The organism is Azonexus sp. MM2026_4 (genome assembly GCF_055901855.1).
Genome location: NZ_CM148380.1, coordinates 3,935,863 through 4,385,650, shown reverse-complemented (window position 1 = coordinate 4,385,650; position 449,788 = coordinate 3,935,863). Strand labels below are relative to the sequence as shown.

Genomic DNA, 449,788 nt, shown 5'->3' with positions numbered 1-449,788 from the left:
GTAGCCTTCGAGGATGACCGGCAGGCGCATTTCCTCGGCGGTCGCTTCGACGGCGGTGACGATTTCCAGGTAGTCGTCGAGCGTCTGCGTCGGCGGCATGAAGATGTAAAGCTTGCCATCGCGCGGTTCGGCGCACATCGCCAGGCGGGTGATCCAGGCGGCGGATTCCTTGAAGCCGGGGACCGTGTCGGTCGGCTTCTCCCAGGGCCGGGTCCGGCCCTCGCCCTCGGCCAATCCGTCCGCGCCAGGCGCGCCGCTGCGCCGCGTCTGCATCTGCGGCACGCGGGCGCCGGCTTCGCCGCTGACGCGGGCGCGCAGCGCGGCGTAACTGGCCAGCGGATCGGTCGCCGTTTCGGCGTCCGGCACATTGACGTAGGGGTAGTCGCTCTGCGCCGTCCACGGCTGCGAGTCGATCGGCAGCCGGTAACCCATCGCCGAATCGCCCGGGAACAGGTAACAGCGCTCGGCGCGCAGGAACCACGGCCCGGTCTGCCATTCGTTGCGGACGTTCTTCATGATCGGCAGCGTGTGGCCGACGACATGGGTCATGCCCTGGGTGAACACCTTCATCAGCCGGGCGCGTTCGAGCGCGTCATCGACGCGCGAATCGAAGGGATCGACGTTGCCCGGCAGGCGGCGCTCGCGCCACATGTAGTAATAGACATCCTCGTAAGCCGGGAAGACATGGTCGCCAGTAACGCCCAGGCGCTCGGCGACGCGCTTGAGGAATTGCCCGGCCTGCTCGGCGCTGACGCCGTAATCCTTGCGCTCGTCGGCGTACAGCGCCGGGTTGTTCCAGACCGGTTCGCCATCCTTGCGCCAGAAGCAGTTCAGCGACCAGCGCGGCAACTGTTCGCCGGGATACCACTTGCCCTGGCCGAAATGCATCAGGCCGTTGGGCGCGTATTTCTCGCGCAGACGGTGGAAGATGTCGGCCGCCAGCAGACGCTTGGTCGGCCCCATCGCCGCCGTGTTCCATTCGGCGCCATCGGGGTCGTCGACCGAAACGAAGGTCGGCTCGCCGCCCTGGGTCAGGCGGACATCCATGCGCAGCAGCTCGTCGTCGATCTGGTGGCCGAGCCCTTCGATCTCGAGCCACTGTTCATCCGTGTACGGCTTGGTGACGCGCGGCGCCTCCCAGATCCGGGTGACCTGCATGTGGTGTTCGAACGCGGTCTCGCACTCGTCGATGGCGCCGGTCACCGGCGCCGCGGAAGCGGGTTCCGGCGTGCACGCAAGCGGAATGTGGCCTTCGCCGGCGAACAGGCCGGAAGTCGGATCGAGCCCGATCCAGCCGGCCCCCGGCAGATACACTTCGGCCCAGGCGTGCAGGTCGGTGAAATCGGCCTCCGGGCCGGACGGACCGTCGAGCGACTTGACGTCGGCGGTGAGCTGGATCAGGTAACCGGAAACGAAACGCGCCGCCAGCCCGAGGTGACGCAGGATCTGCACCAGCAACCAGGCCGTGTCGCGGCAGGAACCGGTCTTCTTGACCAGGGTTTCCTCCGGCGTCTGGACGCCCGGCTCCATCCGGATCGTGTAGCCGATCTCCTGCTGCAACTGCGCGTTGAGGCCGACCAGGAAATCGACGCTGCGCTTCTTGGTGCGCGGAATCGCCGCCACATATTTGTCGAACAACTCGCCGCCGGCCACCTTGTACAGGTAAGGCGTCAACTCGTGGCGCTGCCAGGCCTCGTAATCGAACGGAAACTCCTCGGCATGCGGCTCGAGGAAAAAATCGAAGGGATTGATCACCGACATCTCGGCGACCAGGTCGACCTCGAAGCTGAACTCGCGGGTCTTCTCCGGGAACACCAGGCGGGCCAGGTAATTGCCCTGCGGGTCCTGCTGCCAGTTGATGAAATGCTGGTCCGGCCCGACCTTCAGCGAGTACGACAGGATGCGCGTCCGCGAATGCGGACAGGGCCGCAGGCGGATCACCTGCGGGCCGAGATTGATCGAACGATCGTATTTGTACTTGGTGACGTGACTCAGTGCGACGTGTTTGGACACGGGTAGGCTCCGGGGAGTTTGTTTGACAGCTTAAAAGCAAGACGCGAACCAGCTTGCAAGGCGTTGATTTTTATCGGTAGGGATTTTGCGGCGCACTTGATGAAGGCTTGATGTCGGGATAGTGGCACCAGGATGGTGCGTTCGCGATGGAAGTGGGGAGGCGGATGAGCGATATTGGTTCATTGGAGGGGTGGCTTGGTGAAGCGTTGGTTTTTGGTGCTTGAGGGCGGGCGGCTTTGGTTTCTGAAGCGCTGGGCTCCGCGCCTGACGCGCGGGTGTGTTCGGTTGCTGAAGCGCTGCTTTTAGCTGCTGCCGCCGTTGACCGCGAAGCGGCTTTGGCTTCTGATGCGCTGGGTTCCGCGCCTGACGCGCGGGCGTACTTTCTTTTTTTTGGAAAAAAGAAAGTAGCGGCGGTTTCAAATCCCAAGTGCAACACTTCATAACCGGAGGAGTTGCATGACGAGAACGTATCAACAATTGAGTGCGGAAGAACGCGGCGTGGTAATGGCGATGAAGGAGCAGGCCAGTAGTGCGCGGGCGATAGCCAAGGTGCTTGGCAGATCGCCCAGCACCATCACGAGAGAACTTCGCCGCAACGGCTACCAGAGCGAAGAGGAGCAATGCGTCATGGGACGCCCCCGAGTGGCTGGCGGCTACGATGCAAACCGCGCCGGCAAGCGAGCCCGGCGGGTGCGACGTGCGGCCTGGCCGGTGCGCAAGCTCCACCGCCAAGGCGCCTTGTGGGCCGAGGTCAGGGCGTTGCTGGAACGCAAGCTCTCGCCCGAGCAGATTGCTGCCAAACTCAAGCAACGCCACCCTGAGCAGCCCCAATTGCAAGCCTCCCACGAAACCATCTACACCGCGATCTATGCCATGCCCAAGGGCGATCTTCGCCGCGAACTGGTCGTCCTGCTGCGCCAGGGGCGAGGCGCACGCAAGCCTCGCACGCGAGGCAAAGATCGGCGGGGATCGCTGCAGGACATGCTGAGCATCCACGTACGCCCGCCCGAGGCCAGCGACCGCTTGCTGCCTGGCCACTGGGAGGGCGACCTGATCAAGGGCAAGGCCAACGCTTCGGCTGTCGGCACCCTGGTGTGCCGCAAGTCGCTGTTTGCCATGCTGGTCAAGCTCGACGGCAGTACGGCGATCGATGCGCTCAACGGATTCACGCAGGCCTTCAGCGGGCTGCCGCCTGAGATCCGACAGACCCTCACCTATGACCAAGGCAAGGAGATGGCGCTGCACAAGAAGCTGGCCGAGAACACCGGCCTGAAAATTTACTTTTGTGATCCTCACAGCCCGTGGCAACGTGGCATCAATGAGCACACCAATGGTTTGCTGCGCCAATATTTGCCGAAGGGCACTGACCTGAGTGTCCACTCCCAGCGCGAACTCGATCACATGGCCTGGGAACTCAATATGCGGCCGAGAAAAACCCTGGGGTGGCGCTCTCCCGCCGAGGTGTTCTTCGATAACATCTTCATGGACAAAGCAGGGCTGATTCCAAATGTTGCACTCGGTCTTTGAAACCGCCAGCCAAAGAAAAAGCCACCCCCAGGTCGGCGCCGGGCTGCGCCCGGTCCCTTGCGCTACTCGGCGCGCCGGGCGGCTGCGGAACTCGGCCCTGCGGGCCTCAGACAGTCCTCGCCGACTTCCCCCGGCACCCCTGCGTTGCTCAGCGCCTCTCAGGGGGGCCCCGAAAAACGTCTCTGCTGAATGGCCAAGGTTTAAACCTCCTCCTTTTCCGTTCCGCTCGGTTTGCCGGGCCCCTTGGGAGGCGCCGAGCAACGCAGGCGTTGGCGGATAAAGGGCGAGCACTGTCTGAGGGGCAAAGCCCCGAGTTGCGCAGCCCCCGCCAACGACGAGTAGCGCAGGGTACCCGCGCAGCGGGCGCCGACCTAGGGTCGCCTTCTTCTTTGGCTACTTTCTTCTTGGCGAAACAAGAAGAAAGTACGCCCGCGCATCAGGCGCGGAACACAGCAGTCAAAAAACCAAAGCCGCCCGCCCATCAGGCGTAAAAAACAGCGGTCGAAAAACCCAATACCCCCACCGGAAAACCGCAAAAAACAGCGCCTCAAACGCGAGACCCAGCCCCCAGTTCAAACCACCGCATCATCACCAGAAAAAGCACATCCGGATCAACCGGCTTGGTGATGAAGTCGTTCATGCCGGCGGCCAGGCAGCGGCGCCGGTCTTCGACGAAGGCGTTGGCGGTCATCGCCAGGATCGGCGTCGTCGCGTATCCCGATAGCTGGCGGATGGCCTGGGTGGCGGCCAGACCGTCCATGACCGGCATCTGGACGTCCATCAGGATCAGGTCGTAGGGCATGCGGCTGGCCTTTTCCAGCGCTTCGGCGCCGTCGGAGGCGACATCGACGGCGAGCCCGAGCGATACGCCCAGCAATTCGCGGGCGACTTCCTGGTTGATCGGGTCGTCTTCGACCAGCAGGATGCGCCGGTCGCCGTAATGGCGCCGGATGATGGTTTCGGCTTCGCTGCCGCCGATGGTCGCCGAGACGCTTCGGGTCGATGCGGCGTTGACCTTGGCGAAGCGGAGCACGAAACTGAACCGGCTGCCGACGCCCGGTGTGCTTTCCACCTCGATCCTGCCCCCCATCAGCTCGACCAGCCGCTTGCTGATGGCGAGGCCGAGCCCGGTGCCGCCGTGGCGGCGGGTGATCGAGGTATCGGCCTGCTCGAAGGGGGCGAAGATGCGTTGCAGGGCATCGGCGTCGATGCCGATCCCGGTATCCTCGACACTCAGCCGCAGCGTGATGTCGTCGCGGCTTTCCGCCTCGACCTCGGCGGCGATCGTCACCCCACCGCGTTCGGTGAACTTCACGGCATTGGTCAGCAGATTGAGCAGGATCTGCTGCAGGCGCAGCGGATCGCCGAGGAGTTCCAGACTGGCGAGGCGGGGATCGATCTGCCGGGTGAGAGAGAGATGCCGCGCCTCCAGGCGTTCGTGGATCAAACTATCGACATCGGCAAGGAGGCTGCCGAAGCGGAATGGCACATGCTCCAGCGTCAGTCGCTCGGCATCGATCTTGGACAGGTCGAGGATGTCGTTGAGCAGATGCAGCAGGTGGTTGGCCGCCCCGGAAATCTTGCCCAGCTTGTCGCACAGCGCCGGATCGTCGTAGCGGCGCTGCAGGATGCTGGCCAGACCGATGATGGCGTTCATCGGCGTGCGCAATTCGTGGCTCATGTTGGCGAGGAAACTGCTCTTCGCCCGGTTGGCGGCTTCGGCGGCTTCCTTGGCAACCGACAGTTCGCCGGTGCGGGCGGCAACCAGGTCTTCCAGATGCAGGCGGTTCTGTTCGAGCTCCGCCTCCACCCGCTTGCGTTCGGAGACGTCGAGCAGGACGCCGATGACGGCCGGCCGGCCCTCGTGCTCCATGACCCGGCCATAGACTTCGACGTCCAGCCGGCTGCCGTCGCGGCGCACACCGGTGAAGGAGTAATTGACCGCCTCGACTTCGCCGCTGACCCGGCGCCGCAGGTTTTCCGCCACCGTCTCCCGCGCTTCCGGCGCCACCAGCTCGCTGACGGCAACCCGGTCGATCACCTCGTCCGGGCTGGCAAAGCCGAACATCTCGGCAAAGCGCGGGTTGACGTAGGGGAAACGGCCGTCCTGGATGATGTAGACGCCGACCAGGGATTGCTCGATCAGGCCGCGGAACTTGCGCTCGGCGGTGAGCAACGCCTGCTCCGCCTGGCGGCGGCGGGCGATGTCGCGACAGAGGCCGAGGACGTTGCCGTTCGGCAGCAGGACCGCGCTCATTTCGGCAAAGGCACTCGTACCATCCTTGCGCCGCAGTTCGATCTCGGTAAAACAGTGCCCCTCGCCGACGATCCGTTCGAAGATGCGGTGGTGCGCGTCGATCAAGCCAGCCGGGGAAAGCCCGCCGATATCCATGGCCAGCAGTTCGGCGGAGGTATAGCCGACGAATTCGCCGGCCTTCTGGTTGACGTATTCGTAATGACCGTCGGAACGGGCGATGAAAACCGCATCCGGCGAATTGTCGAGAATGCTGCGCAACGACTGCTCGCTTTCCCGCAGCCGATCAGCAATCGTTTCGACCCGCCGGTTGTAGCGGGAATTGCTGTAGAGCAGCCCGAAGATCATCAGCGCCAGCAACAGCCCGTAACCGGCAACGCTCTCCGGCAGATGACTGGTAAACGCGACGTCGAACTCGGAACGACTCTGGAAACGGGCCACCCAGCGGTGACCGCCCAGCTCCAGCGGCAACTCGACGGTATGGCGGCCGGCCGGCGCCCCCTCGCCGTCCGCCCGGGTGTCGTAAAGCAGGTTTTCCGGCGCCGCCGTCGCGTCGAACAGCGCCAGATCGACGTCCCTTTCCCGGCTGTCCATGATCTCGCGCAGCAGATCGCCAGCCCGGAAGGGGCTGAAAACGAAGCCGGCGACAGCGATTCGCCGCTCCTCGACAGTATTGCGCGGCAAGTCGGTACGATAGACCGGCAGGTAGATCAGGAAACCGGGTTGCCGCTCCGGACCGTCCGGCTCCTGCTTGAGGATCACCTTGCCGCTCAGCGCCGGCTGGCCGCTGTCGCGCCCCCGCTCCATGGCTGCGCGACGCGCCGCGTCGGTCAGCATGTCGTAGCCGATCGCCCGCTGGTGGCGCGCGTTCTGCGGTTCGAGATAGACGACGCTGCTGTACTGCTCGCGAATACCCGGCGGCCGGATTTCATGGGGAAAAATGCCGTCCGCCCGCAGCGTCTGCTCGAACGCAGCCTTGTCCGCGGGTGCCACCAGCAGCGCCAGACCCAGGCCTTGCGAGCCGCGCAGGTTGCCGCCCAACTGCAGGCGGTCGACATAGCGCCGCCATTCCTCGCGGCTAACCTGGTCGCTGGCTTCGAAAAAAGCGGCGGCGCCGCGCAGCACCTGCTCATGCGCCGACATCCGCTGCCGGATGTAATCGCGCTCCTTCTCAGCCCGGTAGAGGAAGCGTTCGCTGGCGCGGTGATTGGCGCTTTCCTGGGCGATATACCAGGCGGCGAAGGTGAGCAACAACAGCAGCCCGAGGACGATCCAGGGCAAGGCATCGGGACGCAGGAAACCCCAGCGATGCAGGCCTGACGACGATGACTCTCGCGAACCGGCGGATTGGATGGGCAAATTTGCTCCAGTCACTAGGCAGGCAGTTTCGGGAACATGCCCCCCGAAAACACCAGTATGTTGATTCGAAACGATTTCAAGCGCAGCGCAAGCTGACCGACGACGGCCACTGCGATACGCCGGCCAACGGCACAAGTGTCTTACGCCAGACGCATCTCGTCCAGTATCACGAATGGGATAGACGCCCGGAATCGAGCGCCGCAAAACCTCGCGGCACAAAACCTGCTTCAAACTGGTGCATGAACCAGAACGCCCCCGCCCAACGCATCATCAAGATCCGCCGCGACTACAACACCTGGGTCGCCAACGAGACGCTCGAAGACTACGCGCTGCGCTTCACGCCGCGCAGTTTCCGCAAGTGGTCGGAGCTGCGCGTCGCCAACACCGCCTTCGGCGCGGCCTCCTTCCTGGTGCTCGAAGCGGTCGGCGCGACCATGCTGGTCAACGCGGGGTTCATCAACGCCTTCTGGGCGATCCTGGCAACCGGCCTGATCATCTTCCTGCTCGGCCTGCCGATCAGCGTCACCGCCGCCCGGCACGGGCTGGACATGGACTTGCTGACGCGCGGCGCCGGTTTCGGCTACATCGGCTCGACCATCACCTCGCTGATCTACGCCTCGTTCACCTTCATCTTCTTCGCCCTCGAAGCGGCGATCATGGCCTACGCGCTTGAGCTCGCCTTCGGCCTGCCGCCGGCCTGGGGCTACCTGGTCTGCGCCGTCGTGGTGATCCCGATGGTCACCCACGGCGTCACCGCGATCAGCCGTTTCCAGGCGTGGACGCAGCCGCTGTGGATTTTCCTGCTGGTGCTGCCCTACGTCTTCGTGCTGATCGAGGAACCCGACGCCTTTGCCGGGCTGCTCGCCTACGCCGGCGAAAAGGGTAACGGCGGCAGTTTCAACCCGCACCTCTTTGGTGCAGCACTGACCGTCGGCATCGCCATGGTGACCCAGATGGGGGAACAGGTCGATTACCTGCGCTTCATGCCCGAGAAGACGCCCGCCAACCGCGGCCGCTGGTGGTTCGGCGTGATCGTCGGCGGGCCGGGCTGGGTGCTGCCCGGCATCCTCAAGATGCTGGGCGGCGCGCTGCTCGCCTGGCTGGTGCTGCGCAACGGTTTTGCGCCGGACAAGGCGGTCGACCCCAACCAGATGTATTTGATCGGCTTCTCGCACGTCTTCGACAACACGACGCTGGCGATCGCCGTCACGGCCATCTTCGTCATCGTCTCGCAACTCAAGATCAACGTCACCAACGCCTACGCCGGCTCGCTCGCCTGGTCCAACTTCTTCGCCCGGCTGACGCACAGCCATCCGGGGCGCGTCGTCTGGGTCGTGTTCAACACGGCAATTGCCCTGCTGCTGATGGAGCTCAACGTCTTCCAGGCGCTCGGCCAGGTGCTCGGGCTCTACTCGAACATCGCCATCTCGTGGATGGCGGCGGTGGTTGCCGACCTCGTGATCAACAAGCCGCTCGGCCTGTCGCCGAAGGGCATGGAGTTCAAGCGCAGCAACCTCTACGACATCAACCCGGTCGGCGTCGGCGCCATGGCCGCCGCCTCGCTGCTCTCGGTGGCCACCTTCACCGGCCTGTTCGGCGCCGGCATCCAGCCCTACGCGCCCTTCGTGGCGATGGCGGCGGCCTTCGTCATCTCGCCGCTGATCGCCTGGCGCACCGGCGGCCGCTACTACCTGGCGCGGCCGGCGAATGTCGCGGTCGACTCGCACAAATGCGCGATTTGCGAGCGCGACTACGAGCCCGAGGACATGGCCCATTGCCCGGCCTACCAGGGGCCGATCTGTTCGCTGTGCTGCTCGCTCGACGCCCGCTGCCACGATCTCTGCAAGCCGAAGGCCAGCCTCGCCGCGCAGTGGCACGCGCTGCTCGCCCGCCTGCTGCCGAAGGCCGCCCTGCCCTACCTGGAAACCGGCCTCGGCCACTACCTGCTGCTGATGCTCGGCATCGTGCCGATCCTGGCGCTGGTCCTTGGCGTGCTGTACACGCACGAACTGCTGATGCTCGGCGACGGCAACCCGGCCATGGTCGCCGCGCTGCAGGAAACCTTCGTCAAGACCTTCGCCGCGCTGCTGCTGCTCTCCGGCGTCGGCGCCTGGTGGATGGTGCTGACCCAGGAAAGCCGGCGCGTCGCGCAGGAGGAATCGAACCGCCAGACGCAGTTGCTGCTGCAGGAAATCGAATCGCACCAGCGCACCGACGAGGCGCTGCAGAAGGCCAAGCAGGTGGCGGACGCCGCCAACCAGGCGAAGAGCCGCTACATCACGGCGATCAGCCACGAACTGCGGACGCCCCTGAACAGCATCCTCGGCTACGCCCAGATCCTCGACGCCGACCCCGACGTGCCGCCCCAGCGCAAGCAGGCGGTCAGCGTCATCCGCAAATCCGGCGACCACCTGCTGTCGGTGATCGAGGGCACCCTCGACATCGCCCGCATCGAAGGCGGCAAGCTGACGCTGGAAGTCAAGGCGATGGACTTCCCCGACTTCATGCAGCAGATCGTCGGCATGTTCGAGCTGCAGGCGCGCAACAAGGGGCTCTCCTTCGACTACCGGCCGGCCGGCGAGCTGCCCGCCGTGGTGCGCGCCGACGAGAAGCGGCTGCGCCAGATCCTGATCAACATCCTCGGCAACGCGGTCAAATTCACGGTGCGCGGCGGCGTCGAATTCAAGGTCGAATGCCGGCGCGAGATGGCCGTCTTCGAAATCCGCGACTCCGGCCCCGGCATCCCGGCCGAGGACATGGAACGCATCTTCGAACCCTTCGTCCGCGGCAGCACGGTGCAGGCCGGCGGCAGCGGCGTCGGCCTGACCATCGCCCGCATGCTGACCGACCTGATGGGCGGCGAGATGCAGGTATCGAGCACGCCCGGCGAGGGCACGCTGTTCCGCATCCGCCTCTTCCTGCCGCAGGTGCATTCGGCGCAGGCGGCGCGCGAACTGCCCCGGCTCAACCGCATCGGCTACGTCGGCGTGCGCCGGCGCATCCTCGTCGTCGATAACGAAAAGGTCGACCGCGACATGCTGCAGCGCGTGCTCGAACCGCTCGGCTTCATCGTCGACCAGGCGGCCAGCGGCTACGAGGCGCTGCAGGTCATTCCGCGGGTCAAGCCGCACCTCGTCTTCATGGACCTCGGCATGCCCGGCATCGACGGCTGGGAGACGATCCGCCGCATCCGCCAGCAGCAACTCACCGACGCGCAGATCGCCATCCTTTCCGCCAACGCCTTCGACAAGGGGCTGGACAACGATGTCGGCATCGCCCCCGAGGACTTCATCGTCAAGCCGCTCAAGGTCAATCAACTGCTCGACTGGCTGGGCAGGAAGCTCGACCTCGAATGGGTCACCGCCGACACGCCGCCGCCCGCCCCGAAGCCGGCCGAAGCGCCGCCGCTCGTCGCCCCGGCTGCGCAATACGTGGCAGCGCTGGAAGAAGCGATCAACCTCGGCTACCTGCGCGGCATCCTCAACCAGCTCGCCGAGATCGAAAAACTCGACGCCCGCCACGGCGAATTCGTCCGCGTCCTGCGCGAACTGGCGCGCCAGTTCCAGTTCGACGCGATGAAGGAAATCCTGAGGAAAATCTCCCGCTAAGGGCAACCGCCGCCGCCGCCATTGACGGCTAGAATGGCGCGGCGACACCACGGAGGCGCACAAGCATGGCCAAAACGAAATCCATCGAAGCCGCTCTGGCGATCAAGACCACCGCCGAACTGATCAACGGCCTCGACGCCCTGCGCGCCGCCTGGAAACTCGATCCGGCAAGCGTGCCCAAGGGCTTGTCCTGTTCCGAGAACAAGGACGGCCAGTTCATCTTGGTCGCCACCGAATCCGCCTTCGTCACACTCCCCGGCGCCTGCGTCATCAAAGGTATCGGCGCGGTCGAACTGCTCGGCACGGAGCCGGTTTTCGAGCCCGGCGCCAACTCGAAATCGCTGCTGTTGAAAGACACGGCGGATGGCTGGCAGTTTTCCGTCAAGTACGTGCCACCCATCGTGCGCGAGCGCAACGCCAAGAAAACCTAGCCCTGCGGCAATCTGCAAAAAGTCCCCATGAACCCAGTTGACCGCGCGATTTCCGACATCGTCCTGATCGTCGACGACGTCCCCGAAAACCTCTCGCTGCTGCACGACGCGCTCGACGAAGCCGGCTACACCGTGCTCGTTGCCACCAACGGCGAATCGGCGCTGCAGCGCGCGCGCCAGAGCCTGCCCGACGTCATCCTGCTCGACGCGCTGATGCCCGGCATCGACGGCTTCGAAGTCGCCCGCCGGCTGAAGGCCGACTTCGCGACGCAGCAGATCCCCATCGTCTTCATGACCGGCCTCACCGAAACCGAGCACGTCGTCGCCGCCTTCGCCGCCGGCGGCGCCGACTACGTGACCAAACCGATCCGCCCGGCCGAAGTCCTGGCGCGCATCGCCGCGCACATGCAGAACGCCCGCCAGATGAAGCAGGCGCGCAGCGCGCTCGACGCCTTCGGCCAAGCCACCGTCGCCGTGCGCGCCGCCGACAGCAAGATCGTCTGGCAGACGCCGCTCGCCCGCGACCTGCTCAACGCCTACTTCGCCAACCCGGAAACCGTCGCCCCGGAAGAACTGCTCGCCTGGATCGCCGCCGCCAACGCCGCCCGCCGCGATCAGCGCGAACCGGCGCCGCTGCTCACCGCCCAGGGCAACAAGCGCCTGCTCGCCTCCTTCCACGACCAGACCGGCGACGACGAATGGCTGGTCGTCCTGCGCGAAGAAAACGACGCCTCCGCCGTCGAATCCCTGATCGCCGCCTTCCGCCTCACCCAGCGCGAAGCCGAAGTGCTCTACTGGGTCGTCCAGGGCAAGACCAGCAAGGACATCGGCGACATCCTCGGCAGCAGCCCGCGCACGGTCAACAAGCACCTGGAGCACATTTACGAAAAGCTCGGGGTGGAAACGCGCACGGCGGCGGCGAATCTGGCGCTGGGGAAGATGCGGGGGAGTTGAGCGGTGAAATGCGCTGGAATCGAAAGGCTCGCATCGCCCCTCAAGCGACATTCACCGGCCAGGGTACGGGCGGCAGGTTTCTGATTGGCGCTGCCGTTCGGTACGGTGATTGAATGCGAACTGCTCGGCCTGAGCGGTCGTACAACCCTCGCTAGATCAGCGACAGGTGTTCTGCGATCAGAAGACCTTCAGGGCAGCGCAACCTCAACGGCCAGGATTCGGTATCGGCATCAGATGGCACCCGACCCCAAGCGGTAGTACCACCCTGCAACTTTCCAACAGCAGGTTCCTGAGCTGAGCAGTCTTACGGCGCGCTCAACCGCCGACAGGAAGTCGGCCATGGCCGACCGACCTGGTTTGCCGAATGGACGAGATATGCCGCTAAGCTGACATTGCAGAAACCGGATAAAATTTGCAGCCCTGCTATGCACCGATGGCGCAAACAAGCCATGCCCCATCCAACTTTGGACTCACCTGATGGATAGCAACGAGAAGAAGGAACTCAGCGAGTCTGACATCAAGGCCAAGTTCATTACGCCGGCGATCGTCCAGGCGGGTTGGGACGAGATGACGCAAATTCGCCGTGAGGTGACCTTGACGCCGGGCCCGGTCGTCGTTCGCGGCAATCTATCCTCGCGCAACAAGAAAAAGAAGAAATTCGCCGACTACGTGCTCCAGAAGGAAAAAGGCGTGCCGGTCGCGGTGGTCGAAGCCAAGGAAAACAACCACACCATCAGCCATGGTTTGCAGCAAGCCCTGGGCTACGCCGAAATCCTGGATGTGCCCTGCGCCTTCAGTTCCAACGGCGACGGTTTCGCCAGCCATAACAAGGCAGCTGCCGAAGGCGAAGACACTGAAACCGAATTCGGGCTGGATGCCTTTCCCTCGCCTGCGGAACTGTGGGCGCGTTACAAGCGTTTCAGAGGCATTACAGAAGGTCAGGAAGCGCTCGTCACCGAACCCTATTACGATGACGGCAGCAGCAAGGAACCCCGCTATTACCAGGCAGAAGCCGTCAACCGCGTGATCGAGAAAGTGGCCCAAGGCGAAAAGCGCCTGCTACTGGTCATGGCCACCGGCACTGGCAAGACCTACACCACCTTCCAGATCATCTACCGTCTCTGGAAGGCCAAGAAGGCCAAGCGCATTCTTTTCCTGGTGGACCGCAACATTCTGGCGGACCAGACACTGGTCAACGACTTCAAGCCCTTCGGCTCGGTCATGACCAAGATCCGCAACCGCAAGATCGACCCTTCCTACGAGGTTTATCTGGGCCTGTATCAGGCACTCACCGGTCCCGATGAGGAAGACAAGATATTCAAGTCGGTCAAGCGCGACTTTTTTGATCTGATCGTCATCGACGAGTGTCATCGTGGCAGCGCCAACGATGATTCCGCCTGGAAAGAAATTCTCGAATATTTCGACGGGGCCATCCAGCTGGGCATGACCGCCACGCCCAAGGAAACCAAATACGCTTCCAACATCACCTACTTTGGCGAACCGATCTACACCTATTCGCTGAAACAAGGCATTCAGGACGGATTCCTCGCCCCCTACAAGGTGGTGCGGATCGACATCGACAAGGACATTCACGGCTGGACGCCCCCGCCCGGCATGAAAGACGATCTCGGCAACGAGATCGAGCAGCGCGAATACAACCAGATCGACATGGACCGCATCCTGGTGCTCAACCAGCGCACCAAGCTCGTCGCCGAGCGCGTCATGAAGCTGCTCAACGCCACCGACCCGTTCCAGAAGACCATCATCTTCTGCGAAGACATCGACCACGCCGAGCGCATGCGCAAGGCCATCGTCAATGCTTCCGGTCCTCTGGCGAAAGCCAATAGCAAGTACGTGATGCGCATCACCGGCGACAGCATCGAGGGCAAGGCCGAACTGGACAACTTCATCGACCCGGAAAGCAGATACCCCGTCATCGCCACCACCTCGGAACTGCTGACCACCGGCGTCGATGCCAAGACCTGCAAGCTCATCGTGCTCGACAAGACCATCAACTCGATGACCACCTTCAAGCAGATCGTCGGCCGTGGCACGCGCATCGAAGAGTCGCAGAACAAATACTTCTTCACCATCATGGATTTCAAGAAGGCCACCGAGCTCTTCAAGGACCCGGATTTCGATGGCGAACCGGTCGTCATCTACGAGCCCGAAGATGACGACGACCCCGTTCCCCCCGATCCCGAAGGCGACGGCGAAGAGGGCGAAGCAGGGGGTGAAGAAGGCGAAATCATCAAGAAGTACCACGTCGGCGGCGTCACGGTTTACATCGTCGCCGAGCGCGTCGAGGTCTATGGCGAAGACGGCAAGATGGTCACCGAAAGCTACCGCGACTACAGCCGCAAGAACATCCGCCAGGAATTCGGCTCACTGGACGATTTCCTGCAAAAATGGAACGGCAGCAAGAAGAAGGCCGCCATCATCGAGGCGCTCGCCGAGTACGGCATCGAGCTGCCCAAGCTCGCCAGGGAAGTCGGCAAGGACTACGGCGATTTCGACCTCATCTGTCACATTGCCTTTGACCAGCCGCCCCTCACCCGAGCCGAGCGCGCCAACAACGTCAAGAAGCGCAACTACTTCACCCAGTACGGCGACAAGGCGCGCGCCGTGCTGGAAGCCCTGCTCGACAAATACGCCGACGAAGGCATCGTCAGCATCGAGAACAATAACGTTCTCAAGCTTGATCCTTTCAAGCGGCTGGGCACGCCGGTAGAAATCATCAACGGCGTCTTTGGTGGCAAGGCGCAATACGAAGCCGCCTTGCAGGCCCTCGAAACCGAACTCTTCAAACAAGCAAGTTAAGCAGTCAGAAAGCACCATGAGCAACGTCAGCGGCATCATCAAATCCATCCAGGACATCATGCGCAAGGATGTCGGCGTCGACGGCGACGCCCAGCGCATCAGCCAGTTGGTCTGGATGTTCTTCCTCAAGATCTACGATGACCGCGAAGCCGAAATCGAACTGCTGGAAGACCACTACAAATCGCCCCTGCCCGAGCATCTGCGCTGGCGCAACTGGGCGGCCGACCCCGAAGGCATGACCGGCGACGAGCTGGGCGACTTCGTGAACCTCCAGCTCTTTCCCACGCTGAAGAACAAGCTTGCGGTCAGCGGCCCCACCGGCGAGCGCGCCAAGGTCATCCGCAACGTCTTCGAGGATGCCTACAACTACATGAAGTCCGGCACCCTGATGCGGCAGGTCATCAACAAGATCTGCGAAATCAATTTCAACAATACGCAAGACCGCCACACCTTCGGCAGCATCTACGAGCAGATCCTGAAAGACCTGCAAAGCGCCGGCAACGCCGGCGAGTTCTACACCCCCCGCGCCGTCACCAAGTTCATCGTCGACCGGGTCGATCCCCAGCTCGCCGAAAGCGTGCTCGACCCCGCCTGCGGCACCGGCGGCTTTCTCGCCTGCGCCATCGACCACAAGCGCAACCGCTACGTGAAGAACGCGGCGGACGAAGCCGTCCTCGTCGCCAGCATTCACGGCGTCGAGAAGAAAGCCCTGCCGCACATGCTGTGCACGACCAACATGATCCTGCACGGCATCGACACCCCGACCCAGATCGAGCACGACAACATGCTCAGCCGCCGCGCCTACACCGACTACGGCGAGGCCGACCGCGTCAACGTCATCATCACCAACCCGCCCTTCGGCGGCATGGAAGAGGACGGCGTCGAAAACCAGTTCCCCGCGACCCTGCGCACCCGCGAAACCGCTGATCTGTTCATGGCGCTGGTCATCCGCCTGCTCAAGAGCCACGGCCGCGCCGCCGTGGTCCTGCCCGACGGCTTCCTGTTCGGCGAAGGCATGAAGACCCGCCTCAAGCAGACGCTGCTTGAGCAATGCCATCTGCACACCATCGTCCGCCTGCCCAATGGCGTGTTCAACCCCTACACCGGCATCAAGACCAACATTCTCTTCTTCACCAAGAAGCCCGAGGCCGAATGGCCGGCAACCAAGGAAGTCTGGTTCTACGAACATCCCTACCCCGAGGGCGTCACCAGTTACAACAAGACCCGCCCCATGCAGTTCGAGGAGTTCGCCACCGAATGCGCCTGGTGGGGCGACGAAGCCGACGGCTTCGCGGCCCGCGTCGAAACCCCGCAGGCCTGGAAAGTCAGCCGTGAAGACATCGCCGCCCGCAACTACAACCTCGACATCAAGAACCCGCACGTCGGCGAGCAGATCAGCCACGACCCGGAACAGCTCCTGCAGCAGTATCGGGCACAGCAGCAGGACATCCAGTCGCTGCGCGATCAGCTCAAGGGCATCCTCGCCGCAGCACTGGAGCGAGACGCATGAGCCGGCTTGAAAACACCGCCGTCCCGCCCGAGTTGTACCAGCAGATTCACGGCATCCTGCACGCCGCCCGTCAGCAGAGCTACCGCGCCGTCAACACCGCCATGGTCGAAGCCTACTGGCAGATCGGTCGCCGCATCGTCGACCATGAGCAAGGCGGCGAGGCCCGCGCCGCCTACGGCCAGGGCGTGCTCGCCGCGCTGGCCGCGCGCCTGACCGAAGATTTCGGCAAAGGCTTCACCACCGCCAACCTGCGCAATTTCCGTCAGTTCTACCTCACCTTCACCGACGAGCAGATTCGCTACGCACTGCGTAGCAATTTGACCTGGACCCACCTGCGCCAGCTCATGCGCATCGACAACCTCGACGCCCGCAACTGGTACATGAACGAAGCCAGCCAGCAAGGCTGGAGCGCCCGCGCCCTGGATCGCCAGATAGCCACTCTCTACTACGAGCGCCTGCTTTCCAGCCAGGACAAGGTCGCCCTCCGGCAGGAAGCCAGCAGCCTGATCGCCGCGCAAACCCCGGCCGATCCGCGCGACTTCATCCGCGACCCTTACATCCTCGAGTTCATCGGCGCCCAGCCCGGCGCCACCCTCTTCGAGAGCGAGCTGGAAACCGGCCTCATCCAGCAGCTACAAGCCTTCCTGCTGGAGCTGGGCAAGGGCTTCGCCTTTGTCGCCCGCCAGAAGCACCTGCGCGTTGAAAATGAAGACTGCTTCATCGATCTGGTCTTCTACAACTACCTGCTCAAATGCTTCGTGCTCATCGATCTCAAGATCGGCAAGCTTGCCCATCAGGATGTCGGCCAGATGGACATGTATGTGCGCGTATTCGAAGAGCAATACCGCGCCGAAGGCGACAACCCCACCCTGGGCCTGATCCTCTGTTCCGAGCGCAACGAAGCCGTCGCCAAATACTCGCTGCTCGCCGGCAGCCAGCAACTCTTCGCCAGCCGCTACCGCCCCTTCCTGCCCTCGGAGGCCGAACTGCAAGCCGAACTGCAACGCGACCGCGCCCTGCTCGAAAACCAGCGCGAGGCCCAGGCATGAACGCTGCGTCGCCCGTGGAAACCCTCGTCACGGATCACCTCGATCTGTGGACCGCCGCCCTCAAACGCAAATCCACCGCCGGCCGGGGTTCGTCCAGCAAGGTCGAGCTATACGGCATCAGGAAGCTGCGCGAGCTGATTCTGGAGTTGGCCGTGCGCGGCCTGCTGGTGCCGCAAGACCCGAACGATGAGCCGGCGAGTGAACTGCTCAAGAAGATTGCCGTCGAGAAGGCGAAGTTGGTTAAGGCAGGGAAGATCAAGAAGGACAAGCCGCAACTACCAATTGCAGAAGAGGAAAAGCCGTTCAATATCCCGGCTGGATGGAAGCTCATTCGCTTTGGCGATCTCTTGATCAATCGAGATTCTGAGCGCATCCCATTGTCAGTAGATGAGAGAGCAACGCGCAGAGGTGAATACGACTACTACGGCGCTTCCGGAGTCATCGATTCAATTGACGCCTACCTTTTTGATAAGCCGTTATTGTTGATCGGTGAGGACGGAGCGAACTTGATAAATCGCTCTACTCCAATCGCTTTCATGGCGTACGGGAAGTATTGGGTGAACAATCATGCCCATGTGCTTGATGGTTACTCAGAAGGGTTGCTTCTGTACGTTTGCCTGTATATCAACGCCATATCGCTTGAGCCGTATGTAACTGGGACAGCTCAGCCAAAGATGAATCAGGCAAAAATGAACGGAATTGTTGTGGCGATTCCGCCGCTCTCCGAACAACACCGCATCGTCGCCAAAGTCGACGAGCTGATGGCGCTGTGCGACCAGCTTGAGCAAGAAACCGACGCCAGCCTCGGCGCCCATCAAACGCTGGTGGAAACCCTGCTGAGCGCGCTGACCAGCGCCGCCGATCACGCCCAATTCGCCAGCGCCTGGCAGCGCATCGCCGGCCACTTCGACACGCTGTTCACCACCGAAGAGAGCATAGCCCAGCTCAAGCAAACCATCCTGCAACTGGCAGTGATGGGCAAACTCGTCCCGCAAGACCCCAACGACGAACCCGCCAGCGAACTGCTCAAGAAGATCGCCGCTGAGAAGGCGAAGCTGGTAAAGGAAGGTAAGATCAAGAAGGAGAAACCGCTGCCACTGGTTGGTGAAGATGAAACCTTGTTTTCGCTGCCATTGGGTTGGGCGTGGTGCCGACTCGAAAACGTATCTCTTCATTCGGAGGCCGGTTGGAGCCCAAAGTGTGAAGAGGTGCCTCGCGTTGGTAGTTGTTGGGGGGTACTGAAAGTAAGTGCGGTAACTTGGGGCGTATTCAACCCGGCGGAGAACAAGGCGCTGCCAGCCAATCTCGATGCAGCTCCGGATTGCGAAGTGAAACCAGGGGACTTCCTCATATCTCGAGCTAATACAGCCGAATTGGTTGCTCGTTCAGTCGTCGTTCAGAATGACGCTCCCCCGAGATTGATGATGAGCGACAAGATCATCCGTTTCAGCTTCAGCAAAGAGGTCTGCGCGGCATACCTGTCGTTGTTCAATAACAGTTCTGGTTCGCGTAAGTACTATCTGCGTGTTGCTGGTGGAACCAGCAGCTCAATGAAAAATGTCTCTCGACTTCAAATTCAGTCATTGGCAGTTGCGCTACCGCCACTCGCCGAGCAGCACCGCATCGTCGCCAAGGTCGACGAGCTGATGGCCCTGTGCGACCAGCTCAAGTCCCGCCTCAGCGACGCCCAAACCACCCAGCTCCACCTCGCCGACGCCCTCGTCGAGCAGGCTATCGGCTGAGTCACAGAACATGACGCCGGCTCTGCACAAAATCTGGTGCGACGAAGACGAGCATTATCGCTACGAGCACTTTGCCGATTTCAATGAGTGGCTGGATAGCGAGGAGGGGCAGGCGGCCCGGATTGACTATGGCGTTGACGCCTTGCCCCAGCCCAGCAAGGCGCTGTTTGCGGGGGACAGAAACGGCTACGACGAAGCATTCCAGGCGTTTCGCAAAACCTGTCGTCACGAGGCGCTGGGCGAGTCCTGGTTTCAGGAGCAGCTTGGCGATGACCATTGGTTCCAGCGCAATGTGGATCACTTCATTCAGCTAGTCGAGCTCATGGCAGCCGAGCCTGTGCGAAGACGCCTGGGAAAACCTGGATAAGCCAATCAACCTCGGGTTTATCGAGCGCGTGAAGTTGAAGGTTGCTTCGTTTTTTAACTAGTGGCGAGAGACGATGGCTGTTTGGGATCGATGCCATGTTTATGTCTGGATTGGATTCCATGTTCGACGTTGGCGAATCTAATCGCCAACGGCTGCTTTAGCCGACAAGCACGAATTGGCCACCAGGCAGCTTTCGGAGTGCAGCGGCCGTTTAGATGAGAGCTTTCGGGAAGTGACAAGAGGCAGTTGTTGGCCGGTAGTGTCAGCTCGCAGATTCTCCGCAAAGCAGCCGTTGTGACCAGGCCGCTTGCCGACTGACTGCTTTCAGGCAAGGAACCCCGAAAGCAGCCTCCGGCCAGAGGCGGAAACGATCGGCGCCCGTCTGTTGTTTGCCGGGATCGTCGAGACGTTGGCGGCCCTGCGGCGCTGCTGAAGCGACCGTGGCGATTGGCGGCTGGGCCGGCTGGCCCGGGGCAACGATGTGCTATAAAGAATGTAGGAATCGCTGACGGCAGGCATTCGCGAGGCGGTTCGACGTCATGTCCAGGTGGATAAAATGAACGTCTACTCGATTTATGGGTACAACCCCACGCTCAGTTTGATCAACGCGCTCTATCCGACATCGTCGGTCAGTTCGTTGTCCGGCGTTTCCGGCACGTCTGGGATCAGCAGTCTGCTTTCCCCGACTGGCGTGCAGACCAGTATTTCCAGCGTGGGGACTTTGCTGAACGGCGTCGAAACGCTTGGGTCGGCGGCGCAATCCTTGGCGGGTCTGGGAGCATTTGATGCCCGGACGGTCACATCGTCGAACGCCAAGGTGGCTACCGCTTCGGTCGGCGACGGAACGGCCACCGGCACCTACGCCGTCGAGGTCAGGCAACTGGCGCAGGCCCAGAGCTTGAGCAGCGCGCCGCAGACCAGTTCCCTGACGCCAATCGGCAACGGGGCTGCGAGTCTGACCTTCGAGTTCGCCAGCGGCGAGACCCGTCAGGTCGCGCTCGACAGCGCCAGTAACACGCTGACGGGGATTGCTTCGGCGATCAATTCCGCCGATATCGGGCTGCGCGCGCAAGTCGTCTCGTCGTCGGCCGGCTACCAGTTGAGTGTCACCGGCCAGTCCGGGGCGGCCAATGCCTTTACCATCGGCGTCAGCGGCAATGCCGGCGTGGATGGCCTGCTGGCTTATCCGGCGCAGGGCAACAGTGGGGTGACGCTGACCAGCCAGGCTCAAAATGCCGAAGGATTGCTCAACGGGACGGCCTTCACTGCCAGTACCAACGCGGTCGGTACGGCTACCCCGGGGCTGACGCTGAATCTTGCGGCGACCGGGAAAACCGCGCTGAGCGTGGCCCCTGATAACGCCATGACGACGACCGTGAACTCCTTTGTCGCCGCATACAACACGGTTCAGACGACGCTGACCCGGCTTGGCTCGGAAAATACCAGCCTCGGCTTGAGCGTCTCCTATCTGCGCTCCCTGTTGTCGAACGCGGTCGGGGACAGCACGAGCCTCGCCCGGATCGGCATCACCAGCAACGCCAACGGCACGCTATCCCTCAATGCCACGGCCTTCAACGCCGCCTTGACTGCCTCGCCGGCCAGCGTCGAAGGTGTGCTCAGCAGCCCCGCGACGGGGCTGGCCGAGCGCGTCACCTCGCTGACTGACGGGGCGCTGTCGGCGTCGCGTCTGCTCCAGGTTGCCGTCCCGGGGTTCAATTCATCGAGTCTGCTCGGTACCAGCGGCCAAAGCTGGAAATACTCCTACCTCAGTCAGCTTGGCGTTCTCGACACCCCCGGTTCTTCGAGTCTGTCCTCGCTTTTTCTCAATGAAATGCTCGGTTCGACCACCTCAAGCTCAGCAAATCGGGCGACGAGCAACCAGTTTCTTCAATCGCTGCTCGCCCAACAGGGCTACAACGCGAATCTGCTGAGTGCGAGCTTCGGCTGAGCCGCCTAGGCTGCGGTCCGGCGGGCCTTGGCGATGAAATTCCGGGGGGTGCGGGGTTATTGAATGACCGCTGATCTGCAGATTCCAGATGTATTTCGCGCAGAAGCCCGAGGACTGGTCCGGCCGAGTGTCCTACGGCAGCTTCCGAAGTACAGCGGCCGTTCAAGTGCAGGTTTTCGCAGAACAACGGGCGGCAAGAATTTGGGGGGACAGACCCGATGAGTTCTACGGAACTTCCCGGCCCCAAGGCAGTCAGTTTTAATGCAGACAATCTGCGGCAATGCTTACCACGTCCCCACCCCAAGCTTGGAGTCCCCACCATGGCAAAACCCGCAACAGGAATCTGGAAGTCCGGCAGAGGCTTTCCTGAAGTCACCGTTCGCTCCGTCAAGGAGTTTGTTGACGCTGAAGGCTATTTTCTCGCAGCGGTAGATATCGCCGGTGAGCCGGAAAGCCTTGAACTCGATCCCGATGAATGGGATATCTTCACCAAGGCCAATGCGCTCAGCCCGGCCGAGCGCACGCCGGCAGCTTGACCAAGGCAGCGGGAGGAGAAGCTGCCGCTTGTCCTCCCTTTTTCATGCGCGGCGGAACAAGCGCTACCCCCGGCAGCCAGACGTTCCGTCATGCAAACGCAGCAGACGGCTCCGATCAACCCACGCAATATCGGGAGGCTTCCATGATTGATGCAGGTGGTTTGAAAGTTCGCGGCACATCCTGGCTTCAGTGCCATTTCCTCCCGCTGAGCGAGCTGCGGCGCCGGGCGCGACAACAGGACATCGGCAGGCATTGAGGGGAAAAAAGGGGCCAGGCTCGTATTTCCGGCTCGTATTTCCCCGCAGCAGGACCGAAGTTCCCTGCGCCAATACGGCTATCCGCCGGATATGCAGCTACTGGCGACGGAAACCGTGTTGAAGCAGGCGGAGATGATTGCGAACGAGTTGGCGATATCAGCCAATTGAGCTTCAGCGCGAGAAGGCGTCGTTCAACACAACGGGCGGCCGATGCGAACAATCAGCGAAGCCGTGAACGCGCAATACGATATCCGCAACAACGGCCAGCATGTGCTGATCACTTCTGTCCCGCTGGACTGCGGTGTGGTGTCGAAAAACCGCCGGAAGCAGTACGCCTTGAGCGTTCAGCCTGAAGCCTTCGATTTCATCGAGAAACTGGCAAAGCGGACGCTTGCCGCCGCCAACCTGGCGCTGGGCAGAATGCGCGGCGCGCCGGCCGTTACTGGCTCAAGAAAACGTGCTTGCCTCGACCTCTCGGATAGAATGCAGCCCACCTTGCCTAAACTCATGAATATCCAGTGAAATTGAACCAGTCGCTTGCCAGTCGTGCGCTGCGCCTCGCAATCATCCGCATCGGCATGGTTTCGATCTGTGCGGGTGTTTTCTCCTATTTCCTCAATCGTTCTTCGATTGAAGAGGCGGTGCGCGAGCAATTGCTGCTTTCGACGGCCCAGACGATACAGCGTGAATCCTTGCCGTTCCGTGAGATACGCGAGCTGGAACAGAATTTCCTCGCTGAATTCAAGGCCATGGATGCGGATCCGCAACAACGAGCGGCTTTGGTGCGCGATTTTGAGCAGATCTTTTATCGCCACGACGACGGGTCGTACACGCAACGTCCCGGCCTGTTCGAGGGCCAGGCGCTCGCAGACGGACGGCGCTTTGCGAACATGTCCGCCACCTACGCGCCCGAGTTTCCGCCGAGCGATGACGTCAAGGCCCGTTTTGCGCTGTCGTACCTGCTTTCACACAAATACGGATCGGCAATGAAGGGGCGCCTGTTCAACTTCTACGGCGTCGTCCCGGAGAAGGGTTTCCCGATTTACCAGGCGGCCGACATTGCCAAGGTCTTTACCTACAGCGGCCCGGATGCGCTTGAGCTGGCGAACTACGAGTTCTATTCGCGCGGTTTCGGATCGGCAACGCACGAGACGTTTCTGACGCGGATGTACTACGACTATTCCAACCAGGCCTGGATGACCACGGTCGCCACGCCGGATGTCGTCGATGCTGCCGGAAAACACCGTATTCTGGCGTGCGTCGATGTCTTGCTCGACAAGCTCATGCAGCGCCTGGCTCACCCCTCCATCGAGGGCGCCTACAGCACCCTGTTTCTGGGTGATGCCGAAGGAACCCTGATGTTCCATCCGGAACTGCTGGACGAGATCAAGAAAACCGAAGGTCGGGCGTCGATCAAGTCTCTCGGACTGCAATCCAATTACCCCTTATTGCTTGAAGCGCAAACGCTGGCACCGGGCAAGGTGGTTTTGCTTGATACAAGAGACGAAATCGTTGCCATCGGGCATGTTCCGGAAACCCCCGCCATACTCAGCATCCACTATCCACGCTCCCTGATGCGGCCGGCAATCTTGCAGAATCTGGCGGTTGTCATCGCCCTGGGGCTGCTCACGCTGCTCGTCGAAGTTTTCGTCATTCGCTCCATTTTGCAAAATCAGGTCGCCTTGCCGTTGCAGAAACTCATGCGTGCCACTCGCTCCCTGGGAAGGCCAGGAAAGCAGGAAAGCAACGACCTCCCGGTCCATCTTGAGGACGAAATCGGCGAACTGGCCCGTGACTTCACCCGGATGTCCGAGCGTATTCACGATGAACACCAGCAACTTGAAGCCAAAGTCCTGGAGCGTACCGTTGCGCTCGAAGAGGCCAACCGGATGCTCGCGACCCAAAGCGTCACTGATGAACTGACCGGAATCGCCAACCGTCGCCGCTTCGACGAGGCACTCGCGGAAGAATGGCGCCGCGCGAAACGGAGCGGCAGCTACATGGCGCTGGCAATGCTCGATGTGGACTGGTTCAAGAAATACAACGACCACTACGGTCATCAAGTCGGCGACGAATGTTTGAAGCGCGTGGCCAGAACCTTGCAGGAAAAATCGAACCGGGCCGGCGACTTGATCGCTCGCTATGGTGGCGAGGAATTTGTATTGATCGTTACGACAAGCGATCCCGCTGGCGCGCTGGCGTATGCTCGATTGATCGCCGAGGCGATCGAGAAGCTGCAAATACCGCATGAGACGTCGGCGTTCGGCGTCGTCACGATCAGTATTGGAATCGCCGGAACCACGCCGACGGAAAATGAAAATGCTCTCTCCTTGCTGAAGAAAGCGGATGAGGCGCTTTATCGCGCCAAGGAAGCCGGACGTAACAAGGTCGTCATGGCGTAATGCAGGGGGATTGATCTTTATTGGGTTGTGCGACGACGTAAGCGCCCGGCAACCCCATCTGTGTTCTGATACGTTGGTGGCAGCCTGCTGCGAACCTGAGGCCTCGGTGGCCGATATTGCGTTGGCCACCGGCGTCAAAGCGAACTTGGTCCGGCGCTGATTGCGGGATCGTGGCATCGAACCGCCTACCCGACGCTTGCCGATGCCCGTGGTCGAAGTGCTGTTTGCTGTTCAAACCCAGTTTGCGAATTTTCCGAGACGAACAACAGCAATCAAAAATCAAAGCAAAGCTATGCCCTTACTCCAAATAGCCGAGACGGCGCATGACCCGACCATGGTCGGCAACGATTCGTGACACCTGCATTGCGGTTAACACCTCCCGCCAGCCACCGGCACGCCCCTGACGGAAAAAAAAGTCGCCATTCATCTTTTCCTTGAAGCCTTCCCGCGCCTCGCGCTCACGCAAACGCTCAAAGCGGGTAGCCTCGATAGCCGCAGTAACGGACTGAGTATCCTTGGGCAGTCCAACGAAATCCGCCACGCGGGTAAAGGTGGCTAGTGGCTCGGCAAGCATATCCTCATAGCGCACCACCAGCCGTCGCAGGTCGGGTGCGTCGATCCAACTTTCGACATGCTCGCTCCAGTTCCGACGTTGATAGGGAACGATATCGGTCCACGCACCCAATCCATGGTCCCACCGCCCCTCAGCCATCCGCATCACAATCTGATCAATTGATTTGGCGCTGTGATGTGCGTAGGACACTGCGACATCGCGCGGATCGCGCACGATGTAAAGCGCGCCGGCTGAGAAGGAAGGAGGAAATAACCAGTCTCCCGAGGGTGTGCGCACGTAGGCATCGTGAACTTTGCAAAAAGCCCGAGTAGTCCGCGAACGCGCCACCATTTCCACATATTTGGAGTGCAAGGCCAACACCTCCACCTCCGACAGATCGCCAGTGGTCAATCCAAGATGCATATCAATCTCTCGGCGCTGGCTGATGACTGTCAAATCCATGCGAATATCATCAAGCCGCTCCAGCTCGCTGCCTCGCTCCAAAGTGGATAGAAACGCGCGCATCCAGGTGTTACCCGATTTTGGATAAGAGGCAATCCACGAAATCGAGCCCGCGTTCATGATTGCTTCCCCTCAATCCTGCCTGACAGGTAATCCAGTATCGCATCGGTCAGCAGCGCTCCCTGCGCCCAATCTTCGGCCGGATGGGTGGCCATAACGGGTCCTGCCGCCGCTACGGTGGCCAGTTGCTTTCCCACATCTCGCCCCCATGGCCCCGCGACCATGGCCGGCCGGGCCGACAGAGTTGCTGACAAACGGCCAATGGTCTCGGCCGGACGCAAGCCGACGATGGCAACGTCTTTGCACCGGCATTTGTCGATACAGAGAACAAAGATTCCTCTTAATGGGACAGGAAGCAATGGCGGGGACGCCGTCGCCGGACTCATGGTCACAAACCCGTAACCTCCGTCGGATCGATAAGGGCGAACTTCGAGCGCGGGAACACCCAGTGCTGCCAAGGCGTCGGGCCACAAACGCAACACCGGCGACAACGGCTGGATGGTGGTTCCGTCTGGGTCCGGTGTCATCAAACACAGACCATCGCTCAACACCTCAAAGCCACGCTGTGCCAGCAGCGCCGCCAATACTGACTTACCACATCCTGACGGACCAAGCAGGGCAATGGCTCCGTCGCCGAGCCTGACCACACTTCCCTGAAACGGCAACATACCGCGCTGGCGTGCAAGGATCGCCAGGACCGGCCCGCGTAACAGCATACCGATACTGACGTCGACTTGGTTTGCCAGGACATCGACAGTGACCCGACAGGCATCCTCGATAAGGATACGCAGCAACCCCGGTATCGTTAACAGTACCGTACCGTCCGTCCCCACCGAGAGCACCGGATGGCTCGCGGCAACAGCCCCCTCCAGTTGCGCGGGCACTCTGCCGGCAACGATGTTGACATCAGCCCCCCCCTTCGCCGCGGTTGGCAGGGCCGGGATTGGGAAGGCGCTGGCCAAACGCCATCTGCCTACGAGGTAAAGATAAGCGAATTCTTGCTCATCGCCAAATTCCGAAACCGCAGAAACATCAGGATTGGCAATCGGGTCGGAAGCGGACATGCGGGCAGATTCGAAACCAATGATGAGCACTGGCGAATGCTAACAAAAATAGAAAGTCCGCCACCATTGCCACCAGAATTAATGACAGCACCGATCAGACCGAAATCACCGTCAGATGCATTGCCAGCAGTGTGAGACAAGGAAAGTGTGCCGACTGATGATTTGGATGGGTGGCGGCGTTACCCAGGGTGTTCCCTTATAAATTTGCCGCCTTACCTTCTCTCGTGTGACAATCGACGAAAGACCACAATTCATGCCTCTCAATCAAACTCAGGAGTGTCATACCATGCCGGATCAAGGAGCGCCAGATCGCAACTTAGCCACAGCCCGCCCCCAACGACCGAACTGGGCGACGCCAATCATCGAAGAGTTTGATATTGCTGATACAGTCAAAGGCCCCGCTGGGACTGAATCTGATAGCGTGGGTGGTTTGATCCCCGCAGCAAGTTGATCTCTCGGGCGCTCCGGAAGCAACGCGAGATCGGAGCGAACCGCAAGCTTTATTTCCGACCGGGCACCGATCATCAGGAAGGATGATCGGTTTTTCATGCCAATTCAGGCATGATATCTGGCCGCTTGGCTCAACTGGCTTCCGCCTTCATGGAAGCGAGAGAATTGAGAAATCAGCGTACCCGTTGAGGTAAGCAAGAGTTTCATCATGAAAGAACGATACGCGGTGCTTTCAATCACATGACGGATTCAGCGTCATCGATCACTGAAGCGATGATCGGATGAGTGCGTTTTGCGGCTTGATTCGCCTGGATGGTGGACCGATTGATGATCGAATCCGCTCAGTTCTGATCGTTCAACCGGGTCAAAAAGTGGCATTCCGGCGCTCACGGCGGGCGGCAATCGCCCGGCGGACCAGCCCGTTTCCCGGCAAAGCAGCCGCCGAGTCACACCCATTGGTAACGAGCGACGGAGGGCTATACGTTGCCAAGGCCCGCCTGGACAACCGCGAAGAATTAGCCGCAAGCCTCGGCCTGGACCGAGCCGAGTTGGCGTCTCTCAGCGATGGCGCCCTGTTGCTGCGAGTATTGGAGCGCTGGGGACCGGAGGGGCTGGCCCGCCCTTTGGGGGCTTTCGCCTTCGCCTGGTGGCAGGAAGATGCGGGACGACTGATTCTGGGCCGCGACCGGATCGGCCATATTCCATTGTTCGTTCATCGCCGCGAAGGTTTGATTGCCTTCTCCACCCGATTGCCCGCCCTGCTGTCTTTGCCCTATGTGCCGCGCGAACTGGACGAACTCGCACTGGCCAATTTTCTGGCCCTGAATCTCGAAGCGCCGCGCCCGAGTTTTTATCGTGGTATCGAACGCGTAGCCAATTGCCACGCGTTGCTGTTCGACGCCGCTGGCGCGCGCGAGATTCGTTATTGGACGCCCGATGTAACAACCCGACCATCAACGGCCTCACCAGCGGATCTGGTTCACCAAGCCCGCGCCTTGCTTGACCAAGCGGTAGCCAATGCCCTGCGTGGTGTCAACCGGGTCGCCATTTCCACCAGCGGCGGTCTGGATTCCTCGGCCGTCGCGGCCACGGCGGCGCGACTGGGGCGATGCGAGACCATCGCCTGTTTCACCGCCGCACCACCAACCGGCATCACCTTGGCAACCCATCCGAACCGCTATGTCGACGAAAGTGACAAGGTGCGCGCGCTGGGCCGTCTGTATCCCGATCTGGATATACGTTTTATCCGGCCGGAAGGCTTGCACCCCTTTGACGAGGACGACACGCAATACTTCGATCAGACCGGCGGTCCCATCCTCGGCGTCGTAAACATGGGATGGTATGGATTCCTGATGGATTCCGTGGCAACCGAAGGCTATTCGACCCTATTGGACGGAAACCAGGGAAACCAGGGCTTGAGTTGGCCGGGATGGCTATCCCACGCCGACCTTTGGCGTTCGGGCCGGCTGTGGACATTAGGACGGGAACTGCGCCTTCGCGCACGCCAAACAGGCAAGTCCTTCCGATCGGTGGCACGAACGGAGTTTCTTGACTGGGTGGCGCCCGGGGTGACGCGCGCCTTGTTGAACTGGCGCGGAGGGGCTTCAGCGGGCCTGGGCGACTACAGTTCCCTGCGCCCCTCGTCGGCCGAGGCGTTGGGTTTGGGAAATTTATGGCGGGACAGCGGATTCGACCCTGCCAACGTCGTGGCGGGGCGCGTCGCCCATCGAAAATACGACGGGCGACAGACCCGCGCCTTCTTGACCTACGACCATAACCCGCTGGCCCGGGAAATGTCGGATACCCACAGCGAGATATACGGGTTCGAGACCCGCTCGCCCCTGGCCGATCAACGCCTGTTGGAATTTCTGCTGACGGTGCCGGAACCCCTGTTCCGACGGGATGGTATCGAGCGCTGGTTCGCACGCCAGGTACTCGCCGACCGCCTGCCGCCGGAGATCCTCAATGAAACCCGCTCAGGTGCGCAGTGCCCGGAGTGGTTCAACCGGCTCAGTCTCAAACGGGAACAACTGGCACAGGATGTCGAGCGCCTTGAAGCCTCGCCCTTGGCCAGTCGCTTGCTGGACATCCCCCGAATGAAGGACCTCGTCACCCGCTGGCCGAAGGACGACGCCAAGGCACTTCAGCAAAGTAAGGAATACCGCCTGCTACTGGCCCGTGGTGTGCATGTCGGCCGCTTCATTCGCTGGGTGGAAGGTGGTAACGACTGATTGGTCAACGAGCAGGTTGGGATACTGATAGCGCCATGGTTTCAGCAATAGCCAGCTCCACCAGGGCGGCAAGATCAGTTCGCTCGCCCGTCCCGAGCCGAGGGCGGCGCACCTGAACCATCGGAATTCCGCGGCACAGGCGGGCAGCCTGTGCCAAAAGACGAGATTCCGGGTGCAAGGCCTTGCCGACCAGCGGTTTTTGTAGATTGAAGAAGGTCGCCACCACGGCTTGGGGTGGCCTGAACAACCGGAGATTGGGATGAGCACTCTCTTCATCCACCTCCAGGGCTACCATCAAGGCGAGCGGCAGCGGCGATGCCGGTAGTTCGTCCTTGTTACCCATAAACAGCTTGTCCTTGAACCCCGGCGCCCTTGGCAGACTTTCCGGGGTTTTGCCTAACGCCCGAACCGCGTCAGGCCACAATCGAGACATGCTGGTGTTCGGCCACACTTCGGCTCCGCCATCATCTCTTACATGAACGACACAGGTATCGTCGCTCACCACCGTTCCGTCGATACGAGACGCCAGCGTGGCGGCTAGGGTGGACTTGCCAGCACCTGATTCGCCGAGAATCGCCACCGCTCGTCCGTCCACCGCCAGCGCGCTGCCATGCAATGGCAGCAGGCCGCGCCGGTACCATAAGGCTGCCTGGACCTTACCCAACAGGAAGCAGGCGATCATGTCCAGATCGGCCTGTGGGACGGGGTCCACCACCACCTCAGCATCGCGAACCAGCACCCGCATCAGACCGGGAAAGCGTAGCAGAATCGCTTCACCGCGTTGGGCCTCGATGGTTCGCAGGCGGACATCGGCATTCTCTAAATACTCCGGGACAGCGCCGACTCGGATGTGTATATCAGGCTGCCCCAAGTCGGCTTCTGGCCATTCCGGCCATCCAGGCAACAGGAAAGCAGACTCCACCTGTAGTCCGCCAAGACGATAAAAATATGTCATGAAACCATGTACTTATTCAATATATTGCCCTCACGCCAAATGTAATGGTGACTCACCATCGTCGATTTCGCAGCTAATACGAACGCACCCAGAACAGACTCCGTCGGGAGAAAATTTCTGTCAAAAACAGATTACTCAATACGTGTGAAATATTGATACTAACAAAATCGATCATTATAATCCGGACGAGGGCCGCCCCTCATCACTTGCGGCACACAAAATCTACGATGTTCCAAGGGATTTTTGAAGTGGGAACATTCTAACCGTGCCACTTACCCCTCAAGGCCTTTTCACTCAAATTACATAACACATCAGTTCAGCAAGTTCTGCCTAAATTCTGAGCAAAACTTGTTCTTCAAATGGCTTGTGAGTGATAGCGGGCAAGCAAACTTCTTATAAAAGATTTCATCAGTGGCATTTGGCATGTCTTGGTTGCTCAAATATTGCGCAAACCTGGCGAATTCCGAGTGAATGACATTCGAGTGCAAAAGCCCTAGTGCGCCCCCCCGAGCTCTATGAAGTGGGGATTGTTACCGAAAACAAACATGGGGTAATTTCCGTGAATATCAACTTATCTTCCACGGTTTCATGGCGTGATACGCCGCTTTGCACTGAAGTTGATGGGCAACTTGTATTAATGGACATAAGCAGCGGTAAGTTTTTTGGCCTCGACACCGTCGCCATGTCGATATGGGAGCGGATTGAGTATCCGGTCTCAGTCACTGACCTGTGTTCCGGCTGCATTGCCGATTTTGAAGGCCAACCCGCAGTGATCGAAGCTGACGTTCTACGCCTTTTGGCGTACCTCGCCAAGTTTGGATTGATCGTTGTCACTGATTAAGCCGCTTACCGCCCCACACAACCCGAAAAAACAATCCTAACAGAGGCGGACAAGCTAGCGCTTGTCCTCCCCTTTTCACGCGCAGCGGAACAAGCGCCGGCCCCGGCAGTCAAATATTCCGTCATGAACGCAGCAGACGGCTCCGATCAACCCACGCAATATCGGGAGGCTTCCATGATTGATGCAGGTGGTTTGAAAATTCGCGGCACATCCTGGCTCCAGTACCATCAGCACCCGGCGAGCGACTTGCGGCGCCGGGCGCGACAACCGGACATCAGCAGGCATTGAGGCAAGCGGGCGCTGCCGGTTACGCCGGCCCCGCAATTTCAGGCAAGACAACATCGGGCACTGCACAGACCTCTGCCGCGGCAGGCGGCTTGCGGACGGTCGACTGTCCGCAGCGAGGAGGGGCGATCACGGGAAATCCCCGGTTTGGCCACGACAGCGGTGCCGAAGACTGGAGACGTCGTCATGCAAAATCTGTCCGGCTGGGAACGGCACTACAGCGTCGGCAACTGGATGCTCGACAATCAGCACCGCAACATCCTCCTCCTCTGTCGCCACACCATCGACCGGATCGCCGACGGGCGGTCCTTCGAGACGGTCGGCGAAGAACTGCTGGCGGTCAGCGCCGAACATTTCTCGGCTGAGGAAAAGGTGCTGGAAATCACCGGCTACGCCGATCTCGCCGGTCACCGCGACGAGCACCGGCGGATGCTGGCCGGCCTCGAGCAGCGATTCGGCGATGCTGGCAGCGGCCGCATCGCCCCCGAAGCATTGAGCGACTTCCTGGCCGGCTGGTGCTTGGAGCACATCCTCGAGTCCGACCGCCAGTTCTCGCGCTTCATCCAGGTCCGCCACTGAAGCCGGGCGGCTGATCGCGGGTTTCGGAGAGGCTGCCGTTCAGGCCGCCCACAAACCGAGTTCGACCATCTGCCGGGTGGCTTCCGGCGCCCAGCCGCGGTTGGCGGCCGGGCTGGCCGGGCTCGGGTGGAGGATGCGACCGAAGCGCACCGGCAAACCGGCCAGGGCGATGGTGGCGCGCTTTTCCGCCCAGGCGCCGACGCCGATCACCCATTCCGCCTGCAGCGCCTCGACCATGCGCCGCAGGTGGGCGTCGCAGGCGGCCTGCAACGGCCCGGCTTCGGCGGCGGGCAGCTTGTCCGGGGTCAGGTTGCGGCCTTCGTCGAAGAAGACCAGCGGGCAGTAGTTGGCGACGAAATGTTCGGCGAAGAAGGCTTCCGGCGTGCCGAAGCGTTCGCGGAACAGGCCCCACAGGCGCTGGCCGCTGACTTCGCCGCGCTTGCAGGCAAAGCCGTCCACCGGCTTCTTGGGGTTTTCCGGCAGCGGCTTGCCGACCGCCCCGGACAGGCCGAGCCAGTCGCGCACCGCGGCGATTTCGCCGAAGGGCACGCCGGTCTGGGCCATGCCGAACGGCCCCGGGTTCATGCCGAGGAAGACGACCCGCTTCTGGTTGCTGCCGAAGCGCTCCAGGTAGCTGCGATGCACCGTCCAGGCGTAGTCGAGCGGATTGTAGACATGGCTGACCGGCGCCGCGAAGCGCATCGCGTCGACGTCACGGGAAAGCGTCTGGGCGGCATCGATGAGGCGGGAGGCAATGGAGGTCATGAGCGGACGGGCTACGAGGAAAGGCCGGGATTATCGCAGAGGATGGCGCCCGGCCGAAGTGGCGCGCTGGCGCCGGAGGTGCAAAAGGCCGCGGGCGGCGTCAGCCCAGTTCGCGCAGGTCGGCCACCGGCTGGCGGCCGAAGCTTTCGCTCAGCAGGTAATCGACCAACGCGCGCGCGGCGCCTTGCGGCGTGCTCAGGCGGCCTTCGGCCTTGAGGGCGACGAACTTGTCCTTGAGCGGGAAGTCGGCGGCGGCGCTGGCGCGGATGCGGGTCTGCATGTCGGTGTCGATGACGCCGGGGGCCAGCGCGCAGATGCGCAGCTTGCCACGACCGTCGGCGGCGACACAGCGGGCGTGGTGGTCGAGCGCCGCCTTGCCGGCGCCGTAGATGCTCCAGCCCGGGTAGGGATGGCGGGCGGCGCCGCTGGAGACGTGCAGGATGCGCAATTCGCCGGCGTGGCGGCGGGCGAGCGCGGCGCTGAAGAGCAGCGGCGCGCTGACGTTGATCGCCATGGCGGCGGCGATTTCGCCGGCGTCCTGGGCTTCCAGCGCGGCCATCGGACCGAGCACGCCGGCGTTGTTGATGAGCAGCAGCGGCCCGCCGTCGCCGGCCAGAAAATCGCCGAGCTGGCCGCCGTCGAGCCAGGCGCGCAGCGCGGCGGTGTCGGCGAGATCGAGGCTGGCTTCGCTCAGCCGCCCCGGGTAGGCGGCGGCGAGCGCGGGATTGCCCTGGCGGGCGACGCCGAGCACGCGGATGTCGCGCGCCAGCAGTTCGGCGCCGATGGCGGCGCCGAGGCCGCGGCTGTGTCCGGTGAGAATGGCTTGCATGACGACTCCTGTTGGCGGTTGGCTCGCGGCCCATCATCTTCGGCGGCGATCCGCGCCGCGTCAATGCGGCGGCACCGGTGCGCCGCGCGGCGGGAAATCCTGAGAAAATCGCCGCATGGAACCCCGCTCACAAGCCGCCACGCCCGGCCAGCCGTGCTTTCACCGGCCGCCCGGCCTGCCTTTCGTCGAAGCGCGCAGCGCCGCCGATTCGCGCGCCTGCTACCGGCCGCACGCCCACGCCGAATGGTCGATCGGCGCCGTCGACGCCGGCCACAGCCGCTTCGCCATCGACGGCGCCAGCCACCGTCTCGCCCGCGGCGACCTCGTCGTCATTCCGCCCGGCCGGGTCCATGCCTGCAACCCGGAAGACCGCGCCGCCTGGAGCTACCGCATGCTCTACATCGACGCCGCCTGGCTGGACGGCTTCCTCACCGCCAGCGGGCTGGCCGCGCCGGACTGGCGGCGGACCGGCGACGCGGCGGCTTACCGCCGGTTCGGCGCCACTTTCGCGGCGGTGCGCGATGGCGCCGACGCCGGCGGTTTCGCCGACTGCCTCGGCCAGTTGCTCGCCGCGCTCGCCCGGCAAACGCCCGCCGGCGCCGCCCCAGCGGGCCTCCCCGCCGGCATCGCCGCCGTCCGCGACTGGCTCGACGCGCATTGCGACGCAACCATTCCGCTTTCCGAACTCGCCGCCCGCGCCGGCCTCAGCCCTTACCAGCTGATCCGCCGTTTCGTCCGCCACACCGGCATGACGCCGCACGCCTACCAGCTCGACCGCCGCATTCAACGCGCCCGCCGCCTGCTCGCCGCCGGCGCGCCGATCTGCGATACCGCGCTGGCCACCGGCTTTGCCGACCAGAGCCACTTCCACCGCAGCTTCCGCGAACGCGTCGCGGCCACCCCGGGGCAATACGGCAGGCGGCGCTGAACGGCGCAATTTCCTCCAAGACCGGCCACCGCCGGCCGGCGACACTGGCGCCATGAACTTCGATTTCACCCAGTTCGGCCTCGTCGCCGGCGCCCACTTCGTCGCCCTGCTCAGCCCGGGGCCGGATTTCTTCCTGATCATGCGCACGCGCATCGTCCATGGCCTGCGCCCGGCCATCGCCTGCAGCCTCGGCATCGCGCTGGCCAACGCCGCCTACATCGCCCTGGCGCTCACCGGCGTCTCGCTGCTCGCCCGCTGGCCGCTGCTCTTCGCCGCGCTCAAGTGGGCCGGCTGCCTCTACCTCGTCTGGCTCGGCCTGCTTTTCCTGCGCAGCGACGGCCGCCTGGCGAGCGGCGACGCAGAACCGGCGGCAAGCGGCCACGGCGGACTGGCGCCGCACCTGCTGCAAGGCTTCCTCTCCGGCATTCTCAACCCGAAGAACTCGCTGTTCTACACGCTGCTCTTCGGCGCCATCGTCGTGCCGGCCACGCCGGCCGGCGAGCAGGCAATCTACGGCCTGTGGATGGCCGGCGCCGTCTTCGCCTGGGACGCGACAATCGCCCGCGGCGTCGGTCAGCCCCGGCTGCTGGCCTGGTTCAGGCGCCACCTGCGGCACATCGAACGCACCTCGGGCGTGGTCATGATCGCCCTCGCCGCCGGCGTCGCGCTGCGCTGAAGCCGGCAAGCGGCGCGATGGCGGCGGGCCCGTCATTCACCTATCATTCCGCCTTCATGAAATCCGCCCCCACCGCCATGACCATCCCGGCTGCACCAAACCGATGAAGCTCCGCCACTGGCTGCTGATCGTCGCAGGCATTCCGGGCGGCCTGTTCGTCCCCTTGAGCTACGGGCTATTCGTCGGCCTGGCCCTGCTCCTCGCCTACGTCGCCTGCCACCCGCTGCGCTGGGCCGGGCTGCAACGCGCCTGCGCCTACCTGTTCGGCGGGCTGAGCATCGGCGCCGGGCTGCAGGTGCTGGCCGGCTACGGCGTGCGCGGGCATCTGCTGTCGATGATCATCGCCCCGCTCCTGCTCTGGCTGGCGACGGCGGTGATCTTCAGCCTGCTGCGGGACCGCTATTCGCTGACCCCGGCCCCCGCTTTGGCGTCCGCACCGCTGGCCGGCGCCGGGCGTGGCAGCTCGGCCTGGTCCGGCACGGCCAGCGGCGGCTCGACGCAAGCCGGCAGCGACGGCTGCCGCGTTCTCTGGCGCTTTTACGATACCGGCGAAATCTGCATGGGCGGGCCGACCTACGGCGACGTGGTGTTCAGCAACCGCTGCGCCTTCCGGGACGTCGGGCCGTCGGTGGCGATCGCCGACGACGGGCGCTACGCGGCGCTGACGCAGCCGTCGCGCGGCACCTGGGGAATGCTGCTGGTCGACTTCGAACGCCGCCTCGCCTACCAATTGTCGGCGAACGACGTGCCGTGGGAGATCGACGCCATCGGCGACGGCAAGATTCATGGCCGGGTTTCGCCGCTCACCGGCGACACGCCGGTCAGCCTCGACATCGACCGCCTGATCGCCGAACAACCGGCCATCCCGCTGGTCGAGGACGACGGCTGGTGGCTGCTCGACGACGCCCAGCGCCAGCCGCTGCCGCGCCACGACGCGGTCAGCGTCGGCAGCAGCGGCGGCCGCCACACGCTGATCTTCGTTCCCGACCGGCGGCCGCTGCGCGACAACCCCTACCTGCGCTTCGCGGCGCCGATCTACGCGCTACTCGTCGACGGCTATCTGCTCGATATCGAAACGCGCCACACCAAGGCCTGCTGGATCGACAGCGCGGAACACGAAGGACGCTTCCTGGTCATCGGCGACCGCCTCTTCGACCTGATGCCGGACGGCGTCTTCGCCCCCGCCGCCGCCCGCGAGCTGCCGCTGGCCGGCGTCGACGAATTTCCGCACACGGCGCCGGGCGACATGCGCGCCGGCGCCCCCGGCATGCTGCTCGCCGATGTCGTCCTGCTGCAGCGCTCGTTCTCCCGCGAGCGCGTCGAAAGCTGCCAGGAATCGTCAACCTACCCCTGGGACGAAGAAGAGGTCGACTACCGGGATGCCGACGGCCAGCCGCAGCGCCGCAGGCGCACCCGGATCGAGCGCCACGCGCTCTACCGCATCGACCTGGCGGCCTGCTTCAACGGTGGCGACCAGCGCCTGGCGACGGTGATCGAACTGAAGAACCGCGCCCAGCCCGACTACCGCGCCGAACTTTTCCCCCTGCCCGGCTACGGCCCGGCCACGCCCTATGCCCCCTACCGCTGCGCGACTTCCTGCGGCGTCGATCCCGGCCCAGTGATCGGCGAATTCATCTGGTCGCACTGCGGCCGCTACCTGGCGCTGGTCGTCGCCGCAGCGCCGCCAGGAGTGCCGGGGACGATCCGCATCGTCAACTTCGCAAGCGCCACCTGGCGCGACCTGCCCGGCCACTACCCGCTTCCCGGCTTCCTCTGGTTCACCGCCGACGAGCTCGATTTCACCTTCCTGCGCGGCATCTGCGAAACCCGCTACGAGGGCCCCGGAAAATTCACCGAGCGCTGCCTGCTGGTCGACGATCCGGCGCTGACCGAGACGCCCCACGATCTGCTCTTCGCCGGTATCGCGGCGCGCCGCCAGGCACTCAACGACGCTTGCCGCGGCGACGGCGGCCACGCCAGCGTGCTGCGCATCGTCCGCCACGGCATGCTGTTCGCACCGGATTTCGCCCGGCCGGTCTGGCAGGGCAGCGAGGAAAACGCCTGATGGCGCAGCCCGCCGGCCGCTGGCGCCGTGCCCTCCGGCTCGCCGCCCGCCTCGCCATCCTCCCGGCGCTCGCCGCCGCCTATCTCCACGGCACCGCCCCGGGCCAAATCGGCGATTTCGTGATCGTCATCCCGGGCATCATCGTCCTCGCCGGGCTGCTCGCCTGTCTGGTCACCGCCGGCCTCTGGCGCCGCCTGCTGGCGGCGCTGCTGCTCGCCGGCCTTGGCCTGCACGCCTGGCAACTCGGCGCCGACGAACACATCCGCGCCTTCAACGAATGCATCGATCGCGGCGAAACGGTGCGCCAGGCGCTGGCCGACTACCGCGCCGCGCATGGCCGCTACCCGGCGGAACTCGCCCAGGCAATGCCGGAAATTCCCTGCCGGCCGCGCTTCGCCAACAGCCTGCTGGACTACACGGCGAGCGCCAACACCTACACCCTGTACTTCGGCGACGCGCTGGTCAGCCATCGGGCGACCGAGTCGAGCGAATTCGACGCCCACAAATAGGTAGCGTTAACGCCAGCACAACATATTCCATTGTCACATGACGACATCTTCGCTATCCTTCCGGCTTCCCATTCCGTCGTCACCGCCATGTCCATCGACCTCGTGCGCAACCTGTTCTCGAGCGACACGCGCCTGTACGCGCTGTCCTGGCGGGACGAGGGGATGCCGCAACTGGAAGTCGAATGCTGGTGGGGGCGGGAGAGTCTGTCGGGCGGATTCGAATACGTCATCGACCTCGTCGCGCCGGACGCCCGGCTCGGCCAGTCGCGTTTCCTCGGCAAGGCGCTGGCGCTTGACGTCCGGCTGGCCGACGGCAGCACCTACAAGCGCCACGGCTACGTGCGCTGGGCGGCGACGCTCGACGCCGACGGCGGTTTCGGGCGCTACCGGCTGATCGTCATTCCCTGGCTCTGGCTGACTTCGCGCGGCCGCCATCACCGGGTCTTCCAGGAACGCACCGTGGTCAACATCGTCGACACCGTGTTCGCCGACTACGCCGACGTCGCCGCCTGGCAATGGGCCGACGAGGTCGCCGGCTTCCTCGCCGACACCCGGCCGCGCAGCTACTGCGTGCAGTACAACGAATCCGACTACCAGTTCGTTTCCCGCCTGCTTGCCGAGGAAGGCCTGGGCTGGCGCGTCGAAGCCGACGACGCGGCGCCCGGTGGCCACCGCCTGACGATCTTCGCCGACAGCCGCCTGCTGCCGCAGGACCCGGTGTCCGCCAGCGGCCTGCGCTACCACCGCAGCGACTCACAGGAAGCCCAGGACGCCATCCTCGCCTTCGGCGAACACCGCCGCCTGCTCGCCGCCAAAACCACGCTGCTGTCGCACGACTACAAGGCCAAGCGCGCCATCGCCGCCAGCGTGCCGACGGCGCAGCCGATCGGCGGCGCCAACGCGCCAGCCCTCGAGAACTACGACGACGCCGGCCCCTACGCCTTCGCCAGCCTGGCCGAAGCCGAACGCTACGGGCGGCTGACGATGGAAGCGCACGAAGCCCGCTACCTGACCTGGCTCGGCCGCGGTACCGTGCGCAGCCTCTCCGCCGGCACCTGGATCGCCATCGGCGACCTGCCGCGCACCGGCGATCACCGCTACCTGGTCTGCGAGGTCAGCCACGCCGGCATCAACAACCTGACCGCCGCCGCCATGGCCCGCCTCGCCGAACGCCTGCGCCTCCCGCAGAACCTCGGTCAGGACGACCCGCTCTCCGGCGGCGACGCCGTCGAACCGGTCGCCGCCTCCGAACGCCTTCCCGCCGAACTCCTCGAACTCGCCCGCGAACGCGGCTACGGCAACGCCTTCACCGGCCTGCACGCCGATCTCCCCTGGCGGCCGGCGCTTACCGACGACACCGGCCTACGCCTCAACCCGCGCCCCACCGCCCCCGGCCCGATGACTGCCACCGTCGTCGGCCCCAACGGCGAACAGAGCCCGGAAGGCGCCGACGAAATCTGGTGCGACCGCTACGGCCGGATCAAGATCCGCTTCCCCTGGCAACAAGCCGAACGGCCGGACGACCGCGACAGCTGCTGGATGCGCGTCCTGCAACGCCAGGCCGGCCCCGGCATGGGCTGGCAATGGCTGCCACGGATCGGCCAGGAAGTACTGATCGACTTCCTCAACGGCGACATGGACCGCCCCTACGTCCTCGGCGCCCTCTACAACGGCAAGGGCGCCGGCGGCGTCCCCGCCACCCCGGGCGGCCGCCCGGGCGAAAGCGACGCCAGCGTCTTCGACCCCGCCACCGACCACCGCCCGGCCGGCCAGGGCAACCTCGCCGGCGGCAACAGCCCCGCCTGGCACGGCGGCGCCAGCCACAGCCACCGCCACCCGGCCGCGCTCGGCGGCTTCAAGAGCAAGGAATTCGGCGGCCAGGGGTTCAACCAGCTAGTGATGGACGACAGCGACCGCCAGCAACGCATCCAGCTCAAGAGCACCCAGCACAGCAGCGAACTCAACCTCGGCCACCTCATCCACCAAGCCGACAACTACCGCGGCAGCTTCCGCGGCACCGGCGTTGAACTCCGCACCGACGCCTGGGGCGCCCTACGCGGCGGGCGCGGCGTACTGATGAGCACCTGGCCGCTCGCCGCCCCCGGCACCCCGGCCGGCGACTTCGCCCCCGGCATGGCGCTGCTCAGACAAGCCGACACCCTGGCCCGCACCCTCTGCCAGGCGGCGAAGACCCACCGCACCGTCGAACTGTCCAGCGCCATCGGCAGCAACGCCGCCGAACAAAGCGCCATCGACCAACAAGCCGCACCGATCAAGGCCCTGCACACCGTCGCCAGCGGCATGGTCGATGCCAAAGACGAAAGCCAGGCCAACGCCGACGCCCAGGCCAAGACCACGACGGCCGACACCGACAAACGCCCGCACCCGACCGACCCGGCGATCCTGCAAGCCGCCCGCGCCAACTTCGCCCACGTCGCCGGGCAGAACCTGCAATACGCCAACGACGAAACCACCACCTTCGAGAGCGGTGAAGACAGCAACCTCGCCATCGCCGGCAAGGCCCGCCTCCACACCGGCCAGGCCATCGGCCTGGTGGCCGGCGCCATCCGCCCCGGCGAAGGCAACACCGGCATCAAACTGATCGCCGCCAGAGACGACATCGACCTGCAGGCGCAGAGCGATGAAATGAAGTTCCAGGCCAAACAGGACCTCAGGATCGTCTCCGCCAATGCCCACGTCGACTTCGCGGCGGCGAAGAAGATTCATCTGGCGGTCAAGGGCGGCGCCTCAATCACCATCGACGGCGGGATTACCGTGCAGTGCCCGGGGACGATCACGGTGCATGCGAGCAAGAAGAAGTTCTCGGGGCCGACGAGCTTGAGTCGGGAGATGAACAGCTGGCCGAGCAGCAGTTTCGACGAAGAACTCGTCTTGCGCTGGCCGTATGACAACTCGCCCGTTGCCAACAGGCGTTTCGAGATCGCACGGGCAGACGGCAGTTTGATACGGGGAGTGACCGATGGAAAAGGAAGTACCGGACTGCAGAAAAGCCTGTTTCTCGAAAACATACAGTTCCGTTTGTTGCCCGAGGAGTGATTTGCGGTGAGCCAAACGAAAGAGCGCCAAATTCCCGTCAGCTACGACCGGCGAGGCGATCCGCACTGGTCTTCGACCATGAGCACGCCTGACGACTCTCTTGGCGTCTGCCAAATGGTGCCCGACCGCATCATTCCGGTGATCTTCGTGCCTGGCGTGATGGGATCGAACCTCATCAGCAAGGATGGCGCCAAGTGGTTGATGGATTCCCCTGAATCCCTGCTGGCAGGCTGGATCGCCCGGGGGCCGAAAGCTCGCAAGCGCCATTTGCGTCCCGAGGTGACTGATGTCTATGATGGCGGGAAGCTGCCAACGGGCACTGGATATACGGAGGAGGAACTCAAGCGACGGGGCTGGGGCGAAGTGGGCGCATACAGTTATGAGAGCTTCCTCATCTGGCTGGAAAGCAACCTCAACGACTACGAAAACGCCAAGAACGGCCAGCGTCATAACCTGATCGGCCAAGCTCTGGGGGCGATGACGGGCGAGGAGGCACTGAAGGCCGAAGAAGTCGCCTTGAGCTATCGCTACCGGTTTCCGGTGTTTGCCTGTGGGTACAATTGGCTTGCAGACAACCGTGTCTCAGCCAAACGATTAAGCGGCAGGATCAATGAGATCATCGCCCGCTACAAAAGAGAAAAGAAGAAGTGCGAGAAGATCATCATCGTCACCCACTCGATGGGTGGCTTGGTCGCACGCTGTTGTTCGGAACTGCTCAAGGATGATGCGGGCGTGCCGATGCGGGACAAGATTTTCGGCATCTCGCACGGCGTCATGCCCACCATCGGTGCTGCGGCAACCTACAAGCGAATGAAGACCGGCGCCGAGATTCCTCCCAGTGATAGCTGGTTCGGAGGAATCTCCGCCAAGATTACTGCAAAGCTACTGGGCGAAGATGCCGCCGAAATGACGGCAGTGCTGTCTTCAGCCCCTGGTCCGCTGCAATTGCTGCCGACACCGGAATACGGCAATGGCTGGCTGAAGATCAAGGACGGTGCGCAGGAGTACAGCTATCCAACGAACGGCGACCCTTATGGTGAAATCTATACCGTGCGCGGCAAGTGGTGGAGCATGTGCGAAGACACCCTGATCAATCCGCTGAACATCGAGTCTGATCCGACAAAACGGCAGGCGCAGATCGATAAGGATTGGAATGTGTATGCCGGTCTAATCAAGAGTGCCGTCAAAGCATTACATACCGACTTGGCTGATCAGTATCACCCCAATACCTTCGCCTTCTTTGGCAGTGCCAGCAGATTTCTTTCCTATGGCAGCGTGGGCTGGACCAGCAAGCGCAATCCTCACTCTATTCTGCAGGGCGGCGCTTCAAGCTCCGTCAACGTGCTTGAGGCAAAACCTGACATAGTCCTGGGCCGCGAAACGAAGAGCGAGCGCATCGTCCTGGCCAAGCCTACCGACCAGCGCGACAAGCGGGAACAACTCAGGCTGTTCGCTCTCGATCCGCCGGACGAAAACGGCGACGGCACAGTGCCCCATCGATCCGGAGTCGCCGCCAGGAGCGGCGTCAAGTCGATTCTTCAGGTTGTCGCGGGGCATGAACCGGCCTACAAGGAGGGACCGGAACTTGACCGGGTGCGCAGTTTCACCCTGCGTGCGATCGTAAAAATTGCTCAAGAAGTCACCAAGACCAGCTTGCGTTACGAATGACGGAAACTATGCGAACAACCAGAACAAGGGCTCGCTACGTTGCCTGGCTATTGCTTTGTGCTGTGGCGCTTGCCGCTTGCGAGCCGGCTCCTTCCAAGATGACTGAACAGGAAGCAACCAGAATGAAGAAAATCACTCAGAACATGACGCCTCGCTGTATCGGTCGCTATCTCATCGAGATGCCGGCGGCCTTTGTTTTGAACAGTCAGTTCAGCGTTACCATCGAAGGCGTCTCCATTGAGATCAAACCGATGACTCAGGCCGCATTCTCGGCGCAATTCAATAGCCGTTACGCCAAATATGCCGCCACAGTTCTCCCCGGGAAACTGAAGGCACCAAGACTTAGGGCTGCACTAGACATTCCAGGCTCGCCTACTGGTGCCGTATTCGACCTAGCCAAAGAGGAATATGGCAGCGACCGGATGACAAGACTTCTCGAAGCTTTTGGCTGGAAAGCTGGATTTGCAATACAGCTTCAGATTGTCGCGACAGATACAACGTTTCCGGAAGACGCGAATGATTCAATTGCCAAACAACTGCATACCGACCTTCCCGAAAAACTCGCCCACCTGCTCGGCATGTACGAACGCGTCCGCGGTCGGGCCGACAATGAAGTTCCGACCGAGCAAGGTGTATGCATCCACAACGGTTTCGTTCTCGGTCCGCCTTCCGATGAAGAAGAGGTTCTGGTTTCCTATCACCTGAAGGACAGCCAGGACGTGTATTTCAGCCTCGAAACCGCTTCCAATTTCCGCGAGGACACGAACCTGCTGGATCGCGGTCGGCAGATCGAAGCCGGTGCCGCCGAGGCCGACGGTCATACGGTGCGCAAAGGCCGCCACGAGGCGCACGGGATCAAGTACGACGAATGGTTGCTGACCGGGAAAACGACCGACCGGGTCAAGGGGCAGCTCTTTAGCTTCGAGGCCAACAGCAAGCTCGGTAACGCCAAGGCGCCGATCATCATGATCACCTTCCACAACGGCTACCGGATCCCCGCCGCCCCGAGAACGATGGAGGAGTCGGCGGTCCTGCCGGAAATCACGCAGGCTACCTTGAGCGAGGCCGAATCGGTGGCCTTGTGGGACGCGGTCATCCCGACCCTGCGGCCTCGGCCTGGCGCCTTCTGACGAGCAAGGCCATCGCGTCAGCAAGCATGAACCTGCGCTCCGTGAACCGTGAACGAAGCCAACGCAATCCCATACTCTCGAAAAACTGCTCGCCGGAATAAGCCAAGGGAAAAGTCTGCCCCCCTTCCGCTTTGAGCGATCAGACGCCCGGCAATTGCCACCCGCCTATAGGCATGGCATATTCCGGCCGCGCCGCGCGCTCCTTGCAAAGGTTTCATGAAAAATCCCCCCGCCGTCAGCCTGCCCCTGAAGATTCTCTCCACCGGCCACGCCCTGCCGCCCAACCGGGTCGATTCCAGCGAGCTCGACCGCCGCCTGGGCAGGAGACCCGGTTATGTCGAAAAGCGTTCGGGCATCGCCTGCCGCTACCACGCCAGCGCCGACGCCAGCCAGAGCGAACTTGCCGCGGCGGCGCTCAACGACGCGCTGCGCCGCGCCGACCTCGACCCGGCGTCGGTGGACCTGCTGCTCTACGCCTCGGCAATCGCCGTCCAGGCGCTGCCCTTCAGCGCCGCCCATGTCCTGCGCGCCAGCCGGCTGCCGGCCGGCACCGCCGCCTTCGACATCAACGCCAGTTGCGTCAGCTTCATCCAGGCTTTCCAAGTGGCGGCAGGACTGCTCAACGGCGGCGCCTACCGGCGCATCGCCATCGTCTCTGCCGATCTCGCGTCGCGCGGCATCGACTGGAACGACGAGGAATCGGCGCTGATCTTCGGCGACGGCGCCGCCTGCGCCATCGTCGAACGCGGCGACGGCAGCAGCGGGATCATCGCCGGCCTGCTCGAAACCTATCCGGAAGGCATCGAATACTGCGAGATCCGCGCCGGCGGCACCCGCCGCAACCCGCGCGCCGGCATCGCCGACAGCGATTTCCTGTTCCACATGGACGGCCGCCGCATCTTCCGCCAGGCCTCGGCGCTGATCGAGGATTTCTTCCGTCGCCTGCTGGCGCGCAGCGCGCTGCAACTGGCCGACCTGGCGACGGTGATCCCGCACCAGGCCAGCCACCTGTCGCTGGAACACATGCGCCGCCGGCTCGGGGTGCCGAATTTGGCGCTGATCGACATCTACCGCGAACGCGGCAACCAGGTCGCCGCCTCGATCCCCAGCGCGCTGCATGTGGCATTCAGCAGCGGCCGCCTGATCCCGGGCCGGCCGGCGCTGCTGATCGGCACCGCCGCCGGGCTGACGCTGAGCGGCCTCACCTTCCTGCCATGAACTACCTGGTTACCGGCGCCACCAGCGGGCTCGGGCGCAACGCCGCCGAGTGGCTGCTGGCGGCCGGTTTCAAGGTGCGTGCCAGCGGCCGCGATTTGCCGGCCGGCGCCGCACTGGCCGCCCGCGGCGCCGAATTCGTGCCGCTCGACCTGGCGCTGGCGTCGCCCGCCGAGTGCGCGGCGCTGCTCGCTGGTGTCGACGCGGTCTGGCACTGCGCCGCGCTGTCGGCGCCCTGGGGCGACCCGGCGGCGTTCAGGGCCGCCAACTTCGACGCCACGCAAAAGCTCGCCGCAGCGGCCGGCGAACGCGGGCTGCCGCGCTTCGTGCAGGTGTCTACGCCATCGATCTATTTCGATTTCCAGCACCGCCACGCCGTCAGCGAAGATTTCCGCGCCGCGCGCTTCGCCAACGCCTACGCCGCCAGCAAGTACGCGGCCGAGCAGGCGATCCGCGAACTCGCCGCCCGCCATCCCGCCACCCGCTACACGATGCTGCGCCCGCGCGCGCTGTTCGGCCCGCACGACCGCGTCATCCTGCCGCGCCTGCTGCGCCAGATCGAACGCGACGGCGGCGTTCTGCGCCTGCCACGCGGCGGCGTCGCCGTGCTCGACCTCACTTACATCGGCAACGTCGTGCACGCGCTGCAGCTCGCCACCACCCAGCCGCATCTACCGAACGCAGCTGTCTACAACATCAGCAACCACGAACCGGGCCGCCTGATCGACCTGCTCGACCGCCTGCTGCGCGAGGAAATGGGCCTCGCCTACCGCCTGCAGGCGCTGCCCTACCCGCTGCTGCACGGCGTCGCCGCCGGCATGGAGGCCATCGCCGCCATCACCCGGCGCGAACCGCCGCTGACCCGCTACAGCGTCGGCGCCGTCAATTTCGACATGACCCTCGACAATCGCCGCGCCATCGCCGAACTCGGTTACCGGCCGATCGTCCCGCTGGCCGAGGGCATCCGCCGCACCGCCGCCTGGCAGCGCGGCAAGGAGGCGGTCGATGGCTGAGCTGACCGCCTTCACCGTCGGCTACTGCACGCACCCGGCCGGCATGGCGCTGCGCGGCGCCGCCTGGCGGGTCTGCCGCTTTCCCGCGCGCGCCTACCTGCTTGGCGTCGGCGGCCGCCACTGGCTGTGGGACACCGGCTACGCCGAGCATTTCCGCCAGCACACCAGCGCCGGCATCTTCCGCCTCTACGCGGCGATCACGCCGGTGCATTTCGCCGCCCACGAGGCGCTGCTCGGGCAACTGCAGGGCGTCGGCCTGACGCCGCGCGACATCAGCGGGCTGCTCCTCTCGCACTTCCACGGCGACCACATCGCCGGCCTCCACGACTTCGCCGCCACGCCCTGCATCTGCTCGGGCGAGGGCTGGCAGCGCACGCGCGGCCTGCGCGGTTTCGGCGCGCTGCGCCGCGCTTTCGTGCCGGGGCTGATCCCGGCCGACTTCGAGACGACGCTGCAATTCGTCGAAAGTTTTCCGCTGGTCCGACTGCCGGCCGAACTGGCGCCCTTCGAATGGGCCTGGGCACTGCCGGAGAGCCGCAACGAAATCCTGCTCGTCCCGCTACCCGGCCACGCTGCCGGCCAGATCGGCGCCTTCGTGCACACCGCCGACGGCTGGACCCTGCTCGCCAGCGACGCCGCCTGGGCGCCGCAGGGCTACCGCGAGCAGCGCGGCCCTGCCCGCCTCACCCACCTGCTGATGGACGACCGCGCCGCCTATTACGACACCCTGGCTCGCCTGCACGCGCTGCATCGCGGCGGCAAGGCGCGCATCCTGCTGTGCCACGAGGGAGAACTGTGAACGACCGGCCCGCCCTGCCATTGCACCAGTCCGGCCGAGCGCCCGCCGGCTCCGGCTGCCGACTTCAGCGCCCCACCCTTGCCAGCATGCGCCCGTGGGAACCAGCCAAGCGGCGTACTTCCGTGGAAAGCCGTCCAGGCCCGGCACGCGTCTGCAATAACCCGCCGCGCGATCACGCTGACCGCGCCATGGCATTACCCGGGCGCACGACGCCTGCAATTCGCTCACCGCACCGCGCTGCCCGCCCAGCAGGGCCGGCAGTTGCGGAATTACCCGCGGTTTCAGCGCCTTACACCGGCCAACGTAGCTCCGTGGAAAGCCGCGCCAGCGAACACGCGTCGTTGGAATACCGCCGCATGATCGCGCCGAGCATGCGCTGGCGCTACCTGCGCACGCGGCGCCTGCAGTTTGCCAACCGCGCTGCGCTGCTCGCCCACCAGGGCCGGCAGTTGTGGCGTTACCTGCGGCTTCAATGCCCTACGCCGGCCAACGTAGTTCCGTGGAAAGCCGCGCCGGCGGGCGCGCGTCGTTGGAATACCGCCGCATGATCGCGCTGACCACGCTCTGGCACTACCTGCGCACGCGGCGCCTGCAGTTTGCCGACCGCGCCGCGCTGCTCGCCCACCAGGACCGGCAGTTGCGGCGTTACGCGCGGCGCGTGCTGGTGCGCAGCCCCTATTTCGCGCGCTGCGCCGAACTGCCTTTCGCCGACTGGCCGACGATGGACAAGGCGCTGATGATGCAGCATTTCGACGCCATCAACACCGCCGGCCTCAAGCGCGACGAACTGCTGGCGGTGGCGCGGCGCAGCGAGGCCGAGCGCGACTTCACGCCGCGCGTCGGCCGCTACAGCGTCGGGCTGTCGTCCGGCACCTCGGGGCAGCGCGGGCTGTTCGTCGTCAGCCCGCGGGAGCAGGCGGCCTGGGCCGGCGTCATGCTGGCGCGCCTCTTGCCCGACGGACTGACCGCCGGCGAGCGCGTCGCCCTCTTCCTGCGCGCCGACAACCACCTTTATCACAGCGTCGACAACCGCTGGTTGAGCCTCGCCTTCCACGACCTGTTCGCGCCCTTCGCTGCGCAGTGCGCGCGCCTGCAGGCGGAGCGGCCAAGCATCGTCGTCGCGCCGGCGCAGGTGCTGCGCGCGCTGGCGCTGGCGGTGCGCGACGGCAGCCTGAACATCGCCCCCAAGCTGGTGATTTCGGTCGCCGAAGTGCTGGAGCCGGCCGACCGGGCGCTGCTCGGCGAAGTCTTCGCCAAAGTCGGCGAGGTTTACCAGGCGACCGAGGGTTTCCTCGCCGCCACCTGCCCGCAAGGCACGCTGCACCTGAACGAGGAATTCCTGCGCATCGAGCCGCAGTGGCTGGACGATCAGCGCTTCACGCCCTGGGTCACCGACTTCACGCGGCAGACCCAGCCTATCGTCCGCTACCGCCTCGACGACGTCCTGGTACGGCGCGCCGAGCCCTGCCCCTGCGGCCGCGCCGGCCTGGCGCTGGCGGCGATCGAGGGGCGTTGCGACGACCAGTTGCAACTGCCCGGCGCCGACGGGCAAGTCAAACCGGTGTTCGCCGACCTGTGCAGCCGCCTGATCGCCAACGCCCTGCCGCTGACCGCCGACTACCGGCTCGAACAGCACGGTGCCGACCGCCTGCAACTGACCGCCGATTGCCCCCTGGCCGACATCGAGCGCTGCCGCGCGGCGCTGATCGCCGGTTTCGCCCGCCAGGGCGTCGCCGTCGCCGCCTTGCACTGGCAGCTCGCCAGCCAGCCGCTGCCTGCCGATTTCCGGCACAAGCGGCGGCGCATCCGGCGCCTCGCCTCATGACCAGCACCGCATTCCGGCTGCGCCAGATGCTCTTCGGCTGGGGCGGCGTCGGCGTCGTCTACAACCTCAGCGACCGCTTCCAGGGGCCGGGTCTGGTCCTCGAACCCGGCGTCATCGACCGCCTGATTCCCTACAGCCCGCACGCGGTCTGGCCCTACCTGTCGTTCTTCCTGATCGTCCCGCTCGCCTTCCTCGCCTGCCCGGCCGAGCGCCTGCGCTGGCTGCGCAGCGCTTTCCAGGTGGCGGCGCTGGCCGCCGGCGCAGTCTTCATGCTGTGGCCGACCACCCTCGCCTATCCCGATTATGCCGCCGCCGGCCTCAGCGGCACGCTGCTCGCCGGGCTGCTCGCCGTCGATTCGCCGCAGAACTGTTTTCCCTCGCTGCACATGGCGCTGACCACGCTCGCCATCCTCGCCCTGCACGATCCCCGGCGGCCGCTGCGCAGCCTGCTGCTGTGGGCGTGGGGCGCGCTGATCGGCCTTTCCATCCTGCAGTTGCGCCGCCACCTCGCCATCGACCTGGCGGCCGGCGTCGCCCTCGGTTTTGCCGCCGCCTGGCTGTGCCGGCGCTGGCTCGCCCCCGCCACCCTGACGCAAGGAGCCCCGTCATGAGCGAACTCGCCTGGCCCATCGCCTGCATGCTGATCCTCGTTTTCGGCGAAGCGCTCTTCCTGCAGTGGAGCGGGCGCCAGTCGGTGAACTGGCGCGATGTCGTCTTCAACATCGATTCCGGCCACCTCATGCTGTGGCTGTTCCGCGGCCTCGAGATCACCTGCTACGGCTACGTCGCCGCGCACTGGAGCTTCAACCTGCTGGCCGCCTGGCCGCCCGTTGCGCTCTGGCTGTTCGCCTTGCTCGCCTGGGATTTCGGCTTCTACTGGCTGCACCGCCTGCACCACCAGTGGCCGCCGTTCTGGGCCGTACACCTGATCCACCACCAGGGCCGGCATTTCAACCTCTCGCTCGGCGTGCGCAATTCCTGGTATTCCTCGCTCACCTCGATTCCCTTCTTCCTGTTGCTGGCGCTGCTCGGCGTGCCGCTATCGGTGTTCGTCGCCGTCTCGATCCTCCATTACAGCGTGCAGTTCTACAACCACAACGCGCTGGTACCGCGCCTGCGCTGGCTGGAAGCGATCCTGATCACGCCGGCCCTGCACCGCGTCCATCACGTGAACGAAGCGCGCTACTGCAACAGCAATTTCGGCGGCAGCTTCTCGTTCTGGGACCGCCTGTTCGGCAGCCTGGAACGCGAACTGCCGGCCGCCCCGTTCAGCTACGGCGTCGGCCACGAGGCGCCGCCAGAAAACCCCTTCTGGGCGAGCAACCTGCCTTTCCTGCGCCTCCTGGGCGGCAGCGCCGGCACCACGCCGGCAGCCCGCTTCGCCTGCGCCGACTGGGCGATCGCCAGCGGCGCCCTGCTGTTGTTCGCGCTGGTCATCGGCTACGTTGACCGCTACGGCTACGGTTACGGCGCCGTCGATGTCGCCCAGGTCGTGCTCTTCGCGCTGCTCGCCGGCGGCGCGGTGGTCCTTGGCGGCATGGCCGAAGGCCGCCGCTGGGCGCCGTTCGCCTGGCTGGCACTTTGCCTCGCCCTGCCCGCCGCCTGGCTGGGCGGCCTACGCTGGTTTGCCGGGGTCTGGCCGTGGCTGATGCTGCCGCTGGCAGTGCACGGGCTGCTACTGGCGCTTGGCGTCGGCCGCCGGCCGGCGAGCGCCGCATGAGGACGCTGCCGCCGCTCTGCTACGCCGCGCCCGACAGCAGCGGCGAGGTGGCTTTCGAACAGGCGCTGCAGGCGCGCGCCCGCGGCTACCTGTCGGCGCGCGGCGACCATCGCCACGCCGATGGCGCCCACCTGTGCAAGGCAGCGCTGCTCGCCGCCGCCTGCCTCGCCTGCTACCTGCTCAGCCTGACGGCCGGCACCGCCAGCGGCTTCGCCAGCGCCTACCTGGCGGCCATCGCCGTCTGCATGCTGCTCAACATCGACGTCAATCACGACGCCTCGCACAACGTCTTCCTGCGCAGCCGGCGCGGCAACCGCGTCGTCGGCCGGCTGGTCACGCTGCTGCTCGGCATCGACCCCGATTACTGGCGGGTGCGCCACGTCGATTTCCACCACCGCTACCCGAACATCGAACACTACGACCTCGACACCGAGGAAAACGGCATCTTCCGCCAGACGCCCTTCCAGCGCTGGCGGCCGCACATGCGCCAGCAGCACCGCTACTGGCCGCTGATCGCCGCGCTGTCGCTGACCTGGATCGCCTGGGTGTTCGACTGGCGCGACCGCCTTGGCCGCACGCCGCTGCGCCAGCATGGGCTGTTGCCGGGAAGCGGCGGCTGGGCGCTGTTCCTGGCCTCCAAACTCGGCCACCTGCTGTTCGCGCTCGGCCTGCCGCTGGCCGCCGCCAGCGCTCACGGCCTGGGCTGGCAACTGGCGCTGGCCTGCTACCTGGCGGGGCAGATGGCCGGCTCGCTGCTCCTCGTCTTCCTGCTCCTCGGCACCCACTGGGCGCAAGCCGCCTTCTACCCGGCGCCGCCCGACGGCCGCCTGGCGCAGGGCTGGCACCGGCACAATTTCGCCACCGCCTGCGACTGGCTGCCGACGCCGCGCTGGCTGCAGTGGGGCATGGGCGGCCTCAACCTGCACCTCACCCACCACCTCTTCCCCGGCTGGCACCACCGCCACTACCCGGCGCTGGCGGACATTGTCGCCCGCACCGCCGCCGAACACGGCCTGCCCTACCGCTGCCTCGGCTACCGCCAGTTGCTCGCCGGCCAGCGCCGCTTCCTGCGCGAGATGGGCCGCCAGCCACTCGGAGAAAGCGGATGAAGACAGCTCCGCCGCTGCATTTCGGGCGCGACGACCAGGCGCTGCGCGCCGCCCTCGACGCCGCCGCCGGTGACTGGCTGGCCGCCCGCAACGACCACCGCGGCGCCGACGCCGGCATGATCGGCAAGCTGCTGCTGCTCGTCGCCATCGCCGCCACCGCCTACGCCAGCGCGCTGACGCAGGCCACGGCCGCCGGCTTCGGCATCGCCTACTTCGTCTATGTCGCCGCCGCCATGCTGCTCGCCATCAACGTCGTGCACGACGCTTCGCACAACGCCTTCCTGCGCAGCGCCCGCGGCAACCGCTGGCTCAACCGCCTGGTCAGCCTGCCGCTCGGCCTCGACCCCGAATGCTGGCGGGTGCGCCACGTCATCTTTCACCACCCCCGCGTCAACGTGCAGGGCCACGACCTCGACATCGAGGAAAACGGCGTCCTGCGCCAGACCCCGCACCAGCGCTGGCGGCCCTTCATGCGCTGGCAACGCTGGTACTGGCCGCTGGTGGCGGCGATGACCTTCCCCGCCATCATCTGGTCCTTCGACTGGCTCGACCGCGCCGGCCGCACCCCGGTCGGCGCCCGCATGGCGACGCCGGGCTGGCGCGGCTGGGCCGGCTTCCTGCTGGCCAAGGCCGCCCACCTGACGCTGGGCATCGGCCTGCCGCTGTATTTCTGCGGCGGGCGGATCGCCCCCGCCACCATCCTGCTCGCCTATTTCCTCAGCCTGAGCGCCGCCTCGCTGCTCTTCGTGCTGCTCATCCTGGGCACCCACTGGGCCAAGGGCCGCTTCTTCGCCGCCCCGCCCGACGGCCGCTTCGCCCACGGGCGCTGGGAACACCAGTTCCTCACCACCTTCGACTGGCAGATCACCCCCGGCTGGCTCGGCTACTGGCTGGGCGGCATGAACCTGCACCTCACCCACCACCTCTTCCCCGACTGGAGCCACCGCCACTACCCGGCGCTGGCCGACCTCATCGCCCGCCTCGCCCCCGAACACGGCATCCCCTACCAACGCCCCGGCCTGCGCGGCTTCCTGCGCGAACAACAGGCTTTTCTTGGGCGGATGGGGGCGGGGCCGGATGGGGATACCGGCGGACGGGAATAAGCACAGCCGGGGGAACGGGCGTTGATCGTGCGTGTGAGACGGCACCCGACCCTATTCGAACGTAGCCTGCGTTATTAGGCTACCGCTCAGAGCGATGATAGTAAGCAGACGCCGAGCGAGGTGGATAAAAGCAGCTTACAGGCGGGTGCTCACCGGTCCTGACGACTGGGTGGTCAGCCTTTGAGGGAGCCAGACATAGCGAATGTCCTCACATTCAATGATCCAAGTTGCGCCGCCGATTTCAATCTCGTGCAGCACCCTCCCGTTATCCGAGAGCCGGATTTCGTCGTAGCCCCAATCGCCATGGTTGGGGTAATTCGAATTGATCGAGTAGTGTTGAACATTCACGTACTCGATTTCGATATAGCCGTCGTGATAAGCGCCCAGCAGGCGCACTTTGATATGGGCCTGCCGGTTCTCCTGCCTTTCGCTTGAGGCTGTTTCAAAGACGAGAATGGATTCGACCCAGGCGTCGTGAGGTGCTCTATGGTCCGTGAAGTCATGATGCCAATCGGCCAAGGCAAATTCACGTGCCGAGTCAGGTAATTGGTCTGAGACAGAAGCCAAATATTCCCTGTAACGACGCCACGATTCAGTGAATGCCACGACTGAATTTTGACTCCCATCTTTACGCAATACGAAGGCCATGAGAATGAAGACTAATCGGAAAAAAGGAAATAATTGATTGGGAACAATTGATGGACCTCGATTTGTTCCACGCAAAGCGAACTAGCGATTGGTGAAAACCTCGAAGCCAAGGCCAATTGCAGCCCCCAGGGCGACGAACAGAACAAACAGGCTGCCAGACTTGAGCAGTTTGGCACGAAACAAGTTTCCGTCATCCGTAAAGAACCAGGAAGAAAAAATTGAGAATGGGACGTACCGTCCCCACTCGCGGCCCGGGCGAAACCGAGGCATGACCTTAAACATGTAGTACGCGGCAAAGCACCAACTGATAACGCCACCCACCCAACAGAGAACAAAGGTGGCGAGGACGAGGTAGGCAACAAGCGGAAGATCGTTCATTCGGACTAAGAGACCCTGAATTGAATACGCCGGACGGCAAAAAGCGTAGCCATTTTGAACTCAAGTGGGTTGTCATTTTGAACGTTGAAGTCATGGAGATAGCCAATGGGCGGTATGAATGACTTGGTTTTTGTCGTTGAACTCTACCGACCATGCCTGAATGCCCTTGAGAACTGGATGCTCCCACCATACTCTGAACGCACAAGGCGTACTGCAGGATTGGGATGACATGGCATACCGCAGAAATGGTTGGGCTGGGTACTCGACGAGGTTTGGCTTACCGAAGCGCTCGACGACAAGGGAGTACGGTTCACCATTTGTGGTAGCCCTAAAGGCTTGCTCGTACCGAGACTCAATGTATGAGCAAGCTGCCACTCCCACGACAGATATTGCCAGTAGCGATAACACAATGAACTTCGCGGGGTTCTTCATGACGCCCAATTCTCTTGAAGGGGCTGTATACGTCGGATCATGCACCTCGACGAACCTCCATCAGGGCGAACCCCAAGAGGTTGAGCCCTTTCCATTGGTTTGGGTCGTTAATCATTTCATCGTCTTGGGCAAGACCTATACCCCAGACACTATCAACCGGACTTGCCTCAACGAGAACTCGCGTACCGGTTTGTTGGAGAAACTGACCGAGTTCCGGGTTCTGAGAGAACTTGGCCTTGTTTGCGCGAACAACGATTGAATATCGATGCTGTAACCAGACTTCCTCTTTGAAGCCGCGAACTTGACGGCCGAAAGCTTTGGCTGCGCCCGGGGTGGGCGCCTGCAGCACCTGGGCTTTAGTTGATTCGTCTCCAAAGAGCGCTGCCTTTTCGGCCATCATGAAATGCTCTGCCGTCGGATACAGATTTCCATCAATGGTAAATGGAGCGTCATACCATTGACTAAAGCACGAAGCCGTTACTCCGTGCTTGCTGCGCTGATGCCCCCAGAAGAACACGAACTTGAACTTCTCGCCGACATTGAAGCGATTTCGAAGTTCTTCAACAAGTTTGGTGTCGTCCACGTGCCCTCCTATCAAACATTACAAGGCTGCAGAAAAAGTCTCTTCATGCCCGGATCGTGCCTTGAAGCATATGGAATATCAAGGCGTCAATCCTCGTCGGATTTTGCGGAGCGGCGCCAAGCGCACTAGACGTGCCCCCCCACGTTTCCTCGCACCAGATCCGGCGAGGCAGTTGCTGCCAGAGATTTTCGAGTACGCGGCGCATCACCTGTTCGAGATGCGACCTCATCAGGCAACACTCGGCACCGCGATGATTATTCGAAGACTTGAGATACAGCCCATAGAGCTTTCATCCAATACACCGCCCCAGCCCACCACGAACTACGCCGCCCCCTCTCCCAGCCACCCCTTGCGCGCAAACTCGCGGCGGATTTCCGGGGCGTCCGGCATGGCTTCCACGCGCCAGCGGATCAGCGGGATGTTGGCGTCCTGCAGGCTTTTTTCCTTCTTTTCGTCGCGGCGCCGCGCTTCGTCCTTTTCGTGGCTGGGGTCGTCGAGTTCGATCGCTGACAGGATGGACATGTCCTGCCGGCGGCAGACCAGGAAGTCCACGCGCTGCTGGCCGATACGGTTCTGCCAGCGGTGGCTGTTGCTGTAGAAATCGCTGCCGGCCCGCTGTCTGTCGATCCGGATGAACGAGGCCAGCGGCGTTTGCGGGAAGATTTCGCATTCCGGCAGGGCGGTCTTGAGGCGCTCGTACAGGGTCAATTCATACGGGCTCATCACCGGCGCTGCCTGATAGGGCAGAACTTCATCCGGCGGCGGCGCCGACGCGAGGAGCGGTTCGCGGGCCGGGCGGGCAGACGGAACTGGCCTGGCGCTGCGGCGCTTCAGCCCGCCGACCAGGAAGGCAACGAGGATGGCGAAAACGCCGATGGGGAGCAGCGTTTCCTGGATGCCTTCGAGACCGGCGCTTGCCGGCGGCTGGGCCGGGAGATTCTGGCGCGGTTTGGCGAGTGACGGGCTAGGTTCCGCCGCGGGCTTTGCCGTCGTTTCCGGTGGCGGCGCCAGCCTGGCGGGCGGTTCGGCAATGCCGGCTTCGCGGGCGAGTTGCTCGCAACTGAGGTTGGTGATGATGCTGCGGCCGTTGATCTGGCAGCGCCGCGTTTCGCCGGCCTGCGCCACTTGGGTGGCGAGGAGGATCAGCGCGGCCAGTCCGAGGCAACGCTGGCGGTCAGTTCTGCTGCGCTTCATCGCCGGTTCTCAGTCTGCGCAGCAGCGGCGGCAGATCGCCTCGACATGGATGGCGGTCGTGTTGAGGAAGGGGATGTCGGCGTCGCCGTCGTGCAGGAGCAGCGGGAGTTCGGTGCAGCCGAGGATGATGGCGTCGAGCTGATGGCGCGCCTGCAAGGCGCGGATGATGGCGAGGAATTCCTGCCGGGTCGTCGCGTTGAAGATGCCGTGCTCGATTTCGTTGACCAGGCGAGCGTGGATGCGCTGCTGTTCTTCGGGTTCGGGAACGAAGATGGCAAGGCCGTCGCCGGCGAAGAAGCCGGCTTGCATGGTGAAGGCGGTTCCGAGCAGGCCGAGGCGCCGGTAACCGGCGGTGCGGGCGGCGGCGAGCGTGGCGTCGACGATGCTGAGCAGCGGGATCGGCGACTGGGCTTGCACCTGGTCGAACACGACATGCGGCGTGTTGGCCGAGAGGACGGCGAATTCGGCGCCGGCCGCGTGCAGCGCGCGGACCTTGCCGGCCAGCCAGGCGGCGAGCGCTTCCCGGTCGCCGGCCTCGACCATGGCGAAGAGGCGGGTGATGTTGACGCTGACGATGACGATTTCCGGTACGGCCAGGCTCTGGTTGCGGGCGTGGAAGTGGTCGACGATGCGCTTGTAGTAGTCGATCGTCGCTTCCGGCCCGAGGCCGCCGATGATGCCGATGGTTTGCAAATTTCTTCCTTTGCGTTTTCGGGAATTCCGCCGGGATTGTAGCGACAAACCCGCTGTCATTGCCCGCCGGCGGCCGCCGCAAAAACACCCGGAAACTGGATTGAACCTTTTCCCCGGGCCGCCCACCAAACGCGGTCCGGCGCTGCGTCCAGGCGCAGCCGGGGGGATTTCACCAACAACAGGGAATGGGGTTCATGTCCAACATCACGAATTACAACGACAAGGTCGTCCGGCAGTTTGCGGTGATGACCGTCATCTGGGGCATCGTCGGCATGCTGGTCGGCGTCGTCATCGCCGCGCAACTGGTCTGGCCGGAACTGAACGTGGGGCCGTATTTCCACTTCGGCCGCCTGCGCCCGCTGCATACCAACGCGGTGATCTTCGCATTCGGCGGTTGCGCGCTGTTCGCCACGTCGTATTACGTGGTCCAGCGCACCTGCCACACCCGGCTGTGGGGCGGGCCGCTGATCCCGTTCACGTTCTGGGGCTGGCAACTGGCGATCGTCCTGGCGGCGATCACGCTGCCACTCGGCATCACCAGCAGCAAGGAGTACGCCGAGCTGGAATGGCCGATCGACATCCTCATCGCCCTGGTCTGGGTGGCTTACGCGGTGGTCTTCTTCGGCACCATCGCCCGCCGCACGGTCGGCCACATCTACGTGGCGAACTGGTTCTACGGCGCCTTCATCATCGCCGTCGCGCTGCTGCACATCGTCAACAGCGCCGCCGTGCCGGTGTCGCTGACCAAGTCCTACTCGATGTACGCCGGCGCACAGGATGCGATGGTGCAGTGGTGGTACGGCCACAACGCGGTCGGCTTCTTCCTGACCGCCGGCTTCCTCGGCATGATGTACTACTTCGTGCCGAAACAGGCGGGCCGCCCGGTCTATTCCTACCGGCTGTCGATCGTGCATTTCTGGGCGCTGATCTTCACCTACATGTGGGCCGGCCCGCACCACCTGCACTACACCGCGCTGCCGGACTGGACGCAGTCGGTCGGCATGGTCTTCTCGCTGATCCTGCTGGCGCCGTCGTGGGGCGGCATGATCAACGGCATCATGACGCTGTCGGGCGCCTGGCACAAACTGCGCGACGATCCGATCCTGAAATTCCTGGTCACCTCGCTGTCGTTCTACGGGATGTCCACCTTCGAAGGGCCGATGATGGCGATCAAGTCGGTCAACGCGCTTTCGCACTACACCGACTGGACTGTCGGCCACGTCCATTCCGGGGCGCTGGGCTGGGTGGCGATGGTGTCGATCGGCTCGATCTACTTCCTGCTGCCGCGCCTCTTCGGGCGCCGCGAGATGTACGCGCCGGGCCTGGTCACCGTGCATTTCTGGCTGGCGACCATCGGCACCGTGCTCTACATCGCCGCGATGTGGATCGCCGGCGTCATGCAGGGCTTGATGTGGCGCGCCATCAACGCCGACGGCACGCTGGCCTACAGCTTCGTCGAAGGCGTCAAGGGTTCCTACCCGTTCTGGGCGATCCGCTGGCTGGGTGGTGTCTTCTTCCTCACCGGCATGCTGCTGATGGCCTGGAACATGTTCCGCACCATCGCCGCCGGCAAGATCGAAGCGGTAGCGGTGATTCCGGCCGCCCAGCACTGAGAACGCCGATGAGCTTCGACCTGCTGCTGCCGGCTTACACCCTGCTCGCCTTCTTCGGCTTCCTGGCGATCTGCGCCTGGGCCTGCGACGGCGCCCGCGACGGCGATTTCTCGGCGGCCGCGGACTTGCCCTTCAGCGATCCGGAAGCCGAAGCGGAACGGCGCCGGGCGCTGCTCACCGGCCGCTGAGCCGGAATGCAAACGGGGGCCGCGGCCCCCGTTTTTCGATGGGCGCTCAGCGCGCCCCGCCGTAGTCGTCGGCCAGGCAGTCGTAGTGTGCGTGCGCCTCGCTCTCGAGCAGCGCCGCGGCCTGCCATTCGCGCATCGCCGGGTGGTTGAGCAGGGTTTCCTGCCAGGCGGCGGCGACCGGCGGCAGCGCCACGTTGTAGATGTTGAAGCGGCAGGCGACCGGCGCGAACATCGCGTCGGCGATCGAGAAATCGCCGAACAGCCACGGCCCCTCGCCGATGGCGAAGTATTCGCGGGCCTCTTCCCAGATTTCGACGATGCGGTCGATGTCGCGCTGCACTTCCGGCGTCGCCGGCTTGCCCTTGAGGCGCAGCTTGAGGTTCATCGGCATCGCCCGGCGCAGGTTCATGAAGCCCGCGTGCATTTCGGCGCAGACGCTACGCGCCCGGGCACGCGCCCGGGTGTCGGCCGGCCACATGCGCGGTTCGCACTCGGCCAGGTATTCCGCAATGGCCAGGCTGTCCCAGACCTGGAAGCCGTCGTCGTGCAACGCCGGGACGCGGGCGTTGCCGGCGATCGGCTTGAGCAAGGCGTTGTAGTCGCGGCCGGCAACCGACACCAGGTGCTCGGCGAAGGGAATGGAAAAATGCTTGAGTAGCAGCCAGGCGCGTAGCGACCAGGACGAGTAGTTCTTGTTGCCGATGTAGAGGTCGTACATGGGTTTTCCTTTCGGGGGATGCCAGTGCCTTGGCGATCGCCATCAATGATAAGGGCATGAGCGGCGATAAACCAAGGGCGACACAAAAGTGCGTTTGCCGGGATCAAAATTATTTTTGTTGCAGTGCACAAATTCCTTGCCGAGCAGGATATACTGAGCTTGAAATTCATCGATAACCCGTTTTCCAGGAGACAGCAATGTCCATCACCCCCGAGCAATTTGCCGCGGCCAACAAGGCCACCGTTGATTCCCTGCTGTCTGTTGCCAACTCGGCACTGGCTTCCGCCGAGCGCATCGCCGCGCTGAACCTGAACACCGCCCGTGCCGCCCTGGAAGACAGCGCTGCCGGCGTCAAGTCGGTGATGGAAGCCAAGGACCCGCAAGCCGCCCTGGCCGCCCAGAAGGCGCTGGCCCAGCCGGCGATCGAGAAGGCTGTTGCCTACTCGCGTTCGGTCTACGAAATCTCCACCCAGACCCAGCAAGAACTGGCCAAGATGGTCGAAACCCAGTTCAGCGAATTCCAGAAGTCGATCAGCAACATGGTTGATCTGGCCGCCAAGTCCGCCCCGGCCGGTTCCGAAGGTGCCGTTGCCGCCGTGCAGAGCGCCATCGCCGCCGCCAACTCGGCCTTCGGCAACATGAACGCGATGGCCAAGCAGTTCGCCGACGTCGCGCAGAAGAACATCGCCGCCGCGATGAAGCAAGGCAAGTAAGCCAGCCACTCCCGGCGCGAAAAGCCCCGCGCGACCCGCGGGGCTTTTTTTCACCCACGAACAGGAAGCCCCATGTCCGAATCCGGCCAGGACCCCGAACTCGATCGCCTGCTGCACGCCGCGCTCGGCGGCATGACGCCGCAGGAAGCCCTGATCGCCGCCGCGCGCGCCGACGCCGAGAACGTCGAAGAGAAGGCTGCGGCGATCGCCAGAAACCGCGAACGGGCGCTGAAGCTGCTCGCCGCCCTGGAAAAATCGCTCGGCTGAACGAGCGCTGCGTACCCTACGCAATCTGACGTATTTGCCGGCGCGGCCGGCCTCCTTAATCTGACGTTGCACCGCAGCAAACGGTTTTCCCGAATCGTTCAACCCCTCAGATCCAGGAGCACTCATGAGCACTCGTCGCAACTTCATCAAGGCCACCGTCCTGGCCGCCGCCCTCTCCTCCATCGGCATGACGGCGTACGCCGCCGACACGATCAAGGTCGGCATCCTGCACTCGCTGTCCGGCACCATGGCGATTTCCGAAACGGCGCTCAAGGAAACGGCGCTGATGACCATCGCCGAAATCAACGCCAAGGGCGGCGTCATGGGCAAGAAGCTCGAACCGGTCGTCGTCGATCCGGCTTCCAACTGGCCGCTGTTCGCCGAAAAGGCCCGCCAGCTGCTGACCCAGGACAAGGTCGCCGTCACCTTCGGCTGCTGGACCTCGGTATCGCGCAAGTCGGTCCTGCCGGTGTACAAGGAACTCAACGGCCTGTTGTTCTACCCGGTCCAGTACGAAGGTGAAGAACTCGAGAAGAACGTCTTCTACACCGGCGCCGCGCCCAACCAGCAAGCCATCCCGGCAGTCGAATACCTGATGTCCAAGGACGGCGGCGAAGCCAAGCGCTTCGTGCTGCTCGGCACCGACTACGTCTATCCGCGCACGACCAACAAGATCCTGCGCGCCTTCCTGAAGTCGAAGGGCGTCGCCGAAGCCGACATCATGGAAGAGTACACCCCGTTCGGTCATAGCGATTACCAGACCATCATCGCCAAGATCAAGAAGTTCGCCGCCGAAGGCAAGAAGACCGCCGTCGTCTCCACCATCAACGGCGACTCCAACGTGCCGTTCTACAAGGAACTCGGTAACGCCGGCCTCAAGGCCACCGACGTGCCGGTCGTCGCCTTCTCGGTCGGCGAGGAAGAACTGCGCGGCGTCGATACCAAGCCGCTGGTCGGCCACCTGGCTGCCTGGAACTACTTCCAGTCGCTGAAGAACCCGGAAAACACCAAGTTCATCAAGATGTACAAGGACTGGGCCGCCAAGCAGAAGCTGCCGAACGCCTCCACCGTCGTCACCAACGATCCGATGGAAGCCACCTACATCGGCATCCACATGTGGGCGCAGGCGGTCGAGAAGGCCAAGTCCACCGACACCGACAAGGTGATCGCCGCCATGGCCGGCCAGTCGTTCAAGGCGCCGTCGGGCTTCACGGTGAAGATGGACGAGAAGAACCACCACCTGCACAAGCCGGTGTTCATCGGCGAAGTGAAGGGCGACGGTCAATTCAACGTGGTCTGGAAGACCAAGGGCCCGGTCCGCGCCGCCCCGTGGTCGCCCTACATCCCGGGCAACGACAAGAAGAAGGACGTGCCGGAAGGCAAGTAAGCCAGCTTTTCCTGGACGAAGAACAAACGGGGCCGCGGCCCCGTTTTTCGCATTCAGGCGGCGGCGAAACGCTCGCGCAGCCAGTCACCGATGGCGGCGATTTCCTCGAAGCAGACCTCGTGCGCCATCGGATATTCCCGCCAACCGACCGCGTAACCGGCGGCCTGCAGGAAATCCCGCGCCTGGCGGCCGAGCGCCGGCGCCACCACGTCATCGTCGTCGCCGTGCGCGGCGAACACCGGGATGGCGCGGTTGGCCGACGTCGCCTCGCGCTCGACCAGCCCCGGCGACGGCAGGTAAGTGGACAGCGCGATCACCCCGCCCAGCGCCTGCGGATGCGTCAGCGCCGTCGTGTAGGCAAGCGCCCCGCCCTGCGAGAAACCGGCCAGGAAAACCCGCGCTGGCGGGATGCCGCGCTCGCCTTCGCGTTCGATCAGGCGGCGCAGCGCCGCCCGCGAACGCAACAGGCCGGCCTCGTCGATACGCCGCTCGCCCGGCGTCAGCGACAGGATGTCGTACCACGCCGGCATCGCCCAGCCGCCGTTGCAAGTCACCGGCATCACCGGCGCGTGCGGGAAGACGAAACGCACTCCGGGCGATTCCGCCAGGCCAAGCTCCGGCACCACCGGCACGAAGTCGGAACCATCGGCCCCCAGGCCATGCAGCCAGATGACTGCGAACTGCGGGTTGCTGCCCTGTTCGATTTCGATTGCCGGCAAGTATTCGCTCATTTCACAGCTCCTCTGTCCTGCCCGGCGTTTTACCCGGAAACGGCGGGCTGCGCCAGCGCTTCCGATCCCCCCGGGGTTTCACCCCCAGGCCTGCGCCCGCTGCCGGATGGCGTCGATTGCGCCGTCCTCCAGCCCGAGCGACTTGAGGAAAGCGGCATGGCCGGCGGGGTTTTCCCGCTCGAACTCGCCGTGCCACAGATCCATCGCCGCCTCATCGAAGCCGGCGCGGCGCAGCAAGGCTACCCAGGCGGCCTTGTCGTACGACTGACGCCGGTCGCGGAACTCGGGCGTTGCCAGCAGGCGGGCCAGAAGCCGCTGCTGGGCATGCAGCCGCGCGGCTTCCTGGCAGAGCTCGAGCAAGCGCTTTTCCAGCAACGCCACCGGCCGGGAAGCTGCGCTGTCGCCGGGCGGGACCAACAGGGCGCGGATGTCGGCAAGCGTCAGGCCGGCGTCGCGCAGGCGTCGGATCGTGCGCAGGCGCGCCAGCTCGGCGGCGCCATAGCGCCGATAGCCGGCAGCGGTACGCCCGCTCGGCGCCAGCAACTGGAGCGTTTCGTAGTGGAGGACGGAACTGCGCGCCAGGCCGACTTGCCGGCAAAGCTGTCCGAGCGTCATCGAGTCGAGATTGGCCTGGGTCATGATGGCAGCGGCAGGCGGTCGGGCGGGAGGAAGCGTTCCCGTGCCGCCGGCGAATTGAGCAGCGATGGAGAATAATAGCGCGCCAGGACGGCGCGGGCGTCGTTGACCAGCTCGCCATTGGCGGCCAGGAAGTCGTCCCAGGAAAGCGCCGGATCGGCGCCGCCGCCTTCGGCCATCAGCCGGACCAGGGCTTCGGAGAGGGTGCGATGGTATTTCCCGGGCACGCCCAGGCGCGCCGCCAGGCGGGCAATGGCCTCGCAGGTATCGCTGACCGCCTGTTCCAGCGGCTCCCGTTGCAGCAGCAACCAGGCTGCAAGCAGGTGACCGTGGTGGTCGAAGCCGGCGGCGGGCATGCTGGCATCGAGAAAGGCGGCGAGGAATTGCGCGTTCGACATCTGTTTCGGGTCAGGCATGATGGGACTCCAGTAATTGGGAAGCGCCAGTCTCAACCCTGCGACTGTCGTCAGGTCAACACCACCCGGCACCCGACACTTGCGTTTGCCGCAACGCCCGCTTGCGGGCATAGTGACGAGGCTTGAATCCGCGCCCGGCGCCTTGAAAAGCTCCCGCGACCGGTCGGCGATGCCGCTGCCGTCGTCCTTCGACGCTTTTCGAAAGGCCCAGCCATGGACCATCCCGACCAGTTGCTCTGGAAACAGAACTGGCGCGCCAACCGGATCGACTTTCACCTCGATCATGTCCATCCCTTGCTCCTGCGGTGCTGGCCCGGGATTGGCGTCGCCCCCGGGGCGCGGGTTCTCGTTCCGCTTTGCGGCAAGAGCCTGGATCTGATGTGGTTGCACGGCTTGGGGCACGACATCGTCGGTGTCGAACTGAGCACGGTGGCGGTCAATGCCTTTTTCCGGGAGAGCCGTCTGCGGCCGCAGCGCAGCACGCACGGCGCGCTGGAACGGTGGTCGCAGGAGCGGCTGACCATCCACTGCGGCGATTTCTTCGCGCTGCAGCGCGAGGATCTGCATGGGGTCAGCGCAGTTTACGATCGCGCCGCGCTGACCGCGCTGCCGGAAGCCCTGCGCCCCGAATACGTCGCCCACCTGCGGGCGATCCTGCCCGACGACTGCCGCATCCTGCTGCTGACGGTGGAAGATCTCGATGACGGGGAAAGCGAAGCCGAAGCGGGCGGCAGTTCAGCGGAAGTGGAAAGTCTGTACGCGGCACATTTCCGCGTCCGGCTGCTGCATGTCGAGCAACGCGCTGCGCTGCTGGCCAGAAATGGCTCGATCCGCGAGCCGCGTTCGGTGCATAAGGCGTATTTGCTGGGCGGGGACGAAAGCGCGCCGCCAGTGCCGATCAGCGATTGATGACGGCGAAGCGGGTCAGGTGATCGGGGGAAATGCCGGCCAGTTCGCCGACCACGTGGCTGATGCCGTCGCCGACCAGCCACCAGGCGTTGCCGTAGGGTAATGCGGTGATGCGTGCAGCGGCCAGCAGATGCAAGGCTTCATGCCGGCGATTTTCGATATTCATGGGTGTGGCCACAAGGCCTCCTGTCTCAATAAAACAAAACCCCGGCGATGCCGGGGTTGCAGTGCCAGCGGGCCGACCTGCGGCCCCACCGGAATCAGGCAGCGCGGATGTTGCCGGCCTGCTTGCCCTTCTGGCCGGTCGTCACGTCGAAGCTGACGCGCTGACCTTCGGCCAGGGTGCGGAAACCCTGACCCTGAATGGCGGAAAAATGTGCGAAAAGGTCTTCGCTGCCCTCATCGGGGGTAATGAAGCCGAAACCCTTGGAATCGTTGAACCACTTGACGGTGCCGTTAGCCATGTTTGTTATCTCCGGTAAAAAATGAATCGGGGCCCGAGCCCCTGTAAATGGGGCGAGATCAAGACGGCGAGGTCAGAATGGGGAGAAACGCCGCAACAACGGGGCTAAACCGGCAGAAAACGACACTGTTTGAAAATCGCTGCGGTGCACGATACGCGTAGCCCAAATAAATAGCAAAGCAAATTGCACGATCCCGGGCGTTTTCCTCAAGGAAGTCCCCAAACCGTCTGCCGACGATGGCATAATCGGCCGGATTCCTAAAACGACATGGTTTCCCTCCCCAATCAGACAGCAGCTCGACGCCCGAGGCTTGCCCGCGTGGATGTCGTAGCCACACGGAATTTCAACACGTCAGGGAGGTGTGCAGTGAATCGCGAAGAGTTCTTCAGCAACATCGATGCCAAGATTTCCCGTGCCAGCCGAGCCGATACCGGTTCCGCGGACATGCCGGCGGAAAACCAGGCTTTCCTGGAAATGGTGGTCGCCCGTCTGCAACCGGTGGTCGCTTCCTATCAGGACCGACTCGCGGAACGGCAGATCAGCGCCGAGGTCAAGAGTTTCCCCGCCTGCATTTCCTTCACCCTGCGCTATCGCGACGGCGGCCATTGCGGCCTGACCCTCGACGGCCGCCTGGCCGACCGGCGCATCGAGATCACCGCCCACTACACCAACGACAACGGCCGCAACTACGTCAATACCGGCGGCGTCACCTATGGCCGGGACAACTGGCAGGACAGCATCTTCGAGGAAGCGCTGCAAAAGTGCATCGACGACTTCCTGTCTTACGCCGGCCGGCACGGCGGCATCTATCTGAACTGAAGACGCGCTACGCGCAAAACGGCCCGGCCCGCGCCGGGCCTTTTGCGTTTACCGGTCGACGATCAGGCGCAGGCCGAGTGCGACGAACACCGCGCCGGCAAGGCGGTCGAGGATGACGCCGGCGCGCGGGCGCCGGTTCAGCCACTGACCGACGCTGCCGGAAAAATGGCCGAGCAGACCGAACAGCAGCGCCGCCTGCAGCGTGAACAGGATGCCGAGCTGGGCCAGTTGCCAGCCGATCCCGCCGTTGCCGGCGACCACGAACTGCGGCAGGAAGGAGAGGAAGAAGAGGATCACCTTGGGGTTGATCGCATTGGCGAAAACCCCTTTGAGAAAGACCTGGCGCAACGGCGCCGCCGCGCCATCGACCGCGCCGACCCGGGCCACGCCCCGGCTACGCAGGGCGCCGATGCCGAGCCAGACCAGATAGAGCCCGCCGCCCAGCTTGAGCAGGGTGAAGGCTTGCGGCGAGGCGGCAATCAGCGCGCTGACGCCGAGCACCGCGAGCAAGGTGTGGCTGAGGCAGCCGAAAGCACAGCCGAGCCCGAAGGCGATCCCCTGGCGCCGCCCGCGCGAGATGCCCATGCCGAGCACCATCATGTTGTCGGGACCGGGCGCGGCGGTGATCAGCATGGCGGCGAGCAGGAATCCGGAAAACTGTTCGAAACTGAGCATGACGGTCGGTTCTCGGGCAAAGCCGGCAATATAACGCAAGCCAGGAGCCGCGACGATGGCGACGCCGGCTGCCGCTTTTGCGCTCATTTAACGGCTGACGACTTGACCACGGTGACGTTGTCATGATGCAATCGCCATTCCCTCGTCATGACCCCCAGCCCGATGTCCCTTCTGTCGCCGTTTGCCGCCTTTCTCTCGCAACACGCCCGACTGCTGGAGATCACCACGGCACTGCCGGATGCGGCGCTGGTCGTCGAGCGTTTCTCCGGGCGCGAGGCGGTCAATGCGCTGTTCCGCTTCGAGATCGACTGCATTTCCACCAGCGCCGGCCTCGACCTGCTGGCGCTGACCGGCGAGGAAATCACCCTGCGCCTGCTGCAGGCCGACGGCAGCAGGCGCGCCTGGCACGGTTACGTCACCGAGGCGCTGCAGCTCGGCGCCGACGGCGGCTTCGCCCGCTACCGGCTGATCATGGAACCCTGGCTCGCCCTGCTGCGCGAGCGTCGCGACAGCTACGTCTTCCAGGACAAGACGGTGCTCGAGATCCTCGGCCAGCTCTTTGCCGATCACCCGCAGGCCAACTGGGCGCAGGGCGTCACCCAGGAACTGCGCCGCTACAGCCTGTCCATCCAGTACCGCGAGTCCGACCTCGACTACTGCCGCCGCCTGCTCGCCGAGGAAGGTCTCTCCTTCCGCTTCAGCCACGACCAGAATGCGGTGGCCGGCGACGAGGCGACGCACGCCCGTCACCGTCTGGAAATCTTCGACCGCGAGACCGAACTGCCCGAGCTGGCGCAGCCGGTGTTACGTTTTCATCGCAACAACGCGACCGAAGCGAGCGACACCGTCCAGACCTGGCAGGAAATCCGCAACGCCCTGCCCAACGCCGTCACCATCGCCGGCTGGGACTACAAGACGCTGCTCGCCACCGGTGCCGAAGTCGAATCGACGCAGGACAACGGCGAAGTGCCGCGCATGGAAGTGCATGACGCGTCGCTCCCCTACCGCTACACCGACGGCGCCGCCGCCCGTCGCCACGCCGATCTGCGCCTGGCCGCCTGGGAAGCCGCCTACCGCCGCTTCGCCGGCGACAGCACGGTGCGCCAGGCCGCCGCCGGGCAGAACTTCACGCTTTCCCAGCATGAGGAATACCAGGGCGACGACGCCCGTTTCACGCTGCTCGCCGTCGACCACGACGGCGCCAACAACCTCGGCGCCCAGGCCGCGAAGCTGCTCGGCAGCACCGCCGTCGAGGCCGGCAGCTACCGCAACCGGCTGCACGCCCAGCCGGCCGCCTTGCCCGTCGTTCCCCAGCCGCTGCCCAAGCCCCTCGCTCCGCCGCAGGTCGCCCTGGTGGTCGGCGTCAGCGGCGCGCCGCTGACCACCGAGCGCGATCACCGGGTCAAGATCCAGTTTCCCTGGCAACGCGGCGAGCAGCCCAACCCCGGCGGCCTCGCCGCCGACGCCCCGGGCAAGTCCGGCAACGCGCCGGGCAACGAACAGTCCGGCACCTGGGTCCGCGTCACCGAATGGCTGGCCGGCCCCAACTGGGGCAGCCACTTCCTGCCGCGCATCGGCACCGAGGTCATCGTCAGCTTCCTCGACGGCGACATCGACCGCCCGGTGATCGCCGGCCAGATCCACAACGGCACCGACCTGCCGCCTTTCTCCGCCGGCCACGAAGCCAGTGCCAACCACCCCGGCGTGCTCGCCGGCTGGATGAGCCACAACTTCGAATCCGGCCACAACCAGTGGGTGATCGACGACGCCCCCGGCCAGTTGCGCACCCGCCTCGCCGCTTCCGACAACGCCAGCCAGCTCGCCCTCGGCCACCTCATCCACCAGGCCCCCGAATCGGCCAGCCGCGGCGCCTGGCGCGGCAGCGGCTTCGAACTGCGCAGCGACGGCTGGCTCGCCGTGCGCGCCGGCGAAGGCATCCTGATCTCCGCCACCGCCCGCCCCAACGCCGTCTCCACCCAGATGGACATCGCCGAGGCGGTCGGCCAGATGCGCGCCGCCGAGGAAACCGCCAGGGCCCTCTCCGACGCCGCCCGCGCCCAGCAGGCGCTGCCGCTCAACGCCAACGGCAAACAGAGCGATTTCATCACCGCCCTCGACCCGCAACAGGACGGCAAATTCACCGCCCCGGTCGGCGGTCAGGAAGCGAAGAAGGCCCAGCCCGGCAGCCGTGAGCTAGGCGACCCCACCGAACGCTTCAACGAACCCGCCATCGTCGCCGAAGCCCCCGGCGACATCGCCCTCACCAGCCCCGCCAGCACCTTGCTCTTCGCCGGCGCCAACCTGCACGCCACCATCCAGCAGGACCTCCACCTCGCCGCCGCCCACACCCTGGCCGTCACCGTCGGCGAAGCCGCCAGCTGGTTCAGCCATTCAGGCGGCATCAAGAGCATCGCCGAAGCCGGCAGCCACACCATCCACGCCCACACCGACCAACTCGAAATCCTCGCCGACCAGTCCGTCACCTTCACCAGCTCCAACGACGAAATCCACATCCTTTCCAATAAGCAGATCCGCTTGGTCGGCGGGCAATCCTCCGTCACCCTCGAAGGATCAAACATCACCTTTGCCTGTCCGGGGACGTTCTCGGTGAAGGGGAGTAGTAATGCGTTTACGGGGCCGGGGAGTGAGGAAGTGGCGATGGAGGGGCTGCCGGATTCGCGGGTGAAGATGTATGACGAAGGTTTCATACTAAAAAACGAAGTAACTGGCGAACCTTTAGCAAATATAACCTATCGCATAAAACTAGCTGACGGCAGTTATCAGGAAGGCGTGACAGACAAGAGCGGTCACACACACATTGTTTTATCCGCCGAACCCGAACCTATAATTCTCGAGATTGTTAGATAAAACTTTAATAGCAACTCATATAACCACATGAGTAATCAAAAATATACCGCCGTATCATTGTCGTCAACAACCCCTATCGACAACAAAAATCGCCGATTAGTCGTTCTCAAACAACCAACAAAAAAAATAACAAAAATTTATTGGTCATATGGAAATGACCACTTGATTCTTGGCGCCGAATCACGACACTACGTTGATATTAATTTGCATATCGAAACAGTAAACTATCAGCCCGGAGACAGTGTTACTGTGACCATTCAATCTGACGATAACGATATAATCTGGGAAAACAAAAAAACAATCAAATTAACAGGAATTGTCAACAATAACGGGAAGTGCCTCATCGAAACCCCGCTTAAAAACGGAACATTAAACCTTGGCCAACTATAACCACATATAGACGGACAAAACAAAGCGAACCACGCGTAGCGATTTCGCAACAAAAAGCCCCCCTCCCTCCAGACACTTACACAACCCAACCAAATTAGAGGCAATACAATTGGGAATTGTAGCCACATCCGACAATGTATCGGCCAGCATAAAAGCAAACCGCCCCTCTTGGGAGGACATGAAAAAACATTACCCAAATAAAAACACAACCACAGAAAAACTGTATAACGAATTAATCAAAGGCAGCTTTCACGATCTTTACAAAAACAAGGATTATGAAAACACCTGCTCTGTAAGGATGTGTTACGCACTTAACCGATCAGGACTAAAACTAGGAAATGCCCCGAGCACAGGGGGAAGCCTAAAAGGTGGCGATGGCTACATGTACTGGATTCGTGTTTCCGACTTAAAATCCGAACTATCCAAGCGATTCAAAGCCCCTGACAACGAAATAAAATTAACAACCATTAGCTCAAAACTTATAAATGACAACAAGGCTTTAGAAGAAAAATTTAAAACCCGAGTAAAAGAAGCCTCTGATTTTTTAGAAAATCAAATAAACAAAAAAAACGGCATAATTGTATTTGAAGTTCAAGGATGGGAGAATGCGAGCGGACATTTCACACTATGGGATGGCGAATCCAAAACCTTAGCGTACGCCCCAGGTCACGACGCCGACAAAGACAACATGTATTATTTTTGGCTAACCTATTTTACCGAAACCACCGCAGGAAAAAGAGACAGAATAATTCAGCTATCAGAAATAAAATTCTGGGAGTTAAAGTGATCTATATTTTTAGACTAAAAATCCTCATCATTTCTATAGGAATAATATTTTTCGCAGAAAACGCCAGCACCGAGACAGATACTCATCGGCAAATTACTTACACCACAAACGAAGGCAGCGAATTAAAAAATCACAAGCCAAATGAAAAACCACCCGGAAAATCAATTATTCAACTAAAAGACGGTCTCGAAATTGCGGTGGCCGACCACAATGGAGAAATTGTTGTCCCCAACATTTCCCACGGCGGGGATTTTGATGGACTAGATGATGTGCATCGCCTGATACGTTTTCGCGTTCCCCAGAGCGGATTTAAAGATATGCAAAAGGGCAAATGCGGCTACATCGACAGCATCTCTCTTGGCATAATAGTCAAGGCAACTTATGACGAATGTAGCCCATTCAATAATGACAAGGCCACGGCCTGCACCTCCTGCAAAAAATACTGTACCGAATACCCTGATTGCCAAGACAGTGTTTTTCTAGGGGGATACAGCCACATCCTAGACATATCAGGAAAAGTAATCAGTAGGAAAAAATCCGAAACTGTTAAAACATTTTGTGGCGCACCATCAAATGCTGACATCCGCATGGATTCCGGAAAAAATTTTATTAAATGCAAATCGAATCAAACATCCATTTTTAAAATGGATAAATAAGTGGGCACCTCGAAAAACCTCACCGTCCTCGCCCTCGGTAATTTCAATGTCCTGAATCCGGCCGTAGCCCAGCCCGATGAAACCGCGTAGCGCCATCAAGACCGACCTGTTCGCTGACGAACAGCACTGCAAGAAGATCGATACGCTCGGTGACCCGCTCACCGAGATCGAGTCGCACATTGACTTTGCGGGGCTGGCGGCCGAGATTGACCGCGTAGCGCCCCGTCCGGTGAGCCAGCAAGGCGGGCGTCCGCCAAACCCGACCGAGACGATGGTGCGCATTCTGGTTTTAAAACGACTGTACAACCTGTCGGACGAGCAGATGGAGTACCAATTGCTCGATCGCATGAGCTACAAGCGGTTCTGCGAGTTGGCGAACGCCACCAACATCCCGGACCGCACCACCGTGTGGACCTTCGAGAACCGCATCGGTGAAGCGGGAGCAAAAGCCTTGTTCGACGGCGTTACAGCCCAGTTGCTCAAGAAGGGTTTCATCGCACGTGGTGGGCAGATTATCGACGCTACCCTGGTGCCAGCCCCGAATCAGCACAACAGCAGGAGCGAGAAGGAACTGCTTGAGCAGGGTGCGCTGCCAGCAGACTGGAAACCTGCCAAGCGGCGGCAGAAGGACATCGACGCCACCTGGACGAAGAAGCATGGCAAGAGCACCTTCTGCTACAAACTGTCGATCAATGTGGACAAGAAGCACAAGTTCCCCCGCAAGATCGAGACCGAAACGGCGAGTACACATGACAGTCAGCACTTCGCCAAGGTTTTGGATATCCAGAACACGAGCCGAGACGTTTATGCCGACCGGGGCTATCCGTCCGAGGAGCGTGAAGCGTGGTTGAAGGCAAACGGTTTCCGTAACCAGATCCTGCGCAAGGGTGCGCGCAACAGACCGCTGTCCGAATGCCAGCAACGGCGAAACAAGCGCATTGCGAAAACGCGTGCTCGGGTCGAGCATCCATTCGCAGCGATTGCGCAGATGGGGAGCAAGCTGATCCGCACTATTGGTCAGGCGCGGGCAAGCTTTGCGATGACGATGATGGCGGCTTGCTACAACCTGAGGCGGTTGGTGTATTTCCAGAAGGTCGGAATCAAGGCCTTGTAAAGCCAAAAACGAACTGAATCGCCGCTGCTCGAGGCGGCGCGAAGCAAAAACGGGGCAACACCGTTGAGAAAAGCGGTGATTTGCCGAAGAAATTGAATCGGATTCGGGCGCCATTATCGTTGTGCGCCAGGATTAACTGAAAACCTCGGGTTATTCAAGGCGCCCTTATTTTATTCCGAGATTACTGGACAAGAGAGGCGAGTAACGAACTAAATGGAGATCACATCGATCTATGGAATGGAGAAACCATGCCCGGAAAAAATGCCATAGATTTCCTTGGACCGGAAACCGAATTCCAAAAGGCAAAAGACATATGGTTCTGGGAAATAAACTAGCGCCCAGAGAAACCATTATTGTTGCCGGCATTCTATTCATATCCAGCCCGGCCGTTTCTGGACCGCTTCATTCTGGAATAGTTATTCCGGAAAACACACACCGCTTCGAACTAGCCCAAGACATTCCTTTAACGAAAGAAAAATATCCGAAATTAGCACGCGTAGTAATTCGGGAAAAAACCGGGCAATGCCACATGACCATCGGCGGACTCCCTGAAATAAATCTGGAAATGCCTTTACCCTGCGACATCCAGACGGAAGGTGCCGCATTTGCGTTTCGCCCCGTGGTTGGATTTCAAAAAAACAGCAGCGGACCTGACGACATTTCCTTCCTGATTGCAGGGAACCTCAAGTACTACCCAACCATTCGATCCGAATGCTCCCAATTGAGCCGGGGCATCACCATAAAATGGAAAGCTGGAAAGAACGGAAGAATCGAACCCCATATCGTGTTGTCGGAAATCATCAATGATTACTCGAACACGCGCTGCCCGCGAGCTTTCGTTGAGGTGAAAGGTCCAACAATTTACGGGCTGGACCCGTCCACCAATCCGTAACCGCCCCCCCTCTTCTTCCGGGGCCGACTGACTCATCCGCGCCAACTACATTGTAGGCGCCAGCCAAACCTCGCCATCTGCCTTGCCAACCCGACCTTTCCGGCCGCCACCCGGCGCGCGGCCGCAGGAAGGGCGGTGTAACATGGCAGCAAAGACATTCCGCGAAATGGCCCCCGATGCTCAAGTTTTCCTGGCACTCCCTGAGGACCCGACTGGTGGCTGGGGTTCTTTGTGCGTCCGTGCTATCGGTCTGGGTTGTCGTCTTCTTCATTGGCAAGTACCTGCGCGCGGACATGGAAGCCGCGATCTCGGCGCAGCAGTATTCGGCGGTTTCGCTGGTCGCTTCGGAAATCGAGCGTTCGGTCGGCGAGCGGATCAACATCCTCGAGGCGCTGGCCGGGCGTCTGGCCCAACTGTCGGGTGACCGTACCGCCAGCCGGACCTTGCTTGACGCGCAAACCGGGCTCGACCCCTTGTTCAACTGGGGCATCATGGTGCTCGACGCGGGAGGCACGGCAATCGCCAGCGTTCCCGCACGTCACGAGCGCAGCGGCACCCACTATGGCGACCGCGACTTTTTCCGGGAGCTGGTCGCCACTGGCAAGCCGCTCATCACCGAACCGCTGACCGGACGCCGCACCGGCGTGCCGGTGATCACCATCGCTGTGCCGATTTTCTCGCCGGACAAGCGGATGATCGGTGCCGTGCTCGGCATCACCAACATGGGGAAACCCAATTTCCTGGATCAGATCAGCCAGGCCAAGTACGGTCGTACCGGCGATTTCTTCGTCACCGATACCCGGGCCCGGATGTACATCGCCTCGTCGGACAAGCAGCGGGTTCTGAAAAAAGGTCCGCCGCCCGGCGTCAATGCGGTCTACGACAGCTATATCAACGGCCGCCAGGGGTCGGGCGTCGCCGTCAGTTCGCGCGGGGTCGAGGAACTGTCGTCGTCGGTACGGATCGGCAACACGCCCTGGGTCATGCAATCGGTGCTGCCGACCGCCGAGGCCTTTGCCGTCGTCCGCCAGATGCAGCAGCGCTTGCTGATTGCCGCGCTGGCCTTCACGCTGTTTGCCGGCGTCGTTGCCTGGTGGTGGGTCCGGCGCCAGTTGCGGCCGCTCGAACGTTCCGCCGTCCTGCTCGACGAAATGCGCCAGGGCAGCCGGCCGCGCAGCGCGCTGCCGGTCGATTCCGACGACGAGATCGGCAAGCTCGCCAACGCCTTCAACGGCTTGCTCAAGGCCATCGTCGACCAGGAAACGCTGCTCGCCAGGGTGGCCGCCACCGAATTGCTGCGCAAGACGCTGGCCCATGTCCCGGGCATGGTCTTCCAGTACTACCAGCACGCCGACGGCACTGGCGCCTTTCCCTTCGCCAGCGCGGCGGTGCAGGACATCTACGAGGTCAGCGCCGAAGTGATCGAGGGCGACGCCAGCCTGATCCGCGATTTGCTGGTGCCGGAAGACCACGAGCGCCTGTTCGACTCGATGCGCCGGTCGGCGGCAAACATGGAGCGCTGGCTGGTCGATTACCGGATCCGCATGGCGGACGGCCGGATCAAGTGGCTGCATGTGGACGCGATGCCCGAGCACGAGGACGACAGGATCGTCTGGTACGGCTTCGTCACCGACGTTACCGCGACCAAGGCGCTGGAGGAGGAACTGGAAATCCACCGCAGCCACCTGGAAGAGCTGGTCCGCGAGCGCACCGAGCAACTGGAGGAGGCGCGACGCGTCGCCGAATCGGCCAGTCTGGCGAAGAGCAGCTTCCTGGCCAACATGAGCCACGAGATCCGCACCCCGATGAACGCCATCATCGGTCTCACCGGCCTGCTCGAGCGCAACATCGACGATCCCCAACATTGCGACAAGCTGGCCAAGATCCATCTGGCGGCGGATCACCTGCTGGCGATCATCAACGACGTGCTCGATATCTCGAAGATCGAAGCCGGCAAGATCCAGCTCGAGGATCTCGAATTCGACCTCAACGAAACCGTCACCCGCGCCGGCGACCTGATCGCCGGCAGAGCCCGGGAAAAGGGCCTGGACTTCTCCCTCGAGCTGCCGCCGCCGATCGGCGGCTGCCTGCGCGGCGACCCGACCCGGCTGGCGCAGGCCCTGCTCAATTACCTGGGCAACGCGATCAAGTTCACCGAGCGCGGCGGCATCACGCTGCGCGCCAGCCTGCTGGAACAGACGGCGGGCGCCGCCTGCTACCGCTTCGAAGTCGAAGACAGCGGCATCGGCATCCCGACGCTGGCGCTGCCCAGCCTGTTCGGCGCCTTCGAGCAGGCCGACCGCTCGACCACCCGACAGTACGGCGGCACCGGCCTGGGGCTGGCGATCACCCGCCAGCTGGCCCGCATGATGGGGGGCGACGCCGGCGTCGACAGCATTGAAGGACAAGGCAGCCGCTTCTGGTTCACCGCCCGGTTTGTCCGCTCGTCGCGCGAATTCAGTGGGCCCAGTGCCCGCCGCCGCAGCGACGCCCCCGAAGCGATCCTGCGCCGCGACTACGCGGGCAGTCGCGTCCTGCTCTGCGAGGACAACCCGGTCAACCAGGAAGTCGCGCTCGCGCTGCTGCAGGATGTCGGCATGCGCGTCAGCATCGCCCAGAACGGCCTCGAAGCCGTCGAACGTTTCACCAGCCAGCCGTTTGCCCTGATCCTGATGGACATGCAGATGCCGGTCATGGACGGCCTCGAAGCCACCCGCCGCATCCGCGCCCTGGCCGGCGGCGAGGCGGTGCCGATCCTGGCGATGACGGCCAACGCCTTCACCGAGGACATGCAGCGCTGCCAGGCCGCCGGCATGAACGATTTCGTCGCCAAACCGGTCGAGCCCGAACTGCTCTTCGCCAAGCTGCTGCAATGGCTGCCGCCAGCGACCCCGGCCAGCCCACCGGCCACCCCGGCAACGGCCGCCAACGACGGCGACCTGCTCGCCACCCTCGCCGCCCTGCCCGATCTCGATCTCGACGCCGCGCTGGCCCGCCTGCGCGGCAACCCGCAACGCCTGCTCAAACTGCTCCACCTGTTCGTCGCCGAACACCACGCCGACGCCGCCGACTTGCGCCAGACCTTGAGCGAAGGCAACCGCCAGGCGGCGGAGAGAATCTGCCACGCGCTCAAGGGAGCGGCCGGCAGCGTCGGCCTCGACCGCATCCACGAACCGGCCGCTGAACTCAACGCGTTGCTGCGCCAGGACGCCGCCGACGCCCGGGAAATGGCGTTGATCGACAGGATTGCCGACGCCCTGCAGCAGTTCGCCAGCGCCCTCGAAGGCTGCGCCGCCGCAGACTGAACGGCTCACGACCAGCGCCCGGCGGCAGCAATTGCTGACGACACCGGTATACTCGCGGTTTTTCAATCGACCGACTGAACCATGGCCACTTCCGCATTTTTCGCGCTGCTGCGCGACGTCAGCAAACTAGCCGCCACCGCGGCCGACGACCTCGCCGCGCAGAGCGCCAAGCTCACTGCTGCCGCCGACGACATCGCTGCGCTGACTGGCAAGGCGGCGGTGAAGACCGCCGGCGTCGCCGGCGACGATCTGGCGGTCGGCGCCGGCCAGGTCGCCGGCGTCTCGCCCAACCGCGAACTGCCAGCCCTGTGGCGGATCACCAAGGGCAGCGCGCTGAACAAGATCTGGCTTTCAGCGCTGCTGCTGGTCGTCGGCTACTTCCTGCCGCAGGCGATCACCGTCGCCCTGGCGCTGGGCGCGCTCTACCTCGCTTTCGAGGGCGGCGAAGGCCTGCTCGAATACTTCCACGAGGAAAGCGGCGAGGCCGCCGAGGAAGTGCCGATGACCGAGGACGAAAAGGTGCGCGGCGCGATCAAGACCGACATCGTGCTCAGCTTCGAGATGCTGGTGATCTCGCTCGCCGCCACCGGCGACGCCCCGCTCGGCTACAAGATCGCCGTGCTGGCGCTGGTCGGCGTGGTGATGACGGTCGGCGTCTATGGCCTGATCGGCCTCATCATCCGCCTCGACGACATGGGTCTGGCGCTGGCCCGCTCCGGCGACGGTTTCCGCAGCCGCCTCGGGCTGGCCATGGCCAACGCCGCGCCGGTCGTCCTCAAGGTGCTGGGGCCGGTCGGCATGGTCGCCATGTTCGCCGTCGCCGGCGGCATCCTCGGCCACCTCGTCCATCTCGAAGTCGGCCACTGGGCGCTCGCCCTGCTCGCCGATATCGGTATCGGCGTCGCCGTCGGCCTGCTGCTGGTCGGCCTGCATCACCTGTGGGCGAAGCTGCGCGGCCAGCACTGAGGCCGTCCCGGGGGAGCGACGCAACACCTGCGCACCCCCTACGCAATTCATCGTATTCCCCGCGCCGGGGCCGCTCCGTAATCTGTCGCTGCACTGCACAAATTGCGGACGGACCCGATGAAAAAACGCTTACTGACCTTCCTGCTCTGGGCCACCAGCCTGGGCGCCCTGGCCGCGCCCGATCCGGCGCTGGTCCGCCAACTGGCGGCCGACGACAATTCCGACAAGATCGCCGCCATCCAGCAACTGACCGCCGCCGCCGAGCCCGGCACCGGCAAGCTGCTGCAGGCGATGGCCGACGACAGTCTCTATTTTGCCGGTGACAAACTCTATGTCTTCGACGGCGAAAAAACGGTCGACGCACTGAACGGCGAAACTGCGGAACTGCCCGACGGCGCCGAAACGATCACCGTCAATAACCGCCTGCGCGGCGAACTGGCCAACGCCCTGGCCGCGCTCAAGCTGTTCGACGCCGACCGCACCGTCCGCCTGGCCGCCGCCCGCGAACTGCAGAGCAAGGTCGGCGCCGAGCTGGCCGGCGTGCTGGCCAAGGCGCGCGACCAGGAACAGGACGCCGAGATCAAGCCGCTGCTCGCCCTGGCCCACGCCCAGGCGACGCTGCAGGATGCCGATCCCGCGGTCCGCCTGGCCGCCGTCAATACACTGGCCGCCGCTGCCTCGCCGGCGGTCAAGAGCCTGCTGCTGCCGCTCACCGAAGCCGGCGGCGAAAGCGACGAGAAAGTGCGCGCCGCGGCAAGCGCCGCGCTGAAAAGCATCGAGCGCAGCCTGGCCTGGATGGACACGCTGGCCGGCATCTTCTCCGGCCTGTCGCTCGGTTCCATCCTGCTGCTGGCAGCGCTCGGCCTGGCCATCACCTACGGCGTCATGGGCATCATCAACATGGCGCACGGCGAACTGCTGATGATCGGCGCCTACTCGGCCTACGCGATGCAGAGCCTGTTCCGCGCCTGGGCGCCGGACTACGTCGACTGGTACCTGCCGGCGGCGATTCCGGTCGCCTTCTTCGCCGCCGCCGCCGTCGGCGTGCTGATGGAACGCACGGTGATCCGCTGGCTGTACGGGCGCACGCTGGAAACCCTGCTCGCCACCTGGGGCCTGTCGCTGATCCTGATCCAGGCGGCGCGCGTGCTGTTCGGCGCGCAGAACGTCGAGGTCGCCAACCCGAGCTGGATGTCGGGCGGCGTCGAACTCCTGCCCAACCTGATCCTGCCCTGGAACCGCGTCATCATCATCGGCTTCGCGCTGTTCGTGCTGTTCCTGGTCTGGGTGCTGATGAACAAGACGCGCCTCGGCATGTTCGTCCGCGCCGTCACGCAGAACCGGGCAATGGCCGGCTGCGTCGGCGTGCCGACCTCGCGTATCGACACCATGGCCTTCGCGCTCGGTGCCGGCATCGCCGGCCTGGGCGGCGTGGCGCTCTCCCAGATTTCCAACGTCGGCCCGGACATGGGCCAAGGCTACATCGTCGATTCCTTCATGGTCGTCGTCGTCGGCGGCGTCGGGCAACTCGCCGGCGCGGTCTGGGCGGCGCTCGGCCTGGGCATTTTCTCCAAGCTGCTCGAAGGCTGGGCCGGCGCGGTGATCGCCAAGATCATGATCCTCGTCGCCATCATCATCTTCATCCAGAAGCGTCCGCAGGGCATCTTTGCCCTCAAGGGCCGCTTTGCCGACCAGTAAGGAGCGACGCATGTCTGCCACCTCTTCCGCGCTTCCCCTGCCCGCCGGCCGCGTGCCGCTGACCCTGCGCGTCTTTGCCGCGCTCGACCGCAAGGCCTGGATCGCGCTCGCCGTCTTCCTCGCGCTGGCACTGGTCGTCGTCCCGGTGCTCAACCTGGCGCTGCCGCCGGAGAGCATCTTCCACGTCTCGGCCTACGCCATCACGCTGATCGGCAAGATCATGTGCTACGCGCTGGTCGCCGTCGCCATGGACCTGATCTGGGGCTACGGCGGCATCCTCTCGCTCGGTCACGGGTTGTTCTTCGCGCTCGGCGGCTACGCCTTCGGCATGTACCTGATGCGCCAGATCGGCCGCGACGGCAGCTACCAGAGCGACCTGCCCGACTTCATGGTCTTCCTCGACTGGAAGGAACTGCCCTGGTTCTGGCTGGGCAGCGACAGTTTCGGCTGGGCCGCCTTCCTGGTCGTCGCGCTGCCGGCCGTGGTCGCCTTCGTCTTCGGCTACTTCGCCTTCCGCTCGCGGATCAAGGGCGTCTATTTCTCGATCATCACCCAGGCCCTGACCTACGCCGCGATGCTGCTCTTCTTCCGCAACGAAACCGGCTTCGGCGGCAACAACGGCTTCACCGACTTCAAGCGCGTGCTCGACGTGCCGATCACCGCGCCGGAAACCCGCCTGGTGCTGTTCGGCCTGACCGCCATCGCGCTCGCGCTGACCCTGATCTTCGCCGCCTGGCTGGTCAAATCCAAGTTCGGCCGCGTGCTCACCGCGATCCGCGACGCCGAATCCCGCGTCATGTTCATCGGCTACAACCCGCTCTGGTACAAGCTGACCATCTGGGTGATCTCCGCCGTGCTGTGCGGCATCGCCGGTGCGCTCTACGTGCCGCAGGTCGGCATCATCAACCCTTCGGAAATGAGCGCCGCCAATTCGATCGAGATCGCCATCTGGGTCGCCGTCGGCGGGCGCGGCACGCTGATCGGCCCGGTCATCGGCGCCTTCACGGTCAACCTCGCCAAGAGCTGGTTCACCGTCAGCTTCCCCGAATACTGGCTGTTCTTCCTCGGCCTGCTGTTCATCGTCGTCACCCTGCTGCTGCCGCAGGGCCTGGTCGGACTGTGGAAGAAAATCATCAGCAAGAAACAAGGAGCCAGCGCATGAACGCCACCGCCGAAACCGTCCTCGACGACCGCCCCGAAGGCTCCGACAGCGCCGACCAGTTCGGCCACCTGGTCACCGGCGAGCTCGACCTGTCGCACGGCGTCGCCCTCTATCTCGAAGACATCACCGTCAGCTTCGACGGCTTCAAGGCGCTGAACAACCTGACGCTCGCCATCGACGCCGGCGAACTACGCTGCATCATCGGCCCCAACGGCGCCGGCAAGACGACGATGATGGACGTCATCACCGGCAAGACGCGCCCGGATTCCGGCAAGGCCTTCTTCGGCCAGACCATCGACCTGACCCGGCTGACCGAACCGGAAATCGCCCACGTCGGCATCGGCCGCAAGTTCCAGAAACCGACCATCTTCGAACAGCACACCGTCTTCGAGAACCTCGAACTGGCGATGAAAACCGACAAGCGCGTGTGGAAGAGCCTGCTCGCCTGGCTGAGCGGCGACGACCGCGACCGCATCGCCGACACCCTGAAGCTGATCCGCCTCAACGGCGAAGCCGACCGCCCGGCCGGCCTCCTCTCGCACGGCCAGAAGCAGTGGCTGGAAATCGGCATGCTGCTGATGCAGGAACCGAAACTGCTGCTGCTCGACGAACCGGTCGCCGGGATGACCGACGACGAAACCATGCGCACGGCGGAGCTGTTCGTTTCGCTGGCGGGGAAACATTCGCTGGTCGTCGTCGAACACGACATGGCGTTTGTCGAGAAGCTGGGCGGACTGGTGACCGTGTTGCATGAAGGGTCGGTGCTGGCGGAGGGCGATCTGGCGACGGTGCAGAATGATCAGCGGGTGATTGAGGTTTATCTTGGGCGCTGAGGCTTTTTCTTTCGCGCTGCTCGGGTGGGCGGAATCGATTGCTGAAGCATTGGGTTTCCTTATGCTTAGGCGAGCGGCTTTGGCTTCCGACGCGCCGGTTTCCGCGCCTGACGCGCGGGCGTACTTTCTTTTTTCTGGAAAAAAGAAAGTAGCCAAAGAAAAAGCCACCCCCAGGTCGGCGCCGGGCTACGCCCGGTCCCTTGCGCTACTCGACGCGCCGGGCGGCTGCGGAACTCGGCCCTGCGGGCCTCAGACAGTCCTCGCCGACTTCCCCCGGCACGCCTGCGTTGCTCAGCGCCTCTCAGGGGGGCCCCGAAAACCAGCGGTATGCGACGGTTTGCGGTTGAAAGAGCATTGCACTTTCAGCAGCGATCGGTTTGCCGGGCCCCTTGGGAGGCGCCGAGCAACGCAGGCGTTGGCGGAAAAAGGGCGAGCACTGTCTGAGGGGCAAAGCCCCGAGTTGCGCAGCCCCCGCCAACGACGAGTAGCGCAGGGAACCCGCGTAGCGGGCGCCGACCTAGGGGTGGCCTTCTTTTTGGCTACTTTTTCTTGGCCAAACAAGAAAAAGTACGCCCGCCGGTCAACGGCGGAACCCAGCGGTTCAGCAAGCAAACACGCTCGCGCGTCAGGCGCGGAAACCAGCGGTCAAAAAACCACCACCGCCCGCCGTCAACAACGCAAAACAGCCCATCAGAACCCCCTCCCGCCCAAAGGAAACCGAAATGCTCAAAGTCGATAACCTCCACCAAGCCTACGGCGGCTCCCACATCCTGCGCGGTCTGAGCTTCGAGCTGCAGAAGGGCGAGGTCACCACCCTGCTCGGGCGCAACGGGGTCGGCAAGACGACCCTGCTCAAATCGTTGATGGGGCTGGTCAAGACCAAGGAAGGCAGCGTCACTTTCGACGGCAAGACGATCACCCACCTGCCGCCGCACGAGCGCGTGAAAGCCGGGATCGGCTACGTGCCGCAGGGGCGCGAGATCTTTCCGCGGCTGACGGTCGAGGAAAACCTGCTGATGGGGCTGGCGACCAAGCCGGGCGGCACGAAGATTCCCGAGCGCATCTTCGACATGTTCCCGGTCTTGAAGCAGATGCTGCACCGGCGTGGCGGCGACCTTTCCGGCGGCCAGCAGCAGCAGCTGGCGATCGGCCGGGCGCTGGCGATGGGGCCGTCGCTGCTGATCCTCGACGAGCCGACCGAGGGCATCCAACCGTCGATCATCAAGGACATCGAGCGCGCCATCCGCATGCTCGCCGAGACTGGCGAGATGGCGATCCTGCTGGTCGAGCAGTACTACGACTTCGCCGAGTCGCTGGCCGACCAGTACCTGCTGATGGAACGCGGCGAGTTCATCATGCGCGGGCGCGGCGAGACCATGCCGCAGGACGGGGTGCGCGAGGCGCTGGCGGTGTGAGCGCGGGCATCCGGTAGAATCCGGCGCCATGTCCCGGCGCCTGATCACCCTGATCGTCTTCATCGAAGGCTTCTGCTCGCTCGGCGCCGAGATCCTGGCGCTGCGCCGGCTGCTGCCGCATGTTGGCAGCGCCATCGTCGTCACGGCGCCGACGATCGCCCTCTTCCTGCTCGCGCTGGCGCTCGGCTACGCCGCCGGCGGCCGCGTCGCCGGCGAGTTCCGGCACGCCGTCGGGCGCAATTTCCTGGCTGCCGGGCTGCTCGCCGGCATCGGCCTGGCGGCGCCGGCGGTCGATGCGCTGTTCGCCGGGCTGCCGACCGGTGTCGCCTACCTCGCCTTCGTCGGCGGCGTGCTCTGCCCGATCGCCTGGCTGCTCGGCCAGACAGTGCCGATCCTGACCAACCTGGTCGCCGCCCAGCGCACCGGCGAGGCGAGCGGGCTGGCGCTCTACTGGTTGACGCTCGGTTCCTTCCTCGGCGCGCTCGGCCTGTCGCTCGGCGTGATGCAGTGGCTGGGGGTGTCGGCGGCGGTGATCCTGGTCGCGGCGACGCTGCTTGGTGCCGTGCCGCTGCTCGCCGAACGGCCGCGGCGCTCGGCGGCGGTGGCGGCGGGCGCGCTGCTGCCGGTGCTGGCGATCAACCTGCCGGCGAGCGCCGTCTACGACACCGCCTACGCCGAGTACCGCGTCGAGCCGGTCGCCCGCGACGGCTACCAGGCGCCGCGCGCGTTCTGGATCAACAAGTCGCTGGCCTCGCTGACCGACGAGTTGACGCCGCCCAAGACCACCCGCTACATCGCCCACCTGCGCGCCATCCTGCGCGACGACCTGGGCTTTCGCGGCCGCGACATCCTGGTCCTCGGCGCCGGCGGCTTCACGCTGGCGCAGGACGATCCGGACAACCGCTACACCTACGTCGACATCGACCCGGCGATCCGCGCCATCGCCGAGACCCACTTCCTGCGCCGTCCGGCTGCCGGCGAGTTCGTCGTCGACGATGCCCGGCGCTACGTCAGCACCAGCGCGCGCCGCTTCGACGCCGTGGTCGTCGACGTCTTCAGCTCGCACACGGCGATCCCCGGCCACCTGGTCAGCCGCGAGTTCTGGGAAAGCGCGCGCCGCGTGCTCAAGCCGGACGGCGTCCTGCTCGCCAACCTGATCCTCGACGGCAAGCTGGAGACGCCCTACGCGCGCAACCTGCTGGCCACCGTCGAAGCGGTTTTCGGGCGCTGCGCGGTCGACGTGCTGCACAAGGGCAAGCCGCTGGCCAACGTCGAGCTGAGCTGCTTCGCCAGCAGCCGGCCGGGGCCGGCCAGCGTCTACGTCGACGAGAAGAACCGCGTCGACCTCGACCGCGCCGCCGCCCAGTAAGGCGCCGCCTCAGACGGCGAAACGGCTGACCGTGCCCTGCATGCCGGTGGCGGTGTCGAGCAGTTCGTGCGCGGCGCGCGACGTGCGGCCGGCCAAGGCTTCGTTTTCCTCCGACAGCCCGGCGATCCGTTCGACGTGGTTGCGGATGCTGTCGGTGGCCACGCCCTGCTCTTCGAGCGCCCCGGAAATCCCGGCGACGACGGCGACGACACGGGCGGCGCTGTCGCGGATGCGCTGGATCGCCTGCCCCGCCTCGTTGGCCAGCGCGACGCCGTGATCGACCTGGGCGACGCCGTGCTCCATCGTCGTCACCGCCTGTCCCATGCCGCTCTGGATGCCCTGGATCATGCCGGCGATCTCGGTGGTGGCGGTCGCCGTCCGTTCGGCCAGCTTGCGCACCTCGTCGGCGACGACGGCGAAGCCGCGCCCGCTCTCGCCGGCGCGCGCCGCCTCGATCGCCGCGTTGAGGGCGAGCAGGTTGGTCTGGTCGGCGATCTCGCGGATCACCCGGACGACCGATGAAATGCGCGCCGAATCGGCGCCCAGCGCCAGGATGCGCTCGGTCGACTGGCGCACCGTGGCGGCGATTTCCTCCATGCTCGCCACCGCCTTGTGGATCACCGTCGCGCCGTTGGCGCAGGTGTCGTCGGAAGCCTGCGAAATCGCGTGCGCCTCGGCGGCGTCGCTGACTACCTGCGCCATGCTGGCGCTCACCTGCTCGGCGGCGCTGGCCACGCCGGCGGTCGCCTCGCTCTGCCCCTGCGAGGTCTGCGCCACCTGGTCGGCGGCCGCCGCCATCGTCCCGGCGTGGCTGGCGATCAGGTCGGCGTTGCGCTGAATGTCGGACAGCATGCGGCGGAACATCTCGCGCAGATGGCGGATCGACGCCAACAGGCTGCTGCGGTCGGCGGCGTCCACCTCGATGTTGATGCCCAGGTTGCCGGACGCGACATGGCGGGTGACCTCGCAGGCGTAGCGCGGATCGCCGCCGAGCAGGCGGCGCAGGTTGCGGATCACCGAGAAGCCGAGGAGCGCGACGAGCAGCGTCGTCAGCAAGGCCGCCGCAACCAGTTGCCAGTAGATGCCGGCGATGATCGCGCCGGCTGCCAGTTCGTCCGCGGCGTTGCGGGCGTTGGCCAGTTCCACCGCGCGGTCGATCGCCGCCCGGTGCTCGGCGTAACGCGCCGCCAGTTGCGGCAGCAGGGCGTCGGCGGCGGCGCGCTGGCCGGCCTGCAGGGCCGGGATGTACTGCGCGTCGCGCAGTTCGAGGAAAGCCAGCGCCGGCCGGTAGGCCGCCTCGACCAGTTGCGCCTTCAGCTCGCCGGCCGCCAGTTGCCCCTCCCAGAAACGGTGGCGCGCCTCGAACTCCTGGCGCAGGCGCCGGCTGCGCTCGACCAGCGCCGGCAAGGCGGCGCCGTCGGCACGGCTCATCTCGTGCACCAGCAGGTAGGATTCGACCAGGTAGGCCGGTGGCGGCAGGATGTCGGCGACCAGGTCCTTGCCCTCGACCAGGCGCTGGTAGATCGGCCCCTTGACCTGGACTTCGCCGATGCCGCGATAGACCAGCGCGGCAACCGCGGCGAAGCTCAGCAGGAAGGCCGCCATCAGCAGGTAAAGCTGCTTGTTCACATCGAGCCCGAGCAACTGGCGGAAAACGTTGAGCCGCTGCCACAGCCCGCTGCGCAGCACCTGCCCGCCGACCAGGCGAATGCCGCCGCGGCCCGCCGCCAGGTCGCGGTAGAGCGCGCTCGCCGCGTCGATCTGCTGGCGCGTCGGGCGGGTGCGCATCGAGGTGTAACCGACCACCTTGCCGTCCTGCTCGACTGGCGCAACGTGCGCGTTGACCCAGTAGTGATCGCCGTTCTTGCAGCGGTTCTTGACCAGCCCGTTCCACGGCTTGCCCCGTTTCAGCGTCTGCCAGAGGTCGGCAAAGGCCGCTGCCGGCATTTCCGGATGGCGGACGATGTTGTGGCTCTGGCCGAGCAGTTCGCTCTCGGTGAAGCCGGAAATGGCGACGAAATCGGGATTGACGTAGGTGATGATGCCGCGCAGGTCGGTCTTGCTGACGATGGTCGTCCCTTCGTCCATGACGACTTCGCGGTGGGTGATCGGCAGATTGGTTTTCATGGTTCCGGCCCGCGCCGCGCCCATGGTCAGGGAAGCGACGGCAGTTTGGGCAATATAGGTGACAGGGTGGCGATGCAAGAAGCACGCCCATTACGAAAGTAATAAACACGCCATCGGACGCGGGCTGTTGCCCGGCCCGGAAACGAAATATCGCGTTTCCCGGCGCCCGCCCGCCAGCCACCGTTGTGGTGCATGCACCAGGCCAAGGCAGGCGGCACGAAGACGCACCAAGACGGGGTGCGGCCGGCCGTCTAAACCTAAGTCTAATTTCGGCGCCGGACGCTTCCGGCTAACTTCTCTCCCACCGGCGATGCTCCACCAGGAGGCCGCCAGCGCGGGGCGACGACGATCGCCCGGGTCCGGGGTTGCAAGACTCCGGTTCATACAGCAAGGAGACAAGAAATCATGGCAGTACTCAACAGAATGGACTGGTACGACCTGGCCAGGAGCACCAACTGGACGCCGTCGTACGTGACCGAGGATGAACTGTTCCCGCCCAAGCTAGCCGGCGAATTCGGCTTGCCGCTGAGCGCCTGGGAAAGCTACGACGAACCCTACAAGCAGACCTACCCGGAATACGTCAAGGTGCAGCGCGACAAGGACGCCGGCGCCTACTCGGTGAAGGCGGCGCTCGAGCGCAGCCGCATCTTCGAGAACGCCGATCCGGGCTGGAAGTCGGTGATGAAGGCGCACTACGGCGCCATCGCCCGCGGCGAATACGCCGCCGCCTCGGCCGAAGCGCGGATGATGCGCTTCTCCAAGGCGCCGGGCATGCGCAACATGTCCACGCTCGGCTGTCTCGATGAAATCCGCCACGGCCAGATGCAGCTCTACTTCCCGCACGAGCACGTCGCCAAGGACCGCCAGATGGACTGGGCGTTCAAGGCCTACGACACCAACGAGTGGGCGATGATCGCGGCGCGTCACTTCTTCGACGACATCATGATGACGCGCGACGCGATCAGCGTCTCGATCATGCTCACCTTCAGCTTCGAGACCGGCTTCACCAACATGCAGTTCCTCGGGCTGGCTGCCGACGCCGCCGAGGCCGGCGACCACACCTTCGCCAACCTGATCTCCAGCATCCAGACCGACGAATCGCGCCACGCCCAGATCGGCGGCCCGGCCTTGAAGGTGCTGATCGAGAACGGCCACAAGGCGGAAGCGCAGAAGCGCGTGGACATCGCCGTCTGGGGCGCCTGGAAGCTGTTCTCGGTGCTGACCGGGCCGATCATGGACTACTACACGCCGCTCGAACACCGCAAGCAGTCGTTCAAGGAGTTCATGGAAGAGTGGATCGTCGCCCAGTTCGAGCGCGCCCTGACCGACATGGGGCTCGACCTGCCCTGGTACTGGGACATCTTCCTCAAGGACATCAGCCAGACCCACCACGGCATGCACCTCGGCTCCTACTTCTGGCGGCCGACCCTGTGGTGGAACCCGGCCGCCGGCGTCACCCCGGACGAGCGCGCCTGGCTAGAAGCCAAGTACCCCGGCTGGAACGACACCTGGGGCCAGTGCTGGGACGTCTTCATCGACAACGTCGTCGACGGCCGGATGGACAAGGCCTACCCGGAAACCCTGCCCTACGTCTGCAACATGTGCCAGCTGCCGATCCTCGGCACGCCGGGCAAGGACTGGAACGTCCGGGACTACCCGCTGGAATACAACGGCCGCCTCTACCACTTCGGTTCCGAGGTCGACCGCTGGGTCTTCGAGCAGGAGCCCGAGCGCTACGCCGGCCACCTCTCGATCGTCGACCGCTTCCTGGCCGGCATGATCCAGCCGATGGACCTCGGCGGCGCGCTGCAATACATGAACCTGGCGCCCGGCGAAATCGGCGACGACGCGCACAACTACGCCTGGGCCGAGATCTATCGCGCCCTGCGCGCCAGCAAGAAGGCGAGCTGACGCTGCCCTACCCGAACGGCGCCGCCGCTGACGGCGGCGCCCACAAGAAAACAGGAGACAAGAGAAATGGCCTTATTCCCCCTGACCTCGAATTTCGAGGGCGATTTCGTGCTGCAACTGGTTGCCGTCGATTCCGAGAACACCATGGACGAAGTGGCTGCCGCGGCCGCCGTGCATTCCGTCGGCCGCCGCGTGCGCGCCCGCCCGGACTGCATCATGCGCGTCCGCCGGCAGGACGCGACGGAGTTCCTGCCGCGCACGATGAAGGTGTCCGAGTCCGGCCTCAAGCCGACGGAAACCATCGAAATCATCTGGGAACCGGCGCGTCACTGAGCGCCCCCGGACAACAAAAAACGGAGAGAGACATGAGTTTCACCAAGGTCTGCACGGTCGACGACCTGTGGGAAGGCGAGATGGAAGCGTTTTCGGTCAACGGCCACGAGGTGCTGCTGGTCTGCGCCGAAGGCGGCGCGGTCAGGGCCTTCCAGGGCATGTGCCCGCACCAGGACATCTCGCTGGCGGAAGGCAAATTCGACGGCGAGAAGATCATCTGCCGCGCCCACCTCTGGCAGTTCGCCGCCTGCAACGGCAAGGGCATCAACCCGGCCGACTGCGCGCTGGCCGAATACCCGGTGCAAGTGGAAGGCGACGACATCCTGGTCAAGACCGAGGGCGTCACGCCGCTGTTCGCCCACACCTGAGTGCCGGCGATGAACCCGATCCAGTGGTTGAAAGACCTTTTCAGGCCGGCCGCCGTCGCGGCGGCGGCCAAACCGAACGAGGAGAAGACAATGAATGCAGCAACGACGGGGCAGGCCTACCACAACAACCTGGTCGGCCCGGTGATGCGCGCCGGCGACCTGGCCCAGGCGGTGATCGAAGCGGCGCGGGTGGACAACCCGGGCAAGGAGATCTTCGTCGATGACAAGCGCGCCTACATCCGCATCCACGCCGAACAGGAAATGATCCTGCGCCAGGAAACCATCGAGGAAGAACTCGGCCGGCCGTTCCGCATGAACGACCTGGAAGTGGACCTGAGTTCCTTCGCCGGCCAGATCGAAAGCCAGGACCAGGCGGTGCGCTTCTATTTCGCCAAGAAGCTCTGAGCGCCCCCGGCACACCCCAATCGAAAAGAATACGAGGAGACCCACCATGTCCGACACCCAAACGCTGAAGCCGCTCAAGACCTGGAGCCATCTCGCCGCCCGCCGCCGCAAGCCGAGCGAGTACGAGATCGTCAGCGCCAACCTGCACTACAACGACAAGCGCCCGGATTCGCCCTACGAGCTCGATCCGAACATGTTCATGAACCAGTGGTACAAGAAGAACACCTTCGGCACCGCGCTCAAGCACGCCGACTGGAACGCCTTCCGCGATCCGGACGAAGTCGTCTACCGCACCTACAACATGATGCAGGACGGCCAGGAGACCTACGTCTTCAGCCTCTTCGACCAGTTCAACCAGCGCGAGCACGACAAGGCGCTCGACCCGCGCTGGGCCGGCTCGCTGGCCCGCTTCTACACGCCGGCCCGCTACCTCTTCCATACCGTGCAGATGGCGTCGGCCTACGTCGGCCAGGTGTCGCCGGCCAGCACCATCACCAACTGCAACTACTTCCAGATGGCCGACAGCCTGCGCTGGGTCAGCCACACCGCCTACCGCACCAAGGAACTGTCGCTCGCCTTCGCCGACAAGGGCTTCGCCGCCGACGAACGGCGCTACTGGGAAACCGACCCGGTCTGGCAGGGCTTCCGCGAACTGATGGAAAAGACGCTGACGGTCTGGGATTGGGGCGAGGCAATCGTCGTCCTCAACCTGGTCGCCAAGCCGGCGATCGAGGAAAGCGTCCTGCGCAAGCTGGGCGAAGCCGCCCGCCACAACGGCGATACCCTGCTCGGCCTGATCACCGACGCCCAACTGATCGACGCCGCCCGCCACCGCCGCTGGCTCGGTGCCTTCGTGCGCATGGCGCTGGAAACCCCGGGCAACCTGGAAACCATGCAGGGCTGGATCGCCAAATGGGAGCCGCTCGCCGACCGCGCCATCGACGCCTACTGCGCGCTGCTGCCCGACGTCGCCGACGCCGCCGCCTCGGCCAAGGCGGCGACGCGCGAGTTCCGCCGTTCGCTCGGGCTCTGAACGCCCGCCCCTGACCTGCCGCACCGGGACGCCACGGCGTCCCGGGCGAGCGTCTTCGTGAGCAAGAAAGCATGAGCGACCAGGCAACAATCACCAACCGCAAGGACGGCAGCGTCTTCGCGCAGGCGGCCGACGACAGCATCCTGCGCGCCGCCCTGCGCGCCGGCGTCGGGCTGGCGTACGAATGCAATTCCGGCGGCTGCGGCGGCTGCAAGTTCGAGCTGATCGACGGCGAGATCGACACCCTGTGGCCGGACGCCCCCGGCCTCAGCGAGCGCGACCGCCGGCGCGGCCGCCACCTCGCCTGCCAGTGCCGGGCGCGCGGCGCCATCACGATCGCTGCGCCGACCGCCGCCGAATACGTGCCGCTGCTGGCGCCGCGCCGGCAGAGCGCGCAACTGGCGATGCTGCGCGACATCACCCACGACATCCGCGAATTCCGCTTCGTCAGCGATGGCCCGGCCGATTTCCTGCCCGGCCAGTACGCGATGCTGGAGCTGCCGGGGGTCACCGGCTCGCGCGCCTACTCGATGGCCAACACGCCGAACGAGCAGCGCGAGTGGCACTTCCAGATCCGTCGCGTGCCGCACGGCCAGGGCAGCCATGTCCTCTTCGACGGCCTCGTCGTCGGCGACCGCATCGGCCTCGACGGTCCCTACGGCATGGCCTGGCTGCGCACCGCGTCGCCGCGCGACATCGTCTGCGTCGCCGGCGGTTCCGGGCTGGCGCCGATGCTGTCGATCGCCCGCGGCGCGGTCGACGCCGGCCTGCTCGGCGAACGCAGGCTGCACTTCTTCTACGGCGCCCGCACGCCGCGCGACGTCTGCGGCGGCGACCTGCTCGCCAAACTCGGCGCCGGCGAGCGCATCCGCTTCATCCCGGTGGTTTCGCTGCCCGGCGACGACGGCGCGTGGCGCGGCGCCACCGGCTACGTGCACGACCAGCTGCTGCCGCAACTGCCTGAGCGCCTGGCCGCCTACGAGTTCTATTTTGCCGGGCCGCCGCCGATGACCTCGGCGCTGCAGGAACTGCTGATGGTCGGCCATCAGGTGCCGTTCGAACAGATTCATTTCGACCGTTTCTTCTGACGCGGTCACCGGGGGTTTGCCGCAACAGGCAAAAACAACAAACGACAAGAGGAGAAAAAACATGATCCAACAGAAACTGGCTGCCGGCCTCGCCGGCACGGCCATCATGCTGGGCGGCCAGGCCGCCTGGGCGACCGACGTCTTCCGGCTCGAAGGCATCGGCGCCGTCTCGCGCGCCATGGGCGGCACCGCCGTCGCCCACGACGTCGGCCCCGGCGGCATGCTGACCAACCCGGCGACGCTGTCGCTGATGCCGGGCGAACAGCAGGCGATGGTCGGCTTCGACCTGGTGACCACCGACATCGAGGTCCGCGACGAGGCCACCGGCGCCAAGGCGCATTCCGCCACGCACAGCAGGAACCGCGGCCCCTACGTCGCGCCGCAGGCGGCGTACAGCCGGCGCCTCGGCAACCTGGTCGTCGGCGTCGGCGCCTTCGCCCAGGGCGGGCTGGGCACCGAGTACGGCAGCCGCAGCTTCCTGTCCAACGGCACCGGCGGCGCGCCGACCGGGCTCGAGAACTCCAGCCGCCTGCTCGTCCTCGACATCCCGCTCGCCGCCAGCTATCGCGTTTCCGAGGCGCTGACCGTCGGCGCCAGCCTCGACGCCATGTGGCAGGGGCTCAACCTCGACCTGCTGCTCGGCGCCGACCAGGTCGGCAGCCTGATCGCCGGCGGCCGCGCGACCGGCGCCCTGGTGCCCGTGCTGGGCGGCATCCCGGCGCTGCAGGGGGCGCATTTCAGCCTGACCAAGAACAAGTGGCTGGGCAGCGGCGTCGACGCCTGGGGCTTCGCCGGCCGCCTCGGCATGCTCTACCAGGTGAGCCCGGCAACCCGCCTGGGCGCCGCCTACACGGTCAAGAGCAAGATCGACGACCTGCAGGGCTCGGCAACGCTGACCGCCGTTTCCGGACTGGCCGGGCAGATTCCGCTGGCCGGCAAGATCAAGCTCAAGGATTTCCAGATGCCGGCCCGCCTCGATCTCGGCCTGCATCACCGGCTGACGCCGCAATGGGAAGTCGCCGCCGACCTGTCGCGGGTGTTCTGGAAGGACGTCATGAAGGACATCAAGGTGGCTTTCGTGGCCAACGCCGGCGGCGACCTCAACATCCTGCTGCCGCAGAACTACAAGGACCAGACCGTCTTCGCCGTCGGCACCGCCTACGCGCTGACGCCGCAATGGACGCTGCGCGCCGGCGCCCGCGTCGCCTCGCAGGCCCTGCGCGGCAACACGCTGTTCGCGGTGATCCCGGCGACGCCGACCAGGCACCTGTCGCTCGGCTTCACCTATGCCTTCTCGCCAAGCAGCAAGATCGACTTCGCCTGGTCCCACGCGCTGCGCGAAAAGATGGCCAACCGCAGCCTGCCGAACACCTCGGACCCGATCACCGTCTCGCACTCTCAGGACAACGCGACGCTCAACTACACCCTCAGTTTCTGATCAAGCCCCAGCCCCATCCCTCCTTCGGGGCTTTTCAAGCGAGGCTCGCCTCGCTTTTTTTTCCAGAGTGTTGGATGCTTCATTTCCGTTAGTCGTTGCAATGCGTTCATGGCCAATATCACCCCGACGGCAAGACACGGCAGGGAGGCGCCCGTGAAGGGCGTCGAACTGTCGGCCGACGACCCCCTCGATGTCCGGCGCCAGAAGCTGGCGCGGATCATCCTCGATTCGATGTACCAGTTCCTCGGCCTGCTCGACGTCGACGGCAGGGTCATCGAGATCAACCAGGCGGCGCTCGACGGCGCCGGGATCAAGCTTGAGGAAGTGGTCGGCAAGCCGTTCTGGGAAGCCCGCTGGTGGGCGCTGTCGGCGGCCACCCAGGAACGGGTGCGGACGATGGTGGCGGAAGCGGCGAGCGGCCAGTTCGTGCGCTGCGACATCGAGATCTACGGCGAATCGAGCGGCCGCCGGACGATCGTCGTCGACTTCTCGCTGACGCCGATCTTCGACGACAGCGGACGGGTCGCCTTCCTGCTGCCGGAAGGCCGCAACATCTCGGAAAAGATCGCCATCGAGGCCGAGCTGACCCGCCGCAACAACGAGGTGCACGCCGCGCTGGAGAAGCTGCGGGCGCTCGACGGCTTCAAGACCAAGTTCTTCGCCAACGTCAGCCACGAGCTGCGCACCCCGCTGACGTTGATCCTCGGCCCGGTGAACCAGCTGCTGCAGGAGGCGAGCCGTAGCGAGCGCGAGCAATCGCGCTTGCTGACGATCAAGCGCAACGCCCAGGCGCTGCTGCAGCAGGTCAACGACCTGCTCGACCTGGCCCGTATCGACGCCGGCGAGATGCCGCTGGTGTATGTCTGCGCCGACATCGTGGACCTGGTGCGCGAGGTCGCCGCCGGCTTCGACGGCGCCGCCGAGGAGCGCGCCATCGCGCTGAGCTTTGCCGGCGCCGAGGAAATCTACGCCGACATCGACCGCGCCAAGTTCGCCCGCGTCGTCACCAACCTGCTCTCCAACGCCTTCAAGTTCACGCCGCGCGGCGGGCGCATCCGCTGCACCTTCGAGCGCCTGCCCGGCGAGCGCCTGCTGCTCGGCATCCAGGACAACGGCCCGGGCATCCCCGACGCCCAGAAAGGCCAGGTCTTCGACCGCTACGCGCAGGGCGCCGAGGAGCTGTCGGCCAAGGGCAGCGGGCTCGGGCTCAACATCGTCAAGGAGTTCGTCGAGTTGCACCACGGGACGATTTCGCTGCTCGACGCGCCGGAGCGCGGCGCCCTGTTCCAGATCGAACTGCCCTTGCGCGCGCCGGCCGGCGCCTACGTCCGGAGCCGCGACGCGGGCTGGACGCCGGCCCTGCCGGCGATCGAGCTGCCGCGCCAGTTCGACGCCCCGCGCCGCCCGGAAAACGCCGGCCAGCCGCGCGTCGTGATCGCCGAGGACAACCCCGACCTGCGCCAGTTCCTGCACGACGTGCTGGCCGACGATTACCAGGTGACGCTGGTCGAAAACGGCGGGCTGGCGCTCGACCTGGTCTGCGCCGAGCCGCCCGACCTGGTGATCACCGACCTGATGATGCCGGAGATGGACGGCGAGCAGTTCATCCACGAACTGCGCCGCCGCCAGACCTCGCACATCCCGGTCCTGGTGCTTTCGGCGCGCGCCGACGACGCGCTGCGCGAGACCCTGCTCGAAGGCTTCGTCCAGGATTACCTGACCAAGCCCTTCTCGCCGCAGGAGCTGCGCGCCCGCGTGCGCAACCTGGTGATCGTCAAGCGCAGCGTGGACATCCTGCAGAAGGAGCTGAACTCGCAGGCCTCCGACATCAGCGAGCTGATGCTCGGCCTGATCGCCAGCCGCAAGTCGATGCAGGAAGGCATGCGCGCGCTGCAGGTTTCCGAGCGCCGCTGGCAGGGCTTCTACGAGAACACCGCGGTCGGCATCGCGCTGGCCGATGCCGACGGCCGGATCATGAAGGCCAACCCGGCGCTGCAGCGGATGCTCGGCTACGACGCGCGGGAAATCGTCGGCCTCTCCTTCGTCGACATTTCCGACGACGCCGACAAGGCGGCGACGCGCGACAATGTGCTCGGCCTGCTCACCGGCAACCACGGCAGCTACCAGTTGCAGAAGCGCTACGAGCGGCGCGACGGCAGTCATCTGTGGGCCAAGGTCTGCGCCTCGGTGATCCCCGAGGTGGACAAGGAAGGCCCGCGCGTCGCCGTCATCGTCGAGGACCTGACCGCCCAGAAGAGCGCCGAGGACGCGCTCGCCCGGACGCAGACCGACCTCGCCCGGGTGTCGCGGCTGACGACGATGGGCGAACTGGTGGCGTCGATCGCCCACGAGGTCAACCAGCCGCTCGCCGCCATCGTCACCAACAGCCACGCCGCGCTGCGCTGGCTGGAGCGCCCGGAGCCGGATACCCAGGAAGTGGTCGCCGCGCTGCAGCGCGTGCATCGCGACGCCGTCCATGCCGGCAACGTGATCACCCGCATCCGCGGCTTCCTCAGGAAGGGCGACCTGAAACGCCAGGCGATCGACGTCCCGGCGATGCTCGACGTCCTGCTGCAGATGCTGCGCCGGCCGCTCGCCGAAGCGGCGGTCGGTTGCGAAGTCCGCATTGCGGCGCCGCTGCCGCCGCTGTGCGGCGACCAGGTGCAGTTGCAGCAGGTCATCCTCAACCTCCTGGTCAACGCCATCGACGCCCTGCGCAACCAGGACGCCACCGCCCGCCGCATCGTCGTCGAGGTTGCCGGCGACGCTGGCGGCGGCGTTCGCTTCGCGGTCGCCGACAACGGCCCCGGCGTCCCCGCCGGGCAGGCGGCGACCATCTTCGAAGCCTTCTATTCGACCAAGAGCGACGGCCTCGGCATGGGCCTGGCGATCAGCCGCTCGATCGTCGACAACCACGGCGGCAAGCTCTGGCTGGAAAGCCCGGCGGCCGGCGGTTCGCGCTTCGTCTTCCTGATCCCGGCCAGCCCCCGATGAAACCCGCCCTCGACACCTCGCCCACCGTTTACATCGTCGACGACGACGCGTCGATCCGCGAATCGCTGAGCAGCCTGATCCGCGCCGAAGGCATGAAGGTCGAAGTCTATGCCTCGCCGCTCGACTTCCTGGCGCTCGACCGGCTGAAGGACTTTTCCTGCCTCGTCCTCGACGTCCGCATGCCCGGCATCGACGGCCTGTCGCTGCAGGACGAGCTGGCGCGGCGCGGCTGGACGCTGCCGATCATCTTCATCACCGGCCACGGCGACGTCCCCGACGCGGTGCGGGCGATGAAGGCGGGCGCCATCGACTTCCTGAAAAAACCCTTCGAAGACTTCGCCCTGCTGCACGCCATCACCTCGGCGCTCTCCAACGTCAGCAGCGCCTTCCACAAGCGCCTGGAAACCGAGGAACTGCAGGCGCGCTACGACCAGCTGACGCCGCGCGAAAAGGAAGTGCTGCTGCAGGTGATCCAGGGCCGCGCCAACAAGGTGATCGCCCTCGAACTCGGCATTTCCGAAAGCACGATCAAGGTGCACCGCCACAACGTGATGAACAAGATGCGCTTTCGCTCGCTGCCCGAACTGACGCTGGCGATGCAGCGCCTGCTGCCGCAGTGAGGCCCGGCGGCGGCAACGCATTTTTTGCGCGGCGCGTGGAATAATCGGCCGGGGTTTTCCGTACACCCAGTTACCCCAACCCGAAACGGAGAACCCACATGAAAACCCTCCCGACCGCCGCCGCCCTGCTCCTGGCCGCCACCCTCACCGCCTGCGCCGGCTACGCCGCGCGCCCCGCCATGGTCAGCGGCGACGTACTGACCGGCAGCAACGGCATGACCCTGTACACCTTCGACAAGGATGTCGCCGGCAGCGGCAAGAGCGTCTGCAACGGCCCCTGCGCCAACAACTGGCCGCCGCTCTACGCCGCCGACGGCGACACCGCCAGCGGCGACTACAGCATCGTCAGCCGCGACGACGGCAGGAAGCAATGGGCCTTCCGCGGCAAGCCGCTGTACTACTGGGTCAAGGACCAGAAGCCCGGCGACCGCAGCGGCGACGGCTTCAACAAGGTCTGGCGCGTCGCCCGGCCCTGAATCCTGAGCCCTGAGCCTTGAACCAGCTCGACAGCCAGGCCCTGCTCGCCGAACTGCCCCGCCTGCGCCGCTACGCGCGGGCGCTGGTGGGCGACCGGGCGGGCGCCGACGACCTCGTCCAGGACACCCTGGAACGGGCCTGGGCGAACGCCGCCCAATGGCGCCCCGGCACCGCGCTGCGGCCCTGGCTGTTCGGCATCATGCACAACCTGCGCATCGACCAGTACCGGCGTAACGTGCCGCCGCTCTATCCGCTCGACGACGCCGCCGAAGTCGCCACCCGTGCGACGCAAGGCGACCGCCTCGACGTCATGGCGCTCGACGCCGCGCTCGCCCGCCTGCCGGAAGAACAGCGCCAGGTGCTGCTGCTGGTTTCGCTGGAAGAGATGAGCTACGGCGAAGTCGCCACCGCCCTGGGCATCCCGCCCGGTACCGTCATGTCGCGCCTGGCGCGCGGCCGCGAACGCCTGCGCCAGTTGCTCGACGAACCCCAACCCTCCTCCCGCCTGCGAGTCGTCAAATGAATTCCCCGGTCGTCAGCGAAACCGAACTGCATGCCTACCTGGACGGCGAACTGTCGCCCGAGCGGCTGGCCGAGATCGCCGCGCATCTGCGCGACGATCCGCAGGCCGCCGCCCGCCTGGCCCACTACGAAACCCAGCGGCAGGCCCTGCACGCAGCCTTCGACCCGCTGCTCGACGAACCCCTGCCGCCCGCCCTGAGCCGCCTCACCGCCGCCCCGGCGGCCAACGCAGCACTCTGGCAGCGCTGGCGCCTGCCGCAACTGGCCGCCGGCATCGCCCTCCTGCTGCTCGGCGCCAGCGCCGGCTGGCTCGGCCACGCCCGCTGGCAACCCGAGCCGACGCTGGCCGGCCTGCCCGAACTGTCGCGCCGGGCCGCCGTCGCCCACGTCGTCTACAGCCCCGACCCGCGCCGCCCGGTGGAAATCGCCGCCGATCAGGAAGACCTTCTGGTGCGCTGGCTGTCGAAACGACTGGGCAGCGCCGTGCGCGTACCCCACCTGGGCAACCAGGGCTTCAGCCTGGTCGGCGGCCGCCTGCTCCCCGGCGGCAGCGGCCCGGTCGCCCAGTTCATGTACCAGGCGGCAAACGGCGAACGCCTCACCCTCTACCTCTCCGGCGAATTCTCCGGCAAGCCGGAAACCGGCTTCCGCTTCGCCCGCGAAGGCGAGATCAACGTCTTCTACTGGATCGACGGCCGCTTCGGCTACGCCCTCTCCGGCGGCATCGACAAGGCCCAACTCGCCCGGGTGGCGACGGCGGTGTATGACCAACTGGGAATGCCGTGAGCGGTGGGAGTAAGCGCTGCCCGAACTTTTAAGCGGTTTGCTACTGAACAATTAAGCGAGACTCAGATAAGACCGGATTTCTGCCATAGCAGTCTTTCATTGATCGAAATGGCAATGACTGCTGTATACAAAATTCCGGACTCGCTCCGAACTTGATGGGCGTCTTAGGCATCCCCACGCCCCTGACCTACGGTCATGCAAGGGAAAGTCGTGCCCTCGACGCCTGGCGCCGCGGCAAAATATTCCGATAGGGTTCGCCACCAAGGCCTGGATTATGATGCTGGAAATTGGAGCCACATAGAACAATCTAGGGGGGCGAGATGGCGAATACTTGCATCGTGTGCGGTCAGGTTGCGGGCTCGGGCGAACACGTCTTTCCGGCAGCGCTCGGCGGGCGGCGAATCAACAGGAAAATCTACTGCACAAAGCATGACAATGGTTATTCCAGCCTGGTTACGGAATTGGCCAATCAAGTGGATGTCCTCAATGCCATGTTGGGCGTAGTCCCCGATCATTCCAAGGATGTCAAAAGCGTGCTTGCCCGCGATGCGAAGAGTGGCGAGGAACTGAGGCTCTCAGCCAAGGAAAGCGTCTTCACAGCGCCGCGCGTCATCTCCCAAGAGCCAGCGGGAAACGGCGTGCTCATGAAGATGTCGTTCCCCAACCGAGAGGCGATGAAGCAGTGGCTGGCAGAGCAAAAGGCCAATGGTCTCAACGTGGCGCCGCTGCAAAAGGCGCAGGAGCAGCCTTATTTCTTAGGGGAAGTCCACCACCAGCGGTGCTTTGGGGGACCGTGCGGCCTCGGCGCGGTGGCTTATATCACACAGACCTTCTTGGCCCAGGAGTTCCCAGAGTTGGCGCGTTCCGGCGACGTGGCGCAGTTCATCGCCTACACGCAGGCTATCGCATCCCTCGCCCAGATTCGAGGCGGTTGTGGCGAGGCTACGAATGGACCGGCCGATCCGCGGTTGGAGCAGGCGCGCCAAGCGCTCGAAGCCGCGCTCGCGCCTTGGGGCGGACAGGCGCCAGTCTGGTGGGATTTCGAGCCGCAACCCGACTCGACGCCTAATGTCTTTGAGTTTGGCCATCGCGTGACGGTGGGGGTCGATGCGTCGGATGGGCAAATCTTCGGGCGCATCTCGCTGTTCTCGTCGATTCACTTCGGCATGTGCTTTGGGACGGTGAGCGTGGGTACCGCGACTAAGACCGTGACAGTGGAAATCGACCCGATGGCAGAGCATCCGCCCAACGACATCAAGAAGGTCGAGTCTGCCTCGGCCATCGCCCGAGTGGCCGTGCCGGCTCAGCCAACGAGAGGCCTGGCCGCCGCGATATCCAGTGGGAGCCAGGCGGTAGTGTTCACGGACTTGATACGCAAAATTGAGGCTCATTCCTTGGCCAAGTCAGCCGCCAAGATGCATGCTGAGCTTACCGCCTATTCGACCCTGCCGGAGTTTGAAGGCGAGCAGCTCGTAGATCGTTTGATCGATGGGCAGGCGCAGCGCGTGTTGAACATGGCCAAGTGGGTGTTGCAAGGCTTCAAGGCGCGACTTCCGGTCGAGTTGCTCCCCGCGCTCGGGCCGACGATCGACGCGATGACTGCCCACGATCCGAGTTCAGCCAACGGGCTTTCGCCTATGGCGAATGCAACGCTAGCTCTCGCTAAGAGCGCATTAGCCGAGCAAATGCGGGAGGACATCAAGGCTGGCTGCCTCGACGAGCGCCGCATTGCCAAACTGTTAGGCGAGGGGCCTGGCGCAGCAGTGGTCGGTCAGGCCGTTTTGGCTCCGATCACCCAAGCCCTGGGTGACCGAGAATCCGCAGTTGACGAATTGCAGCTATGAATCGCCCCGACTTTCGTGGACACGTGCGAGGACTGCTTTACCGGGCTAAACAGACGGAGTTTGCGATGGAGTTGAATGTCAGCAAAGGCCAATCAGCCGCCCCCAATCTTTACGACATTTATATTCCGCAATTACCAGAATGGCTGCCGTCACAGGGTGGCACAGCCCCCGACAGCATCTACGGGGGCCGGCACGGGCTGCATCTTCCACACGCAGGAGGGAAACCATGCACCCGGAAAACGACAACAGGCGTCTGGCGACGCTGCCCCTGGCGGTGCTCGGCCTCTCTCCACTTTATAGCCCTGGCCGGCCGGCCTTGATCCAGCCCTCGGTCAGCCGAATCCCGAGCCGGTACCGCGCGCAGTTGTACGCTTCCAGGTGCGAGAGTTCCTGACGCAGGAGTTCCAGGAAGGCCGTCCGGTCTGCAAAGGGTGGCTCCAGCGCTTGCACTGCGGCTTCTATCGTGGCGCCGTCGGCAACCACCCGGCGAACCCCTTCCCCCAACAGTTCGCGGTACCTTTGCCGGAACAGGTCTGGCGCCCCCATCGAATCGAGAATGACCGCGTACTTCGTGATCGAGCGCTGGTAGGTCCATGCGAATAGTTCGGCAGCCAAGCTGACATCCTGCTTCTCGTAGACCCCGAGTATCGCCATGGCGTAGTCGGCCGGCTCGACATCAAGGAATGAAAGCGGCGCGCAGTTCTGGAGGAGCAAGGGCAGGTTGGCACACAGACGCGAAGCCCGCTTGTTGCCATCTTCAAATGGCTGCAGATAGGCGATGTTCACCCACAAGAAGAAGGCCGCTTCAATCGGGTTCTTGATGTTGCGCACCTTTTCAACCAGGAGCGCGAGCATCTCGTCCAGAATTTGCGGCATCTGCATCGGCACGTAGACCGAGTCGCTTATGGTGACGACGCTACGCCGTGCTTTCCCCAGGCCATCCGGGTGCGAGAGCAGGCCTTGCATCAACAGCGCTTGAATGTTCCGGACGACCGCTTCCGTGATGCCGTACTCAGGCACCGCATCAACGACAAACTCGATCGCTTCCTTGTGATTGAGGAGCATCAGCGCATCGACGTCGTCGGCATCGCTCTGCCCCCGAGCGAAGAGTTCCTGCGTATCCAGCAGGCTCTTGCGGTTGCCTTCCAAGCGAGACGAGTGCCACGAGAGGTCTATCAGTAGCTGCTCAAGAACCTTGCGGGCATACGTCCCCGCCGGCTGCTGGCCGCGTGCGCGCCCCCGCGCAAACAAGTCGGCCGCGAGCGCCGGCGGCATGAGCGAGCTTTCGTTCGGCACATAGCGCTCGACGAAGGCCCGCTGATAAGTCACCGGCTTGCGGGTGCCGATAGGCGCGCTCAGCTCGGCGATGAGAGGCTGGCGGTCTGGGGAAAACCGGAAGCCGGCGCCAAGCGGAACAATAGCGGGTTGTGGCACATACCCGACCTGACCGCCAGGAGCAGCAGTTGCGACGCCAGCTGGCAGTGCGTAGCGAGTGGCCGGACCAGCGCCGACTTTTCTGACTTCTCCAGCCGCCAGCATCCTCGCCAGGTAACGATTGACCGTCGGCCGGCTGGCCTCGACGTTGGCAGTGATGGCTTCAGGCCCGCAGCTCTCCACGCCAACGACCGATTGCTGCTGAAGGTAGGCGAGGATTTGATTTTTGAGGTCGTACTTGGCCATGGCTAACTTCTCCACTTGCTCAAATTTGATGAAGAAGCCTCATCTTATCTCTAACTTATCAACCCAGCCAGAGACAAGAGCTATCTCCTCATAATCTCATCAAATTTGAGCAAGTAGAGCTAGATCATCAGCGGCCTCTCAGAACCGAGAGAGCAGCTCGGGACGCGTGGCCTTCAGATGGAGAACGGCAGGTAAGCACCACCTTGCCGCCCGACGCCGCCCATCGGGCCAATGGCCGTTCAGGCCGACCAGCCCCCAATCTTTACAACATTTATATTCCGCAATCGCCAGAATAGCCGCCGTCACGGGGTGGCAATGCCCCGCGATCGCGTCGGCGGGGGCCGGCGTGGGCAGCATCTTCCGTTCGCAGGAGGGAAACCATGCACCCGGAAAACGACAACAAGCGTCTGGCGACGCTGACCCTGGCGGCGCTCGGCATCGTCTATGGCGACATCGGCACCAGCCCGCTTTACGCGCTCAAGGAAGTCTTCGGCGGCAGCCACCATCCGGTGCCGATCACGCCGGACAACGTGCTCGGCATCCTGTCGCTGTTCCTGTGGTCGCTGATCGTCGTCGTCACGCTGAAGTACGTCGCCTTCATCATGCGCGCCAACAACAAGGGCGAAGGCGGCATCATCGCCTTGATGACGCTGGCGCTGCAGCAGGGGCGGCCGGGTAGCCGGTGGCAGAAGCTGCTGGTCATGCTGGGGCTGTTCGGCGCCGCGCTGTTCTACGGCGACGGCGTGATCACCCCGGCGATTTCGGTGCTGTCGGCGGTCGAGGGGCTGGAGATCATCACTCCGGCGTTTTCGCCCTGGGTGCAGCCGATCGCCCTGCTTATCCTGGTCGGCCTGTTCGTTTTCCAGCGCCGCGGCACGGCCAGCATCGGCGCCCTGTTCGGGCCGGTGATGCTGCTCTGGTTCGCGGTGCTGACGCTGCTCGGCGGCCTGGCGATCGCCGCCCATCCGGCAGTGCTGGCGGCGGTCAATCCGCTGCACGCGCTGGAATTCCTGGCCGGCAACGGCCGCCTCGGTTTCCTCGCGCTGGGCGCGGTGGTGCTCTGCATCACCGGCGCCGAGGCGCTTTACGCCGACATGGGGCATTTCGGGGCGCGACCGATCCGTTACGCCTGGCTGGCTTACGTGATGCCGGCGCTGGTGGTCAATTATTTCGGCCAGGGCGCCCTGCTGCTGGCCGATCCGGCGGCAATCGAGAACCCTTTCTACCTGCTGGCGCCGGATTGGGCGCGCTACCCGCTGGTGCTGCTGGCCACGGTGGCGACGGTGATCGCTTCGCAGGCGGTGATTTCCGGCGCCTTTTCGATCACCCAGCAGGCGATCCAGCTCGGTTACGCGCCGCGCCTGCAGATCCAGCACACGTCGAGCAGCGAGATCGGCCAGATCTACCTGCCGGCGATCAACTGGCTGCTGCTCGCGGCGATCGTCGCGCTGGTCGTCGGTTTCGGCTCCTCGTCGCGGCTGGCGGCGGCCTACGGCATCGCCGTCACCGGCACCATGCTGATCACCAACCTGCTCGCCATCGCCGTCGCCGTCCGCCTCTGGCACTGGCACCCGCTGCGCGCCTGCCTGGGCGCCCTGCCCTTCATCGTCATCGACCTCGGCTTCTTCCTCGCCAATTCGACCAAGATTCCGGAGGGCGGCTGGTTCCCGCTGGCTTTCGGGCTGGCCGTATTCACCCTGCTGACGACCTGGAAGCGCGGCCGCGAGCTGCTTGCCCGCCGGCTGGCCGACGAAGCGATGGAACTCGCTTCCTTCCTCGCCGCGATTGCCGGCAACGGCCCGCAGCGGGTGCCGGGCACGGCGGTCTTCCTGACTACCAACCCGGACAACGTGCCGCACGCGCTGCTGCACAGCCTGAAGCATTACAAGGTGCTGCACGAGCAGGTGGTGATCCTCAGCGTCCGGGTCAGCGAGGTGCCTTTCGTCGCCGCCGAAGAGCGCGTCACGGTGCGCCGCCTGGCCGGCAACTTCAGCCAGGTGATCATCCATTACGGTTTCAAGGACGAGCCCGACATTCCGCAGGCGCTGACGCTGTGCGCCGGGCAGGGGCTAGACATCGAGATGATGGAAACCTCGTTCTTCCTCGGCCGCGAGACGCTGATTCCCAAATTCGGCTCGGGCATGGCCTACTGGCGCGCCCTGCTCTTCGTCGCGCTGTTCCGCAACGCGAGCAGCGCAATGGCCTTCTTCCGGATTCCGTCGAACCGGGTGATCGAACTCGGTTCGCAGGTGGTGCTTTAGCCTCGCCTCAGGCGCTTTCCGCCAGACAGGCGTCGAGGCTGGCGATCCAGGCCGCCTTCTGCGCCTCGCTGGCGAAGCTCGCCTCGAAGCTGTTGCGGGCGATGCGGTACCAGGCGGCCTTGTCGAAATGGAAGGCGGCCTGCAGGGCGCGGATGTTGTCGTTGAGGTAGCCGCCGAAATAGGCCGGGTCGTCGCTATTGACGGTGACCCGGGCGCCCGCCGCGAGCAGTTGCGGCAAGGTGTGGCGGGGCATTTCCGGGAAGACGCAGAGGCGCAAGTTGGAGAGCGGGCAGACGGTGAGCGGCACGGCTTCGCGCACCAGTCGGTCGACCAGCGCCGGGTCTTCGACCGAGCGCACGCCGTGGTCGATGCGCGCCGCGCCGAGCAAATCGAGCGCTTCGACCACATAGGCCGCCGGGCCTTCCTCGCCGGCATGGGCGACGACCGGCTTGCCGAGCGCCCGGCAGCGGGCGAACAGGCGTTCGAACTTGGCCGGCGGGTGGCCCTTTTCCGACGAATCGAGGCCGAAGCCGGCAATCCGGTCGAGCCAGGGTTCGGCTTCGGCCAGTGTGGCGAAGCCGTCGTCCTCGGAGAGGTGGCGCAGGAAGCAGAGGATCAGGCTGGCGTCGATGCCCCAGCGCGCCCGGCCTTCCTCGATGCCGGCGTGCAGGCCCTCGATCACCTCGCCGATGGCGATGCCGCGCGCGGTGTGCGTCTGCGGGTCGAAGAAGATTTCGGCGTGGACGATGTGGTCGGCGGCGGCGCGTTCCAGGTAGGCGAGCATCAGGTCGCGGAAATCGGCCGCCGTGCGCAGAACGTCGGCGCAGGCGTAGTAGAGGTCGAGGAAGGACTGCAGGCTGTCGAAATCGTAGGCGGCGGCGAGCGCCGCTTCGTCGGCATAAGGCAGGACGATGCCGTTGCGGCGGGCAAGCGCGAAGGCGAGCCCGGGTTCGAGCGAGCCTTCGATATGCAGGTGGAGTTCGGCCTTCGGCATGCGGCAGGCGAAGGCCAGCGCGTCATCGGTGGTGGGGTTCATCGTCGCGGCTCCGGCAGTGGGGATCGCCACATCCTAACCGAAGCGCCCGCTACCCGGCCAGCCCGCCGGCTCAGGCCGGGATGGCGAGCACCGTTTCCTGGACTGCCCCGGCCTTCGGAAAGCGCAAGGTGAAGGAGAAGATGCTGCCGGCGCCGGCCTGGCTGACGACGTGCATCTCGCCGCCCATCAGGCGCACGAGGCGGTGGCTGATGGCCAGGCCGAGGCCGGTGCCGCCGTACTGCCGGGTCATCGAATTGTCGCCCTGCTCGAAGGCCTGGAAGATCCGCCCCTGGTCCTTTTCCGGGATGCCGACGCCGGTGTCGCGGACGGCGAAGTGGATGTCGATCGCCGCCGCATCCTCGGCCACCGGGCTGATCAGCAGGTCGATGCCGCCCTGGCTGGTGTAGGTCAGCGCGTTGCCGAGCAGGTTGAGGAGCACCTGCTCGAGACGCACCCGGTCGCCGCTCAGGGTCTGCCGCTGCAAGGCGGGCGCCAGTTCGAGGGTGAACTTGAGGCCCTTGGCGGCGATCTGCTCGGCGACCGTCGCCTGCAGGCTGTCGCCGACGCTGCCGAGATCGAAGGGCTGCGCCTCCAGGCTCAGCTTGTCGCCTTCCAGGCGGGCGATGTCGAGCACGTTGCTGACCACGCCAAGCAGACGGCGGGCCGAGGCTTCGGCAACCTGCAGGTTCTTCAGGCTTTTCTCGTCGCTGGTGCGCCGCATGACCAGCGTCAGCATGCCCATGATGCCGTGCATCGGCGTCCGCAACTCGTGGCTGACGTTGGCCAGGAAGGCGGTCTTGGCCCGGCTGGCGGCTTCCGCCGCTTCCTTGGCGAGCGACAGGTCGCGGGTGCGCTGATCGACCAGGCGTTCGAGGTTCTGCTGGTAATGCGCGAGCTTTTCCTCGGCCGCCTTGCGCTTGCCGATTTCGAGATGGGTGCCCGCCATCCACAGCGGCTTGCCGTCGCGGTCGCGGACGGTGACCCGGCCGCGGTCCATGATCCAGACCCAGTGCCCGTCCTTGTGGCGGACCCGGACCTCGCATTCGTAGTGCTCGCAATCGCCGGCGAAATGGCAGCGCAACTGCTCCGCCGAGCGCTGCGCGTCTTCCGGATGCAGGCGCGCGTTCCAGGTGTCGATGGTGGTCGGTTGCAGCTCGGCCAGGGTATAGCCGAGGATCGCCGCCCAGCGCTCGTTGAAGCGGGTTTCGCCGGTCTGCACGTTCCATTCCCAGGTGCCGACGCCGGTGCCCCAGAGGATGCTGGACATGGCCTGGTTCCTTTGCCGCAGTTGCCGTTGCGTCTGCAGCAGGCGGGCATAGAGGATCAGGATCAGCAGCAGGCCGCCGACGATGGTCAGCAGTTCGCCGCGGTACTGGCTGACGATGTCGGCCAGCGTCACTTCGGGCTGCACGTCGAAGGGCGGCATGCGCAGGCTGCGCAGCAGATCGACCACCGGCGAATAATCGACCGGGATGACGAAGCCCCGGATGTTCATCGCCTGCAATACCGCCGGCGTGTCGCCCAGGGTCAGCAGCGCCGCGGCGACATGGCCGGAGAGCTCGGCGTCGACATGATGCAGCGCGGCGAACGGCCATTCCGGGTAGAGGCGGGTTGACAGGCCGAGCGGAAACGATGGCACGCGCTGCGGATTGACGATCCTGATCCGGCGGGCGTCCAGGCGGCCTTCGGCGATCGATTTCTCGAGCACGCCGGTGCGCACGAAGCCGACCTCGGCGCTGCCGTCGAGCACTGCCGCGATCACCTTGTCGTGCGGCGTCCCGGTCAACACCATCTGTTCCCGCCGCGGCAGCGGCTGGCCGCTTTCCTTCAGTTCGTAGGCCTGGATCTGGTAACCGCCGAGCGATTCGATATCGACGGCGGCAATGCGGCGGCCGCGGACATCGGCCAGCGTCTGCACCGGCGAATCGGCACGGGTGATGATGACGCCGCCGAAAGTCCCCAGGTTGGCGCCGCCCGGACCACTGTTGAGCAGGGTGGCGATCGGCGACGACAAGGCGAAGCGGCGGCTGAGCAGCACGTAGTGACCGGGATTGGTCAGCACGAAATCGAGCTGGCGGGCGGCCACCGCGGCGTTGAGTTCGGGATAGGTGAACACCTGCACTTCGAATTGCCGCCCCGGCATCCGCGCCTGCAGCGCCGCCGCCAGCGGTTGCCATTGCTGCAGCGTCTGCGGCTTGGGCCGGAAGGCGAGGACGCCGACCTTGACCACGTCATCGGCGGCAACCGGCAGGATGCTCAGCAGCAAGGCAAGCAGGACAAGAAGACGGTGCAACGGAAACATGGCATCCACGACAAGGCAATTGGAGTCATATGCTACTTTGGTAATAAGTACGGCGTTTGACAAATATCAAAACTGACAAGCTTCCCGAGCCCAGCTCGGGCAAAATGTCGCGCACAGCCCACACAGACGGAGGAACCATGGACCCATTCATGCAGGCAGCCATCGACGAAGCGCGCCAGGGACTGGCCGAAGGCGGCATCCCGATCGGCTCGGTGATCGTGCACGACGGGCGGATCATCGGCCGTGGCCACAATCGCCGGGTGCAGCAGGGCAGCGCCATCCGGCACGGCGAGATGGACGCTTTCGAGAACGCCGGCCGCCAGCCGGCCGCCGTCTATCGCGCGGCGACGCTGTACACCACGCTCTCGCCCTGCGCCATGTGCAGCGGCGCCATCCTGCTCTACGGCATCCGCCGTGTCATCGTCGGCGAGAACCGGACCTTCCTCGGCGAGGAAGAGCTGCTGCGCTCGCGCGGCGTCAGCGTCGAGGTGCTGCAGGACGAAACCTGCATCGGCCTGATGCGCGACTTCATCGCCGCCAGCCCGCAACTGTGGAACGAGGACATCGGCGTCGTCGACGCCAGCAGGTAGAATGCCGCGCCATGAACCTGCCCGACCCCAGCCAGGCCTCGCCGCTCGGCAAGCCGACCGAATACTGCAGCCACTACGCGCCGCAACTGCTCTACCCGATCCCGCGCCAGTTGAAGCGTGACGAACTGGGATTGCGCGGCGCCGACCTGCCCTTCGTCGGCGAAGACCTGTGGAATGCCTATGAGGTTTCCTGGCTCAATCCGCGCGGCAAGCCGGTGGTCGCCGTCGCCAGCTTCCGGGTGCCGGCGACCAGCCCCAACCTGATCGAATCGAAGTCCTTCAAGCTCTACCTGAACTCGCTGAACCAGACCGCTTTCGCCGACGCCGAGACGGTCGCCGCGACGCTGCGCGCCGATCTTTCGGCCGCCGCCGGCGCGCCGGTGACGGTCGAGCTGGCGCCGCTCGACCGGCAACCGCCGGCGACCGTCGCCTATCCGGCTGGCATCCTGCTCGACGACCTCGACATCGCCTGCGACGCCTACCAGCCGGCGCCGGAACTGCTCGCCACGCGGGACGCGCTGGTGGTCGAGGAAACGCTCTATTCGCACCTGCTGAAGTCGAACTGCCTGGTCACCGGCCAACCGGACTGGGCGATGCTGGTGATCCGCTACCGCGGGCGGCCGATCGACCGCGCCGGGCTGCTGCGTTACATCGTTTCCTTCCGCAACCACAACGAATTCCACGAGCAGTGCGTCGAGCGCATCTTCTGCGACCTCCGCCGCCGCTGCGCCCCCGAGGCGCTGGCGGTGCACGCCCGCTACACGCGACGCGGCGGCCTCGACATCAATCCCTTCCGCAGCAGCGGCGAATACCCGGCCCCCGGCAACGACCGGGAAATCCGGCAATAGGGAAACTCAGCGGGCGAGAAAGCCCATGATGTCGCTGATGCGCAGCAACTGCGGCTGCTCGTCGAGCCAATCGCGGGCGGCGAGCAGCGACGGCTGCACCATGACTTCGTAGGATTGCATCAGCGGTGACATCAGGACCTTCTCGATGTTGCCGGCCAGGCCGCTGTCCGTGCTGACGAAGACGACCCGGCAATTGGGACAGGACACGGCGGCGCCGATATGCAGGACGGCGACGTCGGTCAACGTCGCCTCGCCGATGCCGTGGCGATCAATCGCGGAAAGATCGTGGATCACGTAACGGGTGTCGTCGAAACGCGCATCGGCCTGAATCCGCCGCACGCACTCCAGCAACTCGTCGCCGCTGACCGCACCGGAATACTTCGCCACCACACCTTCCGGTTCCCACACCCGCTCGCAAGCCATCGCACTGTCCCCGTATGACCGAAGCAACGCCCCCACATTGCTTGCAGCATGATTTCATATGCCACCTATCTTAGCCGCGAATACCGCCGGAATACACCTAGTGGATTCCCCTGACCCCAGATTTCACCCAAGCCGGACCGGTGAAAAGTTCAGAAATCCTTCTTCCCGTCGAGCCGCTGTCCCCACCAGGGGCGGTACCACTGGCCCCCATCAAAATGCGCCAGGCCGAGGCCGCAGGGTCGGAATGACCGCGTCCCACAAGGCCACCGATTCGGCCTCGCTCAAGGTAGCCTGCGTGATGTCCGGCAGGACCGCCGACTCCTCCATCGTTCTCGGGGCGGCGGGAATCCGGTAGCCGTTATGGAAGGTGATCATGATGATCGGCGCTTTGGCGTTACCGAGCTTGCTGTTGGCCTCGAAGGTGAAAAGCTGCCCCTTGACCCGGTCGGTGGTTTTCCCGGTCAGCAGCCATTCGTCGTACTTGATCCCGTGCGCCTCGTGGCGGCCCTTGCGCACCGTATGGCCGTCGGCCTCGGCAGCACCAGCTTCGATCTGCCGACCGCGATCCAGCAGGTTCGTATCCTCGCGGAAATTGGAAGCGGTTTCGAGACTGAAATACACGTCCTGGCTGTCCTTCAGGTGGTAGGAAACCAGAACCTCTTCTTCGTCGGAAGGCGGACCGAGAACGAAACCGTTGTGGATGCAAACACCTTGCTCGGTCGGAACTGCATTGTCGGCCCGACCGCGGACGCGTTCGTACATGCTGAGCAAGTGGGCGAGTTTTTCGGGAAGATCGGTTGGAAAATCTTTTACCCAAGCCTCGCTTTGATACTTCTGGTCAGAAGTATCGTTAGCTTTAATTTCCATATGAATCGAATAGCCGTCGCGCCACGCCATCAATTCCAGCAGTCGACCAAATTCAGCCCCGCCTTGCGATTCGGCGCGATTGAAAACCTTGCCTAACTGAACCTGAGGAGCAGCTTCGATCTTCCTCAGGTAGGGAACATCCGGCTCGCCGTCCATCGTTTCCCGCCGCAACTTTTTCTCGTACTCCTCGAGTTGCATCTCAAAAGCTGACTGAGTCATCGGCCTGATTTCGATTTTGACATCGTCGATGCTCACGTTGAATTGGCTGTTCAATACCAAGTCCGCTGGCATGTCGATGAGGTAGCGACCGATGCAACGGGGTGTCATGTTCTGAGTGATTTTCTTCATTCTGGCTGCTTCCTGTTCAGTCATCTGTGAGGGAGCCGGCTCGCAAGCGACAAGCGCTATGGCACAAAGCAATAGCCAGGCACCGTAGCAAACCCTTGTTCTGGTTGTTCGCATAGTTTCCGTCATTCGTAACGCAAGCTGGTATTGGTGACTTCTTGAGCAATTTTTACGATCGCGCGCAGGGTGAAACTGCGCACCCGGTCAAGTTCCGGTCCCTCCTTGTAGGCCGGTTCATGCCCCGCGACAGCCTGAAGAATCGACTTGACGCCGCTCCTGGCGGCGACGCCGGACCGATGGGGCACAGTGCCGTCACCATTTTCGTCTGGCGGATCGAGAGCGAACAGCCGGAGTTGTTCCCGCTTGTCACGCTGGTCGGCGGGCTTGGACAGGACGATACGCTCACTCTTCGTTCGGCGGCCCATGGTTATGTCAGGTTTTGCCTCGAGCACGTTGACGGGGCCTGAAGCGCCAGCAAGCAAAAGAGAGCGAGGATTACGCTTGCTGCTCCAGCCAACACAGCCGTAGGACATGAACTTGTCGGCACTGCCAAAAAACGCGAAAGAGTTTGAGTGGAATTGGTTTGCCATCTTCTCGTGAAACGGCTTGACCAATTTAATAACAATGTCCGTAAAAGCCCCCCAATCTTTATCGATCTGAGCCTCTCGCTTGGCTGGATCAGATTCGATGTTCAGCGGATTGATCAGGGTGTCTTCGCACATGCTCCACCACTTGCCGCGCACGATATAGATTTCACCGTAAGGATCGCCATTCGTCGGATAGCTGTACTCCTGCGCACCGTCCTTGATCTTCAGCCAGCCATTGCCGTATTCCGGTGTCGGCAGCAATTGCAGCGGACCGGGGGCTGAAGACAGCACTGCCGTCATTTCGGCGGCATCTTCGCCCAGTAGCTTTGCAGTAATCTTGGCGGCGACTCCTCCGAACCAACTATCACTGGGAGGAATCTCCGCGCCGGTTTTCATTCGCTTGTAGGTTGCCGCTGCGCCGATGGTGGGCATGACGCCGTGCGAGATGCCGAAAATCTTGTCCCGCATCGGCACGCCAGCATCATCCTTGAGCAGTTCCGAACAGTAGCGTGCAACCAAGCCACCCATCGAGTGAGTAACGATAATGACCTTCTCGCACTTCTTTTTTTCTTTTTTGTAGCGGGCGATGACCTCGTTGATCTTTTTGCTCAATCGCTTGGCTGAGTCTCTATTATTGGCCAGCCAATTGTACCCACAGGCAAACACCGGAAACCGGTAGCGATAGCTCAAGGCGACTTCTTCGGCCTTCAGTGCCTCTTCGCCCGTCATCGCCCCCAGAGCTTGGCCGATCAGGTTATGACGCTGGCCGTTCTTGGCGTTTTCGTAGTCGTTGAGGTTGCTTTCCAGCCAGAGGAGGAAGCTCTCATAACTGTATGCACCCACTTCGCCCCAGCCCCGTCGCTTGAGTTCTTCCTCCGTATATCCGGTGCCCGTTGGCAGCTTCCCGCCGTCATAGACCTCCGTCACCTCGGGACGTAAATGGCGCTTGCGAGCTTTCGGCCCCCGGGCGATCCAGCCTTTCAGCAGGGATTCAGGGGAATCCATCAGCCACTTGGCGCCATCCTTGCTGATGAGGTTCGATCCCATCACGCCAGGCACGAAGATCACCGGAATGATGCGGTCGGGCACCATTTGGCAGACGCCAAGAGAATCGTCAGGCGTGCTCATGGTCGAAGACCAGTGCGGATCGCCGCGCCGGTCGTAGCTGACGGGAATTTGGCGCTCTTTCGTTTGGCTCACCGCAAATCACTCCTCGGGCAACAAACGGAACTGTATGTTTTCGAGAAACAGGCTTTTCTGCAGTCCGGTACTTCCGTTTCCATCGGTCACTCCCCGTATCAAACTGCCGTCCGCCCGGGCAATCTCGAAACGCCTGTTGGCAACGGGCGAGTTGTCATACGGCCAGCGCAGGACAAGCTCCTCGTCGAAACTGCTGGTCGGCCAAGTATTCATCTCCCGACTCAAGCTGGTCGGCCCCGAGAACTTCTTCTTGCTCGCATGCACCGTGATCGTCCCCGGGCACTGCACGGTGATGCCGCCGTCGATGGTGATTGAGGCCCCACCTTTCACCGCCAGATGAATCTTCTTCGCCGCCGCGAAGTTGACGTGGGCGTTGGCGGAGACGATCTTCAGGTCCTGTTTGGCCTGGAACTTCATTTCATCGCTCTGCGCCTGCAGGTCGATGTCGTCTTTGGCGGCGATCAGTTTGATGCCGGTGTTGCCTTCGCCGGGGCGGATGGCGCCGGCCAGCAGACCGATGGCTTGGCCAGTGTGGAGGCGGGCCTTGCCGGCGATGGCGAGGTTGCTGTCTTCGCCGCTCTCGAAGGTGGTGGTTTCGTCATTGGCGTATTGCAGGTTCTGCCCGGCGATGTGGGCGAAGTTGGCGCGGGCGGCTTGCAGGATCGCCGGGTCGGTCGGGTGCGGGCGTTTGTCGGTATCGGCCGTCGTGGTCTTGGCCTGGGCGTCGGCGTTGGCCTGGTTTTCGTCTTTGGCGTTGACCATGCCGCTGGCGACGGTGTGCAGGGCCTTGATCGGTGCGGCTTGTTGGTCGATGGCGCTTTGTTCGGCGGCGTTGCTGCCGATGGCGCTGGACAGTTCGACGGTGCGGTGGGTCTTCGCCGCCTGGCTGAGGGTGCGGGCCAGGGTGTCGGCTTGTCTGAGCAGGGCCATGCCGGGAGCGAAGTCGCCGGCTGGGGTGCCGGGGGTAGCGAGCGGCCAGGTGCTCATCAGTACGCCGCGCAGCGCGCCCCAGGCGTCGGTGCGCAGCTCGACGCCGGTGCCGCGGAAGCTGCCGCGGTAGTTGTCGGCCTGGTGGATGAGGTGGCCGAGGTTGAGTTCGCTGCTGTGCTGGGTGCTCTTGAGCTGGATGCGTTGCTGGCGGTCGCTGTCGTCCATCACTAGCTGGTTGAACCCCTGGCCGCCGAATTCCTTGCTCTTGAAGCCGCCGAGCGCGGCCGGGTGGCGGTGGCTGTGGCTGGCGCCGCCGTGCCAGGCGGGGCTGTTGCCGCCGGCGAGGTTGCCCTGGCCGGCCGGGCGGTGGTCGGTGGCGGGGTCGAAGACGCTGGCGTCGCTTTCGCCTGGGCGGCCGCCCGGGGTGGCGGGGACGCCGCCGGCGCCCTTGCCGTTGTAGAGGGCGCCGAGCACGTAAGGACGGTCCATGTCGCCGTTCAGGAAGTCGATCAGCACTTCCTGACCGATGCGCGGCAGCCATTGCCAGCCCATGCCGGGGCCGGCCTGGCGTTGCAGGACGCGCATCCAGCAGCTGTCGCGGTCGTCCGGCCGTTCGGCTTGTTGCCAGGGGAAGCGGATCTTGATCCGGCCGTAGCGGTCGCACCAGATTTCGTCGGCGCCGTTCGGGCTCTGTTCGCCGTTGGGGCCGACGACGGTGGCAATCATCGGGCCGGGGGCGGTGGGGCGCGGGTTGAGGCGTAGGCCGGTGTCGTCGGTGAGCGCCGGCCGCCAGGGGAGGTTGGCGTGCAGGCCGGTGAAGCTATTGCCGTAGCCGCGTTCGCGGGCGAGTTCGAGGAGTTCGGCAGGGACTTTGCTCGGCGCGGCGATCGGTTCGACGGCGTCGCCGCCGGAGAGCGGGTCGTCCTGGCCGAGGTTCTGCGGGAGGCGCAGGCGTTCGGCGAGGCGGGCCATGGCGGCGGCGGTCAGGTTGTTGATGCCGGCGTGGCTGACCTCGCAGACCAGGTAGCGGTGATCGCCCGCCCTTGGCAGGTCGCCGATGGCGATCCAGGTGCCGGCGGCGAGGCTGCGCACGGTGCCGCGGCCGAGCCAGGTCAGGTAGCGGGCTTCGTGCGCTTCCATCGTCAGCCGCCCGTAGCGTTCGGCTTCGGCCAGGCTGGCGAAGGCGTAGGGGCCGGCGTCGTCGTAGTTCTCGAGAAGCGGCGCATGCGGCCCGCCGACCGGCTGCGCGGTCGGCACGCTGCTGGCGATGGCGCGCTTGGCCTTGTAGTCGTGCGAGAGCAGCGTGGTTTTGGCGGCGAGCAGGCGGCGGTGTTCGCCGAAGGCGAGGATGGCGTCCTGGGCTTCCTGCGAATCGCTGCGGTGGTAGCGCAGGCCGCTGGCGGAGATTGGGTCCTGCGGCAGCATGGCTGCGTGGGCAACTTCGCGAAAATGCCCTTTTTGGGGCTCAAACTGTCGAACTCGGGAGGCCTGGCCTATCGATTTATTCTTCCTCAACAACGGGATTCAGCGACGGGTCACAGGTGAACCGCTCTTGGCTGGAGGGGGTTTTGACAAAAGGAATCGACGAAAAATCATATTCATCGTATCTATCTGGCTCTAACGGAGGAAATGGTGGTTTCTTTCTTCGAGATTCTTCACAAGCTTTTGTGAGAGCCAAATGTTCTGAAGTGCTCATATTTGGGGTGCGTATTAATTCGCAACGCTCACCGCTACCAAAACCCCATGGTTTTTCATTTTCATAACCATCAAAACGCCTTCTGAAATAGTATTCCAAATGCATTGGCAAAATATAAACATACCCGTCCTTGGTAACACGCACATCGGTATCAATAACTTTCTTTCTTTCTATTTTATCCTCAAAAGAATTACTTGAGTACGTCATACCACGAAAGGTATCCCATGTTCTACCACCATCATTGGTAAAAACAATGGTTAAATAGCACCATTTTTCACCACATCCAAAAGTCGGAATAGCAACTTTTGTTTCGCCAGGCTCAATACTGAAACGTCCTGGCCAGAAGCCTTTTCCCTCATTCTTGTAGCGCCCCATTTCAACTTCTAAGTTCTTGCGCTTATCATTCCACTTCATGATTCCGCCAACCCGGCAGTCACGATAATTTTCCAGGGTGATGTAACGGTGCTCGTCGATCCGGTAGATGACTTGTTGCGGGCTGTTGTACGTGGGGCGCTGATGCACCGGCATGGCGCCTGTGCCGGTGCTGATTGAGGCGACGGAAGCGCAACCGGCGATTAAGGTCACGAAACCACCGAGAAGCAATTTACTCATGTCAGCACCGTATCCTTGTTCTGGGTGTTCCAAAGTGCAGCGGTCTGCTCTCGTTGTTTTTGCAGATCGCCGTAGGTTTCGATGTCAATCAGGGCTGGCATGGGAGGAATGTTCAACTTGCCGGTCGAGAAGTAAGCGTCGGATAACCGCCAGTCCGCCAGATGGTTGAGTTCGTTCCAGAATGCCTTGTCCTGATGGCTCCGGCAAAAACCGATCGGTAGGTCATAAGCGACGACTCGGCTGAGGAATTGCTGATGCTTGGGCAAGGTGCTGTGGTCAGTCGGCTCGGGAATGTAGTTGGCGATTCGCTGCTCCAGTTCCTCCTGGGTTTCCAGTCGATAGCGCGGCATGTTGTCATAAGGGGTGTCATCTTCCCTGACCCATTCCTCCCGGTCATAAATATCCCGATAAAAAGGATAATCGTCGTGCTCTTCCCATCGCTTCGATTGTTGGGATTGAATATCGAAGCCCAGCATTTCCTCGGCGGCAATAGGTTCCGGTACAGCTTCGGCATTGATGCTGACTTGCTGGTTCTGATCGGGTGTCGTCCATACGTCAGTGCGGATCACCCCCTTGGTTTTCTTCATCACGTTCCAGAAAGGACCGGGTTTTCCATTCAGATCACGCGGCCAGAGATAGGCTTTGCCCGGTTCCCCGCCACAGGCCGTGGTGCGAGCCAGAATGCGCTGATAAAGCGTTCCGGGAAACTTGTTCAGTACGCTGTCGGGCAAGCCTTGCCAGCCCATGCTTTGCAGTGCGGTACTCCCCATTACCCGATCGTGCGGATTGAAATAGACGTAAATACGTCCGGTGTTGTCGCGCTCACCTGCCTGCTTCGGCGTCCAGGTTTGCCTTTCCTTCGTGAGACCGACCCGCAGCTGCGCAATCAGCTCATCCGATAGCGGCCGGTGGCCTTTCATGAAATGCTTGACGATATTTTCGAAGGTATTCCGGCGCGCCTTCTCGGTCGGGGCATCGTTACCCTGAGCAAGGCTGTCGGTCACCTTGGACTCCAGCGCATAGGGACCATTCATCAAGATGACGCCGTCCGCCTGGTTTTCCGGCTCGAGCAAGGCCATTGCGCCAAGCACGATCTGCGTACCCTGGCTGTGCCCCATCAAGGTAATGGTATCCGCCGGGTACTTGCCACGAATCCTGCGCACGAGATCGGCCAAGCGGCCGGCTGCGTGGGCGTAATAGTTGCGTGGCGGGGCGTCCTGCAGTTGTCGATCGACCTCGGGATTCATGCTTTGCACGTTGATCGGTAGGAAAGCAACCCAGATTCGCCGACTGAATCCGCGCTCCGACCACAGGAGCGGTAGGTTGTTACAACCGTTCTGGAAGGGGCCGCCGCCCCAGTAAAGCGGAGGTCTTGGGGTGTAATTTTTCGCCCAGGCCGATTTTCGTGCCTTGCTGCTATCCCTTAGCGGGACTTTCCATTTCTTCTCCTGGCGATCAGGCGAGCGATAGCCCCAAAAGAAGTGGATGATCGGCGAGGTTTCGCTGCTGCCGAGTTGAGGTCGCGCAGCGCCTTCGTCGAACGCCCTCGGCTGCAAATCCCCCCTGCCCAGCCTCTTGTTCAATCCTTCCAGCAGATGCTTTTCCGCATCTGCATACCACTCTCCTTCACTATTCACGCCATGCACGAAGATGATGATGCCTGGCATCTCAAGACCGGCAGCAACTTCCTTGCGTTTGAGATAACTGGTCGGGCTGGCATGGGAAATACCCATGGGGGATGGAGTTTTGCTGTTGGCAGCTACCATAGATTCAAACCTTCGGAATAACGGGTCTTTCCAGGGGGAGGGGGTCTGGGTCAATTCTCAGTTGCTCGAGAGCAGAAGCACTGACAACCTGCGTCGCTCCGTTTGCATCAGTCTTGCCACGAATCACCTGTCCGCCTTCGGTTGTGATGCGATAGCCAAAGTTGGGGATCGGCTTGCCAGTGAGTGCGTCGGTGACGATGAAGCCCTCATCGTAATCAGTACTCGGAAACTGCTTGAACTCGTGCCGCAAGCTGGTCGGCCCACTGAACTTCTTCTGGCTTGCATGCACCGTAATCGTCCCCGGGCACTGCACGGCAATCCCGCCGTCGATGGTGATTGAAGCCCCGCCCTTCACCGCCAGATGAATCTTCTTTGCCGCCGCGAAGTCAACGTGGGCATTCGCCGAGACGATCCTCAGGTCCTGTTTGGCCTGGAACTTCATTTCATCGCTCTGCGCCTGCAGGTCGATGTCGTCTCTGGCGGCGATCAGTTTGATGCCGGTGTTGCCTTCGCCGGGGCGGATGGCGCCGGCCACCAGGCCGATGGCCTGGCCGGTGTGGAGGCGGGCCTTGCCGGCGATGGCGAGGTTGCTGTCTTCGCCGCTCTCGAAGGTGGTGGTTTCGTCGTTGGCGTATTGCAGGTTCTGGCCGGCGACGTGGGCGAAGTTGGCGCGGGCGGCTTGCAGGATCGCCGGGTCGGTCGGGTGCGGGCGTTTGTCGGTATCGGCCGTCGTGGTCTTGGCCTGGGCGTCGGCGCTCGCCTGGTTTTCGTCTTTGGCGTCGACCATGCCGCTGGCGACGGTGTGCAGGGCCTTGATCGGTGCGGCTTGTTGGTCGATGGCGCTTTGTTCGGCGGCGTTGCTGCCGATGGCGCTGGACAGTTCGACGGTGCGGTGGGTCTTCGCCGCCTGACTGAGGGTGCGGGCCAGGGTGTCGGCTTGCCTGAGCAGGGCCATGCCCGGGGCGAAGTCGCCGGCCGGGGTGCCGGGGGTGGCGAGCGGCCAGGTGCTCATCAGTACGCCGCGCCCGCCGCGCAGCGCGCCCCAGGCGTCGGTGCGGAGTTCAACGCCGGTGCCGCGGAAGCTGCCGCGGTAGTTGTCGGCTTGGTGGATGAGGTGGCCGAGGTTGAGTTCGCTGCTGTGCTGGGTGCTCTTGAGCTGGATGCGTTGCTGGCGGTCACTGTCGTCCATCACTAGCTGGTTGAACCCCTGGCCGCCGAATTCCTTGCTCTTGAAGCCGCCGAGCGCGGCCGGGTGGCGGTGGCTGTGGCTGGCGCCGCCGTGCCAGGCGGGGCTGTTGCCGCCGGCGAGGTTGCCCTGGCCGGCCGGGCGGTGGTCGGTGGCGGGGTCGAAGACGCTGGCGTCGCTTTCGCCCGGGCGGCCGCCCGGGGTGGCGGGGACGCCGCCGGCGCCCTTGCCGTTGTAGAGGGCGCCGAGGACGTAGGGACGGTCCATGTCGCCGTTCAGGAAGTCGATCAGCACTTCCTGGCCGATCCGTGGCAGCCATTGCCAGCCCATGCCGGGGCCGGCCTGGCGTTGCAGGACGCGCATCCAGCAGCTGTCGCGGTCGTCCGGCCGTTCGGCTTGTTGCCAGGGGAAGCGGATCTTGATCCGGCCGTAGCGATCGCACCAGATTTCGTCGGCGCCGTTCGGGCTCTGCTCGCCGTTGGGGCCGACGACGCTGGCGGTCATCGGGCCGGGGGCGGTGGGGCGCGGGTTGAGGCGCAGGCCGGTGTCGTCGGTGAGCGCCGGCCGCCAGGGGAGGTCGACGTGCAGGCCGGTGAAGCTATTGCCGTAGCCGCGTTCGCGGGCGAGTTCGAGGAGTTCGGCGGGGAGGCGTTCGGGGGCGGCGACCGGTTCGACGGCGTCGCCGCCGGAGAGCGGGTCGTCCTGGCCGAGGTTCTGCGGGAGGCGCAGGCGTTCGGCCAGGCGGGCCATGGCGGCGGCGGTCAGGTTGTTGATGCCGGCGTGGTTCACTTCGCAGACCAGGTAGCGGTGATCGCCGGTGCGCGGCAGGTCGCCGATGGCGATCCAGGTGCCGGCGGTGAGGCTGCGCACGGTACCGCGGCCGAGCCAGGTCAGGTAGCGGGCTTCGTGCGCTTCCATCGTCAGCCGCCCGTAGCGTTCGGCTTCGGCCAGGCTGGCGAAGGCGTAGGGGCCGGCGTCGTCGTAGTTCTCGAGGGCTGGCGCGTTGGCGCCGCCGATCGGCTGCGCCGTCGGCACGCTGGCGGCGATGGCGCGCTTGGCCTTGTAGTCGTGCGAGAGCAGCGTGGTTTTGGCGGCGAGCAGGCGGCGGTGTTCGCCGAAGGCGAGGATGGCATCTTGCGCTTCCTGCGAATCGCTGCGGTGGTAGCGCAGGCCGCTGGCGGACACCGGGTCCTGCGGCAGCAGGCGGCTGTCGGCGAAGATCGTCAGGCGGTGGCCGCCGGGGGCCGCGTCGTCGGCTTCGACGCGCCAGCCCAGGCCTTCCTCGGCGAGCAGGCGGGAGACGAACTGGTAGTCCGATTCGTTGTACTGCACGCAGTAGCTGCGCGGCCGGGTGTCGGCGAGGAAGCCGGCGACCTCGTCGGCCCATTGCCAGGCGGCGATGTCGGCGTAGTCGGCGAACACGGTGTCGACGATGTCGACCACGGTGCGTTCCTGGAAGACCCGGTGATGGCGGCCGCGCGAAGTCAGCCAGAGCCAGGGAATGACGATCAGCCGGTAGCGCCCGAAACCGCCGTCGGCGTCGAGCGTCGCCGCCCAGCGCACGTAGCCGTGGCGCTTGTAGGTGCTGCCGTCGGCCAGCCGGACGTCAAGCGCCAGCGCCTTGCCGAGGAAACGCGACTGGCCGAGCCGGGCGTCCGGCGCGACGAGGTCGATGACGTATTCGAATCCGCCCGACAGACTCTCCCGCCCCCACCAGCATTCGACTTCCAGTTGCGGCATCCCCTCGTCCCGCCAGGACAGCGCGTACAGGCGCGTGTCGCTCGAGAACAGGTTGCGCACGAGGTCGATGGACATGGCGGTGACGACGGAATGGGAAGCCGGAAGGATAGCGAAGACAACGTCATGTGACAACGGAATTGTTGTTGCAAGCCTGTTGCCCGAGCGCACCCGGCCACTGCTCCAAATTTGCACAGCCGTTGATCAATGGAGCAGCCCGGCCCTCGACAGACACCCGAACCAAGCGCACAAGCCATTGATTGACAAGCGCTTTGCAAAACCAGGAACGGGCTGGCACGCGGCGTGCGAATGATAGGTCACGAGTCACGGCGCAGCGTCGATCCCGAGGCAACGCCGGATTTCCAAAGACTTGTCCGCAACCCATTTCGAGAACACTGGAGACAAAATGATCTACGCAGCCCCCGGCGCCGCTGGCGCAAAAATCGCCTACAAGGCCAAGTACGACAACTTCATCAACGGCCAATGGACCGCGCCGGTCAAGGGCCAGTACTTCGACGTGGTGACCCCGGTCAGCGGCAAGGTCTACACGCAAGCCGCCCGCTCCACCGCCGAAGACATCGAGCTGGCGCTCGACGCCGCGCATGCCGCCTTCCCGAAGTGGGGCAAGACCGATGCCGCGACCCGCTCCAATATCTTGCTCAAGATCGCCGACCGCCTCGAACAGAACCTCGAACTGCTCGCCTACGCCGAGACCGTCGACAACGGCAAGCCGATCCGCGAAACGCTGGCGGCCGACATCCCGCTCGCCGTCGACCACTTCCGTTACTTCGCCGGTTGCCTGCGTTCGCAGGAAGGCGGCATCTCGGAAATCGACGAGAACACCATGGCCTACCACATCCATGAGCCGCTCGGCGTCGTCGGCCAGATCATCCCCTGGAACTTCCCGATCCTGATGGCCGCCTGGAAGCTCGCCCCGGCGCTCGGCGCCGGCAACTGCGTGGTCCTCAAGCCGGCCGAATCGACGCCGATCTCGATCCTCATCCTGGTCGACCTGATCGCCGACCTGCTGCCGCCGGGCGTGTTGAACATCGTCAATGGTCTCGGTCGCGAAGCCGGCATGCCGCTCGCCACCTCCAAGCGCATCGCCAAGATCGCCTTCACCGGCTCCACCGCCACCGGCCGCGTCATCGCCCAGGCCGCCGCCAACAACCTGATCCCGGCCACCCTGGAACTGGGCGGCAAGTCGCCCAACGTCTTCTTCGCCGACATCATGGACAAGGACGACGGCTTCCTCGACAAGGCGATCGAAGGCATGGTCCTGTTCGCCTTCAACCAGGGCGAAGTGTGTACCTGCCCGAGCCGCGCGCTGATCCAGGAATCGATCTACGATGCCTTCATCGAACGCGTCATCAAGCGCGTCGCCGCGATCAAGCAGGGCTCGCCGCTCGACACCGAAACGATGATGGGCGCCCAGGCCTCGCAGATCCAGATGGACAAGATCGAGTCCTACCTCAAGCTGGGCAAGGAAGAAGGCGCCGAAGTGCTGATCGGCGGCGAACGCGCCCACCTCGGCGGCGACATCGAAGGCGGTTACTACATCCAGCCGACGCTGTTCAAGGGCCACAACAAGATGCGCATCTTCCAGGAAGAAATCTTCGGGCCGGTGCTCGCGGTGACCACCTTCAAGGACGAAGCCGACGCGCTGGCGATCGCCAACGATACCATCTACGGCCTCGGCGCCGGCGTCTGGAGCCGCAACGGCAACGTCGCCTACCGCATGGGTCGGGCCATCCAGGCCGGTCGCGTATGGACCAACTGCTACCACGCCTACCCGGCGCACGCCGCCTTCGGCGGCTACAAGGAATCCGGTATCGGTCGCGAGACGCACAAGGTCATGCTCGACCACTACCAGCAGACCAAGAACCTGCTCGTCTCCTACGCGGAACAGAAGCTCGGCTTCTTCTGAGCGAATCTCCTCCACTGTCCCTTTGCGGGGAACTTGCGGGGGCGGGCGACCGCCCCCTTTTTTTCGAATGCCCGGAGTTTTCATGAAATCCGTCTTCCGCGCCGCCGGCCTCTTCCTCGCCGCCAGCCTGCTCGCCCCTGCCCTGTCCGCCCACGCCAGCGAAGCCATCGTCAAGAAGGCGCGTTGCGTTGCCTGCCACGCCGTCGACGTCAAGCGCGTCGGTCCCGCCTACAAGGACGTTGCCGCCAAGTACCGGGGCGACGCCAAGGCGCCCGCCGCCCTCTTCGACAAGGTCCGCCACGGCGGGTCCGGCAACTGGGGTACGGTACCGATGCTGCCCCACCCCGCCGACAAGATCAGCGACGACGACCTCAGGCAGGCGATCGCCTGGGTGCTCTCGCTGGAGTGAGCCTCACGGACGGGCGACCGGCTCCAGCCGCAGCAGCCGCCCGTCCGCCGCGTCGGTCAGCAGGTAGAGAAAGCCGTCCGGCCCCTGCCGGACATCGCGGATGCGGCCGACCTGGCCGACCAGCAGGCGCTCCTCGCCGGCCACGCGCTCGCCGTCCAGTTCCAGCCGCAGCAAGGCCTGCGCCTTCAGCGCGCCGACGAAGAGATTGCCCTGCCAGCCGGGAAACCGCCCGCCCGTGTAAAACGCCATGCCGGACGGCGCAATCGACGGCGTCCATTGGTACAACGGCTGCTCCATCCCCGGCAAATGCGTACCGACGCCGATCTTCGTCCCCAGCCCGTAATTGACCCCGTAGGTGATCAGCGGCCAGCCGTAATTGCGGCCGGGCCGGATCACGTTGATCTCGTCGCCGCCCTGCGGCCCGTGCTCGTGCGTCCATAAAGCGCCGCTCTGCGGATGCAGCGCCGCCCCCTGCATACTGCGATGGCCGGTGCTGTAGACCTCCGGCCGGGCGCCGGCAACGCCGCGCCAGGGATTGTCGGCCGGCACCCGACCGTCGTCGTGCAGGCGGACCAGCTTGCCGGCCAGATCGCCAGGGGCCTGCGCCCGCTCCATCTCACCGCGGTCGCCCTGGGTGATGTAGAGCATGCCGTCGCCGCCGAACACCAGGCGCGAACCGAAATGCACGCGGCCGAGCGACTTCGGCTGCTGGCGATAGATCACCTGCAGATCGACCAGCCGGCTGCCGCTGGCGTCGCCCACCAGCCGCCCGCGCGCCACCTCGGTTCCCGCACCGCCCTCGCCGCCCCCGGCATAGGACAGATAAACCCAGCCGTTGCTGGCAAACTGCGGATGCAGCGCGACATCGAGCAACCCGCCCTGACCGCGCGCCACCACCGCCGGCACCCCGACCACCGACCGCGGATCGAGCCGCCCGTCGGCCCCGACCAGGCGCAAACGCCCCGGCCGCTCGCTGACCAGAAAACGGCCATCGGGCAAGAAAGCGACCGACCACGGATGCTCCAGCCCAGCACTCAGCTCGACCACACGGAAAGCCGCCTTCTCGCTGCGCTGCACCTCGCCAGCGGCGCGGGCGGGTGGAAGGACAGCGACGAACAACAAGCCACAGAACAGAACACGCCAGACCATGCCGCTCTCCAGAACAGCCCTCGCGGGGCGGGAGTCGGGTAAACCTGAGTGATGGCGGGAAATTCCGCCGGGATGAGGGCGGCTTTGCGCTTTCGCCATGTTTGCTGGCGTCGACTGGCATCACGCAATACTGGTAGCAAACTACGCTGGGCAAAAAATGCTGGCAACGCTTTCGCCCGCCAAGACAAATTCTGGTGTCACCGGCCTAGCGATCCTCCTGAGCACAAGCAACCTCCCAAAATTGTTCCACGGCGGACGTTGGCTCTGTCCGTATGATTGTTGATTGATAAACAGAGTGACATCAGATAACCTGTATGCCATTCAAATCACTCACGAGTGATTTAAGCGTACCAACATTATTTATTGGCAACCACCAAAGCCAATTTCAACCAAATAACTGTTACACCATAATTTACCAAGACCGATCATTGATAGCCATGAAAAGATATGATGTTCAGTTTGAGCTTTCCTATTCGGGGTCTGATTCAGATGATCATGAAATCGACCTTTACGACGTATCTCAAGCGCTGGTGGGTTTCCAACGATCTTTGGCAATTACTACACATCTAATACTAAACGGAGAAATCATCACTCAAGCCCCTGCATTAAAAGGGGCGCAAATATTCGCCTTCCCATCAGAGGAAGGTAGTTGGAAAATAAAAGCCGGGGTACTGGTTCTTGGAACAGCAGCGTATCACGTTGCAACAGCACCAAATAACACTCCGCTCGGTCACTTGGTTTATTCTGCTTATGATTACGTAATTTCAGAAAGCCTAGGATTCCACGTTGATTACAACAAATCCCTAGGCCAACTGTATGAGGAGAATGAAAAGAATAAAATTCAACTTCCAATAGTTAGACAAGCCCAGCTAGATTCCGTAATTGAAAAGTGCACAACCGCGATTACTGAAATTCATCGCCCCATCTACAAAACAAAGACCGCAAATACTGCTCGAATACATACAAACATAGACAACAAGAGGATACCTCTTCGCCCAACCTTATCTTTTGACTCGTTTCAATACATTATCGAAGAATACATTGAAGACAAAGTCACCGCAATCAGAGGGTTTGTATCAAGCTACAACGCCAATACTTACAAGGGACGCATCTATGTTCCAGAGGAAGAGCGACCCATTTCATTCGAACTATCTGAGCAAGTAAGAAGCGAGGGTGATATTCAACTAATTGTTGATAGTTTACGTGCTAATGCGTTGCGAAAATTCGAAGCCAAGCCACTCGAGATTTATTGCATGGTTAAGCGAGTAACCACCAAATCCGGGTATTTAAAAAAATACAAAGTTCTGGCAGCTTCTGGAAAAGCTTTCACAGAATAAATATTTACGACTTATGGAGGATTGACCACGGTTTCTTAGACCGATGGATCATCACCCCCCAATTACTTGCGCTGTACTCCATGGCCGCCAAAACTTCGCTCACCTCCGAACAACAAGCACGGCCGATTCAGATACAACTCACAATGCCAAAGAAATTCCTTCTGTTACCCATCCTGATGCTCTTAAGTTCATTCGCATGGTCCCGGAGCGAGGATCAATCGATTTGTGACCGGAAGCTTCTCGCCGAGACGTTCGGAGATCAGCAAAAGATCACCTTCGAAGGACAGAATCAGAAGGAGGAGCATGAGTGGTCTGAGTTGGCTCTGGTCTGCCAGGAGAAAGCGGACGATCCCGAGCAGATCATCGTGGCGACCTTCTTCGTGCCGAACAAACCCAGCGGAGAGTTCGAAACGCGGGAAATCGGCTTTGCGGTGGCAATCGTCGATCGGGCGCAGCGACGCCTCCGCTCGCTGCACACTTCACAATTGCAGGAAGATGGTGGGACAAATGCCTTTTGGCATGGCTCGCTGGCCATCGATTCGGCCCGCCATGAGCTCAATAACGACGCGAGGGCGATCGGCATTCGCATGGATATCGTGCGGCCTGGTTGCGCGTGGGAAGGCGCATCGGGTGATGCCTTGTGGCTGTTCGTGGAGCGGGGAACGGTACTGCAGCCGGTGCTCGCCGGCTTCAATATGTATCACTCACGGCGCCAGTTCTTCAGCGGTTGTATCTGCTGTTCCCAGGAAGACTCAAGAGGTGCGGTGCACGATGCATCCCTGACGCTGTCACCAGCTTCGACGTCAAGCAACGGCTACCAGGACCTGGCGTTTCAAGCGACCATTTCGTCCTCCACGTACAAGCTCCCGGAAATCGAAGACGAGACCGTGCCCGTGGGATTGATGAAATTTGACGGACAGCAGTATCGAGTTGAGGCAGTTGAGGGGCGGGTTGACGAACTCCTTGAGGCCCGGCAGCAAAAGTACGAGAAATGGCGTTGAGCCGCTGCGGTCGTCAGGGCCAAACGCCTTCCCGGATGCGCTGACGGTCCGCAGCTTCCAGGCCCCGCCGATAGAGACCAGGCACCGTCACCCACCTGCTCCATTTTTCAACACCTGTTCATTTCCGCAACAGCGCACCGGGCAACATGCGTTGCAGGGTTCCGTCGCGCAGCAGCAGGTGTTTCAGGGTGCCAGCGAGGTGCAGGAGGATCAGCGCGGCGCCGGTCCACACCAGAAGCACGTGCAATTGCTTGAAGGCGGCGTTGAGTCCTTCTTCGGCGGCGAACAGGCGCGGCAGCTCTTGGCCGAAGAATTTGACCGGATAGGGTGTGAAGGCTGAGGCCAGGTAGCCGGCGAGCGGGGCGAGGACGAGGAAGGCGTAGAGCGCCAGGTGGGTGGCGCCGGCCACCTTGGCCAGCGCCCCTTGCAGCGGCGAGGGCGGTGGCGGGTGGAAGCGGCGCCAGCCGAGGCGCAGCGCCACCAGGAGCAGCGCGAGCAGGCCGAGCGATTTGTGCAGGCCGTAGGCGGCGCTGCGTTCGGCGCCCTTGGGCAGGTCGGTCATCGTCCAGCCGAGCCAGAGCAGCCAGACGATCAGGATCGCCTGCGCCCAGTGCAGCAGAATCGCCGGCAGCGTGTAGCGGGCGGCGCTCATCGGATGCTGACGCCCCAGGGCAGTTCGCCGACGGCGATGTCGCCGGTTTTCTCGAAGCGGCCGGTGTCGATCACCGAGACGCTGCCGGAGCGCCCGTTGGCGACGTAGAGCTTGCCGCCGTCCGGGGTCAGCGCCATGTTCCAGGGCCGCTTGCCGACAGCGACGGTGCCGCTGACCGTGTTGCTGGCGACATCGATGGCCATCACCGAGCCGTCGCGGCCGTTGGAGATGTAGACGCGCTTGCCGTCCGGATGGATGGCGACGCCGTTGGGGTACTGGCCGGCGGGAATCTCGGCGATGGCCTGGTGGCTGGCGACGTCGATGGCGTAGACCTTGTCGGCCAGTTCGCAGGCGACGTAGGCGCGGCTGCCGTCGGCCAGGAAGCCAATGCCGCGCGGCCGCTTGCCGACTGCAATGCTGGCGACCTGGCGGCGGGCGACGACGTCGATCACATCGACCTGCTCGGCGTCTTCGGCGCTGACGTAGAGCCAGCGGCTGTCGGGGCTGAACACGGCGTGCTCGGGGTTCTTGCCGTGCACCTTGATGCGCGCCAGCTCCTTCGCCGCCGGGGCGCTGAGCAGGACGACCACGTTGTCGTCCTCGACGGCGACGGCGAGCAGCTTGCCGTCCGGCGACAGGCTGACGCCTTCCGGCGAATCGCCGACCTTGACCCGGCGTTCCAGCTTGCCGGCGGCGCTGTCGACGATGAGCAGGCTGGCGGTCTTGCCGTCGGTCAGGTAGAGCCGGCCGCTGCCGCCGGCGATGCCGCGCGGCCGCTCGCCGATCGGGAACTGGCGGACGACGGTATCGCTGGCGGTGTCGATGACGCTGACGCTGGCGCTCTTCTCGTTCGGCACGTAGGCGTAGGGTTCGGCGCTGGCGCCGGCGGCGGCGAACAGGGCGAGGAGGAAACAGGAGGTGACGCGCATGTTGGCCTCAGTTGGCTTGGTAAGTGATGCCGTGCTGGCGGAAGATGGCGGCAATGCTGCCGTCGCGGCGCAGGTCGGCGACGGCAGCGCCGACCGCTTCGGCGAGCGCCGCTTCCTCGGCCTTGACGGCCATGCCGAGCGGCCAGCCGTCGATCTTCAGCTCGGCGAAGTTGGCGCTTTCCAGCACCACCTGCTGCTGCCCGGCCAGCGCCGCTTCCAGCTCGGCGCGCGGGGCGAGGACCGCGGCGATCTGGCCGGCGGCCAGCGCCCGACCGGCTTCGGCGACGGTGGTGAAGTGCACGACGTTCTCGCGCAGGCGGCCATTGAGCACGGAAAGCAGGAAGGAATCGGCGAGCGAGGCGGTTTCGACGCCGATCTTCTCGCGGGTGAACACTTCCAGCGCCACCGCGGCGGAGCCGGCAAGCGCCGGCACGCGCTGCGGATTGCGCGCGACGGCCAGGCTTTCGCGATGGTAGGTACCGAAGATGCGGACCTTGTCGTTGGCCCGCGCCAGGCCTTCGTCGACCGGCACGTGGAGCATCAGGTCGGCGGGCTGGGTGCCGAGGTAATGGCCCTTCCAGACCATGTTGCGCAGGTCGTCGTTCATGTCCTCGTCGGCGTTGAAGCCGACGATCTCGGCGGCGACGCCGAGGCGGGCGGCGATGGCGCGGCCGAGGTCGGCGTCGATGCCCTTGCCGCCGGCCAGCGAGTACGGCGGGAAGTCGTTATACACGGCGATGCGCAGACGGCCGCGCTGGCGCACCGTCTCCAGCGCATCGGCAACCGCCGGCAGGGCCAGACAGAGGGGCAGCGCGGCAAGCGCCTTGAGGCAGCGGCGGCGATCATTCCTCATGGACGGTCTCCAGCCAGGCGCGGATCGCCCACATCGCTTCCTGCGACAGGGTGCCCTCGAACGGCGGCATGTAGACGCGGCCGTCGCGCACGGCGCCCTTGCGGATGCGCTGCAGGAAGACTTCGTCGCCCTCGTCGCCCTTCGGCAGATAGCGCAGATCGGGGGCAATGCCGCCGGAAACGGCGCCCAGGCCGTGGCAGCGCGCGCAGTTCTGGTTGAACGCGGAATCGCCGATGCGGATCGCCGTCTTGTCTTCGCGGTAGGGGTTGGCGGCCTGCCAATCGGCGCCGAGTTGCTTCAGGCCTTTGGTATCAACCGCCTGCGGTACCACGTCGCCGTGGGCGAAGACCAGCGACGAGGTGGCCAGGCACAGGGTGGCGACCAGGGCGCCGAGGGAATGGGTGGAATACTTCACGGGGTCTCCTTTGGTGAATGCGAAACGACAGCTTGTGCCGGGTCTGACTGCAAGGCCTGTGCCAGTCCCCCGGAACGGCGGCCGCTCCCCCCGCTTTGCCGCCAACCGGGGCAATATTCCCCGGAAACGACATGGCACGTTTCTGGCTTTAACGGCTGCGGCGTTGCACAGAAAATTGCTCCTTAAATGGGCAGGTGCTACGTTATGAAACAACAGCACATAAAAACGCATCCGGGGACGGAGGAGAGACAAGATGGGACAGATACAAGTGGTGGCCGGCCTGCACGGCCCGCGCCTGCGCGAAGCGCGCCAGGCATTTTTCGAACGCGGCGAACTGCCGGCGGGCATGATCGATCCGCTGATCCTGCGCTCCTGGGAGCGCTGCCGACGCTTCGGGCTGACCGAGAACTACGCGCTGCCCGGCGTCGAATCGCTCGACCGGGTGGCGCTGAAGAGCGAGCAGTACCGCAACCGCTACCTGCTGCAACAGGTGCGGCCGATCATGGAACATGTCTATGAGCAGATCCGCGACTCGGGCAGCATGGTCATCCTGGCCGACGCCAACGGCCTCTTGCTTGACACCGTCGGCGACCCCGACTTCGTCGACCGCGCCGACCGCGTCGCCCTCGCCCCCGGCGCCTCGTGGGACGAGAACCAGCGCGGTACCAACGCGATCGGCACCGCGCTGTCCGAAGAACGCGCGGTGGAAGTGCTGGGCGCCGAACACTTCCTCGAACACAACGGCTTCCTGACCTGCTGCGCCAGCCCGATCTTCGGGCCGGACGGCGCGCTGATCGGCGTCCTCGACATTTCCGGCGACTACCGGGCGACGCAGCGCCACACCCTGGGGCTGGCCCGGCTATCGACGGCGCTGGCCGAGAAACGCCTGTTCGAGTCGGCGCACGCCGGCGACATCATCGTCTGCTTCCATTCGCGCCCCGATTACCTCGGCAGCCCCAAGGAAGGTCAGGCGGCGGTCAGCCCGGACGGCCAGGTCAAGGCGATCAATTACAACGGTCTGGAAATCCTCGGCATCCGCCGCGTCGATGCGGTACGCCGCGACTTCTCGATGGTCTTCGAGAACAACCTGGGCACGCTGATCGACCGCCAGCGGCAGAACGGCCAGGGGCACAGCACGATCACGGTCAACGGCCGGACGATCAACCTGGTGCTGCGCGGCACCCTGCCCGCGCCGTCCGCCGCCGGCCGCGTCTACGAAGCCGAAAGCGGCAGCCGGCCGGCCGCCGCCCGGCGCGCCGAGGCGCCCTGCCCGCAGGTGCTGACGCTGGACACCCTGAACACCGGCGACGCCCGCCTGCAACTGGCGATCGACCGCGCCAGGCGGCTGCTCGGGCGCGACATCCCGATCATGATCCAGGGCGAATCCGGCGCCGGCAAGGAGATGTTCGCCAAGGCCTTCCACAACAGCGGCCCGCGCGCCGACGGCCCCTTCGTCGCCCTCAACTGCGCGTCGATCCCGGAAAGCCTGATCGAGTCCGAACTCTTCGGCTACCAGGGCGGCGCCTTCACCGGCGCGCGCAAGGAAGGCGCCCCCGGCAAGATCCAGCAGGCGCACGGCGGCACCCTCTTCCTCGACGAAATCGGCGACATGCCGATGAACATGCAGGCGCGGCTGCTGCGCGTGCTGCAGGAACGCGCCGTGACGCCGCTCGGCAGCACGCGGGAAATCCAGGTCGACATCTCGCTGGTCTGCGCCACCCACCGCAAGCTGCGCGAGGAAGTCGCCCGCGGCAGCTTCCGCGAGGATCTCTACTACCGGCTCAACGGCATGAGCGTCACCCTGCCGCCGCTGCGCGAGCGCAGCGATCTGCGCCAACTGGTCGCCAAGCTGGCCGCCGGCGAAAGCTGCGAGCGCGGCCCGGTGCGCTTCACCGACGGCGCGCTGCAGGTGATCGAGCGCTACAGCTGGCCGGGCAACATCCGCCAGTTGTTCAACGTGATCCGCGTCGCCATCGCCCTGCTCGACGACGACGAGACGACGGTCCATGAATCGCACCTGCCGGAAGAACTGTTCGAGGCGCCGCTGGCGCCCGTCTCCGCCGGCAGCGAAGCACAGTGGGCGGCGGCACCGCTGGAAAACCCGGTCGGCAGCCTTGAGGAAGTCGGCCGCCAGCTCGCCCAGCGCGCGCTCGACCAGGCCAACGGCAACGTCTCGGCGGCGGCACGCCAACTCGGCATCAGCCGCAACACGCTCTACCGCAAGCTAGGCAAGTTATAGCCCTGGATTCCTCAGTTGACCGCTATCTTTTATCGAAGAAGCCAGGGTTTGCCGGGCAGCGTGCCATAGCGGCCGCTCACCCGGCAGATAAGGCCGCTACGGAGCTGCTGGCGCATCCAACTAAGGAGTCCAGGGTAACAGCAAGGGATTGCGGGTCAGCGCGACGCCGACGATATAGCCGTAGGCAAGCACCGCCAGCGCGCCGTAGCGCAGGCGGGCGGCGCGCGTCCGGCCGCGCTTCAAGGCCATCGTGCCCAGTCCGATGTAGGCGAGCAGACCGCCCAGCTTGGCGGTCAGCCAGCCATCGACGAAGGGATACTGGCCGCTCCACAGCGCCAGCGACAGCGCGCTGCCGAGCAGTACGCTGTCGATGATATGCGGCAGGGTGCGCGTCAGGCGCTGATCCAGGCGCGGCGACGCGCTCGCCATCCAGTACAGGCGGAGCAGGAAACCGGCGCCGCTGAGGACGACGCAGGAGATATGCAGGTGGCGCAGCAGCAGGTAGGTGTTCATGCCGGCGCCTGTTGCAACTGCCGGCCGTGCCGCCACGCCGCCTGCAGGAGATTGACGGCGAGCCAGAGTGCGGCGGCGATCAGCAACGCGCCGGCCGGCAGGCTCAGCCAGTCGGGCAGGAAAACGGCGGCCAGCGCCAGACCGGCGGCGGCGACGAAGACCCGGAACTGGCGCTGCATCGGCGCCTCGGGCAACAGCTTGTTCATCGGCGGCAAGGCCTTGCCGACCAGGCCGTGGTTCTGCAGGTCGAGCCAGAGCAGGAAGGGGACGATCTTGACCAGCATGCCGACGATCAGCGGCACGAAGGCGCCGAGCAGCAAGACCAGGCCGAAGGCCGGCGTCCACCGCGGATCGTCGGCGAGCGCCGGGAACAGCGCGCCGGCAGCGAGCATGGCAAACGCCAGCAGCGCGCCGTAGAGGCCGAACTGCCAGTAACGGAAGGTGGTGTCGGGGCGCGCCCGCCGCCGTTTGGCCTGCAGGCGCAGGGTCTGCACCGCGAAGGCGGCGCCGCCGGCGGCGAGCAGCAGGCGGCCGAGCCGCGCCGGCCATTCGGCGTCGAACGCCAGCGCGGCGCTCCAGGCAAGCAGCACGGCGAACAGGAAAACCGGGAAGCGCCACGCCGGCCGCGCCGCGTAACCCGGCGTCAACTGGAACATCGGCACCACGACGTAGGCGACCGCCGCCAGCAGCACCCCGGCCCAGCCGGCCAGACCCCAGGCGGCGTGCAGGTCGGCCAGCGCCAGCAAGGGCAGCGACCAGGCGCCGGCCAGCGCCAGCAGCATGAACAGGCCGCTGCCGCCGACCACGGCGAGCCCGACCAGCGACAGCTTGAGGCCACGGATGCTCGGACTGGTCGACGGCACCCGGAACAGCGCGCTGCCGGCGGCACCGACGAAGACCAGCAAGGCCAGCGCCAGCAGCGTGCCGGCGGCATGCAGCCAGCCCGGCGCCGACCACAGGAAACCGCCGGCCAGCGCCAGCGCGCCGAGGTTGATCGCCGGATGGACGATACGCGCCACCCGCAGCGGCCGCGCCAGGGCGGCGCCGGCGACCACCGGCAGGACCTGGATCAGCGCGCCGAGCATCACCTGCAGCATGAAACCGACGGTGAGCAGATGGGTGGCGGCAAGCGCCGCCGGCGTCCACCGCGAAGCCAGGATGGCCGGCCCGTCGAGCACGGCGAGCAGCCCGGCGAGCGCGATGAACAGCGGCGCCGTGACGAAGAAACGCAGCGGCGCCGCCAGCGGCGGCACCTGGTCGAAGGAGAGCATACCGCTGGCCACGACCGCCTCAGCAGGTGATGCGCACGGCGAAGGTGCCGTCGGCGCGCAGTTCGGTCCGCCAGCGATGGCCGTTCTGCTGCAGCACGCGGTAGAGCGGATGCGGCTCGCGGAACAGAAGGAGCAGCATTTCCTCGCCCGGCTCGAGCGTCGCCAGCATTTCCATGGTGTCGACGAAGGGCTGCGGCGGCTCCAGGTAGCGCGCGTCTACCGTGCGTTCGGCGGGGATGTCCATCAAGCCAGCTCGCTTTGCAGACGTTCCAGCACCGCCGGTTCACCGGCCAGGTGCTGGTCGCACATCGGGTAGAGGACGTTCTCTTCCTTCATGTTGTGCTGCTGCATCATGATCAGCAGGCTTTCCGCCTGGCCGAGGAATTCCTCCAGGTCGCCGCCGCCCAGTGCTTCCTCGGCGACGTCGACCAGCCCGCGCATCTGCTCGTGCTCGATACGCATCATCTGCGTCGGCCCCATGGTCATGCCGGTACGTGCTTCGAAGGCCGGAAACAGCGTCTGCTCCTCGGCCGCGAAGTGGCGCAGCAGCGCCGCGCGGAACTGGCCGAAGGCCGCCGCGGCGGCGGCCGCGTCGCCGCGCTCGACCGCCTGCTCGGCAGCGGCAAAGAAATCGTCGCAATGACGGTGATCGTCGATCAGGAATTCACGAATGCTCATGGCCAGGCTCCAGTAGGGGTTCGCCGGCATTCTCCGCTGGCGTGCCGGAATGCGGCCTTGATGGAAATCAAAACCGGGGAAACGCTGGCAGCGTCCGCGTCACGCTCGCCGAAAATGGAGTCTTCTCGGTCAACTGCCTCATTGCTCCGGCGTCGGGTCCGGGCATTGCCGGTAGGGCCCCTGTTCCAGCACGGTGTACTTCTGCGGATAGTCGCCCTCGCTATTGTCCCAGCCAAAAACCGACAGCATTTCGGTGATCTTCAGTTTCACCCTGCTCTCCCAGCACGACGTCTTAGCATCCGGTTTTGGTGCGAGGAAAGCCTTCTCGGCCTTGAACGCATCCGGAAACTGCAGATGGATTCGTCCCCGGAAAAACAGCGGGGGCTTTTCCGGCCACGACGTCACGGTCGCGCCCAGAAGCGTGAACTCGTCGATGAATTCGGAAGGTTCTCGTCTCAGCACACCGGAAACCACCTGTTCGCCCCGAAAGAAGAAAGCGCCACTTGCCGCGGGCTCGCCCTCGGCATCCTTTGCCATGTGGTAGTCGCACGCGGCGAGCAGTTTGAGACCGGGGAACTGGTTCGGCGGTGTCAGCAACAAGGCCGGACATTTGCTGCCCTGGCAGCGCGCCAGCTCCGGATTGTCATAGTGATGCTGCTGGCAGACATCCGCCCGAACCGTGCCAGATCCCTGCAATGAACAAAGTGCCAATACCAGAAGTATCAGTGATCGCTGGCGCCGGACCTTGCGCCGAACGTGATGGAATCCCTTGCCAGGCCTGGCGGCGAACTCCGCAAGCGAGACGAATTTGACATGCATACTGGATTTCAACATCCACTCTCGAACACAGCGTTCAATACGTCTTCCCCCTGCGGCGTGACAAGCTTCAGCCTGACCTGATAGGTCGTTCCGCAGCAACTGTCCGATGCGACATAGCGCCCGCCGGATTCTCGCCGGTAACAACTCGTCGCCAAGACCGTCTGTGTAACTTCGACGCCTATCCGGTCGCTGGACCACTTCGAGACTCGCACGTCCCCGCTCACTTCGGCGTCCTTCTGCCGACGCTTCAGAAAGTGGTTACTGACGCGGGAGAGGTTGTGGATGATTCCTTGATGCAGCAATTTGGCTTGCCCGTCGCTTTCCACATAGACAGTGCCCCGATTGAAGCGGATGCAATCGTTGGCACATCCATTTTGGCACGGCAGATCCTCGATCGTTGCCGAGAACGCTGCGCCACCAAACAGCACGGCGAAAAACGCAAACAGAAGATAAGCAGGCATGTACCTGCCACAAGATCGCCTCAATCTTCCCCCCTCGTCCAAAGCCTTTCGCACATGCCGGGCAATCAGCGCTCCAGCCAGCGCAGCAGCGTGGCAAAGAAGATTTCCGGCACCACCGGCTTGGCCAGGAAATCGTTCATGCCGGCATCCAGGCAGCGGGCGCGGTCTTCGTTGAACGCGTTGGCGGTCATCGCCAGGATCGGCGTCGTCTGCCGGCCAGGCAGCTGGCGGATCGCCCGCGTTGCGCTCAGGCCGTCCATGCGCGGCATCTGCATGTCCATCAGGATCAGGGCGTAGTCCTTAGCCTGCGCCATGGCGACCGCCTGCTCGCCGTCGTCGGCGGTATCGACGTGCAGGCCGCTGCTGGCGATGAGTTCCTGCGCCACTTCCTGGTTGATCGGGTCGTCCTCGACCAGCAGGATGGCGGTGCCCGCGTAGCGCTCGGCGATGACCCGCTCGGCGGCGACAACCACCGGCTGGGCGGCGCCGCCGTCGGCGTTGTGGTCCTTGAGCAGCCGGGCGGTGAACCAGAAGCGGCTGCCCTGTCCCGGCGTACTACTGACCCCGGCGCTGCCGCCCATCAGCTCGGCCAGCCGCCGGGTGATCGAGAGGCCGAGGCCGGTCCCGCCGTATTTCCGGGTGGTCGAGCTGTCCGCCTGCTCGAAGGCGTCGAACAGCCGGGCGCAAGCTTCAGGCGCGATGCCGATGCCGGTGTCCTCGACTTCGAAGCGCAGCAGGACCGAGTCCTCATCTTCGGCCAGCCGGCCGGCGTGCAGGGTCACCTGGCCGCTCTGGGTGAACTTGATGGCGTTGTTGGCGTAGTTGAGCAAGGCCTGGGTCAGGCGCGTCGGGTCGCCGCGTAGCTTGCGCGGCAGCTTTTCGCTGTTGAGCAGGAATTTCAGGCCCTTGGCCTGCGCCTTGGCGCTGACGATCGAGGCGACGTTGGCAAGCAGGGCCTCGATGGCAAGCTCGGTATTTTCCAGGGTCAGCTTGCCGGCCTCGATCTTCGACAGGTCGAGGATGTCGTTGATGACGCCGAGCAGATGATCGGCCGAGGTGTTGATGGTGTCGAGCCGGGCCGCCTGCTTTTCGGTGACGCCGTCGCGGCGCAGCAGGTGCACCATGCCGAGGATGCCGTTGAGCGGGGTGCGGATTTCATGGCTCATGTTGGCGAGGAAGACGCTCTTGGCGTGCGTCGCCGCCTGCGCGCTGTCGCGTTCGACCCGGCTGCGCAGCATCTCCATGCCGAAGGCGAGGTTGCGCCCCAGCTCTTCTAGCAAACCGACCTCCTCCGCCTGGAAGGCGTCGCTGGCGGCGGAATAGATGGTCAGCGCGCCGATCGTCCGGTGCTCGCAGATCAACGGCAGCGCCATGCTGGCGCGGTAGCCGCGCTGGCGGATCGCCTCGATCCAGGGTGCCATCCGCGGATTGTCGAGAACATTCTGGTTGACGCAGGTGCGACCGCTGCGGATCGCCGTACCGGTCGGCCCCCGGCCTTCCGGCAACTGACTGTCCCAGGAGACGAAAACGCTATCCAGGTAATGGTCTTCGTAACCGGAGCGGGCGACCGGACGAACTGTCTTGCGTGCGTCGTCCTCGGCGAAGCCGACCCAGGCCATCAGGTAGCCGCCCCTGTCGACGACCAGATGGCACAGCGCGTTGAGCAAGGCCGGTTCGTCGCTGGCATGGGCGAGCATCAGGTTGCAGTCGCTGAGCAGGCGCAGGGCGCGGCCCAGGCGCAATTGTTCGTCCTCGGCACGCTTGCGTTCGCTGATGTCGTGCGTCACCTTGGAGAAGCCCACCAGTTCCCCACTTGGGGCACGCAGGGCAGTAAGGACCATGTCGGCAAAGAAACGGCTGCCGTCCTTGTGCAGCCGCCAGCCACTATTCTCGGCCCGCCCTTCGCCGACCGCCTGCGCCAGCAGCCTGGCCGGCTTGTCCTGGCGCACGTCTTCCGGCGGATAGAAAAGATCGATCGTCCGACCGATGACTTCATCGGCCGCGTAGCCTTCCAGATGTTTCGAGCCTTCGTTCCAGGTGGCAATCCGCCCCTCTGGATCGAGCATGATGATCGAGTAATCCTTGACGCTCTCGGTCATCAGGCGCAGGCGCGCCTCGCTCTTGAACAGCACCTCCTCGGCGTGGTCGCGCTCGGTTTTCAGGGCGGACAGCGAAAGGCCTGTCAGCTGTGTGGTGGCGATGTAGCTCCAGAGCAGGATCAGGCCGAGCTGGCCATCGCCGAAGTGGAAGGCGCCGACGCCGACCGACGCGCTCCAGGCAGCGACCATGGCAAAGCCGAGACAGGCGACGGCCGCCGCCAGCACACCGAAATGCAGCGCCGCCCAGGCAAACAGCGGCAGCGTGAGAAAGGCTATCGGCAGGCGCAGGCCGGCCTCGCCGTAGTTCATGACGAAGGCCAGCCAGGCGACGATGCCGGCGATCACGAACCAGAGCGCCAGGCTGCGCTTCTTGCCGCCGAGCCGGGCGAGGTTTTCCCAGGTCAGCGGCAGCAGGAGCGGACCGGCCAGCAGGACGCCGACGGTATCGCCGACCCACCAGGTCAGCCAGGCGATACCGATGGCGTCACCGCTCACCTCGCCCGCCAGGTAGAGGGAGAGAACGCCGCCGGAGGCCGAAACGAGCATGCCGCTGCCACTGGCGGCGATGAAGTTGACGACGTCGACCTGGCGGCTGAAAGACAGGTTGAAGCCGACCCGCCGCAGCCAGCTAGCGGCCAGCCACGGCGCCAGCGTGTTACCAACGGCGGTGGCGCAGGCGAGCGGCGGCGGCGCGCCAATCGCCGAGTTGACCAGGAAGGCCGCCAGCGCGACTCCCGGCCACATCGCGTTTCCCCAGCGCAGCAGCGCGGCGACGGCGATCCCGGTGGGCAACCAGATGAGCGTGATGTGCGAGTCGAAATAAGGGAGCTTCAGCCCCAGCCAGCCGGCGATGAAATAGGCCGCGCAGACCAGCCCCGCCCGGCCGAGCGTGCGCCCCCAGGCAGCATCGAATGCGGCGTTTTGGCTGATTGCGGTCATCGTCCCCCGTCCGTCGTTTGCCGGAGCGTAAAAAGGCTGCCCGGACACTTCAGGAAATCGCCGCCGTGACCGACACGGCCGGCAGCGCGCCCTTCCCTGCCGCCGTCGCCGCAGGGCGGATATTGACTTCATCATACTCCGGCAACGAAGCACGCGTCACCGCCGGCCGGCTGTCACCGGGGAACGAAGGCCCTATTCATGGTCCTGAAACTGGCGGGCGATGCTGCGGAACTCGTCCTCGATTTCCTGGAATACGGCGATCAGCTCGGGGTCGAAATGTTTGCCGCTGCCTTCGAGGATGATGGCGACCGCCTGCTCGTGGCTGAAGGCCGGTTTGTAGACGCGCTTGCTGATCAGCGCGTCATAGACGTCGGCCACCGCCATCAGCCGTGCCGACAGCGGAATGGCCTCGCCAGCGAGACCTTGCGGGTAACCGCTGCCGTCCCATTTCTCCTGGTGCGCATGGGCGATTTCGCCGGCGATGCGCAGGAAGCCGTCCTCGCCTTCCAGATGCTGCTCGGCGCGGCGGATCGCTTCGAGGCCCAGCGTGGTGTGGGTTTTCATGATTTCGAATTCGGCGTCGTCGAGCTTGCCCGGCTTGAGCAGGATGTGGTCGGGAATGCCGACCTTGCCGATGTCGTGCAGCGGCGCCGATTTGTAGAGCAATTCGATGGTCAGCTCGTCGAGTTCGCCGGCGTATTTCGGGTTGCGCCGCAGGCTCTGGGCGAGCGCCCTGACGTAGCGCTGCGTGCGCAGGATGTGGTTGCCAGTCTCGTTGTCGCGGGTTTCGGCCAGCGAAGCCATGGCGATGATCGTCACGTCCTGGATGCGCTGCACCTGGCGCGTGCGCTTCTGCACTTCCTGTTCCAGCCAGGCGTTCTGCTGCGCCAACTGGTCGCGGCTGCGCTTCAGGGCGACGTGCGTGTGCACGCGGGCGACCAGGATCAGCGGATTGATCGGCTTGCCAACGTAATCGACCGCACCGAGCTCGAAGCCGCGCCGCTCATCCTCGGATTCCGTGCGCGCGGTGAGGAAGATCACCGGAATGTCGGCTGTTGCCGGATTCTGCTTGAGCCGCGCGCAGACTTCGTAGCCGTCCATCTCCGGCATCATGATGTCGAGCAGGATCAGCGCCGGCGGCGGCGCCTGGGCCGCCAGTTCAAGCGCCTGCGGGCCGTTGGTGGCGACCCGCACCTTGTAGTCGTCCATCAGCAGCGCGCTGACCAGGCGCAGGTTCTCCGGGGTGTCGTCCACCACGAGGATGCTGGTCTTGACGGCATCAACGCTCATGGCGCAGCCCTCCCACAGTGGCATGAAGAATGTCCAGCGCGCTGCGGAACTCGTAGTCGTGGACAGCTTTTTCGAAGGTTTCGCAAGCCGCCGCCGGCAAGGCCGAGCGGAAGGCGGCGAGGTGATCGATCAGGTAGTCGATCGCCGCGCCATCCTGATCGGCGAGATAGGCCGCCAGTTGCTCCAGGATGGCGGCGGCTTCGGCCGAGGTCGCCGCCGCCGTCGTCGCTGGCGCGTTGGCGGCGGCCGGCAGGACGCCCAGGCGGATCGCCTCGGCGAGCGCCGCCAGGGCGTCGAGGAATCCGGCGGCCGCCTCGGCCGCCAGGTGATCCTGGCGCAGCGCGCTTTCCAGCGCCGCCGCCTGCTGGTGCAAGGCTTCGGCGCCGAGGTTGCCGAGCACGCCCTTCAGGGTATGCAGTAACCGGGCAAGCTGCGCCGTGTCCCCGGCGGCCAGCGCGCTGCGCAGTTGGCGGTCGTGCTCGGCCTGATGCTGCACGAACTGCAGCAGCATTTCCCGGTACAGCGCCGTTTTGCCGTTCACCCGCTGCAGGCCGGCGACCACGTCGAGGCCGTCGATCGCCGGGAAAACCGGCGCAACGGCCGGCTCGCCGCCGCGGGACGGTGTGCCGGCCCCGGGTTGGGTGCCGGCATAGCGCGCCCAGCGGGCGATGGTGCGCAGGAAACTCGGCGGATCGATCGGCTTGCCGACATGGTCGACCATGCCGGCGTCGATGCAGCGTTGCCGCTCCTCGATCATCGCGTGCGCGGTCATGGCGACGATCGGCAGATCGGCGAAGCGGCCGTCGGCACGCACCCGCCGGGTGGCCTCGATGCCGTCCATTTCCGGCATCTGCAGGTCCATCAGCAGCAGGTGGTAGGTGGGCGCCGCAGCGGCGTTCAGCATGTCCAGCACCTGCCTGCCGTTGCTGGCGACATCGACCGCCGCGCCGGCTTCGCGCAGCAGTTCGATGGCAATCTGCTGGTTGATCGGGTTGTCTTCCGCCAGCAGGATGTGCAGACCGTCGAGCATGCCGTTCGGCAGCAGGGTGTCGTCGTCCGCCCGGTAGACGTGGCTGCGGAACTGCTCGTCGTCCACCACGGCGAATTCGGCGGCAAAGCTGAACTGCGAGCCGACGCCGGCGATGCTGTCGACAGCGATCTCGCCGCCCATCGCTTCGACGATGCGCTTGCTGATGGTCAGACCGAGACCGGTGCCGCCGTATTTGCGGGTGGTCGAGCCGTCGGCCTGCGAGAACGGCTGGAACAGCTTTTCCAGTTGCACCGGCGTCATGCCGATGCCGGTATCGCGCACGCGAAAGCGCAGCAGCGCCTGTTCGCCCCGCAATTCCTGCGGCGCGACGGCAATCTCGACGCGCCCGCGCTCGGTGAACTTGACTGCGTTGTTGGCGAGGTTGATCAGGACCTGCCCCAGACGCGTGGGATCGCCGAGGAAATGGCCGGGCGTCGCCGGATCGACGCTGATCAGGAACTCCAGTCCTTTTTCGGCGGCGCGCCCGCCGACCACGGTGCGCACCGATTCGAAGACTTCGTCGAGGGCGAACGCGGTGTGCTCCAGCTCCAGCTTGCCGGCCTCGATCTTCGAGAAATCCAGAATGTCGTTGATGATGCGCAGCAGCGAGGTGGCGGCCAGGTTGGCCTTGGCGATGTAGTCGCGCTGGCGGGCATCGAGGTCGGTCTTCAGCGCGAGATGCGACATGCCGATGATGGCGTTCATCGGCGTCCGGATCTCGTGACTCATGTTGGCCAGGAAATCCGATTTCAGCCGCGTCGCCTCCAGGGCGACGTCGCGCGCCCGCGCCAGCTCCTCCTCGGCGCGCTTGCGCCGGCTGATGTCGCGGACGAAGGAACTGAAGGTGTAGCTGTCGCCGACCTTGACCGGCCAGATCGACAGTTCGACATCGATGATGCCCTTCTCCCGCGTCAATGCCGTGATCTCGATCCGCTGGTTGACCAGGCTGCCCTGGCCGGTCTCGGCGAAACGACGGACGCCCGCTTCGTGCATTTCCCGGTACGGCTCGGGGACGATCAACTGGCTCATCTTCTGGCCGATGGCTTCGTCGCGCCGCCAGCCGAAAATCTGCTCCGCCGCCGGGTTCCAATCCACGATCATGCTCTGCGCGTCGATCGTGATCACCGCGTCGTTCGCCGTATCGAGCAGCATGCGCGTGCGCTCGGCGGCGCGGGCCAGTTCGACCGTGGCCGCTTCGGCGCTTTCCTTGGCGCTGCGCAACTCGTCCTCGGCACGGTTGCGGCTCTCCTCGGACAGCGTGATCCACCACGTGGCGATGCTCGACAACACCGCCAGGCCAAAGAAGATGCGGATCAGGTAGTCGTCGAACTTGTCCAGCACCTCGGGGGAAAACGCCTTCATGCCACCGGGCAGGGTCGTCCACAAGGTCACCCCGATCATCAGCAGCATGAAGCCCCAGATCAGGGTGAAGGTGGCGACGCGTTGCGCGCTCAGTCGCGAAACCTCCCGCCATGACAAGCGGTTCAGTGCGGCATGCACGGCGTCGCGATAGATGTCGGACCAGCGCCTGGCTTTCGGTTTGCAGACATCCTTGCAGTTCGGGTCGAGCGTGCAGCACAGCGAACAGATGTTGACGCCGTGGTGCGGGCAGTAGGCCGAATCGGCCTCGGCGTAATGGTGTTCGCAGATGCCGCAGGTGACCAGCGCGTTCGAGCGCTCCGGGAAACTGCTGCGGCGCGCGATGTAATACTTGCCCTTGGTGACGTAGGCGATCAGCGGGGCGAGGACGAAGGCGAGCGCCGCCGCGATCAGCCAGGAATAGGCCTGCGCGTAGTCGCCCAGCACGCCGCTGAAGGCGATGGTGGAGACGATCGACGCCACCGTCATGCTGACCACGCCGACCGGGTTGAAGTTGTACAGGTGGGCGCGCTTGAATTCGACCAGCGGCGGACTGAGGCCGAGCGGCTTGTTGATCGACAGGTCGGCGACCACGGCGCAGACCCAGGCGACGGCGATGTTCGAATAGAGGCCGAGGACGCTGTTCATCGCCTCGAACAGGTCGAGTTCCATCAAGAGCAGCGCGATGGCGCAGTTGAAGACGAGCCAGACGACGCGCCCCGGGTGCGAATGGGTGATGCGGGAAAAGAAGTTCGACCAGGCCAGCGAACCGGCGTAGGCGTTGGTGACGTTGACCTTGAGTTCCGAGACGCAGACGAAGATGGCGCCGATCAGCAGCGCCGTTTCCGGGTTGTCGATGGCGTAGCGGAAGGCGGTGTTGAAGATCTGGATCGGCTCCTTGGCATCGGCCACGGCAACCCCGGCGAGCACCGCGACGGCGGCGAGCAGCATGCCGCCGAGCTGCTTGAGGAAGGCGATGACGATCCAGCCGGGACCGCCGAGCAGCATGTTGAACCACCAGCCGAGGCGGTTGCCGCGCTCGCGCTCGGGCATGAAGCGCAGGTAATCGACCTGCTCGCCGATCTGGGCGATCAGCGCGAAGGAGATCCCGGCGGCGATGCCGAAATGGTAGGGATCGAAGCCGTTGCTCTTCGAGACATCGCCGGCGAAGCGGGTCATCGCCGCGAGCGCCGCCGGCTCGCGCGTCAGCACGTAGTAGAAGGGCACGGCGAGCAGGATCAGCCACAGTGGCTGGGTCCATTGGTGGAAACGGTTGATCGCGGTGACGCCGTAATAGACGACGGGAATCACCACCACCGTGCACACGATGTAGCCGAGCCACAGCGGCATGCCGAAGTAGAGCTTGATCGCCTGCGCCATGATGGCGGTTTCGACGGCGAGGAAGATGAAGGTGAAGGAGGCGTAGATCAGCGAGGTGAAGGTCGAGCCGACATAGCCGAAGCCGGCGGCGCGCGTCAGCAGGTCCATGTCGATGTTGTGGCGCGCCGAATACTGGCAGATCGGCAGGCCGGCGACGAAGATCATGATGCCGGCGAAGATCAGCGCCCAGATCGCGTTGGCGAAGCCGAAATCGAGCAGCAGCAGGGCGCCGATCGCCTCGTAGGAGAGCGCCGAGTTGGTGCCGATCATGGTGTTGCCGATCACCGACGGCGACCACTTGCGGAAACTCGCCGGCGAATAGCGCAGCGCGTAGTCCTCGATCGACTCCGTCGCCACCCAGCGATTGTATTGACGCTTGACCTTTTCAGCCGATGCCGTCGCCATTCCGCCCAACTCCCCATGTCTGGCGGCGCATCTCCGGTCGATGCGCTTGCGTTACGCAATGTTAGACGGATTTACGCGCCGATTGAAGAATGCCTCCAGCAAATTCTTTGCGCGTCGCCGCCGGCGAGGGGGATTGCCGTCGCCCCGGCAGGTCGCCCCCGGAGAAGCGGGGCGCGACCTGCCTCAGCCGCCGATCACACCCACCGGCAGCGCGTCGAACCAGTGGATGAAACGCTGTACGTCGGCGCCGCGGTAGATGGCGCCGTGCTGCGGGCAGAGGAAATCGATGTCGAGCGCGGCGACGCGTTCGCACCAGCGGCGCTTGGCTTCGTTGGAGCCCATCCAGCGTTGGTGAAAGGCTTCGGCGTGGCGGATGTGGGCGTCGAAATCGTCGACGAAGAGGCCATCCTGGCCGGCCGGCAGGAGCGCCGCGCCGACGTCGCCGGAGAACAGGATCTTCGCCTTGCGGTCGTAGAGGTGGAAATTGCCGGAGGCATGCAGGTAATGGGCGGGCACCGCCTGCAGCGGCAGACCGCCGAGGGATATTTCCATGCCGGCGTCGGGGATAGGCACGAAGGTTTCCGGGGCGCCGCCGAAGTGCGGGATGAAGCCGGCCCACAGCCAGCTGACGTAGCAGCGCAGGCCGGGGTTGAATTCCAGCCACAGCGCCAGCGACGAGCAGATGTCGGGGTCCTGGTGCGACGCGAACAGCGCGCTCAGCGCGGAAGGATCGAATTCGCCGGCGAGCGCCGAGAAGACAGCGGGAAAGATTTCGGCGCCGCCTGGGTCGAGCAGGATGCCCTTGCCGCCGTGGGTGACCAGGTATTCGTTGGTATCGATCAGATGCCCCGGCCGCTCCGGGTCGCGCACGATGGCGACCCACTTGTGGTCGCCGTCCTGGAAAATGGTACTGGTCTTCTTCACCCCGCCCCTACCCGTCTTAGTTGTTCTTGAAAAAATCCGAACGCTGCAGCGCCTGCAGCGAATTGCGTATTTCCTCGACGACGCCGTCGAATTCGCCGGAAACCTGGGTCAGCGCCCCGGCAAAGCCTTGACCGTAAGCCGCTTCGATCTTCGCCGACTTGGCCAGCACGCCACCCAGTTCGACCAGTTGGAAGGCGTCTTCGAGCGCCCGCCGCAACTGCCGACGCAAATCGCCGAGATGCTGCTGGTGCTCGGCGTTGAGCTGTTCGCGGCGGCGCACCAGATCGTCCAGCTGGTGCGCCGGGACGCCGGCGACGGCGGCGCGCAGCAGCCGGGTGTTGCGGATGTCCTGGAGGACGACCGAAACGTCGCGCACGCCGGCGTGGATGTGCGCGGTCAGCGCCTGCATCTGCGTCCGCAGGTCCTGCGAGAAGACGCGCAACTCGTTGGAGAGGACGCCGAAGCCGCGCGCGTTGATGCCGGCGCGCTTGGCCAGGAAGATGGCGTTGAGCGCCATCAGGTTGATGCGGAAGGCGACGGCGACGACGGCCTTGACCTCCTCGTTGATGCGGACGATGCGCCGCAGGTCTTCGCCGGCACCAGCGGCGCCCACCAGCGGCAAGCTCATTTCTCGAGGACGTAGGTGCCGGGCGCGTCGGCCAGCGCCGGGAACTTGCGGTTCGCCGCCGGGTAGGCGTCGACCAGTTCGCCGGTACGTTCGCCGAGCCAGGCGGTCCAGTCCTGCCACCAGGTGCCGGGTTTCTTGTCGGCGCGGTCGAGCCAGTGTTCCCAGTGCTCGTTGCGTTCCGGCTCGGCGATCCAGTAGGCGCGCTTGGGCGGATTAACCGGCGGATTGACGATGCCGAGGATGTGCCCGGAGGTGGACAGGACGAAGCGCACCGGCGCCTTGACGTTGACGTACTTGCGGATGCGGTAGCACTGCTTCCACGGCGCGATGTGGTCGTCCTCGGCGGTCACCGCGTAAAGCGGCTGGACGATGCGGTCGAGGTCGATCGGCTCGCCGGCGATGGTCAGCTTGTCGCGCTTGATCAGGTTGTTGTTGAGGTACATCTCGCGCAGGTAGTAGGAATGCATCGCCGCCGGCATGCGCGTCGAATCGACGTTCCAGAACAGCACGTCGAAAGGCGGCAGCGCTTCGCCGAGCAGGTAGCTGTTGACCCAGTAGTGCCAGACCAGGCTGTTCGAGCGCAGCAGGCGGAACGAGGTGGCCATTTCGGCACCGTCGAGATAACCGCGCTTGGCCATCGTCTCTTCCAGCGCGCCGACGCAGGCTTCGTCGATGAAGACGTCGATGTCGCCGGGGTGCGAGAAATCGGTCAGCGTGGTGAACAGGGTCCAGTGCGCAACCGGCATCTGCTCGGCGGCGAAACGCTTGTTGGCCCAGGCCATGTAGGTGCTGACCAGGGTGCCGCCGATGCAGTAGCCGACCAGGTGCACCTGCGGCACTTTGCAGAATTCGCCGGCGACGCGGACCACTTCATTGACGCCTTCGAGCAGGTAATCGTCAAAGCGCAGGTCGCGCATCTCGGCATCGGGATTCTTCCAGCTCGTGATGAAGACCGAGAAGCCCTGGTCGGTCAGGTACTTGATCAGGCTCTTCTTGGCGTTCAGGTCGAGGATGTAGAACTTGTTGATCCACGGCGTGACGATGACGATCGGCATCGCCCGCACCTGCTCGGTGGTCGGCGTGTAGTGGATCAGTTCGACCAGGCGGTTGCGGAAGATCACCTTGCCCGGCGTCGTCGCCAGGTCCTTGCCGACGGTGAAGGCGTCGGGCTCGACCATCTGGATGTTCTTCGCCTTGGCGTCGCGCTGGAAGTTGGCCCAGCCGCGGCGCAGGCTGTCGCCCTGGGTGGCGACGGCGCGTTCGAGGGCGACCGGGTTGGTCCACAGGAAATTGGTCGGCGCCACCATGTTCAGCCACTTGCGCGACCAGAACGCCGCCCGCCGCCGCTCCTTGTCCGACATGCCGGGCGTCTCGAAGAGCATGTCCTGCAGGCGGTGGGTGAAGGCGAGGTACCACTCCTTGACGATGTCCCAGGACGCCGAATCGCTCCATACCGGGGAGGCGAAACGGGCGTCGTCGGCATGCGGCCGGATCACGTCCTCGGACGCAATGCCGAGCGCCCGCCGGGCGACGTGCGCCTGCAACGCGAGCAGGTCGGCGGAGAGCGCGTTGACCGCGCGCGTCAGTTCCTGCGGGTGCATCAGCCACGCCATCTGCGCGTTGAGCAGCGAGGTGGTCGCCCCGAAGGGATCGATCGCCTTGCTCACTGCCCGGCTGACCGTCTCGACCGGGCTCAGCCCGCCGAGGTCGATGCTGCTGTCTTGTGTTGCCGAATTGCCTGACATGGAATTCTCCCTGACAACCGATTGATCTGATGTTACAGCGTGACGAAGCTGTTCGCCTGCGGCAGAAGCACTTCCCGCCAGCCGAAGCGGGCGCGGATGGCGTCGGCGAAGGCCGCCGATGCCGAACTTTCGCCATGCACCACGAACAGCTTGCCGGGCGGTCGGTGAAAACCGGCCAGCCAGTCGAGCAGCGCCGCCTGGTCAGCATGCGCGGAAAGGCCGCCGACCGTGCAGATTTTCGCCTTGACCGACACCGTTTCGCCGAAGATGCGGACCAGCTTCGCCCCGTTGACCAGGCGTTGACCGAGCGTACCGGCGGCCTGGAAGCCGGCGATCAGCACCGTCGATTCGTGGCGGCCCAGGTTCTCGCGCAGATGGTACTTGATCCGTCCGGCGTCGCACATGCCGCTCGCCGAGACGATCACCGCGCCGTGACGAATGTCGTTGAGCTGGCGCGAACGCTCGACGTCGGCAACGAACTCGATGTCCATCCGGCGCGGATGCGCCTGCTGCCAGTCGATCAGTTCGCGGGTCGGCGCGTCGAGCAGGTGGCGATGTTCGAGCGTGATGCGGGTGGCCGAGTTGGCCATCGGCGAATCGACGAAGACCTTCATCGCCGGCAGCCGGTTGCGCCGCACCAGGTCGGTGAGGATGAAGAGGATTTCCTGGGTGCGGCCGACCGCGAACGCCGGAATGACGATGTTGCCCCCGGCGGCACGGGTGCGCGCGAAGGCATTGACGATCTCCTCCTCGGTTTCGCCGAGCGAACGGTGCAGTCGATTGCCGTAGGTCGATTCGATCAGTACCGCGTCGGCGGTCGCCGGCGGCGGCGCCGGATCGTTGAGCACCGGCCGACCGGGCATGCCGAGATCGCCGGAGAAGACCAGCCGGCGGCTGTGGCCGCCGCTGGCGACGGTCACCTCGAGCGATGCCGAACCGAGGATGTGGCCGGCGTCGCGGAAGCGCACAGCGATGCCGGCCAGCGGCGCGAAGCTTTCATCGTAGGGCACCGGGCGCAGCAGCTTGAGCGCTGCCTGGGCCTGCATCACCGTGTACAGCGGCGGCAGGATGCCGCGCTCGCTGCGCCCCCGGCGATGGCGGTTGCGCAGTTGCCATTCGGCTTCCTTTTCCTGGATATGGGCGGCGTCCGGCAGCAGGACTTCGAGCAGCGAGATGGTCGCCGGCGTCGTGTACACCGGGCCGCGGAAGCCGAGCATCGCCAGCCGCGGCAAGAGGCCGGAATGATCGATGTGGGCATGGGTAAGCAGCACGAAGTCGAGACGCCGCACGTCGAAGCCGAAGGACAGCGCCCGTTCGTTCTTGGCGCGTGCTTCGGCACCGCCCTGAAACATGCCGCAATCGACCAGAAAACGCGCTTCCCCGGTATCGACCAGGGTGCAGGAACCGGTCACTTCGCCAGCGGCGCCGAAAAAGCCAAGTCGCATGTTTGAAAACCTCCCGACTTGGCGTAGCATGAACCCATAAAGGGCGGAAAGCAACGCCAGCAGACCATTTCAGGAGATATAGCATGTTCAAGAACATCCTGGTTCCCACCGACGGTTCGGAACTTTCCCGGGCCACCGCCAAACGTGCCGTCGCCTTTGCCAGCGAAGCCGGTGCCCGCGTCACCGTGTTCTACGCCAAGCCGGAATATCCGATCGCCTATTTCGGCGAAGGCGCGCTGATCGACCCGACGACGCCGGAAAAATTCACCCAGATGGCCGAACAGCAGGCCGCGCAATACTTGGAAGAAGTCGCCGCCTGCTGCCGGGAAGCCAATGTCGAGTGCGTCACCGTCTCGGCAACCAGCGACATTCCCTACGAAGCGATCATCGAAGCCGCCGAAAAGGCCGGCTGCGACCTGATCTTCATGGCTTCGCACGGACGCCGCGGGATCAGTGGCCTGCTCCTGGGCAGCGAGACCAACAAGGTGCTGACGCATTCCAAGATCCCGGTTCTGGTCTATCGCTGATCGTCCCCGGCCCGTCCGCTCCGGCGTCGGCGGGCCTTCCGGCAACCTTCCGTCGCCCCGCTCGCGGGCGGGTCGCTGATGTCTTCCCTCCAGCCCAGCATTCCTTTCCGTCGCCGCATCCTCGTCCCGGTCAGCCTCGCCCTGTTCGGCCTGGTGGCGATCTTCGTCGGTGCCTTCGCCCTGCATCTGCGCAGCCAGGAAAGCGAACTGACCCGCCAGGCCGCCGCCCAGACCGCCCGCTCCTGGCAACTGCGGCTGGCGGAAAGCGGCCAGCATCTCGACTGGTTCGCGGCCGAGGCCATGGCCAGTCCCGAACTGCGCGCCGCCATGCGGCGCGGCGACGCGGCCGCCCTGCTCGCCGCCAGCCAGCGGCGCTTTGCCGAAATCTCGCGTGAATTCGGCATCAGCCACTGGTACTTCATCACCCCCGACCGCCGCGTCCTGCTGCGCGTCCATGCGCCGCAGCGCAGCGGCGACCGCATCGAGCGCCAGACCCTGGCCGACGCCGCCACCTACGACAAGGCGGCGCGTGGTATCGAACTCGGACCGCTCGGCAGCTATACCCTGCGCCACGTCCACCCTTGGTACGAAGCCGGCGAGTTGCTTGGCTACGTCGAAATGGGACTGGAGGTCGACGGCTTCATCCGCGAGATCGCAAAGACCCTGGGCCTGACCCTGATCAGCGGCGTCGACAAGCGCCACACCGGGCGCGCCGCCTTCGACGCCGGCAAGGCGGCGCTCGCTTACGGCGGCAACTGGGACGACCAGCCGCAGATCGCCCTCTTTCACCCCCATTTCGCCGCCCTGCCCGCCGACCTGGCCAGGCAGTGGAACGCCCACCCGGGCGGCTGGCCCGACCAGGTGTTTGCGGTCAGCGACGGCGACCGGCGCTGGTCGGCAACCCTGCTGCCGCTGCCCGATTACCAGCACCGACCGGTCGCCTCGCTGGCCGTGCTGCGCGACACCACCGCCGAGCGCGCCGCCAGCACCGGCAAGCTGCTGTTCGCGCTGGCCGCCGCCAGCGCGCTGGCCGCCCTGCTCGGCTTCGCCCTGCATCGTCTGACCGGCGCCATCGAACGCGACCAGCAAGCCGCCAGGGTCTCGCTCGCCGAAAACGAGCAGCGCTTTGCCGATATCTTTTCGACCAGTTCCGACTGGTGGTTCTGGGAAACCGATGCCAGCCTGCATTTCAGCTTCCTCACCGACAACGTCTCGACCCTGCTCGGCCTGCCGCAAAGCGCACTGATCGGCACCCGGCTCGACGATTTCGTCGTCCTCGACGACGATCCCGGACATCCCCGCGCCCAGGCGCTGGCATCCGACCTGGAAGCACACCACGCCTTCCACCGTCTCGAACATCACCTGACGCTGCCGGATGGACGACAGGTCTGGATCGCCAGCAGCGGTGTACCGGTGTTTGCCGGCGACGGCAGTTTCCGCGGCTACCGCGGCGCCTCCTCCGAGATCAGCCTGCGCTGCGAGCGCGAGCAGGCCGAGCGCGAAGCCCGCCGCGAGGCCGAGGTGAAGTTCGCCATTGCCCGCAGTCTGCATCAGCCACGCCCGCTCGACGAGCGCCTGAACGAAGCGCTGAAGCTGCTGCGGGGGCTGCCCGGCCTGGCGACCGAACCGCCGCCGCGCATCCTGCTGCCGGCGCCGGACGGCAGCATTCCGCCCTGCGACGGCGGGATCAGTCAGGACGGCCGGCTGTGCAAGCAGGCGGCCGCCAACAGCCGGGTCATGGTCGCCAGACGCTGCGTCGGCGACCCCGCAACCGACGACGGCCGCTGCGTCGTTCCCCTGCTGCTCGGCGACACCTGCCTCGGCATCCTCTGCCTGCACGGCACCGCCGAAGCGAAACGCTCGCCGGCCCGCCAGGAAACCCTGCAGCACATCGGCAACCTGTTCGCGCTGGCCATCGCCAACGAGCGCGTGCTCGCCGCCGAACACCATGCCGCCGCGCTGGCCGGCGAGGCGAGCCGGGCGAAGAGCGAATTCCTCGCCAACATGAGCCACGAGTTGCGCACGCCGATGAACGGCATCATCGGCATGACCCAGTTGCTCCTCGACACGCCGCTCGACGCCGAGCAGAAGGAGTACGCGGACATCATCGGCCAGAGCGCCGACGCGCTGCTGGCGGTGATCAACGATGTGCTCGATTTCGCCCGTATCGAAGCCGGCAAACTGCCGATCGAGTGCGTCGAATTCCCGCTTGCCGATCTCGTCGACCAGACCTGCAAGCTGCTGGCGGTGCTCGCCCAGGAGAAATCGCTGGCCTTCACCCGGCAGTTGGCGCCGGATCTGCCGAAAACCCTGCGCGGCGACCCGGGACGCCTGCGCCAGGTGTTGAACAACCTGATCGGCAACGCAATCAAGTTCACTGCCAGCGGCCGCGTCGAACTCGAAATCCTGCCGGATGGCGACGACCGTCTGCGCTTCGTCGTCCGCGACAGCGGCATCGGCATCCCGTCGCAGCAGATGGGCCGCCTGTTCAAGCCCTTCTCGCAGGTTGACGGTTCGGCGGTCCGCCGTTACGGCGGCACCGGCCTGGGCCTGTCGATCTCGCGCCAGTTGGTCGAAATGATGGGTGGCGAAATCGGCGTCGACAGCGTCGAAGGCGAAGGCTCGACCTTCTGGTTCACGCTGCCCCGCCTCGCCGAAGCCAGGCCGGCGGCCTGACGCTCAGTTGACCAGCGCCTGCCAGGCGGCAAGTTGCGGCTGGGCGAACAGTACTTCGAGCCGTTGCATCGCCTCGTCCATCGCCGCCCGCGCGGCCACCCCGGGCGCCTCACCGAGGGCGAAGGCTACACCGCGCACGGCGAGGACGAAGGACGGCGGCGGCGCCGCGCCTTCGGTCTGCAAAAAAACCTGGAGCACGGCTTCCGGCGGCAAGGCGTGCGACGAATGGGTGATCGTCGCCGACGGCCCGATCTGCCGGAAGACCACCGCCGCTTCCTGGTTGACCGCGGCATCGATGAACAGGGCGAGCGAGCGCCCCTGGAGGTCGATCGCGTGCTCGATGTTGAGCTGAAAATCCTCGATCAACTCGACCCCGGCCGCCAGCCCGCGGGCCAGCAGCCAGCTATCGAGCCGGGCGCAGAGGAGCGGCCCGATGGCGTCGTCGCCACGGCTCGGATTGCCGATGGCGAAGACGACGACGGGCGCCGTCACAGACCGTGGCTCAGGCGGTCGACCACCGCCCCGCCGGCATCGACCAGTTCGACGATCAGCGGCATCTTGCCCAGCGCATGGGTGGCGCAGGACAGGCAGGGATCGTAGGCGCGGATCGCGCATTCGATGTGGTTGAGCAGGCCTTCGGTCAACTCGCGACCGTCCAGGTACTGGCGCGCGACGGTGCGGATCGCCTCGTTCATCGCCTGGTTGTTGTTGGTCGTCGACACGATCAGGTTGCAGTAGGTAACCTGGTCGTCCTCGTTGACGCGATAGTGGTGGAACAAGGTGCCGCGCGGCGCCTCGATCACGCCGACCGCTTCGAAACGGCGCTCGCCCCGGTCGGCCATCAGGTCGGTGCCGAGGATGTCCGGATCGTTCAGCAGGTCGCGGATCATCTCGGCGGCGTGCAGGATTTCAACCAGGCGCGCCCAGTGATAGAGCAGCGTGCCATGCACCGGCTTGCCATTGCCGAGCGCCATCATCTTCTGCCGTTCGATCTCGGCCAGCGGTGTCGCCAGGTAGGTGGCGGCCTGCACCCGGGCCAGCGGGCCGACCTTGTACCAGCCGTGGTCGGCGCCGAGGCTCTTGATGTGCGGGAACTTCATGTAGCTCCACGGCTTGATCTCTTCCTGCAGCACCTGCTGGTAGTTGGCGTAATCGACCTGATCGAAGATCGCCTGCCCGCTGGGATCGACCGCACGCAGTGCGCCGTGGTAGAAATCGAGGGCGCCGTCGGGACGGACCAGCCCCATCATGTTGCCCGGCGATTCGCCGAACACGTTGTAGAAGCCGGGGTTGGTCTCGTGCAGGCGGCGCACCATGTCGATGGCGCCCTGCGTCCAGACGATCATCTGCTCGATGTCGCGCGCCATTTCGTCGCGCTCGGCAACGCTCAACGCCTTGTTCACGCCGCCCGGAATGGCGCCCGTGCCGTGCACGCGCTTGCCGGACACGTGGCGGATCACCTCCTGGCCGTACTTGCGCAGGAGCACGCCCTGCTTGGCGATTTCCGGGAAATCGAGGGCGACGCCGACGATGTTGCGGCGCGTGAAATCGCTGTCGAAACCGAGCAGCAGGTCGGGCGAGGCGAGATGGAAGAAATGCACGGCGTGCGATTGCACCATCTGGCCGTAGTGCATCAGCCGGCGCAGCTTCTCGGCGGTCGGCGTGAGCGGGCCGTAACCGGCGATCTGATCCATCGCCTTGACCGCGGCGAGCTGGTGGCTGACCGGGCAGATGCCGCACAGGCGCTGCACGGTGACCGGCACTTCCCAGTACGGACGGCCTTCGATGAAGACTTCGAAGCCACGGAACTCGACGATGTGCAGGCGGACCTGATGAATCTTGTTGTCCTGGTCGAGTAGCAGGGTGACCTTGCCGTGACCTTCGACCCGGGTCACCGGATCGATCGCGACCCGGCGCAGGGTTTCCGGATGGGCGGCAGTTTCCAGTTCAAACATGTTTGCTCCGATCAATCGAATTTGAGCAGCGGGTGCTCGATGCGCGGCGTGCGGCCGGTCAGCAGGTCGGTGAGGAATTTCCAGATGGTGTCGGCGGAAGGCGGACAGCCGGGCAGGAAGTAATCGACGCGGACGATCTCATTGACAGGATAGACCTTGTCGAGTAGCAGCGGCAGTTCCGGATCGTCGGGAATCGCCGTCGCCGTGCCGTCCGGGGTCCGATAAACCTGGCTCAGGCATTGACCGACGTCGAGGTGATTGCGCTGTGCCGGCAGGCCGCCATTGACCGCGCAGGCACCGAAGGCGACCAGGATCTTGGAATTGGCGCGCAGCTCGCGCAGGACATGGACGTTCTCGGCGTTGCAGACGCCGCCTTCGACCAGCGCCAGGTCGCAGTGCTGGCTGCAGTGCTTGATGTCAGTGATCGGCGAGCGGTCGAAGTTGACCAGCGCGGCCAGTTCGAGCAGGCGTTCGTCGATGTCGAGGAAAGACATGTGGCAACCGAAACAGCCGGACAGCGAGGTGGTGGTGACGCGCAGCTTGCGGGGATTCAGCGGGGCATTCATCTCAGCGTTCCTCCGTTGTGGTCACCGGGACCAGGGGAATGTGTCGGCGCGCCAGGTAATCGACCTGGTGGCTGATCGGCTGCTCGTCGAACTGGCGGTCACCGATCGGCACCGCGTAGCCGACCCGTTTGTGCAGGATGGCGCCGACCGGACAGACATTGGCGGCGGCATCGTCGATCGACAGCGTGCTGTCACCGAGCAGGCCGCTCGGCGAATTGACGACGATATGCGATTCGGCACCGCGCCCGGCGAGCATGAAGACGTTCTTGCCGTCGATGTCGCGGCTGGCGCGCACGCATAGCTCGCACATGATGCAGCGGTTGAGATCGAGCCAGACGTCGGGGTGCGAGGTGTTGACCGGGCGCGCCGGGAAGGCGTGGCGGAAGTGCGGGGCGACCATTTCCAGGTCGTAGGCGAGCGCCTGCAACTGGCAGTTGCCGCTCTTCTCGCAGCCCGGACAGAAATGGTTGCCTTCGACGAAGAGCATCTGCAGCAGCACGCGGCGGCGGTCGTTCAGGGTCGGCGTGTTGTTCTCGACTTCGATGCCGGGCAGCGCCATCTGCGTGCACGCCGAGCCGTTGCGCCCGTTGACGATCACCGTGCACAGCTTGCAGCTGCCGTGCGGCTTCAGCTCCGGGTGATGACACAGGTGCGGGATATAGACGCCGGCGGCGAGCGCCGCCTGCAGGATGGTCTGACCGGGCGTGAAGGCAATGCGCTGGCCGTCGATGGAAAAGCTGTTGGCGTTGCTGGTGTCGCTCATGCTTCTTCTCCGAGGTGGGCGGCAGCGTCGTCGCGACCGGCCAGGGCGCGGGCGCGGGAGAGCGCGGCGTCGAGGTCGAAGGCCGGGACGAAGTCGGTTTCGGCCAGCCGCCGTTCGTAGGCGGGACGGAATTTCTGCACCGTGTCGGCAACCGCGTTGCCGGCGGTCTGGCCGAGGCCGCAGTGGCTGCCCGGTTTCAATACCTGCTGCAGGCGCAGCAGCTCGTTCATTTCGTACTGCGTGCCGCGCCCGTCGGCGATCTTGTCCATGATGTCCTTCATCAGCACCGTGCCGACCCGGCACGGCGTGCAGAAACCGCAGGATTCATGAGCGAAGAAATGGGCGAAGTTGCGCGCCACCTCGAACAGGTCGCGCTGCTTGCCGAAGATCATGAAGGAACCGGCGGTCGGCACGTCCTCGAAGGCGATGCGCCGGCCGAACTCGCGTTCCGACAGGCAGACGCCGGAGGCGCCGCTGACCTGGACGGCAATCGCGTCCTGGGCGCCACAGTCTTCCAGCACCTGGGCGATGCGCACGCCGAAGGCGTATTCGTAGAGCCCGGGCCGCTCGCAATCGCCGGCCACCGACAGGATCTTGGTGCCGGTCAACTGCTTGGTGCCGATCGCCTCGTACCAGACGCCGCCGTTGATGGCGATCTCGGTGACCTTGCACAGGGTCTCGACGTTGTTGACCACGGTCGGCTTGCCCATGTAGCCGGACGTCACCGGGAAAGGCGGACGGACGCGCGGGCGGCCGGCCTTGCCTTCGAGCGATTCGATCAGCGCCGTTTCTTCGCCGCAGATGTAGGCACCGGCGCCGAGATGGATCTCGATGTCGAAATCGAAACCGGCGACGCCGCCGATGTCGCGGCCGAGCAGGCCGGCGGCACGCATGCCGGCGAGGTAGCTTTCAAGCTGCGGCAGCAGGTACAGGTATTCACCGCGCAGGTAGAGGAAACCCTGGCTGGCGCCGACCACCCAGGCGGCGATGACCATGCCCTCGAAGACGCGCCCGGCGTAGGACTGCAGCAGGACGCGATCCTTGAAGGTGCCCGGTTCGCCCTCGTCGGCGTTGCAGACGATGTAGCGCGGGGTGGCCGGGGCGTTGCGGCAGGCCTCCCACTTGACGGCGGTGGTGAAGCCGGCGCCGCCACGGCCGCGCAGGTTGGACAGCTTCATTTCGGCCAGCATGCCGTCGCGACCGCGGGCCAGCGCGGCACGGACGGCCTTGCCGGCCTCCAGCGGCGTGCCGAGCAGGAGGTCGGCGCGGCGGATGTTGTCGTCGACACGGAAGAACTCGGCCGGCCACTTCTCGAGCGGCACCTGGCCGCGGATCAGGTCGCAGATCTCGTCGACCCGGCGCAGCGTCATCCGGGTGATCGCCCGGTTGTTGACCAGGATCGCCGGCCCCTGGTCGCACATGCCGGTGCAGGAACAGTAGTCGATGCTGACCAGCCCATCGTCCGAGACCTTGCCCGGTTCGAGCTTGAGACGCTTCTGCATGTGCTCGAACAGCGCCTGGTTGCCGGCCATGCGGTCGGTGATGTTGTCCGAGAACAGGACCCGGTAACGGCCCCGGTTCTCGCGGTAGAAGAAGGCGTAGAAGTCCCGGGTGCTCTGCACCTGGGCATACGATATCTTCAGGGCTTCGGCCAGATGGGCCGCGGTTTCGTCGGAAATGAAGTCCAGCGCTTCCTGGACCTCACGCAGAATCTGGACGAGGCGGTCCGGTCGCCGCGCATGGCGCTGCAGGATCGGCTCGATCAGGCTGGAAATCTCGGCTGAGACAGACACGGTACGCATCCCCTGGAAAACAGACCACGACACTCTAGTGCTTTGTCTCGCGGCGAATTTGCGCTGGATCAAAAAATAGCGAGGAAAACACCGGAAAATCATCACGCCTAATTCGTAAAACACTGATACGGCACGACTTTTTGACACGAACAAATAATGACAAAAGTATTTTTTATCGCAGCGCAACATCCCCTGCCGACGGGCGCGCGCAAGCATTCCGGAAGACTTTCGAAGACGCGCTGCGCAACACCGTGCCGCATGACGAAACCGTAATCCACCTGACGCAACAAAGTAGCGAGCGCACGTCACAATTGCCGGCACAAAAACGTGCTAATCTGCGCCGCATGGTGCAGCGCAGCAAGCGCACCGCCGATTCAACGACAACCTTCCGCGAGGAAACCGCATGAGTTCCAGCAATTCCACCACCGCCCTGCCGCTGGCCGGCAAGAAGGGCATCGTCACCGGCATCGCCAACGACAAGTCGATCGCTTTCGCGGTCGCCCGCGCCATCGTCGACCTGGGTGGCGAAATCGCCATCACCTACCAGAACGAGAAGACCGCCAAGTACACCCAGCCGCTGGCCGAAGCGCTCGGCGCCAAGCTCTTCCTCAAGCTCGACGTTGCCGAACCGGGCTGTCTCGAAGGCGTCATCGCCCAGTGCGGCGAAACCTTCGGCGAAATCGACTTCGCCATCCACTCGATGGCCTTCTGCAACGCCGACGACCTGCACGGCCGCGTCATCGACGCTTCCGAAGCCGGCTTCGATTCGGCGATGAATGTTTCCTGCCACAGCTTCCTGCGCATGGCCAAGGCGCTGGAGCCGCTGATGGCGCACGGTGGTTCGCTGATCACCATGTCCTACCTCGGCGCCGAACGCGTCGTGCGCAACTACGGCGTCATGGGCATCATCAAGGCGGCGCTCGAATCGGCCGTCCGTTACATGGCCTACGACCTCGGTCCCAAGGGCATCCGCGTCTTCGCGGTATCGCCCGGCCCGATCATGACGCGCGCCGCGTCCGGCATCGCCAACTTCAACAATCTGCTCGAATCCGACGCCCAGAAGGCGCCGCTCGGTCGCACCGTGACCATCGAGGAAGTCGGCGCCCTGACCGCCTTCCTGTGCACCCCGGGCTCGTCCGGCATGACCGGGCAGACCGTCTACGTTGACGCCGGCGCCCACATCGTCGCCTGATACCAGCAGCAGCGCGGGACGGCCGACGTCGTCCTGCGCTATGCTGGCGGCTGCCCCAAACGGCGGATACGACATGAGCGAACCAACAGCCCCGATCATTCCCGACCCCGTTCCCGACCATCCCTTGCTCAAGGGCAGGAAGGAAATCGGCCGCGGCGAGAGCACCATCGTCGTCGAAGGCGATACCGTCGACGGCCAGGAACGAGTTTTCAAGATCCTCTCCTCGCCGACCGACTACGCCTATTACACGGCACCCGACCGGCCGACCGGCCGCCACTTCCCGATCGTCTTCGCCGACCACGGCACCGCCGGGCGTTCCAGCCGTGGTTTCCCCTTCCACATCGTCGAGGTGGAAAGGCTCTACCCGCTGCCCGGCAGCGGCGAGACGGCCGAGGTGGCGACCAAGATCTCGACCGCCTATTTCGATGCCTGCGTGATGTGGCGCAACCTGGCCCAGGACATGGGCCGTATCGCGCTGCACCACCTGACGGCGACGCCGATGGGCTGGGGCGATACGGTGCGCGAGTCGCTGCAGGCGCTGGAAACCTTTTCCGGCGAATACGGCGCCCTGCCCGACCTGATCAAGGCGGACAACCTGATGATGCGCAAGGACGGCACCCTGGTCTTCTCCGACCCTGTCTTCATGGAATGACCCATCGACTCTCTCCCGGATCGGGCCAACGATGACCATCAACCGCGTTTTCTTCACCTCGCGCAAGCTTGCCGAATCGCTTGCCGGCAACCCGTACATGGCGGTGATCTCGATCACCGACCCGACCACGCCGCAGGCCAGGCTCGACCCGCTGTTCCGCCACGTGCTCAGACTTTCCTTCTTCGATGCCGTGCCGGCCGACGAGTTCATGCCGCCGCTGCCCGGCCTCTTCGACCGGACGATGGCGCGCCGCGTCGACGAGTTCGTCCAGGAAATCCACGGTGCTTCGTTCGCAATGTCGCTGATGGTGCATTGCGAGTACGGCGTCAGCCGCTCGGCCGCCGTCGCGCTGTTCGTCGAGGCCGCCACCGGCGCCCCGCTGGAAGCCCGTGAATTCACCTACGAAGCCAATCTCTGGGTGGTCGACAGCCTGCAGGCGCTGCACCCGGGAATGGAAATCGACATTCCGTCGCCGCTGGCCGCCCGCGAACGGCGAACCAGCGCGCGCGCCTGAACCTCTCCGCCGGAGCCGCCGCATGTCCGAGACCCGCTACCTGAGCAACAAGACCTACGACGAGATTGCCGTTGGCGACAGCGCCAGCCTGACCCGCACGCTGATGCCGGAAGACGTCAAGCTGTTCGCCATCCTGACCGGCGACTTCAACCCGGCGACGATCGATCCCAAGTATTCGGAAAGCGGCATGTTCCGCGAGGCGATCGCCCACGGCATGTGGAGCGGCTCGCTGATCTCGACCGTGCTGGCCACCCAGTTTCCCGGCCCGGGCACCATTCTGGTCGATCAGTCGCTGCACTTCGCGCGGCCGGTGACGATCGGCGACCGCATCGTCATCACCGTCACGGTCAAGCACAAGTTCGACCATAACCGGCACATCCTCTTCGACTGCGTCTGCATCAACCAGGAAGGACTGCCGGTGGTCAAGGGCACCGCCGAGGTGCTGGCGCCGAGCGAGAAGGTGTCGCGCCTGCAGGAAATGCAGGCGCCGGAAATCCACATCGACGACAAGCACGCCCGCTATACCCAGCTGCTGTCGCGGGTGAAAGGGCTGGAGCCGATCCCGACCGCGGTCGCCCATCCCTGCGATCACGAATCTCTGCGCGGGCCGGTGATCGCCTTCCAGGCCGGCATCATCGAGCCCATCCTGGTCGGCCCGGAAACCAAGATCCGCGCCATCGCCGAAGAATTCGCCATCGATCTGTCCGGCATCCGCATCGTCAACGCGGCCCACAGCCACGATTCGGCGGCGCTCGCCGTATCGCTGGTCAAGACCGGCGATGCCGAGGCACTGATGAAGGGCAGCCTGCATACCGACGAACTGATGAGCGAAGTCGTCTCGCGCGCCAACGGCCTGCGCACCAACCGCCGCATCAGCCACGTCTTCGTCATGGATGTGCCGACCTACCACCGGCCGCTGCTGATTACCGATGCGGCGATCAACATCGCGCCGACGCTGGAGGAGAAGGCCGACATCATCCGCAACGCCATCGACCTCGCCCACATCCTCGACATCCCCGAACCCAAGGTGGCGATCCTGTCGGCGGTCGAGACGGTCAATCCGAAAATCCAGTCCACCCTCGACGCCGCCGCCCTGTGCAAGATGGCCGACCGCGGCCAGATCAGGGGCGGCCTGCTGGACGGCCCGCTCGCCTTCGACAATGCCATTTCCATCGTCGCCGCCCGGACCAAGGGCATCAAGTCGGCGGTTGCCGGCCATGCCGAAATCCTCGTCGTTCCCGATCTCGAATCCGGCAACATGGTGGCCAAGCAGCTCGAATACCTGGCCAACGCGCTGACCGCCGGCATCGTGCTCGGCACCCGGGTTCCCATCGTCCTCACCAGCCGCGCCGACACGGCGGAGACGCGTACCGCGTCCTGCGTGATCGCCGCCCTCATCGCCCACGCCAAACGCGCCAAGGAAAACGCATGAGCCACAAGAAGCAAGGCATCCTGACCATCAACGCCGGATCGTCATCGATCAAGTTCGCACTGTTCCCGCTCGCCCATCCGCTTTCGCCGCAGGCCGAAGTCTCCGGCCAGATCGACGGCATCGGCACCAGCGCCACCAAGCTGGTCGCCCATGACCGCGCCGGCGAACGCATCGCCAACCAGGCCATTACCGGCGAAGCGGTCAGCCACAGCGCGGCGCTCGACGCCATGCTGCAATGGTTCCTCGCCACCTACACCGGCTGGCAGATCGTCGCCGTCGGCCACCGCGTCGTCCACGGCGGCGAGCGCTACTCGAAGCCGATCGTCGTCGACGCCACCGTACTCGGCCACCTGGAAAGCTTCATCCCGCTGGCGCCGCTGCACGAACCGCACAACGTCGCCGGGATCAAGGCGCTGCAGGCGCTGCTGCCGGAGGTGCCGCAGATCGCCTGCTTCGACACCGCCTTCCACCGCAGCCAGCCCGACGTCGCCCAGCTCTTCGGCCTGCCGCGCGCACTGACCGCCGAAGGCATCAAGCGCTACGGCTTCCACGGCCTCTCCTACGAATACATCGCCCGGGCGCTACCGCAGCATTCGCACCGCGCCAACGGCCGCGTCGTCGTCGCCCACCTCGGCAACGGCGCCAGCATGGCGGCGATGGTCAATCGCAAGTGCGTCGCGACGACGCTCGGCTTCTCGACCATCGACGGCCTGATGATGGGCACCCGTTGCGGCAACCTCGACCCCGGCCTGATCCTGCACCTGATGGAGACCAAGGGTTTCACGGTCAAGGACATGACCCGCATCCTGTACAAGGAATCCGGCCTGCTCGGCGTCTCCGGCATCAGCCAGGACATGCGCACCCTGCTCGCCAGCAGCAAGCCGGAAGCGCATGAAGCGGTCGAGCTGTTCTGCTACCGCATCGCCCGCGAACTGGGCTCGCTCGCCGCCGCCGCTGGCGGCATCGACGCGCTGGTGTTCACCGGCGGCATCGGCGAGCACGCCGCCGAAGTCCGCCGCCGCGTCTGCCTGCAGTCGGAATGGCTGGGCATCCGCGTCAATCCGGAAGCCAACGCCCGCCACGACATCGTGATCAGCGCCGGCAACAGCAGCGTCAACGTGCTGGTCGTGCCGACCAACGAGGAATGGATGATGGCGCACCACGCGCAGACGCTGCTCGCCCTCTGAAAATAATTTTCACGCCTCGGGCGCCGACCGTGAAAGCGGTCGGCGCCTTGTTTTTTCGGGCTTTTTCCGGCGATGACGGCAGCACCCCAACGCGATGCAGAAAACACCGCATCTAGTCAACGTATTGCCCATGAACACTATATCTAGTAGATTGTCGGCCATTCCGAACCAGATAACACCTACCGAGAGGAGCTTTCAATGAGCAAGATCGCCGAGCAGTTGTCGTTGACCGACATTCCTGCACCGCCGCAATTCGCGCCGCTGCCCGAGCAGGAAATCTCCGGCGAGGTGCTCATCGAAAAGTACGCCAAGGGCAAGGAAACCAACGTGCACGACGTGCGCAAGCGCGTTGCCTGGGCACTCGCCCAGGTCGAGAAGGAAGCCGACCGCGCGCACTGGGAAGGCAAGTTCCTGTGGGCCCAGGAAAACGGCTTCATCCCGGCCGGCCGCATCAACTCCGCCGCCGGCACCGACCTCCAGGCAACGTTGATCAACTGCTTCGTGCAACCGGTCGGCGACTCCATCGTCGAGAACGTCGAAGGCCGCCCCGGCATCTATACCGCGCTCGCCCAGGCCGCCGAAACCATGCGCCGCGGCGGCGGCGTCGGCTACGATTTCTCGTCGATCCGTCCGCAGGGGGCCCGCGTCAAGGGCACCCAGTCGCGCGCTTCCGGCCCGGTGTCGTACATGCGCGTCTTCGACCGCTCCTGCGAGACCGTCGAATCCGCCGGCGCCCGCCGCGGCGCCCAGATGGGCGTGCTGCGCTGCGACCATCCGGACATCGAGGAATTCATCCACGCCAAGGACAAGGGCGACCTCACCAACTTCAACATCTCGATCGGCGTCACCGACGCCTTCATGCAGGCCGTTGACGTTGACGGCGACGTCGAGCTGGCCCACCGCGCCGAACCGAACGCCGACATGAAGGCGGCCGGCGCCTACCAGCGCGACGACGGCACCTGGGTTTACCGCAAGCTGCGCGCCCGCGAGCTGTGGGACCAGGTGATGAAGTCCACCTACGATCACGCCGAGCCGGGCATCCTCTTCCTCGACCGGATGAACAAGGACAACAACCTCAATTACTGCGAAGTGATCGAGGCTACCAACCCCTGCGCCGAACAGCCGCTGCCGCCCTACGGCTGCTGCTGCCTGGGTTCGATCAACCTGACCCTGTTCGTGCGCGACGCCTTCTCGAGCAAGGCCGAGTTCGACTTCGACGCCTTCGCCGAAGTCTGCCGCGTGTCCACCCGCATGCTCGACAACGTCCTCGACGCCACCCACTGGCCGCTCGAGCGCCAGCAGCAGGAAGCCGCCAACAAGCGCCGCGTCGGCCTCGGCTTCACCGGCCTGGGCGACACGCTGGCCATGCTGCGCCTGCGCTACGACAAGGCGGAAGCGCGCGCCATGGCCGCCCGCATCAGCGAGTTCATGCGCGACACGACCTACCTGACCTCGGTCGAGCTGGCCAAGGAACGCGGCGCCTTCCCGCTGTTCAACGCCGAGCTCTACCTGTCCGGCGGCAACTTCGCGTCGCGCCTGCCGGCCGACGTCAAGGCGGAAATCCGCAAGCACGGCCTGCGCAACTCGCACCTCCTGTCGATCGCGCCGACCGGCACCATCTCGCTGGCCTTCGCCGACAACGCGTCGAACGGCATCGAACCGCCGTTCTCCTGGACCTACAACCGCAAGAAGCGGATGCAGGACGGCACGATCAAGGAATACTCGGTCGAGGATTACGCCTGGCGCCTGTACAAGCACCAGGGCGGCGACGTCAGCAAACTGCCGGAGTACTTCGTCACGGCGCTGGAAATCTCCGCCAAGGCGCACGCCGACATGGTCGCCGCGGTCGCCCCCTTCATCGACACCTCGATCTCGAAGACGGTCAACGTTCCCGGCGACTACCCCTACGAAGACTTCCAGGATCTCTACATGCAGGCCTGGAAGGCCGGCCTCAAGGGGCTGGCCACCTACCGTCCGAACAGCGTGCTCGGTTCCGTCCTGTCGGTCGAACCGGCCAAGGAAGCGGCGCCGAGCGACGACGACAAGTCACCGCAGGATTTCGTCAGCGACGCCAACCGCCGCCTGTCGATCAAGAACCTGCCGGCGCCGGTGCTCTCCAGCCTGCGCTGGCCGGGGCGCCCGAACCTGCCGGAAGGCAACCTGTGCTGGACCTACATGGTCGATTCGCCGATCGGCAAGTTCGCCCTCTTCGTCGGTCACGTCGAACAGGAAGGCCACGCCTGGCCGTTCGAAGTCTGGGCCAACGGCCCGGCAGAACCGCGCGGTCTGGGCGCCGTCGCCAAGACGCTGTCCATGGACATGCGCGCCAACGACCACGGCTGGCTGGAAATGAAGCTGGAAGCCCTGGCCAAGACGCCGGGCGACGCCTTCGAAATGCACATGCCACCGCACGGCGAGAAGAAGCGCATGCCGTCGGTCGTCTCGGCGATGGCTCAGGTTATCCACTGGCGCGTCGACCAGCTCGGCGCGCTCGGCCACGACGGCCCGACGCCGGTCAAGGACGCGCTGTTCTCGACCAAGGAGCCGAAGACCGGTACCGATGGCACGCTGTCCTGGACGGTCAACGTCAACAACCCGTTCAACTGGTGAAGACTTCGTCCTCGGCCTCAAGGAAATCACCCTGCCGGACGGCGTCACCCGCCCCTACTCGATGTGGCTGTCGGGCAACTACCCGCGCGCCCTCGACGGTCTGTGCAAGCTGCTCTCGCTCGACATGCGCGTCATCGACCCGGCCTGGATCGGCATGAAGCTCCGGAAGCTGCTCGACTACTCCGAGCCGCTCGGCGATTTCATGGCCTTCGTTCCCGGCTCACGCAAGCAGCAGACCTGGCCGTCCACGGTTTCCTACATCGCCCAGTTGATCATCCACCGCTACGCGATGCTCGGCGTCCTCGACGAAGCAGGCTTCCCGCTGCAGCAGATGGGCATCCTCGAAGCCCCGGAAGACACCACCAGCAACAAGGTGCTGCCGACCCAGGGCAAGCTGTGCAGCGAATGCGGCAACCACACGATGATCCGCAAGGACGGCTGCGATTTCTGCACCGCCTGCGGCGCGGTCGGGACTTGCGGCTGACCTGACCGTCCAGGTTAATATCGCTGCCTGAAACAAAGGCCCATCGACAACCGCCGATGGGCCTTTCGCATTCTGGAACAAGCGCGCCAGCCCCCGGGCCAAGCGCCTCAACAGCCGTCCGAGAAGGCTGCCGGTTATGGTAAGACCACTCGCTTCTGCTAGAATGCGCGGACACGCAAGGTCGCATCCCCTATAAGCAGAGTAGACAATGACAACACAAGAATCGACCACCTTCGTCATCATCGGCGTGACCAAGGACGGCAGGAAATTCCGGCCCAGCGACTGGGCAGAGCGTCTCTGTGGCGTCATGTCCGCCTTCGGTGCCGAACGCAAGATGCGCTACTCGCCCTACGTCGGACCTGGCGATTACAACGGCGACAAGGCCGTCTTCGTCGATGGCCGCCTCGGCGAGATCGAACCGATGGCCTACCGCTTCATGCTCAACTTCGCCCAGGACAACGACCTGCAGATCATCGACGGCGTCTGCCCGCTGGATGGCAGAAAATAAAAACCGCTGTACAAATGAAAATGGCGCCCGCAGGCGCCATTTTTCTGAACCGGATGCAGCTTCAATCAGGCAGCGGCAACGCCCATCGCCTTAATCTGTGCGGACAGGCGGCTCTTGGTACGAGACACTGCATTCTTGTGCACAATCTGCTTGTCAGCGATACGATCGATAACCGAGACGGATTGTTGAAAAATACTCTGTGCGGCGGCTTTATCGCCGGCAACGATCGCCTTGCGCACGCTCTTGATCGCGGTACGCAGGGTCGAACGCAGACTTGCATTGTGGGCGCGCTGCTTGTCAGCTTGACGGGCGCGCTTGCGGGCTTGTGCGCTGTTGGCCATGAATTGATCTCTGTAGAAAAACCGAAGTCCGTCATTATTTCACAACCAAGCACCGGACACAAGAAAAATCAGCAAACCCCGCCTCCGGGGAACCGGAAACTGCCAAGCAAATTCCGCCTCATGGAAACCCAGCAACCATCCATCGCCGCAGATCGACCACTGAGCCAGCGAGCAAGACAATCCACATTCATATCGTATAAATTAAACTCAGAAAATTGGTAAAGGCCATGAACAGCGTGATGATCAGGAATCTACAACCCCCGCCCCGCCCCACCCGTGCTTCAACTGGTTTCACGTTGGTGGAGATGATGATTGCCGTGGCCATCATCGCCATTCTGGCCGTGATAGCAGTTCCCGCCTTTCAGGACATGATCGTGCAGAGCCGCCTTAGCTCCCAGACCAATGACCTTGTCGGCGCCATCCAGGCAGCCCGTGGCGAAGCCATCAAGCGCAACCGGCAGATCAATTTCTGCAGGACATCCAGTGCCAGCAGCACCGATTGTGCCGGCGCCGGAAGGTGGGAGTTCTGGATCGTCCGGATCGACGGCACCGCCACAGTGCTTCGTCGAGGCAGTACCAATTCCGAGTTGAGATTGGCCAGCACGTTCAATCAAGGACAACTCACTTTCCTCCCTGACGGCACCAGTACGATCGTCGCAGGCAGCGACACGCTGACCGCTTGTTCCCTCACCGGCGGAGGCACCCGACTCATTACCGTCGGCCTCGCCGGCAGAACCTCAGTCACGAAAAACACGGGATCCTGTAGCTAAATGAAACGCTCAACCTGCCCCCGACAAACCGCATCGCCAGCCTGCCAGCAAGGCGTCAGCCTGCTGGAAGTCATGATTGCCATGCTGGTCCTTTCCTTCGGCCTGCTCGGATTGGCCAGCCTGCAGATGGCGACGCTGCGCAACAACCAGAGTTCGTTCGACAACAGCCGGGCGATCATGAGCGTCTACAGCATTGCCGACATCATGCGCGCGGACATGTCTAGCCAGGGCGCGCTGAACATGGCTAACGCCTTTCCTGCGGGCCGGAAAGCCGACTGGCTGAGCGACCTGAAGACCCATCTCGGCAATGATGCCACCGGCACCATCCAGTGCACCCCGACATCGACATCGGCGATCATCGGCGATCCGTTCACGAGCAACATCTGTACCGTTACGGTGACCTGGACCGACGTTCAAGGCGGCACGACGCGGACGATGACGACGGAGGTGCAACTGTGAAGCCGGCACGCAAATTCGCCCACGCCCAGCCTTGCCGGATGCGCGGGCTGTCACTGGTCGAAATCATGGTCACGGTGGCAATCGGTCTGGTCATCACGCTCGGCGTAGTCGGCGTGGTCGGCGTGAACCAGCAAAATCTGCGCATCACGGAAAGCCTTTCGGAGTCCCAGGAAAATGCCCGCATGGCATTCGAACTCATCGCTCGCGATGTCCGCCAGGCCAGGGATACCGGTTGCGGCCCTGTTACCGCCAGCAGGGTTACCGATCTCGATGCTACCTGGTGGGGAAACTGGTATCCGGTCCGTGGCTTTGCCGGCGCCACCGCCGCCCCGGGAGTCACTACCGGCACCGGCACTGGACAACGAGTCGCCGGCACCGAAGCCTTGCAATTACAAGGCACGACCGAAGCTGTTGTGATCGGCAGTTTCACGGGGCTGAACAAAGTAACGCTGAAAACCAGCAGCCACTCATTGAAGGCCGGAACAGTCGTCATCTGCGATATGGACAATGCCAGCCTGCACAATGTCACCGCCGTTTCGGGAGCAGACGTCACCTTCTCGCCGAATATCGTCATCTCCGACCCGGACAATCCCCAGTTCCAGGCTGCCCAATACGTGGCAACCACCTGGTACATCGGCAACAACGGCCGCGCCACCGAAGGAGGTCGTTCCCTGTATCGGGTCCGGCGAACGCCTGCGGGCACCACCTTGACTGAGGAAATCCTTCCCGGCGTGGCCGGTATGAGCATCCGTTACCACCGCGTCGGGCAAGCCGACTTCGCTGCGACCCCACCGACCAGCGAAGCCGACAGCGATCTCATCAACGCCATCGAACTTGAACTGGTTACCGAAACCACCCAAAGCGGTGTCGCCACCGATGCCGCCACCGCCGACAGCGAACTGGTCGGCAGCGACGGTCGCCTGCGGCGCACCCTGACCCACGTCATCGCCATCAGAAACACCCTCTGACATGCGCAATATGAATCTACCTTCCCCCACCCACCGCATGCCGGCTCAACAGGGCGGCATCGCCCTGATCATGGCCATCATCATGCTGATCGTCGCGACCCTGGCAGGCATTGCCGGCATTCGCGGCAGTTCGCTTCAGGAAAAGCTGTCTGGCAATCTCTATGACCGCGCGATCGCCCTGCAAGCGGCAGAGGCCGCCCTGAAGGCAGCGGAAATCCGGATTGTCTCGACCGACCGGGCCGCCCTACTGACGGACAGCAAAATTGTGGACTGCACCGTGGCTGCCACAAACTGCCCGGCCATCCCGACAAATGCATTCAACAACGACGCCGCCGGCTGGACAACCCTCGCCACGACCACCAACTCAAGTTTGCGGGCCGATACTTATCCGCAGTATTTCATCCAGTACCTCGGCCTGAAAAACAGCAATGCCGTAACCGACACCAGCCAGTCGGCAATCCCCCTGCAATACGGCGCCACTGGCGGCGGCAGCGGCAGCGACTCACCGCAGAACGCCACCTACCGCGTCATCGCCCGCAGCAGCCAGCCCACGGCGAGCAACGATCGCTCCATTGCTCTGGTCAGCAGTTTGATCAAGGGCAATTGAGCCATGCTTATCTCATCGAATTCCAGCCAGACCAGGTGAAACCATGACACCGCAAAGCCACCGCCCGACACCTGTCCGCAACCGCTTTTTGTCGTTGATGCTCTCCGCGATGATCGCGCTGGCCCCGCTGTCCTCTCAAGCCGGCGTCGATATCGCGCAGCAACCGCTGTCCGTTGCCGACCCCGTACCGCCGAACATCATGTTCATCATGGACGATTCAGGTTCGATGGCCTGGCAGCACATGCCAGGTAATGGCGCATCTTGGTCCAGCGCGGCCCCCACTGGCTTGCCCTATGAAGGCACCTTAACCAACGATATCCGACTACGTGCCGCGAATATCAATACCCAATGGTACAACCCAGTCATCACCTACGAACCATGGCTGAAATTTGACGAAAGCTCCTACGGTAATGCCTCGCTGACCGGAGCGCTAAAGGACCCCTCGGGACAAACCGAGACCGGTAGTTTCAACTTCCAGAGCAAGCTCGCCAATTGGCCAACCGTGGACACAGGCAGCAGCACCGGCACATCCGATTGGCGTTACAGTGGCTTTTATGTACTGAATCCCAACACCAGCGCTACCAGTGATCAAAACTATGTGCGCTATGAATTCCGTTATGTGGAGACCTGCACCCAGACTCAGCGGCAATGTACCCGATACGACTGGCGGGGAAATTGCACTCGCTGGGCCGATGTCTGCGTTGCATACCAAGGTGCCTGGGAAGCCCGCAAAAAGACATTAACCAGTAGCGGTGGCGACAACGTCACCACAAATCTCACCCAGCTCGACTGGACGGCGCATGGCGGTCCGGTACGCACAATCCAGCAAGAAATTCAGAATTACGCCAACTGGTACTCCTATTACCGGCTGCGCGCCACCATGGCCAAAGCATCTGCCAGCCGGGTTTTTGCCAAACTGGGTACGGGCTTCCGAATCGGTTACAACACGATCTGGAACCGGGAAGATCTAAAAATCCCGGTCGGCAGCGACAATGGACTGTTCCGCGGCGACAACAAAAAAGACTGGTTTGACGCGTTGTTCAATACGATCACCGACAACGGCACCCCCCTCAGGCAAGCACTCAGTCGCTCTGGAGAATACTTCAAGGACACTACCGCCAGTGGCCCCTACGGGCCGGAGACAGGCAGCCAGCAAGTATCCTGCCGCCAAAACTTCGCCATCATGACGACTGACGGCTACTGGAACAGCGACGCGGCCGACAGCGCCGACGCCCAAGCCGACAACGACAGTACCGACGGCAGTGTTATCAACGGTCTGAACGGCAAAACCTACAAGTACGTGGCAGGATTGCCCTACAAGGATGGTCGCGGCAATACACTGGCCGACGTAGCCATGTATTACTGGAAGAACGATCTGGTATCCGGCCTACCCAATAACGTCCCGACAACCGCCAAGAATCCGGCGTTCTGGCAACACATGCGAACTTACGGCATTTCCATCGGGCAAAAGGGCGAACTCGATCCCAAGGCCGACCTTCCGGCCTTGACCGCCGGCACTACGAGCTGGCCGGAACCGGGCAACGACCGGCAGGCGAACATCGACGACCTCTGGCACGCCGCCGTCAACTCCCGCGGCGAATTCATCGTCGCCTCCAATCCTGATGAATTCACCAAGGCACTGGGCGAGACCCTGAACGCGATCAAGAACGAGACCAAGAGCGCGGCCAGCGGAGGCTCCAGTTCCACCCGGATCGAGGCCGGCGCCAAGGCCATTTTCAGCCAATACACTTCCGGCTCCTGGAACGGCAACCTCCTTGCCTATGCCATCAATGCGACGACCGGCCTGCAGGACACCACGGCTCCCGCCTGGACCGCGGAAAGCATGCTTCCCGCTTGGGCATCTCGCAACATCAATGTAAGCAAGGATGGCGCTTCCGTACCCTTCCGCTTCAGCAATCTAAATGCCACACAGCAAACCGCGTTGGGCTCACAGCAAGTCGTCGATTACCTGCGCGGTGACCGCAGCCAGGAACAACCTGCAGGCGCCTTGCGCACCCGCGCCGGCGTCCTGCCAGCCTTCGTCAACTCACAGCTGGTCTATGTCGGCCCGCCCAGCCAGACCGCGTACTTCGGCAATGCCAGTTTTACCGGCGCCAGCCAATATGCAGCTTACGCCAGCAGCAAGCAGAGCCGGACCCCGATCATCTATGTCGCGGGGAACAATGGCATGCTGCACGCTTTCAATGGCAGCACCGGCGCCGAAGTCTATGCATTCCTGCCGAATTTCTCGATCATGCACCCGAGCACCACGGCGACCCAGAAGACGCTGAAGCTCTATACCAACCCGAAATACGGTCTGAACGATACCGCGGATGCTGACTGGGAAACCTACAAGCATCGCTACATTCTGGACGGCGAACTGACGGTTGCCGACGTCTATCTATCCGGTGCCTGGAAAACCATTCTGGTTGGCACCCAGGGACGCGGCGGTAGCGGCGTCTTCGCCCTCGACGTAACCGACCCGACAGACATCAAGTTCCTTTGGGAAAAAACCAGCAGCGACAACGATGCCTTGGGCAACAATCTGGGCAAGCCCATCATTGCCCAGGTGGCGAGCGGCGACTGGCGCGTCATCCTCGGCAACGGCCCCAACAGTACCGGAGACAAGGCACAGTTGGTCATGATCAAACTTTCCGACACCAGTATCTCCACAGTAGATACCGGAGTTGCCGGCAACAACGGACTGGCCGGCGTCAACCTGTGGGATGCGGACAAGGACGGCTTCTTCGAAACCGCCTATGCCGGTGACCTGAAGGGCAACCTTTGGCGCTTCAAGGGGCTTGGCGGAACCGCCACCGTGGCGAAGTTGTTCACTACCCGCAACGCCCGCCCGATCACTGCCATGCCGCTGGTTGTGCGTAACCAGAAAACCAACAAGACCTGGGTTTTCTTCGGCACCGGTCAAAACCTCAACAAGGTCGACCAGGCCAATCTGGATGTCCAGACCTGGTATGGCATGATGGACAACGGCAGCGAGGTCAGCAGCGCCGACCTAAGAGCCCGCGCTATCGGAAGTTCTGGAACCATAGGCGCACGCTCCGCCAGAGTGCTGGAGTCCGGTACGGAAGCAGAAATCATCAGCGCCGGACAGCTCGGCTGGTACATTGACTTCCCGGCCAACGGCGAACGCATGATCACCCCGAACAGCCTCCTGGGCGGAGCCCTCTTCGGCACAACCTACACGCCGGACGGCACCAATATCTGTACGCCTGACGGCAAGAGCTCATTGTGGGCAATCAACCCGTTCAGCGGCGCGCGACTCAACCAGGGTATCTTCGACGTCAATGGCGACGGGGTGGTCAACGGCCTTGACAAGGTTGGCGGCGTATTCCCGTCCGCACTGGATGGACTCTCACCGATCACCAGCGGGCAGCCTCCCATCACGGTGGGCAAGGATGGAAAATTCTCCGTCCATCTCCCCGGCGAATCGATCGGTGGCAAACTTCCCCTCGGCGTACTGGGTCGTCAATCTTGGCGTGAAATCATCGGACAATAAACATGAATCAGACCATTCACTTACAAAACAACAGAAGGCAACCAAAGGCTCATCACCCGCGCGGCGATGGGGGATTCTCTCTGGTTGAACTCATGATCGTCGTCGCTATTCTCGGCATCCTTGCCAGCATCGCTATCCCAAACTATCAGGCCTATGTTCGACAGGGCCTCCGCACCCAGGCTCAGGGATGCGTCTCGCAGATTGCCCAAGCGCTGGAAAGACGTTATTCCACCGCACTCAGTTATGCGGGGGCAATACCAGTAGCGGGATGTACCACGGAAGGCGGACTGAACACGCGCTACACGATCACGGCCAACATCCAGGCCAGAAGCTATGTGCTCACAGCAACGCCGTCGGGTGATCAAGTCAAGGACACTTGCGGCACGATGACCCTGAACAATCAAGCGACGAAAACAGCGGCCAAGACTGGTTGCTGGTAAGCGGGAAAGTTACAATACGCCGGCACAGAACTTCTGACCGGAAAGCAACATGCAAACCAAGAAATTCAACATCAACGAACTGACGCTTGAGGACATCCAACCGAAGCAGTCTTCGGGGCATGATGCCTCGAACGTCGGTCGGAAATGTCTCAAGTGCGAGCATATCCGGCTCGCGTCGGAAAGCCACATTCCTGCGTATGAGTGCCCGAAATGTGGCGCCGTTTACGACAAGATCGAGCAGTTGGTCAGCGCCCATCCACTGGGCAAACTGGCGCGCTGAACGATAGCTACCGGCAGCCGGATATCCTGCGCCGGCAGGTCAGGCAAGTTCCTTCGGCAGAGCAAACGACACCCCTTCCTCGACGCCCTGCAATTGCCCGACTTCCGCGCCAGTCAGCAGGTGTAGGTGATTGACCACCTGTTGGACCAGGATTTCCGGTGCCGAGGCGCCGGCGGTAACGCCGATGCGTTGCTTGCCGACAAGCCAGGCTTCTTCGATCTCGGCGGCGCTATCGATCAGGTAGGCGTCAATGCCGCGGCCTGCGGCGACCTCCTTCAGGCGGCGCGAATTCGAACTGTTGGGGCTGCCGACGACAACGACCAGATCGCATTGTTCGGCCAAAACCTTGACCGCGTCCTGGCGGTTCTGCGTGGCGTAGCAGATGTCGTCCTTCTTCGGCCCCTGGATCGCTGGAAAACGCTGGCGCAGCGCGTCGATGACGCGACGGGCATCGTCCATCGATAGCGTCGTCTGGGTTACGTAGGAAAGCAGTTCGGGCAAGCGGACCTGGAGTTGGGCGACATCATCGACGGTTTCGACCAGGTACATGCCGCCATCGCTCTGCCCCATCGTCCCTTCGACCTCGGGGTGGCCCTTGTGGCCGATCATGACGATCTCGCGCTCGCCCTTGCGCATGCGACCGACTTCCAGGTGCACCTTGGTCACCAGCGGACAGGTCGCGTCGAAGACCTTGAGTCCACGTTGCTCGGCCTCGTCACGCACCGCCCGCGAAACGCCGTGAGCACTGAAGATCACCGTACTGCCGGCCGGTGCCTCGGCGAGCTCCTCGATGAAAACGGCGCCCTTGGCGCGCAGGTCGTCGCAGACGAACTTGTTGTGCACGACCTCGTGGCGGACGTAGATCGGCGCGCCGAAACGCTCCAGCGCACGCTCGACGATGGCGATGGCGCGCTCGACGCCGGCACAGAAGCCGCGGGGATTGGCAAGGATGACCTGCATTACATGATTCCGATGATTTTCACCTCGAAGCGGATCGGTTTGCCCGCCATCGGGTGGTTGAAGTCGAACAGGGCGCTGGTTTCATCGAGCTCGCGCAGGAAACCGGCGAAGGTCGCGCCGTTGGGCGCGGTGAATTCGACGACCGAATTCTCCTTGAGTTCCATGCCGGCGGGCAGGCCGCTGCGGGCGATGCGCTCGACCAGGCGTTCGTTGTGCACGCCGAAGGCCTGCTCCGGCTCCAGCTCGAACACGTAATGCTCGCCGGCATTCAGGCCGAGCAGCACGCTTTCGAGGTTTTCGGCAAGCTGGCCGCTGCCCATCTGCAAGGTCGCCGGGCTCATGTCGAAGGTGGACAGGAATTCCTCCCCATCCAAGGCGGTGACGCGGTAATGCAGGGTCAGGTAGCTGTCGGGGCGGACGGTGGTGCTCATGCCTTGTCTTTCTGTTCTTTGTGGGTCAGCGAAGCGACGATTAGCAGGACGGCGCCAACAGTGATCGCCGAGTCGGCAATATTGAACGCCGGCCAGTAAAAGCCGGCAGCGTGCCACTGGATGAAATCGACGACGGCGCCGAAACGCACGCGGTCGATGACGTTGCCGAGCGCCCCCCCATGACCAGGGTCAGCGCCAGCGCCATCAACTTGGGCGCCGGGTGTTTCTTCAGCTCGACGGCGATCCAGCCAGCGACGCCAAGCGCCAGCACGGTGAAGAACCAGCGCTGCCAGCCCGGCTGGTCGGCGAGGAAGCTGAACGCCGCCCCCGGGTTGAAGGCCAGCACCCAGTTCCAGAACGGCGCCACGTAAATGACTTCGCCCGGCGCGATGCTGCCGAGCACGACCCACTTGCTGATCTGATCGAGGACGACGATCAAGCCGGCCAGCGCATACCAGTGCCGGGCCTCACGCATGCGTGCGCACCTCGCCGTCGCCGTGCAGGTTGCTGACGCAGCGCCCGCACAGGCCGGGATGCGCCGGATCGGCGCCGACGTCCTCGCGCACGTGCCAACAGCGCTCGCACTTGGCGTGGGCCAGCGGCGTGGCAGTCACCGATTCCTCGGCGGATTCGATCACGGCGGTCGTCGAGCAGATGAAGACCAACTTCAGGTCGTCGCCGAGTGCCGACAGCGCGGCGAACTTGTCGCCGGCGCAGCGGATTTCAACCGCGGCCTGCAGCGCGGCACCGATCTCGCCGGCCTCGCGGCGGGCCTCCAGCGCCTTGGTGACGTCGTTGCGCACTTCGCGGACGATCGCCCATTTCGCCAGCAGTTCGCTCTCGCCGGTCTGTTCCGGCAGTTGATGCCATTGCTGGAACATCACCGAGTCGTCGGCCTTGCCGGTCAGCACCGCCCAGACTTCCTCGGCGGTAAAGGCGGTGATCGGTGCCAGCAGGCGGACGAAAGCCTGGGTGATGTGCCACAGCGCCGACTGCGCCGAGCGGCGGGCAAGCGACTTGGGCGCCGTCGTGTACAGGCGGTCCTTGAGGATGTCGAGGTAGAAACCACCGAGGTCTTCCGAGCAGAAGCCCTGCAGCGCCTGGACCACGCGGTGGAACTCGAAGCGCTCGTAATCGCCCTGGCAGGACTGCTGCAACTGGCGGGTCAGCGCCAGCGCGTAGCGGTCGATTTCCAGCCACTGGTCGGCCGGCAGCATGTCGGTGGCGGCGTCGAAATCGGAGACGTTGGCGAGCAGGAAGCGCAGTGTGTTGCGGATGCGGCGATAGCCTTCGACGACGCGCTTGAGGATTTCGTCGGAGATGGTCAGCTCGCCCGAGTAATCGGTCGAGGCCGTCCACAGGCGCAGGATGTCGGCGCCCATCTTGTCGGAAACCTGCTGCGGCGCGATGACGTTGCCCTTGGACTTCGACATCTTGTGGCCCTTGCCGTCGACGACGAAGCCGTGCGTCAAGAGCGCCTTGTACGGGGCGCGGCCGTCGATCGCGGCGCCGGTCAGCAGCGACGAGTGGAACCAGCCGCGGTGCTGGTCCGAGCCTTCCAGGTAGAGGTCGGCCGGCCAGCCCAGCTCGCCGTGCGAACCGCGCAGCACGCTCATGTGCGTGGTGCCGGAATCGAACCAGACATCGAGGATGTCGGTGGTCTTGACGTAGTCGGCGGCATCATTGCCGAGCAGTTCGGCGGCGTCCAACTGCGTCCACGCCTCGATGCCGCCCTGCTCGACGCGCTTCGCCACGGCTTCCATCAGCTCCAGCGTGTTCGGGTGCAGCTCGCCGGTCGCCTTGTGGGTGAAGAAGGGCAGCGGCACGCCCCAGTTGCGCTGGCGCGAGATGCACCAGTCCGGACGGTTGGCGATCATCGCGTGCAGGCGGTTCTTGCCCCAGGCGGGGTAGAAGGCGGTGTCCTCGACGCCCTGCAGCGCGGCTTCGCGCAGCGTGTGGCCGGCCGGCTCGGTGGCGGCAATGCCCTGGCTATCGACATCGGGCGCGTCCATGCGCACGAACCACTGGCTGGTGGCGCGGTAGATCAGCGGCGTCTTGTGGCGCCAGCAGTGCATGTAGCTGTGTTCGATGGTAGCGTGCTTCAGCAGCGCGCCGACTTCGGCCAGTTTCTCGACGATGACCGGGTTGGCCTTCCACACGTTCATGCCGCCGAAGAACGGCAGGTCGGCGGCAAACGTGCCGTCACCCTGCACCGGGGTCAGGATCTGCTCGTTGTGCATGCCGTAGTTCTTGCACGACTGGAAGTCTTCCAGACCGTAGGCCGGCGCCGAATGGACGATGCCGGTGCCGGCGTCGAGCGTCACGTAGTCGCCGAGGAAGACCGGCGACAGGCGGTCGTAGAGCGGATGACGGAAGGCGATGCGCTCCAGCGCGGCACCTTTACAGGCGGCGACGGTGGTGCCGGTCAGGCCGTAGCGGGCGAGACAGGCTTCCTGCAGGTCGGCAGCGAGGATCAGGCAGCCCTTCTCGGTCTGCACCAGGTGATAGGTGATTTCCGGATGAGCGTTGAGCGCCTGGTTGCCGGGGATGGTCCACGGCGTCGTCGTCCAGATCACCGCGTAGGCTTCACCGGCCGGCAATTCCTTGAGGCCGAAAGCGGCCGCCAGCTTGTCGCGCTCGGCGGCGGCGAAGGCCACATCGATGGCCGGCGACTTCTTGTCCTGGTACTCGACTTCCGCCTCGGCCAGCGCCGAACCGCAGTCGAAACACCAGTTCACCGGCTTCAGGCCGCGATAGACGAAACCGCGCTTGATCATCTGGGCGAGCGCCCGGATCTCGTCGGCCTCGGTCTTGAAATTCATCGTCAGGTAGGGCTTGTCCCACTCGCCGAGCACGCCGAGGCGGATGAAATCCTTCTTCTGCCGTTCGATCTGCTCGCTGGCGTAGGCGCGCGCCAGCTTCTGCACCTGCTCGCGCGGGATGTTCTTGCCGTGGGTCTTCTCGATCTGGATCTCGATCGGCATGCCGTGGCAGTCCCAGCCCGGCACGTAAGGCGCGTCGAAGCCGGCCAGCGTCTTCGAGCGGACGATGATGTCCTTCAACACCTTGTTCACCGCGTGGCCGATGTGGATGTCGCCGTTGGCATACGGCGGGCCGTCGTGCAGGATGAATTTCGGCCGGCCGGCGCAGATTTCGCGAATCTTCCGGTAAAGCTCCTTCTCCTGCCACTGGGCGACCCACTGCGGCTCGCGCTTGGGCAGGTCGCCGCGCATCGGGAACGGGGTGTCGGGAAGGTTCAGCGTCTCTTTGTAATCAGCCATTTGCTTGCTCACCGCTTGAAGAAAGCCCGCGCCGCCGCGGCATCGGCCGCGATCTGCGCCTTGAGGGCGTCGAAATTGGGAAAACGTTGCTCGTCGCGCAGTTTATGCACGAAGCGAACCGAAATATGGGCGCCGTAGATGTCGCGGTCGAAATCGAACAGATGCACTTCGAGCAGCGGCCGCGTACCGCCGACGGTTGGCCGGACGCCGAGATTGGCGACGCCGGGTAAAGACTTGTCACCGAGTCCGGCGACCTCGACCGCAAAGACCCCGGTCATCGGCAGCGGATTGTGCTTGATGCGCAGGTTGGCCGTGGCGAAGCCGAGCTGGCGGCCGAGCTTCTGGCCGTGCACGACCTGGCCGTCCATCATGTAGGGACGGCCGAGCAGTTTCGCCGCATGCGCCATGTCACCGTCGGCCAGCGCCCGGCGCACGCCGGAACTGGAGACCCGCTCGCCGTCGACGACGACGCTGCCCATCGCCTCGACGGTAAAGCCGTGGCGCTCGCCAAAGGCCTGCAGCAGCGCGAAATCGCCGACGCGACCCTGACCGAAACGGAAATCGTCGCCGATCACCAGATGCCGGACACGCAAGGCGCGGACCAGCACCGCCTCGATGAACTGTTCGGCGCTCAGCGCGGCGAAAGCCCGGTTGAAGGGGCAGATCATCGCCTGCGCCACACCGCAGGCCGCCAGCAGCTCGAGCTTTTCGCGGAAGGTGCTGAGCCGCGCCGGCGCCGAGTCGGGGGCAAAGAACTCGCGCGGATGCGGCTCGAAGCTCAATACCGTCGGTACCAGTTCCCGCTCTCCGGCAACCTCGGTCAGACGAGCGAGCAGCGCGGCGTGGCCTCGATGCACGCCATCGAAATTGCCGATGGCCAGTGCGACCGGTGCCGGAACAGGACGAGAATAACCGCGAAAAACGCGCATCGGATGCTGCTGCAAAAAAGCGCGATTATACCGGGGCGCCCTGAAATTCCGGCCAAATCCACGAAAAAACAGCCCCTTGCCGGAAAGGCCGCCGCTATAATCTGGCAAAATCATCAAGCCAACCATGATGCTCAGCCTGATCAACCATGTTCTTCGCATTTCGGCGCGCCGCGACCGCACCGAAATCAATTCGGCCATGGTCAACGCATTGATGGAGCTATTCTCGCCACGCCGGCTGACCATCTATCGCTGCTACGCCAGCAAGCGCAAAACGGTCGTCTTCGCCTGCGCCGGTTTCGGCCGGCAGGGCCAGTTCCTGCGCAATGCCTATCTCCCCGAAGCTCAGTTCTGCCAGCCGATCGAGCGCGACCCGCTATTGCGCCAATGCCGGCGCGAACTGTCCGCCGTCCTTGAGCACCTTGACGACGGTTCGCACCGGGTGATCTTCCCGGTATTGCGCCTCGACGAACCGATCTACTTCATCGACCTGGTGATGGCCGAGGATTTCTCTGCCGACCTGCGCGTCACGCTGATGGGACTGGTCGAGTATTTCGGCAATCACATCGGCCTGCTCGACTACGGCGAGGCCGACACCTTGACCGGGCTGGCCAGCCGCAAGACCTTCGACAAGCACCTGTTCGAACTGCTCGGCCAGGCCGCTTCCGACCGCATGCTCGGCGACGCGCCGCAACCTGCCCGGCGCAACCAGCAGCCGGAGAGCAACCACTGGCTGGCGGTTTGCGATATCGACCATTTCAAGCGGGTCAACGACACCTACGGCCACCTGATCGGCGACGAGGTGCTGATCATGGTGTCGCAGGTGATGCGCCAGAGCTTTCGTTTCGACGACCAGTTGTTCCGCTTCGGCGGCGAGGAGTTCATCGCCCTGCTGCAGCCGACCAATCGCCAGTCGGCGGCGGCAACCCTGGAGCGCTTCCGCCACGACGTCGAGCAAACCGTTTTCAGCCGCGTCGGCCACGTCACCGTCAGCATCGGTTTCAGCCGCCTGCTGGTCAGCGACACCCCAAGCGACGTCATCGAGCGCGCCGACGAAGCGCTCTACTACGTCAAGCGCAACGGCCGCAACCAGGTCGCCTGCTACGAGCAGTTGATCGAAGACGGACGGCTGGCTGCCCGCGAAATCGCCAAAGGCGAAGTCGAACTGTTCTGAGGCATCAGCGGCGCGTTGCCGCGAGCAAGGCGCTGGCCGCGCCGATCCGCTCGCCGAGCGGCACCGATGCGTCATTCATCACCGCCAGCAGGAAGGCCGCCGGATCGGCAAAATGCCCGGACAACGGCGAAGCGCCTGCAACCGGCGCCTGAAGCGGTGTCGGCAGTTGGGGCATTGCCTTGGCCAACAGCCGGTCGTCGATCGCCCTCAAACCGGCCAGCATTTCCGCCTGGCGTTCCGGGTTCGGCGGAAACTCCAGACCCGGCTCGCTGACGAACATGCTGCCCATGCCGGGATCGATGAAGGCCGACCAGCGCTCGAGGTCGGCGTCGAAAGCGGGAACCAGCGGCACCGCGGCAACGCCGCTCAAGGGATGGCAGCGCAGGCGCTCGCCCGGCAGATCGCTCAAGCAGGCCGCCCGCAGGCCGTCGCAAAACGCAGCCAACTGCGGCAGCGGTTGCGGCGTCGCGAAAGCCAGCCAGAGGGTGAACGCGCCAGAAACGGACACCGACAGCGCCGGCCTCGGCAAGGTCAGCTCTTCGGCGAGGTAACGCAGGGTTTCGCCAACGCTCGGCCAGTCCCTGGCTTGCGGGAATTCGACGAGCAGCGCCCGGGCCGCGCCAGCGGCGTCAATCAGCGGTAGTTGCGCGGCGTCGGCAGCAAGGTCGGCGGCAGCGTAGAGACGCCGCAGTTCGGCGAGCAACGCGGGCTGCATCAGCCGACCTGGGCGATCTTCGCCTTCGGCCCCGGCGGATGCTTGATGAAGTACTGGCGGATGCCGCGCATGATGGCGTCGGCCATCTGCTCCTGATAGGCGTCGTCCTTCAGGCGCAACTCCTCTTCCGGATTGGAAATGAAGGCGGTCTCGATCAGCGCCGACGGAATGTCCGGCGCCTTGAGGACGGCGAATCCTGCCTGCTCGACGCTGGTCTTGTGCAGGTGGTTGATCGAGCCGAGTTCGCCGAGCAGGTACTTGCCGAGCTTGAGGCTATCGTTGATGGTCGCCGTCTGCGACAGATCGAGCAGGGTGCGGGCCAGGAAAACGTCCTTGGTCTTGGCCAGATTGACGCCGCCGATCAGGTCGGCACTGTTTTCCTTCTGCGCCAGCAGGCGGGCCTGGGTGCTCGACGCCCCCTTCTCGGACAGGACGAAGACCGAAGAGCCGCGCGCGTCGGGCTTGATCCAGGCATCGGCATGGATCGACAGGAAAAGATCGGACTGGATGCGACGTGCCTTCTGCACGCGCACCTGCAGCGGAACGAAGAAATCGCCGTCGCGAGTGAGCACGGCGCGCATGTTCGGCTCGGCGTCGATACGCGCCTTCAGGCGGCGGGCAATCGCCAGCGTGACGGCCTTTTCGTGGGTACCGCGCTTGCCGACGGCACCGGGATCTTCGCCGCCATGCCCGGGATCGAGCATGATCGTCACCAGCCGGTCCACCACGGCCTTGCCGGAACGCTTCGCCACTTGCGGCTCCGGCGGCTCCGCCGGCTTCGCTTCCTTGCCGCCGAGATCCTGCCCCGGCTTGAGCGGCTCGACCGCGTCGCGCCGCCCTTCGAGCAGCGCCATCAGGGGATCGGCCGGCGTTTCCGGATAGATGTCGAGGACCAGACGGTGACCGTATTCGCCAACCGGCACCAAGGAGAAAACCTGCGGCACGACACGCGTTTTCAGCTCCATCACTAGGCGGACGACGCCCGGTTTGAAGCGGCCGGCCCGCAGCAGCTTGATGTAGGGATCGTCGTCGCCAACCTTGCCGGCCAGACTGTCGAGCACGCTGTTGAACTCGACACCCTCGATGTTGACGACCAGCCGCTCGGGATTCTCGACAGTGAAATGGGTAAATTTCAGCGGCGCATCGTGTTCGAGCGTGACCCGGGTGTAATCGGCAGCCGGCCAGATGCGTACCGCGACGATCGCCGGTCGGCTGGCGGCGCGACCGGTGAGCGGCGTGACCGAGAGAACTAGCGCGCTGCCGGCGTAGCGCAGGAGCTGCCGACGGCGCGGATCGAGGCGATGGTCCTTACGCATGACGCCCCCCTTTCCGAGATGGCTGCAAGTTCGGCGACACGCGCGCCACCGGCGTGACGCAGGAGAACGCGGAGATCGGCTTCGGGCACGCAGCCGGCCGCCTTGTCGGGCCATTCGACCAGGCAGACGGAGGCGTCGTTGAAGTATTCACCAAATCCCGCATCGAGGAATTCCTCGGGTGACTCGAAACGATAAAAATCAAAGTGATACAAGTATAAACTCGAAACTACGTAAACTTCAACCAAAGCGTAGGTCGGACTCTTCACCGGACCGCTGTGTCCGAGCGCCCGGATCAACGCCCGCGCCAGCGTCGTCTTGCCGGCGCCGAGCTCGCCTTCGAGGTAGATCACCAGCCCCGGCTGCAACGCCTGCGCCAGTTCGGCGCCGAGGCGCTGGGTCGCCGCCTCGTCGGGCAGATCGAAAACGGCGGTAACATCCGGGCTATGCATGATCAGGACTCCACTGTGGACGCTGCGGCGCTCAAGGCGCGCATTCGGGAACTCGGCCGCGGGCTGGGCTTTGCCGAGGTCGGGATCGCCCGCGCCGAACCGGGCGCGGCGGTCGACCGGCTGCGTGCATGGCTGGCCGCCGGCATGCACGGGGAGATGGATTATATGGCGCGCCACGCTGAACTGCGCGCCGCCCCGCAACTGCTGCAGCCGGGCACGCTCACCGTGATCTCGGTTGCACTCGACTACCTGCCGCACGCAAACACCGCCGACCGCCCCGGCCAGGCAGCGATCTCCCGCTACGCCCTGGGTCGCGACTACCACAAGGTGGTACGCGGCCGATTGCAGAAGCTGGCCAGCGCCATCGGCGAATTGGCCGGCCCCTACGGCTACCGCGTCTTTTCCGATTCGGCGCCGGTAATGGAAGTCGAATACGCCCGTCAGGCCGGGCTCGGCTGGCGCGGCAAGCACACGCTGCTGCTGTCGCGCCAGGGATCGTGGCGCTTTCTCGGTGAAATCTACTGCGACCTGCCGCTGCCGCCCGACGCGCCGACCGACGAACACTGCGGCTCCTGTCGCGCCTGCCTCGACGCCTGCCCGACCGGTGCCATCGTCGCGCCCTACGTCGTCGACGCGCGGCGCTGCATTTCCTACCTGACGATCGAACTCGCCGGCGCCATCCCCGAGGCATTCCGGCCGCTGCTCGGCAACCGCATCTACGGCTGCGACGACTGCCAGACCTGCTGCCCGTGGAACCGCTTCGCCCAGCTCGGCGACCGCGAATTCGCGCCGCGCCACGGGCTCGACTCGGCCTCGCTGGTGACGCTGTTCGGTTGGAGCGCGCAGCAGTTCGACGACCGTCTGGCCGGCAACCCGATCCGCCGCATCGGCCATCAACGCTGGCTGCGCAACATTGCCATCGGGCTCGGCAACGGCCCGGCGACGGACGAGGCAATCGCTGCCCTGCAGGCCCGCGCCGACGATCCTTCGGCGCTGGTCCGCGAGCATGTCGCCTGGGCCCTGGCACGACTCGGCAGTTCCGGCTGAGGGCCACACGTTCATCTCCCTTTCAGGCTCTTCTGCTCTAATGAGCGGATATCGATCCGGACCACCTCCAGCCGCCGACTTCCCAATGAATTCCTTCAAACAACGTGCCGCACGGCGCATCGCCGCCATCAGCCTGCTCCTGGCATTCATCAGCGGCCCGCTCGCCTGGCTCATCTCGCGCGAGATCGCCGAGGAAAACATGGTCTCGCTGGCGATGGAGGAGTCCCGCCACATCCTGGGCGACCGCGACAGCTTCGCCCTTCCCGCCGAGAAACAATTGCCGCTGCGCGCCGATGAAGCGGCGCTGGCGATCACCGGTGGCCTGTTCGACATCGCCGAAATCTACGACGCCGATGGCCGCAAGCTGGCCGAAGCCAGCACGCCGGCCGGCGAGGCGATCGAATCGCTGCTACCCAAGCATGGCCGGCCGAATTACCGGACACCCAATTATCAGAGTCTGAAATTACCCGAACAGGGCTGGATCCTGCGCATCTTCGTCCCCCTGGAGGGGCACGACACCGAACGCCCGGCCGGCTATTTCGAAGGCGTGCGCATCGTCCCCGAATGGCAGAAGGAAGAGCTGATGCGCGGCGCGCTGACCATGGCGCTGATCGTCGCCGCCGCCTCGCTGCTCTGCGGCCTGACCATCTACCCCTTCGTCGTCCACCTGTCGGCGGAAAATTCGCGGCGCGCGGAAGCGCTGCTCGAATCGCACCTGTCGATGATGGAAGCGATGGGCCGCGCCGTCGCCCGCCGCGATTCCGATACCGGCGCCCACAACTACCGGGTGGCCTGGATCGCCGCCTGCATCGGCGAAGCGCTCGGGCTGGAACGGGCGGCGATGCAGGCCTTGATCGTCGGCAGCTTCCTGCACGACGTCGGCAAGATCGGCATTCCCGACGCCATCCTGCTCAAGCCCGGGCGACTCGACGCCGAGGAAATGACGATCATGCGCACCCATGTCGCGCAGGGCGAGGCGATCGTCGCCGGTATCGGCTGGCTGGACGAGGCAGCGACCGTGGTTGCCGGCCATCACGAAAAATGGGACGGCAACGGCTATCCGCGCGGTCTCAGCGGCGAAGGTATCCCGCTGGCGGCGCGCATCTTCGCCATTGCCGACGTCTTCGATGCGCTGGTTTCACGCCGTCCGTACAAGGAAGCGATGCCGTTCGCCGCCGCCATCGACATCATCCGCCACGACAGCGGCAGCCACTTTGACCCGGCACTCGCCGAAATCTTCCTGAAGATCGCCGCAACGCTGCACGCCCGGCTGCAGGGTTGCGACGAAGCGGGGTGCCGCCGACTGCTCGACGAAAAGGTCCGCCACCACTTCTTCGAAAAGGGCTGAACCGCTAACGCTTCAGCGTTCGACCGGCCGCGCCGGGTCGGCGCACCACTCGCTCCAGGAGCCGCCGTAGAGCCGCGAACCGGGCAGGCCGGCGATTTCCATGGCGAGGATGTTGTGGCAGGCGGAAACGCCCGAACCGCAGTAATGGACGACCGCAGCCGGGGCATCGCCGGCGAGCAGGGCGCGCCATTCGCTGGCAAGTTCGGCCGCCGGCTTGAAGAAGCCGTCGGCGGCGAGGTTGTCGCCGAAGAAACGGTGGCTCGCCCCGGGAATGTGGCCGGCCACCGGATCAATGATTTCGTTTTCGCCGCGGAAGCGGTCGGCGGCCCGCGCATCGATCAGACGCCGGCCCGGCGAATCCAGCCCGGCCAGGACATCATTGACGTCAACCGTCCACGGGCGCAAGCGCGGCTGGAAATCCCCCGGCACGGCATTCGGCCGTTCCGTACTCAAGGCCCCGCCGGCCTGGCACCAGGCTGCCCAGCCGCCGTCGAGCACGGCGACGGTATCGTGGCCGAGCCAGCGCAACAGCCACCAGAGACGGCTGGCGATCATGCCGTTGCCGTCGTCGTAAGCGACCACCCGGGTCTGCCGGTTGATGCCGAGCGCCGTCAGCCTGCCGGCCAGCACCTCGGGATCGGGCAGCGGATGGCGACCGTTCTGGCCGTTCATCGGTCGCGACAGGTCGCGGTCGCAATGCAGGAAGAAAGCGCCGGGCAGATGCGCTTCGCCGTAGGCCCGCTCGCCGTAACCGACATCGGCCAGTTGATGGCGGACATCGACGATGCACCAGTCGGGCTCGCCGAGCTGCGCCAACAACTGCGCCGGCCGGATCAGCGGACCGCAGCTCAAGCCTCGGCTTCCAGCCACTCGTCGGCCGCGGCGGGATCGTCGAAGACCTGCACGTCCGCGTTGACGAAGGTCTGCGAAAGCCAGGCGCTCCAGGTCACCCACTCGCTGTCGGTAACGACGGCCACGCGGTTGAAATCGTTGGCGTGGGCACGCGAGAACTTGACTTCCTCCCAAGCGACGTCGAGCGTCAGCGTGCCCATCTTGGTCAGGTCGAAGAACAGGTTGACCGGCCCTTCGAACTTGATCTTGTAATTGACGACTTCCTCGAATTCGCGATAGTCGGCCAGCGTGAATTCGCCGAACACCGAAACATTGACCCGGTGGGCGTTGTGGTCGATGACGATCATGGTTTGCTCCGTTGTTGTTGTGGTCCCAGTTTAATCCTGCTCCACCGGGCTGGCACGCGAAAAATGCGTCGCCGCGATGCCCGACAGGACGATCAGGCCGATCGCCGCCCACGCCGACGCCGGCAGCACTTCGCCCCAGAACAGCATGCCGGCGAGGCTGGAAAAGATCACCGTGCTGTAGGCCAGTGCCGCTGACAGCAAAGTCTTGCCGCGCGAGTAGGCGCGCGTCATCGCCAGCTGGGCGAGCGTCGCGAAGCCGGCGACGCCGAACAGCAGCAGTCCGCTGTCGGCGTTGACCGGGTGGATCTCGCCAAAGACGAGCCAGACGGCGGCACAGACGCTGGCGACGAGCGAAAAATAAAAGACGGTGCGGATTTCCGATTCGCCGCGAGCGCCCAGTTCGCGCACGCTGAAGTAGGCCATCCCGGCCATCACGCCGGAGGCGAGTCCGACCAGACCGCCGACCAGTTGCTCGGCCTGGAAGGTCGGCTTGAGCAAGAGAATGACGCCGGCCAGGCCGAGCGCCAGCGCGCCGAGCATGCCGCGCCGCACCTGCCAGCCGGCCAGCGCCAGATAGAGTGCGAGAAAGATCGCCGAGGTGTAGTTGAGCGTCACCGCGGTCGCCAGCGGCAGCAGGGTGATCGCGTAGAAATAGCCGAACAGCGCCGCAAAGCCGACCAGGCCGCGGGTGATCTGCCAGCGCCAGTGCGGCGTTGCCAGCCGGACGCCGCGCAGGCGAACCAGCCCGAACATCAGCAGCAGGGAGATGAAACTGCGGTAGAAGGTGATTTCGACCGCCGAATGGGTCTGCGCCGCCAGCTTGACGCAAACGCCCATGCAGGCGAACAGGAAACTGGCGGCGATCATCCACAGGGATTGCATGCGTGACTCGACTCGGGCGGCACGGCCGGGCTTCGGGCCACGGACCGGCAGGGGCAAAGAAAAGGGCGCCGGATTCTACCCCGACGCCCCGGTTGACCGCGGAAGCGGTTGAAAAATCCGCTCAGCGGCCTTCGATTTCCTTCTGCATGATGCGCCGGTAGAACTCGTGGAAGTGCTGCATGCCGTCCTCCATCGGGCTCTGGTACGGGCCGACCTCGTTCTTGCCTTCGGCCAGCAGGGCCTTGCGGCCGCGGTCCATGCGCTCGCCGATGTCGTCGTCCTCGATCGCCGTCTCCATGTAGGCGGCGCGCTCGGCCTCGATGAACTCGCGCTCGAAATCGACGATTTCCTCGGGGTAGTAGAACTCGACGACGTTCATCGTCTTGTTCACGCCCTGCGGGATCAGCGTCGACACGACCAGCACGTGCGGGTACCACTCGACCATGATGTTCGGATAGTAGGTCAGCCACACCGCGCCCTGCGGCGGGGTCTGCCCGCGGTCGCCGTAGTACTCGCGGACCACCTTCTGCCAGCGGTTGTAGACGCCGGAAGTGGATTCCTTGAGCAGCGAAGTGATGCCGACCTTCTGTACCGAGTACCAGTCGCCGAACTGCCAGGTCAGGTTGTCGCAGGTGACGAAGTTGCCCAGGCCGGGGTGATAGGGCACGACGTGGTAATCCTCCAGATAGACCTCGATGAAGGTCTTCCAGTTGTAGTTGCACTCGTGCATCTCGACATGGTCGAGCTTGTAGCCGGAAAAGTCGAAATCGCGCGTGGTCAGCATGCCGGCCAGATCGACGTTGGCCGAACGCGGTCCCTTGAAGAGCAGGCCGTTCCAGTTTTCCAGCTTGACCTTGTCGAGGTTCAGGCAGGGGTTCTGCGGGAAATGCGGCGCCCCGATCAGTTCGCCGGATTGCTCGTAGGTCCAGCGGTGAATCGGGCAGACCACCGGCCCTTCGAGCTTGCCGGCGCCTTGCAGCATGATCGCCTGGCGGTGGCGGCAGACGTTGGACATCTGCCAGATGCCGGCATTCGGCCCGGCCGCGCCGCCGTTGAGCAGCATCTGGCCGTGGTCCTTCCATTCCTGGGTACGATAGTTACCCGCTTCCGGCACCATCAACTGGTGACCGACGTAACCCGGACCGGCATCGAAGATGAGTTTCTTCTCCAGCGCATGAATCCGTTCATCGAAATACCAGTCCACCGGCAGTTGGGAAACTGCAGGGGCCAACCGGGACGAAGTCGCCATGTCGGACATTCCTAGCCTCCAGCGGGTTAAAAAAGGATGTCGATTTTATCCTGAATTTGACCGAAATACCCCGCATGGAGTATTTTCATATGTTTCCTGAACGACCAAGTCATGGATCCCACCCCGATTGCCGAGATGAAATTCGAGGTCGCCCTGGCCGAACTGGAAGCCACTGTCGCCAGCATGGAAAACGCCCAGCTTGAACTGGCGGACTCGATTGCCGCGCACCGACGCGGCATGGCGCTGATCCAGCACTGCCAGAGCCTGCTGGCGAAAGCGGAAGAAGAAGTACGCATCATCGAGAACGGCGTCGCCCGCGACGTCGATCGCAACACCCTGGAGGCCCAGTGAGCCTTTCCTTTGCCGACTGGATGGCCGCTACCCAGGCCCGTACCGAAACCGCGCTGGCCCGCTGCCTGCCCGCCGCCGAAGCGATTCCGCAACGCCTGCACGACGCCATGCGCTACGCCACGCTGGGCGGCGGCAAGCGTGTCCGCCCGCTGCTGGTCTTCGCTGCCGGCGAACTGGCCGGCGCCGACGCCGCCCGCCTCGATGTCGCCGCCTGCGCGGTCGAGCTGATCCACGCCTATTCGCTGGTGCACGACGACCTGCCGTGCATGGACGACGACGTGCTGCGCCGCGGCCGGCCGACCTGCCACGTCGAATACGACGAGCCGACCGCGCTGCTGGTCGGCGACAGCCTGCAAACGCTGGCCTTCGAACTGCTGGCCAGCCAGCCGCTCGGCGAACGCCAACTGGAAATGATCGCCCTGCTCGCCCATGCCAGCGGCTCGCGCGGCATGGCTGGTGGTCAGGCGATCGACCTCGCTTCGGTCGGCAAGCCGCTCGAACAGGCCGAACTGGAGCTGATGCACGCGCTGAAGACCGGCGCCCTGATCCGCGCCGCCGTGCTGCTCGGCGCCCTCGCTGGCGCCCCCCTGAGCGAAACCGAACGGCTGCAGCTCGACCGCTTCGCCAAGCGCGCCGGCCTGCTCTTCCAGGTGGTCGACGACATCCTCGACTGCACGGCGAACACCGCGACGCTCGGCAAGACCGCCGGCAAGGACGAGGCCGCCGCCAAACCGACCTACGTCGCCCTACTCGGCCTTGAGCGTGCCCGCGCCTACGCCGACGAACTGCGCAGCGAGGCGCTGGCAGCGCTGAACTGTTTCGGCCAGCGCGCCGACCGGCTGATCCAGCTCGCCGACTTCATCTGCCACAGGCAATTCTGAACATGACTTACCCGCTGCTGGAAACCATCGACCGCCCCGCCGACCTGCGCGCCCTGGAGCGCAAGCAACTCGACCAGGTGGCCGGCGAACTGCGCGATTTCCTGATCGAATCGGTGTCCGGAACCGGCGGCCACCTGTCGTCCAACCTCGGCACCGTCGAATTGACGATCGCCCTGCACTACGTCTTCAACACGCCGGACGACCGCCTGGTCTGGGACGTCGGCCACCAGTGCTACCCGCACAAGGTGTTGACCGGGCGCCGCGCCGGCATGAACAAGCTGCGCATGCGGCACGGCATCGCCGGCTTCCCCAAGCGCTGCGAGAGCGATTACGACACCTTCGGCGTCGGCCATTCGTCGACCTCGATCTCGGCGGCGCTGGGCATGGCGCTGGCCGCCAAGCAGAAGGGCGAGGCGCGCCAGGTGGTCGCCGTCATCGGCGACGGCGCGATGTCGGCCGGCATGGCCTTCGAGGCGCTGAACAACGCGGGCGTCGCCGACGCCGACATGCTGGTCATCCTCAACGACAACGAGATGTCGATCTCGCCGCCGGTCGGCGCGCTGAACAACATCCTGACCCGCCTGACTTCGAGCAAGACCTTCAACGCCGCCCGCTCGGCCGGTCGCCACATGCTCGGCTTCGCCCCGCCGCTGCTTGAACTGGCGCGCCGCGCCGAGGAACACGTCAAGGGCATGATCGCCCCGGGCACGCTGTTCGAGGAGTTCGGCTTCCACTACTACGGACCGATCGACGGCCACGACCTCGACGCGCTGATCCCGACCCTGGAAAACCTCAAGGGCATCAAGGGACCGAAGTTCCTTCACGTGATCACCAAGAAGGGCCAGGGCTACAAGCTTGCCGAGAGCGACCCCATCCTCTACCACGGCGTCGGCAAGTTCGCGCCGGGCGAAGGCATCCTGTCCGGCAAGGGCGGCGGCAAGCTGACCTATACCCAGGTCTTCGGCGACTGGCTGTGCGATCAGGCACGCGCCGACGCGCGCCTGGTGGCGATCACCCCGGCGATGCGCGAAGGCTCCGGCCTGGTCCGCTTCGCCCAGGAATTCCCCGGCCGCTACTACGATGTCGGCATCGCCGAACAACACGCCGTCACCTTCGCCGCCGGGCTGGCCTGCGAAGGTCTGAAGCCGGTGGTCGCCATCTACTCGACCTTCCTGCAGCGCGCCTACGACCAACTGATCCACGACGTCGCGCTGCAGAACCTGCCGGTCGTCTTCGCCGTCGACCGCGGCGGTCTGGTCGGCGCCGACGGACCGACCCACCACGGCAGCTTCGACATCTCCTTCGCCGCCTGCATTCCCAACCTGACGATCATGGCCCCGGCCGACGAAGCCGAATGCCGGCGCATGCTGTCGACCGCCTTCGCCCACGACGGCCCGACGCTGGTCCGCTACCCGCGCGGCGGCGGCACCGGCAAGCTGCCCGCTCCCGAGCTGGACACGCTGCCGCTGGGCAAGGCCGAGGTCCTGCGTCGCGGCAGCAAGGTCGCCCTGCTCGCCTTCGGCAGCCTGGTGCCGGCTGCGCTGGCCGCCGGCGAAGCGCTCGATGCGACGGTAATCAACATGCGCTTCATCAAGCCGCTCGACAGCGCGCTGATCGGCGAACTCGCCGGGAACCATTCGCTGCTGGTCAGCATCGAAGAGAATGCCGTGATCGGTGGCGCCGGTTCGGAAATCGAACGCCTGCTGGGCGAACGCGGCATTACCACCGCCGTGCTGCGCCTCGGTCTTCCCGACCAGTTCGTGGATCACGGCGAACAGGGCCAGCTCCTCGCCGAGCTCGGCCTCGACAAGGAAGGCATCGTGCACCGTGTGCGCGAACGCCTCGACAACCCGCTCTAACGGACAGAACAGCCTCATGACCCCGACTCCCATCCCCGACGTACAAAGCTCTGCCGACACGCGCCAGATCGCGATCAACAAGGTCGGCATCAAGGCCATCCGCCACCCGATCAAGGTTCAGGACAAGGCCGAAGGCATCCAGCACACGATCGCCGTCTTCAACATGTACGTCAGCCTGCCGCACAACTTCAAGGGCACGCACATGTCCCGCTTCGTCGAGATCCTGAACTCGCACGAACGCGAGATTTCGGTCGAAAACTTCCCGACCATGCTGCGCGACATGGTCATCCGCCTGGAAGCGGAGAGCGGCCACATCGAGATGAACTTCCCGTATTTCATCAACAAGACGGCACCGGTTTCCGGCGTCCAGAGCCTGCTCGACTACGACGTCACCTTCATCGGCGACATCTGCGGCGGCGAGATCGTCACCTCGGTCAAGGTCGTCGTCCCGGTGACCAGCCTCTGCCCCTGCTCGAAGAAGATTTCCGAACGCGGCGCCCACAACCAGCGCTCGCACGTCACCGTCACCGCCCGCACCAACGACTTCATGTGGGTCGAGGAACTGGTCCAGCTGGTCGAGTCTGAAGCCTCCTGCGAACTCTACGGCCTGTTGAAGCGCCCGGACGAGAAGTACGTCACCGAGCGCGCCTACGACAACCCGAAATTCGTCGAGGACATGGTCCGCGACGTCGCTGCCCGCCTCAACGCGGAAACGCGAGTCGACGCCTACGTCGTCGAATCGGAGAACTTCGAGTCGATCCACAATCACTCGGCCTACGCCCTGATCGAGCGCGACAAGCGGACTGGCTGAAGCGCGCCGAGGCAACCATCCCAAAGGCGCTGCGGCGCCTTTTTTATCGTTCGCAGTCAACAAAAAAAGGGGCCGAAGCCCCTTTTTTCATGTCCTGCGGCCAACCGTCGATCAGGCAGAAGCCTTCTTCGCCGGCAGCTTTTCCTTGATCCGGGCCGACTTGCCCGAACGATCGCGGAGGTAGTACAGCTTGGCGCGACGGACATCGCCGCGACGCTTCAGCTCGATCGAGGCGACCAGCGGCGAATAGGTCTGGAAGGTACGCTCGACGCCTTCGCCCGAAGAAATCTTGCGGACGATGAAGGACGAGTTCAGGCCGCGGTTACGCTTGGCGATGACAACGCCTTCGTAAGCCTGCAGACGCTCGCGGTTGCCTTCCTTGACCTTGACCTGGACGACGACGGTGTCGCCCGGGGCAAATTCGGGAATGGTCTTGCCCAGGCGGGCAATTTCTTCTTGTTCCAGCTGTTGAATCAGGTTCATGTGAGATCCTTTTTGTAAAACATTACTCACCGCATTGCTCCGCGCCGGAAATTTCCGTGAGGAGTTGCGTCTCTTCCGCAGTCAGACTGCGTTGCGCCAGCCATTCGGCAAACAGCTCCGGTCGGCGCTTCCGGGTCCGCGCCAGCGACTGTTTCAGCCGCCAGCGACGAATTTTTTTGTGATCGCCGGAGATCAGCACTTCCGGCACCGGCATTCCCTCGTAAACCTCGGGACGGGTGTAGTGCGGACAATCCAGCAAACCACCGACAAACGAATCTTCCACCGCCGAGGCGGCATCACCAAGCACCCCCGGCAACTGGCGGACGACGGCATCGATCAACACCATCGCCGGCAACTCGCCACCGGAGAGCACGAAATCCCCGATCGATATTTCTTCATCGACGCAACGCTCGATCAGACGCTCGTCAATTCCTTCATAGCGACCGCAGAGCAGGATCAGCCCTTCTCCGCCACTCGCCAGCCGCATCACCCGCTGATGCGTCAGCGGCGCACCTTGTGGCGACAGGTAGATCACCCGGCTCGCCGCCACCCCAGCCGCGGCCTGCGCGGCCTTCGCCGCAGCGATCGCCTTCTCCAGCGGCGCAGCCTGCATCAGCATGCCCGGACCGCCGCCGAAAGGCCGATCATCGACCCGGCGCCAGGCGTTTTCCGCGTAATCGCGCGGATTCCACGCCTGCCACGCCCACCTTCCCTCTTCCAGCGCCCGGCGGGTAATCCCACTGTGCGTGACGGCTGCGAACATTTCCGGAAACAGCGTCACCCCGTCGAAACGGATCACCAGTCGCAACCCCAGGCCACCCGGATCACACCGGCCGGCTTGTCCACTTCGAGAACGACCGCATCGACGAAAGGCAACAGCCTCTCCTCGCCAGCGTCATCGACCACCTGCAGCACATCGTTGGCGCCAGTTTCGATCAGACCGGCCACCTTGCCGAGCAAGGCACCTTCTTCGTTAACCACAGCCAAGCCGAGCAATTCGGCCCAGTAAAACTCGTTGTCGCCGGTTTCCGGCAAGGCCTCGCGCCGAACGCCAATCAACTGGCCTTTCAACGCTTCCGCCGCCGTCCGGTCGGCAACCCCGGCAAACGACACGACCAGACCGTCACCGTGCGCCTTCAGGCCGCTCAGTTCAACCTCGCGCCAAGGCCCACCTTCCCGGCCCAGATACCAGACGGGTATGCCACGCCAGCCAAGCGGATCATCCCCGAAAGGATGCAACCTGATCCAGCCGCGGATTCCGTACGCTTCGGCAAGCCTGCCGAGGACGACAATATCGTTGCTGGACAAGGCGTTACGAAACTCAGACAGCCTGCTTGGCGCTCTGCTTGACCAGGCGAGCAGCGGTCGGCGACAGCTGAGCACCCTGTTCCAGCCAGTAGGCCAGGCGGTCGGTGGCGATACGCAGTTGCTCGGCAGCACCGGAAGCGACCGGGTTGTAAAAGCCGATGCGCTCGACGAAACGACCGTCGCGGCGATTGCGGGAATCGGTGACGACCATGTTGTAGAACGGGCGCTTCTTGGCGCCGCCACGTGCGAGACGGATAACAACCATGTGAATACTTTCGTAAGCAGGGAAAAAGACGCAAGATTATAGCGGTTTGTCGATGAAAAACAAGCCACTTAAGACGGGGCCGCCGACCACAACACCACCCCTTGGTGCCGAGCGGGGAAGTTTTTGCTATTCTTTACAAATCATGGCAAAAATCGCAAACAAGGAAGCTCCCCCGGAGAGCGAGGAACTGGTCAAGGGCATCCTGGAATGGCTAGCCTTGGCACACGGCCATTCCGAGGATGCAGAGGAACTTCTGCAGCAAGTCCTGAAACTGCGCGAAGCGGCCATCGGACCAGTAGCGCACGTCAAGTTGCTCGACCTGATCTTTGCGCATGCCGAATCCGTTCTGCAAGCCGAACTGCCCAACCTGCACCAACCCACCCTGCCGGTCGCCCGCAAGACTCGGCAGAAAATCAAGACGCTCCTGAAAATACTGGAGGCGTTGGCCCAGGAATATTTCAACACCCTGGCAGCCCATTACAGCCCCCAGGATACCTTGCCCGACGAGCGCATGCAGGCTTCGCTGCGCCGCGCCGTTCAGGCCATCGGCACTCAAATCCACATTCACCACCTGGTTGCGGCACCACCCGGCAACGGACTTTGGCAACAACTCAATGCCGCATACCGAACCGCCCGCCGACTCGGGATTGAACGAATGACCGGCGCTGCCGCTGGCAGCAGCAGCATCGAGCGCCTGTACGTCGATATCCTGCTGAAGGCAATCGCACAACCCGCCTCGTTTTCGTCGGCCGAACTCGAATTGATCAGCACCCTGACCGACAGGTTCGGCCATTTGATCACACTCAGCGACACACCGCTCAGCGGCGACGACGTCTTCTGGATCGATCTCGAACGCGACAGCCCGGCTTACGCCATGGCAAGACGCCAACCCGGCGAGGGCATCAGACCGCTTTATTTTTCCGGTGGCGAGTTGGCCGGGGAAATCCGCCTGATCGGCATTGCCCTCGCGGCCGGCACCGATCCCGTAACCCTGGATCTGCCAAGACTGGCGAGCGAGCCTGCCGGACGCAGCGTCCTGCGCCGCCTGGAAAAACTCTGGGGTTTTCCGGCCAAGCGCAAGTTTCCGCGTCGGCGCCACGCCTATCGCGCCCGTCTCTGCCTTGGCCTGGAAGGCCTGTATCGCCTGCTGCAGCATCAGGAAGACAGCGACGACATCAGCGAATGGATGGTCACCAACGAAAGTCCGGAAGGCTATGCCCTGATGCACATGAGCGGCAGCACCGCCTGCCTGCGTGTTGGCGACATCGTCGCGATCCAGCCCCGTGACGAGTTTTCACCGCGCTCCGACAACTGGCATGTCTGCATCGTCCGCTGGGCGATTTCGGAAAACCCGGAACATATCGAGATCGGCTTGCAGGTGCTGGCCACGCGGGCGCTGGCGGCACGAATCGCCGACCCCGGCCAGGTGGCCAATGCCCCGCTGACCGCCCTGGTACTGCCCGAGGCCCCGCCGCTGCGGCCGGCGCAGTCGCTGATTGCACCGACCGGCTGTCTCGGCGAGAATCGCCGGCGCATGGTATTGCTGATCGAACAAGGCAACCTGCAGGTCCGCGAGGTCCAGACCGGCCCCCTGAGCGAACAAACCGGCGTCGTCGAAATCTTCACCCTGCTGCCCGACGGCGACGATTGAGCACGGCGGCTATAATCCGCCCCCATGCACGATATCCTTGTCCTCTACTACAGCCACCACGGCTCGGTGCGCACGCTGGCCGAACGCCTGGCCCGCGGCATCGATTCGGTTGCCGGCACCCACGCCAGGCTGCGCACCGTGCCGCGCGTCACCACCGTCTGCACCAGCGGCGAACCGTCGATCCCGAGCAGCGGCGCGCCCTACGTCGAGATGCGCGACCTTGAAGAATGCGCCGGCCTGGCGCTGGGCAGTCCGGTCCGTTTCGGCAACATGGCGGCACCGATGAAATATTTCTGGGATGGCACCATCGCCGCCTGGCAGAACGGCACCCTGGCCGGCAAGCCGGCCTGCGTGTTTACGTCGAGCGCGAGCCAGCACGGCGGCAACGAAGCGACGCTGCTGAGCATGATGTTGCCGCTGTTGCACCACGGCATGCTGCTCATGGGCCTGCCGTACACCGAACCCGAACTCGCGTCGACCAGCAGCGGCGGCACGCCTTACGGCGCCAGCCACGTTGCCGGCGCTGGCGGCAATCCCCTGCTCAGCGACAGCGAAAGCCGGCTGGCCTTTGCCCAGGGACAGCGCCTGGCACGCCTCGTCCTGCAACTGGAGCAGCGATGACCCCGCGTTTCTACCAAAACCTGACCATCGTCAGCCTGATCGCACTGACCTTCCTCTGCCTGGCCTGGGAGGCCTGGCTGGCACCGCTGCGCCCGGGCGGCTCCTGGCTGACGCTGAAGGCAGTCGTGCTGCTGGCGCCGTTGTTCGGCATCCTGCATGGCAAGCGCTACACCTACAAATGGCTGTCGCTGCTGATCCAGTTCTACCTGCTCGAGGGCCTGACCCGCGCCACCAGCGATCACGGCCTGGCGCAGTGGCTGGCCGTCGGCGAGACGCTGCTCGCCGTCGTCGTCTTCGCCGGGGCGGTGATGTTCATCCGGTCGACGCGCGGCGCCGGAGCAAAATGAAAAGGCCGCGCCCATGGGCGCGGCCTCTTAAGTCGCTGCAACAACACTGGCTCAGATGTCGTCGCCCTGGGCGCGTACCTTGTCGAGCGTCGATTCGAGCTTGTTCAGCGCGTTCAGGTAGGAACGCGCCGAGGCGATGACGATGTCGGTATCGGCCCCGTTGCCATTGACGATGCGGCCGCCCTTGGCCAGCCGCGTCGTCACCTCGCCCTGGGCGTCGGTGCCGGTGGTGATCGCATTGACCGAGTAGAGCAGCAATTCGGCGCCGCTGCCGGCGATGCTTTCGATCGCCTTGAAGGTGGCATCGACCGGCCCGCCACCACTCGCCTCGGCCTTGTGCTCGACGCCACCGACGTTGAGGATGACCGTCGCCTGCGGCATTTCGCCGGTTTCCGAGGTGACCCGCGAATAGACCAGCTTGTAGTGCTCCTGCTCCGGCGTCACGACCTCGTCGGAGACCAGCGCGTGCAGATCCTCATCGAAGATCTCGTGCTTCTTGTCGGCCAGTTCCTTGAAGCGGGCGAAGGCGGCGTTCAGCGTCTCGTCGCTGTCCAGCTCGATCCCCAGTTCCTGCAGGCGCGACTTGAAGGCATTGCGCCCGGAATGCTTGCCGAGCACCAGCTTGTTCTGCGTCCAGCCGACATCCTGGGCACGCATGATCTCGTAAGTCTCGCGGTGCTTGAGCACGCCGTCCTGGTGGATACCCGACTCGTGCGCGAAGGCATTGGCGCCGACGACGGCCTTGTTCGGCTGCACCGGGTAACCGGTGATCTGCGAGACAAGCTTGGAAGCGGCGACGATCTGCGTCGTATCGATGCGCGTCTCGACCGGGAAGACGTCGGCACGGGTACGCACGGCCATGACGATTTCTTCCAGCGCGGCGTTGCCGGCGCGTTCGCCGAGGCCGTTGATCGTGCATTCGACCTGGCGGGCGCCGGCCAGCACGGCGGCCAGCGAGTTGGAGACGGCCAGGCCGAGGTCGTTGTGGCAGTGCACCGACCACACCACCTTGTCCGAGTTCGGCACGCGCTCGATCAACTGGCGCATGGTCTCGGCGTACTGCGAGGGAATGTTGTAGCCGACCGTGTCAGGCACGTTGATCGTCTTCGCCCCGGCCTTGATCACCGCTTCGAAGATGCGGCACAGGAAATCGATTTCCGAACGCCCGGCGTCCTCGGCCGAAAACTCGACGTCGTCGGTGTATTGCCGCGCCCAGCCGATCGCCTTGACCGCCTGCTCGACCACCTGGTCGGGACTCATGCGCAGCTTCTTCTCCATGTGGATCGGGCTGGTCGCGATGAAGGTATGGATACGACCGGATTTAGCCGGACGGATCGCCTCGCCGGAGCGGGCGATGTCGTTCTCGCTGGCGCGGGCCAGCGAACAGATCGTCGAGTCCTTGATCGCCTGGGCGATCGCCTGGATCGATTCGAAATCGCCGGGCGAGGCGGCGGCAAAGCCGGCCTCGATGACGTCGACGCGCATCTTCTCGAGCTGGCGGGCGACGCGGATCTTCTCTTCGCGCGTCATCGACGCGCCGGGGCTCTGCTCGCCGTCGCGCAGGGTGGTGTCGAAAATGACCAGATGTTGTTTCATGTGTACTCCGTGAGACTCAGACCGGCTTGCGCTTCACCAGGCCGACGGCGGCCAGGATGTAGCCGGACAGGCAGTAGCCGACGAAGAAGGCGAACAGCGCGATTTCCGGGCTGTAGGCAACCAGCGCGAAAACCAGGGCGATCGCGGCAATCGAGAAGAAGGGCACGCTCTTCTTCAGATTGACGTCCTTGAAGCTGTAGTAACGGATGTTGGAGATCATCGTCACGCCGGCCAGCACGGTCAGCGCGCAGGCAATCCAGCGCACGTCGCCGCCCGGCACGCCAGCAACGATCATCACCCAGACCAGGCCGGCGACCAGCGCCGCCGCCGCCGGGGAAGGCAGGCCCTGGAAGAAACGCTTGTCCATCACTTCCAGCGTCGTGTTGAAACGCGCCAGACGCAGCGCGGCACCGACGCAATAGATGAAGGCGGCGATCCAGCCGATGCGCCCGAGGTCGCGCAGCGCCCATTCATAGGCAACCAGCGCCGGCGCGACGCCGAAGCTGACCATGTCGGACAGCGAATCGTACTCGGCACCGAAGGCCGACTGGGTATTGGTCAGGCGGGCAACGCGACCGTCGAGACCGTCGAGCACCATGGCGATGAAAATCGCCATCGCCGCCCGTTCGAAATCGCCCTGCATCGCCTGGACGATGGCGAAGAAGCCGGCAAACAATGCCGCCGTGGTGAACAGGTTGGGCAGCAGGTAAATGCCGCGCCGTTTGACTTCAGGATTGAACAGGGCTTTGCGGGGTTTGAGTTCGGTCATGGGCAGCGAGGAAAAGCTGGAACGGTGCAAGGATACACCCTTCCCACAAACAATTTGGGCGGTGCAGTTACCTACACCGCCCAAAGCGTCAAAGCGAACACGGGGCTAGGCGCGCGGGCGAAGACAGTACGTTAGTACGGCAAGCCCAAGCAACGACGCTCCGTGGAGCCGGCGCCAACCTTAGTTCTTGGATTGGTCGACCAGCTTGTTCTTCTTGATCCACGGCATCATGTCGCGCAGCTGGCCGCCGACCGTTTCGATCGGATGCACAGCGTTCAGGCGACGGCGGGCCGTCATCGAAGGATAGTTGGTGCGGCCTTCGAGGATGAACATCTTGGCGTACTCGCCGGTCTGGATGCGCTTCAGGGCGTTGCGCATGGCTTCGCGGGACTGAGCGTTGATGACTTCCGGACCGGTCACGTACTCGCCGTACTCGGCGTTGTTCGAGATCGAGTAGTTCATGTTGGCGATGCCGCCTTCGTACATCAGGTTGACGATCAGCTTCAGCTCGTGCAGGCACTCGAAGTAGGCCATTTCCGGCGCGTAGCCGGCTTCGACCAGGGTCTCGAAGCCCATCTTGACCAGCTCGACGGCGCCGCCGCACAGAACGGCCTGCTCACCGAAGAGGTCGGTTTCGGTTTCTTCGCGGAAGTTGGTCTCGATCACGCCACCCTTGGTGCCGCCGTTGGCAGCCGCGTAGGACAGGGCGATGTCCTTGGCCTTGCCGGACTTGTCCTGGTAGATGGCGATCAGCGACGGCACGCCGCCGCCCTTCAGGTACTCGGAGCGAACGGTGTGGCCGGGGCCCTTCGGGGCGACCATGATCACGTCGAGGTCGGCGCGCGGCACGACCTGGTTGTAATGCACGTTGAAGCCATGGGCGAAGGCCAGGGTTGCGCCCGGCTTGATGTTCGGTTCGACGTCGTTCTTGTAGACCTCGGGGATGTTTTCGTCCGGCAGCAGGATCATGACCAGATCGGCGGCAGCGACGGCATCCTTGACTTCGGCAACCTTGAGGCCGGCGCCTTCGGCCTTGGCCCAGGAAGCACCGCTCTTGCGCAGGCCGACGGTGACGTTGACGCCCGAATCACGCAGGTTCTGGGCGTGGGCATGGCCTTGCGAGCCGTAGCCGACGATGGTGACGTTCTTGCCCTTGATCAGGGAGAGGTCGGCGTCCTTGTCGTAATAAACTTTCATGGAATCCTCTTATGGGTAAATCAGACTTTGAGAATGCGATCGCCGCGACCGATGCCACAGACACCGGTACGGACGGTTTCGAGAATCAGACCGGCATCCAGCCCGGCGATGAACGAATCCAGCTTGCTGCTCGCCCCGGTCAGTTCGATGACGTAGGTCGATTCAGTGACGTCGATGATGCGGCCGCGGAAGATATCGGCCATCCGCTTCATCTCTTCGCGGTCCTTGCCGGTGGCACGGACCTTGATCAGCATCAGCTCGCGCTCGACGTGCGCGGCCTCGGAGAGATCGACCACCTTGACCACGTCGACCAGCTTGTTGAGCTGCTTGGTGATCTGCTCGAGCACGTCGTCCGAGCCCGAGGTCAGGATGGTCATCCGGGACAGCGAGGGATCTTCCGTCGGTGCCACGGTCAGCGATTCGATGTTGTAGCCGCGCGCCGAGAACAGGCCGGCCACCCGGGACAGGGCACCGGCTTCGTTTTCGATCAGGATGGAAATGATGTGTCGCATAGTGTTTTCCTTCCCCGCTCAGAGTTCTTCGGCGAGGATCATTTCGGTCAGGCCCTTGCCCGCCGCCACCATCGGGAAGACGTTGGCGCCCGGATCGATGATGAAGTCCATGAAGACCAGGTCGTCCTTGTGCTCGGTGAAGGCCTTGCGCAACGCCGGCTCGACGTCTTCCGGCTTCTCGATGCGCATGCCGACGTGGCCGTAGGCCTCGGCGAGCTTGACGAAGTCGGGCAGCGAGGTGACATAGGACTGCGAGTAACGCTTCGAGTAGAACATCTCCTGCCACTGGCGGACCATGCCGAGCATGCCGTTGTTCAGGTTGATGATCTTGACCGGCAGGCCGTACTGCTTGCAGGTTGACATTTCCTGGATGCACATCTGGATCGAGCCTTCGCCGGTGACGCAGGCGACCTGCGCCCCCGGGTTGGCCATCAGCACGCCCATGCCGTAAGGCAGGCCGACGCCCATCGTGCCCAGGCCGCCGGAGTTGATCCAGCGGCGCGGCTTGTCGAACTTGTAGTACTGGGCGGCGAACATCTGGTGCTGGCCGACGTCGGAAGTGATGAAGGCGTCGCCGCCGGTCACTTCGTAGAGTTTCTCGACGACGAACTGCGGCATGATGTGGTTCGACTGGCGGTAGGCCAGCGACTTGCGGCCGCGCCATTCGTCGATCTGCTTCCACCAGTCGGCAACTTCCGGATCGGTCTTGAAGCCGCCGTCGAGCAGCTTGAGCATCTCGTCGAGCACGTCGGCGACATTGCCGACGATCGGCACATCGACCTTGACCCGCTTGGAGATCGACGACGGATCGATGTCGATGTGGATGACGCGGCGCTTCTCGCTGCTGAAATGCTCCGGGTTGCCGATCACGCGGTCGTCGAAGCGGGCGCCGACGGCGAGGATCACGTCGGCGTAGTGCATCGCGTTGTTGGCTTCGAAGGTACCGTGCATGCCGAGCATGCCGACGAACTGACGGTCGGTCGCGGGATAGCCGCCGAGACCCATCAGCGTGTTGGTGACCGGGAAATCGAGCTTGCGGGCCAACTGCGTCAGCTTGTCGGCCGCGTCGGACAGGATCACGCCGCCGCCGCTGTAGATGATCGGCCGCTTGGCCTCCTGCAACATCTGCACGGCCTTCTTGATCTGACCGAGATGCCCCTTGACGACCGGGTTGTACGAACGCATCTGGATCGTTTTCGGGTACTCGAACTCGCACATCTGCGCCGTGACATCCTTCGGGATATCGACGACGACCGGACCGGGGCGGCCGGTGGCGGCAATGTGAAAAGCCTTCTTGATGGTGATCGCCAGATCCTTGACGTCCTTGACCAGGAAGTTGTGCTTGACGCAGGGCCGGGTGATGCCGACCGTGTCGCACTCCTGGAAGGCATCCTGACCGATGTACTGGGTCGGCACCTGACCGCAGAGGACAACCATCGGAATCGAATCCATGTAGGCAGTGGCGATACCGGTCACCGTGTTGGTGACGCCGGGGCCGGAGGTCACCAGCGCCACGCCGACGCGTTGCGAAGAACGCGAATAGGCATCCGCCGCATGCACCGCCGCCTGTTCGTGGCGTACCAGGACATGCCTGACCTCGTCCTGCTTGAAAAGGGCATCGTAGATGTGCAGGACGGAACCACCGGGGTATCCGAACACGCAATCGACCTTTTCTTCCTGCAGGCACCTGATTACAATTTCTGCACCGCTGATCATCATACTCGAGCCCAAAAAGCAGTTAACCTAAAAGGGCATAACCTTAATCGACACCCCACCGTGCGGTCAAGATTCAATCCTTGACCACCCGACCCCAACCCCCCAGTCAGAAAGTCACACCCTGGCCACCCCGTACCAGCTCTCAAGTTTCCTCGAGAACACCGAGCGGCGCGCCTTCAAGCAAGCCGTTTATGCGGTGCGAGAAGAGGAAGCTGCGCTCGACATCGTTCAGGATGCGATGATGAAGCTCGCCGAAAAATATGGCGACCGACCAGAGGAAGAACTCCCCCTGCTGTTCCAGCGCATCCTGCAGAACACCATCCGCGATTATTTCCGGCGCAGCAAGGTCAGGGCCCTATGGACCACGGCACTTTCGGCCTTTACCTCCGACGATGACGACCAGGACCCGCTCGAAATCCTGCAGTCCACGCAGGAAATCGATCACCCCGTAACGCCGGAAAGCCAGTTGTACCAGGCGAGAACGCTGGCCCTGATCGAAGAGGAACTAAAAAAGTTGCCACCACGTCAACGCGAAGCCTTTGTCATGCGTTACTGGGAGGAGTTGGATGTTGCCGAGACGGCAAGTGCGATGGGTTGCTCAGAGGGGAGCGTCAAAACGCACTGCTCGCGGGCCACGCATACGTTGGCAGCAGCCCTGTCGGCGAAGGGGATCAAGTTATGAATGAAGAAAGACAGGCATATCGCATCAAGCAGGCATTGGATCACGGCCTGCAGGACATTGCACCGGCCAGCGCCCGGCGCCTGGAGGCTGCCCGCCACTTGGCGCTGACGCGCCAGAAACAGGCAGAAAGCCAGTTGCTGGCCAACACGACGACCGGATTCTCGTTCTCCACGCCCTTTGGCAGAGGCACGTTACCCAACGGCTTCCGCCAGGGACTGGCGATCATCGGCCTGCTGCTGGGCATGTGGATATCCTTTTACTGGCACAGCGAGCAGTATGTCGCTGAAATCGCCGCGACGGACAGCGCCCTGCTGGCCGACGACCTCCCACCGGATGTATTGCAGGACAACGAATTTCTCGCATGGCTCATAGACGACACGGCGGAAGAAGCACTCTCGGAGGAATAATGCTGGCCGCGCTGCTGGCCTGCACTTTCCCGGCACAAGCCAATCCACCGACCAGCGCAGTGATCGGCACCCCGCCGCAACCGGACTGGGCCGGTCTCAGTATCGAGCAGCGGAAGATCCTGATGCCGCTCGCTGCCGAGTGGAACCGGATGGAGCATATCCGCCGCAAGCAGTGGCTGACGACGGCCTCCCGCTATCCGAAGATGGGCACCAAGGAACAGGAACGCGTCCAGAAGCGGATGCGCGACTGGGCCACGATGACGCCTGAACAACGCAACCGGGCGCGGGACAATTACCGCGACCTCTCCAAGTTGCCCAGCGCGCATCAGGAACAGATCAAGAAGAAATGGTCGGCCTACAAGAACCTGCCGGAATCGGAAAAACAGGGCGTCCGTGAGCGGCACAAATCGGCTATCCTTCTCGCCCCGCCACCCGTACCGGAACCCGCCGCCAGCGAGGAAACACCGCCGCCGGCGCAATAGTTCCGCTGCCCCACGATGATTCACGATCCCACCAGCATCGGTCGCCGACTGGGCGCCATGGTCTATGAAGGCCTGGTCGTCTTCGCCATCCTGATCGCCTTTTTCCTCTTTCCGCAGATCGTCCTGCAGGGATTCGGCTTCCAGCCCAGCGGCAAGCTGCAATGGCTGCACGTCTTCCTCGTGCTGCTGGTCTATTTCAGCTGGTGCTGGTTGCACGGCGGCCAGACCTTGCCGATGAAAACCTGGAAGCTGCGCCTGGTTGACCGGAACGGCGCACCGCTGCGCCCGCTGCAGGCGGTGCTGCGCTACATGGCCGCCTGGCCCGGCATCACCCTGTTCGGCGTCGGCATCCTCTGGGCGCTATTCGATCGCGAGGGGCTCTTCCTGCATGACAGGATCGCCGGCACCCGCATCGTCCGCGATGATTCAGCGCCGCTCGACCCACCAGATCATCGTCGCAGCGGCCAGAAGAAATAGCGCCGACGGCGCCGCCGCACTGGCGAACGGCGGCCAGGCGTTGATCACGCCAAGGTTGGAAAAGAGGCCGTTGAGCGCATAGAAGGCGATGCCGAGCATGACCCCGCCGAAAATCTTCAGGCTGACCCCGCCGACCCGGTCATGGAAGTAACCGAAGGGCAAGGCCAAAGTCACCATCACCAGCGACGCCAACGGGTAGAAAATCTTCTTCCAGATGGCGATCTCGTAGCGCTCGGTAGTCTGCCGGTTCGCCGACAGATGGCGGGTGTAGCCGAACAGGTCGTACAGCGACATGCGTTCCGGCGCGACCATCAGCACCGACAACAACGCCGGCGTGATCGACGACTGCCAGAGATCGCTGTCGAGGCGTTCGACACTTGCCTGGTCGCCAGCCAACCCGGTCCTCACGACATCCTTCATCAACCAGCCGCTGCGTTCGACATAGGAAGCGGAACTCGCCTCGGTCACCGAGCGCAGCGCGTTATTCTGATCGAAACGGTAGATGCGCACACCCTCAAGATAACTTTCATTCACCGCATTGCGCACATTGATGAAGTCCTTGCCATCCTTGACCCAGATACCACTGATGAAACCCTGCTGGGCGAAGGATTTGTCCATCGCGCTGGCCTTGACCTCCTGGCCCAGACGATCGGCAAACGGAACCACGGTCTCGCCAAGAACGAAGGTGGCCAGCGCCAGCAAAATCGCTGCCCGGTAAAGCGTCCGCAGCAATTGCCCCGTCGTCAGCCCGGAAGCTCGCAGGACGGTGATTTCGGAATGCCGGGCGAGGGTCGCCAACGCATACAGCGTGCCGATCAGGCAAGCCACCGGAATCAGTTCGTAAACCAGGCCGGGCAACGACGTCAGGACGATCAGCATGGCGCTGCCAACCCCGTACTGCCCCCGCCCTACCCAGCGCAGCTCATCGACAAAATCGAAGAACCCGAACAAGGCCACGAACGCGAACAGCACGAGCAGGATGGCCAACATCGTCTCGCGCACCAGATAGCGCTGATAAGTCATGCCGCGCATCATCATGAACGCTGCCTCTGCCACGAAAAAGCCCCGAAAATGCGCCGATAGAACAGCAGTCCCAGCGGCAGCAGCATGAGCAGATGCGGCAAAAGCACGCCTATCGTAAACGGCAGCTTGCCACCGATCACCCAGGCCTGACAGATCGAGATCAGATTGCTGTAAATAGCGTAAACAATGATTGCAATCAACATGTTGGCCGAGCGCCCGGCACGCGGATTGACATAAGACAGGGGGATCGCCAGCAAAGCCAGGATCAGCGCCGCCACCGGCAGCGAAACCCGCCACAGCAATTCGCCGCGCATGTCCGGCCCCGACTCCTGAAGCAGGGCGAGCAGCGGCATGCGGCGCGGCGACGGCCCCTTTGGCTGAACCTCGGCATCCTCGACGCGCACCAGGTAGCGTTCGAAGTCCATGATCCGGAAAGCCGCGCTCCCTGGTTCGACCTCATAGCGCCGGCCACGCTGCAGGACAAGGAAACGGTTGCCATTTTCATGGATTTCCTGCCCCCCGGAATCCGACATGACGACGCCAAGCTTGCCTTCCTGCAGCGACGCGACGAAAACGTTGCCGATCTTGCCTGCGACGTCGTCAAGACGCTCGATGAAATAGACCTGACGGCCGCCGCGCACCTCCTTGAATGTACCGGGCGAGACCGAAGACAACTCGGAGCGAGCGGAAAGACCGGCCTGAAACTCGCTCTGCGCCTGGTTGGCCCACGGCGCCAGGATCAGCGAAAGCCCGCCGACGGTCAGCATGATCGGCAACGCGAAGCGCAACACCGGCCGGACCCAGGTCATCAACGACATGCCACTGTTCAACCAGACGACCATCTCCGAATCGCGATACATCCGGGACAGCGACATCAGCACGGCGATGAACAAGGTCAGCGTGAGCAGCATCGGCAGGAACTTGACCATCGTGAAACCAAGCAAGGCCAGCACACTTTCCGGCGCGATCCCACCGCCGGCCGCATCCTTGAGCAGGCGGATCAACTGGATCGAGGTGACGATGGCCAGCAATACGACGACGATGCCAGCCGCTGCCTGGGCGAATTCGCGCCGCGCGGCGCGTTCGAATATCATGCTTTGACGAAACCGAAAAATTGCGTGGATAATCCACGGGATGCCGATATTTCCCTGGGACAGGAGCAGCGCGTGGAATTTAGCATAAAAAGCGGAAGCCCGGAAAAGCAGCGAAGCAACTGCGTCGTCGTCGGAGTTTTCGAGCACCGACGGTTGACGCTGTCGGCCGAACTGCTCGACAACGCCGCCAGCGGCATGATCAGCGACATCCTCCGGCGTGGCGACATGAACGGCAAGGCCGGCAGCACGCTGCTGCTGCACAACGTTCCCGGCACCCTGTGCGAACGCATCCTGCTGGTCGGCCTGGGCAAGGAAAAGGACTTCCGCGAAAAGGAATACTGCGCCGCCCTGCGCCTGGCGGTGAAGACCGTCGGCGAAACCGGCGCTCAGGACGCCACCCTGTTCCTCACCGAAATCGCCGTCCGCAAGCGCGATGCCGCCTGGCGCATCCGCCAGGCCGTCGTCTGCTCGCTAGCCGCCGGCTACCGTTTCGACCACTACCGCAGCAAGGATGACGAGCCGCGTCGCCTGCGTCAACTGACCCTGATCGTCGAACGACGCAGCGAACTGGCCGCCGCCGAAGAGGCGCTACGCCAGGGCCAGGCGATCGGCGAAGGCTGCCAGTGGGCGCGCGACCTCGGCAACCAGCCGCCGAATGTCTGCAATCCCGCCTACCTGGCCGAACAGGCGCAGGCACTGGCCGAGGAACTCGGTCTCGGCTGCGAAATCCTCGACCGCGCCGCCATGGCGGCGGCCGGCATGAACGCCCTGCTGGCGGTGGCGCGCGGCGCCGCTGCCGAACCCCGGCTGATCGTCCTCCACTACAAGGGCGCCAAGGCAGCGGACAAGCCGCTCGTCCTGGTCGGCAAGGGCGTCACCTTCGACTCCGGCGGCATCTCGCTGAAACCGGGCGCCGACATGGACGAAATGAAGTACGACATGTGCGGCGCCGCCGCCGTCCTCGGCACGATCAAGGCCGTCGCCCGGATGGCCCTGCCGCTCAACCTGACGGTGATCGTCCCGGCAGCGGAAAACATGCCCGACGGCAACGCGACGCGCCCCGGCGACATCGTCACGACGATGTCCGGGCAGACCGTCGAGATCCTCAACACCGATGCCGAAGGCCGCCTCCTCCTCTGCGATGCGCTGACCTACGCCGAGCGCTTCAACCCGGACACGGTGATCGACGTCGCCACCCTGACCGGCGCCTGCGTCGTCGCCCTCGGCCATGTCGCCAGCGGCCTGTTCGCCAACAAGGACAGCCTCGCCCGCGACCTCCAGGAAGCCGGCGAGGAAACCGGCGACCGCGCCTGGCACCTGCCGCTGTGGGACGACTATCAGGAGCTCCTGAAGAGCCCGTTCGCCGACATGGCCAACATCGGTGGCCGCTGGGGCGGCGCCATCAGCGCCGCCTGCTTCCTGTCGCGCTTCGCCAAGAAGTACGACTGGGCCCACCTCGACATCGCCGGCACCGCCTGGACCTCGGGCAAGGACAAGGGCGCCACCGGGCGGCCGGTTCCCCTGCTCGCCCAGTATCTGCTGCAACGCGCGGGAACGGTCGATTGACCAAGGTCTTCTTCTACCACGGCGCCTCCGACAAGATCGCCGCCGCCTGCGCGCTGATCGCCGGCGCCTGGGCCAAGCGCAAGCCGATCCTGGTCTATGCGCCGGACCGCGCAGTCGCCGACGGCGTCGACCGCCTGCTGTGGACCCGCGACCAACTGTCCTTCGTGCCGCACTGTCGGGCCGATTCACCGCTGGCGGCGGAAACGCCGATCCTGATCGCCGACCGCCTCGACGGGATCGCCCAGGACGAGCGGCTGATGAACCTGTCGAACGAAATCCCGCGCGCCTACGAACGCTTCCAGAGCCTGATCGAGGTGGTCGGTCAGGAAGAGTCCGAACGCCTGGCGGCGCGCGAGCGGGTCCGCTACTACAAGGAACAGGGCTGCGAGGTCAGCTATTTCGACCTCAAGGACCGCTGACGCCATGCCCAGCCCCATCCTGGCCCGTGCCGACGCCCTGATGCACCGCCGCCACAGCAGCGGCGAAAGCGAGGAAGTCCCGCTGCTCACCGACGCCATTGATGTCGAGAACGACATCCCGGTGCTGGTCAACGTAGCCCCTGCGCCGCCGCCGCCCCCTCCGGCAGCACGCCCGACGCCTCCGAAAGCCCCCGCAGCCGGCAATCCGGCGACGACACCGGTGCCGCCGCTCGACACCGACTGGGGCGCCGCCCTCGCCGAAGAACTCGGCCGGCGCATCGAAGCCCGGCTGCTCGCCGAGATTCCAAAGATCGTCGCGACAACGGTCGCCGAATTGCTCGGCGACCAGGAAAACTTCAAACGCCACCGGCGGCGCTGAGAAGGCGGCAAAGGGAGCTGCCGGCTCCGGTATAATCGCGGGTTTTCCCCTTTAGCAACAAGCTCATGGAACTCGCCAAAGCCTTCGAACCCGCCGACATTGAACGCCGCTGGTATCCCGAGTGGGAATCGCGCAATTACTTCGCCGCCGGCGTCGATAGCAGCAAGCCGGACAACTTCTGCATCCAGCTGCCGCCGCCCAACGTCACCGGCACGCTGCACATGGGCCACGGCTTCAACCAGACGATCATGGACGCGCTCACCCGCTACTACCGGATGCGCGGCCACAACACGCTGTGGCAGCCGGGCACCGACCACGCGGGGATTGCCACGCAGATCGTCGTCGAGCGCCAGCTCGACGCGCAAGGCATTTCGCGCCACGACCTCGGCCGCGAGAAGTTCCTGGAAAAGGTCTGGGAATGGAAGGAATACTCCGGCAACACCATCACCAAGCAGATGCGCCGCATGGGCACCAGCCCGGACTGGACGCGCGAGCGCTTCACGATGGACGCCGGCCTCAACCAGGTGGTCACCGAAACCTTCGTCCGCCTCTACAACGAAGGCCTGATCTACCGCGGCAAGCGCCTGGTGAACTGGGACCCGAAGCTGCACACCGCCGTTTCCGACCTGGAAGTCGTGCAGGAGGAAGAAGACGGCTTCATGTGGCAGATCCGCTATCCGCTGGCCGATGGCTCGGATAGCCTGGTCGTCGCCACGACGCGTCCGGAAACCATGCTCGGCGACACCGCGGTGATGGTGCATCCGGAAGACGAGCGCTACAAGCACATGATCGGCAAGATGGTGAAACTACCGCTGACCGGGCGCGAAATCCCGATCATCGCCGACAGCTACGTGGATCTCGAATTCGGCACCGGCTGCGTCAAGGTGACGCCGGCGCACGACTTCAACGACTACGCGGTCGGCCAGCGCCACGATCTGCCGATGATCTCGATCCTGACGCTGGACGGCAAGATCAACGACAACGCGCCGGAGAAGTATCGCGGCCTCGACCGTTTCGACGCCCGCAAGGCGGTCGTTGCCGATCTCGAAGCCGAAGGCATCCTGGTCAAGGTCGACAAGCACAAGCTGAAGGTGCCGCGCGGCGACCGCACTGGCGTCGTCATCGAGCCGATGCTCACCGACCAGTGGTTCGTCGCCATGTCGAAACCGGGCGAAGACGGCAAGTCGATCACCGAAAAGGCGCTGGAAGTCGTGCATTCCGGCGAGATCAAGTTCTACCCGGAAAACTGGGTCAACACCTACAACCAGTGGCTGAACAACATCCAGGACTGGTGCATCTCCCGCCAGCTCTGGTGGGGCCACCAGATTCCGGCGTGGTACGGCGAGAACGGCGAGACCTTCGTCGCCCACAGCGAGGAAGAAGCCCGCGCCGCCGCCACCAAGGCCGGCTATAGCGGCGCCCTGAGCCGTGACGAGGACGTCCTCGACACCTGGTTCTCGTCCGCCCTGTGGCCGTTCTCGACACTGGACTGGACCGGCGACGAAGCCGTCGACGCCGCCAACCCGCTGCTCCAGCAATATCTGCCGTCGTCGGTGCTGGTTACCGGCTTCGACATCATCTTCTTCTGGGTCGCACGCATGGTCATGATGACCAAGCAGATCACCGGCAAGATCCCGTTCAAGCACGTCTATGTGCACGGCCTGATCCGCGACGGCGAAGGCCAGAAGATGTTGAAGTCGAAGGGCAACGTGCTCGACCCGATCGACCTGATCGACGGCATCGGCGTCGACGCGCTGGTCGAAAAGCGCACCTTCGGCCTGATGAACCCGAAGCAGGCGGAGAGCATCGCCAAGAAGACGAAGAAGGAATTCCCGGAAGGCATCCCGGCCTTCGGCACCGACGCGCTGCGCTTCACCTTCGCCAGCCTCGCCTCGCCCGGCCGCGACATCAAGTTCGATCTGAATCGCTGCGACGGCTACCGCAACTTCTGCAACAAGCTGTGGAACGCCACCCGCTTCGTGCTGATGAACGTCGAAGGCCACGACCTGGCGCTCGACCACCAGCAGAACGGCCCTAGCTGCGGCGGCAACGCACCGCTGGAATTCTCCTTCGCCGACCGCTGGATCGTCAGCCAGCTGCAGCGCGTCGAACAGGAAGTCGAACGCCATTTCGTCGACTACCGTTTCGACCTGATCGCCCAGGCCATCTACAAGTTCGTCTGGGACGAGTTCTGCGACTGGTACCTGGAAATCGCCAAGGTCGAGGTCCAGACCGGCAACGAGGCCCAGCAGCGCGGCGCCCGCCGGACCCTGATCCGCACCCTGGAAGCCATCCTGCGCCTGGCCCACCCGCTGATTCCCTTCGTCACCGAGGAACTGTGGCAGACCGTGGCGCCGATTGCCGGGCGCAAGACGCACGACTCGATCATGCTCGCCGCCTACCCGCGCGCCGAGGACTACAAGATCGACGCTGCCAGCGAAGCCAAGGTCGAGCGCCTGAAGGCGCTGGCCCACGCCTGCCGCAACCTGCGCGGCGAGATGGGGATTTCTCCGGCCCAGCGCACGCCGCTGCTGGTCGCCGGCGGCGGCGAGGAGATTGCCGAGTTCGCGCCGATCCTGCAGGCGCTGGCCAAGCTGTCCGAAGTACAGATCCTCGCCGACCTGCCGGAAGATGCGATGGCACCGGTCGCCGTCGTTGGCGAAACGCGCCTGATGCTCAAGGTCGAGATCGACGTCGCCGCCGAAAAGGAGCGCCTGAAGAAGGAAATCGACAAGCTGGAAAAGCAGATCGCTTCCGCCCAGGCCAAGCTCGGCAACGAGAGTTTCGTCGCCCGCGCCCCGGCCGCCGTTGTCGAGCAGGAGAAGCAGCGGGTCGCCGACTTCGGCGCCACGCTCGACAAACTGAAGCAGCAACTGGCCAAACTGGAAGCCTGACATGAACGCACCGCAGCACACGGAACGCTTCTCCGCGACCTTCAGGGCCCTGATGGTGTTCTGCGTCCTGGTCTGGCTGTGGGGACTCGGGCTGTTCATGTTCTGGCCGTGGCAGAAGGGTGGCGAATGGCTGCCCGACTACCCGCTCGCCGTGCGCTGCGCCGACGGCCAGACCTGCGCCGTCCCGGTCGGCCAGCTAGCCGCCGCCCGCACCGACGGCCGGGTGAGCTCGCTGATCCCCGCCGAGGAAAGCGGGGAAACGGCTTACGAGATGATCACCGTGCAATGGAAAACGCTGCCCGGCGGCATGCAGGTCAAGGCCTCGGCCTGGAACTTCCAGACCACGGTGCGCTACCGGATCGAAAACGAACAGCCGGTGCTGGTCGAATACCAGGAAATCGGCGGCAAGGTCTTCCTCTACGCGCTGCTCGGCGCCCTCGTCTCGCTCGCCCTGCTCTACCTGAACAAGCGGCGCAAGGCCGCCGGCTGAAAAAGCCGCAAGATCAACAGTCGACCGCAAAATCCCCGGATTTCATGGTCGACCGTGAAATTCCCCTAGATTTCGCCGCCCGGCCGCAATTCAACCGGGATCAGGCCGCGTAGCGCATTGCCCAGCCAGAAGCCGTCGGCCAGATCGGCCGGCCGTAGCACTGCCTCACGCGCTCGCCCGCGGGCGAGCAGGCTGGCCCGCAGCACGCCGGGCAAGGCACCGCTGCCCAGCGGCGGCGTCAGCAGCACGCCATCGCGTTCGACAAAAACATTGCTACGCGCGCCTTCGGCGACCTCGCCGCGCTGGTTGAGAAAAACCGCGTCGAACACGTCCGCCGGCAAGCCGGCCAACGCCGCGTCGTAAACAGCACGTGCGGTCGTCTTGTGACGACGCAGCGGGTCGTCCGCATCGATCGCCGTGTTGGCCAGCCAGGCGCCCAGCGTTTGCGGCGGCGTGGCCGCCAGGGGAAAGGACTGCACCTCGATTTTCCCCGCCTTGTCCAGCGTCAGCCGGACCCGCCAGGTACCGGCGGTCGGCTGTTCGGCGAGCGCGCGCAACAGCGCCTGTTCGTCGACCGGGAAGCCAAGCCAGGCGGCGGAACGGCACAGGCGCTCGTAATGGCCGGCCCACATCGGATAAACCCCGTTGTCGCGGCGCAAGGTCTCGATCAGTTGCAGGCCGGGATCGCAATCGCGCAGGAAAGATGCTTTCAGGCGGCACTCGGCCCATTCGGCAGTAGCCTCGGAATCGGCGACGACACCACTGCCGATGCCCATCCGTCCGCGGCGGTCGGCATCCAGCTCAAGCGTGCGGATGGCGACGTTGAGGCGGCAGTCGCCATCGGGCGCCAGCCAGCCGAAAGCGCCGGTGTAGATGGCGCGCGGCGCCGGCTCCAGCTCGCCGATGATCTGCATGGCGCGGATCTTCGGCGCGCCGGTGATCGAACCGCAGGGAAACAGCGCCGTCAGGATGTCGCCGAAGCTGCGGCCGGCCACCGTCGCCGAGATTTCCGAGACCATCTGCCGCACCGTCGGATAGTCCTCGATCTCGAACAGGCGCTCGACCCGCACGCTGCCGTTGGCGGCGATGCGCCCGAGGTCGTTGCGCAGGAGATCGACGATCATCAGGTTTTCGGCGCGATCCTTGAGCGAATCACGCAGCGCTTCCGGCGGCGCCTGCAACGGCGCGGTCCCCTTCATCGGCCGGGTCAGCAGGCGATCGCCGCGGCGTTCGACGAACAGCTCCGGCGACAGCGAGACGATGCCCTGCCGCGCGTCGCCGACGAACCCGCCGTAGCGTACCGGCTGCCGGCGGCGCAGACGGGCATAAAGGTCGAGCGGCTTGCCGAACCAGTCGAATTCGAACGGAAAGGTGAAATTGACCTGGTAGCAGTCGCCGGCGGCGATCCACTGCTGGATGCGCTGCAGCGCAGCGCGATAGCCGGCTTCGCCAAGCGCCTCACGCAAACCGCCAACGCCTGCCGCGGCGGCGCTCGCCTGCGCGGCCAGCCACTGCTCGGCTGCCGCTGCCGTCAGGCGGTGGCAGTCGCGAAAGCGCCAGAAGCGCGCCAGTGGCTTCGCGCCGGGCCGCCAGTCCGGCGGCGCCGAGCGCGGCTCAAGCAGGTAACCGAGTTCGTAGTCGAGGGCGACGACGGTCCACGCCGGCTGCGCTTCGATCCGCGCCAGGATGGCGTGCAGAGCATCGAGGTCGGCCGCTTCGAGAAGCTCGTCACAGCCATCGAAGCGCCAAGCGGCGGGTTCGCCCGCAGGCGCCCGCCGATCCTCGAAAAACGCGGCAAATCCGGGACTTATTTGCGCTTCAGCAGATACTCGAAGACACCGCTCTCTTCCCGCTTGGCAACCAGCTCGTTGCCGGTCTGCCGGGCAAAGGCGGGGAAGTCCTTGAGAGAACCCGGATCGGTGGCGAGAACGCGCAGCACCTGGCCGGATTCCATTTCGGCCAGGGTCTTCTTGGTGCGCAGGATGGGCAGCGGGCAGTTCAGCCCCTTGACGTCGAGTTCGCGATCAAATTCCATGGTCGTCGTGTAGTTGGATCAAGCCGGGAATTCTACTCTCAATTGTTCTTTTCCTTCAGTTCCTCGAGACGCCGCAACTTGAGTTCGCGCAACCGCGAGTCGATCGCCGACATCTCGTAGAAATCGCCGCCCGCCTTTCTCGCCAGTTCAAGCTGCTCGATCGCCCCGGCGGTCTGCCCCTGCAGCGCAAAAACCTCGGCCAGCGCCCGATGCTGCGCCCCGGGCCGGCCCATGCCGGCATAACTGGCGGCGCGCAGGCGATGCAGACGCAGGTCGTCGGGCCGTAGCCGCAACTGCTCGTCGGCCAGCTTCAGGGCATCGCCGAAACGCCGCAGTTCGGACAAGGCGGCACCATAGCCGTAGATCAGCGCCATGTTGCGGGGATAACGACTGATCGCCGCCCGATAGATGCGCAGACCTTCCTCGCCATGACCGGCAGCCACCCGCACGTCGGCCGCGAGATGTTCGAGGATCGGCGAAGCCTCGCCCAGCGCACGCGCGGCATCGACCTCGCGTTGCGCCTCGGCCCAGGCCCGGTTGCGGAAATGCGCCTGAGCCAGTCCGTAGCGCGTCGCCGCTTCGCTGGCGAACTTGCGCGCAGCCAACTGCTCGGCAAACTCCTTCACCGCATCGCCCGGCCGCCCCTGTTGGGCACGCAGACGGGCGCGGACCAGATGAAAATCGAGGCTGTCGGGCACCTGGCGATAGTTGAGGCCGATCTCGCGGTTCTGCATGTCGGCGAGACGTTCGCCGGTCAGCGGATGCGTGCGCAGATAGGCCACCGCATTGTTCTCGTAGAGCCTGACCGATTGCTGCAGGCGACCGAAAAAGCCGGCCATGCCGCGCTCGTCGAAGCCGGCGCGGCCCAGCATGTCGAAGGCGATGCGGTCGGCTTCGCGCTCGAAATCGCGCGAATAGGCCAGTTGCGCGGAAATGGCACCGGCTTGCGAGGTAGCGATCGCCGCCCCCGCCACCTGGGAATTCGAACGCGCCGCCAGCAAGCCGAGGCCCATCGCCAGCATCGAGGCGATACCGATCCGCTTGGACTGGAATATCTGCCGGGCGATATGGCGCTGCGTCACATGCGACAACTCGTGCGCCAGCACCCCGGCAAGCTCCGACTCGCTCTGCGCAGCCAGGATCAGACCACTATGCACACCGACATAACCACCGGGCATGGCAAAGGCGTTGATCGCCGGATCGGTCAGCGCGAAGATCTCGAACCCGAAACCCGGATCGGTACTGACGCCAGCCAGGCGCCCGGCCAGTTGATTGAGGTAGGACTCGATGTCGTAATCGTCGAGATAGCTGATCTCGCGCTGACGGATTTCCTGCATGATCTGCAGGCCGATGCGCTTCTCCAGAGAGACCGGCAACTCCTCGCTGGCGACCTCGCCGAGTTCGGGCAGATTTTGCGCGACCGCTGGCGGCACCGCCAGCAAGGCAGCCAGGAGAAGGGCAAGAGGGCGGCGCAGCGAAAACATGGTGCTATGATAGCGCAGCCTTCCTACAGCGCCTGACCGGTGCTTGGTAACCAAACGTAAGCCATCGTGAGCGATTCCCCTCTGACCCATTTTGACAGCGCCGGCCAGGCCCACATGGTCGATGTCGGCGCCAAGGCGGAAAGTTCCCGCCGCGCCCGCGCCGCCGGCAGCATCAGCATGCAACCGGAAACGCTGGCCCTGATCCGCGACGGCTCGGCCAAGAAAGGCGACGTTCTTGGCGTTGCCCGGATCGCCGCCATCCAGGCTGCCAAACGCACCGGCGAACTGATCCCGCTCTGCCACCCGATCGCGCTGACCCGGGTCAGCGTCGAATTCACCATCGATGTCGCAGCCTCCGCCGTGCACTGCGAAGTCACCGCCGAATGCAGCGGCCGTACGGGCGTCGAAATGGAAGCCCTGACCGCGGCGACGATTGGTCTGCTGACCATCTACGACATGTGCAAAGCGGTCGATCGCGGCATGCGCATCGACCATGTCCGCCTAGTGGAAAAGCTGGGCGGCAAATCCGGACACTGGCAAGCACCCTGAACTGCGCCATGGAAAACACCTCGGAACTGCGCCGGAAATTTCTCCGCAAAGGCATCGGCGCCAGCCTCCTCCTGCCGCTGATCGGAAGCGGACTGCTGCTACCGGGGCGCGTCCTCGCCAGCGAATGGAAAACCCGCGCCTTCACCGCCCGCAGCACGGCCGATGCCTTGCAGCAACTCGCCGTCAGTGGTGCCACGGAAAGCCGCGACATCGTCATCAATGCGCCGGAGATTGCCGAAAACGGCGCCAAGGTCAACATCGAGATCGCCAGCAACCTGCCGGGCACGCGCAGCTTGCTACTGCTGGCTGACCGCAATCCGATGCCCTTGTGCGCCGAGCTCAACTTCGCCGGCAACGCCTTGCCCTATGCCAAGGTGCAGGTCAAGCTGGCGGAAAGCACCCGGGTTCGGGCACTGGCCCGGACCAGCGACGGCAGGACGCACGTCGCCATCCGGGAAATCAAGGTCACGCTTGGCGGATGCGGTGGTTGAAATGAGTGCAGAAATCAAGATTCGCGCACAACTTCAGGGCGACGTCGCGCTGATCCGCGTCCTCATGCAACACCCGATGGAAAGCGGACAGCGCCGTGACGAAGAGGGCAAAACACTTGCCGCGCATTTCATTCAGACCTTCAGCGTCGTACTGAACAAGCAGCGTCTGATCGACGGTCAGTTGAACACCTCGATCGCCACCAACCCATTGTTTACGTTCAAGGCACGCAACATCAAGGCGGGTGACCGCCTGTCGGTGCACTGGACCGACAACATGGGCAAGGAAAGGCACGACGAGATCGACGTCGGCTGACGCGAAAACGCCGGTAAAACAAAAAACCGCCTGAAATCAGGCGGTCGCTTCGCAATCGAAGATCGGCGCCGGTCAGGCGCGCTGGATATTGGAAGCCTGCTTGCCTTTGGGGCCTTGCACGACCTCGAAGGAAACCTTCTCGCCTTCCTTCAGGGTCTTGAAGCCATTCATGTTAATGGCGGAAAAATGGGCGAAGAGGTCTTCGCTGCCATCATCGGGCGTAATGAAGCCGAAGCCCTTGGAATCATTGAACCACTTGACAGTACCGATTGCCATGTCTGCTACATCCCTACAAAAAGCCTGAAAATTTCCGGGTCTCCCCGTCTCCCTGTTTGAGCTCAACAACCCGGCACGCGAGGTACCCGTAAGACGGTTTGAATCCAAACAACGATTTTTTACGCCATTTGGATTTTTCCGTCAACAATTTTCCATGCGGCGGCGCAACAATCGGGCAGGCAGGAAAATTGCATGGAACGTCGTCGAAGATGTCGTGATCTCGCGTTCCGGGATATTGCAGATTGGAATGGACTGTATAGAATCGAGCGCATGGCCACCAAAATTCAGGAAGGCAGTCAGCTTGCGGCCCTGCGCAGCGAGCTGCAACCGCCACGGATGTACAAGGTTGTGTTGTTGAACGACGACTACACGCCGATGGAGTTCGTCATCGACGTTCTGCAACGTTTTTTTTCGTTGGATACTGAACAAGCGACGCGGATCATGCTCAAAGTACACAACGAAGGTCGCGGTAACTGCGGGGTTTTCCCGCGCGATATCGCGGCCACCAAGGTTGATCAGGTGAGCAAGTACGCCCGCCAGCATCAACACCCGCTCGCCTGTATCATGGAGGAAAACTGATGATTGCCCAGGAACTCGAAGTCAGCCTGCACATGGCCTTTGTCGAGGCGCGCCAGAAGCGCCACGAGTTCATCACCGTCGAACACCTCCTGCTCGCCCTGATCGACAATCCATCGGCCGCCGAAGCCCTGCGCTCATGCGGCGCAAAGCCCGATGCGCTGCGCAAGGATCTGACCAACTTCATCAACGAGCACACCCCGGTGGTCGGTGGCGAGGACGATATCGATACCCAGCCGACGCTCGGCTTCCAGCGTGTCATCCAGCGCGCCATCCTGCATGTGCAATCTTCCGGCAAGAAGGAAGTGAATGGCGCCAACGTGCTGGTGGCGATCTACGGCGAGAAGGATTCGCACGCGGTGTATTTCCTGCAGAAGCAGGGTGTCACCCGGCTCGACGTGGTCAACTACATTTCCCACGGTATCAGCAAGGTGCCACAGCAGAAGGCCGCGCCGGAAGGCGAACCCGAGTCCGAAGGCGAAAAGCCCGACGCCGGCCCGCTCGAGCAATACACGATCAACCTCAACGCACTGGCGCTGCAGGGCAAGATCGACCCGCTGATCGGCCGCGACAAGGAACTGGAACGCGTCGTCCAGACGCTGTGCCGCCGGCGCAAGAACAACCCGCTGCTGGTCGGCGAAGCCGGCGTCGGCAAGACGGCGATCGCCGAAGGTCTGGCGCGCAAGGTGGTCGAGGGCGAAGTGCCGGAGATCCTTGCGCACGCCAATGTTTACGCGCTGGACATGGGCGCGCTGCTGGCCGGGACCAAGTACCGGGGCGATTTCGAGCAGCGCCTGAAGGCGGTGCTGAAGTCGCTGCAGGACAACCCGAACGCGATCCTGTTCATCGACGAGATCCACACCCTGATCGGTGCTGGTTCGGCCTCGGGCGGCACGCTCGACGCCTCCAACCTGCTCAAGCCGGCGCTCTCGTCCGGCCAGTTGAAGTGCATCGGCGCCACCACCTACACCGAGTTCCGCGGCATCTTCGAGAAGGACAGCGCCCTGTCGCGCCGCTTCCAGAAGATCGACGTCAATGAACCCTCGGTGGCCGAGACGATCGACATCCTCAAGGGGCTGAAGGCGCGCTTCGAGGCACACCACGGCATCAAGTATTCGGCTACTGCGCTGACTTCGGCGGTCGAGCTGTCGGCCCGCTACATCACCGACCGTCACCTGCCGGACAAGGCGATCGACGTCATCGACGAGGCCGGCGCGGCGCAACGCATCCTGCCCAAGTCGAAGCAGAAGAAGACGATCGGCAAGACCGACATCGAGGAAATCGTCGCCAAGATCGCCCGCATCCCGTCGCAACACGTCTCGATGGACGACCGTAGCGCGCTGAAGAACCTCGACCGCGACCTGAAGAACGTCGTCTTCGGCCAGGACAAGGCAATCGACGCGCTGGCGCAGGCGATCAAGATGACCCGTTCCGGCCTCGGCAATCCGGGCAAGCCGATCGGCTCCTTCCTCTTCTCTGGCCCGACCGGCGTCGGCAAGACGGAAGTCGCCCGCCAGCTCGCCTACTGCCTGGGCATCGAACTGGTCCGCTTCGACATGTCGGAATACATGGAGCGTCACGCCGTCTCGCGGCTGATCGGCGCCCCGCCGGGCTACGTCGGTTTCGACCAGGGCGGCCTGCTGACCGAGGCGGTGACCAAGAAGCCGTACTGCGTGCTGCTGCTCGACGAAATCGAGAAGGCGCATCCGGACATCTTCAACATCCTGCTGCAGGTCATGGACCACGGTACGCTGACCGACAACAACGGCCGCAAGGCGGATTTCCGCAACGTCGTCATCATCATGACGACCAATGCCGGCGCCGCCGATCTGCAGAAAGCGTCGATGGGCTTCACCGCTACCAAGGAAGCGGGCGACGAGATGGTCGAGATCAAGCGCCTGTTCACGCCGGAGTTCCGCAACCGGCTGGACGCGACGATTTCCTTCCGGGCCCTCGACCGCGCGATCATCCTGCGTGTCGTCGACAAGTTCCTGATGCAACTGGAAGAGCAGTTGCACGAGAAGAAGGTCGAGGCCCACTTCAGCGACGCGGTCAAGGAAATGCTCGCCGACAAGGGTTTCGATCCGCTGATGGGCGCCCGCCCGATGTCCCGCCTGATCCAGGACACGATCCGTTCGGCCCTCGCCGACGAGTTGTTGTTCGGCCGCCTGGCCAACGGCGGCAAGGTCAATGTGGATCTCGATGCGGAGGGCAAGATCAGGCTCGATTTCGAGGAAGAGAAAGCCGAAGCCGTCGCCTGACGATTGCGCCAGACCCCGAAAGCCGTGCAAGATTGCACGGCTTTTTCATTTCGGAGACCACAACATGAGCTTCAAGACCCCCGACCTCTGCGACCAGTACGAGGCCGAACTGGGCCGCACGGTGCGCGTCGTTGCCCCGATGTTCCAGCGTTACGGCGCGCGCACGGCATTTTGCGGCGAGATCGTCACGCTGAAGATTTTCGAGGACAACACCCTGGTCCGCGAAATCTTCAACGAGCCGGGCTCGGGCAAGGTGCTGGTCATCGACGGCGGCGGCTCGCTGCGCTGCGCAGTGGTCGGCGACCAGCTGGCGATCCTCGCCCAGAAAAACGGCTGGGAAGGCGTTGTCGTCTATGGCTGCATCCGCGACTCCGGCGACATCAACGGCATCGACATCGGCGTCCGCGCCCTCAACACCCACCCACAGAAGACGGTCAAGAAAGGGGTCGGCGATCGCAACCTGGCCGTCACCTTCGGCGGCGTCACCTTCCATCCGGGCGAATGGCTGTACGCCGACGAGGACGGCGTCCTGGTCGCCGCCCGGCCGCTGCTCTGAACCTTCGCGCCCGCCTCGCCGCCGGCCTGCTCGCGCTGGCCGCGCTGCCGGCCGCCGCCGAGTTCGAGGAAAGCCTGAGCTTCAAGACCTACCACAGCGCGCACCGGCCGGGCATGACCCTGCTCGCCGCCGTCAACGCGGCGACGCCGATCCGTCAGGATGGCGCGGTCTTTCACGGCTACACGGCATGGCGGGCGAGTTGGCAGTTCCGCTGGTGGGAAGAAGCTGACGGGCGCTGCCGCATCACCGACAACCGGACCCGGCTTGCGGCGGAAATCACGCTGCCGCGGCTGACCACCGCCGACCCGGCGATCCGGCAACGCTTCGACCGCTACCTGGCGGCGCTGAAAAGCCACGAAATGGAACACGTCCGCATCGCCCGCTACTACGCGCAACGGATCGACCGCGGCATCCTTGGCCTGCCGATGATGCGCTCCTGCCGGCAACTGGAGCAAGCCGCCAACGATCTCGCCCAGCGCCTGCTGCAGGAGGCGACAAAGGCCGAGCGCGAGATGGACCGCCTCACCCGGCACGGCGCCAGCCAGGGCGCCAGCCTGCTCGACGACTGAGGGCGGAACGTCTCCGCCGACCGAAATCAGGTCTCGAGCAGCACCGCGCTGTCGCAGCCGACCCGCACCCCGCCCCAGTGGCGGCCGCCGACCTGGATCGGCAGGTTGATCTCGGAGAGGATTTCCCCGGTATCGCGGGCATAGGTCTGGACCAGCAGCGGCAAGGTGTTCTTCGCCCCGCGCTGGCCGGTCACGTCGTCCCAGATGCGGCGGGTGCGGTTGCCGACCAGATCGTTCTGGTAATTGCCGGTCAGCGGCCGCGAATACTTGCGGTTGTGGATCGCCCCGTAACCGCGGGCATCGACGATCAACGCATAGACCCCGCCGCGCAGGCTGTCCAAGGCCTCTTCGAGCAGCGACTGCATCTGTTGCTCGAAAGCGCCGCAATAACTCACCAGAAACTTCTGCGGGTTGGTATCCGGCTGCGGCCGGTAATCCTGGTCCCAGATATTGACGCCGGACGCCGCCAGCTGACTCAGCCTGTCCTGTACCCGGTCGCGGAACAGGCGTGCCTTGTCCACGTTGAAATCGAAGGCACCGCGACCGATCTTGAAGCGCGACACCAGTTCCTGCACGCTTTCGGTGGCCTTGCTCAGCATCTGCGAGGTCTGCTCGGAATCCCGCATGCTGCCGACCACTTCGACCGACAGCCCATGCACTTCGCGGACCGAGTCATGAACGAGTGCGTTGGTCGCCGACAATTCCTCCATCGCCGCCGCAATCTGCGTCAATTGATCGCCGGTGCGCTCGAAATTGCCGACCATCTGCCGAAAATCGCCGGACGAACGTTCGACCACCTCGCGCGCCTGGCGGATGTCGCCATTGATGACCTCGTTCTCGCGCTGGGTCTCGCGAACCAGGTCGATCATGCCGCCGATGTTGCTGGAAATTTCCTCGGTCGCCTTGTTGACCCGCTCCGCCAGCTTGCGCACCTCGTCGGCCACCACCGCGAAGCCGCGCCCCATCTCGCCGGCCCGCGCCGCCTCGATCGCCGCGTTGAGCGCCAGCAGGTTGGTCTGGTCGGCAATGTCCTTGATCAGCCCGGCAATCTGCCGGATGCTGTCGGAGCGCTCGGCGAGATGGCCGACGGTATTGTTGAAATTGTTGAGCTGATCGCTGACCCCTTGCACCTTGGCAACGATTTCCTGCATTTCGGCCAGCGAATGGCGGGCGGTCGCCAGGTTGCTGTCGGTCGAATGCGAAATCAGATCGGCCGAACTCGATACCTCCTGAATCGCCTGCACCGCCTCGCTGCTCGCGCCGAACACCGAGTTGGCGATCTCCCCCTGCTGGTTGGCGCGCTCGGCGGTAGACGCCACCGAACGTTTGACCACCACCGCCTCGCGGGCGATGTTGACGCTCATCTTGCGCACCTCGCTGATGATTTCCCGCATCTTGTCGGCGAAACGGTTGTAGGCCTCGGCCAGCGTGCGCAACTCGTCGTGCGTGATGGTCGGCAGGTTGCGCGAGAAGTCGCCCTCGCCGCGGGCGATCTCGTCGAAAATCCGGGCGATCATGCGAACCGGGCGCAGGATCAGGTAGCGGATGTAAAGAATCTGCAGCAGGTTCCAGCTCAAGGCGACGACCGTCAGCGTGATCATCAGGATCAGGCCATGATCGAGACTGTCGGCGATGCGCTGCATCGCCGCCGCCGACGCCCCCGACGCCTTCAAGGTCTCGGCAACCGTCCGCTGCTGGTCGAGATAGATCGCCAGATAGACGAGGTCGATGAAAAAGAGCAGCAGGAAACTCATCAGCTTTTTGGTCAGCGAGTTCCAGAAAGTACGCTCGTTCCAGTCGTAAAGGCGTTTGAAAAATTCCATAAGCAACCAGATTTATTAGATTTGTTGAATTCAACGCCTATTTCGCGTTGCAGTCAAGTCACAATGTTGAGCCTGCCACGAGGGCATTTCCCGCCCAATTTGCTGCACCGCATTTCACCGGCACGAACCACGTTTCGCATTGCGAAAAATAGTCGATAAATACATGTTTAACAACGATTATTTATTATCTTATGTCTTATATAAGACCATTGCTGCCATGCACGATTTTCTCTATACTGCTCCCATCGCCTGACAGTTTTCGTCCCGGCGCAACAACCCGACTTCCCAACCCAACTACTGAGGAACAGACAATGAGCACTCGCGAACAGCAAATCGCCGCCCTGGAAAAGGACTGGGCTGAAAACCCCCGTTGGAAGCTCGTCAAGCGCGGTTACTCCGCTGCCGACGTGGTCCGTCTGCGCGGCTCCCTGCAGCCGGAATACACCCTGGCCCAGCGCGGTGCCAAGGTGCTCTGGGACAAGGTCAACGGCGGCGCCAAGAAGGGCTACGTGAATGCTTTCGGCGCCATCACCGCCGGTCAGGCGATGCAGCAGGCCAAGGCCGGCCTGGAAGCCGTCTATCTGTCCGGCTGGCAAGTCGCCGCCGACGGCAACACCTCCGAAACCATGTACCCGGACCAGTCGCTGTACGCCTACGACTCGGTGCCGACGATGGTTCGCCGCATCAACAACACCTTCAAGCGCGCAGACGAAATCCAGTGGTCGCGTGGCGTCAATCCGGGCGACAAGGAATTCATCGACTACTTCCTGCCGATCGTCGCCGACGCTGAAGCCGGTTTCGGCGGCGTCCTCAACGCCTTCGAACTGATGAAGAACATGATCGCCTCCGGTGCCGCCGGCGTGCACTTCGAAGACCAGCTGGCTGCCGCCAAGAAGTGCGGCCACATGGGTGGCAAGGTGCTGGTGCCGACCCGCGAAGCGGTCGAGAAGCTGATCTCCGCGCGTTTCGCCGCCGACGTCATGGGCGTGCCGACGCTGATCCTGGCCCGTACCGATGCCGAAGCCGCCAACCTGATCACCTCGGACTACGACGAGAACGACAAGCCGTTCCTCACCGGCGAGCGTACCCAGGAAGGCTTCTACCGCGTCCGTAACGGCCTCGAGCAATCGATCTCCCGCGGCGTCGCCTACGCGCCGTACGCCGACCTCGTCTGGTGCGAAACCGGCGTGCCCGATATCGGCTTCGCCCGTGAATTCGCGCAAGCCGTTCAGGCCGCCTGCCCGGGCAAGCTGCTGTCGTACAACTGCTCGCCGTCGTTCAACTGGAAGAAGAACCTGAACGACTCGCAGATCGCCGCCTTCCAGGAAGAACTGTCGGCGCTGGGCTACAAGTACCAGTTCATCACCCTGGCCGGTATCCACGTCAATTGGTACAACACCTTCAAGTTCGCCAAGGCCTACGCTGGCGGCGAAGGCATGAAGCACTACGTGGAAATGGTTCAGGAACCGGAATTCGCCGCTCGCGAAGATGGCTACACCTTCGTCTCGCACCAGCAGGAAGTCGGTACCGGTTACTTCGACGAAGTCACCACCGTGATCCAGGGCGGCTCTTCCTCCGTGAAGGCCCTGACCGGCTCGACCGAAGAAGAACAGTTCCACTAAGCAACGCCCGCCGCACCATCCCGCGGCAGCAAAGGCCGGCTCCCACAAGGGGCCGGCCTTTTCATTGGCTGGCGCGCAGGCATATTGTGTATGCTGGATGCAGACCACCAACCCTTCCGGAAGCAAGAAAATGAAACCGCGCCATCTGGCCCTCGCCTTGCCCTTTTCCCTGCTGCTCACTGCGGCTGCGCAAGCGGAAGAAATCGGCTGCGTCACCACCGCCTGGAAGCTGATCGGCGCCAACCACCGGGTCTGCGTCTATGCTTTTGACGACCCGAAGATTGCCGGCGTCACCTGCCATGTCAGCCAGGCCAAGTCGGGCGGCATCAAGGGCAGCCTGGGGCTGGCCGAAGATCCGTCGCAATTCTCCATCGCCTGCCGCCAGATCGGCCCGGTCGCCCTGCCCGCCGGCTTGCCCGAGAGCGAAATCGTCTTCAGCGAGAACACCTCGCTGCTGTTCAAGGAAACCGCAATCCACCGCAGCTACGACGCGAAGCGCAAGGTGCTCGTCTATCTGGCGATCAGCCGGCGCCTGATCGAGGGAGCCCCCGCCAACGCGATATCGACAGTCCCGGTGATGCCCTGGGGCGGTGCAGCGGAACGACATTGACGCGAGCTTGGGATTCCGGCTCGCATCGACTATGCTCCGGGTCGTCCCCTCGTGAAATTGCAGGGCACTGAAGCCAACCCATGAACCGTGTGAGAACTGCCGTATTCGACCATATCGCCGAGGTTCCGGCGGATGCCTGGGATGCCCTCGGCGCCGGCCATTCGCTGGTTTATTCGCGCCGCTTCTGGGAAGCGCTGGAAAACTCGGGAATCAACGACTTCCGCTACCGCTACATCCTCTTCTTCGACACTGCCGACCGGCCGGTCGGCATCGCCGGCTTCTACTCGATCACCACCGACCTGGCGATCTTCGCCCCGCCCGCCCTGCGCAAGCTGCTGACCCAGTTGCGTCGGCTGTTGCCGAATTTCCTCAAGTTCAGCATCCTCGAATGCGGCACGCCGGTCACCCCGGGCAGCGAGCCCTTCGTGCTGGCGCCCGACGCACCGGGCGACGCGCTAGGGGCGGCGTTGGACAAGGTCCTGCAGGAATTCGCCCGGCGCGACGGGCAACTGCTGATCGTCATGCGCGACTTCGAAGGGGCGGCCTGGGCGCACCAGAGCAATCTCGAAGCGCTCGGCTACCACTGGCTGGAGAGCCTGCCCAATACCTACGTCGAGGTCGCCTGGCCGACGCCGGAGGCGTATATCGCCGCCATGCGCAGCCACTACCGGCGCAAACTCCTGCGCTACCTTGCCCAGGGCCGGGAACAGCAATTCCGTTACGAGATTTGCGACGATTTCGCCGACCTCGCCGAGACCCTGCACCGGCAATGGCAGGTCGTCCATGAACAGGCCGACGAATACCAGCGCGAAGTGCTGACCCCGGCGTTCTACCGGGAACTCTCGCAGCGTCTCGACGGCAAGGCGAAGGTGATGCTCTTCTACCGCCAGGAGACGCTGGTCGGCCACATCCTGCTGATGCTCGACGGCGACCTCATGCGTTTCATGTTCTTCGGCCGCCAGCAGGCCGCCAACGACGGCCTGTGGATCTATGGCGGCTACGCGCTGATCGAGACGGCGATCCGGCTGGGCATTCCGCGCATCGAGTTCGGCCTCACCACCTACGACCTGAAGCAGGAACTGGGCGCCACCATCTCGCCGGTGCGCATGGCGCTACGCACCACGCGGCGCATCCTCAACCCCTTCGTCGGCCCGGTCTTCCGCCTGCTCAACCGGCCGCCGAAGGTCGAAATCCGGCACGTCTTCCGCAAACCCTGACGCGGCTCAGCGCCCTTCCGCCAGGCGCCGGGCGATCAACTCGCTGACGTAGGCCGACGAACGGATCGCCGCCCCCGCGTGCATGCCCGGCGGGAAAGCAGCGGCACCAGCGTAATAAACGTCGTCCTCCGGCGCGTGGTTGTCCGGCTGCGGGAAACCGGCCGGAGCGATGACCGGCGTCAGCACCGGGTCCATGCCGTGCATTTCCCGGAACATCGCCGGCGAGACCATCGTGCAGCCCCGCAGATAGCCGCCGATGCCGGGCAGCAGCGTTTCGATCCGTTCCAGGATATAGGCCTGGGCGCTGGCCTGGATCGCCGCCTCCTCGGCCAGTCCGCGCGGCAGATGGCAATAGACGCTCGCCGTATTGACGCCGTCCTGCACGCCGAGATCGCTGCAGAAGAAGTGGAAGCCGAACTCGGCCGGCATCCGTCCGGCGTAGATGTCGCCGAACCACTGGCGGATTCCCGGCGGGTAATACAGGTGCGTGTGAATCCCGGACGGCAGGCGGTAGGCCGGATCGATGTCCAGCCAGAGCATCGACAGCGGCAGCCCGGATTCGAAGCTAGCCGGGAAATGGCCGGGCTTCAGCAAGGTCAACACCAGCAGATCGGCAGCATGACTGCCCTGGCTGGTATGGATCAATTTCTTTCCGGCCGCCGCCTCGACCCCGCTCACCTCGCAACCGAGGACGACCTTGCCGCCGAGCGCCAGCAGGCGTTGGTGCAGGGCGTCGGCCAGCGCCTGCGGACCGCCGACCGGCGTCGTCGGATTGGCGTAGCCGTAATGGAAGCTGAATTCGTCGAGGATCGAATCGACGCGGAAACGGTCCGGCGGCACCCCCATCAGGTAGGCCGGCAGCATCAGGATGTCAGCGAAGCGCCCGCCAACGCCCGCGGCGTCAACCAGTTCGTCGAGGAAACGGACCTTGGCATAGGCGGTGCGCCGCGCCTTGCGCAAAGCGAGGACATAGCGGATGAACGACGGCAGGTGGCGGGCGAAGTTCAGGATCGTCTGCGGACCGGGCGGCATGCTGTAATGCTCGCCGTCAAAATGGATGCGGGCCTTCTTGTGTTCGAAAGGCAGCGTGATGCCGAGCACCTTCAGGTCGCGCCGCAGACCATGGCCGAAATCGTTGCAGCCGACGACGTAACGTCGCCCCTGGAAGACAACGGTGCCACACAAGCCGCCGACCCGTTCGAGACGCTCGAACACGGTCACCGACAAACCGAGTCCGGCCAGACGGATGGCGGTACTCAACCCACCGACACCGGCACCGATGACCGCCACCTCGCAGCGCCTGGCGCCTCCGGAATCCTGTTTCATCATCGTTCTGCCACCTGTTTTCAACCGGACAACGAACATCTTCCGACGCCGGGACGATCCGCGCAAGGCCGGGGGAGCAACGCGTGCCGCCGATTCTTTTTTGCTTCCACCGCACATTTGCGCCGCCGTTTCGCTACGCTTGCCGGACATCGGCAACGCCCACCCGAGGAGATCAACGATGAACCGTCGCCAACTGATCCGCCATCTCGCCACGCTCGCGGTGTTCGAGCGCTTTTCCTTCGCCAGCCGGGCCTGGGCCGCCGGCCAGGCGCTTCCGCCGCCCGGCCTGCACGAATTCAGCGGCGAGGTCACGGTCAACGGCAAGCCGGCCCGCCCGCGCATGGCGCTCGGCAGCGGCGACCGCATCGTCACCGGCAACGATGCCCAGGCGATCTACATCATCGGCAGCGATGCCTACCTGCAGCGGGCGAATTCCACCGTCCAGGTCATCGAGGACAACGCCACCCGGCGCGTCCTGCGCATCCTGCAGGGCAAACTGATGGGCGTTTTCGGCAAAGGCGAAAAGAGCCTGCAGACGCCGACCGCCACCATCGGCATCCGCGGCACCGCCTGCTATATCGAAGCGAGCGCGGCGCAGGTCTATTTCTGCCTGTGCTACGGCGAGGCCGAGATCAGCGCCCCCGGCGAGACGGCGATCCTGGAAACGATCGCCACCACCTACCACGACCACCCGCTCTACCTGAACGCCGACCGGCAGCGGATGATGGTGCCGGCCCGGGTGATCAACCATACCGACGCCGAACTGATCCTCCTCGAAAGCCTGGTCGGCCGCATTCCGCCCTTCGTCGGCATGGGCTATCACCGTTACTGAGCGCGCCCCCTTACCAGCGCCGGGCCCCGGTCGTACAATGGAGACGGACACAACGACACAAACAAGGAGAGCAACATGTTTCCCGAATACCGTGACCTGATCACCCAACTGAAGACCACGGACCGTCACTTCCTCAACCTCTTCGATCAGCACAACGAACTGGATCAGAAGATCAAGAACATGGAAAGCCACATCGAACCGGCCAGCCCGGTCGAAATCGAGACGCTGAAGAAGCAAAAACTCGCCCTCAAGGACGAGCTCTACGGCGTACTGCGCAAGGCCAACGCCGCCTGATTTGCCGATGCGGACCAGCAATCGTCAAGCCGGGGTCGTCAATGGGCGACCCCGGTTTTTTTCCAACCCGGCACCGCGCGCTCGCCGTCGGAGCGTGACGTCGTGAAATCGCTGCGCACCCGCATCAGCGAGAACATCCTCGCCCCCTCGCAACTGAGCAGCAAGCAGTTGCTCGACATGCTGACCCCGGCCGGCCGCAGCAACGAACTGCGCCGCCATGCGGCATCGGTGATCGTCGCCCGCGTGCAGTTGATCGCCGGCTTGTTCGCCATCCTGGTCCCGTTCTTCGCGATCATCGACCTCGTCGTCTTCGACCTCGAGACCGCCGGCAAACTGATCGGCCTGCGCCTGGTGTCCACCGCCATCTTCGGCGCCCTCGCCTGGCCGCGCGAAGCCTCGCTGACCCGCCCCTACACCCAGGCGCTGGCGGCCCTGCTCGTCCTGCTGCTGGTGCCATCGCTGTTTCACCTGCTGTCGGCGGAAATGCTCGCCCAGGCCAGCCAGACCAATGCCCAGAAACTGGTCGCCCAACTCTACGCCTACCTGCCGACCATCGTCCTCGGCGGCCTCGCCATTTTCCCGCTGACCGCGCTCGAAGCCCTGCTCTTCGCGTTGCCGGTGATCGGCATGGGGCTGGCCGGCCTGATCCTCGGCGGTACCGCGCCCGACCTGGCGCACTACGGCGGCACCCTGTGGTTCATGCTGATGATGCTGGGCGTCGCCATGTTCTCCGGCATGAGCCAGTGTCACTACATGGCGACGCTCGTCGTGCGCGCCATGCACGACCCGCTGACCGGCGCCTACACCCGGCGTTCCGGCGAAGACGCGTTGAAGCTGCTGTTCCGCCTCAACCACATGGCCGGCAAACCGCTCACCCTGGCCTTCATCGACCTCGACCGCTTCAAGGAGGTCAACGACCTGTTCGGCCACGAAGCCGGCGACCAATGCCTGCGCACACTCGCCGACAACCTGCGCAGCAGTCTGCGCCGCAGCGACCTGCTGATCCGCTGGGGCGGCGAGGAATTCGTCGCCGTCCTGCCCGACACGCCGCTCGACAAGGTACCGATGCTGCTGTTGCGGATGCGCCAGCAAGGCCTGGGGCAACGCCCGGACGGCCGGCAGATGACCGCTTCTTTCGGCATCGCCTGCAGCAACGAAGACGGAATCGCCGCCTGCGAAACCCTGATCTGGCGCGCCGACCGCCGCATGTACGAAGCCAAGCGCCAGGGCCGCGATGCCGTCGTCTGGCCGGACGGCAGTTGTCAGTCGCTCAAGCCGACGGACGCGACCACATCCACAGCAGGATGAGGGCGCCGCAACTGCCCGGCAGGTAGCGCCAGTCGCCGGGCAATCCGAACCAGCCGACGACGGCACTGAGCGCGAGAAGCAGCGTCGCCAGCCGCTTGGCCAGCAGCGGAATCGCCCCCCGCTCGCGCCAGGCGCGGATCGCCGGACCGACCCGCGGATCGGCCAGCAGCCGCGCCTCCCATTCAGGATGCGAGCGCGCGAAGAAGAAGGCGGCGAGGATCAGGAAAGGCGTCGTCGGCAGTAGCGGCAGGACGACGCCGACCATCCCGAGCAGCACCGACAGCACGCCGAGCGCGCGATAGACCGGCTTCCGCATCGTCAGCGCAATTCCCAGTAGCTCGGCCGGCTGTAGTTTTCCTTGAGCAGGTCGATGAACAGCCGGACCCGCAACGGCAGGTGGCGGCGCTGCGGAAACACCGCGTAAATGCCCATCGGCGGCGCCTGCCAGGCGTCGAGCACCGAGGTCAGGCGGCCTTCCTTGAGGTCGCCGCCGACCTCCCACAGCGAGCGCCAGGCCAGGCCGCGCCCGGCCAGTGCCCATTCGTGCAGCACGGCGCCGTCGTTGCACTCGAAATCGCCGGTTACCTTCAGCGTATCGATGCTGCCGCTCTGCGGATCGCGGAACACCCAGCCGCGCTGCTGGCCGAGCGACAGGCAGTTGTGGCCGGCGAGATCGTCCGGCGAACGCGGCACGCCGTGCTCGACCAGGTAGGCCGGGCTGGCCACCACCATGCGGCGCATCTCGCCCAGACGGACGCTGACCAGGCTGGAATCAGTCAGTTCGCCGATGCGGATGGCGCAGTCGATGTTCTCGTTGATCAGGTCGACCAGGCGGTCGGAGAGGTTGAGATTGACGCGTACCTCCGGGTTGGCGCGCATGAAGTCGCCGACCAGCGGCGCCACATGCTGGCGACCGAAACCGGCCGGCGCCGAAACCTTCAGGTAACCGCTCGCCTGGACGCCGCCCAGCGACACCGCCGCCTCGGCGTTGGCGAGATCGGTCAGCACCTTCTGGCAATCTTCCAGGAAAGCCTGGCCCTCGAAGGTCAGCGTCAGCTTGCGCGTGGTGCGGATCAGCAGCTTGACGCCGAGCCGGCTTTCCAGCGCATCGAGCCGGCGGCCTATGATGGCCGGCGTCACCCCTTCGGCGCGGGCGGCGGCGGACAGGCTGCCGCGCGTCGCGACGTTTACAAATGCCGAAATCTGCTTGAAAGTATCCATTTGATTATTTACTTTTGGTAAAAGAATAACCGCTTCTTTTGCCGCTTATCTTATCTTATTGGTAGCAATAAACTCCATGTCCATGATCACGCCGCCAACCTCCGCCTCGCCCAAAGCCATCGCCTTCGACGCCTATGCGACCTTGTTCGACGTCTATTGCATGGAAGCGCTGGCCGAAGAGTATTTCCCTTGCCAAGGCAAGGCGCTGACCCTGTTGTGGCGGGCCAAACAGGTCGAATACACGCGCATCCGGACGATGAGCGGCCAGTTCAAGACCTTCTGGGAAGTCACCCGCGACGCGCTGATCTTCGCCGCCCGCGCGCTGGAACTGCCAATGAACGACAGCCAGCGCCAGCACCTGATGAACCAGTACGCCTGCCTGCGCCCCTTCCCGGAAAACCTGGCGACGCTGGAAGCGCTGAAGGCGATGGGTTTCCCGCTCGCCATCCTGTCCAACGGCACGCATTCGATGCTCGACATCGCCGTCAAGTACAACGACATGAACCACCTGTTCGCGCACATCCTTTCCGCCGACAGCGTGCATAAATTCAAGACCGCCCCCGAGGTTTACCAGCTCGCCGTCGACGCCTTCCAGTTGCCGAAAGAGGAAATCCTCTTCGTCTCGGCCAATGCCTGGGATGCCTGCGCCGCCACCTGGTTCGGCTTCACCACCTTCTGGGTCAATCGTACCAACCAGCCGGCCGACGTCCTCGACGTCACGCCGCACGGCAGCGGCCGCGAACTGAGCGACGTCCTCGCCTGGGTCGGCGGCCTGCGCAGCTGAATTTCCTTCTCAACTTCATCCATCCTTCAGGAGACATCATGGCCATCACCCTCCCCGCCGGCGTGCAAATCACCGCCCCGATCCAGCCCGAATGGGAATTCATCCTCAGCACCGAGGCGCTAGAATTCGTCGCCAAGCTGCACCGCGCCTTCGAAGCCCGCCGCCAGGAACTGCTCAAGGCCCGTATCGACCGCCAGGCCCGCATCGACGCCGGCGAAATGCCGGACTTCCTGCCGGAAACCGCGCACATCCGCAACGGCGACTGGAAGGTCGCGCCGGTGCCAGCCGCCCTGCAATGCCGTCGCGTCGAAATCACTGGCCCGGTCGAAGCCAAGATGATCATCAACGCCTTCAACTCGGGCGCTGACTCCTACATGACCGACTTCGAGGATTCCAACAGCCCGAACTGGGAAAACCAGATCCAGGGCCAGGTGAACCTGTACAAGGCGATCCGCCGCGAGCTCTCCTTCAAGAACGAGAACGGCAAGGAATACAAGCTCAACGACAAGATCGCCACCCTGCAGATCCGTCCGCGCGGCTGGCATCTCGACGAGAAGCACGTGCTGGTTGACGGCCAGCGCGTCTCCGGCGGCCTGTTCGACTTCGGCCTGGTCTTCTTCCACAACGCCAAGGAACAGATCGCCCGCGGCGCCGGCCCGTTCTATTACCTGCCGAAGATGGAAAGCCACCTCGAAGCCCGTCTGTGGAACGACGCCTTCGTCATGGCCCAGGAGCACGTCGGCCTGCCGCAAGGCACGATCAAGGCCACCGTGCTGGTCGAAACCATCCTCGCCACCTTCGAGATGGAAGAAATCCTCTACGAGCTGCGCAACCACTCCGCCGGCCTCAACGCCGGCCGCTGGGACTACATCTTCTCCTGCATCAAGAAGTTCAAGAAGAACAAGGACTTCTGCCTCGCCCAGCGCGGCGCCATCACCATGGAAGTGCCCTTCATGCGCGGCTACGCCCTGGCCCTCGTCCAGGCCTGCCACAAGCGCGGCGCCCCGGCGATGGGCGGCATGTCGGCGCTGATCCCGATCAAGAACGACCCGGTCGCCAACGAAAAGGCGCTGGCCGGCATCCGCCACGACAAGACCCGCGACGCCAACGACGGCTTCGACGGCGGCTGGGTGGCCCACCCGGGCCTGGTGCCGATCGCCATGGAAGAGTTCGTCAAGGTCCTGGGCGACCGCCCGAACCAGTTCGAAAAGCAAGTCGAAGGCTCCTTCGGCCCGGCCCAGTGGCTGGATTTCCGTCCGGAAGCCCCGATCACCGAAGCCGGCCTGCGCAACAACATCAACGTCGGCATCCACTATCTGGGTAGCTGGCTGGCCGGCAACGGCTGCGTGCCCATCCACAACCTGATGGAAGACGCCGCCACCGCCGAAATCTCCCGCTCGCAAGTCTGGCAGTGGGTGGTGTCGCCGAAGGGCATCCTCGACGACGGCCGCAAAATTTCCGTGGAACTTGTTCGCCCGATGATTGTCGAAGAACTCGCCAAGGTAAAAGCCACCGTCACCGCCCAGGGCGAAGACACGGCCACCTACGACCAAGCCGCCGAAATCTTCGACAAGATGTCGCTGACCCCGGAATACCCGGAGTTCCTGACCTTGCCGCTGTACGAGGCGATGGCTTAAGCAGTACCCGGAAAAAAGGCGCCCAGACGCCCGACTCCGACAGAGAATGAAGAAGCGCCGGGGCAACCCGGCGCTTTTTTGTTGCGTGAACACTTCATCCGGGTTCGCAGTTTGCGAACTGCGAATCGCCGGGCGGCCAAGCCGCCGCGTTCAACTCCCCCTGGACGCGTCAGCAGCGAGAAATTCCCCGATATCCCGGCTGGCGACGGTGACGCTGACGGTGCGCAGGATGTCGACGAAGTTGGGGTCGATGACGCGGTAGAAGACCTGGTTGCCGTCGCGGCGGCGACCAAGGACGCCGGCCCGGTAGAGGATGTTGAGGTGGCGCGAGATGTTGGCCTGGGTGAGGCCGATGCGGTCGACCACGTCGTTGACCGGGCGTTCGTCCTGGCACAGGGTAAACAGAATGCGCAGGCGCGTGGGGTCGGCGAGCAGGCTGAAATAGCGCGCCACGTCCTCGAATAATTGTGTCGTTTCGTCCATGTCCTGTGCGATCGGTAGCGACACCACGGCGCCGGAAATGGCGACGCGACAGGCCAGGGAGCAGCCGGCTGGATGACCGTTGCGCGCGGTGTCTGGGCCGCCATTATAGAGGCGGCGCTGGCCGGGCAGCCGCCCGGCCAGTCGGCGATCACGGACAGGTCTTGCGCGTCGGCCGGTTTTTCCGGGTCACCGGCCGGTTCTGCGCCAGCGAGAAATAGGGATCGCAGGCGGCGGGCGGCTTGGCGGTCTGGACGATCAGGGTATTGGCGAGAGGCGTTTCCCGGCCCTCGGCATCGACCCCGAACAAGCGATAGGTGTAGGCAGTGTCCGCCTGGAGGCCGTTATCGACCCAGGACGGGAGCGCCTCGGCGGCGATCTCGGCGATCGCCCCGCCGTCGCGCTGCAAGCGGTAGGCGGTGGCGCCGGGCACGGCGTGCCAGGTGAGGACGATCTGGTTGTCGGCGCGGTCGGCAACGCGCAGCTCGGGCGCTCCGCCTGCCAGCGCCGGCGTGGCGGCGCCGCTGCCACTGGCCAGGCGCTCGGCCATGCTCCAGACGCTGGCGATCTGGTCGCCGCCGACGGTGGCGTAATGCCCGGTCATGTCCCAGCCGAAGTCGTTGTAGCCCCACCAGTCCCAGCAGCCTTGCGGGTTGAGCGGGGTCAGTGGCGGGGCGACGGCGGCCGCCGCCTGCGGGTAGAGGACGACGATCCGGTTGGCGTCGGCCCATTCGTTGAAGCCGGCCTTGTTCACGAAGGCCTCGCCGATCACTTCGGCCTGCTGCCGGCAGCCGTGGAAGGCGATGTGCAGCCGGCAGACCTGGCCGTCGGCGCAATCCTTCGGCACGTAGACGTAACCCTGCTCGGCCATCGCAATCTTGAGCGGGGCGATGGCGGCCCCGCCGCGCCGGGTGTGGATGCGCTGATCGAAGGTTTGCGGCCTGGCGCCGAGGGCCGTGCTGGCGGTCCGCGCCAGCGGCCCGTAGAACATCTGCAGCGCGCCGCCGGCGGCATCGTAGGGGGCGGCTGCAGCGATGGTCTGGCAGGCGTTGATGAAATCGCCGCCGGTCCTGGCGCAGGGCTGACAGGCGGTGCCGGCGCAGGCGGCGCTGATCTGGGCGTGGCCGGCGTTGAAGCTGTCCTGGGTGAAGCGTTGGCTGAGCGGCGCGAAGCCGGCGAACCATTGTTCGAGCGCGGCGTTGACCGGCTGCTTGACGACGCCGTCGTTGCTGCCGTGGAACAGCCAGAGGCGTTGCCGCGCCAGGTTGGCGAGCGGATCGATCAGCCCCTTGGCCGCCCAGGCGCGGGCGGCGGCGGTCATCTGATCGAGGTCGGCCTGGGTGATCGGCCGCGCCGGATAGGCGGGATCGCCCTGCATGCAGCGGGCGATCGCCTTGCCGACGCCGGCGCCGGCCCAGGCGTCCTTGCCGGCGCAGAAATACGGGCCGCCGGCAGTGGCGGCGATGCCGCGCACCGAGGCCGAATGGGCGACGCCGAACTGGACGGCCATGAAGGCGCCGGACGAGATGCCGGAAACCGTGGTCTGCGTCAGGTCGATGTTGAGGGCGGGGAGCAGGCCGGCACTGTCGGCCTGCGCGGGGCCGAGCATGCCGAAGGCGGCGGCGAGCAGGCCGAGGCGCCTGGCGAAGGGCATTGCATTCATCTCGATGTCTTCCGGAAACGGTTGAAATTGACATCATCATAAACGCCTCCGGTAGCCTGGCGCAAAACGATGATCGTTGCGCCCGGGCGGCTTGATCCTGATCAACAAAGCCGGCGATTTTCCGGGAGCGCGCCCCCTAACACCTTCGTAATAGAAGGCGGCTCGGACATAATGTCGCACTTCCGAATCCGTGTTGCGGGATCGTCATCGTGAATCTCAACACCAAGGTCACGCTGTTTTTTTCGGCGATTGCCGTTTCGCTGCTCGCCGTGCTGGTGGCGATCAGCCTCTATGCCTTCCGCAGTTTCTCGATTGCCTCGGCGACCGACCACATCCGCTCGGCCGGCGAACTGGTGCGGGTGGCGCTGACCGAGTCGATGATCAACGGCGTCATCGACCGTCGCGAAAGCTTCCTCAAGCGCATTCTCGAAGTGCAGGGCCTGCGCTCGGCGCGCGTCGTCCGCTCGCCCGAGGTCGAACGCCAGTTCGGCCGCGGCCTCAATCTGGAAAGCCAGGCGGACGCCACCGAACGCCAGGTGATGGCGAGCGGCAAGCCCTCCTTCGGCGTCGTCGAAGAGGACGGCGAAACCGTCTTCCGCGGCACTATTCCCTACATCGCCACCGCCCACGGCACGCCGAACTGCCTGCAATGCCACCAGGTCAGCGAAGGCAGCGTGCTCGGCACGGTGACGATGACGATGTCGATCGACGGCCTGCGCGACAAGGCGGTGCTGACGGTGGGCGGCATCACCGGCGCGGTGACGCTGTTTGCCGTGCTGCTGGTGCTGCTCGCCCGGCGCATGCTGCGGCCGATCTCGGACACCGCGACGGCGGTCGAAGCGGCAGTGCAGAAGGCGCTCGACGGCGACTTCAAGACGCAGATCGAGCAGCGCACCAAGGACGAAATCGGCCAGATCGCGCGCGACATGAACCGCCTGCTGGCCTTCCTCGACAGCGGCCTCAACCGCATCGGCACCAGCGTCGCCCGCCTCACCGAACGGCCGGCGACGCCGGGCGAGAACCTGCTGACGGCGACCATCGACATGGTCGAAGGACTGTCGAAGGCGGCGCATTTCAAGCAGGCGATCGAAGAGGACGAGACCAAGTCGGAAATCTACACGCGCCTCTCCAGCACCTTGCAGAAGGAGTTCGGCCGCCAGGAGTTCTCGCTCTACGAAATCCTCAACCACAAGAAGCAGATGAAGAGCCTGATCGTCGACGGCCGCCCGGCCGACGGCTGCCGCTGGTGCGACCCGGAAATCCTGGTCCGCCCGGAAGCCTGCCGGGTACGCCGCACCGGCCACCCGGTCGACGGCATCGACAACCCGGAAATCTGCTACGCCTTCCAGCCGCCGCCCGAAGTCGGGCCGCGCCGCCACGTCTGCTTCCCGATCATCCAGTCGGGCGCCGTCGGCAGCATCGTCCAGATCATCTGCACGCCGGACGAGGAGAAGAAACTGCACGAGTGCGCCCCGCTGCTCCAGGTCTACCTGCGGGAAACCGCGCCGGTGCTGGAAACCAAGCGACTGATGGAGAACCTGCGCGATTCGACGCTGCGCGATCCGATGACCGGCCTCAACAACCGCCGCTTCCTCGAGGAATACGTCAACACGCTGATCGCCGGCGTGCAGCGCAAGCGGGCGCACGCGGCGATCATGATGCTCGACCTCGACTTCTTCAAGATGGTCAACGACACCTACGGCCACGACGCCGGCGACACCGTGATCAAGGCGCTGGCCGGCGTGCTCAAGCAGGCGGTACGCGCCTCCGACCTGGTGATCCGCTACGGCGGCGAGGAGTTCCTGATCATCCTGCTCGACAGCAATGCCGAACACGCCTGCCTGATCGGCGAAAAGATCCGCGGCGAGGTCGAGGCGATGAAGGTGCAGGTCGGCGGCGCGGTGATCCAGAAGACGATTTCCATCGGCATCTCCGATTTCCCCGGCGACAGCGCCACCTTCTGGCAGGCAGTCAAGTTCGCCGACCTGGCGCTCTACCAGGCCAAGGAGACCGGACGCAACCGGGTGATCCGGTTCACGCCGGAGATGTGGACGACCGACGAGGATTACTGACCTGCATTGCTGACAACTGGTAAAAGATCATTCGCCAATTCGGCTGATTAACAAAACATTCGAGCACAAATACACTGGCGGCCTTGCTTCAAGGAGTTCCGCCATGCTCGCCGCCTTTTCCCTCCTCCTCGTCTGCCAGTTGATCGGCGAAGTCTTCGTCCGCTGGCTCGCCCTGCCGCTGCCCGGCCCGGTCGCCGGCATGCTGCTGCTGTTCGTGGTGCTGGTGCTGCGCGACGGCCCCGACGAGGAAATGCGCCACACCAGCCAGAGCCTGCTGCAGCATCTGTCGCTGCTGTTCGTGCCGGCCGGCACCGGCATCGTCCTGCATTTCTCGCGCATCGGCGAGCAATGGCCGGCGCTCGTCGCCTCGCTGCTGCTCAGCACGCTGGCGGCGCTGCTGGTGACGGCGGGGACGATGCGCCTGTGCCAGCGGCTGAGCGAAGGGGAAGAAAAATGAGCGGCCCGATCGGCGAAATCTGGGTTTATCTCGCGGCGTCGCCGCTGCTCGGCCTGACCGTGACCCTCCTTGCCTACCAACTGGCGCACGCGCTGTACCGCAAGAGCGGCCAACACCCGCTGGCCAACCCGGTGCTGATCGCGGTGGCCATCCTCGGCACGCTGCTCGGACTGACCGGCACCGCCTACGAGACCTACTTCGCCGGCGCCCAGTTCGTGCACTTCCTGCTCGGCCCGGCGACGGTGGCGCTGGCAGTGCCGCTCTACCTGCAATTCCGCCGCGTGCGCAAGCTGCTGCTGCCGATCTCGGCCGGGCTGCTGGCGGGCAGCGCGACCGCCGTCGTCTCGGCGATCGCCATCGCCCGCCTGCTCGGCGCCGACAGCGCGACGCAGGCGTCGCTGGCGCCGAAATCGGTGACGACGCCGATCGCCATGGGGATCGCCGAAAAGATCGGCGGCCTGCCCTCGCTGACCGCGGTGCTGGTGATCTGTACCGGCGTCTTCGGCGCCATCGTCGGCGAACGGCTATTTTCGGCGATCCGCGTGCACGATCCGGCGATCCGCGGCTTCGCCATGGGCGTCGCCGCGCACGGCATCGGCACCGCCCGCGCCTTCCAGATCAACGAGCAGTCGGGCGCCTTCGCGGCGCTGGCGATGGGCCTCAACGGCCTGCTCACGGCGGCGCTGCTGCCGCTGCTCGCCGACTTCCTGCTCAAGTAAGGGTAAGTACCAATGGCCGATCCCGGCGGGCCGCCCAAGAATCCCGTCATGTTCCCCAAGCCGCCCGCCCCCTCGCCGCGCCAGCCCTGGCTGTTGAACGCGCCCTACCTGGCGATCGGCATCTTTGCCCTGGCCATGCTGGTGATCACCGGCCTTTTGCAGTGGCGCGAGCGCGATACCGCGAAATCGGCGCTGGAGGGCGACATGCACTGGGCGGAGCGGACGCTCGAGAACCGCCTCTTCAGCCACCTCGAGTTCCTCGGCCAGCTCGGCCGCGACCAGGAGTTCATGCAGCTCGACTACGAGGCCTTCCAGGTCCGCGCCGGCCGCTACGTGCGGGAGAACCCGGAAATCCTCGCCATCGTCTGGGTCGACACCGACGGCTACGTGGAATGGGTGGCACCCAACGAATCGACCACCACCTACGTCGGCGAACGCCTGCAGGGCAGCCGCCTGGCCTCCTTGCAGGAAGCTTTCCGCATCCGCCGCGAGATGATTTCCGACGACTATCCGGACATCGACCGCCGGCCGCAGCACGACATCATCGTCCCGGTGCAGCGCAGCAGCGCCGACCTCGGCGCCTTCATCGCCCTGCAGTCGCTGGAAAGCCTGCTGCGCGCCTCGCTGCCGACCGCCTTCACCGCCCGCTACAGCCTCAGCGTGCTCGACGCTCAGGAGCGCGAGGTGTTCCGCAACACCTCGGTCAAACCGAGCGACCGCGAGATTTCCGGCCACATCGTCCTCAACCTGCCGAACAACAAGCTCGGCCTGGAAATCGTCGCCTACCGCGGCGGCGGCGTCTGGCTGACCTTCCTGCCCGCGCTGCTGATCATCGTGCTGACCGCGATCACCTCGGTCGCCATGCTGCAGTTGCGCCGCCACGCCCAGCACCGAGCGCAGACCGAGGAGCAGTTGCGCGCCGCCTACGCCTTCCGCCTGGCGATGTCGCAATCGCTGATCACCGGCCTGCGGGCGATCGACCTGGAAGGCCGCATCACCTTCGTCAACGCCGCCTTCTGCCGGATGACCGGCTTCGAGGAAAGCGAGCTGGTCGGCCTCAAGCCGCCCTACCCCTACTGGCCGCCGGAGGAATTTGCCGCCCTGCAGAACACCATCGACCTGGCGCTCGCCGGCAAGGCGCCGCCCGGCGGCTTCGAGATGCGGATCATGCGCAAGAACGGCGAGCGTTTCTACGTCCGCCTCTACTTCTCGCCGCTGATCGACACCCAGGGCCGGCAGATCGGCTGGATGGCATCGATGAACGACATCACCGAGCCGCGTCGCGCCCGCCTCGAACTGGAGCGCGCCCACGAACGCTTCGAGACGGTGATCGACGGCCTCGATTCGGCGGTGCACGTCGCCGCCAGCGACAGCGGCGAGATTCTCTTCGCCAACCGCGCCTTCCAGAACATCTTCGGTTTCGACGCCGTCGGCCGCGATAGCGCCGTGGTCACCGAACCCTGCCGCCCCGACCCCGGCGAACTGAGCCGCGACCCGCGCAGCCTGAAGCCCGACGACCTGCCCTGCGAACTGTTCGACGGCGAGGTCCGCCACCGCCTGTCCGGCCACTGGTATCACCTGCACGAGCGGGCCATCCGCTGGGTCGACGGGCGCACGGTGATCGTCCAGATTGCCGCCGACATCACCGACCGCAAGCGCATCGACGAGGTCCAGCAGCAGCAGCAGAAGCGCCTCGACCAGACCTCGCGCCTGATCACCATGGGCGAAATGGCGTCGTCGCTGGCGCACGAACTGAACCAGCCGCTGTCGGCGATCGCCAATTACTGCGCCGGCTGCGTCAAGCGCATGCAGGCCGGCAACTACCGCAACGAAGACCTGCTGGCGGCGATGCAGAAGGCCTCCGACCAGGCCGAGCGCGCCGGCAAGATCATTCGCCGCATGCGCGACATGGTCAAGAAGGGCGAGCCGCACCGGCAGGCGATCGGCCTGCCCGAACTGATCGACGAAACGCGCGCCTTCGCCGACATCGAGGCGCAGCGCTCGAGCACGCTGCTGCTGATCGACCTGCCGGACAACCTGCCGCGCGTCGTCGTCGACCGCATCATGATCGAGCAGGTGCTGCTCAACCTGATCAAGAACGGCATCGAGGCGATGGGCGAACTGCCGGCGGAACAGCGCCAGTTGCGGATATCCGCCCGCAGCCGCGACGTGCGCACCGTCGAGGTGATCGTCGCCGACCGTGGCCACGGCCTGGCCGACGAGGATATCGAGCGCATCTTCACCCCCTTCTTCACGACCAAGCCGGACGGCATGGGCATCGGTCTGCCGATCTGCCGTTCCATCGTAGAATTCCACCAGGGCCGGCTGTGGGTGGAAAGGCGCCGCGAAGGCGGCACCGCTTTCCACTTCACGCTGCCGCAGGAGGCGACCGATGACCCCGACCAATGAAGCAAAGCAAGTGATCTACGTCGTCGACGACGACGAAGCGATGCGCGACTCGATGCACTGGCTGCTCGAGGGCGAAGGCTATGCCGTCGCCTGCTTCGAGTCCGGCGAGCATTTCCTCGCCGCCTGGCACGAAGGCCTGCGCGGCTGCCTGGTGCTCGACGTCCGGATGCCGGAAATGAGCGGTCTCGAACTGCACGAACTGCTCAGCCAGCGCGGCTCGCCGCTGCCGGTGATCTTCGTCACCGGGCACGGCGACGTGCCGATGGCGGTCGCCGCGCTGCAACGCGGCGCCTGCGACTTCATCGAAAAGCCCTTCCACAACGAAGACCTGCTGTCGCGCATCCGCCGCGCCCTCGCCGTCGACTGCCAGAACGCCCAGCGGCGCAGCCAGAGCAGCGCCGTCAGCCGGCGCCTCGAACAACTGACGCAGCGCGAGCGCGAGGTGATGGATCTGGTCGTCGCCGGCAAACTGAACAAGCAGATTGCCGACGAACTCAACATCAGCATGAAGACGGTCGAAGCCCACCGCGCCCGGGTGATGGACAAGATGGGCGCCCGCACGCTGGCCGAACTGGTGCGCGCGGTGCTGCAGACCGAGGGCGAAAACGGCGCCTGAAACGGCGCCTACAGCGGAATGATGTCGTCGCCGCCGTAACCGGTATCGAAGCCGTTGAACTGGCGGACTTCCTTGCGCCGCAGCATCTTTTCCTGCACCTTCGGCGGCAGGTCGGTGAACATGATGATGCCCTTGGCGATCAGCAGTTCGATGGTGTCCTCGATGACCCGCACGAAATCCCGGTCGAGCTCGTTGAGCTGGCTTTCCCGCCAGCGCTCGTGGATGAACTGCAGCACTTCCGGGTTATCGGCCGCCACTTCCTCGGTGGCACCGTCCAGCGGCACCGGATGCAACTCGCAAACCCGCCCTTCGGCGTCCCTCGCCACATACAGCATGCCTGTCACTCCTTGAAACCCGATTCGCCGAGAGTCTGCCCGAGCCGGTCAGCCTTGGCAATCCGCACGGCATGTCTCAGTAATTTTTCACCGGCGCCTTGGGCGGCATCTTCGGCTTGCCGAAATAGGTCGCCGGCGGCACCTTGAAGGATTTCCCCTTCTCCTCCTGGCCGACCACCCGTACCGACTGTTCGTCCGGCCGCTTGCGGCTGGCGCTGACTTCCAGCGCCGTCGCCCGCGGCGCTACCGGCCGCTCGACCTGCTGGCGGGCAACGCGGACGCGTTCGGCGGCGATCAGGCGATCGATGTCGGCGGTCGAACATCTTGCGTTCTTCCAGCTGCTTGCGCATCGCCAGCAGCGCTTCCAGCTCGCGGCTCATGAACAGCGAGCGCTGCGGCGTTCCCCAGTGTTCCTTGGGCTGGTTGAGCGCCTGCTGGTAGCTTTCCGGATCGCCGACCAGGCGCGCAATGCCCAGGTTGTTGTTGCGCATCGCCCATTCCAGCGCGCCATCGCCCCAGTCGTTGCGCACATCGCGTTTGGCGCCGCGCTCGATCAGTTGCCGGGCCAGGGCTTCATGCCCCTCGTACACCGCCATCATCAGCACCGACGAGCCATTGGTGCTGCGCGCATCGATATCGGCCCCCTTGGCCATCAGGTAGTCGGCCACCGCCGCGTGGCCGCCGAACACCGCGTAATGCAGCGGCGACCACTGGTGCGGCGGCGTATTGACCGACGCCCCGCGCTCGACCAGCCACTGCACCGCTTCCAACTGGCCGCGCCAGGCGGCCAGCGCCAGCGCCGTCTCGCCGTTGGCGTTGCTCAGGCCGAGACTGGCGCCGCGCGACAGGAACAGCCGCATCAGCGGAATATTCCCCTCCCAGGCGCCGATCATCAGCCCGGAACCGATCCGGTTGCCCATGAAATCGGGCGCCATGCCGGCGTCCAGCCAGGCCTTGGCCTGGGCCACGTCGCCCAGCTCCATCCGGTTGGCGAAGGTCACCGGATCGGGCAGGCGGACTTCGCCGCCCAACCACGACTGAGCCCGGGCCGGGCAAACCAGCACCATCCCGATTATCATTGCCGCTACGAACCTGCCTGCCAATCCCTTCATGCAACTTCCTGTTTGTGCTGCGAACAGGCGCCATTCTCTCATGCTCCGAACGCAACGTTTCCTGCTGCCTGCTTTTTGCGTGTCGCTGCTGATCCACGCTGCGCCCTTCCTCGCCGGGGACTGGCTGGCCAGCGAAGCACCGCCGGCGCCCCGCCCGCCCGCGCTGCAGGCGCAACTGCAGGCGCCGCCGGTACCGGAACTGATCGTCCCCGAAACGCCAAAGCCGCCGCCGGCCAAGCCCGCTGCCCAGCCCCGGCAAACCGCGCCGAGCGGGCGCGGCGGCACGCCGAGCCCCTGGAACCGGGCGATCCGCGATCAATTTGCCCGCCAGCAACAGGCCGGACTGTTCTACCCCGAGGAAGCGATCCGCCACGGCCTCGAAGGCGAGGCCCTGGTGTTCATGATGCTCGACGCCGACGGCAATGTCGTCGCCGCCCGCATCGAAGCCGGCAGCGGCCACGCACTGCTCGACCGGGCTGCGCTCGATGCGGTGCGCCGCCTGCGTTCCCTGCCCGCCGACGCGCCGCAGGAAGTGCTGCTGCCGGTGCGCTTCCGCCTCCAATAAAACAACACAACTGTCAAAATCAACCAATGTGTAATTTTTAGCCCATATCAAAAACAGGGTTTGGTTATAGACTATGCTCGTCAACCAAAAACAGAACCACTTGCTACAGGGAGCTAAAAATGAGCGGCTTGGCGAAACTGCGCGTCACCACGCGCATGCATATCCTCAGTGGACTGATGCTGATCGGCCTGCTCGTCCTGTGCCTGATTTCGCTGTTCGAAATCCGGGAAGGGATGCTGCATGACCGCCAGGACAAAACCCGCGACCTGGTCGAGGTGGCGCTCGGCATCGTCAAGCATCAGCATCAGTTGGCGAGCAGCGGCGCGCTGACCGAGGAGCAGGCCAAGCAGGCGGCGCGCGACAGCCTGCGCGGGCTGCGCTACGGTGAAGACGACTATTTCTTCGGTTTCGATACCGAAGGCGTCTATTTCCTGCACGGCGGCAATCCTCAGCTGGAGGGACAGAACAAGATCGACATGCAGGACACCCACGGCAAGTACATCATCCGTGAACTGATCGGCGCCGCCAAAGGCGGCGGTGGCTTCGTCGATTACTGGTTCCCGCGCGCCGGGCAGAAGGAAGCCGAACCGAAACTCGGCTACGCGGTGCTCTTCCCGCAGTGGAACTGGGTGATCGGCACCGGCATCTACATCGACGACGTCAACCAGGCCTTCAGCGAAACTGCCCTGCTGCTCGGCGGGATTTCTGCGCTACTGCTCGTCGTCCTCCTGTTCACCGGCCTCCTGGTCAGCCGCAGCGTGATCACCCAGCTTGGCGGCGAACCGGCCGAAGCGGCGGCGATCATGGAACGGGTTGCCGGCGGCGACCTCAGCACCGACATCGCGCAGGCGCCGCCCGGCAGCCTGCTGCACGCGCTGCGCGGCATGGTCGGCGCGCTGCGCCAGATGGTCGCCGAGATCAACAACGACGCCAGCCGCCTGGTCAGCAACGCCGAACAGATCAGTAGCGCCTCCGATCAGGTGGCCGCCGCGGCCGAACAGCAATCCGACGCGACCTCGTCGATGGCGGCGGCGATCGAGGAACTGACGGTCAGTTCCAACCACATCTCCGATAGCGCCCGCGATACCTCCGACGATTCGACCAGCGCCGTCGAACTCTCCGGCCAGGGATCGCAACGGGTGGACAAGGCGGCGGCGGCGATCCGCCAGATTGCCGATACCGTGTCCGACGCTTCGACCCGCATCCACGCGCTGGAAGAACGCGCCCGGCAGATTTCCAACATCGCCAACGTGATCAAGGACATCGCCGGTCAGACCAACCTGCTGGCGCTCAACGCGGCGATCGAAGCGGCGCGCGCCGGCGAACAGGGCCGCGGTTTCGCGGTGGTCGCCGATGAAGTGCGCAAGCTGGCCGAACGGACCTCGCTGGCGACGACCGAGATCGAGCAGATGATCGTCGGCATCCAGGGCGACACCGTCGGCGCCGTCGAAGCGATGAACGCCGCGCTGCCGGAAGTCCAGCAGGGCGTCGCGCTGGCCGAATCGGCGTCGGAATCGCTGCGCGAGATCGAGGACGGCGCCCGCCGCACGCTGGAGCGGATCGGCGACGTCGCCGACGCGACCCGCGAACAGAGCTCGGCCAGCACCTCGATCGCCCAGCGCGTCGAACAGATCGCCAACATGGTCGAGGAAACGACGGCCACCATCCGCAGCACGGCGGCGTCCGCCCATCAGTTGCAGGAAATCGCGCGCAGCCTGAAGCAGTTGGTCAGCCGCTTCCGCGTCTGACCCCCGCTTAAATCGCCCCGCCGGCGCGCATTGCCGCAATGCGTGCCGGGTCGTAGCCGAGTTCGCCGAGGATGGCGTCGGTATGGGCGCCGAGCGCCGGCCCGATTGCCCCGCACTCGCCCGGCGTCGCCGACAGCCGGGGAACGATGCCCGGCACCCGGAACGGCTTGCCGTCGGGCAGCGTTGCCGACTGGAACATCTGGCGGGCGATGAATTGCGGGTCGGCGAACATGTCGAGCACCGAATAAACGCGCGACGACGGCACTTCCGCCTGTTCCAGCAGAGCAAGGATTTCCGCCTCGTCGCGCGTCGCGCACCAGGCGTCGATCAGCCCGTAGATTTCGTCGCGCCGCGCGTCGCGCCCGGCGTTGTCGGCCAATCCCGGGTCGTCGGCGAGGTCCGCTCGCCCCATCGCCAGCATCAGGCGGCGGAAGATGGCGTCGCCGTTGGCGCCGATCGTGACGTGCTTGCCGTCGCGCGTGGTGTGCGTGTTCGACGGCGTGATGCCGGGCATGATGTTGCCGGTGCGCTCGCGCACGAAGCCGAAAACGTCGGCCTCCGGCACCAGCGATTCCATCATCGCGAACACCGCTTCGTAGAGCGCGACATCGACCACCTGCCCCGGCCCGCCGTTGACCTCGCGGTGGCGTAGCGCCAGCAAGGCGCCGATGGCGCCCCACAGCGCGGCGATCGAATCGCCGATCGAGATGCCGGTGCGCACCGGCGGCCGGTCGGCAAAGCCGGTGATGTAACGCAAGCCACCCATCGATTCGCCGACCGCGCCGAAGCCGGGCTGGTCCTTGTACGGCCCGCTCTGACCGAAGCCGGAGAGGCGCACCATGACCAGGCCGGGGTTGTCGGCCTGCAGCTGTTCCCAGCCGAGGCCGAGCTTTTCCAGCACGCCGGGGCGGAAGTTCTCGACCAGGATGTCGGCGCCGGCGATCAGGCGACGGACGAACTCGCGGCCGTCCGGGTGCTTGAGGTTGGCGGTCACCGATTTCTTGTTGCGCGCCTGCACGTACCACCACAGCGACGTGCCTTCGTAGAGCTTGCGCCACTTGCGCAGCGGGTCGCCGCCGTCGGGCGGTTCGACCTTGACCACCTCGGCGCCGAACTCGCCGAGGATGCGGCTGCAGAACGGTCCGGCGATGAGGCTGCCGAGCTCGACGACGCGCAGGCCGGCCAGGGGTTTCTGTGTTTCGCTCATGTCAGGGCTCCCAATGTTCGACCGGAATCTTCCTACCCAGCAGGCGCTCGACCGTCGCTTCCACCTGCAACGGCGCGCCGCTGGTCAGCAGCGCCAGATGGCCGGCGCCGCCGCCGAGCAGGCCCAGGCTGGCGAGTCGGCGTTCGAGCTGGCGGGCAACCGCTTCGCCGGTGTCGAGCAGGTTGACGCCGGCAGGCAGGCGGCGGGCAATGGCCTGCGCCACCCAGGGGTAATGCGTGCAACCGAGGACAACGACATCGGCGTCGGCGGCGCCCAATGGCGGCACGAATCGGTCGAGCAAGGCCTCGACCTCAACGCTGTCGGCACCGTGCATTTCGATCGCGTCGGCGAGCCCGGGGCAGGCCTGCGGCAACACCCGCAGGTGGCTGGCGTGACTGGCGCACAGACGCTGGAAACGCTCGCTGGCCAGCGTCCGCGTCGTCGCCAGGACGCCGACGACGCCGCTGCGGCTGAGCGCGGCGGCTGGCTTGACGCCGGGTTCGAGGGCGACCACCGGCAGCGTCGTCGCCGCCCGGATCGCTTCGGCGGCGGCGGCGGTCGCCGTATTGCAGGCGATCACCAGCGCTTTGGCGCCGCGCTCGGCAAGCGCCGCGGCGATGCGCACGCCGCGCTCGCGCAGGAAGGATTCCGGCTTGTCGCCGTAAGGCAGGAATCGGGTGTCGGCGAAATAACAGTAATCCTCGTGCGGCAGCCGGGCACGCAAGGCGCGCAGCACGGTCAGGCCACCGAGGCCGGAATCGAAGACGGCGATGGGTCGGGAATTCACGTCGTCGCGGCGACCTAGAGCCAGCCGGCGCGCTTGAAGCGCCGGTAGAGGATGAGGCAGGTACTGACGATCAGCGTCAGCGCCGCCGGGTAGCCGTATTGCCATTGCAGTTCGGGCATCTGTGCGAAGTTCATCCCCCAGATCCCGGCAAAGGCGGTGGCAATGGCGAAAATCCCGGCCCAGGCGGCCAGCCGCTTGCTGACTTCGCTGTCTTCGATGGCCACCATCGACAGGTTGACCTGGATCGCCGTGCCGATCGTCTCGCGGATCGTGTCGACCGAAGCGTCGATGCGCATCAGGTGATCGTAGACATCGCGGAAGTACTCGCGGCTGTTGGCGCAAATCGCCGGCCCGCGACCGCCGGCGAGCTTGCCGGCGACTTCCATCAGCGGTGCGACGACATGCTTGAGCAGCATCACCCGCCGTTTCAGCTCATAGAGGCGCTCGATGTTGGCGCGCGCCGTGCCGCGATCGAAGATGCGGTCCTCGATGCTTTCCAGCTCGGATTCGAGGCGGTCGACGACCGGGAAATAGCGATCGACGACGGCGTCCATCAACGCGTAGAGGACGAAGCCCGAGCCGTGGCGCAGGAGATGCGGCTCGCGTTCGCAGCGCGCGCGCACGCCGAGGAAATCCTGCTGGCTGCGGTTGCGCACCGAAAGCACGTAATTGGGACCGACGAAAATATTGACCTCGCCCAGGCGATAGCCTCCTTCCGCGTCGGGCTCGACCAGGTGCATCACGGCATAGATCGAATCGCCGTAGTCCTCGACCTTCGGCCGCTGCTGCCCCTTGCGCGCGTCCTCGACGGCCAGTTCGTGGAGGTGAAACTCGTCCTGCATGATGTCGAGCTCTTCCGTCGTCGCATCGCGCAGCGCGACCCAGACGAAACAGCCGGGACGCTCCAGGTAATCGCTGATTTCCTCGACGGCGATTTCGTTGAGCCGGGCGCCATCCTCGTAGGCCACGCAATTGATCAGCACGGTTGCATCCTGTTCCTGTCTCCTGAAAGGCAGAAGCCCCCTTGCGGGGGCCTGCCGGGGCCAGCGCGGCTGGCGCTCACATCCGCTCGATCATCGCGTCGCCGAATTCCGAGCAGGAAATTTCGTTGGCGCCGACCATCAGGCGGGCGAAATCGTAGGTCACCTGCTGGTCGCCGATCGCCGCCTCCATGCCCTTGATGACGAGGTCGGCGGCTTCCTTCCAGCCCAGGTGGCGCAGCATCATCTCGGCCGAGAGAATCAGCGAGCCGGGATTGACCTTGTCCAGCCCGGCGTATTTCGGCGCCGTGCCGTGCGTCGCCTCGAAGCAGGCGTACTGGTCGGAAATGTTGGCGCCCGGCGCGATGCCGATGCCGCCGACCTGCGCCGCCAGCGCATCGGAAATGTAGTCGCCGTTCAGGTTGGTGGTGGCGATCACGTCGTATTCGGCCGGCCGCAGCAGGATCTGCTGCAGGAAGGCATCGGCAATCGAATCCTTGATCGTGATCTCGCGCCCGGTATGCGGGTTACGCACGCGGCACCACGGCCCGCCGTCGATCGGCTCGGCACCGAAGTCGTCCTTCGCCACCTGGTAGCAGGTGTCGCGGAACAGGCCCTCGGTGAACTTCATGATGTTGCCCTTGTGCACGATGGTCACCGACTTGCGGTCGTTGTCGATGGCGTACTGGATCGCCGCCTTGACCAGGCGCGCCGTTCCTTCGACGGAGACCGGCTTGATGCCGATGCCCGAACTTTCCGGGAAGCGGATCTTGCGCACGCCCATTTCCTGCTGCAGGAAGTCGACGACCTTCTTGACACCTTCCGAGCCGGCGGCCCACTCGATACCGGCGTAGATGTCCTCGGTGTTCTCGCGGAAGATGACCATGTCGACCAGCTCTGGATGCTTGAGCGGGCTGGGCACGCCCTTGAAGTAACGCACCGGCCGCACGCACTGGTAGAGGTCGAGTTCCTGGCGCAGGGCAACGTTGAGCGAACGGATGCCGCCGCCGACCGGCGTCGTCATCGGCCCCTTGATCGACACCGAGTATTCCTTCAGGGCGTCGAAGGTTTCCTTGGGCAACCACTCGTCCGGCCCGTAGATGCGCGTCGACTTCTCGCCGGCATAAACCTCCATCCAGTGGATCTTGCGGCTGCCGCCGTAGGCTTTCTCAACGGCGGCGTCGATCACCTTGATCATCACCGGCGTAATGTCGATGCCGATGCCGTCGCCTTCGATGAAGGGAATGATCGGGTTGGCCGGGACCGGCTGCCCGGGAAGGATTTTCGCACCACCTTGCGGAACCTGGATGTGAGATGTCATGGCTACTCCTCTAAGGGTATTCGGGCGACGGAAGCCGCAGCCTCCGGGCGGCCCGGCCACAATGTCTCCCTCGGGCCGGTCGGCGAATTATGAAACAAATCGCTGGCCTTGACAGCTATTTGGCCCGCGCGACGTCAGTCGAAAAAAAGGCCCCCACCGCAGTGGAGGCCTTGCCGGCTTGCCGGACGGAGGCGGCCTGATCAGACGCGAGCCGCCTTCAGCGCAGCGTTGAAGGTCGGGCTCGGGCGCATCACGGCCTTGCACTTATCGGCGTCGGCCTTGTAGTAGCCGCCGATATCGGCCGGCCTGCCCTGCACCGAGGTAAACTCGGCGACGATCTGCGCTTCGTTGTCGGTCAGCGCCTTGGCCAGCTTGGCGAAATGCGCGGCCAGTTCGGCGTCTTCCTTCTGCGCCGCGAGTTCCTGCGCCCAGTACATGGCGAGATAGAACTGCGAACCGCGGTTGTCGAGCTCACCGGTCTTCGGCGACGGCGACTTGCGGTTGTCGAGGAGCTTGCCGGTGGCGGCGTCGAGCGTCTTGGCGAGCAACTTGGCGCGGACGTTGCCTTCCTTGATGCCGAGTTCTTCCAGCGACACCGCCAGGGCCAGGAATTCGCCCAGCGAATCCCAGCGCAGGTGGTTTTCCTGCGTCAGTTGCTGGACGTGCTTCGGTGCCGAGCCGCCGGCACCGGTTTCGTACATGCCGCCGCCGTTCATCAGTGGGACGATCGACAGCATCTTGGCCGAGGTGCCCAGTTCCATGATCGGGAACAGGTCGGTCAGGTAGTCGCGCAGAATGTTGCCAGTGACCGAAATGGTATCGAGGCCGCGGGCGACGCGCTCGAGCGTGTAACGCATGGCACGGACCTGGGACATGACGTAGATTTCCAGGCCGCTGGTGTCGTGGTCCTTGAGGTAGACGTTGACCTTCTTGATCAGCTCGGCTTCGTGCGGACGGTAGGGGTCGAGCCAGAACACGGCCGGCATGCCGGAGTTGCGGGCGCGGGTGACGGCAAGCTTGACCCAGTCGCGGATCGGCGCGTCCTTGACCTGGCACATGCGCCAGATGTCGCCGGCTTCGACGTTCTGCGTCAGCAGCACTTCGCCGCTGTCGATATCGACGATGTTGGCGATGCCGTCCTCGGCGATCTCGAAGGTCTTGTCGTGCGAGCCGTATTCCTCGGCCTGCTGCGCCATCAGGCCGACGTTCGGCACGGTACCCATGGTCCGCGGATCGAAGTTGCCGTGCCACTTCATGAAATTGATCATTTCCTGGTAGATGCGGGCGAAGGTCGATTCCGGCATCACGCACTTGCTGTCGTACTGCTTGCCGTCGGCGCCCCACATCTTGCCCCCCTGGCGCATCATCGCCGGCATCGACGCATCGACGATGATGTCGTTCGGCGAGTGGAAGTTGGTGATGCCCTTGGCCGAGTTGACCATGGCCAGACGCGGACGGTGTTCCTGGCAGGCGTGCAGGTCGCGGATGATTTCGTCGCGCTTCGATTCCGGCAGGGCCTTGATCTTCTCGTAGAGGTCGACCATGCCGTTGTTGACGTTGATGCCGAGCTCTTCGAAAGTCTTGCCGTGCTTCTCGAAGGCTTCCTTGTAGTAGATCTTGACGCAGTGACCGAAGACGATCGGGTGCGAGACCTTCATCATCGTCGCCTTGACGTGCAGCGAGAACAGGATGCCGGCCTGGCGGCAGTCTTCCAGTTCCTGCTCGTAGAACTCGCAGAGCGCCTTCTTGCTCATGAACATCGAATCGATGATCTCGCCTTCGAGCAGCTTCACTTCCGGCTTCAGCACGGTGACCTTGCCGCCCTTGGCGATCAGCTCCATGCGCACGCGGCGGGCCTTGTCGAGGGTCAACGACTTTTCACCGTGGTAGAAATCGCCGCCGTGCATGTGCGAGACATGGGTCTGCGACCACTGTTTCCACTCGCCCATCGAATGCGGATGCTTCTTGGCGTAGTTCTTGACGGCAGCCGGCGCGCGACGGTCCGAGTTGCCTTCGCGCAGCACCGGGTTGACGGCGGAGCCCAGGCACTTGCCGTAGCGGACCTTGAGCGCCTTTTCCTCGTCGCTGGTCGGGTTTTCCGGATAGTCCGGCAGGGCGTAGCCCTTTTCCTGCAATTCCTTGATGCACGCCTTCAACTGGGCGACCGAGGCCGAGATGTTGGGCAGCTTGATGATGTTGGTATCGGGCTCGAGGCACTTCTTGCCGAGCTCGCCGAGGGTATTCGGCAGACGCTGTGCTTCCGTCAGGTATTCCGGAAATTCGGCGATGACGCGGGCCGACACCGAAATGTCGGCCTTCTCGATGGTGATCCCGACAGGTGCCGTGAACGTGCGGATGACCGGCAGAAAGGCGCACGTTGCCAACAGCGGCGCCTCGTCGGTAAGCGTGTAGATGATCTTGGATTCCTCTGCAGACATGCTAACTAACCCCTTTGCGATGGCTTTTATCAATATGCGGGTGAAGCTTAGCTCGACACCCTTGCGCGGTGCTTACGAAACTCCGGGAGTATCCGCAACGCCAGCCCTTCGGTCAACCGGTGAAACAGCATTTCATATGGCGGAGCCGGCAGCGAAAATGGATGCCGATGCTAGAATCGACCGCACTTCCGGGGGAATGGACGATGAAGATTTCGGTCGGTCTTTACGGCACCAACGCGCACCAGATCGCGCTCGCGCTGATCCAGGGCTTCAACCGGCACTATTCGCTGTTCCGCCAGACCTGTCGCGAGGCCAAGATGCGTTTCGAACAGGGCGACTGGCTTGGGGTGCACCGCGCGGTCAAGGAACGCATCCGCTTCTACGACGACCGCGTCGACGAATGCGTCGACCGCCTGCGCGCCGAGTTCGATGCCGGCAACCTCGACGACACGATCTGGCAGCAGGTCAAGCTGCTCTACATCGGCCTGCTGCTCAACCACAAGCAGCCCGAACTGGCGGAAACCTTCTTCAATTCGGTGACCACCAAGATCCTCGACCGGACCTACTTCCACAACGATTTCCTGTTCGTCCGACCGACCATCTCGACGGAAAACCTGGAAGCCGACTTCGACCCCATCTACCGCAGCTACTACGCCAAGGCCAGCGGCCTGCGCGGCGCGATCCGCGAGATCGTCGGCGATTTCGGCTGGCAGCGCCCGTTCGCCGACCTCGAACGCGACGTCGACTACGTCTACCACAGCATCCGCCACTACCTGAAGGGAATGCCGCGGCGCGAGGTCAATTTCCAGATCCAGGTGCTCGGCTCCGCCTTCTACCGCAACAAGGCGGCCTACATCATCGGCAAGGCGATCAACGGCGCCCTGGAATACCCCTTTGCCATCCCCGTGCTGCACGACGGCGACGGCCGGCTCTATCTCGATACCGTGCTGCTCGACGCCTGGCGCATCGGCCTCCTGTTCTCGCTGTCGCGCGCCTACTTCATGGTCGACATGGAAGTGCCGTCGGGCTATGTGCAGTTCCTGCGCTCGATCATGCCGAACAAGCCGCGTTCCGAAATCTACGTCATGCTCGGCCTCGGCAAGCAGGGCAAGACGATGTTCTTCCGCGACAGCATCTACCACCTGCACCATTCCGAGGACAAGTTCATCATGGCGCCCGGCATCCGCGGCCTGGTCATGCTGGTGTTCACGCTGCCCTCCTACCCCTACGTGTTCAAGATCATCAAGGACATCTTCGGCAGCTCCAAGGAAATGGACCAGGCGACGGTCAAGAAGAAGTTCCTGATGGTCAAGCAGGTCGACCGCGTCGGCCGGATGGCCGACACGCTGGAATTTTCCAACGTGATGTTCCCGCTGAAGCGCTTCGACGACGAGGTGATGGACGAGCTGCGCCGGCTCGCCCCGTCCAAGTACGAGATCGAGGGCGACCAGCTGATCATCAAGCACCTCTACATCGAGCGCCGGATGGAACCGCTCAACATCCATCTCGAACGGATGGACAAGTCGAACAACCTGGAAGGACTGGAACACGCGATCAAGGAATACGGCAGCGCGATCCGTGAGCTGGCGCAGGCCAACATCTTCCCCGGCGACATGCTGTGGAAGAACTTCGGCGTCACCCGCTACGGCCGCGTCGTCTTCTACGATTACGACGAGATCGACTACATGACCGACATCAACTTCCGCAAGATCCCGCCGGCGCCGGACTTCGAGACCGAAATGTCGGGCGAGGTCTGGTACCCGGTCCACCGCGGCGATGTCTTTCCCGAGGAATTCGCCACCTTCCTGCTCGGCTCGCCGCAGGTGCGCAAGCTGTTCATGAAGCACCACAAGGACCTGCTGACGCCGGCCTTCTGGCAGGACGCCCAGGCCAAGATCCGGGCCGGGCACGTCGAGGATTTCTTCCCCTACCCGCAGGAACTGCGCTTCGTGAACAGCCGCCCCGGGCACGACGAAAGCGCCTGAAGCCGACAGCATCGAGCACGACCGATAAGCGATTACTGACTAGTCGGGTCAGCAATACTGATTGTTTCAACATTAACAATCCCCTTATCTTAGCCAGGAAAAATTAACCCTCGAATGATTCTAGGCAAGGAGATCAAAATGCCGCTGACCCTGGCGGTTGCCCGTGAACGCAGCGACGGCGAAAGCCGCACCGCGCTCGTTCCCGAGACAGCCAAGAAGTTCGCCGCGCTCGGCGCCCGGCTCCGCATGGAGCAGAGCGCCGGCGTGCAAAGCCACTTCCTCGACCCCGATTACGTCGGCGTGGACTTCATGCCCAGCCTCGAAGGCACCTACGCCAACGCCGACGTGATCCTGCGGGTGACGCCGCCGTCGCTCGACGAGATTGCGACGATGCCGGAAGGGGCGGTGCTGATCGGGCTGCTGAAGCCGTATGAATCGAAGGCGCGGCTGGCGGCACTCAACGCCCGCAAGATTACCGCCTTCTCGCTCGAACTGCTGCCGCGCATCTCGCGCGCCCAGAGCATGGACGCGCTGTCCAGCCAGGGCGCCTGTTCCGGCTACCAGTGCGGGTTGATCGCCGCCGCCCGGTGCACCAAGTTCTTCCCGATGCTGACCACCGCCGCCGGCACCATCCGCCCGGCGCGCGTGCTCGTCATCGGCGCCGGGGTGGCGGGTTTGCAAGCCATCGCCACCTGCAAGCGCCTCGGTGCCATGGTCGAAGCCTACGACGTGCGCGCCGCGGCGCGCGAGCAGATCGAATCGCTCGGCGCCAAGTTCGTCGACACCGGCGTCTCCGCCGACGGTGCCGGCGGCTACGCCCGCGAGCTGACCGCCGAGGAGAAGGCGGCGCAGGCCGAGAAGCTGGCGAAGGCGGTCGCCGCCGCCGACGTCGTGATCACCACGGCGGCGATTCCCGGCAAGAAGGCGCCGGTGATCGTCACCAAGGAGATGGTCGGGCGCATGAAGTACGGCGCCATCATCGTCAACATGGCCGCCGAATCCGGCGGCAACTGCGAGCTGACGCAGCCGGGCGAACACGTCATCGCCAACGACGTGAACATCCACGGCCCGCTCAACCTGCCGTCGCGCATGCCGACGCACGCCTCCGAGCTGTACGCCAAGAACATCTACAACTTCCTCTCGCCGTGGATCAAGGACGGCGCCCTGAACATCGACTGGAGCGACGAGGTCGTCGCCGGCACCGTGTTGTGCCGCGACGGCGCCACCGTCCATGCCACGGTCAAGCAAATCCTGGGAGACGCCTGATGGACGGTCTGCTCGCGTTGTACATCTTCATGCTCGCCGCCTTCACCGGCTACGAGATCATCGCCAAGGTGCCGGTGATCCTGCACACGCCGCTGATGTCGGGGTCCAACTTCGTCCATGGCGTGGTCGTCGTCGGCGCGATGATCGCGCTCGGCCACGCCGACACGCCGCTCGAACAGGCCATCGGCTTCTTCGCCGTGGCCCTGGGCGCCGCCAATGCGGCCGGCGGTTACGTGGTTACCGAACGCATGCTCGGCATGTTCAAGAAGAAGGAGGGCTGAGTCATGCCGATCACCGTTCAAGGCGCCTGGTTCGCCGGCGCCCTGCTGTTCATCTTCGGCTTGAAGGGCATGAGCTCGCCGGCCAGCGCCCGCAAGGGCATCGTCATCGCCGGTTACGGCATGCTGATTGCCATCGCCGGCACCTTCCTCATCCCCGGCCTGCACAACCTCGGCCTGATCGCCCTGGCCCTGGCGCTCGGCGGCGGCGCCGCCTGGATTTCCGGGCAGAAGGTCAAGATGACCGACATGCCGCAGATGGTCGCCATCTACAACGGCATGGGCGGCGGCGCGGCAGCGGCGATTGCCGCCATCGAGTTCGCCCGCGGCGACGCCCAGGGCCTGGTGACGACGACGCTCGCCGTGCTCGGCGCGCTGATCGGCGCCGTCTCCTTCACCGGCTCCTGCGTCGCCTGGGCCAAGCTGCAGGGCGTGCTCAAGAAGGCTTACCGGCTGCCCGCGCAGAACGCGGTCAACGTCACGCTGGCGGCGGTCGCCATCGGCCTCGGCCTGACCATGATCGCCCTGGCGCCGGCGCAGCCGCAGTTGATCATCGGCTTCTTCGTCGTCGCGCTGCTGCTCGGCCTGATCGTCACCCTGCCGATCGGCGGCGCCGACATGCCGGTGGTGATCTCGCTGTTCAACGCCTTCACCGGCCTGGCGGTCGGCTTCGAAGGTTACGTGCTCGGCAACCCGGCCTTGATCATCGCCGGCATCGTCGTCGGCGCCGCCGGCACGCTGCTCACGCAGTTGATGGCCAAGGCGATGAACCGGCCGCTGTCCAACATCCTGTTCACGCCGATGGTCGCTTCCGGCCCGGGCGAGGCGATCAGCGGTTCGATGAAGGAATTGTCCGGTCTGGATGCGGCGGCGATGATGCGCTACGCCAGCAAGGTCATCATCGTTCCCGGCTACGGCATGGCGGTGGCGCATGCCCAGCACAAGGTCTGGGAAATGACCGAGATTCTGGAGGAAGCCGGGGTCGAGGTGAAGTTCGCGATCCACCCGGTGGCCGGGCGCATGCCGGGGCACATGAACGTGCTGCTGGCGGAAGCCGGCGTGCCTTACGACAAGATCTTCGACCTCGAAGAAATCAACGGCGAGTTCGGCCAGGCCGACGTGGCGCTGGTGATCGGCGCCAACGACGTGGTCAATCCGAGCGCGCGTACCGACAAGACCAGCCCGATCTACGGCATGCCGATCCTCGACGCCGACAAGGCGCAGAACGTCATCGTCATCAAGCGCGGCAAGGGTACGGGTTATTCCGGTGTTGAAAACGCGCTCTTCTACACCGACAATTGCCGCATGCTCTACGGCGACGCCCAGCCGATGGCCGGCGAAATCATCCAGCACCTGAAAACCATGGGGTGATCCGCGTCGCAAGCCGCACGATTGCGGGGCGAGCGTGCCCCGAATTCGTGCAAAGCCCCCCTCCCGGGGGCTGCAATGCCCGTACAATACGAGGATTAACGCTTCATCCGGGACGCGGAATGAATAGATTCGATGATCTTCTGATCCGGGGCAGCGCCGTCGCCGCCCTGCTTCTCTGGGCTTGGTCGCTGGCCTCGCCGGGCATTTCCGGCCACTGGTTCCTGCTCATCGCAATCCTGCTGGGCGCCGCCGCCCTCCTTTCGATCACCGAGCGCGAACGCTGGAAAACCCGGCAGCAAGGCTACGTCAAGGAACTCACCGAGGTGATGTCCGAGTACCAGGTGCTGTCGGACGAAGCGATGGCGCATGCCGAACTGCAGTTCTCCTCGCTGGAGACCGAAATGCAGGAAGCCAAGGCGCTGATCCGCGATTCGGTGAACCGGATCAGCGGTAGCCTGACCGGCCTCGAATCGCAATCCAACGACCAGCGCCACATCCTGCAGTCGCTGATCGACGAGATGCTCAGCGTGACCGGCTCGGACGACAGCCACGCCGCCGAACAGGCCGGCCTGCAGCGCTTCTTTGCCGAAACCAACACGCTGATCGCCGAGTTCGTCGGCAAGATGGAACAGTTGCGCACCACCAGCCAGGGCGTCGCCGAGAGCTTCGGCCAGATGCAGGACAAGGTGGCCCGCATCACCGGCACGCTCAACGACATTTCCGGCATCACCAAGCAGACCGACCTGCTGGCGCTCAACGCCGCGATCGAAGCCGCCCGCGCCGGCGAAGCCGGGCGCGGCTTCGCCGTCGTCGCCGACGAGGTGCGCTCGCTGGCGGCGCGCACCGGCGAATTCAACGTCGACATCCGCACCGCCCTCGACGACATCCTGAAATCGCTGCGCGACGTCGGCGAGCGGGTCAATGCCGCCAGCCACATCGACCTCAGCGTTGCCGACCGTTCGCGGGCGACGCTGGAGGATCTCGGCCGGGAACTGATCGAGCTGACCGAGAAGGCGCGCGAACACTCGACCAACATCACCTCGATCACCGAACGCATGCGCGACCTGACGCTCGACGGCGTGATGGCGATGCAGTTCGAGGACATCGTCAACCAGATGATCACCCGCATCAGCCTGCGCACCGAGAACGTCGGCACCTACATGCACGCCTTCCTCAGCCTGCACAACGACCGTGACGAAAACGACGGCATCCAGCGTTTCCGCAAGCGCAGCCAGCACCTGGTGCAGTTGCTCGTCGATTCGCACGTCAAGACCGATGCCCTACGCACGCATACCTTCCAGAGCGGACCGGGACGCAGCGGCGAAGGCGACATCGAGATGTTCTGACGCGTACGCCCGGAAGTAGCGACCCAAACACTGCAAGCTGCGAGTGCACCATGGATTTTCCCGCCCTCCTGGAACACTTCGGTGAAAAAACGGTAATCACCGTTACCGGCCTGCTGATCGGCATCCTGTTCGGCATCTTCGCCCAGCGCTCGCGCTTCTGCCTGCGCTCCGCGGTAGTCGAGTTCTGGCGCCGGGAAAGCGACGGCCGTCTGGCGATCTGGCTGTTCGCCTTCGCCGCCGCCGTGGTCGCCACTCAGTCGGCGATCCTCGCCGGCTGGCTCGACGTCTCGCAGGCCCGCCAGCTGTCGGCCCGCGGCAGCCTGTCCGGCGCCCTGCTCGGCGGCCTGCTGTTCGGCATCGGCATGATCCTCGCCCGCGGCTGTTCGTCGCGCATGCTGGTGCTGGCCGCCAACGGCAACCTGCGCGCCCTGCTCACCGGCCTGATCTTCGCAGTCACCGCGCAGGCGTCGCTGAGCGGCCTGCTGTCGCCACTGCGCAACTGGCTTTCCGGGCTGTGGACGATCGAGGGCAGCGCCCGCGATCTGCTGGTCAGCGCCCATCTCGGCAACCTCGGCGGTCTGCTCTTCGGCCTCGCCTGGCTGGCGGCGGCGATCGTCTTCGGGCGCCGCGCCCGCCTCGGCGTCCGCGAGTGGAGCTGCGCGATCGGCGTCGGCCTGAGCGTCGCCCTCGCCTGGCTGGGCACCTTCGTCATCGGCAGCCACGCCTTCGAGGTGATGCCGGTGCAGAGTCTGAGTTTCACCGGCCCCTCGGCCAACGTGCTGATGCTGGTGCTGTCGCCGCCCGGCCAACCCTGGGATTTCGACATCGGCCTGGTGCCCGGCGTGGTGCTCGGTTCCTTCCTTGCCGCGCTGTGGGGACGCGAACTCAAGCTGGAAGGTTTCAAGGACGGCCACAGCATGCGCCGCTACATTGCCGGCGCCCTGCTGATGGGCTTCGGCGGCATGCTCGCCGGTGGCTGCGCGGTCGGCGCCGGGGTTTCCGGCGCGGCGATCTTCGCGCTCACCGCCTGGCTGGCGCTGATCGGCATGTGGGGCGGCGCCGGCCTCGCCGACGCGCTGATCGACGGGCCGGCGCGCCGCAGCGCAACCGCCCGTCCCTGAGTCAATCAGCCATTGGCCGCCGGCTGGCGCCAGCCGATCGCGGTATAGACGAGAATCGCCGTCCCGATCAGACCGAGACCAAAGACCAGCGCGATCAGGAACCAGTCGGCCGGCCCGCCGGCATCGGTGAAGCCGGATGAGGAAACCTTGGCCATCAGCACCAGCGCCAGCACGCCACCGACCAGGCCGGCGAGCTCGGCACGCACCAGGCGCTTCGAATTGACGGTTTTTTCCTTGACCAGCAGCGCAATGAAGGCCGCCGTGCCGGCAATGATGACGAGCAGCATCAGCCACAGCAGCGGCCCGAGCATTTCCTGGAAGACAGAGAGAAAAACCAGCGGATCGAGTTCTTTCATTTTGCTTTCCTCCAGAGATCAGGCGCGACCGCGCAACATGCTGATATAGGTAGGCTTCAGGGCCATCGTCTTCATCACCCAGCTGATCCACAGTTCTTCCAGCGGGGCGATGACGCCGGGGAAGGACGGCGTCAGGTTGTCCTTGTAGTCGAACTCGATCAGCATTGCCTGGCCGAGGCGGGTGATCAGCGGGCACGAGGTATAGCCGCCATAGTGTGCCGACGATTCCTTGCCTTCGATCTGGGCGACCAGGTGGTCGACCGCCACCGGCACCTGCCACTTGACGCTCGCCGCGGTCTTGCCCTTGGGTACGCCGGCGACGTCGCCGACGGCGAAAACGTTGTCGAAGCGCTTGTGCTGCAGCTTGTGCTTGTCGACCTCGATCCAGCCGTCGTTGGCCCAGCCCCCCTCCTGCCAGCGCAGAGGGCTGTTGCGCACGGCGTCCGGTGCCCGCATCGGCGGAATCACGTTGATGAAGTCGTACTGCAGCTCGACCGGACCGAGCGCCGTCTTGAACACGGCGATGCGCTTGCCGAGGTCGATCGATTCCAGGATGCGCTCGTAATTGACCTTGACGCCGCGGTCTTCGAACAGCATGCGGACCTTTTCATGGACGATGGGCACCGAAAACAGCGCCTTGTTGTTGGCGTTGTAGATCAGCTCGGCCTTGCCGCGGTTGCCGCGGCGGCGCAGGTAGTCGTCGGTGATGAAGGTGTACTTGAGCGGCGCCCCGGCGCACTTCATCTCGGTCCCCGGCCGCAGGAAGACGCCGACGCCGCCGTTGTCGGCGAAGTTCGACATGGCGCGCCAGGTGGCTTCGGCCTTGGCCGGGCTGTGGTAGATGCTGCCCAGCCCGTTGTTGCCGATCTGCTCGACATCCATGCCGGGAATCGCCGCGTAGTCCAGCTTGAGACCGGTGGCGACGATCAGGTAGTCGTAGGCGATGGACTTGCCGCCGCTGGTGACGATCTTGTTGCCCTCCGGATCGAACTCGGCGACGCCTTCCTCGATCAGTTCGACGCCGGCCGGCACGTAGTCGCGGGTTGCCGAAACGACGTAGGAAGCCGGCTTGATGCCGGAACTGACGAGCGTGAAACCGGGCTGGTAGAAGTGTTCCTTGCGCGCGTCGACCAGCGTGATCTTCGCCCCCTCCAGCCGGGCGGCGAGCTGCGACGCCGCCGCCAGACCGGCCGCCCCGGCGCCGGCGATGACGATATTGGCACTCGTCTTGACGCGCGGCGCCGCCTGCGCCGTCGCCGGCCGGAGCAGGATCGACCCGGCTCCGGCCGCCCCCAGCGTCAGGAATGCGCGACGGTCGAGGCCTCCCTTGATCGTCTTCGCGACCCATTGTTCAACCATATCTTTTTTCATTTTGTCTCCTTCCCAGGTAAGACGCCGCAGCGCCAAATATCACTATTTCATAATTTGCTTAAATAAAACTCCAAAAAAAAGACGAAGGCCGGGCCGCTCACACAATCAACGCGGGAAGTACATCTTCCCTTTGTCCAGCTTGTAGCTCCACGGCAGGTCGGCGTTACGCCAACCGTTGACGACACGCTGCCCCTTTTTCGCGCCATCGCTGGCCCGGTCGCCCTCGAAACCCTCAACTACACTGTAGACCTTGCCGTAACCGGCGGCGAGCAGACGGTCGGCGGCCTTGGAGCTGCGGTCGCCGGAACGGCACATCAGGATCACCGGCGCGTCCTTGCCGAGCCCCAGCGCCTGCATCCGGCGCTCGATCTCGGCGACGAAATCCTGGTTCGGTTCCAGCTTGTACATGGTCCGCTTGTCGTCCCAATCGGTCATGATTTCCTGGTGCTCGACGAACGGGACCAGGGCATCGACCGTGGTCGCCATGCCGACGTACATGGCTTCGGCGCGGGTGCGGATGTCGAAGAAGCCGACGCCTTTCGGATTGGCGGTTTTCATTTCCAGCGCCTGTTGCGGCGTCAGGTAGAGGCCGGCCTTGCTCACCTTGATTTCCGGCAGCTTGGTCCAGTCGGTCGAACCCGGCGCCCAGTCGGCGGCCAGGCTCAGTGTGGAAAAGGCCAGCGCCAGGCCGGCCAGGGCAAACTTGAAAGATTTCATAGAGCGATCCCCGGATTGCCGTCGGCTCCCTTGAGCTTTGGCATGTTGAGTTGAACGGGCTTGAGTGTCTTGACGTCACGCAGGTAGCGGGCGACCAGTTCCCAGATCGGCTCGCCGGCATCCTTCGCTTCTTCCGAGACCGGCGCCCAGCCGGCAACCTTGTAGGTCCTGCCGGGGTCGATCAACTGCCCGCGCAGCATCATGTTGCTGATGCGCTGGCCGGCCTTCGCCGTCGGGTCGCAGGTGTACTGCAGACCGCCGACGCGGACCATGTCCCCGCCCTGCTGGTAGTAGGGATCGGGATTGAACAGGTTGTCGCAGACGTCTTCGAGCACGGTCTTGATCATCTCGCCGCTCATGTTGCTCACCGTCGTCCACGGGTAGGTGATCGCCGTCTGGTCGAGCACGTGCTCCATCAGGATCGGCTGCCCCGGCAGCAGCGAGGTGCCCCAGCGGAAGCCGGGCGAGAAGGCGATTTCGGCGTCCTTTTCCTTGATCAGCGCATCGACGATGACCTGGTCGAAAGTGCCGTTGAAATTGCCGCGGCGGTACAGCGTGCCTTCGCTGACGGCCAGTTGCTCGTTGAGTTTGCCGAGGTAAGGCGCGCGCGCCTTGTCGATCAGTGCCTGCATCGCCGGGTCGGCGGGCAGCAGGTTGGCGAAGACCGGCAGCAGCTTGTAGCGGTAGCCGGCGATCTTGCCGTTCTTAACGTCGAAGTCGAGGACGCCGAGGTACTTGCCGTTGGAACCGGCGTTGGTGACCAGGGTCTGGCCACCGGCATTCTTGACGATGACCGGCGCCGGCATGCCGTCGTGGGTGTGGCCGCCGAGGATGGCATCGATGCCACGCACGCGCGAGGCCATCTTGAGGTCGACGTCCATGCCGTTGTGCGACAGGACGACGACGACCTGGGCGCCCTTGGCGCGCGCTTCGTCGACCACCGCCTGCATGTTCTCTTCCTGGATGCCGTAGCTCCAGTTCGGCACCTGCCAGCGCGGGTTGGCGATCGGCGTGTAGGGGAAGGCCTGGCCGACGATGGCGACCGGCACGCCGTTCATGTTCTTGATCACGTAGGGCTTGAACACCGGATCGCCGAAATCGGCGGTCTTGACGTTCTGGGCGACGATGTCGACGACGCCGGCGAAGTCCTTCTCCTCGATTTCCTTGACCCGCGCCTCGCCGTAGGTGGCTTCCCAGTGCAGGGTCATGACATTGACGCCGAGCGCCTTGCAGGCATCGACCATGTCCTGGGCGTTGGTCCACAGCGCGGTGCCGGAACCCTGCCAGGTATCGCCGCCGTCAAGCAGCAGCGCCCCCGGGTTGCGCGCCTTCATGCGCTTGACCAGGGTCGCCAGGTGGGCGAAGCCGCCGACCTTGCCGTAGGTCTCGGCGGCCTTCTCGAAGTTCAGATAGGTGTAGGCATGCGCCTCGATGCTGTTCGGCTTGAAACCGAAATGCTTCAACAGATTGTCGCCGACCAGGTGCGGCACCTTGCCGAACTGCGCGCCGAAACCGAGGTTGACGCTCGGCTCGCGGAAATAGATCGGATTGAGTTGGGCGTGGCAGTCGGTGATGTGCAGCAGGCTGACGTTGCCGAACTTCGGCAGCTCGTACAGCTTGCCGGCGCCCTTCTCGGCCAGCGCCAGTTCGCTGTGCAAGGACATGCCACCGGCGGCGGCGACCGCCAGTACCTGGAGAAACTCTCGACGATTCATGCTCATGAATGGTTCCCTGAAGAAAAGCCCGGCGGAAATCCGCCGGGCTGGGTCACATCGGTTTACTTCTTGTTGACCGGCGATTGGGGATCGAACAGGAAGGCCATCAGATCCTTCATCTGCTTTTCGGTCAGGATTTGCGCGTCGCCATTGCGCGGCATGTTGCTGCAGGCGTTGAAGGCCTTGGCGTTGTAGATCTTGCCCCAGGTGTACTTGACGATGTCGTCGCTGTTGCCGCGCGTCTTGCCGTACTCGAGCAGGCTGGGGCCGATGGTGCCGTAGGAGACTTCGTGGTGGCTCATCTGGTGGCAGTTGTAGCAGCCGCCGCCGTTGTTGTACGGCGTCTTGTCGGTCCAGGTCAGGCCGCGGCCGTCGACGGCGACCTTCTCGCCTTCCTTCCAGTCGCCGAAATACTTGCCGTCGGCCGGATAGCGGATGGTCTTCAACTGCTCGGCCTCGATCTTCGCCAGCACGTCCTTGGCCGGTGGCTTGTCCTGCGAACAAGCCTTCTGGAAATCGAGCTGGTAGATCCGGTGCTTGGCGGCGATGCCGGTCGTCTTGAACGAACGGTCCATCATCGCCTTGAACTCGGCGTAGGTGTCCTCGCCAGCAGCCCAGGCAGCGGGAAGCGCGGCGACCAGGAGGGCGAACAGGGTGATCTTCTTCATCTTCGTCTCCTTAGCGCTTGATACCGGGGGTCACGACCTTGCCACCGTTGGCGGTGGCCGCCAGATAAACGGAGAGGGCGATGGTCACGTCGGAACCGTAGATCGGCTCGGCGGTCCGTTGCTGCCGGAAGCAGTCATTGAGACGGTGCTGCATGGTCCAGAACTGGCCGTTCGACACCCGGTAGGCCGGCCAGCTGCCCCAGCCGGCAGCGGCACCGGCGTTGGTGCGCAGATCGGGCAACTCCTGCATGCGGATGCGCTTGCCCTGGTCACCGTGGCAGGTGGCGCAGGAGAAATCCATCGGCCCGGCACGGTAGTAGAAGGCCATCTTGCCCATCTCGTACATCTGCTTCATCGCCGGCGGACGCATGTCGACCTTGACCTTGTGGCCATTCGACTGGGTCACGACATAAGCGACCAGCGCCGCCATCTTCTCGCGCTCACCCTTCAGCCAGTTGGCCTTGATCACTTCCTTGGGGTCGATGCCCTGCAGGGTTTCCATGCAGGTCATCAGACGCGTCTCGAGGTCCTGGACCTTGCCGGTATCCTTGAAATAGCGCGGCAACTGGGCGCTGGCGCCGTTGACGACGCCGGGCCCGAGTCCGAGGTCGCAGCGTTCGAGCGTGGCGTTCTTCGGTCCGCGCGCGGTCTTCCACAACTCTTCGCCTTCGGCGGCGACCAGTTCGGACGGATTGCCGTCCGCCAGGGCATCGCGGTACTCGTTGATGCCCTCCAGGAGCTTGGCGCTGGTGTCCTCGCCCATGGCCTGCCCGGCGACGGACAGTGCCAGGCTCAGGACCAGTGTTTTCAGCCGGTTGTTCATGAACTCCTCCGTTGAATGATGTCGTTGTCCGGTCGCGCTCTCTGGCGCTTCACCGGCATTGGTGACGGCCGGCCGCCCCCCGGCCCGCCACCCGAGCGGGCATCAGGCGATGGCCACTTCGTCGGTCCGCGCTTCGCCCTTGTTGTCCTTCCACGACACGGCCAGCTTGTCGCCAGCGGCGCCGCCCTTGAAACGGAAGGCCAGGTAGGGGTTCTTCGAGACGGCGGTGCCGAACTCGCCGGACAGGACGACCTTGCCGTTGTGCGTGGCAGTGATTTCGGTGATGAACCAGGCCGGGATCACGGCGCCGTTGGCGTCCTTGCGCTGGCCGGTTTCCATTTCGTGGGCGATCAGGGCCTTGACTTCGGTGACGCCATCCTTGACGGAGGCACGGATTCGCATGGGCTTCGTTGCCATTTATTTATCTCCTTGAATTCCAGTGAAGGGATCAGCCGCCGCAGCCGCCGAGGGTGACCTTGATTTCCTTGGTCGCCACGAAGAACTTGTCGCCGGCCTTGACCAGCGCGTAGATGTTCGAGGTCTGGCCCATCTTGACCCGGGTCTGGACGTTGGCTTCGGTACCGGCCGGCAGGGTGAAGCTGGCGGCCAGCGCGTTCGGGTTCTTCTCGATCAGGATCGCCATCATCGTCGTCCCCGGGATCGCCGAAGTGACGCCGACCGGCACCACGGCGCCGTTTTCGGCGATATCCGGGCCGGTCACCTGGACCTCCTTGCTGTCGGCCGGTTGCGCTGCGCCGAGCGCCTTCAGGGTGTCGGCCATGCTCTTGGCTTCGAAAGCCCCCTTGTTCCACTCGGCCAGGGCGATGCCCGGCTTGATGATGCCGGCTGCCGCCAGCGCTCCGAGCACGGCAGCACCGGTCCCGGTCTTCAGTACATTACGACGTTGATTGTTCATGACTTCTCCTCTCTAAATTGGGAAAACCGCTTCCCTGCCTGATACCTAGCTCAATCGACGGTACGCACGCCGCGTACCGGTCCGAAACTCCGGTTCTGCTCTTCCAGGTTACCGTGCGCGGTTCTGGCGTAATCCGGCAGCACCGAGCCGACGCGCACTTCTTTCTTGCAGTTCTTCATGCACGCGACGTTCCTGACATCCGGCTTGCCGCCGTTGCCGATGCCGCCCTTGGCGGCAGACGCGCCCGGCCACATGCCATGGTTGGTGGTCATGCCGTTGCGGTTGGGCATCAGCCTCTGTACCTCGCCGATGTTCTGATCCGACAGCACGAAATCGGCCGGGACGATTTCCGCCAGATTCAGGAAGTAGGCCAGGATCGCGTAGACTTCGTCCGGTTTCAGCGATTTCGGTTCCGTCCACGGCATCGCCCGGTGAATGTAATCCCACAGCGTGGAAATGGTCAACACCTTGGTGAAGGTCGTGCGCTGCGGGATGCTGTTGGTCAGGAAACCGCCGACCCGCCCGCTGGCGATATCCTCCTTGGTGGTGCCGCCGATCAGCGGCGTGAACACCTCGTTCGACTCACCGAAGGAGCCGTGGCAGGAAGCGCATTTCGCCTCGAACAGATCGTTGCCGCGCTGCACGTCGCCTGAACCCTTGGGCAGTCCCTTGAAGTCGGGACGAACGTCGATGTCCCAGGCCACCACTTCGGCCGGCGTTGCCTTGCGGCCCAGACCGTAAGTGTCGGCGGCTGCGGCGGCGCCAGCCGCGGCAAGCATGGCGCAGGCGAAAAGCGTCTTAGAGAACCTGAACATTGCTGACCTCCCCGTTGGCGGCGACCTTCCAGGTCTGGATGGCATTGTTGTGATAGATGGACTTGGTGCCGCGCACTTCGCGCAGTTGGCCATAGGCCGGCTGGACGTAGCCGGTCTCGTCGATGGCGCGCGACTGCAGCATCGCCGGTTTGCCGTCCCACACCCAATCGACGTTGAAACGGGTCAGCGCCTTATTCTGGACCGGACCTTCGATCCGTGCCGTCTTCCAGTTGATGCCGCCATCGAAGGAGACATCGACCCGGGTGATCTTGCCGCGGCCCGACCAGGCGATACCGGTCACGTTGTAGAAGCCCTTCTCGAGCAGGCGCTGCCCACCCGACGGCGTCGTGATCACCGACTTGCATTCCTGGATCGAGGTGTATTGGCGATGCTTGCCGTCCGGCAGCAGGTCGATGTAATGGACGGCCTCATCCTTGGTCGCGTAGGGCTGGTCGCCGACTTCGATGCGACGCAGCCACTTGACCCAGGACACGCCCTGCACGCCGGGTACGACGAGACGCAGCGGATAGCCGTTTTCCGGCCGCAGCATTTCGCCATTCTGGCCGTAGGCGACGAAAACCTCGCCGTTTTCGACCATTTCCATCGGGATCGTCCGCGTCATCGACGAACCGTCGGCGCCTTCGGCGAGGATGTAGCGCGCCTTCTTGTAATCGACGCCGCAATCTTCCAGCAGCAGGCGCAGCGGCACGCCGGTGAACTCGGAGCAGGACAGCATGCCGTGCGTGTATTGCACGGTCGGCACCGCGACGTTGCCCCACTCGAGACCGGTGTTGGCGCCGCACTCGATGAAGTGGATGCGCGACACCGAGGGCAGGCGCATCAGTTCATCCATGGTGTAGACCTTGGGCTTCTTCAGGAAGGCCGGGTCGGAACCGTTGATCATCAGGCGGTGCTGCGCCGGATCGACGTCATGCCAGCCCTGATGGTGGCGCTCGAAGTGCAGCCCGGACGGGGTGATGATCCCGAACAGACCCTGCAGCGGCGCAAACGAGACCGAGGCCTGGCCGACCCGGGTCAGCCCCGGCGATTCGCGGCGCAGCAGCTGGCTCTCGAACTTCGACGGCTGGCCGTAGGGGTTCATCGCCACCGGCATGCCGAGCGAGGTGGTCCACGCCGGCAGGTTGAGAATCGCCGGATCGCCTTCGCTGGCCCTTGCCGCGATCGGCGCCGCGAGCGCCGCGCCGGCAGCCAGGAAGCTCTTGCGCAGAAAATCCCGCCGCCCCGCGGCGACGGCCTTGACCTGCTCGTCGCTCAGGAAGTTTTCCGGTGCCCGCAGCAGTCGCCCCGGCTGTTTCGAAAGATCACCCATAAAGATTCATCCCCTCCGCTTATGGACTTCAAGTATTGCCGCGCTCGACGGTCACCCCGAGGTGTTCGCCGATGTCGCGGCTGGCCACGCTGATGCTGACCGTCCGGCAGATATCGACGAAATTCGGATCGATGACGCGGTAGAACACGGAATTCCCGTCCCGACGCCGCCCCACGACCCCTGACCGATAGAGGATGTTGAGATGCCGGGAAATGTTCGCTTGTGTCAGACCGACCTGATCTACCACTTCATGAACGGGACGTTCCTCGCCGCACAGACAGGAGAGGATGCGCAGACGCGTCGGATCGGCCAGCAGGCTGAAGTAATGCGCTACCTGATCGAAGAGTTGGCTTGTCTCGTCCATGTTGTTTTTGATCTAAGTCAAGGCCAATATATAACTGGGTGTTTATATAGTCAACTACTGATATTGTTGCGTCGCAGCATGTGTTTGACGCAAAACTGCTATACCCTTGGCGACACGCAGATCACGGCGCTCGACAAAAAATCCCCGGATCCCGCGCCAAATCGACAATATCCCAGAGGAAGGAGAAGTCTTGATGAATCAATTCAAATCAATCGCTCTAGCCGGACTGCTGCTTGCCGCAGCAAGCGCCCACGCGGCGGACCCCAACCTAGGCCGCAATCTTGCCGCCACCTGCGCCAACTGCCATGGCACCGACGGCAAGGCCGTTCCCGGCAGCGGGCTTGACTCGCTGGCCGGCGAGAGCAAGGAAAAACTGCTGCAGAAACTCGCCGATTTCAAGAGCGGCGACAAGCCGGCGTCGATCATGCACCAGATTTCGCGCGGCTATACCGACGAGCAGTTGCGCCTGATCGCCGAATATTTCGCGGCACGGAAATAAGGGGGAAACGACAATGATGCTGATGAAAAGACGCGCCTTTCTCAAGATGAGCGCCGCTGCCGGCGCCATGGCTTCGCTCTACGGCTGTGCGGCCGGCAACAAGGCCGGCGGCCATGTCGTCGTGGTCGGCGGCGGCTACGGCGGGGCGACGATCGCCAAGTACCTGCGCATGTGGAGCCAGGGCGGCGTCCAGGTGACGCTGGTCGAACGCAACCCGAGCTTCATCTCCTGCCCGATCTCCAACCTGGTGATCGGCGGCGACAAAACAATGGAAGACATCACGGTCAGCTACGACAACCTCCGCAACAAGTGGGGCGTGCGCGTGGTGCAGGACGACGTGGTCGGCGTCGATGCCGGCAAGCGCACGGTGACACTGGCCAAGGGCGGTAGCCTGAGCTACGACCGCCTGGTCCTGTCGCCGGGGGTCGATTTCATGTTCGAGCAGATCCCTGCGCTGAACAACGCCGCCGCCCAGCAGAAAATCCTGCACGCCTGGAAGGCCGGCCCGCAGACCGTCGCCCTGCGCCAGCAACTGGAAGCGATGCCGAACGGTGGCGTCTACGCGATCGCCATCCCCAAAGCGCCGTATCGCTGCCCGCCTGGACCTTACGAGCGTGCCTGCCTGGTCGCCAACTACTTCAAGAAGGCGAAGCCGAAATCGAAGGTCGTCATCCTCGACGCCAACGAGGACGTCCAGTCGAAGAAGCCGCTCTTCATGAAGGCCTGGGCCGATCTCTACAAGGACATCATCGAATACCGCAACAACAGCGAGGTGAAGGACGTCGATGTCGCCAACAACACGGCGATCCTCGAGTTCGACCAGTTCAAGGCCGACGTGCTCAACATCATCCCGCCGATGCGGGCCGGCGACATCGCCGCCAAGTCGGGTCTGAAGCTGGTCAACAACCGCTGGGTAAACATCGACTGGCTGTCGATGGAATCGACCAGCACGCCGGGCGTGCATGTCCTCGGCGACGCCATCTTCCCGGCGCCGACCATGCCCAAGTCGGGCCACATGGCGAACCAGCACGGCAAGCTGGCGGCGGCGGCGATCCTCAACCTGCTCGCCGGCCAGGCACCCAACCCGGCGCCAGTGGTGATGAACACCTGCTACAGCTTCGTCGATTCGAAGAACGTTATCCACGTCGCCTCGGTGCATCAGTACGATGCCGCGACCAAGCTGGTGCAGCCGGTCAAGGGTGCGGGCGGCGTCTCGGCGGCGCGCAACGAACTCGAAGGCAAGGTGGCGCTGGCCTGGGCGAAGAACATCTGGGCCGACATGCTGGCCTGAACCTTCTCCGGTAACGCAAAACGGCCGCCCGCAGGCGGCCGTTTTCATTGGTGGCCGGCGTTCAGTAGAGCGTCGCGATGTAGGCGGCGACCGCGTGCCGTTCGAGATCGGACAGCTTGGAGGCGACGGTATGCATGACCGCGTTGTCGTTGGTCCGATCGCGGCTGTTGAACAGCCGCAACTGTTCCTCGATGTAACGCGGATGCTGCCCGGCCAGGCGCGGCAGTTGCGGCGTGCCATACCCCTTGGCGCCATGGCAGCTCGAACAACTGGGCAGGCCGGTGAACTGGTTGCCGCGCTGGAAGACGAAGCGGCCGACGGCGACCAGATCGGCATCTGTGACTTCGCGCGCCGGCACCTGCTTCTTCTCGAAGAAACGCCCCAGCGCCTTCATATCTTCCGGCGTCAGCTCTTCGGACTGCGGCTTCATCGTCTCGCTCTTGCGCTTGCCCGACTTGAAATCGCCCAGCTGCTTGGTGATGTATTCCCCGTGCTGCCCGGCCAGCCGGGGAAAGACCGCGCTGGCCGCCTCCCCTTCCATGCCGTGACAGAGGAAGCAGCGCCCGCCGACGATTTCTTCGGCGCGCGCCATCGCCGCTGCATCCTGGGCGCTAACCGCTCCGACCAATCCGGCCGCGCCAGCCAATCCGAGCGCCATCCTTACCCATGCTTTCATTTGTCCCCGCCTTGATATTGTTGTCGAACATCAGCAAATCGTAATTTGCTTGCGCAGGACTTGCAAGGTATTCAGGCGTGCCCGGTGCTGCCGAAGCCGCCTTCGCCACGATCGCTGGCGGAAAATTCGTCGACCACGTTGAAACCGACCTGCAGGACCGGCACCACGACGAGCTGGGCGATCCGTTCGAGCGGCGCAATGGTGAACGGCAACTGGCCGCGGTTCCACATCGAAACCATCAGCTGGCCCTGGTAGTCGCTGTCGATCAGCCCGACCAGGTTGCCGAGGACGATGCCGTGCTTGTGGCCGAGGCCCGAGCGCGGCAGGATCATCGCCGCCAGTCCGGGATCGGCCAGGTGGATGGCCAGGCCGGTCGGCACCAGCACAGTCTGCCCCGGCGCCAGTTCGAGTGCCTCGTCGAGGCAGGCGCGCAGATCCAGGCCGGCCGAACCGGGCGTCGCGTAATGGGGCGGGTTGTCCTTGAGGCGGGAGTCGAGAATCTTGACGTCGATGCGATGCATTAGTGATTTCCTGTCAGTCGAGCGATGTGTTCGATCAGTTGCCGGGCCAGCACATCCTTGCTGGCCGGCGCGAGGGGATGGCTGCCGTGGTCGTCGAACAGCACCAGCCGGTTGTCGTCGCCGCCGAAGCCGTCCTGGATCAGGTTGCCGGCGATCAGCGGGATATTCTTCTTCTGCCGCTTGGCCTGCGCGTATGCCTCGAGATTGCGGCTTTCCGCCGCGAAGCCGACGCAGAACGGGCCGCCCGGCAAGGCCGCAACTTCGGCCAGGATGTCCGGATTCTCGACCAGCTCGATCGCCGGCACGCCGCCGTGATCCTTCTTCAGCTTGTGCTCGGCGGCATTGGCAACCCGGTAATCGGCGACCGCGGCAACGCCGATGAAGATGTCCGAGGCCGCCGCCCGCGCCATCACCGCGCCATGCATGTCGAGCGCGCTGCGCACCATGATCCGCTCGATGCCCAGCGGCGCCGCCAGCGCCACCGGCCCGGAAACCAGGCTTACTTCGGCTCCGCCCTGGCGCGCGGCGCGGGCGATCGCGTAACCCATGCGCCCGGATGACAGGTTGGTGATGCCGCGCACCGGGTCGATCGCCTCGAAGGTCGGCCCGGCGGTCATCAGCACGCGCCGCCCGGCGAGGCATTTGGGGGCCAGGAAATCGATCACCCGTTCGACGATTTCCTCGGGCTCGAGCATCCGCCCCGGCCCGACCTCACCGCAGGCCTGAGCGCCGCTGGCCGGACCGAGCAGGCCGACGCCGTCCGCCGCCAGTTGCGCGACGTTGCGCTGCGTCGCCGGGTTTTCCCACATCTGGCGGTTCATCGCCGGCGCCACCAGCAGCGGGCAAGCGCGCGCCAGGACCATGGTCGCCAGCAGATCGTCGGCCAGTCCGTGGACGATACGCGCCAGGAAATCCGCCGTCGCCGGCGCCACCACGATCAGGTCGGCCTGCCGCGAGAGATCGATGTGCGCCATGCCGTTCGGCATCGTCGAGTCCCACTGGTCGGTAAACACCGGTTTGCCGGACAAGGCCTGGAAGGTGGTCGGCGTGACGAAGTGGGTTGCCCCCTCGCTCATCGCCACCTGGACATCGGCGCCCTGGCGCACCAGCAGGCGGACCAGTTCCGCTGCCTTGTAGGCGGCGATGCCGCCCGTGACACCGAGCACGATACGCTTGCCACTTAATTCCATTGTCATTTATTGGTAAGATAGCCGGACCCGTATTCTACTGGAGTCCGGAACATGGCGATCACCGATTGGCCGGCCAGCGAAAGACCACGCGAAAGATTGCTCGCCCTCGGGCCGCAGGCGCTGTCCGACGCCGAACTGCTGGCGATCTACCTGCGTGTCGGCGTGCGCGGCCGCAGCGCCGTCGATCTCGCGCGCGAACTGTTGCGCCGCCACGACGGCCGCCTGAGCAAGCTGGCTACCGCACCGCTGGCACAACTGGCGGCGACACCGGGCATCGGCCAGGCCAAGGCGGCGCAACTGCAGGCCAGCTTCGAACTGGCGCGGCGCGCCCTCGCCGAGGAGATGAGCGAACGCGACAACTTCTCCTCGCCTGAACTGGTGCGCGACTGGCTGCGCCTGCAGCTCGCGGCACACCAGCACGAAGTCTTCATGGCCCTCTGGCTGGACGCGCAGAATCAACTGCTGCTGGCGGAAACATTGTTTACCGGCACCCTGACCCAGACTTCGGTCTACCCCAGGGAAGTGGTCAAACGTGCGCTGAGCAGCAACGCCGCTGCCGTCATTCTGGCGCACAACCACCCTTCGGGTCTGGCGGAACCCTCAAACGCCGACCAGATGCTTACCGGCAGCCTCAAGCAGGCGCTGGCCCTGGTCGATGTCCGCCTGCTCGACCATTTCATCGTTGCCGGCAACGCCCGCCCGCTCTCTTTCGCCGAGCGCGGGCTGATTTGAATCGAAAAAAGCTTGCCCTGACAATACCTTCCGGTTAGAATCACGGGCTTTCTTCTAGCCAATTCTGGAGCACCATCATGGCGCGAGTCTGCCAAGTAACGGGTAAAGGCCCGATGGTTGGGAACAACGTTTCCCACGCCAATAACAAAACGAAGCGCCGCTTCCTGCCGAATTTGCAGTATCGTCGCTTCTGGGTCGAAAGCGAGAACCGCTTCGTCCGTCTGCGCGTTTCCAACGCCGGTCTGCGCGTCATCGACAAGAAGGGCATCGATGCCGTCCTGTCCGACCTCCGCGCCCGCGGCGAAATCTAATCAAGAGGAACTGACAAATGGCTAGCAAAGGCGGTCGCGAAAAGATCAAGCTGGAATCCACCGCGGGTACCGGTCACTTCTACACCACTTCCAAGAACAAGCGCACGACGCCTGAAAAACTGGAATTCATGAAGTACGACCCGAAGGCCCGCAAGCATGTGGCCTACAAGGAAATCAAGCTGAAGTAACTTTGGCTGATGCAAAAAAACCCGCCGCCGGCGGGTTTTTTATTGTCTACCGCTTCAGTTGCGCTGCTTCGCCAGCAGCAGTGCATACAGCGCGATCCCGGCGAACAGGAACAGCGACCAGTTGGCCATCGACAAACCCAGGAAAACCCATTCCTTGCTCGAACAAAAGCCGGTCGCCAGGAAAAGCGATGGCCACTGCATGCCCAGCCAGTCCACCAGGCGTTCGATCAAGTCGGGATTGCTGAACCCACACTCCGGCGCCAGGTCCGGATAGGCCTGCATCCAGGTCTGGTAAGCGGCAACCCCGGCCCCGAGCAGCGCCAGCCCGCCAATCGCCAGCGCCCAGAGCGAACCGAGAACCGGCATCAGGAAACCGAGCAAGGCCAGACCGCCGATCACCAGGTACAGCAAGCGCTGGAAGATGCAGTAAGGACAAGGGGAAAGACTGAGCAAGTGCTGCAACTGCATGCCGGCTGCAGCGACGCCAAAGCCCCCCAGAGCCAGCGCGGCGAACCAGACCCGCTGAGGGTAGAGAGAAAAAAGTCTACGAAAAACAGCGAACATCAAAATCTCCAAAACCAACAATACAGGACAATATTTCGCAAAAATCTTGCGAACATAGCTTGATTACCGCAAAATGTAAAAATAATGCGCCGAAAAGGCCATATTATTGCGGAGACAAGTTTTGCCCAACCCTTCCCCACAGCGGGACAGCGAGCGTTTGCTCGCCCTGCTCGCGGCGTGCAATACCCCACGGCTGTCGGCCTCCGAGGAGGCCTCAATGTTACGCCAACAATGCCAGCTCCTCGTCAACCGCGGCGGCTACCTCTCGGCCGGCGTTTCTCTTGCCAGCCCTGCGGCAACCGATGATGGCGGAAGCGACACCAAGGTCCTCGCCCATCCCACCGCCCCGGCTGCCGACTCCCGCCCCCCAGGGCAAACGACAAGATTGACCCTGTGCCTTGACGAAGCAAGGGCTCTGGGGAAACTGCTCATTGAAAAGGACGGGCAGGATTTTACGGCTGCAGAGCGTCTTGCGCTCGATATCGTGGCCAAGAACATGGGGGCCACCCTCTCCCGCATCCGCCAGACCGGCGCCGGCAAACAACTCGAGTCGCGTTTGCGGCAGCTTTCCCGCGCCCTCGATTCGAGCCTCAATGGGGTGATGATCACTTCCTCTACCCAACTCGATCATCCCATCGTTTACGTCAACCCGGCCTTCGAGAGGATCACCGGCTACCGTGCCGCTGAGGTCATCGGTCGCAGCGGTCGCTTCCTGGTCGGCCAGGACCTCCAGCAGCGGGGGCTGGCAGCGATCCGCGAAGCCCTGCGCAAACGCCGCCAGGCCCACGCCATCCTGCGGAATTACCGCAAGGACGGCTCGCTGTTCTGGAACGAGTTGTTCATTGCCCCCGTCCGCGATGAGAGCGGTAGTTTCACCACGCATTTCGTCAGCATCATCAACGATGTCAGCGAACGCATCGACTACGAAAGACAGCTGGAATTCCATGCCAACCACGATCCCTTGACCGGGCTGGCAAACCGCAACCTGCTCAACGACCGGATCGCGCAGGCGATTCTCCAGGCGCGCACCGACGGCCTGCTGACCGGGGTGATGCAGTTGGGTCTGGACCGTTTCAGGTGGATCAACGACAGCCTGGGCCACGATTCGGCGAACGACGTCCTGAAAGTCGTCGCCCAACGCCTGCACGAGTGCGTCCGCGATACCGACACGATAGCCCGCCTTGGCGGCGACGAGTTCGTTTTCGTCATCGGCAGATTGACAACGACGGATGAATTGGCCAGCACTGCCAGCAAAATCCTGCGCGCAGTCAATCAGCCCATCCCGTGTGCCGACCGGGAAATCGTCGTCACCGCCTCGATCGGCGCCGCCGTCTACCCCCGCGACGGAGACCAGGGAGACACCCTGCTGCGCCACGCCGATATCGCAATGCATCAGGTCAAGGCAGGAGAACGCAACAGCTACCGCTTTTTCACGCCCACGACACGCCAGTCCGTCATCGACCGCCTCAGCCTGGAAGGCGACTTGCGCCACGCCATCGCGCACGATGAACTGGTGGTGCACTATCAACCGCTGGTCGAACTGGCCAGCGGCGCGATCATTGGCGCCGAAGCGCTGGTGCGCTGGCAGCATCCGCAGCGGGGAATGATCCTGCCCGGCGAATTCATTCCGCTGGCGGAGGAAAGCGGACTCATCATCGACATCGGCGCACAGGTCTTGCGACGGGTTTGCCAAGACCTCGGCCAATGGTGCAACAACGGCCTGCAACCGGGGCGCATTTCGATCAATCTTTCGGCCCGCCAGTTCCGGCGCGACAATCTCGTGGCCAGCATCCGGCAAACCCTCGCCGAGTATGGGATCGGCGGACAACAACTGGCATTCGAGCTGACCGAAAGCGTGGTCATGCACGATCTCGGACATGCCTCGCAGGTGCTGCGCGAGATTCGCGAACTGGGCGCCAGCATTTCACTCGACGATTTCGGCACCGGCTACTCCAGCCTCGCCTACCTGCGCCGGCTGCCGCTCGACATCCTGAAAATCGACCGCAGCTTCATTCGCGACCTGCATCTCGAACCGGACGCCGCCGCCATTGCGCACGCCGTCATCGCCATGGCCCATAAACTGGGGCTCGGCGTGGTTGCCGAAGGCGTCGAATGCGCCGCGCAACTGGCCTTGCTCCGGGAATTCCAGTGCGAAGAAGGTCAGGGATTTCTTTTCAGCCACCCGCTCCCCCCCGAACGCTACAGTGCCGTACTTACGAAGGGGCGGCTTCCGCTCGCCCCCTTGCCGCCCGAACACGCGCTCCACCCAAGCGAACTGTCATCGCCTGGCCATCGGCGTACCCAGCAAGGATCGCGCGGCATCGGCATCGCCCCGGCTTGATTTTCCCTGTGGACCGCAGCTCCTTCGCTCGCTAAACTGGCGCCCATGACCACGCGCATCCTGCTTGTCGAAGACGACGAACGTCTGGCCGGACTGACGGCCGAATACCTGTCCCGCAACGATCTCGACGTCGGCATCGAGCCTCGCGGCGACACCGCTGAGGCTCGCATCCTCGCCGAGCAACCCGATCTCGTCATCCTCGACGTGATGCTGCCAGGCAAGGACGGCTTCGAGGTCTGTCGCGCAGTTCGCCAGCAATACCGTGGCGTCATCCTGATGCTGACCGCCCGCGACGAGGATTTCGACCAGATTCTCGGTCTCGAGCTTGGCGCCGACGACTACATCGCCAAACCGGTGCAGCCGCGCGTCCTGCTGGCCCGGATCAAGGCCCTGCTGCGCCGCCTGCCGACGGCCGGCGACGATGCCGGCGACAGCGATTCACAGGTATTCGGGCAATTCCGCATCAGTCAGGCAACGCGCACCGCCACTCTCAATGCTCAGGCGATCGACCTGACCACTGCCGAGTTCAACCTGCTCTGGCTGCTCGCCAGTCACGCCGGCAACGTGCTGTCGCGCGACGACCTGCTGCAGGAATTGCGCGGCATCGGCTTCGACGGCCTCGACCGCTCGATCGACGCCCGCATTTCCCGACTGCGCAAGAAGCTGAACGACGACCCGGAAAACCCGACGCGAATCAAGACCGTGCGCGGCAAGGGCTACCTGTTCAGCAAGCATGACTGGAACTGACGCGGAAACCGGCGACCCTGGCAAAGGGGGTCGGCAGGGCCTGGCCCGCTCGCTGTTCCGCGTGTCGTTGCCGCGCTGGCGGGGCAGTCGCTACAGTCTGTCCAAGCTCTTCCTCAATTTCTACCTGCTGGCGATGGGCTCCTTCGTCGCCATCGCCTTCATCGCCGATTTCATCATCTCGACGGCGCAGCAAGGCATCACCGACGACTACGCGCGCCGCTTCATGCGCGGCACCATCACCCTGATCGAGGACGAACTGTTCCGTCATCCGCGCCGCCAGTGGGAACGCAAGATCCGGGAAATCGACGACAAGTTTTCCTACAAGCTCGATATCGTCGAGCGCCGCTCGCTCGACATCCGCCTGACCAGCGCCCAGGTCGAGAAACTCGACGCCGGCGACATTGCCATCGCCCACGACCACGATGTGATGTATCACCGGCTCGGCACCAGCAGCAAGGTCCTCGTGGTCGGCCCGCTATCAGCCACCCGCAATCCGGAGGAACACAGCGAACGTCTGCCGCTCGACCTGCGGCTGCGCCTGCTGACCTGGAGCCTGATCGGTGTCATCTTCGCGATCGCCCTCTGGTTCTGGGTACGCCCCGTCTGGCGCGATCTCGAGTCGCTGCGCCAGACCGCCCGCGATCTCGGCGACGGCAACTTCGAGGCGCCACCGCCGCTGGTGCATACGCAACTGTTCGCCCCGCTGGCCGACACCCTGACCAGCATGGCGGAACGGGTCCGCCAGTTGCTGGCAACGCACCGCGAACTTTCCTGCGGCATTTCGCATGAACTGCGCACACCGATCGCCCGCATGCGCTTCGCCCTCGAAATGCTCTCTGAAACCGCCGAGCTCGCCGAACGGCAACGCCTCTGGGCAATGATGGAAGCCGATCTTGACGAACTCGACCAGTTGATCGACACCAGCCTCACCTACGCCCGCTTCGAGCGCGAGGCACCGGAAGCCCATTTCTCCAGCGTCGCCTTCGCCAACTGGTTAAGCGACGAAGTCGATTCGGTCAGGCTCCTCGGTCGGCAGCTACAGGTCAGCGTCGACACCAGCCAGTTACCTGACAATCTGCGGGTCGACCTCGATCGCAAGGCGATGCCCTACGCGCTGCGCAACTTACTGCGCAACGCCTTCAAGTATGCCGCAAAGGAAATCCGAGTCAGCAGCGAACTCCTTGGCGACCAGATTGCCGTTCATGTCGACGACGACGGCATCGGCATCCCGGAAGGCGAACGCGAACATATCTTCTCGGCCTTCACCCGCCTCGATCGCTCACGCGACCGCTCGACCGGCGGCTACGGCCTGGGCCTGGCAATTGCCAGGCGCGTTCTCGAACTGCATGGCGGAACCGCCTATGCCTCCGCCTCACCGCTCGGTGGCGCCCGCTTCACCTTGCGCTGGAAGGCGCACCAATAAGCCGCCGGTTACACACCGTCATCATAGGCGGGGCTGTGGTTACTTCGCTGCCACGCAGCACGCACAGCCACGGTGTACTGTTTTCCCTAGAATGACAGCCATGACGAACCCGGCTTCATCCCAGGAAATGGAAGAGGACACCATGCTCGAAACCAACATCAAGGCCTTCATTGCCGCCGCCCGCTACTACCTGCTCGGATTGGTTCCGCCGCCAGCAGCAACACCCCAGCTGGCAAGCATTCCGGTGATGCGTCGGCCTTGATCAGTCACGCCGTGTTGGACGATCTGCCGGTCCAGGAGAGCCTGGCGGTCTTCCTCGCGGTGACGGGCGGCCAGTGGCTGATCGAGGGCAACGCGGATCCGCTCAAGGCGCTGCTGCTGGCCCTGGCAGTCGGCATCGCAATTCATCTGGCGAAGCAACTGCGACCGCATGACAAGGAGTGACTCGCCCCGCCTTCCGCCCGGACAGCGTCCTCTTGCGCGGCGGCTAGGGCAGAAGCCTCAGCGCGTCAGCCAGTAGAGTGCGGTAATCGTCTTCGCGTCGGTGATCTTGCCGTCGAATATGGCTTGTCTGGCAGCCGCCGGAGCAAGCTCCAGGACATCGAGAAATTCGTTGTGATCCAAGGCCTGCGCACCGACCGACTGCAGACCGCGCGCCAGAAAAATTTCGATCCGCTCGTCGGAATAACCGATGCAAGGATGCATCGTCCCCAGATGTTCCCATTCACCGGCCCGATAGCCGGTCTCTTCGAGCAGTTCCCGCTGTGCCGTATCGAGCAGAGTTTCGCCAGCATCGATCTTGCCGGCCGGCAACTCTAGGAAAGCCCGCCGTAGCGGATAACGGAACTGGCGCTCGAACAGCAGATTGCCGTTCGGCAATAACGCAAGAATCACCACGGCGCCAGGGTGGCGAATGTATTCCCTGACCGAGATATTGCCGTCGGGCAAACACACGCGATCCCGCCTGACATCGAGCATGACGCCTTTGAATACGGATTCGCTCTCGACTTCCGTTTCCCGCAGATGGATATCCCCAGTCATCTCTCACCTCAAAAAAAACGCCCCGACCAGCGGGGCGTCTGTTCAATATGAAAACTCGGCTTACAGCGAGCGCAGCAGCGCGTAGGCGCAGAGCGACATCAGGACCTGCGGGAAGATGCCCAGCGCCGCCACCGCCAGACCGTTGGCCGAAATGAGCAGGCGCATGTCGAGGCCGGCCGCGATCGGGGTTTCGTCCTCGGGAGCATCGAAGTACATCAGCTTGACGACACGCAGATAGTAGAAGGCGCCGATCAGCGAGAACAGGATGGCAACGATCGCCAGCCACAGATAATCGGCGGCAACCACTGCCTGCAGCACCGAGAACTTGGCGAAGAAACCAATGAAGAACGGCACCCCGGCCATCGAGAACATCAGCATCATCATGATCGCAGCGAACCACGGGCTACGCTTGTTGAGGCCCTTGTAGTCGTCGAGGTTGTCCGCTTCGAAACCGGCGCGCGCCATCAGCAGGATCATCCCGAAGGTACCGGCCGACATCAGCACGTAGGAAATCACGTAGAACATCGACGAGCTGTAGGCGTTGAGGGCGTAGCGCGCGTCACCGGAAACGACGCCGGTAACGATGCCGAGCAGCATGAAGCCCATGTGCGAGATCGCCGAATAGGCCAGCATCCGCTTCAGGCTGGTCTGGGCGATCGCGGCAAGATTGCCGACGGCCATCGACAGCACCGAGAGAACGATCAGCATCTCCTGCCAATCCGCCGCCAGGGTGATCAAGCCGCCGACCAGCAAGCGCATGACGATGGCAAAGGCAGCCAGCTTGGGGGCCGAACCGATGAGCAGCGTCACCGTCGTCGGGGCACCGTGATAGACGTCGGGCACCCACATGTGGAAAGGAACGACGCCCAGCTTGAAGGCCAGCCCGGAGACCAGGAAGACCAGGCCGAAGACCAGCACGGTGCGGTTGCTTTCGGCGCTGTAGAGGGTTTCGGCGATCTTGGTGATTTCCAGCGAACCGGTGGCGCCGTAGATCATCGACATGCCATAGAGCAGGAGGCCGGAAGCCAGCGCGCCGAGGATGAAGTACTTCATCGCCGCTTCGGTGGAAGCAACGCTGTCCCGGTTCATCGCCACCATACCGTAGAGCGACAGCGAGAGCAGTTCCAGACCGACATAGATGGTGACGAAGTTGTTCGCCGAGATCATCACCATCATGCCCAGCGTCGCCGTCAGCGCCAGTACGTAATACTCGCCCTTGTTCATTGTCGGGCGGTCGAACAGGTAACCCCGCGAGTAGAACAGCACGACGATCATCGTCATATAGACGAAGAGCTTCAGCAGGTCGGCCATCATGTCGTCGACGAACATGTTGCTGAAGGTGTAAGTGATGTCGGCGGTACTGGTATAGACCTGGATCGCGGCACAACCGAGCAGCGTCAGTTGCGTCAGCATGAAGGTCGGCGTCCGGCGGCTGTCCTTGACGAACAGGTCGACCATCAGGATGACCAGCAACATCGCCGCCAGGAAAATTTCCGATGCAGCGGGCAGGAGATCGGGAACAACGAAATTGTCGAACATGTCGGCTACCGTTTATTGAATCTTGCTGATGGCCACGTGACGCAGCAGGTCATTGACCGATGCGTGCATGAAGTCGGTGAAGACCTGCGGATACAGACCCATCCACAGGGTGCACAAGGCGAGGACCGCCAGGATGGCGAATTCCCGGCCGTTGATATCGCTCAATTCGGCGACATGATGGTTGGCCACGTCACCGAAAATCACCCGCTTGTACATCCACAGGGTGTAGGCCGCACCGAGGATCAGCGAGGTGGCGGCAGCGAAGGCGACCCAGAAATTGAACTTGACGGCGCCCAGGATGACCATGAATTCGCCGACGAACCCCGAGGTCGCCGGCAGGCCGGCGTTGGCCATCGAGAACAGCATGAACAGTGCGGCGAACTTCGGCATGGTATGGACCACGCCACCGTAATCGGCAATTTGCCGGCTATGCACGCGGTCGTACATGACGCCGATCGAGAAGAACATGGCGCCGGAGACGAAGCCGTGCGAAATCATCTGCACCAGTGCGCCTTCGATACCCAGCGCGCTGAACATGAAGAAACCGAGGGTGACGAAACCCATGTGCGCGATCGAGGAATAAGCGACCAGCTTCTTCATGTCCTCCTGAACCAGCGCGACGAAGCCGATATAGACGACGGCGATCAGCGACAGCCCGATGACCAGTGCCGACAACTCATGCGACGCATCGGGTGCGATCGGCAGCGAAAAGCGCAGGAAACCGTAAGCCCCCAGCTTGAGCGCAATCGCCGCGAGGACGATGGAGCCGCCGGTCGGCGCCTCGACGTGGGCATCGGGCAACCAGGTATGTACCGGCCACATCGGCACCTTGACCGCGAAGGCGACCAGGAAGGCGAGGAAGACGCCGATCTGTGGCGCCATGCCGAGCGGCAACTGGTGCCAGTCAAGAATCGAGAAGCTGCCGCCGGACTGGAAGAACAGGTACATCTGGGCAATCAGGAAGAGCAGCGAGCCGAACAGGGTGTAGAGGAAGAACTTGAAGGCCGCATAGACGCGGCGCGCGCCGCCCCAGACGCCGATGATCAGGTAGAGCGGAATCAGCGAGGCTTCGAAGAAGACGTAGAAGAGGATGCCATCGAGCGCGGTGAAGATACCGTTCATCAGCCCGGACATGATCAGGAAGGCGGCCATGTACTGGGCGACCTTTTCCTTGATCACTTCCCAGCCGGCGGCGACGACGATGATCGTGATGAAGGCGTTGAGGATCACGAACAACATCGAGATGCCATCGACCCCGAGGTGATAGTGGATGTTGAATCGCGGAATCCAGCTGTGCAGTTCGACGAACTGCATCGCGCCTTGCGTGACATCGAACCCGGTCCACAACGGCAGGGTGACCAGGAAGCCAAGTACTGCGCCGACCAGGGCGAGCATCCTGGCCATGGGCGCATTACGGTCGCCACCGGTCAACAGGACGATGCCGCCTGCGACGATGGGAACCCAGATGGCGAGAGATAGCAGCGGGTAATTCGACATGTTATTCCTTGCTGTTCTGCGGGCGATTCATGCTATGCGCGGTTGATCCACCAGGTCATCATGGCCAGCAGACCGATGATCATGGTGAATGCGTAGTGATAAACGTAGCCGGTCTGGAACAGCCGGGTGATGGTCGAAACCCAGCCGACCACCTTGGCCGAACCATTGACGATCAGGCCGTCGATGATGCCGACGTCGCCACCGCGCCAGAGCACCTTGCCGAGCAGGCGCGAGCCACCGGCGAAGACGGTCTCGTTGATCTGGTCGAAGTAGTACTTGTTTTCGAGAATCGTGTTGATCGCCGAGAAACGACGCTGGATCGCCGCCGGGATGTCCGGCCGCTTCATGTAGAAGAACCAGGACAGCGCGACGCCAGCCAGCGCCAGGAAAAACGGCAGCGACGTGAAGGCATGCAGGCCCATGGCGGCAGCGCCGTGGAATTCCTCGATGAAATGCGAGAACGCCGGATGCGCCACTTCGTCGATGTGGATGACGCCCTTGAAGTAGTCGCCGCCAAGCATCGGACCGATGCCGATGTAACCGATGACCACCGAGGGTATCGCCAGCAGCACCAGCGGCAGGGTCACCACCAACGGCGTTTCGTGCGGCTTCTGGCCCGGTGCCAGACCATGGTGGTGATCGTGGGCGACTTCTTCGTCGTCGTGATCGCCATGGTGTTCGTGATGATGGGCGTCGTCAGCCTTGCCGAAGCGCTCTTCGCCGTGGAAGACGAGGAAATACATGCGGAAGGAGTAGAAGGCGGTGACGAAGACACCGGCCAGCACGGCGAAGTAGGCAAAACCGGCGCCCGGGATGTGCGAGAGCTTGACCGCTTCGATGATCGAATCCTTGGAATAGAACCCGGCCAGGAAAGGCGTACCGATCAGCGCCAGCGAGCCGATCAGCGAGGTGATCCAGGTGATCGGCATGTACTTCCGGAGACCGCCCATGTTGCGGATGTCCTGGTCGTGATGCATGCCGATGATCACCGAGCCGGCGGCGAGGAACAGGAGCGCCTTGAAGAAGGCGTGCGTCATCAGGTGGAAGATCGCCACCGAGTACGCCGAAGCCCCCAACGCGACGGTCATGTAGCCGAGCTGCGACAGCGTCGAGTAGGCGACGACGCGCTTGATGTCGTTCTGGATGATGCCGAGGAAGCCCATGAACAGCGCGGTGATGGCGCCAATCGTGATGACGAAGGACAGCGCGGTGGTCGACAGCTCGAACAGCGGCGACATCCGGGACACCATGAAGATGCCGGCGGTAACCATGGTCGCGGCGTGGATCAGCGCCGAGATCGGGGTCGGGCCTTCCATCGAATCCGGCAGCCAGACGTGCAGCGGCACTTGCGCCGACTTGCCCATGGCGCCGATGAACAGGCAGATGCAGGTGACGGTCATCAGCGACCACTGCTGATCGCCCCAGATGTTGATCTTGGCGTCGGCAAGCGTCGGCGCCAGCTTGAACACTTCGGCGTAATCGAGCGTACCGAAATGCGCCAGCACCAGACCGATACCGAGGATGAAACCGAAGTCGCCGACCCGGTTGACCAGGAAGGCCTTCATGTTGGCGAAGATCGCCGTCGGCCGGGTGTACCAGAAGCCGATCAGCAGGTAGGAGACGAGACCGACCGCTTCCCAACCGAAGAAGAGCTGGGTGAAGTTGTTGGCCATCACCAGCATCAGCATCGAGAAGGTGAACAGCGAGATGTAGCTGAAGAAGCGGTTGTAGCCAGGATCGTCGTGCATGTAGCCGATGGTGTAGATGTGCACCATCAGCGAGACGAAAGTGACGACCAGCATCATCGTCACGGTCAGGGTGTCGATCAGGAAACCGACTTCGAACTTGTAGTCGCCGCTGGTCAGCCAGGTGTAGACCGGGCCGTTGAAGGTGTTGCCGGCCATCACGTCCTGGAAGATGAACAGCGAAGTGACGAAGGCGGTAGCGACACCGGCGATGGTCGCCGTGTGGGCGAGCCAGCGCGGGATGACGCGGCAGAAAAGGCCGGCGATCATGGCGCCGATCAGAGGCGCCATCGGCACGAGCAGGTAGAGTTTTTGCATTTCCATGGTTAACCCTTCAGGCTGCCCAGGTCATCCACATGGATGCTCTTGAGGTTGCGGAACAGCACGATCAGGATCGCCAGGCCGATGGCGGCCTCGGCGGCGGCGACGGTCAGGATGAAGAAGACGAAGATCTGCCCGGAGAGATCGCCCAGATAGTGCGAGAAGGCGACGAAGTTCATATTGACCGCGAGCAGCATCAGTTCGATCGCCATCAGCAGGACGATCAGGTTCTTCCGGTTGAGGAAGATACCGACCACGCTGATCGCGAACAGGATCGCGCCAAGGATCAGGAAATGGGAAAGTGAAAGCGTCAGCATGTTGGCCCCGGGTCAGTCTTTTTCAACAGGCATCTGGATCACGCGCATGCGGTCCTTGGCCTTCACGAAGACCTGCATGTTCGGATTGGAAATCTTCGATTTCTTCGGCCCGCGGTAGGTCAGCACGATGGCGGCGATCATGCCGACGAGCAGGATGATCGATGCGAGTTCGAAGGGGAACACGTAATCGGTGAACATCAGCGTACCGATTTCCTTGGTGTTGGATACGCCGGCCGGGACAACGGCCTCGGCGGCGGGCACCTGGAAGTACTTGCTGCCGAGCACCAGTCCCATCTCGAGGACCATCAGCAGGCCGAGCACGGCGCCGAGCGGCAGGTATTGCCAGAAGCCCTCGCGGATGCGGTCGAGGTTGATGTCGAGCATCATGACGACGAACAGGAAGAGCACCATGACCGCGCCGACATAGACGAGGATGATGGCGATCGCCAGGAACTCCGCCTGCAGCAGCGCCCAGATGCCACCGCAGGTGAAGAAGGCGAGCATCAGGTGCAGCGCGGCGTAAACCGGGTTGCGTGCGGTGATCACACGCAGGGCGGCGAACACCAGGATCGCGGAGAGGAAGAAGAAAACGGAAGTCGGGAAATCCATCGCGGGCACCTGTCAGCGGTAAGGCGCATCAAGCGCGCGGTCTTCGGCAATCTGCGCTTCGTAGCGCTCACCGTTGGCCAGCAGCATCTGCTTGGTGTAATAGAGGTCGCCGCGCTTTTCGCCGTGGTACTCGAAAATGCGCGTTTCGACGATCGCGTTGACCGGGCAGGCTTCCTCGCAGAAACCGCAGAAGATGCACTTGGTCAGATCGATGTCGTAGCGGGTGGTGCGCCGCGAACCGTCGTCGCGCGGCTCGGCCTCGATGGTGATCGCCAACGCCGGGCAGATCGCCTCGCACAGCTTGCAGGCGATGCAGCGTTCCTCGCCATTCTCGTAGCGGCGCAGCGCGTGCAGACCGCGGAAACGGAAGGACTGCGGCGTCTTTTCTTCCGGATACTGGACGGTGATCTTGCGGGCAAAGAAATACTTGCCCGTCACCGACATGCCTTTCAACAGCTCCTTGAGAAAGAGGCTGTTGAAGACTTCCATCATCGAACCCATTCTTATTCTCCTCAGTTCCAGATGTTCAGCGGGGACAGCATCCACGCCCCGACGACGACCAGCCAGATCAGGCACAGCGGCAGGAAGACTTTCCAGCCCAGGCGCATCAGCAGGTCATAGCGATAACGGGGGAAGGTGGCGCGGAACCACAGGAAAAGGACGAGCACGAAGAACATCTTGGCGAACAGCCAGAGGATGCCGTCGGGCAGGAAGCCGACCGGCGACAGCCAGCCGCCGAGGAACAGCAGCGAGGTCAGCGCGGAGACCAGGATCATGTTCGCGTATTCGGCGAGGAAGAACAGCGCGAAGGCCATGCCGGAGTATTCGACGTGAAAACCGACGATTTCCGATTCGCCTTCGGCGAGGTCGAACGGCGCGCGGTTCAGTTCAGCGGTACCGGCGATCAGATAAACCACGAACATCGGCAGCAGCGGCAGCCAGTTCCACGACAGGAAACCGAGCCCGAAATCGGCGAAGCGACCACTAGCCTGACCATTGACGATCTCGCCGAGATTCAGGCTGTTGGAAACCATCAGCACGGTGATCAGCGAAAAGCCCATGGCGATTTCGTAGGACACCATCTGCGCCGCGGAACGGATGCCGCCGAGGAAGGCGTACTTGGAGTTGGACGCCCAGCCGGAAAGGATGATCCCGTACACACCGATCGAACTGATCGCCATGATGTAGAGCAGGCTGGCATCGATGTCCGCCAGCACCAGGCCGTCACCGAACGGCACCACGGCCCAGACCGCCAGCGCCGGCGCCATCGCCAGCATCGGCGCAACGATGAAGACGCCCTTGCTCGAACTGCTGGGAACGATGACCTCCTTGAGCAGCAGCTTTAGGCCGTCGGCGATCGGCTGGATCAGACCGTAGGGGCCAACCCGGTTGGGACCGATACGGACCTGCATGTAGCCGATCACCTTACGCTCGACCCAGGTCAGGTAGGCAACGCCCAGCAGCAGCGGGGCGACGATCAGAACGATCTTGATCAGGGTCCACACGGCCGGCCAGACGCCGCCGAAAATTCCCTGTCCGAAACTCATCAGTGCGTCCATTTATGCACGCTCCACGGAAATCGCGCCGAACATCTCGCCCAGCATTGCGGTCGTCGGATGGGCCGCGGCAACGCGGACACAGTTTGCCGGCACCTTGTCGTCGGCCTGGGCAAGCAGAGTGGCAACCCCGTCGCCCTGCCGGACGCGGACCGTTGCGCCGGACTCGATTCCCAGCGCCGCCAGGGTTACGGCGGCGGCGCGCAGGGTCGGCGCCTTGCCGTCGGCCGTCTGTTGCAGGGCCGGTGCGCGGCGTGCCATGGCATCGGCAAAATTGATCGGCACATCGGCGATGCGCTGCAACCCGCCATTGGCGACGGCCGGCAAAGCCACGGCGACACCGTTCAGCCCGCTGTCGAGGCCGGCGGCGAACTCCTTGTCACGACCCAGCACCTCGTCACGCACTGCTTCGCTGCTCATGTAGTCGAAACCGTCGAGCGCCAGCACGTTGCCGAGAACACGCAGCACCTTCCAGGCCGGACGCGCAGCACCAAGCGGCTTGACGACGCCGTTGAAGGACTGGATGCGCCCCTCGATATTGACGAAGGTGCCGGAAGTCTCGGTGTAAGGGGCGAGCGGCAACATCACGTCGGCGTAGTCGAGCGCCGGGTCATGCTTGAACGCCGACATGACGACGACCATCCGGGCCTGGCGCAGCGCGGCCAGGGCCTGCTGCGGGTTGGCACAATCGAATTCGGGTTCGACGCCGAACAGGACGTAGCCCTGACGCGGCTGTTCGAACATCTGGCGGGCATTGGCAGCGGACGGCAGGGCGCCAACGAGGTGGGCACCGACGGTATTCGCGGACTCGCCCAGGAAGCCGACACTGGCACCGGTGATTTCACCGAGCAGGCAGGTCAGCGCATGGATCTGGGTGGCGTCGGCCGATTGCGTGGCGACGTTGCCGAGGAAGAGCGCGCGCTTTTCACCGTCGAGCAGGCTTTGCGCGATCTTGCGGCTTTCGTCGCAGACCGCGACATTCTCGAGGCCGGCCGGCGTCGCCAGTCCCTTGGCCTCGGCCGCGGCACGCACCACCGCCGCCAGCGCGAAGACCAGTTGCGAAGGCGCAACGGTCAGGCGGCCGTGCAGGTTGATCAGCTGATCGTCCGCCGTCACCGAGATGAGACTCACCTTGGTGTATTTCTTGGCGGCCTGGCGCAGGCGCTGAGCAATCAGCGGATGATCCTTGCGCAGGAAGGAACCGATCACGAGTGCCGCGTCGAGATCCTTGATCTCGGCCAGGCGCAGGCCCAGCCACGGGGCGCCGGCGCGCTTGCCATCGCTGGTGAAGTCGGAGTGGCGGGTACGGAAATCGACATTGCCGCTGCCCAGGCCCTTCATCAGCTTGCCGAGCAGGTAGAGCTCCTCGACCGTCGCGTTCTGGGTCGCCAATGCGGCGACGGCATCGCCACCGTGATCACGGACGATGTCCTTGAGGCCGTGGGCGACGTAGTCCAGCGCGACGTTCCAGTCACACTCGACCCATTCGCCGCCCTGCTTGACCATCGGCTTGGTCAGGCGCTGATCGGAATTGAGCGCCTGGTAGGAGAAACGCTCCTTGTCCGAAATCCAGCACTCGTTGACCGCGTCGTTTTCCCGCGGCAGTACGCGCATCACGGCATCGTGCTTGACTTGAACGACCAGGTTGGCGCCGACCGAGTCGTGCGGGCTGACCGACTTGCGCCGTTGCAGTTCCCAGGCGCGAGCGGTGTAGCGGAAGGGCTTCGAGGTCAGGGCACCGACCGGGCAGAGATCGATCATGTTGCCGGAGAGCTCGGAATCGACCGAGCGACCGACGAAGGTCTGGATCTCGGAGTGCATGTTGCGGTTGGCCATGCCGAGTTCCATGATGCCGGCGATTTCCTGGCCGAAGCGGACGCAGCGCGTGCAGTGGATGCAGCGGCTCATCTCTTCCATCGAGATCAGCGGCCCGACGTTCTTGTGGAAGACGACGTGCTTCTCTTCGCTGTAGCGGCTCTGCATCGGGCCGTAACCGACCGACATGTCCTGCAACTGGCATTCGCCACCCTGGTCACAGATCGGGCAATCGAGCGGGTGGTTGATGAGCAGGAATTCCATCACCCCCTTCTGCGCCTTGACCGCGAGATCGGAGTGGGTGAATACCCGCATGCCATTGGTCACCGGCGTTGCACACGCCGGCAACGGCTTCGGCGCCTTCTCCACCTGCACCAGACACATGCGGCAGTTGGCGGCAATCGAGAGTTTCTTGTGATAGCAGAAATGCGGGATGTAGACACCCAACTGCTGCGCGGCGTCCATCACCGTGCTGCCGTCGGGCACTTGCGCTTTCTTGCCGTCGATTTCGATTTCTAGCATGTCGCTACCTTGTAGCCAGTTTTCTTGAACGACCCGTCAGGCCGGGATCTTGTGGAAACCGCTGCCGGCCCATTGAACATCCTTGGGTACCAGACAGGTCTTGTGTTCGATGTGGTATTCGAATTCGCTGCGGAAGTGCTTGATGAAGCTCTGCACCGGGAAAGCCGCCGCGTCGCCGAGCGCGCAGATGGTACGACCGGCGATGTTGCCGAGCACGCTGTTGAGCAGGTCCAGATCCTCCGGCTTGCCCTGCCCGTTCTCGATGCGATGCACCACCTTGTACATCCAGGCCGTACCTTCGCGGCAGGGCGTGCATTGGCCGCAGGATTCCTCGTGATAGAAGAAGGACAGACGCTCGAGTGCCTTGACCATGCACACCGTCTCGTCCATGACGATGACGGCACCGGAACCGAGCATCGAACCGCCCTTGCTGATCGAGTCGTAATCCATGGTGCAATCCATGATCACCTCGGCCGGCATGATCGGCGCCGACGAACCGCCGGGAATGACTGCCTTCAGCTTGCGCCCGCCGCGCATGCCGCCGCACATCTCGAGCAGCGTCGCGAACGGCGTGCCGAGCGGAATTTCGTAATTACCCGGGCGATTGACGTGGCCGGACACCGAGAACAGCTTGGTGCCGCCGTTGTTCGGTTTGCCCAGGTTGAGGAACTCCTCGCCGCCCATGTTCAGGATGAAGGGGATGGAGGCGAAGGTTTCGGTGTTGTTGATCGTCGTCGGCTTGCCGTAGAGACCGAAGGAAGCCGGGAACGGCGGTTTGAAGCGCGGCTGCCCCTTCTTGCCCTCGATCGATTCGAGCAGCGCGGTTTCCTCGCCGCAGATGTAGGCGCCATAACCGTGATGGGCGAACAACTCGAAGCTGAAGCTGGAGCCGAGAATGTTCTGGCCGATGAAGCCGGCGGCACGAGCTTCGTCGAGAGCCGCCTCGAAGCGCTGGTAGATTTCCCAGATCTCGCCGTGCACGTAGTTGTAACCGCGCGTTGCCCCCATCGCGAAGGCGGCAATGGCCATGCCTTCGATGACCGCATGCGGGTTGTAGCGCATGATGTCGCGGTCCTTGAACGTCCCCGGTTCGCCTTCGTCGGTGTTGCAGACGATGTACTTGTCGCCCGGGAAGGAGCGCGGCATGAAGGACCATTTCAGACCGGTCGGGAAGCCGGCGCCGCCGCGACCGCGCAGCACGGACTTCTTGACTTCGTTGATCACGTCTTCCTGGGTCATCCCGCTCTGCAGGATGCGCTTCAGCTGCTCGTAGCCGCCGCGCGCCACGTAATCATTGAGCGACCAGCCATCGTCGCCCTTGAGACCGGCCGTCAGGACCGGGTTGATCGCCCCCATCATGGCCATTACTTGCACTCCTCGAGCAGCTTGTCGATCTGTTCCGGGTGCATGTGGCTGCACATCGAACGGTTGTTCACGATGAACACCGGCGCGTCGCCGCAGGCCCCCATGCACTCGCCTTCCTTGAGCGTGAATTTGCCGTCGGCGGTCGTCTCGTTGTAGCCGATGCCAAGCTTCTGCTGCAGGTATTCGCCGGCGTGATAGCCGCCGGACAGAGCGCACGGCAGGTTGGTACAGACCGTGATCTTGTACTTGCCGACCGGCTTGAGGTCGTACATGTTGTAGAAGGAAGCCACCTCGTAGGCCGCGATCGGCGGCATGCCGAGGTAGTCGGCAACGGACTCGATCGCTTCCGGCGGCAGCCAGCCCTTCTCTTCCTGGGCGTGGGCCAGACAGGCCATGACCGCCGACTGTTTCTGATCGGCGGGGTACTTGGCGACCTCGCGGGCGAATTTCTGTAGGGTGTCAGCGGAAAACATCAGCGGTCAATCTCGCCAAAAACGATATCCTGGGAACCGATGATCGTCACGACGTCAGCCAGCATGTGGCCGGTCGCCATTTCGTCCATCGCCGCCAGATGGGCAAAGCCGGGCGCACGAATCTTCATGCGGTAGGGCTTGTTGGCGCCATCGGAAATGAAATAGATGCCGAATTCGCCCTTCGGATGCTCGATCGCCGCATAGGCTTCGCCGGGCGTGACATGGATACCTTCGGTGAACAGCTTGAAGTGGTGGATCAGCTCTTCCATGTTCGACTTCATCGCTTCGCGCTTCGGCGGCGCCACCTTGTGGTTGTCGGTGATCACCGGGCCGGGATTCTTGCGCAACCAGTCGACGCACTGCTTGATGATGCGGTTCGACTGCAGCATCTCTTCCATGCGGACGAGGTAGCGGTCGTAGCTGTCGCCGTTGACGCCGAGCGGAATGTCGAAATCGACCTTGTCGTAGGCAGCGTACGGTTGCTTCTTGCGCAAGTCCCAGGCGACGCCGGAACCGCGCAGCATGGCGCCGGTGAAGCCGAGCTGCATGGCGCGCTCCGGGCTGACGACACCGACGTTGACCAGACGCTGCTTCCAGATCCGGTTGTCGGTCAGCAGGGTGTGGTATTCCGAATGGTATTTCGGGAAGCGCTCGGTGAAGTCCTCGATGAAATCGAGCAGCGAGCCGCTGCGATTGTCGTTGAGTTCCTTGGCCTTCTTGGCACTGGTCCAGGTCGACTCGCGATATTGCGGCATGCGATCCGGCAGATCGCGATAAACGCCGCCCGGCCGGTAGTAGGCCGCGTGCAGACGGGCGCCGCAGACCGCCTCGTAGGCATCCATCAGGTCTTCGCGCTCGCGGAAGGTATAGAGCGCCATGGTCATCGCACCGACGTCGAGCGCGTGACAGCCAATCCACAACAGATGGTTGAGGAGACGGGTGATCTCGTCGAACATCGTCCGGATGTACTTGCCACGCTCCGGCACTTCGATCTGCAACAGCTTCTCGACGCCGAGGCAGTAGGCGTGCTCGTTGCACATCGTCGACACGTAGTCGAGACGATCCATGTACGGCACTGACTGAACCCAGGTGCGGGTTTCGGCAAGCTTCTCGGTTGCCCGGTGGAGCAGGCCGATGTGCGGATCGGCGCGCTGGACGACTTCGCCGTCCAGTTCCAGCACCAGACGCAAAACGCCGTGTGCCGCCGGGTGTTGCGGACCGAAGTTAAGGGTGAAATTGCGGATATCAGCCATGTGCCGGATCTCCGTAGGCGTCTTCGCGGACGATGCGCGGCGTGTTTTCACGCGGTTCGATGGTGACGGGCTGGTAGACGACGCGCCCCTGATCGGGGTCGTAGCGCATCTCGACATGCCCGGAAATCGGGAAATCCTTGCGGAAGGGGTGACCGATGAAACCGTAGTCGGTCAGGATGCGACGCAAATCCTCGTGGCCGACGAAGGCGATACCGTACAGGTCGAAGGCCTCGCGCTCGAACCAGTTGGCGCTCTTCCACAGCGAGGTCACCGAATCCACGGCCGGGAAAGCATCATCGTCGGCGAAGACGCGAACCCGCAGGCGGAAGTTGTGCGCGATGGACAGCAGGTGAGTGACGGCGGCAAAACGGCGCCCCGTCCAGGCGCCATCGCCGTAGGTGGAATAATCGACGCCACAGAGGTCGATCAACTCCTCGAAGGAGAAATCCGCCTCATCGCGCAATGATTTCATGAACTCGAAGTAGTCAGCCGCAGCAACTTCCACGGTCAACTCGCCCAGGGCAAGCTTTGTCGACTGCAGCTTCTCCCCGAAACGTTCCTGCAATTTTTGGCTAAGCGCTTCCAGCTTGGCAGACATAAGGAATCAGCCTCGAAAATTAGCGGGCAATGGTATTGGTGCGACGGATCTTGTTCTGCAACTGGATCAGACCGTAGAGCAGCGCCTCGGCGGTCGGCGGACAGCCCGGCACATAGATATCGACCGGCACGATGCGATCACAGCCGCGCACCACCGAATAGGAATAGTGGTAATAGCCGCCACCGTTCGCGCAGGACCCCATGGAGACCACCCAACGCGGCTCGGCCATCTGGTCATAGACCTTGCGCAGCGCCGGCGCCATCTTGTTGGTCAGGGTACCGGCAACAATCATCACGTCCGACTGACGCGGACTGGGACGAAAAACGATACCGAAGCGGTCCAGGTCGTAGCGCGAGCAACCGGCGTGAATCATTTCGACGGCACAACAGGCCAGGCCGAAAGTCATCGGCCAGATCGACCCGGTGCGCATGTAGTTGATCAGCTTGTCAGCCGTGGTGGTGACAAAACCTTCCTGCAGGATTCCTTCAATCGCCATCTCTCGACCTTATTCCCATTCCAGCGCGCCCTTGGCCCAGGCATAGACATAGCCCACGGTCAGGATGGCGACGAAAATCAGCATCTCGACAAAACCGAAAACCTTGATGGCATCGGTCGCCACGATATCTTTGAAGATCGTCGCCCACGGCACAAGGAAGGCGACTTCCAGATCGAAGAGAATGAAGAGGATAGCGATCAGGTAATAGCGCACATCGAATTTCATGCGCGCATCTTCGAACGCTTCAAAACCGCACTCATAGGGAGAGAGCTTTTCCGCATCGGGCCTCTGCGGCCCAAGCAAGAACCCCATCGCCACCGGCAGCACGCCGACAGCAACCCCCACAAGAACAAACATCAGAATTGGAAAATAGGTTTCCATCATCCGCCGCCAAATTGTCGTTGTTCCGATAAGAAATTCCCGGCTTGCCCGGAAACCCCCAGTGCTATGGTGCCGACGGCGAGACTCGAACTCGCACAGCTTGCGCCACTACCCCCTCAAGATAGCGTGTCTACCAATTTCACCACGTCGGCACGTCTGCACAGCCCGCCCCACCCAAAACCGGACGAACTGCAATATTATTATTTCGGAATATCTTGCGCCTTGGAACCCCCTGCCACAGGGGATTCCGGCGCTTCACCAGCAGCCGGAACCGCCGGCGAAACAGACTGCGATTGTACAGATTCTTGCATCAGACTACCAGTCGTTTTTGGCTTCTCGGAGGCGACGTAGGCCAGCGAAAGACTGGTCAGAAAAAACACCGTTGCCAGAACCCCCGTCGTTCGACTGAGGAAATTCGCCGAACCCGAGGCACCAAAAAGACTGCCGGAAGAGCCACTACCGAAAGCCGCCCCCATGTCAGCCCCCTTGCCATGCTGCATCAACACCAGAGCAATGATCGCCAGGGCCACCAGAATATGGACCGTCAATAGCACGGAAAACAACCAGTTCATCTTGTATGCCTATCAGTTTGCGGCGCGACAAATCGCCAAAAAATCACCAGCCACCAAAGCAGCCCCACCAACCAGACCACCGTCGATATCGGGCTGCCTGAACAACTCTTCTGCACTTTGCGGCTTCACGCTGCCGCCGTAAAGAATCCGCACCCCGGCAGCCACTTCCGGGGCACGCACCGCCAACACGGCACGAATCCCCGCATGCACCGCCTGCGCTTGCTCCGGCGATGCCGTGCGCCCGGTACCAATTGCCCATACCGGTTCGTAAGCGACAACCGCCTGGCGCATGGCAGCAACTCCCGCAAGCTCCAGCACCGCCAGCAACTGCCGATCGACAACCGCCTGCGTCAACCCGGCCTCGCGCTCGGCAAGCGTCTCTCCAACGCAAAGCACGGGAACCAGACCAGCCGCTTGCGCCGCGACAAACTTGGCGGCAACCACCGCATCCGACTCGCCGTACAGACTACGCCTTTCGGAGTGCCCAACCAGAACATGCGTACAACCGACATCGCGCAGCATGGCCGGCGCAACCTCGCCCGTAAAAGCCCCCTCAGCATGCTCGCTGACATTCTGCGCCCCCAGCGCCACCTTGGTACCGAGTAGCGCAGCTTGAACCTGTGCGAGGTAAGGATACGGCGGACAGACCAGTACGTCACAGCCCAAACCGTCAACTCCCGCCACGAGCTGAGCCAGCAGATCGTCGTTGCGCGAACGACTACCGTGCATCTTCCAGTTACCGGCAACGAGCTTGCGACGTGCAGACATGCCAACCCCTGAGGAGAAAAACCCTAGGATTATAGCCAGCGCTCGCGACGCCGGTCAATGTCGGGCGTACGAAACTCAGTTAGCTGCCGCCGCACGCACCACCGCAGCGATCTCTTCAGCGACCCGAGTGACCTCTGCCGCATCCTCGCCTTCGACCATCACCCGCAGCAAGGGCTCAGTCCCCGAGGGGCGTAGCAACACCCTGCCCCGCCCGGCCAGTTTCTCCTCGACCGCTGCATGTACTGCGCTGATCGACGGCGAATCGCGCCATGCAAATCCCTTGCTTACCGGAACGTTGATCAGTTTCTGCGGGTAAAGCTTCAGCGTCCCCAGCAGCGACTCAAGCGTCCCACCGCTTTCGCGCAAGGCCGCCAGAACCTGCAGACCGGCAATGATGCCGTCGCCCGTGGTATGGCGATCAAGAACCAGGATATGCCCGGAATTCTCGCCACCGAAAAGCCAGTTGTTCCGCCGCAGGCCTTCGACGACGTAGCGATCGCCGACAGCGGCACGCTCGAAGGCGATACCCATCGCCTGCAGGGCGTGCTCGAGCGCGAGATTGGTCATCAGCGTGCCGACCACCCCGCGCACCTCGCCCACCTTCGCGCGATGGCAGACGATTGCGTGAAGCAGTTGGTCTCCGTCGTAGAGATTACCCTGGGCATCGACCATCTGGATGCGGTCGGCGTCACCATCGAGTGCGATGCCGAGATCTGCACGATTCGCCAGCACCGCATCGCGCAAGGCCTGCGGCTCGGTGGCACCGACCTTGTCGTTGATGTTCAGTCCGTTGGGCTGGACCCCCATCGGGATCACCTCCGCCCCCAGTTCATGAAACACGTCAGGCGCAATATGGTAAGCCGCACCATGCGCGCAATCGACGACGATCTTCAGGCCACGTAGGTCGAACTCGTTCGGGAAAGTGCTCTTGCAGAACTCGATGTAGCGCCCGCGCGCATCCTCCATACGAGTAACCCGGCCCAATCCGGCCGATTGAGCACAGAGCATCGGCTGATCGATGGCAGCCTCGATCGCCTGCTCGACTTCGTCCGGCAGCTTGGTTCCCTGCGCCGAGAAGAACTTGATTCCATTATCGTAATAAGGATTGTGCGAAGCCGAAATGACGATCCCGGCCTGCAAGCGCAGCGCACGGGTCAAGTACGCAACGGCCGGCGTCGGCATCGGCCCGACCAGGCAGACGTCGACACCCGCCGCCGAAAGCCCGGCCTCCAGGGCTGACTCAAGCATGTAACCGGAAATCCGGGTGTCCTTGCCGATCAACACCGTCGGCCGCTCGTCGGCCGGCATTTCGACCGTCTCCAGCAGCACCTTGCCCGCCGCGTAGCCCAGACGCATCACGAAATCCGGGGTAATCGGCGCCTGCCCAACCCGTCCGCGCACGCCATCCGTACCAAAATATTTTCTGCTCATTTTTTTCCTCACCTTTCAACCGCCGACCAGACGGCCAGCGCATCCCTAGTTGCCGCAACATCGTGAACCCGGAGAATGGCGGCGCCCCGCTGCGCGGCCAAGAGCGCCGCCGCAACACTTGCCGCCTGCCGCTCCGCCACCGGTCGGCCCGTAATTTCCCCCAGCATCGACTTGCGCGACACGCCGACCAGCAAGGGCAGGCCACACCAGCAATCCCCGTTCAACGCGCGGAACAGGTCCAGATTGTGCGCCAGCGTTTTGCCAAAGCCGAAACCCGGATCGAGCACGATACGTTCGCGGTCGATACCAGCCGCCGCACAGCGCGCGACAGCCACTGCCAGCCAGTCGGCGACCTCGGAAACAACATCGTCGTAGCTTGGCGCCCGCTGCATGCTCCCCGGCGCGCCCTGCATGTGCATCACGCACACCGCGCAATCGCTGTCAGCCACCGCCGCCAGGGAGGCTGGCGAAGCCATGCCGGCGATATCGTTGATCATGTCGGCGCCGGCATCCAGCGCTGCCCGCATCACCGCCGGCTTGTAGGTATCGACCGAAATCGGCACCCCCCAGGAAACAATTTCCTTCAATACCGGCAACAAACGATGGAGTTCCTCGTCTTCCGGCGTTGGCGTGGCGCCGGGACGCGACGACTCGGCGCCGACATCGAGAATGTCGGCACCGGCTTCGAACTGCTGGCGCGCATGAGCAATTGCCCGTGCCACATCATTGACAAGGCCGTCACCGGAAAACGAATCCGGCGTCAGATTGACAATTCCCATGAGCAGCGGACGCTCATGCTCGAGGCGATATTTACCGCAGTGAATCGTGGTCATGATGAAAAACCGGGAGCTGCCGCCCCCGGTAAAAATATCGCAAAGTCAGGCCGTAGCTGGCGCGCTCGGCTCGGCGCCGGGCTTTTCATCCGGCGGCGTGGACCGGGGCAGGCTCTGCGTCGGCTTTGGCGGCCGCGGCGGCTTGCCGGCCATGATGTCGTCGATCTGCTCGGCATCGATGGTTTCCCATTCGAGCAACGCCTTGGTCATTGCCTCGACCTTGTCACGATTGTCTTCCAGCAACTGCCGGGCCAGCGCGTACTGCTGCTCGATGATGCGGCCAATTTCCGCATCGACCTTCTGCATCGTCGCCTCCGAGACATTCTTGTGCTGCGTCACCGAACGCCCGAGGAAAACTTCCCCATCGTTCTCGCCGTACACCATGACGCCAAGCTCGGACATGCCGTAGCGCGTCACCATGTCGCGCGCCATTGCCGTTGCCCGCTCGAAATCGTTGGAGGCGCCGGTCGTCATCTGGTTCATGAACAACTCTTCCGCAATGCGACCGCCGAACAGCACGGCGATCCGCGACAGCAGGTACTGCTTGTCGTAGGCGTAGCGGTCCTGCTCCGGCAACTGCATGGTCAGGCCCAGCGCACGGCCGCGCGGAATGATGGTGACCTTGTGCACCGGGTCGGACTTCGGCACCAGCTTGGCGACCACGGCGTGACCGGATTCGTGGTAAGCCGTGTTCATCTTCTCGTCCTCGGTCATCACCATGCTGCGACGCTCGGCGCCCATCATGATCTTGTCCTTGGCCTTCTCGAAATCTTCCATGTTGACCAGACGCTTGTTGCCGCGGGCGGCGAACAGCGCCGCCTCATTGACCAGGTTGGCAAGGTCGGCACCGGAAAAACCAGGCGTGCCGCGGGCGATGATGTCGGCCTTGATGTCGCCGGCGATCGGCACCTTGCGCATGTGTACCTTGAGGATTTCCTCGCGACCGCGGATATCCGGCAGCGGCACGACGACCTGGCGATCGAAGCGGCCCGGGCGCAGCAGTGCCGGGTCGAGAATGTCCGGACGGTTGGTGGCGGCGATGACGATGATGCCGGAGTGCCCTTCGAAACCGTCCATCTCCACCAGCAACTGGTTCAGCGTCTGTTCGCGCTCGTCGTTGCCGCCGCCGAGACCGGCGCCGCGGTGACGACCGACGGCATCGATTTCATCGATGAAGATGATGCACGGCGCGTGCTTCTTGGCATTCTCAAACATGTCGCGGACGCGCGCGGCACCGACGCCGACGAACATTTCAACGAAATCCGAACCGGAGATCGAGAAGAACGGCACCTTGGCTTCGCCGGCGATCGCCTTGGCGAGCAGCGTCTTGCCGGTACCCGGGTTGCCGACCATCAACACGCCCTTGGGAATACGCCCGCCGAGCTTCTGGAACTTCGACGGATCGCGCAGGAAATCGACGATTTCCTGAACTTCTTCCTTGGCCTCGTCACAACCGGCGACATCGACGAAAGTGATGGTGTTCTGCGCCTCGTCCATCATCCTTGCCTTCGACTTGCCGAAGGAGAAGGCCCCTCCCTTGCCGCCGCCCTGCATCTGGCGCATGAAGAAGACCCAGACGCCAATCAGCAGCAGCATCGGGAACCAGCTGACGAAGATGTTCATCAGGAAGGAAGGCTCTTCCTCCGGTTTGGCCTCGATCTTGACGTCGTACTTGAGCAGGTCGGAAACCAGCCACAGGTCGGGCGGCGAATAGACGGTCAGGCGCTTGCCTTCCTTGGTCGTCGCCTTCAGTGTCCGGCCCTCGATGACGACCTTGTCGATCCGCCCCTGCTTCACCTCTTCCAGAAACTGCGAGTACTCGACGCCACCAGCCGCGACCTGACGCGTATTGAACTGGTTGAAGATGGTCATCAGCACGAGGCCGATCACCATCCAGATCGCGAGATTTTTGAACATGTTGTTCAAGTGGGCACTCCTTCAATTACGTCGAGCGACAAAAATGTCATTCTAAACAAAATCTGTCAGCGCAAGTTGCGGCCGAGCAGGTAAATCTCCGGGCTGCGATCGCGCGAAGCATCCGGCTTGCGCACCGCCACGGTCTGAAAAGTGGATCGCATGGCCTTGACGAAAGCCTCGTAATCACTCCCCTGAAAGACTTTGACCAGGAAAGCGCCATCCGGTTTCAAATGCGCCAACGAAAACTCCAGACCGAGCTCGGCCAGATGCATGATCCGGGCCTGATCGACCAGGGGCACCCCCGACATATTGGGCGCCATGTCCGACATCACAAGCCCCACCCGCCGTTCGCCGAGCAATTCTTCCAGTTGCCGCAGCACATCGTCCTCGCGGAAATCGCCCTGGATGAAATGCACACCGTGGATCGGCGCCATCTCCAGCAGGTCGAGCGCGAACACCAGCCCGCCGCTGCCGACCCGCTCCACGGCGACCTGTGACCAGCCGCCCGGGGTCGCCCCGAGGTTGACGACGACCTCGCCACGCCGCAGCAGCTTGTCCTTGTCGTCGATCTCCATCAGTTTGAAAGCGGCGCGCGAACGCCAGCCTTCCTTCTTGGCGAGCTGGACGTAGGGATCATTCACATGCTCGCGCATCCACGCCTTGCTGGTTCTGGTTCGTTTCATTCGGTAAAATGCCGTTTTTGAAAGGGTTTTAGATGCAACAACTGACTTCTGCCCAGGTGCGCGAATTGCGCGCCCAGGCCCACGGACTCAACCCGGTCGTCTCGATCGCCGAGAACGGCCTCAGCGATGCCGTCCTCAAGGAGATCGACGTCTGCCTGAAGGCGCACGAACTGATCAAGATCCGGGTCTATGGTGACAGCCGCGAAAATCGACTGGCCTACCTGGAGCGCATCTGTACCGAACTGTCCGCCTCGGCGGTCCAGCACATCGGCAAACTGCTCGTCGTCTATCGCGAAAACCCCGAGAAGCTCGTTGCCAAGGATACGGCAAAACCGCGTTCGGCGGCACCGCGCCGGACCAAGCGCAGTTTTCAGGGCTGATCAGCGTAATCCGCGCCCGCTCCAGAGAACCAGACCGAGCCCGGACAGGCTCTGGAGCAGATAGACGATACTGGAAATGCCGTGCCAGGTCGCGAAGCGGTCGCGGACCACGCTTTCCATGACTTCGCGCGGCAGGGCATCGAGCTTGAGCTGCGCCATCAATGGCTGGATGCCGAACAACTGGACGGCCGCCATTCCGGCCATCAGCAGCACCAGCCAGAAACCGGCTTGACGGAGCACGCGCGTACCGGAGCGCGCGACCAGGAAAAGCAGCAGGTACAGCGCGGCGCCGAGACCGAACCAGCCGATCAGCGCGAACAGCTTGCCGGCGAGCATCCCGGCCAACTGTCGATCACCGAGTTCGGCAAACAGCACTGGCGCCGCCAGGTAGCCGATCGCCCACAATCCACCGACCCACAGGGTGATCGCAAACAGGTAGAGGGCTTCGGAAAGGCGACGCATATCTACTCGTAGCGAACGTCGATGATTTCGTATTCGCGGATGCCGCCGGGTGCCTGCACCTGCGCGATATCGCCGGCATACTTGCCGATCAGCGCGCGGGCCACCGGCGAATTGACCGAAATCTTGCCGGTCTTGATGTCCGCCTCGTCCTCGCCGACGATCTGGTAGGTCACCGTATCGCCGGAATCCTGGTCTTCCATTTCGACGGTGGCGCCGAAAACGCAGCGACCATCGGCGTCGAGGAGCTTGGGATCGATGATCTGGGCGTTCGACAACTTGCCTTCGACCTCCTGGATGCGCCCTTCGATGAAGCCCTGGCGTTCCTTGGCCGCATCGTACTCGGCATTTTCGGAGAGGTCGCCATGCGCACGCGCTTCGGCAATCGCCCCGATCACCCAGGGTCGATCAACGGTTTTCAGCCGATGCAGCTCCTCGCGGAGTTTCTCGGCGCCATTCACGGTCAACGGAACTTTATTCATGTCAGTCTCGGCAAAAAGCAAACCGCCGGCGCCTGCAGGAGGCGACCCGGCGGCGGTTCGGTTTGAGGTCAGTGCAACTGCGCGTGCAGCGCCTGGATCGGATAAACCACGAGTTCGCCCCGGTTGCGGATGCCTTCGGCGGCCGCTTCGGCACCCCAGATCGTCGTGTACATCGTCACCCGCGCCTGCAGGCCGGAGGTCCGGATCGAACGCGAATCGTTGATCGCGCCGCGCTTTTCCTCGACGGTGTTGATGATCAGCGAAATCTCGTTGTTCTTGATCATATCGACGATGTGCGGACGGCCTTCGGTCACCTTGTTCACCGGCTGCACGGTCAGCCCGGCGGCGGCGATGGCGTGCGCCGTGCCGCGCGTGGCGACCAGCTGGAAGCCGGCTTCGGCCAGGTGGCGGGCGATCTCGACCGCCTTCGGCTTGTCGCCGTCCTTGACCGACAGGAAGACCTTGCCCGCCGACGGCAGCTTGACGCCGGCCGCCAGTTGCGACTTGACGAAGGCTTCGGCGAAATTGGTGCCAACGCCCATGACTTCACCGGTCGACTTCATTTCCGGACCGAGGATGGTATCGACGCCCGGGAACTTGACGAAGGGGAAGACAGCTTCCTTGACCGAGAAGTAAGGCGGCACGACCTCCTTCGTCACGCCCTGCGCCTTCAGGCTCTGGCCGGCCATGCAGCGGGCGGCGATCTTCGCGAGTTGCAAACCGGTCGCCTTGGACACGTAAGGCACGGTGCGCGAGGCGCGGGGATTGACTTCCAGCACGTAGACGTCGTTGTCCTTGATCGCGAACTGCACGTTCATCAGGCCGCAGACGTTGAGCGCCTTGGCCATCAGCTTGGTCTGCCGGCGCAGTTCGTCCTGGACGGCGGCCGACAGCGAGTACGGCGGCAGCGAGCAGGCCGAGTCGCCGGAGTGCACGCCGGCCTGTTCGATGTGTTCCATGACACCGCCGATGATCACTTCGTCGCCATCGGACAGCGCATCGACGTCGCATTCGACGGCGTCGTTGAGGAAGCGGTCGAGCAGCACCGGCGAATCGTTGGAGACCTTGACCGCTTCGCGCATGTAGCGCTCGAGGTCCTTCTGCTCATGGACGATTTCCATGGCCCGGCCGCCGAGCACGTAGGACGGACGAACGACCAGCGGGTAGCCGATTTCCTGCGCCAGGCGCAGCGCATCCTCTTCGGTGCGCGCCGTGCGGTTGGGCGGCTGCTTCAGGCCGAGTTCGTGCAAGAGCTTCTGGAAGCGCTCGCGGTCTTCGGCAATGTCGATCGATTCCGGCGTCGTGCCGATGATCGGCACGCCGTTGGCTTCGAGAGCGAGCGCCAACTTCAACGGCGTCTGGCCACCGTACTGGACGATGACACCGACCGGCTTCTCGATGGCACAGATTTCCAGCACGTCTTCGAGCGTCAGCGGCTCGAAGTAGAGACGGTCGGACGTGTCGTAGTCGGTGGACACGGTTTCCGGGTTGCAGTTGACCATGATCGTCTCGTAACCGTCTTCGCGCATCGCCATCGCGGCATGCACGCAGCAGTAGTCGAACTCGATGCCCTGGCCGATGCGGTTCGGACCGCCGCCGAGGACCATGATCTTCTTCTTGTCGGTCGGCTGCGCTTCGCATTCCTCGTCGTAGGTCGAGTAGAGGTAGGCGGTGCCGGTGGCGAATTCGGCGGCGCAGGTGTTGACGCGCTTATACACCGGACGCACGCCGAGGGCATGACGGCGGGCGCGGAATTCGGACTCGCTGGTCTTCAGCAGGTAGGCCAGACGCCGGTCGGCGAAGCCCTTCTGCTTCAGGAAGCGGACCTCTTCGGCGGTCAGCGACGAGAACTCGCGCTTTTCCACGGCCAGTTCGAGATCGACGATCTCCTTGATCTGGGTGAGGAACCAGGGATCGATCTTGGTCAATTCGAAGACGCGCTCGACCGACATGCCGATGCCGAAGGCGTCGGCGACGTACCACAGGCGGTCCGGCGTCGGCCGGGCCAATTGCTCGTCGATGGTTTCCGGGTTGACCGTCTTCAGGTTGAAGCCATCGACGCCGACTTCCAGCCCGCGCAGGGCCTTCTGCAGCGACTCCTGGAAAGTGCGGCCCATGGCCATCACTTCGCCGACCGACTTCATCTGGGTGGTCAGCGTCGAATCGGCCTGCGGGAATTTTTCAAACGCAAAACGCGGCACCTTGGTGACGACGTAGTCGATCGACGGTTCGAACGACGCCGGGGTCTTGCCGCCGGTGATGTCGTTGGCCAGCTCGTCCAGCGTGTAACCGACGGCCAGCTTGGCGGCGATCTTGGCGATCGGGAAGCCGGTGGCCTTGGAAGCCAGCGCGGAGGAGCGCGAGACGCGCGGGTTCATTTCGATGACGATGCAGCGACCGTCCTTCGGATTGATCGAGAACTGCACGTTGGAGCCGCCGGTGTTGACGCCGATTTCGCGCAGAACGGCGATCGAGGCATTACGCAGCAGTTGGTATTCCTTATCGGTCAGCGTCTGCGCCGGCGCGACGGTGATCGAGTCGCCGGTGTGCACGCCCATCGGATCGAGGTTCTCGATCGAGCAGACGATGATGCAGTTGTCCGCCTTGTCGCGGACCACTTCCATCTCGTATTCCTTCCAGCCGAGCAGCGACTCTTCGATCAGCAACTCGTTGGTCGGCGAGGCTTCGAGACCGCGCTTGCAGATGGTCTCGAACTCTTCCATGTTGTAGGCGATGCCGCCGCCGGTACCGCCGAGCGTGAAGGACGGACGGATGATGGTCGGAAAACCGATCATCGCCTGCACCTGGTAGGCCTCTTCCATGCTGTGGGCGGTGGCCGACTTGGCAGAACCGAGACCGATCTTGGTCATCGCGTCCTTGAACTTCTGGCGGTCCTCGGCCTTGTCGATGGCTTCCTTGGAGGCGCCGATCAGCTCGACGCCGAACTTGGCGAGCACGCCTTCACGGTCGAGGTCGAGCGCACAGTTGAGCGCGGTCTGGCCGCCCATGGTCGGCAGCAGCGCGTCCGGGCGCTCCTTCTCGATGATCTTGGCGACAACCTGCCAGGTGATCGGCTCGATATAGGTGACGTCGGCCATTTCCGGGTCGGTCATGATCGTCGCCGGGTTGGAGTTCACCAGGATGACCTTGTAACCCTCTTCACGCAGGGCCTTGCAGGCCTGCGCACCGGAATAGTCGAATTCACAGGCCTGGCCGATGATGATCGGGCCGGCGCCAATGATCAGAACACTCTTGATGTCTGTACGTTTCGGCATCGTTATCTCTCTCTGTGCCGCTTATTGCGCGTTGTTGAGCGCAGCCACGCCGCGCGTCATGGTGTCGAGGAAGCGATCGAACAGGTAGGCCACGTCGTGCGGGCCGGGGCTGGCTTCCGGGTGCCCCTGGAACGAGAAGGCCGGCACGTCGGTGCGGGCGATCCCCTGGTTGGAACCGTCGAACAGCGAGACATGGGTGACCCGCAGGTTGGCCGGCATCGACGCCGGATCGACCGCGAAACCGTGGTTCTGGCTGGTGATCAACACCTGGCCGGTATCCTTGTCCTTGACCGGATGATTGGCACCGTGGTGGCCGAACTTCATCTTCAGCGTCTTGGCGCCGGAGGCCAGCGCCAGTAGCTGGTGGCCGAGGCAGATGCCGAAGGTCGGCACGCCAGCGGCGAGGATCTCGCGGATGGCGGCGATGGCGTAGTCGCAGGGTTCCGGATCGCCCGGGCCATTGGACAGGAAGACGCCATCCGGCTGCATCGCCAGCACATCGGCAGCCGGCGTCTGCGCCGGCACGACGGTCAGCTTGCAGCCGCGCTCGGCGAGCATGCGCAGGATGTTGCTCTTGACGCCGAAGTCGTAGGCGACGACGTGGAAACGCTCTTCGCCACGCTGCTGGTAGCCGTCCAGCGTCCACTCGGCCTCGCTCCAGGTGTAGCGCTCGGTCGCCGAGACGACCTTGGCCAAGTCCATGCCGGCCAGCCCGGGAAAGGCGCGGGCAGCAGCGAGCGCCTTCGCTTCGTCGGCTTCGCCGGCGAGGATGCAGCCGGCTTGGGCACCCTTTTCGCGCAGGATGCGGGTCAGCTTGCGCGTATCGATGCCGGCGATGGCGACGATGCCGTGCTTCTTCAGGTAGGCACCGAGGTCTTCCTGGCAGCGCCAGTTCGAGGCCAGACGCGGCAGGTCCTTGATCACCAGGCCGGCGGCAAAGTTGGCGCGCGACTCGAAGTCTTCGTCATTGCAGCCGGTGTTGCCGATGTGCGGATAGGTCAGGGTGACGATCTGGCGCGAATACGACGGATCGGTCAGGATTTCCTGGTAGCCGGTGATCGCGGTGTTGAAAACGACTTCACCGCTGGTTACGCCGTCGGCGCCGATGGATTGGCCCTTGAAGACCGTCCCGTCGGCGAGGGCGAGGATGGCGGGTGTGAATGAGGGCAGCAGCGACACGTCAGCTCTCCTGTAATTTTTCTGCTCGTTCATGTGCCAAGCGGGAAGGCTCGCGCCTCCCCGCTTGTGCTTTTTAACCTTGCCATTTTAGCCGCAAAGGCCCTTTTCAGGCAAATTCAAGGCATTACGCGATTTTCGACGAAGGCCTGCAAACGCGGCCGGATGCTTTCCATCTCGGCCGCCAGCGCATGGAAGAGATCCTGGCAGCGCACCCAATCGACCGCCTCGTGCAGCACCGCGTGCTCCAGCTCCAGCGCATGCTGGCGCGCCTGCTCGGCATGAAACATCGCCAGCAGACCCTTCAGCGTATGCGCGTGCAGGCGGCTCGCCACCACTTCACGCCCGGCCAGCGCGGCGGCCAGGTTGTCCAGATGCCCCTTCCATTCACCGAGGAACATCTCGGCCATGGTTGCCAGCAGATCGACGTCGCCCAGATTCTCGAGGGCGGATTTCAGATCCAGCGCATGCAGGGAGGTCAGGATTTCCGATGCCACCACCACCGGCCCGGCCGGCGACTCGGCCTCACCACCGACCCGGCGCAAGGCCGCGAACAGGATTTCCGGCCGCAGTGGCTTGGACAGGTAATCGTTCATGCCAGCCGCCAGGCAACGCTCGCGGTCGCTGTCCATGGCGTTGGCGGTCATCGCGATGATGTGGATCGGTTTCAGTTCGTGCGAGATCACCCAGCTACGCCGCATTTCGTGCGAACGGATGGTTTCGGTGGCTTCGATCCCCCCCATGACCGGCATCTGCAGGTCCATCAGGATGACATCGAACGCCCCTTCGTCGAACATGTTGACCGCCTCGGCGCCGTTGTTCGCCACCCTGACCCGGTAACCGCGCCGCTCCAGCAAACGCAGCGCCAGCTCCTGGTTGACCGGGTTGTCTTCCGCCAGCAGCACGCGCAGCCCCGCCGCTTCGGTCGCCGCCTCGCCGAGACCGGGATCGAAGGCGGCCAGCGTCAGCTTCTCGTCCTCGCCCCTTCCGGAGGCTTCCGCCAAACCCAGCGCCACTTCCAGATCGCCAACCCCGACCGGCTTCAGCAGATGCACCGCGACGCCGAGTTCGCGCAAACGCCCCAGATCATGGCGCTGATTTTCCGTCGTCAGCATGACCATCATCCGTTCCATCCGCCCGGAATTCCGCCAGGTCTCGACCAGCGCCATGCCAGCCGGCGCCGGCATGGCCACGTCAACGAACAGGTAATCGAACGGAAAATCCATGCCACGGCGCTTGTTCATCACCGCCACCGCCTGCACCGGATCGCTGACCAACGAGGCCTGCAGCCCCAGCCGCTGCAACAGGTCGCGCAGACACTGACCGGCCACCGGATTGTCGTCGACGATCAACGCGTGACGACCGTGGAAAGATTGCGTACACGCCGGAGGCGCGCCGATCGCTTCGTCGCCCCCCAGACCGACCGTGAAATGAAACGCCGACCCCCGCCCCGGCTCGCTCTCCAGCCAGATTCGGCCATTCATCAACTGCACCAGCTTGGCGCAGATCGCCAGCCCGAGGCCGGTACCACCGAAACGCCGGGTGGTTGATACGTCGGCCTGGGAAAAGGCATCGAAGATGGCCTTCTGCTTGTCCTTCGGCACGCCGATCCCGGTATCGCGCACGGTAACGCGCAATTCGGGCTTGCCGGCGGCCGGCAGGGCAAGCTCGACCGCGATCACCACTTCGCCGGTTTCGGTGAATTTGATGGCATTGCCGAGCAGGTTGATGATCACCTGGCGCAAGCGCGTCGGATCGCCGACCAGCCGCTCCGGCACTTCCGGACGGATATCGACGACCAGTTCCAGCCCTTTGCGGTGCGCATTGACGGCGAGCACGCGGACTGCTTCCATGACCACGTCGGAGAGGATGAAGGAAACCGCTTCGACTTCCATGCGCCCGGCCTCGATCTTGGAAAAATCGAGGATGTCGTTGACGATGGTGAGCAGCGACTCCGCCGACGACTTGACGGTTTTCAGGTAGTGACGCTGCTCGGCATCGAGCTCGGTATCGAGCGCCAGCTCGGTCATGCCGATGATGCCGTTCATCGGCGTGCGGATTTCGTGACTCATGTTGGCCAGGAAAGCGCCGCGCGCCTTGTTGGCCGATTCCGCCGTTTCCTTGGCGGCAATCAGGTCGGCCTCAGCCGCCTTGATCTGGCTGATATCCCGCTGCAGAACCAGCATCCGGGCCGGTTCGCCATCGCCGTCGCGGGCCGCCACCGCGCCGCGCACCATGAACCACTGCCAGCCGCCGCCCTTGGCCCGCAAACGGCATTCCAGCTCGAACCAGCGATCACGGTTGCGGACGTGCACCGCCATCCGCGACTGCAGCAGGCGCTGATCTTCGGGATGCAGCAGGCGCTGCCACTGGATGATCGAATCGTCGAGATCGGCCTGGGCATAGCCCAGCATTTCCTTCCATTGCCGTCCGGAGTCGATGGTCCCGCTACGCAAGTTCCAGTCGGCCAGCGCATCCCCCGAAAGCACGCTGTTCCACTTGGCAAAGCCGGTCAGTGCACCGAAGGAAGCATCGACACGCTGCAGCAAACGCTCGACATCATCGGCAAAAGCCTGCGCCCCCTGCTGCCGGGCGGAAGCCAGCCATTGCCGGTAACCGGCCTCCCCTTCGCCGCCGAACAACTCTTCGAGCTGACGCTGCAGCAAACGGGATTTCATGGCCGTCAGCGCAAACCGAGCACGTCCTGCATGTCGAACAGGCCGTTTTTCCGGCCGGCGATGAAGCGTGCCGCGCGCAGGCTGCCCTGCGCGTAAGGAACCCGGCTGCTCGCCTTGTGCGAGATTTCGACACGCTCGCCGAGCGCGCAGAACATCACCGTGTGATCGCCGACGATATCGCCACCGCGCACCGTCGCGAAACCGATGGTCGACGGATCGCGCTCGCCGGTCACGCCTTCACGGCCGTAAACCGCGCACTCCGCCAGATCGCGCCCGAGCGCCGAGGCAACCACTTCGCCCATGCGCAAGGCCGTTCCGGACGGGGCATCGATCTTCATCCGGTGATGCGCCTCGACGATCTCGATGTCGTAACCCTCGTTGAGAATGCGCGCCGCGGTATCGAGCAGTTTGAACACCAGGTTGACGCCAACCGACATGTTGGCGGCGAAAACCACCGGCACGTCGTTCGCGGCAGCCGCAATCGCCGCCTTGCCGGCAGCATCGAAACCGGTGGTACCGATGACCATGCCGACGCCGGCCTGGCGACAGAGCTCGAGATGCGCCAGCGTACCTTCCGGGCGCGTGAAATCGATCAGACAATCGACCTGCGCCAGCCCGGCTGCGATATCGTCGCTGATCACGACGTCGCTCGCCATGCCGACCAGCGCCCCGGCGTTGCTGCCGATCGCCGGACTGCCCGGAACATCGAAAGCCGCACCGAGGACAGACCCGGCATCCTTGAGCACCGCCTCGATCAACATGCGGCCCATGCGACCGCCGGCACCGACGATGCCGATTCTTGCCTTGTTCATGGTTCTAGAATCCGATCTTCTTGATCATGCGCCGGAAAAACCCCGGCTCTTCAACCGGCGGCGCCTCTTCGGCAACGGCCTCCGGGGAAATCGTCCCCAGATCGACCACCCGCATCCGTTCCACCGGCGCCGTCAATTCGGCCACCGTCGCCACCTCGACATCGCCGCTCACCCGCTCCAGGCGGCCGTCGGCGCCAAAGAACACGGAGAATTTACGCGCCTGCACGGCGCCCGTACTGCCTTCGCGAAACCGGTAAACGTAGTCCCAGCGCTGCTGATGGAAGATATCGGTGATCAGCGGGCTGCCGAGGATGAAGCGAACCTGCTCGCGGGTCTGCCCGGGTTTGAGCTGGGCGACCATGTCCTGGGTCAGCACATTGCCCTGCTGGACATCGATCTTGTATTCGTTGATGAAACTCGGCTTGTAGGAACACGCCGCAGGCAGCGTGCAGGCCAAGGCAAGAAGCAGGGTACGGTAACGGCGCATGCGGGCTTCCGGAAATTTCGTAACGGCTGTGAAGCGGTATATCATACCCGAAATCCTTCTTGCCCAGCCCCGTGTAACACCAGGAACCCAACACGATGAGTGACCCGCAGAGCCTCAAAAGCATCGGCCTGAAAGCCACTTTCCCGCGCCTCAAGATCCTGGAGCTGTTCGAAAAGGGCACGATGCGGCACATGACGGCGGAAGATGTCTATCGCATGCTCATCGCGGAAAACATGGACATCGGTCTGGCGACGGTTTACCGGGTGCTGACCCAGTTCGAGCAGGCCGGCCTGCTCGAGCGCCATTTCTTCGAAGCCGGCAAGGCGGTCTTCGAAATCAACCACGGCAAGCACCACGACCACCTGGTCTGTGTCGAATGCGGCCGGGTCGAAGAGTTCTACGATCCCGAAATCGAACGCCGGCAGAAGCTGATTGCCGAAGAGCGCGGTTTCAAGATCCAGGACCACGCGCTTTACATCTACGGCGTCTGCAGCCATCACCAGGCCAATCCCGGGCAGCAAGCGGACGAGTCCGAGGCCAGCGAATAAGCCGCGTCAGCGCGGCTGCTCGGCGCCAACCCGCAGCATTTCGCGGGCATGCTCCAGGGTGATCCCGGTCAGTTCGACACCGCCCAGCATGCGGGCGATCTCGCCCACCCGCCCTTCGCCGTCGAGCGGCTGAATTGCCGACCGGGTGACGCCATCGCGCGTCGTCTTGCTGACCTGCCACTGCCAGTCGGCCTGCGCGGCGACCTGGGCAAGGTGGGTAACGCACAGCACCTGGCGCTCTGCGCCCAGTTCGCGCAGCAAACGGCCGACGATCTCGGCAACACCACCGCCGATGCCGACATCGACCTCGTCGAAGATCAGCGTCGGCACGCTGGCCGAACGCGAAGTCAACACCTGGATGGCCAGGCTGATGCGCGACAGTTCGCCGCCGGAAGCCACCTTGGCCAGCGGTTTGGCCTCGTTGCCGGCGAGACCGCCAATGCGGAATTCGACCTGTTCGAGACCGTAGATTGCCGGGTTTTCCAGCGCCGGCAGGGCAATTTCGAAACGCCCGGAGGACAGCGCCAGGCGGCGCATGATCTCGCTCACCCGTTCGCCCATGTCGGCGGCCACCGCCTGCCGTCCAGCCGACAAACGCTGCGCCAGCGTCCGGTAAGCGGCTTGCGCCGTCTCCGCCGCCGCGCGTAGCGCGTTGACGTCGGCAGCGGCGGCCAGTGCGGCCAGACGCTGCTGCCAGCCGCCAAGCAGTGCCGGCAATTCCGGCGGCGCCACGCGGTGCCGGCGGGCCTGGGCGAGAATCGCCTCGATCCGCCGCTCGGTCTCCGCCAGGCGCCCGGGATCGAGATCGACCCGGTCGGCGTAGCGGCGCAACGTTGATACCGCGTCGGCCAGTTCGGCCTGCATCGAGGCCAACACGCCGGCGACGTCGGCCAGCGCCGGATCGAAGGCGGCCAGGTCGGCGAGCCGCGTCGCCACCTGGTCGATCTGCCGCTCGCAGGCGGCATCGTCGTCGGCCAGCACGGCGAGCGCGAACTGGGCGCCTTCGATCAGGCTGGCGGCATGGGCCAGGCGGCGATGCTCGCCTTCGAGCGTCTCCCATTCGTCGGCGGTGAAGGCCAGCGCCGCCAGTTCGCCAACCTGCCATTCGAGCTGTTCGCGTTCGCGCTGCAGCGCCTGTACGCCATCATTCGCCGCCTGCCAGGCCTGTTCGGCATCGCGCCAGGTTTTCCAGGCGGCAGCGACCTCGCGCCCCAGGTCGAGCAGGCCGCCGTGACTGTCGAGCAACTGACGCTGGGCATCGGCCCGCAACAAGGACTGATGGGCGTGCTGTCCGTGGATGTCGACCAGCCATTCGCCGACTTCGCGCAACTGCTGGACGGTGGCCGGCGAGCCGTTGATCCAGGCGCGCGAGCGGCCATTGGCATCGACCACGCGGCGCAGCAGCAGGTCCTCGCTGGCATCGAGGCCGTTCTCGTCGAGCCAGGCAGTCACCGCCGGCAGGCCGGCGATGTCGAAGGTGGCGGCGATTTCCGCCTTGTCGCAGCCGGCACGGACGACGCCGGCATCGCCGCGCTCGCCGAGCGCCAGCGCCAGGGCATCGATCAGGATGGATTTGCCGGCGCCGGTTTCGCCGGTCAGCGCGCCGAAACCGGCGGCGAACTCCAGCTCCAGCCGGTCGACGATGACGAAGTCGCGCAGGGTCAGGTGGCGCAGCATCAGGTCCCCTTCGGCCGCTCGCTCCACTGCAGCTTCTGGCGCAGCATCGCGAAATAGCTGTAGCCGGGCGGGTGCAGGAAGCAGATGGTGTGCTCCGAGCGGTACAGGCGGACGCTGTCGCCGGGCTGCAGGTCGAGGGTCAATTGGCCGTCGAAGTGCACGCGCGGCTCGTCGGCGCGGACGATGCGCAGTTCGATGTCGGCACTGTCGTTGACGATCACCGGCCGGTTGGTCAGCGCGTGCGGGCACAGCGGCACCAGTGCGATGCCGGTCAGCGTCGGATGCAGGATGGGACCGCCGGCGGACAGCGAATAGGCGGTCGAGCCGGTCGGCGTGGACACGATCAAGCCGTCGGAACGCAGGTTGTAGATGAATTCGCCGTCGATGAACAACTCGAACTCGATCATCCGGCCGATCGCCCCCTTGTCGACGACGACGTCGTTGAGCGCCACGTTGCTCGCCAGCTCCTTGCCGTCGCGTACCACCTCGGCCGCCAGCAGCATGCGGTTCTCGCGCGTGAAGCGGCCGTCGAGCAGATCGTCCATGCAACTGAGCATGTCGTCGCGGGCGATGTCGGTCATGAAGCCGAGACGCCCCTGGTTGACGCCGACCAGCGGTACGCAGTAGCGGGCCAGCCGGCGCGCCGCGTTGAGCATGGTGCCGTCGCCGCCGAGGACGATGGCGGCGTCGGCGTGGGCGCCGATGTCGTTGAAGCCGCAGGTGACCCAGCGCGCCAGATCGACCCGCTTGCCGATGTGCTCGGCGGTCTCGCGCTCGACGAAGACCGAGACGCCGCGCTCGTGCAGGTACTCGGCCAGGCGGCGCAGCGACTCGGCGATTTCCGGGCTGTGATATTTGCCGACCAGGGCGATCGTGCGGGGATGACGGAGGCGGTTCATGGGAGCGAATTCTTGCATAAAAAACGCCTTGCCGTGCCGCCGCCGCTTTTCGGTAGAATCGACGGCATGCTTGATGATCGCTCGCGCACCCTGCTCAAGACCCTGGTCGAACACTACATTGCCGACGGGCAACCGGTCGGCTCGCGCGCCTTGTCGAAATTCTCCGGACTCGAACTGTCGCCGGCCACCATCCGCAACGTCATGGCCGACCTCGAGGAAGCCGGTTTCGTCGCCAGCCCGCACACCTCGGCCGGCCGCATCCCGACCGCCCGCGGCTACCGCCTGTTCGTCGACAACCTGCTCACCGTGCAGCCGCTCGAAGCGCACCAGCGCGGCGCGATCGAAGACGCGCTGCACGGGTTGCCGTCGAAGCAGATCATCGCCAACGCCTCGCAACTGCTCTCCAGCCTGACTCATTTCGCCGGCGTCGTCATCGCCCCCCGGCGCACCGCCAACCGCATCCGGCAGATCGAGTTCCTCAGCCTGTCGGACAAGCGCATCCTGCTCATCATCGTCACCGCCGACGGCGACGTGCAGAACCGCATCCTCAATTGCGACCGCGCCTACTCGCCGAGCGAACTGACCAGCGCCGCCAATTACCTGAACCAGAATTTCACCGGGCTCGACTTCGAGCAGATCCGCCAGCGCCTCGCCGGCGAGATCCAGCAACTGCGCGACGACATCAAGCCGCTGATGGCGCTGGCCCTGGAGGCCGGCGACGCCGCGCTGAGCGAAAGCGCCCAGCCCTATGTGATCAGCGGCGAAAGAAATCTGCTCGATGTCGAGGAACTGTCGTCGAACATGAAGCGCCTGCGCGAATTGTTCGACCTCTTCGAGCAGCGCTCCAGCCTGATCCGCCTGCTCGACGTTTCCAGCCGCGCCGAAGGCGTCAAGATCTTCATCGGCGGCGAATCCGGCATCGCCACCCTCGACGAATGCAGCGTCATCGCCGCCCCCTATACCGTGGACGGCCAGGTGGTCGGCTCGCTCGGCGTCATCGGCCCGACCCGGATGGCCTACGAACGCGTCATCCCGATCGTCGACATCACCGCCCGCCTGCTCTCCTCGGCACTCTCCCACAAGAACGACAACTGACGCCCCGATGCCAAAATTCCAGCCCGAACCGCCGTACCGCCACGGCAGCCCGCGCGGCACCGCCGTCGTCCTGGTCAATCTGGGCACCCCTGACGCCGCGACGGCGCCGGCGCTGCGCCGCTACCTCGGGCAGTTCCTCGCCGACCCGCGCGTCGTCGAGATTCCGCGCCTCGTCTGGTGGCCCATCCTCAACGGCATCATCCTCAACACGCGGCCGAAAAAATCCGCCGCCAAATACGCCAGCGTCTGGACCCGCGACGGTTCGCCGCTGCGGGTGTACACCGAACGCCAGGCCAAGCTGCTGCAGGGGCAACTGGGCGAACGCGGCCACCGCGTCAGCGTCGCCTGGGCGATGCGTTACGGGCAGCCCTCCGTCGGCAGCGTGCTCGACCGCCTGAAGGCCGCCGGCCACGAGCGCATCCTGATCGTCCCGATGTACCCGCAATACGCCGCCAGCACCACCGCCACCGTCGTCGACGAGGCCGCCCGCTGGCTGCTGCAGACCCGCAACCAGCCGGAAATGCGCTTCCTGCGCCACTACCACGACGACGCCGGCTATCTGGCGGCGCTCGAAGCCTCGGTGCGCAAGCACTGGCAGCAGGTCGGCCGGCCCGCCGCCGGCGACCGCCTGCTGATCAGCTTCCACGGCCTGCCCAAACGCTCGCTGGATCTCGGCGACCCCTACTTCTGCGAATGCCACAAGACCGGCCGTCTGCTCGCCGAACATCTCGGCCTCGCTGCCGAGCAATACCTGATCACCTTCCAGTCGCGTTTCGGCAAGGCCGAATGGCTGCAGCCGTACACGGCGCCGACCCTGGAAGCCTGGGGCAAGGCCGGCGTGCGCCGGGTCGACGTGATCTGCCCGGGCTTCTCCGCCGACTGCCTGGAGACGCTGGAAGAAATCGCCCAGGAAGGCCGCGCCGACTTCCTCAAGGCCGGCGGCAAGGAATACCACTACATCCCGGCGCTCAACGACGCGCCGGACTGGATCGCCGCCCTCGCCGACATCACCGAGAACCACCTCGCCGGCTGGAACACGCGCGGCGAACCGGATGCCGCCAGCCTCGCCACGGAAGCCAGCGAAGCCCGGCGCTTCGGCGCGCCCTCTTGAAATCGCGGGCGGCGCCCGCATATCAGAGATTACTGATAAAACGGAGCCCGTCATGAGCGAATCCCTGCACCTCGTCTGCCCGCATTGCGCGGCGGTGAACCGTCTGCCTGCCGCCAGGCTTGCCGCCGGTCCGAACTGCGGCCAGTGCAAGCAGCCCCTGTTCACCGGCGAGCCGCTGGAAGTCGATGGCGCCAGTTTCGAGCGCCACCTGCAACGCAGCGAACTGCCGCTGGTCGTCGATTTCTGGGCGCCCTGGTGCGGCCCCTGCCGGATGATGGCGCCGAATTTCCACCAGGCGGCAATCGACCTCGAACCGGCCGCCCGCTTCCTCAAGGTGAACACCGAGGAAGAGCAGGGCCTCGCTGGCCGTTTCAACATCCGCAGCATCCCGACCCTGGCCGTCTTCCGCAACGGCCGCGAGATCGCCCGGCAAAGCGGCGCGCTCGACCTCGCCTCGCTCAAGCGTTGGCTGCAACCCCACCTGATGGCGCTTTAGTTTTCTCCGGCGGCCGCCGTTAACAACAAGGTAACCAGACACCGGAGGCCGCCATGAAAATCGCCAGCAGCGAACTGCAATTCACCGCCTCGCATAGCAGCGCGCAATCGCGCGAAGTTCAGGAATCGCTGAAGATGTGGAGCGGCCCGCAACGACCGGATTTCGAAAACCGTGGCCGCGGCAACGCCGGCGGCGAGCGCGTCGTCCTCTCCGATGCCGGCAAGGCGGCAGCGGCAGCCGACAGCGCCGCACCGGTTGACGAAAGCCTGGACGAGGATCCGAAGACCCTGCTGATCCGCCTGATGCTGGAAATGATGACCGGCAGGTCGGTACGCACGATCAGCGCCGGCGAACTGGCCGGCAAACCCGCGCAGACCCCGGTGCAAGCCCCGCCGGCGGCGGCTGCCAACGGCGGCCGACCGGCCAATGCCGGCTTCGGCATCGAGTACGACTACCGCGAATCGTACAGCGAGAGCGAAAGCACCAGCTTCGCCGCCAACGGCGTGGTGAAGACCGCCGACGGCCAGGAAATCCGCTTCAACCTGCAGTTGCAGATGTCGCGCAGCTACCAGGAAGAGACTTCGGTCAGCCTGCGCCTTGGCGATGCGGCAAAGCCGGTCGATCCGCTGGTCCTCAACTTCGCCGGCAACGCTGCCGATCTGCTCGACCAGCGTTTCAGCTTCGACCTCGACGCCGACGCCGACGGCAGCAACGAACAGATTGCCCAACTCGCCAGCGGCAGCGCCTACCTCAGCTTCGACCGCAATCAGGACGGCCGGATCAACGACGGCAGCGAACTGTTCGGCCCCGCAAGCGGCGACGGCTTCGCCGAACTGGCGGCGCTCGACGACGACGGCAACGGCTGGATCGACGAGAACGATGCCGCGTTCACCGAACTCAGCCTGTGGCAACCCGGCGCCGAAGGCGACGGCGAACTGCAATCGCTGAGCGAAGCCGGGGTCGGCGCCATCGCGCTGGCCCAGGTTGCCACCCCGTTCGAACTCAATGACAGCAGCAACCAGTCGCTCGGCAGAATTCGCAATTCAGGAATATTTTTGCAAGAGAATGGCGGCGCTGGCACAATTCAGCAAATCGACCTCAGCGTCTGAAAAGCTTTCCATAGCACCACCAAAGGCCCGCACATGCTCCGTTTTGCCGACTTGAAGATCTGGGTCCGACTGACTGCCGCCATCTGGCTTGTCCTTGCCGTGATCTGGGCTGGCGCAATCGTCTGGACGACCAACGTCAATCGCGATACCGCGATCAAGCAAGCCAAGGAATTCTCGCAAAGCATCCACGAAATGACGATGGCCGGGCTGACCGGCATGATGATCACCGGCACGGTCGGCCAGCGCGAAGTCTTTCTCGACCAGATCAAGCAGTTGTCGGTGATCCGCGACCTGCATGTCGCCCGCAGCGACGCCGTGGTCAAGCTCTACGGCCCGGACACCAAGAGCACGCGCGACCTCGATGCGCTCGAACAGCAGGTGATGAAGGAAGGCAAACCCTATGTCTCGGTGGAAAACGAGAACGGCAGTTCCTTCCTGCGCGTGATCAACCCGACCAACGCCTCGAAGAATTATCTCGGCAAGGATTGCGTCGTCTGCCACCAGGTTCCCGAAGGCACGGTGCTCGGTCTGGTCAGCATGAAGGTGTCGCTCGACTCGGTCGAATCCGATGTCGCCAGCTTCCGCCTGAAGATCGCTGGCGCCGCGATCGGCGCGCTGGGTGCGCTGCTGCTGATCATCTACTTCCTGACCAACCACTTCGTCACCAAGCCGCTCGAGCAACTGCGCCACGGGCTGAGCGACATCGCCCGCGGCGAAGGCGACCTGACCCGTCGCCTGCCGGTCAACGGCAATGACGAAGTCGGCCAGTCGTCGCATGTCTTCAACCAGATGATGGACAATTTCCAGCAACTGGTCAGCCAGGTCCGCGATTCCGCCAGCCAGGTCTCCCGGCGCGTCGCCGCCCTCACCGAAAACGCCGACCGGGTGGCGCAAAGCTCACGCCAGCAGAACGAAAAATCGAACGACGCCGCATCGGCAGTCGAGCAGCTGGTGTCGAGCATCTCCGAAATCGCCCGCAGCGCCGAACACGTCCAGCAGCAGTCGCAGGAAAGCCTGGCCCGCGCCAACGAAGGCAACCGCAACCTGCAGACCCTGCTCGGCGAAATGAACGTCGTCGAACGGGCGGTCAAGGAAATGGCCGACTCGGTGAACAACTTCGTGCGCAATACCGAATCGATCACGCTGATGACGCGCGAGGTCAAGGACATCGCCGAACAGACCAACCTGCTCGCCCTCAACGCCGCCATCGAGGCCGCGCGCGCCGGCGAACAGGGGCGCGGCTTCGCCGTCGTCGCCGACGAAGTGCGCAAGCTGGCCGAAAAATCCTCACACTCGGCGAGCGAGATCGACCGCATCACCGCCAGCCTGAGCGCCCAATCGGTGGCGGTCCGGCGCAGCATCGAGGAAGGCATGCACCACCTGGAAACCAGTCAGGCGGCAGTCAACTCGGTGTCCAGCGTATTGCAGGCCGCCAACGGCTCGGTTGCCGAAGTCGGCCACGGTCTCGACACCATCGCTCAGGCCACCGACCAGCAGCGGCGCGTTTCCGGCGATGTCGAATCGAGCATCGAAGCGATCGCCGGCATGGCCCGCGACAACACCGGCACCGTCGAACAGACCGCCGGCGCCGCCCACGACCTGCGCCGCCTGGCCGAAGGCCTGGCCAACCTGGTCGGCCGCTTCAAGGTCTGAGTCAAGAAAAGCACCAGCAACAACGCCGCCCACGGGCGGCGTTGTTCATTCCGGCGCCAGCTCCAGCGTCACCCCACCATACGATCTGCCACCGTAGTGCCCGCTACCCGTATCGACCGCGGGCTGACCGACGCTGGCAGCAATCTTGTTGACCTCGCGTAGACGGTGGATCAGGCGGGCAAGCAGCGCATCGCGCATGCGCCCCATCAGTTCTTCCGACGACAAGGCCAGCGCCGACGCATTGACCTCGAGGAACAGGGTCGGCTCCAGGGTCACCACCGTGGCGTGACGCAAGTCGCTCGACGGATGCAGGAAGGCTACCTCGCCGACCGGTTCGCCGACGCCAAGACGGCATAGCGCCTTGCCGCCCAGCGAAACCTCGACGCTGCCGGCAAGAATGATGCCGAACAGGCGACTGTTGCTGCCCTCGGTGATCAAGCGGACATTCGCCGCCACCTGCCGCCACAGGGAAACGCGCAGGACCTCCCAGAGTTCGATGTTCTCGAACTCGGTAAAGAACTCGACACGGCGCAACTGCTCGAAGTGCTGCATGTCGTGCTCGGTCTCGTCCTCTTCCAGGATCTTGTAGCGCACCGCCGAAAGGTCCTTGGCCATTTCAGCGCCATTGCGGTAACGGCTGTAGAGGTCCTTTTCCAGCGCCTTGCGCAGGATCGCGTCGAGCCCCTCGGGAAGCGCCGGATTGAGCGCGCTGACCGCCGGCGGATCGGTATTGACGATCTTGTACACCAGCGTCGCCTGGTTGTTGGCGCGGAAGGGAAGACGCCCGGTCAGCAACTGGAACATGACGACGCCGAGCGAATAGAGGTCGGTCTTCTGGTTGAGCGGGTAACCCTTGATCTGTTCCGGCGACATGTAGGCCGGCGAACCGACCCCCATGATGAAGGTCGAGTCGCGGTCGAGGTCCTTGTTCAGATTGAGGGCCAGCCCGAAATCGGCGATCTTCGGCTCGTCGTCGGCAGCGACCATGATGTTGGCCGGCTTGATGTCGCGGTGGATGATGCCTTGCCGGAAAGCCGAGTCGAGGGCCATGCAGCACTTGAAGATGATGCTGACCACCCGGTGCAGCGGCAGCAGCTTGTCGATCCGGCAATGCTGCTCGAGACTGAAGCCGTTGACGTACTCCATCGCCAGATAGGCGAATTCATCCTCGACCACTGCGTCATAGACCCGCACGATGTTCGGGTGATCGAGCCGCCGGGAGACCATGCCCTCGTTCTGAAACAGCTTGCGCATGCGCCGCGACATGGCGGCGCAATCCTGGCCGAAACGGATGACCTTGACCGCAATCTGGCGCGCATTATCGGGGTCGTCACAAAGATAGACCGTGGCGGTCGCCCCCTTGCCGAGCTCGCGGATGACGCGGTATTTGCCTATCGTTTCCATGACATTGAGATCGGATGAATTCCTTGTTGGCGATGCTAGCACGCCGCCGCTCATAACAAAGCAAACAAATGTGAAGCAAAAAGTTGGCGGCCTGCCCTTGAAATGCCATTTTCCATCCCCATCTGCCTGATCGGTTTATTGGAGAAAATGCGCATGTCTAACGAGGAAAAACCGCAGGACAACCTGCTCGACGCCGCCCAGGCGGAAACGCCGGCCACCGAACCGGAAAACGAACGCCATATCGACGTTCTGCCCAGTCTGGAGGAACAGATCAAGGCACTGGAACTGAAGGCAGCCGAACATCACGACGCCTGGCTGCGCGCCAAGGCCGAAGGCGAGAACATCCGCCGCCGTGCCCAGGAAGACATCAGCAAGGCACACAAGTTCGCGGTCGAGCGATTCGCCGGCGAACTGCTCGCCGTCAAGGACAGCCTGGAAGCTGCGCTGGCCGTGCCGGAACAGACGGTGGAAAGCTTCAAGTCCGGCGTCGAACTGACCCTGAAGCAACTGGTGGCCGCTTTTGAAAAGAACGCGCTGCACGAGGTCAATCCAGTCGGCGAGAAATTCGACCCGCACAAGCACCAGGCGATCGGCATGGTCGATTCCGAGCAGGAAGCGAACACCGTCGTCACCGTCCTGCAAAAGGGTTACACCATCGCCGAACGCACCCTGCGCCCGGCGCTGGTCATGGTTGCCAAGGGCAAATAATCCACTTGAAATCCGGGGCGATGCCCCCACTTCACGAACATCGACAATTCACTTAGGGATACGAAAATGGGCAAGATCATCGGCATCGACCTCGGCACCACCAACAGCTGCGTCGCCATCATGGAAGGCGGCACGCCCAAGGTCATCGAAAACGCGGAAGGCGCACGCACCACCCCGTCGGTCATCGGCTACACCGAAGACGGCGAAATCCTGTGCGGCGCCCCGGCCAAACGCCAGGCCGTCACCAACCCGAAGAACACCCTGTACGCGGTCAAGCGCCTGATCGGTCGCCGCTTCGAGGAAAAGGAAGTGCAGAAGGACATCGCCCTGATGCCCTTCAAGATCGTCAAGGCCGACAACGGCGACGCCTGGGTCGAAGCGCGCGACAAGAAGATCGCGCCGCCGCAGGTTTCCGCCGAAGTACTGCGCAAGATGAAGAAGACCGCCGAAGACTACCTCGGCGAAGAAGTCACCGAAGCCGTCATCACCGTGCCGGCCTACTTCAACGACAGCCAGCGCCAGGCGACCAAGGACGCCGGCCGCATCGCCGGTCTGGAAGTCAAGCGCATCATCAACGAGCCGACCGCCGCTGCACTGGCTTTCGGCATGGACAAGGTGTCCGGCAAGGACAAGAAGATCGCCGTCTATGACCTCGGCGGCGGCACCTTCGACATCTCGATCATCGAAATCGCCGACGTCGATGGCGAAAAGCAGTTCGAAGTGCTGGCCACCAACGGCGACACCTTCCTCGGCGGCGAAGACTTCGACCAGCGCCTGATCGACTACATCATCGACGAATTCAAGAAGGAATCCGGCGTCGACCTGAAGAAGGACGTACTCGCCCTGCAACGCCTGAAGGAAGCCGCCGAAAAGGCCAAGATCGAACTGTCCTCGAGCCAGCAGACCGAAATCAACCTGCCCTACATCACCGCCGACGCCTCCGGCCCGAAGCACCTGGCACTGAAAATCACCCGCGCCAAGTTCGAATCGCTGGTCGACGAGCTGATCGAGCGCACCGTCGCCCCCTGCCTGACCGCACTCAAGGACGCCGGCTGCAAGATCGGCGACATCGACGACGTGATCCTGGTCGGCGGCCAGTCGCGAATGCCGAAGGTGCAGGAGAAGGTCAAGGAAGTCTTCGGCCGCGAACCGCGCAAGGACGTCAATCCGGATGAAGCCGTCGCCGTCGGCGCCGCCATCCAGGGCGGTGTGCTGCAGGGCGAAGTCAAGGACGTGCTGCTGCTCGACGTGACCCCGCTGTCGCTCGGTATCGAAACCCTGGGCGGCATCATGACCAAGCTGATCCAGAAGAACACGACGATCCCGACCAAGGCCAGCCAGGTCTTCTCGACCGCCGACGACAACCAGGGCGCGGTGACCATCCACGTGCTGCAAGGCGAACGTGAAGTCGCCGCCGGCAACAAGAGCCTCGGCCAATTCAACCTGGAAGGCATCCCGCCGGCCCCGCGCGGCACGCCGCAGATCGAAGTCATCTTCGACATCGACGCCAACGGCATCATGCACGTCACCGCCAAGGACAAGGCCACCGGCAAGGAAAACAAGATCACCATCAAGGCCAACTCCGGCCTGAGCGAAGAAGAAATTCAACGCATGGTCAAGGATGCCGAGCTGCACGCCGAGGAAGACAAGAAGGCGCACGAGCTGGCCGACGCCCGCAACCAGGCCGACGGCATGGTGCACATGGTCAAGAAGTCGCTGACCGAATACGGCGACAAGCTCGACGCTGCCGAAAAGGAAGCCATCGAGAAGGCGATCAAGGACGTTGAAGATGTTCTGCGCGACGGCGACAAGGACGTCATCACCGCCAAGACCGAAGCCCTGTCGCAGGCAGCCCAGAAGCTCGGCGAAAAGATGTACGCCCAGCAACAGGCCGAAGGCGCGGCGGCTCCCGGTGCAGCTGCCGGCGGTGACGATGGCGCGAAGGAGAAGACCGTCGAAGGCGATGTCGTCGATGCCGAATTCACGGAAGTGAACAAGGACAAGAAAGCTTAAAACGGACACAGATGTGTCGTTTTAAGTGGCCGGATCGAAGCGGACGCCCCGGCGCCGCTTGATCCGGCCTTTGTGCAGTATCTGTCGGAATCAGCCATGTCAAAACGCGACTTTTACGAAATTCTCGGCGTCAATCGCGACGCGTCGGACGACGAGATCAAGAAGGCCTACCGCAAGCTGGCCATGAAGCATCACCCGGACCGCAACCCGGACAACCCTGCTGCCGAAGAGAAGTTCAAGGAAGCCAAGGAAGCCTACGAAATCCTCTCGGACAGCCAGAAGCGCGCCGCCTACGACCAGTACGGTCATGCCGGCGTCAACCCGCAAAACGGCATGGGTGGCTTCAGTGGCGGCGGCGGTGCCGGCATGGGCGGTTTCGCCGACGCCTTCGGCGGCATTTTCGACGAAATCTTCGGTGGTCGAGCCGGTGGCGGCGGCGGTGGTGGCGGTCGTTCCAACATCTACCGCGGCGCCGACCTGCGCTACAACCTCGAAATCACGCTCGAGCAGGCAGCGCACGGTACCGAAACCAAGATCCGCATCCCGACCATGGAGGAGTGCGACGTCTGCCACGGCTCCGGTGCCAAGGCCGGCACCCAGCCGAAGACCTGCCCGACCTGCGGCGGCTCGGGCCAGGTCCGCCTGCAACAAGGCTTCTTCTCGATCCAGCAGACCTGCCACAAGTGTCACGGCACCGGCCGCTTCATCGCCGACCCGTGCACCAGTTGCGGTGGCGCCGGCCGCATCAAGCAGCACAAGACGCTGGCGGTGAAAATTCCTGCCGGCGTGGATGAAGGCGATCGCATTCGGCTCGCCGGCGAAGGCGAGCACGGCGTCAACGGCGGTCCGCCGGGCGACCTCTACGTGCAGATTCACCTCAAGCAGCACGCCGTCTTCCAGCGCGACCACAACGACCTCCATTGCGAGATGCCGATTTCCTTCACCACGGCAGCCCTCGGCGGCGAAATCGAAATCCCGACCCTGGATGGCGCCGCGGCCATCAAGATCCCGCCGGAAACCCAGTCCGGCCGTGTCTTCCGCCTGCGCGGCAAGGGCATCAAGGGGGTACGCAGCCACACCCACGGCGACCTGCTCTGCCACGTCGTCGTCGAGACCCCGGTCAACCTAACCGAGCGGCAGAGGGAACTGCTGCGCGAACTGGAAGAATCGAGCAAAGGTTCCGACCACAAGCACAACCCCCGCGCCAAGTCCTGGATGGACAAGGTCAGGGAGTTCTTCGGAGAATGATTCCGCCCCGCCGGCAATGAAAACGGCCCGTGCAACGACGGGCCGTTTTCATTTGCAGTTTGCGACGCCTATCAGGCGCGGCGCCAGGTGGTTCCCTGCGGGCTGTCGTCGAGGACGATACCCGCCGCCTTCAGCTCGTCGCGAATGCGATCGGCCTCGGCAAAATCGCGCGCCTTCTTGGCAGCCGCACGACTGGCGATCAATGCCTCGACCGCCGCCTCATCAATCCCGTCGGCCGACCCGCCGGCCCGCAAATAGGCCTGCGGCTCGCGTTCAAGCAGGCCGATCACCGCCGCCAGCGCCTTGAGCAGACCGGAGAGCTCGCCGGATTTCTGGCGATTGGCTTCCGCCGCCAGTTCGAAAAGCACGGCGATCGCGCCGTGCGAGTCGAAATCCTCGTTCAACGCGGCCGCGAAACGGGCAGCGAAATCCTGCTTCCAGTCGATGGCGACCGGTGTCGGCGGCACATCGCGCAAGGTGAAGTAGAGACCATCGAGCGAGCGCTTGGCATCGTCCAGGTGGGCATCCGAATAATTCAGCGGACTGCGGTAATGAGCGCGCAGGATGAAGAAACGCACGACCTCGGCGTCGAATTTCTTCAACACCTCGCGGATGGTGAAGAAATTGCCCAGCGACTTCGACATCTTCTCGTTGTCGACCCGGACAAAACCGTTGTGCATCCAATAATTGACGTAGCCGCAGCAATTGGCGCCCTCGGACTGGGCAATCTCGTTCTCGTGATGCGGGAACTGCAGATCCTGGCCGCCGCCGTGGATGTCGAAATGCTTGCCGAGCAGCGATGAACTCATCGCCGAACACTCGATATGCCAGCCCGGCCGGCCGTTGCCCCAGGGCGACTCCCAGGCCGGCTCGCCCGGCTTGGCATGCTTCCAGAGGACGAAATCGAGCGGGTCCTGCTTGGCGGTATCGACCTCGACACGCTCACCGGCGCGCAGATCGTCGAGCGATTTGCCGGATAACTTGCCGTAGCCCGGAAACTTGCGCACCGCATAATTGACGTCGCCGTCCGCCGCCTGATAGGCAAGACCGTTGGCCTCGAGTTTACCGATCAGGTCCAGCATCTGCGGCACGAATTCGGTCGCCCGCGGTTCATGATCTGGGCGCAACACACCGAGCGCATCGGCATCCTCGTGCATGAAGGCGATGAAGCGATCCGTCAACTGCAGGATGCTCTCACCGTTCTCCGCCGCGCGACGGATGATCTTGTCGTCGATATCCGTAATATTGCGGACATAAGTGACGGCATAGCCGCTGGCCCTGAGCCAGCGGTAAACCATGTCGAAGACCACCATCACGCGCGCGTGGCCGAGGTGACAATAGTCGTAAACCGTCATTCCGCAGACATACATGCGAACCTTGTTGGCTTCGATCGGTTCGAAAACCTGCTTTTCGCGCTTGAGCGAGTTGAATATCTTTAGCATGACGGAATGAAAAGATGCAGAATTGGCCCTGCAAACCTATGGCTTTGTCCGCTTCTTTGATAGAATCAAGTGATTGAAAAACTCAGAAATTATAGCACGGCGATGACCACCCTATCCTTGTTCCAGCCTCGCTTCCGGACGCTGCGCGCGTTCGCCTTCTGCCTGTCCATCGGTTTTGCCGGCCCGGCTCTGGCCGACAACCTGCCGGACATCCAGCGCTTGATCAAACAGGGACAGCACGCCCAGGCCCTGGAAAAGGTCGACCAGTATCTGAGCAGCCGCCCCAAGGATGCCCAAGGTCGTTTCCTGAAGGGATTGATCCTTACTGAACTGAATCGCCCGGCCGATGCCATTGGCGTCTTCACCAAGCTTTCCGAGGACTATCCGGAACTGCCCGAGCCGTACAACAATCTGGCCGTCCTCTACGCGCAGCAGAAGCAATATGACAAGGCGCGCACGGCACTGGAAATGGCGATCCGCACCCATCCTTCCTACGCCATCGCCTACGAGAATCTCGGCGACGTCTACGCCAAACTGGCCAGCCAGGCCTACGACAAGGCGCTGCAACTCGATGGTGCAAATGCAACCACGCAGAACAAGCTGGCACTGATCCGCGACCTGATCAGCACCTCCGGCAAGGGTAACGTGCGGCCGCCGGCAATCGCTACTGCAGCGCCGACGCCTGCTCCGGCAGCGGCTCCCGCCCCGGCGCCGGTCGCCGTTGCCAAGCCGGCACCGACCGCTACCGTCGTCGCCACCACCCCCGGCGCCGCGGCGCCTGCACCGGTCGCCGCTGCCGAAGCCAAGCGCCCGGCGCCCGCCCCGGCTCCCGCCAAGGCCGCTGGCAACGACGACGTGGCGCAGGCCATCGCTTCCTGGGCTCAAGCCTGGTCGCAAAAAGACATGAAGGCTTACTTCGCCGCCTATGCCAGCAACTTCGAGCCGGGCAAGGGCGTTACCCGCAAGGCCTGGGAAACCGAACGCGCTCAGCGTATCGGCGAACGCCCCGGCAAGATTTCGGTGACCTACGAGGAACCGACAATCAGCGTCGACGGCAATACCGCCACCGCCCGTTTCCGCCAGCATTACAAGGCCCCCGGCCTCAACAGTTCGAGCTGGAAGACGCTGGTGTTCGTTCGCTCCGGTAGCAAGTGGCTGATCCAGGAAGAAAAAGCTCGTTGATGCGCATACGGAAGTTGTTGCTGCCAGGCCTGACCGGCCTGGCAGTTGTCGTTTCTGCACTGTATTTTTTCCCGCGGGAAAAGCACTCTGACCCGGTCAGTCAGGCAGCAGCACAGAACGCCCCAAGATCGCAGATCTGGCCCGAGCATGCCCCCTCCGGGGCAGCGTCGCCGCCACCGGCGGAACTCGCCGACGGCAGCCCCGAAGCGCGCCTCGTCGGCATCTTTCGCGAAATCGAGCAGCGCAACCTGAATCGCGCGCTGGAACTTACCGAAGCCCTGCTGCTGCAACACCCGAACTACCGCTTGGCGCACCTGATCAAGGGCGACCTGCTGCTGGCGCGGACCCGGCCGATCGAGAATTTCGGCGCGGCCCAGGGCGCACCGGCCGAGCGCGTCGCCGACCTGCGCGCCGAGGCGCTCAAGCGCCTGCAAGGCTACCGCGAGAAACCGGCAGCGAACTCGGTGCCGCGCTATCTGGTACAGATGCGCCCGGACCAACGTTACGCGGTGGTCATCGACACCCAGCGCTCGCGTCTCTACCTCTACGAAAACGACCTGCAGAACGGTGGCCGGCCGCGTTTCGTCGCCGACTACTACGTCACCCAGGGCAAGCTCGGCGCCGACAAGCTGGCCGAAGGCGACAAGAAGACGCCAATTGGCGTGTACCACGTCACCGCCGACCTGTCGCGACAGAAGCTGCCCGACCTTTACGGTAACGGCGCCTTCCCGATCAATTATCCGAATGAATGGGACCGTCGCCAGGGTCGCGGCGGCAGCGGCATCTGGCTGCATGGTACGCAGTCCGATACTTTCTCCCGACCGCCGCTGGCCTCCGATGGCTGCGTCGTGCTGACCAACCAGGACCTCGAAGCCATCCGTAGCAATCTCCAGGTCGGCCTGACGCCGGTCATCATCAGCGACAGCATCGAGTGGCTGTCGCTCGACGACTGGGCCAAGGAGCGCGAGGCGCTCAACCAGACGATCGAGGCCTGGCGTACCGACTGGGAGAGCCGCGACAGCGCGCGCTACCTCAACCACTACTCGCGTCAGTTCAGCGCCGGCGGCCAGGATTTCGCACAGTTCGCCGAACAGAAGCGTTCGGTCAACGCCGGCAAGGAATGGATCAAGGTCCGTCTCGACAATCTCTCGGTGTTCCGCAACCCGGGCAAGGAGGAGCTGATCGTCGTCACCTTCGACCAGGATTACCGCAGCAACAACCTCAACAACCGCATGAAGAAGCGCCAGTACTGGGTACGCGAAGGCGGTCGCTGGAAAATCATTTACGAAGGAGCCGCCTGACATGAAGAAACTGACCGGTATCATTGCCGCCCTGCTGCTGTCGACCGCCAACGCCTGGGCCGCTCCGACGGTGGAACTGCAGACCAGCCGGGGGCGCATCGTCGTCGAGCTCGACGCCCAGAAAGCGCCGAAGAGCAGCGCCAATTTCCTGCAATACGCCAGAGAGGGCTTCTACAACGGCACGGTCTTTCACCGCGTGATCCCCGGCTTCATGATCCAGGGTGGCGGTTTCGATGCCGCCATGACGCAGAAGGCGACCCGCGCGCCGATCGAGAACGAGGCGAAGAACGGCCTCAAGAACCGCCGCGGCACGCTGGCCATGGCCCGCACCATGGACCCGCATTCGGCGACCGCGCAGTTCTTCATCAACCATGCCGACAACGCGCCGCTCGACTATCCTGGCAGCGACGGCTGGGGCTACGCCGTCTTCGGCAAGGTCACCGAGGGCATGGAGGTGGTCGATCAGATCGCCAGCCAGCCCACCACCAGCAAGGGTTTCCACCAGAACGTGCCGCGTACACCGGTGGTCATCCAGAACGTCAAGATTCTCTCCGAAAAATAAGGAACTCGCCATGATCAAGCTCACCACCAACTTCGGCGTCATCAGCCTCGAACTCGACGCCGAAAAGGCGCCGAAGACCGTCGAGAATTTCATCGCCTACGTCGAGTCCGGCCATTACGACAACACCGTCTTCCACCGCGTGATCAAGAACTTCATGATCCAGGGCGGCGGCATGGAACCCGGCATGAAGCAAAAGGACACCCGCGCCCCGATCGAGAACGAAGCCGCCAACGGCCTCAAGAATGTCCGCGGCAGCATCGCCATGGCGCGCACCGGCGACCCGCACTCGGCCACCGCCCAGTTCTTCATCAACACCGTCGACAACGACTTCCTCGACTTCAAGGCACCGGCCGGCCAGGGCTGGGGCTACTGCGTCTTCGGCCAGGTCGTCGAAGGCATGGACGTGGTCGACAAGATCCGCGCCGTGCGCACCGGCAACAAGGGCTTCCACCAGGATGTGCCGGTCGAGGACGTGATCATCGAAAAAGCGGAAGTGGTTTGATCCTCTTCGTCGCCGACCTCCACCTGTCGCCCCGCACCCCCGGGGCGACGGCGCTGTTTCTCGACTTCCTCGCCGGGCGCGCCCGCCAGGCCAGCGAACTCTACATCCTCGGCGACCTGTTCGAGACCTGGATCGGCGACGACGACATCGCTTCGCCCGATCACGCCGAAATCGTCGCTGCGCTGCGCGCCGCCGGCGATGCCGGCCTTGCCATCAGCCTCATGCACGGCAACCGCGATTTCCTGCTCGGCGACGCCTTCGCCGCCGTTGCCGGCGTCCGCCTGATCGCCGATCCCCATATCCTGTCCACCGCCGAATGGCAGTTCGTGCTCGCCCACGGCGACGCCCTCTGCCTCGACGACAGCGACTACATGCGTTTCCGGGCCGAAGTCCGGACGCCGGCCTGGCAGAGCGCTTTCCTTGCCCGGCCGCTAGCCGAGCGGCGGGCCATCGCCGATGGCATGCGCGCCGCCAGCGAATCCAGCCAGCGCGCCCGCGACACCATCTATACCGACCTCCAGCCGGCCGCCACCGACGACTTCCTGCGCAGCCACGGCTACGCCACCTTCATCCACGGCCATACGCACCAGCCGGCGACGCACGACCACATCGTCGACGGCATCCACGTCGAACGCTGGGTGCTCGCCGACTGGCGCGAGGACCGTGGCGAATGCCTGGTCTGGGACGGCGAGGCACTACGCCGTGACGTCCTCCACGCTGCCGGCTGACGCCATGACGAGCGCCGGCAGCGCCCTCGACATCCTGCGCGAGGTCTTCGGCTACCCCGCCTTCCGCGGCGAACAGGCACAGATCATCGCTCACGTCGCCGGCGGCGGCGACGCCCTGGTGCTGATGCCGACCGGCGGCGGCAAGAGCCTCTGCTACCAGATTCCGGCGCTGCTGCGCCCGGGTTGCGCGATTGTCGTCTCGCCGCTGATCGCGCTGATGCAGGACCAGGTCGACGCGCTGACCCAACTCGGCGTACGCGCCGCCGTGCTCAACTCGACGCTCGACCGGCGCGCGGCGCAAGCGGTCGAACAGGCGATCTTCGCCAGCGAGCTCGACCTCGTCTACATCGCCCCCGAACGGCTGATGCTCGACCGCACGCTGGCCATGTTCGACGCGCTGTACGAAGCCGGCAAGCTCGCCCTGTTCGCCATCGACGAGGCGCATTGCGTGTCGCAATGGGGGCACGATTTCCGCCCGGAATACCTGCAACTGTCGGCGTTGCACGAACGCTACCCGCGGGTACCGCGCATCGCGCTGACCGCCACTGCCGACCGGGCGACGCAGAACGAGATGCTGCAGCGCCTGGGCCTGGGCGAAGCGCGCGTCTTCCTGTCCAGCTTCGACCGCCCGAACATCCGCTACACCGTCGTCGAAAAGGACAACGCCCGCCAGCAGCTGCTCGGTTTCCTTGGCGGGCGCAAAGGCCAGGCCGGCATCGTCTACTGTCTGTCGCGCAAGAAGGTCGAGGAAACCGCCGCCTGGCTGTCAACTCAAGGCTACCCGGCACTGCCCTACCACGCCGGGCTGCCGGCCGACGAGCGCGCCGCCAACCAGCGCCGCTTCCTGCGCGAAGACGGCCTGGTCATGTGTGCGACGATTGCCTTCGGCATGGGCATCGACAAGCCCGACGTGCGCTTCGTCGCCCACCTCGACCTGCCGAAGAGCATCGAGGCCTACTACCAGGAAACCGGCCGCGCCGGCCGCGACGGCGAACCGTCGGAAGCCTGGATGGCCTACGGCATGCAGGATGTTGCCCTGCAGCACGCGCGCATCGCCGAATCGGGCGCCGGCGAAGGCCAGAAAATCCTCGAATCGCAACGCCTGACCGCCCTGCTCGCCTATTGCGAGGCGCCGCGCTGCCGGCGCCAGGTGCTGCTCAACTACTTCGGCGAGGAGCGCCAGCCCTGCGGCAACTGCGACGTCTGCGCCGAACCGCCGGAACTGTGGGACGGCACCCAGGCGGCGCAGAAGGCGCTGTCGGCGATCTACCGCACCGGCATGCGCTTCGGCGTCAGCCACCTGATCGACGTGCTGCGCGGCAAGGCCAGCGACAAGATGCGCCAGTGGGGCCACGACCGCCTGCCCACCTTCGGCGTCGGCGGCGAACTCGACGAGCGCGAATGGAAGAGCGTCTTCCGCCAGCTCGCCGCCGCCGGCCTGGTCCATGTCGACATGACCGAGCACGGCGCCCTGCAATTGACCGAAGCGGCACGCGAAGTGCTCAAGGGCCAGCGCAGCGTGCAACTGCGCCGGCCAACCAGGAAACGCAGCGCGCCGAGCAAGACCAGCCGCACCCCGATGGTCGACCTGGCGCCGGCCGACGCCGCGCTGTTCCAGCGCCTGCGCCAGTGGCGCGCCGACACCGCGCGCGAACAGGGCGTGCCGGCCTATGTCATCCTGCACGACAAGACCCTGCGCGAACTCGCCGAATGCCGCCCGGTCAGCCACGGCCTGCTTGCCGGCATCACCGGCATGGGCAGCGCCAAGATCGAGCATTACGGCGAGGAACTCCTGCAACTGATCCGCGACGAGGCCCGCCATGAAGCATCCTGACCGTCTGACCGCCATCCTCGGTGGCATCGTCATCGCCGCCCTGATCGTTTCAGGCATCGCCCCCTACGACCGCGCCACCTGGCTGATGGAAGTGGCGCCGGTGCTGCTCGCGCTGCCGCTGCTCTGGCTGACCCGGCGCAGCTTCCCGCTGACCGCGCTGCTCTACGTGCTGATCGCCATCCACGCCCTGGTCCTGATCGGCGGCGGCGCCTACACCTACGCCCGGGTACCGTTCGGCTTCTGGCTACAGGACCTGCTCGGCACGGCGCGCAACCCCTACGACAAGATCGGCCATTTCCTGCAGGGCTTCGTGCCGGCGCTGGTTGCCCGCGAAATCCTGCGCCGCGGCGACTGGGTGCGCGGCGCCAGGATGACCGCCTTCCTCTGCATCTGCGTGGCGCTGGCGATCAGCGCCTGCTACGAGCTGATCGAATGGGCGGCGGCGCTGGCCATGGGCCAGGGCGCCGACGAATTCCTGGGCACCCAGGGCGACCCCTGGGATACCCAGTCCGACATGTTCATGGCGCTGCTCGGTGCGATCGCCGCGCTGTTCCTGCTCTCCGGCTGGCACGACCGCCAGTTGCACCGGCTGCGACGCAACTGAGCGGCCGCCTCACAGGCAGAGCGCGTCCGGGTCGGCGCGCATCAGGCGCTTGTTCATCTTGCCGACGCTGGTCTTGACCAGCGTCTTGACGAAGCGCACCTGCAGCAGCACGCCGTAGCGCGAAACGCCAGCCGCCTCGATGGCATGCGCGGCATAGTTGCGCAACGCGTGCTCGCTGACCTGGCCGACGAACTCCGGCTTCAACAGCACCAGCGCCAGCGGCCGCTCGCCCCACTTGTCGTCGGCCACGCCGATCACCGCCACCTCCTGCACCGCCTCGTGTTTGGCGACGATGTCCTCGAGTTGCAGCGACGAGGTCCACTCGCCGCCGGTCTTGATCACGTCCTTGATCCGGTCGGTGACCTTGAGATAGCCGGCGGCATCGATGTTGCCGATGTCGGCGGTATGCAGGTAGCCGCCCGCCCACAGTTCCTCGGACGCCTCGGGCGCATGCAGGTAGCCCTGGGTCAGCCAGGGCGAACGGACGACCACCTCGCCGGTGACCTTGCCGTCGTGAGCGACGTCGCGCATCTGGGCATCGACGATGCGCAGGTCGACCAGCGGCAAGGGGCGGCCGGTCTTGGCGCGGATCACCGCCTGCTCGGCCGGCGACTTTTCCAGGTCGGCGGTCGACAGGTGGGCCAGCGTCAGCACCGGGCAGGTTTCCGACATGCCGTAGCCGGTGAACAGGTCGATGCCGCGGGCCAACGCGGCGCTGGCCATGGCTTCCGGCATCGCCGCGCCGCCTATGATCAGTTTCCAGCCGGCGAAATCGGTTTTCGCCGCCGCCGGATGACTGAACACCATGTGCAGGATGGTCGGCACACAGTGCGAGAAGCTGACCCCCTCCTCCTCGACCAGGCGGCAGATCAGGTCGGGCTGGTAGCGGCCGGGATAGACCTGCTTGAGCCCGAGCATCGTCGCTAGGTAGGGGAAGCCCCAGGCGTGGACGTGGAACATCGGCGTCAGAGGCATGTACACGTCTTCGCGGTGCAGGCGCCCCTGAGCGGCCGCATTGCCGGTGCCGCTGGCGATGCCGAGCGTGTGCAGAACCAGTTGCCGGTGGCTGAAGTAGACGCCCTTCGGGTTGCCGGTCGTGCCGGTGGTGTAGAAGGTCGTCGCCTGCGCGTTCTCGTCGAAATCCGGGAAGTCGTAGTCGGCTTGCGCAGCGGCCAGCATCGCCTCGTACTCGCCGGCAGCGACCACCGGCGACGCCGGCATGGCCGCCTCGTCGCTGATCAGGATGAAGGCACGCACGCTCTCCAGGCGGCCGGCGATCTCGGCGAGGATGGGGAAAAACTCGCTATTGACGATGACCACGTCGGCCCGCGCGTGGTTGAGCGTGTACAGAATCTGTTCCGGGCTGAGGCGAACATTCACCGTCTGCAATACGGCGCCCATCATCGGCACCGCGAAGAAGCTTTCCAGGTAACGATGACTGTCCCAGTCCATCATCGCCACCGTATGGCCGGCCTCGACGCCGAGCGAGGAGAGCACGTTGGCCAGGCGGCCGATACGCTGGCGCAGCTCGCGGTAGGTGTAGCGGAGCCGGCCCTGGTAGGTGATTTCCTGGTCTGGCGCCGTGGCCAGCGGCGTCAGCAGCAACTGCTTGATCAGCAGCGGATATTGATAGGCCGACGGCGTCAACCCGACGATTTTTACCGGCATCTGGTGCTCTCTCCCTGAATCCCTGTTGTGACAAGATTTTTTCAGGGATTTTACGCCTGCCGGTGGCGCCCCGGGTCAGCGGTGGCGGCTGCCGCTGCGATGTTGTTGCGGCCCGCCGGGCTTTTTCGCGGTTTTCGCCGGTGCCCGCGCCGGCTGCGGCTGACGCCCGCCACGCGGCGCTTGCGGCGGCCGGGGGGTGGCGTGCGCCGACTGCTCGAAGCCCTCGATGACGACACGTTCCAGCGTGCGCTTGATCAGCTTCTCGATGTCCTTCAACTGGGGACGCTCGTCATGGCAGACCAGCGAAACCGCCTCGCCTTCCATGCCGGCGCGGCCGGTGCGGCCGATGCGGTGCACGTAATCCTCGGGAACATTGGGCAGCTCATAGTTGATCACGTAGGGTAGCGCGTCGATGTCGATACCGCGGGCAGCGATGTCGGTTGCCACCAGCGCCACCAGCTTGCCTTCCTTGAACTCGGAAAGCACGCGCGTGCGGGCCCCCTGCGATTTGTCGCCGTGAATCGCCGCCGCCTTGATGCCGGCCTTGTCCAGCGCCCGCGCCAGCGCGTCGGCACCATGCTTGGTCCGGGCAAAGACCAGCACCTGGTGCCAGCCGCGCGTCTGGAACAGGTGGCAGAGCAGTTCCTTCTTCCTTTCGCGGTCGGTCTCGATGACTTTCTGCGTCACCGTTTCGGCCGCCGTATTGCGCGCCGCGACATCGACCGACACCGGCTGGTGCAGCAAACCAGCCGCCAGTTCGCGGATTTCCGGCGAGAAGGTGGCGGAAAAGAGCAGGTTCTGCCGTTGCTTGGGCAGCAGCGCGATGATCTTGCGGATATCGCGGATGAAGCCCATGTCGAGCATGCGGTCGGCTTCGTCGAGGACGAAGATCTCGATGTGGCCGAGATCGACGGTCTTTTGCTGGACGTGGTCGAGGAGCCGGCCCGGCGTCGCCACCAGGATGTTGACGCCGCGGCGCAAACCGGCGATCTGCGGGTTGATGCCTACGCCGCCGAAGACGGCCAGCGAATTGATCGGCAGGTGCTTGCCGTAAGTGCGCACGCTTTCCTCGACCTGGATCGCCAGCTCACGGGTCGGCGTCAGCACCAGCACGCGCGGCGTGCGGGCAACGCGGGTGAGGCGGTCGTTGGCGCCGGCCGACAGACGCTGCAGGATGGGCAGCGTGAAGCCGGCGGTCTTGCCGGTGCCGGTCTGCGCCGTGGCCATCAGGTCGTGGCCGGCGAGCACGGCGGGAATCGCCTGACGCTGGATCGGCGTCGGAGTGTCGTAGCCCTGTTCGGCAACGGCGCGTTGGATGTCGGCGGAAAGGCCGAGTTCGGAAAACTGCATGGGGGATACTCCGGGAAAGTGCATTCGGGCGCCGGCGGCGCCCAGGCTGAAGGTCAGTGCAGACCTTCGATGTAGTAGTTGACGCGACCGCGCGGCGCCAGGTATTCGACGACCTCGACCGGCAGCTTGGCCGGATTGAGGACGCTGTCGATCTTCACGTCGGCCTCGCGCAGGTTGACCAGCAGGGCCTCGCTGCGCGGCACGCCGGGGTCGTGCAGCATGACCAGGGGGTGCAGCAGGTCGCTGCTGTTGGTCTCGACGACCAGACCGACGCTACCGTCGTTGAGGGCGACGAAGCAGCCGGGCGGATAGACGCCGACCGACTTGACGAAGAGTTGCAGCAGTTCGGGATCGTAATGCGAGCCTTCGCGCTTGAACATGTGCGCCACCGCCTCGCCGGGGGTGCGCGCGGTGCTCAGGTCGAACGGGTTGCACAGGTTGTCGTAGCGGTTGGCGATGGCGACGATCCGCGCCAGCCGCGGGATGCGGCCAGCCTGCAGGCGGTTGGGAAAACCGCTGCCATCCCAGCGCTCATGGTGGCAGGCGATGGCATTGCGCACGCCGACCGGCAGTTCGGGAATCACCGAGACGTGCTTGATGCCGTAACCGACGTGCGCCTGGTAGAACTGTTCCTCGGCATGCGTGCGCTGGCTGTTGCGCAGCACGCGGGCCGGCACCTCGAGCTTGCCGATGTCGTGGAACATGGCGCCCAGGCCGAGCCAGCGCATTTCCTCTTCCTCGAGCCCGAGCGCGCGGCCAAGCAGCAGCGACAGCACGGCGACGTTCATCGCGTGCTGGGCCATGCCCGGCTCTTTGACCTTCATGTTGACCAAGTGGATGGCGACGCTCTGGCTACCGATCAGGCTGCCGACCATGCGGCCGACGGTGTTCTTGGCCTTGCCGTAGGATTCGGCGGGGCGGCTGCCGAGGTCGCGCAGGATGTCCTGGACACCGCTCGCTTCCTGCTCGTAGAGCCGTTCGCAGCGGGCCAGGCCTTCGCGCTGGGCGCGCACGCGCTCGGTGCGTTCGCGCTTGTCGTGGATCATCGACGCCATCACCGCCGCCGAGAAATCCTCTTCCGGCGCTTGTGCCTTCGGTTCCGGCAGCGGCTGCGCCGTGCTGCGCGCCGGGTCCCATTCGATTTCCTTGAACCCCAGGCTGCGCAGGACCTTGATCTGGTCGTGGCTGGTCAGGCGGAAGCGGTTGAGCAGGAACGGGTGGTCGAGCCAGCCCAGCCCGGTGATCGAGATGAAGACGCCAGGCTGCAGCCGATCGACCGGGACCGTGTGTTTCATGCGCCGATCAGGGAGAGGCCGCGGTCGAGGTCGGCCTGCAGGTCGACCAGCGCTTCCAGGCCGACGGCGATGCGCAGCAGGCCTTCGCCGATCCCCGCCGCCGCGCGCGCTTCCGGAGAAATCCGGCCGTGCGTGGTGGATGCGGGGTGGGTGATGGTGGTCTTGACGTCGCCGAGGTTGGCGGTGATCGACAACAGGCGGCAGTGGTCGACGACGCCCCAGGCTTCCGGACGACCGCCGCGCACTTCGAAGGAGACGATGGCGCCGCCCGATTTCTGCTGCGTCTTGGCCAGCGCGTGCTGCGGATGCGAGGCCAGCCCCGGGTAATAAACGCGCGCCACCTTGGGATGCGCTTCCAGCCAGGCGGCCAGCCTGGCGGCGTTGGCGGATTGCGCCTCGACGCGCAGTTGCAGCGTCTCCAGCCCCTTGAGCAGGACCCAGGCGTTGAACGCCGACAGGGTCGGACCGGCGGTGCGCAGGTACTTGAAGACTTCCTCGGTCAGTTTCTTCGGACCGCAGACGGCGCCGCCGAGCACCCGGCCCTGGCCGTCGATGTACTTGGTCGCCGAATGGACGACCAGGTCGGCGCCCAGTTCCAGCGGCTTTTGCAGGATCGGCGTGCAGAAGCAGTTATCGACCGCGACCAGGATGCCGCGTTCGTGGGCGATCGCCGCCAGCGCCCGGATGTCGGCGATTTCGGTGAGCGGGTTGGACGGCGTTTCGAGGAAGAACAACCTGGTTTCCGGGCGGATCGCCGCCGCCCAGGCCGCGGGGTCGGTGGCCGGCACGAAGCTGGTGGTGATGCCGGTACGCGCCAGGATGTTGGAAAACAACTGGACGGTGGCGCCGAACAGGCTGTTCGAGGCGACGATATGGTCGCCCTGCTTGAGGTGGGCGAGCACCAGCGCCATGATCGCCGCCATGCCGCTGGCCGTGGCGACGCAATCCTCGGCGCCTTCCAGCGCGGCGAGGCGTTCCTCGAACATGGTCACCGTCGGGTTGGAGAAACGGGCGTAAACGTTGCCTTCCTCCTCGCCGGAAAAGCGGCGGGCTGCCTGCGCCGCGCTTTCGAAGACGAAGCTGGAGGTCAGATAGAGCGCCTCGGCGTGCTCGCCGAACTGGCTACGCTGCTGCCCGGCGCGGACGGCCAGGGTTTCCGGCTGGTAATTCGTCGCTTCGCTCATCCTCAGTCCTGTCCCTCGGCGAGACCCAGCACCAGTTGCTGCGACGCCTTGCCGTCGCCGTCCTCGTCGTTCTTGCCGGCCTTGCCGCCACGCTTGCCTTCGACCGCGTCGAGGTAATACTCGTCGATGTCGCCGGTCACGTAGCAACCGTCGAAACAGGAAGCGTCGAACACCGTCAGGTCGGGGCGCAGCTTGGTCACCGATTGCTTGAGCGCCTCGATGTCCTGGTAAACCAGCGCGTCGGCGCCGATCTCGGCGGCGATCTGGGCGTCGGTACGGCCGGTGGCGATCAACTCGGCACGGGTCGGCATGTCGATGCCGTACACGTTCGGGTAGCGCACCGGGGGCGCCGCCGATGCGAAATAGACTTTGGTCGCGCCGGCGGCGCGGGCCATCTCGACGATCTCGCGGCTGGTCGTGCCGCGGACGATGGAATCGTCGACCAGCAGCACGCGCTTGCCCTTGAACTCCTGGCCGACGGTGTTGAGCTTCTGGCGCACCGATTTGCGGCGCATCGCCTGGCCGGGCATGATGAAAGTACGGCCGACATAGCGGTTCTTGACGAAGCCTTCGCGGAACGGAATGCCCAGCGCCTGCGCCAGTTGCATCGCCGACGGACGGCTGGAGTCGGGAATCGGGATGACGACGTCGATCTCTTCGACCGGGATCACCTTCTTGACCTTCTCGGCCAGCAGTTCACCCATCGCCAGCCGCGCTTCGTAAACGGAAACGCCGTCGATCACCGTGTCCGGACGGGCCAGATAGACATATTCGAAGATGCACGGCGCGTACATCGGCTGCTGCGCGCACTGGCGGCTGTGCAGCTTGTAATCGAGATCGACGAACACCGCCTCGCCCGGCTCGATATCGCGCACCATCTTGAAACCGAGGGTGTCGAGCGCGACCGACTCCGAAGAAACCAGGTATTCCGTCCCTTCGGGGGTTTCATTCTGGCCATAGACCAGCGGCCGGATACCGTGCGGGTCGCGGAAGGCGAGCAGGCCGTAACCGGCGATCAGCACGACCACGGCGTAGGCGCCGCGACAACGGCGATGGACGCCGGCGACGGCCTGGAAAATGCTGTCAACGTCGAGCTCGTAACCGTGCGCCGCCGACTGCAGCTCATGGGCGAGCACGTTGAGCAGCACTTCCGAATCGGAGTTGGTGTTGATGTGCCGGCGGTCGAGGCGGAACATCTCTTCCTTCAACTGCTCGGCATTGGTCAGGTTGCCGTTGTGGCCGAGGACGATGCCGAACGGCGAATTGACGTAGAAAGGCTGCGCCTCGGCAAAATTGTAGGCCGAGCCGGCGGTCGGATAACGAACGTGACCGATGCCCCAGTTGCCGGGCAGGGCGCGCATGTTGCGGGTGCGGAAGACATCGCGCACCAGCCCCGGCCCCTTGTGCAGATGGAAGGTGTTGCCCTCGGCCGTGGCGATGCCGGCGGCGTCCTGGCCGCGATGCTGGAGCACCATCAGGCCATCGTAAAGCAACTGGTTGACCGGCGTGGTTGCCATGACGCCAAGAATCCCGCACATAGTTTGTTTCCTGATTAACTGAATCGAATTCGTTTGGCCAGATCGAGCGGCAGCATCGGCTTGACCGCCAGAACGGCTGTTTCCAGCGGTGGCGCGAGCGTCGCCTCGCGCCACCAGGGTTGGCTGGGCGCGGCGGTCATGCCGCCAAGCGCCACCAGAAGCAAGATGATCAAGAGACCGCGCGCCAGCCCGAAAAACATGCCGAGCAGACGGTCGGAGACGGTCAGGCCGAGCGCCTTGACCGCCTTGAGCAGCAGCAGGCGGACGATGGCCATCGCCACCAGGACGCCGACGAAGATCAGCACGCAGCCGATCAGGGTGCGGATCGTCGCATCGGCCAGCCCCGCCGGCAGCCGGGCCCCGAGTTCGGGACCGAAGCTGAAGGCGGCGAAGATGCCGAGCCCCCAGGCGACCAGCGCGATCACTTCGCTGATCATGCCGCGCCACAAGCCAAAGGCGAGCGACAGCCCGACGACGGTCAGCGCGATATAGTCGAACACCGTCATGGCTTGGGTGCCACCACTCCGGAGACGCCGATCTTCTGCATCTTGGCCAAGGCCTTGTCGGCCGCCTCGCGGTTCGGGAAAGGACCGGCGCGGACGCGGATCTTCTTGCCCTGCGGCGAATCCAGTGGCTCGGTATAAGTCTTGACGCCGAGCTCGCCGAGCTTCTTGCGCAGGTTGACGACGTTGGCCTCGTTGGTGAAGGCGCCGATCAGGATCAGATGCGCGCCCCCGGTAGCCGGCGTGGCGGCGGTCGATGGCTTGCCGGCAAGAATGGCGGCGGCCCGCTTGGCGTCGTCGTCGGCCACCGGCTTGGCGGGTTCGGGCTTTTTCTCGGGCAGCGGCTTGGCGGCAGGCTCGGGCTTCTTCTCGGGCGTCGGCTTGGCCGGTTTATCCTGGGGCTTGTCGGTGGTCTTCGCCGGTTTGTTATCGGCCGGCTTGGGCGCTGCCGGTTTCTCGGCCGCCGCTGACTCGGGCACTTTCTTCGGTTTGCCGTCGGCACCGAGCACGGGTTGCGTACGCACTGTCTCGACGACGCGCGCCGCCGGCGCGACGTCCAGCGGACGGGCTTCGACGGCAGAGGCCAGTGGCGGTTCGGCGGCCCGCGGCGGCACCGGTTCGGCCGGTGGGGCGGGCGGTTCGCTACCGCTGCGGGTCGGTTCGCTCTCCTGCGGCACGGCCACCATCGCCGGATTGAACGGCTTCTCGTCCTGCCCCGGAATGCGGATTTCGACATCCTGCAGCGGCGGGCGCGGATCGTGGTCCATCAGCATCGGCAACACCAGGGCAACCACGGAGACGAAGAAAACCGCGCCGACCAGGCGGCGACGGGCACGTTTCTTGAGTTGCAGCTGAGCGTCGTTGTCTTCCATCAATCAGGCCTTCCTGTTTAGCGCTGCGAGCGCGCCGGCCACGGTATAGAACGATCCGAAGGCGAGGATTCTATCACTTTCGCCGGCCGCCTCCCGGGCCGCCTGCAGCGCGGCGCCCGGTGTTTCGTGACAGACGATGGCGCCGCCCAGCTCGCCGGCGCGGACGATTTCCGCCAGCGCCGCGGCGCTGGCGCCGCGCGGCCCGTCCAGGGTCGCCAGGTGCCAGACGTCGATTCGCCCCTTGAGCGGGGCCAGCGCGCCGGCGATATCCTTGTCGGCGAGCATGCCGACGACGGCGTGGGTACGGTCGAAAAAACCCATCCCCGAAATGTTGTCGGCCAACACGCGAATTGCCTGCGGGTTGTGGCCGACGTCGAGGACGATCGCCGGTTTTCCAGGGATGACCTGGAAGCGGCCGGCCAGTTCGGTTTCGATCAGCCCCGGGCGGATCGCCTGCATGGTCACCGGCAGCCGGTTGGCGAGCGCGTCCAGCGCCGCCAGCGCGACGCTTGCGTTGAGTAGCTGGGTCGGCCCGCGCAGGCCGGGATGGGCCAGCGTGCGCTTGACCAGTCCGCCAGCGCTGCGGCACCACCAGCGCCACTGCAGGCGGTTTTCGGCGGCGTCGGCAGCCGGTCGTTCGAAACCGAAATCGCGGCCGAGCAGGCGCAGGTCGGCGCCGATCGCCGCCGCGTGGTCGAGCAAGGACTGCGGCGGCTGCGGGTCGGCGCACAGCGCCGGTTTGCCGGGACGGAAGATGCCGGCCTTCTCGAAACCGATCGATTCGCGGTCCGGCCCCAGCCAGTCGGTGTGGTCGAGGGCGATGCCGGTGACGATGGCAACATCCGGTTCGTAGATATTGACCGCGTCGAGGCGGCCGCCCAGGCCGACTTCGAGGATCGCCGCTTCGACGCCCGCGGCGGCGAAGACTTCCCAGGCGGCGAGGGTGCCGAATTCGAAATAGGTCAGCGCGACGCCGCTCGCCAGGCGCGCCGCTTCGACCCGGGCGAAGGCGGCGCAGAGCGCGGCGTCGTCGACCGGCTGGCCGTTGAGGCGGACGCGCTCGTTGTAGGCGAGAAGGTGCGGCGAGGTATAGCAACCGACCCGGTAACCGGCGCGATCGATGATGTTGGCCAGGTAGGCGCAGGTCGATCCCTTGCCGTTGGTGCCGCCGACCGTGATCACCGGGCAGGACTGGGTCTGCGCCAGCGCTTCCTTGACCCGGCGCACGCGATCAAGACCGAGCTCGATGCCGGCCTGGCCTTTCGGATGCAGCCCTTCGAGGTGAGCCAGCCAGTCGGCGAGCGTCTTCAAGCGGCAGCCGGCTGCTTGAGCAGCAGCGACAGGGTGGCGGCGACCTTGTCGCGCAGTTCGCGACGGTCGACGATGAGGTCGATGGCCCCCTTGTCGAGCAGGAACTCGGCGCGCTGGAAGCCTTCCGGCAGTTTTTCGCGCACCGTCTGTTCGATCACGCGCGGCCCGGCGAAGCCGATCAGCGCATTGGGCTCGGCGATGACCACGTCGCCGACGAAGGCGAAGGACGCCGAAACACCGCCCATCGTCGGGTCGGTCAGGATCGAGATGAAGGGCTGGCCGATCTGCGACAACCGGGTCAGCGCCGCCGTCGTCTTGGCCATCTGCATCAGCGAGAACAGGCCTTCCTGCATGCGCGCGCCACCCGAGGCGGCGACGCAGATGAAGGGCGTCTTCTGCTCAATCGCCGCATTGACGCCGCGCACGAAACGCTCGCCGAGCACCGAACCCATCGAACCGCCCATGAAGTCGAACTCGAAGGCGGCGGCAACCACCGGCAGGTTCTTGATGGCGCCCTGCATGACCACCAGCGAATCGCTCTCGCCGGTGTCGCGGTTGGCTTCCATCAGGCGATCCGGGTATTTCTTGGAGTCCTTGAATTTCAGCGTATCGACCGGCAGCACCTCGACCCCGATCTCGAAGCGACCTTCCTGATCGAGCAGCAGGTCGAGCCGTTGCCGGGCGTTGATGCGGTTGTGGTGCGCGCACTTCGGGCAAACGTTGAGGTTCTTTTCCAGGTCGGTCGCATAGAGCACCGCCTCGCAGGCCGGGCATTTGCTCCACAGGCCTTCCGGCAGGTTGGAGCGGCGTTGGCCCTGCTCGCGCTTGATCTTGGGGGGAAGGAGTTTGTCCAGCCAGCTCATGCTTTCACCTCATCTACACCGCGGCGGATGTCCGCCACCAACGCCTTGACGTTGGCGCAGGCAGTCTCTGCCGTCGATTTTTCAATTTCTTCGATAATCCGGCTGCCGACCACGACCGCGTCGGCAAAGGCGGCGATGCGCGCGGCGGTGGCCGCGTCGCGGATGCCGAAGCCGACACCGACCGGCAGACCGGTCTGTTCGCGGATCAGCGGCAGCTTCTGCGCCACCGCCTCAACGTTCAGCGCGCCGGAACCGGTGACGCCGGCCAGCGACACGTAATAGACGTAGCCGCTGGCGATCTTCGCCGTATGCGCGATACGCTCGGCACTGGAGGTCGGCGCGATGAGGAAGATCGGGTCCATGCCGTTGGCCTGCATCGCGGCGCCGAAACGCTCGGCTTCCTCGGGCGGGTAATCGACCACCAGCACGCCATCGACGCCCGATTGCGCGGCCTTCTCGGCAAAGGTATCCAGCCCCATCGCCTCGATCGGGTTGGCGTAGCCCATCAGCACCACCGGCGTCTTATCGTCCTCGGTACGGAAGCGGGTCACCAGCTGCAGCACCTTGCGCAGGCTCATGCCCTTGGCCAGCGCCCGCTCGGAAGCGCGCTGGATGGTCGGACCGTCGGCCATCGGGTCGGAGAAGGGAACCCCCAGCTCGATGATGTCGGCGCCGGCCTCGACCAGCGCCTGCATCAGCGGCACGGTCAGGTCGGCGTCGGGATCGCCGGCGGTGATGAAGGGAATCAGCGCCTTGCGGCCCTCGCCTTGCAGGCGTGCGAAAGTTTGTTGGATGCGCGACATCAGAATACGATCCCCGACTTCTCGGCCACGGTGTGCATGTCCTTGTCACCCCGGCCGGAGAGGTTGACCAGCAGAATCTTGTCTTTCGCCATCGTGGGCGCCAGCTTCATCGCGTAGGCGATGGCATGGCTGGACTCCAGCGCCGGGATGATGCCTTCCAGACGGCAGAGGTCGTGGAAGGCCTTGAGCGCCTCGTCGTCCTTGATCGGCTGGTATTCGGCGCGGCCGATGTCCTTCAGCCAGGCGTGTTCCGGACCGACGCCGGGGTAGTCGAGGCCGGCGGAGACCGAGTGCGTCTCGATGATCTGGCCGTCCTCGTTCTGCAGCAGGTAGGTGCGGTTGCCGTGCAACACGCCGGGCACGCCGGCGGTCAGCGAGGCGGCATGCAGGCCGGTCTCGATGCCGGAACCGGCGGCTTCGACACCGATCAGGCGGACGTCCGGGACGTCGATGTAGGGGTAGAAGATGCCCATCGCGTTGGAGCCGCCGCCGACCGCGGCGATCACCGCATCCGGCTGGCGCCCGGCCATTTCCGGCATCTGTTCGAGGCATTCCTCGCCGATGATCTTCTGGAAGTCGCGCACCAGCATCGGGTAGGGGTGCGGGCCAGCAACCGTGCCGATGATGTAGAAGGTGTTGTGGATGTTGGTGACCCAGTCGCGCATCGCTTCGTTGAGCGCGTCCTTCAGCGTCTTCGAGCCGGATTCGACCGGCACGACGGTGGCGCCGAGCAGCTTCATGCGATAGACGTTGGCCGCCTGGCGACGCACGTCCTCGCTGCCCATGTACACCACACACTCGAAGCCGTAGCGGGCGGCGACCGTGGCCGTCGCCACGCCGTGCTGGCCGGCGCCGGTTTCGGCGATGACACGCGGCTTGCCCATGCGCTTGGCGAGCAGGGCCTGGCCGATGCAGTTGTTTACCTTGTGGGCGCCGGTGTGGTTGAGGTCCTCGCGCTTGAGGTAGATCTGGGCGCCGCCGCAAATCTCGGAGAGGCGCTTGGCGTGGTAGATCGGCGACGGGCGGCCGACGAAATGCTTGAGTTCGTAGTCGTACTCGGCGCGGAAGGCCGGATCGGCCTGGGCAGCGGCGTAGGCCGCCTTCAGCTCATCGAGCGCGCCGAACAGGGTTTCGGCGACGAAAACGCCGCCGTACGGACCGAAATGGCCACTGGCGTCGGGAAAATTGTAATGCGTCTGGGACATGGCAAAACTCCTGGAAAATGGGTGAACGGGAAAACGCGGCTGCCCCGCCTCAGGGATGGTTCGCCAGATGGCGCCGCCAACAGTTCCGGGTGATGCCACCCGCCGATTTCCGCATGTTCCTTCCTAAGCTCCACCAACCGCCGCATCGGCCGCCCGCACGGCGGCCACGAACGCGGCGATCTTGTCGTGATCCTTGATGCCCTTGCCCGCTTCGACGCCCGACGAGACATCGACCGCCACCGGCCGCACCCGCCGGATGGCATCGCCAACATTGCCGGCATGCAAGCCGCCGGACAACACCAGATGCCCCGGCAAGTCCGGCGGAATCAGCATCCAGTCGAAGACGTGACCGCCACCGCCATAGCCCTCGACAAAGGCGTCGAGCAGCAAACCGCGGGCACCGGCGTGCGCGCGGGCGAATTCTACCAGATCGAGCCCCGGCCTCACGCGCGCCGCACGCAGCCAGGGTCTGGCGAAGCTGCGGCAGAACGCCGGCGTCTCGTCGCCATGGAATTGCAACAGGTTGAGCGGCACCGTCGCGCTGGTCGTCGCGACATCGTCCGCCGTGGCGTTGACGAAAAGGCCGACGACGTCGACGAAGGGCGGCACCCGGCATGCCAGTTCGGCGGCGCGTTCCGGTGCCACGTAACGCGGACTGGGCGGATAGAAGACGAAGCCGATGGCGTCGGCGCCGGCGGCGACCGCGGCATCGACATCGGCTTCGCGGGTCAGGCCGCAGATCTTGATGCGGGTTTTCATGTCAGCAATCCATCGAGAAAATCGTCGGCCGGCTCGGGTAGCCCCCAGTGCGGCTCATAGACCGGCCCACGGAAATACAGGCCATCGGGCGAAAAGGTCGGCGCCGCCAGCTTGCGGTCGCGCATCTGCAGCAGGTCGTCGATCCAGGCGGGCGGCTGGGCGCCTTTGCCGATGTGGACCAGGCTGCCGACCAGGTTGCGCACCATGTGGTGCAGGAAGGCACTGGCCGCGAAGTCGAAGACGAACATCGCGCCGCACTGGCGCACCGAGGCTGCCGTCATCAGCTTCACCGGCGATTTCGCCTGGCACTGCGCCGCCCGGAAGGCCGAGAAATCGTGCTCGCCGGGCAAGCGGGCGCAGGCGTCCTGCATCGCCGCCAGGTCGAGCGGCAGGTGGAACCAGCCCACCCTGTCCTGCCAGAGGCCAGGCCGCTGCGGCCGGTTGAGCAGCAGGTAGCGGTAGCGCCGGCCGTGCGCACTGAAGCGGGCGTGGAACTGATCGCTCACCGGCTGCGCCCAGCGCACCGCGACGCCGTCCGGCAGATGCGTGTTGACGCCGCGCACCCAGGCGCTCAACGGTCGCTCGACCGGCACGTCGAAATGCACCACCTGCTGCATGGCATGGACGCCGGCATCGGTGCGGCCGGCGCACAGGGTCGCCACCGGCACCCCGGCGATCCGCGCCAGCGCCGCCTCCAGCGCGTCCTGCACGGTGCCGCCGCCGGCCTGGCTCTGCCAGCCGCGGAACGGCGAGCCGAAATACTCGACGCCGAGCGCCAGCCTCATGTCAGCGCCACGCCCAGCAACAGGAGCAAGGCCAGCAGCACGGGCCAGGCATCGCCCGCCTGCCAGGCCGGGTATTCCAGACGGACGACGGCGCCGCCCTCGGTAAAGTCCGGCGTCGTGTGCAGCAGGCGGCGCCAGGCGCCTTTTTCCGGCGCCTCCTGCAGGCGCTCGAGGACCAGCGCCAGCCGCACCAGCAGCCGCTCGCTGTCCAGACCACAGGCACGCGCCGGCGCCAGGACGCCCCACAAACCGGCGAGCATGCCGTCGCGCCCGAGTCGCACCAGCAGCCAGGACAGGCAGCCGAGGACGACAAGCAGCCTGACCGCGTGCAGGCTCGCCTCGGCGATGCCTTCGTAGGTCGGCGCCCAGGCGAGGTCAGCGTAGGCTTCGCCCGGCGTGTTGTAGGCCAAAATCAGCCACAGCGTCAGCAGCAGCCAGCGCGCCCGGCGCACGAATCCCAGCCAGGCGCGCAAGACGCCCGGTAGCGCGCCAAGCAGGACGGCAAACGCGGCGAGCGGCAGATAGCCGAGGTATTGCACGGCGATCACGGCGGACGACCAGAGAATCAGGGCGGCGGTAGGATGCAAAACGGCTCCATCAAACAAAGACGGCCCCAGCGGGGCCGTCTGCCAAATGCGGGAGGCTGATTTTACCCGCCAATGCGTCCGAGGATTTCCTGCGCCTCGGCCACCAGGTCGGTCGAGCCTTCGCCGACGACTTCCTGGAGCAGTTCGCGAGCGCCTTCGAGATCGCCCATTTCCTCGTAGGCCTTGGCCAGATCGAGCTTGGTATTGACCTCTTCCCAGTGCGCATCCCTTTCCGGCTCGGCGGCGGCAGCTTCCGCTGCTGCCGGCGCAGCTTGCGGGGCAGGCGGCGGCGCGGAAAGATCGAGGTTGATCGACTCCATGTCGAAATCCGAATTCATCATCGGCTGGCCGAGGAAAACGGAATCGCTGAGTTTGACGTCGAAGTCCATGTCGCCCGCGTCGCCGACATTCGGATTGACCACGGTATTGGTCAGCCCCGGATGATCGATCTCGCCCAGCCCGGCGTCGCCCAACGCAGCGCTGACCGGCTCGAGTTTGTCGGCAGCGCTCGAGGTCGGGGCCGGCTCGATTGCCCGCACCGCGTCGAAGGAGAAATCGCTGGCCGACATCTGGCCGAGTCCGGTGCTGGAAACCACCAGCGTTCCTTCCGGCGAAAAATCGGGAGAGGTCGCTTCATCCGGACCCGCAGCGTCAAAATCGGCACTTTCCGGCAGGTCGATGACATCGAAATCGACAACGAGATCTCCGGTGTCGGCGGCTTTTTCGACGTCAGCCGGCGCAGCCGTATCGGCCGCTGCAGCATCACCGGCGACCAGACCACTGAGGTCGAAATCGAGCGCATCGGCGACGTTTTCACCTGTCACCACGGTATCGACATAGGGTTCAGCCACCGGCGCCGGGATATCTTCCTCCAACGGCGTCACGGCTTCCGTCGAGGTGTCGCCCAGATCGAAATCCAGGCTCATCCCGCCATCGTCTTCCGGCATCGGCGGCTCGACGGCCAGAGACTCGACCATCGGCACGGCAACGGGCTCGGGAAGCGGCGCAGCAACCGGGGCACTGACTGCCGGTGCGGCCTCCTTGACGGCAGGCGCCGCCACCTCGGCAACGGCGGCCTGCGCGGCAGCGGCCGCTGCCGCGGCAACGGCCGCCGAAGAGGCGACCAGCGTCGCATCCGGATCGAAGCCCTTTTCCTTGGCTGCGCCACCGTACAGCGGATTGCCGGGATCGATGCCGGCGCCGAGCGCGGCGACCTTTTCCCATTCCGGCCCCTGGCCACTGGTCAGCGCGTAAAGCTCGCTGGCCAGCGTTTCGAATTGCTTGAGACTGCGCCGACCGGCGTAAATCTCGAGCAGCTTGACGTGAATCGCCAGCCGATTGGGGTCCTTCTGCATCGCTTCGAGCAGGATTTCCTCCGCCTGCGCATCGCGACCATAGGCCATATAGACATCGGCCTCGGCAACCGGATCAACCTCGTCGGTATCGATGGTTCCCGGTCCCGCCTGACTGAAATCGCCGGTGTGCGGCGGCGTGCTGCCGGTATCGACACTCTGGCCGCCGGTCACACCAAACACCGAATTGGGACCGAGACTGGACGGAGTGGGCGCGGCGGTCACCTGGGTGATCGGCCCGACAGTGCTCTTGCGCCGACGGCTGAACAGCCAGCCGGCACCGAGCAGGGCAAGGAGAGCTGCGCCGCCGAGCAGCGGCATCGCACCTTCCAGTTCGCTGGGTTCTTCGACCGGCTCGGTCGGCGGCGGCGCGACCGGCTTCGGCGGCGCCGGCGGTGCCGGTGGCGTCACCGGGGCCGCCGGCTCGGCCGGCTTTTCCTCGACGGGCGCTGCCGGTGCGTTGGCATCGATGACACGCGCCCCGCCTTCAGCGGCAACCGGCGGCGTCGGTGCGACAACCGGTTCGGCAACGACTGGCGTCGGCTCGGGCTTGGCCACCGGTTCGGGCTTGGCGACCGGAGCCGCGGCTGCGGCAGGTTTTTCCAGTTCGGCCAGACGCTGGTTCTTCAATTCGAGCAGCTTCTGCAATTCGCCGATATTGCGTTCCAGTTGCGCCAGACGCGTCTGCGACTCCTGCATCGCCTTTTCCGAGGCGACCCGATCGATCACCGCCGCCGACGGTGCGTCGGCCCGGGAAACCTTGACCTGATCCCGCGTCGCGTCAACAACCGGTGCCTTTTCGTCGATCTTCGGCGTGATCTTGCCGCCACTGCTCTGTCCGGCGGACGCATCCACCTTGGCTGCCGGGGCCGCAACCGCGGCTGCGGCCAGCTTGCGCCGGTAGGCGGCGAAATCGCCGGCGGAAACATAAACCGCCCGCGCTTCCTTCTGCGGAACGGCGGCGACCGTACTTTCCTCGGGCACATTGAGGATGACACCCGACTTCAGACGATTGATGTCCTTGCCGATGAAAGCGTCGCTGTTGCCACGGTACAGGCCGACCAGCATCTGCTCCAGCGACACCGAAGCGTAACGACGCTCGCGCGCGATCTTGACCAGCGTGTCGCCCTTGGCAACCAGATGGGTCTTGTCGTCGCCAGCCTTGGTCGCAGTGCTTTCGGCGGGTTTGTCTTCAACCTTGGGCTTTGCCGGCGAAGCCGGCTTCGGTGTTGCGGCTGCCCCGCCGCGGACGGTTTCCACCACCTTGGCGTCGACCGTGCTGCGCTGCCCGGCCTGCGCCCCGAATTCCGGCGGATCAAGCAGGAAGGTATATTCGCGGACCAGGCGCCCGGCCGGCCAGCTCAGTTCAACCAGGAAATCGAGGAAGGGTTCGTTGACCGGGTGCGCCGAACTCAAGCGCAGCACCGTCTTGCCGTTGCGCCGCTTTTCCACCTTGAACTGCAGGTCACCCAGCGCGGAAGCGTAATCGACACCGGCCTGCTTGAACGCCTCGGGAGGCGCCAGACGCGCCGTCATCCCCTGCAGTTCTTCGCCAGTCGCCGCAATCTCCACCTCGGCCTTCAGCGGTTGCCCCAGGCTGGAGAAGACCGTCAGCCTGCCAAGTCCGGCGGCTTCGGCGAGCGAGGTCGCGAGCGACAATGACGAAGCGACGGCTAGAGCCAGCGCACATTTCTTGAATTTGACAGAATTATTCTCGATCACGACCATGCCCTGAGCGTATGACTTGGGAGAATCAAATTAACATCATGGACTTAGCATTGCAAGCTAAACCCGCTTCTGAGTTACGGACTTTTTGCGTATAGCCAACAAATAAAAAAACGGGGCAAAAGCCCCGTTTTTTGGCAATTCATGCCATATCAGGCGTCGAGCAGAATGCGCAGCATGCGACGCAGCGGCTCGGCGGCACCCCACAGCAACTGGTCGCCGCAGGTGAAGGCGGCCAGGTATTCCGGGCCCATCGCCATCTTGTGCAGACGGCCGACCGGAACCGTCAGCGTGCCGGTGACGGCGGCCGGCGTCAGTTCGCGCTCGGAGATCTCACGATCGTTCGGCACAACCTTCGCCCACGGATTGGCCTTGGCCAGCATGTCGCTGATCTCGTCGAGCGGCACATCCTTCTTCAACTTGATGGTCAACGCCTGGCTGTGACAACGCATGGCGCCGATGCGTACGCACAGGCCGTCGATGGGGATCGAACCGGCGCTACGGAAAGCCGGCTTGCCGAGGATCTTGTTGCATTCGGCTCCGCCCTTCCACTCTTCCTTGGACTGGCCGTTTTCGTAGGGCACGTCGATCCACGGGATCAGCGAACCGGCGAGCGGCGTGTTGCGGAAGTTCTTCTTCGGGAAGGCATCGGAACGAATGGTTTCGGCGACCTTGCGGTCGATGTCGAGAATGGCGGAAGCCGGGTCGGCCAGCAGGTCGGCGACGGACGAATGGATGGCGCCCATCTGGGCAATCAGTTCGCGCATGTTCTGCGCGCCGGCGCCGGAAGCCGCCTGGTAGGTCATCGAGGTCGCCCATTCGATCAGGTCGTTCTGAAACAGGCCGCCGAGGCCCATCAGCATCAGCGATACCGTGCAGTTGCCGCCGATCCAGTTCTTGCCGCCCTTGGCCAGCGCGTCCTTGATCACGTGCATATTGACCGGGTCGAGCACGATCACCGCGTCATCGGCCATGCGCAGCGACGATGCGGCATCGATCCAGTGGCCGTTCCAGCCGGCGGCGCGCAGCTTGGGGAAGACTTCCTTGGTGTAGTCGCCACCCTGACAGGTGATGATGATCTCGCAGGCTTTCAGCGCGTCGATATTGGACGCGTCCTGCAGCGGCAGCGAGGCTTCCTTGCCGCCGAAGGCGGGGGCCTTGCCGCCGGCGGCGGACGTCGAGAAATAGACCGGATCGATGAAGGCGAAATCGCCCTCCTCGACCATGCGCTGCATCAGCACGGAACCGACCATGCCGCGCCAACCGACCAGACCAACCTTCTTCATTTCATCAATCTCCGAATCAAACTTGTACAACGCGCCAGCGCGCGTTTCGTATTACACCAGCGCCGCCAGAACCGCGTCGCCCATTTCCCGGGTGCCGACCTTGGTGGTCCCGCGCTCGTAGATGTCACCGGTGCGGAAACCTTGCGCCAGCACCTTCTTGACCGCATTTTCGACACGCAGCGCCTGCTCCTCCAGACCGAAGGTGTAGCGCAGCAGCATCGCCGCCGACAGGATGGTGGCCAACGGATTGGCCACACCCTTGCCGGCGATGTCCGGCGCCGAACCGTGCGACGGCTCGTAGAGCCCCTTGTTCTTGTCGTCGAGCGAAGCCGACGGCAACATGCCGATCGAGCCGGTGAGCATCGACGCTTCGTCGGAGAGGATGTCGCCGAACATGTTGCCGGTGACCATCACGTCGAACTGCTTGGGCGCCTTGACGAGTTGCATGGCGGCGTTGTCGACCAGCATGTGGCTGAGTTCGACGTCCGGGTAGTCCTTGCTCACTTCGATCATCACATCGCGCCAGAGTTGCGTGCATTCGAGGACGTTCATCTTGTCCACCGAACACAGGCGCTTGTTGCGCTTCTGCGCGGCCTGGAAGGCGACATGGCCGATGCGGCGGATTTCCGACTCGCTATAGACCATGGTGTTGAAGCCGACGCGCTCGCCGTTTTCCTCGCGGATGCCGCGCGGCTGGCCGAAGTAGATGTCGCCGGTCAGTTCGCGGACGATCAGGATGTCGAGCCCGGCGACGACCTCCGCCTTCAGCGTCGAAGCGTTGGCCAGTTCCGGATAGAGGATCGCCGGACGCAGATTGGCGAACAGGTTGAGATCCTTGCGGATGCCGAGCAGGCCGCGTTCCGGGCGTTGCTCGCGGGGCAGGCTGTCCCACTGCGGGCCGCCGACGGCGCCGAGCAGGATGGCGTCGGCGGCGCGCGCCAGCTTCTGCGTCGCCTCCGGGTAGGGATTGCCGGTCGCATCGACGGCGCAGCCGCCGAGCAGCGCCGTTTCCATCTCGAACTTGAGATCGAGCGCCTTGAGCACGCGCACCGCTTCGGCGGTGATTTCCGGACCGATGCCGTCGCCCGGCAGAACACAAATTTTCATGTCGTTTCCTTGTTACGCAAACAGCCAAGGCTGGCTGGCCCGGCGCTTGTCTTCAAAATCGCGGATCTTGTCGGCGTGGCGCAAGGTCAGGCCGATGTCGTCCCAACCGTTGATCAGGCATTCCTTACGGAAGGCGTCGATCTGGAAGGGAATGGCATGGCCGTCCGGGCGCACCACCACTTGCGCCGGCAGGTCGACGACCAGCCGGTAGCCGGTCGTGGACTCGGTCTGACGGAACAGCGCCTCGATTTCGGCCGCCGGCAGGACGATCGGCAGGATGCCGTTCTTGAAGCAGTTGTTGAAGAAGATGTCGGCAAAGCTCTCGGCGACGATCGCCTTGAAGCCGTAGTCGAGCAGCGCCCACGGCGCATGCTCGCGCGAGCTGCCGCAACCGAAGTTGGCGCGGGTGATCAGCACCTCGGCACCCTGATAGCGCGGCTGGTTGAGCACGAAGTTGGGATTCTTCGGGCGCTGCGAGCAATCCTGCCCGGGCTGACCGACATCCATGTAGCGCCATTCGTCGAAGGCGTTCGGGCCGAAGCCGGAACGCTTGATCGACTTCAGGAACTGCTTCGGGATGATCGCGTCGGTATCGACGTTGCTGCGGTCGAGCGGCGCCACCAACCCGTCGAGGCGTACGAACTTGTCCATGAACCTGCCTTACCTTGTCGAACGCTGGATGGCTTCGCCACCCTTTTCGATGTCCTTGCCGATTCCCTGGACGGTGTTGCAGCCCGTTGCGGAAATCAGGCCGGCTACGGCCAACAGCAAAACAATCGCTTTTTTCATCATCGGCTCCTTTCAGAGAATATCGCGGACGTCAGCGAAACGACCGGCTACCGCGGCGGCGGCGGCCATCGCCGGGCTGACCAGATGGGTACGACCGCCGGGACCCTGGCGGCCTTCGAAATTGCGGTTCGAGGTCGAGGCGCAACGCTCGCCCGGTTCCAGACGGTCGGCGTTCATCGCCAGACACATCGAGCAACCCGGCTCGCGCCATTCGAAACCGGCGGCGATGAAGACCTTGTCCAGCCCCTCCGCCTCGGCCTGGCGCTTGACCTGGCCGGAACCCGGCACGGCCAGCGCCAGCTTGACGTTGGCGGCAATGTGGCGACCCTTGAGGACAACGGCCGCCTGACGCAGATCCTCGATCCGCGAGTTGGTGCACGAACCGATGAAGACCTTGTCGACGGCGATGTTCTGGATCGGCGTATTCGGGTTGAGCCCCATGTACTGCAGCGCCCGCTCCATGCCTTCGCGCTTGACCGGATCGGCTTCCTTCGCCGGATCGGGAACGACGGCGTCGATGCCGACCACCATTTCCGGCGACGTACCCCAGGTCACCTGCGGCCGGATCTCTTCCGCCTTCAGCGTGAGCACGCGATCGAACCGGGCGCCCGGGTCGGAATGCAGGGTGCGCCAGTAGGCGACGGCCTTCTCCCAGGTTTCGCCCTGCGGCGAGAACGGCCTGCCCTTCAGGTAGTTGATCGTGGTGTCGTCGACGGCGACGAAGCCCATCCGGGCGCCGCCTTCGATCGCCATGTTGCACAGCGTCATGCGCCCTTCCATCGACAGGCTGCGGATCGCGCTGCCGCCGAATTCGACGGCATAGCCGGTACCGCCAGCGGTACCGATGGCGCCGATGATGGCGAGCGCCACGTCCTTGGCGGTGACGCCCTTGCCCAGGCGACCCTCGACGGCGATCAGCATGGTCTTCGACTTCTTCTGCACCAGGCACTGCGTCGCCATCACGTGCTCGACCTCGGAGGTACCGATACCATGCGCCAGGCAGGCGAAGGCACCGTGCGTCGAGGTGTGCGAATCGCCGCAGACGACGGTCATACCCGGCAACGTGGCGCCGTTTTCCGGGCCGACGACGTGCAGGATGCCCATCCGCGGGTCCTTGAACGGGAAGTAGGCGAGCGCGCCGACCTCGCGGATGTTGGCGTCGAGCGTCTCGACCTGCAGGCGGGAGATCGGGTCCTTGATCCCCTCCTCCCAGTGGTCGGTCGGCGTGTTGTGATCCGGCGTCGACACAATGGAAGAAACCCGCCACGGCTTGCGTCCGGCCAGCTTCAGGCCCTCGAAGGCCTGCGGACTGGTGACTTCGTGGACCAGGTGACGATCGATATAGAGGAGGGCCGTTCCATCCGCTTCCTGATGGACGACGTGATTCTCCCAGAGCTTGTCGTAAAGTGTCTTCGACATGGAACCTGAAGTTGTGCGGTAAAGCCTTGGATTATTGCACAGGATCGGCGGTTTTTTCCCGCCCGGCGCCGACGGCGGCTGCGTCGGCGGCGACCCAGCGATAAATCAGCAGCCAGCCGGCGAGCGCGAACGCCGCGCCCAGCGAAAAACTCCAGCCGGCCCCCCAGTCATCCCAGGTGCGCCCGCTGATCAAGGCGCCGAGCAACCCGCCGGCGCCGAAGGAAAGGCTGGAGTACAAGGCCTGGCCGCGGCCCTGCGACTTGCCGGGAAACCACTGGGTAATGGCGGCGATCGCCGAGGCGTGGTAGGCGCCGAAAGTCAGCCCGTGCAGCAACTGGGCGAAGATCATCGCCGCCGCCGACTCGACCGCCCAGCCCATGATCAGGAAGCGCAGGACGGCCGCGGCGAAACTGACGAGCAGGATGTCGCGCAGCGAAAAGCGCCGGGTCAGCCGCGGCATCAGCAGGAAGACACCGATCTCGGCGAGCACGCCGAGCGACCAGAGAAGGCCGACCGCGGTCTTGGCGTAGCCGTGGCCACTGAGGTGGATCGAGTAGAAGACGTAGAAGGCGCCGTGCGCCGCCGACATCGCGAAACAGGCGCCAAGCAGCGCCAGCACCTTGGGCTGGCGCAGGATGCTGCCGATCGGCGGCGACTCGACCGTTACCGGATGCGCCGGCGCCTCCGGCAGGATCAGCGCAAAACCGAGGATGCCGGCGAGGATCAGCGTGCACACCCAGAGCACGCCGACCGGCGCCACGATATCGAGCAGCGCACCGGTGCTCATCACAGCAACGATGAAGCCGATCGACCCCCACAGGCGAATGCGGCCGTAGCGCCCGCGCTCCTCGCGCAGATGGTCGAAGGTCAGCATCTCGACCAGCGGCAACGCACCGCTCCAGAAGAAAGCGAGGATCGCCATCGCCAGCAGCATGCCGGGCAGGCGATCGAGCCAGAAGAAAGCGGCGAATCCCGCCAGGCCGACCATGCCGGCAAGGCGGATGATCAACATGCGGTGGCCGAAGTGGTCGGCCACCCAGCCCCAGAGGTTGGGACCGAACAGGCGCATCAACTGCATCTGCGACATCAGCAGGCCGATGTCCCAGGCGGAAAACCCGCGCGCCTGCAGGTAAAGCCCGAAATACGGGGAAAACGCGCCGATGAAGGCGAAATAGAAGAAATAGTAGCCCGCCAGGGGCCAGCGGGGCGGAACCTGCATCCGACCTCCGGATCAGCGCCGGCGGCGGGCGGGTGCCGCCTTATTTCGCCGACTGCTGGCCGGCACGGTAGGCGAGCAGCAAATGGTAGAGCTCATCCTTGAGCTTGACCCGCTGCTTCTTCATGTCCTCGAAAGTGAAATCGGCGACCGGCATGTCGTGCTCTTCAAGGTTCTCGACCTTGCCGGTGAGGCGGTGGTAGCTGTCGTGGAGCCGGGAAAAATGCGCATTACCCGCCTTCAGCACGGCGATCGCGTCGGCGAATTCGGGAAATTCCTGGTGAAGATCGTGATGTTCAACCTGCATGATGCTCTCCTCATGACGCAGCGCCCGCCGTCGGCGGGCATTCGAAAAACTCAGCCGACGCGGCCCGCCAGGCGCGGCGTCGCACAGACCACGTCGCCGCACTGCGCCCGGTGGCGCAGGGCGTGATCGATCAGCACCAGCGCCAGCATCGCCTCGGCGATCGGTGTCGCCCGGATGCCGACACAGGGATCGTGCCGCCCCTGCGTCGCCACCTCGACCGCGTTGCCGTCGACGTCGACCGAACGGCGCGCCTGGGCAATCGACGAAGTCGGCTTGATCGCCATGTTGACGACGATCTGCTGGCCGGTTGAAATGCCGCCGAGAATGCCGCCGGCGTGGTTGCTGGCGAAGCCCTGCGGCGTCATCTCGTCGCCGTGCTCGCTGCCCTTCTGGGCAACCGACGCGAAACCGGCGCCAACTTCGACTCCTTTGACCGCGTTGATGCCCATCATCGCGTAGGCGATCTCGGCATCGAGCCGGTCGAACACCGGCTCGCCCCAGCCCGGCGGCACGCCGTCGGCGGTGACGGTGATCTGCGCGCCGACCGAATCGAGCGACTTGCGCAACTCGTCCATGTAGCTTTCCAGCGTCGGCACGAGCGCGGCATTGGGCGCGAAGAAGGCATTGCCGTCGATCTCGTCGGCGCTGACGAAGGGAATCTCGATCGGCCCGAGGGCGCTCATCCAGCCGCGGATGCTGACGCCGTAGCGCTCCTTCAGCCACTTGCGGGCAATCGCCCCGGCGGCGACGCGAACCGCCGTTTCGCGCGCCGACGAACGGCCGCCGCCACGATAATCGCGGAAACCGTACTTCTGGGTATACGTGTAGTCGGCGTGCCCGGGACGGAAGGTCGTCGCGATGTTGCCGTAATCCTTGCTGCGCTGGTCCTGGTTGCGGATCAGCAGGGCAATCGGCGTGCCCGTGGTCTTGCCTTCGAAGACGCCGGACAGGATCTCGACGGTGTCCGGCTCGCGCCGCTGCGTCACGTGGCGCGACGTGCCCGGCTTGCGCCGGTCGAGTTCGGCCTGGATGTCGGCCTCACACAAGGCCAGCCCGGGCGGGCAGCCGTTGACGACGCAGCCGATCGCCGGACCATGCGACTCGCCGAACGAAGTCACCGTGAAAAGGGTGCCGAAAGTGTTGCCGGACATGAGATCACACCAGTTTGCGGAGGGCGGATTCTAGCATGCACCGCGCCCCGCTTCGCCGCTCAGGAACGCGCCTCTTCCGGCCAGTTCTTGATGTAGTTCTTGAGCAGGGTGTTCTCCAGCGTCTGCTCCTCGAGCACCGCCTTGGCGACGTCGAGGAAGGAAATGACGCCGAGCAACTGCCCCTGGTCGAGCACCGGCAGATAGCGCGAGTGCTTTTCGATCATCAGGCGGCGCAGCGGATTGGCTTCCATGTCGGGAAAGGCCGTCACCGGATCGGCGACCATGAAGTCGCGCACCTGCAGTTCGGGATTGCCCGCCTGCATCGCCTTGATCACTTCGCGGAAGGTGACGATGCCGACCATCCGCCCCTCATCCATGACCACCAGCGATCCGACATCCAGTTCAGCCATGGCGTCGATGACCGCCGACAGCTTCTGCCCCGGCGTCGTGGTGTAGAGGGCACCGCCCTTCACCCGGAGTATTTCCCTGACCAGCATGCTTTCTCCTTGGCGCCGCTACGCGGCTGTTGCGACGATCTTAGATCAGGCCGGACGATTCGCAAAGCGGCGTCGCCAGCGCCCTTTCGCTCCCCTGCCACGCCTCCCGGAATTCATGCCAAACGAAAGCGACAGACTATCGACGTCTTTAACAAAATTTATGGCTTTGCCACTTGCCGAACGTCATAGTTGCCTATACACTTTGACATATGACCTAAGTAATACCCCAGCAGGACAGGTCAATATGATTATTTTTATCGCATTAGGAGAGAATCCATGACTTCCGTCAAAACCATCGAAAAAATCGACGCCCGTGAAATCCGCCGCAAGCTCGGCCTCAACCAGCAGCAATTCTGGTCTGCCCTGGGCGTCACCCAGAGCGGTGGCTCCCGCTACGAGAGCGGCCGCAACATGCCGCGCCCGGTCCGCGAACTGCTGCGCCTGGTGCACGTCGAACAGATCGACATCCGCAACATCAAGCGCGACGACTGGGAAGTTGTCGAATACCTGAAGGCGCAGGAACCGGAGCTGTTCAAGTCGCTGAAGAAGTCGGCGCGTAGCCACGCCAAGAAAGCTGCCTGATTGCACCGCCCGGCGGGCGGAAAATCAACAACGGGGCTCAGGGTGAAACGATCACCCTGAGCCCCGTTTCTTTTTCGATGGTCGCCGCCACTTCGCGCAACGCGGCCTCCGGCAACGCGGCCAGGCGCGGCGCCGCCGGCTGTTGCGAAGGACGTGCCAGACCATAGAGATGGACCCCGGCCAGCCGCTCGGCGAGCGGCGCCAGCAGCGCGCAGTAGGCGGCCAGCGAGGCGGCGTCCGGCGCCTGGCCGTCGAGCGCGAACCAGCAGGTCTGCACCCAGGTCGGCGCCAGCGCGGCGCAGACTTCCAGGTTGCGCGCCGCTTTTTCCGGCGCCCAGGCGACACCGTTGATCGCGGCGACCTCGACGGCCGTCGCCCGATCCAGCTTGAACCAGACCTCGCCGCCGGCCTCGCCCAACTGGCGGATGCCATCCTGCACCGCCGGCCGGTGCAGCAGGCTGCCATTGGTGATCAGGCGCAGCGGCACGCGCAGGCAGAAACGGCCGAGCACTTGCGCCACCCGCGCCACGGCGTCGGCGAATTCCGGCGCCGAGGTCGGCTCGCCGTTGCCGGAAAAGGCGACATCGACCAGCCGGCGCGCCGTCTCCGGCACCTGGCGGCGCATGAAATCGCCGTTGATCGCATCGTCGAGAAAGCCCGCCAACTCAGCCTCGAGCCGGTCGAGTTCGAGCGGCGGCGGAGCGCCGCGGCTCAGGCCTTCGACCTGGCAATAGACGCAGGCCCAGTTGCAGGCGTTGTTCGGATTGAGATTGATGCCGACCGAGACGCCGCCGGCACGCCGGGAAATCACGGGATAAACGTAGCGGAGGCCGGCACTGTCGCGGCGGTGGTCGTCGGTTCGCAGCATGGGGGCATTGTATAATCAGCCCCCGTCTTGGCGAACCCTAATCCCAAATGTTGATCACCCGCCGCCTGGAATTCGACGCAGGCCACCGCATCCCCGACCACAAGAGCCAGTGCCGCCACCTGCACGGCCACCGCTACGCGATCGAAATCACCCTTTCCGGCAACATCATCGACAAGGCCGGCGACGCTGCCAACGGCATGGTGATGGACTTCTCGCAGGTCAAGGAACTGGCGATGACCCATCTGGTCGGCCGCTGGGACCACGCTTTCCTGGTGTACGAAGGCGACCGCACCATCGTCGATTTCCTGGCCGGCATCCCGGACCACAAGACGGTCGTCCTCGACCGCGTGCCGACCGCCGAGAACCTTGCCCGCCTCGCTTTCGACTGCCTCGACGCGGTGTACCGCGACACCTACGGCAACCACCTGCGGCTCGAACAGGTGCGCCTCTACGAAACCCCCAATTGCTGGGCCGACGCCACCCGGCAAGCGCGCGATTGACTTCCCCGGCCCGCCACGGCACGGCGCTGGTCCTGACCGGCGGCGGCGCCCGGGCGGCCTACCAGGTCGGCGTTCTCACCGCGGTCGCCAAGCTTGCCGGCCGGCAGCGCCGTCACAATCCCTTTCCCATCGTCTGCGGCACTTCGGCCGGCGCCATCAACGCCGTCGGGCTGGCCTGCCAGGCTGAACATTTCGGCCGGGCGACGACCACCCTGGCGCGTTTCTGGCGCGACCTGCGCGCCGCCGACATCTATCGCAGCGACGCGCTCGGCGTCGGTGCCGCCGGCGCCCGCTGGCTGGGCGCGCTGGCGTTCGGCTGGCTGGTCGGCCGGGCGCCGCGCTCGCTACTCGACAACGCGCCGCTCGCCACCCTGCTCGGGCGCAGCATGGACTTCGCCGGCATCGAACGCGCGATCGCCAGCGGCGCCCTGCGTGCCATCAGCATTTCGGCGTCCGGTTACGAATCGGGCGAGAACATCAATTTCTTCCAGGCGCATCCTGACGCCGCCCCCTGGCACCGCTTCCAGCGCATCGGCGTGCGCACGCAGCTCGGCGTCGAACACCTGCTGGCGTCGAGCGCGATTCCCTTCATCTTTCCGGCGACGCGGATCAACCGCGAGTATTTCGGCGACGGCTCGATGCGCCAGCTGGCACCGCTGTCGCCGGCCATCCACCTGGGCGCCGAACGGCTGCTGGTGGTCGGCGCGACGCGCGGCAATGAAAAACGCGAGCGCCGCCAGGTCGACGACTATCCTTCGCTGGCGCAGATTGCCGGGCACGCGCTGTCGAGCATCTTCGTCGATGGGCTGGCCGTCGACATCGAACGCATCCAGCGCATCAACCGCACCGTCTCGGCGATCCCGGAAGCGCAGCGGGCAGAGGCCGGCATTGCACTGCGGCCGATCGACACGCTGATCATCTCGCCGTCGGAAAGCCTCGACCGCATCGCCGCCGAGCACGCCGACGCCCTGCCCTGGCCGATCCGCCTGCTGCTCGGCGGGATCGGCGCGATGAACCGGCAGGGCGGCGCGCTGACCAGCTACCTGCTGTTCGAGAAGCCGTTCACGCGCAAGCTGATCGAACTCGGCCACGCCGACACGCTGGCGCGTGCCGACGAGGTCGGTCGCTTCCTCGACCTCTGACTCAGGCGCTGGCCTCGACCAGACGGCGGGCGCGGACACCGGCGGCCAGACGCTCGAGAACGAGCAGGCTGTCGTCCCAGTTGAGACAGGCATCGGTGACGCTCTGACCGTAGGTCAGCGGCTGACCCGGCACGATGTCCTGGCGCCCCTCGATCAGGTGCGACTCGACCATGACCCCGACGATGCGCTCCTCGCCGGCCGTCAATTGGGCGGCAACGCTGTCGCAGACTTCCATCTGCAGCTTGTATTGCTTGCGGCTGTTGCCGTGCGAGAAATCGACCATCAGCCGCGCCGCCAGGCCGGCCTTGGCGATTTCCCGGCAGGCCGCGTCCACGCTGGCGGCGTCGTAGTTGGGTTCCTTGCCGCCGCGCAGGATGACGTGGCAGTCCTCGTTGCCCATCGTCGACACGATCGCGGTATGGCCGGACTTGGTCACCGACAGGAAATGGTGCGGCGAATTGGCCGAGCGGATGGCATCGACCGCGATCCGCATGTTGCCGTCGGTGCCGTTCTTGAAACCGACCGGGCAGGACAGCCCGGAAGCCAGCTCGCGGTGCACCTGCGATTCGGTGGTGCGGGCGCCGATGGCGCCCCAGGCGATCAGGTCGGCGGTGTATTGCGGCGTGATCGTGTCGAGGAATTCGGTCGCGCAGGGCAGGCCGAGCTCGTTCACTTCGAGCAGGATGCGCCGCGCCAGACGGATGCCTTCGTTGATGCGGAAGGTGTTGTCGAGGCGCGGATCGTTGATCAGGCCTTTCCAGCCGACCGTGGTGCGCGGCTTCTCGAAATAGACGCGCATGACGACGATCAGGTCGTCGGCGTACTTGTCGGCCTCGCGGGCCAGCCGCTTGGCGTACTCCATCGCCGCGTCGTAATCGTGGATCGAACAGGGACCGATCACCACCAGCAGGCGGTCGTCGGCGCCGTGCAGGACGCGGTGGATGGCCTGGCGGGCGGTATAGGTGGCCTGCGCGGCGCGCCCCGAGGCCGGGTATTCGCGGAAAACGTGGGCCGGCGGCACCAGTTCCTTGATTTCCCGGATCCGCACGTCGTCGGTGACCGGCTTGCCTGCTGTCGTCGTGTTCGCTGCCATTTGCTGCACCATCCATCAATCGCCGAAACCGGCCATTCTACCGGAAGGCGGCGGACGAAATCGATGGTGGGCGATTCAGGGCAGTTGCGTCAGGTAATGCGTCAGGGCGACGATATCGTCGTCCTTGAGCACCGAGGTGGCGATCGCCATCAGCTTGTCGTTGCGTACACCGGTGCCGTCGCGGTAGAGGGTGATGGCGCGCTGCAGGTAGGGACGCTGCTGCCCGGCCAGCCGGGGATAGAGTTCGTGCCCGCGCGCCTCGGCACCGTGGCAGCGCACGCAGAGCTTGTCGAACAGCACCTTGCCGCGCGCCGCCAGCGCCGGATCGGACTTGTTCGGCGGCACCTTGATGCTGGCGTAGTAGAGGGTGATCTGCGCCCGTTCCTCGTCGTTGAGCACCTTGATCAGCCCCTGCATGAACGGGTCCTTGCGCTCGCCGGTGCCGAACTTGCGAATCTGCTCGAGCAGGTAGGCCGGGTGCTGGCCGGCCAGGTTGGGAACGTCGCCGGTCTTGGCGATGCCGTTGTCGCCGTGGCAGTTGGCGCAGAAGAAACTGGCCTTGCCGCCCGCCGCCACCGCCGCCTGCAGCGCCGCCGGATCGGCCTGCAGGGCCTTCATGCGCTGGTGCGCCGGCGTCTGCGCGAACAAGGCACCACTCGCTACCAGACCTGCCAAGAACAGGATCGCGCGCATCTATCGACTCCCTTTATCAGCGACTAGCCGTAATTATGCCGTTCCGCCTACGGTCAGTCCATCGATTCGCAGCGTCGGCTGACCAACGCCGACCGGCACGCTCTGCCCTTCCTTGCCGCAGGTACCGACGCCGGGGTCGAGTTTGAGGTCGTTGCCGATCATCGAGACGCGGGTCATCGCCTCCGGCCCGTTGCCGATCAGCGTCGCCCCCTTGATCGGCCGCGTCACCTTGCCGTCCTCGATCAGGTAGGCCTCGCTCATCGAGAAAACGAACTTGCCGCTGGTGATGTCGACCTGGCCGCCGCCGAAGTTGGCGGCGTAGATGCCCTTCTTGACCGAGGCGATGATTTCCTGCGGATCGTGGCTGCCGGCCAGCATCATGGTGTTGGTCATGCGCGGCAGCGGCAGGTGGGCGAAGGATTCGCGGCGCCCGTTGCCGGTCGGGGCGACGCCCATCAGGCGGGCGTTCAGGCTGTCCTGCATGTAGCCCTTGAGGATGCCGTCCTCGATCAGCACGGTGCGCTGCGACGGGTTGCCCTCGTCGTCGATGTTGAGCGAACCGCGCCGGTCGGCGATGGTGCCGTCGTCGATCACGGTGACGCCCTTGGCGGCGACGCGCTCGCCGATGCGCCCGGCAAAGGTCGAACTGCCCTTGCGGTTGAAATCGCCTTCCAAGCCGTGGCCGACCGCTTCGTGGAGCAGGATGCCGGGCCAGCCGGCGCCGAGGACGACGGTCATCTGGCCGGCCGGCGCCGGCTCGGCCTTGAGGTTGGTCACCGCCTGGTGCACCGCCTCCTGGGCGTAGCGTTGCAGCACGGTGTCGTCGAAATAGCCGAAGTCGAAGCGACCGCCGCCGCCCGACGCGCCCTGCTCGCGCTTGCCGTTTTCCTCGACGATGACCGAGATCGAACAGCGCACCAGCGGCCGGATGTCGGCGGCCAGGCGGCCGTCGGAGCCGGCGACCAGGATCACCTCGTACTCGCCGGCGAGCGAGGCATTGACCTGCAGCACGCGCGGATCGAGCGCCCGGGCAAAGCCTTCCAGGCGTTCGAGCAGCTTGACCTTGGCCTCGGCCGGCAGCGAAGCGAGCGGGTCGTTCGGCAGGTAGAGCGCGCGCGTCCCGGCCGACGCGCGCAACGCCGGCAGCGCGCCGGACTGGCCGGCGGCGGCGATGGCGCGCACCGCGCTGGCAGCGTCGCCCAATGCGGCGGCGCTGATGTCGTCGGAGTAGGCGAAGGCAGTCTTCTCGCCGGACAGGGCGCGCACGCCGACGCCCTGGTCGATGTTGAAACTGCCCGATTTGACGATGCCTTCGTCGAGGCTCCAGGCCTCGGAACGCGAATACTGGAAGTAGAGGTCGGCGTAATCGACCTGGTGCGTCAGGATCTGCCCGAAGGTCCGCGACAGGTCGGCCTCGCTCAGGGAGAACGGCGTCAGCAGCAGGGATTCGGCTTGCGCCAGCGCGTTGGAGTGGCTCATGGAACTTCCTTATAGTTTGCGGTGGGCGAGCGCCGGCAGGCTCTCGCGAACGTCGGCGATGCGTTGGTGGTCGAGGTCGGCGATGACGACGCCCGGCCCCTTCTGCTTGCGGTCGAGAATCTCGCCCCAGGGATCGACGATCATGCTGTTGCCGTGGGTCAGGCGACCGTTCTCGTGGCGGCCGCCCTGGCCGACCGCGAGCAGGTAGCACTGGTTTTCGATGGCGCGGGCGCGGAGCAGGATTTCCCAGTGCGCGCGGCCGGTCGTTTCGGTGAACGCCGCCGGCACCAGGATCAGGTCGACCGGGGCGAGGCTGCGGTAAAGCTCGGGAAAGCGCAGGTCGTAGCAGATCGACAGGGCGATGCGACCGAACGGCGTGGTCACGGCGACCGGCGTCTCGCCGGCTTCGATGAAGGCGGCTTCGTCGTAGGCTTCGTCGCCCTTCCTGAAGCCGAACAGGTGGATCTTGTCGTAGCGGGCGACGCATTCGCCCTGCGGATTGAAGACCAGGCTGCTGTTCAGCATCCGGTCGGGCATGCTCGCCGTCAGCGGGATCGACCCGGCCACCAGCCACAGGCCGTGGCGTTGCGCCGTCTGCGCCAGCCAGTCCTGTACCGGGCCGCGGCCGAAATCCTCGCGCGCCCGCACGCGGTCGGCGTCGGCGGCGCCGATGATCGGGAAGTACTCGGGCAGCACGGCCAGTTGCGCGCCCTGCGCCGCCGCCTCGTCGACCAGGCGGCCGGCCGCAGTCAGGTTGTCGCCGACGCGCGGGCCGGAGACCATCTGCAAGGCGGCGATGCGGCAATTCTGCGGGGTCATGGTTTCTGCTCCTGGGGGGCGGGGGCTGGCGTTTCCGTCTTGCCGGCCTTGTCGACCAGCGGATCGCTCCAGTTGCCGGTCACATGATAGCGGTAGCTGAAGAACTGGTTGAGCGGACTCTTCAACACCGTGTTGGCAACCAGCGCCGCCGCGCCGGCGACCGGATTGACCAGGGTTGCGGCACCGATCGCCAGGCCGCTCATTTCCGGCCGGACGACGACCATCAGGTCCTGGGTCTCGTGCTGCAGGTCGGTGCTGCCCTCGATCGCCACCTGCACCGCCGGCCCACTGATGTTGAGCGGCTCGACGGTCTTCATGACGCCGCCGGCGACGGCCAGCTTGCCTTCGATGCTGTCGAAGGCCAGGCCTTCGCTGAAGAGATCGCGGAAATCCAGGGTCAGGCGGCGCGGCAGCGATTGCAGCGAGATCAGGCCGAGCAGGCGGCCGACGCCGGGTTCGAGCTTGTTGAACTGACCCTTTTCCGCCTTGACGTCGAGTTCGCCGCTCAGGCTCGGGTAATGCATCGAGGTCAGCGCGCCATCCCAGCGCAGACTGCCGGCCAGCCGCGCCTTGCCCTGGCGGACGGCGTTGGCGTAGCCGAGCCGGGTCAGCAGTTTGCCGCTGTCGAGGGCGGTCAGCTCGAAATCGAGGTCGGTACGCTGCCGGGCGCCGCGCGTCCACCGGCCGCTGCCGCTCAGTTCGCCATCCGGGTTGCGCAGGCGCAGTTTTTCCAGCAGCCAGGAACCGCGCAGGTTGCGGGCGCGCAGTTCGAGGTGGCCGAGCGATTTCTTGCCCAGCCAGAGGTCGTCGACTTCGAGATTCATGCCGGGCAGCGAATCGATGACGCTGCTTTCGCCAGCGGCCGGACCGCCGCTTTCCGGCTGCGCCAGGCGCAGGTGGCGGAAACGCCCCTCGATCCAGCCGTCGTCGGCGCCGCGCCAGGTCAGCTCGCCGGCCGCCTCGGGCGCCTGCAGCGAGATACGCCAGGCGGACCCCTGCGGCGCGACGCGCAGGTCGATGTCACGGTAATCGCTGCCGAACAGGTGCAGTTGCGGCGTCTTGACGCTGACTTCGGCGAGCGCCAGTCCGCCGTCGCCGTTGCTGCCGCCGTTGCTGCCGCCGTTGCCACCGTTCTTGCCCAGGCTGAGGAAGGTGCGCCAGGCATCGCCGTCGAGGCGCGGTGCGGCGACGCGCACCACCAGCCCCTGCGGCGGCAGGCTGGCATCACCGCTACCGACCGCGAAAACGCCCTGCATCCATTTGCCGTCCCGACGGACGACGGTGCCACGGCCGATGTCGCCGAGCGTGATGCGGTACTGCTCGCTGCCGGCGCTCGGCGCGCTGCGCTCGATACGCAGCGGCAGGCGGGCGGTCGCCGTCTTGTTCAGCGGATCGGGCAGCGGCGAGCTGATGCCGACGAGGTCGGAAGTCACCAGCACGTAGGCGTTGCGCTTCTGGATCGCGATATCGGCCTTCCACGGCGTACTGCCCGCCAACTGGTCGACCAGCGGCCAGCCGAAGTGGCTGGCGACTTCGCCGATCGCCGCGCTGCCGGCCGCCGACACCAGGACCTTGCCGCCCTCGCTGCCGACCTTGACGCGCAGCGGCCCGCCAAAGCCGCGACCGGTGATCTCGCTGGCCGCCACCGACTTGTCGGTGAGGTCGAGACGGCCGTTGACCTGGCCGATCATCGGCAGGCCATCGACCAGGTGTACCTGGTTGTCGTGGAAGTGGTAGCTGCCGCGCATCCGGGTTTCCAGCGCCCGGCGCAGCGGAATGTCGAGTTCGAGGTCGAGGCGGCCGTTGCCGACGGCGCGCATGCCCTCGGTGAAGTGGTCGATCGACGCCGCCACCGGACTGCGCTCGATGAACTCCAGGAAGGCGGCGGTCGGCCCGCTGGCGGCACCGCGCACCAGCAACATCTCGTCATGGACGTCGAAGTCCGGGATGGTCACCGCGACGTTGCCCAGGCTGGCGCCGAGGATGCGGCCGGCGCTGGCATTGACGCGCATGCCGTAATCGAAGGCCATGTCGGCTTCGATGCCGTCGATCGTCGGCCAGCCGTCGGCGTAGTCGACGCGGGCGTTGCTCGCCTTGGCGGTGACCAGGAACTTGCCGGTCGCCGGGTCGCGGAAGGGGAAGTCGCGCAGGTTGCCCTTCAGCACCAGGCGGGCGTCGTGCGCCGTGCCGCCGACGATGCCGCGTCTCAGCCAGGCGCGGGCCTCGGCATTGACGGCGTGCGGCATGTAGCGCCAGACGGCGCTGCCGTCGGCGCGGCTGATGCTCGCCTGGAGGTCGATCGCGCCCGGTCCGTCGCCACTGTAGCGATAAGTGCCGTGGGCGTTGCCGGTGGCGTCGGCGCCGGAAAAGTCGAGCCGTTCGATGTCCACTTGCACACCGCCGGCATCCTGGGTCCAGCCGACCCGCGCCTTGAACAAATCGAAGGCGATGTCCGGCTCGGGAAACACCGCCGGCAGCGAGACACCGGAAGCGCCGGCGTCGATGTTCAGGCGGCCGCCCTTCTCGTTGAGATCGATGCTGCCGGCCAGGCCGCGGGCGCCCGGAAAATAGCTTTCGGCACGCACGCCGAGACCGGCGAAGCGGGCGGCCAGCGCATAGCGCGCCAGGCTTTCGCCCTGCAGGCCCCAGCTCGTGCGCAGCTCGCTGATCTGCCCCTGCGGCGCGTAGGCCTGGAGCAACTCGCGGGTCCGCGCGTCGAGCGGCAGGTAGGCGGCGAGCCGGGAAAGCAGCGCGAGGTCGAGCAGGTTCGCCCGGAAATTACCGTTGACCGACGACTCGGCCTGCCGCCAGTCGAGCTGGAAATCCGTCGGCGCCAGCCGGATGCCCTCGCTGGTCTGCAATTCCAGCTGACGGGCGGCGACCGACCAGGCGGCCTTGGCGTAAGTGGCGGTGACCCGGCCGCGCAGGCGATCGAGGTCGAGCGCCGGCAACTTGCGGCCGAGGCGGATGCGCAGTTCCTGCAGCGCCAGGTCGGCGGTCAGCCGGCCCTCGCCTTCTTCGATCTCGCCCCACAGGCGCACGCCGCCACGGCCGTGCGGCAGATCGACCGGGTAGTCGAACCAGGGCCGCCAGCCGGCCAGATCGGCGTATTCGAGTTCGAGGTAGAGATTGCCGGCGTAACGCTCGAGCGCGTCGTGCAGGTCGCCGTCGATCTCGCCACGCAGGTCGATGCGCGCCGCCAGCTCGGCCGGCGGCACCGCCGACAGGCCGAAGCGATGGTGCTGCCCACGGTTGTCGAGGCCGAACTGGAGATCCTCGAGGATCAGCGGCGGCGCGCCGCGCAGGGCATCTTCCCAGACGATGGTGGCGTCGTGGATGCGGATACGTTTCTGTTCGAGCACCCATTCGGCAAAGGCCGGATCGCTATCGCCGGCGGATTCGATGCCGGCAACGCTGATCCGGCCGTCGCTGGCGCGGCGCACATGCAACACCGGGTGATCGAAGGAAAGCAGCGCCAGCACCGGGCGCAGACGCCACAGGCTGTGCCAGGAGAGGACGGCGTCGACCCGCTGCAGCGAGAAGCTCGGCGAGCCGTCGGCAGCGAGCAGCGAAACGCCGTCGAGCACCAGTTCCGGGTTGAGACCGCGCCAGTGCGCGGCGATGTTGCCGATGCGCACATCCTGGCCGATCGCCCGGCCGGCGAGACGCTCGATATCGGCGCGATAGTCGGTGATCGACGGCAACACGGCAAAGCGCAACAGCAAGACCAGGGCCACGAACAGCAGCCAGCCGGCGACCAGCAGCCAGCCGGCGACGCGCAGCGCGGACGCGACCAAAGGCCGGCCGAGCAGGGCGCGCAGGCCGTGCAGCCGGTAGTACAGCCCCTGGTGGATCAATCGGGCGGCAGTGGATTCGGGTTGGCCGGACGGATTAATCAAACGTCGCGTCGCTTTGCCAGATGCGGTCGGAGGTCACTACAATCGGATAAATTGAATTGAGGGCGTATTCTACCTTTTCGCCCCGTTGCCGACAGAACCACATGGACACCCTCCCCGACCCCCGCTGGCAGGCCGCCCTGGCCCACAGCCGCTACCTGAGCAACCTCTTCCAGGCACGCCCGGCACTGCTTCCCGAACTGGCGGCGAGCTGGCTGCAACCGCTCGACGAAGCCCTGCTGACGGCGCCGCTGGCCCAGGATTTCGCCGACGACGAGGCGCTCAAGTCGGCATTGCGGCGCTTGCGTCACCGGGCGATGGCCCACCTCATGCTGCGCGACCTGTGCGGGCTGGCACCGCTGGCCGAAGTCGTCGAAAGCATGACCCTGCTCGCCGACGTCACCACCAACTTCGCCCTCGCCCACTACCATCGCCAGCTTGCCGCCAGCTACGGCGAGCCGCTCGACAGCGCGGGCCGGCCGCAGCGCCTGCTGGTGATCGGCATGGGCAAGCTCGGCGGGCGCGAGCTCAACGTTTCCTCCGACGTCGATTACATCTTCATCTACCCCGAGGACGGCGACACCGCCGGTCCGAAATCGATCGAGAACTACGATTTCTTCACCCGCCTCGGCAAGCGCCTGATCCAGGCGCTCGGCGACATCACCGCCGACGGCCAGGTCTTCCGCGTCGACATGCGCCTGCGCCCGAACGGCGATTCCGGGCCGCTGGTCTGCTCGCTCGACTCGCTGGAAAACTACTTCATCACCCAGGGCCGCGAGTGGGAACGCTACGCCTGGATCAAGGGCCGGACGATGAATACCGGCGCCAACCTGCAACCGGAATGGGTCGAGGCGATGCAGAAGATCGGCCGCCCCTTCGTCTTCCGCAAGTACCTCGACTTCGGCGCGATCAACGCGATGCGCGACCTGCACGCGCAAATCCGCCGCGAAGTCGCGCGCAAGGACATGGCCGACCACATCAAGCTCGGCCCCGGCGGCATCCGCGAAATCGAGTTCATGGCCCAGGTGTTCCAGTTGATCCGCGGCGGCCGCGACCCGGCGCTGCAGATCCGGCCGACGCTATCGGTACTCGCCCTGCTCGTCGAACGCCAGTTGCTGCCGGCCGACAGCGAACGCGAGCTGCGCGAGGCCTACGTCTTCCTGCGCCGCCTCGAACACCGGCTGCAGTATGTCGAGGACGCCCAGACGCACATGCTGCCGGTCGATCCGGCGGAGCGGCAGAAGATCGCCCGGAGCATGGATTTCGCCGACTGGCCGGCGCTGCTCGAGGTACTTAACGGGCACCGCGGCCGGGTCAGCCGCCACTTCGAGGCCGTCTTCTCCGACCCGGAAGCCGGCGAACATCCGCTGACCGGGCTCTGGCAGGGCCAGCTCGACGACGACACCGCGCTCGAAGCCTTCGGCAACCTCGGTTTCCGCCGACCGACCGACGCCATCGCCCGCCTCGGCGACCTGCGCGCCTCCAGCCGCTACCAGCAACTGCCGGCCACCAACCGGCAGCGGCTCGACGCCGTCGGCCCACGCCTGATCGAGGCCGCCGGCCAGACCTCCGACCCGGACACGACGCTGGTGCGCGGCATCGCCTTCCTCGAAGGCATCGCCCGCCGCGGTTCCTACCTGGCGCTGCTGCAGCAGTATCCGCTGGCCCTGAAGCGCGTCGCCGACATGGTCTGCGCCTCGACCTGGGCAAGCGACTACCTGAACCGCCACCCGCTGCTCCTCGACGAACTGCTCGATCCCCGGCTCTACGAGATCGCCACCGACTGGACCGGATTCCGTGACCTGCTGCGCCGCAACCTGGCCGACCACGCCGGCGACACCGAACGCGAGATGGACATCCTGCGCGAGATGCACCACGCCCAGGTGTTCCGCCTGCTGGCCCAGGATCTCTCCGGCCTGCAGACGATCGAATCGCTGTCCGATCACCTGACCGAACTGGCCGACAGCATCGTCCAGGAAACCCTGCCGCTGGTGTGGACCAAGATCAAGAAACGGCACTGCGAGACGCCGCAATTCGCAGTCATCGGCTACGGCAAGATGGGCGGCAAGGAACTCGGCTACGCCTCCGACCTCGACCTCGTCTACCTCTACGACGACAGCGACCCCGACGCCCAGGAAAATTACACCCGCCTTGGCCAACGCCTCAACACCTGGCTGTCCAGCCAGACGCCGGCCGGCATCCTGTTCGAAACCGATCTGCGCCTGCGCCCGAACGGCGACGCCGGCCTGCTTGCGGTGACCGTCGATGCCTTCCGCGACTACCAGCTCAAGCATGCCTGGACCTGGGAACATCAGGCGTTGACCCGGGCGCGTTTCTGCGCCGGCGACAATGAAGTGGGCGCTCGCTTCGAAGCCATCCGCTGCGAAATCCTGCGCCAGCCGCGCGACCTTGCCAAGCTGCGCGACGAGGTCGTCGCCATGCGCCAGAAGATGTACGACGCGCACGCCTCGAAAAGCGCCGAGATGTTCGGCCTCAAGCACGACCCGGGCGGCATCATCGACGTCGAATTCATCGTCCAGTACCTGGTCCTCGGCCACGCCCACCGGCACTGCGAACTGACCGGCAACCTGGGCAACATCGCGCTGCTGCGCATTGCCGGCGAGTTGGGTCTGATCGATCCGGCACTGGCACTGGCCGCCGGCAACGCCTACCGCGAATACCGCCGCCTGCAGCACGCCCGCCGGCTCTCGGCGACGCCGAAGGCACCGGTGCCGCGCGAGCAGGTGGAAAAGCACATCGCCGCCGTCGATGCCCTGTGGCGGGCGGTGTTCGGCGCCCGCGACGGCACCGGATGAAAAACGGCGGCCTCTCGGCCGCCGTCATCGATCAAGCGCTCAGCGCTCGTGGTCGGTCGGAAAACCGCCGGAACGATCACTCGTATCGCGCCGCAATTCCCGACGCCTTTCCTCGCGCGTCGCCTCGCGGCCACCATACGCCGGCGCCCGTGATTCATTGCCTCGGCCTCGGTCAGGACGCGCATCCGGAGCGGAGTGCTGTACCGGCGGCGGGCCGGCGCGGTCGGGCCCCGGGCGACCATCATCACGACCGCGCGGCGACTGCCCCGGCCAATGTCGGTCATCACGGCGGTCGTCACGGCGATCATCCCGACGGTCGTCACGGCGATCGAAACGTCTGTCGTCTCGCCTGTCGTCGCGCCGATCATCGAAATCGCGCCGGGGCGGCGGTACCACATGCGGCGGCGGCGCCCCACGATGCGGCGGACCGGCTTCCCAACGCCCTTCGTGCATGCGCCAGCGACGTCCATCCTGGACCCAGCGCGGCTGTACCCAGACATGCCCCGGTCGCGGTTCAACCCAGCGCCCCGGCACCCAGACATGCTGCCGACCGCCCCAGGACCAGTAGCCGGTAATCCAGACATGCCCCGGGTAGGGGGCGTATCCCGGGTACTCGACGCGCGGCGGCGGTGGCGGCGCGACGATCACTTCGTCGTCGTAATAAGGATCGGCCGGCACCACGGCGCAAGCGCCGAGCAGACTGCCGAGCAGCGCGATGAAGATGAGCTTGCGCTTCATGTTTTTCTCTCCGGTGGTGTTGTCATGCTGACATTAACGGCCAGCGGGGGCCGCCAGTGGACCGAATTAACAGTTGCTTACGATTACTTGCATTCGCCCCCTGCCGCCGCTACAAAAAAGGCCGCCTGGCGGCGGCCCCGGGCGTGGGTGTCGCGAACGCTTACTTGCGCAGCGAATCGCGGATCTCGCGCAGCAGGACGACATCTTCCGGCGTCGGCGGCGGTTCGGCCGGCACTGGCGCCGCGTCTTCCTTGCGCAAGCGGTTCATCTGCTTGACGATCATGAAGATGATGAAGGCCAGGATGATGAAATTGACCAGGATGGTGAAGAAGGAACCGTAGGCGAAGACCGGGATGCCGGCCTTTTTCAGTTCGGCCAGGGTGGCCAGGTTTTCCGGGTTGTCGCCGAGGACGACGAACAGGTTGGAGAAATCGAGCTTGCCGACGACCATGCTGACCAGCGGCATGATCAGGTCGCCGACCACCGAATCGACGATCTTGCCGAAGGCGGCGCCGATGATGACGCCAACCGCGAGATCCATCGCGTTGCCCTTGACGGCGAATTCCTTGAACTCCTGCAACATGCCCATGCACTTCCCCTTTCCGGTGTGTTGTATATACCCGGCGCATTATTCGGCGACGCGGCGGGCGCGGTCAAGGCGATTTGCAATTTTTCATGACGCTCCGGAAAACGCCTGCCGCAGCCGCTCCGCCGCTGCGGCCAGGGTTTCCTCGCGCTTGGCGAAGCAGAAACGCACCACCTTGTCGTCGCGTCCGTCCGGCTCGAACACCGAAACCGGAATCACCGCAACGCCGACCTCGCGCGTCAGCCATTCGGCGAAGGCGGTGTCGGGCAGGTCGGAAATGCGGTCGTAGCGCGCCAGCTGGAAATAGGTGCCGCGGCAGGGCAGCAGTTCGAACGGCGTCGCCGCCAGCAGTTGCCGGAAGGCATCGCGCTTGGCCTGGTAGAAGGCGGCCAGGCCGAGGTGCCGCGAGGCGTCCTGCATGTACTCGGCGATCGCCAGTTGCGACGGCCCATGCACAGTGAACACGTTGAACTGGTGCACCTTGCGGAACTCGGCCATCAACGCCGCCGGGCCGACCACGTAGCCGATCTTCCAGCCGGTGATGTGGTAGGTCTTGCCGAAGCTGGAAACGACGATGCTGCGCGCCGCCAGCTCGACGTGGCCGCACAGGCTGGCATGCGCCTCGCCGTCGAACAGGATGTGTTCGTACACCTCGTCGGACAAGACCACGATGTCGCTACCCCGGACAACGCCCGCCAGTGCGTCGAGATCGGCCGCGGAAAGCAGCGCGCCGCTCGGGTTGTGCGGCGAGTTGATGACGATCATCCGCGTCCGCGGCGTGATCAGCGCCCGCACCTCGTCCCAGTCTGGCGCGTAGTCCGGAAAGTGCAGGTGGGCGTAGACCGCTTTGCCACCGACGGTCTCGATCGCCGGCACGTAGGAATCGTAGACCGGGGCGAAGACGATGACCTCGTCGCCCGGCCGGACGAAGGCGGCAATCGCGGTGAAGATCGCCTGCGTCGCCCCGGCGGTAACGGTGATTTCGCTCTCCGCGTCGTAGCTGGCGCCGTACAGTGTCGCCACCTTGCCGGCGATCGCCGTGCGCAGCTCCGGCATGCCGGCCATCGGCGCGTACTGGTTGCGGCCCGCCCGCAGGTGGCGATACATGGCGTCGAACAGCGCATCTTCGGCCTGAAAATCTGGAAAGCCCTGCGCCAGATTGACGGCGCCGCATTCGGCGGCGAGCCGGGACATGACGGTGAAGATCGTCGTTCCCATGGCCGGGAAGCGGGAATCGATGTGGACGGAAGTTTGCATCGCAAGCATGGCGGACGGAAAGGGGCCCAATCTTGCGCCAAGGCCGGACGGCGGACAAGCCGGCCGCCGAAATTGCGCGTAGTATTACATCCGTTATAACAAGAGGAGGCCATCATGTACGCGCTCAAACTGACCCAGATCGGCAATTCGGTCGGCGTCGTGCTGCCAAAGGAGTTGCTGGCCAAGCTGCATGTCGAGAAGGGCGACACCGTCTATGCCACCGAATCGCCCGATGGCGTGCGCCTGACCCCATTCGACCCGGCCTTCGAGAAACAGATGGAAGCGGCGAGAAAAATCATGAAGGCACGCCGCAACGTGCTGCACGAACTGGCCAAATGACGAGCTGGATCTGGCTCGAAGCATCGGTGGTCGGCGCGATCCACGAAGCGCAACTGACCGAGCACGGCGGTCCGGTCGGCATCCGCGACGCCGGCCTGCTGACCTCGGCGCTGGCCCGCCCGGTCAACCTGGCCGCCGACGATGCGCAAGCCGACGCGGCGGCGCTCGCTGCCGCCTACGCTTTCGGCATCGTCCGCAACCATCCCTTCATTGACGGCAACAAACGCACCGCCTTTGTCTGCAGCGAACTCTTCCTCGTACTCAACGGCCTTTGCCTGACGGCTTCCGACAGCGACTGTGTCGGCGCCATGCTCGCCCTCGCTGCCGGCGACATCGGCGAAACCGAGTTCGCCGCCTGGCTGCGCCCCCACATCCTCTCCGCTCCATGAACATCCACGGTATCCCCACCCGCACGCTGCGCGCCGACCCCGCACGACGCAGCATCGAAATCATCGACCAGACCCGCCTGCCGCACGCGCTGCACTGGGTCGGCGTCGGCACGCTGGAGGAAGCGGCGCACGCCATCCGCGCCATGCTGGTGCGCGGCGCGCCGCTGATCGGCGCCACCGCCGCCTACGGCCTGGCCATCGCGCTCAACGACGAGGCCGACGACGCCCGGCTGGAGCAAGCGATTGCCGTCCTCGGCGCCACCCGGCCGACCGCGGTCAACCTGCACTGGGCGCTGGCCCGCATGGACAAGCTGCTGCGCCCCTTGCCGCCGGCACAACGCAGCAGCGCCGCCTGGACGGAAGCGGCGGCGATCGCCGAAGAGGACGTCGCGCAGAACGCGGCGATCGGCCGGCACGGGCTGGAGCTGCTGCGCCGCCTGCCGCGCCGCGACAGCCGCGTGCTCAACGTGATGACCCACTGCAATGCCGGCTGGCTCGCCACCGTCGATTGGGGCACCGCGCTCGCCCCGGTCTATGCCGCGCACGACGCCGGCCTGCCGGTGCATGTCTGGGTTTCCGAAACCCGGCCGCGCAACCAGGGCCTGCTCACCGCCTGGGAACTCGCCCAGCACGGCGTGCCGCACACCCTGCTCGCCGACAACGCCGCCGGCCTGCTGCTGCGCCAGGGTCGGGTCGATGCGGTGATCGTCGGCGCCGACCGCATCGCCGCCAACGGCGACGTCGCCAACAAGGTCGGCACCTACCTGAAGGCGCTGGCCTGCGCCGACAACGACATTCCCTTCTACGTCGCCGCGCCGCGCTCGACGCTCGACTTCGCCTGCGCCGACGGCGCGGCGATCCCGATCGAGGAACGCGACGGCGACGAATTCCGCCTCGTGCACGGCACCGACCCGCGCGGCACGCCGGCCGCCGTGCGCCAGCTTCCGGCCGGCGAAGCGGTCGCCAACCCGGCCTTCGACGTCACCCCGGCCCGCCTGGTCGCCGCCATCATCACCGAACGCGGCGCCTGCCCGGCCAGCCGCGCCGGCCTGCTCGGCCTCTACCCGGAAGAAACGACATGAGCGAACTGCGCGCCAAGCTGATTGCCGCCGCCCGCGCCATGCGCCCGGCCGGCCTCAACCGCGGCACCGCCGGCAACCTCAGCGTGCGCTGCGGCGACGGCTTCCTGATCACACCGACCGGCATGCCCTACGACGCGCTGGAAGTCGACGACATCCCGTTGATGGCAATCGACGACAGCGCCGACGGCAGCTTCAGCGGCCGCCGCAAGCCGTCGTCGGAATGGCGCTTTCACCGCGACCTCTACGCCAGCCGCCCGGAAGTCGGTGCCGTCCTGCACGCCCACTCGCCGTTCGCCGTCACGCTGGCCTGCCTGCGCCGCGCCATCCCGCCCTTCCACTACATGATCGCCCGCTTCGGCGGCGATACCGTGCGCTGCGCCGACTACGCGCTGTTCGGCACGCCCGCCCTATCGGCGGCGGCGCTCGCCGCCATGGCCGACCGCCGCGGCTGCCTGCTCGCCAACCACGGCCTGCTCGTCACCGGCCGCGACCTCGACGAAGCCTTTTCCCTCGCCGTCGAACTCGAAGAACTCTGCGAACAATACTGGCGCGCCTGCCAGCTCGGCGAACCGGTGCTGCTCGACGCGGTCAACATGGCAGCAGTGATGGAAAAATTCAGCACCTACGGACAACAATGAACGCACACCTCGACCTCTCGCGCTGGGAACAGACGCACGAATACGGCGCCGGCAACGCGCGCGCCGAGGCCGGCACCCGCTGGGTGCTGTGGCTGACCCTGACGACGATGGTCGTCGAGATCGCCGCCGGCTGGTGGTTCAACTCGATGGCCCTGCTCGCCGACGGCTGGCACATGAGTTCGCACGCGCTGGCCATCGGCCTCGCCAGCCTCGCCTACGCCGCCGCCCGCAAGTACGCCGAAGACCCCAGCTTCGCCTTCGGCACCTGGAAGATCGAAGTCCTCGCCGGCTACACCAGCGCCCTCTTCCTGCTCGGCGTCGCCGCGCTGATGGTCTGGGGCGGCATCGAACGCCTGATCGAACCGGCGCCGATCGCCTACGGCGAAGCCATGCTGGTCGCCGTCCTCGGCCTCGCCGTCAACCTCGGCAGCGCGGCGATCCTGCTGCGCGCCGGCGGCCACGACCATCACGGTCATGATCATGGGCACGGCCATGACCACGGGCACGATCACCACCACGGCCACGACGACCTCAACCTCAAGGCCGCCTACATCCACGTCCTCACCGACGCGCTGACCTCGGTGCTCGCCATCGCCGCCCTCGCCGGCGGCTGGTTTTGGGGCTGGAACTGGCTCGACCCCGCCTGCGCCATGGTCGGCGCCGTGCTCGTCGCGCTGTGGGCGAAGAACCTGCTGCGCGACACCAGCCGCGTCCTGCTCGACCGCGAGATGGACCACCCGGTGGTCGAGGAAATCCGCGAAGTCATCAGCGAACTGCCGCCCGGCACGCAGATCACCGACCTCCACGTCTGGCGCGTCGGCAACGGCGCCTACGCCTGCGCCATCTCGCTGCTCACCCACGACAGCACGCTGACCCCGCTCGCCATCCGCCAGGCCCTCGCCATCCACGAGGAAATCGCCCACGTCACGGTGGAGATACACCGCTGCGACGAGTGCTCCCCCGGCGCGGCCTTGTCCGGGCAGTGACGCCGATCCGGCTGCGAAGTGGCGGGTTTCTGTTCCAGTAGAAACGCTGTTTTCCGCCGTTGACCGGCGGGCGGCTTTGCGGCTTTGGCTTCTGAAACGCCGGTTTCCGCGCCTGACGCGCGGGCGTACTTTGTCTTGTGTGGCCAAGAAAAAGTAGCCAAAAAGAAGGCCACCCCCAGGTCGGCGCCGGGCTACGCCCGGTCCCTTGCGCTACTCGACGGTCCGGGCGGCTGGCTAAACTCGGCCCTGCGGGCCTCAAACAACGCCAGCCGACTACCCCCGGCCCGCCTGCGTTGCTCAGCGCCTCTCAGGGGGACCCCGAACACCGATCGAGCGCCACTTCCTCCGGTCAACTCGAGATCGTTGCTGCGCAGGCACTCGAAGTCATCGCTCGATTTCAGATCATCCGGGTATTGACCTGCATGCAATCTGCCGGCATTTCGCCAGAAGCCGTCTTTCGGGAAATAATCACTTAACGACCCTGGCCTGGCCCCTATGATTGTTGGTTGATAAGGAGACCGGCATCGGATAATCTCCATGTCATTCAAACTCTTACAGGCGCCCCAGTTGTGTCCGTGTTGCTGGCAATAACGCGGACCATTCTGTGCCTGAACAACTGTAGGCCTAAATTGGAGACTTAGATGGCCATCAAGATTTATGGCAATCATTTTGAGAACTGTGGAACCGGTATTAGCGCCCCATCGGACGCGAACGTAGATATCGGGGCCAACCGGTTTATCGCCTGCGGGAAAGCCATTGACCTCCGAGCACCTGAAAGTCTTCTTGCAGCCCTAGGGCTGCGCCCGGACACACCACTGGAAGTGTTGAAAGAAATACTTTCCTTCGTGGGCTCTGGTCAAAACACTGAGCCTGAAATTTCGGAAAAGGCCAAATCAACTGGGCTCTTCAATTGGTTGTCGGCTGGCGCTAACGCAGCAACGCTTGTGCAGGGGCTTTCGTCGCTCTATGAATACGTGCCAAAAATTCTCGCAGTGTTGCGCTGATGAGCCCTAATCGGGTAGCAGGGGGTTTCTCTCCCCCGGCCCCCGCACCACCCACCATGCGGGTCCGCAGTGGGCGGTTCAGCGAGATGGCTGCTCGACTAAGACGTGCAGCCCTGTGCCTTTCACCATAACCGCTTTCACTCGTTAGGCCGCTCATGCACCCACTGGTAGCGCAAGCAATCGACACGGTTTGCCTGAGCCGAGATGAGGGCGACTGGAAAATGCTTGATGAAAACATCTTGTCCGCGTTAGTTAAAGAATTCGGCGAGGATGGTCTCGCAAACCGTCTGTATAGCGAAATTCCCCGTTCCGTGCCTTACGAAGTAGTTTGTGACCTGTTCGACCTGCTTGCGTGGCGCACCGACGACAATGGCGCAAGCGTCACGCGCGCCATTGAAGACTGGCTTCGAGAAGGCCTAGACAACCGAAAACTACGTATTGCCCTTCATTTAGAGGTCTACCCGTTTATCGATGAACGCGAGATGGAAGAAGTGCTTTCAGGGTTGGCTGACAAAAACTCCACGCTTGCATATCGTTGCCGTGAACTTATCAAGAACAGAGCGGGGAAATAACGTGCAATCCGGCACTCGGCCTAATCGGGTAGCCAGAAGCCCGCAAAACTGCGTTCGGTGTACCGGCCCCCTTGGGAGGTGCCGAGCAACGCAGGGTTGGCGGGAGGTGTCGGCTCGCGTTGTTTGAGGCCCGCAGGGCCGAGTTTAGCGAGACGCCCGCCGGCCCGAGTAGCGCAGGGGACCCCGCGTAGCGGGGCGCCGACCTAGGGGTGGCCTTCTTTTTGGCTACTTTTTCTTGGCCAGCAAGAAAAAGTACGCCCGCCGGTCAACGGCGGAACCCAGCGGTTCAGCAACCAAAAACACGCCAAAGAACGCGCGCCCCGCTCAATCCCCAGCAAGAAATATCTCGATCCGTTCCTTGCCCTTGCCGATGTTGTTGCGCTTGAGCCGCAGCGGCCCGACCTCGCCGGTCGAGCGGACATGCGTGCCGCCGCAGGCAACCCGCGAAAAGCCGGCAATTTCCCAGTAGCGCCGCTCGTTTTCGACGTCTTCGAAAGCGGTGCGGATCGGCAGGTCGGCGGCAATGATCTGGTTGGCGCTGGCCGCCAATTCCGGCAGCAGCGGGGCAATGCTCTCCGGCCAGCGGAAATCGATCCGCGCCTTGTCGGCGGCGATATGCGCGCCGACCTTGAGCGCCCCCGGCAAGGCGCGGCCGGCCAGTTCGAGGACCAGTTCGGCGGCGAAGTGGAGGCGCATCAGGCGGTAACGGCGTGCCCAGTCGATCGCCACCTCGACCGGCTGGCCGGGCTGCAAGCCGTGCCCGGCGGCCAGGCGATAGCGGAGGCAGCGCCCTTCCTTGCTCGCTTCGACGACGGCGACGCCGCCGATGCTCCCGTGGTCGCTTTCCTGGCCGCCGGAAAAGGCGAAGAAGATCGTTGATGCCAGTTCGACCGTGTCGCCATCGACCGCCGTCACCACCGTGCTGTGCGTGCTGGCGTAAGGGTCTTCCCAGAAGGCTTTGTGGGTCATGCGTGGAGAATATCGGTGAGCATCGGTCAAGTGGCGGGCGGTAGTAGCTCAGCACCGCGCGATTCTCCGCCAGGCCGCCGAAGCGGCGCAAGCGCCGTGCATCCGGCGAACGGATCGACTAAGCTTCGCACTTTGCGCAGACGCGCGCGAGGGGAAAAGCATGCCGGTGATCGAAGTCCGCCATCCTTTGGTCAAACACAAGATCGGGCTGATGCGCGAAGGCGAGATCAGCACCAAAAAATTCCGCGAACTGGCGGCCGAGCTGGCCCGCCTGCTGACCTACGAGGCTTGCCGCGATTTCGAGCTGGAACGGGTGAGCATCGAAGGCTGGTGCGGCCCGGTCGAGATCGACCAGATCAAGGGCAAGAAGGTTACCGTGGTGCCCATCCTGCGCGCCGGGATCGGCATGCTGGACGGGGTGCTCGACCTGATTCCGAACGCCAAGGTCAGCGTCGTCGGCATTGCCCGCAACCACGAGACGCTGATGCCGGAGCCGTATTTCGAGCGCTTCGTCGGCCAGCTCGACGAGCGCCTGGCGATGATCATCGACCCGATGCTGGCCACCGGCGGTTCGCTGGTCGCCACCATCGACATGCTGAAGCGCAAGGGCTGCAAGCAGATCAAGGCGCTGGTCCTGGTCGCCGCGCCGGAAGGCATCGCGGCGCTGAACGCGGCGCATCCCGAGGTGGAAATCTACACCGCGGCCGTCGACAGCCACCTCAACGAACACGGCTACATCATCCCCGGCCTCGGCGACGCCGGCGACAAGATCTTCGGGACCAAGGAAGCATGAACACGACAGAAGATCCGGTCTGGCGGACCGCGCTTTCCGGCGCGCAAATCCTCTTCGTCGCCTTCGGCGCCACCGTGCTGGTGCCGCTGCTTACCGGGCTGAACCCCAGCCTGGCGCTGCTCGGCGCCGGCGTCGGCACGCTGATTTTCCAGATCTGCACGAAACGCCAGGTGCCGATCTACCTCGGCTCCAGTTTCGCCTTCATCGCGCCGGTGATCTATTCGGTGCAGACCTGGGGCATGCCGGCGACGCTCGGCGCGCTGGCTTCGGCCAGCTTCTTCTATTACGTCGCCGCCGGCCTCGTCAAATGGCGCGGCGTCGGGCTGATCCACAAGCTGCTGCCGCCGGTGGTGATCGGCCCGGTGGTCATGGTGATCGGTCTCGGCCTGGCCCAGGTCGCGGTTGGCATGGCGACCGGCAAGGCCGGCGACGCGCAGGTCGTTCCCTACGAAACAGCCATTGCCATCGCCGCCATCTCGCTGCTGGCGACGATGCTCACCGCCATCCGCGCCCGCGGCCTGTTGAAGCTGGTGCCGATCCTGGTCGGCGTCGCCGTCGGCTACATCGTCTCGCTGTTCCTCGGCATCGTCGATTTCTCGAAGGTGAACGAGGCGGCCTGGATCGCCATGCCGGCCTTCGGCACACCGGAATTCAACCTGGCGGCGATCCTCTTCATGATCCCGGTCGCCATCGCACCGATCGTCGAACACGTTGGCGGCATCCTCGCCATCGGCTCGGTCGCCGGCAAGGATTACACCGAAAACCCCGGCCTGCACCGCACCCTGCTCGGCGACGGGCTGGCGGTCAATGTCGTCGGCCTGTTCGGCGGCCCGCCGGTCACCACTTACGGCGAAGTCACCGGCGCCGTCATGCTGACCAAGAACTACAACCCGGTGGTGATGACCTGGGCCGCCTGCTTCGCCATCCTGATGGCTTTCGTCGGCAAGTTCGGCGCCCTGCTGCAGACCATCCCGCTGCCGGTGATGGGCGGCATCATGGTGCTGCTCTTCGGCTCGATCGCCGGCATCGGCCTCAAGACGCTGATGGATGCCCGGGTCAATCTGTCCAGCGCGCGCAACCTGTGCATCGTCTCGGTGACGCTGGTCACCGGCATCGGCGGCCTCGGCGTCACCATCGGCAGCTTCTCGCTGCAGGGCATCAGCCTGTGCGGCGTGCTCGCCGTGCTGCTCAACCTGCTGCTGCCCGCGGAAACGGAAAGCCGCTGAGGCAGGCGGATCGCCCGACGATCCGCCCTCCTCCGGCACGACTTACGCCAGCGTCGACAGCAGGCTGCTCGCCGTCGATTCTTCCGAACGGCCGTAAGCCTGAACCAGTTGCATGATGCGTTGCATGACCTGGGTTTCGTCACTGGCGGCCTGCTGCGTCGCGCTCGTCAACGTGCTGCTGCCCGACTGCTCTTCCTTGTAGGCCATGGCTTCCTTGAAGCTGACCTTGCCGTCGCCATCGGTGTCGGCCGCCTCGAAGTTGGAAACGATGTCGGAAATGAGGCCGGCGCGGGCGCTGTCGGAGTCGCCGATTTCTTCCAGCTGGCTTTCCAGTTCTTCCTGGGTGAAGCCGACATCCCTGGTCGGCGGCGGCTGCAGCGCCGTAGCGGCAGCCTGGGCCTGCGCGGTGCTATCGGTTTCGTCCGCTTGCTCGTTCTTGTAGGCCATCGCCTCCTGGAAACTGACCTTGCCGTCGCTGTCGGTATCGGCCGCCTCGAAATTGGCGACGATGTCGGAAATCAGGCTGGCGCGATCGCTGTCGGAATCGCCGATTTCTTCCAGTTGAGCGGTCAGCTCGTCCTCGGTGAAACCTTCGTCGTTCGGCGGCGGCGGGGGCGGCATGCCGCCGGCCATACCCTGCGGCCCCTGGCCGGCCATGCCCTGCATGCGCATCTGGGTGAACTGGCTTTCCAGTTCCTGCTGCAACTGGCTCAGGGTACTGGAAAACTCGCTTTCGGTGACCTTGCCGTCGCTGTCGCCGTCGAGCACGGCAAAGACATCGGCGATGGCGCTTTCGTCGCTCTCGCCGATGGCGCTGAACGCCGACGCAAAGTCGCTTTTCTCGAGGTAGCCCTGCCCCTTGCTGTCGAGGCGGGAGAATAACTGGCTCAATGAGGAGGTATTGCTGACACCGCTGATCATGATGAACTCCTGGAAAACGGTTGATGAGATCGAAATGGATTTCGACGGCCTCTTCCAGTGCAATTTATCGGCCAACAAGGCGAGAAATTGGCGGCGAAGCGGGTTAAAGCGGGTAAAAACTCGTCAAGAAATCAGCCTCACCCCCGGTTTTATCCCGAATTTCGTGCAAGAAACCGGACTTTTCCGGCCGAAATGCCGTGCCGGCAAAAATTGCCGGCAACCCGGCAAGGGCGCGTAAAAGCCTGTAAAAACAGCGCCATGGCGCGCCGGCAATGGCTATCATGCGGGCTCGAACTGAATTTCCGGAGCAAGAAAATGGCGGCCGTGCTGCTGATCGACGACGATGTGGAACTGGCCGGCATGCTGGCCGACTACCTGCGCCGCGACGGCTTCACCGTGACCCTCGCCCACGATGGCGAAAGCGGTGTCCAGGCGGCGCTTTCCGGACAGTTCGCGATCGCCGTGCTCGACGTGATGATGCCGGGCATCTCCGGTATCGAAGCCTTGCGCCGCATCCGCGCGGCGAGCCCGCTGCCGGTGCTGATGCTGACCGCGCGCGGCGACGACATGGACCGCATCGTCGGCCTCGAACTCGGCGCCGACGACTACGTGCCCAAGCCCTGCCTGCCGCGCGAACTGGCGGCCCGGCTGCGGGCGATCCTGCGCCGCGGCACGGCCAGCGCCGACCCGCAGGCGGAAATCAGCGTCGGCCCGCTCAGTCTGCAACCGGCGCAGCGCCGCGTACACTGGCGCGGCCAGCCGGTCGAACTGACCAGCACCGAGTTCAACCTGCTCGAGGTGCTGGCGCGCCATGCCGGCCGCACCGTCGCCAAGGACGAATTGTCGCAGCAGGCGCTGGGTCGCCCGTTGGCGCGTTACGACCGCAGCATCGACGTCCATCTGTCGAGCATCCGGCAGAAGCTGGGGCCGCTCGACGACGGCCGCTCGCCGATCCAGACGGTATTCCGCCAGGGCTACCAGATGCTCGCCGGCTGACCATGGGCCGCCTGTTCTGGAAGTTCTTCCTGATCGTCTGGCTGGCGCAACTGGCGGCGGTGCTCGCCACTGGCGCGATTTTCTGGGCGGAACGGCGGAACATGGAGGCGCGTTTCGCCGAACGCCAGACGCCGCCCGTGCCGCCGGGTGCCTTCGGCCCGCCCGGCGAACCGCCACCGTTCGGCCGGCCGGGCGAAGTGCCCCCGCCCTTTCCCGGCTCGCGCAAGCCGCCGCTGCCCTGGTTGCATATCGTCACCGGTCTCCTCGCCAGCCTTGCTGCGGCCGCCGGCATCGCCTGGTACGTTTCCCGTCCGGTACGCCGCCTGAAACGGGCTTTCGCCGCCGCCAGCGAAGGCGACCTCAGCCTGCGCATCGGCCCGGCGATGGGTCGGCGGCGCGACGAACTGGCCGATCTCGGCCGCGATTTCGACCGCATGAGCGAACGCCTGCACAGCCTGCTCGACGCGCAGACGCGGCTGCTGCACGACGTCTCGCACGAACTGCGCTCGCCGCTGGCGCGGCTGCACGCGGCGATCGGCCTGGCCCGCCAGGAACCGGCACGCTTCGAGGAAACGATGAACCGCCTCGAGCGCGAAGGCGAGCGGATGAATCTGCTGGTCGGCGAACTGCTCACGCTGTCCCGCCTCGAGGCCGGCGTCCAGGGCAAGACCGAGGTCTTCGAAGTGGACGAGCTGATCGCCGGGCTGGTCGAGGATGCCCGGCTGGAAGCGGCAGCGCGCGCCCAGATCGTCGAGGTCGAGGAAAGCCACGGCCTGCGCGTGCGCGCCAACCCGGAACTGCTGCACCGGGCGATCGAGAACGTCGTGCGCAATGCACTGAAGCACTCGCCGGACGGCGGCACGATCCGCATCGTCAGTTGCAAGATCGGCGAGCGGCGCTGCCGAATCAGCGTCATCGACCCCGGCCCCGGCGTTCCGGAGGACGAACTCCGCTTCATCTTCGAGCCCTTCCGCCGTGCCCGCAACGCCGTTGGCAACGGTCACGGCCTCGGCCTGGCGATCGCCCGCCGGGTGATGAGCTCGATCGACGGCACGATCACCGCCGCCAACCTCGCCGGCGGCGGCTTCCGCGTCGACCTGGAACTGCCGCTCGCCGGCTGACGCCGTTCAGCGCACGAAGCGGCGGCTTTCCCGGGTCACTTCGTCGAGCAACGGGGTAGCGCCGGCGACAATGCTGTCGCGCGCGCCGCGCTCGACCGGGTTGTCGTTCTCGTCAAACACGCTGTAGCGGAAATAATCGCTGCCGGTGAAGGGGAAGGTGATCTTGTTCCGGCCGTCGTCGATGCCCATGTAGTTGTACTCGCCGAAGACGAAGTAGGGCAGTTCGCGCTCAAGCGGGTCGGCGGAGCTGTAGCTGCGCGACGGCTGGTCAACGCCGAGCGCGGCGAGCAGAGTCGGTGCCACCTGCAGGTGCGAGGTGCGGTGCGTCACCACCGCCGGTGCGACGCCGGGGCGCCACAGCACCAGCGGCACCCGTACCTGCTCCTCGGGGAAGGTGTTGCCGTGGCCATGGCCCCAGCGGCCCTTTTCCATGAACTCCTCGCCATGATCGCCGGTGAACAGCAGCACCGTCTGATCGAGCATGCCGGTCTTCTCGAGATGTTCGAGCAGGCGGCCGACCTGGGCGTCGATGTGATGGGCGGCGTTGATGTAGCGGTTGTGGATGCCGCCGATGTTGTTGCGCAGATCGAGGTCGATGTAGTTCATGTCGCGCAGGTAGTCGCTGCGCAGCGCCTGATCCTCGGGAAAAGTGTACGGCGCGTGCGTGGACTCGAAGAACATGAAGCCGAAGAAGGAGCGGCGCGGATCGCGTCGTTCCAACTTGGCGGTGAGGTCGTCGATGTTGCGGATGTCGCGCTGCCAGGGTTCGCCGGTCTTGATTTCCTGCAGACTGCTTTCCGGCACGCCGGAAAACAAGGTGTGGCGCAGTTCCGGGTAGTCGAAACTCTGGCTGGTATGGGCGGCGATCTGGTAATGGTGCTCGCGCAGCACGTTCATCAGGACCGGCGCCGTGCGCTGCTTCTCGAAACTGTACCAATAGGGCGCATAGACCCCGTAGAACAGCGAGAAGAGTCCCATCCGGGTGCGGTTGCCGCCGCTGTAGTGGTTTTCGTAGCGGGTCGCGCGTTGCGAGAATTTCCACAGGTTGGGCGTGATTTCCGGGTCGAGCAGATCCCAGCGGAAGGATTCAGCGACCAGGACGATGACGTTGCTCGGCTTCAGGTGGCTGCTGTCGATGGCGGTTCCGGGATAGACCACGTCGCCGCCGGCCAGGCGCAGGGATTGCAGCGCGCGGCGCTCGACCCCCAGCTTCTCGAACAGGTTCTTGCTGCTGGTGCGCAGGTGGAAGGGAATGGCATCGGCCGCCGCCAGCAGTTCTTCCTGGCCGGTATGGACGCTGTAGGCGAAGACCACTTCCTCGCCGGCCAGCAGGCCGCAGAGGACAAAGCCGGCGACCGCCGCCGGACGCGCCGGGAACTGCCAGCCGAGCTGGCGGTAACGGTGCAGGCCCCACATCGCCGCCAGGTTGGCGAGGACGATGGCGCTCACCTGGATCGCCACCGTCACCTCGGTGGACGCCGTCGCGCCGAGCGCGGCGACGCCACCCGGCGTCGTCAGCAGGTTCCAGACGAAACCGTTGAAGTGATACTGATAAAGCGAATACAGGCGGTAATCGGCGTACATCGCCAGCAACACCAGGCTGCCGCCAACGACCGCGGCACCGGCCAGCAAGGGCTGGCGATAAGCCAGGCGGCGGGGCAGCAGCGAAAGCAGGAGGCAGGGCAGCGCGGCGGCCGCCAGGTAGAGACCGGCGTAGGCGGCGCTGGCGGCCAATGCGAAGCCCCAGGCAGCGCCGCCGCGGATCGTCACTTCCGGCCAGAACAGCGCCACCATGCAGAACAGCGCGACATAGAGCAGCGCGAAATAACGGCGCAGAACGCCGGCGACTTCAAGAGCGGACATCAGTACCTCGTAACAGCGCCGGAAAATCCCGTGACCTTGCCCCCGGCGCCGGAGGAACAGGCCATAACCCGAATGAAATGTGACTCAGGCCTGCTTGCGCAGCGTGTATACCCGCCACATCGCGTAGCCGGGCAGGAAATCGTGATGACCGAGGATGGAGAAGCCGGCGGCGGCGAACTCACCTTCGATCGTCGCCACCGGGACGACGAAGCGGTTGCGGTTTTCGTTGCCGCCGCGCGCCGCGCGCCGGGCTTCGAGCTTGCGGCGGCGCCAGGCCTTGTAGTTGCCATCGACCCACAGCGAAACGATCACCGTGTCGCGGGCGACGCGATGGAACTCGCGCAGCATCGCCAGCCGGTGTTCCGGCTCGGCGATGTGATGCAGCAGGCGCATGCAGAAGATGCAGTCGACGGCGCCGTCGTCGAGATCGATGGCGAAGGCCGAGGTACGGAAGGTATGGACGCGGCCGGCGATTTCCGGCGGCTGCAGGCTGCGCGCCACCTCAAGCATGTGCGGCGAATTGTCGGCGGCCAGGATGACGCGGTTCGGATGTTCGCCGAGCAGCGACCAGAAGCGGCCGGCGCCACAGGGAAGGTCGAGCACCAGCCCGGGCTCGCCGGCCAGTTGCAGGGCACGCCGGGCGAGCTGGCGGTCGCGCCAGTCGGAAAGGCGGCGGGCGAGGCCGGCACGATGTTTGTGGAAATACTGCAGCGCATGCGCGCTGTCGTACTTGTTCGAGAACTCGAGTTCGATCGGAGAAGACGGTTTCATGGTCGCGCACGGGATTGATGATGGCGACAACGATAAGCGGCAGGGCGTCAAGCCACCGTCAAAAGCCTGTCAAAAAAGCGTGAAATCAGGCTTGCAGGCGAACGACGAAGCAACTGCCGCCGCCTTCCAGATTGAACGCCTCGATCTGCCATCCCTGCTGCTCGCAGACCCGGCGGACCAGCGACAGGCCGAGCCCGAGGCCCTCGCCGCGCGCCCCGCGACCGCGGACGAAAGGCTGGAACAGGCGCTCCCGTTCGGCCGGCGCGATGCCCGGCCCAGTATCCTCGACGCGAAAACCGTCGGCTTCGAGAATCAGGCGAATCTCGCCACTCTCCGTGTAGTGCACGGCGTTGCGCAGCAGGTTGCCCATCACCACGCGCAGCAGGGTCGGGTGCCACAGCCCGGGCAGTTCGCCGTCGTTGCGCCGAACAAAAACGAGACCGCGGGCGGCGATTTCCTCCTGCCAGACCTCGCCTTGTTCGTCGGCCATCGCCGCCAGACTGACGCCCTCGTCGGGCGCCAGGCGGGCGCCCTGGGCGCGCGCCAGTTCGAGGAAGACCTCGATCAGCGACTGCATTTCCGCCGCCGCCCGGGCGATCCGCTCGACCTGACGGCGGGCGCGCTCGGACAGTTCGCCGCGCAGCAGCAGTTCGGCGGAAGTGCCGACGATCATCAGCGGCGTGCGCAGTTCGTGACTGACGTCGCTGGTGAACAGGCGCTCGCGGTCGATCGCCACGCGCAACTGGCTGAAGGCGAGATCGAAGGCCATCGCCAGCTGGCCCAGTTCGTCGTCGCTGTAATCGGCGGCCAGCGGCGGCGCCAGCACTACCATCTGGTCGCGCCCGCGCACCTGGCCGGCCAGCCGGATCACCGGGTCGATCACCCGGCGCACGGTCAGCCGGCCGATCAGCAGCGCCAGCGCGATGGCAAGCAGGAAGCCGGCGGCCACCGCCTTGTACAGCATCTGTTCGCGCGCTTCGAAAGCGTCCTGGTTGCGGGCGAGAATGAAACGGTGGCCATCGATGCTGCTTTCCAGGACATGCCAGGCGCCGGTCCCGGTGACGATTTCCTGGTAGCCGGGATGCAGTTCGCCAAGAACCGGCGGCAACGGCTGGGCTTTCAGGCTTGGCACATAGAGGGCACTGCCGCCGCTGAGGTCGGGAATCCGCCCTTCGGTCAGGTAGACCGTCTCGACCATTGCCATCTCGTCGCGCATTTCGTCGCCGATCAGGTCTTCCTCGACCATCTGGACGACGGCGATGATCGCCCAGGCATTGATGCCGGCGATCAGCGCCGTCAACAACATGAAGGAGAGCAGGATGCGCCGGGCCAGCGGTTGCTTGTCAGGCATTCGCTTCTTCCCCGAGACGGTAGCCGACGCCATGCACGGTATGCAGCAGCGGCCGCGGGAAAGGCTTGTCCACCGCCTGCCGCAGCAGGTGCAGGTGGCTGCGCAGGCTGTCGCTGGCCGGCGGATCGTCACCCCAGAGCGCCGTTTCCAGCGCTTCCCGGCGGACGACGCCGGGACTCTTGCGCATCAGCGTCTCGAGCAGCTTGAGGCAGGCCGGATTGAGCCGCAACGGCTGGCCGGCGCGGCTGGCCCGCCAGGTGTCGAGATCGAGCACCAGATCGGCGACCTGCAGACGCTGACTGGCGCCGCGCGCGCGACGCAGGATCGCCTCGATGCGCGCGTCGAGTTCGGCCAGCGCGAAAGGCTTCACCAGGTAATCGTCGGCGCCGCTGCGCAAGCCCTGCAGGCGGTCGTCGAGGGCGTCGCGAGCGGTGAGCATGATCACCGGCACCTGGCAGCCGGCTTCGCGCAGGCTGCGGCAGAGCTGGTAGCCGTCCATGCCGGGCAGCATGATGTCGAGGACGATCAGGTCGTAGTGCCCGGTCAGTGCCAGATGCAGCCCGCCCGGCCCGTTGCGCGCGCAATCGACAAGATGACCGGCGGCTTCGAGGTAGTCGATGATGTTGGCGAGAATATCCGAGTTGTCTTCGACGATCAGCAGACGCATGCGCTTGGAACTTCCGGGTGGAGAAGGGAGAGTATAGCGACGGCGGCTGAATCGCGCCTTAATGCCGCTCGTCCGTCAGGGCAGCGGGGTTTGGTTAACGAATTTTTGACAATCCGTTCACGCGCCATTGACGTTGCCCATCGCAGACTGCGCGCCGTCCCAGACTTTCCGCTCAGCCGATGCCGTTCTTCCGCCACGCCCAACCCCGCTTCCTCGCGCTCGTCCTCGCCAGCTGGCTGCTGGTCTTCTCCCTGATCCGCGGCCTCCTGCTCGCCACCCATTTCGCCGAGGCCGACGCCGGTCTCCTGGCGATCCTGCGCCTGTTCGGCGTCGGCGCCGTGTACGACCTGGCCTTTCTGGTCTATGCCGCGCTGCCGCTCGCCCTCTACCTGCTGCTCTGCCCGGAACGCCTGTGGCGCAGTCGCGGCCACCGCGCCTTCCTGCTCGTCCTGACCGGCATCGCTTTCTTCGCCATGCTCTTCGTCGCCGCCGCCGAGTGGCTGTTCTGGGACGAATTCGGCGTCCGCTTCAATTTCATCGCCGTCGATTACCTGGTCTATTCCAAGGAAGTCGTCGACAACATCGTCGAGTCCTACCCGGTCTATCGCCTGCTCGGCGTGCTGGCCATCGTCGCCGGCGTCGCCACGCTGGCGCTCAAGCGGCTGCTCATCGCCAGCTTCGACGCACCGTCGCTGCCGCGCCGTCAGGCGGCACTGGCCTTCGCCGGCCTGCTGCTGGCCGCCGGCCTCAACCTCGCCGTGGTCGGCCAGTCCTTCCCGCACGGCGAAGGCGGCAACGTCTACCAGCGCGAACTGGCGAGCAATGGCCCGTTCCAGTTCTTCGCCGCCTTCCGCAACAACGAACTCGACTACCGCCAGTTCTACGCCACGCTGCCCGACGCCGAAGCCGGCGCCCTGCTGCGCACCGAAGTCGCCGAGCCCAACGCCCGTTTCCTCGGCGACCACCCGCTCGACATCCGCCGCGCCATCGACAACCCGGGCCCGGAACGCCATCGCAACATCGTCCTCGTCACCATCGAAAGCCTCAGCGCCAAGTACCTCGGCAGCTTCGGCGACCAGCGCGGACTGACCCCGAACCTCGACGCCCTGCGCGGCGAAAGCCTGTTCTTCAGCAACTTCCGGGCAACCGGCACGCGCACCGACCGCGGCCTGGAAGCGATCACCCTGTCGATGCCGCCCACCCCCGGCCGCTCCATCGTCAAGCGCCAGGGCCGCGAAAGCGGCTACGCCAGCCTCGGCCAGCAACTCACCGCGCGCGGCTACGACAGCGTCTTCGTCTACGGCGGACGCGGCTATTTCGACAACATGAACGCCTTCTTCAGCGGCAACGGTTACCGCATCGTCGACCAGAGCAGCGTCCCGGAAAACGAGATGAGCTTCCAGAACGCCTGGGGCATGGCCGACGAGGACATCTACCGGCAGGCGCTGAAGATCGGCGACCAGGACCACGCCGCCGGCAAGCCCTTCTTCCTGCAGTTGATGACGACCTCCAACCACCGCCCCTACACCTACCCGGACGGCCGCATCGACATTCCCTCGGGTGACGGCCGCGAGGGCGCCGTCAAATACACCGACCACGCCATCGGCCAGTTCCTCGAACAGGCCCGTGGCAAGCCGTGGTTCGCCGACACCGTCTTCGTCTTCGTCGCCGACCACACCGCCGGCAGCGCCGGCTACGAGGACCTGCCGGTGGCCAACTACCACATCCCGCTGTTCATCTACGCGCCGGGCTTGATCAAACCACGCGAAATGACCGGGCTGGCCAGCCAGATCGACCTGGCGCCGACCCTGCTCGGCCTGCTCGGCATCGATTACGAATCGACCTTCTACGGCCGTAACCTGCTCCTTGACCCGCAACGTCCGGGCCGCGCGGTGATCGGCAACTACCAGCACCTCGGCCTGTTCGACGGCAACGACCTCGCCATCCTCAGCCCGCGCCGCAGCATGCGCCGCCACGACGACGCGCTCGGCGAAAGCCTGGAAAGGCGGGCCAGTGCCGACGACCCGCTGATCCGCCGCGACATCGCCTACTACCAGGGGGCGAGCCACGCCTTCCGCAACGGCCTGCTCGCCTGGCGGCCGCTGAGCACCGCTGGCGATGCGACCGGCCGCTGACCCCGCGCCGTCCCGCCCCTTCGCCTTCGGGTTCTGGCTGGGCCTGCCGCTGGCAGCGATGGGGCTGTTGCTGAGTGTCGATCCGGCACCGCTCGACTTCTGGATCGCCGGACATTTCTACGTTCCGGGCAGCGGCTTCGTTGCCCGCGACAATTACTGGCTGGAAACCCTCCTGCACGACTGGGCGAAAACGGCGGTCATCGTTTTCGTGCTGACCCTGGCCGCCGCCCTCGCCGCCAGCGCGCGGCTGGCCGCCCTGCGCTCCTGGCGCGGTCCGCTCGCCTATGCGCTGCTGGCGATCGCCCTGTCGACAGCGGTCGTACCGCCGCTCAAGGTGATCAGCGCGGTGCAGTGTCCGTGGGATCTCAGCGACTTCGGCGGCAACGAGACCTTCTCGCCCCTGCTAGCGGCCCGGTCACCGACCGCCCATCCCGGGCGCTGCTGGCCGGGCGGCCACGCCTCAAGCGGCTTTTCGCTGCTCGCGCTGTTCTTCGCCCTGCGCGACCGCCGACCGCGCCTGGCCCGGGGCCTGCTGGTCGGCGCCCTGGCCTTTGGCAGCCTGCTCGCCGCCGGGCGCATGATGCAGGGCGCCCATTTCCTGTCGCACAACCTGTGGACGCTGCTGCTCGACTGGAGCATCTGCCTGCTCGTCTATCGCTTCACCCTCTACCGCCCCGCCCGCTCGCCGGCAGCGCGGAGCACGCGAGCGGCGAGCGGAATCCAGGCCGGAGCGACCTGAAAGACGGCTCTCAGCGCATCTGGAAAGCTTCTTGGTGGAAGCGCAGGCCTGAGCCGCTCAACCCTTGCCGCAGCGCATGAGCCAGGCCGGCCGGGCCGCAGAACCAGACGTCGGCGGTGCTCTCGCCGCCGGCCAGCAGGCGGGTCGCGTCGAGCGTCTCGCCCTGCGCCGCGCCGTGGATGCTCAGGCGGATACCGGGCAGTCCGGCGCACAGCGCTTGCAGGCGGTCGACCAGCGGGTCGGTGGCGCGGTCGCGGGTGCAGTAATGCAGTTCGGCCTGCACCGGTTCTGGTGCCTCGCGCTGTGCTTCCAGCCAGGCCAGGAAGGGCGTCACGCCGATGCCGCCGGCCACCCACAACTGGCGCGCTTGCGGTCGCCGGCGGGCGAGGTCGAAACGGCCGTAGGGGCCTTCGATGACCACCGGCGCGCCGACCAGCAAGGTCGCCCGCAGGCGGCGGGTGTAGTCGCCGAGCGCCTTGATGCAGAACTCGACGCTGCCGTCGCCACGGTCGGCGCTGGCGATGGTGAAGGGGTGCGAGCCTTCGTTGTCGTCGAAGCTGACCAGCGCGAACTGTCCCGCCCGGTGCCCCGGCCAGCCGGCGGCGAGCTGGCAGCGTACGCGCAGCAGGTCGCTGCCGAGCAGCTCGATTTCGGCCACCTTGCCGCTCACCCGGTGCTCGCGCCCGATATTGGCGAGCAGGGCGCGCAGCGCGCCATAGCAGCCGGCGGCGACGAGCGGCGCAAGCAGCAGGCCGAGCGGCTGCGTCCAGTAGTCGGCAGGCGCCAGCAGGACTGCATGAAAGGCGAGCACCAGGTAGATCACCGGCATCGCCCGGTGCAGGAAACGCCACGGACGATAGGGGAAACGCTGCCACAGGGTCAGCACGATCAGCGCGATGACGACGTAGAAGCCCCATTCGCCGAGGTCCTCGGCCAGATCGCGGAGGCGGTCGAGAACATTGCCGAACTGCTCCTTGGGCACCCGTCCGCTGCGCCCGATCGACGATTTGAGGATGTCGTCGGACATTTCGACCAGCCAGTGCAAGATGGCGAAACTGCCGCCGAGGATGCCCGCCCACTTGTGCGTGCGATAGACGCGGTCCATGCCGCCGAGCGGCGTTTCCAGCCAGGCCGGCCGGCTCGCCAGGTAGGTGGCGAGCGACATCAGACCGATGGCGAGAACGCCGCTCAGGTAGAGCAGTTCCTGGCGCGCCACCCACCACGGATGGGCGTCGGTCGGCGCGGCATTGTAGACATCCCAGCCCCAGGCAAGGCCGAGAGCGGACAGCAGGACGACGAGCAGCAGCTTCATGGCTTGGCGCCTCCCGCCGGCGCCGCCGGCAGGTCGTCGCGACAGCGCCGCTGGTTGCATTCGCGGCCGTCGGCCGGCTGCACCACCCGCTCGCGCGGTACGCCTTCGGCGCGGCCGGCGCCGAGCGCCTCGCCGCTGCGGCCGTCGAAGTAGAGCTTGCGCCGCTCGCCGTTACGGTCGGTAACACGCACTTCGTAACGCCCGTGTTCGCGCTCGATCTCCTCGATGTTGCGATAACCGGCGGCTTCCAGCCGGCTGACCAGTGCCGGGATGGGCAACCAGCCGGCGTCGCTGCGCTCGCCGTGACGGTCACGATGTTCGTCGGCCAGCGCGCTGCCGACGACGACGCACCCCAGAGTCAGCGCCAGCACGAAGCGGCGCGGGAATTTGCTGATCTGCATGAGTCTTTCCTCCTGAGTTGACGGCGAACGGCCCGTCAATCCTCGTAGTAGCCGAGTTCGGCGTCGGCGTGGCAAGCCACGCAATTGGCCTTGGTCCGCACGTCCTTGTGGCGCCATTCCCAGTCCGGCACCTCGCGGTGCTCGCGCACCCACTTCGGCAGCTTGGTGATGCGCTGCGGTGCGCTGGCCGGGTTGACGCCGCGCATCAGCTTGGCGCCGTAACGGCTGCCGCCGGTATCGGCGGCATTGGCCACCAGGTAGGCGGAAATCTTCTGGGCGATGGCCGGGTTGACCGTGGCGTTGTCGCCGAAGTGGCGGTCGAGCTCGCCCATCATCTTCTGCCACGAGGCCGCCGGCAGCATCGCCGCCGGGAAGGCGAGATGGCAGCTGCCGCACTCTTCCTTGACCACGGCATCCTTGACCGGCGGGTAGTAATGGCCGCCGCCAGCCTGGGCGCTGCTATAGACCAGGGCGGAAAAACCGAGCGCCAGCAGCGACAGGACGACCGGACGGATAGGGAGTTTCATGGCGTTCTCCTGAGCCTCAGCGACTGGCGACGAAGCTCAGCCAGTCGCCCTTTTCCTGGGCGGTGCAAGCGCGGCCGAGGACTTCGTCGCAATTGCGCTTGAACCATTTCTCGACCTTGGCCGGGTCAGCGTAACGCCCCGGCGACACGGAAAGCGCTACTGGATCGATACGCTTGCCGCTGCGTGCCTGGCCGGCGGCGCGCGGGTCCTTGCCGTGGCAGGTGGCGCAGGCCGGCGTATCGGGCTTGCCGAGGCCGAATTCGGTGAAATACAGCTTCTCGCCGCGGGCGGCGGAGAAGCCGGTGAAGCCCGGGGTTTCCGCCTTGGCGGCGGTGGCGTAGCGGGCCAACTGATCTTCGAGGGCGCCGGCACTGGCGGCCAGCGGCAGGGCGGCGACGATGAGCGAGAGGATGAGACGGCGGGACATCTGGCAATACTCCTGAGTCGGTGACGATGCAGCGCACTGTGCCCGACAGCGCCTGAATGAAAGCTGAAGAGCACATTCAGCCGGGATTCATCGCCTGGCGACGAGGATGAGCGCCATTACCAACCGGGAGCCCGTCATGCCGAACCGTCTTTTCATCCTGCTGCTGTTCGTCAGCGCCGGCGCCTTTGCCGCCGACGCCGCCGATCCGGCGGCAGCGTCCGCCAGCGGCGACCCCTGCCCCGCCATCCGCGCCCGCATCGCCGCCCAGAACGGCGTCCTCAGCCAACCCGACAGCGTCCTGCTCAAGGAAGTCGGCAGCCACCAGGAATGCCGCTTCACCCGTGCCGAGGTCTATCGCGCCGGTTTCGGCGAACGCCCCCCGGCGCCGGCCGAGCACCACAATCGGCGCTGGCACGACGACGATGACGACTGAGGCACGTTCAGGCGAGATTCAGCTTGCCCGGCGTAAAACGATAGGCGGGGAATGAAGAAAGCCTGTATCCGGTCATGGCGGGCACGCCGCCCGCGTGACATCATTCTGATCGTGAAGGAGTGCATCATGTCCGAACGTAATTTCCGCAGCGCCCTGCTGGCCGCCCTCTTCTGCCTCGCCGGCAACATCGTCCAGGCCGCCGAACCGGCCACCGTCACCGCCCAGCAATTGATGACGCAGGAAGAGCGCGTCGAACAACGCAACAAGATGCGTGCCGCCAAGACCGACGAAGAACGCGCTGCAGTCCGCGCCGAAAACCACCAGCGGATGAGCGAACGCGCCGCGGCGCAGGGCAAGGTGCTGGTCCCGGTCAATCCGCAGGGACCGCAGCAAGCCGGCGGTCGCCGCGGCCAGGGTCCGGGCGCCGGTCCGGGTGCCGGTCGCGGCATGGGTGCCGGGCAAGCTCCCCAGTAAGCGCCCATGTCTACCGCCTGCCGCCGCGCCCTGCTCGGGCTTGCCCTCGCCCTGACGCTGATCGCGCCGGCCGTCGCCGACGGCCGCCAGGACCACGAGGTGGCGCGGCGGGCGCTGGCGGCCGGCGAAATCCTGCCGCTCGGCGTCGTCCTCGAACGGATCGGCCGCGAACACCGCGGCGAAGTCCTCGAAGTCGAACTGGAGCACGACGACGACCGCTGGACCTACGAAGTGAAGATGCTGCGCCGCGACGGCGGCATCAACAAGCTGATCGTCGACGCCCGCGACGGTCGTCTGCTCGAAATCAAGGGGCGCCACGGGCGCCGGGGAGGTCGTGACTGATGCGCATCCTGCTGGTCGAAGACGAACCGACACTGAACCTGCAGATCGGCCGCAGCCTGCGCGCTGAAGGCTATATCGTCGAAGTCGCCGTCAATGGACGGGACGCGCTGCACTTGGGCAACGAGGAGGATTTCGACGCGGTCGTGCTCGACCTCGGCCTGCCGCTGCTCGACGGCATCTCGGTACTCAAGCGCTGGCGCGCCAACGGCCGCGGCATGCCGGTGCTGATCCTGACCGCGCGCGGCGACTGGCACGAACGCGTCGCCGGCATCGACGCCGGCGCCGACGACTACCTGGTCAAACCCTTCCACATGGAAGAACTGGCCGCCCGCCTGCGCGCGCTGATCCGCCGCGCCGCCGGCCAGGCCGGCAACGAACTGCGTTGCGGGCCAATCACTCTGGATCTGCGCGGCGCCCGCGTCTGCCTCGACGGCCAACCGCTGACGCTGACCAGCCACGAGTTCCGCGTCCTCGCCTACCTGATGCAGCGGCGCGGCCAGGCCGTCACCCGCGGCGAACTGTCCGAGCACGTCTATCCGCTCGACAGCGAGCGCGACTCCAACACCATCGAGGTTTTCGTCGGCCGCCTGCGCAAGAAACTGCCGGCCGGCATGATCGAAACCCTGCGCGGCCTCGGCTACCGGATGAACGACACGCCATGACCCGGCGCGGCGCCTCGCTGCGTTTCCGCCTGTTGGCCGGTACCCTGGCCTGGATGCTGGCGACCGTCGCCCTCGCCGGCTGGTGGCTGCAGGGCATGTTCGAGGAACACCTGGCCCGCCAGTTCCGCGCCGAACTGACGATCCATCTCAACCAGCTGGCCGCCAATCTCGAACTGACCCCGGACGGCCAACCGACCCTCAGCCGGCCGCTCAGCGATCCGCGCCTCGAACGTCCCTACGCCGGTCTTTACTGGCAGGTCGACCGGATGCCCGAGGCCGGCGCCGGGAACGGCAAACGCGGCGCGCTGCGCTCGCGCTCGCTGTGGGACGCCGAACTGAACGTTCCCGGCGACCAGCTCAACGACGGCGAGCGTCACGAACACCGGGTAAGCGGGCCGCAAGGCGAAAGGCTGCGCATGATCGAACAGGTCCTGCTACCGGCCGAACGTCCCGAGATGGCGCTGCGCCTGATCGTCGCCGCCGACGAAGCCTTGCTCGCCGAGCCGGTCGAGCGCTTCCGCGGCCTGCTGCTGGCCGCCCTTGCCCTGCTTGCCGGCGGCCTGGCGATTGCCGCGGTGATCCAGGTCCATGCCGGGCTGCGCCCGCTCAAGCGCCTACGCAACGAACTGACGCGGCTGCGCGACGGCGAACAGGCCAGCCTGGGCAGCGACCATCCGAGCGAAGTGCAACCGCTGGTCGATGAACTGAACTCGCTGCTGCAGCGCAATGCCGAATTCGTCGAACGCGCCCGCAGTCAGGCCGGCAATCTGGCGCACGCGGTGAAAACGCCGCTGGCGGTGATGGCCAACGCCGCCGCCGGCGAAACCGGTGAATTTGCCGACCTGGTCGACGCCCAGGTCGCAGCCGCCCGCGCCCAGATCGACCACCACCTGGCCCGCGCCCGCGTTGCCGCGGCGGCCCAGGGCAAGGGACGGCGCTGTGCGGTCGGGCCGGTGATCGAAGGCCTGTTGCGGGCGATGCAGCACATCCACGCGGAACGCCAGGTTGACTTCTCGTTCGCGGCCGGCGGCAACCCGCAGTTTCGCGGGGAAGCACAGGATCTCCAGGAGATGCTCGGCAACCTGCTCGACAACGCCGGCAAATGGGCCAGGCACCGGGTCGAGGTGAGTTGCGGCAACGACGGCGAGACGCTGCGCATCGACATCGACGACGACGGTCCGGGGATCGCCGCCGCCGACCGGGCGCTGCTCCTGCAACGCGGCCAGCGCGGCGACGAACGGGTGCCCGGCAGCGGCCTCGGACTGTCCATCGTCGACGAACTGGCCGGCCTCTACGGCGGCCGCCTCGAACTGCTCGATTCGCCGCTCGGCGGCCTCAGGGCGCGCCTCAGCCTGGGCGCCGCGCGCTCGGTCGATTAATCGAACTTGCCGTCGTCGAGCCGGAACGGCAGTTTGGCGCCGACCTGGTCGAAGCGCAGGATCTTCTTCCCCTTGTGTTCCTTGAGAAAGTCGGCGGCGTCTTCCGGCGTCGCCAGCGGCACGAACTCGTGCCCCATCGGCCCGTAGACATCCGAACCGATGACGTAGAGCGCCCGCCGGGCGTCGATCCGCTCCAGGTTGTAGAAATCGGTGACGTGGATGGCGGCGATTTCCTGCGCCCGGTGACCGGGCGCGTACTTGGCCAGGTCGGAGAGGAACTTGAACATGTCCTTGGCGCCGTCGAAGAAATGGGCATGCCCGTCCTTCCACGTGACGACGGCGATCCAGTTCGGGTATTTCGAGACGACCATGCCGCATACCGGGCAAAGATCCATCTTGCCCGGCATCGGCACTTTCTGGGCGAAGCTGCTGCCCACCCAGAAAGCCGGGGCCAGCGCGATGAAGCGGCGCCGGCTGATCATCCGTGCTGCATTTCCATGGCGCGGCGGCGACGTTCGGCGCGGTTCTTGCGGATCATCGTGACGTCGTCGGCCATGCCGAGATAGCTTTCACGCAGCGCGTCGTTGAAGCTGACCAGCGTACCGCCGTGCTTGGCCTGGAATTCCTTGGCCACCTCGAGCGAAGCGAACGAGTGCTTGCTCTTCTTGGTCATCGCGTGTTTGAGGTCGGCACCGAGCAGATAGGTCAGCTTGTCGACCGGCAGCAGCGGCCGCGGCTCGGCGCTGGCGGCGAAGTCCGGCCCCCAGATTTCCTTCGGTTCGCGGTCGATGTTCAGGCTCAGACTGAGCGCCAGGCAGTGGATCGAGCAGACGCCGTCGGCCAGGTCGTCGGAGTACTGGACCAGCATCCGGGTCTTGTTGTGCTCCTTGCGGTCCATGCCGCAATACGGGCACTTCGGGTATTTCTCGATGTCGTTGTCGAGCGGCTTGGTGTCCGGCGCCTTTTTCGGGATGAACTGGTTGGGCGTGCCGTCGCTCTGGCAGCTTTCGGCTTGCGCCACCGAAGGCAGGGCGGCCGAGGCAAAGCCGGCCAGCGCGGACAGTTTGAGCATTTCACGACGTTTCATCTTGGCTCCTCGAAGGGCGGTAAATAAGCGTTCCATGTTAACGCCCGACCCGGCGCCCGGGGTGCGACATATTGCCGCACAACGGCGGCTTCAGGACTCGATCAGGATCAGCTTCGAGTTGATGACAAACCACGTGGCAAGCAGGGTGAAAGCGAGAAAACCGAGGGCGCTGAGCAGCGCCAGCCGCGCCGAGACCCGCGGCAGCACGTCGCGCAGGCTGGGCACCGCGGCGAAGCATTGCAGCGCCCCGGCCGCCATGCCGGCGGCCGCGCCGCCGAACAGCGGCAGGTAGAGGGCGTAGCCGCGGTAGTCGTATTCCGGCTTGAGGATGCAGAACGGGCAATGATGGTGCGGATGCTCGTAGATGTAGAGCGAGACGAAGGAAATCACGCCGGAAAGGGCGATGGCGAAGCCGGCGGCGGCGGCGATGCCGAGCCAGCCGCCGTCGAGCCGGCCGCGCCGACGCCAGTGCAGCAAGCCGCTGGCGACGGCGACGCCCATCCCGACGTAGAACAGCCACAGCGCGGCGCGCGGTTCGAGGCTGGAGACTTCGGCGCTCAGGGTTGCCGCTTCCTCGGAAAACAGGCTGCCGCAGCAGGAGGTGATGACGTTGGCGCGCAAGCCGGAGAAATAGCGGTACTGCAGCCACAGGTTGAGCGCCAGCAGCGGCAGCAGCAGGAGCAGCAGGCCGTACTTGGCGCGCACCAGCGGATAGTCGCGCGCCAGGTTGTCGACATGGTTGATCGCCAGCCAGACCAGGGCACTGAAGAAAACCAGCATCTGCACGATCAGCGCCGGAAAGCCCCATTCGTTGACGTTGAGCGTGCCGACCGCGCACATCGCGCCGACGAACATCACCGCCAGGCGGTCGGCGTTGAACACGAAGAGCAGCAGCGCGGCGAGCTGGATCGCCATGACGAAGGAAACCAGCGTCGAGAACAGGTAGGTGCGTCGTTCGAGTTCCAACTGGCGCGCCGCACCGCTGCCGATGTCCCACTCGCGCAGCACCGCCCAGGCGAAAGGCGCGGCGGCAGCCAGCATCAGCACGGCGACGCCGGCGGCGAGCAGGAGGGCAATGATGGCGGGCTGGAACAGCATCGGCGCTCAGCCCTCGAGCAGTTTGCCGTCGCGCATCGCGACGACGCGATGGACGGCGGCAGATTCGACCACCAGCGGGTCGTGGCTGGTCAGCAGGACGGTCTTGCCGGCCGCCGTGAAGCCGGCCAGCAGGTTCATGAATTCGCCGGCCAGCGCACTGTCCAGGTTGGCGGTCGGCTCGTCGGCGATGATCACCTCGGGGTCGTTGATCAGCGCGCGGGCGATCGCCACCCGCTGCTGCTCGCCGCCGGACAGCCATTCGACCTTGGCCTGGGCGCGTTGCGTCAGTTGCAACTGGTCGAGGAGTGCCATCGCCGCCGTCACCAGCTGGGCACGCGGGCGCCCGGTCGGCAGCGCCGGCAGGATGATGTTCTCCAGCGCCGACAGGCCGCGGATCAGGTTGAACTGCTGGAAGACGAAGCCGAAGCTGCGCCGCCGGATCTCGGTCAGGAAGCGTTCCGGCAGCCCGGAAACGTCCTCGCCGCGCAGGCGTACCCGGCCGCTGGTCGGCCGCGCCAGGCAGCCGACGATGGTCAGCAGCGTCGTCTTGCCGGAGCCGCTGGGACCCCGAAAAGCCGTCACCTTGCCGGCCTCGATGCTGAGGTCGATGCCCTGCAGGGCCCAGTATTCGTTGTGCTGGCCCTGGTTGAAGGCCTTGTGGACGGCGGAGATTTCTATCAACCTGGGTTCCTCGGTTGGACGGGGTTGTTGGTGCGTCCGGACGGGATGCATGACGCGAAGCGACGACGCAGCAGGCTGATGCCTGCAAGGAGGAGCGACAAAGTCAGGCGCCCGTCCGGGCGTGCCAGCAGCCCCGTAGCGGCCTCATCCGCCGGGTAAGCGCCGGCCGTGCCGGGATGTCTGGCAAACACGGGGCGCTTCGGGAGAAGCAAGCGGTCAACTGAGGAAACCAGGTTCATCGCATTACGAGATCGGGGTCGGTGATGGCCGCCCGCCAGATCGGCACCAGGACGGCGGCCGTATAGGGGAAGACCGTGAAGAAGAACAGGGTGGCGACCTGCAGGCCGTCAACGGCGGGGAGCTGCGCGAATTCCGGGTAAACCACCGACCAGCCCTTGAGTACCGGCGCGAACAAGGGCGCGCCGAAATGGAAGACATGCACCCAGGCTGCAAGGAAACCGGCGGTAAAGGCCGTCAGCGACAGCAGCAGGCTTTCCCAGACCTTCATCCGGATCACGTCGCTGGTTTCCCAGCCGATCGCCTTGAGGATGCCGATTTCGCGCTTTTCCTCGGCCGACAGCCCGGCCGCCTTTGCCCAGGCGAACATGGCGAAGGCGAGGATGGCGCCGGCCAGCACGGTGAGCAGCACGCCTTCGCGCCAGTCGAAGATGTGCTCGTAGGTGCGCAACATCTCGTCGCGCAGGATCGGCCGCGCGTCGGGCAGCGCCGCCGCCAGCTTGCTGGCGACGTTGGCGACTTCCAGCGGATTGCGCACCGCCAGCGCGATATCGGTGTAATGCCCGGCCGGGTAGCCGAAGAAGGTGCGGAAATCGGCTTCCGCGAGCAGCACCAGAGTTGCCGACTGGAGTCCGGAATCCGGCGTCAGCAGGCTGGCGACGCGCAAGGGATAGGGCTGCCCGCGATAATCCGCGAAGGCCAGCGTGTCGCCGGGCTGCCAGCCGTGCGCCGCCGCCAGCCCGGCGCCGAGCATGACGCTGCCGACCGCCACTTCCGCCTCGGGACGCGCCATGAAGACGAGCTGGCTGGCGGACTGCGGGTCGCGATAGTAAGCCCAAAGCCGGGCTTCCTTCTTCTGGACCCCGCGCACCCGGCCGATCCTTTCGAGATACCCGGGCGGAATCAGGTCGTGACGGCCGGCGACCATGCGCTGCAGGACGACTTCCGGCGAGCCGGCGAGCACCAGGGCGGCTTCGCTGCGCAGCGCACTGGCAAACAGGCTCAGCGACGCCAGCACGAAGACCAGCAGCGTATAGACGACGAACAGGCCGAGATTGCGCACCTTGCGCCGGGCCAGCGAAGCCAGCGTGAAATCGATCAGATGCAGTTGCCGGTCAAACCAGGAACGCATCAGCGGCACGTCGCGGAAAAGTGGCGCGCCATGTCACAGGTAGCGGCGCACGACGGCGACGACCTGTTCCGGCGCGCTGCCGAAATTGAGCGTGGACACCAGCTTGCCCTCGGCATCGACGACGTAGGTCGCCGTCGTGTGGTCGATGGCATAGCTGCCATCGGGCTGTAGCGGTCCTTTGCGATAGCTCGCCCCAAACTGGCGCAGGACCGCCGCCACTTCCTCGGGCGAGCCGCTGACGCCGCGCAAAGCCGGGTGGAAGAAGGTCGCGTATTGCGCCAGATGGGCCAGGCTGTCGCGTTCCGGATCGACGGAAATCATCACCATGCGCACGCGCGCGCGCTCCTCGGCGGTCAGCAGGCCGAGCGCCTGGGCACCGGTCGACAAGGTCGTCGGACAGATGTCGGGACAACTGGTATAGCCGAAATAGACCAGCAGCACCTTGCCGCGCAGGGTTTTCGTATCGAAGGGGCCATCGACCGCGTGCAGGATGAAATCGCCGCCCGCCGGCAACTTGCTGGCCGGCGCGTTGCGATCGACGAGGAACAGGGCGGCGGCGAGCAGAAGCGCCAACGCAGCGGCAACGCCGAACAGGAGATGATGAAGTTTCATGCGCCCCGATCCTGAACGGACGAGCCGGGCTGGCGCGGCCACCGGCTAGGCCCGCCGGCCAGTTGGAAAAGTGAAAACATGGCCGCGATGGTAACGACTCCCCGAGGGCAGATGATGCGACAAATTGTCGCACGCGAATTCACCAGAAATGCGCGCTGCGCCGTCTCATTCGCCGCCGCCGGGCGCCGGCTGGGCGGCCGGAAGCGCGCCGAAGCGCGTCACCAGGGTGAACACCGCGAGATTGAGCAGGGTACCAACGACAAAGCCCTGGATCTGACCGGGACTCTGCAAGACGTACTGCCAGACCAGGGTGCCGGCGACCCCGGCCACCACCGCCGCATAGAAGGCGGCCGGCGTCGTGCGCCAGCCCATCAGCACGGCCACCAGCGGCACCAGGATCGAAGGCGCCCAATAGTCGTAGGCCGCCACCAGGATATCCAGCACGTTGGGAATCAGCAGGGCGAACAACAGGGCGAGCACCCCGGTCAGCAGGTTGCCCAGGCGGGCGATGTTGAGCGCCTGCCGTTCGTCGAGCGGCGTCCGCCGCAACGGGCGCGTCACATCCTGGACCAGGGCCACCGACGAGGCGTTCAGGAAGGAATCGGCCGACGACATGACGATCGACAGGACCCCGGCGATGATCAGCCCGGCCAGGCCGACCGGCACCACCCGCCGCACCACTTCCGGCAGCGCCAGGTTGGCCTGCAGGCCGGGATCGAGTTGCAGCGCCACCAGACCGATGGCGCCGGCGATCAGGAAGAAGGGCACGGAAACGACGGCGCTCCAGAAATTGCCCTTGGCGGTATCCGACGCGCTACGGCCCAGCAGCAGACGCTGCAGATAGGGCGGGACGAGGGTTTCCCCGAACATGAAGACGAGGAACAGGGACAGGAAGGACAGCAGCGACCGCTGTTCGCCGATGATTTCCAGATGGGAAGCCGGAATGCCTGCGACAAAGGCCGCCCAGCCCCCGACTTCGGCCACCCCGAAAATGAACACCAGGGGAATGCCGATCATGATCAGCCAGAATTGCAGGATGTCGGTCCGGACCACGGCCGCCATGCCGCCCAGCGTCGAATAGAAGAAGACGATGCCGGCGCCGATCAGGATGCCGAGCAAGGGCGGAAAGCCGAGGAAGACCTTGAAGATGGCGCCCATGGCGCCAATCTGCGCACCGAGGATGCCGGCGCAGATGAGCATCGAGAAGATGCCGGTGATGACCCTGGCCCGCCGCCCGTAGGCCGGCTCCATCAGGTCGCCGACCGAGATGGCGCCGGGGAAGCGGTGCATGCGCGGGGCGACGAAGCAGGCGACGAGCATGATCTGCAGGCTGAACCCCATCAGCGCCAGGGGATAGGCCAGGCCGCTGGAAAAAACCTTGGCCGCGTTGCCGGTGGAAAAGCCGCCGCCGATGAAGGATGCGGAAAGCGTGCAGAAGATGGCGAGCCAGCCGTAGTTGCCGTGCGACACGGCGAACTCGCGGAAACTGCCGAGCTTGCGGCTGGCATAACCCATGTACAGCACGGTGGACAGGTAGGCCAGGATGATCAGGTGATCGAGCATGACGGAGCTTTCGTTGCGTGACGATGGGATAGGAGATCAGCCGCGCCCACGTAAGCCTTGCGCCTCCTGAGGGTTCGTGGCCGCGGCGCGCCCGCGCCGGCATGTGCCCTTGTCATCAACCCCGGAAAATCGCACAAACCCGACCGCCTGGCAACCGCCGATTCCCCGATCAGCGCATAACTTGGCGCTTTTTCCGGCGATGGAGACGGCCGCTCGGCGTTGCGCATCGTGCAACCCACGCGCCGAGGCTCACTCCCGCCAGTGTTCCGCGACCCAGGGCACGGGCCGCAGATAGCGTTTCAGGTGACGGCCGAGCGGCTGCCCGCGCTGCGCGTCGAACAGGCCGGCCAGGTGGGTCAGCGGCGGCGCATGCGCGACGACTTCCGACCAGCGGCCGGCGATCGCGTCCGCCGGGTCGGGTTTGCCGGGGAACATGACGATGCGCGCATCGCGCGGCAGGCGCGCCGGGCGCAGGTAGCGCAGCGGCCACGGGCCGAGGCAGTCGAGGCGGAAATGGCGCACCCAGGCGGACGGAAAAAATCCGACCCCGCCGCGCACGCGCTTGGTCACGTAACGCTGCTCGAACTGGTATTGCCCGGCCAAGCCTTCCGGGTCGGCGCGGAACTCGTCGAGCAGGTAGGCGTGGCCGCCGATCGGGAAACGGAAGACCGAAGTCTGGCCCAGGCGTTCGAGCGGCTTGATCCAGTTGCGGGCGAGGATCACCTCGTCGGGCCGGCCGACGGCAAACAGTTCGTCGAGCGGGCCGGTGATCACCACGTCGAGATCGAGGAACAGCGCGGTGCCGCGCAGGCCGGCGAGATCGGCGTTCCACAACGCGAGCTTGCGGAACTTGCCGGGCGCGTTGGTCGGCACCGGACAACCGAGGTCGGGCAGGTCGTGGCAGATCACTTCGGGCCGGATGCCGCGCCGGTCGTCGGTGAAGCAGACGAAATCGAAGGGCGGCGTGAGCTGGCGCGCCACCATGCCATACAGGCGATTGACGTATTCCGGGCCGTAGCGCGTGCCCCACTTGATGCACAGGACTTTCTTTTCGTTCATGACCAACCTCTTCTGGAATCCGGCCGCCCTGCCACCACCTTGCCGCCTGCCGTCAGCGCCAGGTGCAGGATGCGCGCCGGCGTCTTCAGCAGTTCGAGCAGCGCGTAGCGGTAGGCGGCCAGGCATTGCGGGCGCAGGCGGATGGCCTGCAGATGGCGCGCGTAGCGCGAATGGATTTCGCGCCAGCTTTGCGGATGGCGCGTATTGGTCCGCGTGATGCCGTCGTCCAGGTAGCGGATGCGGCGGCTCGCGAAGGGGTAGGCCCAGGGCTGCGTGCGCGCCGCCAGCAGCTGGAAGAAATGCCAGGTTTCGACGCGCAGGAGATCGTCGAAACGGATGCCGGCCAGCCGCTCGAGGGCGATCACGTGGGTCTTGTCGCCGCGCAGGCGACGGCCGTAAACGTAGTCGGCAAACCAGTCCACCCGCCCTTCCGCCGCGATCTCGCACTGTCCGGGCTTGCTGTCGCCGCAGGTGTTGGAGATCAGCCAGCCGGCCTCGGGATGCGCCGCCAGCATCGCCGCCGCGACTTCCAGCGCGCGCGGTTCGAGGCGGTCCTCGTCGTCCATGAAGACGATGTGGTCGCAGCCTTCGCGCCAGGCGCGGTCGATGCACAGGTTGCGCGCGCGGTTCGGGCCGCCGTTGCGGTCGACGCGCATCATGCGCAGGCGCCGGTCGACGAGCCAGGGCTGGAGCGGCGCGTAATCGACGCGCGAGGCATCGTCGCAGATCAGCATCTTCCAGTGCGGATAGGTCTGCGCGTGCAACGAGCGGATCGCTTCGATCAGGTAGGCCGGCCGGTTGTAGGTCGGTACGACGACGCCGAAAACCGGTGTTTTTTCCGTCGCTGCCGGGCTGAGCGCGAGCAGCCGGGCGGTCGCGCGGGCCAGCGCGACACTGCGGTCGACGGCCGGCAAGGCGAAATTTTCCGGCGCGATCTCCGGCCCGCCAAGCAGCGCGACGAGGTCGCCGAACGCCACCTCGCGCAGGCTGCGCTCGTACCCCGCCTGCTGCAGCGCGCGGTCGATCACCGGCGCCGGCACGACGCGACGCGGGCGCAGCGCGATGGCCGGCTTGCCGGCAGCGACCGCCTCGCTGAGCATGCTCAGGCTGTCGCGCGTCACCAGCACGCAATCGGCCGCATCGAGAAAGGCGGGCAGCAGGCGTTCCGGCGCGGCATGCCACCACACGGCACGAGGCAGCCAGTCGGCCCGGATTTCGCGGCGCAGGCGGGCCTCGACCGCGGGCGGCGTGCGCCGCGACGTGCTCAGCAGCCAGCGCCAGCCCTGTTCGCCGAGTTGGTTGACGGCGTCGATCAACTGCGTCCAGTCGTCCGCCGTGTAGCGATGGCTGCGCGAATCGCCACCGATCAGCAAGGCCGCCAGGCGCTCGCCACCGCCGCTGCTGCAGGCGGCGCGCAGTTCGGCGCCGGCGCCGGCAATCTCGTTGGCACCGATGTCGGTGAGCAGCAGGCCGCTGGCGATGCTGCGCGGGTGGCCGGGCAGGCGTTGCGGACTGAGCACGACGTCACACCAGCGCGCCGGCAGCGGCGCCGGATCGCCGCAATAGACCAGCCGGGCGCCCGTCCGCCGGGCCAGGCTGACCGCGTAGTGGAAACCGCGACCGCCGCTGACGACGATCACCCCGGCCGGCGGTGGCGGCTCGGCGGGCAGCTGGTAGGCCAGGCGCAGCAGGCGGTCGGGCAGGCCACGCCGGGCCAGCGTGCCGGCCAGACGCAACAGCGGACGCAGGAAACCGCGCAGGGTCAGGCGGACCCGGTATTCGACCAGATCGGCCCGGCAATGCGCGGCCAGCGCCCGGGCCAGGCCGCGCGACTGCACCAGATGGCCGGGGCTGCCTTCGTCGATGACCAGGATGCGCCGCAGTTCAGTCAAGCGGCCGCTCCGCGAGTGCCGCCTCGGCGCCCGCCCAGGCTTCGCCGATCCACGGCGCCGGGCGGATGAACTTGTAGCTCTTCTTCCAGGCCGGCGCCGGCCAGCGGCCGTTGACCGCCTCGTGCGGGTTGGGCACGCCGGGGAAAGCGACCACCCGCGCCTCCGCCGGGCGCTTCGGCGTCTGCCAGAAGCGCAGCGGCCAGGGCGGCACGCAGTGCGTCTTGAACAGCACGCACCAGGCGTCGGGCCAGAAGACCAGTTCGCGCACGGTGCGCGAGATGTAGGTCTGCGAGTTGCGGAAAGTGGCGAGGATCGCGTCCTGCTCGGCGAGCAGGCGGCTCAACAGGTATTCGTCGGCGCCGACGGTGAAGCGGTAGACCGAGGTGTTGCCGATGTTGCGCCCGGGCTGCGTCCAGTTGCGCATGACGATGAAGCTCTTCTCCGGCTGGTAGGTGAAGAAGTCGTCGAGGCTGCCGAGGATCACCACGTCGAGATCGAGGAACAGCCACTGGCCGCTGAAACCGAACAGTTGTTCGCTGGCGGCGTAGGTCGTCAGCTTGCGCCAGCCGCGCCGGTTGTACGGCGCCGGCAAGGCGATTTCCGGGCAATCGTGGCATTCGACCTCGGGCCGGATGCCGGCGCGCTCGTCGGTCAGACAGACGAAGCGCAATGGCCCCTCAACGTTGGCGCGCACCATCGCGTACAGCCGGTTGACGTATTCCGGGCCGTAAAGCTGGCCCCATTTCATGCAGATGACCTGTTTCAACTTGCCTGCCTTTTTCGAGAGGGGCTCACACCCAGTGACGAGCGACGAAGGACGCCCGCTTCCACAAACCATAGGCGCGCCACGCCACGTCCGCCGGATCGGGCTTGCCGTGGAAGACGACGATGGCCGCCGTCGCCGGCAACGGCGTGTCGAGCCAGCCCGGCGCGCGCAGCCCGAGCCGCTCGCCGCCCAGCTTGGCAAGCCAGGGGAAGGCGCGCGAGTCGAGGCTCTTCTTGTACGAGACGATCTTCTCCGCCGGCCAGTTGGCGGCCTCCGGCAGGCATTCGTAAATCCACTCCTGGTCGCCGTTGCAGCTCGCCATGACGCCGTCGGGATCGGCCTGGAAACGCTCCCAGACTTCAGGGTGGGCACCGACCGTGAAGCGCATCACCGAGCTGTTCCACATCGGGTTGCGCGACCAGTTGCGCAGGATGAGGAAATCGCCCGGCTGGTCGGCGAGGAAATCGATGTTGCCGACGATCACCAGGTCGAGGTCGAGATAGAGCATGGGCCCGGAGAGGCCGTGGAACTGCGGCGCGAACAGCGAGAGCTTGTACCACCAGCCGCTCAGCCCCGGCTGGCAGTCGAGCGGCAGCACGACGATGGCCGGATCAAGCCCCTGCGGATACTCGGTCAGGCAATGGAAACGGAACGGCCGCTGCAGGTGACGGGCGAGCATGCGGTACAGGCGATTGACGTATTCCGGCCCGTATTTCGTCCCCCATTTCAGGCAGACGACGTTGAGCGGTGTCTCACAGGCGGCCATCGACAGCCTCGCGCGGGAACAGGTGCTTGACGTCGTAGATCACCGCCTGCGGCCGGCACAGCGCGCGGATCGCGGCGATGCCCAGGGCCGCGAACTGGCGGTGGGCGACGGCGACGACCACCGCATCGTAGGGGCCAGCGGGCTGCCCGACCGGCGTGATGCCGTATTCCGCCTGCGCCTCTTCGGCATCGACCCAGGGGTCGTAGACATCGACCACGGCGTTGAGCCCGGCCAAGGTACGGACGATGTCGACCACCTTGGTGTTGCGCAGGTCCGGGCAGTTTTCCTTGAAGCTGAGGCCGAGCACCAGGACGCGCGCGCCGACCACGTTGATCCGCCGGCGCAGCATCAGGCGCACGACGCTCTCGGCGACGTGGGTGCCCATGCCGTCGTTGATGCGGCGACCGGCGAGGATCACCTGTGGGTGGTAGCCGACGGCTTCGGCCTTGTGCGTCAGGTAATAGGGATCGACGCCGATGCAATGGCCGCCGACCAGGCCGGGGCGGAAAGGCAGGAAATTCCACTTGGTGCCGGCGGCGCGCAGCACCGCCTCGGTGTCGATGTCGAGGCGGTTGAAGATCAGCGCCAGTTCGTTGACCAGCGCGATGTTGATGTCGCGCTGCGTGTTCTCGATCACCTTCGCCGCCTCGGCGACGCGGATGCTGTCGACGCGGTGCGTGCCGGCGCTGACGATGCTGGCGTAGAGGGCATCGACGTAAGCGGCGGCAGCCGGCGTCGAACCGGCGGTGACCTTGATCGTGTTGGTCAGCCGGTGCTGCTTGTCGCCGGGGTTGATGCGCTCCGGGCTGTAGCCGGCGTAGAAATCGCGGTTATAGACCAGCCCGGAGACGCGCTCGATGGCCGGGATGCAGACTTCCTCGGTGGCGCCGGGATAGACGGTCGATTCGTAGATGACCACGGCGCCGGGCGCGATGACCGCGCCGATCGCCTCGCTGGCGCGCAGCAGCGGCCCCATGTCGGGCCGGTTGCTGGCGTCGACCGGGGTCGGCACGGTGACGATATAGGTATTGCAGTCGCGCAGCGCTACCGCGTCGCAGGAAAAGCGCAATCGCGTCGCCTGCTTCAGTTCGTCGGCGGTCATTTCCAGCGTGCGGTCGTGCGCCTCGGTCAGTTCGGCGACCCGGCGCGGGCAGATGTCGAAACCGAGCGACGGCAGGCGGCGCCCGAACTCGACGGCCAGCGGCAGACCGACGTAGCCGAGGCCGATGATGGCGATGCGGGCGTCAGCGAGCGTAAGCAAGTTGCCCGCCTTTCTCGCGCGCGGCGACCAGTTCCCGGTAAGTCGCCAGGGTGTCTTGCAGCATGTGTTGCAGCTCCAGTGAGTCCGGCAGCGGCGCCGGACGGGGATCGCCGGCGAGAACGCGCCGGCAGGTTTCGATCAGTTCGTCGCGCTCGCCCGGGGCCACCCGGCCGGCCGGAAACATCGCCGCCAGCAGTTCGGCAACGCCGCCGTGCGCGTAGGCGACGACCGGCACGCCCAGCGCCAGCGCTTCCAGCACCGTGCGCCCGAAGGCTTCCGGCTGCGTGGACAGCGACAGCACCAGGGCGCTGACGCTGAAGATCTCGCGCAGGTCGCCCCGGTGGCCGGTGAACGTGAGGTGATCGGCAACGCCCTGCGCTTTAGCCGCCGCCTGCAGCTCGACCAGGTAAGGCAAGTGGCGGGCGTCGGCCTCGCCGACGATGACGCCGTGGATGTCCGGGTGGCTGGCCTTGAGCGCGGCAATCAGCGCGATGAAGTCGTGGTGCCCCTTGAGCCGCGTGATGCGGCCGGCGAGCACGAGCAGGCGCTTGCCAACGAACTGCGGCCAGACCGCCCGCCAGTCGTCCAGCCACTGCGGCGACGGCCGGTAAGCCGGGCGATAGAGCGCCGGATCAATGCCGCGCGGGATGACGCGCACGGTCGCCGGATCACAGGCCGGGTAATTGGCGCGCAGGTAGGCGGCAATCGAATCCGACACCGCGATCACTGCCTCGCCGCGCGTCATCACCGCGCTGTAGGCGCCGACCGAGTAATAGCCATGCACCGTCGTCACCAGGCGCGGCCGCGTCGCGGCCGGCATGCCGCGCCAGGCCAGCCGGCAGATCCACGCCGGCTGGCGGGAACGCACGTGCAGCACGTCGACCCGCTGTTCGGCGAGGAAGCGGCGCAGCGGGCCGACCAGGCGCAGGGTGAGCAGCGACTTGCGCCCGACCGGCCAGGCGAAATGCTCCGAGCCCTCGGCCAGCAGCCGGTCGACCAGGCGCCCGCCGGCCGACATGACCAGCGAACGATGGCCCTGGCGGACCAGGTGGTCCGCCACTTCCAGCGTGCCGCGTTCGACGCCGCCGCTTTCCAGCGCCGGCAGGACCTGCAGGACGGTCAGGCGTTGGGATACCAAAATTGCTTGATCCACTTCGCGCAACGCGCGGCTTCGTCGAGTTGTCCGTTCAGCCGGGGCAGCGACTGCCCGGCCTGCCAGTTCTGGAAACGCGTCACCCAACCGCTCTGCACCAGCCGTTCGAGACCGCGCACGACGCGGCTGGAGCGGCGCCGCGGCAGGTCGAAAACGCCGACGCCGGTGCCCGAGGTCAGCGCCTCATAGACCATCGACACGCTGTCCGGCGTCACCCAGACCTGGCCGGCGCAGCCCAGCACCTCGTGCAGCCAGCCCTGCGTGGTCCGCGCAAAGGGGACGACCTCGAGATTGGCATGCGCCAGCCCCTGCAAGCCGTCGAGCAGCGAGGCCGGCGTGCGCGGCGAGGTGGTCAGCGTCCACTGCACTTGCGGCATGGCGGCGACCAGCTTGCCGACCGCCGCCAGGATTTCGCCGTCCTGCCAGACGTAGTGGCGCGAAATGCCGCCGAGCAGGATCAGGCCGACGCTCGGATCGGCGGCGACCGAGCGCTGCATGGTGTTGAGCGCGCCCTGGGTGAGAATCACCTGCTTCGACGGCGCGACGCCGTCGTGCTGCGGGATCAGGCAGAGGTCGAAAAGTTGGCGCGGCAGGCTGGGCTTCATCAGCACCACCGTCTTGCCGCCGTAGGCGCGCTTGGCAGCCAGGATGTTGAGGTGGGTGGCGTGGCCGGCGCCGACGATCAGGTCGGGCGCCGGCAGCCCTTCACCCGGCGGAAAGCTGCCGCCGGCCAGATGGGCCAGCGCCGGCAGCGGCGACAGTGCGCGCAGTTCGATCTCGCGCACCGGCAACTGCTGGCGCAGCGCCTTGAGCAAGCCCCGAATCTGCTGCAGATGGCCGGGCTTGCCGTCGGTGATGGTCCAGATGACGTAGGGGCTGCTGTCGTCGTTCATGCCGTTTTGCTCCTGAGGATGTCCGGGCAGGACTCAGGAGCAAATTCTCGGCAATCTCGGTGACAAGGTCGTTAAGGCTGGATAACGCCCAGGTGACGGTCAGGTTGCAGGCACGCTCAGTGCGTGAACCAGCCGACCATCGGCACCACCGCCACCCCGGCGCCGATCAGCAGGCTCTGCCGGACGAAGCTCTCGCGCTGTTTGTGCAGCAGCGGGAAGATGTCGGCCAGGGCGACATAGATGAAGCTGGAAGCGGCGATCACCAGCACGTAGGGCAGCACGTAATCGGCAGTGGACAGCGCGAAGTAGGCAAGCCCGCCACCGAGCAGCGAACTCAGGCTGGAGCCGGCGTTGGCGACGAAGGCCTTGGCGTTGCTCCAACCGGCGTTGCGCAGCAGCACGAAATCGCCCATTTCCTGCGGCACCTCGTGGGCGATGATGGCCACCGTCGTCGTCACGCCGAGCATCGGGTCGGCGATGAAGGCGGCGGCGATCAACACGCCGTCGACGAAGTTGTGGAAGGCATCGCCGACCAGAATCAGCAGCGGCGCCGTCACCGTCGCGTGGTGCCCCTCGTGGTCGCTGCAATCGCCGTGCGAGTGGCGCCACAGGGCAAGGCGCTCAAGCGCGAAGAAGGCGAACAGCGTCGCCAGCATCAGCCCGAACAGCGTCGCCACCGGACCGCCGTGGTTGTGCCCCTCGTGCCCGTGCTCATCGTCGGCGGCAGCCTCGGCGGCGATCGCCGCCTGGTCGTCCGGCGCATGGTCGTGGCCGGCGTGGATGTCGACCGGCGGCAAGGAATTGAAGGCTTCCGGCAGGATGTGCAGGAAGGCCGACGACAACATGACGCCGGCAGCGAAGGCGACGAGGATCGCCGTCGATTGCCGCGACAGGCGGAACACCACCAGCGCCGCGGCGGCCATGCTGATCAGCCCGCCGGCGAGGCAGGCGACGAGGATCATGCTCAGGGTAGTCATTTCTTCTTTCCTTGTGGGACCTGATAGGGTTCGACCCGCTCGGCGGCGAGGCGGTAGGCATAGATACCCATGCTGCTGTCGCCGCCCTGCAGGGTGAGGGTGCCGCTGACCGAGAAGGTTTCCATGGTGCGCATGCCGCGCACCGGTTTGGCCGGCACCACCAGGATGACCTGGTTCGACGGTGGCGGCGGCACATGGACGCAGGCGCCGAAATACGGCACGAGCAGGAATTCGAGGACGTCGTCGCCCTTGCGTTCGAGCGGCACGACGAAGCCGGGGATGCGGATGCGCTGACCGTGCAGGCTGCGCTCGACCGGCGCCTTGTCCCATTCCTTGCGCACTTTGGCCAGCAGGTCGACGGCCTTGGGGTCGCCGTCCTGCAGCTTGTTCAGATCGACGCCCTTGAAGGCCGCCATCGGGTCCCAGTCGGCCGGCATCAGGTCGTCCCACATCAGGTCGCGGAAGCCCTTGACGCTGCCCTTGCCCGCCACCAGCCGCTCACCGACGCGGTAGTCGGCGGCCGGCAGGGTGAGCGGCAGAAACAGCAGGAAAAGCAGCAGGAAGCGTTGCATCGTGAGGTCTTTCAGGAACGGGGCGTCAGGCCATCGGCGAGCGACAGGCGGTAGGCGCGCCAGGCCGGCAGCAGGCCGACCAGCGTGCCGCAGGCGAGCACCAGGCCGAGCAGCCGCCATTCGGCGGCGCCCGGCGCCAGCGGCAGCGCCGCCAGCCCGAAGCGCAGCAACAGGCCGTCGCCGCCGGCGGCGAACAGGCTGAGCAGGCCGAGGCCGAGCAGCGCGCCAAGCAGGCTGACCAGCCCGCTTTCGAGGAGCAGCAGGCCAAGGATGTGGCGCGGGCCGGCGCCGAGCGAACGCAGGATGGCCATTTCGCGCCGCCTTTCGTTGAGGCCGGCGAGCAGGGTCGCCATCAGGCCGGCCAGGCCGACCGCCAGCACCAGCCAGGACACCGCCTGCAAGGCCTGCTCGACGACGCCGACGGTCTGCCACAACTGGTCGAGGGCGACGCCGGGCAGCACGGCGAGCAGCGGCTCGCCGGCAAAGCCGTTGACCTTGCGCTGCAGGCGGAAGACCTCGACGCGCTGGTGCAGGCCGATCAGGAAGGCGGTGATCGACTTCGGCGTCAGGTCGAACTTCTGCACCACCTCGGCGCCGATCGAGAAACCCGGCAGCGGCGCGCCGCCCACCCAGTCGAGATGGATCGCCTCGATGGCGGCGAGCCCGACATGCACGGTGCGGTCAACCGGCGTCCCGGTCGGCGCCAGGATGCCGACGACGGTGAACGGCTTGTCGTCGTGCGCCATGCCTTCCAGGCCGCCTTCGCCATGCGTCAGCGTGATCCGGTCGCCGACCGCATAGCCCAGGCGTTGCGCCACCTCGGCACCGAGCACGGCGTCGAAGATGCCGGAAAAGACCTGGCCGGCGGCGAAGTGCAGCGGCTGACGGTCGCCGTAGTGGTAATGCGCGAAATAGGCCGGCGTCGTGCCGAGCACCGGGTAGCCGCGATGCGAATCGCCGAGCGCCAGCGGCACGCTCCAGGCGATCGCCGGATCGGCGGCGATTTTGCGGTAACTGTCCCAGCTCAGGTTGTTGGTCGCCTCGCCGAGCCGGAACACCGAATACAGCACCAGCTGCACCGGGCTGGTGCGGGCGCCGACCACCAGGTCGGTACCGGAAACCGACTGTGCGAAGCCGTCGCGCGCCGCCTGGCGGATGCGCTCGACCGACAGCAGCAGGGTCGTCGCCAGGAGCACGGCGAGCAGCGTCAGCCCCAGACTGAGGCGGCGGTTCCAGGCGCTGGCCAGAGCCAGCCGCCACAGCGCGCTCATGCCTCGCCCCCGGACAGCGCAAGGCTGTCGTCGAAATGGGCGGCCAGCCGCAGATCGTGGCTGACGAAGACGAGCGCGCTGCCGGCCGCCTTCGCTTCGCCGAGCAAGAGATCGATGAAGGCGTCCTGGCGGGCGGCGTCGAGCGCCGAGGTCGGCTCGTCGGCGACGATGATTTCTGGCCGGCCGATCAGCGCGCGCGCCGCCGCGACGCGCTGCTGCTGGCCGACCGAGAGTTCGCCGGCGGGCGCCGCCGCCAGCGTCGGGTCAAGATCAAGCGCCGCCAGCAGGCGCGCCGCTTCGGCCGCCGGATCGCCGGCGCACTGGTGGCGGCGCCGTGAAAAGCGGCAGGGCAGCAGCACGTTGTCGCGCGCCGACAGCCAGGGCAGCAGGTTGAACTGCTGGAAGATGAAACCGAGATGATCGGCGCGGAAGGCGTCGCGCCGCGCCGCCGACAACGCGCCGAGCGGCTGACCGAGCAGTTCGATGCGGCCGCGCTCGGGCTGCAGGACGCCGCCGATCAGATTGAGCAAGGTGCTCTTGCCGGCGCCGCTCGGCCCGTGCAGAAAAAGGCTGCGACCGGCGGCGACGGCCAGGTGCCCGAGCGTGACGGCCGGCGGTGAAGCGGCGCGCCAGCGGAATACCAGGTCGTCGATACGGATCGCCGCCATGCCTACCAGGAGAAGACCGGCTGCCGGGTATCCACGCGACCGGCCTTCTGTCCCTTCGGGCCGGCAAAACTGACTGCAAGCGCCCGCAGACGCGGGAATTCCTCGCCGACCTGAACGCGCAGGCCGTCGAGCGCCAGCGGGTTGGCACAGCGATAGACGTAGCGCGCCTCGACATCGCCGTGACCGTCGCTGCTAGCTTTGCCTTCGAGCAGCGGGGCGTCGATCTTCTGTTCGCTCAACGCGCACTGCGCCGCCGCCGTCGGCACGAAAAGCCGCGCCGGCGAGCGCAGCTTTTCCAGCGCCGCCTGCGCGGTCAGTTGTTCGCGGGCGCTCTTCGCCGCCCGCTCGAAGCCGACCAGGTCGTGCTGCGGCGCTTCCAGCAACAGCGTCAACTGGGCGCCTTCGACGACGATCCCGAGCTGGCCGGCACCGTGTTGATGGGCGTGCGGCGCCTGTGCCGAAGCCGCCCCGGACAGCAGGACGAGCAGGAACAAGGACAGTTTCCTCATCGGACGTTTCCTCCCAGGTTCACAACGCTGCATGGCGCGGACCAGCCGCCGGCGTCAGCCGCCGAACTGGCGTCGCCGCTGTTCGTGCCGTTCCTGCGCCTCCAGGCACAGGCTGGCGGTCGGCCGCGCCAGCAGGCGGGCGATGCCGATCGGCTCACCAGTATCTTCGCACCAGCCGTAGCTGCCATCTTCGATGCGCTTCAGCGCCTGGTCGATCTTCTTCAGCAGCTTGCGCTCTCGATCACGCACGCGCAGTTCCAGCGCATGCTCCTCTTCGGCGCTGGCACGGTCGTTGGGATCGGGCTCGGCCGCCGTCTCCTGCAGATGATGCGTCGTTTCCTCGGCGGCGCCGCGCAGCGAAGCCTCCTCGTCAAGCAGGCGCTGGCGGAAAAAGGCCAGCTGGGCCGGCGACATGTATTCGTCTTCCGATGCTGACAACAGCTCCGCCTCGCTCGGCAACCCCGGTTTTGCAGTGGATCGTGACATCGATCTTTCCTTGTTCGTCATGGGACGTCTGCGGCATGCCCGCAACCGGTACGGCCAACCCGAACCGACGCTGCGCGCCCGACCGCAACGCTATCGATTGCGGACGGGGGATGTTATAACATCGCATGTCCACCACCAAGTCGACTTCGAGAATGATTGAACCCAGCGCCGAAGCCGAGTTGCTCGACCGCGCCGAAACCCGCTGCCGGCAACAGGGCGCCAGCCTCACCGCAATCCGCCGCGAGGTGCTGGCACTACTCGGTCGCCAGCCGAACGGCATCAAGGCCTACGACCTCCTCGAACAGATGCGGCAGACCCGCCCCAACGCCGCGCCGCCCACCGTCTACCGCGCCCTCGATTTCCTGATCGGCCAGGGACTGGCGCACCGCATCGGCCGCCTCAACCTGTTCGTCGCCTGCCGCCACAGCAGCCACCCGTCGCCGGCGCTGTTCCTGCTCTGCCCGCATTGCAACAGCGTCAGCGAACTGCAGGACCCCGACGTCTCGGCCCGCCTCTTCGCCAGCCTGCAAGCCGCCGGCCACCGGCTGGACAGCCCGGAAGTCGAAATCAGCGCGCTCTGCCCGCGCTGCGCGGCGGACCGGGAAGACGTTTAAGGTACTGAGTAAATTTACTCAGTGGGCGAAACCGTCGCCTAGCGCGTCCGGACCGTCACCGGGTGCCCCACCTGGCGCAGCTTGAAGGGTAGCGGGCGGTTGACGCTGCCAACGCCCCCCGCCGCGTCCTTGCAAGGCCTTTCAGCTGACGGTCTGGGCGGCCGGCGGCAAACGTTCGCGCAGGCTGTCGATCGCGGCGGGTTCGCCACGCACGCTGAAGCAGGCGCCGGCCTCGTCGGCCCGCTCGGCCAGGACCTGGCAGGTGGCGAAGATTTCGCCGCGCAGTTGCTGCGCCGACCAGGGCAGGAACAGTTCGGCCTCGACCAGCCCCTGCTGGAAGAAGGCGATGATCTGCAGGCGCAGGCGGGCCACGTCTTCCGGCCGGCGGGCGCTCATCACCACGCAATCCGGGTATTTCTCGCGCAGCCTGACCGTGCATTCGGCCTGCGCCGCTTCGTCGCCGACGTGGTCGATCTTGTTGAAGATGCGCAGGCGCGGCAAGGTGTCGGCGCTGATCTCAGCCAGCACGTGGTCGGTGACTTCAAGCTGGCGTTCGCAGCCGGGGTCGCTGGCGTCGATGACGTGCAGCAGCAGGCCGGCGTCGAGGGCTTCGTCGAGGGTCGATTTGAACGAGGCGACGAGGCCGTGCGGCAGGTTCTTGATGAAGCCGACGGTATCGCTGACCAGCACGCGCGGCACGCTTTCCGGGTGCAGGGTGCGCACCGTGGTGTCGAGCGTGGCGAACAGCTTGTTGGCGACCAGCACTTCGCTGCCGGTCAAGGCCCGCATCAGCGTCGATTTGCCGGCATTGGTGTAGCCGACCAGGGCGACGCTGGCCAGCCCCTGGCGTTCCTGGCGGCGGGCGCGCTGGGTCTGGCGCTCGGCGTCCATGGCGATGATTTCGAGTTGCAGCTCGGCGATCCGGTCGCGGATCTTGCGCCGGTCCAGTTCGGTATGCGATTCGCCGGCCCCGCGGCCGCCGACGCCGCTGCGCTGGCGCCCCTGCGGCCCGGCCAGTTTGGCCGCCTCGCGCAGGCGCGGCGCCATGTAGCCGAGGCGGGCGATTTCAACCTGTGCCCTGGCGGCGCGCGAACGGGCGTTGTTGTGGAAGATTTCGAGGATGACCATGGTCCGGTCCATCACCGGGCAACCCGTCGCCTTTTCCAGGTTGCGCGCCTGCGACGGCGAGATTTCGTGATCGACGAGAATGGCGTCGATCTCACGGTCGGCCGTGTGCTCGACGTAATGGGCGATTTCCTGGCACTTGCCGACGCCGACATAGGAGGTCGTGTCGAAACTGCCGCGCTTCTGGATGAAGGTTTCGACCACCGTGTAGCCGAGCGTCTTGGCCAGCTCGCGCAGTTCGGCCAACGAGGACTCGAACTCGATGTCGCTGACACTGGGCAACTGGACGGCGGCGACAACGGCGACGGCAGGTTTCTCTTTTAACTCGATGCTCATTCGGGCAGGGATTCTCGGCAATTGGGCAAAGGCGGAGTGTAGCCGGCAATCGCCCCGCCCGGCGCGAACTTCCGGCGGAGAACGAAGCTCAGGCAGCGGCGCCAGGGAAAGGCGCCGCGCTGCCCGCCGCCGAGCAGCGCGCGATCAGGCGCGCATCGCCTCCAGCACGCGCAGCAGCGAACTCGTGTCGTCCTTGCCGAAACCCAGCGCCATCAGGGCGTTGAGCTGCTGGGCGACGCTCGCTGTCAGCGCCACCGGCACGCCGCTCTGGCGCGCCGCTGCGAGCACCAGCCCGAAATCCTTGTGATGCAGGCGGGCCTCGATGCCGGCCGAAAAATCGCGGTCGACCATGCGCTGGCCCATGATGTCGAGCACGCGCGAGCCGGCCGAGCCGCCGGCCAGCGCCTGTTTCACCTTGGCCGGATCGACGCCGGCTGCCCTGGCCAGGTGCATCGCTTCGGCAACGGCTTCGATGGCGGCGACCATGATCATCTGGTTGCAGGCCTTGGCGACCTGGCCGGCGCCGTTGGGGCCGATATGGACGATGCGCTGGCCGAGTTTTTCGAGCAGCGGGCGCACCCGTTCGAGCACCGCCGCGTCGCCGCCGGCCATGATCGCCAGCGTCGCGGCAATCGCCCCCTGCTCGCCGCCAGAGACCGGCGCGTCGAGCATGTGGATGCCCTTCTCCGCGAGTTGGCCGGCGATGCGCCGGGCAACGTCGGGGGCGATGGTCGAGCAATCGACCAGCACGCTGCCCGGCGCCATGCCATGGATCAGGCCGTCGTCGCCAAGCGCGACACCTTCGACGTCGGCGCTTGAAGTGATGACCGTGAACACCACCTCGCACGCCGCGCCGAGCGCGACCGGCGTCGGGTGCACGGTGGCCGGCAGGCCGTCGGCGCTGGCCGGGCGGCGCGCCCAGACGTGCAGTTCGTGACCAGCTGCCTGCAGGTGCAAGGCCATCGGGCGCCCCATCGCGCCCAGGCCGATGAAGCCGACCTTCATGCCTGCCCCGACAGGTTTTCCAGCAGCTTCAGCACGGCGATCGAATCCTCCTCGCCCAGCCCCGAACCGACCATCGCGTTGAACATCTGCGCGGTCGCCGCCGAACCGGGCAGGCAGAGGCCGAGTTCGTGCGCCGTCTGCATCACGATGTTCAAGTCCTTCTCGTGCATCCAGCTCTTGAAGCCCGGCTTGAAGTTGCGGTCGAGCATGCGCTGGCCGTGGTTTTCCAGGATCTTCGAGTAGGCGAAGCCGCCGAGCAGCGCCTCGCGCACCTTCGCGCGGTCGACGCCGTTTTTCGATGCGAAGGCCATCGCCTCGGCAACCGCCAGCACGCCCATGCCGGTGACGATCTGATTGGCCGCCTTGGTCACCTGCCCGGCGCCGGGGCCGCCGACGTGGACGATGTTCTTGCCCAGGCAGGCAAACGCCGGCTCGGCGCGGGCGAAAGCGGCCTCGGAGCCGCCGGCCATGATCGAAAGCGTGCCGGCAATCGCGCCGACCTCACCGCCGGACACCGGCGCGTCGACGAAATCGACGCCGGCCGCCGCCAGTTCGGCGTGGATGGCCTTGGCTGCCGCCGGCGCGATGGTGCTCATGTCGACGGCAACCAGTCCGCTGGTGCCGGCGCTGGCGACGCCGCGCATGACTTCGGCGACATCCGGCGCGGCGGCGACCATAGTGATCACCAGTTCCTGGCCGCGCGCAACGTCGGCGGGCGACGCGGCGCCGCTGGCGCCGGCATCGAGCAAGGGCTGCATCGATTCGGCGCGGCGCGCCCAGACGCTGACCTGATGGCCGCCCTTGAGCAGGTTGAGGGCCATCGGGCGGCCCATGATGCCAAGGCCGATAAATCCGATCTTCATTTTGTTATCTCCGTTGGGTTGGGGTTCAGGGCAGGCCGATGACTTTGCGTTCTTTCGGCCAGCGGATGCGGTAATCGGCGGTGAAGCTGGCCGCCGCGCCGGCATCAAGCCGCGCTTCCCAGGCGACAACGCCGGGCCGGTCGTCCCAGTCTTTATCGGTGACCGGCGGCTGGAAGCTGGCGTCGACCTCGATCTGGCTGTCGCGGGCGACCGGGCTGGCGTCGATGACGCGGATATCCACCGGCCGCGCGTGCTGGTTGGTCACCGTGAACACGTCGGCGAGGCGGCGTTCCGCCTGCTGGCCGACGAAGCCGGCGCGCGCCTGGTCGGCGGCCAGGTTGCGCACCGCCACCTTGATCTTCTCGTCGCGCCCGAAGGGCAGCTCCAACTGCGTTTCCTGCGCCGGGTCCCAGGTGGTCTGGCCGACGTAGGCGCCGTTGCGGTAGATCTGCAGGTTGCCGGCCGGCCAGACGCCTTCCGGCAAATCGCCCCGGGCGACCAGGTAGGCGGCCTTGTCCTGGCGCGGCGCCACCTGCGCGTGCAGTTCCACCGGTACCTGCAGGCGGCCCAGCGCCACCGCCACCTTGCGCCCGTCGGCCGGCAAGCTGATGCGGCCGGGAATCGCGTATTCGGTGGCGAATTCGCTCTGCGTTTCCGCGACTTCGAACAGCGCTTCCTCCTCCGCTTCCTCCGCTGCGCTCTCCGCCGGCATCGCCCGCTTCGCCAGCGGCGCCGGCGCGGCGGCCATCATCGGCATCACGGCACGCGCTTCGGGGCGTTGCTCCGGGCGCAGCGAGAGGTTCCAGGGATCGGGCAGCGGACCGGCGACGCGCTGCTGCGGCATGCCGGTGGACAGCGCGAGTTCGACCTTGCTCCAGTCCTCGCCGCTGCGCTGGGCGATCTGCGCCAGGCGCTCGATCTCGACCCGCCGCCCGTCGCTGTCGAGCTTGGCCCGGTATGCCGGCCGCCAGCCGGCCTCGGCGAACAGGTAGCGCAGGCGGACGCGGCCGTCGCGCCGCGCGTTCAGGCGCAAGTCGAGCTGGCGGACGGCGGCGACCGCCGGGCGGACGCGTTCGAGGTCGCGCTGGCGGGCCTGCAGTTCGCGCTCGAGGTCGCGCTTCTGGCTATCGATCTCGAGGATGCGCCGCTGCGCCTGGACGCCGCCCAGGCGCAGGGCGTCGAGCACGCGCTGCGGGTTGCCGTCGTGGATGGCGTCGCCGGGCGAGGCCAGGGCGTCGAGGTACTTCAGCGTGCGCTCCGCCGCCAGCCGTTCCCCGTCGAGCTGCGCGACGCGCTCGCTCAACTGGCGGACCAGCTTTTCCAGCCGCGCTTCCTCGGCGTTGAGCGGCGCGCTGCGCGCGCTGTCGCGCCAGACCAGTTCGCCGATCTCGATTCCCGCATCGGCCTCGATCTGCACACTGTCCACGTCGAAACTGGCGGGCAGGCCGGCAATCTGCAATTGCTGGTCACCGGCACGCACATTCGCGGTACGCTCGATCAACGCGCTGCCCGGATAAAGCATGACACGGCTGACCGGCGCCTCTGCCGCGGCAGCAGCCGGCAGGCAGATTGCGGAGAGCAGCAACGGCAGGCGCCGAACGAGAGAGGAAAATTTCATGACGGAAGACTCCGGAACGAGGTCCGGGGATTATAGCGAGCCACCCGCGGCCAGGGCGCTTGCAAACGCACACCGCTTCTTAACGGCGCTTAACGGCAGCTCGGGGGATCATTCGTCAATGCCGCCGCCGTCGCCCTCCTCCATGACCGAATCGACTCCTCTCCTCCGGCCGCGCCAGGCCCTCGCCGCGCTGGCCTGCGCCGTGCTCGCCGCCTGCACCTCGCTGCCGGCGGTCGGCCCCGACTACCGCTTGCCGGCGCTGAAGCTGCCGACGCTGTGGCACAGCCAGCCGGCCGTAGCGGCGACGGCCGACGCCGACCCCGTGCTGCGCCGCTGGTGGCAGCAACTCGACGACGCCGCGCTCGACCCCTTGATTGCCCGCGCGCTGGCTGCCAACCTCGACCTCAAGCAGGCCGAGGCCCGCCTGCGTCAGGCGCGGGCCGCCCGCCGCCAGGCCATCGGCGACCAGTTGCCGACGCTTTCGGCCAGCGCCGGCAAAACCCGCAGCCGCGCCGCCGGGGCGAGCACCACGCTGTACGACGCCGGCTTCGACGCCAGTTGGGAAATCGACCTCTTCGGCGGTCAGCGGCGCGCCGTCGAAGCCGCCGACGCCGACACCGGCGCTGCCGCCGCCCGTCTGGAGGAAGTCCGGGTAACGCTGGTCGCCGAAGTCGTCCAGAACTACGTCGACCTGCGCAGTGCCCGGCAACGCCTGGCGATCGCCCGCGACAACCTGGCCACCCAGGAGGAAAGCGCGCGCATCGCCGACTGGCGACGGCAGGCCGGGCTGGCCGGCAGCCTCGACGTCGAACAGGCGATCGCCAACCGCGAACAGACCCGGGCCAGCCTGCCCGACCTGGAGATTGCCGCCGACGAGGCGCGCAACCGCCTTGCCGTCCTCCTCGGCACCCCTCCCGGCAGCCTCGACCCGACGCTGGCCGCCGCCGACGGCTTGCCGGAAGTGCCGGCCGACCTCGCCATCGACATCCCGGCCCGCGTCCTCACCCGCCGCCCCGACCTGATCGCCGCCGAACGCACGCTGGCGGCGGAAACCGCGCGCACCGGGCAGAAGCTCGCGGCGCGCTTTCCCAGCCTGACGCTGAGCGGCAGTTTCGGCTGGCAGGCCTACAGCCTCGGCGCCCTGGGCGGCAGCGACACGCTGCTGCGCACGCTGGCCGGCTCGCTGGCGGCGACGCTGTTCGACGGCGGTCGTCGGCGCGCCGCCGTGGACGCCCAGGACGCGGTGCGCGAGGAAGCGCTGCATGCCTACGAAGCCAGCGTGCTCGGCGCCCTGGAGGAAGTCGAAAACGCGCTGTTCGCGCATGCCGCTGCCCGTCAGCGCATCGTCGCCCGCCGTCAGGCGGCGACGGCCGCGCGCAACGCGGCGACCCTGGCCCGCCAGCTCTACGAATCCGGCCTCACCGATTTCCGCGACGTGCTCGACGGCGAACGCACCCGGCTCGGCGCCGAGGACAGCCTGGCGAGCGCGGAAGCCCTGCAACTGACGACACTGATCAAACTTTACAAGGCGCTCGGCGGCGGCTGGGACGATGCCGCCGCGCCGGCCACGGAAACGCCATGAACCTGAAAAACGAAGACAACGCCAACGCGCTACGCCAGTTACTGAGCGGCGCCCGGCCCGCTCAGCCGATTTCCCGCCGCCGCTGGTGGCTGGCCGGCGGCGCCGTGCTCCTCCTCATCTTCGGCGGCTGGCTGGTGCTCGGCGGCAACCGCCAGGCGCCGGGGCAATACCTGACCGAGGCGGCGGTACGCGGCAAGCTGGTGGTCACCGCCTCGGCCAGCGGCACGCTGCAGCCGACCAAGTCGGTCGATGTCGGCAGCGAACTGTCGGGCACGCTGGCCGAAGTCCTGGTCCAGGAAAACGATGTCGTCAAGAAGGGCCAGTTGCTCGCCCGTCTCGACCCGGCCAAGCTCGACGACGCGGTGATCAAGTCGCGCGCCGCCGTTGCCGCCGCCGAAGCCGGGGTCGCCGAAGCGCGGGCGACGCTCGCCGAGAACCGGGCGGCGCTGGCGCGCATGCGCCGGGTCGCCGAGCTTTCCGGCGGCAAGGTGCCGGCGCCCAGCGAAATCGATACCGCCGAGGCCGCCGTGCAGCGCGCCGTGGCCAGCGAAGCGAGTGCCCTGGCGCAGGTGGCCCAGGCGCGGGCGGCGCTGAAGACCGACCAGACCAACCTGACCAAGGCGACCATCCGCTCGCCGGTCGACGGCGTCGTCCTGACGCGCAAGGTCGAACCCGGACAGACCGTCGCCGCGCAGATGACGACGCCGGTGCTGTTCGTGCTGGCCGAGGATCTGACGCGCATGGAACTGCAGGTCAAGGTCGATGAGGCCGACGTCGCCACCGTCAAGCCCGGGCAGCCGGCCAGTTTCACCGTCTCGGCGTGGTCGGGTCGGAACTTCCCGGCAAGCATCCGGCGCGTCGGCCTGGGCTCGACGACGACCGACAACGTCGTCACCTACAAGACCGTCCTCGACGTCGCCAACGACGATCTGGCGCTGCGCCCCGGCATGACGGCGAGCGCCACCATCGTCACCGCCGAACGCGCCGACGCGCTGCTGGTGCCGAACGCCGCGCTGCGCTACACGCCGGCCGCCAGCGCGGCGGCGGCGCCGAGCGGCAGCATTCTCGGCCGCCTGGTGCCGCGCCCGCCGGACACGCCCAAAAACCGTCCGGCGGCAGCCAGCGGCAGCGGCACCCAGGTCTGGGTGCTGGTCGACGGTCAGCCACGCCCGGTCACGGTCGTCAGCGGCGTCAGCAACGGCCGGCAGACCGAGATCACCGGCGGCGAACTGCAGCCCGGCATGGCGGTGATCACCGACTACCAGGCGGGCAAGCCGTGAGCGAAACCGCCGCGCCGCTGATCGAACTGCGCGCCATCACCAAGACCTATGGCAGCGGCGACATCGCCTTCCAGGCGCTGCGCGGCATCGACCTCGCGATCGCCGCCGGCGAATTCGTCGCCGTCATGGGGCCGAGCGGTTCCGGCAAATCGACGGCGATGAACCTGCTCGGCTGCCTCGACACGGCGAGCAGCGGTTCCTACCGCTTCCAGGGCATCGCCGTCGAAGAACTCGACCGCAACCAGCGGGCGCTGCTGCGCCGCACCTGCCTGGGTTTCGTCTTCCAGGGCTTCAACCTGCTGGCACGCACGACGGCGCTGGAGAACGTCGAACTGCCGCTGCTCTACCGCGGCGAACCGGTCGCCCAACGCCACGCGGCGGCGCGCGCCGCGCTGCAACGGGTCGGCCTGGCCGACCGCGAGGGGCACACGCCGGCGGAACTTTCCGGCGGCCAGCAGCAGCGCGTGGCGATCGCCCGCGCCATCGTCACCAATCCGCTGCTGCTGCTTGCCGACGAGCCGACCGGCAACCTCGACAGCCAACGCAGCCACGAGATCATGGAACTGCTGGTGACGCTCAACCGCGAACAGGGCATCACCATCGTCATGGTCACCCACGAACCGGACATGGCGGCCTACGCCAGCCGCATCGTGCATTTCGTCGACGGCCGCGTCGACCGCGACACCCGCCAGACATCATGCTCCTGAACGCCCTGCTGCTCGCCCTGCGCGAAATCCGCCGCAACCTGCTGCGCTCCTTCCTGACCGTGCTCGGCATCGTCATCGGCGTCGCCGCCGTGATCACCATGGTGACGCTGGGCAACGGCGCGACGCGGATGGTCGCCGAGCAGATTTCCAGCCTCGGCAGCAACCTGCTGATGGTGATGCCCGGCCAGCGCCTCGGCCCGGGGCGCGACAGCGCCGGCGCGCCGAAATTTCGCAGCGCCGACATCGAGGCGATCCGCCAGCAGGTCGGCGGGTTGCAGGCGGTGGCGCCGACCGTCGGTACCGCGGTGACGCTGGTCGCCGGTACCCGCAACTGGTCGTCGACGGTCAACGGCACGAGCAACGATTATTTCATCGCCGGCAACTGGAAACTGGCCAGCGGCCGGCGTTTCGCCGACGACGAGGAAAGCGCCGGCAAGGCCGTCTGCATCATCGGCCAGACCGTGCGCAAGGAGCTGTTCGGCAACGCCAGCCCGCTCGGCAACAGCATCCGCGTCAAGTCCTTCGACTGCGAAGTGATCGGCCTGCTCGCCGCCAAGGGCCAGGGCGGCATGGGCCAGGATCAGGACGACACCGTGCTGCTGCCGCTACGGACCGCGCAGCGCCGCCTGACCGGCAGCCTCGACATCGCCGGCATCCTGGTCTCGCTCAAGGACAGCACCGATTCGAAGGCGGCAATCGGGCAACTACGCAGCCTGTTGCGCGAGCGGCGCAAGCTGGCCGAGAACGCCGACGACAATTTCAACGTGATAGACACCAAGCAGATCGCCGAAACGCTGTCCGGCACCATCGGCACGATGACCGCGCTGCTAGGCGCGGTTGCCGCGGTCAGCCTGCTGGTCGGCGGCATCGGCATCATGAACATCATGCTGGTGTCGGTCACCGAACGGACGCGGGAAATCGGCATCCGGCTGGCCATCGGCGCGCTGGAGAAGGAAGTGCTGCTGCAGTTCCTGATCGAGGCGGTGGCGCTCTCCGCCTTCGGCGGCCTGCTCGGCATCGCCCTCGCCTTCGTCGCCTGCCTCGGCCTGACCGCGCTGATGAGCATGCCCTTCCTGTTCTCGCCGGCAATCAATCTGACCGCCTTCGGTTTCTCGGCGGCGATCGGCGTCCTCTTCGGCTACATGCCGGCACGCCGCGCGGCGCGCCTCGATCCGATCGAGGCGCTGCGCCACGAGTAGGGGTCAGACCAGCAGGCTGGCGCCCAGCCAGGTCAGGGCAAGCGAACGCAGGGCGGTCGAGGCCTCGGGATGGCGCCAGACGGTCGTCACCAGGAACAGGTTGTAGGGCAGGATCAGGGCTTGCAGGGCGAACCAGGCACCGCCGGCCAGCCCCTGCGCCAGCAGGATCAGCGCGAACACCGCGCAAGCGGCGTTGAGTAGCGTGCCGACGGCGAGCAGGTCCCACCAGAACAGGCGGCGCAAGGCCACCCGACCATGCCAGCGCTGGCGGAAGAAGCCCCGCCCGGCGCCGTCGGGCGCGGCCGCCGCAAGCTCGCTCACGGCGCCGGCTCCGGTTCGCTCGCCGCTGCCGGCGCCGCTTCCGGCAACGGCGTCGCCAGCACCTTGTCGATCCGCTTGCCGTCGAGATCGACGACTTCCAGCGTCCAGCCTTCCCAGACCTGGCGGTCGCCGGTTTCGGCAAGACGCCCGAACAGCAGCATCAGCATGCCGGACAGCGTGTGGTAGCGGCCCTTTTCTTCTTCCGGCACGCTCTTCAGGCCCAGCGTGTCCTTCAGTTCGAGCACCGGGATCAGACCGTCGAGCAGCCAGGAGCCGTCCTCGCGCTGCACCGCCCAGGCGTCTTCCTTGTTCTTCGGGACGAACTCGCCGGTCACCGACTCGACCAGGTCCTGCAGCGTGACCATGCCCTGCACCTCGCCGTATTCGTCGACGACGAAGACAAGGTGGGTGCCGGAGCTGCGGAACTGCTCGAGGAGTTCCATGCCGGTCAGCGACTCCGGCACATAGACGGCCGGCTGCAGCTTTTCACCCAGGCTGGGGGTGCTGCCGCGCAGCGTCTTGCCGAGCAACTGGCGGGCATTGAGGACGCCGACGATGTTTTCCAGCCCGTCGCGGCAGACCGGGAAGCGGGCGTGGTCGGATTCGGTGATGAGTGCCAGGTTCTCTTCGAGCGGACGGTTGATGTCGAGCCAGACGATTTCCGAGCGCGGCACCATCAGCGAACCGAGCTGCCGGTCGTCGAGACGGAAGACGTTGCGCACCATGTCGTGCTCGTTCTTCTCGATGACGCCGGCGGCCGAGCCTTCGACCAGCATGGCGTGGATTTCTTCCTCGGTGACGCTCGGGCCACGGGTTTCCCGCTGTCCCATCAGGCGCAGCAGCAAGGCCGTCGAGTTCGAGAGCAGCAGGACGAAGGGCCGCGACAGGATGGCGAGCATGTTCATCGGCCGCGCCACCAGGCGGGCGATGCCCTCGGGGTTGATCTGGCCGATCCGCTTCGGCACCAGTTCGCCGACGACGATCGAGACATAGGTGATGACGACGACGACCAGCACGGTGGCGCCGATCTCGCTGAGCCGCTGGTCGGCACCCCAGCCCTGCTGCAGCCAGGTGGCGAGCGGCCCGGCGAGCGCGGCCTCGCCGACGATGCCGTTGAGGATGCCGATCGAGGTGATGCCGATCTGGATCGTGGACAGGAAGCGGGTCGGGTCTTCGCCCAACTGCACGGCGACCGCGGCGGCACCGTCGCCATCTTCGGCCAGTTTGGCGAGACGGGCGCGACGGGCGGTGACAAGGGCGATTTCGGACATGGCGAAAACGCCGTTGAGGACGATCAGCGCGACAAGCAGGAAGATTTCCATGTCAGAAAGCTCGAGCGGCGAAGCGCGCAGGGATAGCGCGGGTCAGGACAAACGGTGCGTGCTTCATGGCGCGGCCCCGGAGGGCGCCGCCCAGCCTTTCTTGAGTTGCGGACAGAGCGGATCATGCCGCAATTCGGTGACGCCTGCCATCCCGGGGCCAGCCGCGGCTGGCCCCGGAAATGCGCTCATAGCCGAGAAAACGGGCAAATGCCTCGACGATTGATCGATAAAACCGAAGTCTTTGCTCGAAGAAAGCCCGGCGCTTGCCAAAGTCATGGCAACGCCGTCGCAAGCCCCGGAACGACGCCTCCGGCCCCCATTTGCACACGCAGCAAAGACAGGCGCATCGACGCCTGAACCCCTTGCCGGTAATGGATTTGCCGCATGCGGCATTGCACAATATCTCACCCCATTCCACCGGAGAAAAACATGAAATCGCTCGAACACAAGCTCGAAGTCCTGATGTTCAACAGCCGCTGGCTGCTTGCCCCTTTCTATGTCGGCCTGATCCTCGCCATCGGCATCCTGCTGATCAAGTTCATCAAGGAGTTCGTCAATCTGGCACCGCAGGTCTTCAGCGCCGACGGCGGCGACATCATCATCGGCATCCTGACGCTGATCGACGTCGTGATGATCGCCAACCTGCTGATCATCATCGTCTTCGCCGGCTACGAGAACTTCGTCTCGAAGATCAACACCGGTAACAACGAGGACCGTCCAAGCTGGATGGGCCATGTCGGCTTCGCCGACCTGAAGATGAAGCTGATCGGCTCGATCGTCGCCATTTCCGGGATCGAACTGCTCAAGGCCTTCATGCACGTCGGCTCGCACAGCAACGAGCAACTGGCCTGGAAGGTCGGCATCCACATGACTTTCGTCGTCTCCGGCGTGCTCTTCGCCCTCATGGACAAACTCGGCGGCAAACATCACGCCGAGGAGTAAACCGGACGGCCGCCGGAGGCTGCAGCGCAATGCGGAATCCGGCGGCAAGCGCCGAGAACTTGTCGTGCCCCGGCTTGCCTAACGGACATCTTGCACGCACCGCGGAGGACATCATGCACAGACAGTCATTCAAGGTCGCCGGCCTGCACGACGCACAGTGCGTGCGGGCGCTGGCCAACGCCATCCAGGACCTGCCGGGCATCGAGCATCTCGAGATCGAAGCCGAAAGCGGCATTGCCGATATCGAGCATGGCAACTTCGTCTGCCCGGAGGAAATCCTGCAGGCGATCACCGACGCCGGCTTCAGCGCCGAATATACGACGCACTGAGCAGTTCAGCAGCCGCAGCCGCTGCCGCCGGACTTGACGCCGAGCTTCCTGAGCAGCTTTTCCGGCGGACAGAAGCCAGTGAAGCCGCTCTGGAACAGGTTGAGGCCGACGAAGGCGGTGAAGGCGAGGAACCACTCCGAGACGAAGATCGGCGATCCCTGCCAGCCGAGGGCAAGCGACAGCATGACGAAAAAGCCGGCCATGATGCGGATGTAGCGTTCGGTGGTCATGCGTGGTGCTCCTTGCGGAAAGCGGCGAAGTAGAGGACGGGGATGACGACCAGGGTGAGCAGCGTCAACACCAGGATGCCGAAGATCAGCGCCAGGGCCAGGCCGTTGAAGATCGGGTCGTCGAGGATGAACATGGCGCCGAGCATGGCGGCCAGCGCGGTAAGGGCGATCGGCTTGGCGCGCACGGCGGCCGACTGGATCACCGCGTCGTGGAAATCCATGCCGGCGGCGACCTGCAGCTTGATGAAATCGACGAGCAGGATCGAATTGCGGACGATGATGCCGGCCAGCGCGATCATGCCGATCATCGAGGTCGCCGTAAATTGCGCACCGAACAGCGCGTGCCCGGGCATGACGCCGATGATGGTGAGCGGGATCGGCGCCATGATGATGAGCGGCACCAGATACGAACCGAAGTGGGCGACGACCAGCAGGTAGATCAGGATCAGGCCGACCGCGTAGGCCAGCCCCATGTCGCGGAAGGTTTCGTAGGTGACCTGCCATTCGCCGTCCCATTTGACGCTGTAGCCGGCGTAGGGGTCGCCCGGCTGGCGGATGAACCATTCGCCCAGCGTGCCGCCTTCCTTGAGTGCCATGCCGTTGATCTTGCTGCGGATGTCGAACATGCCGTAGAGCGGCGAATCGAGCTTGCCGCCCATGTCGCCGACGACATAGACGACCGGCAGCAGATCCTTGTGGTAGATGGTCTTCTCGCGCGCCAGCTCGCGCACTTCGACCAGTTCCGAAACCGGCACCAGACGGCCTTCGCGCGAACGGACGCGGAGCTTGAGCAGGCTGTCGAGCGAGGACAGCTGCTCGGGCGGCAGGACGATGCGCACCGGCACCGCGAACTTCGATTCGGTGTTGCGCACCGGCGTCACGTCGAGGCCGGACAGCCCCATGCCGACGACGTCGACGATGTCGCGCTGGGCGACGCCGAGCTGCGCGGCCTTCGCCTGCAGCACGTGGAGGACGAACTTGCGGGCGTCGGCGTCGATGTAGTCATCGATGGCGACGATGTCGGCGGTCGTTTCGAAAGCCCGGCGCACCTGGCGGGCGACGGCGATCTGGCCGGCGTAATCGGGGCCGTAGATTTCGGCGACGATGGGCGACATCACCGGCGGTCCAGGCGGCACTTCGACGACCTTGGCGACGCCGCCGTTGCGCTTGCCGATGGCTTCGACGGCGTCCCGCACCGAGACGGCGATCTCGTGGCTCTGTCGCGAACGGTCGTGCTTGTCGACCAGGTTGACCTGGATGTCGCCCTTTTCCGGTAGCGCGCGCAGGTAGTACTGGCGGACCAGGCCGTTGAAGTTGATCGGGCTGGCGGTACCGGCGTAGGCCTGGTAATTGACGACTTCCGGCACCTTGGCCAGCTCGCCGCCGATCTCCTGCAGCACCCGCGCCGTTTCCTCGACCGGCGTGCCGACCGGCATGTCGACGACGACCTGGAATTCGCTCTTGTTGTCGAAGGGCAGCATCTTCAGGACGACCAGCTGGAAATAAGCGAGCGACACCGAACCGGCGATCAGCAGGACGACGGCCAGGCCGAGCTTGAGGCGCGCCGCGCCGCCTTTCAGCGGATCGAGGAAGGGCGTCAGCAGGCGGCGGAAAGTGCGGTCCAGCGTCGCGTCTAGCTTCGACGGGGCGGGCTCGCCGTGCACGTTGCCGTGCGCCTTCATCAGCCGTGCCGCCAGCCAGGGCGTGACGACGAAGGCGATGGCCAGCGACAACGCCATGCCCATCGACGAGTTGATCGGGATCGGGCTCATGTACGGCCCCATCAGCCCGGAGACAAAGGCCATCGGCAGCAGCGCGGCGATCACCGTCAGCGTCGCCAGAATGGTCGGTCCGCCGACTTCGTCGACGGCGCCGGGGATGATTTCCAGCAGCCCCTTGTCCGGGTGCAGCGCCTGCCAGCGGTGGATGTTCTCGACGACGACGATGGCGTCGTCGACCAGAATGCCGATCGAGAAGATCAGCGCGAACAGCGACACCCGGTTCAGCGTGAAGCCCCAGGCCCAAGAGGCGAACAGCGTCGCCGCCAGGGTCAGCGTCACGGCGACGCCGACGATCACCGCCTCGCGCCGGCCGAGCGCGAAGAAGACCAGGGCGACGACGAAGGCGGTGGCGAAAACCAGCTTGCCGATCAGCTTCTGCGCCTTCTCGGTTGCCGTCTGGCCGTAGTTGCGGGTGACCGTGACCTCGACGCCGTCCGGGATGACGACGTTCTTCAGGCTGTCGATGCGGGCGATCGCCGCGTCGGCGATGTCGGCGGCGTTGACGCCGGGCTGCTTGGAGAGCTGGATGGTGACCGCCGGGAACTCGCCGGCGCTGCTGCCGAACCAGGCATAGCGCTTCGGCTGGTCGGGACCGTCCTCGACGCGGGCGACGTCGCCGAGGTAGATCGGCTTGCGGTCGACGACGGCAACCACCAGGCGCCGCACGTCGGCCGCCGATTCGAGGTAGGTGCCGGTCTGCACCAGGATGTCGCGGTTGCCGGCGATCAGGCTACCCGACGACTGCAGGTCGTTGGACACGGTGAGCGCGCCGGCGATGTCCTGCGGCGTGACGCCGAAGGCGTTCATGCGCTCGGCGTCGAGCAGGACGCGCACGGCATGGTCGGGCCCACCGAGCGTGGACACGTCGCGCGTGCCCTTGATCCGCTTCAGCTCGATCTCGACGGCGCGGGCGACCTGCTGCAGTTCGTAAGCCGAGCGCGCCGGATCGGTGGTGTGGAAGGTCAGCGAGACGATCGGCACGTCGTCGATGCCGCGCGGCTTGATCACCGGGTCGCGCACGCCGAGGCTGGGCGGCAGCCAGTCGCGGTGCGCCATCACCGTGTCGTGCAGGCGTAGCACGGCGTCGTTGTATTTGACGCCGACCTCGAACTGCACGGTGATCACCGCCATGCCGGGGCGCGCCATCGAATAGACGTGCTCGACGCCGTGCATGCGCGACAGCACCTGCTCGCCGGGCGTCGCCACCAGTTTCTCGACATCGTTGGCCGAGGCACCCGGCCAGGCAACCAGCACGTCGGCCATCGTCACGTCGATCTGCGGCTCTTCCTCGCGCGGTGTCACCAGGGTCGCAAAGAGACCGAGCAGGAAAGCGACCAGCGCCAGCAGCGGCGTCATGCGCGATGACTGGAAGGCGGCGGCGATGCGCCCGGAAATGCCGAGCGTCGTCTTGTCGGTCGTCATCCTACTTGCCCGACTTCAGGGAAATGGCGGCCTTGACCGGGTCGACGACCACCTTGTCGCCACTGTTGAGGCCGGCCAGCACTTCGATCTCGCCCCGCCCGACAGCTTCGCCGAGGCGCAACTGGCGCAGCAGCAGACGACCGTCGGCGGCCTGCACATAGACCGCCGCCACCTCGCCGCGGCGGACCACGGCGGCCGCCGGCACAGTCAGTTTCTGGGCCTGGCCGGTGACGAAATGCACCCGCGCGAACATGCCGGGAACGACATCGGACAGCGCCGGCAGCGCGACACGCACGGTGGTCACGTGGGTGGCGGCATCGGCGGTCGGCAGCAACTGGATCGCTGTCGCCTCGACCCATTTGCCGAGTTCGGGAAATTCGACGCGCGCCGTCGTCACGCCGCGCATCGCCGGCAGGCGATGTTGCGGAATGCTCGCCGTGACGCGCAGGCTACCCGGCTGGTAGAGGGTGAACAGCGGCGCGCCGGGCATCGCCATGTCGCCCGGCTCGGCATGCCGGCGGGCGACGATGCCGGCCATCGGCGCGACGATGCTGGCATGGCTCTGGCTGGCGCCGGCGGCGCTGCGGTTGGCGGCGGCGGCGTCGAAATCGGCCTTGGCCTTGTCTACCGCCGCCTGGCTGACGAACTTCTGTTCCTTGAGCTGGCGCTGCCGTTCGTAATTGAGCTTGGCCATCGCGTACTGCGCTTCGGCAGCGCGCGCCGCTTCCGCCGCCTCGCGACCGTCGATGCGCATGAGCAGGGCGCCCTTGGCCACCGACTGGCCGGCGTCGGCGTGGACTTCGAGAACGCGGCCGGCAATCTGCGTGCCGACCGTCGTCTGCTGCACCGCCTCGACCACGGCTTCGGCGGGAAACGCCAGATCGACGGCGTGGGGGGCGACGGTGACGACGGGCAAGGGGTCGGCCGCCCGCGCGCCGGTGGCGAGCAGGCAGGCGAGGAACAGGGAGCGCAGGAGGAACGGTTTCATAAATATAAGCATACGCTAATTTAGAATCCCGAAGCAAGGCATCCTCATTGTACGGCCGGCCCGCTCAGCCGGCGCGTCTCAGTTGGCTTGCCAGATATTGCGGCAGCGCGTTTCCCGGATGCGCCAGCTGGCAATCGCCCCCAGCCCGGCGCACAGGGTCGCCGCGAGAACGCCGTGCTGCCAGGTAGCGACGTCGTAGACGCGGGCGCCACCGACCATTTCGCCCCGCCAGCCGAGGTCCATGATCCAGCCGACGACCGGCTGCATGATCGCCGCACACAGGAAACCGCCCATGTTGGCGATGCTGGTCAACATCCCGGAGAGGAGCGGCGGATTGACTTCCTTGGCGCAGGCCCAGGTCAGGCTGAAGCCGGCGGTACTCAGGCCGAGCAGCGCGAACAGCGCGTAGGACAGCGGCAACGGCATCGTCGCGCAGGAGAGCAGGACCAGCCAGATCGCCACATAGACGTGGGAGACGGCAATCATCACCGGCTTGCGCCGGCCGAGACGATCGGACAAGCCGCCGATGAACAGGCAGCCGACGGCGAAACCGCCGAACCACAGCGACAGGTGGTTGGCCGCGACTGCCCGCGCCATGCCATGCACCTGCATCAGGTAAGGCGTCGCCCAGAGCCCGGCGAAGGTGAAGAAGGCGCCCGACATGCCGGTATTGACCAGCGCCGCCGGCCAGGTCGAGCGGTTGCGCAGAACCGCCAGCAGGCCGGCGAGGACGACGGTGCGGTCGAAGCGGGGACGCGGCGCCGACTGGCCGGTACCCGGCGCGTCGCGCACGATCAGCCAGCACAGCGCCGCCAGTACCAGCGACAGGCCGCCGACGCCGATGAACACGCCGCGCCAACCGGTCGCCTGGGCCAGCGCCGAGAGCGGCGCGCCAGCCAGCACCGAACCGAGATTGCCGACCAGCATGCAGATACCGACCATGGTCGCGAAGCGGTTTTCCTCGAACCAGACGGCGATCAGCTTGAGCATGGCGATGAAGGTCACCGAGACGCCGAGCCCGACCAGGGTGCGACCGGCGAGCGCCAGGTCAAGGCTGGGCGCGAAACCGAAGAGCAGGCTGCCGAGGCCACCGATCAATCCGCCCAGCGCCAGGATGCGCCGCGGCCCGAGGGTGTCGGCGAGAATCCCGGTGGGAATCTGCATCAGCGTGTAGATGTAGAAGTAGGTCGCCGCCAGCACACCGAGCGAGGCGGCCGAGGTCTGGAAGGTGGTTGCCAGATCCTGGGCGATGCCGGCCGGCGCGAAGCGCTGGAAAAACGACAGGATGTAGGCAACGGCGACGACGGCGAGCGCCAGCCAGCGCCGCCGCCTCTGTTCGGGCGTCAACGGTCCCATGCAGTCTCCTCGAATTGTTTTTGAAGGCGCCTCTGCGGGCGCCTGGGGTCACGCGGCTGGCGTGCCTACTTGATCGTCAGCACCCACTTGGCGAGGGTCTTCGCCTCGGCGTCGGTGACGGCGTTGGCCGGCATCGGCACCTGCCCCCATTCGTCCTTGCTGCCGTTCTTGATCTTGGCAGCAAGCAGATCCTCGGCCCCCTTTTCGCTGCCGCGCTTGGCGGCGATGTCCTTGTAAGCAGGACCGACGATCTTCTTCTGCAGGGCATGACAGGTCATGCAGTTCTTCGCCTTGGCCAGGTCTTCCGAGGCCTGCGCCGAAATGGCGACGAACAGTCCCGCCAGCAACATCATTTGCTTTTTCATATTCCCCTCCGTCAGTTCAGAATTGGCTTTTGCCGCCAGTGTACCCGGTTCGCCGCCCGGGCCCAACCCGCCTCACCCCTCGTCCGCCCAGCGGCGCAGGAGCTGCGGCAGTTGCGTCCAGTCTACCGGTTTCGGCAAATGTTGCGCCCGCAATCTCCGTTGCGCAGCGACGAAAGCGTCGTCCTCGCGTCCGGTCAGCAGCACGATGCGCAGGCGGTCGCCAAACTGGTGGCGCAAGGTCGCTGCCACCTGCAGGCCGTCCACCTCCGGCATCTCGACATCGAGCAAGGCGATATCGAAGGCTTCGCCCCCGCTGGCGGCGCGCAAGGCATCGGCCCCGTTGCCGGCGATGACCAATTCGAACCCCGGTGCCTGCAGCACCGCCCGCAGCAGGATCGCCATGGTCGGATCGTCATCCGCCGCCAATACCCGCAATTTCCGCTGGCTCATGACGCTTCTCCCGCCAACATGACGCCGAGGGCGTCGCACACGGCTTGCCACTCGGCTTGCAATCCCGGATAGAGCGCCTGAACTTCCTCCCGGGCGGCTTCCCGGCACAGCGATTCGATCTCCCGACAGAGGCCGGCAAAACGCAGGGCGCCAACATTGAAACTGCTCGACTTCAAGGCATGACAGGCTTGCGCCAGCATTTCCAGATTCCCTTCGCCGACGGCCTTCTCGCACTCGTCCCAATGCATCCGGCCGCTCCGCAGATAAGCTTCGATCAGTTGCCTGATCAAGGCGCCTGCTCCATTGGGCGCCAGGGCTCGGAGCTGGTCGAAGGCGGCCGGATCGATCGGCAGCCCGGCCGAGGCCTCGACGGCGCCATTCGGCGCGCTCGGCGCGGTCGATTTGCGCCGCTCGCGCGGCAACCAGCGTTCGAGCACCGCCAGCATCTCGTCGCCGCGGTAGGGCTTGGCCAGGTAGTCGTCCATGCCCGCCGCCAGGCAGCGTTCCCGATCATCGCGCATGGCGTTGGCGGTCAGCGCGACCACCGGCACCCGCGGCAATCCGGCGCGTTCTTCCCGGCGACGCAATTCGCTGCACGCGGTGAAACCGTCAACCACCGGCATCTGGCAATCCATCAGCACCAGGTCGAAAGACTCGCTCTCCAGCAGGTCAAGCGCCTGCTGGCCGTTGCCGACCAGCAGGACCTGCAATCCGAAACGCTCGAGATGGGTGCGGGCGACGATCTGGTTGCTCTCGTTGTCTTCAGCCAGCAGCACGCGTCCACGCAAACGCGCCGGCAGGTACTGCTCGTCGAGCGAGGGCACCGCCACCCGGCGCAACGTCGTCTCCTCGCTCGCCTGGCCCGCCGGCAGTTCGGGGGTTTCCGCCACCGGCAAGGTCAGGGCGACGGTGAAACAGGAGCCGCGGCCAGGCCGACTGTCGACAGCGATCCTCCCCCCATCATTTCGATCAGTTGGCGGCAGATGGTCAACCCTAGCCCAGTACCGCCGAAACGCCGCGAGGTCAACCCGTCGGCCTGGGCAAAATGCTCGAAAATCCGGGCTTGCGCCTCTTTCGGGATACCAATGCCGCTATCCCGGACCTTGAGTTCGAAGGCCACGCTTCCGGCATCGCCGGACATCAGGGCCAGACTGACGACGATCTCACCTTCGTCGGTGAATTTGATCGCGTTGTTGAGCAGATTGGCGACCACCTGGCGCAAACGCAGGGCATCGCCGCGCAGCTTCAGGCTGCGCCCGGCCGGCAACTCGATCATCAGGGTCAACCCCTTCTTGCTCGCCGGCTGGGAAAACAGTTCGACCGATTCTTCGAGCAGGCCGCGCAAATCGAAATCCTGCACTTCCAGTTCGAGATGACCGGCTTCGATTTTCGAGAAATCGAGGACGTCGTTGATGATCGTCAGCAGATGTCGCCCCGACCGATCCACCGCTTCGACAAACTGGCGCTGCGTCGCGGTGAGGTCGGTATTGAGCAGCAACTCGGTCATCCCCAGGACGCCGTTCATCGGCGTCCTGATCTCGTGACTCATCATCGCCAGAAATTCGCTTTTGGCGTGACTGCCCGCTTCCGCAACATCCTTCGCCTGGCGCAACTCGCGGGTGCGCTGCTCGACGATCTGTTCGAGATTGCCCAAATGGGTCGCCAGCCAGTGGTCGCGCTCGCGGATCTGCGCGATCATCTGGTTGAAACCGTCGCTCAGACGGTTGAATTCCATGATTTCGGACGGCGCCGCGCGAATTTCAAGATGACCGATCGAGATTTCGGCCATCGTCTCGTCGAGCAGGTCAAGCGGCCGCAAACTGCTCTCGACCCGTTCCCCCAGACGACGAAGAATCGCCCAAAGCCCCAGCCCGAATACCACCAGAATCAGGGCCGCGTTACCGAGCAACTGCCGGTACAGACCGTCGAATCCGATACTGACCTGGACCTGGCCGAGCTCGCGCCCCTGATGCCAGATGCGCCGGAAGAAATCGATCCTGTCCCAGGACAGGAGGTAGCCATCGCCACCGTCGTGCAGGTGTGCTGCGGCAACGTGATTCGTCGCTGCTGCGCGCAACTCGAAGAACACGCTGCCATCGGCGCGATAGATCAGCAGGCGACGAAAATCGGCGACGTCGCGAAGCGCCTCTGCCGGCGCCCGGGCCAGGGTGACATCGCCCTGCACCAGGCTTTCCGCGACGACGTCGCCAAGCAGGAACATCCGGGCCTGCCCCTCGTCGATCAGGTTGCGCACATCGAGCCAGGCGCTGAGGATCAGGATAAAAAGCAGCAGCCCCAGAAACACCGGCAAGAGAACCTGCAGATTGATCCGGACCAGATGCTGGCCGAAAGTTGCCTGTTCCGGCTCCCGACTCACGAATCCCCCGCCAGGTCGCCATCAACACCGGCCACCGCGGCCATGGCGGCAAGATAGGCCGCCGTCGAACTCTGCGCGCCAGTCGTCGCTGATCGCCACCTCCCGGCCAGCCAGGCGCCCGAGCAAAGCGGCTTCGAGGCGTGCCGCCGCAGCAGCAAGCCTCACCGCCCCGACATTCTCAGCGGCACTGCGCAAGGCGTGGACCTGCCTGCGCTCGGCGGCATCATCTCCCAGCGCGCCATGCCAACGCGACGGCCAATCCGAAAAATGCGTGACGAACAGACCGACGGCCTGCCACCAGAGCTCGGGACGGTCAAGCATGCGCTCGACCGCCGCAGCGACATCAAATCCTTCCAATTCCCTGGGTATCAACATCTTGCCATTCGCATCGTCCTGATTGAATACCGTAAGATTCTCCCGCGATCGCAAGCCAGCAAGGTTGAAGATTGGTAAAAAGCCGACTCCCGTCAGGAGCGGCATACCGCTTAGGGCGAGCACTTCCTTTTACAATGAAATACAATGCACCCACCAAGCATAACCATCCAGTCCATGAACCAGACCGCCCTGATTGTCGAAGACGACCCCGGAACACGTCACGTGCTGTCTGCAACCTTCGCCTCGGCGGGCATCGGTAGCATTTTCGCTGAAAACGGCGCCGCCATGTGGCTGCAACTCGGGAAAAGGCCTGACATCGTCATCCTGGATCTGAGCCTGCCCGATGCGGACGGACTGGAACTCCTGCGGCAACTGCGGCAACAATCCGAAATCCCGGTACTCATTCACTCGACGCGCTCGGATGAAATCGAGCGCATCATCGGTATCGAAATCGGCGCCGACGACTTCCTTCCCAAACCTTGCAACATGCGAGAGTTGCTCGCTAGAACGCGCAGGTTGTTGCGACGTTGCCAGACGCGGCCGGCGATTTTGCCGCACAAGGGGGAGTTGCGACGCTTCCGTTTCGGTCACTGGACGCTTGACACCGCCTCGCGCGAATTGGCGGACGGCAAGGGCTCCCCCGTTTCCATTGGCGTCTCCGGATTTGCGCTGCTGATGGCTTTCCTCGAACACCCGTTCGAACCGCTCTCGAGAGAGCAGTTGTCACGTGTGTTGAAAAGGGAATACATCCCCTACGACCGGATCATCGACGTTCACGTCAGTCAGATTCGCCGCATCCTAGGCAATCAGTCCGACGGATCCGGTTTCATCAAGACCCTGCGCTCGCAAGGCTACGTTTTCGTGGCGCCGGTCGAACTGGTCTGAAACGGGGAAAAACCTAGGACAAAAAAAACCGGAGATTGACTCTCCGGTTTTTGTCACCCTCCCGCTAACCGGGGAGGGTTCCCGCAAACAACAAAGTTACTGGCAGCCGCCAACAGTGTTACCCACGCAAGGCGTCGAGCTTTCACCGTTGATCAACCACTTGCCGTCCTTGCGGATCATTTCGAGGGTTTTCAGGACGCGATCGTTGAAAACGTTCGAACGATAGGTCTGTTCGAACTTCGCCGTCGCCTTATCTTCACCGTGCATCTGCACGTTCAGCTTGTCGACCGTCACCGAGATATCCTCGCGCGGCATGATGCGCTGCCGACGCAACTGGCTCCAGTCTTCACGCGACAGGCCACCATCCGGCGTGAAAGTCGGCGCATAGAAGGCGGTGTAGGCGGTGTAATCCTTCGCCGACCAAGCCTGCGCCCAGGAGCGTACCCGCGCCTGGACATCGGCACCTTCGGTCGGCGGCGTCACCACCGGCGGCTTCTTGCCCATCATGTCCTGCGCCCGGGCATCGAGATCGGCACGCGGCGTACCGGTCAGCGCCACCGGCTCCGACGGACACAGCGTTGCCGCGTTGACTTCGGCCAGCTCGCCGCTCTCCGGCGTCGCCGTCTCCAGCTTCTGCAGGCCCATGAATTCGAGCAGCGAGCCCATCCCGGCCTGGCTGCGCAGGTAGGCCAGCGTCAGGTCGGTATCGGCATTGATCGCCGAACGCTTCGCCGACAGCAGTTCGTTCTCGGTGTCGAGCAGGTCGAGCAGCGTGCGCTGGCCGACGTTGAACTGGTCGCGGTAGGCGTCGCGCGTCTTCTCGAGCAGTGCCACCTGCGTCGTCAGGTCTTCCTTCTGGTCGCGCAGGCGCTGCACGTCGTTATAGGCGATCAGCAGCGTCTGCCGGGTGTCGCGGCAGGCCTTCTCGCGCATTTCCAGCGCCATGTGCTTGCGCTCGACGTACTGCCGCTCGCGCGCCGTGTCCGAACCGCCGTTGAACAGATTCCACGACATCACGACTTCGGCGACGTTCTGGTCGCGGTCGCCGCTGACGCCCTGGTAGTTCTTGGTCGTCTCGGTGCGTGCCCGCAGATCGACGCGCGGCATGTAGGCGGCGCGCCGGCCTTCGACGTCGTACTGCGCCGCTTCGATGTTCTCGACCGCCGCCAGCAGCGTCGGGTTGCGCTTGTAGAGCACGTCGAGCGCCGCCTTCGGGCTCGCCGGCAGCGCCGTGCCGGTCAGTTGCTGCGGCGTCAGCGTACCGGCCGGCAGCTCGCCGACCAGACGCTGGTAGCGCGCCATCACGTCATGCAGGTTGGCGGTCTCGGTGGTCAGGTTGACCTCGGCCAGCGCCAGCCGGCTGCCCGCCTGTTCGAGATCGACCCGGCGGCCGACGCCGGACGCGGTGCGCGCCTTGATCTGCTCGTAGGTCGCCTTGTGCCGCACGTAGTTGTCTTCAGCCAGCGCGACCAGCGAGCGGTAGCGCAGCACGTTGACGTAGGCCTTGCTGGCTTCGAGCGCGACGTTCTCCGAGGCTTCGAGCAGTTCGTAGTAGCGCACCAGCTTGGCCTTGCCCAGCTTGCGCACTTCGCTGCGCGTCGCGAAGCCGTCGAACAGCATCTGGCTCAGCGTCAGCGCGTAGCCGCGCCGGGTGTAGGTGTCCTTGGCCGAGCCCGGGACTTCCAGGCTCTCGCGACCCGCCCCGGCGGTCAGGTCGAGTTTCGGGAAGTAGCCGCCGCGGGCGACGCCGACTTCTTCCTCGGCGGCCTTGTAGTTGCGCCACTTGATGGTTACTTCCGGGCTTTTCTGCACCGCCTGCTGGGCGACCTGGCGCAGCGCTTGCTGGACTTCCGTCGGAGCCGAATCCTGGGCAATACCAGCGGCGGAGAAAACCGAGGTCGCCAGTAACAATGTGATGGTTTTGATTTTCATGAGGGACTCGCAATGAACCGATTCAACCTCATGCCGAAAGCCCGGAGACCGAGACGACACAAGGAATCTCTTTGGGGAAACGGAATATCTATCAATATAACCGATCCCGATTTTAGGTGAATAATCATTCCAGATTGTAAGGTTTGGTAAAAAACCAAACCAAGGCAATAGCTAAAAATATAGCATTGTCATAGTCGTACGGCAAGCACACCCCCTTTCAGGAAAGCGCGATCTTTTCCAGTTTCCGATAGAGGGTCCGCGTACTCACCCCGAGACGACGCGCCAGTTCGTCCATTTCCCCGTGATGATTCTGCCTCGCCCAACGCAGATAACCCCGTTCCATTTCCTCAAGCCCTATGATCTGATCGACACCGAAGCCGTGCCAGGCTGGCGCACCAAGCGCCAGTGGCGGCGGCGAATCAGCCATTTCCACCAGATGCGACAAGTCGATGCTATCACCATCGGCGAGCAGCGACGCCCTTTCGATCAGGTTGCGCAATTCGCGAATGTTGCCGCTGAAACGCTGCGCCGCCAACCAGGCCAACGCGGCCTTGGTGAACCGCCGCCCCGGCTTGTGATCAACCCGTTCGAGCAGCGATTCCGCGAGCAGCGCGATATCGCCGCTACGCTCGTGCAAGGCGGGCGTCCGGATCGGGAAAGTGTTGATTCGGAAATAGAGGTCCCGACGAAAGGTTTCCGCCTGGACCATCGCCGCCAGATCGCGGTGCGTTGCGGTCACCAGACGGAAATCCGCCGGCAACCAGTCAAGCCCGCCAACCCGGCGATAAGTTCCGGTTTCCAGCAGGCGCAGCAGCTTGATCTGCAGGGCCAGAGGCAACTCCCCGATTTCGTCGAGAAACAGGGTTCCGCCTGAGGCGGCTTCGACCAATCCCTGCTTGCGATGCGTCGCACCGGTGAAAGCGCCCTTTTCGTAGCCAAAAAGCTCAGCCTCGAACAACGTTTCCGTCATGCCTGCGCAATCGACCGCGACGAACGGCCCATTGGAACGCTGACTGGCTTCATGGATTGCATGCGCAACGAGCTCCTTTCCCGTCCCGGTTTCACCGAGCAACAGGACCGCCGCGTTGGAGGGAGCGACGCGCATCATCTTGTCCAGCATGTTGACGAACGCCGGCGAGCGCCCGACCAGGCCACGCGCTGCCGCCCGACTGCTGGCTTGACGGACGATGCGCATGGTCTCGACGAAATAGGCGATCTCGCCGTTTTCGTCCCGGACCGGCACCGTTTCGACGGCCACATGCTCCTCGCCCCTGGCGGTATGGTGCAGATGCAGAACCCGCTGCGGCTCGCCAGAATCCAGGCTGAGCTTCAGTGGGCAAGATTCCCCAACCTGGTCGCAGGGCTGATCAAAGTGATGCGAGACTTCATAGCAGCAGCGCCCCGCCAGCTCGCGGCCACCGCCGAACTCCCGGGTGTACGCAGCGTTCGCCGCGATAATCCGGTAGTCCGCACTCATGACGATGCGCGGTTCAGGTAGACCATCAAGGAAAGAAATCAACTCACTCAAAAAATGCGACGTCAAAATTGGCACCCCCGCCATTCAGTGCTGCCGATTCTGACACAGCAAGCCCAAGCATGACGAGGAGTGATATCGCCGTCATTGCAAGCCATTGATTTAAATGAGCACAAACGAAAGGCATAGGCTGGCACGCAACTTGTTATTAGACTTACCGGAAACCGGGGACACCTCCCGCAGCTCGATGCGCTTTCCTGGAAAAATATCGAGCTGCTGGTACTGACTAGCTGGGCGCATATCCCCCTTAGTTCGCCCCGCAGGCTTGCTTCATGCAACCAGCTGGCAGACAGACAGCCACCCCGGTTTCCAACCATAACGATCAACGGGGTAGCAACAACAATGAACCAAGCGGCAGACCAGAAGAAGCAGGAAGAACCGGCAGCAGTCTCCTTTTACGAAAAACGGAAAAAAATCTACGCCAAACGGGTTCGCGGATTTTTCGACAACTGGCGTATCGCGCTGGTACTCCTGACGCAGGTCATTTTCTACGGCGCCCCCTGGATTCAGTGGAATGACCGACAGGCCCTGCTCTTTCACCTCGTCGAGCGCAAGTTCTACATCTTCGGCCTGGTGTTCTGGCCGCAGGATGTCATCTACCTGGCCATCCTGCTGATCATTTCGGCCTACGCCCTGTTCCTGGTCACCGCCGTTGCCGGGCGGCTGTTCTGTGGCTACGCCTGCCCGCAGACCGTCTATACGCAACTGTTCATGTGGATCGAAAACTGGATCGAAGGTGATCGCAATGCCCGCCTGAAGATGGACAAGGGACCGATGGATGCGCGCAAGCTGCGGATCAAGACCACCAAGTTCGCGCTCTGGGGCATCCTTTCGCTATGGACGGGCTTCACGCTGGTCGGCTACTTCACGCCGATGAGCGAACTGATCAACAACGTACTGACCAACAACCTGGGCCCGTGGGAAACCTTGTGGATTTTCCTGTATGGCGGTTTCACCTTCCTGTTTGCCGGCTTCATGCGCGAACAGGTATGCAAGTACATGTGCCCCTACGCCCGCTTCCAGAGCGTGATGTTCGACCCGGACACGCTGATCATCACCTACGACCCGGAACGCGGCGAGCCGCGTGGCATCCGCAAGAAGGGCGCCGACACCAGCAAGCTGGGCGACTGCGTCGACTGCGGGCAATGCGTCGTCGTCTGCCCGACCGGCATCGACATCCGCAACGGTCTGCAGTACGAATGCATCGGCTGCGCCGCCTGCGTCGATGTCTGCGATCAGGTCATGGACAAGGTCGGCCTGCCACGCGGGCTGGTCCGTTATTCGACGGAAAACGCGATGGTCCAGAAGCTCGACCACAAGAGCATCATGTCGCACATCATCCGTCCCCGCATCCTGCTTTACACGGCAATCCTGATCCTGATCAGCGTCATTGCCGGCTATTTCCTGGTGCATCGCATCCCGCTCAAGGTCGACATCATCCGCGATCGGTTGACGCTCGCCCGCGAAGCCGACGATGGCAGCATCGAGAATGTCTTCATGCTGCAGATCATGAACACCTCGGAATCGCCGCAACGCTACAAGCTCACCGCTGACGGCCTGGACGGGCTGAAGATCGTCGGCGAAGACAGTGTCGACGCCAAGGCGGCCGGACTGACCTCGTTCAACGTCGTGCTCGCCGCCCCTCCCGGATCGGGCAAGCAAGGCTCGAATCCGATCCACTTCACCATCACCGCCGAGGGTAATCCGGACATCACCCTGCGGGAAAAGGCCTCTTTCCTCCTGCCCTGACGCCAAACAGGGCAGACTCCGCTTGGGCGGGAGCTGGTCTCCCGCCTTTTTTTCGTCCATCTAATCCGCGGGCGCAAACGCCCGCTCAAGAAAGCCCAGCAGTTTCGGCATATGGCCATCGACATCGCCAAAATCCTCGTGATTCCCGGCCAGCTCGATCAATTCGACGCCGGCGTGCGTTGCCGCAAGGCGGATCGCCCGCGCCTCGGCCAGGGGTACCATCGCATCGTCCTGACCATGAACCAGCAACACCGGACAGCCCACCCGGGCAATCGTGTGGATCGGCGCGATATCGTCGAAACGGTAGCCGATCACCTTCTGCACGTAGGCCAGCACGTAAGCCCCCAGCGGCCAGTAGGGAATGCGTTTGCTGTCCAGCCAGCGACGCATCATGCCCGCCGGATGAGCAAAGGCGGACAGGCTGATGACGGCGCGGATTTCCGGACGGCGGCTGGCGACCAGCAGTGCCGCGCCACCACCCACCGAGTGGCCGACCAGGGCCAGGGCATCGCGCTCGACACCCGCCACGCCGACCAGCCAGGCGATCCCGGCCTCGATATCCTCGGCGAAGCGCGGCAGCGACGCGAAATCGTCGTCGTCGCTCTCTCCATGGCAACGTGCGTCGAGCAGCAGCAGGGAATAGCCGGCTTCCTGCAAATGGCGGGCAACGGGCAGGAAGTTCGCCGCATTGCCGCCCCAACCGTGCATTACCACCAGCGCCCGGGGCCCCGCCGGAATGTACCAGGCGTGCAGTTGCTTGCCGTTGCGGGTCGGCATTTCGACCGCCCGCCACGGCAGGCCGTCCGGCTGCGCCGCGCGTGGCACCCGAGGTGCCCGCAGGCTGCCGCGGATGGCGCGATTGAGCAGGAACAACGCCAGCGGCGGCAAGGCCAGCCACGCCCAGAGACTCATGGCGCGCCCCCCGGCAAAGCACCAACCTCGGCTGAAAAAGCGGGCCGGACACGCTGTTGCTCGGCTTGCAGGACCATCTGAATACATCCCCCGGGCCCTCGGCAAGCCCCAACCATGACATGAAAAAACTGGCGACGGCAGGAGGAGGGTCCGCCAACCACTTACCAGGCAGTAAAATAAGCAATCGCTACTATACCTCACGGCAATCAGGAGTCCTCATGAACAGCGCCTCATCCCACCCCCCGTCCCACAGCCGCCTGGCCCACATGCCGATCTCGCTGTTCGCGATCGTCATGGGCCTGACCGGCACCACCATCGCCTACGAGCGCGCCGAACATCTCTGGGCTTGGGCCATTCACCCCTCGACCGTCCTGCTCGTTCTGAGCGCCGGCATTTACGGTTTGATCGCCTTCGCCTACCTGAGCAAGTTCATCCGCCACCGGGCCGAGGTGGTCGGCGAATTCAACCACCCGATCCGCATCAGCTTCTTTCCGACCATGTCGATCGGCCTGATCCTGCTCGCCATCGCCACCCTGCCTTACAGCGAGCCGCTCGCGCTGGCCCTCTGGGGCGTCGGCAGCGTTGCCCAGCTGCTGTTCACCCTGCTCATCCTGTCCACCTGGATCCACCATGAACGCTACCAGGTCCAGCACAGCAACCCGGCGTGGTTCATTCCCATCGTCGGCAACATCCTGGTGCCGATTGCCGGCGTGCCGCTCGGTTTTCCGGAGATTTCCTGGTTCTACTTCAGCGTCGGCCTGATGATGTGGACGCCGCTGCTCGCCGTACTGTTCAACCGTTTCTTCTTCCACCCGATGGTTCCGGCCAAGCTGCTGCCAACGCTGTTCATCCTGATCGCCCCGCCGGCGGTCGGCTGCCTTGCCTGGCTCAAGCTGCACCACGGCGTTCTCGACGACGTGGCGCGCATCCTCTATTACTTCGCCCTCTTCATCACCCTGCTGCTGTTCTTCCAGTGGCGCCACTTCGCCCGTCTCGCCTTCGCCCTGCCCTGGTGGGCCTATTCCTTCCCGCTGGCGGCACTGACCATTGCCTCCAGCGTCATGCTGGAAAAAATCGGCGGCAGCTTCTTCGCCATCCTGACGCCGCTGCTGTTGATCCTGCTCAGCGCCCTCATCGTCGTGCTGCTGTTCAATACGGCGCGCGCCATGCTGCGCGGGGAAATCTGCGTACCGGAATGATGCGGCGGCCTGCATTCCCGGCACCACCCGGCGAACGGCGGGCTATACTGCCGGGAAACAAGACATAACGAATCCGGAGGAGGCCCGCCCGCGGGCAACGTGCATGGATGTCCTGTTCCTGCTCGCCCTGTCGACCGTGGTCGTGGTCCTGCTCTTCGACTACACCAACGGCTTCCACGACGCCGCCAACATCGTCGCGACGGTGATCGCCTCGCGCGCGATGACGCCGGTGCAGGCGGTGATCATCGTCGGCGTCTTCGAGTTCCTCGGCCCGCTGCTGGGCGGCACCGCGGTTGCCAACACGATCGGCAAGTTCGTCAGCCTCGACGGCGTCGTGCCGCTGCTCTCGCTGTCGATCCTGCTCTGCGGACTGATCGGCGCCATCGTCTGGAACCTGGCGACCTGGTATTTCGGCATTCCTTCGTCGTCGTCGCACGCGCTGGTCGGCGGACTGATCGGCGCCATCGTCGTCAGCGTCGGCAGCGATCATGTCGTCTGGGGCTTCCGCGAACTCGCCGACGGCCACCTGACCGGCATCGTCAAGGTCCTGGCCGCCCTCGTCCTGTCGCCGCTGATCGGTTTCTGGGCGGGATTCCTCGTCCATCGCCTGATGAACGCCCTGCTGCGCAGCGCCAGCACCGCCGCCAACACCCGCCTGCGCTACGCCCAGTTCTTCACCGCCGCCGGCCTGGCGTTCTCGCACGGCGCCAACGATGCGCAGAAAAGCATGGGCATCCTGACCCTGGTCCTGCTGCTGGGCGGCTTCATCCCCAGTTTCGAAGTCCCGTTCTGGGTCATGCTCGCCTGCGCCACGGCGATCACCCTCGGCATCCTTTCCGGCGGCTGGCGCATCGTCCGCACGCTCGGCTTCGCCATCTACCGGGTGCGGCCGATCCACGCGCTGGATTCGCAGCTGACCTCGGCGCTGGTGATCATGGGCGCCTCGCTGGCCGGCGCCCCGGTGTCGACGACGCACGTCGTCGCCACCTCGATCATGGGCATCGGCGCCTCGGAACGGCCGCGCGCCGTCCGCTGGGCGAAGGCCAAGGACATCGCGACGACCTGGGTGATCACCATCCCCGGCGCCGCGCTGGTCGCCATCCAGGCCTACGCCCTGCTCCACCTGTTCATCGGAGTCCCATCATGAGCGACAACACGGGTTCGCCCTCCCTGCTCGGCCGGCTGATCGAGCGCGTCTTTCCCAAGATGCCCGACTTCTTCGCCATGCTCACCCTGCAATGCCGGCATGTCGCGCAGACCGCCGGCCTGCTGGTCGAATTCATGGAAACCGCCGCTCCCGAAATCGGTCGCCAGATCCGCAAGGACGAGCACGAAGCCGACCGCGTCAAGATCCACAACCTGCACGCCCTGAACGAGGCCTTCTCGACGCCGATCGACCGCGAGGATCTCTACCGGGCGATCATGGACCTCGACGAGATCGTCAATTACTGCAAGACCACGGTCAGCGAGATGGAAGTCCTGCAACTCGACCCCGACAAGCATTGCCTGGAAATGGCGATGCACATCAAGCTGGGCA

At 64.8% G+C, this 449,788-nt stretch carries 421 protein-coding genes, 1 tRNA gene and 2 pseudogenes (2 of these 424 running past the window's edge); 201 read left to right on the top strand and 223 right to left on the bottom strand.

Annotated features, from left to right (window positions below; translation table 11 throughout):
* Positions 1-2,013, bottom strand: the 5' portion of a protein-coding gene (locus AC0KWY_RS20700) for a transglutaminase family protein (protein WP_474027377.1). The gene continues 1,368 nt to the left of window position 1, outside the view; the window shows 2,013 of its 3,381 coding nt (coding positions 1-2,013); the start codon lies at positions 2,011-2,013; its stop codon lies off the left edge, out of view.
* A gap of 456 nt (positions 2,014-2,469) precedes the next feature.
* Between AC0KWY_RS20700 and AC0KWY_RS20695 the strand changes: the two genes are divergently transcribed.
* Complete coding sequence (locus tag AC0KWY_RS20695; protein WP_474025629.1) at positions 2,470-3,540, top strand: IS30 family transposase; 1,071 nt, start codon at positions 2,470-2,472, stop codon at positions 3,538-3,540.
* Between the two features lie 547 nt (positions 3,541-4,087).
* Here AC0KWY_RS20695 and AC0KWY_RS20690 read toward each other — a convergent pair.
* Positions 4,088-7,153, bottom strand: coding sequence for a CHASE domain-containing protein (locus tag AC0KWY_RS20690; RefSeq protein ID WP_474027376.1), 3,066 nt, complete (start codon positions 7,151-7,153; stop codon positions 4,088-4,090).
* 239 nt (positions 7,154-7,392) lie between these two features.
* On the opposite strand from AC0KWY_RS20690, the gene AC0KWY_RS20685 reads away from it, so the two are divergent.
* From AC0KWY_RS20685 to AC0KWY_RS20625, 13 genes are all read left to right on the top strand, one after another.
* Positions 7,393-10,761, top strand: coding sequence for a hybrid sensor histidine kinase/response regulator (locus AC0KWY_RS20685; RefSeq protein WP_474027375.1), 3,369 nt, complete (start codon positions 7,393-7,395; stop codon positions 10,759-10,761).
* 65 nt (positions 10,762-10,826) lie between these two features.
* Positions 10,827-11,192 carry a hypothetical protein gene (locus AC0KWY_RS20680; RefSeq protein ID WP_474027374.1) on the top strand — a complete coding sequence of 122 codons (366 nt, stop codon included), beginning with the start codon at positions 10,827-10,829 and terminating at the stop codon, positions 11,190-11,192.
* A 27-nt stretch (positions 11,193-11,219) separates the two neighbouring features.
* Positions 11,220-12,146 (top strand): response regulator, encoded by a 927-nt coding sequence (locus AC0KWY_RS20675; RefSeq protein WP_374328610.1) that lies wholly within the window; start codon positions 11,220-11,222, stop codon positions 12,144-12,146.
* A gap of 477 nt (positions 12,147-12,623) precedes the next feature.
* Entirely contained in the window at positions 12,624-14,966 is a 2,343-nt protein-coding gene (hsdR, locus tag AC0KWY_RS20670) for an EcoAI/FtnUII family type I restriction enzme subunit R (RefSeq protein WP_474027373.1), read from the top strand.
* Positions 14,967-14,982: 16 nt separating this feature from the next.
* Positions 14,983-16,476 (top strand): type I restriction-modification system subunit M, encoded by a 1,494-nt coding sequence (locus AC0KWY_RS20665; RefSeq protein ID WP_474027372.1) that lies wholly within the window; start codon positions 14,983-14,985, stop codon positions 16,474-16,476.
* On the top strand, positions 16,473-17,525 hold the full coding sequence (locus AC0KWY_RS20660; RefSeq protein ID WP_474027371.1) for a PDDEXK nuclease domain-containing protein: 1,053 nt from the start codon (positions 16,473-16,475) through the stop codon (positions 17,523-17,525). Before AC0KWY_RS20665 ends, AC0KWY_RS20660 begins: the two co-directional genes overlap by 4 nt.
* A 14-nt stretch (positions 17,526-17,539) precedes the next feature.
* On the top strand, positions 17,540-19,267 hold the full coding sequence (locus AC0KWY_RS20655) for a restriction endonuclease subunit S (RefSeq protein ID WP_474027370.1): 1,728 nt from the start codon (positions 17,540-17,542) through the stop codon (positions 19,265-19,267).
* Between the two features lie 10 nt (positions 19,268-19,277).
* Positions 19,278-19,634, top strand: coding sequence for a hypothetical protein (locus AC0KWY_RS20650; protein ID WP_474027369.1), 357 nt, complete (start codon positions 19,278-19,280; stop codon positions 19,632-19,634).
* Positions 19,635-20,190: 556 nt separating this feature from the next.
* The gene (gene fliD / locus AC0KWY_RS20645) at positions 20,191-21,582 is read left to right on the top strand and encodes a flagellar filament capping protein FliD (RefSeq protein ID WP_474027368.1); all 1,392 of its coding nucleotides are present in this window, start codon (positions 20,191-20,193) and stop codon (positions 21,580-21,582) included.
* Positions 21,583-21,902: 320 nt separating this feature from the next.
* The gene (locus tag AC0KWY_RS20640) at positions 21,903-22,118 is read left to right on the top strand and encodes a hypothetical protein (protein WP_474027367.1); all 216 of its coding nucleotides are present in this window, start codon (positions 21,903-21,905) and stop codon (positions 22,116-22,118) included.
* 348 nt (positions 22,119-22,466) lie between these two features.
* Positions 22,467-22,544 (top strand): hypothetical protein, encoded by a 78-nt coding sequence (locus AC0KWY_RS20635; RefSeq protein ID WP_474029766.1) that lies wholly within the window; start codon positions 22,467-22,469, stop codon positions 22,542-22,544.
* Between the two features lie 42 nt (positions 22,545-22,586).
* The gene (locus tag AC0KWY_RS20630) at positions 22,587-22,898 is read left to right on the top strand and encodes a hypothetical protein (protein WP_474027366.1); all 312 of its coding nucleotides are present in this window, start codon (positions 22,587-22,589) and stop codon (positions 22,896-22,898) included.
* Entirely contained in the window at positions 22,895-24,778 is a 1,884-nt protein-coding gene (locus tag AC0KWY_RS20625) for a GGDEF domain-containing protein (protein ID WP_474027365.1), read from the top strand. Before AC0KWY_RS20630 ends, AC0KWY_RS20625 begins: the two co-directional genes overlap by 4 nt.
* A gap of 298 nt (positions 24,779-25,076) precedes the next feature.
* On the opposite strand, the gene AC0KWY_RS20620 is transcribed toward AC0KWY_RS20625, so the two are convergent.
* Positions 25,077-25,913 carry a sulfotransferase domain-containing protein gene (locus tag AC0KWY_RS20620; RefSeq protein ID WP_474027364.1) on the bottom strand — a complete coding sequence of 279 codons (837 nt, stop codon included), beginning with the start codon at positions 25,911-25,913 and terminating at the stop codon, positions 25,077-25,079.
* Positions 25,910-26,917 carry a hypothetical protein gene (locus AC0KWY_RS20615; protein ID WP_474027363.1) on the bottom strand — a complete coding sequence of 336 codons (1,008 nt, stop codon included), beginning with the start codon at positions 26,915-26,917 and terminating at the stop codon, positions 25,910-25,912. Before AC0KWY_RS20615 ends, AC0KWY_RS20620 begins: the two co-directional genes overlap by 4 nt.
* A gap of 749 nt (positions 26,918-27,666) precedes the next feature.
* Here AC0KWY_RS20615 and AC0KWY_RS20610 point away from each other — a divergent pair.
* Entirely contained in the window at positions 27,667-29,598 is a 1,932-nt protein-coding gene (locus AC0KWY_RS20610) for an asparagine synthase-related protein (RefSeq protein ID WP_474027362.1), read from the top strand.
* A 4-nt stretch (positions 29,599-29,602) separates the two neighbouring features.
* Here AC0KWY_RS20610 and AC0KWY_RS20605 read toward each other — a convergent pair whose 3' ends face one another.
* On the bottom strand, positions 29,603-30,553 hold the full coding sequence (locus AC0KWY_RS20605) for a hypothetical protein (RefSeq protein WP_474027361.1): 951 nt from the start codon (positions 30,551-30,553) through the stop codon (positions 29,603-29,605).
* Positions 30,554-31,049: 496 nt separating this feature from the next.
* Between AC0KWY_RS20605 and AC0KWY_RS20600 the strand changes: the two genes are divergently transcribed.
* Complete coding sequence (locus AC0KWY_RS20600; RefSeq protein WP_474027360.1) at positions 31,050-31,394, top strand: PqqD family protein; 345 nt, start codon at positions 31,050-31,052, stop codon at positions 31,392-31,394.
* Positions 31,395-31,865: 471 nt separating this feature from the next.
* Positions 31,866-32,258 carry a bacteriohemerythrin gene (locus AC0KWY_RS20595; protein WP_474027359.1) on the top strand — a complete coding sequence of 131 codons (393 nt, stop codon included), beginning with the start codon at positions 31,866-31,868 and terminating at the stop codon, positions 32,256-32,258.
* A 39-nt stretch (positions 32,259-32,297) separates the two neighbouring features.
* Here AC0KWY_RS20595 and AC0KWY_RS20590 read toward each other — a convergent pair whose 3' ends face one another.
* Both AC0KWY_RS20590 and AC0KWY_RS20585 read right to left on the bottom strand, forming a co-directional pair.
* Positions 32,298-33,023: a uracil-DNA glycosylase family protein gene (locus AC0KWY_RS20590; protein WP_474027358.1), complete on the bottom strand. Its 726-nt coding sequence runs from the start codon at positions 33,021-33,023 to the stop codon at positions 32,298-32,300.
* A 100-nt stretch (positions 33,024-33,123) separates the two neighbouring features.
* On the bottom strand, positions 33,124-33,852 hold the full coding sequence (locus AC0KWY_RS20585) for an SDR family oxidoreductase (RefSeq protein ID WP_474027357.1): 729 nt from the start codon (positions 33,850-33,852) through the stop codon (positions 33,124-33,126).
* 115 nt (positions 33,853-33,967) lie between these two features.
* Here AC0KWY_RS20585 and AC0KWY_RS20580 point away from each other — a divergent pair, with 115 nt between their 5' ends.
* The 16 genes from AC0KWY_RS20580 (at position 33,968) to AC0KWY_RS20505 (ending at position 52,669) form a co-directional block, all read left to right on the top strand.
* Positions 33,968-34,780, top strand: coding sequence for a helix-turn-helix domain-containing protein (locus AC0KWY_RS20580; protein WP_474027356.1), 813 nt, complete (start codon positions 33,968-33,970; stop codon positions 34,778-34,780).
* A gap of 52 nt (positions 34,781-34,832) precedes the next feature.
* The gene (locus AC0KWY_RS20575) at positions 34,833-35,456 is read left to right on the top strand and encodes a LysE family translocator (RefSeq protein ID WP_474027355.1); all 624 of its coding nucleotides are present in this window, start codon (positions 34,833-34,835) and stop codon (positions 35,454-35,456) included.
* Positions 35,457-35,559: 103 nt separating this feature from the next.
* Entirely contained in the window at positions 35,560-37,521 is a 1,962-nt protein-coding gene (locus tag AC0KWY_RS20570; RefSeq protein ID WP_474027354.1) for a hypothetical protein, read from the top strand.
* Positions 37,521-38,030 (top strand): hypothetical protein, encoded by a 510-nt coding sequence (locus AC0KWY_RS20565; protein WP_474027353.1) that lies wholly within the window; start codon positions 37,521-37,523, stop codon positions 38,028-38,030. The genes AC0KWY_RS20570 and AC0KWY_RS20565 overlap by 1 nt, the downstream gene beginning before the upstream one ends.
* Positions 38,031-38,117: 87 nt before the next feature.
* Complete coding sequence (locus tag AC0KWY_RS20560; RefSeq protein ID WP_474027352.1) at positions 38,118-41,087, top strand: type VI secretion system Vgr family protein; 2,970 nt, start codon at positions 38,118-38,120, stop codon at positions 41,085-41,087.
* A 6-nt stretch (positions 41,088-41,093) separates the two neighbouring features.
* Entirely contained in the window at positions 41,094-42,755 is a 1,662-nt protein-coding gene (locus AC0KWY_RS20555; RefSeq protein WP_474027351.1) for an esterase/lipase family protein, read from the top strand.
* 122 nt (positions 42,756-42,877) lie between these two features.
* A complete protein-coding gene (locus AC0KWY_RS20550; protein WP_474027350.1) occupies positions 42,878-43,885 on the top strand; it encodes a T6SS immunity protein Tli4 family protein in 1,008 nt (335 codons plus the stop codon).
* A gap of 216 nt (positions 43,886-44,101) precedes the next feature.
* The gene (locus tag AC0KWY_RS20545) at positions 44,102-45,103 is read left to right on the top strand and encodes a 3-oxoacyl-[acyl-carrier-protein] synthase III C-terminal domain-containing protein (RefSeq protein ID WP_474027349.1); all 1,002 of its coding nucleotides are present in this window, start codon (positions 44,102-44,104) and stop codon (positions 45,101-45,103) included.
* Positions 45,100-46,113 (top strand): NAD-dependent epimerase/dehydratase family protein, encoded by a 1,014-nt coding sequence (locus AC0KWY_RS20540; protein ID WP_474027348.1) that lies wholly within the window; start codon positions 45,100-45,102, stop codon positions 46,111-46,113. Before AC0KWY_RS20545 ends, AC0KWY_RS20540 begins: the two co-directional genes overlap by 4 nt.
* Positions 46,106-46,912 carry an MBL fold metallo-hydrolase gene (locus AC0KWY_RS20535; RefSeq protein ID WP_474027347.1) on the top strand — a complete coding sequence of 269 codons (807 nt, stop codon included), beginning with the start codon at positions 46,106-46,108 and terminating at the stop codon, positions 46,910-46,912. The genes AC0KWY_RS20540 and AC0KWY_RS20535 overlap by 8 nt, the downstream gene beginning before the upstream one ends.
* A 356-nt stretch (positions 46,913-47,268) precedes the next feature.
* A complete protein-coding gene (locus AC0KWY_RS20530; protein WP_474027346.1) occupies positions 47,269-47,460 on the top strand; it encodes a hypothetical protein in 192 nt (63 codons plus the stop codon).
* The gene (locus AC0KWY_RS20525; RefSeq protein ID WP_474027345.1) at positions 47,457-48,737 is read left to right on the top strand and encodes a F390 synthetase-related protein; all 1,281 of its coding nucleotides are present in this window, start codon (positions 47,457-47,459) and stop codon (positions 48,735-48,737) included. Before AC0KWY_RS20530 ends, AC0KWY_RS20525 begins: the two co-directional genes overlap by 4 nt.
* A complete protein-coding gene (locus AC0KWY_RS20520) occupies positions 48,734-49,348 on the top strand; it encodes a phosphatase PAP2 family protein (RefSeq protein WP_474027344.1) in 615 nt (204 codons plus the stop codon). Before AC0KWY_RS20525 ends, AC0KWY_RS20520 begins: the two co-directional genes overlap by 4 nt.
* Entirely contained in the window at positions 49,345-50,457 is a 1,113-nt protein-coding gene (locus AC0KWY_RS20515; RefSeq protein WP_474027343.1) for a sterol desaturase family protein, read from the top strand. The genes AC0KWY_RS20520 and AC0KWY_RS20515 overlap by 4 nt, the downstream gene beginning before the upstream one ends.
* Positions 50,454-51,566 (top strand): fatty acid desaturase family protein, encoded by a 1,113-nt coding sequence (locus AC0KWY_RS20510; RefSeq protein ID WP_474027342.1) that lies wholly within the window; start codon positions 50,454-50,456, stop codon positions 51,564-51,566. The genes AC0KWY_RS20515 and AC0KWY_RS20510 overlap by 4 nt, the downstream gene beginning before the upstream one ends.
* A complete protein-coding gene (locus AC0KWY_RS20505) occupies positions 51,563-52,669 on the top strand; it encodes a fatty acid desaturase family protein (RefSeq protein ID WP_474027341.1) in 1,107 nt (368 codons plus the stop codon). The genes AC0KWY_RS20510 and AC0KWY_RS20505 overlap by 4 nt, the downstream gene beginning before the upstream one ends.
* A gap of 135 nt (positions 52,670-52,804) precedes the next feature.
* Here AC0KWY_RS20505 and AC0KWY_RS20500 read toward each other — a convergent pair whose 3' ends face one another.
* The 5 genes from AC0KWY_RS20500 to AC0KWY_RS20480 form a co-directional block, all read right to left on the bottom strand.
* Positions 52,805-53,317 carry a hypothetical protein gene (locus tag AC0KWY_RS20500; protein ID WP_474027340.1) on the bottom strand — a complete coding sequence of 171 codons (513 nt, stop codon included), beginning with the start codon at positions 53,315-53,317 and terminating at the stop codon, positions 52,805-52,807.
* Between the two features lie 81 nt (positions 53,318-53,398).
* On the bottom strand, positions 53,399-53,695 hold the full coding sequence (locus AC0KWY_RS20495; RefSeq protein ID WP_474027339.1) for a hypothetical protein: 297 nt from the start codon (positions 53,693-53,695) through the stop codon (positions 53,399-53,401).
* 469 nt (positions 53,696-54,164) lie between these two features.
* Positions 54,165-54,710, bottom strand: a complete 546-nt coding sequence (locus tag AC0KWY_RS20490; protein WP_474027338.1) for an NADAR family protein — start codon at positions 54,708-54,710, stop codon at positions 54,165-54,167.
* 321 nt (positions 54,711-55,031) lie between these two features.
* On the bottom strand, positions 55,032-55,904 hold the full coding sequence (locus AC0KWY_RS20485; protein ID WP_474027337.1) for a DUF2726 domain-containing protein: 873 nt from the start codon (positions 55,902-55,904) through the stop codon (positions 55,032-55,034).
* A 9-nt stretch (positions 55,905-55,913) separates the two neighbouring features.
* Positions 55,914-56,597 carry an aspartate/glutamate racemase family protein gene (locus AC0KWY_RS20480; protein ID WP_474027336.1) on the bottom strand — a complete coding sequence of 228 codons (684 nt, stop codon included), beginning with the start codon at positions 56,595-56,597 and terminating at the stop codon, positions 55,914-55,916.
* Positions 56,598-56,791: 194 nt separating this feature from the next.
* On the opposite strand from AC0KWY_RS20480, the gene ccoN reads away from it, so the two are divergent.
* Together ccoN and AC0KWY_RS20470 are read left to right on the top strand one after the other, a co-directional pair.
* Positions 56,792-58,210, top strand: a complete 1,419-nt coding sequence (gene ccoN / locus AC0KWY_RS20475) for a cytochrome-c oxidase, cbb3-type subunit I (protein WP_474027335.1) — start codon at positions 56,792-56,794, stop codon at positions 58,208-58,210.
* An 8-nt stretch (positions 58,211-58,218) separates the two neighbouring features.
* Positions 58,219-58,398 (top strand): CcoQ/FixQ family Cbb3-type cytochrome c oxidase assembly chaperone, encoded by a 180-nt coding sequence (locus AC0KWY_RS20470; RefSeq protein WP_474027334.1) that lies wholly within the window; start codon positions 58,219-58,221, stop codon positions 58,396-58,398.
* Positions 58,399-58,444: 46 nt separating this feature from the next.
* Here the strand turns inward: AC0KWY_RS20470 and AC0KWY_RS20465 are convergent, their stop codons facing one another.
* Complete coding sequence (locus tag AC0KWY_RS20465) at positions 58,445-59,116, bottom strand: glutathione S-transferase family protein (RefSeq protein ID WP_474027333.1); 672 nt, start codon at positions 59,114-59,116, stop codon at positions 58,445-58,447.
* Between the two features lie 197 nt (positions 59,117-59,313).
* Here AC0KWY_RS20465 and AC0KWY_RS20460 point away from each other — a divergent pair, with 197 nt between their 5' ends.
* The 3 genes from AC0KWY_RS20460 (at position 59,314) to urtA (ending at position 61,483) form a co-directional block, all read left to right on the top strand.
* A complete protein-coding gene (locus AC0KWY_RS20460) occupies positions 59,314-59,829 on the top strand; it encodes a phasin family protein (protein ID WP_474027332.1) in 516 nt (171 codons plus the stop codon).
* A 72-nt stretch (positions 59,830-59,901) separates the two neighbouring features.
* Positions 59,902-60,096, top strand: coding sequence for a hypothetical protein (locus AC0KWY_RS20455; RefSeq protein ID WP_474027331.1), 195 nt, complete (start codon positions 59,902-59,904; stop codon positions 60,094-60,096).
* 124 nt (positions 60,097-60,220) lie between these two features.
* The gene (gene urtA / locus AC0KWY_RS20450; RefSeq protein ID WP_474027330.1) at positions 60,221-61,483 is read left to right on the top strand and encodes an urea ABC transporter substrate-binding protein; all 1,263 of its coding nucleotides are present in this window, start codon (positions 60,221-60,223) and stop codon (positions 61,481-61,483) included.
* A gap of 53 nt (positions 61,484-61,536) precedes the next feature.
* Here the strand turns inward: urtA and AC0KWY_RS20445 are convergent, their stop codons facing one another.
* The 3 genes from AC0KWY_RS20445 to AC0KWY_RS20435 all read right to left on the bottom strand — a co-directional run bounded on the left by AC0KWY_RS20445 (position 61,537) and on the right by AC0KWY_RS20435 (position 63,266).
* Positions 61,537-62,214, bottom strand: coding sequence for an alpha/beta hydrolase (locus AC0KWY_RS20445; protein ID WP_474027329.1), 678 nt, complete (start codon positions 62,212-62,214; stop codon positions 61,537-61,539).
* A gap of 78 nt (positions 62,215-62,292) precedes the next feature.
* Positions 62,293-62,853 carry a MerR family transcriptional regulator gene (locus tag AC0KWY_RS20440; protein ID WP_474027328.1) on the bottom strand — a complete coding sequence of 187 codons (561 nt, stop codon included), beginning with the start codon at positions 62,851-62,853 and terminating at the stop codon, positions 62,293-62,295.
* Positions 62,850-63,266, bottom strand: a complete 417-nt coding sequence (locus AC0KWY_RS20435; protein ID WP_474027327.1) for a hypothetical protein — start codon at positions 63,264-63,266, stop codon at positions 62,850-62,852. The genes AC0KWY_RS20440 and AC0KWY_RS20435 overlap by 4 nt, the downstream gene beginning before the upstream one ends.
* A 213-nt stretch (positions 63,267-63,479) precedes the next feature.
* Here AC0KWY_RS20435 and AC0KWY_RS20430 point away from each other — a divergent pair, with 213 nt between their 5' ends.
* The gene (locus AC0KWY_RS20430) at positions 63,480-64,175 is read left to right on the top strand and encodes a thiopurine S-methyltransferase (protein WP_474027326.1); all 696 of its coding nucleotides are present in this window, start codon (positions 63,480-63,482) and stop codon (positions 64,173-64,175) included.
* On the opposite strand, the gene AC0KWY_RS20425 is transcribed toward AC0KWY_RS20430, so the two are convergent.
* Positions 64,165-64,341, bottom strand: coding sequence for a hypothetical protein (locus AC0KWY_RS20425; protein ID WP_474027325.1), 177 nt, complete (start codon positions 64,339-64,341; stop codon positions 64,165-64,167). The genes AC0KWY_RS20430 and AC0KWY_RS20425 overlap by 11 nt on opposite strands.
* Before the next feature lie 94 nt (positions 64,342-64,435).
* Complete coding sequence (locus AC0KWY_RS20420; RefSeq protein ID WP_474027324.1) at positions 64,436-64,639, bottom strand: cold-shock protein; 204 nt, start codon at positions 64,637-64,639, stop codon at positions 64,436-64,438.
* Between the two features lie 366 nt (positions 64,640-65,005).
* Between AC0KWY_RS20420 and AC0KWY_RS20415 the strand changes: the two genes are divergently transcribed.
* On the top strand, positions 65,006-65,458 hold the full coding sequence (locus AC0KWY_RS20415; protein ID WP_474027322.1) for a hypothetical protein: 453 nt from the start codon (positions 65,006-65,008) through the stop codon (positions 65,456-65,458).
* A gap of 48 nt (positions 65,459-65,506) precedes the next feature.
* On the opposite strand, the gene AC0KWY_RS20410 is transcribed toward AC0KWY_RS20415, so the two are convergent.
* Positions 65,507-66,133 (bottom strand): LysE family translocator, encoded by a 627-nt coding sequence (locus tag AC0KWY_RS20410; protein WP_474027321.1) that lies wholly within the window; start codon positions 66,131-66,133, stop codon positions 65,507-65,509.
* Between the two features lie 162 nt (positions 66,134-66,295).
* Between AC0KWY_RS20410 and AC0KWY_RS20405 the strand changes: the two genes are divergently transcribed.
* The 14 genes from AC0KWY_RS20405 to AC0KWY_RS20340 all read left to right on the top strand — a co-directional run bounded on the left by AC0KWY_RS20405 (position 66,296) and on the right by AC0KWY_RS20340 (position 83,588).
* Positions 66,296-69,001, top strand: a complete 2,706-nt coding sequence (locus tag AC0KWY_RS20405; RefSeq protein ID WP_474027320.1) for a type VI secretion system Vgr family protein — start codon at positions 66,296-66,298, stop codon at positions 68,999-69,001.
* Positions 69,002-69,028: 27 nt separating this feature from the next.
* The gene (locus tag AC0KWY_RS20400) at positions 69,029-69,391 is read left to right on the top strand and encodes a hypothetical protein (RefSeq protein WP_474027319.1); all 363 of its coding nucleotides are present in this window, start codon (positions 69,029-69,031) and stop codon (positions 69,389-69,391) included.
* A 178-nt stretch (positions 69,392-69,569) separates the two neighbouring features.
* Positions 69,570-70,178 (top strand): T6SS effector amidase Tae4 family protein, encoded by a 609-nt coding sequence (locus AC0KWY_RS20395; RefSeq protein ID WP_474027318.1) that lies wholly within the window; start codon positions 69,570-69,572, stop codon positions 70,176-70,178.
* Complete coding sequence (locus tag AC0KWY_RS20390) at positions 70,175-70,834, top strand: hypothetical protein (RefSeq protein WP_474027317.1); 660 nt, start codon at positions 70,175-70,177, stop codon at positions 70,832-70,834. The genes AC0KWY_RS20395 and AC0KWY_RS20390 overlap by 4 nt, the downstream gene beginning before the upstream one ends.
* Before the next feature lie 76 nt (positions 70,835-70,910).
* Entirely contained in the window at positions 70,911-71,948 is a 1,038-nt protein-coding gene (locus tag AC0KWY_RS20385) for an IS5 family transposase (protein ID WP_474027316.1), read from the top strand.
* 152 nt (positions 71,949-72,100) lie between these two features.
* On the top strand, positions 72,101-72,283 hold the full coding sequence (locus AC0KWY_RS20380; RefSeq protein ID WP_474029765.1) for a T6SS effector amidase Tae4 family protein: 183 nt from the start codon (positions 72,101-72,103) through the stop codon (positions 72,281-72,283).
* Positions 72,262-72,840, top strand: coding sequence for a hypothetical protein (locus tag AC0KWY_RS20375; RefSeq protein WP_474027315.1), 579 nt, complete (start codon positions 72,262-72,264; stop codon positions 72,838-72,840). Before AC0KWY_RS20380 ends, AC0KWY_RS20375 begins: the two co-directional genes overlap by 22 nt.
* A gap of 239 nt (positions 72,841-73,079) precedes the next feature.
* Entirely contained in the window at positions 73,080-76,145 is a 3,066-nt protein-coding gene (locus AC0KWY_RS20370) for a hybrid sensor histidine kinase/response regulator (protein WP_474027314.1), read from the top strand.
* Positions 76,146-76,226: 81 nt separating this feature from the next.
* On the top strand, positions 76,227-77,111 hold the full coding sequence (locus AC0KWY_RS20365) for a DUF808 family protein (RefSeq protein ID WP_474027313.1): 885 nt from the start codon (positions 76,227-76,229) through the stop codon (positions 77,109-77,111).
* A 117-nt stretch (positions 77,112-77,228) separates the two neighbouring features.
* Positions 77,229-78,809: an urea ABC transporter permease subunit UrtB gene (gene urtB, locus AC0KWY_RS20360; protein ID WP_474027312.1), complete on the top strand. Its 1,581-nt coding sequence runs from the start codon at positions 77,229-77,231 to the stop codon at positions 78,807-78,809.
* A gap of 10 nt (positions 78,810-78,819) precedes the next feature.
* Complete coding sequence (gene urtC / locus AC0KWY_RS20355) at positions 78,820-79,971, top strand: urea ABC transporter permease subunit UrtC (protein ID WP_474027311.1); 1,152 nt, start codon at positions 78,820-78,822, stop codon at positions 79,969-79,971.
* Positions 79,968-80,804, top strand: coding sequence for an urea ABC transporter ATP-binding protein UrtD (gene urtD, locus AC0KWY_RS20350; RefSeq protein WP_474027310.1), 837 nt, complete (start codon positions 79,968-79,970; stop codon positions 80,802-80,804). Before urtC ends, urtD begins: the two co-directional genes overlap by 4 nt.
* 722 nt (positions 80,805-81,526) lie before the next feature.
* Positions 81,527-82,219 (top strand): urea ABC transporter ATP-binding subunit UrtE, encoded by a 693-nt coding sequence (urtE, locus tag AC0KWY_RS20345; protein ID WP_474027309.1) that lies wholly within the window; start codon positions 81,527-81,529, stop codon positions 82,217-82,219.
* 28 nt (positions 82,220-82,247) lie between these two features.
* Positions 82,248-83,588, top strand: coding sequence for a fused MFS/spermidine synthase (locus AC0KWY_RS20340; RefSeq protein ID WP_474027308.1), 1,341 nt, complete (start codon positions 82,248-82,250; stop codon positions 83,586-83,588).
* 9 nt (positions 83,589-83,597) lie between these two features.
* Here the strand turns inward: AC0KWY_RS20340 and AC0KWY_RS20335 are convergent, their stop codons facing one another.
* Positions 83,598-85,715 carry a methyl-accepting chemotaxis protein gene (locus AC0KWY_RS20335; RefSeq protein ID WP_474027307.1) on the bottom strand — a complete coding sequence of 706 codons (2,118 nt, stop codon included), beginning with the start codon at positions 85,713-85,715 and terminating at the stop codon, positions 83,598-83,600.
* 405 nt (positions 85,716-86,120) lie between these two features.
* Here AC0KWY_RS20335 and AC0KWY_RS20330 point away from each other — a divergent pair, with 405 nt between their 5' ends.
* The 13 genes from AC0KWY_RS20330 to AC0KWY_RS20270 all read left to right on the top strand — a co-directional run bounded on the left by AC0KWY_RS20330 (position 86,121) and on the right by AC0KWY_RS20270 (position 99,534).
* Positions 86,121-87,626 (top strand): aromatic/alkene/methane monooxygenase hydroxylase/oxygenase subunit alpha, encoded by a 1,506-nt coding sequence (locus AC0KWY_RS20330; RefSeq protein WP_474027306.1) that lies wholly within the window; start codon positions 86,121-86,123, stop codon positions 87,624-87,626.
* A gap of 66 nt (positions 87,627-87,692) precedes the next feature.
* A complete protein-coding gene (locus tag AC0KWY_RS20325) occupies positions 87,693-87,959 on the top strand; it encodes a toluene-4-monooxygenase system B family protein (RefSeq protein ID WP_416695034.1) in 267 nt (88 codons plus the stop codon).
* 32 nt (positions 87,960-87,991) lie between these two features.
* A complete protein-coding gene (locus AC0KWY_RS20320; RefSeq protein ID WP_474027305.1) occupies positions 87,992-88,327 on the top strand; it encodes a Rieske 2Fe-2S domain-containing protein in 336 nt (111 codons plus the stop codon).
* Between the two features lie 90 nt (positions 88,328-88,417).
* Entirely contained in the window at positions 88,418-88,732 is a 315-nt protein-coding gene (locus AC0KWY_RS20315) for an MmoB/DmpM family protein (RefSeq protein ID WP_474027304.1), read from the top strand.
* A 46-nt stretch (positions 88,733-88,778) separates the two neighbouring features.
* Positions 88,779-89,765: an aromatic/alkene monooxygenase hydroxylase subunit beta gene (locus AC0KWY_RS20310; RefSeq protein ID WP_474027303.1), complete on the top strand. Its 987-nt coding sequence runs from the start codon at positions 88,779-88,781 to the stop codon at positions 89,763-89,765.
* 71 nt (positions 89,766-89,836) lie between these two features.
* Positions 89,837-90,853: a 2Fe-2S iron-sulfur cluster-binding protein gene (locus AC0KWY_RS20305; protein WP_474027302.1), complete on the top strand. Its 1,017-nt coding sequence runs from the start codon at positions 89,837-89,839 to the stop codon at positions 90,851-90,853.
* Between the two features lie 61 nt (positions 90,854-90,914).
* Complete coding sequence (locus AC0KWY_RS20300) at positions 90,915-92,291, top strand: OmpP1/FadL family transporter (RefSeq protein WP_474027301.1); 1,377 nt, start codon at positions 90,915-90,917, stop codon at positions 92,289-92,291.
* A 108-nt stretch (positions 92,292-92,399) separates the two neighbouring features.
* Complete coding sequence (locus AC0KWY_RS20295; RefSeq protein WP_474027300.1) at positions 92,400-95,285, top strand: ATP-binding protein; 2,886 nt, start codon at positions 92,400-92,402, stop codon at positions 95,283-95,285.
* The gene (locus AC0KWY_RS20290; protein WP_474027299.1) at positions 95,282-95,905 is read left to right on the top strand and encodes a response regulator transcription factor; all 624 of its coding nucleotides are present in this window, start codon (positions 95,282-95,284) and stop codon (positions 95,903-95,905) included. Before AC0KWY_RS20295 ends, AC0KWY_RS20290 begins: the two co-directional genes overlap by 4 nt.
* 98 nt (positions 95,906-96,003) lie before the next feature.
* Positions 96,004-96,381: a COG4315 family predicted lipoprotein gene (locus AC0KWY_RS20285; RefSeq protein ID WP_474027298.1), complete on the top strand. Its 378-nt coding sequence runs from the start codon at positions 96,004-96,006 to the stop codon at positions 96,379-96,381.
* A gap of 17 nt (positions 96,382-96,398) precedes the next feature.
* Positions 96,399-96,905, top strand: coding sequence for an RNA polymerase sigma factor (locus AC0KWY_RS20280; RefSeq protein WP_474027297.1), 507 nt, complete (start codon positions 96,399-96,401; stop codon positions 96,903-96,905).
* Entirely contained in the window at positions 96,902-97,690 is a 789-nt protein-coding gene (locus AC0KWY_RS20275) for an anti-sigma factor family protein (protein WP_474027296.1), read from the top strand. Before AC0KWY_RS20280 ends, AC0KWY_RS20275 begins: the two co-directional genes overlap by 4 nt.
* 320 nt (positions 97,691-98,010) lie before the next feature.
* Complete coding sequence (locus tag AC0KWY_RS20270) at positions 98,011-99,534, top strand: hypothetical protein (RefSeq protein ID WP_474027295.1); 1,524 nt, start codon at positions 98,011-98,013, stop codon at positions 99,532-99,534.
* Between the two features lie 294 nt (positions 99,535-99,828).
* On the opposite strand, the gene AC0KWY_RS20265 is transcribed toward AC0KWY_RS20270, so the two are convergent.
* Positions 99,829-101,214: a Fic family protein gene (locus AC0KWY_RS20265; RefSeq protein ID WP_474027294.1), complete on the bottom strand. Its 1,386-nt coding sequence runs from the start codon at positions 101,212-101,214 to the stop codon at positions 99,829-99,831.
* 380 nt (positions 101,215-101,594) lie between these two features.
* On the opposite strand from AC0KWY_RS20265, the gene AC0KWY_RS20260 reads away from it, so the two are divergent.
* Complete coding sequence (locus AC0KWY_RS20260; RefSeq protein WP_474027293.1) at positions 101,595-103,475, top strand: potassium transporter Kup; 1,881 nt, start codon at positions 101,595-101,597, stop codon at positions 103,473-103,475.
* A 7-nt stretch (positions 103,476-103,482) separates the two neighbouring features.
* Here the strand turns inward: AC0KWY_RS20260 and AC0KWY_RS20255 are convergent, their stop codons facing one another.
* Both AC0KWY_RS20255 and AC0KWY_RS20250 read right to left on the bottom strand, forming a co-directional pair.
* Positions 103,483-104,511 (bottom strand): adenosine deaminase, encoded by a 1,029-nt coding sequence (locus AC0KWY_RS20255; protein WP_474027292.1) that lies wholly within the window; start codon positions 104,509-104,511, stop codon positions 103,483-103,485.
* Between the two features lie 70 nt (positions 104,512-104,581).
* The gene (locus AC0KWY_RS20250; RefSeq protein ID WP_474027291.1) at positions 104,582-106,813 is read right to left on the bottom strand and encodes a PhnD/SsuA/transferrin family substrate-binding protein; all 2,232 of its coding nucleotides are present in this window, start codon (positions 106,811-106,813) and stop codon (positions 104,582-104,584) included.
* Between the two features lie 137 nt (positions 106,814-106,950).
* On the opposite strand from AC0KWY_RS20250, the gene AC0KWY_RS20245 reads away from it, so the two are divergent.
* Positions 106,951-107,403 carry a nucleoside deaminase gene (locus AC0KWY_RS20245; RefSeq protein ID WP_474027290.1) on the top strand — a complete coding sequence of 151 codons (453 nt, stop codon included), beginning with the start codon at positions 106,951-106,953 and terminating at the stop codon, positions 107,401-107,403.
* A gap of 11 nt (positions 107,404-107,414) precedes the next feature.
* Positions 107,415-108,251: an NADPH-dependent 7-cyano-7-deazaguanine reductase QueF gene (queF, locus tag AC0KWY_RS20240; protein ID WP_474027289.1), complete on the top strand. Its 837-nt coding sequence runs from the start codon at positions 107,415-107,417 to the stop codon at positions 108,249-108,251.
* A gap of 6 nt (positions 108,252-108,257) precedes the next feature.
* Here the strand turns inward: queF and AC0KWY_RS20235 are convergent, their stop codons facing one another.
* The 7 genes from AC0KWY_RS20235 to AC0KWY_RS20205 form a co-directional block, all read right to left on the bottom strand.
* Entirely contained in the window at positions 108,258-108,638 is a 381-nt protein-coding gene (locus AC0KWY_RS20235; RefSeq protein ID WP_474027288.1) for a hypothetical protein, read from the bottom strand.
* Between the two features lie 246 nt (positions 108,639-108,884).
* Complete coding sequence (locus tag AC0KWY_RS20230) at positions 108,885-109,889, bottom strand: T6SS immunity protein Tli4 family protein (RefSeq protein ID WP_474027287.1); 1,005 nt, start codon at positions 109,887-109,889, stop codon at positions 108,885-108,887.
* 122 nt (positions 109,890-110,011) lie between these two features.
* Positions 110,012-111,673, bottom strand: a complete 1,662-nt coding sequence (locus AC0KWY_RS20225) for an esterase/lipase family protein (protein ID WP_474027286.1) — start codon at positions 111,671-111,673, stop codon at positions 110,012-110,014.
* A gap of 6 nt (positions 111,674-111,679) precedes the next feature.
* Entirely contained in the window at positions 111,680-114,028 is a 2,349-nt protein-coding gene (locus AC0KWY_RS20220) for a type VI secretion system Vgr family protein (RefSeq protein WP_474027285.1), read from the bottom strand.
* A 76-nt stretch (positions 114,029-114,104) separates the two neighbouring features.
* Positions 114,105-114,911, bottom strand: a complete 807-nt coding sequence (locus tag AC0KWY_RS20215; RefSeq protein ID WP_474027284.1) for a T6SS immunity protein Tli3 family protein — start codon at positions 114,909-114,911, stop codon at positions 114,105-114,107.
* Positions 114,908-116,677 (bottom strand): T6SS effector phospholipase Tle3 domain-containing protein, encoded by a 1,770-nt coding sequence (locus AC0KWY_RS20210; RefSeq protein ID WP_474027283.1) that lies wholly within the window; start codon positions 116,675-116,677, stop codon positions 114,908-114,910. Before AC0KWY_RS20210 ends, AC0KWY_RS20215 begins: the two co-directional genes overlap by 4 nt.
* Before the next feature lie 4 nt (positions 116,678-116,681).
* Positions 116,682-119,678, bottom strand: coding sequence for a type VI secretion system Vgr family protein (locus tag AC0KWY_RS20205; protein WP_474027282.1), 2,997 nt, complete (start codon positions 119,676-119,678; stop codon positions 116,682-116,684).
* Between the two features lie 328 nt (positions 119,679-120,006).
* Here AC0KWY_RS20205 and exaC point away from each other — a divergent pair, with 328 nt between their 5' ends.
* Positions 120,007-121,527 carry an acetaldehyde dehydrogenase ExaC gene (gene exaC / locus AC0KWY_RS20200; RefSeq protein WP_474027281.1) on the top strand — a complete coding sequence of 507 codons (1,521 nt, stop codon included), beginning with the start codon at positions 120,007-120,009 and terminating at the stop codon, positions 121,525-121,527.
* Positions 121,528-121,609: 82 nt separating this feature from the next.
* Complete coding sequence (locus tag AC0KWY_RS20195) at positions 121,610-121,936, top strand: c-type cytochrome (RefSeq protein WP_474027280.1); 327 nt, start codon at positions 121,610-121,612, stop codon at positions 121,934-121,936.
* Positions 121,937-121,939: 3 nt separating this feature from the next.
* On the opposite strand, the gene AC0KWY_RS20190 is transcribed toward AC0KWY_RS20195, so the two are convergent.
* Complete coding sequence (locus AC0KWY_RS20190) at positions 121,940-123,085, bottom strand: PQQ-dependent sugar dehydrogenase (RefSeq protein WP_474027279.1); 1,146 nt, start codon at positions 123,083-123,085, stop codon at positions 121,940-121,942.
* 437 nt (positions 123,086-123,522) lie between these two features.
* On the opposite strand from AC0KWY_RS20190, the gene AC0KWY_RS20185 reads away from it, so the two are divergent.
* Both AC0KWY_RS20185 and AC0KWY_RS20180 read left to right on the top strand, forming a co-directional pair.
* A complete protein-coding gene (locus AC0KWY_RS20185; RefSeq protein WP_474027278.1) occupies positions 123,523-124,422 on the top strand; it encodes a DUF7946 domain-containing protein in 900 nt (299 codons plus the stop codon).
* 80 nt (positions 124,423-124,502) lie between these two features.
* Positions 124,503-125,423, top strand: a complete 921-nt coding sequence (locus tag AC0KWY_RS20180; protein WP_474027277.1) for a PA3715 family protein — start codon at positions 124,503-124,505, stop codon at positions 125,421-125,423.
* A gap of 118 nt (positions 125,424-125,541) precedes the next feature.
* On the opposite strand, the gene AC0KWY_RS20175 is transcribed toward AC0KWY_RS20180, so the two are convergent.
* From AC0KWY_RS20175 to pedF, 4 genes are read right to left on the bottom strand one after another with little or no spacing between them, the layout of a single operon-like run.
* Positions 125,542-126,075 carry a cytochrome b gene (locus tag AC0KWY_RS20175; protein ID WP_474027276.1) on the bottom strand — a complete coding sequence of 178 codons (534 nt, stop codon included), beginning with the start codon at positions 126,073-126,075 and terminating at the stop codon, positions 125,542-125,544.
* Complete coding sequence (locus tag AC0KWY_RS20170; protein ID WP_474027275.1) at positions 126,072-127,004, bottom strand: YVTN family beta-propeller repeat protein; 933 nt, start codon at positions 127,002-127,004, stop codon at positions 126,072-126,074. The genes AC0KWY_RS20175 and AC0KWY_RS20170 overlap by 4 nt, the downstream gene beginning before the upstream one ends.
* A 7-nt stretch (positions 127,005-127,011) precedes the next feature.
* A complete protein-coding gene (locus AC0KWY_RS20165; protein WP_474027274.1) occupies positions 127,012-127,857 on the bottom strand; it encodes a substrate-binding periplasmic protein in 846 nt (281 codons plus the stop codon).
* Positions 127,847-128,272, bottom strand: coding sequence for a cytochrome c-550 PedF (pedF, locus tag AC0KWY_RS20160; RefSeq protein ID WP_474027273.1), 426 nt, complete (start codon positions 128,270-128,272; stop codon positions 127,847-127,849). The genes AC0KWY_RS20165 and pedF overlap by 11 nt, the downstream gene beginning before the upstream one ends.
* Positions 128,273-128,525: 253 nt before the next feature.
* Between pedF and AC0KWY_RS20155 the strand changes: the two genes are divergently transcribed.
* Positions 128,526-130,511, top strand: coding sequence for a sigma-54-dependent Fis family transcriptional regulator (locus AC0KWY_RS20155; protein WP_474027272.1), 1,986 nt, complete (start codon positions 128,526-128,528; stop codon positions 130,509-130,511).
* 120 nt (positions 130,512-130,631) lie between these two features.
* Here the strand turns inward: AC0KWY_RS20155 and AC0KWY_RS20150 are convergent, their stop codons facing one another.
* From AC0KWY_RS20150 to AC0KWY_RS20090, 13 genes are all read right to left on the bottom strand, one after another.
* Positions 130,632-131,024 (bottom strand): SirB2 family protein, encoded by a 393-nt coding sequence (locus AC0KWY_RS20150; protein ID WP_474027271.1) that lies wholly within the window; start codon positions 131,022-131,024, stop codon positions 130,632-130,634.
* Positions 131,021-132,307 (bottom strand): hypothetical protein, encoded by a 1,287-nt coding sequence (locus tag AC0KWY_RS20145; RefSeq protein ID WP_474027270.1) that lies wholly within the window; start codon positions 132,305-132,307, stop codon positions 131,021-131,023. The genes AC0KWY_RS20150 and AC0KWY_RS20145 overlap by 4 nt, the downstream gene beginning before the upstream one ends.
* A gap of 7 nt (positions 132,308-132,314) precedes the next feature.
* Complete coding sequence (locus AC0KWY_RS20140; RefSeq protein WP_474027269.1) at positions 132,315-132,539, bottom strand: DUF2249 domain-containing protein; 225 nt, start codon at positions 132,537-132,539, stop codon at positions 132,315-132,317.
* Positions 132,539-132,973, bottom strand: a complete 435-nt coding sequence (locus AC0KWY_RS20135; protein WP_474027268.1) for a hemerythrin domain-containing protein — start codon at positions 132,971-132,973, stop codon at positions 132,539-132,541. Before AC0KWY_RS20135 ends, AC0KWY_RS20140 begins: the two co-directional genes overlap by 1 nt.
* A gap of 138 nt (positions 132,974-133,111) precedes the next feature.
* Positions 133,112-133,807 carry a hypothetical protein gene (locus AC0KWY_RS20130; RefSeq protein ID WP_474027267.1) on the bottom strand — a complete coding sequence of 232 codons (696 nt, stop codon included), beginning with the start codon at positions 133,805-133,807 and terminating at the stop codon, positions 133,112-133,114.
* Complete coding sequence (locus AC0KWY_RS20125) at positions 133,801-134,253, bottom strand: hypothetical protein (protein WP_474027266.1); 453 nt, start codon at positions 134,251-134,253, stop codon at positions 133,801-133,803. Before AC0KWY_RS20125 ends, AC0KWY_RS20130 begins: the two co-directional genes overlap by 7 nt.
* A 65-nt stretch (positions 134,254-134,318) precedes the next feature.
* The gene (locus AC0KWY_RS20120; RefSeq protein WP_474027265.1) at positions 134,319-137,291 is read right to left on the bottom strand and encodes an MASE1 domain-containing protein; all 2,973 of its coding nucleotides are present in this window, start codon (positions 137,289-137,291) and stop codon (positions 134,319-134,321) included.
* A gap of 192 nt (positions 137,292-137,483) precedes the next feature.
* On the bottom strand, positions 137,484-138,581 hold the full coding sequence (locus tag AC0KWY_RS20115; RefSeq protein WP_474027264.1) for a response regulator: 1,098 nt from the start codon (positions 138,579-138,581) through the stop codon (positions 137,484-137,486).
* Positions 138,571-142,755 carry an ATP-binding protein gene (locus tag AC0KWY_RS20110; RefSeq protein ID WP_474027263.1) on the bottom strand — a complete coding sequence of 1,395 codons (4,185 nt, stop codon included), beginning with the start codon at positions 142,753-142,755 and terminating at the stop codon, positions 138,571-138,573. The genes AC0KWY_RS20115 and AC0KWY_RS20110 overlap by 11 nt, the downstream gene beginning before the upstream one ends.
* 183 nt (positions 142,756-142,938) lie before the next feature.
* The gene (locus AC0KWY_RS20105; RefSeq protein ID WP_474027262.1) at positions 142,939-143,679 is read right to left on the bottom strand and encodes an oxygen-binding di-iron domain-containing protein; all 741 of its coding nucleotides are present in this window, start codon (positions 143,677-143,679) and stop codon (positions 142,939-142,941) included.
* Positions 143,680-143,695: 16 nt separating this feature from the next.
* Positions 143,696-144,307: a chemotaxis protein gene (locus AC0KWY_RS20100; RefSeq protein WP_474027261.1), complete on the bottom strand. Its 612-nt coding sequence runs from the start codon at positions 144,305-144,307 to the stop codon at positions 143,696-143,698.
* On the bottom strand, positions 144,304-146,052 hold the full coding sequence (locus AC0KWY_RS20095) for a PHA/PHB synthase family protein (RefSeq protein ID WP_474027260.1): 1,749 nt from the start codon (positions 146,050-146,052) through the stop codon (positions 144,304-144,306). The genes AC0KWY_RS20100 and AC0KWY_RS20095 overlap by 4 nt, the downstream gene beginning before the upstream one ends.
* A gap of 32 nt (positions 146,053-146,084) precedes the next feature.
* Positions 146,085-147,497: an MBL fold metallo-hydrolase RNA specificity domain-containing protein gene (locus AC0KWY_RS20090; RefSeq protein ID WP_474027259.1), complete on the bottom strand. Its 1,413-nt coding sequence runs from the start codon at positions 147,495-147,497 to the stop codon at positions 146,085-146,087.
* Positions 147,498-147,580: 83 nt separating this feature from the next.
* On the opposite strand from AC0KWY_RS20090, the gene AC0KWY_RS20085 reads away from it, so the two are divergent.
* Positions 147,581-148,024, top strand: a complete 444-nt coding sequence (locus AC0KWY_RS20085) for a universal stress protein (RefSeq protein ID WP_474027258.1) — start codon at positions 147,581-147,583, stop codon at positions 148,022-148,024.
* Between the two features lie 78 nt (positions 148,025-148,102).
* Positions 148,103-150,700 carry an ATP-binding protein gene (locus AC0KWY_RS20080; protein ID WP_474027257.1) on the top strand — a complete coding sequence of 866 codons (2,598 nt, stop codon included), beginning with the start codon at positions 148,103-148,105 and terminating at the stop codon, positions 150,698-150,700.
* Positions 150,701-150,703: 3 nt separating this feature from the next.
* Here AC0KWY_RS20080 and AC0KWY_RS20075 read toward each other — a convergent pair whose 3' ends face one another.
* The 5 genes from AC0KWY_RS20075 to AC0KWY_RS20055 are packed head-to-tail and all read right to left on the bottom strand — an operon-like array spanning position 150,704 to position 155,777.
* Entirely contained in the window at positions 150,704-151,192 is a 489-nt protein-coding gene (locus AC0KWY_RS20075; protein ID WP_474027256.1) for a hydrogenase maturation protease, read from the bottom strand.
* Positions 151,189-152,655 (bottom strand): Ni/Fe hydrogenase subunit alpha, encoded by a 1,467-nt coding sequence (locus tag AC0KWY_RS20070; RefSeq protein WP_474027255.1) that lies wholly within the window; start codon positions 152,653-152,655, stop codon positions 151,189-151,191. Before AC0KWY_RS20070 ends, AC0KWY_RS20075 begins: the two co-directional genes overlap by 4 nt.
* Before the next feature lie 11 nt (positions 152,656-152,666).
* Positions 152,667-153,221: an NADH-quinone oxidoreductase subunit B family protein gene (locus AC0KWY_RS20065; RefSeq protein ID WP_474027254.1), complete on the bottom strand. Its 555-nt coding sequence runs from the start codon at positions 153,219-153,221 to the stop codon at positions 152,667-152,669.
* A gap of 1 nt (position 153,222) precedes the next feature.
* Positions 153,223-153,984, bottom strand: a complete 762-nt coding sequence (locus tag AC0KWY_RS20060; RefSeq protein WP_474027253.1) for a 2Fe-2S iron-sulfur cluster-binding protein — start codon at positions 153,982-153,984, stop codon at positions 153,223-153,225.
* Positions 153,981-155,777, bottom strand: coding sequence for an NAD(P)H-dependent oxidoreductase subunit E (locus AC0KWY_RS20055; RefSeq protein ID WP_474027252.1), 1,797 nt, complete (start codon positions 155,775-155,777; stop codon positions 153,981-153,983). The genes AC0KWY_RS20060 and AC0KWY_RS20055 overlap by 4 nt, the downstream gene beginning before the upstream one ends.
* 140 nt (positions 155,778-155,917) lie before the next feature.
* On the opposite strand from AC0KWY_RS20055, the gene AC0KWY_RS20050 reads away from it, so the two are divergent.
* From AC0KWY_RS20050 to AC0KWY_RS20015, 8 genes and pseudogenes are all read left to right on the top strand, one after another.
* Positions 155,918-156,184: a hypothetical protein gene (locus AC0KWY_RS20050; RefSeq protein WP_474027251.1), complete on the top strand. Its 267-nt coding sequence runs from the start codon at positions 155,918-155,920 to the stop codon at positions 156,182-156,184.
* Positions 156,181-156,969 (top strand): enoyl-ACP reductase FabI, encoded by a 789-nt coding sequence (gene fabI / locus AC0KWY_RS20045; RefSeq protein WP_474027250.1) that lies wholly within the window; start codon positions 156,181-156,183, stop codon positions 156,967-156,969. The genes AC0KWY_RS20050 and fabI overlap by 4 nt, the downstream gene beginning before the upstream one ends.
* A 73-nt stretch (positions 156,970-157,042) precedes the next feature.
* Positions 157,043-157,621, top strand: coding sequence for a hypothetical protein (locus AC0KWY_RS20040; protein WP_474027249.1), 579 nt, complete (start codon positions 157,043-157,045; stop codon positions 157,619-157,621).
* Between the two features lie 31 nt (positions 157,622-157,652).
* Positions 157,653-158,135 carry a hypothetical protein gene (locus tag AC0KWY_RS20035; protein WP_474027248.1) on the top strand — a complete coding sequence of 161 codons (483 nt, stop codon included), beginning with the start codon at positions 157,653-157,655 and terminating at the stop codon, positions 158,133-158,135.
* Between the two features lie 22 nt (positions 158,136-158,157).
* Entirely contained in the window at positions 158,158-159,567 is a 1,410-nt protein-coding gene (locus AC0KWY_RS20030) for a bifunctional enoyl-CoA hydratase/phosphate acetyltransferase (RefSeq protein ID WP_474027247.1), read from the top strand.
* The gene (locus tag AC0KWY_RS20025) at positions 159,564-160,754 is read left to right on the top strand and encodes an acetate/propionate family kinase (protein WP_474027246.1); all 1,191 of its coding nucleotides are present in this window, start codon (positions 159,564-159,566) and stop codon (positions 160,752-160,754) included. Before AC0KWY_RS20030 ends, AC0KWY_RS20025 begins: the two co-directional genes overlap by 4 nt.
* Before the next feature lie 198 nt (positions 160,755-160,952).
* Positions 160,953-163,848, top strand: a pseudogene (locus tag AC0KWY_RS20020) (adenosylcobalamin-dependent ribonucleoside-diphosphate reductase).
* A 208-nt stretch (positions 163,849-164,056) separates the two neighbouring features.
* Positions 164,057-164,356, top strand: a complete 300-nt coding sequence (locus AC0KWY_RS20015; RefSeq protein WP_474027245.1) for a DUF3579 domain-containing protein — start codon at positions 164,057-164,059, stop codon at positions 164,354-164,356.
* A 65-nt stretch (positions 164,357-164,421) separates the two neighbouring features.
* Here the strand turns inward: AC0KWY_RS20015 and rpsT are convergent, their stop codons facing one another.
* Complete coding sequence (rpsT, locus tag AC0KWY_RS20010; RefSeq protein WP_474027244.1) at positions 164,422-164,697, bottom strand: 30S ribosomal protein S20; 276 nt, start codon at positions 164,695-164,697, stop codon at positions 164,422-164,424.
* 227 nt (positions 164,698-164,924) lie between these two features.
* Between rpsT and AC0KWY_RS20005 the strand changes: the two genes are divergently transcribed.
* The 7 genes from AC0KWY_RS20005 to AC0KWY_RS19975 are packed head-to-tail and all read left to right on the top strand — an operon-like array spanning position 164,925 to position 171,738.
* The gene (locus tag AC0KWY_RS20005) at positions 164,925-165,467 is read left to right on the top strand and encodes a GspH/FimT family pseudopilin (protein ID WP_474027243.1); all 543 of its coding nucleotides are present in this window, start codon (positions 164,925-164,927) and stop codon (positions 165,465-165,467) included.
* Complete coding sequence (gene pilV, locus AC0KWY_RS20000) at positions 165,468-165,926, top strand: type IV pilus modification protein PilV (RefSeq protein WP_474027241.1); 459 nt, start codon at positions 165,468-165,470, stop codon at positions 165,924-165,926.
* Complete coding sequence (locus tag AC0KWY_RS19995) at positions 165,923-166,894, top strand: hypothetical protein (RefSeq protein WP_474027240.1); 972 nt, start codon at positions 165,923-165,925, stop codon at positions 166,892-166,894. The genes pilV and AC0KWY_RS19995 overlap by 4 nt, the downstream gene beginning before the upstream one ends.
* Before the next feature lies 1 nt (position 166,895).
* Positions 166,896-167,501, top strand: coding sequence for a pilus assembly PilX family protein (locus AC0KWY_RS19990; RefSeq protein WP_474027239.1), 606 nt, complete (start codon positions 166,896-166,898; stop codon positions 167,499-167,501).
* Positions 167,502-167,544: 43 nt separating this feature from the next.
* Positions 167,545-171,018, top strand: a complete 3,474-nt coding sequence (locus AC0KWY_RS19985) for a pilus assembly protein (protein WP_474027238.1) — start codon at positions 167,545-167,547, stop codon at positions 171,016-171,018.
* A 2-nt stretch (positions 171,019-171,020) separates the two neighbouring features.
* Positions 171,021-171,458, top strand: a complete 438-nt coding sequence (locus AC0KWY_RS19980) for a type IV pilin protein (RefSeq protein ID WP_474027237.1) — start codon at positions 171,021-171,023, stop codon at positions 171,456-171,458.
* Between the two features lie 49 nt (positions 171,459-171,507).
* Positions 171,508-171,738 carry a hypothetical protein gene (locus AC0KWY_RS19975; RefSeq protein WP_474027236.1) on the top strand — a complete coding sequence of 77 codons (231 nt, stop codon included), beginning with the start codon at positions 171,508-171,510 and terminating at the stop codon, positions 171,736-171,738.
* 39 nt (positions 171,739-171,777) lie between these two features.
* On the opposite strand, the gene ispH is transcribed toward AC0KWY_RS19975, so the two are convergent.
* The 5 genes and pseudogenes from ispH to AC0KWY_RS19950 all read right to left on the bottom strand — a co-directional run bounded on the left by ispH (position 171,778) and on the right by AC0KWY_RS19950 (position 177,339).
* Positions 171,778-172,698: a 4-hydroxy-3-methylbut-2-enyl diphosphate reductase gene (gene ispH / locus AC0KWY_RS19970; RefSeq protein WP_474027235.1), complete on the bottom strand. Its 921-nt coding sequence runs from the start codon at positions 172,696-172,698 to the stop codon at positions 171,778-171,780.
* Positions 172,698-173,129: an FKBP-type peptidyl-prolyl cis-trans isomerase gene (locus tag AC0KWY_RS19965; protein ID WP_474027234.1), complete on the bottom strand. Its 432-nt coding sequence runs from the start codon at positions 173,127-173,129 to the stop codon at positions 172,698-172,700. Before AC0KWY_RS19965 ends, ispH begins: the two co-directional genes overlap by 1 nt.
* A pseudogene (lspA, locus tag AC0KWY_RS19960) lies at positions 173,126-173,604 on the bottom strand (signal peptidase II). Before lspA ends, AC0KWY_RS19965 begins: the two are co-directional and overlap by 4 nt.
* Positions 173,597-176,410 carry an isoleucine--tRNA ligase gene (gene ileS, locus AC0KWY_RS19955; RefSeq protein WP_474027233.1) on the bottom strand — a complete coding sequence of 938 codons (2,814 nt, stop codon included), beginning with the start codon at positions 176,408-176,410 and terminating at the stop codon, positions 173,597-173,599. The pseudogene lspA and the gene ileS overlap by 8 nt, the downstream one beginning before the upstream one ends.
* 8 nt (positions 176,411-176,418) lie before the next feature.
* Positions 176,419-177,339, bottom strand: coding sequence for a bifunctional riboflavin kinase/FAD synthetase (locus tag AC0KWY_RS19950; RefSeq protein WP_474027232.1), 921 nt, complete (start codon positions 177,337-177,339; stop codon positions 176,419-176,421).
* A gap of 124 nt (positions 177,340-177,463) precedes the next feature.
* Between AC0KWY_RS19950 and AC0KWY_RS19945 the strand changes: the two genes are divergently transcribed.
* Positions 177,464-178,510, top strand: a complete 1,047-nt coding sequence (locus AC0KWY_RS19945; RefSeq protein ID WP_474027231.1) for a GGDEF domain-containing protein — start codon at positions 177,464-177,466, stop codon at positions 178,508-178,510.
* A gap of 4 nt (positions 178,511-178,514) precedes the next feature.
* On the opposite strand, the gene AC0KWY_RS19940 is transcribed toward AC0KWY_RS19945, so the two are convergent.
* From AC0KWY_RS19940 to tsaE, 3 genes are read right to left on the bottom strand one after another with little or no spacing between them, the layout of a single operon-like run.
* Positions 178,515-179,225, bottom strand: a complete 711-nt coding sequence (locus tag AC0KWY_RS19940; RefSeq protein WP_474027230.1) for a hypothetical protein — start codon at positions 179,223-179,225, stop codon at positions 178,515-178,517.
* Positions 179,225-180,541, bottom strand: coding sequence for an N-acetylmuramoyl-L-alanine amidase (locus AC0KWY_RS19935; protein WP_474027229.1), 1,317 nt, complete (start codon positions 180,539-180,541; stop codon positions 179,225-179,227). Before AC0KWY_RS19935 ends, AC0KWY_RS19940 begins: the two co-directional genes overlap by 1 nt.
* Positions 180,475-180,990: a tRNA (adenosine(37)-N6)-threonylcarbamoyltransferase complex ATPase subunit type 1 TsaE gene (tsaE, locus tag AC0KWY_RS19930; RefSeq protein WP_474027228.1), complete on the bottom strand. Its 516-nt coding sequence runs from the start codon at positions 180,988-180,990 to the stop codon at positions 180,475-180,477. Before tsaE ends, AC0KWY_RS19935 begins: the two co-directional genes overlap by 67 nt.
* Here tsaE and queG point away from each other — a divergent pair.
* Together queG and AC0KWY_RS19920 are read left to right on the top strand one after the other, a co-directional pair.
* Entirely contained in the window at positions 180,985-182,037 is a 1,053-nt protein-coding gene (gene queG / locus AC0KWY_RS19925; protein ID WP_474027227.1) for a tRNA epoxyqueuosine(34) reductase QueG, read from the top strand. The genes tsaE and queG overlap by 6 nt on opposite strands.
* A gap of 85 nt (positions 182,038-182,122) precedes the next feature.
* Positions 182,123-183,385 carry an HD-GYP domain-containing protein gene (locus AC0KWY_RS19920; RefSeq protein ID WP_474027226.1) on the top strand — a complete coding sequence of 421 codons (1,263 nt, stop codon included), beginning with the start codon at positions 182,123-182,125 and terminating at the stop codon, positions 183,383-183,385.
* A gap of 12 nt (positions 183,386-183,397) precedes the next feature.
* Here the strand turns inward: AC0KWY_RS19920 and AC0KWY_RS19915 are convergent, their stop codons facing one another.
* The 4 genes from AC0KWY_RS19915 to AC0KWY_RS19900 all read right to left on the bottom strand — a co-directional run bounded on the left by AC0KWY_RS19915 (position 183,398) and on the right by AC0KWY_RS19900 (position 186,724).
* Positions 183,398-184,237: a sulfurtransferase gene (locus AC0KWY_RS19915; RefSeq protein ID WP_474027225.1), complete on the bottom strand. Its 840-nt coding sequence runs from the start codon at positions 184,235-184,237 to the stop codon at positions 183,398-183,400.
* Positions 184,234-184,584: a SpoIIAA family protein gene (locus tag AC0KWY_RS19910; RefSeq protein WP_474027224.1), complete on the bottom strand. Its 351-nt coding sequence runs from the start codon at positions 184,582-184,584 to the stop codon at positions 184,234-184,236. Before AC0KWY_RS19910 ends, AC0KWY_RS19915 begins: the two co-directional genes overlap by 4 nt.
* Before the next feature lie 30 nt (positions 184,585-184,614).
* Positions 184,615-185,466 carry a DMT family transporter gene (locus AC0KWY_RS19905; protein WP_474027223.1) on the bottom strand — a complete coding sequence of 284 codons (852 nt, stop codon included), beginning with the start codon at positions 185,464-185,466 and terminating at the stop codon, positions 184,615-184,617.
* Positions 185,467-185,587: 121 nt separating this feature from the next.
* Positions 185,588-186,724: an aromatic ring-hydroxylating oxygenase subunit alpha gene (locus tag AC0KWY_RS19900; protein WP_474027222.1), complete on the bottom strand. Its 1,137-nt coding sequence runs from the start codon at positions 186,722-186,724 to the stop codon at positions 185,588-185,590.
* A 102-nt stretch (positions 186,725-186,826) separates the two neighbouring features.
* Here AC0KWY_RS19900 and xseB point away from each other — a divergent pair, with 102 nt between their 5' ends.
* The 4 genes from xseB to folE2 are packed head-to-tail and all read left to right on the top strand — an operon-like array spanning position 186,827 to position 190,617.
* Positions 186,827-187,066, top strand: coding sequence for an exodeoxyribonuclease VII small subunit (gene xseB / locus AC0KWY_RS19895; RefSeq protein ID WP_474027221.1), 240 nt, complete (start codon positions 186,827-186,829; stop codon positions 187,064-187,066).
* 20 nt (positions 187,067-187,086) lie between these two features.
* Positions 187,087-187,947, top strand: a complete 861-nt coding sequence (locus tag AC0KWY_RS19890; RefSeq protein WP_474029764.1) for a polyprenyl synthetase family protein — start codon at positions 187,087-187,089, stop codon at positions 187,945-187,947.
* A 2-nt stretch (positions 187,948-187,949) separates the two neighbouring features.
* Entirely contained in the window at positions 187,950-189,806 is a 1,857-nt protein-coding gene (dxs, locus tag AC0KWY_RS19885; protein WP_474027219.1) for a 1-deoxy-D-xylulose-5-phosphate synthase, read from the top strand.
* A gap of 16 nt (positions 189,807-189,822) precedes the next feature.
* Positions 189,823-190,617 (top strand): GTP cyclohydrolase FolE2, encoded by a 795-nt coding sequence (gene folE2, locus AC0KWY_RS19880; RefSeq protein WP_474027218.1) that lies wholly within the window; start codon positions 189,823-189,825, stop codon positions 190,615-190,617.
* A 111-nt stretch (positions 190,618-190,728) separates the two neighbouring features.
* Here the strand turns inward: folE2 and rplS are convergent, their stop codons facing one another.
* Genes rplS through rpsP form a run of 4 tightly spaced genes read right to left on the bottom strand, consistent with a single transcriptional unit; the run spans position 190,729 to position 192,673 of the window.
* Entirely contained in the window at positions 190,729-191,100 is a 372-nt protein-coding gene (gene rplS, locus AC0KWY_RS19875; RefSeq protein WP_474027217.1) for a 50S ribosomal protein L19, read from the bottom strand.
* Between the two features lie 22 nt (positions 191,101-191,122).
* Positions 191,123-191,899, bottom strand: a complete 777-nt coding sequence (trmD, locus tag AC0KWY_RS19870) for a tRNA (guanosine(37)-N1)-methyltransferase TrmD (RefSeq protein WP_474027216.1) — start codon at positions 191,897-191,899, stop codon at positions 191,123-191,125.
* A complete protein-coding gene (gene rimM / locus AC0KWY_RS19865; RefSeq protein ID WP_474027215.1) occupies positions 191,896-192,408 on the bottom strand; it encodes a ribosome maturation factor RimM in 513 nt (170 codons plus the stop codon). The genes trmD and rimM overlap by 4 nt, the downstream gene beginning before the upstream one ends.
* 13 nt (positions 192,409-192,421) lie before the next feature.
* On the bottom strand, positions 192,422-192,673 hold the full coding sequence (gene rpsP / locus AC0KWY_RS19860; RefSeq protein ID WP_474027214.1) for a 30S ribosomal protein S16: 252 nt from the start codon (positions 192,671-192,673) through the stop codon (positions 192,422-192,424).
* A gap of 142 nt (positions 192,674-192,815) precedes the next feature.
* On the opposite strand from rpsP, the gene AC0KWY_RS19855 reads away from it, so the two are divergent.
* Genes AC0KWY_RS19855 through AC0KWY_RS19845 form a run of 3 tightly spaced genes read left to right on the top strand, consistent with a single transcriptional unit; the run spans position 192,816 to position 195,292 of the window.
* Complete coding sequence (locus AC0KWY_RS19855; protein WP_474027213.1) at positions 192,816-194,324, top strand: hypothetical protein; 1,509 nt, start codon at positions 192,816-192,818, stop codon at positions 194,322-194,324.
* A 24-nt stretch (positions 194,325-194,348) separates the two neighbouring features.
* Positions 194,349-194,945 carry an NAD(P)H:quinone oxidoreductase gene (wrbA, locus tag AC0KWY_RS19850; protein ID WP_474027212.1) on the top strand — a complete coding sequence of 199 codons (597 nt, stop codon included), beginning with the start codon at positions 194,349-194,351 and terminating at the stop codon, positions 194,943-194,945.
* Entirely contained in the window at positions 194,942-195,292 is a 351-nt protein-coding gene (locus AC0KWY_RS19845) for a DUF2069 domain-containing protein (RefSeq protein WP_474027210.1), read from the top strand. The genes wrbA and AC0KWY_RS19845 overlap by 4 nt, the downstream gene beginning before the upstream one ends.
* A 51-nt stretch (positions 195,293-195,343) precedes the next feature.
* Here AC0KWY_RS19845 and AC0KWY_RS19840 read toward each other — a convergent pair whose 3' ends face one another.
* From AC0KWY_RS19840 to ilvB, 5 genes are all read right to left on the bottom strand, one after another.
* Positions 195,344-196,888: a 2-isopropylmalate synthase gene (locus tag AC0KWY_RS19840; RefSeq protein WP_474027209.1), complete on the bottom strand. Its 1,545-nt coding sequence runs from the start codon at positions 196,886-196,888 to the stop codon at positions 195,344-195,346.
* Between the two features lie 16 nt (positions 196,889-196,904).
* Complete coding sequence (gene pssA / locus AC0KWY_RS19835) at positions 196,905-197,657, bottom strand: CDP-diacylglycerol--serine O-phosphatidyltransferase (protein ID WP_474029763.1); 753 nt, start codon at positions 197,655-197,657, stop codon at positions 196,905-196,907.
* A gap of 180 nt (positions 197,658-197,837) precedes the next feature.
* Entirely contained in the window at positions 197,838-198,854 is a 1,017-nt protein-coding gene (gene ilvC, locus AC0KWY_RS19830; RefSeq protein WP_474027208.1) for a ketol-acid reductoisomerase, read from the bottom strand.
* A 20-nt stretch (positions 198,855-198,874) separates the two neighbouring features.
* Positions 198,875-199,366, bottom strand: coding sequence for an acetolactate synthase small subunit (gene ilvN, locus AC0KWY_RS19825; protein ID WP_374326627.1), 492 nt, complete (start codon positions 199,364-199,366; stop codon positions 198,875-198,877).
* Between the two features lie 18 nt (positions 199,367-199,384).
* Positions 199,385-201,085 (bottom strand): biosynthetic-type acetolactate synthase large subunit, encoded by a 1,701-nt coding sequence (ilvB, locus tag AC0KWY_RS19820; RefSeq protein ID WP_474027207.1) that lies wholly within the window; start codon positions 201,083-201,085, stop codon positions 199,385-199,387.
* A gap of 34 nt (positions 201,086-201,119) precedes the next feature.
* Here ilvB and AC0KWY_RS19815 point away from each other — a divergent pair, with 34 nt between their 5' ends.
* The 4 genes from AC0KWY_RS19815 to AC0KWY_RS19800 are packed head-to-tail and all read left to right on the top strand — an operon-like array spanning position 201,120 to position 203,130.
* Entirely contained in the window at positions 201,120-201,764 is a 645-nt protein-coding gene (locus AC0KWY_RS19815; protein ID WP_474029762.1) for an RNA polymerase sigma factor, read from the top strand.
* Complete coding sequence (locus tag AC0KWY_RS19810; RefSeq protein ID WP_474027206.1) at positions 201,761-202,171, top strand: DUF3619 family protein; 411 nt, start codon at positions 201,761-201,763, stop codon at positions 202,169-202,171. Before AC0KWY_RS19815 ends, AC0KWY_RS19810 begins: the two co-directional genes overlap by 4 nt.
* Positions 202,171-202,653, top strand: a complete 483-nt coding sequence (locus tag AC0KWY_RS19805; protein ID WP_474027205.1) for a DUF3106 domain-containing protein — start codon at positions 202,171-202,173, stop codon at positions 202,651-202,653. The genes AC0KWY_RS19810 and AC0KWY_RS19805 overlap by 1 nt, the downstream gene beginning before the upstream one ends.
* 15 nt (positions 202,654-202,668) lie before the next feature.
* Complete coding sequence (locus AC0KWY_RS19800) at positions 202,669-203,130, top strand: RDD family protein (RefSeq protein ID WP_474027204.1); 462 nt, start codon at positions 202,669-202,671, stop codon at positions 203,128-203,130.
* Here AC0KWY_RS19800 and lptG read toward each other — a convergent pair.
* Together lptG and lptF are read right to left on the bottom strand one after the other, a co-directional pair.
* Complete coding sequence (lptG, locus tag AC0KWY_RS19795; RefSeq protein ID WP_474027203.1) at positions 203,080-204,186, bottom strand: LPS export ABC transporter permease LptG; 1,107 nt, start codon at positions 204,184-204,186, stop codon at positions 203,080-203,082. The two genes, AC0KWY_RS19800 and lptG, sit on opposite strands and share 51 nt — an antisense overlap.
* Positions 204,165-205,247, bottom strand: a complete 1,083-nt coding sequence (gene lptF / locus AC0KWY_RS19790) for an LPS export ABC transporter permease LptF (RefSeq protein ID WP_474027202.1) — start codon at positions 205,245-205,247, stop codon at positions 204,165-204,167. Before lptF ends, lptG begins: the two co-directional genes overlap by 22 nt.
* A 72-nt stretch (positions 205,248-205,319) precedes the next feature.
* Between lptF and AC0KWY_RS19785 the strand changes: the two genes are divergently transcribed.
* The 5 genes from AC0KWY_RS19785 (at position 205,320) to AC0KWY_RS19765 (ending at position 210,995) form a co-directional block, all read left to right on the top strand.
* Positions 205,320-206,813: a leucyl aminopeptidase gene (locus tag AC0KWY_RS19785; protein WP_474027201.1), complete on the top strand. Its 1,494-nt coding sequence runs from the start codon at positions 205,320-205,322 to the stop codon at positions 206,811-206,813.
* Positions 206,810-207,232: a DNA polymerase III subunit chi gene (locus AC0KWY_RS19780; RefSeq protein WP_474027200.1), complete on the top strand. Its 423-nt coding sequence runs from the start codon at positions 206,810-206,812 to the stop codon at positions 207,230-207,232. The genes AC0KWY_RS19785 and AC0KWY_RS19780 overlap by 4 nt, the downstream gene beginning before the upstream one ends.
* A 4-nt stretch (positions 207,233-207,236) precedes the next feature.
* Positions 207,237-207,611, top strand: a complete 375-nt coding sequence (locus tag AC0KWY_RS19775; protein ID WP_474027199.1) for a hypothetical protein — start codon at positions 207,237-207,239, stop codon at positions 207,609-207,611.
* A 65-nt stretch (positions 207,612-207,676) separates the two neighbouring features.
* Positions 207,677-210,505 (top strand): valine--tRNA ligase, encoded by a 2,829-nt coding sequence (locus AC0KWY_RS19770; RefSeq protein ID WP_474027198.1) that lies wholly within the window; start codon positions 207,677-207,679, stop codon positions 210,503-210,505.
* Position 210,506: 1 nt separating this feature from the next.
* The gene (locus AC0KWY_RS19765) at positions 210,507-210,995 is read left to right on the top strand and encodes a hypothetical protein (protein ID WP_474027197.1); all 489 of its coding nucleotides are present in this window, start codon (positions 210,507-210,509) and stop codon (positions 210,993-210,995) included.
* 65 nt (positions 210,996-211,060) lie between these two features.
* On the opposite strand, the gene pabB is transcribed toward AC0KWY_RS19765, so the two are convergent.
* From pabB to AC0KWY_RS19750, 3 genes are all read right to left on the bottom strand, one after another.
* Positions 211,061-212,671: an aminodeoxychorismate synthase component I gene (gene pabB, locus AC0KWY_RS19760; RefSeq protein WP_474029761.1), complete on the bottom strand. Its 1,611-nt coding sequence runs from the start codon at positions 212,669-212,671 to the stop codon at positions 211,061-211,063.
* A gap of 131 nt (positions 212,672-212,802) precedes the next feature.
* The gene (locus AC0KWY_RS19755; protein ID WP_474027196.1) at positions 212,803-213,030 is read right to left on the bottom strand and encodes a sulfurtransferase TusA family protein; all 228 of its coding nucleotides are present in this window, start codon (positions 213,028-213,030) and stop codon (positions 212,803-212,805) included.
* A 38-nt stretch (positions 213,031-213,068) separates the two neighbouring features.
* Entirely contained in the window at positions 213,069-214,514 is a 1,446-nt protein-coding gene (locus tag AC0KWY_RS19750) for a M48 family metalloprotease (RefSeq protein ID WP_474027195.1), read from the bottom strand.
* A gap of 114 nt (positions 214,515-214,628) precedes the next feature.
* Here AC0KWY_RS19750 and moaC point away from each other — a divergent pair, with 114 nt between their 5' ends.
* From moaC to soxZ (AC0KWY_RS19735), 3 genes are read left to right on the top strand one after another with little or no spacing between them, the layout of a single operon-like run.
* Positions 214,629-215,063 carry a cyclic pyranopterin monophosphate synthase MoaC gene (moaC, locus tag AC0KWY_RS19745; protein ID WP_474029760.1) on the top strand — a complete coding sequence of 145 codons (435 nt, stop codon included), beginning with the start codon at positions 214,629-214,631 and terminating at the stop codon, positions 215,061-215,063.
* Between the two features lie 8 nt (positions 215,064-215,071).
* On the top strand, positions 215,072-215,554 hold the full coding sequence (gene soxY, locus AC0KWY_RS19740; protein ID WP_474027194.1) for a thiosulfate oxidation carrier protein SoxY: 483 nt from the start codon (positions 215,072-215,074) through the stop codon (positions 215,552-215,554).
* Between the two features lies 1 nt (position 215,555).
* Positions 215,556-215,867, top strand: coding sequence for a thiosulfate oxidation carrier complex protein SoxZ (gene soxZ / locus AC0KWY_RS19735; RefSeq protein ID WP_474027193.1), 312 nt, complete (start codon positions 215,556-215,558; stop codon positions 215,865-215,867).
* Between the two features lie 72 nt (positions 215,868-215,939).
* Here the strand turns inward: soxZ (AC0KWY_RS19735) and AC0KWY_RS19730 are convergent, their stop codons facing one another.
* Positions 215,940-216,143 (bottom strand): cold-shock protein, encoded by a 204-nt coding sequence (locus AC0KWY_RS19730; protein WP_028994647.1) that lies wholly within the window; start codon positions 216,141-216,143, stop codon positions 215,940-215,942.
* Between the two features lie 270 nt (positions 216,144-216,413).
* Here AC0KWY_RS19730 and clpS point away from each other — a divergent pair, with 270 nt between their 5' ends.
* The 4 genes from clpS (at position 216,414) to AC0KWY_RS19710 (ending at position 220,105) form a co-directional block, all read left to right on the top strand.
* Complete coding sequence (gene clpS / locus AC0KWY_RS19725) at positions 216,414-216,722, top strand: ATP-dependent Clp protease adapter ClpS (RefSeq protein ID WP_474029759.1); 309 nt, start codon at positions 216,414-216,416, stop codon at positions 216,720-216,722.
* Positions 216,722-218,980, top strand: a complete 2,259-nt coding sequence (gene clpA, locus AC0KWY_RS19720; protein ID WP_474027192.1) for an ATP-dependent Clp protease ATP-binding subunit ClpA — start codon at positions 216,722-216,724, stop codon at positions 218,978-218,980. Before clpS ends, clpA begins: the two co-directional genes overlap by 1 nt.
* A 64-nt stretch (positions 218,981-219,044) precedes the next feature.
* Complete coding sequence (gene rraA / locus AC0KWY_RS19715; RefSeq protein WP_474027191.1) at positions 219,045-219,536, top strand: ribonuclease E activity regulator RraA; 492 nt, start codon at positions 219,045-219,047, stop codon at positions 219,534-219,536.
* Positions 219,482-220,105, top strand: coding sequence for a DUF922 domain-containing protein (locus tag AC0KWY_RS19710; RefSeq protein WP_474027190.1), 624 nt, complete (start codon positions 219,482-219,484; stop codon positions 220,103-220,105). Before rraA ends, AC0KWY_RS19710 begins: the two co-directional genes overlap by 55 nt.
* Before the next feature lie 26 nt (positions 220,106-220,131).
* Here the strand turns inward: AC0KWY_RS19710 and AC0KWY_RS19705 are convergent, their stop codons facing one another.
* Complete coding sequence (locus AC0KWY_RS19705; protein WP_474027189.1) at positions 220,132-221,928, bottom strand: methyl-accepting chemotaxis protein; 1,797 nt, start codon at positions 221,926-221,928, stop codon at positions 220,132-220,134.
* Positions 221,929-222,239: 311 nt separating this feature from the next.
* On the opposite strand from AC0KWY_RS19705, the gene aceA reads away from it, so the two are divergent.
* The 3 genes from aceA to AC0KWY_RS19690 all read left to right on the top strand — a co-directional run bounded on the left by aceA (position 222,240) and on the right by AC0KWY_RS19690 (position 225,377).
* Positions 222,240-223,550 carry an isocitrate lyase gene (gene aceA / locus AC0KWY_RS19700; RefSeq protein WP_474027188.1) on the top strand — a complete coding sequence of 437 codons (1,311 nt, stop codon included), beginning with the start codon at positions 222,240-222,242 and terminating at the stop codon, positions 223,548-223,550.
* 130 nt (positions 223,551-223,680) lie between these two features.
* Complete coding sequence (locus tag AC0KWY_RS19695) at positions 223,681-224,160, top strand: CreA family protein (RefSeq protein WP_474027187.1); 480 nt, start codon at positions 223,681-223,683, stop codon at positions 224,158-224,160.
* 80 nt (positions 224,161-224,240) lie between these two features.
* The gene (locus AC0KWY_RS19690; RefSeq protein ID WP_474027186.1) at positions 224,241-225,377 is read left to right on the top strand and encodes a GNAT family N-acetyltransferase; all 1,137 of its coding nucleotides are present in this window, start codon (positions 224,241-224,243) and stop codon (positions 225,375-225,377) included.
* Positions 225,378-225,383: 6 nt separating this feature from the next.
* Here AC0KWY_RS19690 and AC0KWY_RS19685 read toward each other — a convergent pair whose 3' ends face one another.
* Positions 225,384-226,703 carry a phytoene desaturase family protein gene (locus tag AC0KWY_RS19685; RefSeq protein WP_474027185.1) on the bottom strand — a complete coding sequence of 440 codons (1,320 nt, stop codon included), beginning with the start codon at positions 226,701-226,703 and terminating at the stop codon, positions 225,384-225,386.
* 178 nt (positions 226,704-226,881) lie between these two features.
* On the opposite strand from AC0KWY_RS19685, the gene AC0KWY_RS19680 reads away from it, so the two are divergent.
* From AC0KWY_RS19680 to AC0KWY_RS19670, 3 genes are all read left to right on the top strand, one after another.
* Positions 226,882-227,535, top strand: coding sequence for a FecR family protein (locus AC0KWY_RS19680; protein WP_474027184.1), 654 nt, complete (start codon positions 226,882-226,884; stop codon positions 227,533-227,535).
* 75 nt (positions 227,536-227,610) lie between these two features.
* A complete protein-coding gene (locus AC0KWY_RS19675; protein ID WP_474027183.1) occupies positions 227,611-227,829 on the top strand; it encodes a YdcH family protein in 219 nt (72 codons plus the stop codon).
* A gap of 102 nt (positions 227,830-227,931) precedes the next feature.
* Positions 227,932-229,137 (top strand): GGDEF domain-containing protein, encoded by a 1,206-nt coding sequence (locus AC0KWY_RS19670; protein WP_474027182.1) that lies wholly within the window; start codon positions 227,932-227,934, stop codon positions 229,135-229,137.
* Here AC0KWY_RS19670 and AC0KWY_RS19665 read toward each other — a convergent pair.
* Together AC0KWY_RS19665 and AC0KWY_RS19660 are read right to left on the bottom strand one after the other, a co-directional pair.
* A complete protein-coding gene (locus AC0KWY_RS19665; protein WP_474027181.1) occupies positions 229,100-229,453 on the bottom strand; it encodes a YbaN family protein in 354 nt (117 codons plus the stop codon). The genes AC0KWY_RS19670 and AC0KWY_RS19665 overlap by 38 nt on opposite strands.
* Before the next feature lie 2 nt (positions 229,454-229,455).
* Positions 229,456-230,358 carry a LysR family transcriptional regulator gene (locus tag AC0KWY_RS19660; protein ID WP_474027180.1) on the bottom strand — a complete coding sequence of 301 codons (903 nt, stop codon included), beginning with the start codon at positions 230,356-230,358 and terminating at the stop codon, positions 229,456-229,458.
* A gap of 76 nt (positions 230,359-230,434) precedes the next feature.
* On the opposite strand from AC0KWY_RS19660, the gene AC0KWY_RS19655 reads away from it, so the two are divergent.
* Together AC0KWY_RS19655 and aceB are read left to right on the top strand one after the other, a co-directional pair.
* The gene (locus AC0KWY_RS19655) at positions 230,435-231,142 is read left to right on the top strand and encodes a haloacid dehalogenase type II (protein WP_474027179.1); all 708 of its coding nucleotides are present in this window, start codon (positions 230,435-230,437) and stop codon (positions 231,140-231,142) included.
* A gap of 38 nt (positions 231,143-231,180) precedes the next feature.
* The gene (gene aceB, locus AC0KWY_RS19650) at positions 231,181-232,779 is read left to right on the top strand and encodes a malate synthase A (protein WP_474027178.1); all 1,599 of its coding nucleotides are present in this window, start codon (positions 231,181-231,183) and stop codon (positions 232,777-232,779) included.
* A gap of 150 nt (positions 232,780-232,929) precedes the next feature.
* On the opposite strand, the gene AC0KWY_RS19645 is transcribed toward aceB, so the two are convergent.
* A complete protein-coding gene (locus AC0KWY_RS19645) occupies positions 232,930-233,286 on the bottom strand; it encodes an ArsR/SmtB family transcription factor (protein WP_474027177.1) in 357 nt (118 codons plus the stop codon).
* Positions 233,287-233,410: 124 nt separating this feature from the next.
* Complete coding sequence (locus AC0KWY_RS19640; protein ID WP_474027176.1) at positions 233,411-234,922, bottom strand: extracellular catalytic domain type 2 short-chain-length polyhydroxyalkanoate depolymerase; 1,512 nt, start codon at positions 234,920-234,922, stop codon at positions 233,411-233,413.
* Positions 234,923-235,131: 209 nt separating this feature from the next.
* On the opposite strand from AC0KWY_RS19640, the gene AC0KWY_RS19635 reads away from it, so the two are divergent.
* From AC0KWY_RS19635 to AC0KWY_RS19615, 5 genes are all read left to right on the top strand, one after another.
* On the top strand, positions 235,132-236,994 hold the full coding sequence (locus AC0KWY_RS19635; RefSeq protein ID WP_474027175.1) for a GGDEF domain-containing protein: 1,863 nt from the start codon (positions 235,132-235,134) through the stop codon (positions 236,992-236,994).
* Positions 236,995-237,097: 103 nt separating this feature from the next.
* Positions 237,098-237,451 carry a CidA/LrgA family protein gene (locus AC0KWY_RS19630; protein WP_474027174.1) on the top strand — a complete coding sequence of 118 codons (354 nt, stop codon included), beginning with the start codon at positions 237,098-237,100 and terminating at the stop codon, positions 237,449-237,451.
* A complete protein-coding gene (locus AC0KWY_RS19625; protein ID WP_474027173.1) occupies positions 237,448-238,170 on the top strand; it encodes an LrgB family protein in 723 nt (240 codons plus the stop codon). Before AC0KWY_RS19630 ends, AC0KWY_RS19625 begins: the two co-directional genes overlap by 4 nt.
* Before the next feature lie 48 nt (positions 238,171-238,218).
* Complete coding sequence (locus tag AC0KWY_RS19620; protein WP_474027172.1) at positions 238,219-240,579, top strand: PAS domain-containing sensor histidine kinase; 2,361 nt, start codon at positions 238,219-238,221, stop codon at positions 240,577-240,579.
* Positions 240,563-241,195, top strand: a complete 633-nt coding sequence (locus AC0KWY_RS19615) for a response regulator transcription factor (protein ID WP_474027171.1) — start codon at positions 240,563-240,565, stop codon at positions 241,193-241,195. The genes AC0KWY_RS19620 and AC0KWY_RS19615 overlap by 17 nt, the downstream gene beginning before the upstream one ends.
* An 8-nt stretch (positions 241,196-241,203) precedes the next feature.
* On the opposite strand, the gene AC0KWY_RS19610 is transcribed toward AC0KWY_RS19615, so the two are convergent.
* Both AC0KWY_RS19610 and AC0KWY_RS19605 read right to left on the bottom strand, forming a co-directional pair.
* A complete protein-coding gene (locus AC0KWY_RS19610; protein ID WP_474027170.1) occupies positions 241,204-241,530 on the bottom strand; it encodes a hypothetical protein in 327 nt (108 codons plus the stop codon).
* 5 nt (positions 241,531-241,535) lie between these two features.
* Positions 241,536-242,597, bottom strand: a complete 1,062-nt coding sequence (locus AC0KWY_RS19605; RefSeq protein ID WP_474027169.1) for an ankyrin repeat domain-containing protein — start codon at positions 242,595-242,597, stop codon at positions 241,536-241,538.
* An 85-nt stretch (positions 242,598-242,682) separates the two neighbouring features.
* On the opposite strand from AC0KWY_RS19605, the gene AC0KWY_RS19600 reads away from it, so the two are divergent.
* Complete coding sequence (locus AC0KWY_RS19600; RefSeq protein WP_474027168.1) at positions 242,683-243,207, top strand: energy transducer TonB; 525 nt, start codon at positions 242,683-242,685, stop codon at positions 243,205-243,207.
* A 119-nt stretch (positions 243,208-243,326) separates the two neighbouring features.
* Entirely contained in the window at positions 243,327-244,955 is a 1,629-nt protein-coding gene (locus tag AC0KWY_RS19595) for a methyl-accepting chemotaxis protein (protein ID WP_474027167.1), read from the top strand.
* A gap of 7 nt (positions 244,956-244,962) precedes the next feature.
* Here the strand turns inward: AC0KWY_RS19595 and AC0KWY_RS19590 are convergent, their stop codons facing one another.
* From AC0KWY_RS19590 to AC0KWY_RS19570, 5 genes are all read right to left on the bottom strand, one after another.
* Entirely contained in the window at positions 244,963-246,162 is a 1,200-nt protein-coding gene (locus AC0KWY_RS19590) for a CaiB/BaiF CoA transferase family protein (RefSeq protein WP_474027166.1), read from the bottom strand.
* Position 246,163: 1 nt separating this feature from the next.
* Complete coding sequence (gene murI, locus AC0KWY_RS19585) at positions 246,164-246,949, bottom strand: glutamate racemase (RefSeq protein WP_474027165.1); 786 nt, start codon at positions 246,947-246,949, stop codon at positions 246,164-246,166.
* 14 nt (positions 246,950-246,963) lie between these two features.
* Positions 246,964-247,932 (bottom strand): magnesium/cobalt transporter CorA, encoded by a 969-nt coding sequence (gene corA / locus AC0KWY_RS19580; RefSeq protein ID WP_474027164.1) that lies wholly within the window; start codon positions 247,930-247,932, stop codon positions 246,964-246,966.
* A gap of 76 nt (positions 247,933-248,008) precedes the next feature.
* Positions 248,009-249,250, bottom strand: a complete 1,242-nt coding sequence (gene icd, locus AC0KWY_RS19575) for an NADP-dependent isocitrate dehydrogenase (protein ID WP_474027163.1) — start codon at positions 249,248-249,250, stop codon at positions 248,009-248,011.
* A gap of 200 nt (positions 249,251-249,450) precedes the next feature.
* Entirely contained in the window at positions 249,451-251,688 is a 2,238-nt protein-coding gene (locus AC0KWY_RS19570) for an NADP-dependent isocitrate dehydrogenase (RefSeq protein ID WP_474027162.1), read from the bottom strand.
* 203 nt (positions 251,689-251,891) lie between these two features.
* Between AC0KWY_RS19570 and aceK the strand changes: the two genes are divergently transcribed.
* The 6 genes from aceK (at position 251,892) to AC0KWY_RS19540 (ending at position 259,055) form a co-directional block, all read left to right on the top strand.
* Entirely contained in the window at positions 251,892-253,673 is a 1,782-nt protein-coding gene (gene aceK, locus AC0KWY_RS19565) for a bifunctional isocitrate dehydrogenase kinase/phosphatase (protein WP_474027161.1), read from the top strand.
* A gap of 138 nt (positions 253,674-253,811) precedes the next feature.
* Positions 253,812-254,939: an NAD(P) transhydrogenase subunit alpha gene (locus AC0KWY_RS19560; protein WP_474027160.1), complete on the top strand. Its 1,128-nt coding sequence runs from the start codon at positions 253,812-253,814 to the stop codon at positions 254,937-254,939.
* Complete coding sequence (locus AC0KWY_RS19555) at positions 254,939-255,220, top strand: NAD(P) transhydrogenase subunit alpha part 2 (protein ID WP_474027159.1); 282 nt, start codon at positions 254,939-254,941, stop codon at positions 255,218-255,220. Before AC0KWY_RS19560 ends, AC0KWY_RS19555 begins: the two co-directional genes overlap by 1 nt.
* Before the next feature lie 3 nt (positions 255,221-255,223).
* Positions 255,224-256,588, top strand: coding sequence for an NAD(P)(+) transhydrogenase (Re/Si-specific) subunit beta (locus AC0KWY_RS19550; protein ID WP_474027158.1), 1,365 nt, complete (start codon positions 255,224-255,226; stop codon positions 256,586-256,588).
* A gap of 119 nt (positions 256,589-256,707) precedes the next feature.
* Positions 256,708-257,934 (top strand): methyl-accepting chemotaxis protein, encoded by a 1,227-nt coding sequence (locus tag AC0KWY_RS19545; RefSeq protein ID WP_474027157.1) that lies wholly within the window; start codon positions 256,708-256,710, stop codon positions 257,932-257,934.
* A gap of 50 nt (positions 257,935-257,984) precedes the next feature.
* Positions 257,985-259,055 (top strand): YeeE/YedE family protein, encoded by a 1,071-nt coding sequence (locus AC0KWY_RS19540; RefSeq protein WP_474027156.1) that lies wholly within the window; start codon positions 257,985-257,987, stop codon positions 259,053-259,055.
* A 5-nt stretch (positions 259,056-259,060) separates the two neighbouring features.
* Here AC0KWY_RS19540 and AC0KWY_RS19535 read toward each other — a convergent pair whose 3' ends face one another.
* The 11 genes from AC0KWY_RS19535 to AC0KWY_RS19485 all read right to left on the bottom strand — a co-directional run bounded on the left by AC0KWY_RS19535 (position 259,061) and on the right by AC0KWY_RS19485 (position 268,130).
* The gene (locus AC0KWY_RS19535; RefSeq protein WP_474027155.1) at positions 259,061-259,411 is read right to left on the bottom strand and encodes a DUF5368 domain-containing protein; all 351 of its coding nucleotides are present in this window, start codon (positions 259,409-259,411) and stop codon (positions 259,061-259,063) included.
* Positions 259,412-259,429: 18 nt separating this feature from the next.
* Entirely contained in the window at positions 259,430-260,782 is a 1,353-nt protein-coding gene (locus AC0KWY_RS19530) for an NAD(P)/FAD-dependent oxidoreductase (RefSeq protein ID WP_474027154.1), read from the bottom strand.
* A 105-nt stretch (positions 260,783-260,887) separates the two neighbouring features.
* Positions 260,888-261,499, bottom strand: a complete 612-nt coding sequence (locus AC0KWY_RS19525; RefSeq protein ID WP_474027153.1) for a rhodanese-like domain-containing protein — start codon at positions 261,497-261,499, stop codon at positions 260,888-260,890.
* Positions 261,496-263,220, bottom strand: coding sequence for a thiosulfohydrolase SoxB (soxB, locus tag AC0KWY_RS19520; protein ID WP_474027152.1), 1,725 nt, complete (start codon positions 263,218-263,220; stop codon positions 261,496-261,498). Before soxB ends, AC0KWY_RS19525 begins: the two co-directional genes overlap by 4 nt.
* A 56-nt stretch (positions 263,221-263,276) precedes the next feature.
* On the bottom strand, positions 263,277-263,882 hold the full coding sequence (soxX, locus tag AC0KWY_RS19515; protein WP_474027151.1) for a sulfur oxidation c-type cytochrome SoxX: 606 nt from the start codon (positions 263,880-263,882) through the stop codon (positions 263,277-263,279).
* A 10-nt stretch (positions 263,883-263,892) separates the two neighbouring features.
* The gene (gene soxA / locus AC0KWY_RS19510) at positions 263,893-264,705 is read right to left on the bottom strand and encodes a sulfur oxidation c-type cytochrome SoxA (RefSeq protein ID WP_474027150.1); all 813 of its coding nucleotides are present in this window, start codon (positions 264,703-264,705) and stop codon (positions 263,893-263,895) included.
* A gap of 102 nt (positions 264,706-264,807) precedes the next feature.
* Complete coding sequence (gene soxZ / locus AC0KWY_RS19505) at positions 264,808-265,122, bottom strand: thiosulfate oxidation carrier complex protein SoxZ (RefSeq protein ID WP_474027149.1); 315 nt, start codon at positions 265,120-265,122, stop codon at positions 264,808-264,810.
* Between the two features lie 31 nt (positions 265,123-265,153).
* Positions 265,154-265,621, bottom strand: coding sequence for a thiosulfate oxidation carrier protein SoxY (gene soxY, locus AC0KWY_RS19500; RefSeq protein ID WP_474027148.1), 468 nt, complete (start codon positions 265,619-265,621; stop codon positions 265,154-265,156).
* 50 nt (positions 265,622-265,671) lie between these two features.
* Positions 265,672-266,436 (bottom strand): c-type cytochrome, encoded by a 765-nt coding sequence (locus AC0KWY_RS19495; RefSeq protein WP_474027147.1) that lies wholly within the window; start codon positions 266,434-266,436, stop codon positions 265,672-265,674.
* Positions 266,420-267,766 carry a sulfite dehydrogenase gene (gene soxC, locus AC0KWY_RS19490; RefSeq protein WP_474027146.1) on the bottom strand — a complete coding sequence of 449 codons (1,347 nt, stop codon included), beginning with the start codon at positions 267,764-267,766 and terminating at the stop codon, positions 266,420-266,422. The genes AC0KWY_RS19495 and soxC overlap by 17 nt, the downstream gene beginning before the upstream one ends.
* Before the next feature lie 28 nt (positions 267,767-267,794).
* Complete coding sequence (locus AC0KWY_RS19485) at positions 267,795-268,130, bottom strand: ArsR/SmtB family transcription factor (RefSeq protein ID WP_416692180.1); 336 nt, start codon at positions 268,128-268,130, stop codon at positions 267,795-267,797.
* A 193-nt stretch (positions 268,131-268,323) separates the two neighbouring features.
* On the opposite strand from AC0KWY_RS19485, the gene AC0KWY_RS19480 reads away from it, so the two are divergent.
* Positions 268,324-268,629, top strand: coding sequence for a c-type cytochrome (locus AC0KWY_RS19480; RefSeq protein WP_474027145.1), 306 nt, complete (start codon positions 268,324-268,326; stop codon positions 268,627-268,629).
* 13 nt (positions 268,630-268,642) lie between these two features.
* Complete coding sequence (locus AC0KWY_RS19475; RefSeq protein ID WP_474027144.1) at positions 268,643-269,920, top strand: FCSD flavin-binding domain-containing protein; 1,278 nt, start codon at positions 268,643-268,645, stop codon at positions 269,918-269,920.
* A gap of 61 nt (positions 269,921-269,981) precedes the next feature.
* Here the strand turns inward: AC0KWY_RS19475 and AC0KWY_RS19470 are convergent, their stop codons facing one another.
* The 3 genes from AC0KWY_RS19470 to coaBC all read right to left on the bottom strand — a co-directional run bounded on the left by AC0KWY_RS19470 (position 269,982) and on the right by coaBC (position 272,307).
* A complete protein-coding gene (locus AC0KWY_RS19470) occupies positions 269,982-270,512 on the bottom strand; it encodes a c-type cytochrome (protein WP_474027143.1) in 531 nt (176 codons plus the stop codon).
* A gap of 155 nt (positions 270,513-270,667) precedes the next feature.
* Complete coding sequence (dut, locus tag AC0KWY_RS19465) at positions 270,668-271,117, bottom strand: dUTP diphosphatase (RefSeq protein WP_474027142.1); 450 nt, start codon at positions 271,115-271,117, stop codon at positions 270,668-270,670.
* On the bottom strand, positions 271,117-272,307 hold the full coding sequence (coaBC, locus tag AC0KWY_RS19460; protein ID WP_474029758.1) for a bifunctional phosphopantothenoylcysteine decarboxylase/phosphopantothenate--cysteine ligase CoaBC: 1,191 nt from the start codon (positions 272,305-272,307) through the stop codon (positions 271,117-271,119). The genes dut and coaBC overlap by 1 nt, the downstream gene beginning before the upstream one ends.
* 51 nt (positions 272,308-272,358) lie before the next feature.
* On the opposite strand from coaBC, the gene radC reads away from it, so the two are divergent.
* The 3 genes from radC to rpmG all read left to right on the top strand — a co-directional run bounded on the left by radC (position 272,359) and on the right by rpmG (position 273,538).
* On the top strand, positions 272,359-273,039 hold the full coding sequence (gene radC, locus AC0KWY_RS19455; RefSeq protein WP_474027141.1) for a RadC family protein: 681 nt from the start codon (positions 272,359-272,361) through the stop codon (positions 273,037-273,039).
* Positions 273,040-273,116: 77 nt separating this feature from the next.
* Positions 273,117-273,350 carry a 50S ribosomal protein L28 gene (rpmB, locus tag AC0KWY_RS19450; protein ID WP_374326538.1) on the top strand — a complete coding sequence of 78 codons (234 nt, stop codon included), beginning with the start codon at positions 273,117-273,119 and terminating at the stop codon, positions 273,348-273,350.
* A gap of 17 nt (positions 273,351-273,367) precedes the next feature.
* Positions 273,368-273,538 (top strand): 50S ribosomal protein L33, encoded by a 171-nt coding sequence (gene rpmG, locus AC0KWY_RS19445; RefSeq protein WP_374326537.1) that lies wholly within the window; start codon positions 273,368-273,370, stop codon positions 273,536-273,538.
* 54 nt (positions 273,539-273,592) lie between these two features.
* On the opposite strand, the gene AC0KWY_RS19440 is transcribed toward rpmG, so the two are convergent.
* Entirely contained in the window at positions 273,593-274,102 is a 510-nt protein-coding gene (locus AC0KWY_RS19440) for a disulfide bond formation protein B (protein ID WP_474027140.1), read from the bottom strand.
* A gap of 157 nt (positions 274,103-274,259) precedes the next feature.
* On the opposite strand from AC0KWY_RS19440, the gene AC0KWY_RS19435 reads away from it, so the two are divergent.
* From AC0KWY_RS19435 to AC0KWY_RS19415, 5 genes are all read left to right on the top strand, one after another.
* Entirely contained in the window at positions 274,260-276,443 is a 2,184-nt protein-coding gene (locus AC0KWY_RS19435) for a putative bifunctional diguanylate cyclase/phosphodiesterase (protein ID WP_474027139.1), read from the top strand.
* Between the two features lie 45 nt (positions 276,444-276,488).
* The gene (locus AC0KWY_RS19430; protein ID WP_474027138.1) at positions 276,489-277,190 is read left to right on the top strand and encodes a winged helix-turn-helix domain-containing protein; all 702 of its coding nucleotides are present in this window, start codon (positions 276,489-276,491) and stop codon (positions 277,188-277,190) included.
* Complete coding sequence (locus AC0KWY_RS19425; RefSeq protein WP_474027137.1) at positions 277,177-278,613, top strand: ATP-binding protein; 1,437 nt, start codon at positions 277,177-277,179, stop codon at positions 278,611-278,613. Before AC0KWY_RS19430 ends, AC0KWY_RS19425 begins: the two co-directional genes overlap by 14 nt.
* Before the next feature lie 100 nt (positions 278,614-278,713).
* The gene (locus AC0KWY_RS19420; RefSeq protein ID WP_474027136.1) at positions 278,714-278,875 is read left to right on the top strand and encodes a hypothetical protein; all 162 of its coding nucleotides are present in this window, start codon (positions 278,714-278,716) and stop codon (positions 278,873-278,875) included.
* Positions 278,872-279,057, top strand: coding sequence for a hypothetical protein (locus AC0KWY_RS19415; RefSeq protein ID WP_474027135.1), 186 nt, complete (start codon positions 278,872-278,874; stop codon positions 279,055-279,057). The genes AC0KWY_RS19420 and AC0KWY_RS19415 overlap by 4 nt, the downstream gene beginning before the upstream one ends.
* 57 nt (positions 279,058-279,114) lie before the next feature.
* Here AC0KWY_RS19415 and AC0KWY_RS19410 read toward each other — a convergent pair whose 3' ends face one another.
* The 22 genes from AC0KWY_RS19410 to AC0KWY_RS19305 all read right to left on the bottom strand — a co-directional run bounded on the left by AC0KWY_RS19410 (position 279,115) and on the right by AC0KWY_RS19305 (position 300,345).
* Positions 279,115-279,654 (bottom strand): NUDIX domain-containing protein, encoded by a 540-nt coding sequence (locus AC0KWY_RS19410; protein WP_474027134.1) that lies wholly within the window; start codon positions 279,652-279,654, stop codon positions 279,115-279,117.
* A gap of 60 nt (positions 279,655-279,714) precedes the next feature.
* Entirely contained in the window at positions 279,715-281,193 is a 1,479-nt protein-coding gene (gene nuoN, locus AC0KWY_RS19405; RefSeq protein ID WP_474027133.1) for an NADH-quinone oxidoreductase subunit NuoN, read from the bottom strand.
* Positions 281,194-281,205: 12 nt separating this feature from the next.
* Entirely contained in the window at positions 281,206-282,690 is a 1,485-nt protein-coding gene (locus AC0KWY_RS19400; protein WP_474027132.1) for an NADH-quinone oxidoreductase subunit M, read from the bottom strand.
* A gap of 32 nt (positions 282,691-282,722) precedes the next feature.
* Entirely contained in the window at positions 282,723-284,759 is a 2,037-nt protein-coding gene (gene nuoL / locus AC0KWY_RS19395; RefSeq protein ID WP_474027131.1) for an NADH-quinone oxidoreductase subunit L, read from the bottom strand.
* A gap of 2 nt (positions 284,760-284,761) precedes the next feature.
* Positions 284,762-285,073, bottom strand: coding sequence for an NADH-quinone oxidoreductase subunit NuoK (gene nuoK, locus AC0KWY_RS19390; protein ID WP_234087476.1), 312 nt, complete (start codon positions 285,071-285,073; stop codon positions 284,762-284,764).
* Between the two features lie 12 nt (positions 285,074-285,085).
* The gene (locus tag AC0KWY_RS19385; RefSeq protein WP_474027130.1) at positions 285,086-285,682 is read right to left on the bottom strand and encodes an NADH-quinone oxidoreductase subunit J; all 597 of its coding nucleotides are present in this window, start codon (positions 285,680-285,682) and stop codon (positions 285,086-285,088) included.
* Positions 285,683-285,694: 12 nt separating this feature from the next.
* Positions 285,695-286,183 (bottom strand): NADH-quinone oxidoreductase subunit NuoI, encoded by a 489-nt coding sequence (gene nuoI, locus AC0KWY_RS19380; RefSeq protein WP_474027129.1) that lies wholly within the window; start codon positions 286,181-286,183, stop codon positions 285,695-285,697.
* 11 nt (positions 286,184-286,194) lie between these two features.
* Positions 286,195-287,241 carry an NADH-quinone oxidoreductase subunit NuoH gene (gene nuoH, locus AC0KWY_RS19375; RefSeq protein ID WP_474027128.1) on the bottom strand — a complete coding sequence of 349 codons (1,047 nt, stop codon included), beginning with the start codon at positions 287,239-287,241 and terminating at the stop codon, positions 286,195-286,197.
* A complete protein-coding gene (gene nuoG / locus AC0KWY_RS19370; RefSeq protein WP_474027127.1) occupies positions 287,242-289,575 on the bottom strand; it encodes an NADH-quinone oxidoreductase subunit NuoG in 2,334 nt (777 codons plus the stop codon).
* A 36-nt stretch (positions 289,576-289,611) separates the two neighbouring features.
* Complete coding sequence (gene nuoF, locus AC0KWY_RS19365) at positions 289,612-290,940, bottom strand: NADH-quinone oxidoreductase subunit NuoF (RefSeq protein ID WP_474027126.1); 1,329 nt, start codon at positions 290,938-290,940, stop codon at positions 289,612-289,614.
* The gene (nuoE, locus tag AC0KWY_RS19360; protein WP_474027125.1) at positions 290,940-291,413 is read right to left on the bottom strand and encodes an NADH-quinone oxidoreductase subunit NuoE; all 474 of its coding nucleotides are present in this window, start codon (positions 291,411-291,413) and stop codon (positions 290,940-290,942) included. The genes nuoF and nuoE overlap by 1 nt, the downstream gene beginning before the upstream one ends.
* Complete coding sequence (locus AC0KWY_RS19355; RefSeq protein ID WP_474027124.1) at positions 291,413-292,666, bottom strand: NADH-quinone oxidoreductase subunit D; 1,254 nt, start codon at positions 292,664-292,666, stop codon at positions 291,413-291,415. Before AC0KWY_RS19355 ends, nuoE begins: the two co-directional genes overlap by 1 nt.
* Positions 292,659-293,264 carry an NADH-quinone oxidoreductase subunit C gene (locus AC0KWY_RS19350; RefSeq protein ID WP_474027123.1) on the bottom strand — a complete coding sequence of 202 codons (606 nt, stop codon included), beginning with the start codon at positions 293,262-293,264 and terminating at the stop codon, positions 292,659-292,661. Before AC0KWY_RS19350 ends, AC0KWY_RS19355 begins: the two co-directional genes overlap by 8 nt.
* Before the next feature lie 19 nt (positions 293,265-293,283).
* Complete coding sequence (locus AC0KWY_RS19345; protein WP_374326518.1) at positions 293,284-293,760, bottom strand: NuoB/complex I 20 kDa subunit family protein; 477 nt, start codon at positions 293,758-293,760, stop codon at positions 293,284-293,286.
* 9 nt (positions 293,761-293,769) lie between these two features.
* Positions 293,770-294,144 carry an NADH-quinone oxidoreductase subunit A gene (gene ndhC / locus AC0KWY_RS19340; RefSeq protein ID WP_474027122.1) on the bottom strand — a complete coding sequence of 125 codons (375 nt, stop codon included), beginning with the start codon at positions 294,142-294,144 and terminating at the stop codon, positions 293,770-293,772.
* A 64-nt stretch (positions 294,145-294,208) separates the two neighbouring features.
* Positions 294,209-294,293 (bottom strand) — tRNA-Leu (locus tag AC0KWY_RS19335).
* A 48-nt stretch (positions 294,294-294,341) separates the two neighbouring features.
* Positions 294,342-294,713 carry a preprotein translocase subunit SecG gene (gene secG / locus AC0KWY_RS19330; RefSeq protein WP_474027121.1) on the bottom strand — a complete coding sequence of 124 codons (372 nt, stop codon included), beginning with the start codon at positions 294,711-294,713 and terminating at the stop codon, positions 294,342-294,344.
* 12 nt (positions 294,714-294,725) lie between these two features.
* Complete coding sequence (tpiA, locus tag AC0KWY_RS19325) at positions 294,726-295,481, bottom strand: triose-phosphate isomerase (RefSeq protein ID WP_474027119.1); 756 nt, start codon at positions 295,479-295,481, stop codon at positions 294,726-294,728.
* Between the two features lie 75 nt (positions 295,482-295,556).
* On the bottom strand, positions 295,557-296,912 hold the full coding sequence (glmM, locus tag AC0KWY_RS19320) for a phosphoglucosamine mutase (protein ID WP_474027118.1): 1,356 nt from the start codon (positions 296,910-296,912) through the stop codon (positions 295,557-295,559).
* A gap of 8 nt (positions 296,913-296,920) precedes the next feature.
* Complete coding sequence (gene folP / locus AC0KWY_RS19315) at positions 296,921-297,745, bottom strand: dihydropteroate synthase (protein WP_474027117.1); 825 nt, start codon at positions 297,743-297,745, stop codon at positions 296,921-296,923.
* Between the two features lie 45 nt (positions 297,746-297,790).
* Positions 297,791-299,671: an ATP-dependent zinc metalloprotease FtsH gene (ftsH, locus tag AC0KWY_RS19310; protein WP_474027116.1), complete on the bottom strand. Its 1,881-nt coding sequence runs from the start codon at positions 299,669-299,671 to the stop codon at positions 297,791-297,793.
* A gap of 56 nt (positions 299,672-299,727) precedes the next feature.
* Complete coding sequence (locus AC0KWY_RS19305; protein WP_474027115.1) at positions 299,728-300,345, bottom strand: RlmE family RNA methyltransferase; 618 nt, start codon at positions 300,343-300,345, stop codon at positions 299,728-299,730.
* Positions 300,346-300,377: 32 nt separating this feature from the next.
* Here AC0KWY_RS19305 and yhbY point away from each other — a divergent pair, with 32 nt between their 5' ends.
* Positions 300,378-300,725, top strand: a complete 348-nt coding sequence (yhbY, locus tag AC0KWY_RS19300; RefSeq protein WP_474027114.1) for a ribosome assembly RNA-binding protein YhbY — start codon at positions 300,378-300,380, stop codon at positions 300,723-300,725.
* Here the strand turns inward: yhbY and AC0KWY_RS19295 are convergent, their stop codons facing one another.
* The 7 genes from AC0KWY_RS19295 to AC0KWY_RS19265 all read right to left on the bottom strand — a co-directional run bounded on the left by AC0KWY_RS19295 (position 300,726) and on the right by AC0KWY_RS19265 (position 310,094).
* Positions 300,726-301,187, bottom strand: coding sequence for a DUF4149 domain-containing protein (locus tag AC0KWY_RS19295; RefSeq protein WP_474027113.1), 462 nt, complete (start codon positions 301,185-301,187; stop codon positions 300,726-300,728).
* A 2-nt stretch (positions 301,188-301,189) separates the two neighbouring features.
* Complete coding sequence (gene greA / locus AC0KWY_RS19290) at positions 301,190-301,666, bottom strand: transcription elongation factor GreA (protein WP_474027112.1); 477 nt, start codon at positions 301,664-301,666, stop codon at positions 301,190-301,192.
* Positions 301,667-301,734: 68 nt separating this feature from the next.
* Positions 301,735-304,941, bottom strand: coding sequence for a carbamoyl-phosphate synthase large subunit (gene carB / locus AC0KWY_RS19285; protein WP_474027111.1), 3,207 nt, complete (start codon positions 304,939-304,941; stop codon positions 301,735-301,737).
* Positions 304,942-304,962: 21 nt separating this feature from the next.
* The gene (gene carA, locus AC0KWY_RS19280; RefSeq protein ID WP_474027110.1) at positions 304,963-306,153 is read right to left on the bottom strand and encodes a glutamine-hydrolyzing carbamoyl-phosphate synthase small subunit; all 1,191 of its coding nucleotides are present in this window, start codon (positions 306,151-306,153) and stop codon (positions 304,963-304,965) included.
* 83 nt (positions 306,154-306,236) lie between these two features.
* Positions 306,237-308,795: a response regulator gene (locus tag AC0KWY_RS19275; RefSeq protein WP_474027109.1), complete on the bottom strand. Its 2,559-nt coding sequence runs from the start codon at positions 308,793-308,795 to the stop codon at positions 306,237-306,239.
* A 5-nt stretch (positions 308,796-308,800) separates the two neighbouring features.
* Complete coding sequence (gene dapB / locus AC0KWY_RS19270; RefSeq protein ID WP_474027108.1) at positions 308,801-309,607, bottom strand: 4-hydroxy-tetrahydrodipicolinate reductase; 807 nt, start codon at positions 309,605-309,607, stop codon at positions 308,801-308,803.
* Between the two features lie 4 nt (positions 309,608-309,611).
* Positions 309,612-310,094 (bottom strand): outer membrane protein assembly factor BamE, encoded by a 483-nt coding sequence (locus tag AC0KWY_RS19265; protein ID WP_474027107.1) that lies wholly within the window; start codon positions 310,092-310,094, stop codon positions 309,612-309,614.
* 95 nt (positions 310,095-310,189) lie between these two features.
* On the opposite strand from AC0KWY_RS19265, the gene fur reads away from it, so the two are divergent.
* A complete protein-coding gene (gene fur / locus AC0KWY_RS19260; protein ID WP_474027106.1) occupies positions 310,190-310,642 on the top strand; it encodes a ferric iron uptake transcriptional regulator in 453 nt (150 codons plus the stop codon).
* Between the two features lie 6 nt (positions 310,643-310,648).
* Here fur and recN read toward each other — a convergent pair whose 3' ends face one another.
* Both recN and AC0KWY_RS19250 read right to left on the bottom strand, forming a co-directional pair.
* Positions 310,649-312,319, bottom strand: coding sequence for a DNA repair protein RecN (gene recN, locus AC0KWY_RS19255; protein ID WP_474027105.1), 1,671 nt, complete (start codon positions 312,317-312,319; stop codon positions 310,649-310,651).
* On the bottom strand, positions 312,319-313,236 hold the full coding sequence (locus tag AC0KWY_RS19250) for an NAD kinase (RefSeq protein WP_474027104.1): 918 nt from the start codon (positions 313,234-313,236) through the stop codon (positions 312,319-312,321). The genes recN and AC0KWY_RS19250 overlap by 1 nt, the downstream gene beginning before the upstream one ends.
* Positions 313,237-313,284: 48 nt before the next feature.
* Here AC0KWY_RS19250 and hrcA point away from each other — a divergent pair, with 48 nt between their 5' ends.
* The 5 genes from hrcA to AC0KWY_RS19225 are packed head-to-tail and all read left to right on the top strand — an operon-like array spanning position 313,285 to position 318,682.
* Positions 313,285-314,313, top strand: coding sequence for a heat-inducible transcriptional repressor HrcA (hrcA, locus tag AC0KWY_RS19245; RefSeq protein ID WP_474029756.1), 1,029 nt, complete (start codon positions 313,285-313,287; stop codon positions 314,311-314,313).
* A gap of 7 nt (positions 314,314-314,320) precedes the next feature.
* Entirely contained in the window at positions 314,321-315,424 is a 1,104-nt protein-coding gene (gene hemH / locus AC0KWY_RS19240) for a ferrochelatase (RefSeq protein WP_474027103.1), read from the top strand.
* Positions 315,425-315,476: 52 nt separating this feature from the next.
* Positions 315,477-315,920, top strand: a complete 444-nt coding sequence (gene trxC, locus AC0KWY_RS19235) for a thioredoxin TrxC (RefSeq protein ID WP_474027102.1) — start codon at positions 315,477-315,479, stop codon at positions 315,918-315,920.
* Between the two features lie 53 nt (positions 315,921-315,973).
* Positions 315,974-317,029 (top strand): VCBS repeat-containing protein, encoded by a 1,056-nt coding sequence (locus tag AC0KWY_RS19230; protein WP_474027101.1) that lies wholly within the window; start codon positions 315,974-315,976, stop codon positions 317,027-317,029.
* A gap of 33 nt (positions 317,030-317,062) precedes the next feature.
* The gene (locus AC0KWY_RS19225; RefSeq protein WP_474027100.1) at positions 317,063-318,682 is read left to right on the top strand and encodes a methyl-accepting chemotaxis protein; all 1,620 of its coding nucleotides are present in this window, start codon (positions 317,063-317,065) and stop codon (positions 318,680-318,682) included.
* Positions 318,683-318,727: 45 nt separating this feature from the next.
* Here the strand turns inward: AC0KWY_RS19225 and AC0KWY_RS19220 are convergent, their stop codons facing one another.
* Entirely contained in the window at positions 318,728-320,086 is a 1,359-nt protein-coding gene (locus AC0KWY_RS19220; RefSeq protein ID WP_474027099.1) for a protein kinase domain-containing protein, read from the bottom strand.
* A gap of 153 nt (positions 320,087-320,239) precedes the next feature.
* Here AC0KWY_RS19220 and grpE point away from each other — a divergent pair, with 153 nt between their 5' ends.
* The 3 genes from grpE to dnaJ all read left to right on the top strand — a co-directional run bounded on the left by grpE (position 320,240) and on the right by dnaJ (position 324,055).
* The gene (gene grpE, locus AC0KWY_RS19215) at positions 320,240-320,794 is read left to right on the top strand and encodes a nucleotide exchange factor GrpE (RefSeq protein ID WP_474027097.1); all 555 of its coding nucleotides are present in this window, start codon (positions 320,240-320,242) and stop codon (positions 320,792-320,794) included.
* Between the two features lie 66 nt (positions 320,795-320,860).
* Positions 320,861-322,807, top strand: a complete 1,947-nt coding sequence (dnaK, locus tag AC0KWY_RS19210; RefSeq protein WP_474027096.1) for a molecular chaperone DnaK — start codon at positions 320,861-320,863, stop codon at positions 322,805-322,807.
* A 96-nt stretch (positions 322,808-322,903) separates the two neighbouring features.
* Positions 322,904-324,055, top strand: coding sequence for a molecular chaperone DnaJ (gene dnaJ / locus AC0KWY_RS19205; protein ID WP_474027095.1), 1,152 nt, complete (start codon positions 322,904-322,906; stop codon positions 324,053-324,055).
* Positions 324,056-324,126: 71 nt separating this feature from the next.
* Here the strand turns inward: dnaJ and cysS are convergent, their stop codons facing one another.
* Positions 324,127-325,497, bottom strand: a complete 1,371-nt coding sequence (cysS, locus tag AC0KWY_RS19200; RefSeq protein WP_474027094.1) for a cysteine--tRNA ligase — start codon at positions 325,495-325,497, stop codon at positions 324,127-324,129.
* A 102-nt stretch (positions 325,498-325,599) separates the two neighbouring features.
* On the opposite strand from cysS, the gene AC0KWY_RS19195 reads away from it, so the two are divergent.
* Genes AC0KWY_RS19195 through AC0KWY_RS19165 form a run of 7 tightly spaced genes read left to right on the top strand, consistent with a single transcriptional unit; the run spans position 325,600 to position 332,210 of the window.
* Entirely contained in the window at positions 325,600-326,679 is a 1,080-nt protein-coding gene (locus AC0KWY_RS19195; protein ID WP_474027093.1) for a tetratricopeptide repeat protein, read from the top strand.
* Positions 326,679-327,980, top strand: coding sequence for a L,D-transpeptidase family protein (locus tag AC0KWY_RS19190; RefSeq protein ID WP_474027092.1), 1,302 nt, complete (start codon positions 326,679-326,681; stop codon positions 327,978-327,980). Before AC0KWY_RS19195 ends, AC0KWY_RS19190 begins: the two co-directional genes overlap by 1 nt.
* 1 nt (position 327,981) lies before the next feature.
* Entirely contained in the window at positions 327,982-328,542 is a 561-nt protein-coding gene (locus tag AC0KWY_RS19185; protein ID WP_474027091.1) for a peptidylprolyl isomerase, read from the top strand.
* Positions 328,543-328,552: 10 nt separating this feature from the next.
* Positions 328,553-329,044 carry a peptidylprolyl isomerase gene (locus tag AC0KWY_RS19180; RefSeq protein ID WP_474027090.1) on the top strand — a complete coding sequence of 164 codons (492 nt, stop codon included), beginning with the start codon at positions 328,553-328,555 and terminating at the stop codon, positions 329,042-329,044.
* Positions 329,041-329,772, top strand: a complete 732-nt coding sequence (locus tag AC0KWY_RS19175; protein ID WP_474027088.1) for a UDP-2,3-diacylglucosamine diphosphatase — start codon at positions 329,041-329,043, stop codon at positions 329,770-329,772. Before AC0KWY_RS19180 ends, AC0KWY_RS19175 begins: the two co-directional genes overlap by 4 nt.
* Positions 329,773-329,776: 4 nt before the next feature.
* Positions 329,777-331,606 (top strand): DNA helicase RecQ, encoded by a 1,830-nt coding sequence (gene recQ / locus AC0KWY_RS19170; protein WP_474029755.1) that lies wholly within the window; start codon positions 329,777-329,779, stop codon positions 331,604-331,606.
* Entirely contained in the window at positions 331,593-332,210 is a 618-nt protein-coding gene (locus tag AC0KWY_RS19165; protein ID WP_474027087.1) for a DUF2238 domain-containing protein, read from the top strand. Before recQ ends, AC0KWY_RS19165 begins: the two co-directional genes overlap by 14 nt.
* A gap of 9 nt (positions 332,211-332,219) precedes the next feature.
* On the opposite strand, the gene AC0KWY_RS19160 is transcribed toward AC0KWY_RS19165, so the two are convergent.
* From AC0KWY_RS19160 to AC0KWY_RS19045, 24 genes are all read right to left on the bottom strand, one after another.
* Complete coding sequence (locus AC0KWY_RS19160) at positions 332,220-333,878, bottom strand: fatty acid--CoA ligase (protein ID WP_474027086.1); 1,659 nt, start codon at positions 333,876-333,878, stop codon at positions 332,220-332,222.
* A gap of 75 nt (positions 333,879-333,953) precedes the next feature.
* On the bottom strand, positions 333,954-335,228 hold the full coding sequence (locus AC0KWY_RS19155; RefSeq protein WP_474027085.1) for a DEAD/DEAH box helicase: 1,275 nt from the start codon (positions 335,226-335,228) through the stop codon (positions 333,954-333,956).
* Between the two features lie 53 nt (positions 335,229-335,281).
* Positions 335,282-336,523: an HD-GYP domain-containing protein gene (locus AC0KWY_RS19150; RefSeq protein ID WP_474027084.1), complete on the bottom strand. Its 1,242-nt coding sequence runs from the start codon at positions 336,521-336,523 to the stop codon at positions 335,282-335,284.
* Complete coding sequence (locus AC0KWY_RS19145) at positions 336,520-337,707, bottom strand: O-succinylhomoserine sulfhydrylase (RefSeq protein ID WP_474027083.1); 1,188 nt, start codon at positions 337,705-337,707, stop codon at positions 336,520-336,522. The genes AC0KWY_RS19150 and AC0KWY_RS19145 overlap by 4 nt, the downstream gene beginning before the upstream one ends.
* A 2-nt stretch (positions 337,708-337,709) precedes the next feature.
* A complete protein-coding gene (gene purF / locus AC0KWY_RS19140; protein ID WP_474027082.1) occupies positions 337,710-339,245 on the bottom strand; it encodes an amidophosphoribosyltransferase in 1,536 nt (511 codons plus the stop codon).
* Between the two features lie 14 nt (positions 339,246-339,259).
* On the bottom strand, positions 339,260-339,751 hold the full coding sequence (locus AC0KWY_RS19135; protein WP_474027081.1) for a CvpA family protein: 492 nt from the start codon (positions 339,749-339,751) through the stop codon (positions 339,260-339,262).
* Positions 339,748-340,620, bottom strand: coding sequence for an SPOR domain-containing protein (locus AC0KWY_RS19130; RefSeq protein ID WP_474027080.1), 873 nt, complete (start codon positions 340,618-340,620; stop codon positions 339,748-339,750). Before AC0KWY_RS19130 ends, AC0KWY_RS19135 begins: the two co-directional genes overlap by 4 nt.
* A gap of 3 nt (positions 340,621-340,623) precedes the next feature.
* Positions 340,624-341,931 (bottom strand): bifunctional tetrahydrofolate synthase/dihydrofolate synthase, encoded by a 1,308-nt coding sequence (folC, locus tag AC0KWY_RS19125; RefSeq protein WP_474027079.1) that lies wholly within the window; start codon positions 341,929-341,931, stop codon positions 340,624-340,626.
* Complete coding sequence (gene accD / locus AC0KWY_RS19120) at positions 341,928-342,794, bottom strand: acetyl-CoA carboxylase, carboxyltransferase subunit beta (RefSeq protein ID WP_474027078.1); 867 nt, start codon at positions 342,792-342,794, stop codon at positions 341,928-341,930. Before accD ends, folC begins: the two co-directional genes overlap by 4 nt.
* Positions 342,791-343,597: a tryptophan synthase subunit alpha gene (trpA, locus tag AC0KWY_RS19115; RefSeq protein WP_474027077.1), complete on the bottom strand. Its 807-nt coding sequence runs from the start codon at positions 343,595-343,597 to the stop codon at positions 342,791-342,793. Before trpA ends, accD begins: the two co-directional genes overlap by 4 nt.
* Entirely contained in the window at positions 343,597-344,802 is a 1,206-nt protein-coding gene (gene trpB, locus AC0KWY_RS19110; RefSeq protein WP_474027076.1) for a tryptophan synthase subunit beta, read from the bottom strand. Before trpB ends, trpA begins: the two co-directional genes overlap by 1 nt.
* A gap of 123 nt (positions 344,803-344,925) precedes the next feature.
* Positions 344,926-345,561: a phosphoribosylanthranilate isomerase gene (locus AC0KWY_RS19105; RefSeq protein WP_474027075.1), complete on the bottom strand. Its 636-nt coding sequence runs from the start codon at positions 345,559-345,561 to the stop codon at positions 344,926-344,928.
* A complete protein-coding gene (gene truA / locus AC0KWY_RS19100) occupies positions 345,558-346,346 on the bottom strand; it encodes a tRNA pseudouridine(38-40) synthase TruA (protein WP_474027073.1) in 789 nt (262 codons plus the stop codon). The genes AC0KWY_RS19105 and truA overlap by 4 nt, the downstream gene beginning before the upstream one ends.
* Positions 346,343-346,933, bottom strand: a complete 591-nt coding sequence (locus tag AC0KWY_RS19095; protein ID WP_474027071.1) for a hypothetical protein — start codon at positions 346,931-346,933, stop codon at positions 346,343-346,345. Before AC0KWY_RS19095 ends, truA begins: the two co-directional genes overlap by 4 nt.
* Positions 346,934-346,995: 62 nt before the next feature.
* The gene (locus AC0KWY_RS19090; RefSeq protein WP_474027070.1) at positions 346,996-349,944 is read right to left on the bottom strand and encodes a motility hub landmark protein FimV; all 2,949 of its coding nucleotides are present in this window, start codon (positions 349,942-349,944) and stop codon (positions 346,996-346,998) included.
* Between the two features lie 218 nt (positions 349,945-350,162).
* The gene (asd, locus tag AC0KWY_RS19085; RefSeq protein WP_474027069.1) at positions 350,163-351,296 is read right to left on the bottom strand and encodes an aspartate-semialdehyde dehydrogenase; all 1,134 of its coding nucleotides are present in this window, start codon (positions 351,294-351,296) and stop codon (positions 350,163-350,165) included.
* Between the two features lie 51 nt (positions 351,297-351,347).
* Positions 351,348-352,403, bottom strand: a complete 1,056-nt coding sequence (gene leuB, locus AC0KWY_RS19080; protein WP_474027067.1) for a 3-isopropylmalate dehydrogenase — start codon at positions 352,401-352,403, stop codon at positions 351,348-351,350.
* Positions 352,404-352,415: 12 nt separating this feature from the next.
* Positions 352,416-353,054, bottom strand: coding sequence for a 3-isopropylmalate dehydratase small subunit (gene leuD, locus AC0KWY_RS19075; protein ID WP_474027066.1), 639 nt, complete (start codon positions 353,052-353,054; stop codon positions 352,416-352,418).
* Positions 353,055-353,063: 9 nt separating this feature from the next.
* Positions 353,064-353,192, bottom strand: coding sequence for an entericidin A/B family lipoprotein (locus AC0KWY_RS19070; RefSeq protein WP_474027065.1), 129 nt, complete (start codon positions 353,190-353,192; stop codon positions 353,064-353,066).
* A gap of 12 nt (positions 353,193-353,204) precedes the next feature.
* Complete coding sequence (gene leuC / locus AC0KWY_RS19065) at positions 353,205-354,611, bottom strand: 3-isopropylmalate dehydratase large subunit (protein ID WP_474027064.1); 1,407 nt, start codon at positions 354,609-354,611, stop codon at positions 353,205-353,207.
* 31 nt (positions 354,612-354,642) lie between these two features.
* Positions 354,643-355,830 carry an MFS transporter gene (locus AC0KWY_RS19060; RefSeq protein ID WP_474027063.1) on the bottom strand — a complete coding sequence of 396 codons (1,188 nt, stop codon included), beginning with the start codon at positions 355,828-355,830 and terminating at the stop codon, positions 354,643-354,645.
* 40 nt (positions 355,831-355,870) lie between these two features.
* Positions 355,871-356,134 (bottom strand): YdcH family protein, encoded by a 264-nt coding sequence (locus AC0KWY_RS19055; protein WP_474027062.1) that lies wholly within the window; start codon positions 356,132-356,134, stop codon positions 355,871-355,873.
* A 50-nt stretch (positions 356,135-356,184) separates the two neighbouring features.
* Positions 356,185-357,285 carry a chorismate synthase gene (aroC, locus tag AC0KWY_RS19050; protein ID WP_474027061.1) on the bottom strand — a complete coding sequence of 367 codons (1,101 nt, stop codon included), beginning with the start codon at positions 357,283-357,285 and terminating at the stop codon, positions 356,185-356,187.
* A 59-nt stretch (positions 357,286-357,344) separates the two neighbouring features.
* The gene (locus AC0KWY_RS19045; protein WP_474027060.1) at positions 357,345-357,782 is read right to left on the bottom strand and encodes a CBS domain-containing protein; all 438 of its coding nucleotides are present in this window, start codon (positions 357,780-357,782) and stop codon (positions 357,345-357,347) included.
* 276 nt (positions 357,783-358,058) lie between these two features.
* Here AC0KWY_RS19045 and AC0KWY_RS19040 point away from each other — a divergent pair, with 276 nt between their 5' ends.
* Positions 358,059-358,364, top strand: a complete 306-nt coding sequence (locus tag AC0KWY_RS19040; protein ID WP_374323826.1) for a helix-turn-helix domain-containing protein — start codon at positions 358,059-358,061, stop codon at positions 358,362-358,364.
* 37 nt (positions 358,365-358,401) lie between these two features.
* On the opposite strand, the gene AC0KWY_RS19035 is transcribed toward AC0KWY_RS19040, so the two are convergent.
* Complete coding sequence (locus AC0KWY_RS19035) at positions 358,402-359,232, bottom strand: radical SAM protein (RefSeq protein WP_474027059.1); 831 nt, start codon at positions 359,230-359,232, stop codon at positions 358,402-358,404.
* 47 nt (positions 359,233-359,279) lie between these two features.
* On the opposite strand from AC0KWY_RS19035, the gene queD reads away from it, so the two are divergent.
* Together queD and AC0KWY_RS19025 are read left to right on the top strand one after the other, a co-directional pair.
* A complete protein-coding gene (gene queD / locus AC0KWY_RS19030) occupies positions 359,280-359,732 on the top strand; it encodes a 6-carboxytetrahydropterin synthase QueD (protein WP_474027058.1) in 453 nt (150 codons plus the stop codon).
* Positions 359,729-360,874, top strand: coding sequence for a patatin-like phospholipase family protein (locus AC0KWY_RS19025; RefSeq protein WP_474027057.1), 1,146 nt, complete (start codon positions 359,729-359,731; stop codon positions 360,872-360,874). The genes queD and AC0KWY_RS19025 overlap by 4 nt, the downstream gene beginning before the upstream one ends.
* A 1-nt stretch (position 360,875) precedes the next feature.
* Here the strand turns inward: AC0KWY_RS19025 and aroG are convergent, their stop codons facing one another.
* The 5 genes from aroG to AC0KWY_RS19000 all read right to left on the bottom strand — a co-directional run bounded on the left by aroG (position 360,876) and on the right by AC0KWY_RS19000 (position 368,857).
* Positions 360,876-361,967: a 3-deoxy-7-phosphoheptulonate synthase AroG gene (aroG, locus tag AC0KWY_RS19020; RefSeq protein ID WP_474027056.1), complete on the bottom strand. Its 1,092-nt coding sequence runs from the start codon at positions 361,965-361,967 to the stop codon at positions 360,876-360,878.
* 75 nt (positions 361,968-362,042) lie between these two features.
* Complete coding sequence (locus tag AC0KWY_RS19015; protein WP_474027055.1) at positions 362,043-362,660, bottom strand: c-type cytochrome; 618 nt, start codon at positions 362,658-362,660, stop codon at positions 362,043-362,045.
* Between the two features lie 33 nt (positions 362,661-362,693).
* Positions 362,694-364,139, bottom strand: coding sequence for a metalloprotease TldD (tldD, locus tag AC0KWY_RS19010; RefSeq protein WP_474027054.1), 1,446 nt, complete (start codon positions 364,137-364,139; stop codon positions 362,694-362,696).
* A 9-nt stretch (positions 364,140-364,148) separates the two neighbouring features.
* Positions 364,149-364,958, bottom strand: a complete 810-nt coding sequence (locus tag AC0KWY_RS19005; protein ID WP_474027053.1) for a carbon-nitrogen hydrolase family protein — start codon at positions 364,956-364,958, stop codon at positions 364,149-364,151.
* A complete protein-coding gene (locus AC0KWY_RS19000) occupies positions 364,955-368,857 on the bottom strand; it encodes a YhdP family protein (protein ID WP_474027052.1) in 3,903 nt (1,300 codons plus the stop codon). The genes AC0KWY_RS19005 and AC0KWY_RS19000 overlap by 4 nt, the downstream gene beginning before the upstream one ends.
* A 101-nt stretch (positions 368,858-368,958) precedes the next feature.
* On the opposite strand from AC0KWY_RS19000, the gene glnE reads away from it, so the two are divergent.
* Positions 368,959-371,670, top strand: a complete 2,712-nt coding sequence (glnE, locus tag AC0KWY_RS18995; protein WP_474027051.1) for a bifunctional [glutamate--ammonia ligase]-adenylyl-L-tyrosine phosphorylase/[glutamate--ammonia-ligase] adenylyltransferase — start codon at positions 368,959-368,961, stop codon at positions 371,668-371,670.
* A gap of 39 nt (positions 371,671-371,709) precedes the next feature.
* On the opposite strand, the gene AC0KWY_RS18990 is transcribed toward glnE, so the two are convergent.
* From AC0KWY_RS18990 to AC0KWY_RS18980, 3 genes are all read right to left on the bottom strand, one after another.
* Positions 371,710-372,408, bottom strand: coding sequence for a YXWGXW repeat-containing protein (locus AC0KWY_RS18990; protein WP_474027049.1), 699 nt, complete (start codon positions 372,406-372,408; stop codon positions 371,710-371,712).
* Positions 372,409-372,568: 160 nt separating this feature from the next.
* A complete protein-coding gene (mscL, locus tag AC0KWY_RS18985; RefSeq protein WP_474027048.1) occupies positions 372,569-372,997 on the bottom strand; it encodes a large conductance mechanosensitive channel protein MscL in 429 nt (142 codons plus the stop codon).
* Positions 372,998-373,081: 84 nt separating this feature from the next.
* Positions 373,082-374,251: a pyridoxal phosphate-dependent aminotransferase gene (locus AC0KWY_RS18980; RefSeq protein ID WP_474027047.1), complete on the bottom strand. Its 1,170-nt coding sequence runs from the start codon at positions 374,249-374,251 to the stop codon at positions 373,082-373,084.
* Between the two features lie 114 nt (positions 374,252-374,365).
* Between AC0KWY_RS18980 and AC0KWY_RS18975 the strand changes: the two genes are divergently transcribed.
* From AC0KWY_RS18975 to AC0KWY_RS18945, 7 genes are all read left to right on the top strand, one after another.
* The gene (locus AC0KWY_RS18975) at positions 374,366-374,590 is read left to right on the top strand and encodes an AbrB/MazE/SpoVT family DNA-binding domain-containing protein (protein WP_474027046.1); all 225 of its coding nucleotides are present in this window, start codon (positions 374,366-374,368) and stop codon (positions 374,588-374,590) included.
* The gene (locus AC0KWY_RS18970; RefSeq protein WP_474027045.1) at positions 374,587-374,979 is read left to right on the top strand and encodes a type II toxin-antitoxin system death-on-curing family toxin; all 393 of its coding nucleotides are present in this window, start codon (positions 374,587-374,589) and stop codon (positions 374,977-374,979) included. The genes AC0KWY_RS18975 and AC0KWY_RS18970 overlap by 4 nt, the downstream gene beginning before the upstream one ends.
* Positions 374,976-376,061: an S-methyl-5-thioribose-1-phosphate isomerase gene (mtnA, locus tag AC0KWY_RS18965; RefSeq protein WP_474027044.1), complete on the top strand. Its 1,086-nt coding sequence runs from the start codon at positions 374,976-374,978 to the stop codon at positions 376,059-376,061. The genes AC0KWY_RS18970 and mtnA overlap by 4 nt, the downstream gene beginning before the upstream one ends.
* Complete coding sequence (locus tag AC0KWY_RS18960) at positions 376,058-376,699, top strand: class II aldolase/adducin family protein (RefSeq protein ID WP_474027043.1); 642 nt, start codon at positions 376,058-376,060, stop codon at positions 376,697-376,699. The genes mtnA and AC0KWY_RS18960 overlap by 4 nt, the downstream gene beginning before the upstream one ends.
* The gene (gene dmeF, locus AC0KWY_RS18955; protein WP_474027042.1) at positions 376,696-377,685 is read left to right on the top strand and encodes a CDF family Co(II)/Ni(II) efflux transporter DmeF; all 990 of its coding nucleotides are present in this window, start codon (positions 376,696-376,698) and stop codon (positions 377,683-377,685) included. Before AC0KWY_RS18960 ends, dmeF begins: the two co-directional genes overlap by 4 nt.
* A 641-nt stretch (positions 377,686-378,326) precedes the next feature.
* Entirely contained in the window at positions 378,327-378,689 is a 363-nt protein-coding gene (locus AC0KWY_RS18950) for a hypothetical protein (RefSeq protein WP_474027041.1), read from the top strand.
* 221 nt (positions 378,690-378,910) lie between these two features.
* Positions 378,911-379,261 carry a hypothetical protein gene (locus AC0KWY_RS18945; protein WP_474027040.1) on the top strand — a complete coding sequence of 117 codons (351 nt, stop codon included), beginning with the start codon at positions 378,911-378,913 and terminating at the stop codon, positions 379,259-379,261.
* 324 nt (positions 379,262-379,585) lie between these two features.
* Here the strand turns inward: AC0KWY_RS18945 and AC0KWY_RS18940 are convergent, their stop codons facing one another.
* Positions 379,586-380,230: an alanyl-tRNA editing protein gene (locus AC0KWY_RS18940; RefSeq protein WP_474027039.1), complete on the bottom strand. Its 645-nt coding sequence runs from the start codon at positions 380,228-380,230 to the stop codon at positions 379,586-379,588.
* A gap of 160 nt (positions 380,231-380,390) precedes the next feature.
* Between AC0KWY_RS18940 and upp the strand changes: the two genes are divergently transcribed.
* Both upp and AC0KWY_RS18930 read left to right on the top strand, forming a co-directional pair.
* Positions 380,391-381,023, top strand: coding sequence for a uracil phosphoribosyltransferase (upp, locus tag AC0KWY_RS18935; protein ID WP_474027038.1), 633 nt, complete (start codon positions 380,391-380,393; stop codon positions 381,021-381,023).
* Complete coding sequence (locus tag AC0KWY_RS18930) at positions 381,020-382,249, top strand: uracil-xanthine permease family protein (RefSeq protein WP_474027037.1); 1,230 nt, start codon at positions 381,020-381,022, stop codon at positions 382,247-382,249. The genes upp and AC0KWY_RS18930 overlap by 4 nt, the downstream gene beginning before the upstream one ends.
* A 42-nt stretch (positions 382,250-382,291) precedes the next feature.
* Here AC0KWY_RS18930 and AC0KWY_RS18925 read toward each other — a convergent pair whose 3' ends face one another.
* Entirely contained in the window at positions 382,292-383,170 is an 879-nt protein-coding gene (locus tag AC0KWY_RS18925; RefSeq protein ID WP_474027035.1) for an EF-hand domain-containing protein, read from the bottom strand.
* Between AC0KWY_RS18925 and AC0KWY_RS18920 the strand changes: the two genes are divergently transcribed.
* The 3 genes from AC0KWY_RS18920 (at position 383,151) to AC0KWY_RS18910 (ending at position 385,287) form a co-directional block, all read left to right on the top strand.
* Entirely contained in the window at positions 383,151-383,408 is a 258-nt protein-coding gene (locus tag AC0KWY_RS18920; RefSeq protein ID WP_474027034.1) for a hypothetical protein, read from the top strand. The genes AC0KWY_RS18925 and AC0KWY_RS18920 overlap by 20 nt on opposite strands.
* Positions 383,409-383,485: 77 nt before the next feature.
* Positions 383,486-384,166 carry a response regulator transcription factor gene (locus AC0KWY_RS18915; RefSeq protein WP_474027033.1) on the top strand — a complete coding sequence of 227 codons (681 nt, stop codon included), beginning with the start codon at positions 383,486-383,488 and terminating at the stop codon, positions 384,164-384,166.
* Positions 384,167-384,168: 2 nt separating this feature from the next.
* Entirely contained in the window at positions 384,169-385,287 is a 1,119-nt protein-coding gene (locus AC0KWY_RS18910; RefSeq protein ID WP_474027032.1) for a sensor histidine kinase, read from the top strand.
* 6 nt (positions 385,288-385,293) lie between these two features.
* Here the strand turns inward: AC0KWY_RS18910 and AC0KWY_RS18905 are convergent, their stop codons facing one another.
* From AC0KWY_RS18905 to AC0KWY_RS18890, 4 genes are all read right to left on the bottom strand, one after another.
* A complete protein-coding gene (locus AC0KWY_RS18905; protein ID WP_474027031.1) occupies positions 385,294-387,150 on the bottom strand; it encodes a sulfatase-like hydrolase/transferase in 1,857 nt (618 codons plus the stop codon).
* Between the two features lie 84 nt (positions 387,151-387,234).
* Complete coding sequence (locus AC0KWY_RS18900; RefSeq protein ID WP_474027030.1) at positions 387,235-387,921, bottom strand: class I SAM-dependent methyltransferase; 687 nt, start codon at positions 387,919-387,921, stop codon at positions 387,235-387,237.
* Positions 387,922-388,006: 85 nt separating this feature from the next.
* A complete protein-coding gene (locus tag AC0KWY_RS18895) occupies positions 388,007-389,272 on the bottom strand; it encodes a sensor histidine kinase (RefSeq protein ID WP_474027029.1) in 1,266 nt (421 codons plus the stop codon).
* On the bottom strand, positions 389,265-389,939 hold the full coding sequence (locus AC0KWY_RS18890; RefSeq protein ID WP_474027028.1) for a response regulator transcription factor: 675 nt from the start codon (positions 389,937-389,939) through the stop codon (positions 389,265-389,267). The genes AC0KWY_RS18895 and AC0KWY_RS18890 overlap by 8 nt, the downstream gene beginning before the upstream one ends.
* 179 nt (positions 389,940-390,118) lie before the next feature.
* Here AC0KWY_RS18890 and AC0KWY_RS18885 point away from each other — a divergent pair, with 179 nt between their 5' ends.
* Both AC0KWY_RS18885 and AC0KWY_RS18880 read left to right on the top strand, forming a co-directional pair.
* A complete protein-coding gene (locus AC0KWY_RS18885) occupies positions 390,119-392,074 on the top strand; it encodes an LTA synthase family protein (protein ID WP_474027027.1) in 1,956 nt (651 codons plus the stop codon).
* The gene (locus AC0KWY_RS18880; protein ID WP_474027026.1) at positions 392,058-392,813 is read left to right on the top strand and encodes a phosphatase PAP2 family protein; all 756 of its coding nucleotides are present in this window, start codon (positions 392,058-392,060) and stop codon (positions 392,811-392,813) included. Before AC0KWY_RS18885 ends, AC0KWY_RS18880 begins: the two co-directional genes overlap by 17 nt.
* A gap of 10 nt (positions 392,814-392,823) precedes the next feature.
* Here AC0KWY_RS18880 and AC0KWY_RS18875 read toward each other — a convergent pair whose 3' ends face one another.
* Genes AC0KWY_RS18875 through AC0KWY_RS18860 form a run of 4 tightly spaced genes read right to left on the bottom strand, consistent with a single transcriptional unit; the run spans position 392,824 to position 395,480 of the window.
* Entirely contained in the window at positions 392,824-394,125 is a 1,302-nt protein-coding gene (locus AC0KWY_RS18875; RefSeq protein WP_474027025.1) for a ferredoxin reductase family protein, read from the bottom strand.
* Complete coding sequence (locus AC0KWY_RS18870) at positions 394,122-394,526, bottom strand: PepSY domain-containing protein (protein ID WP_474027024.1); 405 nt, start codon at positions 394,524-394,526, stop codon at positions 394,122-394,124. The genes AC0KWY_RS18875 and AC0KWY_RS18870 overlap by 4 nt, the downstream gene beginning before the upstream one ends.
* 35 nt (positions 394,527-394,561) lie before the next feature.
* Complete coding sequence (locus AC0KWY_RS18865; RefSeq protein WP_474027023.1) at positions 394,562-395,053, bottom strand: diheme cytochrome c; 492 nt, start codon at positions 395,051-395,053, stop codon at positions 394,562-394,564.
* A 16-nt stretch (positions 395,054-395,069) separates the two neighbouring features.
* A complete protein-coding gene (locus AC0KWY_RS18860; RefSeq protein ID WP_474027022.1) occupies positions 395,070-395,480 on the bottom strand; it encodes a DUF1924 domain-containing protein in 411 nt (136 codons plus the stop codon).
* Between the two features lie 136 nt (positions 395,481-395,616).
* On the opposite strand from AC0KWY_RS18860, the gene AC0KWY_RS18855 reads away from it, so the two are divergent.
* From AC0KWY_RS18855 to AC0KWY_RS18835, 5 genes are all read left to right on the top strand, one after another.
* Positions 395,617-395,913, top strand: coding sequence for a hypothetical protein (locus AC0KWY_RS18855; RefSeq protein ID WP_474027021.1), 297 nt, complete (start codon positions 395,617-395,619; stop codon positions 395,911-395,913).
* A 126-nt stretch (positions 395,914-396,039) separates the two neighbouring features.
* A complete protein-coding gene (locus tag AC0KWY_RS18850; protein WP_474027020.1) occupies positions 396,040-396,387 on the top strand; it encodes a hypothetical protein in 348 nt (115 codons plus the stop codon).
* A gap of 6 nt (positions 396,388-396,393) precedes the next feature.
* On the top strand, positions 396,394-396,729 hold the full coding sequence (locus tag AC0KWY_RS18845) for a PepSY domain-containing protein (RefSeq protein WP_474027019.1): 336 nt from the start codon (positions 396,394-396,396) through the stop codon (positions 396,727-396,729).
* Entirely contained in the window at positions 396,729-397,391 is a 663-nt protein-coding gene (locus AC0KWY_RS18840; RefSeq protein WP_474027018.1) for a response regulator transcription factor, read from the top strand. The genes AC0KWY_RS18845 and AC0KWY_RS18840 overlap by 1 nt, the downstream gene beginning before the upstream one ends.
* Positions 397,388-398,770 (top strand): sensor histidine kinase, encoded by a 1,383-nt coding sequence (locus AC0KWY_RS18835; RefSeq protein ID WP_474027017.1) that lies wholly within the window; start codon positions 397,388-397,390, stop codon positions 398,768-398,770. Before AC0KWY_RS18840 ends, AC0KWY_RS18835 begins: the two co-directional genes overlap by 4 nt.
* Here the strand turns inward: AC0KWY_RS18835 and AC0KWY_RS18830 are convergent.
* The 20 genes from AC0KWY_RS18830 to dksA form a co-directional block, all read right to left on the bottom strand.
* Positions 398,767-399,252, bottom strand: a complete 486-nt coding sequence (locus tag AC0KWY_RS18830) for a nitrous oxide reductase accessory protein NosL (RefSeq protein ID WP_474027016.1) — start codon at positions 399,250-399,252, stop codon at positions 398,767-398,769. The two genes, AC0KWY_RS18835 and AC0KWY_RS18830, sit on opposite strands and share 4 nt — an antisense overlap.
* Complete coding sequence (locus AC0KWY_RS18825) at positions 399,249-399,857, bottom strand: nitrous oxide reductase accessory protein NosL (protein ID WP_474027015.1); 609 nt, start codon at positions 399,855-399,857, stop codon at positions 399,249-399,251. The genes AC0KWY_RS18830 and AC0KWY_RS18825 overlap by 4 nt, the downstream gene beginning before the upstream one ends.
* A 90-nt stretch (positions 399,858-399,947) precedes the next feature.
* The gene (locus tag AC0KWY_RS18820; RefSeq protein ID WP_474027014.1) at positions 399,948-400,955 is read right to left on the bottom strand and encodes a hypothetical protein; all 1,008 of its coding nucleotides are present in this window, start codon (positions 400,953-400,955) and stop codon (positions 399,948-399,950) included.
* A gap of 6 nt (positions 400,956-400,961) precedes the next feature.
* Positions 400,962-401,636 carry an ABC transporter ATP-binding protein gene (locus AC0KWY_RS18815; protein WP_474027013.1) on the bottom strand — a complete coding sequence of 225 codons (675 nt, stop codon included), beginning with the start codon at positions 401,634-401,636 and terminating at the stop codon, positions 400,962-400,964.
* Between the two features lie 235 nt (positions 401,637-401,871).
* A complete protein-coding gene (locus tag AC0KWY_RS18810; RefSeq protein WP_474027012.1) occupies positions 401,872-403,005 on the bottom strand; it encodes an ABC transporter permease in 1,134 nt (377 codons plus the stop codon).
* 33 nt (positions 403,006-403,038) lie between these two features.
* Positions 403,039-403,617, bottom strand: coding sequence for an SCO family protein (locus AC0KWY_RS18805; protein ID WP_474027011.1), 579 nt, complete (start codon positions 403,615-403,617; stop codon positions 403,039-403,041).
* Positions 403,618-403,782: 165 nt separating this feature from the next.
* Positions 403,783-405,180, bottom strand: coding sequence for a sodium:solute symporter family protein (locus AC0KWY_RS18800; protein ID WP_474027010.1), 1,398 nt, complete (start codon positions 405,178-405,180; stop codon positions 403,783-403,785).
* Between the two features lie 249 nt (positions 405,181-405,429).
* Positions 405,430-406,239: a hypothetical protein gene (locus tag AC0KWY_RS18795; protein WP_474027009.1), complete on the bottom strand. Its 810-nt coding sequence runs from the start codon at positions 406,237-406,239 to the stop codon at positions 405,430-405,432.
* On the bottom strand, positions 406,236-408,131 hold the full coding sequence (locus AC0KWY_RS18790; RefSeq protein ID WP_474027008.1) for an ELM1/GtrOC1 family putative glycosyltransferase: 1,896 nt from the start codon (positions 408,129-408,131) through the stop codon (positions 406,236-406,238). Before AC0KWY_RS18790 ends, AC0KWY_RS18795 begins: the two co-directional genes overlap by 4 nt.
* Positions 408,124-408,879 carry a hypothetical protein gene (locus tag AC0KWY_RS18785; protein WP_474027007.1) on the bottom strand — a complete coding sequence of 252 codons (756 nt, stop codon included), beginning with the start codon at positions 408,877-408,879 and terminating at the stop codon, positions 408,124-408,126. Before AC0KWY_RS18785 ends, AC0KWY_RS18790 begins: the two co-directional genes overlap by 8 nt.
* 43 nt (positions 408,880-408,922) lie before the next feature.
* Positions 408,923-409,663, bottom strand: coding sequence for a hypothetical protein (locus tag AC0KWY_RS18780; protein ID WP_474027006.1), 741 nt, complete (start codon positions 409,661-409,663; stop codon positions 408,923-408,925).
* Positions 409,650-410,924 carry a Vi polysaccharide biosynthesis UDP-N-acetylglucosamine C-6 dehydrogenase TviB gene (gene tviB / locus AC0KWY_RS18775; RefSeq protein ID WP_474027005.1) on the bottom strand — a complete coding sequence of 425 codons (1,275 nt, stop codon included), beginning with the start codon at positions 410,922-410,924 and terminating at the stop codon, positions 409,650-409,652. The genes AC0KWY_RS18780 and tviB overlap by 14 nt, the downstream gene beginning before the upstream one ends.
* The gene (locus AC0KWY_RS18770; RefSeq protein ID WP_474027004.1) at positions 410,908-412,062 is read right to left on the bottom strand and encodes a glycosyltransferase family 4 protein; all 1,155 of its coding nucleotides are present in this window, start codon (positions 412,060-412,062) and stop codon (positions 410,908-410,910) included. Before AC0KWY_RS18770 ends, tviB begins: the two co-directional genes overlap by 17 nt.
* The gene (locus AC0KWY_RS18765; RefSeq protein WP_474027003.1) at positions 412,044-412,970 is read right to left on the bottom strand and encodes a mitochondrial fission ELM1 family protein; all 927 of its coding nucleotides are present in this window, start codon (positions 412,968-412,970) and stop codon (positions 412,044-412,046) included. Before AC0KWY_RS18765 ends, AC0KWY_RS18770 begins: the two co-directional genes overlap by 19 nt.
* A 116-nt stretch (positions 412,971-413,086) precedes the next feature.
* A complete protein-coding gene (locus tag AC0KWY_RS18760; protein ID WP_474027002.1) occupies positions 413,087-413,947 on the bottom strand; it encodes a ZIP family metal transporter in 861 nt (286 codons plus the stop codon).
* Positions 413,944-414,519, bottom strand: coding sequence for a DUF3299 domain-containing protein (locus tag AC0KWY_RS18755; RefSeq protein WP_474027001.1), 576 nt, complete (start codon positions 414,517-414,519; stop codon positions 413,944-413,946). The genes AC0KWY_RS18760 and AC0KWY_RS18755 overlap by 4 nt, the downstream gene beginning before the upstream one ends.
* Before the next feature lie 11 nt (positions 414,520-414,530).
* Positions 414,531-415,790 (bottom strand): ABC transporter permease, encoded by a 1,260-nt coding sequence (locus tag AC0KWY_RS18750; RefSeq protein WP_474027000.1) that lies wholly within the window; start codon positions 415,788-415,790, stop codon positions 414,531-414,533.
* Positions 415,787-416,458, bottom strand: coding sequence for an ATP-binding cassette domain-containing protein (locus AC0KWY_RS18745; protein ID WP_474026999.1), 672 nt, complete (start codon positions 416,456-416,458; stop codon positions 415,787-415,789). The genes AC0KWY_RS18750 and AC0KWY_RS18745 overlap by 4 nt, the downstream gene beginning before the upstream one ends.
* Before the next feature lie 2 nt (positions 416,459-416,460).
* The gene (locus AC0KWY_RS18740) at positions 416,461-416,967 is read right to left on the bottom strand and encodes a ZrgA family zinc uptake protein (RefSeq protein WP_474026998.1); all 507 of its coding nucleotides are present in this window, start codon (positions 416,965-416,967) and stop codon (positions 416,461-416,463) included.
* Between the two features lie 54 nt (positions 416,968-417,021).
* Positions 417,022-417,453, bottom strand: coding sequence for an RNA polymerase-binding protein DksA (gene dksA / locus AC0KWY_RS18735; protein ID WP_474026997.1), 432 nt, complete (start codon positions 417,451-417,453; stop codon positions 417,022-417,024).
* A gap of 152 nt (positions 417,454-417,605) precedes the next feature.
* Between dksA and AC0KWY_RS18730 the strand changes: the two genes are divergently transcribed.
* Positions 417,606-418,067 carry a transcriptional repressor gene (locus AC0KWY_RS18730; RefSeq protein WP_474026996.1) on the top strand — a complete coding sequence of 154 codons (462 nt, stop codon included), beginning with the start codon at positions 417,606-417,608 and terminating at the stop codon, positions 418,065-418,067.
* A gap of 141 nt (positions 418,068-418,208) precedes the next feature.
* On the opposite strand, the gene hflX is transcribed toward AC0KWY_RS18730, so the two are convergent.
* The 4 genes from hflX to AC0KWY_RS18710 all read right to left on the bottom strand — a co-directional run bounded on the left by hflX (position 418,209) and on the right by AC0KWY_RS18710 (position 423,014).
* Positions 418,209-419,528: a GTPase HflX gene (hflX, locus tag AC0KWY_RS18725; RefSeq protein WP_474026995.1), complete on the bottom strand. Its 1,320-nt coding sequence runs from the start codon at positions 419,526-419,528 to the stop codon at positions 418,209-418,211.
* A gap of 144 nt (positions 419,529-419,672) precedes the next feature.
* Entirely contained in the window at positions 419,673-420,533 is an 861-nt protein-coding gene (locus AC0KWY_RS18720; protein WP_474026994.1) for an NAD(P)-dependent oxidoreductase, read from the bottom strand.
* Positions 420,530-421,396: an NAD(P)-dependent oxidoreductase gene (locus tag AC0KWY_RS18715; protein ID WP_474026993.1), complete on the bottom strand. Its 867-nt coding sequence runs from the start codon at positions 421,394-421,396 to the stop codon at positions 420,530-420,532. Before AC0KWY_RS18715 ends, AC0KWY_RS18720 begins: the two co-directional genes overlap by 4 nt.
* Before the next feature lie 25 nt (positions 421,397-421,421).
* The gene (locus AC0KWY_RS18710) at positions 421,422-423,014 is read right to left on the bottom strand and encodes a DUF4139 domain-containing protein (RefSeq protein WP_474026992.1); all 1,593 of its coding nucleotides are present in this window, start codon (positions 423,012-423,014) and stop codon (positions 421,422-421,424) included.
* A gap of 142 nt (positions 423,015-423,156) precedes the next feature.
* Here AC0KWY_RS18710 and AC0KWY_RS18705 point away from each other — a divergent pair, with 142 nt between their 5' ends.
* Genes AC0KWY_RS18705 through AC0KWY_RS18690 form a run of 4 tightly spaced genes read left to right on the top strand, consistent with a single transcriptional unit; the run spans position 423,157 to position 427,782 of the window.
* On the top strand, positions 423,157-424,596 hold the full coding sequence (locus AC0KWY_RS18705; RefSeq protein WP_474026991.1) for an efflux transporter outer membrane subunit: 1,440 nt from the start codon (positions 423,157-423,159) through the stop codon (positions 424,594-424,596).
* Positions 424,593-425,876 (top strand): efflux RND transporter periplasmic adaptor subunit, encoded by a 1,284-nt coding sequence (locus AC0KWY_RS18700; protein ID WP_474026990.1) that lies wholly within the window; start codon positions 424,593-424,595, stop codon positions 425,874-425,876. Before AC0KWY_RS18705 ends, AC0KWY_RS18700 begins: the two co-directional genes overlap by 4 nt.
* Positions 425,873-426,583, top strand: a complete 711-nt coding sequence (locus tag AC0KWY_RS18695) for an ABC transporter ATP-binding protein (protein WP_474026989.1) — start codon at positions 425,873-425,875, stop codon at positions 426,581-426,583. Before AC0KWY_RS18700 ends, AC0KWY_RS18695 begins: the two co-directional genes overlap by 4 nt.
* Complete coding sequence (locus tag AC0KWY_RS18690) at positions 426,574-427,782, top strand: ABC transporter permease (protein WP_474026988.1); 1,209 nt, start codon at positions 426,574-426,576, stop codon at positions 427,780-427,782. Before AC0KWY_RS18695 ends, AC0KWY_RS18690 begins: the two co-directional genes overlap by 10 nt.
* A 3-nt stretch (positions 427,783-427,785) precedes the next feature.
* Here the strand turns inward: AC0KWY_RS18690 and AC0KWY_RS18685 are convergent, their stop codons facing one another.
* Together AC0KWY_RS18685 and AC0KWY_RS18680 are read right to left on the bottom strand one after the other, a co-directional pair.
* On the bottom strand, positions 427,786-428,103 hold the full coding sequence (locus AC0KWY_RS18685; RefSeq protein WP_474026987.1) for a hypothetical protein: 318 nt from the start codon (positions 428,101-428,103) through the stop codon (positions 427,786-427,788).
* Complete coding sequence (locus AC0KWY_RS18680) at positions 428,100-429,425, bottom strand: hemolysin family protein (RefSeq protein WP_474026986.1); 1,326 nt, start codon at positions 429,423-429,425, stop codon at positions 428,100-428,102. The genes AC0KWY_RS18685 and AC0KWY_RS18680 overlap by 4 nt, the downstream gene beginning before the upstream one ends.
* Before the next feature lie 429 nt (positions 429,426-429,854).
* Between AC0KWY_RS18680 and AC0KWY_RS18675 the strand changes: the two genes are divergently transcribed.
* Positions 429,855-430,367, top strand: a complete 513-nt coding sequence (locus AC0KWY_RS18675) for a TIGR00645 family protein (RefSeq protein WP_474026985.1) — start codon at positions 429,855-429,857, stop codon at positions 430,365-430,367.
* A 113-nt stretch (positions 430,368-430,480) separates the two neighbouring features.
* A complete protein-coding gene (locus tag AC0KWY_RS18670) occupies positions 430,481-430,696 on the top strand; it encodes a heavy-metal-associated domain-containing protein (protein ID WP_474026984.1) in 216 nt (71 codons plus the stop codon).
* Between the two features lie 5 nt (positions 430,697-430,701).
* Here the strand turns inward: AC0KWY_RS18670 and AC0KWY_RS18665 are convergent, their stop codons facing one another.
* The 9 genes from AC0KWY_RS18665 to AC0KWY_RS18625 form a co-directional block, all read right to left on the bottom strand.
* On the bottom strand, positions 430,702-430,926 hold the full coding sequence (locus tag AC0KWY_RS18665; RefSeq protein WP_374323968.1) for a YgaP family membrane protein: 225 nt from the start codon (positions 430,924-430,926) through the stop codon (positions 430,702-430,704).
* Entirely contained in the window at positions 430,923-434,129 is a 3,207-nt protein-coding gene (locus AC0KWY_RS18660) for an efflux RND transporter permease subunit (protein ID WP_474026983.1), read from the bottom strand. The genes AC0KWY_RS18665 and AC0KWY_RS18660 overlap by 4 nt, the downstream gene beginning before the upstream one ends.
* A 1-nt stretch (position 434,130) precedes the next feature.
* Positions 434,131-435,117 (bottom strand): efflux RND transporter periplasmic adaptor subunit, encoded by a 987-nt coding sequence (locus AC0KWY_RS18655; RefSeq protein WP_474026981.1) that lies wholly within the window; start codon positions 435,115-435,117, stop codon positions 434,131-434,133.
* A 78-nt stretch (positions 435,118-435,195) separates the two neighbouring features.
* Entirely contained in the window at positions 435,196-436,473 is a 1,278-nt protein-coding gene (locus tag AC0KWY_RS18650; RefSeq protein WP_474026980.1) for an MFS transporter, read from the bottom strand.
* 65 nt (positions 436,474-436,538) lie between these two features.
* Positions 436,539-436,838 (bottom strand): c-type cytochrome, encoded by a 300-nt coding sequence (locus AC0KWY_RS18645; protein WP_474026979.1) that lies wholly within the window; start codon positions 436,836-436,838, stop codon positions 436,539-436,541.
* A gap of 72 nt (positions 436,839-436,910) precedes the next feature.
* Positions 436,911-437,288: a response regulator gene (locus tag AC0KWY_RS18640; protein WP_474026978.1), complete on the bottom strand. Its 378-nt coding sequence runs from the start codon at positions 437,286-437,288 to the stop codon at positions 436,911-436,913.
* Positions 437,285-438,178 (bottom strand): response regulator, encoded by an 894-nt coding sequence (locus AC0KWY_RS18635; RefSeq protein WP_474026977.1) that lies wholly within the window; start codon positions 438,176-438,178, stop codon positions 437,285-437,287. Before AC0KWY_RS18635 ends, AC0KWY_RS18640 begins: the two co-directional genes overlap by 4 nt.
* An 8-nt stretch (positions 438,179-438,186) precedes the next feature.
* Positions 438,187-439,665 (bottom strand): ATP-binding protein, encoded by a 1,479-nt coding sequence (locus AC0KWY_RS18630; RefSeq protein ID WP_474026976.1) that lies wholly within the window; start codon positions 439,663-439,665, stop codon positions 438,187-438,189.
* A gap of 21 nt (positions 439,666-439,686) precedes the next feature.
* Complete coding sequence (locus tag AC0KWY_RS18625; protein ID WP_474026975.1) at positions 439,687-440,145, bottom strand: Hpt domain-containing protein; 459 nt, start codon at positions 440,143-440,145, stop codon at positions 439,687-439,689.
* Positions 440,146-440,214: 69 nt separating this feature from the next.
* Here AC0KWY_RS18625 and AC0KWY_RS18620 point away from each other — a divergent pair, with 69 nt between their 5' ends.
* Positions 440,215-440,925 carry a response regulator transcription factor gene (locus tag AC0KWY_RS18620; RefSeq protein WP_474026973.1) on the top strand — a complete coding sequence of 237 codons (711 nt, stop codon included), beginning with the start codon at positions 440,215-440,217 and terminating at the stop codon, positions 440,923-440,925.
* Between the two features lie 96 nt (positions 440,926-441,021).
* Here the strand turns inward: AC0KWY_RS18620 and AC0KWY_RS18615 are convergent, their stop codons facing one another.
* Both AC0KWY_RS18615 and AC0KWY_RS18610 read right to left on the bottom strand, forming a co-directional pair.
* Complete coding sequence (locus AC0KWY_RS18615) at positions 441,022-442,857, bottom strand: TolC family outer membrane protein (RefSeq protein ID WP_474026972.1); 1,836 nt, start codon at positions 442,855-442,857, stop codon at positions 441,022-441,024.
* Positions 442,858-443,074: 217 nt separating this feature from the next.
* A complete protein-coding gene (locus AC0KWY_RS18610; RefSeq protein ID WP_474026971.1) occupies positions 443,075-444,418 on the bottom strand; it encodes a sigma-54 interaction domain-containing protein in 1,344 nt (447 codons plus the stop codon).
* Between the two features lie 315 nt (positions 444,419-444,733).
* On the opposite strand from AC0KWY_RS18610, the gene ccoG reads away from it, so the two are divergent.
* Positions 444,734-446,140, top strand: coding sequence for a cytochrome c oxidase accessory protein CcoG (gene ccoG / locus AC0KWY_RS18605; RefSeq protein WP_474026970.1), 1,407 nt, complete (start codon positions 444,734-444,736; stop codon positions 446,138-446,140).
* A gap of 60 nt (positions 446,141-446,200) precedes the next feature.
* Here ccoG and AC0KWY_RS18600 read toward each other — a convergent pair whose 3' ends face one another.
* Complete coding sequence (locus AC0KWY_RS18600; RefSeq protein ID WP_474026969.1) at positions 446,201-447,052, bottom strand: alpha/beta hydrolase; 852 nt, start codon at positions 447,050-447,052, stop codon at positions 446,201-446,203.
* A gap of 218 nt (positions 447,053-447,270) precedes the next feature.
* On the opposite strand from AC0KWY_RS18600, the gene AC0KWY_RS18595 reads away from it, so the two are divergent.
* From AC0KWY_RS18595 to AC0KWY_RS18585, 3 genes are all read left to right on the top strand, one after another.
* Positions 447,271-448,251 (top strand): SLAC1 anion channel family protein, encoded by a 981-nt coding sequence (locus tag AC0KWY_RS18595; protein ID WP_474026968.1) that lies wholly within the window; start codon positions 447,271-447,273, stop codon positions 448,249-448,251.
* 103 nt (positions 448,252-448,354) lie between these two features.
* Positions 448,355-449,398 carry an anion permease gene (locus AC0KWY_RS18590; protein ID WP_474026967.1) on the top strand — a complete coding sequence of 348 codons (1,044 nt, stop codon included), beginning with the start codon at positions 448,355-448,357 and terminating at the stop codon, positions 449,396-449,398.
* On the top strand, positions 449,395-449,788 hold the 5' portion of the coding sequence (locus AC0KWY_RS18585) for a DUF47 domain-containing protein (protein WP_474026966.1). 254 nt of this gene lie beyond the right edge of the window; only the first 394 of its 648 coding nucleotides appear in the window; its start codon is at positions 449,395-449,397; the stop codon falls past the right edge of the window. The genes AC0KWY_RS18590 and AC0KWY_RS18585 overlap by 4 nt, the downstream gene beginning before the upstream one ends.

What these genes read in the sequence shown, in the direction of transcription:
- AC0KWY_RS20695 (WP_474025629.1), top strand. Translation starts at nt 2,470, where the DNA reads ATGACGAGAACGTATCAACAATTGAGTGCGGAAGAACGCGGCGTGGTA.
- AC0KWY_RS20685 (WP_474027375.1), top strand. Translation starts at nt 7,393, where the DNA reads ATGAACCAGAACGCCCCCGCCCAACGCATCATCAAGATCCGCCGCGAC.
- AC0KWY_RS20680 (WP_474027374.1), top strand. Translation starts at nt 10,827, where the DNA reads ATGGCCAAAACGAAATCCATCGAAGCCGCTCTGGCGATCAAGACCACC.
- AC0KWY_RS20675 (WP_374328610.1), top strand. Translation starts at nt 11,220, where the DNA reads ATGAACCCAGTTGACCGCGCGATTTCCGACATCGTCCTGATCGTCGAC.
- hsdR (WP_474027373.1), top strand. Translation starts at nt 12,624, where the DNA reads ATGGATAGCAACGAGAAGAAGGAACTCAGCGAGTCTGACATCAAGGCC.
- AC0KWY_RS20665 (WP_474027372.1), top strand. Translation starts at nt 14,983, where the DNA reads ATGAGCAACGTCAGCGGCATCATCAAATCCATCCAGGACATCATGCGC.
- AC0KWY_RS20660 (WP_474027371.1), top strand. Translation starts at nt 16,473, where the DNA reads ATGAGCCGGCTTGAAAACACCGCCGTCCCGCCCGAGTTGTACCAGCAG.
- AC0KWY_RS20650 (WP_474027369.1), top strand. Translation starts at nt 19,278, where the DNA reads ATGACGCCGGCTCTGCACAAAATCTGGTGCGACGAAGACGAGCATTAT.
- fliD (WP_474027368.1), top strand. Translation starts at nt 20,191, where the DNA reads ATGAACGTCTACTCGATTTATGGGTACAACCCCACGCTCAGTTTGATC.
- AC0KWY_RS20640 (WP_474027367.1), top strand. Translation starts at nt 21,903, where the DNA reads ATGGCAAAACCCGCAACAGGAATCTGGAAGTCCGGCAGAGGCTTTCCT.
- AC0KWY_RS20635 (WP_474029766.1), top strand. Translation starts at nt 22,467, where the DNA reads ATGCAGCTACTGGCGACGGAAACCGTGTTGAAGCAGGCGGAGATGATT.
- AC0KWY_RS20630 (WP_474027366.1), top strand. Translation starts at nt 22,587, where the DNA reads ATGCGAACAATCAGCGAAGCCGTGAACGCGCAATACGATATCCGCAAC.
- AC0KWY_RS20620 (WP_474027364.1), bottom strand. Translation starts at nt 25,913, where the DNA reads ATGAACGCGGGCTCGATTTCGTGGATTGCCTCTTATCCAAAATCGGGT.
- AC0KWY_RS20615 (WP_474027363.1), bottom strand. Translation starts at nt 26,917, where the DNA reads ATGTCCGCTTCCGACCCGATTGCCAATCCTGATGTTTCTGCGGTTTCG.
- AC0KWY_RS20605 (WP_474027361.1), bottom strand. Translation starts at nt 30,553, where the DNA reads ATGACATATTTTTATCGTCTTGGCGGACTACAGGTGGAGTCTGCTTTC.
- AC0KWY_RS20595 (WP_474027359.1), top strand. Translation starts at nt 31,866, where the DNA reads ATGCAAAATCTGTCCGGCTGGGAACGGCACTACAGCGTCGGCAACTGG.
- AC0KWY_RS20590 (WP_474027358.1), bottom strand. Translation starts at nt 33,023, where the DNA reads ATGACCTCCATTGCCTCCCGCCTCATCGATGCCGCCCAGACGCTTTCC.
- AC0KWY_RS20585 (WP_474027357.1), bottom strand. Translation starts at nt 33,852, where the DNA reads ATGCAAGCCATTCTCACCGGACACAGCCGCGGCCTCGGCGCCGCCATC.
- AC0KWY_RS20580 (WP_474027356.1), top strand. Translation starts at nt 33,968, where the DNA reads ATGGAACCCCGCTCACAAGCCGCCACGCCCGGCCAGCCGTGCTTTCAC.
- AC0KWY_RS20575 (WP_474027355.1), top strand. Translation starts at nt 34,833, where the DNA reads ATGAACTTCGATTTCACCCAGTTCGGCCTCGTCGCCGGCGCCCACTTC.
- AC0KWY_RS20570 (WP_474027354.1), top strand. Translation starts at nt 35,560, where the DNA reads ATGAAGCTCCGCCACTGGCTGCTGATCGTCGCAGGCATTCCGGGCGGC.
- AC0KWY_RS20565 (WP_474027353.1), top strand. Translation starts at nt 37,521, where the DNA reads ATGGCGCAGCCCGCCGGCCGCTGGCGCCGTGCCCTCCGGCTCGCCGCC.
- AC0KWY_RS20560 (WP_474027352.1), top strand. Translation starts at nt 38,118, where the DNA reads ATGTCCATCGACCTCGTGCGCAACCTGTTCTCGAGCGACACGCGCCTG.
- AC0KWY_RS20550 (WP_474027350.1), top strand. Translation starts at nt 42,878, where the DNA reads ATGAAGAAAATCACTCAGAACATGACGCCTCGCTGTATCGGTCGCTAT.
- AC0KWY_RS20545 (WP_474027349.1), top strand. Translation starts at nt 44,102, where the DNA reads ATGAAAAATCCCCCCGCCGTCAGCCTGCCCCTGAAGATTCTCTCCACC.
- AC0KWY_RS20540 (WP_474027348.1), top strand. Translation starts at nt 45,100, where the DNA reads ATGAACTACCTGGTTACCGGCGCCACCAGCGGGCTCGGGCGCAACGCC.
- AC0KWY_RS20535 (WP_474027347.1), top strand. Translation starts at nt 46,106, where the DNA reads ATGGCTGAGCTGACCGCCTTCACCGTCGGCTACTGCACGCACCCGGCC.
- AC0KWY_RS20530 (WP_474027346.1), top strand. Translation starts at nt 47,269, where the DNA reads ATGATCGCGCCGAGCATGCGCTGGCGCTACCTGCGCACGCGGCGCCTG.
- AC0KWY_RS20525 (WP_474027345.1), top strand. Translation starts at nt 47,457, where the DNA reads ATGATCGCGCTGACCACGCTCTGGCACTACCTGCGCACGCGGCGCCTG.
- AC0KWY_RS20520 (WP_474027344.1), top strand. Translation starts at nt 48,734, where the DNA reads ATGACCAGCACCGCATTCCGGCTGCGCCAGATGCTCTTCGGCTGGGGC.
- AC0KWY_RS20515 (WP_474027343.1), top strand. Translation starts at nt 49,345, where the DNA reads ATGAGCGAACTCGCCTGGCCCATCGCCTGCATGCTGATCCTCGTTTTC.
- AC0KWY_RS20510 (WP_474027342.1), top strand. Translation starts at nt 50,454, where the DNA reads ATGAGGACGCTGCCGCCGCTCTGCTACGCCGCGCCCGACAGCAGCGGC.
- AC0KWY_RS20505 (WP_474027341.1), top strand. Translation starts at nt 51,563, where the DNA reads ATGAAGACAGCTCCGCCGCTGCATTTCGGGCGCGACGACCAGGCGCTG.
- AC0KWY_RS20500 (WP_474027340.1), bottom strand. Translation starts at nt 53,317, where the DNA reads ATGGCCTTCGTATTGCGTAAAGATGGGAGTCAAAATTCAGTCGTGGCA.
- AC0KWY_RS20495 (WP_474027339.1), bottom strand. Translation starts at nt 53,695, where the DNA reads ATGAACGATCTTCCGCTTGTTGCCTACCTCGTCCTCGCCACCTTTGTT.
- AC0KWY_RS20485 (WP_474027337.1), bottom strand. Translation starts at nt 55,904, where the DNA reads ATGAAGCGCAGCAGAACTGACCGCCAGCGTTGCCTCGGACTGGCCGCG.
- ccoN (WP_474027335.1), top strand. Translation starts at nt 56,792, where the DNA reads ATGTCCAACATCACGAATTACAACGACAAGGTCGTCCGGCAGTTTGCG.
- AC0KWY_RS20470 (WP_474027334.1), top strand. Translation starts at nt 58,219, where the DNA reads ATGAGCTTCGACCTGCTGCTGCCGGCTTACACCCTGCTCGCCTTCTTC.
- AC0KWY_RS20465 (WP_474027333.1), bottom strand. Translation starts at nt 59,116, where the DNA reads ATGTACGACCTCTACATCGGCAACAAGAACTACTCGTCCTGGTCGCTA.
- AC0KWY_RS20460 (WP_474027332.1), top strand. Translation starts at nt 59,314, where the DNA reads ATGTCCATCACCCCCGAGCAATTTGCCGCGGCCAACAAGGCCACCGTT.
- AC0KWY_RS20455 (WP_474027331.1), top strand. Translation starts at nt 59,902, where the DNA reads ATGTCCGAATCCGGCCAGGACCCCGAACTCGATCGCCTGCTGCACGCC.
- urtA (WP_474027330.1), top strand. Translation starts at nt 60,221, where the DNA reads ATGAGCACTCGTCGCAACTTCATCAAGGCCACCGTCCTGGCCGCCGCC.
- AC0KWY_RS20445 (WP_474027329.1), bottom strand. Translation starts at nt 62,214, where the DNA reads ATGAGCGAATACTTGCCGGCAATCGAAATCGAACAGGGCAGCAACCCG.
- AC0KWY_RS20440 (WP_474027328.1), bottom strand. Translation starts at nt 62,853, where the DNA reads ATGACCCAGGCCAATCTCGACTCGATGACGCTCGGACAGCTTTGCCGG.
- AC0KWY_RS20435 (WP_474027327.1), bottom strand. Translation starts at nt 63,266, where the DNA reads ATGCCTGACCCGAAACAGATGTCGAACGCGCAATTCCTCGCCGCCTTT.
- AC0KWY_RS20430 (WP_474027326.1), top strand. Translation starts at nt 63,480, where the DNA reads ATGGACCATCCCGACCAGTTGCTCTGGAAACAGAACTGGCGCGCCAAC.
- AC0KWY_RS20425 (WP_474027325.1), bottom strand. Translation starts at nt 64,341, where the DNA reads ATGAATATCGAAAATCGCCGGCATGAAGCCTTGCATCTGCTGGCCGCT.
- AC0KWY_RS20420 (WP_474027324.1), bottom strand. Translation starts at nt 64,639, where the DNA reads ATGGCTAACGGCACCGTCAAGTGGTTCAACGATTCCAAGGGTTTCGGC.
- AC0KWY_RS20410 (WP_474027321.1), bottom strand. Translation starts at nt 66,133, where the DNA reads ATGCTCAGTTTCGAACAGTTTTCCGGATTCCTGCTCGCCGCCATGCTG.
- AC0KWY_RS20405 (WP_474027320.1), top strand. Translation starts at nt 66,296, where the DNA reads ATGTCCCTTCTGTCGCCGTTTGCCGCCTTTCTCTCGCAACACGCCCGA.
- AC0KWY_RS20400 (WP_474027319.1), top strand. Translation starts at nt 69,029, where the DNA reads ATGAGTAATCAAAAATATACCGCCGTATCATTGTCGTCAACAACCCCT.
- AC0KWY_RS20395 (WP_474027318.1), top strand. Translation starts at nt 69,570, where the DNA reads ATGAAAAAACATTACCCAAATAAAAACACAACCACAGAAAAACTGTAT.
- AC0KWY_RS20385 (WP_474027316.1), top strand. Translation starts at nt 70,911, where the DNA reads ATGAAACCGCGTAGCGCCATCAAGACCGACCTGTTCGCTGACGAACAG.
- AC0KWY_RS20375 (WP_474027315.1), top strand. Translation starts at nt 72,262, where the DNA reads ATGGTTCTGGGAAATAAACTAGCGCCCAGAGAAACCATTATTGTTGCC.
- AC0KWY_RS20365 (WP_474027313.1), top strand. Translation starts at nt 76,227, where the DNA reads ATGGCCACTTCCGCATTTTTCGCGCTGCTGCGCGACGTCAGCAAACTA.
- urtB (WP_474027312.1), top strand. Translation starts at nt 77,229, where the DNA reads ATGAAAAAACGCTTACTGACCTTCCTGCTCTGGGCCACCAGCCTGGGC.
- urtC (WP_474027311.1), top strand. Translation starts at nt 78,820, where the DNA reads ATGTCTGCCACCTCTTCCGCGCTTCCCCTGCCCGCCGGCCGCGTGCCG.
- urtD (WP_474027310.1), top strand. Translation starts at nt 79,968, where the DNA reads ATGAACGCCACCGCCGAAACCGTCCTCGACGACCGCCCCGAAGGCTCC.
- urtE (WP_474027309.1), top strand. Translation starts at nt 81,527, where the DNA reads ATGCTCAAAGTCGATAACCTCCACCAAGCCTACGGCGGCTCCCACATC.
- AC0KWY_RS20340 (WP_474027308.1), top strand. Translation starts at nt 82,248, where the DNA reads ATGTCCCGGCGCCTGATCACCCTGATCGTCTTCATCGAAGGCTTCTGC.
- AC0KWY_RS20335 (WP_474027307.1), bottom strand. Translation starts at nt 85,715, where the DNA reads ATGAAAACCAATCTGCCGATCACCCACCGCGAAGTCGTCATGGACGAA.
- AC0KWY_RS20330 (WP_474027306.1), top strand. Translation starts at nt 86,121, where the DNA reads ATGGCAGTACTCAACAGAATGGACTGGTACGACCTGGCCAGGAGCACC.
- AC0KWY_RS20325 (WP_416695034.1), top strand. Translation starts at nt 87,693, where the DNA reads ATGGCCTTATTCCCCCTGACCTCGAATTTCGAGGGCGATTTCGTGCTG.
- AC0KWY_RS20320 (WP_474027305.1), top strand. Translation starts at nt 87,992, where the DNA reads ATGAGTTTCACCAAGGTCTGCACGGTCGACGACCTGTGGGAAGGCGAG.
- AC0KWY_RS20315 (WP_474027304.1), top strand. Translation starts at nt 88,418, where the DNA reads ATGAATGCAGCAACGACGGGGCAGGCCTACCACAACAACCTGGTCGGC.
- AC0KWY_RS20310 (WP_474027303.1), top strand. Translation starts at nt 88,779, where the DNA reads ATGTCCGACACCCAAACGCTGAAGCCGCTCAAGACCTGGAGCCATCTC.
- AC0KWY_RS20305 (WP_474027302.1), top strand. Translation starts at nt 89,837, where the DNA reads ATGAGCGACCAGGCAACAATCACCAACCGCAAGGACGGCAGCGTCTTC.
- AC0KWY_RS20300 (WP_474027301.1), top strand. Translation starts at nt 90,915, where the DNA reads ATGATCCAACAGAAACTGGCTGCCGGCCTCGCCGGCACGGCCATCATG.
- AC0KWY_RS20295 (WP_474027300.1), top strand. Translation starts at nt 92,400, where the DNA reads ATGGCCAATATCACCCCGACGGCAAGACACGGCAGGGAGGCGCCCGTG.
- AC0KWY_RS20290 (WP_474027299.1), top strand. Translation starts at nt 95,282, where the DNA reads ATGAAACCCGCCCTCGACACCTCGCCCACCGTTTACATCGTCGACGAC.
- AC0KWY_RS20285 (WP_474027298.1), top strand. Translation starts at nt 96,004, where the DNA reads ATGAAAACCCTCCCGACCGCCGCCGCCCTGCTCCTGGCCGCCACCCTC.
- AC0KWY_RS20275 (WP_474027296.1), top strand. Translation starts at nt 96,902, where the DNA reads ATGAATTCCCCGGTCGTCAGCGAAACCGAACTGCATGCCTACCTGGAC.
- AC0KWY_RS20270 (WP_474027295.1), top strand. Translation starts at nt 98,011, where the DNA reads ATGGCGAATACTTGCATCGTGTGCGGTCAGGTTGCGGGCTCGGGCGAA.
- AC0KWY_RS20265 (WP_474027294.1), bottom strand. Translation starts at nt 101,214, where the DNA reads ATGGCCAAGTACGACCTCAAAAATCAAATCCTCGCCTACCTTCAGCAG.
- AC0KWY_RS20260 (WP_474027293.1), top strand. Translation starts at nt 101,595, where the DNA reads ATGCACCCGGAAAACGACAACAAGCGTCTGGCGACGCTGACCCTGGCG.
- AC0KWY_RS20255 (WP_474027292.1), bottom strand. Translation starts at nt 104,511, where the DNA reads ATGAACCCCACCACCGATGACGCGCTGGCCTTCGCCTGCCGCATGCCG.
- AC0KWY_RS20250 (WP_474027291.1), bottom strand. Translation starts at nt 106,813, where the DNA reads ATGTTTCCGTTGCACCGTCTTCTTGTCCTGCTTGCCTTGCTGCTGAGC.
- AC0KWY_RS20245 (WP_474027290.1), top strand. Translation starts at nt 106,951, where the DNA reads ATGGACCCATTCATGCAGGCAGCCATCGACGAAGCGCGCCAGGGACTG.
- queF (WP_474027289.1), top strand. Translation starts at nt 107,415, where the DNA reads ATGAACCTGCCCGACCCCAGCCAGGCCTCGCCGCTCGGCAAGCCGACC.
- AC0KWY_RS20230 (WP_474027287.1), bottom strand. Translation starts at nt 109,889, where the DNA reads ATGAAGAAAATCACTCAGAACATGACACCCCGTTGCATCGGTCGCTAC.
- AC0KWY_RS20220 (WP_474027285.1), bottom strand. Translation starts at nt 114,028, where the DNA reads ATGCTGCCGCAGGACCCAATCTCCGCCAGCGGCCTGCGCTACCACCGC.
- AC0KWY_RS20215 (WP_474027284.1), bottom strand. Translation starts at nt 114,911, where the DNA reads ATGAGTAAATTGCTTCTCGGTGGTTTCGTGACCTTAATCGCCGGTTGC.
- AC0KWY_RS20210 (WP_474027283.1), bottom strand. Translation starts at nt 116,677, where the DNA reads ATGGTAGCTGCCAACAGCAAAACTCCATCCCCCATGGGTATTTCCCAT.
- AC0KWY_RS20205 (WP_474027282.1), bottom strand. Translation starts at nt 119,678, where the DNA reads ATGTCCATCGACCTCGTGCGCAACCTGTTCTCGAGCGACACGCGCCTG.
- exaC (WP_474027281.1), top strand. Translation starts at nt 120,007, where the DNA reads ATGATCTACGCAGCCCCCGGCGCCGCTGGCGCAAAAATCGCCTACAAG.
- AC0KWY_RS20195 (WP_474027280.1), top strand. Translation starts at nt 121,610, where the DNA reads ATGAAATCCGTCTTCCGCGCCGCCGGCCTCTTCCTCGCCGCCAGCCTG.
- AC0KWY_RS20190 (WP_474027279.1), bottom strand. Translation starts at nt 123,085, where the DNA reads ATGGTCTGGCGTGTTCTGTTCTGTGGCTTGTTGTTCGTCGCTGTCCTT.
- AC0KWY_RS20185 (WP_474027278.1), top strand. Translation starts at nt 123,523, where the DNA reads ATGAAAAGATATGATGTTCAGTTTGAGCTTTCCTATTCGGGGTCTGAT.
- AC0KWY_RS20180 (WP_474027277.1), top strand. Translation starts at nt 124,503, where the DNA reads ATGGCCGCCAAAACTTCGCTCACCTCCGAACAACAAGCACGGCCGATT.
- AC0KWY_RS20175 (WP_474027276.1), bottom strand. Translation starts at nt 126,075, where the DNA reads ATGAGCGCCGCCCGCTACACGCTGCCGGCGATTCTGCTGCACTGGGCG.
- AC0KWY_RS20170 (WP_474027275.1), bottom strand. Translation starts at nt 127,004, where the DNA reads ATGCGCGTCACCTCCTGTTTCCTCCTCGCCCTGTTCGCCGCCGCCGGC.
- AC0KWY_RS20165 (WP_474027274.1), bottom strand. Translation starts at nt 127,857, where the DNA reads ATGAGGAATGATCGCCGCCGCTGCCTCAAGGCGCTTGCCGCGCTGCCC.
- AC0KWY_RS20155 (WP_474027272.1), top strand. Translation starts at nt 128,526, where the DNA reads ATGGGACAGATACAAGTGGTGGCCGGCCTGCACGGCCCGCGCCTGCGC.
- AC0KWY_RS20150 (WP_474027271.1), bottom strand. Translation starts at nt 131,024, where the DNA reads ATGAACACCTACCTGCTGCTGCGCCACCTGCATATCTCCTGCGTCGTC.
- AC0KWY_RS20140 (WP_474027269.1), bottom strand. Translation starts at nt 132,539, where the DNA reads ATGGACATCCCCGCCGAACGCACGGTAGACGCGCGCTACCTGGAGCCG.
- AC0KWY_RS20135 (WP_474027268.1), bottom strand. Translation starts at nt 132,973, where the DNA reads ATGAGCATTCGTGAATTCCTGATCGACGATCACCGTCATTGCGACGAT.
- AC0KWY_RS20130 (WP_474027267.1), bottom strand. Translation starts at nt 133,807, where the DNA reads ATGTTGAAATCCAGTATGCATGTCAAATTCGTCTCGCTTGCGGAGTTC.
- AC0KWY_RS20125 (WP_474027266.1), bottom strand. Translation starts at nt 134,253, where the DNA reads ATGCCTGCTTATCTTCTGTTTGCGTTTTTCGCCGTGCTGTTTGGTGGC.
- AC0KWY_RS20120 (WP_474027265.1), bottom strand. Translation starts at nt 137,291, where the DNA reads ATGACCGCAATCAGCCAAAACGCCGCATTCGATGCTGCCTGGGGGCGC.
- AC0KWY_RS20115 (WP_474027264.1), bottom strand. Translation starts at nt 138,581, where the DNA reads ATGAGCGTTGATGCCGTCAAGACCAGCATCCTCGTGGTGGACGACACC.
- AC0KWY_RS20110 (WP_474027263.1), bottom strand. Translation starts at nt 142,755, where the DNA reads ATGGCGACGGCATCGGCTGAAAAGGTCAAGCGTCAATACAATCGCTGG.
- AC0KWY_RS20100 (WP_474027261.1), bottom strand. Translation starts at nt 144,307, where the DNA reads ATGAGCTTGCCGCTGGTGGGCGCCGCTGGTGCCGGCGAAGACCTGCGG.
- AC0KWY_RS20095 (WP_474027260.1), bottom strand. Translation starts at nt 146,052, where the DNA reads ATGTCAGGCAATTCGGCAACACAAGACAGCAGCATCGACCTCGGCGGG.
- AC0KWY_RS20090 (WP_474027259.1), bottom strand. Translation starts at nt 147,497, where the DNA reads ATGCGACTTGGCTTTTTCGGCGCCGCTGGCGAAGTGACCGGTTCCTGC.
- AC0KWY_RS20085 (WP_474027258.1), top strand. Translation starts at nt 147,581, where the DNA reads ATGTTCAAGAACATCCTGGTTCCCACCGACGGTTCGGAACTTTCCCGG.
- AC0KWY_RS20080 (WP_474027257.1), top strand. Translation starts at nt 148,103, where the DNA reads ATGTCTTCCCTCCAGCCCAGCATTCCTTTCCGTCGCCGCATCCTCGTC.
- AC0KWY_RS20070 (WP_474027255.1), bottom strand. Translation starts at nt 152,655, where the DNA reads ATGTTTGAACTGGAAACTGCCGCCCATCCGGAAACCCTGCGCCGGGTC.
- AC0KWY_RS20065 (WP_474027254.1), bottom strand. Translation starts at nt 153,221, where the DNA reads ATGAATGCCCCGCTGAATCCCCGCAAGCTGCGCGTCACCACCACCTCG.
- AC0KWY_RS20060 (WP_474027253.1), bottom strand. Translation starts at nt 153,984, where the DNA reads ATGAGCGACACCAGCAACGCCAACAGCTTTTCCATCGACGGCCAGCGC.
- fabI (WP_474027250.1), top strand. Translation starts at nt 156,181, where the DNA reads ATGAGTTCCAGCAATTCCACCACCGCCCTGCCGCTGGCCGGCAAGAAG.
- AC0KWY_RS20040 (WP_474027249.1), top strand. Translation starts at nt 157,043, where the DNA reads ATGAGCGAACCAACAGCCCCGATCATTCCCGACCCCGTTCCCGACCAT.
- AC0KWY_RS20035 (WP_474027248.1), top strand. Translation starts at nt 157,653, where the DNA reads ATGACCATCAACCGCGTTTTCTTCACCTCGCGCAAGCTTGCCGAATCG.
- AC0KWY_RS20030 (WP_474027247.1), top strand. Translation starts at nt 158,158, where the DNA reads ATGTCCGAGACCCGCTACCTGAGCAACAAGACCTACGACGAGATTGCC.
- AC0KWY_RS20025 (WP_474027246.1), top strand. Translation starts at nt 159,564, where the DNA reads ATGAGCCACAAGAAGCAAGGCATCCTGACCATCAACGCCGGATCGTCA.
- AC0KWY_RS20015 (WP_474027245.1), top strand. Translation starts at nt 164,057, where the DNA reads ATGACAACACAAGAATCGACCACCTTCGTCATCATCGGCGTGACCAAG.
- rpsT (WP_474027244.1), bottom strand. Translation starts at nt 164,697, where the DNA reads ATGGCCAACAGCGCACAAGCCCGCAAGCGCGCCCGTCAAGCTGACAAG.
- AC0KWY_RS20005 (WP_474027243.1), top strand. Translation starts at nt 164,925, where the DNA reads ATGAACAGCGTGATGATCAGGAATCTACAACCCCCGCCCCGCCCCACC.
- pilV (WP_474027241.1), top strand. Translation starts at nt 165,468, where the DNA reads ATGAAACGCTCAACCTGCCCCCGACAAACCGCATCGCCAGCCTGCCAG.
- AC0KWY_RS19990 (WP_474027239.1), top strand. Translation starts at nt 166,896, where the DNA reads ATGCGCAATATGAATCTACCTTCCCCCACCCACCGCATGCCGGCTCAA.
- AC0KWY_RS19985 (WP_474027238.1), top strand. Translation starts at nt 167,545, where the DNA reads ATGACACCGCAAAGCCACCGCCCGACACCTGTCCGCAACCGCTTTTTG.
- AC0KWY_RS19980 (WP_474027237.1), top strand. Translation starts at nt 171,021, where the DNA reads ATGAATCAGACCATTCACTTACAAAACAACAGAAGGCAACCAAAGGCT.
- AC0KWY_RS19975 (WP_474027236.1), top strand. Translation starts at nt 171,508, where the DNA reads ATGCAAACCAAGAAATTCAACATCAACGAACTGACGCTTGAGGACATC.
- ispH (WP_474027235.1), bottom strand. Translation starts at nt 172,698, where the DNA reads ATGCAGGTCATCCTTGCCAATCCCCGCGGCTTCTGTGCCGGCGTCGAG.
- AC0KWY_RS19965 (WP_474027234.1), bottom strand. Translation starts at nt 173,129, where the DNA reads ATGAGCACCACCGTCCGCCCCGACAGCTACCTGACCCTGCATTACCGC.
- ileS (WP_474027233.1), bottom strand. Translation starts at nt 176,410, where the DNA reads ATGGCTGATTACAAAGAGACGCTGAACCTTCCCGACACCCCGTTCCCG.
- AC0KWY_RS19950 (WP_474027232.1), bottom strand. Translation starts at nt 177,339, where the DNA reads ATGCGCGTTTTTCGCGGTTATTCTCGTCCTGTTCCGGCACCGGTCGCA.
- AC0KWY_RS19945 (WP_474027231.1), top strand. Translation starts at nt 177,464, where the DNA reads ATGATGCTCAGCCTGATCAACCATGTTCTTCGCATTTCGGCGCGCCGC.
- AC0KWY_RS19940 (WP_474027230.1), bottom strand. Translation starts at nt 179,225, where the DNA reads ATGCAGCCCGCGTTGCTCGCCGAACTGCGGCGTCTCTACGCTGCCGCC.
- AC0KWY_RS19935 (WP_474027229.1), bottom strand. Translation starts at nt 180,541, where the DNA reads ATGCGTAAGGACCATCGCCTCGATCCGCGCCGTCGGCAGCTCCTGCGC.
- queG (WP_474027227.1), top strand. Translation starts at nt 180,985, where the DNA reads ATGCATGATCAGGACTCCACTGTGGACGCTGCGGCGCTCAAGGCGCGC.
- tsaE (WP_474027228.1), bottom strand. Translation starts at nt 180,990, where the DNA reads ATGCATAGCCCGGATGTTACCGCCGTTTTCGATCTGCCCGACGAGGCG.
- AC0KWY_RS19920 (WP_474027226.1), top strand. Translation starts at nt 182,123, where the DNA reads ATGAATTCCTTCAAACAACGTGCCGCACGGCGCATCGCCGCCATCAGC.
- AC0KWY_RS19910 (WP_474027224.1), bottom strand. Translation starts at nt 184,584, where the DNA reads ATGATCGTCATCGACCACAACGCCCACCGGGTCAATGTTTCGGTGTTC.
- AC0KWY_RS19905 (WP_474027223.1), bottom strand. Translation starts at nt 185,466, where the DNA reads ATGCAATCCCTGTGGATGATCGCCGCCAGTTTCCTGTTCGCCTGCATG.
- AC0KWY_RS19900 (WP_474027222.1), bottom strand. Translation starts at nt 186,724, where the DNA reads ATGTCCGACATGGCGACTTCGTCCCGGTTGGCCCCTGCAGTTTCCCAA.
- xseB (WP_474027221.1), top strand. Translation starts at nt 186,827, where the DNA reads ATGGATCCCACCCCGATTGCCGAGATGAAATTCGAGGTCGCCCTGGCC.
- AC0KWY_RS19890 (WP_474029764.1), top strand. Translation starts at nt 187,087, where the DNA reads ATGGCCGCTACCCAGGCCCGTACCGAAACCGCGCTGGCCCGCTGCCTG.
- dxs (WP_474027219.1), top strand. Translation starts at nt 187,950, where the DNA reads ATGACTTACCCGCTGCTGGAAACCATCGACCGCCCCGCCGACCTGCGC.
- folE2 (WP_474027218.1), top strand. Translation starts at nt 189,823, where the DNA reads ATGACCCCGACTCCCATCCCCGACGTACAAAGCTCTGCCGACACGCGC.
- rplS (WP_474027217.1), bottom strand. Translation starts at nt 191,100, where the DNA reads ATGAACCTGATTCAACAGCTGGAACAAGAAGAAATTGCCCGCCTGGGC.
- rpsP (WP_474027214.1), bottom strand. Translation starts at nt 192,673, where the DNA reads ATGGTTGTTATCCGTCTCGCACGTGGCGGCGCCAAGAAGCGCCCGTTC.
- AC0KWY_RS19855 (WP_474027213.1), top strand. Translation starts at nt 192,816, where the DNA reads ATGGCAAAAATCGCAAACAAGGAAGCTCCCCCGGAGAGCGAGGAACTG.
- wrbA (WP_474027212.1), top strand. Translation starts at nt 194,349, where the DNA reads ATGCACGATATCCTTGTCCTCTACTACAGCCACCACGGCTCGGTGCGC.
- AC0KWY_RS19845 (WP_474027210.1), top strand. Translation starts at nt 194,942, where the DNA reads ATGACCCCGCGTTTCTACCAAAACCTGACCATCGTCAGCCTGATCGCA.
- AC0KWY_RS19840 (WP_474027209.1), bottom strand. Translation starts at nt 196,888, where the DNA reads ATGAAACAACATCTGGTCATTTTCGACACCACCCTGCGCGACGGCGAG.
- pssA (WP_474029763.1), bottom strand. Translation starts at nt 197,657, where the DNA reads ATGACCGAACTCAAACCCCGCAAAGCCCTGTTCAATCCTGAAGTCAAA.
- ilvC (WP_474027208.1), bottom strand. Translation starts at nt 198,854, where the DNA reads ATGAAAGTTTATTACGACAAGGACGCCGACCTCTCCCTGATCAAGGGC.
- ilvN (WP_374326627.1), bottom strand. Translation starts at nt 199,366, where the DNA reads ATGCGACACATCATTTCCATCCTGATCGAAAACGAAGCCGGTGCCCTG.
- ilvB (WP_474027207.1), bottom strand. Translation starts at nt 201,085, where the DNA reads ATGATGATCAGCGGTGCAGAAATTGTAATCAGGTGCCTGCAGGAAGAA.
- AC0KWY_RS19810 (WP_474027206.1), top strand. Translation starts at nt 201,761, where the DNA reads ATGAATGAAGAAAGACAGGCATATCGCATCAAGCAGGCATTGGATCAC.
- AC0KWY_RS19805 (WP_474027205.1), top strand. Translation starts at nt 202,171, where the DNA reads ATGCTGGCCGCGCTGCTGGCCTGCACTTTCCCGGCACAAGCCAATCCA.
- AC0KWY_RS19800 (WP_474027204.1), top strand. Translation starts at nt 202,669, where the DNA reads ATGATTCACGATCCCACCAGCATCGGTCGCCGACTGGGCGCCATGGTC.
- lptF (WP_474027202.1), bottom strand. Translation starts at nt 205,247, where the DNA reads ATGATATTCGAACGCGCCGCGCGGCGCGAATTCGCCCAGGCAGCGGCT.
- AC0KWY_RS19775 (WP_474027199.1), top strand. Translation starts at nt 207,237, where the DNA reads ATGCCCAGCCCCATCCTGGCCCGTGCCGACGCCCTGATGCACCGCCGC.
- AC0KWY_RS19770 (WP_474027198.1), top strand. Translation starts at nt 207,677, where the DNA reads ATGGAACTCGCCAAAGCCTTCGAACCCGCCGACATTGAACGCCGCTGG.
- AC0KWY_RS19765 (WP_474027197.1), top strand. Translation starts at nt 210,507, where the DNA reads ATGAACGCACCGCAGCACACGGAACGCTTCTCCGCGACCTTCAGGGCC.
- AC0KWY_RS19755 (WP_474027196.1), bottom strand. Translation starts at nt 213,030, where the DNA reads ATGGAATTTGATCGCGAACTCGACGTCAAGGGGCTGAACTGCCCGCTG.
- AC0KWY_RS19750 (WP_474027195.1), bottom strand. Translation starts at nt 214,514, where the DNA reads ATGTTTTCGCTGCGCCGCCCTCTTGCCCTTCTCCTGGCTGCCTTGCTG.
- moaC (WP_474029760.1), top strand. Translation starts at nt 214,629, where the DNA reads ATGGTCGATGTCGGCGCCAAGGCGGAAAGTTCCCGCCGCGCCCGCGCC.
- soxY (WP_474027194.1), top strand. Translation starts at nt 215,072, where the DNA reads ATGGAAAACACCTCGGAACTGCGCCGGAAATTTCTCCGCAAAGGCATC.
- soxZ (WP_474027193.1), top strand. Translation starts at nt 215,556, where the DNA reads ATGAGTGCAGAAATCAAGATTCGCGCACAACTTCAGGGCGACGTCGCG.
- AC0KWY_RS19730 (WP_028994647.1), bottom strand. Translation starts at nt 216,143, where the DNA reads ATGGCAATCGGTACTGTCAAGTGGTTCAATGATTCCAAGGGCTTCGGC.
- clpS (WP_474029759.1), top strand. Translation starts at nt 216,414, where the DNA reads ATGGCCACCAAAATTCAGGAAGGCAGTCAGCTTGCGGCCCTGCGCAGC.
- clpA (WP_474027192.1), top strand. Translation starts at nt 216,722, where the DNA reads ATGATTGCCCAGGAACTCGAAGTCAGCCTGCACATGGCCTTTGTCGAG.
- rraA (WP_474027191.1), top strand. Translation starts at nt 219,045, where the DNA reads ATGAGCTTCAAGACCCCCGACCTCTGCGACCAGTACGAGGCCGAACTG.
- AC0KWY_RS19710 (WP_474027190.1), top strand. Translation starts at nt 219,482, where the DNA reads ATGGCTGTACGCCGACGAGGACGGCGTCCTGGTCGCCGCCCGGCCGCT.
- AC0KWY_RS19705 (WP_474027189.1), bottom strand. Translation starts at nt 221,928, where the DNA reads ATGGAATTTTTCAAACGCCTTTACGACTGGAACGAGCGTACTTTCTGG.
- aceA (WP_474027188.1), top strand. Translation starts at nt 222,240, where the DNA reads ATGAGCACTCGCGAACAGCAAATCGCCGCCCTGGAAAAGGACTGGGCT.
- AC0KWY_RS19695 (WP_474027187.1), top strand. Translation starts at nt 223,681, where the DNA reads ATGAAACCGCGCCATCTGGCCCTCGCCTTGCCCTTTTCCCTGCTGCTC.
- AC0KWY_RS19690 (WP_474027186.1), top strand. Translation starts at nt 224,241, where the DNA reads ATGAACCGTGTGAGAACTGCCGTATTCGACCATATCGCCGAGGTTCCG.
- AC0KWY_RS19685 (WP_474027185.1), bottom strand. Translation starts at nt 226,703, where the DNA reads ATGAAACAGGATTCCGGAGGCGCCAGGCGCTGCGAGGTGGCGGTCATC.
- AC0KWY_RS19680 (WP_474027184.1), top strand. Translation starts at nt 226,882, where the DNA reads ATGAACCGTCGCCAACTGATCCGCCATCTCGCCACGCTCGCGGTGTTC.
- AC0KWY_RS19675 (WP_474027183.1), top strand. Translation starts at nt 227,611, where the DNA reads ATGTTTCCCGAATACCGTGACCTGATCACCCAACTGAAGACCACGGAC.
- AC0KWY_RS19665 (WP_474027181.1), bottom strand. Translation starts at nt 229,453, where the DNA reads ATGCGGAAGCCGGTCTATCGCGCGCTCGGCGTGCTGTCGGTGCTGCTC.
- AC0KWY_RS19660 (WP_474027180.1), bottom strand. Translation starts at nt 230,358, where the DNA reads ATGGATACTTTCAAGCAGATTTCGGCATTTGTAAACGTCGCGACGCGC.
- AC0KWY_RS19655 (WP_474027179.1), top strand. Translation starts at nt 230,435, where the DNA reads ATGTCCATGATCACGCCGCCAACCTCCGCCTCGCCCAAAGCCATCGCC.
- aceB (WP_474027178.1), top strand. Translation starts at nt 231,181, where the DNA reads ATGGCCATCACCCTCCCCGCCGGCGTGCAAATCACCGCCCCGATCCAG.
- AC0KWY_RS19640 (WP_474027176.1), bottom strand. Translation starts at nt 234,922, where the DNA reads ATGAATGCAATGCCCTTCGCCAGGCGCCTCGGCCTGCTCGCCGCCGCC.
- AC0KWY_RS19630 (WP_474027174.1), top strand. Translation starts at nt 237,098, where the DNA reads ATGCTCGCCGCCTTTTCCCTCCTCCTCGTCTGCCAGTTGATCGGCGAA.
- AC0KWY_RS19625 (WP_474027173.1), top strand. Translation starts at nt 237,448, where the DNA reads ATGAGCGGCCCGATCGGCGAAATCTGGGTTTATCTCGCGGCGTCGCCG.
- AC0KWY_RS19620 (WP_474027172.1), top strand. Translation starts at nt 238,219, where the DNA reads ATGTTCCCCAAGCCGCCCGCCCCCTCGCCGCGCCAGCCCTGGCTGTTG.
- AC0KWY_RS19615 (WP_474027171.1), top strand. Translation starts at nt 240,563, where the DNA reads ATGACCCCGACCAATGAAGCAAAGCAAGTGATCTACGTCGTCGACGAC.
- AC0KWY_RS19610 (WP_474027170.1), bottom strand. Translation starts at nt 241,530, where the DNA reads ATGCTGTATGTGGCGAGGGACGCCGAAGGGCGGGTTTGCGAGTTGCAT.
- AC0KWY_RS19605 (WP_474027169.1), bottom strand. Translation starts at nt 242,597, where the DNA reads ATGGTGCTGGTTTGCCCGGCCCGGGCTCAGTCGTGGTTGGGCGGCGAA.
- AC0KWY_RS19600 (WP_474027168.1), top strand. Translation starts at nt 242,683, where the DNA reads ATGCTCCGAACGCAACGTTTCCTGCTGCCTGCTTTTTGCGTGTCGCTG.
- AC0KWY_RS19595 (WP_474027167.1), top strand. Translation starts at nt 243,327, where the DNA reads ATGAGCGGCTTGGCGAAACTGCGCGTCACCACGCGCATGCATATCCTC.
- AC0KWY_RS19590 (WP_474027166.1), bottom strand. Translation starts at nt 246,162, where the DNA reads ATGAGCGAAACACAGAAACCCCTGGCCGGCCTGCGCGTCGTCGAGCTC.
- icd (WP_474027163.1), bottom strand. Translation starts at nt 249,250, where the DNA reads ATGACATCTCACATCCAGGTTCCGCAAGGTGGTGCGAAAATCCTTCCC.
- AC0KWY_RS19570 (WP_474027162.1), bottom strand. Translation starts at nt 251,688, where the DNA reads ATGTCTGCAGAGGAATCCAAGATCATCTACACGCTTACCGACGAGGCG.
- aceK (WP_474027161.1), top strand. Translation starts at nt 251,892, where the DNA reads ATGAAGATTTCGGTCGGTCTTTACGGCACCAACGCGCACCAGATCGCG.
- AC0KWY_RS19560 (WP_474027160.1), top strand. Translation starts at nt 253,812, where the DNA reads ATGCCGCTGACCCTGGCGGTTGCCCGTGAACGCAGCGACGGCGAAAGC.
- AC0KWY_RS19555 (WP_474027159.1), top strand. Translation starts at nt 254,939, where the DNA reads ATGGACGGTCTGCTCGCGTTGTACATCTTCATGCTCGCCGCCTTCACC.
- AC0KWY_RS19550 (WP_474027158.1), top strand. Translation starts at nt 255,224, where the DNA reads ATGCCGATCACCGTTCAAGGCGCCTGGTTCGCCGGCGCCCTGCTGTTC.
- AC0KWY_RS19545 (WP_474027157.1), top strand. Translation starts at nt 256,708, where the DNA reads ATGAATAGATTCGATGATCTTCTGATCCGGGGCAGCGCCGTCGCCGCC.
- AC0KWY_RS19540 (WP_474027156.1), top strand. Translation starts at nt 257,985, where the DNA reads ATGGATTTTCCCGCCCTCCTGGAACACTTCGGTGAAAAAACGGTAATC.
- AC0KWY_RS19535 (WP_474027155.1), bottom strand. Translation starts at nt 259,411, where the DNA reads ATGAAAGAACTCGATCCGCTGGTTTTTCTCTCTGTCTTCCAGGAAATG.
- AC0KWY_RS19530 (WP_474027154.1), bottom strand. Translation starts at nt 260,782, where the DNA reads ATGAAAAAAGATATGGTTGAACAATGGGTCGCGAAGACGATCAAGGGA.
- AC0KWY_RS19525 (WP_474027153.1), bottom strand. Translation starts at nt 261,499, where the DNA reads ATGAAATCTTTCAAGTTTGCCCTGGCCGGCCTGGCGCTGGCCTTTTCC.
- soxB (WP_474027152.1), bottom strand. Translation starts at nt 263,220, where the DNA reads ATGAGCATGAATCGTCGAGAGTTTCTCCAGGTACTGGCGGTCGCCGCC.
- soxX (WP_474027151.1), bottom strand. Translation starts at nt 263,882, where the DNA reads ATGAAGAAGATCACCCTGTTCGCCCTCCTGGTCGCCGCGCTTCCCGCT.
- soxA (WP_474027150.1), bottom strand. Translation starts at nt 264,705, where the DNA reads ATGAACAACCGGCTGAAAACACTGGTCCTGAGCCTGGCACTGTCCGTC.
- soxZ (WP_474027149.1), bottom strand. Translation starts at nt 265,122, where the DNA reads ATGGCAACGAAGCCCATGCGAATCCGTGCCTCCGTCAAGGATGGCGTC.
- soxY (WP_474027148.1), bottom strand. Translation starts at nt 265,621, where the DNA reads ATGAACAATCAACGTCGTAATGTACTGAAGACCGGGACCGGTGCTGCC.
- AC0KWY_RS19495 (WP_474027147.1), bottom strand. Translation starts at nt 266,436, where the DNA reads ATGTTCAGGTTCTCTAAGACGCTTTTCGCCTGCGCCATGCTTGCCGCG.
- soxC (WP_474027146.1), bottom strand. Translation starts at nt 267,766, where the DNA reads ATGGGTGATCTTTCGAAACAGCCGGGGCGACTGCTGCGGGCACCGGAA.
- AC0KWY_RS19485 (WP_416692180.1), bottom strand. Translation starts at nt 268,130, where the DNA reads ATGGACGAGACAAGCCAACTCTTCGATCAGGTAGCGCATTACTTCAGC.
- AC0KWY_RS19480 (WP_474027145.1), top strand. Translation starts at nt 268,324, where the DNA reads ATGAATCAATTCAAATCAATCGCTCTAGCCGGACTGCTGCTTGCCGCA.
- AC0KWY_RS19475 (WP_474027144.1), top strand. Translation starts at nt 268,643, where the DNA reads ATGATGCTGATGAAAAGACGCGCCTTTCTCAAGATGAGCGCCGCTGCC.
- AC0KWY_RS19470 (WP_474027143.1), bottom strand. Translation starts at nt 270,512, where the DNA reads ATGGCGCGCGCCGAAGAAATCGTCGGCGGGCGCTGCTTCCTCTGTCAC.
- dut (WP_474027142.1), bottom strand. Translation starts at nt 271,117, where the DNA reads ATGCATCGCATCGACGTCAAGATTCTCGACTCCCGCCTCAAGGACAAC.
- coaBC (WP_474029758.1), bottom strand. Translation starts at nt 272,307, where the DNA reads ATGGAATTAAGTGGCAAGCGTATCGTGCTCGGTGTCACGGGCGGCATC.
- radC (WP_474027141.1), top strand. Translation starts at nt 272,359, where the DNA reads ATGGCGATCACCGATTGGCCGGCCAGCGAAAGACCACGCGAAAGATTG.
- rpmB (WP_374326538.1), top strand. Translation starts at nt 273,117, where the DNA reads ATGGCGCGAGTCTGCCAAGTAACGGGTAAAGGCCCGATGGTTGGGAAC.
- rpmG (WP_374326537.1), top strand. Translation starts at nt 273,368, where the DNA reads ATGGCTAGCAAAGGCGGTCGCGAAAAGATCAAGCTGGAATCCACCGCG.
- AC0KWY_RS19440 (WP_474027140.1), bottom strand. Translation starts at nt 274,102, where the DNA reads ATGTTCGCTGTTTTTCGTAGACTTTTTTCTCTCTACCCTCAGCGGGTC.
- AC0KWY_RS19430 (WP_474027138.1), top strand. Translation starts at nt 276,489, where the DNA reads ATGACCACGCGCATCCTGCTTGTCGAAGACGACGAACGTCTGGCCGGA.
- AC0KWY_RS19425 (WP_474027137.1), top strand. Translation starts at nt 277,177, where the DNA reads ATGACTGGAACTGACGCGGAAACCGGCGACCCTGGCAAAGGGGGTCGG.
- AC0KWY_RS19420 (WP_474027136.1), top strand. Translation starts at nt 278,714, where the DNA reads ATGACGAACCCGGCTTCATCCCAGGAAATGGAAGAGGACACCATGCTC.
- AC0KWY_RS19410 (WP_474027134.1), bottom strand. Translation starts at nt 279,654, where the DNA reads ATGACTGGGGATATCCATCTGCGGGAAACGGAAGTCGAGAGCGAATCC.
- nuoN (WP_474027133.1), bottom strand. Translation starts at nt 281,193, where the DNA reads ATGTTCGACAATTTCGTTGTTCCCGATCTCCTGCCCGCTGCATCGGAA.
- AC0KWY_RS19400 (WP_474027132.1), bottom strand. Translation starts at nt 282,690, where the DNA reads ATGTCGAATTACCCGCTGCTATCTCTCGCCATCTGGGTTCCCATCGTC.
- nuoL (WP_474027131.1), bottom strand. Translation starts at nt 284,759, where the DNA reads ATGGAAATGCAAAAACTCTACCTGCTCGTGCCGATGGCGCCTCTGATC.
- nuoK (WP_234087476.1), bottom strand. Translation starts at nt 285,073, where the DNA reads ATGCTGACGCTTTCACTTTCCCATTTCCTGATCCTTGGCGCGATCCTG.
- AC0KWY_RS19385 (WP_474027130.1), bottom strand. Translation starts at nt 285,682, where the DNA reads ATGGATTTCCCGACTTCCGTTTTCTTCTTCCTCTCCGCGATCCTGGTG.
- nuoI (WP_474027129.1), bottom strand. Translation starts at nt 286,183, where the DNA reads ATGGGTTCGATGATGGAAGTCTTCAACAGCCTCTTTCTCAAGGAGCTG.
- nuoH (WP_474027128.1), bottom strand. Translation starts at nt 287,241, where the DNA reads ATGGACGCACTGATGAGTTTCGGACAGGGAATTTTCGGCGGCGTCTGG.
- nuoG (WP_474027127.1), bottom strand. Translation starts at nt 289,575, where the DNA reads ATGCTAGAAATCGAAATCGACGGCAAGAAAGCGCAAGTGCCCGACGGC.
- nuoF (WP_474027126.1), bottom strand. Translation starts at nt 290,940, where the DNA reads ATGGCCATGATGGGGGCGATCAACCCGGTCCTGACGGCCGGTCTCAAG.
- nuoE (WP_474027125.1), bottom strand. Translation starts at nt 291,413, where the DNA reads ATGTTTTCCGCTGACACCCTACAGAAATTCGCCCGCGAGGTCGCCAAG.
- AC0KWY_RS19355 (WP_474027124.1), bottom strand. Translation starts at nt 292,666, where the DNA reads ATGGCTGATATCCGCAATTTCACCCTTAACTTCGGTCCGCAACACCCG.
- AC0KWY_RS19350 (WP_474027123.1), bottom strand. Translation starts at nt 293,264, where the DNA reads ATGTCTGCCAAGCTGGAAGCGCTTAGCCAAAAATTGCAGGAACGTTTC.
- AC0KWY_RS19345 (WP_374326518.1), bottom strand. Translation starts at nt 293,760, where the DNA reads ATGGCGATTGAAGGAATCCTGCAGGAAGGTTTTGTCACCACCACGGCT.
- ndhC (WP_474027122.1), bottom strand. Translation starts at nt 294,144, where the DNA reads ATGATGGAAACCTATTTTCCAATTCTGATGTTTGTTCTTGTGGGGGTT.
- secG (WP_474027121.1), bottom strand. Translation starts at nt 294,713, where the DNA reads ATGAACTGGTTGTTTTCCGTGCTATTGACGGTCCATATTCTGGTGGCC.
- tpiA (WP_474027119.1), bottom strand. Translation starts at nt 295,481, where the DNA reads ATGTCTGCACGTCGCAAGCTCGTTGCCGGTAACTGGAAGATGCACGGT.
- glmM (WP_474027118.1), bottom strand. Translation starts at nt 296,912, where the DNA reads ATGAGCAGAAAATATTTTGGTACGGATGGCGTGCGCGGACGGGTTGGG.
- folP (WP_474027117.1), bottom strand. Translation starts at nt 297,745, where the DNA reads ATGACCACGATTCACTGCGGTAAATATCGCCTCGAGCATGAGCGTCCG.
- AC0KWY_RS19305 (WP_474027115.1), bottom strand. Translation starts at nt 300,345, where the DNA reads ATGAAACGAACCAGAACCAGCAAGGCGTGGATGCGCGAGCATGTGAAT.
- yhbY (WP_474027114.1), top strand. Translation starts at nt 300,378, where the DNA reads ATGCAACAACTGACTTCTGCCCAGGTGCGCGAATTGCGCGCCCAGGCC.
- AC0KWY_RS19295 (WP_474027113.1), bottom strand. Translation starts at nt 301,187, where the DNA reads ATGCGTCGCCTTTCCGAAGCCCTCTACCTGTTTGCGATCACCCTGTGG.
- greA (WP_474027112.1), bottom strand. Translation starts at nt 301,666, where the DNA reads ATGAATAAAGTTCCGTTGACCGTGAATGGCGCCGAGAAACTCCGCGAG.
- carB (WP_474027111.1), bottom strand. Translation starts at nt 304,941, where the DNA reads ATGCCGAAACGTACAGACATCAAGAGTGTTCTGATCATTGGCGCCGGC.
- carA (WP_474027110.1), bottom strand. Translation starts at nt 306,153, where the DNA reads ATGAACGAGCAGAAAAATTACAGGAGAGCTGACGTGTCGCTGCTGCCC.
- AC0KWY_RS19275 (WP_474027109.1), bottom strand. Translation starts at nt 308,795, where the DNA reads ATGAAATCCCGTTTGCTGCAGCGTCAGCTCGAAGAGTTGTTCGGCGGC.
- dapB (WP_474027108.1), bottom strand. Translation starts at nt 309,607, where the DNA reads ATGAACAAGGCAAGAATCGGCATCGTCGGTGCCGGCGGTCGCATGGGC.
- AC0KWY_RS19265 (WP_474027107.1), bottom strand. Translation starts at nt 310,094, where the DNA reads ATGCGCCGTTACCGTACCCTGCTTCTTGCCTTGGCCTGCACGCTGCCT.
- fur (WP_474027106.1), top strand. Translation starts at nt 310,190, where the DNA reads ATGAGTGACCCGCAGAGCCTCAAAAGCATCGGCCTGAAAGCCACTTTC.
- recN (WP_474027105.1), bottom strand. Translation starts at nt 312,319, where the DNA reads ATGCTGCGCCACCTGACCCTGCGCGACTTCGTCATCGTCGACCGGCTG.
- AC0KWY_RS19250 (WP_474027104.1), bottom strand. Translation starts at nt 313,236, where the DNA reads ATGCAAGAATTCGCTCCCATGAACCGCCTCCGTCATCCCCGCACGATC.
- hrcA (WP_474029756.1), top strand. Translation starts at nt 313,285, where the DNA reads ATGCTTGATGATCGCTCGCGCACCCTGCTCAAGACCCTGGTCGAACAC.
- hemH (WP_474027103.1), top strand. Translation starts at nt 314,321, where the DNA reads ATGCCAAAATTCCAGCCCGAACCGCCGTACCGCCACGGCAGCCCGCGC.
- trxC (WP_474027102.1), top strand. Translation starts at nt 315,477, where the DNA reads ATGAGCGAATCCCTGCACCTCGTCTGCCCGCATTGCGCGGCGGTGAAC.
- AC0KWY_RS19230 (WP_474027101.1), top strand. Translation starts at nt 315,974, where the DNA reads ATGAAAATCGCCAGCAGCGAACTGCAATTCACCGCCTCGCATAGCAGC.
- AC0KWY_RS19225 (WP_474027100.1), top strand. Translation starts at nt 317,063, where the DNA reads ATGCTCCGTTTTGCCGACTTGAAGATCTGGGTCCGACTGACTGCCGCC.
- AC0KWY_RS19220 (WP_474027099.1), bottom strand. Translation starts at nt 320,086, where the DNA reads ATGGAAACGATAGGCAAATACCGCGTCATCCGCGAGCTCGGCAAGGGG.
- grpE (WP_474027097.1), top strand. Translation starts at nt 320,240, where the DNA reads ATGTCTAACGAGGAAAAACCGCAGGACAACCTGCTCGACGCCGCCCAG.
- dnaK (WP_474027096.1), top strand. Translation starts at nt 320,861, where the DNA reads ATGGGCAAGATCATCGGCATCGACCTCGGCACCACCAACAGCTGCGTC.
- dnaJ (WP_474027095.1), top strand. Translation starts at nt 322,904, where the DNA reads ATGTCAAAACGCGACTTTTACGAAATTCTCGGCGTCAATCGCGACGCG.
- cysS (WP_474027094.1), bottom strand. Translation starts at nt 325,497, where the DNA reads ATGCTAAAGATATTCAACTCGCTCAAGCGCGAAAAGCAGGTTTTCGAA.
- AC0KWY_RS19195 (WP_474027093.1), top strand. Translation starts at nt 325,600, where the DNA reads ATGACCACCCTATCCTTGTTCCAGCCTCGCTTCCGGACGCTGCGCGCG.
- AC0KWY_RS19190 (WP_474027092.1), top strand. Translation starts at nt 326,679, where the DNA reads ATGCGCATACGGAAGTTGTTGCTGCCAGGCCTGACCGGCCTGGCAGTT.
- AC0KWY_RS19185 (WP_474027091.1), top strand. Translation starts at nt 327,982, where the DNA reads ATGAAGAAACTGACCGGTATCATTGCCGCCCTGCTGCTGTCGACCGCC.
- AC0KWY_RS19180 (WP_474027090.1), top strand. Translation starts at nt 328,553, where the DNA reads ATGATCAAGCTCACCACCAACTTCGGCGTCATCAGCCTCGAACTCGAC.
- recQ (WP_474029755.1), top strand. Translation starts at nt 329,777, where the DNA reads ATGACGAGCGCCGGCAGCGCCCTCGACATCCTGCGCGAGGTCTTCGGC.
- AC0KWY_RS19165 (WP_474027087.1), top strand. Translation starts at nt 331,593, where the DNA reads ATGAAGCATCCTGACCGTCTGACCGCCATCCTCGGTGGCATCGTCATC.
- AC0KWY_RS19160 (WP_474027086.1), bottom strand. Translation starts at nt 333,878, where the DNA reads ATGCCGGTAAAAATCGTCGGGTTGACGCCGTCGGCCTATCAATATCCG.
- AC0KWY_RS19155 (WP_474027085.1), bottom strand. Translation starts at nt 335,228, where the DNA reads ATGCAGTTTTCCGAACTCGGCCTTTCCGCCGACATCCAACGCGCCGTT.
- AC0KWY_RS19150 (WP_474027084.1), bottom strand. Translation starts at nt 336,523, where the DNA reads ATGAAACACACGGTCCCGGTCGATCGGCTGCAGCCTGGCGTCTTCATC.
- AC0KWY_RS19145 (WP_474027083.1), bottom strand. Translation starts at nt 337,707, where the DNA reads ATGAGCGAAGCGACGAATTACCAGCCGGAAACCCTGGCCGTCCGCGCC.
- purF (WP_474027082.1), bottom strand. Translation starts at nt 339,245, where the DNA reads ATGTGCGGGATTCTTGGCGTCATGGCAACCACGCCGGTCAACCAGTTG.
- AC0KWY_RS19135 (WP_474027081.1), bottom strand. Translation starts at nt 339,751, where the DNA reads ATGACGGTGTTCGACTATATCGCGCTGACCGTCGTCGGGCTGTCGCTC.
- AC0KWY_RS19130 (WP_474027080.1), bottom strand. Translation starts at nt 340,620, where the DNA reads ATGGAAGACAACGACGCTCAGCTGCAACTCAAGAAACGTGCCCGTCGC.
- accD (WP_474027078.1), bottom strand. Translation starts at nt 342,794, where the DNA reads ATGAGCTGGCTGGACAAACTCCTTCCCCCCAAGATCAAGCGCGAGCAG.
- trpA (WP_474027077.1), bottom strand. Translation starts at nt 343,597, where the DNA reads ATGTCGCGCATCCAACAAACTTTCGCACGCCTGCAAGGCGAGGGCCGC.
- trpB (WP_474027076.1), bottom strand. Translation starts at nt 344,802, where the DNA reads ATGTCCCAGACGCATTACAATTTTCCCGACGCCAGTGGCCATTTCGGT.
- AC0KWY_RS19105 (WP_474027075.1), bottom strand. Translation starts at nt 345,561, where the DNA reads ATGAAAACCCGCATCAAGATCTGCGGCCTGACCCGCGAAGCCGATGTC.
- truA (WP_474027073.1), bottom strand. Translation starts at nt 346,346, where the DNA reads ATGAGGCTGGCGCTCGGCGTCGAGTATTTCGGCTCGCCGTTCCGCGGC.
- asd (WP_474027069.1), bottom strand. Translation starts at nt 351,296, where the DNA reads ATGAAGAAGGTTGGTCTGGTCGGTTGGCGCGGCATGGTCGGTTCCGTG.
- leuB (WP_474027067.1), bottom strand. Translation starts at nt 352,403, where the DNA reads ATGAAAATTTGTGTTCTGCCGGGCGACGGCATCGGTCCGGAAATCACC.
- leuD (WP_474027066.1), bottom strand. Translation starts at nt 353,054, where the DNA reads ATGGACAAGTTCGTACGCCTCGACGGGTTGGTGGCGCCGCTCGACCGC.
- AC0KWY_RS19070 (WP_474027065.1), bottom strand. Translation starts at nt 353,192, where the DNA reads ATGAAAAAAGCGATTGTTTTGCTGTTGGCCGTAGCCGGCCTGATTTCC.
- leuC (WP_474027064.1), bottom strand. Translation starts at nt 354,611, where the DNA reads ATGTCGAAGACACTTTACGACAAGCTCTGGGAGAATCACGTCGTCCAT.
- AC0KWY_RS19060 (WP_474027063.1), bottom strand. Translation starts at nt 355,830, where the DNA reads ATGCAGGTTCCGCCCCGCTGGCCCCTGGCGGGCTACTATTTCTTCTAT.
- AC0KWY_RS19055 (WP_474027062.1), bottom strand. Translation starts at nt 356,134, where the DNA reads ATGCAGGTTGAACATCACGATCTTCACCAGGAATTTCCCGAATTCGCC.
- aroC (WP_474027061.1), bottom strand. Translation starts at nt 357,285, where the DNA reads ATGTCCGGCAACACTTTCGGCACCCTTTTCACGGTGACTTCGTTCGGC.
- AC0KWY_RS19045 (WP_474027060.1), bottom strand. Translation starts at nt 357,782, where the DNA reads ATGCTGGTCAGGGAAATACTCCGGGTGAAGGGCGGTGCCCTCTACACC.
- AC0KWY_RS19040 (WP_374323826.1), top strand. Translation starts at nt 358,059, where the DNA reads ATGACTTCCGTCAAAACCATCGAAAAAATCGACGCCCGTGAAATCCGC.
- AC0KWY_RS19035 (WP_474027059.1), bottom strand. Translation starts at nt 359,232, where the DNA reads ATGCTGCGAACCGACGACCACCGCCGCGACAGTGCCGGCCTCCGCTAC.
- queD (WP_474027058.1), top strand. Translation starts at nt 359,280, where the DNA reads ATGTTGATCACCCGCCGCCTGGAATTCGACGCAGGCCACCGCATCCCC.
- aroG (WP_474027056.1), bottom strand. Translation starts at nt 361,967, where the DNA reads ATGGCAGCGAACACGACGACAGCAGGCAAGCCGGTCACCGACGACGTG.
- AC0KWY_RS19015 (WP_474027055.1), bottom strand. Translation starts at nt 362,660, where the DNA reads ATGCGCGCGATCCTGTTCTTGGCAGGTCTGGTAGCGAGTGGTGCCTTG.
- tldD (WP_474027054.1), bottom strand. Translation starts at nt 364,139, where the DNA reads ATGAGCCACTCCAACGCGCTGGCGCAAGCCGAATCCCTGCTGCTGACG.
- AC0KWY_RS19005 (WP_474027053.1), bottom strand. Translation starts at nt 364,958, where the DNA reads ATGACCCCGCAGAATTGCCGCATCGCCGCCTTGCAGATGGTCTCCGGC.
- glnE (WP_474027051.1), top strand. Translation starts at nt 368,959, where the DNA reads ATGGACACCCTCCCCGACCCCCGCTGGCAGGCCGCCCTGGCCCACAGC.
- AC0KWY_RS18990 (WP_474027049.1), bottom strand. Translation starts at nt 372,408, where the DNA reads ATGAAGCGCAAGCTCATCTTCATCGCGCTGCTCGGCAGTCTGCTCGGC.
- mscL (WP_474027048.1), bottom strand. Translation starts at nt 372,997, where the DNA reads ATGGGCATGTTGCAGGAGTTCAAGGAATTCGCCGTCAAGGGCAACGCG.
- AC0KWY_RS18980 (WP_474027047.1), bottom strand. Translation starts at nt 374,251, where the DNA reads ATGCAAACTTCCGTCCACATCGATTCCCGCTTCCCGGCCATGGGAACG.
- AC0KWY_RS18975 (WP_474027046.1), top strand. Translation starts at nt 374,366, where the DNA reads ATGTACGCGCTCAAACTGACCCAGATCGGCAATTCGGTCGGCGTCGTG.
- AC0KWY_RS18970 (WP_474027045.1), top strand. Translation starts at nt 374,587, where the DNA reads ATGACGAGCTGGATCTGGCTCGAAGCATCGGTGGTCGGCGCGATCCAC.
- mtnA (WP_474027044.1), top strand. Translation starts at nt 374,976, where the DNA reads ATGAACATCCACGGTATCCCCACCCGCACGCTGCGCGCCGACCCCGCA.
- AC0KWY_RS18960 (WP_474027043.1), top strand. Translation starts at nt 376,058, where the DNA reads ATGAGCGAACTGCGCGCCAAGCTGATTGCCGCCGCCCGCGCCATGCGC.
- dmeF (WP_474027042.1), top strand. Translation starts at nt 376,696, where the DNA reads ATGAACGCACACCTCGACCTCTCGCGCTGGGAACAGACGCACGAATAC.
- AC0KWY_RS18950 (WP_474027041.1), top strand. Translation starts at nt 378,327, where the DNA reads ATGGCCATCAAGATTTATGGCAATCATTTTGAGAACTGTGGAACCGGT.
- AC0KWY_RS18945 (WP_474027040.1), top strand. Translation starts at nt 378,911, where the DNA reads ATGCTTGATGAAAACATCTTGTCCGCGTTAGTTAAAGAATTCGGCGAG.
- AC0KWY_RS18940 (WP_474027039.1), bottom strand. Translation starts at nt 380,230, where the DNA reads ATGACCCACAAAGCCTTCTGGGAAGACCCTTACGCCAGCACGCACAGC.
- upp (WP_474027038.1), top strand. Translation starts at nt 380,391, where the DNA reads ATGCCGGTGATCGAAGTCCGCCATCCTTTGGTCAAACACAAGATCGGG.
- AC0KWY_RS18930 (WP_474027037.1), top strand. Translation starts at nt 381,020, where the DNA reads ATGAACACGACAGAAGATCCGGTCTGGCGGACCGCGCTTTCCGGCGCG.
- AC0KWY_RS18925 (WP_474027035.1), bottom strand. Translation starts at nt 383,170, where the DNA reads ATGATCAGCGGTGTCAGCAATACCTCCTCATTGAGCCAGTTATTCTCC.
- AC0KWY_RS18915 (WP_474027033.1), top strand. Translation starts at nt 383,486, where the DNA reads ATGGCGGCCGTGCTGCTGATCGACGACGATGTGGAACTGGCCGGCATG.
- AC0KWY_RS18910 (WP_474027032.1), top strand. Translation starts at nt 384,169, where the DNA reads ATGGGCCGCCTGTTCTGGAAGTTCTTCCTGATCGTCTGGCTGGCGCAA.
- AC0KWY_RS18905 (WP_474027031.1), bottom strand. Translation starts at nt 387,150, where the DNA reads ATGTCCGCTCTTGAAGTCGCCGGCGTTCTGCGCCGTTATTTCGCGCTG.
- AC0KWY_RS18900 (WP_474027030.1), bottom strand. Translation starts at nt 387,921, where the DNA reads ATGAAACCGTCTTCTCCGATCGAACTCGAGTTCTCGAACAAGTACGAC.
- AC0KWY_RS18895 (WP_474027029.1), bottom strand. Translation starts at nt 389,272, where the DNA reads ATGCCTGACAAGCAACCGCTGGCCCGGCGCATCCTGCTCTCCTTCATG.
- AC0KWY_RS18890 (WP_474027028.1), bottom strand. Translation starts at nt 389,939, where the DNA reads ATGCGTCTGCTGATCGTCGAAGACAACTCGGATATTCTCGCCAACATC.
- AC0KWY_RS18885 (WP_474027027.1), top strand. Translation starts at nt 390,119, where the DNA reads ATGCCGTTCTTCCGCCACGCCCAACCCCGCTTCCTCGCGCTCGTCCTC.
- AC0KWY_RS18880 (WP_474027026.1), top strand. Translation starts at nt 392,058, where the DNA reads ATGCGACCGGCCGCTGACCCCGCGCCGTCCCGCCCCTTCGCCTTCGGG.
- AC0KWY_RS18875 (WP_474027025.1), bottom strand. Translation starts at nt 394,125, where the DNA reads ATGAAGCTGCTGCTCGTCGTCCTGCTGTCCGCTCTCGGCCTTGCCTGG.
- AC0KWY_RS18870 (WP_474027024.1), bottom strand. Translation starts at nt 394,526, where the DNA reads ATGCAGATCAGCAAATTCCCGCGCCGCTTCGTGCTGGCGCTGACTCTG.
- AC0KWY_RS18865 (WP_474027023.1), bottom strand. Translation starts at nt 395,053, where the DNA reads ATGAAACTCCCTATCCGTCCGGTCGTCCTGTCGCTGCTGGCGCTCGGT.
- AC0KWY_RS18860 (WP_474027022.1), bottom strand. Translation starts at nt 395,480, where the DNA reads ATGTCCCGCCGTCTCATCCTCTCGCTCATCGTCGCCGCCCTGCCGCTG.
- AC0KWY_RS18855 (WP_474027021.1), top strand. Translation starts at nt 395,617, where the DNA reads ATGCCGAACCGTCTTTTCATCCTGCTGCTGTTCGTCAGCGCCGGCGCC.
- AC0KWY_RS18850 (WP_474027020.1), top strand. Translation starts at nt 396,040, where the DNA reads ATGTCCGAACGTAATTTCCGCAGCGCCCTGCTGGCCGCCCTCTTCTGC.
- AC0KWY_RS18845 (WP_474027019.1), top strand. Translation starts at nt 396,394, where the DNA reads ATGTCTACCGCCTGCCGCCGCGCCCTGCTCGGGCTTGCCCTCGCCCTG.
- AC0KWY_RS18840 (WP_474027018.1), top strand. Translation starts at nt 396,729, where the DNA reads ATGCGCATCCTGCTGGTCGAAGACGAACCGACACTGAACCTGCAGATC.
- AC0KWY_RS18835 (WP_474027017.1), top strand. Translation starts at nt 397,388, where the DNA reads ATGACCCGGCGCGGCGCCTCGCTGCGTTTCCGCCTGTTGGCCGGTACC.
- AC0KWY_RS18830 (WP_474027016.1), bottom strand. Translation starts at nt 399,252, where the DNA reads ATGATCAGCCGGCGCCGCTTCATCGCGCTGGCCCCGGCTTTCTGGGTG.
- AC0KWY_RS18825 (WP_474027015.1), bottom strand. Translation starts at nt 399,857, where the DNA reads ATGAAACGTCGTGAAATGCTCAAACTGTCCGCGCTGGCCGGCTTTGCC.
- AC0KWY_RS18820 (WP_474027014.1), bottom strand. Translation starts at nt 400,955, where the DNA reads ATGCTGTTCCAGCCCGCCATCATTGCCCTCCTGCTCGCCGCCGGCGTC.
- AC0KWY_RS18810 (WP_474027012.1), bottom strand. Translation starts at nt 403,005, where the DNA reads ATGCGTTCCTGGTTTGACCGGCAACTGCATCTGATCGATTTCACGCTG.
- AC0KWY_RS18805 (WP_474027011.1), bottom strand. Translation starts at nt 403,617, where the DNA reads ATGAAACTTCATCATCTCCTGTTCGGCGTTGCCGCTGCGTTGGCGCTT.
- AC0KWY_RS18800 (WP_474027010.1), bottom strand. Translation starts at nt 405,180, where the DNA reads ATGCTCGATCACCTGATCATCCTGGCCTACCTGTCCACCGTGCTGTAC.
- AC0KWY_RS18795 (WP_474027009.1), bottom strand. Translation starts at nt 406,239, where the DNA reads ATGAACGAAAAGAAAGTCCTGTGCATCAAGTGGGGCACGCGCTACGGC.
- AC0KWY_RS18785 (WP_474027007.1), bottom strand. Translation starts at nt 408,879, where the DNA reads ATGAAATGGGGCCAGCTTTACGGCCCGGAATACGTCAACCGGCTGTAC.
- AC0KWY_RS18780 (WP_474027006.1), bottom strand. Translation starts at nt 409,663, where the DNA reads ATGGCCGCCTGTGAGACACCGCTCAACGTCGTCTGCCTGAAATGGGGG.
- AC0KWY_RS18765 (WP_474027003.1), bottom strand. Translation starts at nt 412,970, where the DNA reads ATGAACGACGACAGCAGCCCCTACGTCATCTGGACCATCACCGACGGC.
- AC0KWY_RS18760 (WP_474027002.1), bottom strand. Translation starts at nt 413,947, where the DNA reads ATGACTACCCTGAGCATGATCCTCGTCGCCTGCCTCGCCGGCGGGCTG.
- AC0KWY_RS18755 (WP_474027001.1), bottom strand. Translation starts at nt 414,519, where the DNA reads ATGCAACGCTTCCTGCTGCTTTTCCTGCTGTTTCTGCCGCTCACCCTG.
- AC0KWY_RS18750 (WP_474027000.1), bottom strand. Translation starts at nt 415,790, where the DNA reads ATGAGCGCGCTGTGGCGGCTGGCTCTGGCCAGCGCCTGGAACCGCCGC.
- AC0KWY_RS18745 (WP_474026999.1), bottom strand. Translation starts at nt 416,458, where the DNA reads ATGGCGGCGATCCGTATCGACGACCTGGTATTCCGCTGGCGCGCCGCT.
- AC0KWY_RS18740 (WP_474026998.1), bottom strand. Translation starts at nt 416,967, where the DNA reads ATGAGGAAACTGTCCTTGTTCCTGCTCGTCCTGCTGTCCGGGGCGGCT.
- dksA (WP_474026997.1), bottom strand. Translation starts at nt 417,453, where the DNA reads ATGTCACGATCCACTGCAAAACCGGGGTTGCCGAGCGAGGCGGAGCTG.
- AC0KWY_RS18730 (WP_474026996.1), top strand. Translation starts at nt 417,606, where the DNA reads ATGATTGAACCCAGCGCCGAAGCCGAGTTGCTCGACCGCGCCGAAACC.
- hflX (WP_474026995.1), bottom strand. Translation starts at nt 419,528, where the DNA reads ATGAGCATCGAGTTAAAAGAGAAACCTGCCGTCGCCGTTGTCGCCGCC.
- AC0KWY_RS18720 (WP_474026994.1), bottom strand. Translation starts at nt 420,533, where the DNA reads ATGAAGGTCGGCTTCATCGGCCTGGGCGCGATGGGGCGCCCGATGGCC.
- AC0KWY_RS18715 (WP_474026993.1), bottom strand. Translation starts at nt 421,396, where the DNA reads ATGAAGATCGGATTTATCGGCCTTGGCATCATGGGCCGCCCGATGGCC.
- AC0KWY_RS18710 (WP_474026992.1), bottom strand. Translation starts at nt 423,014, where the DNA reads ATGAAATTTTCCTCTCTCGTTCGGCGCCTGCCGTTGCTGCTCTCCGCA.
- AC0KWY_RS18705 (WP_474026991.1), top strand. Translation starts at nt 423,157, where the DNA reads ATGACCGAATCGACTCCTCTCCTCCGGCCGCGCCAGGCCCTCGCCGCG.
- AC0KWY_RS18700 (WP_474026990.1), top strand. Translation starts at nt 424,593, where the DNA reads ATGAACCTGAAAAACGAAGACAACGCCAACGCGCTACGCCAGTTACTG.
- AC0KWY_RS18690 (WP_474026988.1), top strand. Translation starts at nt 426,574, where the DNA reads ATGCTCCTGAACGCCCTGCTGCTCGCCCTGCGCGAAATCCGCCGCAAC.
- AC0KWY_RS18680 (WP_474026986.1), bottom strand. Translation starts at nt 429,425, where the DNA reads ATGGAAATCTTCCTGCTTGTCGCGCTGATCGTCCTCAACGGCGTTTTC.
- AC0KWY_RS18675 (WP_474026985.1), top strand. Translation starts at nt 429,855, where the DNA reads ATGAAATCGCTCGAACACAAGCTCGAAGTCCTGATGTTCAACAGCCGC.
- AC0KWY_RS18670 (WP_474026984.1), top strand. Translation starts at nt 430,481, where the DNA reads ATGCACAGACAGTCATTCAAGGTCGCCGGCCTGCACGACGCACAGTGC.
- AC0KWY_RS18665 (WP_374323968.1), bottom strand. Translation starts at nt 430,926, where the DNA reads ATGACCACCGAACGCTACATCCGCATCATGGCCGGCTTTTTCGTCATG.
- AC0KWY_RS18660 (WP_474026983.1), bottom strand. Translation starts at nt 434,129, where the DNA reads ATGACGACCGACAAGACGACGCTCGGCATTTCCGGGCGCATCGCCGCC.
- AC0KWY_RS18655 (WP_474026981.1), bottom strand. Translation starts at nt 435,117, where the DNA reads ATGAAACCGTTCCTCCTGCGCTCCCTGTTCCTCGCCTGCCTGCTCGCC.
- AC0KWY_RS18650 (WP_474026980.1), bottom strand. Translation starts at nt 436,473, where the DNA reads ATGGGACCGTTGACGCCCGAACAGAGGCGGCGGCGCTGGCTGGCGCTC.
- AC0KWY_RS18645 (WP_474026979.1), bottom strand. Translation starts at nt 436,838, where the DNA reads ATGAAAAAGCAAATGATGTTGCTGGCGGGACTGTTCGTCGCCATTTCG.
- AC0KWY_RS18640 (WP_474026978.1), bottom strand. Translation starts at nt 437,288, where the DNA reads ATGAGCCAGCGGAAATTGCGGGTATTGGCGGCGGATGACGATCCGACC.
- AC0KWY_RS18625 (WP_474026975.1), bottom strand. Translation starts at nt 440,145, where the DNA reads ATGCCGCTCCTGACGGGAGTCGGCTTTTTACCAATCTTCAACCTTGCT.
- AC0KWY_RS18620 (WP_474026973.1), top strand. Translation starts at nt 440,215, where the DNA reads ATGAACCAGACCGCCCTGATTGTCGAAGACGACCCCGGAACACGTCAC.
- AC0KWY_RS18615 (WP_474026972.1), bottom strand. Translation starts at nt 442,857, where the DNA reads ATGAAAATCAAAACCATCACATTGTTACTGGCGACCTCGGTTTTCTCC.
- AC0KWY_RS18610 (WP_474026971.1), bottom strand. Translation starts at nt 444,418, where the DNA reads ATGGCGGGGGTGCCAATTTTGACGTCGCATTTTTTGAGTGAGTTGATT.
- ccoG (WP_474026970.1), top strand. Translation starts at nt 444,734, where the DNA reads ATGAACCAAGCGGCAGACCAGAAGAAGCAGGAAGAACCGGCAGCAGTC.
- AC0KWY_RS18600 (WP_474026969.1), bottom strand. Translation starts at nt 447,052, where the DNA reads ATGAGTCTCTGGGCGTGGCTGGCCTTGCCGCCGCTGGCGTTGTTCCTG.
- AC0KWY_RS18595 (WP_474026968.1), top strand. Translation starts at nt 447,271, where the DNA reads ATGAACAGCGCCTCATCCCACCCCCCGTCCCACAGCCGCCTGGCCCAC.
- AC0KWY_RS18590 (WP_474026967.1), top strand. Translation starts at nt 448,355, where the DNA reads ATGGATGTCCTGTTCCTGCTCGCCCTGTCGACCGTGGTCGTGGTCCTG.